The sequence below is a fragment of the Cellulomonas fimi genome (assembly GCF_028583725.1).
Lineage (GTDB): Bacteria > Actinomycetota > Actinomycetes > Actinomycetales > Cellulomonadaceae > Cellulomonas > Cellulomonas fimi_B.
Window position 1 is genome coordinate 3,158,659 of sequence record NZ_CP110680.1, and the last position, 461,373, is coordinate 3,620,031.

The 461,373-nt window shown below is 74.2% G+C and carries 392 protein-coding genes, 4 tRNA genes, 3 rRNA genes and 5 pseudogenes (2 of these 404 cut by a window edge); 149 read left to right on the forward strand and 255 right to left on the reverse strand.

From position 1 onward, the window contains the following. Window positions 1-249: the 5' end (the start) of a methyltransferase domain-containing protein gene (locus OOT42_RS14250; RefSeq protein ID WP_273651848.1), read on the reverse strand. It extends 570 nt beyond the left edge of the window; 249 of the gene's 819 nt are visible here — the first part of the coding sequence; it begins with the start codon at window positions 247-249; its stop codon lies beyond the left edge, outside the window. Between the two features lie 135 nt (window positions 250-384). On the opposite strand from OOT42_RS14250, the gene OOT42_RS14255 reads away from it, so the two are divergent. Further along, window positions 385-1,473, forward strand: a complete 1,089-nt coding sequence (locus tag OOT42_RS14255; protein WP_273651849.1) for a heparan-alpha-glucosaminide N-acetyltransferase domain-containing protein — start codon at window positions 385-387, stop codon at window positions 1,471-1,473. On the opposite strand, the gene OOT42_RS14260 is transcribed toward OOT42_RS14255, so the two are convergent. Both OOT42_RS14260 and OOT42_RS14265 read right to left on the reverse strand, forming a co-directional pair. Next, complete coding sequence (locus OOT42_RS14260; protein WP_273651850.1) at window positions 1,453-1,635, reverse strand: hypothetical protein; 183 nt, start codon at window positions 1,633-1,635, stop codon at window positions 1,453-1,455. The two genes, OOT42_RS14255 and OOT42_RS14260, sit on opposite strands and share 21 nt — an antisense overlap. Further along, window positions 1,632-3,116, reverse strand: a complete 1,485-nt coding sequence (locus OOT42_RS14265) for a glycosyltransferase (protein ID WP_273651851.1) — start codon at window positions 3,114-3,116, stop codon at window positions 1,632-1,634. The genes OOT42_RS14260 and OOT42_RS14265 overlap by 4 nt, the downstream gene beginning before the upstream one ends. A gap of 326 nt (window positions 3,117-3,442) precedes the next feature. Here OOT42_RS14265 and OOT42_RS14270 point away from each other — a divergent pair. Further along, window positions 3,443-3,679: pseudogene (locus tag OOT42_RS14270) on the forward strand (class I SAM-dependent methyltransferase); the annotation flags it as partial. A gap of 185 nt (window positions 3,680-3,864) precedes the next feature. Next, a complete protein-coding gene (locus OOT42_RS14275) occupies window positions 3,865-4,011 on the forward strand; it encodes a hypothetical protein (RefSeq protein ID WP_273651852.1) in 147 nt (48 codons plus the stop codon). Window positions 4,012-4,034: 23 nt separating this feature from the next. Here OOT42_RS14275 and OOT42_RS14280 read toward each other — a convergent pair whose 3' ends face one another. Continuing rightward, a complete protein-coding gene (locus OOT42_RS14280) occupies window positions 4,035-4,421 on the reverse strand; it encodes a DUF1304 domain-containing protein (protein ID WP_273651853.1) in 387 nt (128 codons plus the stop codon). Window positions 4,422-4,489: 68 nt separating this feature from the next. Here OOT42_RS14280 and OOT42_RS14285 point away from each other — a divergent pair, with 68 nt between their 5' ends. The 4 genes and pseudogenes from OOT42_RS14285 (at window position 4,490) to OOT42_RS14300 (ending at window position 8,529) form a co-directional block, all read left to right on the forward strand. After that, on the forward strand, window positions 4,490-5,506 hold the full coding sequence (locus OOT42_RS14285; RefSeq protein ID WP_273651854.1) for a 3-methyladenine DNA glycosylase: 1,017 nt from the start codon (window positions 4,490-4,492) through the stop codon (window positions 5,504-5,506). A 168-nt stretch (window positions 5,507-5,674) separates the two neighbouring features. Next, on the forward strand, window positions 5,675-6,841 hold the full coding sequence (locus OOT42_RS14290; RefSeq protein ID WP_273651855.1) for a hypothetical protein: 1,167 nt from the start codon (window positions 5,675-5,677) through the stop codon (window positions 6,839-6,841). 23 nt (window positions 6,842-6,864) lie between these two features. After that, window positions 6,865-7,185: pseudogene (locus tag OOT42_RS14295) on the forward strand (3-methyladenine DNA glycosylase); the annotation flags it as partial. A gap of 93 nt (window positions 7,186-7,278) precedes the next feature. Next, window positions 7,279-8,529 (forward strand): acyltransferase family protein, encoded by a 1,251-nt coding sequence (locus OOT42_RS14300; RefSeq protein ID WP_273651856.1) that lies wholly within the window; start codon window positions 7,279-7,281, stop codon window positions 8,527-8,529. Here the strand turns inward: OOT42_RS14300 and OOT42_RS14305 are convergent. Beyond that, the gene (locus OOT42_RS14305) at window positions 8,435-9,133 is read right to left on the reverse strand and encodes a hypothetical protein (protein WP_273651857.1); all 699 of its coding nucleotides are present in this window, start codon (window positions 9,131-9,133) and stop codon (window positions 8,435-8,437) included. The two genes, OOT42_RS14300 and OOT42_RS14305, sit on opposite strands and share 95 nt — an antisense overlap. Window positions 9,134-9,336: 203 nt before the next feature. Then, on the reverse strand, window positions 9,337-10,299 hold the full coding sequence (locus tag OOT42_RS14310; protein ID WP_273651858.1) for an oxygenase MpaB family protein: 963 nt from the start codon (window positions 10,297-10,299) through the stop codon (window positions 9,337-9,339). Window positions 10,300-10,459: 160 nt separating this feature from the next. Between OOT42_RS14310 and OOT42_RS14315 the strand changes: the two genes are divergently transcribed. Beyond that, complete coding sequence (locus OOT42_RS14315; protein WP_273651859.1) at window positions 10,460-11,572, forward strand: right-handed parallel beta-helix repeat-containing protein; 1,113 nt, start codon at window positions 10,460-10,462, stop codon at window positions 11,570-11,572. 32 nt (window positions 11,573-11,604) lie between these two features. On the opposite strand, the gene OOT42_RS14320 is transcribed toward OOT42_RS14315, so the two are convergent. Then, the gene (locus tag OOT42_RS14320) at window positions 11,605-12,339 is read right to left on the reverse strand and encodes a glutamine amidotransferase (protein ID WP_273651860.1); all 735 of its coding nucleotides are present in this window, start codon (window positions 12,337-12,339) and stop codon (window positions 11,605-11,607) included. A gap of 152 nt (window positions 12,340-12,491) precedes the next feature. Here OOT42_RS14320 and OOT42_RS14325 point away from each other — a divergent pair, with 152 nt between their 5' ends. The 3 genes from OOT42_RS14325 (at window position 12,492) to OOT42_RS14335 (ending at window position 17,017) form a co-directional block, all read left to right on the forward strand. Beyond that, window positions 12,492-13,604 carry a right-handed parallel beta-helix repeat-containing protein gene (locus OOT42_RS14325; protein ID WP_273651861.1) on the forward strand — a complete coding sequence of 371 codons (1,113 nt, stop codon included), beginning with the start codon at window positions 12,492-12,494 and terminating at the stop codon, window positions 13,602-13,604. Window positions 13,605-13,706: 102 nt separating this feature from the next. Beyond that, window positions 13,707-16,259 carry a DEAD/DEAH box helicase gene (locus tag OOT42_RS14330; RefSeq protein ID WP_273651862.1) on the forward strand — a complete coding sequence of 851 codons (2,553 nt, stop codon included), beginning with the start codon at window positions 13,707-13,709 and terminating at the stop codon, window positions 16,257-16,259. A 143-nt stretch (window positions 16,260-16,402) separates the two neighbouring features. Then, the gene (locus OOT42_RS14335; protein ID WP_273651863.1) at window positions 16,403-17,017 is read left to right on the forward strand and encodes a VIT1/CCC1 transporter family protein; all 615 of its coding nucleotides are present in this window, start codon (window positions 16,403-16,405) and stop codon (window positions 17,015-17,017) included. Between the two features lie 19 nt (window positions 17,018-17,036). Here OOT42_RS14335 and OOT42_RS14340 read toward each other — a convergent pair whose 3' ends face one another. After that, window positions 17,037-17,435 carry a YccF domain-containing protein gene (locus OOT42_RS14340; protein ID WP_273651864.1) on the reverse strand — a complete coding sequence of 133 codons (399 nt, stop codon included), beginning with the start codon at window positions 17,433-17,435 and terminating at the stop codon, window positions 17,037-17,039. An 85-nt stretch (window positions 17,436-17,520) separates the two neighbouring features. Between OOT42_RS14340 and ybaK the strand changes: the two genes are divergently transcribed. From ybaK to OOT42_RS14360, 4 genes are all read left to right on the forward strand, one after another. Beyond that, window positions 17,521-18,024, forward strand: coding sequence for a Cys-tRNA(Pro) deacylase (gene ybaK, locus OOT42_RS14345; protein ID WP_273651865.1), 504 nt, complete (start codon window positions 17,521-17,523; stop codon window positions 18,022-18,024). A gap of 29 nt (window positions 18,025-18,053) precedes the next feature. Then, window positions 18,054-18,821, forward strand: a complete 768-nt coding sequence (locus OOT42_RS14350; protein ID WP_273651866.1) for a YggS family pyridoxal phosphate-dependent enzyme — start codon at window positions 18,054-18,056, stop codon at window positions 18,819-18,821. 290 nt (window positions 18,822-19,111) lie between these two features. Further along, the gene (locus OOT42_RS14355) at window positions 19,112-19,477 is read left to right on the forward strand and encodes a YidH family protein (protein ID WP_273651867.1); all 366 of its coding nucleotides are present in this window, start codon (window positions 19,112-19,114) and stop codon (window positions 19,475-19,477) included. Further along, window positions 19,474-19,794, forward strand: a complete 321-nt coding sequence (locus tag OOT42_RS14360) for a DUF202 domain-containing protein (protein WP_273651868.1) — start codon at window positions 19,474-19,476, stop codon at window positions 19,792-19,794. Before OOT42_RS14355 ends, OOT42_RS14360 begins: the two co-directional genes overlap by 4 nt. Window positions 19,795-19,852: 58 nt before the next feature. Here the strand turns inward: OOT42_RS14360 and OOT42_RS14365 are convergent, their stop codons facing one another. The 3 genes from OOT42_RS14365 to cimA all read right to left on the reverse strand — a co-directional run bounded on the left by OOT42_RS14365 (window position 19,853) and on the right by cimA (window position 23,483). Beyond that, window positions 19,853-20,929, reverse strand: coding sequence for a lipoate--protein ligase family protein (locus OOT42_RS14365; RefSeq protein ID WP_273651869.1), 1,077 nt, complete (start codon window positions 20,927-20,929; stop codon window positions 19,853-19,855). A 20-nt stretch (window positions 20,930-20,949) separates the two neighbouring features. Next, on the reverse strand, window positions 20,950-21,843 hold the full coding sequence (locus OOT42_RS14370) for a sensor domain-containing protein (RefSeq protein WP_273651870.1): 894 nt from the start codon (window positions 21,841-21,843) through the stop codon (window positions 20,950-20,952). An 89-nt stretch (window positions 21,844-21,932) separates the two neighbouring features. Then, window positions 21,933-23,483, reverse strand: a complete 1,551-nt coding sequence (gene cimA, locus OOT42_RS14375; protein WP_423776016.1) for a citramalate synthase — start codon at window positions 23,481-23,483, stop codon at window positions 21,933-21,935. A gap of 497 nt (window positions 23,484-23,980) precedes the next feature. Between cimA and OOT42_RS14380 the strand changes: the two genes are divergently transcribed. Together OOT42_RS14380 and OOT42_RS14385 are read left to right on the forward strand one after the other, a co-directional pair. Further along, window positions 23,981-24,643 (forward strand): DUF6069 family protein, encoded by a 663-nt coding sequence (locus tag OOT42_RS14380; protein WP_273651872.1) that lies wholly within the window; start codon window positions 23,981-23,983, stop codon window positions 24,641-24,643. A 78-nt stretch (window positions 24,644-24,721) separates the two neighbouring features. After that, on the forward strand, window positions 24,722-25,027 hold the full coding sequence (locus tag OOT42_RS14385) for a hypothetical protein (RefSeq protein ID WP_273651873.1): 306 nt from the start codon (window positions 24,722-24,724) through the stop codon (window positions 25,025-25,027). 48 nt (window positions 25,028-25,075) lie between these two features. On the opposite strand, the gene OOT42_RS14390 is transcribed toward OOT42_RS14385, so the two are convergent. The 10 genes from OOT42_RS14390 to OOT42_RS14435 form a co-directional block, all read right to left on the reverse strand. Further along, window positions 25,076-26,185, reverse strand: coding sequence for a branched-chain amino acid aminotransferase (locus OOT42_RS14390; RefSeq protein WP_273651874.1), 1,110 nt, complete (start codon window positions 26,183-26,185; stop codon window positions 25,076-25,078). 126 nt (window positions 26,186-26,311) lie between these two features. After that, a complete protein-coding gene (locus OOT42_RS14395; RefSeq protein WP_162351348.1) occupies window positions 26,312-27,376 on the reverse strand; it encodes a 3-isopropylmalate dehydrogenase in 1,065 nt (354 codons plus the stop codon). A gap of 81 nt (window positions 27,377-27,457) precedes the next feature. Beyond that, window positions 27,458-28,000 carry an ASCH domain-containing protein gene (locus OOT42_RS14400; protein WP_273651875.1) on the reverse strand — a complete coding sequence of 181 codons (543 nt, stop codon included), beginning with the start codon at window positions 27,998-28,000 and terminating at the stop codon, window positions 27,458-27,460. Window positions 28,001-28,103: 103 nt separating this feature from the next. Continuing rightward, window positions 28,104-29,132 (reverse strand): ketol-acid reductoisomerase, encoded by a 1,029-nt coding sequence (gene ilvC, locus OOT42_RS14405; protein WP_162351346.1) that lies wholly within the window; start codon window positions 29,130-29,132, stop codon window positions 28,104-28,106. A gap of 45 nt (window positions 29,133-29,177) precedes the next feature. Next, window positions 29,178-29,702 carry an acetolactate synthase small subunit gene (gene ilvN, locus OOT42_RS14410; RefSeq protein WP_124342018.1) on the reverse strand — a complete coding sequence of 175 codons (525 nt, stop codon included), beginning with the start codon at window positions 29,700-29,702 and terminating at the stop codon, window positions 29,178-29,180. 3 nt (window positions 29,703-29,705) lie between these two features. Beyond that, a complete protein-coding gene (locus OOT42_RS14415; RefSeq protein ID WP_273651876.1) occupies window positions 29,706-31,580 on the reverse strand; it encodes an acetolactate synthase large subunit in 1,875 nt (624 codons plus the stop codon). 288 nt (window positions 31,581-31,868) lie between these two features. Then, window positions 31,869-32,426, reverse strand: a complete 558-nt coding sequence (locus tag OOT42_RS14420) for an AMIN-like domain-containing (lipo)protein (protein WP_273651877.1) — start codon at window positions 32,424-32,426, stop codon at window positions 31,869-31,871. 238 nt (window positions 32,427-32,664) lie between these two features. After that, window positions 32,665-33,231 carry a pyridoxamine 5'-phosphate oxidase family protein gene (locus OOT42_RS14425; RefSeq protein ID WP_273651878.1) on the reverse strand — a complete coding sequence of 189 codons (567 nt, stop codon included), beginning with the start codon at window positions 33,229-33,231 and terminating at the stop codon, window positions 32,665-32,667. Window positions 33,232-33,356: 125 nt separating this feature from the next. Further along, complete coding sequence (locus tag OOT42_RS14430; RefSeq protein ID WP_423776017.1) at window positions 33,357-33,923, reverse strand: response regulator; 567 nt, start codon at window positions 33,921-33,923, stop codon at window positions 33,357-33,359. A gap of 56 nt (window positions 33,924-33,979) precedes the next feature. Continuing rightward, window positions 33,980-35,230, reverse strand: a complete 1,251-nt coding sequence (locus tag OOT42_RS14435) for a sensor histidine kinase (protein ID WP_273651880.1) — start codon at window positions 35,228-35,230, stop codon at window positions 33,980-33,982. Between the two features lie 63 nt (window positions 35,231-35,293). On the opposite strand from OOT42_RS14435, the gene OOT42_RS14440 reads away from it, so the two are divergent. Beyond that, window positions 35,294-35,743, forward strand: coding sequence for a nitroreductase family deazaflavin-dependent oxidoreductase (locus OOT42_RS14440; RefSeq protein WP_273651881.1), 450 nt, complete (start codon window positions 35,294-35,296; stop codon window positions 35,741-35,743). 15 nt (window positions 35,744-35,758) lie between these two features. Here the strand turns inward: OOT42_RS14440 and OOT42_RS14445 are convergent, their stop codons facing one another. From OOT42_RS14445 to OOT42_RS14460, 4 genes are all read right to left on the reverse strand, one after another. After that, complete coding sequence (locus OOT42_RS14445) at window positions 35,759-36,604, reverse strand: ABC transporter permease (RefSeq protein ID WP_273651882.1); 846 nt, start codon at window positions 36,602-36,604, stop codon at window positions 35,759-35,761. Further along, complete coding sequence (locus OOT42_RS14450) at window positions 36,601-37,500, reverse strand: ABC transporter ATP-binding protein (RefSeq protein WP_273651883.1); 900 nt, start codon at window positions 37,498-37,500, stop codon at window positions 36,601-36,603. The genes OOT42_RS14445 and OOT42_RS14450 overlap by 4 nt, the downstream gene beginning before the upstream one ends. Window positions 37,501-37,623: 123 nt before the next feature. Beyond that, on the reverse strand, window positions 37,624-38,613 hold the full coding sequence (locus tag OOT42_RS14455; protein WP_273651884.1) for an ABC transporter permease subunit: 990 nt from the start codon (window positions 38,611-38,613) through the stop codon (window positions 37,624-37,626). Then, complete coding sequence (locus OOT42_RS14460; RefSeq protein ID WP_273651885.1) at window positions 38,610-39,560, reverse strand: ABC transporter ATP-binding protein; 951 nt, start codon at window positions 39,558-39,560, stop codon at window positions 38,610-38,612. The genes OOT42_RS14455 and OOT42_RS14460 overlap by 4 nt, the downstream gene beginning before the upstream one ends. Before the next feature lie 168 nt (window positions 39,561-39,728). Between OOT42_RS14460 and OOT42_RS14465 the strand changes: the two genes are divergently transcribed. Then, window positions 39,729-40,364, forward strand: coding sequence for an AMIN-like domain-containing (lipo)protein (locus OOT42_RS14465; RefSeq protein ID WP_273651886.1), 636 nt, complete (start codon window positions 39,729-39,731; stop codon window positions 40,362-40,364). A gap of 18 nt (window positions 40,365-40,382) precedes the next feature. Here the strand turns inward: OOT42_RS14465 and OOT42_RS14470 are convergent, their stop codons facing one another. The 5 genes from OOT42_RS14470 to OOT42_RS14490 form a co-directional block, all read right to left on the reverse strand. After that, the gene (locus OOT42_RS14470; RefSeq protein ID WP_273651887.1) at window positions 40,383-42,101 is read right to left on the reverse strand and encodes a glycoside hydrolase family 13 protein; all 1,719 of its coding nucleotides are present in this window, start codon (window positions 42,099-42,101) and stop codon (window positions 40,383-40,385) included. 67 nt (window positions 42,102-42,168) lie between these two features. Then, window positions 42,169-43,110: a carbohydrate ABC transporter permease gene (locus OOT42_RS14475; RefSeq protein WP_273651888.1), complete on the reverse strand. Its 942-nt coding sequence runs from the start codon at window positions 43,108-43,110 to the stop codon at window positions 42,169-42,171. After that, complete coding sequence (locus OOT42_RS14480; RefSeq protein ID WP_273651889.1) at window positions 43,107-44,042, reverse strand: carbohydrate ABC transporter permease; 936 nt, start codon at window positions 44,040-44,042, stop codon at window positions 43,107-43,109. The genes OOT42_RS14475 and OOT42_RS14480 overlap by 4 nt, the downstream gene beginning before the upstream one ends. Further along, window positions 44,039-45,307 (reverse strand): ABC transporter substrate-binding protein, encoded by a 1,269-nt coding sequence (locus OOT42_RS14485; protein ID WP_273651890.1) that lies wholly within the window; start codon window positions 45,305-45,307, stop codon window positions 44,039-44,041. The genes OOT42_RS14480 and OOT42_RS14485 overlap by 4 nt, the downstream gene beginning before the upstream one ends. Then, complete coding sequence (locus OOT42_RS14490; protein ID WP_273651891.1) at window positions 45,304-47,526, reverse strand: alpha-galactosidase; 2,223 nt, start codon at window positions 47,524-47,526, stop codon at window positions 45,304-45,306. Before OOT42_RS14490 ends, OOT42_RS14485 begins: the two co-directional genes overlap by 4 nt. A gap of 148 nt (window positions 47,527-47,674) precedes the next feature. Between OOT42_RS14490 and OOT42_RS14495 the strand changes: the two genes are divergently transcribed. The 3 genes from OOT42_RS14495 (at window position 47,675) to OOT42_RS14505 (ending at window position 49,685) form a co-directional block, all read left to right on the forward strand. Next, entirely contained in the window at window positions 47,675-48,844 is a 1,170-nt protein-coding gene (locus tag OOT42_RS14495; protein ID WP_273651892.1) for an ROK family transcriptional regulator, read from the forward strand. A 77-nt stretch (window positions 48,845-48,921) separates the two neighbouring features. Then, window positions 48,922-49,362, forward strand: a complete 441-nt coding sequence (locus OOT42_RS14500) for a hypothetical protein (protein ID WP_273651893.1) — start codon at window positions 48,922-48,924, stop codon at window positions 49,360-49,362. Further along, window positions 49,359-49,685 (forward strand): winged helix-turn-helix domain-containing protein, encoded by a 327-nt coding sequence (locus OOT42_RS14505; protein ID WP_273651894.1) that lies wholly within the window; start codon window positions 49,359-49,361, stop codon window positions 49,683-49,685. The genes OOT42_RS14500 and OOT42_RS14505 overlap by 4 nt, the downstream gene beginning before the upstream one ends. A 113-nt stretch (window positions 49,686-49,798) precedes the next feature. On the opposite strand, the gene ilvD (OOT42_RS14510) is transcribed toward OOT42_RS14505, so the two are convergent. Further along, the gene (gene ilvD, locus OOT42_RS14510; protein ID WP_273651895.1) at window positions 49,799-51,508 is read right to left on the reverse strand and encodes a dihydroxy-acid dehydratase; all 1,710 of its coding nucleotides are present in this window, start codon (window positions 51,506-51,508) and stop codon (window positions 49,799-49,801) included. A gap of 390 nt (window positions 51,509-51,898) precedes the next feature. Between ilvD (OOT42_RS14510) and OOT42_RS14515 the strand changes: the two genes are divergently transcribed. After that, window positions 51,899-54,331, forward strand: a complete 2,433-nt coding sequence (locus OOT42_RS14515; RefSeq protein WP_273651896.1) for a putative bifunctional diguanylate cyclase/phosphodiesterase — start codon at window positions 51,899-51,901, stop codon at window positions 54,329-54,331. A 96-nt stretch (window positions 54,332-54,427) separates the two neighbouring features. Here OOT42_RS14515 and ilvD (OOT42_RS14520) read toward each other — a convergent pair whose 3' ends face one another. The 5 genes from ilvD (OOT42_RS14520) to OOT42_RS14540 all read right to left on the reverse strand — a co-directional run bounded on the left by ilvD (OOT42_RS14520) (window position 54,428) and on the right by OOT42_RS14540 (window position 62,086). Beyond that, window positions 54,428-56,290 (reverse strand): dihydroxy-acid dehydratase, encoded by a 1,863-nt coding sequence (ilvD, locus tag OOT42_RS14520; RefSeq protein ID WP_273651897.1) that lies wholly within the window; start codon window positions 56,288-56,290, stop codon window positions 54,428-54,430. A 212-nt stretch (window positions 56,291-56,502) separates the two neighbouring features. Next, complete coding sequence (locus OOT42_RS14525) at window positions 56,503-58,719, reverse strand: glycoside hydrolase family 3 N-terminal domain-containing protein (RefSeq protein ID WP_273654849.1); 2,217 nt, start codon at window positions 58,717-58,719, stop codon at window positions 56,503-56,505. Window positions 58,720-58,857: 138 nt separating this feature from the next. Continuing rightward, on the reverse strand, window positions 58,858-59,748 hold the full coding sequence (locus OOT42_RS14530; protein ID WP_273651898.1) for a carbohydrate ABC transporter permease: 891 nt from the start codon (window positions 59,746-59,748) through the stop codon (window positions 58,858-58,860). After that, a complete protein-coding gene (locus OOT42_RS14535) occupies window positions 59,745-60,758 on the reverse strand; it encodes a carbohydrate ABC transporter permease (RefSeq protein ID WP_273654850.1) in 1,014 nt (337 codons plus the stop codon). Before OOT42_RS14535 ends, OOT42_RS14530 begins: the two co-directional genes overlap by 4 nt. A gap of 29 nt (window positions 60,759-60,787) precedes the next feature. Beyond that, entirely contained in the window at window positions 60,788-62,086 is a 1,299-nt protein-coding gene (locus OOT42_RS14540) for an extracellular solute-binding protein (RefSeq protein ID WP_273651899.1), read from the reverse strand. A 119-nt stretch (window positions 62,087-62,205) separates the two neighbouring features. Here OOT42_RS14540 and OOT42_RS14545 point away from each other — a divergent pair, with 119 nt between their 5' ends. Further along, complete coding sequence (locus tag OOT42_RS14545) at window positions 62,206-63,216, forward strand: LacI family DNA-binding transcriptional regulator (protein WP_423775904.1); 1,011 nt, start codon at window positions 62,206-62,208, stop codon at window positions 63,214-63,216. A gap of 72 nt (window positions 63,217-63,288) precedes the next feature. Here OOT42_RS14545 and OOT42_RS14550 read toward each other — a convergent pair whose 3' ends face one another. The 3 genes from OOT42_RS14550 to OOT42_RS14560 all read right to left on the reverse strand — a co-directional run bounded on the left by OOT42_RS14550 (window position 63,289) and on the right by OOT42_RS14560 (window position 66,408). Then, window positions 63,289-64,014 (reverse strand): copper homeostasis protein CutC, encoded by a 726-nt coding sequence (locus OOT42_RS14550; protein ID WP_273651900.1) that lies wholly within the window; start codon window positions 64,012-64,014, stop codon window positions 63,289-63,291. Window positions 64,015-64,144: 130 nt separating this feature from the next. Further along, on the reverse strand, window positions 64,145-64,813 hold the full coding sequence (locus tag OOT42_RS14555) for a VOC family protein (protein ID WP_273651901.1): 669 nt from the start codon (window positions 64,811-64,813) through the stop codon (window positions 64,145-64,147). A gap of 41 nt (window positions 64,814-64,854) precedes the next feature. Then, complete coding sequence (locus OOT42_RS14560; protein WP_273651902.1) at window positions 64,855-66,408, reverse strand: peptide MFS transporter; 1,554 nt, start codon at window positions 66,406-66,408, stop codon at window positions 64,855-64,857. Window positions 66,409-66,481: 73 nt separating this feature from the next. On the opposite strand from OOT42_RS14560, the gene OOT42_RS14565 reads away from it, so the two are divergent. Further along, window positions 66,482-67,831 carry a cryptochrome/photolyase family protein gene (locus OOT42_RS14565; protein WP_273651903.1) on the forward strand — a complete coding sequence of 450 codons (1,350 nt, stop codon included), beginning with the start codon at window positions 66,482-66,484 and terminating at the stop codon, window positions 67,829-67,831. Window positions 67,832-67,876: 45 nt separating this feature from the next. Here OOT42_RS14565 and OOT42_RS14570 read toward each other — a convergent pair whose 3' ends face one another. The 3 genes from OOT42_RS14570 to OOT42_RS14580 all read right to left on the reverse strand — a co-directional run bounded on the left by OOT42_RS14570 (window position 67,877) and on the right by OOT42_RS14580 (window position 70,800). Next, a complete protein-coding gene (locus OOT42_RS14570; RefSeq protein ID WP_273651904.1) occupies window positions 67,877-68,653 on the reverse strand; it encodes an endonuclease/exonuclease/phosphatase family protein in 777 nt (258 codons plus the stop codon). A gap of 141 nt (window positions 68,654-68,794) precedes the next feature. Further along, window positions 68,795-69,667 carry an aminoglycoside phosphotransferase family protein gene (locus tag OOT42_RS14575; RefSeq protein WP_273651905.1) on the reverse strand — a complete coding sequence of 291 codons (873 nt, stop codon included), beginning with the start codon at window positions 69,665-69,667 and terminating at the stop codon, window positions 68,795-68,797. A gap of 68 nt (window positions 69,668-69,735) precedes the next feature. Then, window positions 69,736-70,800, reverse strand: coding sequence for an ABC transporter permease (locus OOT42_RS14580; RefSeq protein WP_273651906.1), 1,065 nt, complete (start codon window positions 70,798-70,800; stop codon window positions 69,736-69,738). Window positions 70,801-70,895: 95 nt separating this feature from the next. On the opposite strand from OOT42_RS14580, the gene OOT42_RS14585 reads away from it, so the two are divergent. After that, window positions 70,896-71,489, forward strand: coding sequence for a TetR/AcrR family transcriptional regulator (locus OOT42_RS14585; RefSeq protein WP_273651907.1), 594 nt, complete (start codon window positions 70,896-70,898; stop codon window positions 71,487-71,489). Window positions 71,490-71,541: 52 nt separating this feature from the next. Here the strand turns inward: OOT42_RS14585 and OOT42_RS14590 are convergent, their stop codons facing one another. The 4 genes from OOT42_RS14590 to gatC all read right to left on the reverse strand — a co-directional run bounded on the left by OOT42_RS14590 (window position 71,542) and on the right by gatC (window position 75,570). Further along, window positions 71,542-72,090 (reverse strand): GNAT family N-acetyltransferase, encoded by a 549-nt coding sequence (locus OOT42_RS14590; protein WP_273651908.1) that lies wholly within the window; start codon window positions 72,088-72,090, stop codon window positions 71,542-71,544. Between the two features lie 182 nt (window positions 72,091-72,272). Further along, window positions 72,273-73,769, reverse strand: coding sequence for an Asp-tRNA(Asn)/Glu-tRNA(Gln) amidotransferase subunit GatB (gene gatB / locus OOT42_RS14595; protein WP_273651909.1), 1,497 nt, complete (start codon window positions 73,767-73,769; stop codon window positions 72,273-72,275). Further along, the gene (gatA, locus tag OOT42_RS14600; RefSeq protein ID WP_273651910.1) at window positions 73,766-75,274 is read right to left on the reverse strand and encodes an Asp-tRNA(Asn)/Glu-tRNA(Gln) amidotransferase subunit GatA; all 1,509 of its coding nucleotides are present in this window, start codon (window positions 75,272-75,274) and stop codon (window positions 73,766-73,768) included. The genes gatB and gatA overlap by 4 nt, the downstream gene beginning before the upstream one ends. Then, window positions 75,271-75,570, reverse strand: a complete 300-nt coding sequence (gene gatC / locus OOT42_RS14605; RefSeq protein WP_124343015.1) for an Asp-tRNA(Asn)/Glu-tRNA(Gln) amidotransferase subunit GatC — start codon at window positions 75,568-75,570, stop codon at window positions 75,271-75,273. The genes gatA and gatC overlap by 4 nt, the downstream gene beginning before the upstream one ends. Before the next feature lie 63 nt (window positions 75,571-75,633). On the opposite strand from gatC, the gene OOT42_RS14610 reads away from it, so the two are divergent. Continuing rightward, a complete protein-coding gene (locus OOT42_RS14610) occupies window positions 75,634-76,209 on the forward strand; it encodes a DUF5655 domain-containing protein (RefSeq protein ID WP_273651911.1) in 576 nt (191 codons plus the stop codon). A 21-nt stretch (window positions 76,210-76,230) separates the two neighbouring features. Here the strand turns inward: OOT42_RS14610 and OOT42_RS14615 are convergent, their stop codons facing one another. The 7 genes from OOT42_RS14615 to OOT42_RS14645 form a co-directional block, all read right to left on the reverse strand. Further along, a complete protein-coding gene (locus OOT42_RS14615) occupies window positions 76,231-76,653 on the reverse strand; it encodes a pilus assembly protein CpaE (protein WP_273651912.1) in 423 nt (140 codons plus the stop codon). A 61-nt stretch (window positions 76,654-76,714) separates the two neighbouring features. Continuing rightward, entirely contained in the window at window positions 76,715-78,277 is a 1,563-nt protein-coding gene (locus OOT42_RS14620; RefSeq protein WP_273651913.1) for a PQQ-binding-like beta-propeller repeat protein, read from the reverse strand. Between the two features lie 149 nt (window positions 78,278-78,426). Further along, window positions 78,427-79,428 (reverse strand): sugar phosphate isomerase/epimerase family protein, encoded by a 1,002-nt coding sequence (locus OOT42_RS14625; RefSeq protein ID WP_162351305.1) that lies wholly within the window; start codon window positions 79,426-79,428, stop codon window positions 78,427-78,429. Beyond that, window positions 79,425-80,606 carry a Gfo/Idh/MocA family protein gene (locus tag OOT42_RS14630; protein WP_273654852.1) on the reverse strand — a complete coding sequence of 394 codons (1,182 nt, stop codon included), beginning with the start codon at window positions 80,604-80,606 and terminating at the stop codon, window positions 79,425-79,427. Before OOT42_RS14630 ends, OOT42_RS14625 begins: the two co-directional genes overlap by 4 nt. Window positions 80,607-80,710: 104 nt before the next feature. Continuing rightward, the gene (locus tag OOT42_RS14635; protein WP_273651914.1) at window positions 80,711-81,760 is read right to left on the reverse strand and encodes a substrate-binding domain-containing protein; all 1,050 of its coding nucleotides are present in this window, start codon (window positions 81,758-81,760) and stop codon (window positions 80,711-80,713) included. Between the two features lie 65 nt (window positions 81,761-81,825). Continuing rightward, window positions 81,826-82,899: an ABC transporter permease gene (locus tag OOT42_RS14640; RefSeq protein WP_423775905.1), complete on the reverse strand. Its 1,074-nt coding sequence runs from the start codon at window positions 82,897-82,899 to the stop codon at window positions 81,826-81,828. Further along, on the reverse strand, window positions 82,896-84,446 hold the full coding sequence (locus OOT42_RS14645; RefSeq protein WP_273651915.1) for a sugar ABC transporter ATP-binding protein: 1,551 nt from the start codon (window positions 84,444-84,446) through the stop codon (window positions 82,896-82,898). The genes OOT42_RS14640 and OOT42_RS14645 overlap by 4 nt, the downstream gene beginning before the upstream one ends. Window positions 84,447-84,552: 106 nt before the next feature. Between OOT42_RS14645 and OOT42_RS14650 the strand changes: the two genes are divergently transcribed. Then, on the forward strand, window positions 84,553-85,734 hold the full coding sequence (locus tag OOT42_RS14650; RefSeq protein ID WP_273651916.1) for an ROK family transcriptional regulator: 1,182 nt from the start codon (window positions 84,553-84,555) through the stop codon (window positions 85,732-85,734). A gap of 40 nt (window positions 85,735-85,774) precedes the next feature. Here the strand turns inward: OOT42_RS14650 and OOT42_RS14655 are convergent, their stop codons facing one another. From OOT42_RS14655 to OOT42_RS14680, 6 genes are read right to left on the reverse strand one after another with little or no spacing between them, the layout of a single operon-like run. Beyond that, window positions 85,775-87,052 (reverse strand): GNAT family N-acetyltransferase, encoded by a 1,278-nt coding sequence (locus OOT42_RS14655; RefSeq protein ID WP_273651917.1) that lies wholly within the window; start codon window positions 87,050-87,052, stop codon window positions 85,775-85,777. Beyond that, on the reverse strand, window positions 87,049-89,463 hold the full coding sequence (gene ligA, locus OOT42_RS14660; protein ID WP_273651918.1) for an NAD-dependent DNA ligase LigA: 2,415 nt from the start codon (window positions 89,461-89,463) through the stop codon (window positions 87,049-87,051). Before ligA ends, OOT42_RS14655 begins: the two co-directional genes overlap by 4 nt. A 47-nt stretch (window positions 89,464-89,510) precedes the next feature. Next, window positions 89,511-89,960: a hypothetical protein gene (locus OOT42_RS14665; protein WP_273651919.1), complete on the reverse strand. Its 450-nt coding sequence runs from the start codon at window positions 89,958-89,960 to the stop codon at window positions 89,511-89,513. Between the two features lie 7 nt (window positions 89,961-89,967). Then, window positions 89,968-90,996 (reverse strand): hypothetical protein, encoded by a 1,029-nt coding sequence (locus OOT42_RS14670; protein ID WP_273651920.1) that lies wholly within the window; start codon window positions 90,994-90,996, stop codon window positions 89,968-89,970. Beyond that, window positions 90,993-92,195, reverse strand: coding sequence for a tRNA 2-thiouridine(34) synthase MnmA (gene mnmA, locus OOT42_RS14675; protein WP_273651921.1), 1,203 nt, complete (start codon window positions 92,193-92,195; stop codon window positions 90,993-90,995). The genes OOT42_RS14670 and mnmA overlap by 4 nt, the downstream gene beginning before the upstream one ends. Continuing rightward, on the reverse strand, window positions 92,195-93,394 hold the full coding sequence (locus OOT42_RS14680; protein WP_273651922.1) for a cysteine desulfurase family protein: 1,200 nt from the start codon (window positions 93,392-93,394) through the stop codon (window positions 92,195-92,197). Before OOT42_RS14680 ends, mnmA begins: the two co-directional genes overlap by 1 nt. Before the next feature lie 109 nt (window positions 93,395-93,503). Here OOT42_RS14680 and OOT42_RS14685 point away from each other — a divergent pair, with 109 nt between their 5' ends. Then, window positions 93,504-94,499 carry a phosphotransferase family protein gene (locus tag OOT42_RS14685; protein WP_273651923.1) on the forward strand — a complete coding sequence of 332 codons (996 nt, stop codon included), beginning with the start codon at window positions 93,504-93,506 and terminating at the stop codon, window positions 94,497-94,499. A gap of 64 nt (window positions 94,500-94,563) precedes the next feature. On the opposite strand, the gene OOT42_RS14690 is transcribed toward OOT42_RS14685, so the two are convergent. Then, complete coding sequence (locus OOT42_RS14690; protein ID WP_273651924.1) at window positions 94,564-95,559, reverse strand: electron transfer flavoprotein subunit alpha/FixB family protein; 996 nt, start codon at window positions 95,557-95,559, stop codon at window positions 94,564-94,566. Between the two features lie 61 nt (window positions 95,560-95,620). Then, on the reverse strand, window positions 95,621-96,418 hold the full coding sequence (locus OOT42_RS14695; RefSeq protein WP_273651925.1) for an electron transfer flavoprotein subunit beta/FixA family protein: 798 nt from the start codon (window positions 96,416-96,418) through the stop codon (window positions 95,621-95,623). Window positions 96,419-96,538: 120 nt separating this feature from the next. Here OOT42_RS14695 and glgX point away from each other — a divergent pair, with 120 nt between their 5' ends. The 5 genes from glgX (at window position 96,539) to OOT42_RS14720 (ending at window position 106,158) form a co-directional block, all read left to right on the forward strand. Beyond that, entirely contained in the window at window positions 96,539-98,755 is a 2,217-nt protein-coding gene (glgX, locus tag OOT42_RS14700; RefSeq protein ID WP_273651926.1) for a glycogen debranching protein GlgX, read from the forward strand. A gap of 40 nt (window positions 98,756-98,795) precedes the next feature. After that, complete coding sequence (locus OOT42_RS14705; RefSeq protein ID WP_273651927.1) at window positions 98,796-100,454, forward strand: FAD-binding dehydrogenase; 1,659 nt, start codon at window positions 98,796-98,798, stop codon at window positions 100,452-100,454. Window positions 100,455-100,991: 537 nt separating this feature from the next. Next, a complete protein-coding gene (locus tag OOT42_RS14710) occupies window positions 100,992-102,977 on the forward strand; it encodes an alpha-1,4-glucan--maltose-1-phosphate maltosyltransferase (RefSeq protein WP_273654854.1) in 1,986 nt (661 codons plus the stop codon). A gap of 62 nt (window positions 102,978-103,039) precedes the next feature. After that, the gene (gene treS / locus OOT42_RS14715) at window positions 103,040-104,815 is read left to right on the forward strand and encodes a maltose alpha-D-glucosyltransferase (protein ID WP_273654855.1); all 1,776 of its coding nucleotides are present in this window, start codon (window positions 103,040-103,042) and stop codon (window positions 104,813-104,815) included. Next, window positions 104,812-106,158 carry a maltokinase N-terminal cap-like domain-containing protein gene (locus tag OOT42_RS14720; protein ID WP_273651928.1) on the forward strand — a complete coding sequence of 449 codons (1,347 nt, stop codon included), beginning with the start codon at window positions 104,812-104,814 and terminating at the stop codon, window positions 106,156-106,158. The genes treS and OOT42_RS14720 overlap by 4 nt, the downstream gene beginning before the upstream one ends. A 58-nt stretch (window positions 106,159-106,216) precedes the next feature. On the opposite strand, the gene OOT42_RS14725 is transcribed toward OOT42_RS14720, so the two are convergent. Beyond that, a complete protein-coding gene (locus OOT42_RS14725) occupies window positions 106,217-107,455 on the reverse strand; it encodes an ROK family transcriptional regulator (protein ID WP_273651929.1) in 1,239 nt (412 codons plus the stop codon). 207 nt (window positions 107,456-107,662) lie between these two features. Here OOT42_RS14725 and OOT42_RS14730 point away from each other — a divergent pair, with 207 nt between their 5' ends. From OOT42_RS14730 to OOT42_RS14745, 4 genes are all read left to right on the forward strand, one after another. Then, window positions 107,663-108,988: an ABC transporter substrate-binding protein gene (locus tag OOT42_RS14730; protein WP_273651930.1), complete on the forward strand. Its 1,326-nt coding sequence runs from the start codon at window positions 107,663-107,665 to the stop codon at window positions 108,986-108,988. Window positions 108,989-108,999: 11 nt separating this feature from the next. After that, a complete protein-coding gene (locus OOT42_RS14735; RefSeq protein ID WP_273651931.1) occupies window positions 109,000-109,974 on the forward strand; it encodes a carbohydrate ABC transporter permease in 975 nt (324 codons plus the stop codon). Continuing rightward, window positions 109,971-110,795 (forward strand): carbohydrate ABC transporter permease, encoded by an 825-nt coding sequence (locus OOT42_RS14740; RefSeq protein WP_273651932.1) that lies wholly within the window; start codon window positions 109,971-109,973, stop codon window positions 110,793-110,795. The genes OOT42_RS14735 and OOT42_RS14740 overlap by 4 nt, the downstream gene beginning before the upstream one ends. 104 nt (window positions 110,796-110,899) lie before the next feature. After that, a complete protein-coding gene (locus tag OOT42_RS14745) occupies window positions 110,900-111,508 on the forward strand; it encodes a hypothetical protein (RefSeq protein WP_273651933.1) in 609 nt (202 codons plus the stop codon). A gap of 24 nt (window positions 111,509-111,532) precedes the next feature. Here the strand turns inward: OOT42_RS14745 and OOT42_RS14750 are convergent, their stop codons facing one another. Further along, window positions 111,533-113,713, reverse strand: coding sequence for an alpha-galactosidase (locus tag OOT42_RS14750; protein WP_273651934.1), 2,181 nt, complete (start codon window positions 113,711-113,713; stop codon window positions 111,533-111,535). A gap of 159 nt (window positions 113,714-113,872) precedes the next feature. Between OOT42_RS14750 and OOT42_RS14755 the strand changes: the two genes are divergently transcribed. The 3 genes from OOT42_RS14755 (at window position 113,873) to glgB (ending at window position 119,546) form a co-directional block, all read left to right on the forward strand. Then, complete coding sequence (locus OOT42_RS14755; protein WP_273651935.1) at window positions 113,873-116,404, forward strand: glycoside hydrolase family 2 protein; 2,532 nt, start codon at window positions 113,873-113,875, stop codon at window positions 116,402-116,404. A 31-nt stretch (window positions 116,405-116,435) separates the two neighbouring features. After that, window positions 116,436-117,287 carry a LacI family DNA-binding transcriptional regulator gene (locus OOT42_RS14760; protein WP_273651936.1) on the forward strand — a complete coding sequence of 284 codons (852 nt, stop codon included), beginning with the start codon at window positions 116,436-116,438 and terminating at the stop codon, window positions 117,285-117,287. 69 nt (window positions 117,288-117,356) lie between these two features. Continuing rightward, on the forward strand, window positions 117,357-119,546 hold the full coding sequence (gene glgB / locus OOT42_RS14765) for a 1,4-alpha-glucan branching protein GlgB (protein WP_273651937.1): 2,190 nt from the start codon (window positions 117,357-117,359) through the stop codon (window positions 119,544-119,546). Between the two features lie 199 nt (window positions 119,547-119,745). On the opposite strand, the gene OOT42_RS14770 is transcribed toward glgB, so the two are convergent. From OOT42_RS14770 to OOT42_RS14800, 7 genes are all read right to left on the reverse strand, one after another. Beyond that, window positions 119,746-120,183, reverse strand: coding sequence for an HIT family protein (locus tag OOT42_RS14770; protein WP_273651938.1), 438 nt, complete (start codon window positions 120,181-120,183; stop codon window positions 119,746-119,748). 201 nt (window positions 120,184-120,384) lie between these two features. After that, a 5S ribosomal RNA gene (rrf, locus tag OOT42_RS14775) occupies window positions 120,385-120,501 on the reverse strand. A gap of 73 nt (window positions 120,502-120,574) precedes the next feature. After that, window positions 120,575-123,679: ribosomal RNA gene (locus OOT42_RS14780) — 23S ribosomal RNA — on the reverse strand. Window positions 123,680-124,104: 425 nt separating this feature from the next. After that, window positions 124,105-125,624, reverse strand: a 16S ribosomal RNA gene (locus OOT42_RS14785). The 16S, 23S and 5S rRNA genes sit together here, the layout of an rRNA operon. 602 nt (window positions 125,625-126,226) lie before the next feature. Continuing rightward, entirely contained in the window at window positions 126,227-127,156 is a 930-nt protein-coding gene (locus OOT42_RS14790; protein WP_273651939.1) for a tetratricopeptide repeat protein, read from the reverse strand. Window positions 127,157-127,256: 100 nt separating this feature from the next. Next, window positions 127,257-128,327: a hypothetical protein gene (locus OOT42_RS14795; protein WP_273651940.1), complete on the reverse strand. Its 1,071-nt coding sequence runs from the start codon at window positions 128,325-128,327 to the stop codon at window positions 127,257-127,259. Beyond that, the gene (locus OOT42_RS14800) at window positions 128,324-130,582 is read right to left on the reverse strand and encodes a hypothetical protein (protein WP_273651941.1); all 2,259 of its coding nucleotides are present in this window, start codon (window positions 130,580-130,582) and stop codon (window positions 128,324-128,326) included. Before OOT42_RS14800 ends, OOT42_RS14795 begins: the two co-directional genes overlap by 4 nt. A gap of 262 nt (window positions 130,583-130,844) precedes the next feature. On the opposite strand from OOT42_RS14800, the gene OOT42_RS14805 reads away from it, so the two are divergent. Next, window positions 130,845-133,349, forward strand: coding sequence for a hypothetical protein (locus OOT42_RS14805; RefSeq protein WP_273651942.1), 2,505 nt, complete (start codon window positions 130,845-130,847; stop codon window positions 133,347-133,349). Window positions 133,350-133,502: 153 nt separating this feature from the next. Then, a complete protein-coding gene (locus tag OOT42_RS14810) occupies window positions 133,503-133,925 on the forward strand; it encodes a hypothetical protein (protein ID WP_273651943.1) in 423 nt (140 codons plus the stop codon). Between the two features lie 95 nt (window positions 133,926-134,020). On the opposite strand, the gene OOT42_RS14815 is transcribed toward OOT42_RS14810, so the two are convergent. The 7 genes from OOT42_RS14815 to OOT42_RS14845 form a co-directional block, all read right to left on the reverse strand. Next, window positions 134,021-134,818 (reverse strand): alpha/beta fold hydrolase, encoded by a 798-nt coding sequence (locus OOT42_RS14815; protein ID WP_273651944.1) that lies wholly within the window; start codon window positions 134,816-134,818, stop codon window positions 134,021-134,023. Further along, the gene (locus OOT42_RS14820) at window positions 134,815-135,618 is read right to left on the reverse strand and encodes an alpha/beta hydrolase (protein ID WP_273651945.1); all 804 of its coding nucleotides are present in this window, start codon (window positions 135,616-135,618) and stop codon (window positions 134,815-134,817) included. The genes OOT42_RS14815 and OOT42_RS14820 overlap by 4 nt, the downstream gene beginning before the upstream one ends. A gap of 11 nt (window positions 135,619-135,629) precedes the next feature. Continuing rightward, entirely contained in the window at window positions 135,630-136,532 is a 903-nt protein-coding gene (locus OOT42_RS14825; RefSeq protein WP_273651946.1) for an HAD family hydrolase, read from the reverse strand. 10 nt (window positions 136,533-136,542) lie between these two features. Further along, window positions 136,543-136,848: a hypothetical protein gene (locus OOT42_RS14830; RefSeq protein ID WP_273651947.1), complete on the reverse strand. Its 306-nt coding sequence runs from the start codon at window positions 136,846-136,848 to the stop codon at window positions 136,543-136,545. 150 nt (window positions 136,849-136,998) lie between these two features. Continuing rightward, the gene (locus tag OOT42_RS14835; protein ID WP_273651948.1) at window positions 136,999-138,453 is read right to left on the reverse strand and encodes a GH1 family beta-glucosidase; all 1,455 of its coding nucleotides are present in this window, start codon (window positions 138,451-138,453) and stop codon (window positions 136,999-137,001) included. Window positions 138,454-138,678: 225 nt separating this feature from the next. After that, entirely contained in the window at window positions 138,679-140,961 is a 2,283-nt protein-coding gene (gene yicI, locus OOT42_RS14840) for an alpha-xylosidase (protein WP_273651949.1), read from the reverse strand. Next, window positions 140,958-142,979 carry a beta-galactosidase gene (locus OOT42_RS14845; protein ID WP_273651950.1) on the reverse strand — a complete coding sequence of 674 codons (2,022 nt, stop codon included), beginning with the start codon at window positions 142,977-142,979 and terminating at the stop codon, window positions 140,958-140,960. The genes yicI and OOT42_RS14845 overlap by 4 nt, the downstream gene beginning before the upstream one ends. A gap of 230 nt (window positions 142,980-143,209) precedes the next feature. Between OOT42_RS14845 and OOT42_RS14850 the strand changes: the two genes are divergently transcribed. Continuing rightward, window positions 143,210-144,214: a LacI family DNA-binding transcriptional regulator gene (locus tag OOT42_RS14850; RefSeq protein ID WP_273651951.1), complete on the forward strand. Its 1,005-nt coding sequence runs from the start codon at window positions 143,210-143,212 to the stop codon at window positions 144,212-144,214. A 68-nt stretch (window positions 144,215-144,282) separates the two neighbouring features. Here the strand turns inward: OOT42_RS14850 and OOT42_RS14855 are convergent, their stop codons facing one another. The 4 genes from OOT42_RS14855 to OOT42_RS14870 are packed head-to-tail and all read right to left on the reverse strand — an operon-like array spanning window position 144,283 to window position 150,399. After that, window positions 144,283-146,709 (reverse strand): glycosyl hydrolase family 95 catalytic domain-containing protein, encoded by a 2,427-nt coding sequence (locus OOT42_RS14855; RefSeq protein ID WP_273651952.1) that lies wholly within the window; start codon window positions 146,707-146,709, stop codon window positions 144,283-144,285. Between the two features lie 3 nt (window positions 146,710-146,712). Further along, window positions 146,713-147,720 (reverse strand): carbohydrate ABC transporter permease, encoded by a 1,008-nt coding sequence (locus tag OOT42_RS14860; protein ID WP_273651953.1) that lies wholly within the window; start codon window positions 147,718-147,720, stop codon window positions 146,713-146,715. Further along, window positions 147,717-148,733: an ABC transporter permease gene (locus tag OOT42_RS14865; RefSeq protein ID WP_273651954.1), complete on the reverse strand. Its 1,017-nt coding sequence runs from the start codon at window positions 148,731-148,733 to the stop codon at window positions 147,717-147,719. Before OOT42_RS14865 ends, OOT42_RS14860 begins: the two co-directional genes overlap by 4 nt. Window positions 148,734-148,740: 7 nt before the next feature. Beyond that, window positions 148,741-150,399 carry a twin-arginine translocation signal domain-containing protein gene (locus OOT42_RS14870; RefSeq protein WP_273651955.1) on the reverse strand — a complete coding sequence of 553 codons (1,659 nt, stop codon included), beginning with the start codon at window positions 150,397-150,399 and terminating at the stop codon, window positions 148,741-148,743. Between the two features lie 302 nt (window positions 150,400-150,701). Here OOT42_RS14870 and OOT42_RS14875 point away from each other — a divergent pair, with 302 nt between their 5' ends. Beyond that, complete coding sequence (locus tag OOT42_RS14875; RefSeq protein WP_273651956.1) at window positions 150,702-153,560, forward strand: glycoside hydrolase family 3 protein; 2,859 nt, start codon at window positions 150,702-150,704, stop codon at window positions 153,558-153,560. 27 nt (window positions 153,561-153,587) lie between these two features. On the opposite strand, the gene OOT42_RS14880 is transcribed toward OOT42_RS14875, so the two are convergent. The 22 genes from OOT42_RS14880 to OOT42_RS14985 all read right to left on the reverse strand — a co-directional run bounded on the left by OOT42_RS14880 (window position 153,588) and on the right by OOT42_RS14985 (window position 172,357). Continuing rightward, window positions 153,588-153,929: a VOC family protein gene (locus OOT42_RS14880; RefSeq protein WP_273651957.1), complete on the reverse strand. Its 342-nt coding sequence runs from the start codon at window positions 153,927-153,929 to the stop codon at window positions 153,588-153,590. Window positions 153,930-153,963: 34 nt separating this feature from the next. Continuing rightward, window positions 153,964-155,244: an N-acetylglucosamine-6-phosphate deacetylase gene (locus tag OOT42_RS14885; protein ID WP_273651958.1), complete on the reverse strand. Its 1,281-nt coding sequence runs from the start codon at window positions 155,242-155,244 to the stop codon at window positions 153,964-153,966. Window positions 155,245-155,295: 51 nt separating this feature from the next. Continuing rightward, window positions 155,296-155,913 carry a hypothetical protein gene (locus OOT42_RS14890; RefSeq protein ID WP_273651959.1) on the reverse strand — a complete coding sequence of 206 codons (618 nt, stop codon included), beginning with the start codon at window positions 155,911-155,913 and terminating at the stop codon, window positions 155,296-155,298. Beyond that, window positions 155,910-157,484 carry a YndJ family transporter gene (locus tag OOT42_RS14895; RefSeq protein WP_273651960.1) on the reverse strand — a complete coding sequence of 525 codons (1,575 nt, stop codon included), beginning with the start codon at window positions 157,482-157,484 and terminating at the stop codon, window positions 155,910-155,912. Before OOT42_RS14895 ends, OOT42_RS14890 begins: the two co-directional genes overlap by 4 nt. Continuing rightward, a complete protein-coding gene (locus OOT42_RS14900) occupies window positions 157,481-158,449 on the reverse strand; it encodes a TetR/AcrR family transcriptional regulator (protein WP_337251875.1) in 969 nt (322 codons plus the stop codon). The genes OOT42_RS14895 and OOT42_RS14900 overlap by 4 nt, the downstream gene beginning before the upstream one ends. A gap of 182 nt (window positions 158,450-158,631) precedes the next feature. Beyond that, complete coding sequence (gene nucS, locus OOT42_RS14905; RefSeq protein ID WP_273651961.1) at window positions 158,632-159,327, reverse strand: endonuclease NucS; 696 nt, start codon at window positions 159,325-159,327, stop codon at window positions 158,632-158,634. Window positions 159,328-159,374: 47 nt separating this feature from the next. Continuing rightward, window positions 159,375-159,788 (reverse strand): DUF2550 domain-containing protein, encoded by a 414-nt coding sequence (locus OOT42_RS14910; RefSeq protein ID WP_273651962.1) that lies wholly within the window; start codon window positions 159,786-159,788, stop codon window positions 159,375-159,377. A gap of 13 nt (window positions 159,789-159,801) precedes the next feature. Next, on the reverse strand, window positions 159,802-160,095 hold the full coding sequence (locus OOT42_RS14915; protein WP_273651963.1) for a F0F1 ATP synthase subunit epsilon: 294 nt from the start codon (window positions 160,093-160,095) through the stop codon (window positions 159,802-159,804). A 109-nt stretch (window positions 160,096-160,204) separates the two neighbouring features. Next, the gene (atpD, locus tag OOT42_RS14920) at window positions 160,205-161,686 is read right to left on the reverse strand and encodes a F0F1 ATP synthase subunit beta (RefSeq protein ID WP_272728983.1); all 1,482 of its coding nucleotides are present in this window, start codon (window positions 161,684-161,686) and stop codon (window positions 160,205-160,207) included. 64 nt (window positions 161,687-161,750) lie between these two features. Beyond that, window positions 161,751-162,650 carry a F0F1 ATP synthase subunit gamma gene (locus OOT42_RS14925; RefSeq protein ID WP_273651964.1) on the reverse strand — a complete coding sequence of 300 codons (900 nt, stop codon included), beginning with the start codon at window positions 162,648-162,650 and terminating at the stop codon, window positions 161,751-161,753. 1 nt (window position 162,651) lies between these two features. Then, entirely contained in the window at window positions 162,652-164,280 is a 1,629-nt protein-coding gene (gene atpA / locus OOT42_RS14930; protein ID WP_273651965.1) for a F0F1 ATP synthase subunit alpha, read from the reverse strand. A gap of 78 nt (window positions 164,281-164,358) precedes the next feature. Continuing rightward, on the reverse strand, window positions 164,359-165,171 hold the full coding sequence (locus tag OOT42_RS14935; protein WP_273651966.1) for a F0F1 ATP synthase subunit delta: 813 nt from the start codon (window positions 165,169-165,171) through the stop codon (window positions 164,359-164,361). After that, complete coding sequence (locus OOT42_RS14940; RefSeq protein ID WP_273651967.1) at window positions 165,171-165,764, reverse strand: F0F1 ATP synthase subunit B; 594 nt, start codon at window positions 165,762-165,764, stop codon at window positions 165,171-165,173. Before OOT42_RS14940 ends, OOT42_RS14935 begins: the two co-directional genes overlap by 1 nt. Further along, window positions 165,761-166,012, reverse strand: a complete 252-nt coding sequence (atpE, locus tag OOT42_RS14945) for an ATP synthase F0 subunit C (RefSeq protein WP_013771954.1) — start codon at window positions 166,010-166,012, stop codon at window positions 165,761-165,763. Before atpE ends, OOT42_RS14940 begins: the two co-directional genes overlap by 4 nt. 95 nt (window positions 166,013-166,107) lie before the next feature. Then, complete coding sequence (gene atpB / locus OOT42_RS14950) at window positions 166,108-166,911, reverse strand: F0F1 ATP synthase subunit A (RefSeq protein ID WP_273651968.1); 804 nt, start codon at window positions 166,909-166,911, stop codon at window positions 166,108-166,110. Between the two features lie 228 nt (window positions 166,912-167,139). Next, complete coding sequence (locus OOT42_RS14955) at window positions 167,140-167,625, reverse strand: hypothetical protein (RefSeq protein ID WP_423775906.1); 486 nt, start codon at window positions 167,623-167,625, stop codon at window positions 167,140-167,142. Beyond that, window positions 167,622-168,734 (reverse strand): glycosyltransferase family 4 protein, encoded by a 1,113-nt coding sequence (locus tag OOT42_RS14960; RefSeq protein ID WP_273651969.1) that lies wholly within the window; start codon window positions 168,732-168,734, stop codon window positions 167,622-167,624. Before OOT42_RS14960 ends, OOT42_RS14955 begins: the two co-directional genes overlap by 4 nt. After that, a complete protein-coding gene (locus OOT42_RS14965) occupies window positions 168,731-169,435 on the reverse strand; it encodes an L-threonylcarbamoyladenylate synthase (RefSeq protein ID WP_273651970.1) in 705 nt (234 codons plus the stop codon). Before OOT42_RS14965 ends, OOT42_RS14960 begins: the two co-directional genes overlap by 4 nt. Then, window positions 169,432-170,397 (reverse strand): peptide chain release factor N(5)-glutamine methyltransferase, encoded by a 966-nt coding sequence (gene prmC, locus OOT42_RS14970; RefSeq protein WP_273651971.1) that lies wholly within the window; start codon window positions 170,395-170,397, stop codon window positions 169,432-169,434. Before prmC ends, OOT42_RS14965 begins: the two co-directional genes overlap by 4 nt. After that, window positions 170,394-171,491 carry a peptide chain release factor 1 gene (gene prfA, locus OOT42_RS14975; RefSeq protein ID WP_273651972.1) on the reverse strand — a complete coding sequence of 366 codons (1,098 nt, stop codon included), beginning with the start codon at window positions 171,489-171,491 and terminating at the stop codon, window positions 170,394-170,396. Before prfA ends, prmC begins: the two co-directional genes overlap by 4 nt. Window positions 171,492-171,628: 137 nt before the next feature. Next, the gene (gene rpmE / locus OOT42_RS14980; RefSeq protein ID WP_273651973.1) at window positions 171,629-171,844 is read right to left on the reverse strand and encodes a 50S ribosomal protein L31; all 216 of its coding nucleotides are present in this window, start codon (window positions 171,842-171,844) and stop codon (window positions 171,629-171,631) included. Window positions 171,845-171,973: 129 nt separating this feature from the next. After that, complete coding sequence (locus OOT42_RS14985) at window positions 171,974-172,357, reverse strand: META domain-containing protein (RefSeq protein WP_273651974.1); 384 nt, start codon at window positions 172,355-172,357, stop codon at window positions 171,974-171,976. A 220-nt stretch (window positions 172,358-172,577) separates the two neighbouring features. Here OOT42_RS14985 and OOT42_RS14990 point away from each other — a divergent pair, with 220 nt between their 5' ends. Next, the gene (locus OOT42_RS14990; protein ID WP_273651975.1) at window positions 172,578-172,760 is read left to right on the forward strand and encodes a hypothetical protein; all 183 of its coding nucleotides are present in this window, start codon (window positions 172,578-172,580) and stop codon (window positions 172,758-172,760) included. A gap of 6 nt (window positions 172,761-172,766) precedes the next feature. Here the strand turns inward: OOT42_RS14990 and OOT42_RS14995 are convergent, their stop codons facing one another. The 7 genes from OOT42_RS14995 to argS form a co-directional block, all read right to left on the reverse strand. Beyond that, entirely contained in the window at window positions 172,767-173,114 is a 348-nt protein-coding gene (locus OOT42_RS14995) for a TfoX/Sxy family protein (protein WP_273651976.1), read from the reverse strand. A gap of 254 nt (window positions 173,115-173,368) precedes the next feature. Beyond that, on the reverse strand, window positions 173,369-175,435 hold the full coding sequence (rho, locus tag OOT42_RS15000; protein WP_273651977.1) for a transcription termination factor Rho: 2,067 nt from the start codon (window positions 175,433-175,435) through the stop codon (window positions 173,369-173,371). Between the two features lie 276 nt (window positions 175,436-175,711). Continuing rightward, a complete protein-coding gene (thrB, locus tag OOT42_RS15005; RefSeq protein WP_273651978.1) occupies window positions 175,712-176,695 on the reverse strand; it encodes a homoserine kinase in 984 nt (327 codons plus the stop codon). A 7-nt stretch (window positions 176,696-176,702) separates the two neighbouring features. Next, a complete protein-coding gene (thrC, locus tag OOT42_RS15010) occupies window positions 176,703-177,794 on the reverse strand; it encodes a threonine synthase (protein WP_273651979.1) in 1,092 nt (363 codons plus the stop codon). Beyond that, window positions 177,794-179,152: a homoserine dehydrogenase gene (locus OOT42_RS15015; RefSeq protein ID WP_273651980.1), complete on the reverse strand. Its 1,359-nt coding sequence runs from the start codon at window positions 179,150-179,152 to the stop codon at window positions 177,794-177,796. The genes thrC and OOT42_RS15015 overlap by 1 nt, the downstream gene beginning before the upstream one ends. 249 nt (window positions 179,153-179,401) lie before the next feature. Beyond that, window positions 179,402-180,838 carry a diaminopimelate decarboxylase gene (gene lysA, locus OOT42_RS15020; protein ID WP_273651981.1) on the reverse strand — a complete coding sequence of 479 codons (1,437 nt, stop codon included), beginning with the start codon at window positions 180,836-180,838 and terminating at the stop codon, window positions 179,402-179,404. Next, window positions 180,835-182,514 (reverse strand): arginine--tRNA ligase, encoded by a 1,680-nt coding sequence (gene argS / locus OOT42_RS15025; RefSeq protein WP_273651982.1) that lies wholly within the window; start codon window positions 182,512-182,514, stop codon window positions 180,835-180,837. Before argS ends, lysA begins: the two co-directional genes overlap by 4 nt. A 162-nt stretch (window positions 182,515-182,676) precedes the next feature. Between argS and OOT42_RS15030 the strand changes: the two genes are divergently transcribed. The 3 genes from OOT42_RS15030 to OOT42_RS15040 all read left to right on the forward strand — a co-directional run bounded on the left by OOT42_RS15030 (window position 182,677) and on the right by OOT42_RS15040 (window position 184,006). After that, complete coding sequence (locus OOT42_RS15030; protein WP_273651983.1) at window positions 182,677-183,330, forward strand: FadR/GntR family transcriptional regulator; 654 nt, start codon at window positions 182,677-182,679, stop codon at window positions 183,328-183,330. A 53-nt stretch (window positions 183,331-183,383) separates the two neighbouring features. Continuing rightward, window positions 183,384-183,456, forward strand: a tRNA-Arg gene (locus OOT42_RS15035). Window positions 183,457-183,595: 139 nt separating this feature from the next. Next, the gene (locus tag OOT42_RS15040; protein ID WP_273651984.1) at window positions 183,596-184,006 is read left to right on the forward strand and encodes a hypothetical protein; all 411 of its coding nucleotides are present in this window, start codon (window positions 183,596-183,598) and stop codon (window positions 184,004-184,006) included. A gap of 105 nt (window positions 184,007-184,111) precedes the next feature. On the opposite strand, the gene OOT42_RS15045 is transcribed toward OOT42_RS15040, so the two are convergent. The 3 genes from OOT42_RS15045 to OOT42_RS15055 form a co-directional block, all read right to left on the reverse strand. Then, on the reverse strand, window positions 184,112-184,855 hold the full coding sequence (locus tag OOT42_RS15045) for an SDR family oxidoreductase (RefSeq protein WP_273651985.1): 744 nt from the start codon (window positions 184,853-184,855) through the stop codon (window positions 184,112-184,114). A gap of 76 nt (window positions 184,856-184,931) precedes the next feature. Continuing rightward, window positions 184,932-185,615: a TetR/AcrR family transcriptional regulator gene (locus OOT42_RS15050; protein ID WP_273651986.1), complete on the reverse strand. Its 684-nt coding sequence runs from the start codon at window positions 185,613-185,615 to the stop codon at window positions 184,932-184,934. A gap of 142 nt (window positions 185,616-185,757) precedes the next feature. Continuing rightward, window positions 185,758-186,399, reverse strand: a complete 642-nt coding sequence (locus tag OOT42_RS15055; RefSeq protein WP_273651987.1) for an NADPH-dependent F420 reductase — start codon at window positions 186,397-186,399, stop codon at window positions 185,758-185,760. 290 nt (window positions 186,400-186,689) lie between these two features. Between OOT42_RS15055 and bglS the strand changes: the two genes are divergently transcribed. After that, window positions 186,690-187,472 carry a beta-glucanase gene (gene bglS / locus OOT42_RS15060; protein WP_273651988.1) on the forward strand — a complete coding sequence of 261 codons (783 nt, stop codon included), beginning with the start codon at window positions 186,690-186,692 and terminating at the stop codon, window positions 187,470-187,472. Between the two features lie 303 nt (window positions 187,473-187,775). Here bglS and OOT42_RS15065 read toward each other — a convergent pair whose 3' ends face one another. Continuing rightward, window positions 187,776-188,780: a LacI family DNA-binding transcriptional regulator gene (locus OOT42_RS15065; RefSeq protein WP_273651989.1), complete on the reverse strand. Its 1,005-nt coding sequence runs from the start codon at window positions 188,778-188,780 to the stop codon at window positions 187,776-187,778. A 272-nt stretch (window positions 188,781-189,052) separates the two neighbouring features. On the opposite strand from OOT42_RS15065, the gene OOT42_RS15070 reads away from it, so the two are divergent. Next, the gene (locus OOT42_RS15070; RefSeq protein ID WP_273651990.1) at window positions 189,053-189,724 is read left to right on the forward strand and encodes a DUF6803 family protein; all 672 of its coding nucleotides are present in this window, start codon (window positions 189,053-189,055) and stop codon (window positions 189,722-189,724) included. Window positions 189,725-189,731: 7 nt separating this feature from the next. Here OOT42_RS15070 and OOT42_RS15075 read toward each other — a convergent pair whose 3' ends face one another. Together OOT42_RS15075 and OOT42_RS15080 are read right to left on the reverse strand one after the other, a co-directional pair. Further along, window positions 189,732-190,856, reverse strand: a complete 1,125-nt coding sequence (locus tag OOT42_RS15075; RefSeq protein WP_273651991.1) for a HAMP domain-containing sensor histidine kinase — start codon at window positions 190,854-190,856, stop codon at window positions 189,732-189,734. Next, window positions 190,853-191,587: a response regulator transcription factor gene (locus OOT42_RS15080; RefSeq protein WP_273651992.1), complete on the reverse strand. Its 735-nt coding sequence runs from the start codon at window positions 191,585-191,587 to the stop codon at window positions 190,853-190,855. Before OOT42_RS15080 ends, OOT42_RS15075 begins: the two co-directional genes overlap by 4 nt. A gap of 153 nt (window positions 191,588-191,740) precedes the next feature. Between OOT42_RS15080 and OOT42_RS15085 the strand changes: the two genes are divergently transcribed. Together OOT42_RS15085 and OOT42_RS15090 are read left to right on the forward strand one after the other, a co-directional pair. Next, window positions 191,741-192,403, forward strand: a complete 663-nt coding sequence (locus tag OOT42_RS15085; RefSeq protein ID WP_273651993.1) for a DUF305 domain-containing protein — start codon at window positions 191,741-191,743, stop codon at window positions 192,401-192,403. A 47-nt stretch (window positions 192,404-192,450) separates the two neighbouring features. Then, the gene (locus OOT42_RS15090) at window positions 192,451-192,873 is read left to right on the forward strand and encodes a hypothetical protein (RefSeq protein ID WP_273651994.1); all 423 of its coding nucleotides are present in this window, start codon (window positions 192,451-192,453) and stop codon (window positions 192,871-192,873) included. 92 nt (window positions 192,874-192,965) lie between these two features. On the opposite strand, the gene OOT42_RS15095 is transcribed toward OOT42_RS15090, so the two are convergent. Continuing rightward, window positions 192,966-194,243, reverse strand: coding sequence for a pectate lyase (locus OOT42_RS15095; RefSeq protein WP_273651995.1), 1,278 nt, complete (start codon window positions 194,241-194,243; stop codon window positions 192,966-192,968). Between the two features lie 196 nt (window positions 194,244-194,439). On the opposite strand from OOT42_RS15095, the gene OOT42_RS15100 reads away from it, so the two are divergent. Next, window positions 194,440-196,152, forward strand: coding sequence for a cation:proton antiporter (locus OOT42_RS15100; RefSeq protein ID WP_273651996.1), 1,713 nt, complete (start codon window positions 194,440-194,442; stop codon window positions 196,150-196,152). Window positions 196,153-196,198: 46 nt separating this feature from the next. Here OOT42_RS15100 and OOT42_RS15105 read toward each other — a convergent pair whose 3' ends face one another. Then, window positions 196,199-197,677 (reverse strand): helix-turn-helix transcriptional regulator, encoded by a 1,479-nt coding sequence (locus tag OOT42_RS15105; RefSeq protein WP_273651997.1) that lies wholly within the window; start codon window positions 197,675-197,677, stop codon window positions 196,199-196,201. Between the two features lie 339 nt (window positions 197,678-198,016). On the opposite strand from OOT42_RS15105, the gene aceA reads away from it, so the two are divergent. From aceA to OOT42_RS15140, 7 genes are all read left to right on the forward strand, one after another. Continuing rightward, window positions 198,017-199,342, forward strand: coding sequence for an isocitrate lyase (gene aceA / locus OOT42_RS15110; protein ID WP_273651998.1), 1,326 nt, complete (start codon window positions 198,017-198,019; stop codon window positions 199,340-199,342). Between the two features lie 61 nt (window positions 199,343-199,403). Beyond that, window positions 199,404-201,065 carry a malate synthase A gene (aceB, locus tag OOT42_RS15115; RefSeq protein ID WP_273651999.1) on the forward strand — a complete coding sequence of 554 codons (1,662 nt, stop codon included), beginning with the start codon at window positions 199,404-199,406 and terminating at the stop codon, window positions 201,063-201,065. Window positions 201,066-201,166: 101 nt separating this feature from the next. After that, on the forward strand, window positions 201,167-202,555 hold the full coding sequence (gene chrA, locus OOT42_RS15120; RefSeq protein ID WP_273652000.1) for a chromate efflux transporter: 1,389 nt from the start codon (window positions 201,167-201,169) through the stop codon (window positions 202,553-202,555). 211 nt (window positions 202,556-202,766) lie between these two features. Continuing rightward, a complete protein-coding gene (gene adhE, locus OOT42_RS15125; RefSeq protein WP_273652001.1) occupies window positions 202,767-205,517 on the forward strand; it encodes a bifunctional acetaldehyde-CoA/alcohol dehydrogenase in 2,751 nt (916 codons plus the stop codon). A gap of 218 nt (window positions 205,518-205,735) precedes the next feature. Continuing rightward, a complete protein-coding gene (locus OOT42_RS15130; protein WP_273652002.1) occupies window positions 205,736-206,260 on the forward strand; it encodes a hypothetical protein in 525 nt (174 codons plus the stop codon). 109 nt (window positions 206,261-206,369) lie between these two features. Further along, window positions 206,370-206,492, forward strand: coding sequence for a molybdopterin oxidoreductase (locus OOT42_RS15135; protein ID WP_273652003.1), 123 nt, complete (start codon window positions 206,370-206,372; stop codon window positions 206,490-206,492). A gap of 78 nt (window positions 206,493-206,570) precedes the next feature. Continuing rightward, the gene (locus OOT42_RS15140; RefSeq protein ID WP_273652004.1) at window positions 206,571-207,818 is read left to right on the forward strand and encodes a pyridoxal phosphate-dependent aminotransferase; all 1,248 of its coding nucleotides are present in this window, start codon (window positions 206,571-206,573) and stop codon (window positions 207,816-207,818) included. A 13-nt stretch (window positions 207,819-207,831) separates the two neighbouring features. Here OOT42_RS15140 and OOT42_RS15145 read toward each other — a convergent pair whose 3' ends face one another. Further along, on the reverse strand, window positions 207,832-208,296 hold the full coding sequence (locus tag OOT42_RS15145; RefSeq protein ID WP_273652005.1) for a hypothetical protein: 465 nt from the start codon (window positions 208,294-208,296) through the stop codon (window positions 207,832-207,834). Window positions 208,297-208,391: 95 nt separating this feature from the next. Further along, window positions 208,392-209,768: a multidrug effflux MFS transporter gene (locus OOT42_RS15150; RefSeq protein ID WP_273652006.1), complete on the reverse strand. Its 1,377-nt coding sequence runs from the start codon at window positions 209,766-209,768 to the stop codon at window positions 208,392-208,394. A gap of 156 nt (window positions 209,769-209,924) precedes the next feature. Here OOT42_RS15150 and OOT42_RS15155 point away from each other — a divergent pair, with 156 nt between their 5' ends. Continuing rightward, window positions 209,925-210,665 (forward strand): SOS response-associated peptidase, encoded by a 741-nt coding sequence (locus OOT42_RS15155; protein ID WP_273652007.1) that lies wholly within the window; start codon window positions 209,925-209,927, stop codon window positions 210,663-210,665. 12 nt (window positions 210,666-210,677) lie between these two features. On the opposite strand, the gene OOT42_RS15160 is transcribed toward OOT42_RS15155, so the two are convergent. After that, complete coding sequence (locus OOT42_RS15160) at window positions 210,678-211,784, reverse strand: adenylate/guanylate cyclase domain-containing protein (RefSeq protein WP_273652008.1); 1,107 nt, start codon at window positions 211,782-211,784, stop codon at window positions 210,678-210,680. A gap of 15 nt (window positions 211,785-211,799) precedes the next feature. After that, window positions 211,800-212,690 carry a biotin--[acetyl-CoA-carboxylase] ligase gene (locus OOT42_RS15165; RefSeq protein ID WP_273652009.1) on the reverse strand — a complete coding sequence of 297 codons (891 nt, stop codon included), beginning with the start codon at window positions 212,688-212,690 and terminating at the stop codon, window positions 211,800-211,802. A 163-nt stretch (window positions 212,691-212,853) separates the two neighbouring features. Here OOT42_RS15165 and OOT42_RS15170 point away from each other — a divergent pair, with 163 nt between their 5' ends. The 4 genes from OOT42_RS15170 to OOT42_RS15185 are packed head-to-tail and all read left to right on the forward strand — an operon-like array spanning window position 212,854 to window position 217,000. Next, window positions 212,854-214,467, forward strand: coding sequence for an acyl-CoA carboxylase subunit beta (locus OOT42_RS15170; RefSeq protein WP_273652010.1), 1,614 nt, complete (start codon window positions 212,854-212,856; stop codon window positions 214,465-214,467). Window positions 214,468-214,480: 13 nt separating this feature from the next. Beyond that, window positions 214,481-215,011, forward strand: a complete 531-nt coding sequence (locus OOT42_RS15175; protein ID WP_273652011.1) for a hypothetical protein — start codon at window positions 214,481-214,483, stop codon at window positions 215,009-215,011. After that, a complete protein-coding gene (locus OOT42_RS15180; protein ID WP_273652012.1) occupies window positions 215,008-215,238 on the forward strand; it encodes an acyl-CoA carboxylase epsilon subunit in 231 nt (76 codons plus the stop codon). Before OOT42_RS15175 ends, OOT42_RS15180 begins: the two co-directional genes overlap by 4 nt. A gap of 37 nt (window positions 215,239-215,275) precedes the next feature. Beyond that, window positions 215,276-217,000, forward strand: a complete 1,725-nt coding sequence (locus tag OOT42_RS15185; RefSeq protein ID WP_273652013.1) for a DUF885 domain-containing protein — start codon at window positions 215,276-215,278, stop codon at window positions 216,998-217,000. Window positions 217,001-217,074: 74 nt separating this feature from the next. On the opposite strand, the gene OOT42_RS15190 is transcribed toward OOT42_RS15185, so the two are convergent. Further along, entirely contained in the window at window positions 217,075-217,731 is a 657-nt protein-coding gene (locus OOT42_RS15190) for a vitamin K epoxide reductase family protein (protein ID WP_423776018.1), read from the reverse strand. A gap of 215 nt (window positions 217,732-217,946) precedes the next feature. Between OOT42_RS15190 and OOT42_RS15195 the strand changes: the two genes are divergently transcribed. The 7 genes from OOT42_RS15195 to OOT42_RS15225 all read left to right on the forward strand — a co-directional run bounded on the left by OOT42_RS15195 (window position 217,947) and on the right by OOT42_RS15225 (window position 227,058). Then, window positions 217,947-218,624, forward strand: coding sequence for a Maf family protein (locus tag OOT42_RS15195; protein ID WP_273652015.1), 678 nt, complete (start codon window positions 217,947-217,949; stop codon window positions 218,622-218,624). Window positions 218,625-218,814: 190 nt separating this feature from the next. After that, on the forward strand, window positions 218,815-220,626 hold the full coding sequence (locus OOT42_RS15200; RefSeq protein WP_273652016.1) for an acetyl/propionyl/methylcrotonyl-CoA carboxylase subunit alpha: 1,812 nt from the start codon (window positions 218,815-218,817) through the stop codon (window positions 220,624-220,626). Window positions 220,627-220,629: 3 nt separating this feature from the next. After that, window positions 220,630-221,280, forward strand: coding sequence for an NUDIX hydrolase (locus tag OOT42_RS15205; protein ID WP_337251876.1), 651 nt, complete (start codon window positions 220,630-220,632; stop codon window positions 221,278-221,280). 113 nt (window positions 221,281-221,393) lie between these two features. Beyond that, entirely contained in the window at window positions 221,394-222,275 is an 882-nt protein-coding gene (gene efeU, locus OOT42_RS15210; protein ID WP_273652017.1) for an iron uptake transporter permease EfeU, read from the forward strand. A gap of 62 nt (window positions 222,276-222,337) precedes the next feature. Beyond that, on the forward strand, window positions 222,338-223,537 hold the full coding sequence (gene efeO / locus OOT42_RS15215) for an iron uptake system protein EfeO (protein ID WP_273652018.1): 1,200 nt from the start codon (window positions 222,338-222,340) through the stop codon (window positions 223,535-223,537). Between the two features lie 7 nt (window positions 223,538-223,544). Further along, the gene (efeB, locus tag OOT42_RS15220) at window positions 223,545-224,951 is read left to right on the forward strand and encodes an iron uptake transporter deferrochelatase/peroxidase subunit (RefSeq protein ID WP_273652019.1); all 1,407 of its coding nucleotides are present in this window, start codon (window positions 223,545-223,547) and stop codon (window positions 224,949-224,951) included. A gap of 130 nt (window positions 224,952-225,081) precedes the next feature. Beyond that, on the forward strand, window positions 225,082-227,058 hold the full coding sequence (locus tag OOT42_RS15225) for an endonuclease/exonuclease/phosphatase family protein (protein WP_273652020.1): 1,977 nt from the start codon (window positions 225,082-225,084) through the stop codon (window positions 227,056-227,058). An 18-nt stretch (window positions 227,059-227,076) separates the two neighbouring features. Here the strand turns inward: OOT42_RS15225 and OOT42_RS15230 are convergent, their stop codons facing one another. Continuing rightward, a complete protein-coding gene (locus OOT42_RS15230; protein ID WP_273652021.1) occupies window positions 227,077-228,540 on the reverse strand; it encodes an NAD(P)H-quinone dehydrogenase in 1,464 nt (487 codons plus the stop codon). 128 nt (window positions 228,541-228,668) lie between these two features. Between OOT42_RS15230 and OOT42_RS15235 the strand changes: the two genes are divergently transcribed. After that, window positions 228,669-229,520, forward strand: a complete 852-nt coding sequence (locus OOT42_RS15235) for a purine-nucleoside phosphorylase (protein ID WP_273652022.1) — start codon at window positions 228,669-228,671, stop codon at window positions 229,518-229,520. A gap of 156 nt (window positions 229,521-229,676) precedes the next feature. Further along, complete coding sequence (locus OOT42_RS15240) at window positions 229,677-231,527, forward strand: phospho-sugar mutase (RefSeq protein ID WP_273652023.1); 1,851 nt, start codon at window positions 229,677-229,679, stop codon at window positions 231,525-231,527. An 84-nt stretch (window positions 231,528-231,611) separates the two neighbouring features. Here the strand turns inward: OOT42_RS15240 and OOT42_RS15245 are convergent, their stop codons facing one another. The 12 genes from OOT42_RS15245 to OOT42_RS15300 all read right to left on the reverse strand — a co-directional run bounded on the left by OOT42_RS15245 (window position 231,612) and on the right by OOT42_RS15300 (window position 246,443). After that, the gene (locus OOT42_RS15245) at window positions 231,612-233,924 is read right to left on the reverse strand and encodes a DUF6055 domain-containing protein (protein ID WP_273652024.1); all 2,313 of its coding nucleotides are present in this window, start codon (window positions 233,922-233,924) and stop codon (window positions 231,612-231,614) included. Window positions 233,925-234,151: 227 nt separating this feature from the next. Continuing rightward, entirely contained in the window at window positions 234,152-234,835 is a 684-nt protein-coding gene (gene deoC, locus OOT42_RS15250; protein ID WP_273652025.1) for a deoxyribose-phosphate aldolase, read from the reverse strand. Then, window positions 234,832-235,962, reverse strand: coding sequence for an adenosine deaminase (locus OOT42_RS15255; RefSeq protein WP_273652026.1), 1,131 nt, complete (start codon window positions 235,960-235,962; stop codon window positions 234,832-234,834). The genes deoC and OOT42_RS15255 overlap by 4 nt, the downstream gene beginning before the upstream one ends. 64 nt (window positions 235,963-236,026) lie before the next feature. Next, complete coding sequence (locus OOT42_RS15260) at window positions 236,027-236,254, reverse strand: hypothetical protein (protein ID WP_273652027.1); 228 nt, start codon at window positions 236,252-236,254, stop codon at window positions 236,027-236,029. An 84-nt stretch (window positions 236,255-236,338) separates the two neighbouring features. Then, complete coding sequence (locus OOT42_RS15265; protein WP_273652028.1) at window positions 236,339-237,634, reverse strand: thymidine phosphorylase; 1,296 nt, start codon at window positions 237,632-237,634, stop codon at window positions 236,339-236,341. 31 nt (window positions 237,635-237,665) lie between these two features. Then, window positions 237,666-238,076 carry a cytidine deaminase gene (locus tag OOT42_RS15270; RefSeq protein ID WP_168677680.1) on the reverse strand — a complete coding sequence of 137 codons (411 nt, stop codon included), beginning with the start codon at window positions 238,074-238,076 and terminating at the stop codon, window positions 237,666-237,668. Between the two features lie 32 nt (window positions 238,077-238,108). Next, window positions 238,109-239,398 (reverse strand): ABC transporter permease, encoded by a 1,290-nt coding sequence (locus tag OOT42_RS15275; RefSeq protein WP_273654858.1) that lies wholly within the window; start codon window positions 239,396-239,398, stop codon window positions 238,109-238,111. A 5-nt stretch (window positions 239,399-239,403) separates the two neighbouring features. Continuing rightward, the gene (locus OOT42_RS15280; protein ID WP_273652029.1) at window positions 239,404-240,645 is read right to left on the reverse strand and encodes an ABC transporter permease; all 1,242 of its coding nucleotides are present in this window, start codon (window positions 240,643-240,645) and stop codon (window positions 239,404-239,406) included. After that, on the reverse strand, window positions 240,642-242,393 hold the full coding sequence (locus OOT42_RS15285; RefSeq protein ID WP_273652030.1) for an ABC transporter ATP-binding protein: 1,752 nt from the start codon (window positions 242,391-242,393) through the stop codon (window positions 240,642-240,644). The genes OOT42_RS15280 and OOT42_RS15285 overlap by 4 nt, the downstream gene beginning before the upstream one ends. Before the next feature lie 117 nt (window positions 242,394-242,510). Then, window positions 242,511-243,623 (reverse strand): BMP family lipoprotein, encoded by a 1,113-nt coding sequence (locus tag OOT42_RS15290; protein WP_273652031.1) that lies wholly within the window; start codon window positions 243,621-243,623, stop codon window positions 242,511-242,513. Between the two features lie 238 nt (window positions 243,624-243,861). Then, complete coding sequence (locus tag OOT42_RS15295; protein ID WP_423775909.1) at window positions 243,862-245,118, reverse strand: amidohydrolase; 1,257 nt, start codon at window positions 245,116-245,118, stop codon at window positions 243,862-243,864. Between the two features lie 173 nt (window positions 245,119-245,291). Then, on the reverse strand, window positions 245,292-246,443 hold the full coding sequence (locus OOT42_RS15300; RefSeq protein WP_273652032.1) for a mannose-1-phosphate guanylyltransferase: 1,152 nt from the start codon (window positions 246,441-246,443) through the stop codon (window positions 245,292-245,294). A 252-nt stretch (window positions 246,444-246,695) separates the two neighbouring features. On the opposite strand from OOT42_RS15300, the gene sdhC reads away from it, so the two are divergent. The 6 genes from sdhC (at window position 246,696) to OOT42_RS15330 (ending at window position 251,253) form a co-directional block, all read left to right on the forward strand. Beyond that, window positions 246,696-247,031, forward strand: a complete 336-nt coding sequence (gene sdhC / locus OOT42_RS15305) for a succinate dehydrogenase, cytochrome b556 subunit (RefSeq protein WP_225916297.1) — start codon at window positions 246,696-246,698, stop codon at window positions 247,029-247,031. Next, entirely contained in the window at window positions 247,031-247,489 is a 459-nt protein-coding gene (sdhD, locus tag OOT42_RS15310; protein ID WP_124343724.1) for a succinate dehydrogenase, hydrophobic membrane anchor protein, read from the forward strand. Before sdhC ends, sdhD begins: the two co-directional genes overlap by 1 nt. Window positions 247,490-247,546: 57 nt before the next feature. Beyond that, window positions 247,547-249,397: a succinate dehydrogenase flavoprotein subunit gene (gene sdhA, locus OOT42_RS15315; protein ID WP_273652033.1), complete on the forward strand. Its 1,851-nt coding sequence runs from the start codon at window positions 247,547-247,549 to the stop codon at window positions 249,395-249,397. Further along, on the forward strand, window positions 249,397-250,158 hold the full coding sequence (locus OOT42_RS15320; RefSeq protein ID WP_273652034.1) for a succinate dehydrogenase iron-sulfur subunit: 762 nt from the start codon (window positions 249,397-249,399) through the stop codon (window positions 250,156-250,158). Before sdhA ends, OOT42_RS15320 begins: the two co-directional genes overlap by 1 nt. A 106-nt stretch (window positions 250,159-250,264) precedes the next feature. Next, complete coding sequence (locus OOT42_RS15325) at window positions 250,265-250,438, forward strand: hypothetical protein (protein WP_273652035.1); 174 nt, start codon at window positions 250,265-250,267, stop codon at window positions 250,436-250,438. A 26-nt stretch (window positions 250,439-250,464) separates the two neighbouring features. Beyond that, window positions 250,465-251,253: a phosphotransferase gene (locus tag OOT42_RS15330; protein ID WP_273652036.1), complete on the forward strand. Its 789-nt coding sequence runs from the start codon at window positions 250,465-250,467 to the stop codon at window positions 251,251-251,253. 88 nt (window positions 251,254-251,341) lie between these two features. Here OOT42_RS15330 and OOT42_RS15335 read toward each other — a convergent pair whose 3' ends face one another. From OOT42_RS15335 to sigE, 7 genes are all read right to left on the reverse strand, one after another. Next, window positions 251,342-252,337 (reverse strand): YihY/virulence factor BrkB family protein, encoded by a 996-nt coding sequence (locus OOT42_RS15335; protein WP_273652037.1) that lies wholly within the window; start codon window positions 252,335-252,337, stop codon window positions 251,342-251,344. Between the two features lie 9 nt (window positions 252,338-252,346). Next, the gene (locus OOT42_RS15340; protein ID WP_273652038.1) at window positions 252,347-252,958 is read right to left on the reverse strand and encodes a 2'-5' RNA ligase family protein; all 612 of its coding nucleotides are present in this window, start codon (window positions 252,956-252,958) and stop codon (window positions 252,347-252,349) included. Further along, on the reverse strand, window positions 252,955-254,022 hold the full coding sequence (gene trpS / locus OOT42_RS15345) for a tryptophan--tRNA ligase (RefSeq protein ID WP_273654860.1): 1,068 nt from the start codon (window positions 254,020-254,022) through the stop codon (window positions 252,955-252,957). Before trpS ends, OOT42_RS15340 begins: the two co-directional genes overlap by 4 nt. Window positions 254,023-254,171: 149 nt before the next feature. Further along, window positions 254,172-254,594, reverse strand: coding sequence for a Sec-independent protein translocase TatB (locus tag OOT42_RS15350; protein ID WP_273652039.1), 423 nt, complete (start codon window positions 254,592-254,594; stop codon window positions 254,172-254,174). Between the two features lie 63 nt (window positions 254,595-254,657). Beyond that, window positions 254,658-256,268, reverse strand: a complete 1,611-nt coding sequence (locus OOT42_RS15355) for a S1C family serine protease (RefSeq protein ID WP_273652040.1) — start codon at window positions 256,266-256,268, stop codon at window positions 254,658-254,660. Further along, entirely contained in the window at window positions 256,265-257,251 is a 987-nt protein-coding gene (locus OOT42_RS15360) for a zf-HC2 domain-containing protein (RefSeq protein WP_273652041.1), read from the reverse strand. Before OOT42_RS15360 ends, OOT42_RS15355 begins: the two co-directional genes overlap by 4 nt. Next, entirely contained in the window at window positions 257,248-257,859 is a 612-nt protein-coding gene (sigE, locus tag OOT42_RS15365) for an RNA polymerase sigma factor SigE (protein ID WP_273652042.1), read from the reverse strand. The genes OOT42_RS15360 and sigE overlap by 4 nt, the downstream gene beginning before the upstream one ends. 205 nt (window positions 257,860-258,064) lie before the next feature. On the opposite strand from sigE, the gene OOT42_RS15370 reads away from it, so the two are divergent. After that, window positions 258,065-258,697 (forward strand): O-methyltransferase, encoded by a 633-nt coding sequence (locus tag OOT42_RS15370; protein ID WP_273654861.1) that lies wholly within the window; start codon window positions 258,065-258,067, stop codon window positions 258,695-258,697. An 89-nt stretch (window positions 258,698-258,786) separates the two neighbouring features. Here OOT42_RS15370 and OOT42_RS15375 read toward each other — a convergent pair whose 3' ends face one another. From OOT42_RS15375 to dapE, 6 genes are all read right to left on the reverse strand, one after another. Continuing rightward, window positions 258,787-260,388 carry a leucyl aminopeptidase family protein gene (locus tag OOT42_RS15375; protein ID WP_273652043.1) on the reverse strand — a complete coding sequence of 534 codons (1,602 nt, stop codon included), beginning with the start codon at window positions 260,386-260,388 and terminating at the stop codon, window positions 258,787-258,789. 16 nt (window positions 260,389-260,404) lie between these two features. Then, on the reverse strand, window positions 260,405-260,572 hold the full coding sequence (locus OOT42_RS15380; protein ID WP_013772033.1) for a DUF3117 domain-containing protein: 168 nt from the start codon (window positions 260,570-260,572) through the stop codon (window positions 260,405-260,407). A 183-nt stretch (window positions 260,573-260,755) separates the two neighbouring features. Then, a complete protein-coding gene (locus OOT42_RS15385; RefSeq protein WP_273652044.1) occupies window positions 260,756-262,036 on the reverse strand; it encodes a hypothetical protein in 1,281 nt (426 codons plus the stop codon). A gap of 98 nt (window positions 262,037-262,134) precedes the next feature. Next, window positions 262,135-263,025 (reverse strand): dihydropteroate synthase, encoded by an 891-nt coding sequence (gene folP, locus OOT42_RS15390; protein ID WP_273654862.1) that lies wholly within the window; start codon window positions 263,023-263,025, stop codon window positions 262,135-262,137. A 71-nt stretch (window positions 263,026-263,096) separates the two neighbouring features. After that, entirely contained in the window at window positions 263,097-263,915 is an 819-nt protein-coding gene (locus OOT42_RS15395; protein WP_273652045.1) for a TIGR00730 family Rossman fold protein, read from the reverse strand. Window positions 263,916-263,959: 44 nt separating this feature from the next. Further along, the gene (dapE, locus tag OOT42_RS15400; RefSeq protein WP_273652046.1) at window positions 263,960-265,060 is read right to left on the reverse strand and encodes a succinyl-diaminopimelate desuccinylase; all 1,101 of its coding nucleotides are present in this window, start codon (window positions 265,058-265,060) and stop codon (window positions 263,960-263,962) included. Window positions 265,061-265,162: 102 nt separating this feature from the next. Here dapE and dapD point away from each other — a divergent pair, with 102 nt between their 5' ends. Both dapD and OOT42_RS15410 read left to right on the forward strand, forming a co-directional pair. After that, on the forward strand, window positions 265,163-266,131 hold the full coding sequence (gene dapD / locus OOT42_RS15405; RefSeq protein ID WP_273652047.1) for a 2,3,4,5-tetrahydropyridine-2,6-dicarboxylate N-succinyltransferase: 969 nt from the start codon (window positions 265,163-265,165) through the stop codon (window positions 266,129-266,131). Window positions 266,132-266,135: 4 nt separating this feature from the next. Next, entirely contained in the window at window positions 266,136-267,047 is a 912-nt protein-coding gene (locus OOT42_RS15410; protein ID WP_273652048.1) for a hypothetical protein, read from the forward strand. A gap of 61 nt (window positions 267,048-267,108) precedes the next feature. Here the strand turns inward: OOT42_RS15410 and OOT42_RS15415 are convergent, their stop codons facing one another. The 3 genes from OOT42_RS15415 to fdxA all read right to left on the reverse strand — a co-directional run bounded on the left by OOT42_RS15415 (window position 267,109) and on the right by fdxA (window position 270,099). After that, window positions 267,109-268,407, reverse strand: a complete 1,299-nt coding sequence (locus OOT42_RS15415; RefSeq protein WP_273652049.1) for a citrate synthase — start codon at window positions 268,405-268,407, stop codon at window positions 267,109-267,111. Between the two features lie 198 nt (window positions 268,408-268,605). Further along, window positions 268,606-269,763: a succinyldiaminopimelate transaminase gene (dapC, locus tag OOT42_RS15420; RefSeq protein WP_273652050.1), complete on the reverse strand. Its 1,158-nt coding sequence runs from the start codon at window positions 269,761-269,763 to the stop codon at window positions 268,606-268,608. A 9-nt stretch (window positions 269,764-269,772) separates the two neighbouring features. After that, window positions 269,773-270,099, reverse strand: coding sequence for a ferredoxin (gene fdxA / locus OOT42_RS15425; RefSeq protein WP_013772042.1), 327 nt, complete (start codon window positions 270,097-270,099; stop codon window positions 269,773-269,775). 61 nt (window positions 270,100-270,160) lie between these two features. On the opposite strand from fdxA, the gene OOT42_RS15430 reads away from it, so the two are divergent. Further along, window positions 270,161-270,439, forward strand: a complete 279-nt coding sequence (locus OOT42_RS15430) for a hypothetical protein (RefSeq protein WP_273652051.1) — start codon at window positions 270,161-270,163, stop codon at window positions 270,437-270,439. 126 nt (window positions 270,440-270,565) lie between these two features. On the opposite strand, the gene OOT42_RS15435 is transcribed toward OOT42_RS15430, so the two are convergent. From OOT42_RS15435 to OOT42_RS15465, 7 genes are all read right to left on the reverse strand, one after another. Next, window positions 270,566-274,681, reverse strand: a complete 4,116-nt coding sequence (locus tag OOT42_RS15435; RefSeq protein WP_273652052.1) for a VanW family protein — start codon at window positions 274,679-274,681, stop codon at window positions 270,566-270,568. Between the two features lie 165 nt (window positions 274,682-274,846). Next, the gene (locus OOT42_RS15440) at window positions 274,847-275,347 is read right to left on the reverse strand and encodes a flavin reductase family protein (protein ID WP_273652053.1); all 501 of its coding nucleotides are present in this window, start codon (window positions 275,345-275,347) and stop codon (window positions 274,847-274,849) included. Beyond that, window positions 275,344-275,859, reverse strand: a complete 516-nt coding sequence (locus tag OOT42_RS15445; RefSeq protein WP_273652054.1) for a hypothetical protein — start codon at window positions 275,857-275,859, stop codon at window positions 275,344-275,346. The genes OOT42_RS15440 and OOT42_RS15445 overlap by 4 nt, the downstream gene beginning before the upstream one ends. Before the next feature lie 5 nt (window positions 275,860-275,864). Then, window positions 275,865-276,788 (reverse strand): PIG-L family deacetylase, encoded by a 924-nt coding sequence (locus OOT42_RS15450; RefSeq protein WP_273652055.1) that lies wholly within the window; start codon window positions 276,786-276,788, stop codon window positions 275,865-275,867. Between the two features lie 5 nt (window positions 276,789-276,793). Then, complete coding sequence (typA, locus tag OOT42_RS15455) at window positions 276,794-278,725, reverse strand: translational GTPase TypA (protein ID WP_273652056.1); 1,932 nt, start codon at window positions 278,723-278,725, stop codon at window positions 276,794-276,796. Between the two features lie 116 nt (window positions 278,726-278,841). Then, window positions 278,842-280,647, reverse strand: coding sequence for an ABC transporter substrate-binding protein (locus tag OOT42_RS15460; protein ID WP_273652057.1), 1,806 nt, complete (start codon window positions 280,645-280,647; stop codon window positions 278,842-278,844). 241 nt (window positions 280,648-280,888) lie between these two features. Continuing rightward, window positions 280,889-282,781: an ABC transporter ATP-binding protein gene (locus OOT42_RS15465; protein WP_273652058.1), complete on the reverse strand. Its 1,893-nt coding sequence runs from the start codon at window positions 282,779-282,781 to the stop codon at window positions 280,889-280,891. Window positions 282,782-282,867: 86 nt separating this feature from the next. On the opposite strand from OOT42_RS15465, the gene OOT42_RS15470 reads away from it, so the two are divergent. Next, a complete protein-coding gene (locus tag OOT42_RS15470) occupies window positions 282,868-283,479 on the forward strand; it encodes a PH domain-containing protein (RefSeq protein WP_273652059.1) in 612 nt (203 codons plus the stop codon). Between the two features lie 16 nt (window positions 283,480-283,495). Here the strand turns inward: OOT42_RS15470 and OOT42_RS15475 are convergent, their stop codons facing one another. The 3 genes from OOT42_RS15475 to OOT42_RS15485 form a co-directional block, all read right to left on the reverse strand. Continuing rightward, window positions 283,496-284,560, reverse strand: a complete 1,065-nt coding sequence (locus tag OOT42_RS15475) for an ABC transporter permease (protein ID WP_273652060.1) — start codon at window positions 284,558-284,560, stop codon at window positions 283,496-283,498. Then, complete coding sequence (locus OOT42_RS15480; RefSeq protein WP_273652061.1) at window positions 284,557-286,200, reverse strand: ABC transporter permease; 1,644 nt, start codon at window positions 286,198-286,200, stop codon at window positions 284,557-284,559. Before OOT42_RS15480 ends, OOT42_RS15475 begins: the two co-directional genes overlap by 4 nt. 200 nt (window positions 286,201-286,400) lie before the next feature. Beyond that, entirely contained in the window at window positions 286,401-288,266 is a 1,866-nt protein-coding gene (locus OOT42_RS15485; protein WP_273652062.1) for an ABC transporter family substrate-binding protein, read from the reverse strand. 354 nt (window positions 288,267-288,620) lie between these two features. On the opposite strand from OOT42_RS15485, the gene OOT42_RS15490 reads away from it, so the two are divergent. From OOT42_RS15490 to OOT42_RS15505, 4 genes are all read left to right on the forward strand, one after another. Next, window positions 288,621-289,082: a nitroreductase family deazaflavin-dependent oxidoreductase gene (locus tag OOT42_RS15490; RefSeq protein ID WP_273652063.1), complete on the forward strand. Its 462-nt coding sequence runs from the start codon at window positions 288,621-288,623 to the stop codon at window positions 289,080-289,082. Window positions 289,083-289,239: 157 nt separating this feature from the next. Continuing rightward, entirely contained in the window at window positions 289,240-289,620 is a 381-nt protein-coding gene (locus OOT42_RS15495; RefSeq protein ID WP_273654863.1) for an iron chaperone, read from the forward strand. A gap of 71 nt (window positions 289,621-289,691) precedes the next feature. Beyond that, on the forward strand, window positions 289,692-290,093 hold the full coding sequence (locus OOT42_RS15500; protein ID WP_273652064.1) for a hypothetical protein: 402 nt from the start codon (window positions 289,692-289,694) through the stop codon (window positions 290,091-290,093). Window positions 290,094-290,154: 61 nt separating this feature from the next. After that, on the forward strand, window positions 290,155-290,655 hold the full coding sequence (locus tag OOT42_RS15505; RefSeq protein ID WP_273652065.1) for a hypothetical protein: 501 nt from the start codon (window positions 290,155-290,157) through the stop codon (window positions 290,653-290,655). Between the two features lie 44 nt (window positions 290,656-290,699). Here the strand turns inward: OOT42_RS15505 and OOT42_RS15510 are convergent, their stop codons facing one another. Continuing rightward, window positions 290,700-291,521, reverse strand: coding sequence for a helix-turn-helix transcriptional regulator (locus OOT42_RS15510; RefSeq protein ID WP_273654864.1), 822 nt, complete (start codon window positions 291,519-291,521; stop codon window positions 290,700-290,702). 151 nt (window positions 291,522-291,672) lie between these two features. Between OOT42_RS15510 and OOT42_RS15515 the strand changes: the two genes are divergently transcribed. Continuing rightward, window positions 291,673-292,617 (forward strand): SDR family oxidoreductase, encoded by a 945-nt coding sequence (locus OOT42_RS15515; RefSeq protein ID WP_273652066.1) that lies wholly within the window; start codon window positions 291,673-291,675, stop codon window positions 292,615-292,617. Window positions 292,618-292,628: 11 nt separating this feature from the next. On the opposite strand, the gene OOT42_RS15520 is transcribed toward OOT42_RS15515, so the two are convergent. Continuing rightward, on the reverse strand, window positions 292,629-292,829 hold the full coding sequence (locus OOT42_RS15520; protein ID WP_273652067.1) for a hypothetical protein: 201 nt from the start codon (window positions 292,827-292,829) through the stop codon (window positions 292,629-292,631). Between the two features lie 216 nt (window positions 292,830-293,045). On the opposite strand from OOT42_RS15520, the gene OOT42_RS15525 reads away from it, so the two are divergent. Continuing rightward, window positions 293,046-293,549, forward strand: a complete 504-nt coding sequence (locus OOT42_RS15525; RefSeq protein WP_273652068.1) for a DUF4304 domain-containing protein — start codon at window positions 293,046-293,048, stop codon at window positions 293,547-293,549. A gap of 60 nt (window positions 293,550-293,609) precedes the next feature. On the opposite strand, the gene OOT42_RS15530 is transcribed toward OOT42_RS15525, so the two are convergent. The 5 genes from OOT42_RS15530 to OOT42_RS15550 form a co-directional block, all read right to left on the reverse strand. Further along, window positions 293,610-293,756: a hypothetical protein gene (locus tag OOT42_RS15530; RefSeq protein WP_273652069.1), complete on the reverse strand. Its 147-nt coding sequence runs from the start codon at window positions 293,754-293,756 to the stop codon at window positions 293,610-293,612. Window positions 293,757-293,907: 151 nt separating this feature from the next. Continuing rightward, window positions 293,908-294,984 (reverse strand): redox-regulated ATPase YchF, encoded by a 1,077-nt coding sequence (gene ychF, locus OOT42_RS15535; RefSeq protein WP_273652070.1) that lies wholly within the window; start codon window positions 294,982-294,984, stop codon window positions 293,908-293,910. 27 nt (window positions 294,985-295,011) lie between these two features. Then, window positions 295,012-295,356, reverse strand: coding sequence for a DUF4177 domain-containing protein (locus tag OOT42_RS15540; protein ID WP_423775910.1), 345 nt, complete (start codon window positions 295,354-295,356; stop codon window positions 295,012-295,014). A 144-nt stretch (window positions 295,357-295,500) separates the two neighbouring features. Then, window positions 295,501-297,054 (reverse strand): hypothetical protein, encoded by a 1,554-nt coding sequence (locus OOT42_RS15545; RefSeq protein ID WP_273652072.1) that lies wholly within the window; start codon window positions 297,052-297,054, stop codon window positions 295,501-295,503. Beyond that, window positions 297,030-297,893: an ABC transporter ATP-binding protein gene (locus tag OOT42_RS15550; protein ID WP_273652073.1), complete on the reverse strand. Its 864-nt coding sequence runs from the start codon at window positions 297,891-297,893 to the stop codon at window positions 297,030-297,032. Before OOT42_RS15550 ends, OOT42_RS15545 begins: the two co-directional genes overlap by 25 nt. 99 nt (window positions 297,894-297,992) lie before the next feature. Between OOT42_RS15550 and OOT42_RS15555 the strand changes: the two genes are divergently transcribed. Further along, window positions 297,993-299,414, forward strand: coding sequence for a DNA recombination protein RmuC (locus tag OOT42_RS15555; RefSeq protein WP_273652074.1), 1,422 nt, complete (start codon window positions 297,993-297,995; stop codon window positions 299,412-299,414). Window positions 299,415-299,463: 49 nt separating this feature from the next. Here the strand turns inward: OOT42_RS15555 and OOT42_RS15560 are convergent, their stop codons facing one another. Next, a complete protein-coding gene (locus OOT42_RS15560) occupies window positions 299,464-301,194 on the reverse strand; it encodes a BCCT family transporter (RefSeq protein WP_273652075.1) in 1,731 nt (576 codons plus the stop codon). Between the two features lie 73 nt (window positions 301,195-301,267). Beyond that, window positions 301,268-302,311 (reverse strand): 4-hydroxy-3-methylbut-2-enyl diphosphate reductase, encoded by a 1,044-nt coding sequence (locus OOT42_RS15565; protein ID WP_273652076.1) that lies wholly within the window; start codon window positions 302,309-302,311, stop codon window positions 301,268-301,270. A gap of 135 nt (window positions 302,312-302,446) precedes the next feature. Between OOT42_RS15565 and xseA the strand changes: the two genes are divergently transcribed. The 3 genes from xseA (at window position 302,447) to OOT42_RS15580 (ending at window position 304,993) form a co-directional block, all read left to right on the forward strand. Beyond that, a complete protein-coding gene (gene xseA, locus OOT42_RS15570; RefSeq protein ID WP_273652077.1) occupies window positions 302,447-303,700 on the forward strand; it encodes an exodeoxyribonuclease VII large subunit in 1,254 nt (417 codons plus the stop codon). 67 nt (window positions 303,701-303,767) lie between these two features. Further along, on the forward strand, window positions 303,768-304,073 hold the full coding sequence (locus OOT42_RS15575) for an exodeoxyribonuclease VII small subunit (protein ID WP_273652078.1): 306 nt from the start codon (window positions 303,768-303,770) through the stop codon (window positions 304,071-304,073). Next, complete coding sequence (locus OOT42_RS15580) at window positions 304,070-304,993, forward strand: carbohydrate kinase family protein (RefSeq protein ID WP_273652079.1); 924 nt, start codon at window positions 304,070-304,072, stop codon at window positions 304,991-304,993. Before OOT42_RS15575 ends, OOT42_RS15580 begins: the two co-directional genes overlap by 4 nt. Before the next feature lie 30 nt (window positions 304,994-305,023). Here OOT42_RS15580 and OOT42_RS15585 read toward each other — a convergent pair whose 3' ends face one another. From OOT42_RS15585 to OOT42_RS15600, 4 genes are read right to left on the reverse strand one after another with little or no spacing between them, the layout of a single operon-like run. Then, on the reverse strand, window positions 305,024-306,298 hold the full coding sequence (locus OOT42_RS15585) for an ABC transporter ATP-binding protein (RefSeq protein ID WP_273652080.1): 1,275 nt from the start codon (window positions 306,296-306,298) through the stop codon (window positions 305,024-305,026). 16 nt (window positions 306,299-306,314) lie between these two features. Then, window positions 306,315-307,163, reverse strand: coding sequence for a carbohydrate ABC transporter permease (locus OOT42_RS15590; protein ID WP_124341482.1), 849 nt, complete (start codon window positions 307,161-307,163; stop codon window positions 306,315-306,317). Continuing rightward, on the reverse strand, window positions 307,163-308,134 hold the full coding sequence (locus OOT42_RS15595) for a carbohydrate ABC transporter permease (RefSeq protein ID WP_273652081.1): 972 nt from the start codon (window positions 308,132-308,134) through the stop codon (window positions 307,163-307,165). Before OOT42_RS15595 ends, OOT42_RS15590 begins: the two co-directional genes overlap by 1 nt. A 13-nt stretch (window positions 308,135-308,147) precedes the next feature. After that, window positions 308,148-309,440 carry an extracellular solute-binding protein gene (locus tag OOT42_RS15600; protein ID WP_423775911.1) on the reverse strand — a complete coding sequence of 431 codons (1,293 nt, stop codon included), beginning with the start codon at window positions 309,438-309,440 and terminating at the stop codon, window positions 308,148-308,150. A 146-nt stretch (window positions 309,441-309,586) separates the two neighbouring features. Between OOT42_RS15600 and OOT42_RS15605 the strand changes: the two genes are divergently transcribed. Continuing rightward, entirely contained in the window at window positions 309,587-310,219 is a 633-nt protein-coding gene (locus OOT42_RS15605; RefSeq protein WP_423775912.1) for a carbonic anhydrase, read from the forward strand. 27 nt (window positions 310,220-310,246) lie between these two features. Here OOT42_RS15605 and OOT42_RS15610 read toward each other — a convergent pair whose 3' ends face one another. Next, a complete protein-coding gene (locus OOT42_RS15610; RefSeq protein ID WP_273652083.1) occupies window positions 310,247-310,573 on the reverse strand; it encodes a DUF2087 domain-containing protein in 327 nt (108 codons plus the stop codon). 53 nt (window positions 310,574-310,626) lie between these two features. On the opposite strand from OOT42_RS15610, the gene OOT42_RS15615 reads away from it, so the two are divergent. Continuing rightward, on the forward strand, window positions 310,627-312,054 hold the full coding sequence (locus OOT42_RS15615) for a class II fumarate hydratase (protein ID WP_273652084.1): 1,428 nt from the start codon (window positions 310,627-310,629) through the stop codon (window positions 312,052-312,054). 140 nt (window positions 312,055-312,194) lie between these two features. After that, window positions 312,195-312,758, forward strand: a complete 564-nt coding sequence (locus tag OOT42_RS15620) for a dihydrofolate reductase family protein (protein ID WP_273652085.1) — start codon at window positions 312,195-312,197, stop codon at window positions 312,756-312,758. Window positions 312,759-312,839: 81 nt separating this feature from the next. Here the strand turns inward: OOT42_RS15620 and OOT42_RS15625 are convergent, their stop codons facing one another. Beyond that, the gene (locus OOT42_RS15625) at window positions 312,840-314,489 is read right to left on the reverse strand and encodes an MFS transporter (RefSeq protein ID WP_273652086.1); all 1,650 of its coding nucleotides are present in this window, start codon (window positions 314,487-314,489) and stop codon (window positions 312,840-312,842) included. Window positions 314,490-314,563: 74 nt separating this feature from the next. After that, the gene (locus tag OOT42_RS15630) at window positions 314,564-315,187 is read right to left on the reverse strand and encodes a PadR family transcriptional regulator (RefSeq protein WP_273652087.1); all 624 of its coding nucleotides are present in this window, start codon (window positions 315,185-315,187) and stop codon (window positions 314,564-314,566) included. Window positions 315,188-315,424: 237 nt separating this feature from the next. Between OOT42_RS15630 and OOT42_RS15635 the strand changes: the two genes are divergently transcribed. The 4 genes from OOT42_RS15635 (at window position 315,425) to OOT42_RS15650 (ending at window position 323,400) form a co-directional block, all read left to right on the forward strand. Next, a complete protein-coding gene (locus OOT42_RS15635; protein ID WP_273652088.1) occupies window positions 315,425-318,739 on the forward strand; it encodes an FtsX-like permease family protein in 3,315 nt (1,104 codons plus the stop codon). Beyond that, window positions 318,736-321,594, forward strand: a complete 2,859-nt coding sequence (locus OOT42_RS15640; protein WP_273652089.1) for an FtsX-like permease family protein — start codon at window positions 318,736-318,738, stop codon at window positions 321,592-321,594. Before OOT42_RS15635 ends, OOT42_RS15640 begins: the two co-directional genes overlap by 4 nt. 67 nt (window positions 321,595-321,661) lie before the next feature. After that, window positions 321,662-322,681 carry an ABC transporter ATP-binding protein gene (locus OOT42_RS15645; RefSeq protein WP_423775913.1) on the forward strand — a complete coding sequence of 340 codons (1,020 nt, stop codon included), beginning with the start codon at window positions 321,662-321,664 and terminating at the stop codon, window positions 322,679-322,681. After that, window positions 322,678-323,400, forward strand: coding sequence for an ABC transporter ATP-binding protein (locus OOT42_RS15650; protein ID WP_273652090.1), 723 nt, complete (start codon window positions 322,678-322,680; stop codon window positions 323,398-323,400). The genes OOT42_RS15645 and OOT42_RS15650 overlap by 4 nt, the downstream gene beginning before the upstream one ends. A gap of 79 nt (window positions 323,401-323,479) precedes the next feature. Here OOT42_RS15650 and OOT42_RS15655 read toward each other — a convergent pair whose 3' ends face one another. The 4 genes from OOT42_RS15655 to OOT42_RS15670 form a co-directional block, all read right to left on the reverse strand. Continuing rightward, window positions 323,480-323,716 carry a TM2 domain-containing protein gene (locus tag OOT42_RS15655; RefSeq protein WP_273652091.1) on the reverse strand — a complete coding sequence of 79 codons (237 nt, stop codon included), beginning with the start codon at window positions 323,714-323,716 and terminating at the stop codon, window positions 323,480-323,482. Between the two features lie 199 nt (window positions 323,717-323,915). Next, a complete protein-coding gene (locus tag OOT42_RS15660; RefSeq protein WP_423775914.1) occupies window positions 323,916-325,304 on the reverse strand; it encodes a PhoH family protein in 1,389 nt (462 codons plus the stop codon). 436 nt (window positions 325,305-325,740) lie between these two features. Continuing rightward, window positions 325,741-326,700 (reverse strand): AraC family transcriptional regulator, encoded by a 960-nt coding sequence (locus OOT42_RS15665; protein WP_273652092.1) that lies wholly within the window; start codon window positions 326,698-326,700, stop codon window positions 325,741-325,743. A 132-nt stretch (window positions 326,701-326,832) separates the two neighbouring features. Beyond that, window positions 326,833-327,594: an isoprenyl transferase gene (locus OOT42_RS15670; protein WP_273652093.1), complete on the reverse strand. Its 762-nt coding sequence runs from the start codon at window positions 327,592-327,594 to the stop codon at window positions 326,833-326,835. A 167-nt stretch (window positions 327,595-327,761) separates the two neighbouring features. On the opposite strand from OOT42_RS15670, the gene trhA reads away from it, so the two are divergent. Further along, on the forward strand, window positions 327,762-328,457 hold the full coding sequence (trhA, locus tag OOT42_RS15675) for a PAQR family membrane homeostasis protein TrhA (RefSeq protein ID WP_273652094.1): 696 nt from the start codon (window positions 327,762-327,764) through the stop codon (window positions 328,455-328,457). A gap of 15 nt (window positions 328,458-328,472) precedes the next feature. Here the strand turns inward: trhA and OOT42_RS15680 are convergent, their stop codons facing one another. The 3 genes from OOT42_RS15680 to mca are packed head-to-tail and all read right to left on the reverse strand — an operon-like array spanning window position 328,473 to window position 330,504. Further along, on the reverse strand, window positions 328,473-329,300 hold the full coding sequence (locus OOT42_RS15680) for a carbon-nitrogen hydrolase family protein (RefSeq protein WP_273652095.1): 828 nt from the start codon (window positions 329,298-329,300) through the stop codon (window positions 328,473-328,475). Continuing rightward, the gene (locus OOT42_RS15685) at window positions 329,297-329,623 is read right to left on the reverse strand and encodes a hypothetical protein (protein WP_273652096.1); all 327 of its coding nucleotides are present in this window, start codon (window positions 329,621-329,623) and stop codon (window positions 329,297-329,299) included. Before OOT42_RS15685 ends, OOT42_RS15680 begins: the two co-directional genes overlap by 4 nt. Next, complete coding sequence (mca, locus tag OOT42_RS15690; protein ID WP_273652097.1) at window positions 329,620-330,504, reverse strand: mycothiol conjugate amidase Mca; 885 nt, start codon at window positions 330,502-330,504, stop codon at window positions 329,620-329,622. The genes OOT42_RS15685 and mca overlap by 4 nt, the downstream gene beginning before the upstream one ends. A 193-nt stretch (window positions 330,505-330,697) precedes the next feature. On the opposite strand from mca, the gene OOT42_RS15695 reads away from it, so the two are divergent. Together OOT42_RS15695 and greA are read left to right on the forward strand one after the other, a co-directional pair. Next, window positions 330,698-331,006, forward strand: a complete 309-nt coding sequence (locus tag OOT42_RS15695; protein ID WP_423775915.1) for a DUF4307 domain-containing protein — start codon at window positions 330,698-330,700, stop codon at window positions 331,004-331,006. A gap of 207 nt (window positions 331,007-331,213) precedes the next feature. Further along, window positions 331,214-331,699, forward strand: coding sequence for a transcription elongation factor GreA (greA, locus tag OOT42_RS15700; protein ID WP_273652098.1), 486 nt, complete (start codon window positions 331,214-331,216; stop codon window positions 331,697-331,699). A gap of 78 nt (window positions 331,700-331,777) precedes the next feature. Here the strand turns inward: greA and ilvA are convergent, their stop codons facing one another. From ilvA to OOT42_RS15715, 3 genes are all read right to left on the reverse strand, one after another. Then, window positions 331,778-332,974, reverse strand: a complete 1,197-nt coding sequence (ilvA, locus tag OOT42_RS15705) for a threonine ammonia-lyase (RefSeq protein WP_273652099.1) — start codon at window positions 332,972-332,974, stop codon at window positions 331,778-331,780. Further along, a complete protein-coding gene (locus OOT42_RS15710) occupies window positions 332,971-334,233 on the reverse strand; it encodes an AI-2E family transporter (protein WP_273654869.1) in 1,263 nt (420 codons plus the stop codon). Before OOT42_RS15710 ends, ilvA begins: the two co-directional genes overlap by 4 nt. A gap of 125 nt (window positions 334,234-334,358) precedes the next feature. Then, the gene (locus tag OOT42_RS15715) at window positions 334,359-335,591 is read right to left on the reverse strand and encodes a cystathionine gamma-synthase (RefSeq protein WP_273652100.1); all 1,233 of its coding nucleotides are present in this window, start codon (window positions 335,589-335,591) and stop codon (window positions 334,359-334,361) included. A 184-nt stretch (window positions 335,592-335,775) separates the two neighbouring features. On the opposite strand from OOT42_RS15715, the gene msrA reads away from it, so the two are divergent. Further along, window positions 335,776-336,444: a peptide-methionine (S)-S-oxide reductase MsrA gene (gene msrA, locus OOT42_RS15720; RefSeq protein ID WP_273652101.1), complete on the forward strand. Its 669-nt coding sequence runs from the start codon at window positions 335,776-335,778 to the stop codon at window positions 336,442-336,444. Window positions 336,445-336,740: 296 nt separating this feature from the next. On the opposite strand, the gene OOT42_RS15725 is transcribed toward msrA, so the two are convergent. Then, the gene (locus tag OOT42_RS15725; RefSeq protein WP_273652102.1) at window positions 336,741-337,160 is read right to left on the reverse strand and encodes a SelT/SelW/SelH family protein; all 420 of its coding nucleotides are present in this window, start codon (window positions 337,158-337,160) and stop codon (window positions 336,741-336,743) included. 63 nt (window positions 337,161-337,223) lie between these two features. On the opposite strand from OOT42_RS15725, the gene OOT42_RS15730 reads away from it, so the two are divergent. Both OOT42_RS15730 and OOT42_RS15735 read left to right on the forward strand, forming a co-directional pair. Further along, entirely contained in the window at window positions 337,224-338,096 is an 873-nt protein-coding gene (locus tag OOT42_RS15730; protein ID WP_423775916.1) for a type II CAAX prenyl endopeptidase Rce1 family protein, read from the forward strand. A gap of 50 nt (window positions 338,097-338,146) precedes the next feature. Next, window positions 338,147-339,400, forward strand: a complete 1,254-nt coding sequence (locus tag OOT42_RS15735; RefSeq protein WP_273652103.1) for a D-arabinono-1,4-lactone oxidase — start codon at window positions 338,147-338,149, stop codon at window positions 339,398-339,400. A gap of 89 nt (window positions 339,401-339,489) precedes the next feature. Here the strand turns inward: OOT42_RS15735 and OOT42_RS15740 are convergent, their stop codons facing one another. Further along, window positions 339,490-339,897 carry an FKBP-type peptidyl-prolyl cis-trans isomerase gene (locus tag OOT42_RS15740; RefSeq protein ID WP_124341877.1) on the reverse strand — a complete coding sequence of 136 codons (408 nt, stop codon included), beginning with the start codon at window positions 339,895-339,897 and terminating at the stop codon, window positions 339,490-339,492. 114 nt (window positions 339,898-340,011) lie between these two features. On the opposite strand from OOT42_RS15740, the gene OOT42_RS15745 reads away from it, so the two are divergent. Together OOT42_RS15745 and OOT42_RS15750 are read left to right on the forward strand one after the other, a co-directional pair. Further along, the gene (locus tag OOT42_RS15745; protein WP_273652104.1) at window positions 340,012-340,851 is read left to right on the forward strand and encodes an alpha/beta fold hydrolase; all 840 of its coding nucleotides are present in this window, start codon (window positions 340,012-340,014) and stop codon (window positions 340,849-340,851) included. Continuing rightward, window positions 340,844-341,440 (forward strand): TetR/AcrR family transcriptional regulator, encoded by a 597-nt coding sequence (locus OOT42_RS15750; protein WP_273652105.1) that lies wholly within the window; start codon window positions 340,844-340,846, stop codon window positions 341,438-341,440. Before OOT42_RS15745 ends, OOT42_RS15750 begins: the two co-directional genes overlap by 8 nt. Before the next feature lie 37 nt (window positions 341,441-341,477). On the opposite strand, the gene OOT42_RS15755 is transcribed toward OOT42_RS15750, so the two are convergent. The 4 genes from OOT42_RS15755 to OOT42_RS15770 all read right to left on the reverse strand — a co-directional run bounded on the left by OOT42_RS15755 (window position 341,478) and on the right by OOT42_RS15770 (window position 346,827). Continuing rightward, on the reverse strand, window positions 341,478-343,169 hold the full coding sequence (locus OOT42_RS15755; RefSeq protein ID WP_273652106.1) for an AMP-binding protein: 1,692 nt from the start codon (window positions 343,167-343,169) through the stop codon (window positions 341,478-341,480). A gap of 83 nt (window positions 343,170-343,252) precedes the next feature. After that, window positions 343,253-344,287, reverse strand: coding sequence for an acetylxylan esterase (locus tag OOT42_RS15760; protein ID WP_273652107.1), 1,035 nt, complete (start codon window positions 344,285-344,287; stop codon window positions 343,253-343,255). A gap of 220 nt (window positions 344,288-344,507) precedes the next feature. Further along, window positions 344,508-345,914: a cystathionine beta-synthase gene (locus OOT42_RS15765; protein ID WP_273652108.1), complete on the reverse strand. Its 1,407-nt coding sequence runs from the start codon at window positions 345,912-345,914 to the stop codon at window positions 344,508-344,510. 88 nt (window positions 345,915-346,002) lie between these two features. Next, window positions 346,003-346,827 carry a Bax inhibitor-1/YccA family protein gene (locus OOT42_RS15770; protein ID WP_273652109.1) on the reverse strand — a complete coding sequence of 275 codons (825 nt, stop codon included), beginning with the start codon at window positions 346,825-346,827 and terminating at the stop codon, window positions 346,003-346,005. A gap of 243 nt (window positions 346,828-347,070) precedes the next feature. On the opposite strand from OOT42_RS15770, the gene OOT42_RS15775 reads away from it, so the two are divergent. From OOT42_RS15775 to OOT42_RS15805, 7 genes are all read left to right on the forward strand, one after another. Beyond that, window positions 347,071-348,015, forward strand: a complete 945-nt coding sequence (locus OOT42_RS15775; protein ID WP_273652110.1) for an ABC transporter ATP-binding protein — start codon at window positions 347,071-347,073, stop codon at window positions 348,013-348,015. After that, complete coding sequence (locus OOT42_RS15780; RefSeq protein WP_273652111.1) at window positions 348,012-348,878, forward strand: ABC transporter permease subunit; 867 nt, start codon at window positions 348,012-348,014, stop codon at window positions 348,876-348,878. Before OOT42_RS15775 ends, OOT42_RS15780 begins: the two co-directional genes overlap by 4 nt. Window positions 348,879-349,041: 163 nt before the next feature. Then, a complete protein-coding gene (locus tag OOT42_RS15785; RefSeq protein WP_273652112.1) occupies window positions 349,042-350,148 on the forward strand; it encodes a serine hydrolase domain-containing protein in 1,107 nt (368 codons plus the stop codon). Window positions 350,149-350,258: 110 nt separating this feature from the next. Then, window positions 350,259-350,714, forward strand: a complete 456-nt coding sequence (locus OOT42_RS15790) for a MarR family winged helix-turn-helix transcriptional regulator (RefSeq protein WP_273652113.1) — start codon at window positions 350,259-350,261, stop codon at window positions 350,712-350,714. 78 nt (window positions 350,715-350,792) lie between these two features. Further along, window positions 350,793-351,659, forward strand: a complete 867-nt coding sequence (locus tag OOT42_RS15795; RefSeq protein ID WP_273652114.1) for a siderophore-interacting protein — start codon at window positions 350,793-350,795, stop codon at window positions 351,657-351,659. 135 nt (window positions 351,660-351,794) lie between these two features. Beyond that, the gene (locus tag OOT42_RS15800) at window positions 351,795-352,154 is read left to right on the forward strand and encodes an HNH endonuclease (protein ID WP_273652115.1); all 360 of its coding nucleotides are present in this window, start codon (window positions 351,795-351,797) and stop codon (window positions 352,152-352,154) included. After that, on the forward strand, window positions 352,151-353,371 hold the full coding sequence (locus OOT42_RS15805) for a saccharopine dehydrogenase family protein (protein WP_273652116.1): 1,221 nt from the start codon (window positions 352,151-352,153) through the stop codon (window positions 353,369-353,371). Before OOT42_RS15800 ends, OOT42_RS15805 begins: the two co-directional genes overlap by 4 nt. A 19-nt stretch (window positions 353,372-353,390) precedes the next feature. Here OOT42_RS15805 and OOT42_RS15810 read toward each other — a convergent pair whose 3' ends face one another. From OOT42_RS15810 to OOT42_RS15820, 3 genes are all read right to left on the reverse strand, one after another. Beyond that, a complete protein-coding gene (locus tag OOT42_RS15810; protein ID WP_273652117.1) occupies window positions 353,391-353,912 on the reverse strand; it encodes a flavodoxin family protein in 522 nt (173 codons plus the stop codon). Window positions 353,913-354,024: 112 nt separating this feature from the next. Further along, entirely contained in the window at window positions 354,025-354,585 is a 561-nt protein-coding gene (locus OOT42_RS15815; protein WP_273652118.1) for a GNAT family N-acetyltransferase, read from the reverse strand. Window positions 354,586-354,673: 88 nt separating this feature from the next. After that, window positions 354,674-354,747, reverse strand: a tRNA-Leu gene (locus OOT42_RS15820). 102 nt (window positions 354,748-354,849) lie between these two features. Here OOT42_RS15820 and OOT42_RS15825 point away from each other — a divergent pair. Further along, entirely contained in the window at window positions 354,850-355,671 is an 822-nt protein-coding gene (locus OOT42_RS15825) for an alpha/beta fold hydrolase (RefSeq protein ID WP_273652119.1), read from the forward strand. A 127-nt stretch (window positions 355,672-355,798) separates the two neighbouring features. On the opposite strand, the gene OOT42_RS15830 is transcribed toward OOT42_RS15825, so the two are convergent. The 13 genes from OOT42_RS15830 to OOT42_RS15890 form a co-directional block, all read right to left on the reverse strand. Continuing rightward, on the reverse strand, window positions 355,799-357,301 hold the full coding sequence (locus OOT42_RS15830) for an NAD(P)/FAD-dependent oxidoreductase (RefSeq protein WP_273652120.1): 1,503 nt from the start codon (window positions 357,299-357,301) through the stop codon (window positions 355,799-355,801). A 135-nt stretch (window positions 357,302-357,436) separates the two neighbouring features. Next, window positions 357,437-358,948 (reverse strand): GH1 family beta-glucosidase, encoded by a 1,512-nt coding sequence (locus tag OOT42_RS15835; RefSeq protein WP_273652121.1) that lies wholly within the window; start codon window positions 358,946-358,948, stop codon window positions 357,437-357,439. Between the two features lie 61 nt (window positions 358,949-359,009). After that, window positions 359,010-360,185, reverse strand: a complete 1,176-nt coding sequence (locus tag OOT42_RS15840; protein WP_273652122.1) for a hypothetical protein — start codon at window positions 360,183-360,185, stop codon at window positions 359,010-359,012. Next, complete coding sequence (locus OOT42_RS15845; protein WP_273652123.1) at window positions 360,182-360,538, reverse strand: PadR family transcriptional regulator; 357 nt, start codon at window positions 360,536-360,538, stop codon at window positions 360,182-360,184. Before OOT42_RS15845 ends, OOT42_RS15840 begins: the two co-directional genes overlap by 4 nt. A gap of 200 nt (window positions 360,539-360,738) precedes the next feature. Further along, window positions 360,739-361,692, reverse strand: coding sequence for an exopolyphosphatase (locus OOT42_RS15850; RefSeq protein WP_273652124.1), 954 nt, complete (start codon window positions 361,690-361,692; stop codon window positions 360,739-360,741). An 83-nt stretch (window positions 361,693-361,775) separates the two neighbouring features. Further along, window positions 361,776-362,279, reverse strand: a complete 504-nt coding sequence (locus OOT42_RS15855; RefSeq protein ID WP_273652125.1) for a DUF501 domain-containing protein — start codon at window positions 362,277-362,279, stop codon at window positions 361,776-361,778. A 166-nt stretch (window positions 362,280-362,445) separates the two neighbouring features. After that, window positions 362,446-362,925 (reverse strand): FtsB family cell division protein, encoded by a 480-nt coding sequence (locus tag OOT42_RS15860; RefSeq protein WP_273652126.1) that lies wholly within the window; start codon window positions 362,923-362,925, stop codon window positions 362,446-362,448. Window positions 362,926-363,325: 400 nt separating this feature from the next. Beyond that, on the reverse strand, window positions 363,326-364,609 hold the full coding sequence (gene eno / locus OOT42_RS15865; protein WP_273652127.1) for a phosphopyruvate hydratase: 1,284 nt from the start codon (window positions 364,607-364,609) through the stop codon (window positions 363,326-363,328). 157 nt (window positions 364,610-364,766) lie between these two features. Continuing rightward, on the reverse strand, window positions 364,767-366,812 hold the full coding sequence (locus OOT42_RS15870; RefSeq protein ID WP_273652128.1) for an endo-1,4-beta-xylanase: 2,046 nt from the start codon (window positions 366,810-366,812) through the stop codon (window positions 364,767-364,769). A 218-nt stretch (window positions 366,813-367,030) separates the two neighbouring features. Then, window positions 367,031-368,416, reverse strand: a complete 1,386-nt coding sequence (pntB, locus tag OOT42_RS15875) for a Re/Si-specific NAD(P)(+) transhydrogenase subunit beta (protein WP_273652129.1) — start codon at window positions 368,414-368,416, stop codon at window positions 367,031-367,033. Further along, complete coding sequence (locus OOT42_RS15880; protein WP_273652130.1) at window positions 368,416-369,978, reverse strand: Re/Si-specific NAD(P)(+) transhydrogenase subunit alpha; 1,563 nt, start codon at window positions 369,976-369,978, stop codon at window positions 368,416-368,418. The genes pntB and OOT42_RS15880 overlap by 1 nt, the downstream gene beginning before the upstream one ends. 176 nt (window positions 369,979-370,154) lie before the next feature. Further along, window positions 370,155-370,820, reverse strand: a complete 666-nt coding sequence (locus tag OOT42_RS15885) for a MazG family protein (RefSeq protein ID WP_273652131.1) — start codon at window positions 370,818-370,820, stop codon at window positions 370,155-370,157. Window positions 370,821-370,826: 6 nt separating this feature from the next. Continuing rightward, on the reverse strand, window positions 370,827-371,432 hold the full coding sequence (locus tag OOT42_RS15890; protein ID WP_273652132.1) for a hypothetical protein: 606 nt from the start codon (window positions 371,430-371,432) through the stop codon (window positions 370,827-370,829). 165 nt (window positions 371,433-371,597) lie between these two features. Between OOT42_RS15890 and OOT42_RS15895 the strand changes: the two genes are divergently transcribed. Continuing rightward, a complete protein-coding gene (locus tag OOT42_RS15895; protein WP_273652133.1) occupies window positions 371,598-372,089 on the forward strand; it encodes a hypothetical protein in 492 nt (163 codons plus the stop codon). After that, a complete protein-coding gene (locus OOT42_RS15900) occupies window positions 372,086-372,394 on the forward strand; it encodes a transcriptional regulator (RefSeq protein ID WP_273652134.1) in 309 nt (102 codons plus the stop codon). The genes OOT42_RS15895 and OOT42_RS15900 overlap by 4 nt, the downstream gene beginning before the upstream one ends. Window positions 372,395-372,434: 40 nt before the next feature. On the opposite strand, the gene mfd is transcribed toward OOT42_RS15900, so the two are convergent. Both mfd and OOT42_RS15910 read right to left on the reverse strand, forming a co-directional pair. Further along, window positions 372,435-376,118, reverse strand: a complete 3,684-nt coding sequence (mfd, locus tag OOT42_RS15905; RefSeq protein WP_273652135.1) for a transcription-repair coupling factor — start codon at window positions 376,116-376,118, stop codon at window positions 372,435-372,437. Window positions 376,119-376,250: 132 nt separating this feature from the next. Next, window positions 376,251-376,703 (reverse strand): adenylyltransferase/cytidyltransferase family protein, encoded by a 453-nt coding sequence (locus tag OOT42_RS15910; RefSeq protein WP_013772174.1) that lies wholly within the window; start codon window positions 376,701-376,703, stop codon window positions 376,251-376,253. A 409-nt stretch (window positions 376,704-377,112) separates the two neighbouring features. On the opposite strand from OOT42_RS15910, the gene OOT42_RS15915 reads away from it, so the two are divergent. The 4 genes from OOT42_RS15915 (at window position 377,113) to OOT42_RS15930 (ending at window position 382,381) form a co-directional block, all read left to right on the forward strand. Then, entirely contained in the window at window positions 377,113-378,855 is a 1,743-nt protein-coding gene (locus OOT42_RS15915; RefSeq protein WP_273652136.1) for a polysaccharide biosynthesis tyrosine autokinase, read from the forward strand. 7 nt (window positions 378,856-378,862) lie between these two features. Continuing rightward, a complete protein-coding gene (locus tag OOT42_RS15920; RefSeq protein ID WP_273652137.1) occupies window positions 378,863-380,194 on the forward strand; it encodes an O-antigen ligase family protein in 1,332 nt (443 codons plus the stop codon). Further along, a complete protein-coding gene (locus OOT42_RS15925; RefSeq protein ID WP_273652138.1) occupies window positions 380,191-381,240 on the forward strand; it encodes a glycosyltransferase in 1,050 nt (349 codons plus the stop codon). Before OOT42_RS15920 ends, OOT42_RS15925 begins: the two co-directional genes overlap by 4 nt. Before the next feature lie 91 nt (window positions 381,241-381,331). Continuing rightward, a complete protein-coding gene (locus OOT42_RS15930) occupies window positions 381,332-382,381 on the forward strand; it encodes a glycosyltransferase family 4 protein (RefSeq protein WP_273652139.1) in 1,050 nt (349 codons plus the stop codon). Between the two features lie 6 nt (window positions 382,382-382,387). Here the strand turns inward: OOT42_RS15930 and OOT42_RS15935 are convergent, their stop codons facing one another. From OOT42_RS15935 to OOT42_RS15975, 9 genes are all read right to left on the reverse strand, one after another. Then, on the reverse strand, window positions 382,388-383,752 hold the full coding sequence (locus OOT42_RS15935) for a flippase (protein ID WP_273652140.1): 1,365 nt from the start codon (window positions 383,750-383,752) through the stop codon (window positions 382,388-382,390). Next, window positions 383,749-384,789, reverse strand: coding sequence for a glycosyltransferase family 2 protein (locus OOT42_RS15940; RefSeq protein ID WP_273652141.1), 1,041 nt, complete (start codon window positions 384,787-384,789; stop codon window positions 383,749-383,751). Before OOT42_RS15940 ends, OOT42_RS15935 begins: the two co-directional genes overlap by 4 nt. 38 nt (window positions 384,790-384,827) lie before the next feature. Then, window positions 384,828-389,537 (reverse strand): PKD domain-containing protein, encoded by a 4,710-nt coding sequence (locus OOT42_RS15945; protein ID WP_273652142.1) that lies wholly within the window; start codon window positions 389,535-389,537, stop codon window positions 384,828-384,830. Between the two features lie 259 nt (window positions 389,538-389,796). Beyond that, window positions 389,797-393,327 carry a PKD domain-containing protein gene (locus OOT42_RS15950; RefSeq protein ID WP_273652143.1) on the reverse strand — a complete coding sequence of 1,177 codons (3,531 nt, stop codon included), beginning with the start codon at window positions 393,325-393,327 and terminating at the stop codon, window positions 389,797-389,799. 211 nt (window positions 393,328-393,538) lie between these two features. Next, complete coding sequence (locus tag OOT42_RS15955) at window positions 393,539-394,219, reverse strand: hypothetical protein (protein ID WP_273652144.1); 681 nt, start codon at window positions 394,217-394,219, stop codon at window positions 393,539-393,541. Beyond that, window positions 394,216-395,016: a CDP-alcohol phosphatidyltransferase family protein gene (locus OOT42_RS15960; protein ID WP_273652145.1), complete on the reverse strand. Its 801-nt coding sequence runs from the start codon at window positions 395,014-395,016 to the stop codon at window positions 394,216-394,218. The genes OOT42_RS15955 and OOT42_RS15960 overlap by 4 nt, the downstream gene beginning before the upstream one ends. Next, window positions 395,013-396,260 (reverse strand): DUF1972 domain-containing protein, encoded by a 1,248-nt coding sequence (locus tag OOT42_RS15965; protein WP_273652146.1) that lies wholly within the window; start codon window positions 396,258-396,260, stop codon window positions 395,013-395,015. The genes OOT42_RS15960 and OOT42_RS15965 overlap by 4 nt, the downstream gene beginning before the upstream one ends. A gap of 170 nt (window positions 396,261-396,430) precedes the next feature. After that, window positions 396,431-397,963: a sugar transferase gene (locus OOT42_RS15970; protein ID WP_273652147.1), complete on the reverse strand. Its 1,533-nt coding sequence runs from the start codon at window positions 397,961-397,963 to the stop codon at window positions 396,431-396,433. 161 nt (window positions 397,964-398,124) lie between these two features. Continuing rightward, window positions 398,125-399,237, reverse strand: a complete 1,113-nt coding sequence (locus OOT42_RS15975; protein ID WP_273652148.1) for a glycosyltransferase — start codon at window positions 399,235-399,237, stop codon at window positions 398,125-398,127. Window positions 399,238-399,352: 115 nt separating this feature from the next. Between OOT42_RS15975 and OOT42_RS15980 the strand changes: the two genes are divergently transcribed. The 4 genes from OOT42_RS15980 (at window position 399,353) to OOT42_RS15995 (ending at window position 406,229) form a co-directional block, all read left to right on the forward strand. Further along, window positions 399,353-400,282, forward strand: coding sequence for a glycosyltransferase family 2 protein (locus tag OOT42_RS15980; protein ID WP_273652149.1), 930 nt, complete (start codon window positions 399,353-399,355; stop codon window positions 400,280-400,282). Continuing rightward, window positions 400,279-401,379 carry a glycosyltransferase family 4 protein gene (locus OOT42_RS15985; RefSeq protein WP_273652150.1) on the forward strand — a complete coding sequence of 367 codons (1,101 nt, stop codon included), beginning with the start codon at window positions 400,279-400,281 and terminating at the stop codon, window positions 401,377-401,379. The genes OOT42_RS15980 and OOT42_RS15985 overlap by 4 nt, the downstream gene beginning before the upstream one ends. A gap of 619 nt (window positions 401,380-401,998) precedes the next feature. Next, a complete protein-coding gene (locus tag OOT42_RS15990; RefSeq protein ID WP_273652151.1) occupies window positions 401,999-403,624 on the forward strand; it encodes a hypothetical protein in 1,626 nt (541 codons plus the stop codon). A gap of 400 nt (window positions 403,625-404,024) precedes the next feature. Beyond that, window positions 404,025-406,229 carry a right-handed parallel beta-helix repeat-containing protein gene (locus tag OOT42_RS15995; RefSeq protein ID WP_273652152.1) on the forward strand — a complete coding sequence of 735 codons (2,205 nt, stop codon included), beginning with the start codon at window positions 404,025-404,027 and terminating at the stop codon, window positions 406,227-406,229. A gap of 70 nt (window positions 406,230-406,299) precedes the next feature. On the opposite strand, the gene pth is transcribed toward OOT42_RS15995, so the two are convergent. From pth to OOT42_RS16020, 5 genes and pseudogenes are all read right to left on the reverse strand, one after another. Then, the gene (gene pth / locus OOT42_RS16000) at window positions 406,300-406,920 is read right to left on the reverse strand and encodes an aminoacyl-tRNA hydrolase (RefSeq protein ID WP_273652153.1); all 621 of its coding nucleotides are present in this window, start codon (window positions 406,918-406,920) and stop codon (window positions 406,300-406,302) included. Between the two features lie 85 nt (window positions 406,921-407,005). Then, window positions 407,006-407,636 (reverse strand): annotated as a pseudogene (locus OOT42_RS16005) (50S ribosomal protein L25/general stress protein Ctc). 400 nt (window positions 407,637-408,036) lie between these two features. After that, complete coding sequence (locus OOT42_RS16010) at window positions 408,037-409,020, reverse strand: ribose-phosphate diphosphokinase (RefSeq protein ID WP_273652154.1); 984 nt, start codon at window positions 409,018-409,020, stop codon at window positions 408,037-408,039. Further along, window positions 409,017-410,672 carry a bifunctional UDP-N-acetylglucosamine diphosphorylase/glucosamine-1-phosphate N-acetyltransferase GlmU gene (gene glmU, locus OOT42_RS16015; protein WP_273652155.1) on the reverse strand — a complete coding sequence of 552 codons (1,656 nt, stop codon included), beginning with the start codon at window positions 410,670-410,672 and terminating at the stop codon, window positions 409,017-409,019. Before glmU ends, OOT42_RS16010 begins: the two co-directional genes overlap by 4 nt. 108 nt (window positions 410,673-410,780) lie before the next feature. Continuing rightward, window positions 410,781-410,852: transfer RNA gene (locus OOT42_RS16020), tRNA-Gln, on the reverse strand. 125 nt (window positions 410,853-410,977) lie between these two features. On the opposite strand from OOT42_RS16020, the gene OOT42_RS16025 reads away from it, so the two are divergent. The 4 genes from OOT42_RS16025 to OOT42_RS16040 are packed head-to-tail and all read left to right on the forward strand — an operon-like array spanning window position 410,978 to window position 413,441. Next, window positions 410,978-411,589, forward strand: a complete 612-nt coding sequence (locus OOT42_RS16025; RefSeq protein WP_273652156.1) for a TetR/AcrR family transcriptional regulator — start codon at window positions 410,978-410,980, stop codon at window positions 411,587-411,589. Window positions 411,590-411,642: 53 nt separating this feature from the next. Then, the gene (locus OOT42_RS16030) at window positions 411,643-412,167 is read left to right on the forward strand and encodes a MarR family winged helix-turn-helix transcriptional regulator (protein WP_124344215.1); all 525 of its coding nucleotides are present in this window, start codon (window positions 411,643-411,645) and stop codon (window positions 412,165-412,167) included. Window positions 412,168-412,200: 33 nt separating this feature from the next. Beyond that, on the forward strand, window positions 412,201-413,121 hold the full coding sequence (locus OOT42_RS16035) for a CynX/NimT family MFS transporter (RefSeq protein ID WP_273652157.1): 921 nt from the start codon (window positions 412,201-412,203) through the stop codon (window positions 413,119-413,121). After that, complete coding sequence (locus OOT42_RS16040; protein WP_273652158.1) at window positions 413,091-413,441, forward strand: hypothetical protein; 351 nt, start codon at window positions 413,091-413,093, stop codon at window positions 413,439-413,441. The genes OOT42_RS16035 and OOT42_RS16040 overlap by 31 nt, the downstream gene beginning before the upstream one ends. A gap of 30 nt (window positions 413,442-413,471) precedes the next feature. Here the strand turns inward: OOT42_RS16040 and OOT42_RS16045 are convergent, their stop codons facing one another. Then, complete coding sequence (locus tag OOT42_RS16045; RefSeq protein ID WP_273652159.1) at window positions 413,472-414,116, reverse strand: DUF6518 family protein; 645 nt, start codon at window positions 414,114-414,116, stop codon at window positions 413,472-413,474. 228 nt (window positions 414,117-414,344) lie between these two features. Between OOT42_RS16045 and aztD the strand changes: the two genes are divergently transcribed. Next, on the forward strand, window positions 414,345-415,616 hold the full coding sequence (gene aztD / locus OOT42_RS16050) for a zinc metallochaperone AztD (RefSeq protein ID WP_273652160.1): 1,272 nt from the start codon (window positions 414,345-414,347) through the stop codon (window positions 415,614-415,616). 83 nt (window positions 415,617-415,699) lie between these two features. Here aztD and OOT42_RS16055 read toward each other — a convergent pair whose 3' ends face one another. Next, window positions 415,700-416,437 (reverse strand): DUF4386 domain-containing protein, encoded by a 738-nt coding sequence (locus tag OOT42_RS16055; protein ID WP_273652161.1) that lies wholly within the window; start codon window positions 416,435-416,437, stop codon window positions 415,700-415,702. A 94-nt stretch (window positions 416,438-416,531) separates the two neighbouring features. Between OOT42_RS16055 and OOT42_RS16060 the strand changes: the two genes are divergently transcribed. The 7 genes from OOT42_RS16060 (at window position 416,532) to OOT42_RS16090 (ending at window position 425,528) form a co-directional block, all read left to right on the forward strand. Next, a complete protein-coding gene (locus OOT42_RS16060) occupies window positions 416,532-417,233 on the forward strand; it encodes a TetR/AcrR family transcriptional regulator (RefSeq protein WP_273652162.1) in 702 nt (233 codons plus the stop codon). 207 nt (window positions 417,234-417,440) lie between these two features. Beyond that, the gene (locus tag OOT42_RS16065) at window positions 417,441-418,901 is read left to right on the forward strand and encodes a pyridoxal phosphate-dependent decarboxylase family protein (RefSeq protein ID WP_273652163.1); all 1,461 of its coding nucleotides are present in this window, start codon (window positions 417,441-417,443) and stop codon (window positions 418,899-418,901) included. Next, the gene (locus tag OOT42_RS16070) at window positions 418,898-420,241 is read left to right on the forward strand and encodes a lysine N(6)-hydroxylase/L-ornithine N(5)-oxygenase family protein (protein ID WP_273652164.1); all 1,344 of its coding nucleotides are present in this window, start codon (window positions 418,898-418,900) and stop codon (window positions 420,239-420,241) included. Before OOT42_RS16065 ends, OOT42_RS16070 begins: the two co-directional genes overlap by 4 nt. Then, complete coding sequence (locus OOT42_RS16075) at window positions 420,238-420,804, forward strand: GNAT family N-acetyltransferase (protein ID WP_273652165.1); 567 nt, start codon at window positions 420,238-420,240, stop codon at window positions 420,802-420,804. The genes OOT42_RS16070 and OOT42_RS16075 overlap by 4 nt, the downstream gene beginning before the upstream one ends. After that, the gene (locus tag OOT42_RS16080; protein WP_273652166.1) at window positions 420,801-422,636 is read left to right on the forward strand and encodes an IucA/IucC family protein; all 1,836 of its coding nucleotides are present in this window, start codon (window positions 420,801-420,803) and stop codon (window positions 422,634-422,636) included. The genes OOT42_RS16075 and OOT42_RS16080 overlap by 4 nt, the downstream gene beginning before the upstream one ends. Before the next feature lie 76 nt (window positions 422,637-422,712). After that, complete coding sequence (locus tag OOT42_RS16085) at window positions 422,713-424,926, forward strand: penicillin acylase family protein (RefSeq protein ID WP_273652167.1); 2,214 nt, start codon at window positions 422,713-422,715, stop codon at window positions 424,924-424,926. Beyond that, window positions 424,923-425,528, forward strand: coding sequence for a GNAT family N-acetyltransferase (locus tag OOT42_RS16090; RefSeq protein WP_273652168.1), 606 nt, complete (start codon window positions 424,923-424,925; stop codon window positions 425,526-425,528). Before OOT42_RS16085 ends, OOT42_RS16090 begins: the two co-directional genes overlap by 4 nt. A 66-nt stretch (window positions 425,529-425,594) precedes the next feature. Here the strand turns inward: OOT42_RS16090 and OOT42_RS16095 are convergent, their stop codons facing one another. The 12 genes and pseudogenes from OOT42_RS16095 to OOT42_RS16145 all read right to left on the reverse strand — a co-directional run bounded on the left by OOT42_RS16095 (window position 425,595) and on the right by OOT42_RS16145 (window position 438,187). Further along, complete coding sequence (locus OOT42_RS16095) at window positions 425,595-426,863, reverse strand: ABC-F family ATP-binding cassette domain-containing protein (RefSeq protein ID WP_423776019.1); 1,269 nt, start codon at window positions 426,861-426,863, stop codon at window positions 425,595-425,597. A 65-nt stretch (window positions 426,864-426,928) separates the two neighbouring features. Further along, a pseudogene (locus OOT42_RS20325) lies at window positions 426,929-427,394 on the reverse strand (ATP-binding cassette domain-containing protein); the annotation flags it as partial. A gap of 25 nt (window positions 427,395-427,419) precedes the next feature. Further along, a complete protein-coding gene (locus OOT42_RS16100) occupies window positions 427,420-428,364 on the reverse strand; it encodes a 4-(cytidine 5'-diphospho)-2-C-methyl-D-erythritol kinase (protein WP_273652170.1) in 945 nt (314 codons plus the stop codon). Then, window positions 428,361-429,314: a 16S rRNA (adenine(1518)-N(6)/adenine(1519)-N(6))-dimethyltransferase RsmA gene (rsmA, locus tag OOT42_RS16105; protein WP_273652171.1), complete on the reverse strand. Its 954-nt coding sequence runs from the start codon at window positions 429,312-429,314 to the stop codon at window positions 428,361-428,363. Before rsmA ends, OOT42_RS16100 begins: the two co-directional genes overlap by 4 nt. A gap of 84 nt (window positions 429,315-429,398) precedes the next feature. Continuing rightward, complete coding sequence (locus OOT42_RS16110) at window positions 429,399-430,685, reverse strand: resuscitation-promoting factor (RefSeq protein WP_273652172.1); 1,287 nt, start codon at window positions 430,683-430,685, stop codon at window positions 429,399-429,401. A gap of 324 nt (window positions 430,686-431,009) precedes the next feature. Further along, the gene (locus OOT42_RS16115; protein ID WP_273652173.1) at window positions 431,010-432,200 is read right to left on the reverse strand and encodes a ubiquitin-like domain-containing protein; all 1,191 of its coding nucleotides are present in this window, start codon (window positions 432,198-432,200) and stop codon (window positions 431,010-431,012) included. 181 nt (window positions 432,201-432,381) lie between these two features. After that, on the reverse strand, window positions 432,382-433,332 hold the full coding sequence (locus OOT42_RS16120) for a TatD family hydrolase (RefSeq protein ID WP_273652174.1): 951 nt from the start codon (window positions 433,330-433,332) through the stop codon (window positions 432,382-432,384). Window position 433,333: 1 nt separating this feature from the next. After that, window positions 433,334-435,118 (reverse strand): methionine--tRNA ligase, encoded by a 1,785-nt coding sequence (gene metG / locus OOT42_RS16125; RefSeq protein WP_273652175.1) that lies wholly within the window; start codon window positions 435,116-435,118, stop codon window positions 433,334-433,336. A gap of 57 nt (window positions 435,119-435,175) precedes the next feature. Further along, complete coding sequence (locus OOT42_RS16130; RefSeq protein WP_273652176.1) at window positions 435,176-435,565, reverse strand: hypothetical protein; 390 nt, start codon at window positions 435,563-435,565, stop codon at window positions 435,176-435,178. 55 nt (window positions 435,566-435,620) lie between these two features. Then, window positions 435,621-436,505: a PH domain-containing protein gene (locus tag OOT42_RS16135; protein WP_273652177.1), complete on the reverse strand. Its 885-nt coding sequence runs from the start codon at window positions 436,503-436,505 to the stop codon at window positions 435,621-435,623. An 18-nt stretch (window positions 436,506-436,523) separates the two neighbouring features. Continuing rightward, window positions 436,524-436,691, reverse strand: coding sequence for a hypothetical protein (locus OOT42_RS16140; protein ID WP_273652178.1), 168 nt, complete (start codon window positions 436,689-436,691; stop codon window positions 436,524-436,526). A gap of 281 nt (window positions 436,692-436,972) precedes the next feature. Further along, window positions 436,973-438,187 carry a PQQ-dependent sugar dehydrogenase gene (locus tag OOT42_RS16145; RefSeq protein ID WP_273652179.1) on the reverse strand — a complete coding sequence of 405 codons (1,215 nt, stop codon included), beginning with the start codon at window positions 438,185-438,187 and terminating at the stop codon, window positions 436,973-436,975. Window positions 438,188-438,269: 82 nt separating this feature from the next. Here OOT42_RS16145 and OOT42_RS16150 point away from each other — a divergent pair, with 82 nt between their 5' ends. Further along, window positions 438,270-438,860, forward strand: coding sequence for an isochorismatase family protein (locus OOT42_RS16150; RefSeq protein WP_273652180.1), 591 nt, complete (start codon window positions 438,270-438,272; stop codon window positions 438,858-438,860). 18 nt (window positions 438,861-438,878) lie between these two features. Here OOT42_RS16150 and OOT42_RS16155 read toward each other — a convergent pair whose 3' ends face one another. The 3 genes from OOT42_RS16155 to rsmI all read right to left on the reverse strand — a co-directional run bounded on the left by OOT42_RS16155 (window position 438,879) and on the right by rsmI (window position 440,760). Then, window positions 438,879-439,313: a hypothetical protein gene (locus OOT42_RS16155; protein WP_273652181.1), complete on the reverse strand. Its 435-nt coding sequence runs from the start codon at window positions 439,311-439,313 to the stop codon at window positions 438,879-438,881. 72 nt (window positions 439,314-439,385) lie between these two features. Continuing rightward, window positions 439,386-439,853: a toxin-antitoxin system YwqK family antitoxin gene (locus OOT42_RS16160; protein ID WP_273652182.1), complete on the reverse strand. Its 468-nt coding sequence runs from the start codon at window positions 439,851-439,853 to the stop codon at window positions 439,386-439,388. Window position 439,854: 1 nt separating this feature from the next. Then, entirely contained in the window at window positions 439,855-440,760 is a 906-nt protein-coding gene (gene rsmI, locus OOT42_RS16165; protein WP_423775918.1) for a 16S rRNA (cytidine(1402)-2'-O)-methyltransferase, read from the reverse strand. A gap of 75 nt (window positions 440,761-440,835) precedes the next feature. On the opposite strand from rsmI, the gene OOT42_RS16170 reads away from it, so the two are divergent. Then, window positions 440,836-442,722, forward strand: coding sequence for a dolichyl-phosphate-mannose--protein mannosyltransferase (locus OOT42_RS16170; protein ID WP_273652183.1), 1,887 nt, complete (start codon window positions 440,836-440,838; stop codon window positions 442,720-442,722). 45 nt (window positions 442,723-442,767) lie between these two features. Here the strand turns inward: OOT42_RS16170 and OOT42_RS16175 are convergent, their stop codons facing one another. Next, complete coding sequence (locus tag OOT42_RS16175; protein ID WP_273652184.1) at window positions 442,768-444,246, reverse strand: family 20 glycosylhydrolase; 1,479 nt, start codon at window positions 444,244-444,246, stop codon at window positions 442,768-442,770. 49 nt (window positions 444,247-444,295) lie between these two features. Continuing rightward, the gene (locus OOT42_RS16180) at window positions 444,296-445,276 is read right to left on the reverse strand and encodes a bile acid:sodium symporter family protein (RefSeq protein ID WP_273652185.1); all 981 of its coding nucleotides are present in this window, start codon (window positions 445,274-445,276) and stop codon (window positions 444,296-444,298) included. 188 nt (window positions 445,277-445,464) lie between these two features. On the opposite strand from OOT42_RS16180, the gene OOT42_RS16185 reads away from it, so the two are divergent. Continuing rightward, window positions 445,465-445,737: a GlsB/YeaQ/YmgE family stress response membrane protein gene (locus OOT42_RS16185; protein ID WP_273652186.1), complete on the forward strand. Its 273-nt coding sequence runs from the start codon at window positions 445,465-445,467 to the stop codon at window positions 445,735-445,737. A 146-nt stretch (window positions 445,738-445,883) separates the two neighbouring features. On the opposite strand, the gene OOT42_RS16190 is transcribed toward OOT42_RS16185, so the two are convergent. After that, window positions 445,884-446,375, reverse strand: a complete 492-nt coding sequence (locus OOT42_RS16190) for a hypothetical protein (RefSeq protein ID WP_273652187.1) — start codon at window positions 446,373-446,375, stop codon at window positions 445,884-445,886. Window positions 446,376-446,576: 201 nt separating this feature from the next. On the opposite strand from OOT42_RS16190, the gene OOT42_RS16195 reads away from it, so the two are divergent. Beyond that, window positions 446,577-447,758, forward strand: coding sequence for an IS481 family transposase (locus OOT42_RS16195; RefSeq protein ID WP_273652188.1), 1,182 nt, complete (start codon window positions 446,577-446,579; stop codon window positions 447,756-447,758). A gap of 48 nt (window positions 447,759-447,806) precedes the next feature. On the opposite strand, the gene OOT42_RS16200 is transcribed toward OOT42_RS16195, so the two are convergent. From OOT42_RS16200 to OOT42_RS16220, 5 genes are all read right to left on the reverse strand, one after another. Then, a tRNA-Ala gene (locus OOT42_RS16200) sits at window positions 447,807-447,879 on the reverse strand. A gap of 50 nt (window positions 447,880-447,929) precedes the next feature. Beyond that, complete coding sequence (locus OOT42_RS16205; protein WP_273652189.1) at window positions 447,930-449,237, reverse strand: hypothetical protein; 1,308 nt, start codon at window positions 449,235-449,237, stop codon at window positions 447,930-447,932. 63 nt (window positions 449,238-449,300) lie between these two features. Beyond that, window positions 449,301-449,909 (reverse strand): GNAT family N-acetyltransferase, encoded by a 609-nt coding sequence (locus OOT42_RS16210; protein ID WP_273652190.1) that lies wholly within the window; start codon window positions 449,907-449,909, stop codon window positions 449,301-449,303. A 37-nt stretch (window positions 449,910-449,946) separates the two neighbouring features. Then, complete coding sequence (gene glp, locus OOT42_RS16215; RefSeq protein WP_273652191.1) at window positions 449,947-451,185, reverse strand: gephyrin-like molybdotransferase Glp; 1,239 nt, start codon at window positions 451,183-451,185, stop codon at window positions 449,947-449,949. A gap of 168 nt (window positions 451,186-451,353) precedes the next feature. Beyond that, window positions 451,354-452,742 carry a UTP--glucose-1-phosphate uridylyltransferase gene (locus tag OOT42_RS16220; RefSeq protein ID WP_273652192.1) on the reverse strand — a complete coding sequence of 463 codons (1,389 nt, stop codon included), beginning with the start codon at window positions 452,740-452,742 and terminating at the stop codon, window positions 451,354-451,356. A 167-nt stretch (window positions 452,743-452,909) separates the two neighbouring features. On the opposite strand from OOT42_RS16220, the gene OOT42_RS16225 reads away from it, so the two are divergent. Then, window positions 452,910-453,557, forward strand: a complete 648-nt coding sequence (locus OOT42_RS16225; protein WP_273652193.1) for a 5-formyltetrahydrofolate cyclo-ligase — start codon at window positions 452,910-452,912, stop codon at window positions 453,555-453,557. A gap of 15 nt (window positions 453,558-453,572) precedes the next feature. Here OOT42_RS16225 and OOT42_RS16230 read toward each other — a convergent pair whose 3' ends face one another. Then, complete coding sequence (locus tag OOT42_RS16230; RefSeq protein ID WP_273652194.1) at window positions 453,573-456,146, reverse strand: penicillin acylase family protein; 2,574 nt, start codon at window positions 456,144-456,146, stop codon at window positions 453,573-453,575. A gap of 207 nt (window positions 456,147-456,353) precedes the next feature. On the opposite strand from OOT42_RS16230, the pseudogene OOT42_RS20240 reads away from it, so the two are divergent. After that, a pseudogene (locus tag OOT42_RS20240) lies at window positions 456,354-456,446 on the forward strand (FmdB family zinc ribbon protein); the annotation flags it as partial. A gap of 62 nt (window positions 456,447-456,508) precedes the next feature. Here OOT42_RS20240 and OOT42_RS20245 read toward each other — a convergent pair. Then, entirely contained in the window at window positions 456,509-456,712 is a 204-nt protein-coding gene (locus tag OOT42_RS20245) for a hypothetical protein (RefSeq protein WP_337251900.1), read from the reverse strand. Between the two features lie 217 nt (window positions 456,713-456,929). Between OOT42_RS20245 and OOT42_RS16240 the strand changes: the two genes are divergently transcribed. Together OOT42_RS16240 and mscL are read left to right on the forward strand one after the other, a co-directional pair. Then, a complete protein-coding gene (locus tag OOT42_RS16240; protein WP_273652196.1) occupies window positions 456,930-457,625 on the forward strand; it encodes an SAF domain-containing protein in 696 nt (231 codons plus the stop codon). Window positions 457,626-457,691: 66 nt separating this feature from the next. Then, window positions 457,692-458,270 carry a large conductance mechanosensitive channel protein MscL gene (gene mscL / locus OOT42_RS16245; protein WP_273652197.1) on the forward strand — a complete coding sequence of 193 codons (579 nt, stop codon included), beginning with the start codon at window positions 457,692-457,694 and terminating at the stop codon, window positions 458,268-458,270. Window positions 458,271-458,302: 32 nt separating this feature from the next. On the opposite strand, the gene OOT42_RS16250 is transcribed toward mscL, so the two are convergent. Both OOT42_RS16250 and OOT42_RS16255 read right to left on the reverse strand, forming a co-directional pair. Then, window positions 458,303-458,791, reverse strand: coding sequence for a hypothetical protein (locus tag OOT42_RS16250; protein WP_273652198.1), 489 nt, complete (start codon window positions 458,789-458,791; stop codon window positions 458,303-458,305). A gap of 85 nt (window positions 458,792-458,876) precedes the next feature. Beyond that, on the reverse strand, window positions 458,877-461,373 hold the 3' portion of the coding sequence (locus OOT42_RS16255) for a hypothetical protein (protein ID WP_273652199.1). It continues 2,123 nt past the right edge of the window; 2,497 of the gene's 4,620 nt are visible here — the last part of the coding sequence; its start codon lies off the right edge, out of view — the gene reads right to left on this strand; it ends in the stop codon at window positions 458,877-458,879.

Consider the following 461,373-nt stretch of genomic DNA (forward strand, 5'->3'; position numbering starts at 1 on the left):
GGCGGTGCGCGCGACGTCGACGACCTTGGCGGAGACGTCGACGCCGACGACCCGGCCGGGCGCGACGCGCGCCGCGAGGTCGATCGTCACGGAGCCCGGCCCGCAGCCGACGTCGAGCAGGCTCTGCCCCGACGTCAGGTGGGGCAGCAGGTAGGCCGCGGAGTTCTGGGCGGTGCGCCAGCGGTGCGACCGGAGCACCGACTCGTGGTGCCCGTGGGTGTAGACGTCGGCGTGGACGGGGGTGTTCACACGAGACTCTAATCATCTGTGCGGAGGGGGTTTCAAGGCACGGGACGAATCGTTCCAACCGTTGAGACCGCGGGGGTCCGAGGCACGGGCGCGCCGCGCGGACCGCGACGCGGGACGGACCGGCATGATCGACCCATGCGCCGCATCGCCGGAGTCGACGTCGCCCGCGGCCTCGCCGTGCTCGGCATGATGACCGCCCACGTCGGCCCCGACGACCGGGCGTCGCGCGTCCTGCCGGGAGGCTTCGCGCAGCTCGCCGACGGCCGCCCGTCCGCGCTGTTCGTCGTGCTCGCGGGCGTCGGCCTCGCGCTGCTGTCCGGCGGGACCGCGCCCGTCGTGGGCACCCGGCTCGTCCAGGCACGGCTGCGCGTGCTCGTGCGCGCGGTGCTGCTGTTCGTCCTCGGCGAGCTCCTCGTCATGCTCGGCACCCCTGTCGCCGTCATCCTGCCGACGTACGCGGTGCTGTTCGCCGTGGGGTGCCTCGCGCTGCGCTGGTCCGTGCGCACGCTGCTCGTCGTCGCGGCCGCGATCGCCGTGGTCGGTCCGGTCGTCCGCACGCTCCTCGTCGACGGTCAGGAGGCGTGGCAGCCGCGCCCGACGCTGCTCGCCGAGATCGCCGTCGGGCACTTCTACCCGGCGGTCGTGTGGCTCGCGTACCTGCTGGCCGGGCTCGCCGTCGGGCGGTCCGACCTGCGCTCGCGCCGCGTGCGCGCGGTCACGGCCGGCACCGGGGCCGGGCTCGTCGTCGTCGGGCACCTCGGGGCGTGGCTCGCGCGCGACGCGCTCGGCTGGCCGGTGTCGGTCGCGACCACCGAGCCCCACTCGTCGACCACGTTCGAGGTGCTCGGCAACACCGGCGTCGCCCTGCTCGTCCTCGTCGCGTGCCTCGTCGTCGCGGACGCGCTGCCGCACCTCGTGAACCCGGTCGCGGCGGTGGGCGAGCTCGCCCTGTCCGCCTACACCGTGCACGTCGTCGTCATCGCGCTCCTGGGCGACGGCGTCGTGTACGCGCCCGCCGTCGCGTCGTGGCTCGCGTTCCTCGTCACGACGACGGTGCTGTGCTGGTCGTGGCGCGCCGTGCTCGGCCGCGGACCGTTCGAGCGGCTGCTGCACGGCGTCTCGACGCGCGCCGCCGACGTGCGCCCCGACGTCCTGCCCGACGCGCCCGTCCGCGCCGACGCCGCCGTGCCCGCGGGGCGGTCGTCAGGCGACGAACGCGCGTAGCAGCAGCACCACGCCCGTCAGCGCGCCCGCGACGAGCGCGATCGGCACGAGCCGGCGCTCGGCGCGCAGGTTCTCGCGGATCTCGTCCTCCAGCGCGTCGGGGGCGAGCGTCGCCCACCACGCGGCGCGCTCCTCCTCCGTGCGGTGCGTCGGCGTGCTCATGCCGCCACCGTGCCCTTCTTCTCGGTCTTGTCCCACACCTGCGCCGCGCCCTGCCACTCCTTGAGGTACGCGTCCGCGGAGACCGCGCACAGCACCGGCCCGTACCCCACCAGGTAGATGAGGAAGCGCACCGCCCGACGACCGCCGGGCACCCGCTCGAGCTGCTTGAGGAACCACGCGCACACCATCGACAGCACCGGCCACGCGTACAGCAGCAGCGTCCACGCGGTGACGGCGACCGGGCCCAGCTCGAGGTCGAGCGCCGCGGGGATCCGCTCGTCCCACAGACCGGGGACGAAGACGGCCGCCATGATCACGAGGAAACCGAGCCCCGGGAACATCAGGGCCTCCAGCCAGGACCGTCGCGCCGTCTCGCGGTCCAGCATGAGCGTCGTCGCCGTGATGAACACGTACGCCGTGATCGCCGCCCACCACAGCACCTGGAACATCTGCGTCGCGAGCAGCTCGTCCATCAGGAACAGCCCGATGAGGCCCACGCTCGCCGCGGTCATGAAGAACGGCAGGAGGTAGATCGCGAACCACATGAACCCGAACAGGAACGACCCGAGCCGGTGCTGGCGCGTCGGACGGAACCACATGCGCCGGAAGCGGCTCGAGATCTGCACGTTGCCGCGGCCCCAGCGCAGACGCTGCTTCCACAGGCCCGTGACCGAGTCCGGCTCCTCCGCGAGCACGACCGCCGACGGGTCGAACACGACGAGCCGCCCGTCCAGCTGCGTCATGAACGTCGTCATCGTGTCCTCGGCCAGCGTGGAGGTGTCGACCTGCCCGCCGATGGCCTCGATGTTCGCCCGTGAGTGCAGCTGTGCGCCGCCCGCGAGGCAGTCCATCGCCCCCACGACGTTCTCGGCGCGCCGCGCCGCCGCCTGACCCGTCACGTACTCGTACCCGATGAACCGCGTGACCGCCGACGGCCGGCGCGAGCCCTCGCGGATGTACGCGGACACCGCCCCGACGCGCGGGTCCGCCAGGTGGCGCGTCATGCGGCGCAGCGAGTCCGGCCGGTAGACGACGTCGGCGTCCATGATGAGCAGCGCCTGCATCCAGTCGTCCGCGAGCGCCTGCCGGATCCCGTGGTTGAGGGTGTGCGCCTTGCCCTGACCGCCGTGCTCCCGCCGCAGGTGGAAGACGCGTCCCGGGAACCGCTCCGCGACCGCTCCCACGACCGCGGGGGTGTCGTCGGTGCTCGCGTCGTCGATGACGAAGATCCGGACCCGGTCGGGCGGGTACTCCAGCGCCATCAGCCGTTCGAGCGAGGCCGTGAGCACGGGTGCCTCGTTCCACGCCGGGATCAGCACCACGACACGCGGCAGGTGCGGGGCCGCCCGGCGCAGGTGCGAGCGCAGCGCGTGGAACGGCACGATGCCGTACAGCACGATGCCCCCGACGACGGGGATGAGCGCCGTGGCCACGCACGCCACGAGCAGCGCGACGAGCACGTCGCGCAGGATGTCGACCATCGGTCCTCCGGTCCGTCACGGGGGCGACCTGCCGCGTCCCGGACGCCCTGCTGCCGATCGACGACGCCCTCTGCTGCACGCCCCGTCGACCACGCTATCCACGCGCGCGCCGACTCGCGTGCGCAGCGACCGCGCGTCGCCCGGACGCCGTGGGTCCGCCGTAGCCTCGGGACGTGCCCGACGCCGCGTTCTCCGACCCTCGCCTCGCCGCTCTCTACGACCCGCTCGACCCCGACCGGTCGGACCTCGACGTGTACGCGGCGCTCGTCGACGAGCTCGGAGCGCGCACCGTGCTCGACGTCGGCTGCGGCACGGGGACGTTCGCGGTGCTGCTCGCCCGCCGTGGCGTCGACGTCGTCGGGGTCGACCCGGCGGTCGCGTCGCTCGACGTGGCGCGCGCCAAGCCGGACGCCGAGCGGGTCCGCTGGGTCCACGGCGACGCGACGACCCTCCCGCCGCTGGGCGTCGACCTCGCGGTGATGACCGGGAACGTCGCGCAGGTGTTCGTCGCGGACGACGACTGGGACGCGACCCTGGCCGGGCTGCATGCCGCGATCAGGCCGGGTGGGCACCTGGTGCTCGAGACCCGCGTGCCGGCGCGCGAGGCGTGGCGCGACTGGACCCGGGAACGGACGTGGTCCCGGGACGACGTGCCCGGCGTGGGCGTGGTCGAGACGTGGACGGACCTGCGGGACGTCTCCCCCGGCCGCGCGACGTTCCGCTCGACGTACGCGTTGCGGACGGCACCGTGCTCACGTCGGACTCGACGCTGCGGTTCCGCGAGCAGGACGAGGTCGTCCGCTCGCTCGCCGCGGCGGGCTTCACGGTCACCGAGGTCCGGGACGCGCCGGACCGGCCGGGGCGCGAGTGGGTGTTCGTCGCCCGACGCGACTGACGCGCCGGGCGGGCGTCGCGCCGTCAGGCGGCGAGTGCGACGAGCGCGGCGACGACGGCGAGGAGCGGCACGGTGCCCTGCGATGCCGCCGCGCGCACCATGCGACGGTCGGCGGTCACGAGGACCAGTGCCGCCGCGAGCATCGAGCCGCACGCCAGGAGCACGAGCGCGAGCCCGACGTCGTGCGACCCGGTCGCCGCGACCAGCACCCCGGCGAACGCACCGAACGCGAGGAACAGGTTGTAGAAGCCCTGGTTGTACGCCCACGGGCGCACGGCCGGCACGTCCTCGGCGCGCGTCCGGAACCGCCCGTGCACCTCGGGCCGCTCGAATCGCAGCGACTCCAGCACGAAGATGTAGACGTGCAGGAGGCCCGCGAGGGCGGCCAGGACCAGGGCGACGGTGAGCACGACGACAGTCTGTCGGCGCAGCACCGACGCGCGCCAGGCCGGGGTACGGGCCGACCTACCCTGGAGTCGTGACCACGACCGCCGACGCGCCGACGCGCGTGCTGCCCGCCGCCGACTGGCAGGCGCTCGCAGCCGCGCACGCGGAGCGCGCGGACGCGTTCACGGCAGGGCACCGCGAGCGCCGGCAGCGCCGGGAGCGGCACGCGGTCGAGGACTTCCTGTTCGAGTACTACCCCACGAAGCCCGCGACGCTGCGGCGTTGGCACCCGGGTGCGGGCGTCGCGCTCGGACCCGCACCGGACGGTCCGCCGCCGCACGCGCAGTGGCGCTGGTACCGGGTCGCCGCCGACGGGACGGCCGGGCTCGACGTCGACGCCTTCCTCGCGGAGCGGGGCGACACCGTGGCGTTCGTCGCCGCGCTGCTCGGTGCGACGCTCGACCGGCCCGCGTTCACGGGGTGCTTCGGGCTGCACGAGTGGGCGATGGTCTACCGGGAGGGCGACGACGAGCACCGGCACCCGCTGCCCCTGCGGCTCGGCGGCACCGGCACCGACGCGGTCGTGGAGTCCCACCGCATCCGCTGCTCGCACTTCGACGCGTTCCGGTTCTTCACGCCGGACGCGGTCGCGCGCAACACCCTCCAGCCGACCCGCGAGCGACAGGTCGCGCTCGAGCAGCCGGGGTGCCTGCACGCGGGCATGGACGTCATGGCGCACGCTGCAGGCACCGGGACGCGCTCAACGGAGCCGCCGCCCCTTACTCGTGAGAGCCAAGCGTTGTATGAGCAGCCGGGTTGTCTTCATGCCGCTATGGATTGCTACAAGTGGGCTCTGAAGCTGGGCCCCCTGGTTCCCGGAGACCTTTTGCTCGACTGCTTCGCCCTAGCGGTCGAAATCCGATACACCGACATGCAGGCGTCCCCCTACGACGTCTCGTCGTACGGGCTGCCACCCATTGCGATCGAGACCCCTGAAGGCAAGGCCGAGTACGTTCGCCTGCAGCGCGGCTATTCCGAACGGTCAAATGAGTTGCGGAGGCGCCTACTCGCGGTCTGCAACTGGATCACAACACCGTCGACCGACTAGTGCCGACGTCGAAGTCACCCACCGACCGCCGGTGGCGTCGTTGCGACGGCGACGCGCGCTGTCCACCATGTACGCATGGCCCGTGACCGCCGAGGCAGACGTCGCAACCCGCCCAACAGGACAGCGACTCGGACGACGAGCAGGCAAAGCACGCCTCGGCTCAGAGTGGTGATCGCAACCTCCCCCAAACGTGAGGTAAGCGGAATAACACTCCAGCACGACGTGCGCCTGGTTCGATCCGCTTTACTCTATGCCGATCATGTAGAGCTCATGAGCCCAGCCGCCGAGATGCTTGGGAGCTTTGACTCCCTTGCGGCGAGCGGCACCAGTGGCCTCCTTGATCTCTTGCTCACACTGGACGACGCCACCATCGCCAGATTTGGGGCCGAACGATTCCCGCCAGGCTGGCGAGACGCCGTTCGAGTCCTCGCCTCATCCGACGACGGCACATGGGAAGCCATGTCGGCGCTGACCGGCCGCGAGGTTCCTCAGGAGATCCGGGACGCGACGCGAGAATTCCGGAATGTGCTCGCGTCGTCAGCGGCGCAAATCCGGACAGAGGCATCACAGATGCTCGATGCGGCGGGCGCCCATGAGCTCGCACCCGCGCTGGAGGCCGGGCTTCTGACCCTCACGCCGGTCGCGACCCTGGGCGGTTCCGTAAGCGACATCGTTGACGTCTTTGCAAAGAACCTCTCCGAACTACTCACGAACTCGAACAGGCATCTCCTTCTCGACGATCAGATCGCCGGTATCGCAAACGCACTCGTTCGCGAGGGCCTTGTGTCACCTAGCCCCCTCGCGCTAGCCAACGCCGGAGAGGCAGCCGTGGCACACGGATTGATCGCGCGCCTCCCGGCCTTCGACACTGCACCGACGGATGAAATTCTCGACTTGCGGCGAGATCTCGACCTACCGCTCAAGCGATACCGTCGCGCGGTAGCGGAGATGTCAGCCCGCCTTCGCTCGGGCCCACTGGACGGCGATATCGCTGCGGAGATCGACCACCTCTACCTGCATGAAGTGGAGCCCGCCCTAGCGGAGATTCGCGAAGGAATGGCGGATCACGGTCTCGTCCGTGAGATCGCGCGCACGCTAGCGCTGGACATAAAGCCGCTCATCACTGGCGCGGTGGGTTCAGTCATCGCACTGAGCGGGGTGTCACTCGCAAATCTGGGGACGCTGGTTGCCGCAACCGCAGGGTCGGCTCCCCTGGGTCTCGCCGCCACTGCCGCGGCCGCGCAAGCCGTCATCGAGAAGCAGAAAGGCGAGGCCGCGAGTCGGAGCCACGAACTCTTCTATCTGTTCGAGGTTGACCGGCGACTCTCGCAGTAGGCACCGCCTCGGACAGTCGATCGCCGAGCGAGATGCATGCAGGGACCAAGATGGACGTCTACAAGTGGGCGCTCAAGCTCGGGCCCGCGGTCCCCGGCGACCTCCTGCTCGACTGCTTCGCCCTGGCCCGGCGGATCCGGACGCTCGACATGCAGGCGTCGCCCTACGACGTGACGTCGTACGGCCTGCCGGCCGTGGCGATCGAGACGCCCGAGGGCAAGGCCGAGTACGTCCGCCGGCAGCGGGAGCACGCGACCGAGGGGAACGCGCTGCGGCGCCGTCTGCTCGGGGTCTGCACGGCCCTCGGGGCGTCGCGGCGCCCGCACGGCACCGGCGAGGCGTGAACGGGTGAATTGTGCGGCGGCACGCCGCGCCGACCGGGCGAAATCCGCCCGATCCGGACATCCGCACCGTCCGGGCTCCTAACGTCGGGGGACGTGACGACCTCGTCCCCGATCGCGGCCCAGCGGGAACCGCGCCGCCTGGCCTCGCTCGACGGGCTGCGCGGCGTCGCCGCCCTCGTGGTCGTCGTGCACCACAGCCTCCTGACGTCCGCGATGATGCTCGGCCCGTACCTCAAGGAGCCCGTGCGCTTCGACCCGTGGACGTGGCAGTGGTTCCTGACGGCGACGCCGCTGCACCTCCTGTGGGACGGGACGAGCGCCGTCTTCGTGTTCTTCGTCCTGTCCGGTCTCGTGCTCGCGCTGCCCGCGGCGAGCGGGGCCCCCGCGCGCTGGGACGTGTACTACGTGCGCCGGCTGCTGCGCCTGTACCTGCCGGTCTGGGGCTCGCTCGCGTTCGCGTGGGTGACGACGGTGCTCGTCGACCGGCACCAGGGCGTCGGCTCCACGTGGCTGCAGCACCGCGAGGCGTACTCCCTGTCCGGCGTGCCGCGCGACGCGCTGCTGGTCACCGGCGTGGACGCGCTCAACGGCTCGCTGTGGACGCTCCAGTGGGAGGTCCTGTTCTCGCTGCTGCTGCCGGCGTACCTGCTCGCCGCTCGCCTCCTGCGACGGTGGCTGCCCGCCGTCGCGGTACTGCTGCTCGCGCTGGTCGGCGTCGGCTGGGTCGTGAACTCGCTCGGGCCGCTGCGCTACCTGCCGGTGTTCGGGCTGGGCGTCGTCATGGCCTTCGAGCGGGACCGGCTGCACCGGCTCGCGGCCGCGATCGACGCCCGGCGACGCGGCTGGGCGGTCGCGTACGCGGGCGTCGTCGTCACGGTGAGCGCCTACTGGCTGATCTTCCTGGTCGCGACGCCGAGCGAGCTGGTCGCCGCGTTCGGGCACACGACGGGCGTCGCGGGCGCCGTGCTGGCGGTGTTCTGCGCGATGTACGGGCCCGCGTTCCGGCGCGCGCTCGAGTCCGCACCCGTGCAGTGGCTCGGCACCCGGTCGTTCAGCCTCTACCTGGTGCAGGAGCCCGTGGTGACGGCCGTCGCGATCGCCTGGACGGCCACCGTAGGCGCCGGGCTCACGGTCGCGGTCGCGGTACCGGTGTCGCTCGCCTGCGCGGCCCTGTTCTACCTCGCCGTCGAACGGCCGTCGCTGCGCCTGTCGCAGCGGGCGGGCCGCGCGGTCGCCGCACGGCGGCCGCTCACCCGGTCCCGGACGCGCCACCCGGCTCCCGCCGTCCCGGCCGACGTCCGGTCAGCCGCCGACGGATCGACGCCCGTCGCGACAGGACGGTGAGGGCACCGGGCGGGAGACGGTGCAACGCGGCCGCGTACTGGTCGGGGTCGAGCGACGCGACGACGGACGCGCCGTCGGCGTCCGACTCCAGCAGCGAGTCGCCGATCCCCCGCGCACCCCAGACGTCGGCGTGCGCGACGACCGGGACGACGGCCCGGAACGCGGGCCACACCGCGTCGTCGACGGGCAGCCAGTCGACCGTGCGGTAGCCCGTGCCCGCGGGCAGACCGGCGGCCGCCCGCAGCACCGCGGCGGCGGAGCGCTGCTCGTCCGTCCAGCCCGCCACGCGCTCCTCCGGCAGGTCGACGCCGACGGCGACCACGTCACCGCGCAGCGCGTCGAGCAGGGCGCCGAGGCCCGACGTGCGGGACGTCGGCCCGAGCGCGACGGCGAACTCGACGCGCGGGGCGGCCGAGAGCAGACCGGGCGGGACGTGCACGTCGCACGCGACGAACCGGTCCGCGTGCTCGACCTCCAGCACGCACCGCGCGCACGCCCCCACGACCGACGCCGCGTGCAGCGCACCGGGGTGCTCCGCCCACGCGTGCCCGCAGTCGCCGCACACCGCGCGCAGCCGCGGCCCCCGCTCGCCGAACGACGCCATGGACCACCGTCCCCTGGGCCCGTGCGGCCACGCTGCCGGACCGCCAGGTTCATCATGGTCCCGGGGCGGGACGAACGGGACGGTTCCGGCGCACCGACCACCCGACCGGCCCTCTGACGGCGCGGTGTCACCCGCGCGCGACGCCGTGCGTGCCCGCCGGCGCAGGTGGCGACGGCCCGGTGCCGCTCAGGCGGCCGGGTCGCTCAGGCGGCCGGGTCGCTCGACGCGTGGTCGCCGTGCGTGACGCGGCCGGCGTCGTCCGCACCCAGCAGCCACCGGACGGTCCGGGTGGCGGCAGCACCCGCCGCCTCGTCGACGCGCCGGCGCACGCGTCCCGGCGGCGCGACGCCGAGGTCGTCGAGCGCCCAGCCCGGCAACGACGCCACGGCCGCGCGCACGAGCGCCACGTACCCGGCACGCATGCTGCGCGGCACGGGCGGCTCGTGCAGCAGGAACTGGGCGGCGTCCCGTGCGGCGACGCTCGGACCGAGCACCGGGCGGAAGTCCTCGATCGCCGCCGCCAGCCCCGCGACCGTCGTCGGCACCTTGGCCGCGCCGAGCGCCCGGCCCACGACCGCGGCCTGCGCGACGTACTCGTCGGCGGCGCGGTCGTCGAGCGGGTGGACGCCGTACCGACGGTGCGCGCGCAGGAAGCTGTCGATCTCCGCGACGTGCACCCACCGCAGCAGCCGGGGGTCGTCCGCCGCGTAGTCGATGCCGTCGGGCGTCCGACCGCGGATGCGGCGGTGCACGGCCCGCACCCGCTCGACCGCCGCCGCCGCGTCGTCGGCCGTCCCGAAGACCGTGTCGGCGAGGAACGTGCTGGTCCGCGCGAGCCTGCCCCACGGGTCGCCGCGGTAGCCCGAGTGCGCGCCGACCGCCGCCATCGCCGCCGGGTGCAGCGACTGCAGCAGCAGCGCGCGCAGCCCGCCGACGAACATCGACGCGTCGCCGTGCACGGTCCGGATCGCGCTCCCCGGCGGGAACCACCGCGGCCCGGGCGTCCCGTGGATCCGCTCGCGCTGCTCGACGCCGTCCGGTCCGGCCACGCGCAGGAAGAGCCGTGTGCCGGCCTCCCGTCGCGCGTCCGCGACCCAGGTCCGGGGGCCGGGCCGGGGCGCCCGTGGCGCGGAGCGTGCGGTGGGGCGGCCCGCTGTCGTCGTCATGCGGCCGATCGTCTCCCGGCGCCCGCCGTTCTGCGAGCGGACGTTTCACCCGCAGGATCGGCACGAACCGGTTGTTTCCGGGCACCCGCGCGCGCCACGCTCGTCGGGTGAGCCCCGGGGCACCGACGCCGCCGGGGCCGTCCGCGCCAGGGGGTCCGTCATGCGCCGTCGCCGTCCCGTCGTGCTCGTCGTCGTCGCGCTCGGCGCGACGCTGGTCGCGTCGCCCGCGTCCGCGCGACCACCGCAGCCCACCTGCGGCGAGACCCTGACGCGCAGCACGACCCTGCTCGCCGACCTCGTGTGCACGACCGCGCCCGGCCTGCGCCTCGCGCCCGGTGTGACGCTCAACCTGGGCGGGCACACGCTCCGCGGCCCCGGCAGCGGGAACGGGCTCGACGTCGCCTGGAGCGGGCCGGTCGTCGTCCGCAACGGCACGATCACCGGCTGGGGCACGGGCGTCGACACGTGGGCCGACGTCGACCCGGACGCCGACCCGGAGGCCGAGGCCGGTCCACTCACGGTCACCCGCGTGACGTTCGAGGGCAGCGGGCGCGGCATCGACGCGTCCGGCGAGTCCGGGACGGGTCGCTTCCGCAAGACGACGACGATCGACCGGTCCGTCTTCCGGGGGCTGGACCAGGCGATCCAGGGCGACTGGTTCGCCGAGGTGGCGGTGGACCGGTCGACGTTCGCCGACAACCGGATCGGGCTGTGGACCGAGGGGGCCGCCACCGTGACGGACAGCACGTTCGCACGTCACCGGTGGGCGCTGCGGGCGACGGAGGCGTCGCTCGACGTCGCCGGCTCGACGTTCGTCGACAACGAGACCGCCGTGGGGCCGATCTTCAGCGCCGCCGCGAGCGTCGACAGGAGCCGCTTCGACGGCAACGGTGTCGCCGTCGACACGAGCGGCAGCTTCGTCATGTCGGTCCGGGCGTCGCGGTTCACGGCCAACGACCGGGCCGTCTCGCTCGGCGGCTACGGCGAGGTGCTCGTCGAGGGCAACGTCCTGCGCGGCAACCGGGTCGCGATCGGGAGCACGGCGCCCGACGCCCTCTCCGAGGCGACGGTCGTCGACAACACGCTGCGCCTCAACGGCGACGGCATCGTCCTCGACGACGCCGACGCGTCGGTGCGGGTCGGCGGCAACGACGTGCGCCGCAGCACCGGCTGGGGCATCTACGCCCCCGGCGTGACGGACCTCGGCGGCAACGTCGCGCGCGGCAACGGCAGCGACCCGCAGTGCGTGGGCGTCGTCTGCACGGCGTCCTGAGCCCGGCGTCCCGGGTGACCGGCGGACGGCCGTCAGTCCCGCGCGTACCGCCGGACGAACGCCGCGAGGATGCGGGGCGGCGCCCACACGTCGGCGCCGCGCACGCCCGCGAGCACCGCGTCGGCCTCGTCCGGCTGGAAGTAGCCGTACTCGCGGTACACGCGGATCCGGGTCGAGATGCCGTCCACGTCGAGCTCGGGGTGGAACTGGGTCGCGTAGAGGTTCGTGCGCACACGGAACATCTGGACCGGGCAGGCGGGCGAGGACGCGAGCAGCGTCGCCGTGGGCGGCAGGACCCGGCACGCCTCCTTGTGCCCCACGAACGCGTCGAAGGTGTCGGGCACGTCGGCGAGCAGCGGGTCGGCCCGCCCGTCGGGCGTGAGCGTGATGCGCACCGCGGAGATCGGCTCGGCGTGGACGCGGTCGATCACACCGCCCTGGTGCACGCCGAGCGTCCCGACGCCGTAGCACGCGCCCAGGAACGGCAGGTCGCGCGCGACGACCTCGTCGAGCAACGTGGACATCTCCTTCTCGACGCGCACCTGCACCGCCGACTTCTCGTCCTGCGGGGTGCTCGCGTCGAACGGGCTGCCACCGACGAGGATGCCGGACAGCCCGTCGAGGTCGAGGTCCGGCATCGGCCCCGCCTCGAGCCGGACCCGGTGGAGCTCCTCGGGTCGCAGGTGGCCGTAGGCGAGCATCGCCGCGTACTCCGCGTCCGCGGCGACGTCCTGCGCCCGCGACGCGAGCAGGACGAACGGCTTCATGCGTCGAGCGTGCCACCGGCCGCGTGCGCGGTCGCGCCGGAGCGGTTCACCCGGGCGAAAAAGGTGCATAACGGACGCGCTTCTCGTTCCCCCGTCGCGAGACTGGCGCACGATGCGCCCCTCCCGGGGCGCGCGACCCAGGGGGAGACCACATGAGACTCACATCAGTGCTGTCCGGACTCGCGCTCGCCGTCTCGGGCGTGCTCGTCGCCGCACCGGCAGGGGCGCTCGACCCGGCGCCCGCCTGCGGGACGCTCCTGACGACCGACACCGTCCTCACCGCCGACCTCACGTGTCCGGCGGGCACGGACGGCCTCGAGCTCGCCGAGGGCGTCACGCTGGACCTCGGCGGCTTCACGCTGAGGGGCCCCGGCACGGGCGTCGGGGTGAAGGTCCAGGTGCTCGGCGACGCAGGTGTCCGCAACGGCACGATCGCGGGCTGGAGCACCGGCATCCGCAACGACGCGCCCGAGTTCGAGATCGACGGCGTCGTCACCATCGCCGACGTCACCTTCACCGAGAACGGCACCGGCGTGGACCCGTCCGGTCGGTGGGGCGCCTCGGGCAAGACGTACGAGGTGAGCGACTCGACGTTCACCGCCAACTCCGAGGGCATCGGGGCGTTCTACGGCTACGCGCACGTCGTGCGGTCGGTGTTCAGCGGGAACGCGTCCGCCGTCAGCCTCATCACGGCGGGTGTCTTCGTCGAGGACTCGCGCATCGAGAACAACTCGACGGGGCTGTACTGCGACGAGTCGGGCTGCCGGGTGCACCGGTCGACCCTCGCCGACAACGGTGCGGCTCTCGACGTCCGGACGTTCGGCGCGGAGGTCGTCGACTCCGTGCTGGAGCGCAACGACGTCGGCCTGCGCTCGTTCGGCGCGTGGGGCCCGAATTACGTCAGCGGGTCCGAGCTCGTCGACAACGGCACGGGCATCGAGCTGCAGACGAGCTCCGCGCGCGTGCTCGACAACGTGTTCCGGGGGAACGGTCTGGCCTTCACGACCGACGGCTCCGACCCGACGTGGTTCGACGAGACGCTCGTGCGCGGCAACCTCTTCGAGCGCAACGACGACGCGATCTTCTTCGACGAGATCGAGGGCGGACCGAACACGCGCCTGGAGCGGAACACCGCGAACTACAACCGCGGGTGGGGCATCCACGCGCCGGGCGTGGTCGACGGCGGCGGCAACAAGGCGAAGCGCAACGGCAACGAGCCGCAGTGCGTGGGCGTCGTCTGCCCCGGCTCCAAGCCGCGTTCCTGACCGCGAGCCTGGCCGGCGCGGGTCGGTCCCCGCGCCGGCCAGGGCGGTCGCGCCGAGCGCTCGGCGGCACGCGCGGCCGTGCACGTGGGAGCATCGACCGCGATGAGCACCGCGACCCTCGCCGACCGCATCCCGGCGGACCCGACCGACGCCGACGCGCTGTACGAGGCGTTCACGGGGTGGGCCGCCGACCGCGGCCTCGCCCTCTACCCGCACCAGGAGGAGGCGCTCCTCGAGCTCGTGACGGGCGCGCACGTGATCCTGTCGACGCCGACGGGCTCCGGGAAGTCGCTCGTCGCGACGGCCGCGCACTTCGTCGCGCTGGCCCAGGGCCGTCGCACGTACTACACCGCACCGCTCAAGGCGCTGGTGAGCGAGAAGTTCTTCGCGCTCGTCGAGGCGTTCGGCTCGCAGAACGTCGGCATGATGACGGGCGACTCGGCCGTGAACCCGACGGCGCCGATCGTCTGCTGCACCGCCGAGATCCTGGCCAACCTCGCGCTGCGCGACGGCGAGGACGCCGACGTCGGCCAGGTCGTCATGGACGAGTTCCACTTCTACGCCGACCCGCAGCGCGGCTGGGCGTGGCAGGTGCCGCTCCTGGAGCTGCCGCGCACGCAGTTCCTGCTGATGTCGGCGACGCTCGGCGACGTGTCGTTCTTCCGCGACGACCTGCACCGCCGCACGGGCCTCGACGTGGCCGTCGTCGCCAACGCGCAGCGTCCTGTGCCGCTGACGTTCACGTACGCGGTCGAGCCGCTGCACGAGCTGCTCGACGAGCTCGTGAAGACGCGCCGCTCCCCCGTCTACGTCGTGCACTTCACGCAGAAGGAGGCCGTCGAGCGCGCGCAGTCGCTGCTGTCGACGACGCTCGCGAGCCGCGAGCAGCGCGACGCGATCGCCGCCGAGCTCGGCGCGTTCCGGTTCGGGCCCGGCTTCGGCCGCACGCTGTCGCGACTGCTGCGGCACGGCGTCGGCGTGCACCACGCGGGCATGCTGCCGAAGTACCGCCGGGTCGTGGAGCGCCTCACGCAGAAGGGTCTGCTGCCCGTCGTGTGCGGCACGGACACGCTCGGCGTCGGCATCAACGTGCCGATCCGGACCGTCCTGCTCACGAGCCTCGTGAAGTACGACGGCGTGCGCATGCGGCACCTGTCGGCGCGTGAGTTCCACCAGATCGCCGGGCGCGCCGGCCGCGCGGGCTTCGACACCGTCGGCGAGGTCATCGTCCTCGCGCCCGAGCACGTCATCGAGAACCGCCGGGCGCTGGAGAAGGCCGGTGACGACCCCCGCAAGCTCAAGAAGATCGTCCGCAAGCAGGCGCCCGCCGGTCACGTGAACTGGACCGACAAGACGTTCGAGCGCCTGCGCGACGCGCCGCCCGAGCCGCTGACGTCGTCGTTCGCGGTGTCGCACGCGATGGTCCTGCACGTCCTGGCCCGCCCGGGCGACCCGGTCGCGCACATGACGCGGCTGCTCACCGACAACCACGAGCCCGAGGCCGCGCGCGGGCGGCACGTGCGCCGCGCGATCGCCGTCTACCGGTCGCTGCGGGCGTCGGGCGTCGTCGAGCGGCCCTGGGTCGAGGACCCGTCGGCGCCGCACGGTCGCCGTCGCGCCGTCCGGCTCACGCACGACCTGCCGCCCAACTTCGCGCTCAACCAGGCGCTGTCCCCGTTCGCGTACGCCGCGCTCGACCTGCTCGACCGCGACGACCCGGCGTACGCGCACGACGTCGTGTCCGTGCTGGAGGCGACGCTCGACGACCCGCGCCAGGTGCTCGCCGCGCAGGAGAACCGCGCCCGCGGTGAGGCCGTCGCCGCGATGAAGGCCGACGGGCTCGACTACGACGAGCGCATGGCGCTGCTCGAGGACGTCACCTACCCGAAGCCGCTCGCGGAGCTGCTCGACGCGGCGTTCACGACGTACCGGCAGACCAACCCGTGGGTCGCCGACCTGGCGCTGTCGCCCAAGTCGGTCGTGCGCGAGATGCACGAGAAGGCGATGACGTTCGCCGAGTACGTGTCGCACTACCAGCTCGACCGGACCGAGGGCGTCCTGCTGCGCTACCTCGCCGACGCGTACCGCGCGCTGCGCCAGACGGTCCCCGAGGACGCCCGCACCGAGGAGCTGTGGGAGATCGTCGAGTGGCTCGGCGACCTCGTGCGGCGCACCGACTCGAGCCTGCTCGACGAGTGGGAGCGCCTGTCGAACCCGCTCGACGAGCCCGGGGCCGACGCGCCCGGCGGCACCGACGACGACACGCCCGAGCCGATCACGGCCAACCCGCGCGTCTTCCGGGCACTCGTCCGCGGCGCCCTGTTCCGGCGCGTCGAGCTCGTGGCGCGTGAGGCGTACGACGCGCTCGCCGCGCTGGGCGACCGCGACGACGAGGGCGCGCCGTGGACGTCGGACCGGTGGGCCGACGCGCTCGACCCCTACTACGACGACCACGACGAGGTGCTGACGGGTCCGGCGGCGCGCGGCCCCGCGCTGTTCCAGGTGACCGCCACCCCCACGACGTGGCAGGTCAGACAGCTCCTCGACGACCCGGAGGGCGACCACGACTGGCGCATCGACGCCGTCGTCGACCTGCCCGGCTCGGACGAGACGGGTGAGGTCCAGCTCCGCGTGACGGCCGTCGGGCCGCTCTGACGACGGCGCCGCGGACCCGCCCGCCCGCCGCCGGAAGCCCGGCGAGGCAGGACTCGGTGAGGTAAGGCTCCGCTGTGTTTGCGCAGGTCAGGGCAGCCTTTCCTGCGATGACAAGCAAGACCGGGGGTGCCTACGGTGGCACCATGAGCGCCCTGTCGACCCACCTCGTCGGACCGCGCCGCTCCCCCGAGGGGAGCTCTGTCGAGCCGTCCGCCCCGAACCCCGAGCCCCTGAGCGCCGGCCGGCTCAACCGGCTGCGTGCCGCCGTCCTGGGCGCCAACGACGGCATCGTGTCCGTCGCCGCGATGGTCGTCGGCGTCGCCGGTGCGGCCCCCGCGCGGTCGGCCGTCGTCACCGCCGGCATCGCCGGTCTGGTCGCGGGCGCGCTGTCGATGGCCGCCGGCGAGTACGTCTCGGTCTCCTCGCAGCGGGACGCCGAGCGCGCGGGCATCGCATCGGGCGCGCTCGACGACGACACCGAGCTCACCGACCCCTGGCACGCCGCCGGCGCCTCGCTCGTCGCGTTCCTCGTCGGCGGTCTCGTGCCGGTCCTCGCGGTCCTGCTGGTCCCGACCGCGGCCGCGCGCGTGCCGGTCGTGGCCGCGGCCGTGATCGCCGCGCTGGTCGTCACCGGTGCACTGAGCGCCCGCGCCGGCGGCGCACCCGTCCGACGGGCCGTGCTGCGCAACATCGTCGGTGGCGGGCTCGCGATGGCCGTGACCTACGGCGTCGGGAGCGTCGTCGGGCTCGCGCTCTGACGCCGCGCCGGCCGGAGGGTCAGGCGCCGTAGGCGGCGAACGGCCGGTCGGTCGGGACGATCTCCTTGCCGAGCGGCAGCAGCGACACCGGGATCATCTTGAGGTTCGCGATGCCGAGCGGGATGCCGATGATCGACACGAACAGCGGGATCGCCGTGACCACGTGGCCGATCGCGAGCCAGATCCCCGCCACGACCACCCAGATCACGTTGCCGATCGTCGACCACGCCCCCGCGGTCGGCTTGTCGACGACCGTGCGGCCGAACGGCCACAGGGCGTAGCCGGCGATGCGGAAGGACGCGATCCCGAACGGGATCGTCACGATCAGCAGGCAGCACAGCACCCCGGCAGCGACGTACCCGAGCGCGAGCCACAGTCCCGCGAGGACCAGCCAGATGACGTTGAGCAGGGTCTTCACTCCCCCAGCCTGCCATCCCCGCCCGGTCCCGCGCGGGTCCGGACGGCCCGGTCGGCGCGCACCGGTCCGGCCTAGGCTGACGCCCGTGGCGAAGAAGGACGCGAAGCACGCCCCCTCCGGGACCCCCGCGCTCGTCGCGCTCGCGGCGGCCGGGGTGCCGCACACCGCGCACCCGTACGAGCACGACCCGGCGAGCGACGTCGGGTACGGGCTGGAGGCCGCGCAGGTCCTCGGCGTGCCCCCGGAGCAGGTCTTCAAGACGCTCATGACGAGCGTCGACGGGCGGCTCACGGTGGCCGTCGTGCCGGTGACGGGCAAGCTCGACCTCAAGGCCCTCGCGCAGGCCGCGGGCGGCAAGAAGGCCGCCATGGCGGCGAAGCCCGACGCGGAGCGCGCGACCGGTTACGTCGTCGGGGGGATCTCCCCGCTCGGCCAGAAGACCGCGCACCCGACCGTCGTCGACGAGACGGTGTGGCTGTTCGACACCGTGTTCGTCTCCGGCGGGCGGCGCGGGCTGGACGTCGAGCTCGCGCCCGACGACCTGGTCCGGCTCACGGCCGCGACGGTCGCCGACATCGCGCGCGGCTGACGGCGCCCCTGCGGGTACCGTCTGACGCCGTGACGACCACCGCGCCCGCGGGCGACGACGAGCGCGCGCTGCTGGCCGACCGTCTGGCCGCCGTGCGTGCGCGCGTCGCCGACGCCTGCGCGGCCGCGGGCCGCGACCCGCGGTCGGTACGCGTCCTGCTCGCCACGAAGACGGTCGACGCCGCCCGCGTCCGCGCCGCGCTCGCCGCCGACGCCGCCGCGGTCGAGGCCGACGGGACGCTCGCGCCGGTGCTGATCGGCGAGAACCGCGTGCAGGAGCTCGTCGCGAAGGGTCCGGCGCTGGCCGACCTCGGCCCGGTCACGCACCTGATCGGACCGCTGCAGTCCAACAAGGTCAACGCGGCGCTGCGGTGGGTGTCGTGCGTCGAGTCGGTCGAGTCGCTCGCGCTCGCGCGCCGGCTGGCCGGACGCTGCGCGGACCGTGCGACGCCGCTCGACGTGCTGGTGCAGGTCAACGTGTCGGGCGAGCCGACCAAGCACGGGGTCACGCTCGACGCCGCGGCGGACCTCGCGACGACCGTCGCGGCGCTGCCCGGGCTGCGGCTCGCGGGCTTCATGACCGTCGGCCTGAGGTCGCCCGACCCCGCCGCGGTCGGCGCCGGCTACGCGGCGCTGGCGGCCGTGCGCGACGACGTGGTCGCGTCCGGCGAGCCCGGGACCTCGGAGGCGCGCGAGCTGTCGATGGGCATGAGCGGGGACCTGGAGGTGGCCGTCCGCCACGGCGCGACGCTCGTGCGGGTCGGGTCGGCCGTGTTCGGGGCGCGCCCACCGGCCTGAGACGCCCGTCCCGGGTGTCCGCCGCGCAGCAGCACCTCCTGGGCCGTCCGGAGCTCGGCACGGGCGCTGCGGTGGAGGCGGGCGTGGAGGTCGCGCTGGTGCAGCAGGTGCATCCGGCGCAGGTCGCGCTCGAGCAGCGTCATGGTGGTCCCTCCTCGCCCGGTCGCCGGCTGAGGAGACGCGGGCGGGGCACCAGATACGTCTCCGGGTGTGACGCCGGTCGCACCTCCGTGCTGCTCGTCGTGTCGTCCGCGTCACCGGACCGCCGCGGCGGACGCGAGGATGGGGCCATGTCCCCCGCACCGCGCCGACCCCGCTGGGTCTACGGCTCCGGCGACGAGCCCGACGCCCGGTTCTCCCTCGCCAACGAGCGGACCTTCCTCGCCTGGGTGCGCACGTCGCTCGCGCTGCTGGCCGGCGGCGTCGCGCTCGAGGCGCTCGACCTGCCCGTCGAGCCGGGGCTCCGGCTCGCGGCCGCGACGCTGCTCGTCGTGCTCGGCACCGCGGCTCCGCTGCTGGCCTGGCTCGGCTGGGCGCGCGCCGAGCGCGCGATGCGCCGCGGCGATCCGCTGCCGCCGCCCGTCGGCTTCCTCGCGCTCGTCGTCGGCGTGCTCGTCGCGGGCCTGCTCGTCCTGCTCGGGCTCCTGCTCGCGTGAGCGTCGAGGACGTCGGCCTGGCTGCCGAGCGCACACGCCTCGCGTGGCGCCGCACGGCCCTCGGTCTCGCGGCGGGCGGGGTCGCGGCGGGTCGGCTCCTGCAGGACGTGGTGGGACCCGTGTCGTGGCTGCTCGCGGTCGCGGGCCTCGTCGGCGCGGGCCTCGTGCTGGTCGCGGCAGGCCGCCGCCGGGGGTGGCTGCTCGCCACGCGCCGCGGCGACCGCCCGGGCGGCCTGCTCGTCGCCACGTGCGCCGTCGGCGTGACCCTGCTGGGCGTCGCGGCCCTCGCCGTCGTCGTCGTCCCCGCGCTGCGCTGATCGCGGGGCCTACCCGCCGCGGGACCGGCCCGGCGAGCACGGCCCGCCGCCTCCCTCGTCAGGGGACGCGGGCCGTCCAGGCGGGGTCGGCGAACTTGGTGCGCGCCAGCTCCTGCGCCCGGGCCAGCTCCTCCGGCCGCAGGTCGCCGTCGACGGCCGTGTAGCGCGACGCGAAGTGCGCGCGGAACGCGGCGATCACGGCCTCGCGCGACAGGTGCGTCTGCGAGCGCACCGGGTCGACCCGCTTGTTCGCGCTCGGTGTGCCCTTGTCGGACAGCTTCTCGCGCCCGATCCGCAGGACCTCGAGCATCTTCGTCGCGTCGATGTCGTACGACATCGTCACGTGGTGCAGGACCGCGCCACCGACGACGCGCTTCTGCGCCGACCCGGCGATCTTCCCGGCGGGCGACGAGATGTCGTTGAGCCCGCTCAGCTCCGCGCGCACGCCCACGTCGGCGAGCGCGCCCAGCACCCACTGGTTGAGGAACGCGTACGACTCCTCGAAGCTCATGCCGTCGACCAGCGACGCGGGCACCACCAGCGAGAACGTGATGCAGTTGCCCGCCTCCATGAACATCGCCCCACCGCCCGACACGCGCCGCACGACGGTGATCCCGTACCGCTCGACGGCCTCCAGGTCGACCTCGTTGCGCAGCGACTGGAACGAGCCGATGATCACCGCCGGCTCGACCCACTCCCAGAACCGCAGCGTCGGGCCGCGCCGCCCCGCCGCGAGCTCCTCGGTGAGCACCTGGTCGAGCGCGGCGTGGACCGCGGGCGGCAGCGGGCCCGGGTGCAGGACCTCGAACGCGTGGTCGGACCAGGCGGTCGACAGCCCGAGCGCCCGGCGCACCGCGACCGCCACCGCGCGCGCGTCGAAGCCGACCATGACCGGCGGCTGCGACAGGCGGCCCTCGGTGTGCGCCGCGGCGAGCGCGTCGTCGACCGCGGCCGCGAGCCGCGGCGTCGGGGCGTCGGCGGGCTGGCCGTCGAGCGCGGCCCGGACGACGTCGAGCGCCTCGTCGGGCTCGAGGAAGAAGTCGCCGCTCACGCTCGTGCCGCTCAGCACGCCGTCGCGCACGTCGACGTCGACCACCACGAGCTTGCCGCCCGGAACCTTGTACTCGCCGTGCACGCCCCCACCCTAGGCGGACGTCAGCCGAGCGCCAGCACCGCCTCCTGCGCCCGGTGCTGGACCATCGTGTCGAGCGACTCCGGGTCGCCGAGCGTGTCGAGGGCGTCCTGGGTGTCGCCGCCCGCGAGCGCCGACGCGGTCCAGGTGACGATGGTGTTGCCGACCAGCAGGTGCCCCCGGTAGGCGGGGACCTCGTCTCCCTCCGCCGCGTGCACGACCGGCTGCACGATCGACGGGTAGACGCCCTGGCCCTCGATCGCGGCGTCGGCCGTCCACGTCGCGCCGTCCACCCCGGGGTTGACCTGGGAGTACGTCGGGCACGCGTCGACCGTCGTGACGAGCTGGGCGAACGCCTGGCGCGCGGACGCCGGGTCGGGCAGCACCGCCACCTGCTGGACGAAGGTCATCGCGTCGTTCGCCCAGATGCGGCCGCCGTACGCGGCGGGGGGCTGCGCGACGACCGTCACGGCCGGCGTGCAGGACGCCGGGTCGACGCTCGACCCCTCGGGCAGGCCCCAGACCATCTCCCCCGTGTCGGTCCGCTCGATGCCGTCGCGTGCTGCGGGGACGTCCGTCTCCAGGTCGACGTCCGTGACGAACAGCGACCCGAGCGTCGCCGCGTCGAAGACGGCCTGGTCGGCGGGCGGGACGACGCTGACCGTCGGCGAGGGCGTCGGTGTCGCGTCCGTCGCGGTGCTGCCGGTCGACGGTTCCGGTACGGGAGCGGCGCTCGCCCACGGCCGGACGACGAGCAGCACGACGGCGACGACGACCGCGACGACGAGGAGCCACCACCAGCCGCGCGAGCGCCGGTCCTGCGGTGGCGGCGCACCCGAGCCGGGTCCCCCGAGCGCGCCGCGCGGTGGTGCGGCGTCGGGCGTGGTCCCGTCCGGCTGCGGCATGGTGCCCGCCACGTCCTCGCTCCTCCCGACGGGCCGGTCCAGGTCAGCGGACCCGTCAGCACGACCCTAGGACCAGGCCCGGGGCCCGCGAGGGCGAAATCTCAGCGAGGCTCGACGCCTCGTGCGTGCAGCCCCCAGATGGTCGAGTCGGTGAGCGCCTCCCACGAGGCCTCCAGCAGGTTCGGCCCGACGCCGACCGTGCTCCACGAGCGCTGGCCGTCGGTCGTCTCGATGAGGACGCGGGTCACCGCGTCGGTGCCGTGCATCGAGTCGAGGATGCGGACCTTGAAGTCGATGAGCTCGAACGTCTCGACCTCGGGGTACACGCGGACGAGCGCCTGCCGCAGCGCGTGGTCGAGCGCGTTGACCGGGCCGTTCCCCTCGCCGGTGCTCACGATGCGCTCGCCGCCGGCGTGCAGCTTGACCGTCGCCTCGGCCGTCGCGAGGGTGCCGCGCCCGCCGACCCGCTCGACGATCGTGCGCCACGACTCGACCCGGAAGTACTGCGGGCGCGCGCCGTGCACCTCCTCGACGAGCAGCAGCTCGAACGACGCGTCCGCGGCCTCGTACGTGTACCCGCGGGCCTCGGCGTCCTTGACGCGGTCCGTGATGCGGCCGAGCACCTCGGGCTGCCCCGACAGGTCGAAGCCGAGCTCGCGGCCCTTGAGCTCGATCGACGCCCGCCCGGCCATGTCGGAGACGAGCATGCGCATGTCGTTGCCGACCTGCATGGGGTCGATGTGCTGGTACAGGTCGGGGTCGACCCGGATCGCCGACGCGTGCAGCCCCGCCTTGTGCGCGAAGGCGCTCGCGCCGACGTACGGCTGCCGCGCGAACGGCGAGATATTGGTGATCTCGGCGACTGCGTGCGCGATGCGCGTGAGCTCGGCCAGGCCGCCGGGCGCGTCGTCGGCGCGGCGCAGCACCGGCAGGCCGTACTTGAGCTCGAGGTTGGCGACGATCGACAGCAGGTCGGCGTTGCCCGTGCGCTCGCCGTACCCGTTGACGCAGCCCTGCACGTGCGAGCAGCCCGCCTCGACGGCCGCGAGCGTGTTCGCGACCGCGCAGCCCGAGTCGTTGTGCGCGTGCATGCCGAGCACCGCGTCGGGCCCGACGGCCTCGCGGATCTCCTGCACGATCTGCGTGACCCAGGCGGGGATCATGCCACCGTTGGTGTCGCACAGCGCGACGACCTCGGCGCCCGCCTCGAACGCCGTCAGGACCGCCGCGCGCGAGTACGCCGGGTCGAACCGGTAGCCGTCGAAGAAGTGCTCCGCGTCGACGACCGCGCGGCGCCCCTCGCGCACGAGCAGCTGCACGGTGTCCGCGATCATCGCGAGGTTCTCCTCGCCCGTCGTGCGCAGCGCGCGCTCGGCGTGCCGCAGGTCGCTCTTCGCGACGAGCGCGACGACGGGCGCCTCGGAGTCGAGCAGCGCGCGCACCTGCGGGTCGTCGACGGCCCGCGTCCCGGCCTTGCGCGTCGACCCGAACGCCGCGAGCTCGGCGTTCTTCAGGTCCAGCTCCTTCGCCGCGCGCTTGAAGAACTCCGTGTCCTTCGGCACCGCGCCCGGCCAGCCGCCCTCGATGAAGCCCACGCCGAGCTCGTCGAGCAGCGGTGCGATCGCGAGCTTGTCCGCGACCGAGAGGTTCATGCCCTCCTGCTGGGCGCCGTCGCGCAGGGTCGTGTCGTAGACCTGGAACGACAGGGCCGTGGGCTGGGTGGCTGCGGTCACGGTCGGCTCTCCTCGGTGCGGGGACGGGCGTCCCGGCGGCGTCCTGACGCTACCTGCGGGTGGCGGCGTCCGGTGCCGTCGCCCACGCGGGTCCTCGTCCGCCCTGCGGCGGGCCCGGACCCGCGCGGGAGGCGGCGTCCCGTCGACCTGCGGCCCCGCGGTGGTGGGCGGTGACGTCGGTCGGCGTGCGGCCGGGCGGGGGTGGTGCCCGACCAACAAAAAGACCCCCCGAGAACGGGAGGTCTGCGCGTCAGCGGTGTCTGCTGACGCGCTACTCGATAATGAGCGTGAAGATGGTCACGGCCTCATCGTGGCACACGTCACGGTGAGTGGTCACTCGTTCCACCCAATGGACAGCCGGGCGGTGCACCGCAGGTCAGGGCACGGCCCGCGCGCGACGAGCCGCGAGGAGACCCATGTCCGACCCGAACGCACCTGCTCCCCAGCCGCCCGAGCGGCAGTCGACGCGGCCCGCCGCGCAGCCGTCCGCGCCCACGCAGCCGTACGCCCAGCCCGTCGCGCAGCCCGTGGCCCAGCCGGTCGCGCAGCCGCCCGTCGTGCAGCCCGCGGTCGTGCAGCCCGCCGTGGCCGCACCCGCCGCGCAGCCCCTCTACCCCGCGGGCACCCCCGTCGCCGCCGCACCCGTCGCCCCTGTCCGGCCCGGGCTCGACGCGGGCCGGTACTGGGCGGGCGTCGGCGCGACCGCGCTCGTCGCCGCGCTCGTGGCGGTCGCCGGCGTGCTCGTCCTGCAGGAGATCCTCGGCATCGACCTGGTCGTCCAGGACCTCTTCGGCACGGACTCGCCCATGACGTCGCTCGTCGTCGGCGCCGTGGTCGCCGCACTGGTCGCCGGCGCGCTGCTGCACGTCCTGGTGCTCACCACGCCGCGGCCCCGGTCGTTCTTCGGCTGGATCATGGGCCTGGTCACGCTCGTCGCCGCCCTGCTGCCGCTGACCTGGACCGACGACGCGACCTCGGCCGTCGCGACCGGCATCGTGCACCTCGTCATCGGGATCGCGATCTGGTCCCTGCTGTCGGGCGTCCTCACCTGGACCCGTCGGCCGGTCCCGCGGGTCTAGCGGACCGGTCGCTCACCGGAGGGGACCGACGGGCCGGGGCCGGACGAGCGACCGCGGGCGTGCTGGCACGATGCGGGGATGGACGAGGCACCGGTGCTGGCCGACCTGCGCGCCGCACGCGACCACCTGGGCGCGCGAGGCGAGGAGGCGGCCGCCGCCGCGCTCGGGCGCGTCATCGGCGGCGCGGAGTACGCCGAGCACAAGGAGGGCTGGCCGTGGTCGGACGCCCAGGTGCGATCGCTGGCCGAGCTCACCGCGCGCCGGCTCGCCGACGAGGCGGAGCTGTACGAGTCGGCGGGTGACACGGCGCGCGCCGAGGCGGCACGGCGCGGGGTCGCCGCGCTCGAGGGCTACCGGCCGATCCGGCACGAGGGCGGGACCTGATCGTCGCCAGGTCCCGCCCTCGTCGCCGTCGTCCGTCCGGGGACGCGCTCAGACCAGGCGGTGCAGCCAGCCGTGACGGTCGGTCGCGCGGCCGTACTGGATGTCGGTGAGCTCGGCGCGGATGCGGCCCGTGACCGGGCCCGTGCCGCCGTCGCCGACGGTGAGGTCGAAGTCGTCGCTCGCGAGCCGGCCGATGGGGGTCACGACCGCGGCGGTGCCGCACGCGAACACCTCGGCGACCGAGCCGTCCTCGATGCCCGCGCGGAGCTCGGCCAGCGGGATGGGCCGCTCGTTGACCTCGTGCCCGGCGTCGGACAGGAGCTGCAGGATCGAGCCGCGCGTCACGCCCTCGAGGATCGAGCCCGAGATCGGGGGTGTCGACGCGCTGCCGTCGGCCCCGATCACGACGATGTTCATGCCGCCGAGCTCCTCGAGCAGCGTGTTCGTCGTCGCGTCGAGGAAGCAGACCTGCTCACAGCCCTTCGCGTACGCGTTCTGCTGCGGCAGGAGGCTCGCGGCGTAGTTGCCGCCGCACTTGGCCGCACCCGTACCGCCCGCGCCGGCGCGGTGGTACTCGGTGTCGACCCAGATCGACACGGGCTTGAGGCCGCCCGAGAAGTACGGGCCGACGGGCGACGCGATGACGAGGTACTCGGCCTCGAGCGACGGGCGCACGCCGAGGAAGCTCTCCGAGGCGTACATGAACGGCCGCAGGTAGAGGCTCGTCTCCTCGCCCGTCGGCACCCAGTCGCGGTCCGTCTGGACCAGCGCCGTGATCGAGCCGAGGAAGTCGGCCTCCGACAGCGGCGGCAGCGCGAGGCGCTGCGCGGACCGCGCGAACCGCGCCGCGTTCGCCTGCGGGCGGAACGTCCAGACGGAGCCGTCGGCGTGCTGGTACGCCTTCAGGCCCTCGAAGATCTCCTGCGCGTAGTGCAGGACCGCGGTCGCGGGGTCGAGCTGCAGCGGGCCGTACTTCTCGACGCGGCGGTCGTGCCAGCCCTCGCCGTCCCGGTAGGAGATGCGGGCCATGTGCTCGGTGAACACGGTGCCGAACTTGGGCGACTCCAGCGCCGCGGCGCGCGTGGCGGGGTCGACCGGGGTGTCCGTGAGCCGGATCTCGAACCGGTCGGCGGACGTGGGTGCTGCGAGGGTGCTCATGTCGGGGGGCCTTTCACCAGGGTCGTTGACGACGGTACCGGTGAGGACGGCCGGGTGGACAGGTCGCGCCGGACCGCCCGGCCGACCGAGGTCGGGCCCGAGCGGGGACGGCGCGGGGAGCGGACGTCAGCCGGCGACGCGCGCGGCGAGGTCCTTGCCCACCTCGGCCGTCGACCGTACTCGCTCGGCCGAGCCGCGCTCGACCAGGTCGGCGGCGACGGCGGCCTCGACGCGGCGCGCCGCGTCCGTCTGGCCCAGGTGGTCGAGCAGGAGCGCGACCGACAGCACCGTGGCGGTCGGGTCGGCCTTGCCCTGGCCGGCGATGTCCGGCGCGGAGCCGTGCACGGGCTCGAACATGCTCGGCGCGGTGCGGTCCGGGTTGATGTTCGCCGACGCCGCGAGGCCGATGCCGCCCGTGATCGCCGCGGCGAGGTCCGTGAGGATGTCGCCGAAGAGGTTGTCCGTGACGATCACGTCGAAGCGCGACGGGTTCGTCACGAGGAAGATCGTCGCCGCGTCGACGTGCAGGTAGTCGACGGTCACGTCGGGGAACTCGGCGTTGACGGCCTCGACCGTGCGGCGCCACAGGTGGCCCGCGTGCACGAGGACGTTGTGCTTGTGCACGAGCGTGAGCTTCTTGCGCGGGCGGGCCGCGGCACGCGCGAACGCGTCGCGGACCACGCGCTCGACGCCGAACGCGGTGTTGACGCTGACCTCGTTCGCGACCTCGGCGGGCGTGCCGACGCGGATCGCGCCACCGTTGCCGACGTACGGGCCCTCCGTGCCCTCGCGGACCACGACGAAGTCGACCTCGCCGGGGTTCGCGAGCGGGCTCGTGACGCCCGGGTACAGGCGGCCCGGCCGGAGGTTGACGTAGTGGTCGAGCGCGAAGCGCAGCTTGAGCAGCAGCCCACGCTCCAGGACGCCCGACGGGACCGACGGGTCGCCGATGGCGCCCAGCAGGATCGCGTCGTGGCCGCGGATCGCGTCGAGGTCGGTGTCCGTCAGCGTCTCGCCCGTCGCGTGCCAGCGGCGCGCGCCCAGGTCGAAGTCGGTGGTCGACACCGTGGTGCCCGAGCCGTGCAGCGCGGCCTCGAGGACCAGCAGCCCCTGCTCGACGACCTCGGTCCCGATGCCGTCACCGGCGACGACGGCGAGGCGGAGGTCCGGGGCAGGAGCGTTCGGTGCCATGAGAGCACCCTAACCCGCGTCCCAGTGGCCGGGACGGCCATCTCGCCTTCTGGAATGCGTGCGCCGCCCGCGAGGGCGGTCCTAGTCGACCGGCGGGGTCGGCCCGCTCGTCGGGTAGACGAGCTCGAACCGCTCCGTCACGACGGCCAGGTCGGGCGTGAAGCGGTCGTCGCCGAGCACGCGTCGCCAGTACTTCTCGTGCTCCGTGCGCCACGACGCGAGCGACAGGTCGTCCTCGCCCTCCGCGTGCGCGTGCTCGTCGCCGACCTGGTCGAACGGCACGACCTCGACCTCGGTCGTGCGCAGCAGCGCGCGCGGCTCGCCCGTGCCGTCGAGGACGATCGAGAGGTCACCCACGACGGGCAGCGCGAGACCCTCGTCCTCGAGCTCCGCGAGCGCCGTCGACGTGCCCGTCTTGCGGCCGTCGAGCACGAGCGCGAGCAGCTGGTCGGCGAGCACCGGGTTGTCCCCGAACGACCACGACGGCGGCGGGACGACGTCCTTGGGCTGCTCCCCCAGGACGGCGTCGAGCTTGCCGAGCCCGAGGTGCCCGCGGGCCGCCTGCCAGAACGCGGTGATCCGCTGGTCCTCGCCGCTCGCGCCGGTCGTCGACTGCTCGGTCATCGTCGTCCCTCCGTCGGTGGTGCGCCCATCTTGGCGTGAAGCACGACGGGCGTGCGACCTGGGCGGAGACCCGGTCGCACGCCCGTCGGGACGTGGCTGCGCGTCAGCGCGCCGCGGAACCCTCGACATAGTCGGAGTCCGAGGGCTTGACCCACGCGAACAGCTTGCGGAGCTCGCGGCCCACGGGCTCGATCGGGTGGTTCTGGCCCTTCTCGCGCAGCTCCTTGAACTCCGGCGCACCGGCGTCCTGGTCGTCGATGAAGCGCTTGGCGAAGGCACCGTTCTGGATGTCCGCGAGGACGGCCTGCATGTTCGCCTTGACGTCGGGCGTGATGACGCGCGGGCCCGAGACGTAGTCGCCGTACTCGGCCGTGTCCGAGACCGACCAGCGCTGCTTGGTGATGCCGCCCTCGAAGATGAGGTCGACGATGAGCTTGAGCTCGTGCAGCACCTCGAAGTACGCGACCTCGGGCTGGTAGCCGGCCTCGGTCAGCGTCTCGAAGCCGTACTGGATGAGCTGCGACACGCCACCGCACAGGACGGCCTGCTCGCCGAAGAGGTCGGTCTCCGTCTCCTCGGTGAAGGTCGTCTTGATGCCCGCGGCACGCAGGCCGCCGATGCCCTTGGCGTAGGACAGCGCGAGCTTCCACGCCTCGCCCGACGCGTCCTGCTCGACGGCGACGATGACCGGCACGCCACGGCCGTCGGCGTACTCGCGACGGACCAGGTGGCCCGGGCCCTTGGGGGCGACCATGAGGACGTCGTGGCCCGCGGCGGGCTTGATGTAGCCGAAGCGGATGTTGAAGCCGTGCCCGAAGACGAGCGCGGCGCCGTCCTTGAGGTTCGGCTCGATCTCGTCGCGGTAGACGATCCGCTGCACCTGGTCGGGCGCGAGGATCACGACGACGTCGGCGTCGCGCACGGCGTCGGCGACCGTCGCGACCTTGAGGCCCTCGTTCTCGGCCTTGGCGCGGGACGCCGAGCCCTCACGGAGGCCGACGGTGACGTCGACGCCCGAGTCGCGCAGGTTCAGGGAGTGCGCGTGCCCCTGGCTGCCGTAGCCGATGACGGCGACCTTCTTGGACTGGATGACCGACAGGTCGGCGTCGTCGTCGTAGAACAGCTCAGCCACGGTGGATCTCCTCGTTCGTGTTCGGTGGTGCAGTCAGGAAGGGTGTCAGGCGGAGCGCGAGACGCGCTCGAGCGCCCGGTCCGTGATCGAGCGCGAGCCGCGGCCGATGGCGACCGTGCCGGACTGCACGATCTCACGGATGCCGAACGGCTCCAGGGCGGTCAGGAGGGCGTCGAGCTTGCCGGGGCTGCCCGTCGCCTCGACGACGACGGTGTCCGGGACGACGTCGACGACGTGCGCCCGGAACAGCTGGACGACCTCGAGGACCGACGTCCGCTGCGCGGTGTCGGCCTTGACCTTGACGAGCAGCAGCTCGCGCTGCACCGAGGACGCGTCCTCGAGCTCGACGATCTTGATGACGTTGATCAGCTTGTTGAGCTGCTTCGTCACCTGCTCCAGGGGCAGCTCGTCGACGTCGACGACGACGGTGATGCGCGAGATCTCCTCGTGCTCCGTCGGGCCCACGGCGAGCGAGTGGATGTTGAACGACCGGCGGGCGAACAGGCCCGCGACGCGCGTGAGCACACCGGGCTTGTTCTCGACCAGCACGGACAGCGTGTGGCGGCTCATGGGTCAGTCCTCTCGGTCCCACGAGGGGCTGATGCCCCGGGCGTACTGGATGTCGTCGTTGCTCACGCCCGCGGCGACCATCGGCCACACCATCGCGTCGCGCGACACCGTGAAGTCCACGACCACGGGGCGGTCGTCGATCTCGAGCGCACGCTTGATGGTGGCGTCCACGTCGGCCTTCGACTCGCAGCGCAGGCCCACGCAGCCGTAGGCGTCGGCGAGCTTGACGAAGTCGGGCACGCGCACGGTGCCGTGGCCGGTGTGCAGGTCGGTGTTCGAGTACCGCGACTCGTAGAACAGCGTCTGCCACTGCCGGACCATGCCGAGCGACGAGTTGTTGATGACCGCGACCTTGATCGGGATGTCGTTGATCGTGCAGGTGGCGAGCTCCTGGTTGGTCATCTGGAAGCAGCCGTCGCCGTCGATCGCCCACACCGTGCGGTCGGGCTGGCCGACCTTCGCGCCCATCGCGGCGGGGACCGAGTAGCCCATGGTGCCGAGGCCGCCGGAGTTGAGCCACGAGTTGGGGCGCTGGTACTTGATGAACTGCGCGGCCCACATCTGGTGCTGGCCCACGCCCGCGGCGTAGATCGCCTCGGGACCGGACAGCTCGCCGATGCGCTGGATGACGTGCTGCGGCGCCAGGTGGCCGTCCGACGGCTCGTCGTAGCCCAGCGGGAACGTCTCGCGCCATGCGTCGAGCTGCTTCCACCACGCCTCGAGGTCGGGCTTGCCGTGCTGGCCGTGCTCGCGCGCGAGCTCGGGCAGCAGGTCGGCGAGGACCTCGCGCAGGTCGCCGACGATCGGCACGTCGACGGCCTTGTTCTTGCCGATCTCCGCGGGGTCGATGTCGGCGTGCACGACGGTGGCGTTCGGGGCGAACGACGCGAGCTGGCCGGTGACGCGGTCGTCGAACCGTGCGCCGAGGGCCACGATGAGGTCGGCCTTCTGCAGCGCGGCCACCGCGGCGACCGTGCCGTGCATGCCGGGCATGCCCAGGTGCTGCGGGTGCGTGTCGGGCAGCGCACCGCGCGCCATCAGGGTCGTCACGGCGGGCGCGCCCGACGCGTCGACCAGCGCGCGCAGCTCGGCGGCCGCGCCGGCGCGGATCACGCCGCCGCCGACGTACAGCACGGGCCGGCGCGACGTCGCGAGCAGGCGGGCGGCCTCGCGGATCTGCTTGGCGTGCGGCTTGGTCACCGGGTGGTACCCGGGCAGCGACACCTCCTGCGGCCACGAGAACGTGGTCTGCGCCTGCATCGCCGACTTGGAGATGTCGACGAGCACGGGGCCCGGCCGACCGCTCGCGGCGATGTGGAACGCCTCGGCGATCACGCGCGGGATGTCGTCCGCGTCGGTCACGAGGTAGTTGTGCTTGGTCACCGGCAGGGTGATGCCGACGATGTCGGCCTCCTGGAAGCCGTCGGTGCCGATGAGCGACGCGACGACCTGGCCCGTGATCGCGACGAGCGGCACCGAGTCCATGTGGGCGTCGGCGATCGGGGTCACGAGGTTCGTCGCGCCCGGGCCGGACGTCGCCATGCACACGCCGACCTTGCCGGTCGCGGCCGCGTACCCGGCGGCCGCGTGGCCGCCGCCCTGCTCGTGGCGCACCAGGATGTGCCGCACCTTCGCGGAGTCCATCAGCGGGTCGTAGAGCGGGAGGATCGCGCCGCCCGGGATGCCGAAGACGGCCTCGACGCCCTGCTCCTCCAGCGAGCGGACGATCGACTGTGCGCCGGTGACCTGCTCGACCGCCGTCGTGGCGGCCGGGACGCGCTCACGCTCGGCGCGCGAGTGCGCGACGGCGGCGGGGCTGGCCTGCGGGACGGGCGGCGCGGGCGTTCGCGGCGGTGCCGGGTGAGGACCCTGGACCATCGGTGTCTCCCTGGGTGGTGCGGTGGGGTGTTCGTCGGGCCGGAACACAGAAAAACCCCTCGGGCCCCGACGTGAGGCGGGACGAGGGGTGCGCGCGCGGACGAGGACCTGGGTGCGGTGGCCTCAGCCGGCGCGCTCAGGAAGTACTACGAGGATCGTCTGCACGCGAGCGACCCTACGCCTCCGTCGGTTCGGTGTCACGCCGTCTCACATGATGGTTCACGTGTCCACCCATCGGAAGAGCGGCCGTCCGGCGACGCCCGTCGGACGGCCGCTCGCTGCACCGCGTCAGCAGGTCGTGCCCGTCGTGCACCACTGGTGACCGACGTCGACGACGAGCCGCGACCCGCCGCCCGGACCGGCGAGCACGAACGCCCGGAACGGCAGGCGCGCCCGCACCCCGAGGCCGATGGTCGTGACGCCCTCGAAGCTGCCGGCCCACACGACGTCCCGGAACGTGCGGTACGACGACGTGGTGATCAGCCGGCCGCCGTCGTCGACGAACCACGCGTCGGTCGGGATGACGCCCGCATGCGCGACCACCTCGAGGCGCGCACCGCCCCGGACCGCGACCGGGAGGCCGGAACCGTCCTGCACGACCGCGCTCACGTACCGGACGGACCACCCCCCGAGCGGTGAGTCGAGGTCCAGGACGAGCCGGTCGTAACAGGCGTGGCGGCCGGCGCGGACGCCGACGACGTTGTCGGCCGACGGACCCGAGGCCGACTTCGCGAGCGAGCCCCACACCTGACCGCAGTACGGCGACGCGGACGCGGCGGGGGCGGACAGCAGGTGCAGACCCGCCACGAGGGCGAGCGTGAGGAGAGAGACGATCCACTTGCGCATGAGGCACCACCTCAGAGACGGAGGACAGGGACAACCCCTGGTGGTGCGGTGCCGGGCCCGGCGACGTCGTCGTCGCCGGCCGGCGCCGGGACTCGCCCGCGCTGTGGGTCGCGTGCGGGCGGGCGGCAGGCCGGTTCCCACACCCGAAGGAGCCGCCGAGCAGCCCGCTGGATACGTCGTGGGCGGGTCTCGACGGACGGTCGGCCCGCGGCCGGGCCGCGGCGCCCGGGCGCCGTCGTCAGACCGCGGGCTCCGGGTCGAAGTCGAACGCGGGCAGGCCGTCGATGCTCGTGCGGTTCTTCTGCCGCCGGTACGCCGCCTGCCCGTCGGCGCCCTTGCGCTCCATGTACGGCGGCAGCAGGTCGCGCTCCCCGACGTAGTCCATCAGCGGCACGCCGTAGCCGCACGAGTCGGAGACCCGCTCGACGTCGACGACGACGACCGCGCGCGCGCCGCGCGTCTCGCCGAACAGTGCGAGCAGCTCCGCGAAGCCGTCGTCGTACAACGTCACGAACCGGCCGCGGCCGTGCAGCCGCACGATGTTCGGCGGGCCGTCGAACGCGCAGAACATGACCGTGATCCGGCCGTTCTCGCGCAGGTGCGCGATGGTCTCGGCGCCGCTCGCGGTGAGGTCCAGGTACGCGACCGTGTGGTCGTCGAGCACGACGAACGAGCCGTCGACGCCCTTGGGCGAGACGTTGACGTGCCCGTCGGCGCCGCTCGGGGCGGTCGCGACGAAGAAGACGTGCTGCGCGAGGAGGAAGCGGCGCATCCGCTCGTCGATCCGCTCGTGGACCTTGCCCATCGCGTCGCCTCCCGTCGTCGTGCCCTGCCGTCGCCCCGACACGCTAGCCGCCCCGCCGCGCGGCCCGACGACGACGTCCGCGCGCCGGGCGCCGCGCCCCGCTGGCGCCGCACACCGCGGGGACGTCACGCCCCCGGCAGGATGCCCCGCTCGATCGCGACGGTCACCGCACGCGTGCGGTCGTCGACCCCGAGCTTCGCGAACGCGCGCAGCAGGTGCGTCTTGACCGTCGCCTCGGTGATGAACAGCTCGCGCCCGATCGCGGCGTTCGACAGCCCCCGGGCCACCCCCGCGAGGACCTCCTGCTCGCGCGCGGTGAGCCGCTCGGCGTCGCCGCGGACCTGCTGCACCAACCGCCGGGCGACCGACGGCGACAGCGCCGACTCGCCCCGCGCCGCCGCGCGCACCCCCGCGACGAGCTGGTCGCGCGGCGTGTCCTTGAGCAGGTAGCCGGTCGCGCCCGCCTCGACCGCCCGCAGGATGTCGGTGTCGGTCTCGTACGTCGTGAGCACCAGCACGCGCACCCCGGGCAGCGTGCCCGTGATGGTCGCCGTCGCGCTCGCGCCGTCGAGCACCGGCATCCGCAGGTCCATGAGGACGATGTCGGGCCGCAGCACCTCGGCGAGCGCCACGGCCTGCTCGCCGTCGCCCGCCTCGCCGACGACCTCCAGGTCCGGCTCGACGGCCAGCATCCCGGCCAGCCCCGAGCGGACCACGGGGTGGTCGTCGGCCAGCAGCACCCGGATCGTCACGCGTCCTCCCCCGTCCCGTCCGTCCGCGTCCCGCCGGTCGACGGGCTGCTGGGCAGCGTCACCGCCACCCGGGTGCCGCCGCCCGGTCCGCTGCCGACCTCGACGGTCCCGCCGCCGGCGTCGACACGTTCCCGCATCCCCCGCAGCCCGACGCCCTCCACGGCGCCCGCCGGGAGCCCGCGCCCGTCGTCGACGACCTCGAGCCGCACCTCGTCGCCGTCCCGCGCGACGGCGAGCCGGACGGCCGTCGCGCCGGCGTGCTTGCGGACGTTCGCGAGCGCCTCCTGCGCGGCCCGCAGCAGGACGACCGCGTGCTCGGGGCCGACGACGCCGAGCGCCTGCAGACCGGTGACCTCGACGCGGACCTGCGTCTCCGCCTCGAACCGGGCGGCGAGCCGGTCGAGCGCGTCGCCGAGCGTGCCGCGCTCCAGCTCCGGCGGCCCGAACGCGGCGACGAGGGCCCGCGCCTGCGCGAGGTTGTCGCGCGCGACCTGCTCGATCTGGCCGACCCGCTCGGTCGCCGGTCCGACCCGGTCGCGCGCGAGCTCGGCCGACGCCGCCTGCGCGAGCATGACGACGCTCGTGAACCCCTGCGCGAGCGTGTCGTGGATCTCCTGCGCGAGGCGCGCGCGCTCGGCGAGCACCCCGGTCGTGTGGTGCGTCGACGCGAGCTCCGCCTGCGCGGCGTTGAGGTCCTCGACGAGCGCGGCGCGCTCCTCGCTCTGCTCCGACACCCACGTGATCCACAGCCCGAGCGCGATCGCGAAGACCAGGCCCGTGCCGACCTGCCCGACGAGCTCGGTGGCGTCGGCGACCGTCCCCAGGGCGCCGGGCTCGCGCACGACGATCGCGGCGCCGAACGCGACGGTCAGCAGCACGCTCCACAGCACGCCCTCGAGCCGGCGCGTCGCGAAGAACCAGATCTGCGAGTAGCCGACGAACAGCAGCACGGACCCGAGCTCGGAGAGGCCCACCTCCAGCACGACGACGGTGACGAGGACCGCGAGGTAGGTGCGCGTCAGCCGCACGTCGCCGCGGACGGCACCGCGCCGGCCCAGGGCGAGGTAGGCGACGACGAGCGCGGCCAGGCCGAGGACCGCCAGCGCGGCCTCGCGCAGCGAGCGAACCTCGACGGCGATCGAGACCCCCGCGACGGCCGTGATCGCGTAGAACCCGATGTCCCAGCCGCGCAGCGCGCGCACCCAGAACTCGTGCCGGGCCACCGGCCGGGGCGTGCGCCTGGTCATGCCGCCGAGCCTGCCACGTGGAGGTCCGTCGACCGGGCGGCGCGCGCCCGGCAGGATGCGGGCATGGACGCAGGCGGACGGGTGGACGGGCGGCGGCGGGGCTGGGTCCGGCGGGCGGTGGACGGGCTCGTCACGGCGATGGTGCGGCGGGGCACCGGTCCGCGCGGCACGGTCCTGCTGACGGTCGCCGGGCGCACGTCGGGCGAGCCGCGCACGACCCCGGTGACGCTCGTCGAGCGCGACGGCGTCCGCTGGCTCGTCGCCCCGTACGGCCCGGTCGGGTGGGTGCGCAACGTGCGCGCGGTGGGTGTGGTCGAGGCGCGGCGCGGCCGGCGCACCGAGCGGCTGGTCGCCGAGGAGGTCGACGCCGCAACCGGCGCCCCCGTGCTGCGGCAGTACCTGCAGGAGGTCGCGGTCGTGCGGCGGGTGTTCGACGTCGCGCCCGGCGACCCGGTCGAGGCGTTCGTGCCGCTCGTCCCGACCCACCCGGTGTTCCGCCTCCGCCCCGCCTGAGGGGTCCGCCGGACGTCAGCCGTCGTCACGGCGACGCCAGCGGAACCACCGCGCCCCGACGACGAGGCCCGCGGCGAACCACACGCCGAGCACGAGCGCCGTCGTGAGGAGGTCGACGTCGCCCGCGACCGCGTCGGGCAGGAACGCCGCCTGCATGCCCTCGACGAGCCACCGCAGGGGGAACACCGACGCGACCTGCTGCATCCAGGTCGGCAACGAGTCCCACTGGAAGAACACGCCGGAGATGAACTGCAGGACCAGGACGATCGGCGTGACGACCGCGCTCGCCGACCGGCCCGAGCGGGGCACCGACGAGAACGCCACCCCGCACACCGAGCCCGCGGCGGTGCCCAGCAGGTAGACCCACGCGAACGTCGCCCAGTCCCCCACCGTCGACGGCAGCGTGACGTCGAACAGGGTCGCCGCGACGGTCAGCAGGATCGCGGTCTGCACGAGCCCGCTGCCGAGCACCTGCCCGATCTTGCCGAGGAAGTACGCCGACGCCGGCATGGGCGTGCCGCGCAGGCGCTTGAGGCCGCCCTCGTCGCGCTCGACAGAGATCGAGATCGCGAGCGACTGGAAGCTCGACAGCATGACGCCCGTCGCGAGCATGCCCGGAAGGAAGTACTGCGCGAACGGGATCTCGACGTCACCGGCCGGGACGGTCGCGCCGTCCTGCCCGAAGACCGTCGCGAAGATCGCCATCATGATGACCGGGTACGCGAAGATGAACACGACCGCGTCGCGCTCCCGGAAGAACACGCGCACCTCGTAGAGGGCACGCACGAGACCGAGGCGCAGGACGCCGGGGACCGCGGTGCGACGCGCGGTCGAGGGGTCCGCCGGGGCGAGGCTGGTCATCGCAGGACCTCCGCACGGGTGGGGACGGGCGCGTCGACGGGCGTGTCGACGCTCTGGAGCAGACCGAGGTAGACGTCCTCGAGGGTCGGTCGCACGACCTCCAGGGCGGGCACGTCGCCGAGCCGGGCGAGCAGGTCGGCGACCGTGCGGGACGCGTCGTCGGTGCGGACCTCGTGCCGCCGGCCGTCCTCGACCCAGCGCACGAGCGCCCGGCGGGCGTCGCGACCGCCGAGGTCGGCCGGCGCCCCCTCCGCGACGACGCGGCCGGCCGCGACGACCACGACGCGGTCGGCGAGCCGCTCGGCCTCCTCGAGGTAGTGCGTCGTCAGCAGGATCGTCGTGCCGTCGGCACGCAGCCCCTCGACGAGGTCCCAGAACGATCGCCGGGCCTGCGGGTCGAAGCCCGTCGTCGGCTCGTCGAGGAACACGAGCTCGGGCCGCCCGACGATGCCGAGCGCGACGTCGAGCCGGCGCCGCTGACCGCCCGAGAGCTGCCGGGCACGCGTGCGGACCTTCTCGCGCAGACCCACGGCGTCGATCACCTCGTCGGGGTCGCGCGGGTCCGGGTAGAAGCGGCCGAAGTGCCGGACGAGCTCGCCGACCGTCGCCTCGGCGAGGTCGTTCGTGCCCTGCAGCACGATCCCCAGACGGGACCGCCACACCCGGCCCGCCGTCTGCGGGTCCTCGCCGAGGACGCGGACGTCGCCCTCGTCGCGGTGCCGGTACCCCTCCAGGATCTCGACGGTCGTCGTCTTGCCCGCACCGTTCGGCCCGAGGATCGCGACGATCTCGCCGCGGTCGACGTGCAGGTCGAGGCCGTCGACGGCCTGCTTGGGCCCGTACCGCTTGCGCAGGCCCGCGACCTCGATCGCGGGGGCGCCTGCCGATGTCGTCATGCCCTCAGCCTGGTCCGGGGCGAGGCGACGGCGCGACGACCGAGGCACTGTCATGTCCGTCCACCGATCGGTTGACCCCGGGGCGCGCCGGCGGTCCCGGTGGCCGGCTCGCGTCGGCTCGGGTCAGGCGACGTCGCGCAGCCGGAACGACAGCCAGCCCCCGGCGACCGCGGTGGCGACGACGACGAGCACGACGAGGCCGCCCTGTCCCATCGGCACCGCGTGCACCACGAGGTCGCAGAGCTCCTTGCCGGCGCGGGCCGGGTCGGGGACGCACGACGGGACGACGTACTGCGCGCTGCCCGCGGTCCACGCCGTGACGTTGGTCGACAGCGGCAGCCACCGCGACTCCGGCAGGACGAGAGGCAGGGCGCTCTCGGTCGCCGCGACCCACCAGACCGCGATGCCCGTCACGGCCGTCGCGTGCCGCAGCGCGAACGCCAGCCCGACGCCGATCGCCGCGAACGCGGGGCCCGTCGCGAGCCAGCGGCCCGCCACCGCCCCGACGCCCGCCCAGCCGGCCACCGGCGTGCCGATCGCGAGCCCGTTGACGACGCCGACCGCGAGCAGGCCGACGACGAGGGTCACCAGGGCGGTCGCGACGCACGGCACCGCCGCCACGGCGCCCGCCAGGAGCTTGCTGACGAACACCCGACCGCGGCGCGGCGCGAACGTCAGCCAGGTGCCCATCGAGCCCGACGCGAACTCCGCGGTCACGAGCCCGACGCCCACCATGAGGCAGGCGAGCGTGATCATGAGCCCGGTCGACGGGAGCCGCTCGACGAGCAGCGTCGCGACGTCCGGCCGGACCTCCTGGTACTGCGCGGGCACCGGCGGCCGTGACGTGCACCGCGCGGTCGCCTCGGCGGGCGGCAGGTCGGGATGCACGGACGGGTCGTCGTCGTCGCAGGGCGCGACGCGCTCCTGCCACGCCGCGAGGTCCGTGCGGTAGGCCTCGTCGGCTGCGGCGACCTCGGCCGCGCTCGGGGGTCGTGAGTCCCACCACCCGCTCAGCACGAGCCCGAGGACGCCGAGGACGACGCCCGCGGACACGAACCAGACGAAGGGGCGTGACCGTGCGCGGACGAGCTCGGCGTGCAGCAGCCGCGTCACGGCGCACCCGCCGGGACCGCGGTGGGCGCCGCCGGACCGGTCGCCGGTCGTGGCGCGGAGGTGAGCTCGAGGAACGCCGACTCGAGGTCGCGACGCAGCACCACGACCTCGTCCGCGAACACCTCGCCGCGTGCCAGGGCCTCGTTCACCTGCGACGGGCCGGGCGCCCCCGAGACGTCGAGCGTGCTCCCGTCGGCCCGCACGCCCCAGCCGCGCGCGGCCAGCAGCGCGTGGGCGCGCGCCGGGTCGGCGACCCTGACCCGGACGGACGGCGTCCCGTCGGCGGCGAGCAGGTCGGCGACCGTGCCCTCGGCGACCAGGCGGCCGTGCGCGACGACCGACACGGTGTCGGCGACCTGCTCGACCTCCGCCAGGATGTGGCTCGACACCAGGACCGTGCGCCCCTCGTCCGCGAGGCCGCGCATGGTCGCGCGCACGTCCCGGATGCCCGCGGGGTCGAGCCCGTTCGTCGGCTCGTCGAAGATCAGCAGGTCGGGGTCCTTGAGGAGCGTCGCGGCGATCGCGAGCCGCTGCTTCATGCCGAGCGAGTACCGGCGGAACTGGTCGACGCCGCGCTCGCGCAGGCCCACCCGCTCGAGCACCTCCTCGACGCGGGTGTGCGGGACGCCCACCGCGGTCGCGAGCAGGCGCAGGTTGCGACGACCCGAGAAGCCCGGCACGAACTTGGGGTTCTCGACGATCGCGCCGACGCGGCCGATCACGTCCGGCAGCCGCTCGGGCACGGGTGTGCCGAACAGGTGGACGGCGCCGGCGTCGGGGCGCGCGAGGCCGAGCAGCATGCGGATCGTCGTCGTCTTCCCCGACCCGTTGGGGCCCAGGAACGCGTGCACGCCGCCCGCGGGCACCGTGAGGTCGAGGTGGTCGACCGCGACCACCTCGCGGAGCGTGAACGTCCGGTACGTCTTGCGCAGCCCGCGCACGCGCACCGCGGGCTCGCTGCCTGCGTCGATGTCGGACCTCCCCTCACCGGTCCCATCGGCACGGCCGGCGCCGCGCGACCCCGCGGGCGGCGGTCTTCACCCGCCCGGCCCAACCTCCGACGCCGACGGGGTCACGCCACCTAGCCTCGGAGCACGCGGAACGAGGAGGGACCGATGACGAGGATCCGGAGGGCGTCCGTGGGCGCGCTCGCAGCACTGGTGCTGGGCACGACGGCGGCGTGCGGCACGGGCGGTCCGGACGGGGACGGCCCCACGCCCACGACGGGCGGGAGCGCGAGCGCGACCGCCCCGGCGACGCCCAGCGCGTCGGTCACCGCGCCGGCGCCGGCCGCACCGGAGGGCGAGCCCGCCGAGGGCTTCGCGCCCGCGACCACGACGGCGACGGCCGAGCCGTCCGGCGCGCGCGTCACCGTCGTCGACGTCCGGGTCGGCACCCACGACGGCTACGACCGGGTCGTCTACGAGGTCGCGGGCGGCGGCGTCCCCGGGTACCGCGTCGGGTACGTCGACCAGGCGGTGCAGGACGGCAGCGGCGAGCCCGTCGACGTCGCGGGCGACACGGTGCTCGACGTGTGGCTGACCGGCACGGGCTACCCGCACGACACGGGCCACGACGAGTTCCCGCAGGACGTCGGCCCGCGCGAGGGCACGGTCGTGCAGGTCACGCGCCCGCTGACGTTCGAGGGCATGACGCAGTCCGTCGTGGGCGTCGCGGGCGAGCGGCGGCCGTTCCGGGTGTTCGTCCTGCAGGACCCGGTGCGCGTCGTCGTGGACGTGCAGACCTCCTGACGTGCCCCGCGCGTCGCGTCAGCGCGCGACGCGCCGGACCTGCGCCTCCCACGGCCGCAGCCGGACCCGCCCGTCGCCGTCCGGGGTGGCGTCGTCGTCGTAGTTCCCGAGCACGAGCGCCGAGCCCGCGGCGACGTCGACCGTGACGTCCTGCTCGTCGCCCGAGAAGTTCCCGAGCACCAGCAGGGCGTCGCCGTCGAGCGACCGCGTGAACGCGTAGACGTGCTCGTGGTCGGGCAGCAGCATCGTGAAGTCGCCGAGCGCCACGACCGGGTCGGTGTGCCGCAGCTCGATCAGGCGGCGGTAGTGGTGGAACACCGACCGCTCGTCGGCGCGCGCCGCGGCCGCGTTGACCTCGACGTGGTTCGGGTGGACGGGAAGCCACGGGGTGCCGGTGGTGAAGCCGGCGTGCTCCGACGCGTCCCACTGCATGGGCGTGCGCGCGTTGTCGCGGCTCATCGCGGCGAGCCCGTCGAGCAGCTCGTCGTCGGTCGCGTGCCCGTGCGCGCGGGCCTCGGCGACGTGCCGCAGCGACTCGATGTCGCGGTAGTCGTCGAACGAGTCGAACCGCGCGTTCGTCATCCCGAGCTCCTCGCCCTGGTAGACGTACGGCGTCCCGCGGTGCAGGTGGAGCACGGTGCCGAGCATCGTCGCGGACTCGCGCCGGTAGGCGCCGTCGTCGCCGAAGCGGGACACGATGCGCGGCTGGTCGTGGTTGTTCCAGTAGAGGCTGTTCCACCCGACGTCGGCGAGCTCGGCCTGCCAGCGGCCGAACGACGCCTTGAGGTCGCGCAGCCGCAGCGGCCGCACGTCGAACTTGCCGCCCGGCCCGTGGTCGAGGCCGACGTGCTCGAACTGGAACACCATGTCGACCTCGGCGCGCGCGGGGTCGGTGAACAGGCGTGCGTGCTCGACGGTGACGCCGGGCATCTCCCCCACCGTGAGCAGGCGGTCGGGGCGCCCTGCGAACACCTCGCGGTGCATCTCGGCGAGGAACTCGTGGATGCGCGGCCCGTTCGTGTAGGCCGCGCTGCCGTCGCCGAGCACGCCGTCGCGGACCGGGCCGTCGGGCAGCGCCGGGTCCTTCGAGACGAGGTTGATGACGTCCATGCGGAAGCCGTCGACCCCGCGGTCGAGCCACCAGCGCATCATCGCGTAGACCGCCTGCCGGACCTCGGGGTTCTCCCAGTTGAGGTCGGGCTGCTTGCGGCTGAACAGGTGCAGGTAGTACTCGCCCGTGGCCTCGTCGAGCTCCCACGCGGGACCCGAGAAGAACGACCGCCAGTTCGTCGGCTCCGCGCCCGGCTGCCCCGGCGCCATGCCGTGCCGCGGCGGGCGCCACCAGTACCAGTCACGCTTCGGGCTGTCCGCCGACGAGCGCGACTCGACGAACCACGGGTGCTCGTCGGACGTGTGGTTGACGACGAGGTCCATGACCAGCCGCATGCCGCGCTCGTGCAGCGCCACGAGCAGCGCGTCGAGGTCGGCGAGCGTGCCGAACGACGGGTCGACGTCCTGGTAGTCGCTGATGTCGTACCCGTTGTCGTCCTGCGGCGACGGGTAGATCGGCGACAGCCAGACGACGTCCACGCCGAGCGCGGCGAGGTGGTCGACGTGGTCGAGGACGCCCCGCAGGTCCCCGACGCCGTCGCCGTCGGAGTCGGCGAACGAGCGCGGGTACACCTGGTAGACGACGGCGCGGGTCCACCACGGGGCGTCCTCGACGGTCCACGTCATGCGATCTCGGTCCTTCCGTCAGCGAGCGGTGCGGTGCGGCGGCTTCGGTGCGCGGGCCGCGGCGGGGTCACTTGATCGCGCCGCGCGTGACGCCGGAGATCACCCAGCGCTGCGCGAGCACGTACACGACGAGCAGCGGGACCATCGCCAGCAGGTACGAGGCGAAGGCGACCGTGTAGTTCGTCGAGAACTGCGCCTGGAAGACGTACTGCTGCAGCGGCAGGGTCGCGGCCTCCGGGTCGGACAGGATGACGAGCGGCAGCATGAAGTCGTTCCAGGCCCACACGCACGTGATGATGCCGACGGTCGCGTTCATCGGCCTCAGGAGCGGGAAGATCACCTTCCAGAACACCGTCCACGCGTTGGCGCCGTCCATGATCGCGGCCTCCTCCAGCTCCTTCGGGATGGAGTGGATGTAGGCCACGTACACGAACACGTTGAACGACAGGCCGAACACCGTGTACAGCAGGATGAGCCCGGCCTGGTTGTCCAGGTGCAGCTGCGCGGTCAGCTTCGCGACCGTCAGCATGAGGATCGGGAACGGCACGAACAGCGCCGCGATGAAGTAGAAGAACAGCCCCTTGAACAGCCTGCGGTGCATGTTCCGGGCGATCGCGTACGCGACCATCGAGTTCGTCAGCAGGGTCAGGACGACCGCGCCGACCGTGATGACCGCGCTGTTGAGCGCCGAGCGCGGGAAGTCCGTGAGCCGCCACGCCTCCCCGAAGTTCCCGAACGTCACGGGGCTCGGCAGGTCGAACCCGGCTCCCGAGAGCTGGTCGGGCGTCTTGAGCGCCGTCACGACCACGAGGTACATCGGCACGAGGATGCTCAGGGACAGGAAGATCATCAGCCCCGTGAGCCACCAGTTGGTGCGGCCCCCGGGCTCGCCGGGCTCGGCGGCGCGGCGACGGTGGCGCCACGACGGGCGGCGCGGACCGGTGGTGTCGACGGCGTCGGCGTCGTCGCCGACGAGGCCGCCCACGGGCGGTGCGGCGGTGGCGGTCATGCGACGTTCCCCTCTCCACGCTGCAGGACTCGGAACTGGACGAGGGCGAACACGATGATCACGACCATGAAGACGACGGCGTTCGCGAGCTGGTAGCCGAACTCGCCGCCCTGGAAGCCGCCCTTGTAGATGAGGACGCCGACCGACTCCGTCGCCGTGCCCGGACCACCGCCCGTCATGGCGATGACGTGGTCGAACACCTGCAGGAACCCCTTGAGCGCGAGCACCATGTTGATGACGAAGAAGCCCCAGATCATCGGGAACGTGATGCTCGTGAACTTGCGCCACGACCCGGCGCCGTCGAGCGACGCGGCCTCGTAGAGCTCGTGCGGGACCGTCTGGAGACCCGCGAGGTAGAGCACGATGTTGAACGCCGCGGCCTGCCAGACGGCCAGGACGACGATCGCGATCCACGCGAGGTTCTCGTCGCCGAGGATCGACGTCGAGAACCGCTCGTTGCCGAGCGACTGCGCGATGGCGGGGATCGAGATCGCGAACAGGTACTGGAACACGTACCCGACGACGAGGATCGCCAGCACGTACGGGACGAAGTAGACGGCCCGCAGCGTCGTGCGGAACTTGATCCGGCTGTTGAGCGCCATCGCGACGCCGAGCGCGATCACGTTGACGAGGACCGTCGCGACGATCGCGAACTGGAACGTGAAGACGTACGCGTGCAGCACGCGGTCGTCGGTGAACAGCGCGACGTAGTTGGCGAGGCCCACGAACTCGTACGGGCCGTACCCCGGCGAGTCGGTGAAGCTGTAGTAGATGCCCTGCAGCACGGGCACCGTGTGCAGCAGGAAGAACAGCGCGAACGCCGGCAGCACCATCCAGTAGAACGCGCGTGCGGTCCGCGAGGCGATGCCGCCGCGGCGGATGCGCTGCGGCCGGTCCGCCCCCGTCCGCGCGGGGGCCGTCGTGGCGGTCATCCTTCCTGCACCTTCCCCAGGCCCCAGGTGCGGCGGGCCGCGACCTTGTCCCAGTCCTCGTCGAGCTGCGTGAGCATGGTCTGCGCGTCGCCCCCGAGCAGGTACTCCTGGAGCAGCGGCGCGAGCGGGATCGCGGGGATGAACTGGTGGTCGGTGAACCCGACCAGCCGCTCGTCGTCGATGTACTGCTGGACACCCGCGAGCGCGGGGTCAGGGTTGGCGGCGCCCTCGATCGCGGGGATCGCGACCTGCGCCTCCGCGTACTCCTGCACCACGTCGGGCTGCAGGAGGAACTCGACGAAGCGCTGCGCCTCCTCCGGGTGCGCGCTGTCCGCACCGGTCGTCACCAGCACGTCGACGCCCGAGACGAGCGTCGTGCGCTCGGGGTCGTCGGTCGCGGGGAGCGCGAACGAGCCGACGGTGAACTGCGGCTCGAACGTCCGGATCTGCGGCACGGCGTACGAGCCGAGCAGCAGCATCGCGGACTCGCCGCCCGCGAACGCGCGCGTCCCCTCCTGGTAGCCGACGGCCGCCGGGTCGGGCTGCGTGTACTCGTACAGCTCGCCCTCCTTCTCGAGGGCTTCGAGCCAGCCCTCCGCGAAGGTCGTCTCGCCCGCGAAACGCTCCTCGAAGAAGTCCTCGGGGGCGGTCTGCGCGGTGAGCGGCGCGAGCGGCGACTGCGCGGTCCACGCGTCGGCGAGCATCCCGTAGAACGGCGTGACGCCCGCGTCCTGGAAGGTCTGGGCCGCGGCGATGAGCTCTCCCCACGTGGTCGGCACCTCGACGCCGTGCTGCGCGAAGAGCTCCTCGTTGTAGAGGACGCCGCTCGCGTTGGCCGCGAACGGGATGCCGTTGACCGCGCCGGGCGCGCTCTGGCCGAGGGCCTGCACGACCTCGACGAACCCGGGGTTGATGTCGTCGAGCACCGGGTCGTCCGCGAAGTCCGTGAAGATGCCGGCCGACGCGAACTCGCCGAACGTGCCGTTGCCGTTGAGCGTGAGCACGTCGGGCACGTCGTCCTTCACGAGCCGCGTGCGCAGCGCCGTCTCGGGGTCGGGCACGTTCTGCACGACGACGCGGACGTCGGGGTTCTGCTCCTCGAACTGCGCGGCGAGGTCCTCGAAGTACTCGACGGCCTCGGGCTTGAACTGGAAGAACGTGATCGTCGTGCGGTCGTCGCCGCGCGCGCACGCGGCCAGCGGCAGCAGGAGGGCCGCGGCCGCGAGCGCCGCGGTCGTGCGTCTGCTCGCCCGTCTCCTGGTCATGCGATGCCTCCTGACGTCGGCCGGGCGGCGTCGGCGCCCCCGGTGCCGGGTGCGGCCGGCGCGTCGGTGCGCCGGACCTGCACGAGGACTGTCCGCTCGGGGAAGAGGGTGGGGGCGCGGAGCCCGACCTGCTGCAGGACGCGTCCGGTGGTCCGGACCCCCTCGTCCCACCAGGCCAGGGGGCCGCGACCGTGTCCCTCGATGGTGTTCCCGGGCGGGAGCGGGCGCACGTCGTAGCGCGCGTCCGGGTCGAGCCCGGGGAGCCGGACGGATCCGGGAGGGCTCGTGACGCTCGTCGTCAGCTGGGTGACGGCGAAGATCGCGGCGGACCGGTCGGGCGCGACCACGCCGTCGACGCGCAGGGCGCGGTCCGCGGGCTCGTCGTGCACGTGGGTGCCGGTGTGCAGCAGGTCGCGGTGCGTCTGGTGCGCGGCGATCCAGGTGGCGAGCTCGGCCCGCTCGTCGTCGGTCGCCTGCGTGACGTCCCACTCGACGCCGAAGTGGCCGAAGAACGCCGTCGCGGCGCGGAACGAGAGGGCGTGCCGGCGGCCCGTGGTGTGCGAGACGGGCCCGCCGACGTGCTGGCCCATGAGCTCAGGCGGCAGCAGCAGGCCGGTCCAGCGCTGGATCTGCTCGCGCTCGACGGGGTCGATCGTGTCGGACACCCAGACGCGGTCGGTGCGCTCGAGGATGCCGAGGTCGACGCGGGCACCGCCGGACGCGCACGACTCGATCTCGACCCCGGGGTGGCGTGCGCGCAGCTCGTCGAGCAGGCGGTAGACGGCGTGCGTCTGGCGGTGCACGCCGGGGACGCCGAGGTGCCCGTGACCGGCGTCGATCAGGTCGCGGTTGTGGTCCCACTTGAGGTAGGCGATGTCGTGCTCGGTGAGGATCGCGTCGAGGCGGGCGAGGACGTGCGCGAACGCCTCGGGTCGGCCGAGGTCGAGCACCTGCTGCGTGCGCGCGGGCACGGGCAGACGGCCGGGGACGGCGAGCAGCCAGTCGGGGTGCGCGCGGGCGAGGTCGGAGTCCGGGTTGACCATCTCCGGCTCGACCCACAGCCCGAACTGCATGCCGAGGCCCGTCACGGTCTCGATCAGCGGGTGCAGGCCGTCGGGCCACGCCTCCGCCGAGACCTCCCAGTCGCCGAGCCCGCGCGTGTCGTCGCGACGCGACCCGAACCAGCCGTCGTCGAGGACGAACCGCTCGATGCCGAGGTCGGCGGCGGTGCGCGCGAGCGCGCGCAGCCGGTCGAGGTCGTGGTCGAAGTAGACGGCCTCCCACGTGTTGAGCGTGACGGGTCGCGGCGTGCGCGGGTGCTGCGGGCGCGACCGCACGTACGTGTGGAAGCGGCTCGCGAGCTCGTCGAGACCCGTGCCGTGGCTGCCGTACAGCCACGGGGACACGTACTGCTCGCCCGGCTGGAGGACGACCTCGCCCGGCAGCAGCAGCTCGCCGCCGCTGAGCACGGCGTCGCCGCGCGGGGTGCGCTCCGCGGCGAACCGGTGGTTGCCGCTCCAGCCGACGTGCACACCCCACACCGCCCCGCGTCGCGCGTCGAAGCCCTGCTCGCCCGCGACGAGGACGAGCGTCGAGTCGGCGCCGGGACGCCCGCCGCGGGCCTCGCGGACGTGGCTGCCCGCGACGAACGGGAGGCGCTGCGGGCTGCGCTCGCGCAGGTGCCGGCCGGTCGTGCCGAGGAGCTCCGTCGCCGTGTCCGGGACGGGCAGGGCGGGGAGGACGCCGTGCAGGTCGAACGGGGTGTCGGCGGTGTTGCGCACGGCCGCGCGCAGGCGGACGACACCGCTGGGGTGCAGCTCGAGGTCGACGTCGACTCCGAGCCCGGCCTGGGGGTCGACCGCGTGGGTCGTGACGCGCAGGACGCCGTCGTCACCCTGCGTGGGACCGTCGACGGCGGTCGTCCGCAGGCGCGGGCTGAACCCGGCGCCCGCGCGGTGGCCGGCGAGACCCGGGGTGCCGGACCAGCCGGTCGAGGCCTCCGGCAGCGGCGTGACGGGGACGGCGACGTCGAGACCACCGGACACGGGGATCGCGCACGCGGCGGCGAGCAGCCCGCGCAGGGCGTCGTCGTCGAGCGGACCGAGGTCCGGTCCCCAGTGCACGACGCGCGGGAGTCCGCCGTCGCTGGTGTCGAGGACGACGCTCGTGCCGCCGGAGCGGAGGTGGAGCGGTGCGGTGAGTCGGGTGGGCGTGAGCACGGATTCATTCCACTGTGGAAGTAACCTCGCCGTCAACTGTGGTCGCGATCCCATTTTCCCGGATCGGTTCGGCTGCATTGCTTCCGAATCGGAAGGTAAGGTCGGCGGTGAGGCGTCGTCCGTCGACGCCCGGTGAGCGGAGGCGACCGTGGCGGCACCGACAGGCGGGCCCGAGTGGGCCGAGGGCGGCAGCGAGCTCCAGGTCGCCCTCGAGGTGCTGCTGCGCGGGCCCCTGTCCCGTGCCGAGCTCGCCCGCCGCCTCGACCTCTCGCAGCCGACCCTGACGCGGCTCACGAAGGACCTCGTGCGGCGCGGCCTGCTCGTCGAGTCGTCCGCGCGCCCCGGTCCGGCCGTCGGCCGGCCCAGCCAGCCGCTCGACGTCGACGTCTCCTCGCACCACTTCGTGGGCGTCAACCTCGCCGTCGGCAGCGCGCACGCCGTGCTCGTCGACCTGCGCGGGACCGTCGTCGCGACGCGGTCCGCTGCGCTGCCCGGCGACGACCCCGCCGCGGTCGTCGCCGTCGTGGCCGACCTGGCCGACGCCGTGGTCGCCGACGCACCCGCGGGGACGGCGCAGGCGGGCGGCCCGACCGGCATCGGCGTGAGCCTGGGCGGCCACTCACCCGACGGCACGACCGTCCACCTGGCACCCTTCCTGGGCTGGCACGACGTGCCGCTCGGCACCCTCGTGCGCGAGCGCACGGGGCTGCCCGCGGTCGTCGAGAACGACGTCGCGGCCCTCACCTCGGCCGAGCACTGGTTCGGCGCCGGCCGCGACGCGCGGACGTTCGCGGTGGTGACGGTCGGCGCCGGGGTCGGGTACGGCCTCGTCGTGCACGACCGCCTCGTGCGCCACCCGGACATGGGCCTCGGGCTCGTCGGCCACTACCCCCTCGACCCGAACGGCCCCCTGTGCCCCGAGGGTCACCGCGGGTGCGCGGCGGCGATGCTCACGACCGAGGCGCTCGAGGCCGAGGCGGCGGTCGCGCTGCGCCGCCCGGTCACGTCGACCGAGCTGCTCGACCTCGCCCGCGCGGGCGACCCGGCCGCCCGCCGCATCGTCGACGACGCGGGTCGGGCGCTCGGCCGGCTCGTCGCGGCCGTCGCCAACCTCACGATGCCCGAGCGCGTCGTGCTGACCGGCGAGGGCGTCGACCTCGCGGTGGTCGCCGGCGACGCGGTGCGCACGGCGGTCACCGCCGACCGCCACCCCCAGGCCACCCCGGTCGACCTCGTCGTGGAGCCGGGCGACTTCGCCCAGTGGGCACGCGGCGCCGCGGTCGTGGCGATCCAGGACTTCGTGCTGCACACGCGCTGAACCGCGCACGCACCGGTCGATGCGGTCGGGAACAACTCCCTCTTGCGCATCTACTTTCCGTTGTGGAAACTACTCGCATGACGGAACACGAGACGACCACCCCCACGCCCGACGAGGCCCGCACCCTCCTCGCCCGCTCCGCCGCCGCGGCCGGCACCCTGCGCGCGAGCGGCCAGAACCGGCACGCCCTCTGGCTCACGGGCCACGCGGCGTCGACGTTCATGTTCTTCGTCGCGCTGTCGACCGTCCCCGAGGACACCGGCGCCCTCACGCTCGCCGGCGCCTACGGCCTGACCCTGCTCGTCCTCTCGCTCGCCTGGCTCCGCGGCGCGCCCGTCACCAAGCAGGGCATGGGCCGGCGCTGGGTCGCGGCGGTGACCACGTGGGGCGTCGTCTACGCGATCGCCCTGGTCGTCGGGCTCACGTGGCTGCGGGAGTCGGTCCTCTGGTGGTTCGCCGCCGCGGTCGTCGCGACGTTCCCGCTCGCGCGCGGGGCCTGGCGGGAGGCGCAGGCGTGACACCGCCGCTCCCCGGCCCCGACGCCGTCGGCGAGCCCGCGCGGGCCCGGCTCGACGAGGTCATCCACTCCCCTGTGCGCCTGTCCGTCGTCGCCGCGCTCGCCGCGACCGACGAGGCCGAGTTCGGGGCGGTGCGCGACGCCGTCGAGATCAGCGACTCCGCCCTCTCCAAGGCCGTGACCGTCCTGGAGCAGGCCGGCTACGTGACCGTCCGCAAGGGCTACGTCGGCAAGCGCCCCCGCACCTGGCTCGCGCTCACGCCCGACGGCCGCACGGCCCTCCGCGACCACCTCGCGGCCCTCCGCGCGATCGCCGGCGACTGACGCCCCGCGTGGTGGGCCGCCGGCGTGGAAGATCCGTCGCGCTCAGTGCGACGCACCTTCCACACGAGCGTCCCCGGCCTCGGGCCGGAGGCCGGGTGGCGTTGCGGGGCGGACTACGAGAGGACCGCGCCCCTCGACGCCGACTGGACGAGCTTCTGGTACTTGCCGAGGACGCCGCGCGTGTACCGCGGGGCGATCGGCGCCCAGCCGGCCGCGCGCTCGGCGAGCGTCGCCTCGTCGACCAGCAGGTCCAGGGTCGCGTGCGCGACGTCGAGGCGGATGCGGTCGCCGTCGCGCACGAACGCGATCGGCCCGGCGTCGACTGCCTCGGGCGCGATGTGCCCGACGCACAGGCCCGTCGTCCCGCCGGAGAAGCGGCCGTCCGTGATGAGCAGGACGTCCTTGCCGAGCCCCGCCCCCTTGATGGCCCCCGTGATCGCGAGCATCTCGCGCATCCCCGGCCCACCCTTGGGGCCCTCGTAGCGGATGACGACGACGTCGCCCGCCTGGATCGTGCCGTCCTCCAGGGCGTCGAGGGCCGCCCGCTCGCGCTCGAACACGCGCGCGGTGCCCTCGAAGACGTCGGAGTCGAAGCCCGCCGACTTCACGACCGCCCCTTCCGGCGCGAGCGAGCCGTGCAGGATCGTGATGCCGCCCGTGCGGTGGATCGGGTCGTCGAGCGCGCGCAGGATCTTGCCGTCGGGGTCCGGCGGGGCGATGTCGGCGAGGTTCTCCGCGACCGTCTTGCCCGTGACCGTGAGGCAGTCGCCGTGCAGCAGGCCCGCGTCGAGGAGCGCCTTCATCAGCACGGGCACGCCGCCGATGCGGTCGACGTCGTTCATCACGTACCGGCCGAACGGCTTGAGGTCGCCCAGGTGCGGCACGCGCGCCGCGACGCGGCTGAAGTCGTCGAGCGTGAGGTCGACCTCGGCCTCGTGCGCGATCGCCAGCAGGTGCAGCACCGCGTTCGTCGAGCCGCCGAACGCCATGACGACGGCGATGGCGTTCTCGAACGCCTCCTTCGTCATGATCTGGCGCGCCGTGATGCCGCGGCGCAGCAGCTCGACGACGGCCTCGCCCGAGCGGCGCGCGAACTGGTCGCGGCGACGGTCCGCCGACGGCGGCGCCGCGGAACCCGGGAGCGACATGCCCATCGCCTCGGCGACCGACGCCATCGTGTTCGCGGTGTACATGCCGCCGCACGCACCCTCGCCCGGGCAGATCGCGCGTTCGATGCGGTCCACGTCCTCGGGGCTCATCAGGCCCCGCGCGCACGCGCCGACGGCCTCGAACGCGTCGATGATCGTCACGTCCTTCTCGGTCCCGTCGGACAGCTTGACCCAGCCCGGCATGATCGAGCCCGCGTAGAGGAAGACGCTCGACAGGTCCAGGCGCGCCGCGGCCATGAGCATGCCCGGCAGCGACTTGTCGCAGCCCGCGAGCAGCACCGACCCGTCGAGCCGCTCGGCCATCATCACCGTCTCGACCGAGTCCGCGATGACGTCGCGGCTGACCAGCGAGTAGTGCATGCCCTCGTGGCCCATCGAGATGCCGTCCGACACCGAGATCGTGCCGAACTCCAGCGGGTACCCGCCGCCCGCGTGCACCCCGTCCTTGACCGCCTTCGCGAGCCGGTCCAGCGACAGGTTGCACGGCGTGATCTCGTTCCACGACGACGCGACGCCCACCTGCGGCTTCGCGAAGTCCTCGTCCCCGAGGCCGACCGCCCGGAGCATGCCGCGCGCCGCCGTCGCCTCCAGACCGTCCGTGACCTGCCGCGACCGCGGCTTGATGTCGACCGTGCCGTCCTGCGTCGTCGTCATGAGCCGAGACTAGGCAGCCGACGCCGTCCGGGCACGGAGACCGGCCGCTCGACCGCCGGAAGCCGGGCAGGCGGACACTCTCCCGACGCCCGGACCCGCGGGCGTCAGGGGGAGCGCCGCCAGGGGTCGACGACGGCCAGGCCGTCGACGCTCGCGAAGTCGGCGACGTTGCGCGTCACCACCGGTACGCCCCGCTCCAGCGCGGGCCCGCGGCCGGGTCGCGTGACGCAGACCACCTGCGCCGGGCGGGTGCTGTGCGTCGCCGAGGCTCATGCGCGCGCCGCGCGTGCCGATCCGAGGGCGAGGGGGCCGTGCGGTCTCCCTCACGTGCGGTCAGCAGCCCCGCCGTCAGCGCTCCGTGCGCACAGGACCGAGGACCCGGAGGCGTCGATGACCGCGTCGGACGTGACGTCCGGACGCGCCCGCGTGCCGGGCGTCGTGACCTGGCGACGGTTCCTCGTCGTCGGGCTCGCGCTGACCGCCATCGTCATGGTCGTGCCCGGGTGGACGGGCGAGCTGCTGTGGGACGTGGTGCCCGTGCTCGCGTGCGCCGCGATGGTCGTCGGCGTGCGCCGGCACCGCGGTGACATCGCGCGCGCGTGGTGGTGGCTGACCGCGGGCACCGCGTGGTGGGCCGCGACCGACCTGGTGTGGACCGGCTGGTACGTGTCAGCGGGTGACGCGGACGTCATCCCGTGGTGGTTCGACATCGCGTACACCCCCGCCTACGTGCTGCTCGCGGTCGGGTTCACGCTGCTCCCCCGCAACTCGCTGCGGTCACGCCACGAGACCGCGACGATGGACGCCGTCGTGGTGGTGGTCGGCGCGGCGCTGCTCTACTGGGCGCTCGTCTTCCGCAGCTTCCTCGGCCGGGAGGCGCTCGACGACTCCGCGCACGTCGTCGCGATCGCCTCGCTCGGCATGGGGCTGGGCGTGGTGCTCATGGCGTCCCGGCTGCTCTTCCGGTACGGCGCGCGCAACCGTGCCTACCTCTTGCTCGGTGCCGGTGTCGCCGCGTCGACCACCGGCGACGTCCTGTACACGCTCACGCTGATCGGCGACGGCAACCCCGGCATCTCGGTGCTCGACACCTCGCTGGCCGAGGGTGTCGGCAGCGCTGCGTGGCTCGTGTGGTTCGTGCTGTTCGGCACGGCCGCGCTGCACCCGGGGGTCATGGGATCGCCCGACGCCGAGCCGAGCCGCGGCTTCACGCTCGCGCGCGGACTCGTCTTCTTCGTCATCGCGTCCCTCGGCCCCGCCGCGCTGCTGCTCACGTTCCGGGTCGGCTCGACCGTGACGATGGCATGGTCGGACCTCGCGGTCCCCGTCCTCGCCGTGACCGCGCTGTCCGCGTTCCTGGTGGCGCGGCTCGTGGTGGGCACCAGCACGGCGCAACGGCGGGCGATCCAGCTCGACCGCCAGGCCGCCGAGCTCGCGCACGCGCTGCACGAGCAGAGCGCGCTGCAACAGCTGCTCAGCCACCAGGCGCAGCACGACCCGCTCACGGGCCTCGGCAACCGCACCCGGTTCACCGAGCGGCTGTCCGCCCCCGACCTCCGCGGCGCCGGCGAGCGCGCCGTGCTCATGGTCGACCTCGACGGCTTCAAGACGGTCAACGACGACCACGGCCACCACGTCGGCGACGACCTCCTGGTGCAGGTCGCCCGACGGCTGCGTCGCGTCGTCGGCGCGGACGACACCCTCGCGCGGCTGGGCGGGGACGAGTTCGCCGTCGTGCTGGAGGACACCGACGAGGCGGACGCGCGTGACGTCGCGACCCGGCTCGTCCGCGCGCTCGGCGAGCCGTTCGCGGTCGACGGCCGGACCGTGCGGATCACCTCCAGCATCGGCGTGCGGCTGGTCGACGCGACCGTCGAGCCGCAGGCGACCCTGCGCGACGCCGACCTGGCGCTGTACGCCGCGAAGGCCGCCGGCAAGAACCAGGTGCGCCTGTTCGACACGAGCCTGCGGGTCGCGCAGGACCGCCGGTCGCACCTCGCCGAGGGGCTGCGGCACGCGGTGCAGCGCGACGAGCTCGTCGTGCACTACCAGCCCGTGGTGTCGCTCGGCACGGGCCGCGTGCAGTCGGTCGAGGCGCTGCTGCGCTGGCAGTCGCCCGACGGGCTCGTGATGCCCGACGGCTTCATCCCGGTCGCCGAGGACACCGGCCTGATCGTCCCGATCGGCGAGCACGTCCTGCGTCGCGCGTGCGCCGACGTGCGGCCGTGGTTCGAGCGCCACGGCGTGCGCGTCCACGTGAACGTCTCTCCCCGTCAGCTCCGCGAGCCCGACGTCGTCGACCAGGTGCTGCGGGCGCTCGACGACGCCGGCCTGCCCGGACGCGCGCTGGTCCTGGAGATCACCGAGACCGCGCTGCTCACCGCCGAGGAGCCCGAGGCGACGCTCGTCGAGTCGCACCTCGCGCGGCTGCGCGAGCACGGCGTGCGGGTCGCGATCGACGACTTCGGGACCGGCTACTCGTCGCTCGCCTACCTCCAGCGCCTGCCCGTCGACATCGTGAAGATCGACGGCGCGTTCACGCGGTTCGCGGCCGAGCCCGGCGAGGAGGGCCGCCGCCGGCGCGCGCTGGCGAGCGCGATCGTCGACCTGTGCGCGAGCCTCGACCTGCCCGCCGTCGCCGAGCAGATCGAGACCGACGACGAGGCCGAGGCGCTGAGGGCGCTCGGGTGTCCCGAGGGTCAGGGCTACCTGTTCGGCCGGCCGGCGCCGCGCGAGGAGATCGGACCCCTGCTCGACCGGCCGACCCGGATCAGGACGGTCCCGCGCCCGCGGACGCCCCAGACCAGCCGTCGGCCCGTCTGACGCACCGCACCGGCCGAGCCGCGCGGGCGGTGCGGGACGCGGCGCGCGACGACCGGGCGTCCGGCCGCGCGGCCCGACGCCCCGGCACCCACGGCGTCAGGCGCGGCGGATGCGGCTCACGTCGCGGACAGCGCCCCGGTCGGCGGACGTCGCCATCGCGGCGTACGCCTGGAGCGCCGGGGACACGTACCGGTCACGGTTCACCGGCTGCCACGGGTTCTCCGACGCCTCCATCTTGGCGCGACGCTCGGCGAGGACCTCGTCGGGGACGTTGATGCGGATGAGCCGCGTCTCGACGTCGATCTCGATCTCGTCGCCGTCCTCGATCAGGGCGATCGCTCCTCCGGCCGACGCCTCCGGGGAGACGTGCCCGACCGAGATGCCGGACGAGCCGCCGGAGAAGCGGCCGTCGGTGATGAGCGCGCACACCTTGCCCAGGCCGCGGCCCTTGATGAACGACGTCGGGTAGAGCATCTCCTGCATGCCGGGGCCGCCCGAGGGGCCCTCGTACCGCACGACGACGACGTGGCCGGGCTGGACCTCCTTGCGGAGGATCTTGTCGACGGCCTCGTCCTGCGACTCGCACACGAGCGCGGTGCCGACGAAGTGGAACAGCTCCGGGTCGATGCCCGCGGTCTTGATGATCGCGCCGTCCTCGGCGAGGTTGCCCCGCAGGACGGCAAGCCCGCCCTCGACGGTGTACGCGTGCGCGACGTCGCGGATGCAGCCGTTCGCGGCGTCGGTGTCGAGCGACTCCCACACGTTCGACGTCGAGAAGGCCTCGGTGGTGCGGACGCCGCCCGGCGCCGCGTGGAAGAGCACCTGCGCCCGCTCGGTCGCGCGGCCCCCGCGGACGTCCCAGTCGTCGAGCCACGCGCGCAGCGTCGGCGTGTGCACGGACGTGACGTCGTGGTCGAGCAGGCCCGCGCGGTCGAGCTCGCCCAGCAGCGCGGGGATGCCGCCCGCGCGGTGCACGTCCTCCATGTGGAAGTCGGGGTGGTTCGGCGCGACCTTCGACAGGCACGGCACGCGGCGGCTGATCGCGTCGATGTCGGCGAGCGTGAAGTCGAGCTCGGCCTCCTGTGCGGCGGCGAGCACGTGCAGCACGGTGTTGGTCGAGCCGCCCATCGCGACGTCGAGCGCCATCGCGTTGGCGAACGCGGCACGGTTGGCGATCGAGCGCGGCGCGACGCTGTCGTCCTCGTCGTCGTAGTAGCGGCGGGCGAGGTCGACGATCGTGCGGCCGGCCTCGAGGAACAGCTCCCGACGCGCGGAGTGCGTGGCGAGCGTCGAGCCGTTGCCCGGCAGCGACAGGCCGAGCGCCTCGGTCAGGCCGTTCATCGAGTTGGCCGTGAACATGCCCGAGCACGAGCCGCACGTGGGGCACGCGTTCTCCTCGACGCGGCCCAGTGCCTCGTCGGAGACGTTGTCGTCGGCGGAGTAGTTGATCGCGTTGATGAGGTTGAGGTGCGTCTTCGCGACACCGTCGGCGATCACCGCCTTGCCGGCCTCCATCGGCCCGCCCGACACGAAGATCACCGGGATGTTGAGCCGCAGCGCCGCGTTGAGCATGCCGGGCGTGATCTTGTCGCAGTTCGAGATGCACACGAGCGCGTCGGCGCAGTGCGCGTTGACCATGTACTCGACCGAGTCGGCGATGAGGTCGCGGCTGGGCAGCGAGTAGAGCATGCCGCCGTGGCCCATCGCGATGCCGTCGTCGACCGCGATGGTGTTGAACTCCTTGGCGACGCCGCCGGCCTCGCGCACCGCCGACGCGACGAGGTCACCCATGTCCTTGAGGTGCACGTGCCCCGGGACGAACTGCGTGTACGAGTTCGCGATCGCGACGATCGGCTTGCCGAAGTCCTCCGACGTCATGCCCGTCGCGCGCCACAGCGCGCGGGCGCCGGCCATGTTGCGGCCGTGGGTGGAGGTACGAGAGCGCAGGGGACGGCTCATCGCGGCAGTTCTCCTTCGAGGGGACCTCGTCGGTGCGGGAGCGCCTGGCGGCGAGGCAGAGCGGCACAAGGGTCGGCTACCCGGCGGTAGCGCCTCGTCACAGTACGCCGCCGCAGGCCACGGGCCGGTGCACGTCCGCACCGTGGTCCACGGACGCCGGAGGGCCGGGGCTCACCAGCAGCGAGCCCCGGCCCTCCGGCCGTGCGAACGGGTCAGCGGACGACGGTCGCCGTCCAGCGGCCGTCCGCAGGCGTGATCCGGTGGACGTCGCCCGTGAGGGTCACGCGCGCCTCCGTCTCGCGCTCGACGCACGACGGGCCGACCCACAGGTCCAGGTCGCCCGGCTCGACGACGCGCTCCCCCGTCCGGTCGGTGAACGCGAGCCGCGCGGCGGGCACGACCAGCTCGACGACGGCCGTCTGGCCGCGCTCGAGGTGCACGCGCTGGTAGCCGAGCAGCTGCGCGACCGGACGCGTCACGCTCGCGACGACGTCCCGCCCGTAGAGCTGCACGACGTCGTCGCCGCCGCGCTCGCCGGTGTTCGTCACGCGCACGGTCACGACGAGCGGGCCGCCCGTCGTGGCCGTCGGCTCGACCGTGAGGTCGGAGTGCGTGAACGTCGTGTACGACAGCCCGTGCCCGAACGGCAGGACGGGCTTCGTCGAGAGGTTGGTGACGTCGCCGTCCCCGCCGAGCGTCGGGTGCAGGTAGGTGAACGGCTGCGCGCCCGCCGACCGCGGGAGGCTGATCGGCAGCCGGCCCGACGGGTTGACGCGACCGGACAGGATGCCCGCCAGCGCGGGACCGCCCTCCTCGCCCGGGAAGAACGACTGCACCACCGCGGCGCAGCGCTCGACGGCCCAGCCGACCGCGTACGGCCGGCCCGTGAGCATCACGAGGACGACGGGCGTGCCCGTCTCCAGGACGGCCTCGACGAGCTCGCGCTGCACGCCCGGCAGCTCGAGGTCGTCGCGGTCGCAGCCCTCGCCGACCGTGCCGCGGCCGAACAGGCCCGCGTGGTCGCCCACGACGAGCACCGCGACGTCCGACTCGGTCGCGACGCGCACCGCGTCGGCGAACCCGCTGCGGTCGTCGTCGTCGACCGCGCACCCGCGCGCCGACACGACCGTCGAGCCCGTGAGCTCGGCGGCGAGCGCCTGCCGCAGCGTCGGCACGTCGATCCCGACGCCGACCTCGGGGTGGTGCGGCAGGACGTGGTTGACGAACGAGTAGCAGCCGAACATCGCCTCGGGCCGGTCCGCGTTCGGGCCGATCACCGCGACGCGCAGGCCCGGCCGCAGCGGCAGGGTGCCGTCGTTCGTCAGCAGGACGACCGACTCCTCCGCGAGGCGCGCCGCGATCTCCCGGTGCTCGGCGCTGTCGAGCTCGACGTCCGTGGGCGGCTCGTCGTCGTACGTCGCGTCGAGCAGCCCGAGCTCGGCCTTCTGCCGCAGCGCGCGCGCCACGGCCCGGTCCACGAGCGCCTCGTCGACCTTGCCCGCGCGGATCGCGGCGACGAGCGGCTCGAGGTACGCGTCACCCGTGGGGAGCTCGATGTCGACGCCCGCGGCGAGCGCCTGGCCCGCCGCCTCGCCGAGGTCGCCCGCCACGTCGTGCAGCAGGTGCAGGAACGCGACGCCGAAGTAGTCGGCGACGACCGTGCCGTCGAACCCGTACGTGCCGCGCAGCAGGTCCGTGAGGATCGTCGGGTCGGCCGCGACCGGGACGCCGTCGATCTCGACGTAGGCGCTCATGACCGAGCGCACCCCGCCGTCGCGGATCGCCATCTCGAACGGCGGCAGCAGCACGTCCGCGATCTCCCGCGGGCCCGCGTGCACGGGCCCGAAGTTGCGGCCCGACTGCGACGCCGAGTAGCCCACGAAGTGCTTGAGCGTCGCGTGCACGCCCGTCGACTGCAGGCCGCGGACGTACGACGTGCCGAGCGTGCCGACGAGGTACGGGTCCTCGGAGATGCACTCGTCGACACGGCCCCAGCGCGGGTCGCGGATGACGTCGAGCACCGGCGCGAGGCCCTGGTGCACGCCGAGCTGCCGCATCGACGAGCCGATGACCTCACCCATGCGGGTCACGAGCTCGGGGTCGAACGACGCGCCCCACGCGAGCGGCGTCGGGAACGTCGCGGCGCGCCACGCGGACAGCCCCGTGAGGCACTCCTCGTGCACGAGCGCGGGGATCCCGAGCCTGGTCTCGCGGACGAGGCGACGCTGGAACGACCAGAGCCACCGCGCGCGCGTCGCCGGGTCGACCGGCCGCGTGCCGTAGACGCGGGTGAGGTGCCCGAGCCCGTGCCGGGACGCGTCGTCGAGGGTCTGCTCGCGCGTGAACTCGCCCTGCAGAGGAGCCACGGCCTCGCCGTCGGACTTCTCCCAGAAGCCGACGATCTGGGCGAGCTTCTCCTCGAGGGTCATGCGCGCGAGCAGGTCCTGCACGCGCTCGTCGACGCCCGCGGGGCGCGACACCTGAAGATCCGTCACGGATCCACTCCTTCTGGACGTGCTGTGTGTTCCGGAGGCGGGCACGACCCGCCGGCGCGACGCGTGCGGGCCTCAGCCCTTGACCGCGCCCTGCAGCCCGTTGACGATCCGCTTCTGCATCGCGAGGAAGAACACGAGCGCGGGGATCATGGCCAGCGAGGTGAACGCGAACACGCCCGCGGTGTCGGACGAGTACTCCGAGGAGTAGTCCGCGACGCCGAGCGGCAGCGTGCGCATGTCGCCCTGCAGCAGCAGCAGCGGCAGCAGGTAGGCGTTCCACGAGCCGACGAACGCGAGCACGCCGACGGTGACCATGCCGGGCGCCGAGAGCGGCAGCAGGATCCGCCAGAACACGCCGAGCCGGGACGCGCCGTCGATGAGCGCGGCCTCCTCGAGCTCCTTGGGCAGCGCCATGAGGAACGGCCGCAGGATGACGATCGTCACCGGCAGCGCGAACGCGGCCTGCGGGAGCGCGACGCCCCACCAGGTGTTCCCGAGCTGCAGGTCGCGGGTGATCATGATGAACAGCGGGATGATCGCGACGGTCGTCGGGAACAGCAGCCCCAGCACGAACACCGTGAACAGCGCCTCGCGGCCCTTGAACTGGTACCGGGCCAGCGGGTACGCCGCCATGATCCCGAACACGACGACGATCGCGGTGGTGAGCACGGCGATGAGCGTCGAGTTGAACGCGTACGTCCAGAAGCTCGAGTTGGTCAGCACCTTGGCGTAGTTGCTGAACACCCACGGGTCGGGCAGCGCGGCCGGGGACTCGGCGAGCTGCGCGTTGGTGCGGAAGCCGCCGAGGATCCCGTAGAGCACGGGGCCCAGCGTGAGGCCGATGACGACGAGCGCGATCGCCCACACGAGCGGGTTGCCGCCCTGGAGGGCGTTGCCCGTCTTCTGCTTGCGCTCGGGCTGGTAGACGGCGGCCGGCGGGCGGACCATCGGTGCGACGCTCATGCCTTCGCCTTCTTCCGCGGGGCGTCCCCGAGCGTGTCACGCCGGAGGATGAAGTGCTGGTAGAGGAGGGCCGCGACCAGGGCGACCACGAAGAGGATCACGGACGCCGCGGCGGCGATGCCGTAGTTCTGGCGCTTGGTGCCCTCGGTGACGAGGAACGTCGCCATGGTGGTCGTGGAGTTGGCCGGGCCACCGCCGGTGAGGATCCACACCATGTCGAACAGCTGCAGCGAGCCGATCATCGACAGGAACGCCCAGGTGCGCAGCGTCGGACCCAGCAGCGGGATCGTGATGCGGCGCTGGATGTCCCACCAGCCGGCGCCGTCGAGCTGCGCCGCCTCGTAGAGCTCGTCGGGCACGCCCTGCAGGCCGGCGAGGAACAGGATGATCGCGAGGCCCAGGTACTTCCAGGTCAGCACGACGATCACGGTGAAGAGCGCGACGTCCGGGTCACCGAGGAAGCCCTGCTCCGGGCCGGACAGGCCGATCGCCGCGAGCATGGTGTCGATGACGCCGTACTTCGGCTGCAGGAGCTGGAACCACACGACGGCGGCGATGACCTCCGCCAGCACGTACGGGACGAAGATGATGGTGCGCAGGGTGCCCTGGCCGCGCATCTTGCGGTTGAGCAGCAGCGCGATGCCGAGACCCAGCGGGAGCTGGATGGCGATCGACGCCACGACGATGATCAGGTTGTGCACCAGCGCGTCGGTGAACACCTCGTTCTGGAGCACGCTGACGTAGTTCTTGAGGCCGACGAAGTCGACCATGGGGCCGAAGCCCTTCCAGCGGTACACCGACATCTGGGCGGCCTTGATGATCGGCCACACCACGAAGCCCAGGAAGAGCACCAGGGCCGGCGTCACGAAGAACGCGATCTCCAGGTTCCGGCGAAGGGTCTTGCCACCGCCGCGACGGTCCCCGGGGCCGCCGGCCGCCGGCCGTGCCGAAGCACGACCGGCGACCGGGGTCACCGCGGGAGACGTCGCAGGCGAGGCGGGGGCGCCCATGCGGGCGGTCGCTCCGTCTGCCACGTGGATCACTTCTCCGCGTCAGCCGCCGCCTGCGTGGCGTCGACGATGTCCTGCGGGGTCGCCTGCCCGGCGAACATGAGGGCGATGGCGTCGTTCATCGCACCGCCGACGGAGGCGCCGAACGCGGTGTCGAAGTAGAGCTGGACGTACGGGGCCGCGTCACGGACCTGCAGGAGGCCGGCGAGCGCCGGGTCCGACACGTACTGCGAGGCGGTCGGGTTCGTCGGCAGACCCATGTCGAGCTCGGCGAAGCCCTTCTGGACCTCGTCGGACAGCAGGTACTTGACGAAGTCGACGGCAGCGTCGGGCGCGTCCTGCGACACGGCCCACGCGTCACCGCCACCGAGCGCGGCGGTCGGCTCGCCCTGGCCACCCTGGACCTCGGGGAACGCGAACCAGCCGGTGTTCTCGCCGAGGCCGTTGCCGTCCTCCGTGAGGCCCTGCATGACGCCGGGCTCCCAGTGGCCGGCCAGCTCCATCGCGACCTTGCCCGTCGCCAGCAGGCCGGAGGCAGAGGTCGGGCCCGACTGGGCCGGGGTGGAGAGGAAGCCCGCGTTGAACGGCTCGGTCTTGATGAGGTCCTCGAGGTCCGCGCCCGCGTTGAGGAAGCACGCGTCGGAGAAGTCGAGGCTGGTCACCGCGTCGGACAGGACGTCCTGCGAGCACTCGCGCAGGGCGTAGTAGTACCAGTAGTGCGCAGCGGGCCACTTGTCGCCGGCGCCCACGGAGACGGGCTCGATGCCCGCGGCCTTGAGCTTGTCGACGGCGGCGTTGAAGTCCTCCTGCGTCACCGGGGCCTCGGTGATGCCGGCCTGCTCGAAGAGCGCCTTGTTGTACCAGAAGCCGACGACGCCGACCGAGAACGGGAGGGCGTAGGTCTTGCCGTCGACCTGCCAGCCCGCGACGGAGCCGCCGATCTTCTCGATCTCCGCGGACGCGGCCTCGGAGATGTCCTTCGTCAGGCCCGCCTCGACGTGGTCGGCGAGCTCGCCGCCACCGCGCTCCATGTAGATGTCGGGGGCGTCGCCGGCCTGGAAGGCCGCGTCGAGCTTGGTGAGCATGTCCTCGTGCTGCATGGCGCTGACCTTGACGGTCACGCCGGGGTTGGCCGCCTCGAAGTCCTTGGCGACCTGGTCGTAGTACTCCTTGCCGTCACCGGTGTTGGAGTTGTGCCACCAGGTGATCTCGGTCGTGCCGTCGGCGCTGGTGTCGTCGTCGTTACCGCCACCGCCGGTGCCACAGGCACCGAGCAGGGCGAGGCCGGCGGCGACGGCCACACCGCGGAGGACGCGGGTCCGGTTCATCGTTGAAGCTCCTCGTCGTCACTGAAGGGGAGGGACGGCGGTAACGATAAGCAGTCCGCCACGGGTCGTGTCAATCGATGTCGATAACGTTATCGAATCGATGCTCTACGATCACCCACGTGGACCCTGCACCTCGCGTGAAGATGGCCGACGTCGCTCGCACCGCGGGTGTCTCCGTCGCGACCGTCTCCAAGGTCGTCAACGGCCGCTACGGCGTCGCCGCCGCGACGCTCTCCCGCGTGCAGGAGGTCATCGAGGAGCTCGGGTACGAGGCGTCGCTCGGCGCGCGCTCCCTGCGCAGCCACCGCACCAACGTCCTCGGCATCCTGGTCGCCGAGTTCGAGCCCTACTCGACCGAGCTGCTCAAGGGCGCGTCGGCGGCCGTCGGCGCCACCGGTTACGAGCTGCTCGCGTACTCCGGCGGCGGCGCGGGCGGCAGCGGCGTCGGGTGGGAGCGGCGGTACCTGTCGCGGCTGTCCGGCACGCTCATCGACGGCGCCGTCATCGTCACGCCCACCGTCGTCGAGGCCCACCCCGGCGTGCCCGTCGTGGCCGTCGACCCGCACACCGGCCCCTCCGGCCTGCCGACCGTCGACGCCGACTCGTTCGCCGGCGCCGTGCTGGCCACCGAGCACCTGCTCGGCCTCGGCCACACCCGCATCGCGTTCCTCGGTGGCCGTCCCGACCTCGAGTCCGCCCGGCTCCGCGAGGACGGTTTCCGGCAGGCGATGGCCGCCGCGGGCGTGCCGGTCGACGAGGACCTCGTCCGCGTCGGCGGGTACCGTCCCGAGACCGCGGACCAGCCCGCGCACGAGCTGCTCGCCCGCCCCGAGCCGCCGACCGCCGTGTTCGCGGCGAACGACCTCTCCGCGATCCGCGTCGTCGAGGTCGCCCGTGCGCTCGGCCTCCGGGTCCCCGCCGACGTGTCCGTCATCGGGTTCGACAACGTGCCCGAGTCCGCGCTCGCCACTCCCCCGCTGACGACGATCAGCCAGCCGCTGCAGCAGATGGGCGCCGAGGCGCTGCGCCTGCTCGTCGACCTCATCGACGGCCGCGAGCGCGGCGTGCACGTCCGGCTCCCCACCGAGCTCGTCGAGCGCGCGTCGACCGCCCCCCCGCGCACCCGCTGACCGTCGGACCGGCCTCGCCGGCGGCGCGTGGGTCCGCCGACGTCCGCGCGGCCGGCGCGGGGCCGACGACCCTCAGCCCACCCGCGCGTCGCGGCCGAGCGCGGCCACCGCGGCGGCGACCACGTCGGCGTCCGTCGTCGTGTACCCGCCGGTGCCTCCGCCCGGGCCGCCCGGGCTCGCGACCTGCCGGCTCGCGGACAGGTGCACGGCGTCGACGCCCGTCGCGACCAGCGCCGGGACGTCCTCGGGCCGGACCCCGCCACCCGCCATGACCTCGACCCGGCCCGCCGACGTCGCGACCGTCTCCGCGAGCCGCGCCGTGCCGTCGACCGAGCGTGCGGCGCCGCCCGACGTGAGGACGCGCGTGACCCCGAGCCGCGCCAGGTCGTCGAGCGCCCGCGCGAGGTCCGGCACGGTGTCGAGCGCGCGGTGGAACGTCGTCTCGCGCCCGCCGGCGGCGTCGACCAGGGCGCGGAGCGCGTCGAGGTCGAGCGCGCCGTCCGGCGTCAGCGCCCCGACGACCACGCCCGCGGCGCCCGCGGCGACCGCCGCCCTGACGTCGCGCACCTGCACGTCGAGCTCGGCGGCGTCGTAGACGAACCCGCCGGGCCGTGGCCGGACGAGCACGTGCACGCCGACCTCGGCGGGCACGGCCGCGAGCGTCGCGTCGAGGAGGCCCCGGCTCGGCGTGATCCCGCCCGTCGCCGCGAGCGCGGCGCACAGCTCCAGGCGGTCGGCCCCGAGCCGCGCGGCCGTCGCCGCGCCCGCCACGTCCTGCACGGCGATCTCCAGCCGCATCGCACCCTCGCTCCCACGTCGCGCCGCACGTCCGCCGCACCGAGGGACGCCCCGTCCCGGGACGTCGCGCGCGACGACGCCCCATCTTGGGACGTCCGGCGCGGCGACGCCAGGCCCGCCCACCGCGCGGTCAGGACGCCGCGCGCGCCTGCCACGTGCACACGCACGCCTCGTTGCCCTCGGGGTCGGCCAGGACCCAGAAGGCGGGAGCGCGCGAGTCGGAGAGCAGCCGTCCGCCGGCCGCGAGCGCCGCGTCGACGCGCGCCTGCGCCTGGTCGTGCGGGACGGTGACGTCGAGGTGGATCCGGTTGCGCTGAGGCCGGGGCTCGTCCATCTGCTGGAACCAGAACGTGGGCCCCTCCCCGGCCGGGTCGACGAGGCCGTTGTCGTCGTCGGGCTGGTCCTCGTAGGCCAGGACGGCCTTCCAGAACGGCCGGACGGCGGGGATGTCGAGCGCGTCGACCGCGACCTCGAGCAGCTCGCTGTGCGGGACGTCGCCGGTGAGCCCGAGCTCGTCCGCGAGCGCGCTGACGGTGGCGGCGAGGTCGACGTCGCGCCGGGTCAGGCCGTGGACGTCGTGGCTCGACGTCGTGACCGTCACCTGCCCCCAGCGCAGCAGCACGTCGGGGTGGTGGTTCGCGGCGTCGGCGGCCTCCGCGACACGCGCGACGAAGGCCGCGCCCTGGGCGAAGTCGTCGGTCCGGAACGTCGCGCGCAGCCGGCCGAGCAGGACCCGCCAGTGCCGGGCGTCGACGGCGTCGGTGACGACGGAGTGCGGGAGCTTCTCGGTTCCACCCATGCGGCCACCCTCCCACCGCGGTGCGGCACGCACGAGCCCGGTCAGTGCTGGAGGGCCGCCTCCGCGTCCGACTCCGCGCCCGCGCGGATGTGGCGGGTGACCCACGGGGCGATCGCGAACATCGCTCCCGCGAAGACGAGGGCGACGAGGCCGATGCCGCCGAAGTACGCGGTGTCGCTCGCACCCTCGGTGGCCTGCACGAGCTGTGCGGTGATCGCGTTGCCCGCGGCGGGGGCGAGGAACCACAGCGCCATGGCCTGCCCGCGGAACGCCTTCGGGGCGAGCAGGGTCGTCGCGGCGAGGCCGACGGGCGACAGGCACAGCTCGCCGATCGTCTGCAGCAGGTACACGCCGCCCAGGACCCACGGCGGCGACTGGGTCCCGGCGAACACCTCCGACATGCCGGCGAGGAACACGAAGCTGAGCGCGGCGAACGTCAGGCCGATCGCGAACTTCACGGCGGTCGGCGGGCGGTCGTCGAGCTTGACCCACAGCCACGCGAACACCGGGGCCAGGATGATGATGAGCGCCGGGTTGATCGACTGGAACACCTCGGGCGAGACCGTCCGGCCCAGGATCTCCAGGTCGGTCCGCTTCTCGGCGTACGCGGCGAGCGTGCTCGCGGCCTGCTCGAAGATCATCCAGAACAGGGTCGCGGCGACGAACAGCGGGACGTACGCGCGCAGCCGGGTCCGCTCGTGGTCCGTGACCTTCGGGGAGCGGAACATGACCCACAGGGTCGCGACCGGCGCGACCAGCGCGAGGTAGGACAGCGCGTCGACGAACGTCGCCGGGCCGAAGCCGCCGCTGACCACCCAGGCGACGGCGACCGCGACGAGCACGCCGAGCACGATCACCAGGACGGTGCGCGTGACGGCCGGCCGGTCGGCCGGGGTCAGCGGGTTGGGCGCGACCTCGCCCGCACCGCCCAGCAGCCGGTGCCCGAGCACGAAGAACACCAGCGCGATGCCCATGCCGACCGCCGCGACGGCGAACCCGGCGTGGTAGCCGCCGATCGAGCGCGCGAGCCCGACGACGAGCGGCGCCGCGAGGGACCCGATGTTGATCCCCATGTAGAAGATCGAGAACGCCGAGTCACGCCGCGGGTCCTCTCGGCTGTAGAGCTCGCCGACCATGCTCGACACGTTCGGCTTGAGCAGGCCGGTGCCGAGCGCGACGAGACCGATGCCCAGGTAGGAGAACCCGGCGGACGGGATCGTCAGGGCGACGTGACCCGCGGCGATGACGATGCCGCCGTAGAGGACCGAGCGGCGCGCGCCGATCACGCGGTCGGCCAGCCAGCCGCCGACGACCGAGAGCAGGTACACGCCCGTCCCGTACGCGGCGACCATCGCCGCACCGAGCGTGTCGTCGAGCCCGAGCCCGCCGTCCGCGACGGTGTCGGTCAGGTAGAACAGCAGGATCGCGCGCATGCCGTAGTAGCTGAACCGCTCCCACAGCTCGGTCCCGAAGAGCGTGAACAGGCCCATCGGGTGGCCGAAGAACGCGCGGTCCCGCGGCACCTCGCGGCGGTCCGGGTCCTCGGACGGCTTGCGCAGCGCGCTCGCGCCGGACGGCTCCGTCTGCTCGGTCATGGTTCATCGAACCGCCGTCCGGCGGGCCGCACCACCGGTCGCCGGTGCCGCCGGCCGCGGCTACCGTCGCCGGGTGCCCACGATCCACTGGTTCCGCCGCGACCTGCGGCTCGCGGACAACCCGTCCCTCGTGGCCGCGGTCGAGGCCGCGCGCGGTGCGGACGACGAGGTCGTGGCCCTGTTCGTCGTCGACCCCGCGCTCTGGTCGGCCGCGGGCACACCCCGGCTCGCCTACCTCGCACGCTCGTTGGCCGCGCTCGACGAGGCGACGGACGGACGGCTCGTGGTACGGCACGGGCGGCCCGCCGACGTGCTGCCGGCCGTCGCGCGGGAGGTCGAGGCGTCGGCGGTCCACGTGACCGCCGCGACGGAGCCGTTCGGACGGCGCCGCGACGACGCCGTCGAGCGGGCGCTCGGCGACGTCCCGCTCGTCCCGACGGGCTCGCCCTACGCGGTCGCGCCCGGGCGGCTGCGGACGGGCAAGGGCACGCCGTTCGAGGTCTTCACCCCGTTCCGCCGCGCATGGCTCGACCACGGCTGGTCCGCGCCCGCGCCGCGCCCGCGGTCGGTGCCCTGGGCGTCGCTCCGGTCGGACGGGCCGCCGGCGCCCCCGGACACCGACGTGCGCCTGCCGCGCGCGGGTGAGGCTGCGGCCCGGCGCCGGTGGGCCGAGTTCGTCGCCGACGACCTCGCGCGCTACCCGACCGACCGCGACCGTCCGGACCTCGATGGGACGTCGACGATGTCGGTGCCGCTCAAGTACGGCGAGCTGCACCCGCGCACGCTGCTCGCCGACCTCACGGGCGGCTCCGCGGCCGTCGCGTCGTACCGGTCCGAGCTCGCGTGGCGCGAGTTCCACGCCGACGTGCTGTGGCACCGGCCCGACGCGACGAGCACCTCGCTGCGGACCGTCGTCCCGGACGACGCGTGGGCGACGGGCCCCGCGGCCGACGCGCTGTTCGACGCCTGGCGGGACGGCCGCACGGGCTACCCGCTCGTCGACGCCGGCATGCGCCAGCTGCGCGCGATCGGCTGGATGCACAACCGGGTGCGCATGGTGACCGCGTCGTTCCTGGTCAAGGACCTGCACCTGCCGTGGCAGCGCGGCGCGGCGCACTTCCTCGCGTGGCTCGCCGACGGGGACGTCCCGCAGAACCAGCTCAACTGGCAGTGGGTCGCGGGCACCGGCCGAGACGCCGCCCCGTACTTCCGCGTGTTCAACCCCGTGCTGCAGGGCAAGAAGTTCGACCCCGACGGCCGGTACGTGCGGCAATGGGTGCCCGAGCTGCGCGACGTGCCCGGCGCCGCGGTGCACGAGCCGTGGCGGCTGCCCGCCGGTGCTGCGCCCGACTACCCGGCGCGGGTCGTGGACCACGCCACCGAGCGAAAGGTCGCCCTGGAGGCGTTCGGCCGGCTGCGCTGACACGGCGCCGGGCAGGGCGGTGACACGCGGCCCCGCCTCGTCGGCTCAGTAGCGGAGATCCGCGAGCACGGCCCGATGGTCGGAGGCCCACGTCCCGTCGACGGGCTCGCTGCCGAGCAGGCGCGCGGCGACCGGGTGCCCCACACCGCCGCGCCGGCGGGTCGCCGAGAACACGTAGTCGATCCGACGGTCCGGCCACAGGAGCGTCGCCGCGTGCGGGTTGGTGCTGGACCACGTGGCGCCCGACGGGTCCGGGTCGCCGCGCGCGCCCGCGACCTCCCAGGCGTCGTAGAAGGACAGCCCAGGGACCGGCACCGCCGTCCTGCCGGTGAGCATGCGGATCTCGTCGCTCTCGGGGTCGCAGCTGAAGTCGCCGCACACGATCAGCGGCACCCGCTCGTCGGCTGCGTGCCGCACGTGCCCGAGCAGGTCGCGGACAGCGCCCTGCCGCGCCTCGCTCTCGTCGAACCACCAGGCGTCCAGGACGACGCCGTAGACCTGCAGCGCGCCACGCGGGCCCGCGATCTCGACCTCCTCGACGCGTGCGGCGCCGAACGTGTGGCTCGCGGTCCGCGTCGTCGGCCACCGGGACAGCACGGCGACGCCGGACAGCGCGCTCTCGTCCTCCTGCGCGGGCACCCCGCTGAACGTGTGGTGCGGCAGTCCGAGCGGGCCGGCAAGCCGGGCGCACTGGCTGTCGGTCGCGGTGGCCCACGACTCCGCGAGGACCACCACGTCGGGTCGCACCTCGGCGAGCGTCGCGACGACGGCCGCCTCGCGCGCCTCCCAGTCGTCGTACCGGCCCCAGACGTTCCACGTCACGACACGGACGGTCGACTAGACGAGCGCAGCAGAGAAGTCCGGCGGCAGGTCCGGAACGGGCGGCATCCCCTCATGCTGCACGACGACACCCGGTGCGGTCCTGCGCAGCCGTCGCGCCGAGCGCCGGGGACGGTGCCGTCGTCACGAAGCGAGGCCGGCGTCCTCGAGCACGCCGCGGATCGTCGCGCGGGCGTGGTCGGCGAGCGGCACGTACCGGGTCCGGTAGTACGGGAGCTGCAGCAGCGCCTGGCGCAGCGCCCACCCGCGTCCGCGCAGCCAGGTCGCGTCGTCGTCGCCGAGAGCGGTGCGGAACGCCGCACGGGACGGGGGGTCGAAGAAGTTCCACGCGGGGCCGAGGTCGCCGGCCGGGTCGCCGAGCCCGGCGCCGCCCCAGTCGAGCAGCCCGACCAGCCGCCCGTCCCGCACGACGAGGTTGCCGGGCGCGAGGTCGCCGTGCAGCCAGACGCCGCGCCCGTCCCACGGCTCGGCGGCGCACGACTCGTGCCACGCGTGCAGGACGAGGTCGACGGGGACCTCGTCCCGGACGGACTCCGCGTCGGAGGCGACCTGGTCGGTGAGGTCGCCGAGCGGGTGCGCGCGACGCTCGTGGCGTCGGCCCGGCCGGTCGAGCCCGCGCAGGCGCCGGACGACGCGGGCCAGGTCGAGCGCGAGGTCAGGGGTGGGCCGCACCGGTGTCTCCCCGGCGACCCACCGGACGACCGACCACCGCCACGGGTAGCCGTACCCGGGCTCGCCGGCCGCGACGGGCACCGGCGCCTCGACCTCGACGAGGCCCGCGAGCCGCTCGGTCGACGCGTGCTCGCGGTCGACGCCCTCACGCGCCCACGGGATGCGGGGCATCCGGACCGCGAGGTCGTCGCCGAGCCAGAACAAGGCGTGGTCGGTGCCGCGGTGCGGGAGGGGGCGGACGGGGCGGTCGCGCCAGTGCGGGTGCTGGTCCGCGATCAGCGCGCGGACCTGGTCGGCGGTGATGGTCAGCTCGTCGTCGTGCACCGCCCGACGGTAGGACGGTGCACGACGACGGAGCAGCGGCTTTTCGCCGCCGGGACCGCGTGAGCCCGCTAGGCGGTCACGACCTGCGGCGTGCGGTCACCGCCCACGGCGGCAGCATCCACCTCGGCCTCGGCCAGGGCCGCCCGCGTCGCAGCACCCGTGTCACGGAGGTGACCGAGCAGCGCCAGGGTCAGGCCGAGCACCGCCCACGCGGTCAGCGTGAGCCACAGGGCGGTCGTGTCCGCGGCCGGGAAGTACGACGTGTCGCGCAGCAGCGTCGCGCCCGCACCGGGCGGCAGCCACTGGCCGATCGCACCCCACGGCGCGGGGAGCATCTGCCACGGCATCGCCGCGGCGGCGATCGGGTTCGCGACGAGCAGGAACAGCACCGGTCCGATCGCGAGCCCGCGACGGCCGACGAGCGAGGTGAAACCGACGATCACCGACGCGACCGCGAGGATCGTGAGCGCGACGGCGCCGCTGGTCACCCAGAACGAGCCGCCGAGCACGCCCCACCAGGACTGCAGCACCGCGGTGATCGCGAGGCCGCCGAGCGCGGCGTAGCCGAGGACGGCGGCGACGCGGCGACGCGCGCCCACGACGGTGAGGGCGATCCCGATGCCGCCCACCATGCCGCCGAGGACGAGCGGGAAGGTCGCGGCACCGAGGACGATGCCCCGCGGGTCGCCCGCGCCGAGCGGGACGACGTCGGTGACGGCCACGGTGACCGGCGCACCGGTCGCGGCGGTGAGCTGCGCCTGGAGCGCGGGGGCGAGGGTCGCGAGCTGCTGGGCGACCATCGGGCTCGCGGCGGAGGCGGTGAGCACCTCGGGCTCGGGCCCGAGGACGACGGCGCCGTAGACCTCACGGGTCTCGATCAGCTCGACGGCGGCGGCCCGGTCGGCCGCGGGCACGACGTCGAAGACCCCCGGCGCCTGCGACTCGATCCGCTGCGCGAACGGTTCCGCGGCCGGGGCCGGGCCGGCGACCGCGACGGGGAGGTCGTGCGGCTCGGCCGTGACCGACGGCCAGAGGAACGCGAGCGCGACGACGGTGAGGACGGCGGCGAGCGCGGCGCCGACGGCGGCGACGTGCCCCCACGGGGTGTGCGGGGTGGTGCCGGTGCGGGACATGGTGGGCTCCTCAAAAACGAATGTTCGTTCGCTGTCGAGCCTGGACCTCCGTCGCGGCGCTTGTCAAGAACGTTCGTTCGTTTTTATGCTCGGGCGTGCCCAAGGTGACCGAGGAGTACCGCGCCGCCCGCCGCGACGAGATCGCGGACGCCGCCCTCCGCGCGTTCCGCCGCACCGGGTTCCAGGCGACGTCGATGGCCGACATCATCGCCGAGTCCGGCCTGTCCGCCGGGGCCATCTACGGCCACTACCCCAGCAAGAGCGCGCTCGTCGTCGGCGTCGCGTCGCGCATCGTCGGCGCCCGCCTCGGCGACATCGAGGCGCTCGCGAGCACCACGCCCATGACTCCCCCACCCGGCGTCGTCCGCGTCCTCGTCGACGCGATCCGGCGCGAGGTCGGCGACCCCGCCGTGCTCCTGCAGCTGTGGGGCGAGGCCGTCACCGACCCCGACATCGCGGACCTTGCGGTGGGCACCGTCGACCGCCTCGCCGCTGCGCTGCGCGGGTACGTGTCGCTGTGGCACCAGCGCACGCACGGCACGCCGGCACCGGACGCCGACGTGCTCGGCACCGAGCAGGTGCCGCTGCTGCTCGCCGCCGTCCAGGGCTACGTCATCCAGTCGACGGTCGCCCGCGACTTCGACGGCGAGGCGTACCTCGCCGCCGTCGAGCGGTACCTGCCGCGCTGACCGCGACCACCGGCCGCCGAGTCGGAGCCGTCCCGACCGACCGTCGCGGCGGTCAGGGCGCGATCTGCGTCGCGCGGTACTCGTCCTCGAGGATCGACATGACGATCGCGTCGCACCACCCGTCGCCGTCGCGGTACGCGTCACGGCGCCGCCCCTCGACGCGGAACCCGATGTTCTCGTAGAGCGACTTCGCCCGGGCGTTGATGCTCAGCACGTCGAGCTCCACGCGGTGCAGCCCGAGCCCGTCGAACGCGAAGCCCAGCACGAGCTGGATGCCCTCGGTGCCGTAGCCGCGGCCGCGGTACGCCGGGCGCATCGACAGCCGCAGGTTCGCGCTGCGGAGCACCTCGTCGATGTCGTTGAGCACGATCTCGCCGAGGAACTCGTCGCCGCCGTTGGCGGTCACCGCGAAGTCGTACCGGCCCTCCGCGGTCGCCCGGCTCGCCGCCCACGCGTCGACCTGCTCACGCGTGAACGTCGCGGTCGTGCCGGTCAGCCGGTTCCCCTCGGCGTCGGCGAGCATGTCCCACATCGCGTCGGAGTCGTCCGCGCGGATCGGCCGGAGCACGATCATCTCGCCCTGCAGCGTCGGCTTCTCCATCGCCCGGTCTTCTCCCGTCTGCCCCGGTTCCCCGGGTGCGTCTCTCGCATCGTAGGGAGGCCGTGTGACCCCCGTGTTGCCGCGCGCCGCCCCCCTGCAGCGGCCGGCGCGGCCCCCGACGCCCGCACGCGCCGCGGGGCCGGACCCGGAGTGCACCGGACCGGCCCCGCGGACGCGCGCGATCAGCCCTTGACGCGCTCCAGCACCAGCTCGCGCACGCGGCCCGCGTCGGCCTGACCGCGCGTCGCCTTCATGACCGCGCCGATGATCGCCCCGACCGGGCCGAGGTTGCCGGACCGGATCTTCTCGGCGATGTCGGGCTGGGCCGCCAGCGCGTCGTCGATCGCCGCGAGCAGCGGGCCGTCGTCGGACACGACCTCGAGCCCGCGCGCGACGACGACGGCCTCGGGCTCGCCCTCGCCGGCCAGCACGCCCTCGAGCACCTGGCGCGCGAGCTTGTCGTTGATCCGGCCGTCGTCGACGAGCTTCTGCAGCGCGCCGATCTGCGCGGGCGTGATCGGCAGCGCCTCGAGCTCGACCTCCTGCTGCTTCGCGGTGCGGGCGAGCTCGCCCATCCACCACTTGCGTGCGGCGGCGGGCGACGCGCCCGCGGCGACGGTCGCCTCGATGAGCTCGACCGCGCCGGCGTTGACCACGTCGCGCATCTCGGCGTCCGCGTAGCCCCACTCGGTCTGCAGCCGACGGCGACGTGCCGCGGGCAGCTCGGGCAGCGACGCGCGGATCTCCTCGACCCACGCGCGGTCGGGCGCGATCGGGACGAGGTCCGGCTCCGGGAAGTACCGGTAGTCCTCGGCGTCCGACTTCACGCGGCCCGACGTCGTCGTGCCCGTGTCCTCGTGCCAGTGCCGCGTCTCCTGGACGATCGTGCCGCCGTCGTTGAGCACGCCCGCCTGGCGCGAGATCTCGTAGCGCACCGCGCGCTCGATCGACCGGAACGAGTTGACGTTCTTGGTCTCGGTGCGGGTCCCGAGCGCCGACTCGGGCGTCGGCCGCAGCGACACGTTGACGTCGGCACGCACGTTACCGCGCTCCATGCGGGCCTCGGACACGCCCAGCGCCCGGAACAGGTCGCGCAGGGTCTGCACGTAGGCGCGCGCCACCTCGGGCGCGCGCTCCCCCGCACCCGTGATCGGCTTGGTGACGATCTCGACGAGCGGGATGCCCGCGCGGTTGTAGTCGACGAGCGAGTACTCCGCGCCGTGGATGCGACCCGTCGCACCCCCGACGTGGGTGTTCTTGCCCGCGTCCTCCTCCATGTGCGCGCGCTCGATCTCGACGCGGAACGTCGACCCGTCCTCGAGCTCGACGTCGACGTACCCCTCGTACGCGATGGGCTCGTCGTACTGCGACGTCTGGAAGTTCTTCGGGACGTCCGGGTAGAAGTAGTTCTTCCGCGCGAACCGGCAGGTCTCGGCGATCTGGCAGTTCAGCGCCAGGCCGATGCGGATCGCGTACTCGACGGCGGTGCCGTTCACGACCGGCAGCGAGCCCGGCAGGCCCAGCGACACGGGCGTGACCGACGTGTTCGGCTCCTCGCCGAAGCCGGCAGGCGCTCCGTCGAACATCTTCGTGCGGGTGCCGAGCTCGACGTGCACCTCGATGCCGATGACCGGGTCGAACTGCGTGACGGCCTCGTCGTAGTCCACGAGCGTGGTCATCGGGTCTCCAGTTCCGGGGCCTGGGCCAGCAGCGGGCCGCCCCACTCCTTCTCGAGCAGCGTCTCCAGCGCGGCGCCGACGCGGTACAGCCGGTCGTCCGCCTTGGCCGGGGCGAGCACCTGGAAGCCGACCGGCAGGCCGTCGTCGAGGCCGTTCGGCACCGACAGGCCCGGCACGCCCGCGAGGTTCGCGGGGATCGTCGCGACGTCGTTGAGGTACATCGCGAGCGGGTCGTCGAGCTTCTCGCCGAGCTTGAACGCCGTCGTCGGCGCGGTCGGCGAGACCAGCACGTCCGCCTGCGCGAACGCCGCGTCGAAGTCGCGCTGGATGAGCGTGCGGACCTTCTGCGCCGAGCCGTAGTAGGCGTCGTAGTAGCCCGCCGACAGCGCGTAGGTGCCGAGGATGATGCGGCGCTTGACCTCGTCGCCGAAGCCCTGGCCGCGCGTCGCGGCCATGACGCGCTCGGCCGTCGGGTTGTCCTCGGGCACGACGCGCAGACCGAAGCGCATGCCGTCGAACTTCGCCAGGTTGCTCGACGCCTCGCTCGGCATGATCAGGTAGTACGCGCCGAGCGCGTACTCGAAGTGCGGGCAGGAGACCTCGACGATCTCCGCGCCCGCGGCGCGCAGCAGGTCGAGCGACTCGTGGAACCGCGCCAGGACGCCCGGCTGGTAGCCCTCGCCCTGGAGCTCGCGGATCACGCCGACGCGCACACCCGTGAGGTCGCCGGTCGCGCCCTGGCGCGCCGCGTCGACGAGCGACGGCAGCGGCTCGGCGATCGACGTCGAGTCGAGCGGGTCGTGCCCGCCGATGAGCTCGTGCAGCAGCGCCGAGTCGAGCACCGTACGCGTGACCGGGCCGGCCTGGTCGAGCGACGACGCCATCGCGATGAGCCCGTACCGCGACACCGAGCCGTACGTCGGCTTCACGCCGACCGTGCCCGTCACGGCGCCGGGCTGGCGGATCGAGCCGCCCGTGTCGGTGCCGATCGCGAGCGGCGCCTCGAAGGCCGCGACGGCCGCGGCCGACCCGCCGCCCGAGCCGCCCGGGATGCGGGTCAGGTCCCACGGGTTGTGCGTGTTGCCGTACGCCGAGTGCTCCGTCGACGAGCCCATGGCGAACTCGTCCATGTTGGTCTTGCCGAGGATCGGCAGGCCTGCCGCCTTGATCCGCTCGACGAGCGTCGCGTCGTACGGCGGCACCCAGCCCTCGAGGATCTTCGAGCCCGCCGTGGTCGGCAGGCCCTTCGTGACGACGACGTCCTTGACCGCGATCGGCACGCCCGCGAGCGCGTGCAGGTCCTCGCCCGCGGCGCGACGCGCGTCCACGTCGGCGGCCGTCGCGAGCGCCTCGTCCGCGCTGACGTGCAGGAACGCGTGCACGGCGCCGTCGACGGCCGCGATGCGGTCGAGGTGGGCCTGCGTCGCCTCGACGCTCGACGTCTCCCCGGCGGCGAGCGCGTCCGCGAGCGCCGCGGCCGAGAGCCGGGTCAGGTCCGCGCTCACGCGTCCTCCCCCAGGATCTGCGGGACGAGGAACTTGCCGTCCTCCGAGGCCGGCGCGGCGGCCAGCACCGCGTCCCGGTCCACCGGGGCGACCGGCACGTCGGGGCGGAACACGTTCGTCAGCGGCAGGGGGTGGCTGGTGGCCGGCACGTCGGGCGTGGCGATCTCGCTCACGCGGGCGACCGACTCGACGATGACGTCGAGCTCGCCGGCGAGGCGGTCGATCTCCGCCGGCGTCAGGTCGATCCGGGCCAGCCCCGCCACGCGCGCGACCTCGTCGCGAGAGAGGGTGGACATGCCGGAGAGTCTAGACGTTGGGGCATCGCCCCCGACCGGCCCCGCATGCTTACGCTGGACGGCATGGCGACGTCGCCCGACGACATGATGGCCGCGGTCACGGAGGGGATGCGCGGGCGCACCGGACGCGACCTCGCGGAGTGGGTGCACCTCGTGCGGACCGACAGCGGCGTCGACCCGCTCGACCAGATGGCCGTCCGCGCGTGGCTGCGGGACGTGCACGGGGTGCCGCAGAACACGCAGTGGGCGATCGCGTTCTCCGTCGCCGAGTCCGCCGGCTGGCAGCGGCCCAGCGTCGAGGGGTACGTCGACAGCCAGTACACGGGTGCACGCGAGGCGCTGCGCCCGATCTACGACGCGGTCGAGTCCGCGCTCATCGCGCTCGGGGACGACGTCGTGCGCGAGGGGCGCGGCACGTACGTGCCGTTCGTCCGGCGCCGGCAGTTCGCGGCCGTCGCCGCGACCACGACGACCCGGGTCGACGTCGGGCTGCGGTTCGTCGACCCGCCCCACCACCCGCGCCTCGTCCCCGCGAAGGCGCCCGGCTCCGCGACGCACAAGGTGGGGCTCACCGACGTGTCCCAGGTCGACGACGACCTCGTCGCGCTGCTGCGGGTCGCGTACGACCAGAACGGCTGAGCCGACGACGCGCGCCGTCGACTACACGATGCGCTCGACCGCCGCCGTGACGAGCGACAGCAGCGCGTCCGCGTACGCCTCCTCGGCCGAGTCGGCGGTGAACACCTGCTCGGGGTGGCCGGGCCGCTCGACCAGCACCTGGTAGGTGCCGTCGGTCGACCGGGCGAGGCTGCGGAACGTGCCGCCGAGCAGCTCGCGCAGCTGGTCCTCGCGCGGTAGCCACACGGCGTCCTCCTGCGCGACCGAGTCGAGCGCCCACTCGGTCGTCCCGTTGAAGCCGAGGATCGTGCCCGTCGGGTAGTGGTGCGCCTCGATCGTCATCTCGGAGATCGTGAACACCTCCCCCGCCATCTCGGGCTGGATGACGGCGAAGCGGTCACCGGACGCGGGCCGCCAGCGCAGCCCGGCCCCCCGCAGGAGCAGCGCGAGGTCGAGGGAGATCATGCGTCCAGTATCGTCCGCGCACGTCACGAGGGCACGCCCCGCGTCCCGCCGCGGTCCCGGGTCAGCGCAGGACGACCCGCTCGTCGTCGACCGAGACCACGAGACGGCGCAGCCCCGGCGCCACCGACACGTCGTGGACCTCCCCGACGACGCCCAGGTCCGCGAACGTGCGCAGCCAGCGCTCCTCGCCCGTGGCCCAGGACAGGGCCCGCAGCGACGCCCCCGTGCGGACGAGCACCGTGCGGCCGTCGGTCACCGCGAGGTCGGAGTCGACGCCGCCGTCCGTCGACCACACGACCGAGCCGTCGTCGCCGTCGAGCCGGGCGAGCCCCCGGAACGTCCGGACCAGCACGTCGCCGTCGAGCACCGCCAGGGGCAGCCGCGCGTCGGGGGCGTTCCACAGGTCGCCGCCGTCGGTGTCCCGGGCGAGGAAGACCCGCTCGACGATCTCGGTCCGCCCGACGAACGCGACGTCGGGCAGCGAGCCGTCGTCGACCCGGACGGGAAGGACCTCTTCCCCCCGGAGGAGCCCGTCGTCTCCCCGGACCGTCGCGCTGCCCGGGACGACACGACCGTTGCGTGCCGCCGTGACGCGGTCCGCGCCGATGACGCTCACCGTGCCGACGACGGTCGTCTCGTCGAGGACCGCCCCGTCGGCGCCCAGGAGCCACGCGGACGCGCCCAGCCGGACCAGGACCCGACCGCCTCCCGTCGGGTCGAAGTCGACCTGCGGGTAGTCCCACGACGGGTCCGGCCACGGCGGGCCCGTCCGCCCGTCCTCGGTCGACGCCAGCCTGGGCGTCACGTCCTGCGTCCACCGCAGGTCGCCGGTGAGCGGGTCGGTCGCCTCGACCGTCCAGCGCACGGGCGGCTCGTCGCCCGCGGCTCCGCCGTCGGCCGTCTCGCCGCGGACGTGCACCAGGACGTCGCCCACGGGGTGGACCCACGTCGTGGACGTCGTCGCGACGGTGCGGAGGACGGCTCCGGTCGGGACGTCGACCACCCACCACGTCGTCGAGAGGGGCGCACCGTCGAACACCGCGCCCGTCTGGACACCGCACACGGCGGCACGGTCCCGGACGACCGCGGTGCACCACGTGTCGGTCGCGATCGACAGGAAGTCGTCGACGCCCGACGTCGCCGCTGCGGAGGCGACGTCGGCGAGGGTGCCGGTCTCCAGCCAGTACGGGCTGTCCTGCGGGGACGCGGTCACGAGGTCCACGTCGGTCGACCACCGTGTCGACCAGTCGTCCGCGTCCAGCCCGACGACGCGCCAGGTGCCGCGGTCGCGGCTCAGGGCCACGACCGTGCCGGCGACGCGCACGGCGGTGTCGAGGTCGACGTCGGTGGCCGGACCCGGCGACGGGTGAAGGCTCGCGTCGAACGGCTCGACCACCCCGACGGTGCGGGCGTGCCTCTCGGCGAGCGCCGCGTCGGCCGACTCCGTGCGCGCGTCGAGGACGCGCTGCGTGCCGACGACCGCGAGTGCGGCCACCACGATCGCGCCCGCGGCCACGAGGAACGGCCGCCGCGTCGACCGGTCGGGGCTCGGCCGCGCGGTGGTGCCGTCGTCGGCGCCCGCACCGTCCTCGTCGAGCGTGACCCCCTGCATCCCCCCGGCCATGCGCGAACGGTACGGCGTGCGCGTGTCCACGCGCAGGGGGTCCGCACACCCCGTGCGAGCGGGCCGGTGCGGGCGGTCCGGAGGACCGCGGACCGCCCGCACGGCCGGGTCGTCCCCCTCCCCGTGACGACCCGACCGGCGGACCCGCGTCAGCGCGTGCTGAACGCCGCGTCGAACGCGGCGGCGGGCGGGTCGAACGCGTTGCGGCGGACGAACTCGAGCGCCTCGGGGGCGCCGAGCAGGCGGTCCATGCCCGCGTCCTCCCACTCGACCGAGATCGGCCCGTCGTACCCGATGTGGTTGAGCGCCCGGAACGACGCCTCCCACGGCACGTCCCCGCGCCCGGTCGACACGAAGTCCCAGCCGCGCCGCGGGTCGGCCCACGCGAGGTGCGAGGACAGCCGGCCGTTGCGGCCGTTGCCGAGTCGGAGCTTCACGTCCTTGCAGTCGACGTGGTAGATCCGGTCGCGGAACTCGAGGATGAAGTCGACGGGGTCGAGCTGCTGCCACACGAAGTGGCTCGGGTCCCAGTTGAGGCCGAACGCCTCGCGGTGCCCGATCGCCTCGAGGGTGCGCACGGTCGTCCAGTAGTCGTACGCGATCTCGCTGGGGTGGACCTCGTGCGCGAACCGCACGCCGACCTCGTCGAACACGTCGAGGATCGGGTTCCACCGGTCGGCGAAGTCCTGGTAGCCCGCGTCCACGGCCTCCTGCGAGACCGGCGGGAACATCGCGACGTACTTCCAGATGGACGAGCCCGTGAACCCGACGACGGTGTCGACGCCGAGCTTCGCGGCGAACCGCGCGGTGTGCTGCATCTCCTCCGCGGCGCGCTGCCGGACGCCCTCGGGGTCGCCGTCGCCCCACACGCGGTCGGACAGCATGTCGCGGTGCCGCTGGTCGATGGGGTCGTCGCACACGGCCTGGCCCTTGAGGTGGTTCGAGATCGCCCAGACCTTGAGGCCGTGCCGGTCGAGGATCTCGCGGCGCGAGTCGACGTACGCGTCGTCGTCCCAGCGCCACGGGTCGAGGTGGTCGCCCCAGCAGGCGATCTCGAGGCCGTCGTAGCCCCAGCCGGCGGCGAGGCGCGCGACCTCCTCGAACGGCAGGTCGGCCCACTGGCCGGTGAAGAGCGTGATGGGTCGGGTCATCGGGCGTCCTCCGGCTCGGCCGGCGCGGGCGCCGGGATGTCGGTCCAGGTGCTGCGGTCGGCGGCGGACCGCTCGACCGCGTCCAGCACGCGCTGCACCTGCAGCCCGTCGGCGAACGACGGTCGCGGCTGGCGGTGCGCGGCGACGTCGTTCACCAGGTCGACGGCCTGGTGCGTGAACGCGTGCTCGTATCCGAGCCCGTGGCCGGCCGGCCACCACGCGCCGACGTAGGCGTGCTCGGGCTCGGTCACGACGATCCGCCGGAACCCGGCCTCCCACGCGTCCTGGCGGGCGTCGAAGTAGTGCAGGACGTTCATGTCCTCGAAGTCGAACGCGAGCGAGCCGGCCGAGCCGTTGACCTCGACGCGGATCGCGTTCTTGCGGCCGTACGCGAACCGGGTCGCCTCGAACGTCGCGAGGCCGCCGCCGGACAGCCGCGCGAGGAAGACGGCGGCGTCGTCGACGGTGACCGGGCCGGTCGCACCGCTCGCGTCACCGCTGCCCGACAGCCCGCTGAACTCGCCCGCGAGCGGGCGCTCCTTGACGAACGTCTCCAGCAGCGCGGACACCCCGGTGAGGTGCTCGCCGGTGATGAACTGCGCGAGGTCGACGACGTGCGCGCCGATGTCCCCGAGCGCGCCGGACCCCGCCTTCTGCTTGTCGAGCCGCCACGACAGCGGTGCCTGCGGGTCGGCGATCCAGTCCTGCAGGTACTGCGCGCGCACGTGCCGGACGGTCCCGATTCGCCCCTCGGCGACGAGCCGCTGCGCGAGCTGGATCGCCGGGACCCGCCGGTAGGTGAAGCCGACCATGGCCAGCGCCCCGGACGAGCGCGCCGCGTCGGCGGCCCGGACCATCGCCTCGGCCTCCGCGACGGTGTTCGCGAGCGGCTTCTCGCACAGCACGTGCTTGCCCGCCTCGAGCGCGGTCACCGCGATCTCGGCGTGCGTGTCGCCGGGCGTGCACACGTCGACCAGGTCGACGTCGTCGCGCGCGACGAGCGCCTTCCAGTCGGTCTCGGTGTCGCGCCAGCCGAGGCGGTCGGCCGCGGCGCGCACGGCGTCGGCGTTCCGGCCCGCCACGACGGCCAGGTCGGGGTGCATCGGGAGCTCGAAGAAGCGGGGGGCGTTGCGCCAGGCCTGCGAGTGCGCGACGCCCATGAAGGCGTAGCCCACCATGCCGATGCCGAGCCGCGGGAGCGTGCCGGGTGCGGACACGTGTCCTCCTTGGGTCGAGGGTGCGCCGGGCGGGCCTGCGGATCGCCCGCCCGGCGCGGGTTCGGTCAGGACTCGAAGGCCGTCGGCAGGTACTGGTCGACGTTGTCCTTCGTGACGACCGGCGCGAACAGCTGCACGGTGCGCGGCACCTCGACCTCGACGAGGTCGCTCATCGCCTTCTGCTGCACGAGCAGGCGCGCGAGCTTGATGCCGTCGGCGGCCTGCGTCGACGGGTAGATGACCGTCGCCTTGAGCACCGTGTTGTCGGCCTTGATCGCGTCCATGACGTTCTTCGAGCCGGCGCCGCCGACCATGAAGAACTCGTCGCGGCCCGCGTTCTCGATCGCCGCGAGGACGCCGACACCCTGGTCGTCGTCGTGGTTCCAGATCGCGTCGAGCTCGGGCGCGGCCTGCAGGAGGTTGGCCGCAGCGGCCTCGCCGCCCTGGACCGTGAAGTCGGCGGCGACGCGGTTGCTCACCTCGAGCCCGCAGTCCGCGAGCGCGTCGGAGAAGCCGCGGCTGCGGTCCTGCGTGAGCGGCAGCGAGTCGATGCCGGCGATCTCCGCGACCTTCGCGCCCGCGGTGCCGCCGAGCTGCTCGCAGATGTAGTGCCCGGCGCTCACGCCCATGCCGTAGTTGTCGCCGAGGACCGTCGTGCGGGCGGCGTTCGGGTCGTCGAACTCGCGGTCCACGTTGACGACGACGATGCCGGCCTCCATGGCCTGCGTCGCGACCTCGGTGAGCGCGGCGCCGTCGAACGGCAGCAGCACGATCGCGTCGACGCCGTCGTTGATGAACTGCTCGACCTGGCTGATCTGCAGGTTGACGTCGTTCGTCGCCTCGGCCTGGACCAGCTCGACGTCGGAGTACTTCCCGGCCTCGGCGACCGCGGCCTTGGTGATCGCGCCCATCCAGCCGTGGTCGGCGGCGGGAGCGGAGAAGCCGATGGTGACGGTGTCGCCGGGCTCGTCGTTCTCGGTGCCGGGGACGGCTGCGGCGCCCGTGCCGTCGTCCGAGGTGTCCTCGGGCGTGTTCGAGGTACAGCCGACGACGAGGGCGAGCGCGGCGGCGGTGCCGGCGAGCGCGAGCCAGCGGCGGCGCAGGGGTGCGGACATGACGATCCTCCTTGATCGGGATGCTGCAGGGCTGTCGGGGGTGCGAAGGGGATGGGACAGCGGGGCTACGTGACGGAGCGGGACCGCTCGGCGATGCGCTGCTGCAGGAGGACGGCGGCGACGATGATCACGCCTCGCGCGACCGCCTGCGCGGAGATGGACAGGTTGTTCTGCGTGAACACGTTGGTGAGCGTCGTGAAGATGAGCACGCCCAGCACCGTGCCGACGATGGTGCCGCGACCGCCTGCGAGGAGCGTGCCGCCGACGACGACCGCGGCGATCGCGTCGAGCTCGTAGTACAGGCCGTTGGTCGACGACCCGGCCGTGGTGCGGCCGAGCATCATGACGCCGCCGATGCCCGCGGTCAGGCCGGCCAGCGCGTAGAGGTACGTCGTGTGGCGCTTGACGTTGATGCCGGCCAGACGGGCGGCCTCGGGGTTGCCGCCGACGGCGATCGTCCGCCGGCCGAACGTCGTGCGGTTGAGCAGGACCCAGCCCGCGACGGCGACGACGGCGAAGATCCAGACGAGCACCGGGACGCCGAGGAGGTCCTGCCGGAAGGCGTCGAGGAAGCTCTGCACGCGCACGACCTGCGTCTGCCGGTTCGCGATCATCTCGGCGAGACCGCGGGCGGCGACCATCATCGCGAGCGTCGCGATGAACGCGACGACCTTCCCGTACGCGATGAGGACGCCGTTGACGAGTCCCGCCCCGAGCCCCACCGCGAGCGCGGTGACCACGATGACGATCCAGTGGAAGTCGTTCGCCATCGTCTGCGTCGCGAGCGTCGACGCCCACACGGACGAGAGCCCGATGACGGACCCGACGGACAGGTCGATGCCGCCCGCGGTGATCACGAAGGTCATGCCGATCGAGATGACGCCCAGGACCGCCGCGAGACGCAGGATCGTCATGAGGTTGTCGACGCTCGCGAACCGCTCGCCCGCGGTGATGAAGCCGACGAGGCAGACCAGCAGCAGCGCGATGACCAGGCCGAGGTTGCGGCCGGCGGCGCCCCGCAGCGGGTTGCGGAAGCGTCGGTCGACGGCGGTCGCGCCTCCCGACGTCTCGATACGGGCGGACTCGTCCGCGTCGGGGACACGCGCGGACGCGGAGGCGGAGGTTCCCTGCTCGCTCACGCGGCACTTCCTTCCATGACGAGGTCGAGCACGCGGTGCTCGTCGATCTCGGACGCGGGGCCGGTGTGCACGACGCGGCCCTCGGACAGGACGAGGACGCGGTCGGACAGGCCGAGCACCTCGTCGATCTCGCTGGACACGACGACCACGGCGACGCCCTGGGCGGTGAGGTCGGCGACGATGCCGTAGATCTCGGCGCGCGCCCCGACGTCGACGCCGCGGGTGGGCTCGTCGAGCAGCAGGACGCGGCAGCCGTGCACGAGCCAGCGGGCGAGCAGCACCTTCTGCTGGTTGCCGCCGGACAGGGTGCGCGCGGTGCGGTCGGGGTCGGACGGGCGCAGGTCGAGCGCCTGGATCTGCTCGCGCGCCGCGCGCTTCTCGGTCGGCTCGTCGAGGAAGCTCGCGCGGGCCGTGCGGGTGAACGTGGAGAGCGTGATGTTGCGGTAGACGGGCTCGTCGAGCAGGAGCCCCTGGCTCTTGCGCTCCTCGGGGCACAGGCCGATCCCGGCCCGGACCGCGGCACCGACCGAGCCGCCGCGCAGCCGCTTCCCGTCGACGGCCACCGTGCCCGTGGTGGGCCGCCGGGCGCCGAACACCGTCTCGAGCACCTCGGAGCGGCCCGAGCCGACGAGTCCGGCGAGGCCGACGACCTCCCCGGCGCGCACGTCGAAGGACACGTCGTGGAACTCGCCGCGCACGGTGAGCCCGTCGACGGACAGGACGACGGGCGCGTCGTCGGGGACGGCCGGGCGGCGCGGGATCGCGTACTCGACCGTGCGGCCCGTCATGAGCCGGATGAGCTCGGCGGTGGGCGTGCTCGCGACGGGCAGGCCGGTCGCGACCGTGCGGCCGTCCTTGAGGACCGTGATCCGGTCACCGATCTGCCGGATCTCCTCGAGCCGGTGCGAGATGTAGACGACGGCGACGCCCTGCGCGGTGAGCTCCCGCACGACGCGGAAGAGGTTCGCGACCTCCTCGCTGTCGAGCACCGCGGACGGTTCGTCCATGACGATGACGCGCGCGTCGTGGGACAGCGCCCGCGCCATGCTGACGATCTGCTTGCCGGCGGCGGGCAGCGACCCGACCTCGCGGTGCGGGGAGACGTCGCCGTGCCCGAGCCGCCGCAGGAGCTCGCGGGTGCGCTGCGTGGCGGCGCGGCGCTGGGTGAAGCCGCCGCTCGCGAGCTCGTGGCCCAGGTAGATGTTCTCGGCGACGGACAGGCCGTCGACGACGTCGAGCTCCTGGTACATCGTCGCGACGCCGAGGCGCAGGCCGGCGACGGGGCTCGCGATCGTCACGGGCGTGCCGTCGACCAGGATCTCGCCCTCGTCGGGCTGGTGCGCGCCCGCGAGGACCTTGATGAGCGTCGACTTCCCGGCGCCGTTCTGGCCGAGGAGGCAGTGGACCTCGCCCGCGCGGACGTCGAGGTCCACGCCATCGAGGGCGCGGGCGCCGGGGAACTGCTTGACGATGCCGCGCATCTGGAGGATCGGTCGGTCGGGCGAGGTGGCGCCCGGTCGGTCGGTCTGTCGGTCGTCGGTGACCATGCGGCGAACCTAGGGGCACTTTTGACGACGGTCAAGCAAAAGTTGCCGCGGGCGTGGCAGAGTTATGCGAACGTGATCGACGAAAGACGGGTGGTTCACTGTGCGCATGGACGAGCTGACCCGCACCGCGCCACGGCCGACGGGGATCGGCGACATGTTCCAGCTGCTGCGCGACGGCCAGCCCCGCACCCGCTCCGACCTGGCCACTCTCACCGGACAGGCCCGCTCCACGATCGCTGCGCGCGTCGACGCGCTCCTCGGGTCGGGGCTCGTCTCCCCCGCCGGCGAGGCCACCTCGACCGGTGGCCGCCCGCCCGCCACGTTCGCGTTCAACCCTGCCGCGCGCGTCGTCCTCGCGGTCGACCTCGGCGCCACGCACGCCCGGCTCGCCGTCACCGATCTCGCCGGGACCGTCCTCGCGGAGCACGGCGAGGCCATCGCGATCGCCGACGGCCCCGGCCCTGTGCTCGACCGCGTCGCCGAGCTCGGCCGGCAGCTCCTCGGCACCGCCGGGCGGGACCCGGGCGACCTCGTCAGCGTCGGCGTCGGCCTGCCGGGACCCGTCGAGCACTCCACCGGCCGCCCCATCAACCCGCCGATCATGCCCGGCTGGGACGACGCCGACGTGCCCGGCCACCTGACCCGCCTGCTGGGCGTCCCCGTCCTGGTCGACAACGACGTCAACATCATGGCGCTGGGCGAGCACGCGACCGCCTGGCGGACCGTCGACCACCTGCTGTTCGTCAAGGTCGCCACCGGCATCGGCGCCGGGATCATCTCCGACGGCGCGATCCGCCGCGGCGCCCAGGGCGCCGCCGGCGACCTCGGCCACATCGCCGTCCCCGGCGGTCTCGACCTGCCCTGCCGGTGCGGCAACACCGGCTGCCTCGAGGCCGTCGCCGCCGGACCCGCGATCGCCGCCGCGCTGCGCGAGCAGGGCCTCGCCGCGGGCAGCAGCGCCGACGTCGTCGCGCTCGTCCGCGCCGGCGACGTCGCCGCCGGGCGCGAGGTCCGCGAGGCCGGGCGGCACATCGGTGAGGTGCTCGCCGCGTGCGTCAGCCTGCTCAACCCGTCGATGATCGTCGTCGGCGGGATCGTCGCCGAGGCCGGGGAGCACCTGCTCGCGGGCATCCGCGAGGTCGTCTACCGGCGGTCCCTGCCGCTCGCCACGCAGCACCTGCGCATCGTCACGACCCGCACCGGCGTGCGGGCCGGCGTGCTCGGCGCGGCCGCGATGGCCGCCGAGCACGTGCTCTCCCCCACCGCGATCGACGCGCTCGTCGGCTGACGCACCGGCCACCCGCCGGCGCCCGTCGCGCGCGCCCCGCTCAGGAGCCGAGCGGCCGCGCGAGGTACTCGTAGCGGTCGGCCGGTGCGAACCCCAGCCCCGTGTACAGCCGCGCCGCCGCAGTGTTGTGCGGCTCGACCTGCAGGAACGCACGGCGCGCACCGCGCGTCCGGGCCGCGTCCAGCGCCCGCAGCGTGAGCGTCCGCGCGAGCCCGCGCCGTCGCGCCTCGGGCACCACGACCAGGCAGGACAGGCCGACCCAGTCCTCCGCGAACGCCGCCCGGACCACGGCCAACGGGCGGCCCCCGTCGAGCGCGGTCAGATAGATCCCGGGCGACCCGTCGAGGATCGCGCGCGCCGTCCCCACGTCGGCGCCCGCGCTCTTCACGCCGATCCACGCCGCGAGCCACGCGTCGTCGGGGTGCGCCGCGACCCGCACGTCGACACCGCCGCCCACGTGCGCCGACGGGCCGTCGACGGCACGGACCAGCACGTCGGCGCCCGAGACCGGCGCGTACCCGCGCGCCAGCAGCACGTCGCGCAGCGTGGGACCGCCCGTCGTCGGGCCGACGCGGAACGTCGACGGCAGGCCAGCCGCGCGGTACACGGCCTCCACCTCGTCGACCGCCGCGTCGAGGTCGGCGGCCCGGGTCAGCGGCAGCGCGCTGTTCGCGCGCCGGGTCAGCCCGCCCGACTCGCCCACGCGCCAGCCGTCCGTCGTCACGGTCGTGCGCAGCGCCGGCCACGTGGCGGCCTCGACGACCGCACCCGGTGCGTCCGGCGGCGTCCACGTGCGCACGCGTACGCACAGGCCGTGGTGGCTCCAGTCGCGCGGCTCGTCGTGCACGAACCCGAGGCGGTCGTAGAGCCGCTGCGCGGCCTGCATCGCGTCGCTCGTCGACAGGACGACGCGTCGCGCGCCCTCCGCGACCGCGTGCCGCAGCGCGTGCGTCATGAGCGCCTCCGCGACCCCGCGTCCGCGGGCCTCTGGCGCGACCGCGAGCATCCGGATCTCCAGCTCGCCGGGCTCGGCGACCTCCGCGTACGACGTGCCGTACGGGGCGAGCGTGACGGTCCCGACGACGACGTCCGAGCCCGTCCCCGCCGTCGCCCCGCCCGGGTCCCGGGGCACGGCCGCGACCAGCAGGATCGCCTCGCGCGCCCGGCGCCGCGCGTCCCGCAGCTCGGCCGTGTAGTCGTCCTCGTCGCGCAGCAGCCCGTCGGCCACGTACGCCTCGGCGGTCAGCGCGCCGGCGTCGTCGACGTCCTCGGGGGTCGCGCGCCGGACGACCGGTCCGGTGTCGACCGCGACCTTCACGCGTCGCCGCCGTCCGCGTGGGCGTCGCCCGGGGCGTCGCCGCCCGCCGGTGCGTGCACCGCGTCCGGGCCGCCGGCGAGCAGCGCCTCGAACCCGGCCTCGTCGAGGATCCGCAGCCCGAGCTCGCGCGCCTTGGTCTCCTTGCTGCCTGCGTTCTCGCCCACGACGACGAAGTCGGTCTTCTTGGAGACGCTCCCCGCGGCCTTGCCGCCGCGCGACAGGATCGCCTCCTTCGCCTCGTCGCGGCTGAACCGCTCGAGCCCGCCGGTGACGACGACGGTCAGCCCGCGCGCGGTCCCGCTCTCGTCGGTGACCTCGAGCGTGCGCGTCACGCCCTCGGCAGCGGCGTCCTCCATCCGGACACCCGCGGCGGCCCACGCGTCGACGATCGCCGCGTGCCACGGCGTCGCGAACCAGTCGACGAGCGACTGCACGATCGTCGGCCCGACGCCCTCGACGCCCGACAGCCGCTCGGCGGCGACGGCCGGGTCCCCCTCGACCACTTCGCGCAGGCGCGTCATCGACCGGAACTCCTGCGCGAGCGCGCGCGCGGCGGTCGGCCCGACGTTGCGGATGCTCAGCGCGACGAGCACACGCCAGAGCTCCTTCTCCTTCGCGAGGTCGAGCTGGTCGAGCAGCGTCCGGGCGGCGGCCGACGGCTCCCAGTCCGGCAGGGTCCGGCCGTCGGCCTCCGCACGCGCGCGCTCGGCCTTGGACCACGTGAGCTGGCGGCGGAACGGTGCGCGGCGCCGCACGTTCCCGTCCTCGTCCTCGCGCGGCAGGCCCGTCTCCGGGTCGCGGACGACGACCTCGATCTCCCCGAGCGTGCGCAGGCTCGTCTCGCGCACGCGTGCGCGCTCCTCCTCGGACGCGTCCGGCGCGTAGCCGACGAGCGCGAAGAGGTCCGCCTCGGTCCGCAGCGGCGGCACCTCCGGCACGACGGGCTGCGTGAGCGCGGCGGCGGTCACCTCGCCGAGCGCCTCGATGTCGAACGCACCGCGCGAGCCGATGTGCTCGACGCGTCCCAGCACCTGCGCGGGGCACGACTCGGCGTTCGGGCAGCGCAGGTCGACGTCCCCCTCGCGCATGGGGCGCAGCGGCGTGCCGCACACCGGGCAGTCGGTCGGCATCTGCCACTCGACGCGCTCGACGGTGTCGTCGGGAGCCGCGGGGGCCGGCCCGACGATCTCGGGGATGACGTCGCCCGCCTTGCGCAGCACGACCATGTCGCCGACCTTGACGCCCTTGACCTTCACGACGTCCTGGTTGTGCAGCGTCGCCTGCCGCACGGTGCTGCCCGACACGAACACCGGCTCCATCACGGCGAACGGCGTCGCGCGCCCGGTGCGCCCGATGCCGACCTCGATCGCGAGCAGGCGCGTCACGACCTCTTCGGGCGGGTACTTGTAGGCGATCGCCCAGCGTGGCGCGCGGCTGGTCGCGCCGAGGCGGCGCTGGAGGTCGATCTCGTCGACCTTGACGACGATGCCGTCGATCTCGTGCTCGACGTCGTGCCGGTGCTCGCCGTAGTACGCGATCATCTCCCGCACGCCGTCGAGGCCGTCGACCACGCGCGTGTGGCCCGACGTCGGCACGCCCCACGACGCGAGCAGGTCGTACACCTGCGACTGCCGCGTGATGCCGGGGCCGCCGCCCGCGCCCCAGCGCAACGCGCCGATGCCGTGCGCGTACATCCCGAGCGGCCGCGTCGCCGTCACGCGCGGGTCCTTCTGCCGCAGCGAGCCCGCCGCCGCGTTGCGCGGGTTCGCGAACGGCGGCTTCCCGGCGGCGACCTGCGCCTCGTTGAGCCGCTCGAACGCCTCGACCGGCAGGAACACCTCGCCGCGGATCTCGATGAGCTCGGGGTGGGTCGAGGGGTCGCCCGCGAGCGCGTCGGGGATCGAGGCGATCGTGCGCACGTTGAGCGTGACGACCTCGCCCGTGCGCCCGTCGCCCCGCGTCGCCGCCCGAACCAGGCGGCCCTTCTCGTACAGCAGCGCGATCGCGAGCCCGTCGATCTTCAGCTCGCACAGGTAGTGCGGCGACGCGCCGCCCAGGTCGCGCAGCGCGCGGTCCGCCCACGCCGCGACGTCCTCGTCGGAGAACGCGTTGTCGAGCGAGAGCATGCGCTCGACGTGGTCGACCGTCGCGAAGTCCGTGGAGAACGTGCCGCCCACGCGCTGCGTCGGCGAGTCCGGCGTCAGCAGTCCCGGGTAGCGCTCCTCGAGCGCCTGGAGCTCGCGCATCCGGGCGTCGTACTCCGCGTCCGACGACGGCGGCGCGTCAAGGATGTAGTAGGCGAACTGGTCGGCGTCGATGCGCTCCGCCAGCTCGGTCCACCGGTGCCGGGCATCGGCGGGGACCTCCTGGTCGGGCGCGGTCGCGAGGGCGTCGTCGGCGGCGTCGGTCACCCGCACATCATCGCGCCCGCCGCCCACACGCGCCGCCAGGCCCGCGGTCAGCGCGCGTCGCGCAGCCGGGGCACGACGAGCAGCGCCACCGCGCCCACGACCCCGCCGACGGCCAGCACGGTCGCCACCGCCGCGAGCCCCGCGGGCGCCGACGTCACGACGACCTCCTGCCGCTCGCCGTCGACCTCCCACGAGCACACCGCCTGCGGCGGCAGCGCACCGTACGACACCTCGGCCCCGGCCTCGTCCGCCGCGTACGCCTCGAGGCACGGCTCGCCGCCCGCGGCCGACGCCTCGAGCGTCCGCGCCCCGACGGACAGCCACAGCACGACGAGCACGACGATCCCGACGATCGCCGCACCGCTCGCGAGCAGCACCCCGAGCGCCTGCCGCCGGGAGCGCAGGATCGCCTGGCGCGGGCTGGGGCCCGTGCTCAGGGGCTCGCGCACGGGCTCGCCGCTCGCACCGCCGGTCGGCTCGTTGGTCGGCTGGGTCATCGCTCGCTCATGCCTCCGCTCGTTCCGCCACGATCCGGCCGGCCCGCACGAGCCCGGCCAGGGCCGCGCGCGCGTCGTCGGGCGACGACCGCCCGGGCGCCTCGCCGGCCAGCAGCACCACGTCGTTCAACCCGGCCTGCGGCAGCCCGACGGACCGCCACGGCCGCGTCAGCGCGTCCGCCTGCCCGACCACGTCGGGGCCGGCGCACTGCGACGACGCCTGCGGGGGCAGCTCGGCCCACAGCCGCAGCCCGCCCTCGACGGCCTCGGCGACGCGCTCCCAGCCCTGCTCGCCGATGCCGCCGACCGCGAGCGCGAGCCCGTCGACGCCGGCCGCCCGGATCGCGGGCACCGCGGCCCAGGCCGTGCCGCCGTGCACAGCGACCGCCGACGCACCCGCCGACCGCACCCCCGAGGCGACCGTGGCGATCCGCTCGGCCGCGACCGGTCCGCGCACCGCGCGCAGCGCGGCGTACCCGGAGAACGTGGGCAGCACGCCCGCGACGACCTGCGTGAGCAGCGGCTCGTGCAGCAGCACGGTGACCTCGGCGCCGGGGACGACGCGGCGCACGGCGGCGACGTGCTCGCCCGCGCCCAGCGCGAGCGACTCCGCGAGCTCGCGCACCGCGCCCGCGTCGGAGAGCACCCGGTCGCCGCGAGCGAGGTAGAGGCTCGCGGCGAGCGTCAGCGGGCCGGCCACGGGCACGACGAGCGGCCCGGTGTAGCCGTGCGCCGCGACCGCGAGCGCGTCGAGGTCCTCCCGCACCAACGCGCGCGCCCGGGCGAGGTCGCCGCCGGGCCGGTCGGCGAGCTTCCAGCCGTGCGGACCGAGCTCGGCGGGCAGCTCCTCGAGCACCGCGGCGGCGTGACCGGCACGGTCGCCCCACGGACCGCGCGCGGGCAGCAGCACGGTGAACGGCAGGCCCTGGAGCTCGGACGGCGTGTCGACGAGGTCGCCGACGACGGACGACTGGGCCTCGAGCGCGTCCGTGCCGGGCCACGGTCCGGTCCCGCTGACCCCGGGTCGGCCGCTCACCGGTGTACGCCCGCGGGCACGGCACGGGGCGTCGCGACGGCGTCGCTCCCCCCGTCCGACGACGACGCGCCGGCGGTCCCCGGAGGCGTCGGGCCCGGGGCCGGCGGCGCCGGTCGTCGGGTGCCGGTCACGGTGGCCTGACCGAGCACGCGCGTGCCGTCGTAGACGACGAGCGACTGCCCGGGCGCGACGCCCCGCAGACCCGCGGCGGCGTCGACGTCCACGCGCACGGCCCCGCCCGGTGCGGCGGTCGCGACGGCGGCGACGGGGACCCCGTGCGCCCGCACCTGCACCTCGCACGCGAAGGCCGCGCTGCCGGGCGTGGCAAACCACACGGCCCGGTCCGCCTCGACGGTCCCGACGGCGAGCTCCTCGGCGGACCCGACGACGACGCGGTTGCGCACCGGCTCGACCGACAGCACGTACCGCGGCTTCCCGTCGGCGGCCGGCCGGCCGAGCGCGAGCCCCTTGCGCTGCCCGACGGTGTACGCGTACGCGCCGTCGTGCCGCCCGAGGACCTCCCCCGACGTGTCGACGATGTCGCCCTCGCGCGACCCGAGCCGGTCGCGCAGGAAGCCCTGGGTGTCGCCGTCGGCGACGAAGCAGATGTCGTACGAGTCGGGCTTGGCCGACACCGACAGGCCGCGCGCGGCGGCCTCGGCGCGGGTCTCGTCCTTCGACGCGACCTCGCCGAGCGGGAACAGCGACCGCGCGAGCCGCTCGGGCCCCATGACGGCGAGCACGTACGACTGGTCCTTGGCCGCGTCGCGCGCGCGGTGCAGCTCGCGCGTGCCGTCGTCGCGCACCTCGATGCGCGCGTAGTGGCCGGTGCACACGGCGTCGAAGCCGAGCGCGACGGCCTTGTCGAGCAGCGCCGCGAACTTGATGTGCTCGTTGCAGCGCACGCACGGGTTCGGCGTGCGGCCCGCCTCGTACTCGGCGAGGAAGTCGGCGACGACGGTGTCCTCGAACCGCTCGGACAGGTCCCACACGTAGTACGGGATCCCGAGGACGTCGGCGGCCCGCCGCGCGTCGCCCGCGTCCTCGATCGAGCAGCACCCGCGCGAGCCCGTGCGGAACTGGTCGCGCGTGCGCGACAGCGCCATGTGGACGCCGACGACGTCGTGCCCGGCGTCGACGGCGCGCGCGGCCGCGACCGCCGAGTCGACGCCGCCGGACAGGGCGGCCAGGACGCGCATCAGGCCACCACCGGCGTCTTCCCACGACCGGCGAGCCCGGCGGCCCGCGCGCGCTCGACGACACCCGGCAGGGCGGCATGCAGCGCGGCGACGTCCGCCTCGGTCGACGTGTGCCCGAGCGTGAACCGCAGCGCGCCCCGCGCGTCGTCCTCGTCGACGCCCATCGCGAGCAGCACGTGGCTCGGCCGCGGCACGCCCGCCTGGCAGGCCGACCCCGTCGACGCCTCGACGCCCGCGGAGTCGAGCAGGTACAGCAGCGAGTCGCCCTCGCAGCCCGGGAACGTGAAGTGCGCGTTCGCGGGCAGCCGCCGCGCGGTGTCCGCCGGGCCGCGCAGCACCGCGTCGGGGACGGCGGCCCGGACGCCCGCGACGAGCCGGTCGCGCAGCGCACCCACGCGAGCCGCGTGCGCGGGCCGCTCGCGCACCGCCTCGTCGAGCGCCGCCGCGAACGACGCGAGGAGCGGCGCCGCGAGCGTGCCGGACCGCACGCCACGCTCCTGCCCGCCGCCGTGCAGCACGGGCGTGAGGTCGAGCCCGCGCCGCGCGAGCAGCGCGCCGACCCCGCCCGGGCCGCCGACCTTGTGTCCTGAGACCGTCATGGCATCCAGCCCGGACGCCGCGAAGTCGACGGGCACCTGCCCCACCGCCTGCACCGCGTCCGCGTGCACCGGGACCCCGTGCCTCCGTGCGAGCGCCACGACGTCGTCGAGCGGCTGCAGCGCACCGACCTCGTTGTTCGCCCACATGACCGACAGCAGCGCCGCCTGCGGGCCGTTCTCCTCGAGCTCCTCGCGCAGCGCCGCGACGTCCACCACGCCGTCGGCGTCGACCGGCAGCAGCACCAGCTCGGCGCCCGCGTGCTCCGCCATCCAGAACGCCGGGTCCAGCACCGCGTGGTGCTCGACGGCCGACACGAGGATCCGGCGCCGCGACGGGTCCTGCGTGCGCCGCGCCCAGAACAGGCCCTTGACCGCGAGGTTGTCCGCCTCGGTCCCGCCGGACGTCCACACGACCTCGCTGGGCCGCGCACCGAGCGCCGCCGCGGCCGTCTCGCGCGCCTCCTCGACGACCCGACGCGCCGCCCGCCCGGCCGCGTGCAGCGACGACGGGTTGCCCGGGCGTGCGAGCTGCTCGGTGAGCACGCGCACGGCCTCCGGGAGCATGGGCGTGGTCGCCGCATGGTCGAGGTACGCAGTCATCCGCACCAGTCTACGAACGCGCGCGCGGGACCTCGTCGGGCGGCCACCGGCGCGCGCCGGTGGCCGGAGGGTGGTCTCACCCTCAGACGAGGTGGACGGGCCTGGCAGGATGTGCGCCGTGAGTGCCGACGAGGTCATCGCCCTGCCGCCCGCGTTCAGCGGCCAGCGGCTGGACTGGCGTGACCTGCCCCGGCACGTCCGTGAGCGCATCAACGCGCTCGCGGGCTCGCAGGTGACCGCCGAGATCAGCGCGACCAGCGGCTTCAGCCCCGGTTTCGCCGCGGTCCTCGAGGTCGCCGACGGCCGCGGGGTGTTCGTGAAGGCCGTCTCCACCGAGCAGAACCCCGTCTCGCCGCACCTCGCGCGCGCCGAGATCCGCGTCGCCCAGGCGCTGCCCCCGCAGGTGCCCGCACCCCGGATGCTGTGGTCCGACGACGACGGCGACTGGGTCATCCTCGGCTTCGAGGTCGTCCACGGCCGCTCGCCCGAGCTGCCGTGGCGTCCCGCCGACCTGTCGGCCGTCGCCGACGCCGTGGGAGCGCTTGCGGACGTCGAGCCGCTGCCCGGCCACGACCTGCCCCGCATCGACGACGTGCTCGCGGAGGACTTCACCGGGTGGCGGCGGCTCGTCGACCTCGACGAGGCGACGCGCGAGGGTGTCGTCGCCCGGGCCGGGGACCTCGGGCAGTGGGCGCGCGAGCACCACGAGAAGCTCGTCCTCTGGGAGCAGGAGGCCCTGCGCGTCTGCGCGGGCGACGCGCTCGTGCACGGCGACCTGCGCGCCGACAACGTGATGATCGACGACCAGCACCGCGTGTGGCTCATCGACTGGCCGCACGCGGCGATCGGCGCCCCGTGGCTCGACTGGGCGTTCATGCTGCCGAGCGTGAGCCTCCAGGGCGGCGGCGACCCGGACGTCGTGTTCCGCGCGTCCGCGGTCAGCGAGGGTGTCACGGGCGACGACCTGCGCGCCGTCCTCGCGGGCCTGTCGGGCTACTTCGTCGCGTCGTCGCTGCAGCCCCCGCCCCCGGGCATCCCGAACCTGCGCCGCTTCCAGGCCGCGCAGGGCGTCGCCGCCCTCCGCTGGCTCCGCGACCTCTCCTGATCCCCCGCCGCCAGGGGTGCCGTCCGCACCCGCGGAACGGCACCCCTGTCGTCGTCGACGCGGATCAGGACTCGGACGTCAGGCGGCGGAGCTCCGCCGCGGCCTGCGGGAGGACCGTGAACAGGTCGCCCACGACGCCGAAGTCGGCGATCTCGAAGATGGGCGCGTCGGCGTCGGAGTTGATCGCGACGATCGTGCCGGACGCCTGCATGCCGCCGCGGTGGTGCACGGCCCCGGAGACGCCCGCGCCGATGTAGAGCCGCGGGGAGACGGTCACGCCGGTCTGGCCGATCTGCGCGTCGTGGCCGATCCACCCCTCGTCGGTCGCGACGCGCGTGGCGCCGACGGCGCCGCCGAGGACGTCGGCGAGCTCCTCGACGGCCGAGAAGTCGCCCTCGGTGCCGCGACCGCCGACGACCACGACGTGCGCGCTGCCCAGGTCGGGGCGGCCGCTCGTGGGCCGCTCCGACCGCTCGACGACCGTGACGCGCCGGGCGCTCTCGGACGCCGTCACCGCGTGGTCCACGACCGCGGGCGCCCCACCGGTCGCGGAAGCGTCGACGACGACGGAGTTCGCCTTCACCGTGACGACGGCGAGCGGCGCGGTCACGGCGCAGCGGGTGTTCCACGTGCCGGCGAACACGGTCTTGGACGCGACGTAGCGGCCGTCCTCGACGACGAGCCCGTCGGCGTCGGTGACGACCCCGGCGCCGGTGGCGACCGCGAGGCGCGCGGCGGCCTCCTTGTTCTCGAACGAGGACACGAGCAGCACGAGCCCGGCACCGGTCGCGGCGACGAGCGAGCCGAGGGCCTCGGCGAGCACGGCCGACAGGTGCAGGTCGGCGTCGGTGACGACGCGGTGGACCTGGGTGACGCCGAGGGCGCCGAGGTCGGCGAGCACGTCGGGGGACGGCTCGGAGTCGGCCGGCCACACGCCGTGCACGCCGGCGCCGCCGGACAGCGCCGCGGCGAGCGTCGCGATCTCCCGCACGGGGCTGCGCAGCGCGCCCTCGGGCGTGTGGTCGAGCAGGACGAGGACGGGCGCTGTCGTTCCGGTCACGGCGTTCTCGATTCTCGGGTGGTGCGAGGGCCCGGGCGTCCGGGCGGTACGGACGGAGGGCTCAGACGAGCTTGTTCTCGACGAGGTAGCGCGCGAGCTTCACGCCCGCCTCGCCGTCGTCGGTGACGAGCACGCGGTTGTCGCGCGCGGGACGGGCGGCGGCGGCGACCACCGAGGTGCGCGCACCCGCGGCGCCCACGTCCGACGCCTCGAGGCCCAGGTCGGCCAGCGTGAGCGTCGTGACCGGCTTCTTGCGGGCCGCCATGATGCCCTTGAAGTTGGGGTAGCGCGGCTCGTTGGCCTGGTCCGTCACGGAGACGACGGCGGGCAGCGACGCCTCGAGGACCTCGGTCGCGTGGTCGAGGTTGCGGCGCACGCGCACCGTCCGGGCGGCGGCGTCGACCGCGAGCTCGGCGGCGAGCGGCAGCGCGGGCAGGTCGAGCAGCGTCGCGAGCGCCGTCGGGAGGAGCGAGGTGAGGCCGTCGAGGCCCGCCATGCCGGTGACCACGAGGTCGACGGGCTCCTGCGCGGCGAGGTGCTGCACGGCGGCGGCGAGCACACGCGCGGTCCCGATCGCGTCGGACCCGGCGATCGCGTCGTCGACCACGTGCACGGCCTCGTCGGCGCCCATCTGCAGGCCCTTGCGGACCGCGTCCGCGGCGTCCTCGGGCCCGACGGTCAGCGCGACGACGGACCCGTCGCCGAGGGACTCGACGAGCGCGAGCGCCGCCTCGAGGGCGTTCTCGTCCAGCTCGTTGAGCGTGCCGTCCCCGCCGTCGCGCACCACGCGACCGTCGGGGCCGAGGGCCCGCTCCGACTGGATGTCCGGGACGTGCTTGACGCAGACGACGATCCTCACGGCGGAGACGTTACCGCCCGCGGCGCCAGCCACGGACCGCCGTGTCGAGGGGCGGAAACCTGGCCCGGGACGACGTCGCGACCCACGCCGGACCCACGCCGGACACGTCCGTCCAGCACAATGACCGGTGTGAGTGCGACCGCCCCGTCCCGACGGCCGCCCCGGCTCGGTGCCCACGTGACCGACGAGGGGGTCGACGTCGCGGTGCTCGCGTCGCACGCGACCGCGGTCGAGCTGTGCCTGTTCGACGGCGTCGAGGGGACGCTCACGGAGCGGCGGATCACGCTGTCGGGTCCGGTCCAGGGCGTGTTCTCGGCGTCGGTGCCGGGCATCCGCCCGGGGCAGCGCTACGGGTTCCGGGCGCACGGCCCGTGGAACCCGGCGGCGGGCCTGCGCTACAACCCGATGAAGCTGCTGGTCGACCCGTACGCGCGGGGGCTCGTGGGTGATGTCGAGCACGTCGCCTCGACGTACGGGCACGTGGTGGACGACGACCTGCGCGGCGACCCGTACGGCGCCGCCGACCACCGCGACTCGGCCGGTCACGTCCCGTTCTCGGTCGTCGTGGACACGCGGTCCCTGCCAGGCCCGGACCCGGCGGCCAACCGCCCGTGGACGCCATGGGCGCACACGGTCGTGTACGAGGCGCACGTCAAGGGCCTCACGGCGCTGCACGACGCCCTGCCGGCCGAGCTGCGCGGCACCTACGCGGGGCTCGCCCACCCGGCGGTGGTCGACCACCTCCTGGGCCTCGGGGTGACCGCCGTCGAGCTGCTGCCGATCCACGCGTTCTCCTCGGAGCCGCACCTCGTCGAGAAGGGCCTCACGAACTACTGGGGCTACTCGACGCTCGGCTACTTCGCGCCGCACGCGGCGTACGCGACGAAGGAGGCCCGCGCGCTCGGCCCCGAGGCGGTGCTCGACGAGGTCCGCCGCGCGGTGCACGACCTGCACGAGGCAGGCCTGGAGGTGCTGCTCGACGTCGTCTACAACCACACGTGCGAGGGCGGGCTGCCGGGCCAGCACCTGTCGTGGCGGGGTCTCGACGCGACGCTGTACTACGCGCACGACGGCGGGGTCCCGGCCCGGCTCGCCGACGTGACCGGCACGGGCAACACGCTCGACTTCCGCCGCCCGGCCGTGGTGGGGATGACGCTCGACTCGCTGCGCTACTGGGCGGACGTCGTCGGGGTGGACGGCTTCCGGTTCGACCTGGCGGTGACGCTGGGCCGCGACGCGGACGGCTTCACCCCCGACCACCCGCTGCTGGTCGCGGCGCAGGTCGACCCGAGCCTGCACGGCCTCAAGCTCATCGCGGAGCCGTGGGACGTCGGCCCGGGCGGCTGGCGCACGGGGCAGTTCCCGCCGCCGTTCGCCGAGTGGAACGACCGGTTCCGCAACGCGACGCGGTCGTTCTGGCTGGCCGACCCCGCCCGGGCGGCGCACGGGCTCCCGGGCCACCGTGTCCGGGACCTCGCGACGCGGCTCGCGGGCTCGGTCGACCTGTTCGGGCACACCGACCCGCCGCTCATGCGCGGCCCGGCCGCGTCGGTGAACTACGTGACGGCGCACGACGGGTTCACGCTCGCGGACCTCGTCGCGTACGACCACAAGCACAACGCGGCGAACGGCGAGCAGAACCGCGACGGCACGGACGACAACCGCTCGTGGAACCACGGCGTGGAGGGCCCGCTGCACCTGGAGGGTCCGGGCGCGGACATCGTGCCGCTGCGCCGCCGCTCGATCCGCAACCTGCTGGCGACGCTCGTGCTCGCCGCAGGCACCCCGATGATCACGGCGGGCGACGAGCTGGGTCGCACGCAGCACGGCAACAACAACGCCTACTGCCAGGACAACGAGACGTCGTGGCTGAGCTGGGACCTCGCGCCGTGGCGCAAGGACCTGCTGGCGACCGCCCGCTGGCTGCTCCTGCTGCGGCGCGAGCACCCGGCGCTGCGCGCGGACCGGTTCTACTCGGGCCGACCGCTGCTGCCGGGCCGCCGCCCGGACCTCGCCTGGTACGACGCGCTCGGGACGCCGTTCGACCACGCCCGCTGGCACGACCCGTCGGTGCGCACGCTGCAGATGGTGCGCACCGCGCCGCCGCCCGGCGACGACACCGTGATGCTCGTCGTGAACGGCGCGCTCGACTCGGTGACCGTGGTGCTCGCGGACGAGCACGGCGGGCGCTGGCGGCTCGCGTGGGACTCGGTGTGGGAGCGCCCGGCCGACGAGCGCGCGGAGGCGATCGCGGGCGGGCTGCACGCGGAGCCCGGCGAGACGACGGTCCTCGACCCGCTGAGCATGCGGGTGTACGTGCTCGACCGGGCGGAGTGACGCCCTTCTGGACGTCCGTCCAGACGTGTACCGTCGCGACATGACGCACTCCCACGACGTCGTGGTCGTCGGCGCGGGCCTCGCGGGCCTGGTCGCCACCGCCGAGCTCCTCGCCGCGGGCCGCCGGGTCGTCCTGCTCGACGCCGAGAACGCGGCGAGTCTCGGCGGCCAGGCGTTCTGGTCGTTCGGCGGGCTGTTCCTCGTCGACTCGCCCGAGCAGCGCCGCCTGGGCATCACCGACTCCGCCGAGCTCGCGCTCGCCGACTGGCTCGGCTCCGCCGACTTCGCCGACGACGGCTCGGACCGGTGGGGGCGCGCGTGGGCGGAGGGCTTCGTCGACTTCGCCGCGGGCGACCTGCGCCCGTGGCTGCACGCGCAGGGGGTGCGCTGGTTCCCGCTCGTGCAGTGGGCGGAGCGCGGCGGGTACACCGCGGGCGGGCACGGCAACACGGTCCCGCGCTTCCACGTCACGTGGGGCACCGGGCCCGGCATCCTCGAGCCGTTCGTCCGGACGCTGCTCGACGCGCGCAAGGAGGGGCGCGTCGACGTGCGCTTCCGGCACCGCGTGACGTCGTTCGTCACGACCGACGGACGCGTGACGGGCGTGCGGGGTGACGTCCTCGTGGACGACGGCGTCGCCCGCGCGGTCCCGAGCTCGCGCGAGGTCGTGCGCCCGTTCGAGCTCGACGCGTCCGCCGTGGTCGTCGCGACGGGCGGCATCGGCGCGAACCACGGCCTGGTGCGCGCGACGTGGCCCGAGCACGCGGGCCGGCTGCCCGAGCGCATGCTGTCGGGCGTCCCGGACCACGTCGACGGCTCGGGCGTCGCGGCGGCGCGGGACGCGGGCGGCGCGGTCGTGCACCCGGACCGCGCGTGGCACTACCCCGAGGGCATCACCAACCACTCGCCGGTGTGGAGCCGGCACGGGATCCGCATCCTGCCGGGCCCGTCGTCGCTGTGGCTGGACGCCGACGGCCACCGGCTGCCCGTCCCCCTCTTCCCGGGCTTCGACTCGCTCGGCGCGCTGCGGCACCTCACGTCCCGCGGCGACGACCACTCGTGGTTCGTGCTCGACAAGACGATCCTCGGCTCGGAGTTCGCGCTGTCGGGCTCGGAGCAGAACCCCGACCTGACGGGCAAGAGCGTCCCGCAGCTGCTGCAGCGCGTGCTGCCAGGGGCGGTGGGCCCGGTCGAGACGTTCGCGCACGAGTCGGAGGAGTTCCTCTGGGCGGACACGCCGGCCGACCTCGCGCGCCGCATGAACGCGCTCACGGGCACCGACCGCATCGACGCCGAGGAGCTCGAGCGCACGATCGTCGAGCGCGACCGGCAGGTCGAGTCCGGGCTCGGCAAGGACCTCCAGGTCATCGCGACCGCGATGGCCCGCCGGTACGTCGTCGACAAGCTCATCCGGGTCGCCAAGCCGCACCGGCTGCTCGACCCCGCGCACGGCCCGCTGCTCGCGGTGCGCCTGTCCGTGCTCACCCGCAAGACGCTCGGCGGGCTGCACACCGACCTCGAGGGCCGCGTCCTGCGTCCCGACGGCGACGTGCTGCCGGGCCTGTGGGCCGTCGGCGAGGCGTCCGGGTTCGGCGGCGGGGGCGTGCACGGGCACCGCGCGCTGGAGGGCACGTTCCTGGGCGGCTGCCTCTTCACGGGTCGCACGACCGGGCGCGCGCTCGCCTCGACCCTGCGCTGAGACCGCGGAGGCCGCGCACGCGTCCGGCGGGTACGACCGGCCCGACAGCGTCGCGCCGCCCGGCGACCTCGCACACGGGGCACATCCGCCCAGGTCGGGCGTGCAGGCGTCGGGTGTGGCCGACACGGCTCCCGCACCGGATGCCCACCCCCGCCGCCTCCGGATAGGTTCGGGAGCGTGACGACTCCCCCGAAGTCCGGCAGCCGTTCGCGCACCACCGCGTCCCGCCCCGCGCCCGCTGCCGAACCCGCCCCGGCCGTGCCGGGCACCCCCGTCGACCCCGTGAAGCCCGCCCGTCGCGCGGCGTCCCCGGCAAAGCCCGCCCGCACCGCCGACGCGGCGACGCCGACCCGCTCGCGGGCGCGGACGGCCGCCGCCACCGCACCGGCGCACCCGACGACCACGTCCCCCGTCGAGCCCGTCGCGCCCGTCGCCCCGGCGGCCGCCGCCGTCGCGCCGACGACCCCGGCCGCGACCACCGGCGCCCCCGCGGGCGGGACGCCGGCCGCGCAGCCCTGGGTCGCGCCCGAGGGCCCGATCGGCCGCATCCCCGTCGTGGACGTCTCCCCCGTCGCCGAGGAAGGACGCTTCCCGGCCAAGGCCGTCGTGGGCGAGTCGGTGCCGGTCCGCGCGACGGTGTTCCGTGAGGGGCACGACGCGGTCGCCGCGACGGCGGTCCTGATCGACCCGGACGGCGCGGAGCACGCGCGCGCGCCGATGGTCGACATCGCTCCCGGTCTGGACCGCTTCGAGGCGCGCCTGGTGCCCGACCGCACGGGCGAGTGGTCGTTCCGCGTCGAGGGCTGGTCGGACCCGTTCGCGACGTGGGCGCACGACGCGACGATCAAGGTCGCCGCGGGCATCGACGTCGAGCTCATGCTCACGGAGGGCGCGCTGCTGCTGGAGCGTGCGGCGGCCCGCCCGTCGACCGAGCTCCCCGAGGACGCGGCGGGCGTGCTGCGCGACGCGGTCGCCGGGCTGCGCGACACGACGCGCACGCCGGCCGACCGCCTCGCGACGGGCCTGTCGCACGCCGTCCGCGGCACGCTGGCCGCGCACCCGTTCCGCGAGCTCGTGACGTCGTCGCGCGCCTACCCCCTGCGCGTCGAGCGCCCGCTGGCCCTCGCGGGCGCGTGGTACGAGATCTTCCCGCGCTCGCACGGCGCGACGCAGGACCCGGTCACGGGCGAGTGGCGCTCGGGCACGCTGCGGACCGCGGCGGAGGACCTCCCGCGCATCGCGGGCATGGGCTTCGACGTCGTCTACCTGACGCCGATCCACCCGATCGGCACGACGTACCGCAAGGGCCGCAACAACTCGCTCGACGCGCAGCCGGGCGACCCGGGGTCGCCCTACGCGATCGGCTCGCCGGACGGCGGCCACGACGCGATCGAGCCGAGCCTCGGCACGTTCGACGACTTCGACGCGTTCGTCGCGAGCGCGCGCGAGCTGGGCCTGGAGGTCGCGCTCGACGTCGCGCTCCAGTGCTCGCCGGACCACCCGTGGGTCAAGGACCACCCGGAGTGGTTCACGACGCGCGCCGACGGGTCGATCGCGTACGCGGAGAACCCGCCGAAGAAGTACCAGGACATCTACCCGCTGAACTTCGACAACGACCCCGCGGGCATCTACCGCGAGGTCCGTCGGGTCATCCAGGTGTGGATCGACCACGGCGTGACCCTGTTCCGCGTCGACAACCCGCACACCAAGCCGCTCGACTTCTGGGCGTGGCTCCTCGCCGACGTGCGCAAGGACCACCCCGAGGTCATCTTCCTGTCGGAGGCGTTCACGCGGCCGGCGATGATGCAGACGCTCGCGAAGATCGGCTTCCACCAGTCGTACACGTACTTCACGTGGCGCAACACGAAGGAGGAGCTCGAGACGTACCTCGCGGAGGTCTCGGGCGAGCAGGGGGCGTGGATGCGGCCGAGCTTCTGGCCGACGACGCACGACATCCTCCCGCCGTACCTGCAGGCGACGGGCGGCCGCGGCTTCGCGGTGCGCGCGGTGCTCGCGGCCACCGGGTCGCCGACGTGGGGCATCTACTCGGGCTACGAGCTCGTCGAGGACGTGCCGCGCCCGGGCGTGGACGAGCAGATCGACAACGAGAAGTACGAGCTCAAGCCGCGCGACTGGGCCGCGGCGGACGAGCTCGGCATCGCACTGCTGCTCGGCAACCTCAACGCGGTCCGCCGCGCGCACCCGGCGCTGCAGCAGCTCCGCAACCTCGTCGTGCACCCGACGACGGACGACGCGCTCGTCGCGTACTCGCGCCACCTCGACGCGGCGCACTCCCCGACGGGCCGCGCCGACACGGTCGTGACGATCGTCAACCTCGACACGTGGAACGCGCGCGAGGGCGTCGTGCACCTCGATCTCGCGGCGCTCGGCCTGCCCGCGGACCGCCCGCTGCGCGCGCACGACCTGCTGACGGACGAGACGTGGGAGTGGAGCGCGGAACCGTGGGTCCGGCTGGACCCTGCCGTCCGTCCTGCGCACGTCATCCACCTGGAGGAGGCGTGACGACGCTGCCGCCGGTCCCCGACGTGCGGCTGCGCGAGCCCGCGCCCACGACGGGGCAGATCATGCTCACCGCCCTCCCGCAGAAGCGGCAGCCCGCGGTCCCCGCCGCGTCCGAGGCGCGCCCGGGCCTGTCGGACGATCCCGACTGGTACCGCACGGCCGTCTTCTACGAGGTCATGCTGCGCTGCTTCTCGGACTCGTCCGGGGCGGGCAGCGGCGACCTGCGCGGGCTGATCGAGCGTCTGGACTACCTGCAGTGGCTCGGCATCGACTGCCTGTGGCTGCCGCCGTTCTACCCGTCGCCGCTGCGCGACGGCGGGTACGACGTCGCGGACTACACGGCGATCGCCGCCCAGTACGGCACGGTCGCGGACTTCCAGGAGCTCATCGCCGAGGCGCACGCGCGGGGCATGCGCCTCGTGATCGACCTCGTGATGAACCACACGAGCGACCAGCACCCGTGGTTCCAGGCGTCGCGCTCGGACCCGGAGGGCCCGTACGGCGACTTCTACGTCTGGAGCGACGACAACACGCGCTACCAGGACGCGCGCATCATCTTCGTCGACACGGAGACGTCGAACTGGACGTTCGACCCCGTGCGCCGCCAGTACTTCTGGCACCGGTTCTTCAGCCACCAGCCGGACCTCAACTTCGAGAACCCGCGCGTGGTCGAGGCGATGATGGACGTCGCCCGGTTCTGGCTGCGGATCGGCGTCGACGGGTTCCGCCTCGACGCGGTCCCCTACCTGTTCGAGGCCGAGGGCACGAACTGCGAGAACCTCCCGGAGACGCACGCGTTCCTGCGCGACCTGCGGCGCATGATCGACGAGGAGTTCCCGGGCCGGATCATGCTGGCCGAGGCGAACCAGTGGCCCGAGGACGTCGTGCACTACTTCGGCACCGAGGAGGAGCCGGAGTGCCACATGTGCTTCCACTTCCCCGTGATGCCGCGCATCTACTACTCGCTGCGCGACCAGCGCGCGACGCCGATCGTCGACATCCTGGCCGACACGCCGCCCATCCCGAAGGGCGCGCAGTGGTCGACGTTCCTGCGCAACCACGACGAGCTCACGCTCGAGATGGTGTCGACCGAGGAGCGCGCGTCGATGTACGGCTGGTACGCGCCCGACTCGCGCATGCGGGCCAACGTCGGCATCCGCCGCCGGCTCGCTCCCCTGCTGGACAACTCCCGCAAGGAGATCGAGCTCGCGCACGCACTGCTGCTGTCCCTGCCGGGCAGCCCGTGCCTGTACTACGGCGACGAGATCGGGATGGGCGACAACATCTGGCTGCCGGACCGCGACGCGGTGCGCACGCCGATGCAGTGGACGCCGGACCGCAACGCGGGCTTCTCGACGGCGGACCCCGGCAAGCTCTACCTGCCGCTCGTCCAGTCGCTCGTGCACCACTACAGCCACACGAACGTCGAGGCGCAGCTCGCGCAGCCGACGTCGCTGCTCCACTGGGTGCGCGGCATGCTCACGGTCCGCCGCCGCTACCCGGCGCTCGGCAAGGGCGACTTCACGGTCGTCCCGTCGGACAACGAGTCGGTCCTGACGTTCCTGCGCGAGACCGAGGACCAGACGATCCTCGTCGTCGCGAACATGGCGTCGACCGCCCGGTCCGCGACGGTGACCATGCCGGACCGTGTCGGCTGGACCATGCGCGACGTGTTCGGCGGTGCGGCCTTCCCGGCCGTGCGCGACGACGGCACCGCGCTGTTCACGCTCGGCTCGCGCGACTTCTACTGGCTGGAGCTCGACCCGCCGAGCGACGGCCCGACGGTCCCGGACACCGCCCCCTCGGGCACCGGTCGCCGTCGCGCGGGGGCGCGATGACGCTCGTCGTGACCCCGCCCGACGACCTCGACGTCGCGCTCCTCGACGCGGCGCGCGACTGGCTGCCCGGTCGCCGCTGGTTCCCCGCCAAGGGCACGCAGGCCGAGCTCACGCTGGTCGGCGGGCTCGCGCTGGCCGACCACGTGCGCGTGCTGCTGGTGCGCGCGAAGGCCGGGTCGATCGACGCGGTCCTCCAGGTCCCGCTCGTGCTCGTCGCGGCCACGGGTGACGGAGGGGACGCGACGGGCGAGGCCGCGACGACGGAGGTCGTCGGCCACGTGGACGGCCGGGCGGTCCTCGACGGCGCCGCGCACCCCGCGTTCGTGGCCGCGTGGCTCGCCGCCGCCGACGGCCCGGGCGCCCCCGTGGACCCGGCGACGGCTCGCGCCGTCTCGGGCGAGCAGTCCAACACGTCGGTCATCCTGCGCGCGGCACCGGACGCGCCCGCGCCGGCCGCGATCCTCAAGGTGCTGCGCGCGGTCGCGGCGGGCGAGAACCCGGACGTCGACGTGCCGCGCCACCTGGTCGACGTCGGGTCGGCGGACGTGCCCGCGCCGCTCGCGTGGCTGCAGGCGCGCTGGCCGGACCCGTCGGGTGTCCCGGTCGAGGGCTACCTGGGGGCGATGAGCGCGTTCGTGCCGCAGGCGCAGGACGGGTTCGAGCTCGCGTGCGACGTCGCGCGACGCGGCGAGCCGTTCGACGACCTGGCACGTGAGCTCGGCGCCGTCGTGGCGGGTGTGCACGCGGACCTGGTCCGGGCGTTCGGCACGGACGGCTCGACGGCGCCGCAGGACGGCCCGGAGCAGGTCGCGGCCGCGGTCGCCAACCGGTTCGCGTGGGCCGTGTCGGCGGTCCCGCAGCTCACGCGTTTCGCGCCGGGGGTCGAGGCGGTGGTCGCACAGGTCCGCGCGCTGCCCGTCGCGCCGCCGCGCCAGCGCGTGCACGGCGACCTGCACCTCGGCCAGGTCCTGCGCTCGGGCACGCGCTGGTTCGTCACGGACTTCGAGGGTGAGCCGCTGGCGCCGCTCGCGGCCCGCACGCGTCCGGACCTCGCCCTGCGGGACGTGGCGGGGATGCTGCGGTCGCTCGACTACGCGGCGGCGGTCGGCGGGCTCGGCGGCGACGCGGCCCAGACGTGGACGGACGCCGCGCGCGCCGCGCTGCTCGACGGGTACGCGGGCGCGGCGGTCGCGCAGCGGGTCGACGTCGACGCGGACGGCCGCGCGGTGCTGCTGCGCGCGCTCGAGCTCGACAAGACGCTGTACGAGGCCGTCTACGAGTCGCGCAACCGCCCGACGTGGCTCCCGATCCCGCTCGCGGGCCTGGAGCGCCTGGCCGGCTGAGCGGGTGTCCGGGCGCCGCCCAGGTCGACACGCGCGGTCCCCGGTGCGCCTCGGGACGTCAGGCCCCCGTGGGTACCTCGAGCGACCGGTCGACGGTCATCCGCATGCCCGCCTGCCGCGGCGTGAGCTCGCTCTGCAGCACCAGCGCCGCCGCCCCGACGGCCGCGGCCTCGGGTGCGTTCGACGAGATCGCGACGCGCACGGTGTGGTTCCCGCGTGCGAAGAACGACTGCGCGAGCCGGGCCTCGACCTCGGGCACGTACAGCGACCCCGCCATGGCGAACGCCGGCCCGGTGAGCACGACGAGCTCGAGGTCGAGCACGTTCGCGAGCGTCTGCGCCGCGACGCCCAGGTAGCGCGCGGACCGCTCGATGACGCGCAGCGGCGTCTCCTCCCCCCGGCTGGCGGCGCGGGCGAGCGTCGCGAAGTCCTCGGCGACGGTGCGTCCGGTGAGCTCGAGGCCTGCGGCGCGTGCGGCGGCGACGACGGCGGCCGGGCCGGCGAGCGCCTCGACGCAGCCGCGGCTCCCGCACCAGCACTCGGGGCCGTCGAGGTCGACGCAGATGTGCCCGACCTCGCCCGCGTTGGAGCTCGCGCCGCGGAAGACGGTGCCGTCGACGATGATCCCGGATCCGATGCCGGTGCCCATGTAGAGCGCGGCGAACGCGGACGCGGTGATGCCGCCGGACCAGTACTCGCCGATGGCGGCGGCGGTGGCGTCGTTGTCGAGCAGCACGGGCAGCCCGACGGCGTCCTCGAGCGCGGCGGCGAGCGGGAACTCGGTCCACGCCTGCATGACGGGCGGCGTGAGCGTCATGCCGGTCGACGCCGTGATGGGTCCGGGCGACACGACGCCGAGGCCGAGCACGCGCTCGGGGTCGACCCCGACGCGCGCGACCGTGGCGCGGATCTCGGCGGCGATGCGGGCGACGACGTCGCGCGGGTCGTCGGAGCCCGCACCGGGGCGCCGCCAGCGCGCGACGATCGCGCCGCCGAGGTTGGCGATGACGTAGGTGATCCCGGCGTGGTCGAGGTGCACACCGACGGCGAAGCGCGCGTAGGGCTCGAGCTCGAGCAGCATGCGCGGCTTGCCGCCGGTCGACTCGGCGCGGCCGACCTCGACGACGAGCCCGTCGTCGATGAGACGCCGCACGACGGTCGAGATCGTCGCGGCGGTGAACCCGGTGGCACGCGTGAGCTCGACGCGGCTGATGGTCCCGGCCGCGCGGATGAGGTCCAGGATCGCGGCCCTGCTGCTGGCGTGCGCGGCGCCCAGGCCCGTCTGCAGGCTGCTCACGGCACCGACCTTCCTCGCGTGTGTGTCGCGCGCTCACGATAACGATCCGGGCACGGAGAGCCCCAGCCGCGACACGCACGTTGACTAACTTTGTTCACTTGCCTAAGAATGCCACGCGGAGCAGGGTTCGCGAACGACCCCGACGGTGACGAAGCCCCTCCACACCGGCCGGCACGCGGAGGTGCCGGCCCGACGAGAGGATCAAGGATGTTCCCTCAGAAGCGACGCACCCGCGTCCTGGCGGCCGCGGCCGCCACCACGGTCCTCGCCCTCACGGCCGCGTGCTCGGGCGGCGGGGGCGGCGACGAGGAGGCCAACGACGACGGCACCCCTGCGGGTGCGATCACGGTCCTGACCTGGCGCACGGACCTCGTCGAGGACGGCACGTTCGACGACTACGTCGAGAAGTTCAAGGCCAAGTACCCCGAGGTCACCGAGGTCAAGATCGAGGGCATCACCGACTACGAGGGCGAGGTGAAGACGCGCATGAGCACCGACAACTACGGCGACGTCCTCGCGATCCCCGGCTCGGTGACCCCGGACCAGTACGCCGACTTCTTCGAGCCGCTCGGCACGCAGGAGGAGATCGGCGCCGAGTACCAGTGGATCAACGACAAGTCCTTCGAGGGCCAGTCGTACGGCATCCCGGTCGTCGGCAACGTGCAGGGCTACGTCTACAACAAGCGCGTGTGGGAGGAGGCCGGCGTCACCGAGTTCCCCGACACGCCCGACGCCTTCCTCGACGCGCTGCGGAAGATCAAGGACCACGGCGTCGAGGTCGCGCCGCTCTACACCAACTACAAGGACGGCTGGCCGCTGTCGCAGTGGGACGGCTGGCTCGGCGCCGTCACGGCCGACCCGGACTGGAAGAACAAGATCGTCGAGTCCGACACACCGTGGACGCCGGACAGCGACTACGGCGTCGTCGACGGCCTCGTCTACGAGGCGGTCGCGCGGGGCCTGACCGAGGCCGACCCGACGACCACCAACTGGGAGGAGTCGAAGCGTCTGCTCGGCACCGGCCAGGTCGCCACGATGGTGCTCGGCTCGTGGGCCATCCCGCAGATGCAGGCCGCCGCGGAGGCCGCCGGCGAGGACCCGGCCGACATCGCCTACGCCCCGACGCCCGTCAAGGTCGACGGCACGTTCCACTCCGTCGCCGGCGGCGACTACAACCTGGGCATCAACGTGCACTCGAAGAACAAGGCGACCGCGCGCGCGTGGATCGACTGGTTCAACCACGAGTCGGGCTTCTCGGAGTCCCAGGCGGGCCTCTCGCCGATCATCGACGGCCCGGTGCCGGCCGCCCTCGACAGCTTCGTCTCCGAGGTCGAGCTCATCACGCTGAACCCCGCCCCCGAGGGCAAGGAGGCGCTGTTCGGCGACATCGACAAGGCGTCGGGCATCGTCACCACGGACCCGAAGTTCCGTCAGCAGACCGTCGACGACGCCCGCTCGGGCGCCCGCACCCTCGAGCAGATCTTCGACGACCTCAACGCCAAGTGGGCCGAGGGTCGGGCGTCGGTCGCCTGAGAGGTCCTGCCATGACGACCGCTCCCTCGGGCCTCACCGGCCCGGTGACGGCGGCCGCGCAGCAGTCCGACGCGGCCCGCACCCCCCGGAAGCCCCGGGGCGGTGCGGGCCGCGGCACCGCGTGGTACCGCCGGCTCACGCCGTACTTCTTCCTGCTGGTCCCCGTCGGGCTCCTGCTTCTCCTCACGTACGTCCCCGTCGTCAACATGTTCTGGTACTCGCTGACGGACTGGGACGGCCTCGACAAGACGAAGAGCTTCGTCGGCCTCGAGAACTTCGTGGACGTGTTCACCGAGCCCGCGAACGTGCGCGTGTTCGTCGTGTCGCTCTACTACTTCGTCGGCTCGTTCGTGCAGATGGCGCTCGCGCTGTACTTCGCGACGATCCTGTCGTTCAAGGTGCGGTTCAAGAACCTGTGGAAGGGCATCCTCTTCTTCCCGTACCTCATCAACGGCGTCGCGATCGGCCTGATCTTCCTCAACTTCCTCAAGCCCGGCGGCGGCCTCGACACGGTGCTCATGGCGGCCGGCCTGGAGAGCCTGATCCAGCAGTGGACCGGTGACCCCGACATCGCGAACTACTCGCTCGCGGCCGTCTCGGTGTGGCGCTACATGGGCCTGAACTTCGTGATGTTCCTCGGCGCCATCCAGTCGATCAACAGCGAGATCTACGAGGCCGCCGAGATCGACGGCGCGAGCCGCTGGCAGCAGTTCTGGAGCATCATCCTGCCGTCGATCCGCCCGATCGTCGGGCTGTCGTTCATCCTCGCGATCTCCGGCGCGCTGTCGGTGTTCGAGATCCCGTTCGTCATGACGGGCGGCGCGAACGGCACCGAGACGTTCGTCATCCGCACCATCTGGACCGGCTTCGAGCGCAGCATGGTCGGCCTCGCCTCGGCGATGGCCGTGGTGCTCCTGCTCATCGTGCTGGTCATCACGTGGATCCAGCGCAAGGTCGTCCCCGACGAGGAGGTGGACCTCACATGATCCGCGCCGTCACCGGCACCGCGAAGTACGTCTCCCTCGTGGTGGCGTCGATCGCGATGCTCCTGCCGCTCGGGCTCATCCTCTTCGGGTCGTTCAAGACCGACCAGGAGTTCCTCTCGACGGGCCCGATGACCCCGCCGGCCGACTGGTTCAACGTCGAGAACTACGTGACCGCGTTCACCCGCGGCAACATGCTCGGCGCGTTCGGGAACACGGTGGTCATCTTCGCCGCGGCGATCGTCGGCACGATCCTCATCGGCGCCGCCACCGCCTACGCGCTCGACCGCTTCCGGTTCATCGGCCGCGGCACCGTGCTCAAGCTGTTCCTGCTCGCGACGCTCGTCCCCGGCGTCACCACGCAGGTCGCGACGTTCCAGATCATCAACGGCCTGGGCCTCTACGACTCCCAGCTCGCGCTGATCCTGCTGTTCATGGGCACCGACATCATCTCGATCTACATCTTCCTGCAGTTCGTCCGGGCCATTCCCCGGTCGCTCGACGAGGCGGCGATGATCGAGGGCGCCGGGCACCTGCGGATCTTCTTCCAGATCATCCTGCCCAACCTCAAGCCCGCGATCGCGACCGTCGTCATCATCAAGGGCATCGGCATCTACAACGAGTTCTTCCTGCCGTTCCTCTACCTGCCCACGAAGGACCTGCGGCCGATCTCGACGACCCTGTTCGACTTCAAGGGCCCGTTCGGCGCGCAGTGGGAGGTCATCTCGGCGGGCGTCGTCATCACGATCATCCCGATCCTCGTGCTGTTCCTGTTCCTGCAGCGCTGGATCTACAACGGCTTCACCTCGGGCGCCACGAAGTAGCGCCCGCACGGCGACGGGCCCGGTCGACACCTCGGCCGGGCCCGTCGCCGCTCTGCGCTTGAGGACGCCGCCCGCGGTGCCGACTCCCCGGGTGGGAGGTGACCGTGGACGTCGGGGTGCTCACGCTCGTGCTCGTCGCGACGAGCGTCCTCGCCGTGCGTGCCGTCGTCCGCCTCCTGCGCGGGACCGTCTCCTGGCCCGCGCTCGGGATCGCCGCCGTCGTCCTGTGGACGGCGCTCGCGGGCGTCGCCGCCTTCCACGAGGTCCGTCACCACCGCACGCAGGCGCTCGCGACGTCCGCGACGCGGCTCGCGTCGGGCAACCCCGAGGCGAGCGTCGACTGCGTGCGCGTCACGACCGACCTCGTCGACCTCTCGCCGTACCGCGGGTTCGTCATGCACGACGACCCGACGACGTCGACGCTGCCGGCCACGACGTGCAGCGACCTCGCGCGGTGGGTCTCGAGCGGCAAGCAGTCCCCCTCGCTCGACGAGGTGATCGCCGTGCACGTCGTCTCGCACGAGGCGCAGCACGTCGCGGGCGAGCTCGACGAGGGAGCCGCCGAGTGCCGGGCGCTGCGGTGGGACGCGGCCGTCGCGGAGCGCATGGGCGCGACGCCGGAGCAGGCGGCCGCGCTCGCGGCCCGCTACCGCGCCGAGGTGTACCCGCACATGCGACGGCCGTACGTGCGGGACTGCACGACCGTCCCCTGACGCGACGGTCGGTCCCCGGTCCGGTCAGACGCGCGTCGCCCGGACGAGGACCAGGTGCTCGGGGAACAGCACCGGCACCTGCACCCCGACCTCGGCGAGCACACGCCCCGTGAGCCGCACCCCGTCGGGCGTCCACCAGGGCAGCGACGGCCCGTGGCTCCCGAGCCCGTCGACGACGTCGCCGGGCGGCTGGGGCCGCACGTGGTACGTCGCGTCGGGGTCGAGCCCGGGGAACGTGAGCCGTCCGGTCGGCAGCGCGTCCGAGGTGGCGGTCGCGACGACGGCGAACACCGCGTCCGACCCGTCGTGCGCCACGACGCCGTGCACGTGGTGCGACGGGTCGGCGACGTCGGCGTGCACGGCGGTCCCGGTGTGCAGGAGCCCGCGCAGCTCCTTGTACGCAGCGACCCACGCGGCGAGCTCGGCCCGCTGCGCCGCGTCGGCCTCGCGTAGGTCCCACTCGATGCCGAGGTGCCCGAACAGCGCCGTCCCCGCCCGGAACGACAGCGCGTGCCGCCGGCCGGTGCTGTGCGCGGTGCCCGACCCGACGTGCGCCCCGATCAGCTCGAGCGGCACGAGGAGGTTGGTCCAGCGCTGGATCTGCTGCCGCTCGAGCGCGTCGATGCAGTCGCTCCCCCAGATCCGGTCGGTGCGCTGCAGGATCTCCAGGTCGACGCGCGCGCCTCCCGACGAGCACGACTCGATCTCGACCCCGGGGTGCCGGGCGCGCAGCTCGTCGAGCAGCCGGTAGACCGCGAGCGTCTGCCCGTGGACGCCCGCGACGCCCGCGTGGCCCGCGTCGACGAGGTCGCGGTTGTGGTCCCACTTGAGGTACCCGATCCGGTACTCGGTGAGCAGGGCGTCGAGCCGCTCGAGGATGTACGCGTACGCGTCGGGGTGCGCCAGGTCGAGCACCTGCTGGTGCCGTGCCGGCCGCGGCAGGCGGGCGGGCACGCGCAGGATCCAGTCGGGGTGCGCCCGCGCGAGGTCGGAGTCCGGGTTGACCATCTCGGGCTCGACCCACAGCCCGAACTGCATCCCGAGCCCGGTCACGTGGTCGACGAGCGGGTGCAGGCCCTCGGGCCAGACGTCGGCGGAGACGTACCAGTCACCGAGCCCGCGGGTGTCGTCCCGCCGGGAGCCGAACCAGCCGTCGTCGAGGACGTACCGCTCCGCGCCGATCGCCGCGGCGGCGTCGGCCAGCTCGGTGAGGCGGTCCAGGTCGTGCGCGAAGTAGACGGCCTCCCAGGTGTTGAGCGTGACCGGCCGGGGCGTGCGCGGGTGCTGCGGCCGCGCGCGCATCCACCGGTGGAACCGGCCCGCGAGCGCGTCGAGCCCGACGCCCCACGACCCGTAGGTCCACGGGCTCGTGTACGACTCACCGGGCGCGAGCCGGACCTCGCCCGCCGTCAGCAGCTCGCCGCCGCCCAGCAGGCCCGGCTGGTGGTGGCTGCGTTCGGCGAGCGTGCGGTGGTTGCCCGACCACGCGGTGTGCAGCCCCCAGACCTGTCCGCGGCGGTGCCCGAACGACGGCGTGCCGGCGACGAGGACGAACGCGGTGTCGTACCCGGTCCGGCCGCGCCGGTTGTCGCGCAGCCGCGTGCCGTGCGTGAACGCGGTCCGCTGCGGGCTGCGTTCGCGCGCCCAGCGGCCGCTGAAGTCGAGCAGCTCGGTCGCGGCGGCGGGCACGGGCAGCGTGAGGAGCAGCCCGTCGAGCGCGTAGACGTCGTCGGCCGTGTTGGTGAGCGTGCCGCGCTGCCGCACCAGGCCCTGCGCGGTGAGCTCGAGGACGAGCTCGAGCGCGAGACCGGCGGCGGCGTCGACGGCCTGGACGGCGAGCCGCTGCGTCGCGTCGTCGGTGTGCTCGACCGTGTGCCCGGTGACGGCGAACGCCGTCGAGAAGTCGCGCCCGTCGCGCGAGCCGGTGAGCCCCGGCGTGCCGACGTGCCCGGCGGACTGCTCGGGCAGCACCGCGGCGGCGACCTCCCCGTCGACCGGGAACCCGAGGGGCACGGGCCGCGTCGCGTGCCGGAGGTCGGCCAGGACCGCCGGGTCGGGCGCGCCGAGGTCGGCGCCCCAGTGCAGCACGCGCGGGAGCGTGCCGCCGACGAGGTCGACGACCACGCTGACGCCGTCGGCGCGCAGGTGGACGAGGTCGGTGGTCGGGGGGTCGGGGACGTCGGTGTCCCGCGGCTCGGTGCTCACCGGACCAGTCTGGCATGCGATTGACTTACTTTATTCAGTTGTCTAACAATGATCACCGGGTACCAGGCCGCCCGTCCGGCTCGCTCATCGGAGCCGCGCGGGCCGTTCGCGACGACGCGGGCGGACACGCCGGACCCGCGGACCCAGGAGCACGCGTCGATGATCATCCAGGACCTCCCCGACGGCTGGACGCTGACCGCCGTCGCCGGCCCCGTCCCCGCCGACCTCGTCGGCGTCCGCGTCCGCACGCGCGTGCCGAGCACGAGCCACACCGCGCTGCTCGACGCCGGCCTGATCCCCGACCCGTACCTCGACCGCAACGAGGACGTGCTCGCCTGGATGCGCCGCACCGACTGGGCGTACGAGCGCCAGCTCGACCTCGACCCCGCCGCCGACGACGAGCGCGTCGACCTCGTCCTCGACGGGATCGACACCGTCGCCACCCTGACGTTCGACGGCCACGAGCTCGGCCGCACCGCCAACCAGCACCGCTCCTACCGGTTCGACGTCCGCACCCTGCTGCGCCCCGACACCCAGCGGCTGCGCGTCCTCCTGCACTCCGCGATCGTGCACGCCGAGGCGGAGGCCGAGCGCCTCGGCGGCCGCCCCCTCGCCTACCCCCAGCCGTTCAACATGGTCCGCAAGATGGCGTGCTCGTTCGGCTGGGACTGGGGACCGGACCTGCAGACGGCCGGCCTCTGGAAGCCCGTGCGCGTCGAGCGCTGGCGCACGGCGCGCCTCGCGCAGGTCCGGCCGCTCGTCACCGTCGACGCCGACGGCACCGGCCGCGTGCAGGTCCACGCCGACCTCGAACGCTCGGGCCTCCCGGGCGGTGACGTGCCCGTCACCGTGCGTGCGCGCGTCCTCGGCGCCGACGTCACGGTCGTCGTCCCACGAGACCGGACCCACGCCGTCGTGGAGCTCGAGGTCCCGCACGCCCCGCTGTGGTGGCCGGTCGGCCACGGCGCCCAGCCGCTGGCCGAGCTGACCGTCGTGCTCGGCACCGCGAGCGCCGACGAGCCCCTCGACACGTGGACCCGGCGCATCGGCTTCCGCACAGTCGAGATCGACACCGCACCCGACGACGACGGCACGCCCTTCACGTTCCGCGTCAACGGTCGCCCGATCTTCGTCAAGGGCGCCAACTGGATCCCCGACGACCACCTGCTGACCCGCCTCACGCGCGACCGCCTGGCCCGCCGGCTCGACCAGGCCGTCGAGGCGAACCTCAACCTGCTGCGCGTCTGGGGCGGCGGCATCTACGAGTCGGAGGACTTCTACGAGCTCGCCGACGAGCGCGGCCTGCTCGTCTGGCAGGACTTCCTGCTCGCGTGCGCCGCGTACCCCGAGGAGCAGCCGATCTGGGACGAGCTCGAGGCCGAGGCCCGCGAGAACGTCGCCCGCCTCACCCCGCACCCGTCGCTCGTGCTCTGGAACGGCGGCAACGAGAACCTGTGGGGCTTCGTGGACTGGGGCTGGCAGGAGGACCTGCAGGGCCGCACGTGGGGCTTCCGGATCGCGACCGAGCTGCTCAAGGGCGTCGTCGCCGAGCTCGACCCCACGCGCCCCTACGCCGACGGCTCGCCGTACTCGCCGGGCTTCGCGCTCGACGAGGTCCACCCCAACCACCCGGACCACGGCACGCACCACGAGTGGGAGGTCTGGAACCGCGTCGACTACACCGTCTACCGCGACGACGTCCCCCGCTTCTGCTCGGAGTTCGGCTTCCAGGGCCCGCCGACGTGGACGACGCTCACGCGCGCGGTCCGCGCCGACGACGGCGGCCCGCTCACCAAGGACGACCCGACGTTCCTCCTGCACCAGAAGGCCGAGGACGGCAACGGCAAGCTCGACCGCGGCCTCGCGCCGCACCTGGGCGTGCCCGACGACTTCGCCGACTGGCACTGGGCGACGCAGCTCAACCAGGCGCGTGCGGTGTCGTTCGCGATCGAGCACTACCGCTCGTGGTGGCCGCGCACGGCCGGCGCGATCGTGTGGCAGCTCAACGACTGCTGGCCGGTGACCTCCTGGGCGGCCGTCGACGGCGACGAGCGCCCCAAACCGCTGTGGCACGCGCTCCGACGCGCCTACGCACCGCGCCTGCTCACGGTGCAGCCGCGTGACGGCCGCGACATGCTCGCCGTCGTCAACGACACCGCGGGCATCTGGCAGGGCGTCGTGCACCTGTCCCGGCGCCGGCTCGACGGCACGACGCTCGCCGAGGTCGAGCTCGCGCTGGCCGTCGGCGCCTGGTCCGTGGGCCTGTTCGCGCTGCCGCCCGAGGTCGCCACGCCCGACGACCCTGCCGGGGAGATCCTCGTCGCCCGGCTCGGCGACGTGCAGACCGTCCACACCTGGGTCGAGGACGTCGACCTCGCCCTGGACCCGTCGCCCCTGACCGCGACCGTGACACCCGTGCAGGACGGCTACCGCGTCGACGTGACGGCCCGCTCCTTCGCCCGCTCCGTCACGCTGCACGTCGACCGGTTCGACCCGGACGCGGTCGTCGACACCGCGCTCGTCGACGTCCCCGGTGGCGAGACCGCGTCCTTCCACGTCCGCACCACGGTGCGGACCGACCCCGACGCGCTCACCCGCTCCCCCGTCCTGCGCACCGCGAACGACGTCGTGGTCCCCCGCGCACCGCAGACGGCGGCCGGCGCCGAGCGTGACCTCGAGTCGTCCCGCTGACCTGCGCACGCCCGCCAGTACGCTGGCGGGCGTGACGCACGGCATGGATGCGGTCGGACTGGTCCTCGCCCGGCCTGCCCGGATGCTCGGCCTCGAGCCCTTCTTCATGGAGCTCATCGCCGGGATCGAGGAGTCGCTCGCGGTCGAGGGGCGCTCGTTGCTGCTGCACGTCGTCCCCGACCACGACGCCGAGATCGCCGCCTACCGGCGCTGGGGCGAGGGCCGGCTCGTCGACGCGGTCGTCGTCGTCAACGTCGCGCTCGAGGACAACCGCCTCGCGGTGCTGGGCGAGCTCGGCATCCCGACGGTGGTCGTCGGCGGCCCGACGCCCGACCTGCCCTTCGCGAACGTGTGGATCGACAACGGCCAGGCGATGCGCGACGCCGTCGGGCACCTCGTCGGCCTCGGCCACCTGCGCCTCGCGCGCGTGTCCGGCCCCCGCACGCTCGCGCACACCCAGGCCCGCACCGAGGCGTTCGTCGCCGAGTGCGCGCGCCTGGGCGCGCAGGGCAGCGTCGTCGAGGGCGACTACGGCGAGGAGTCCGCGACCCGCGCGACGCGTGCGCTGCTGGGCCGCGGCTCGCCGCCGTCCGCGATCATCTTCGACAACGACGTCATGGCCATCGCCGGCCTGCGCGTCGCCGCCGAGATGGGCGTGCCCGTCCCCGAGCGCCTCTCGCTGCTCGCCTGGGACGACTCGGCCCTCTGCCGCCTCGCGAGCCCCGCGCTGTCCGCGATGAGCCTCGACGTGCACGCCATGGGCGTCCAGGTCGCCGACTGCGTGCTCAACCTCCTCGCCGACGGACCCGTGACGTCCTACACCGCCCCGCAGCCCCGGCTCGTGACCCGCGGCACGACGGCACCGCCCGCCCGGAACCCCTGACACCGCTTCGTGACCTGCGCCGCAAGGCGTCCACCTGCGCAGACACGTCACGGGTGGTTGGGTAGGAGGATGAGCACGGCGCCCGCCCCGGTCCCTGTCGACTCCGGCACGCTGAGCGCTGTGGCGCACGGCGCGTACTACGACCCGCACGGGGTCCTGGGCCCCCACGTCGGCGACGGGGGCGTCACCGTCCGGTCGCTGCGCCCCCTCGCCGACAAGGTCGTCGTCATCACCGCCGACACCCGCGTGCCGGCACAGCACGAGCAGGACGGCATCTGGGTCGCGGTCCTCCCCGGCACGGACGTGCCGGACTACCGCATCGAGGTGACCTACGGCGACGCCGTGCACCTCGCCGACGACCCGTACCGCTTCCTCCCCACCGTGCAGGAGCTCGACCGCCACCTCATCCGGGAGGGCCGCCACGAGCAGCTGTGGACCGTCCTCGGGGCGCGCGTCCGCACCTACCCCGGCGTGCTCGGCGACGTCGAGGGCACGTCGTTCGCCGTGTGGGCGCCCAACGCGCAGGCCGTCCGCGTCGTCGGCGACTTCAACTACTGGCAGGGCGCGACGCACGCGATGCGGTCGCTCGGCGACAGCGGCGTCTGGGAGATCTTCGCGCCCGGTGTCACCGCGGGCGCCCGCTACAAGTTCGAGATCCTCGGCCGCGACGGTTCCTGGCGGCAGAAGGCCGACCCGATGGCCCGCGGCACCGAGGTCCCTCCGGCGACCGCCTCCGTCGTCGTCGAGTCGCACCACGCCTGGTCCGACGACGAGTGGATGACCGCGCGCACGCAGCGCGACCCGCACACCGGGCCCCTCAGCATCTACGAGGTGCACCTCGGCTCGTGGCGCCAGGGCCTGGCCTACCGCGACCTCGCCCACCAGCTCACCGAGTACGTCCTCGACCTCGGGTTCACGCACGTCGAGTTCCTGCCCGTGTCCGAGCACCCGTTCGGCGGGTCGTGGGGCTACCAGGTGTCGTCGTACTTCGCGCCGACCTCCCGCTTCGGCCACCCCGACGACTTCAAGTTCCTGGTCGACACGCTCCACCGCGCCGGCATCGGCGTCATCATCGACTGGGTGCCCGCGCACTTCCCGAAGGACGAGTGGGCCCTCGCCCAGTTCGACGGCACTCCCCTCTACGAGCACCCGGACCCGCTGCTCGGGGAGCACCCCGACTGGGGAACGTACGTCTTCAACTTCGGCCGCTCCGAGGTCCGCAACTTCCTCGTCGCGAACGCCGTCTACTGGCTCGAGGAGTTCCACGTCGACGGCCTCCGCGTCGACGCCGTCGCCTCGATGCTCTACCTCGACTACTCCCGCCGCCCGGGCCAGTGGCGCCCCAACAAGTACGGCGGCCGCGAGAACCTCGACGCGATCTCGTTCATGCAGGAGGCCAACGCGACCGCCTACAAGCGCGCCCCCGGCATCCTCATGATCGCCGAGGAGTCCACCGCGTGGCCCGGCGTCACCGCACCGACCGACGGCAACGGCCTCGGGTACGGGCTGAAGTGGAACATGGGCTGGATGAACGACACGCTCCGCTACGTCTCGGAGCAGCCCATCCACAAGCGGTACCACCACCACGAGGTCACGTTCTCGATGGTGTACGCCTACTCCGAGCGCTTCGTGCTGCCCATCTCGCACGACGAGGTCGTCCACGGCAAGGGCTCCCTGTACGAGCGCATGCCCGGCGACCACTGGCAGAAGCTCGCCGGCGTCCGCGGGCTCCTCGCCTACCAGTGGACCCATCCCGGCAAGCAGCTGCTCTTCATGGGCAGCGAGTTCGCGCAGCAGACGGAGTGGGCCGAGTCGCGCTCCCTCGACTGGCACGCCCTCGACGACTCCCTGCACGCCGGTGTCCGCGACAGCATCCGCGACCTCAACCGCGTCTACCGCGAGAACCCCGCGCTCTGGGAGCTCGACCACTCCCCCGAGGGCTTCGAGTGGATCGACTCCGACGACGCCGACCGCAACACCCTGGCCTACCTCCGCAAGGGTGTCGACACCCCGCCCGCCGCGGTCGTGATCAACTTCGCCGGCGTCCCGCACGAGGGCTATCGCCTGGCCCTGCCGTCGGGTGGCCGCTGGCGCGAGGCCTTCAACTCCGACGCGGAGAGCTACGGCGGCTCGGGCGTCGGCAACCTCGGCGGCATCGACGCCGAGCCGGTCCCCCACTACGGCCGCCCGTACTCCGCCCAGGTCCGCGTCCCCCCGTTCGGCGCCGTCATCTTCGTCGCCGACGACGAGACGCCCTGACACCACACGCGACTGTCCTGACGTCCGAGGCCCGCTCGCGACCGTCCGAGGCCCGCACACGACCGTCCGAGGTCCGCTCACGACCGTCCTCTAGGCCCGCTCCGACCGTCCCGGGCCCGCACATGACCGCCCTGGGCCGGCACATGACCGTCCTTGGCCCGCAGATGACCGCCTGACGGTGCTTGCGATCGACCGGGCGTCATCCCGCCGACCGAGCGAGTCCTGAGCGCACCTGACGCGCAACCTCGTCCAGCTCCTCCCGCTCGCGAACGCGCCAGTCCGCGGCGATCCTGAACCCGTCGCCCGCGGTCCGCGGGAACACGTGCAGGTGCAGGTGGAACACCTCCTGGAACGCCGCCTCACCGTCCGCGAGGAAGAGGTTGACCCCGTCGCAGGGCACTGCGGACACACGTAAGGCCCCCGCGACTGTCCGAGCGACCCGGAACACCTCCGACGCGAGCTCGTCGTCGACGTCTGCGAGGAACGGCGCGTGCACCTTGGGAATCACCAGCACATGCCCGGTCGTCACCGGCTGCAGATCCATGAACGCCAGGACCCGGTCGTCCTCGTAGACCCTGCTCGACTCGACCGAGTCGGCCACGATCCCGCAGAACACGCACTCGCCGTCGCTCGTCATCCGCCAACCGTGCCCCACCACACGGGCTCACCGACAGCACATTCCCGCTCGCCGTCCGCAACCACCCGATCCCCGGTGTCGTACCCGACCGGCTCGGGCCCTCAGCCCGGCAACGCCCCGATTCGACGACACGTGAGTCGGCCCACCGCGGGAGAAACAGAAAGAGCCACCCCGGTGATGGGGTGGCTCTTTCTGAATGGTGTCCGGCGGCGTCCTACTCTCCCACACCCTGGCGAGTGCAGTACCATCGGCGCTGAAGGGCTTAGCTTCCGGGTTCGGAATGGGACCGGGCGTTTCCCCTTCGCTATGACCGCCGTAACGTTGTCGAGTTGTCAAACGGGTTCCCGTTCGTCTCTCGGGAACCGCACAGTGGACGCGTAGCAATGAATGAGTGGTGAAGTTGTCGGCTTATTAGTACCGGTCAGCTGCGAGGGTCGTTGGTCCCCTCTTCCACATCCGGCCTATCAACCCCGTGGTCTAGCGGGGTGCCTCTCGGGACGAGTCCCGTGGAAACCTCATCTTGAAGCAGGCTTCCCGCTTAGATGCTTTCAGCGGTTATCCCTTCCGAACGTAGCCAACCAGCCGTGCTCCTGGCGGAACAACTGGCACACCAGAGGTTCGTCCGTCCCGGTCCTCTCGTACTAGGGACAGCCCTTCTCAAGTTTCCTGCGCGCGCAGCGGATAGGGACCGAACTGTCTCACGACGTTCTAAACCCAGCTCGCGTACCGCTTTAATGGGCGAACAGCCCAACCCTTGGGACCTACTCCAGCCCCAGGATGCGACGAGCCGACATCGAGGTGCCAAACCATGCCGTCGATATGGACTCTTGGGCAAGATCAGCCTGTTATCCCCGGGGTACCTTTTATCCGTTGAGCGACGGCGCTTCCACAAGCCACCGCCGGATCACTAGTTCCGACTTTCGTCCCTGCTCGACCTGTCAGTCTCACAGTCGCTCCCTTGTGCACTTGCACTCGCCACCTGATTGCCAACCAGGCTGAGGGAACCTTTGAGCGCCTCCGTTACATTTTAGGAGGCAACCGCCCCAGTTAAACTACCCACCAGGCACTGTCCCTAGTCCGGATCACGGACCGAGGTTAGATGTCCAGAGCGACCAGAGTGGTATTTCAACGTTGACTCCACCGACACTGGCGTGCCGGCTTCACAGTCTCCCACCTATCCTACACAAGCCGCACCGAACACCAATACCAAGCTATAGTAAAGGTCCCGGGGTCTTTCCGTCCTGCTGCGCGTAACGAGCATCTTTACTCGTAGTGCAATTTCGCCGAGTTCGCGGTTGAGACAGCGGAGAAGTCGTTACGCCATTCGTGCAGGTCGGAACTTACCCGACAAGGAATTTCGCTACCTTAGGATGGTTATAGTTACCACCGCCGTTTACTGGGGCTTAAATTCTGAGCTTCGCCTTGCGGCTGACCCGTCCTCTTAACCTTCCAGCACCGGGCAGGCGTCAGTCCGTATACATCGTCTTGCGACTTCGCACGGACCTGTGTTTTTAGTAAACAGTCGCTTCTCCCTGGTCTCTGCGGCCCTTCACGCTCCCCGAGCAAGTCGGTTCACGCTTCAGGCCCCCCTTCTCCCGAAGTTACGGGGGCATTTTGCCGAGTTCCTTAACCACGATTCTCTCGATCGCCTTGGTATTCTCTACCTGACCACCTGAGTCGGTTTGGGGTACGGGCGGCTAGAACCTCGCGTCGAGGCTTTTCTTGGCAGCATAGGATCACCAGATTCCCGCATTCGCGGTCACCGTCAGCTCTCAGGCTCGTGAGGTGCGGATTTGCCTACACCTCGCCCTACGACCTTGGACGTGGACAACCATCGCCACGCTTGGCTACCTTCCTGCGTCACCCCTGTTAATACGCTTACCTACTACCGGTTCGGGTCCCGTGCTCCCCGGCCCGGTGCACCCGAAGGTGCGGTGGGCCGGCTCGGACGGTGAGCATCACCGGGCTCGGTATGGGCGGTTCTTCGCCGGTACGGGAATATCAACCCGTTGTCCATCGACTACGCCTGTCGGCCTCGCCTTAGGTCCCGACTTACCCAGGGCGGATTAGCCTGGCCCTGGAACCCTTGGTCATTCGGCGGACGGGTTTCTCACCCGTCTTTCGCTACTCATGCCTGCATTCTCACTCGTGTGGCGTCCACCGCTGGGTTACCCCGCGACTTCGCCCGCCACACGACGCTCCCCTACCCATCCACACGACTGAACCACGAAGGCTTGTCGAACGTGTGAATGCCACAGCTTCGGCGGTATGCTTGAGCCCCGCTACATTGTCGGCGCGGAATCACTTGACCAGTGAGCTATTACGCACTCTTTCAAGGGTGGCTGCTTCTAAGCCAACCTCCTGGTTGTCTGTGCAACTCCACATCCTTTCCCACTTAGCATACGCTTAGGGGCCTTAGCTGGTGGTCTGGGCTGTTTCCCTCTCGACTACGGAGCTTATCCCCCGCAGTCTCACTGCCACGCTCTGGCTTACCGGCATTCGGAGTTTGGCTAACGTCAGTAACCTGGTGGGGCCCATCGGCTATCCAGTAGCTCTACCTCCGGCAAGAAACGCGTGACGCTGCACCTAAATGCATTTCGGGGAGAACCAGCTATCACGGAGTTTGATTGGCCTTTCACCCCTAACCACAGGTCATCCCCCAGGTTTTCAACCCTGGTGGGTTCGGGCCTCCACGCGGTCTTACCCGCGCTTCACCCTGCCCATGGCTAGATCACTCCGCTTCGGGTCTAGAGCACGCGACTGAATCGCCCTGTTCGGACTCGCTTTCGCTACGGCTTCCCCACACGGGTTAACCTCGCCACGTACCACTAACTCGCAGGCTCATTCTTCAAAAGGCACGCCGTCACCCCTGCTAGGGAGGCTCCGACGGTTTGTAGGCACACGGTTTCAGGTACTATTTCACTCCCCTCCCGGGGTACTTTTCACCTTTCCCTCACGGTACTTGTCCGCTATCGGTCACTAGGTAGTATTTAGGCTTACACAGTGGTCTGTGCAGATTCACTCCAGGTTTCTCGGGCCCGGAGCTACTTGGGATCCCTCTCGGGAGGCCACGCCATTTCGTCTACGGGGGTACCACCCTCTGTGCCGGGCCTTTCAATGCCCTTCGACTATGACGCGACTTTCTGACTCCCTGCTGGTTCGGCAGAACCAGGCCTGAAAGGTCCCACAACCCCGCATGCGCAACGCCTGCCGGCTTGAACACGCATACGGTTTGGCCTGATCCGCTTTCGCTCGCCACTACTCACGGAATATCTCTTCCTGCCGGTACTGAGATGTTTCACTTCCCGGCGTTCCCTCCACACACCCTATATATTCAGGTGCGGGTCACACGACATGACTCGTGCGGGGTTTCCCCATTCGGACATCCTCGGATCACGGTTCGTTTGCCAACTCCCCGAGGCTTATCGCAGGCTACCACGTCCTTCTTCGGCTCCTAGTGCCAAGGCATCCACCCTGTGCCCTTATAAACTTGACCACAAAGATCATTCAAAGATGCTCGCGTCCACTGTGCAGTTCTCAAGCTACGACCGGGTGACTCACCTGTGACGTCCGCGCGCCTACCCACCAGGGGCGGTTCGCTGGACCAGGCGGCCCGCAGGCCGACGCGCACCCCACCCGCCCGCAAGCGGATCAAGTGCGCGACTCGACCCCGAGGTCAACAACCATGACGGCTGTTCCCTCAGGACCCAACAGCGTGCCAGGCCGACCCGATCACCCGGTGTGGATCTCCGTTCCCTCCCCGCAGACGAGCTGCAGGCGTACTAGAAGCCACCGGAACCAAGCCGGCCGTAGTCGATGTTCCACCCTCGAGCACCACCCCCAGCTCGTTCGGCCGGGGCGTGGGCCTGGACACCACACACCCACCCATGACAGGCGAGCGCGGTGCCAGATGCTCCTTAGAAAGGAGGTGATCCAGCCGCACCTTCCGGTACGGCTACCTTGTTACGACTTAGTCCCAATCGCCAGTCCCACCTTCGACGGCTCCCCCCACAAGGGTTGGGCCACCGGCTTCGGGTGTTACCGACTTTCGTGACTTGACGGGCGGTGTGTACAAGGCCCGGGAACGTATTCACCGCAGCGTTGCTGATCTGCGATTACTAGCGACTCCGACTTCATGGGGTCGAGTTGCAGACCCCAATCCGAACTGAGACCGGCTTTTTGGGATTCGCTCCACCTCGCGGTATCGCAGCCCTTTGTACCGGCCATTGTAGCATGCGTGAAGCCCAAGACATAAGGGGCATGATGATTTGACGTCATCCCCACCTTCCTCCGAGTTGACCCCGGCAGTCTCCCATGAGTCCCCGGCATAACCCGCTGGCAACATGGGACGAGGGTTGCGCTCGTTGCGGGACTTAACCCAACATCTCACGACACGAGCTGACGACAACCATGCACCACCTGTACACCGACCTTACGGGGAGCACATCTCTGCACTTTTCCGGTGTATGTCAAGCCTTGGTAAGGTTCTTCGCGTTGCATCGAATTAATCCGCATGCTCCGCCGCTTGTGCGGGCCCCCGTCAATTTCTTTGAGTTTTAGCCTTGCGGCCGTACTCCCCAGGCGGGGCACTTAATGCGTTTGCTGCGGCACAGAGCTCGTGGAATGAGCCCCACACCTAGTGCCCAACGTTTACGGCATGGACTACCAGGGTATCTAATCCTGTTCGCTCCCCATGCTTTCGCTCCTCAGCGTCAGTTGCGGCCCAGTGACCTGCCTTCGCCATCGGTGTTCCTCCTGATATCTGCGCATTCCACCGCTACACCAGGAATTCCAGTCACCCCTACCGCACTCTAGTCTGCCCGTACCCACTGCAAGCCCCAGGTTGAGCCTGAGGTTTTCACAGCAGACGCGACAAACCGCCTACGAGCTCTTTACGCCCAATAATTCCGGACAACGCTTGCGCCCTACGTATTACCGCGGCTGCTGGCACGTAGTTAGCCGGCGCTTCTTCTGCAGGTACCGTCACTTGCGCTTCTTCCCTGCTGAAAGAGGTTTACAACCCGAAGGCCGTCATCCCTCACGCGGCGTCGCTGCATCAGGCTTGCGCCCATTGTGCAATATTCCCCACTGCTGCCTCCCGTAGGAGTCTGGGCCGTGTCTCAGTCCCAGTGTGGCCGGTCGCCCTCTCAGGCCGGCTACCCGTCGTCGCCTTGGTAGGCCGTTACCCCACCAACAAGCTGATAGGCCGCGAGCCCATCCCTGACCGAAAAACTTTCCAGACGCAACAGATGCCTGTACGTCTCATATCCGGTATTAGCGACCGTTTCCGGTCGTTATCCCAGAGTCAGGGGCAGGTTGCTCACGTGTTACTCACCCGTTCGCCACTGATCAGACCAGCAAGCTGGTCGTCACCGTTCGACTTGCATGTGTTAAGCACGCCGCCAGCGTTCGTCCTGAGCCAGAATCAAACTCTCCGTAAATGTCTACATGGCACCCACCCACCGAAGCAGGCAGGCAACCGACACACGAAACAGCCCCAAAGGGCCAATCAGATTCGGCTGTCAAAAGAAGACCCGATCCACGGGGGTGGACGAGCCTCCTCAATCTCAACCAAGACCCACCACACGAAACCGCGCGATGGACCATCTTGGCATCGACTACTTGGCACACTGTTGAGTTCTCAAGGAACAGACGCGCATCCTTTCGAATCTTTCGATCCGGCCGGAGGCAACCGTTCAAACTTAGCGGACCGGCTCTTCCTCGTCAACCTGCCCTCTCGGGCTGGTTCGGCGTGGTCGTGCTCGTTCCACATCCGGACGCTCGTGTCGACCGGCGAGAGGTCTCGTCGGTCGGAGATCCGGGGGATGTCGCTCGCGGGACCAGCCACCGGGATCGTTCCTCGGTGTCCGTTCCTCCCTGCCGGGCGACGTCGAGAACATTACGCAGCGGTGGCGCGGAAGATCAAGTCGGCCTCCGGTGACGCCCGTCACGCACGCCCGGAGACGACGACGGCCGGCCGACGAGATGTGCGCTGACGTGCGCGTACATCGACGTCGACCGGCCGTCCGGTCGGTGCTGGGGCTCAGTACAGGGCGCTCGCCATCGCGCGGCGGGCCGCGACGACGCGGGGGTCGTCGCCGCCGACGACCTCGAACAGGTCGACGAGTCGCAGGCGCACCCGCTCGCGGTCCTCGCCGGACGTCCGGCGCAGCACGTCGACCAGCCGGCCGAAGGCGTCCTCGACCTGACCGCCGAGGATGTCGAGGTCCGCGACTGCGAGCTGGGCGTCGACGTCGTCGGGGCTGTCGGCCGCCGCGGCGCGCACGGCGCGCAGGTCCATGTCGCGGGTCCGCTCGAGGAGGCCGACCTGGGCCAGGCCGGCGCGGGCGAGCGCGTCGCGGGGGTTCTCCACCAGCGCCTGCTCGTAGGCGGCGCGCGCCGCGGGCAGGTCGTCGGACTCGATCGCGTCGTACGCCGCCTGGTGCAGCGGGGGCAGCTCCGGCTCCGGCTCCGCCTCGGGCTCGTCTCCCGCGGGTGTGACCCGGCCCGTGATGCCGTTCGCCTCCGCCGCAGCGAGCACCTGGTCGAGGACCGCGCGCACCTGGTCGCGCGGGTAGGCGCCCTGGAACAGCGGGAGCGGCTGGCCCGCGAGCACCGCGACGACGGTCGGGACCGACTGCGCCTGGAAGGCCGCGGCGACCCGCGGGTTGGCATCCGCGTCGATCCGCGCGAGCAGCCACCGCCCCTGGTCCTCGTCCGCGAGGGCGGCCAGGTCGGCGGCGACGCCCGTGCTCACCTCGCTCCACGGCGCCCAGAGCACGACGACGACCGGGTGCTGCGTCGAGCGCTGGAGGACGTCGTTGAACGTCGACTCGTCGACGTCCAGCACGTACGAGCTCGGCTTGTCGAGGCCCCCGGGAGTCCCGGGCGGCGGCGTCGTGCGGGACAGGCCGGACAGGTCGACGGCGCCACGGACGTCGAGACGGGGGCGGGGCCCGGAGGGCTGGGACATGCGCGTCATCCTTCGTCGCCGGGCACCGTTCCCCGGCCTCGTCGTTCGCTGGTGGTCGCTGGTCGTGCTGGTCCCGTCGGCGTGACGGGACGCGTCGGTGCTAGGAGGCGCTCGCCGCGGTCACCGCGTGCTCGGCCGCGAGGACCTGCACCGGTGCGCCGCTGTCCGCGGGCGGCACGTACATGACGAGCACGTCGGTGTACGTCCGGGCGAACGACGACGCGGCGCTCTGCGTCCCCGTGAGCGCAGCGTAGAACGGGTCCTGGATCGGGATCGTCCCACCCGCCACGGTGAGCGTCACGGTCGACACCGTCGTCAGCTGCCCGACCACGATCGCGCCGCCGTCCGCGGTCGCGAGCGCCACGACCGGTGCCGCGTCCGGTGTGTAGGTCTCGGTCGCCGACGCCGCCGACTCCACGCCCGCGACCATCGCGGCACGCGCCGCCTCGATCGCCGCGCGGAACGGGTCCGCCGCGAACGTCGCCGCGTAGGCCGAGGCCGTCCCGTTCGCCAGGACGTCGGCGTACTGCACGAGCGCCTCGGCCGGCGTCACCACCAGGCCCTGCGCGTCCGGGGCGAGGACGGCGCTGCCGGTCGCGGGCTCCGCGGTCGGCGGCATGCTGACGCCCGGGGCCATCCGGGCCCAGCCCCAGAGCTTGTACTGCTCGCGCGGGGCCGCCTGCTGGAGCACCAGGATGCGCGGCGCCTGGAGGTCGTCGGGCTGCTCGGTGACGACGAGCTGCGTCCGGGGCCACTGCGTCGTCTGCGGGACGATCAGCACCTGCTCGTCGGTCGGCAGGATCGTCGGCGGCTTGGCGCCCCCCGTCGAGCCCGCACGGACGTACTCCGCGGTCCGGGTGGCGAGCGCCGGTCCCGTCACCCGCGGTCCGAGCGCGGCGGGGTCGAGGGCGGCGTCGGCGGCGCTCAGCACCTCACCGAGGTCGCCCAGGACGTCGGTCGACTGCGCCACGGTCGTGGCGGCGGGCGCGACCGCCGGAGCGGGCTCGGGGGCCGGCTCCGGGAGCGGGGTGGCACAGCCCGCGAGCACGGCGAGCGCGAGCACGACGGGCACGGCACGGCGGGCGATGACGCCCCGGTGGGGGGTGGTGCGGCGGTCGGTCACGGGGCGGCGGTCGGTCACGGAGCGGCGTCCGGTCCGGCGGGCGGTCATCGGCCCTCCTCCTGGTCGTCGGTCGTCTCGATCGGCGGGAGCCCCCACGCGCGTCGCCACGCGTCGCCGCGCGAGCCGGCGGGCGCTGCGGGGGGCGCCGCCTGCTCGTCCTGGGTCGGCAGCCAGGCGGGCCGCACGTGCGCCGACGGCGCGTCCGGCGACGTCGGCGAGCCCGCGCGTGACGGCTGGCCGGGCGCGGGGGGCACCGCGGTCCACCCCGTGGGGCGTGGGCCGCCCGCCTGGGGGCCGGCAGCCCACGAGGGGCGACCGGAACCGTGCACCGCGGGTCCGGACGGCACCGGGTCGTCGCCTCCCGTGCGCGGGGAAGCGGCGGGCGACGCCGGGGAGAGCGGTGCGGGTGCGGCAGGGGACGGGCGCGAGGCCGACGTCGCACCCGGGCCACCCGTTCGTGCGTCCTGAGCAGCGGTCCGGTCGGCGCCCCACGAGCCCGCGGCACGCGACGCGTCGGGCCCGGGCGCCGGGCGGCTGCCCGACCCGCCGGGAGCGGACGGCCACGACGGCGACGAAGGGCCGTCGCCCGGACGACCGGGCGCGGGCTCCCCCGGGCCGCCGCCGGGACGCGACGGCCACGACGTGCCGGACGGGGACGACGGACCGGGGGCCGGGCGTCCCGACGGGGCGCCCGTGAGCCAGGAGCCCGGTGCGGCCGGCGCGGCGCCGCCCGCGGCGGGACCGGACGCACCTGCGGCGCTGCCGGGCATACCGGCGGCGCCGCCGGACGCCCCGGCGGCGGCGTGCGCACCGTGGCGGGCGGGACCGGTCGGCAGGGGCGAGGCCGGGCCGCCCGGGGCCAGCGGACGGGGGCCCGTCGGGGACGGCGTCGGGTGCGCGGACGCACCCGCAGGCACCGGGTGACGGTGACCGCCGGGCAGCGACGACGCGGGGCCCGCAGCGGGCCCGGGCGTGCGGTCGCCGGTCGGCGACGACGGCGACACGTGCGGCGCGGACGTCGAGGCGTGCTCGGGGGTACGGCCGCCCGTCGGCGCCGCCGGGGCGCCGGCGTCGGGGCCGCCGACGACCGGGATCTGCCCCGTGCGCATGGCCCGGCGGGTCCGCGCGGGCGTCGGGGCGTCCGCTGACCACTTGTCCGCACCGGCGGACGCCGGAGATGACGGGGCGCGGCCGGGTCCCGTCGGCGACCCGGTCCCGGAACCGGAAACCGCCGGGGTCGGCTCGCCGCGGGTACCGGAGGGGTCGGCTCCCGACCCCGGGGCACCCCGGGTGGCGGAAGCGGTGTCGGAGCGCCCGGACGCACCGGCCGGCGCCGACGCGCGTGCGGCCGTCGAGGCACCCGCGAGGCCGACGGGTCGAGGTCCGTCCGCGGCAGAAGCGGCCGCGGCCGCGGCGCTGACGTCGGCCGCGGCAGGCGGCGGGCCGCCGGCGCGCGGGACCCCTGCGGCACGGGCGGCAGCGGCCTCGCGGAGCTGGCGGCGCGTGAGGGTCGTGGCCGTCGGGTCGTCGGCGCCGACGCCCACGGCGATCGGCCCGGTGTGCACCGCGTGCCACTCCGGCTGGTCGAGGCCGCGGCGTCGGCGCAGCAGCTCGCGGGCGAGCAGCAGCAGCGACGCGACGACGAGCAGCCCGCCGACGACCACGCACGGCCACAGCCACGGCGTCGTGACGGTCCGCGGCCACGCCAGCGAGAGCGTGGGCGGGGCGTCGCCGGTGCTCACCGCGAGCAGGCTCCAGCGGCCCGGCTGGGCGTGCCACACCAGCTCGGCCGAGCCCTCGCCCGTCGCCTCGGCGACCCACAGGTCGGAGCCCGTCGGGTCGGCGACCGCAGGGGCCTCGTCGGCCGTCGCGTCGGGGGCGGGCGTCGCGGCACCGTCGGCGGGTGCCTCGGGCTCCGCCGGCGTCGCACCCTCGGTCGCGGCCGCGTCGGGCTCCGCCGACGCCGTCGGAGCGGACGCGGCGACCGCGTCGACCGCGAGCTCGTGCCAGTCGTCGAGGCCCGTGACGCGGTCGTGCGCGTCGGTGCCGACCCAGCCGTCGACGTCGGTGTCGCGTCCGACCGCGAGCACGACCGGGGAGTCGTCGGCGGCCTCCACCGTGACGGTGACGGGGTCGCCCCCGAGCTCCAGGACACCGGGGTCGGTGACCAGCGTCCGGGCGTCGCCGGACGTGGAGGCGACGAGCACGTCGTCCGCCCTCCACAGCGTCGCGGACGCGACACCGAGGCCGATGACGACGAGTCCGACGACGCCGAGCAGGGCGATGATCAGTCGCTTGAGCACGCAGGATCCTCTCGGGACGAGAAGACCCAGGATAGGCAGAGCGGCCCCGCGCGACCGAACGAGACCGGACGGACCCGGGCGATCCGGACACGTCGTCCCAGGTCCGGACGGCGCGTCGGAGCCGCGCGCACGGACGGCGGGGACCTGCGTCCGCGTCGTCCGGTCGGGGGACACGCGTATCCTGGCCGGCGGGGCACCGGCTGCCGTCGAGCACCTCGTCGGAGGGGCCGCGCCGGCGCCCACGAGCCCAGGAGGACCGCTCGTGCCCGAAGCCCGCACCCCCTTCCCGGTCGTGAACTTCCGTGGTTACGAACGTGAGGCGGTCGACGCCAGGATCTCCTCGCTGGAGAAGGCCGTCGCCGACGCGCGCGCGCAGGTCGAGGCCGCCGACGCGAAGGCGTTGCAGGTGGCAGGTGAGCTGTCCGAGGCGCACCGGCAGCTCCGCGAGGCCGAGCGTCCGACGTACTCGGGGCTCGGCTCGCGCATCGAGCAGCTCCTGCGGTCCGCGGAGGAGCAGTCGTCCGACGTCGTCACGCAGGCGAACGCGCAGGCCGCCGACGCCCTCGCACGCGCCAAGCTCGCCGCGGGACAGCTGCGTGCGCGCGCCGAGAACGAGGTCGCCGAGCTGCTCGCCACCTCGCGTCGCGAGGCCGAGGAGCTCCGGACGACGGCCGCCGCGGAGGCCGAGAGCACGCTGCTCGCCGCACAGCGCCGGGCCGAGGAGCTCGTCGGGTCGGCCGAGCGCGAGGCCGCACGGATCCAGAGCGCGATCACGACCGAGGAGGCGGAGCGGCGGACGTCGCTCGAGCGCGAGCTCGGCACCCTGCGGGCGACCGTCGAGCACGAGGCGACGCAGCTGCGCGTCGCGACCGAGCGCACGGCGAGCGAGCTGCGCGCCCGCACCGAGGCCGAGACGACCGCCCAGCGCGAGGAGGCCGAGCGCTACGCGCAGGACCTGCGCCAGGCCGCGGACGCCGACACGTCCGAGCTGCGCTCGCGCACCGAGGCCGAGCTCGCCGCCGCGCGCGCCGAGGTCGAGCGGTACGTCGCCCAGCTGCGGTCCGACGCGTCGGCCGAGATCGCGGCCGTGCGCCAGGCCGCCGCGGCCGAGGTCACGTCGCTGCGCGTCCAGACGCAGGAGTACGCCGACGGGGTGCGCGCGAGCGCCGAGCGCGAGGCCACGGCGCTCCAGCAGCGCGTCTCCGGCGAGGTGGCCGCACTGCGTGCCGAGGCCGAGCAGTACGCCGCCTTCGTGCGGGCGAGCGCGGAGCGGGAGGTCGGCGAGCTGCGTGCGGCCACCGCCGACGAGCTGGCCGCTGCGCGCACCGACGCCGAGCAGGCCGTCGTCGCGCTGCGCACCGACGCCGAGCAGTACGCCGCCGAGACGCGCGCCCAGGCGGAGCGCGAGACCAGCGAGCTGCGCGAGCGGACCGAGCACGAGGCCACGCACCTGCGGATCACGACCGAGCGCGAGACGGACGAGCTGCGCGAGATCACCGACCGCGAGACGTCCGAGCAGCGGGCCGCGACCGAGCGCGAGACGTCCGAGCTCCGCGAGCGGACCCGGCTCGAGGTCGACCGCGCGCTCACCGAGGCGCGGCGCACCGCGGGCGACATCGTCTCCTCCGCGCGGGCCCAGGCCGACGAGCTCGTCCGGACCGCCGAGCAGCGCCTCGCCGACGCCGAGCTCGAGATCGCGTCGAAGCGCGAGGCGAGCGAGCGGGAGGACGCCGCCCGGCACGACCAGGCACGCGTCGAGACCGAGCGGCTCGTCGCCGACGCCGAGGCCCACGCGTCCGAGGCCGAGGAGCGTGTCGCCAAGGCGCTCGCCCAGGCGGAGAAGGTCCGCAAGGACTCCGAGGACCACGCCCGCGAGCTCGTCGCGAACGCGCGGCGCAACGCCGACCGGGTGGTCGCGGAGGCGCGCGAGCACGCCGAGAAGCAGATCTCGGACGCGATGACCGAGTCGGAGCGTGAGCGGACGACCGCGATGCGCCAGGTCGAGGACCTGCACCGCCAGCGCGAGTCGATCACGACGTACCTCGACGAGCTGCGCAACCTGCTCGGGCACAACCCCGACCGCGCGATGCTCGACCGCGCCGCACGCGCTGAGGCCGCGTTCGAGAAGGAGCAGACGACGACGACGAAGACGCAGTCGGCCCCCGTGGCCGCGTCCGCGCCGGCCGTCGCCGAGAAGGTCTCGGCGGAGAAGGTCGCGGCGGAGAAGGCGCCCGCGTCGTCGGGCGGCTCGGACGAGCGTGCGACGACCGCCACCGCAGCGAAGGCCGCGGGTCCGGACGCCGGTGCGGACGCGCCCGCCGCGGACGACGCCACGACGACCGACGAGCGCGACTCGACGTCCGCGAACACCGCCGCGACCGCGGACGGCCCGTCGGACGAGGCCGTCGAGCAGAGCGACGACGCGACGCCGGACGCGGGTGCCCCGGCGGAGCCGCCCGCACCCGCGGCGACGAAGGAGGCCGGCACGCAGGACGCGACGGCGGCACGCGCGCCGGAGAAGGGCGCCGAGGCGCCCGCGCCCGTCGCCCCGGCACGGCCCGCGAAGGCCGCGCGCCCGTCCGGTCGGCCGACGAAGGCGCGGCCCGCGCCGGTCTCCGCCGCGATCCCCGTCGTGCCCGAGCCGACGCCGGCGGCCGGTGACGCCAAGGCCACGGCGGAGAATCCCGGGGCCGGGGACGAGCCGTCGGGTGCCAGTGAGGACGCGGCCGACGCCCGGTCCGACGACGCGGCGGCGCCCACCCGCTGACCCGTCCGCGACGCCCCCGGTGCACGACGCCCGGGGGCGTCGCGTCGAGCACGACGCGTCCACCCGCGACGTCGACGACGGGCACGATCGCCCGCACGGACAGCGGTGTCACGTGATCCCGGTCCCGACGAGCACCCGGCAGGCAGGACGACGATGAGCAGCCCCGACGACGCGGCACGCTGGCGCGACGAGCGGCGCGCCGCCGCCGCGGCCCACGCGGACGCGCTCGCGCGCCGGCAGCAGGCGGAGTCCCAGCAGGCGCGCGCGCTGATCGCGGCGTTCGTCGAGCGGGCGCTCGCGTCCGGGCCCCCACCGGTCGAGCTGCGCGCGCGGAGCTACGACGGGCGGGCTCGCTACCGCACCCCGCTGCGCGGCTGGTACCTGCGGCGCGACGAGTCCGTCGCGGTCGACACGTCCGGCGCGTTCTACGTCCTGCGCGCGCCGTCGAGCCTCGGCGCGCGGCTGAGGGGCGTCACCCCGGAGCCGAGCGACCCGCCGCTGGTGCTCGGCGCGGGGGGCAAGGACGGCGAGTCGCTCGACCTGACGCAGGCGCTCGCGCGGGTCCTCGAGGGCTGACGCCCGAGGGGCGTGGCGCCCGCGTGGCGTCGGGGCGAGTGGTGTCGGGACGGGTGACGCCGGGCCCGGAGGCGGCGCGGGCGCCGCGGCCCGGCCTAGCGTGTGGCGGTGTCGGCGCGCTGGGCGAGGTCGGCGACGGCGGCGGCGACCGCCGCCGGGTCCTCGAGCGCCGACATGTGACCCGCACGGGCGACGACGACGAGCTGGGCGTCCTGGGCGGCGTCGGCGAGGTGCTCGGCGGCGGCGACGGGGGTGATCGTGTCCTCGTCACCCACGACGACGGCGACCGGCCCGGCGAACGCGCGCAGCACCTCGGTGCGGTCGGGGCGGGCCGCCATGGCGCGCTGCGACCACGCGACGCCGGCCGGCGGCTGGTCCTCGATCCAGTCGGCGAGCTGGTCGACGAGCTCGGCGCGGGCGGCGCGGCTCGACTCCCCCAGCAGCCCGGTCGACATGGGACGGACAGGCTCGACCGTCGCGCCGTCCTCGGCCGCGGCGGCGATCCGCAGGCGGTTGGCGCGGGCCTCGTCGGTGTCGGCGGTGGACTTGGTGTCGACGAGCCCGAGGGCCGCGACGAGATCGGGGTGCCGTTCGAGCAGGGCGAGCGCGACGTAGCCGCCCATCGACAGGCCCACGACGACGGCCCGGTCGTGGCCCGCGGCGCGCAGGTCCTCCGCCACGAGGTCGGCCGACGTGTCGAGCGACGGTTCCGGGAGCGCGTCGGCGGCGCCGGGCGTGCCGGGGAGGTCGACCGCGAGGACGGTCCGGTCGCCGGGCAGCGCGTCGGCGACGGCGTCCCACATGCGGTGGTCGAGCGGGAAGCCGTGCAGCAGGACGACCGGCAGGGCGTCCGCCCGGTCGGGACCGGCCGTGCGGTACGTGTGCAGCGTCATGCGTCCTCCTCGCCGACCGCGAGCGCGGCCGGGTTCTCGGCGGTGGTGCTCGGACCGTCCCACGTGGTCGGCAGGGGCGCGTGCCCGGGCAGGACGTGCGCGACGACCTCGTCGAGCACGCGCCGCACCGCGGCCTCCCCCACCCACAGGTGCTTGGCGCCGTCGACGCCGATGACCTCGGCCTGCGGGACGCGCGCGAAACGGCGGCGGGCCTCGTCGGGGCGCAGGTAGTCGTCGTGCTCGGGGACGAGGACGACGAGCGGCTTGCCGAACGCGGCCCACGCGTCGAGGTCGTCGTCGGTCGCGCGGTGCAGCGGCGGCGACAGCAGGATCGCGCCCTCGATCGACGGGTCGCGGCCGTGCATGAGGGCCAGCTCGGTGCCGAACGACCAGCCGACGAGCCAGCGGCGGGGCAGGTCGTGGAACTCGGCGAACTCGATCGCGGCGTGCACGTCGAACTGCTCGCCGACGCCGCCGTCGAACGCGCCGTCGCTCGTGCCGCGCGGGCTGGACGTGCCCCGGGTGTTGAACCGCAGCACGGCGAGGTCGGCGAGCGCGGGCAGGCGCCACGCGGCCTTCCGGTACACGTGCGAGTCCATGTAGCCGCCGTGCGTGGGCAGGGGGTGCAGCGTCACGAGCGTCGCGGCGGGGGTCGCCGGGGCGCCGTCGGGGCCGAGCGGACGGGCGAGCTCGCCGACGAGCGTGAGGCCGTCGGCGGTGTGCAGCTCGACGTCCTCCCGGTGCGCGGGCAGGACGGTGAGGGAGCGGATCGGGGTCGCGGGCGACGTGTGCGTGCTCATCGGGCACGAGCCTAGGACGGCGCCGACGACCCCGCGGTCCGGGGGCGGTCGTCGCGCCGGCCGGCGGACGCGGCGTCGACCGCGCGCTCCAGCAGGACCGCGACGCCGTCGTCGGCGTTGGAGGGCAGCCGGTGGTCGGCCGCCTCCAGGACAGCCGGGTAGGCGTTCGCGACGGCGAAGGACGTGCCCGCCCAGGCGAGCATCGGCAGGTCGTTCGGGGCGTCGCCGACCGCCCACACGTCGCCCGCGTCGATCTCCTGCGTCGCCGCCCAGCGCGCGAGGCCGGCGGCCTTGGTGACGCCCGGGCCGCTGATCTCGCCCAGCCCGTGCGCACCGGAGTCCGCGACCACGGCGAGGTCCCCGACGACGTCGACGAGCGCGTCGACGAACGCGGCGCCGTCGCTGGGCTCGGCGGACGTGCGGACGAGCAGCTTGAGGGTCGGGCCGGTGAGCAGGTCCTCGATGCGGTCGGCGGAGCGTGCGTCGGGCGGGACCGGGTGGTCGCTCGCGTAGCCGAGCTCGTGCGCGAACCCGTCGGCGCCCTCGACGGCGAGGTGCACGCGGTCCGCGCCCCAGCGCTCGCGCAGTCGTGCGACGACGGCGCCGACGACGTCGGCCGGCATGCCGTGCTGCTCCAGGACGCGCAGCGTGCCGACGTCGACGACGGACGCGCCGTTGGCGCACAGCGCGACGCCGTGCCCCGCGACGTGCGGCTGGAGGTCGGCGAGCCAGCGGTGCGGGCGGGCGGTGACGAACACGACCGCGATGCCGGCCTCCTCCGCGGCCGCGAGGGCGGCCGCGGTCCGGGCGGAGACGGTGCCGTCGGGGCGCAGCAGCGTGCCGTCGAGGTCGGTCGCGACGAGGCGGGGTGGTGCGGCGTCGCTCGGGGTGCCGTCGGCGGCGGTGGTGCTCATCGGCCGCACCCTAGCGGCGCGTCGGGCGACGCCGCCCGCGCGCCTGCCAGCACGACGCGTGCCAGTGCCGCCGGTCGTCGACGGCCTCGCCGAACAGCCCGTCGGACCGCCACGCGACGACGTGCGGGGTGCCGGGTGCGACGACCTGGTCGCACCCGGGGCAGCGGTACTCGCGGTCGGAGCCGCGGACCTGCTGGACGACCCACTCGCCGTCGGCCGCGCTCTCGGACCGGCGCCCGCCGGTCGCACGGTCGAGGTCGAGGTCGACGTGCTCGGCGCCGTAGGGGCGCTTGGTCGAGCGTCGGCTGCGGGGCATGCGTCCATCCTCTCCCGCGTCCATGGGTCGTGCGGGCCGTGCCGCGGAGGGACCCGCCGGCGGCCGCGCACGTCGCGGGCGGCGCCGGGCCCCGGACGACGGACGGCCCGCCCCGAGCGTGGGGGCGGGCCGTCCGTGGGCGCGGGTGCGTCAGGGCTGGATCGCGGCCGCCCACTCGGCGGGGGCGATCGTGCGGGTGCGCAGGAGCTCGCGGTACCAGAGACCCGAGTCCTTCACGATGCGCTCCTGCGTGTCGTAGTCGACGCGGACGACGCCGAAGCGGCGGTCGTACCCGTACGCCCACTCGAAGTTGTCGAGCAGCGACCACACGAAGTAGCCGCGCACGTCGGCGCCCTTCTCGATGGCCTCGCCGACGGCGTCGATGTGGTCGTGCAGGTAGGCGACGCGCTCGGCGTCGTGCACGCGGCCGTCCTCGGACACCGTGTCGTAGAACGCGGCGCCGTTCTCCGTGATGGCGAGCGGCTGGCTCGGGTAGCGGTCGCGCAGCTCGAGCAGCAGGTCGACGAGGCCCTGGGGCTCCTGGTTCCAGCCCATCGCGGTGTGCGGGCCGGGCTGCGGCAGCCACTCGACCGACTCGGCGCCGACCCACGGCGAGTGCTCGGAGACGCGGTGCCCGTCGGGGCCCGGGGTGCCCGGGGCGAGGCGCACGCCGCTGCCCTTCTGCACGCGGCCTGTCGAGTAGTAGTTGACGCCGAGCACGGTCAGCGGGATGCGGATGAGCTCGAGGTCGCCTTCCTGCACGAAGGACCAGTCGGTGAGGTGCGCGGTGTCCGCGAACACCTCCTTGGGGTACTCGCCGTCGAGGAGCGGGCCGAGGAAGACCTCGTTCGCGATCGTGTCGATGCGGCGCTTGGCCTCGACGTCGTCGGCCGAGTCGGTCGCGGCGCGCGTGACGTGCAGGTTGAGCGTGATGGAGATGGGCGCGTCCTCGCCGAGCACCTCGCGGATCGCGCGGCCGGCGAGACCGTGCCCGAGGTTGAGGTGGTGGACGGCCTTGAGCGACGCGACGTCGTCGGTCACGCCGGGGGCGTGCACGCCCGACGCGTAGCCGAGGAACGCGGAGCACCACGGCTCGTTGAGCGTGGTCCACAGGTGGATGCGGTCGCCGAGGACCTCGGCGAGCTTGCGGGCGTAGTCCGCGAACCGGTAGGCGGTCTCGCGGTTGGCCCAGCCGCCCTCGTCCTCGAGCGGCTGCGGGAGGTCCCAGTGGTAGAGCGTCACGACGGGCTTGATGCCCGCGGCGATGAGGCGGTCGACGAGGTCCGAGTAGAAGTCGAGACCCGCCTGGTTGAACTCGCCCGAGCCGGTCGGCTGGATGCGCGGCCACGCGATCGAGAACCGGTAGGCCTGCAGGCCGAGGCCCTGCATGATCTCGACGTCCTGCGCGACGCGGTGGTAGTGGTCGACCGCGACGTCGCCGGTGTCGCCGTTGAGGACCTTGCCCGGGGTGCGGGAGAAGGTGTCCCAGATGGACGGGCCGCGGCCGTCCGCGTCGTGCGCGCCCTCGATCTGGTACGAGGCGGTCGCCGACCCCCAGAGGAAGTCGTCGGAGAACTGGCGGCCGGAGGGGCGCGTGGTCGTCATGGGTGTCCTTCGAGCTCGGGTTCGGACGGCGGTGCGGGGACGAACAGTGTCCCGGGGTGCGACGCCTCAGGGCCGTCCGGAGGTGTCGAAACGATACGATACACAGCCTGGGACCGCTCCCGCGACCCCTCGTCGGCACTCTACTTGACCGGTAAGGTCCGTCGTAGGTGCCACCTGCGGCGACGTGGGCGACCGGCCTGCTGGAACCGGTCGCCCACGCCGGTCTCAGACCGCCAGCTCGACGACCGCCTGGCCGGCGACGGCGTGCGCCGCCCCGCCCGGGCCGTCCGCCGACGGCGCGACCTGCACCGACCACGGCGCCGACGTGCCGCGCGCCTCGACGCGCACCGTGCCGCCCTGCCGGCTGACCTCGAACTCGGCGTCGCCGCCCGCGGACGGGACACGCGTGACCGACCGGTGACCGTCGGGCAGCCCGAAGACGCGCAGCGTCAGGCCGTCCAGCCAGTCGTCGTCGGGCCGCTCGTCGCGCGCCGCGAGCGGCACGACGCCGCCGGGCCGGACGTACAGCGGCAGCGAGTCGAACCCGTGCCGCTCGCGCACCCACCGCGGGCCCGTGACCTGCTCGCCCGACAGCAGCGACGTCCACGTGCCGTCGGGCACGTACACGTCGACCTCGCCGTCCGCGGAGAACACGGGGGCCACGAGCAGGTCCGAGCCGAGCATGTACTGCGTGTCCACCGTCCGCGCCCCCCGGTCGTCGGGGAACTCGAGCACCATCGGGCGCATCACCGGCACGCCCTGCTCGTGCGCCTCGACGCCCGCCTGCGCGAGGTACGGCATGAGGCGCAGCTTGAGCCGCGTGAAGTCGCGGGCCACGTCGACGGCCTCGTCGTCGAACGCCCACGGCACCCGGTAGGAGTCCGAGCCGTGCAGGCGGCTGTGCGACGACAGCAGGCCGAACGCGAGCCACCGCTTGAACACCGCGGGGTCGGGCGTGCCCTCGAAGCCGCCGATGTCGTGGCTCCAGTAGCCGAAGCCCGACAGCGCGAGCGACAGGCCGCCGCGCAGCGACTCCGCCATCGACGCGAACGTCGACTCCGAGTCGCCGCCCCAGTGCACGGGGAACTGCTGGCCGCCGACCGTCGCCGAGCGCGCGAACAGCACGGCCTCGCCCTCGCCGCGCTCCTCCACCAGCAGGTCCCAGACCGCCTTGTTGTAGAGGTACGTGTAGTAGTTGTGCATCCGCTCCGGGTCGGTGCCGTCGTGCCACACGACGTCCGTCGGGATCCGCTCGCCGAAGTCCGTCTTGAAGCAGTCGACGCCCTGGCCCAGCAGCGCGCGCAGCTCGTCGGTGTACCAGCGGACCGCGTCGGGGTTCGTGAAGTCGACCAGGCCCATGCCCGCCTGCCACAGGTCCGTCTGCCAGACGGACCCGTCGGCGCGCTTCACCAGGAAGCCGCGCTCGCGCCCTTCCGCGAACAGCCGCGAGCGCTGCGCGATGTAGGGATTGATCCACACGCAGATCCGCAGGCCCTTGGCCTTGAGCCGCGCGAGCATCCCCTCGGGATCCGGGAAGGTCGCGGGGTCCCAGGTGAAGTCGCTCCAGTGGAACTCGCGCATCCAGAAGCAGTCGAAGTGGAAGACGGACAGCGGGATGCCGCGCTCGGCCATGCCATCCACGAAGCTCGTCACGGTCGCCTCGTCGTAGGACGTGGTGAACGACGTCGAGAGCCACAGGCCGTACGACCAGTCGGGCACGCGCGCGGGACGGCCGGTCAGCGCCGTGTAGCGACGCAGCACGTCCTTGGGCGTCGGCCCGTAGATGACGTAGTACTGCAGCGACTCCCCCGCGACGGAGAACTGCGTGCGCGACACGACCTCGGTGCCGACCTCGTACGACACGAGCCCCGGGTGGTCGACGAAGACGCCGTACCCCTGGTCGGACAGGTAGAACGGCACGTTCTTGTACGCCTGCTCGCTCGCGGTGCCGCCGTCGGCGTTCCAGATGTCGACGCTCTGGCCGTTCTTCACGAACGCGCCGAAGCGCTCCCCCAGGCCGTAGACGTGCTCCCCGACGCCGAGCGTGAGCTGCTCGTGCACGTAGTGGTCGCCCTTCGCGTCCGTGACGACACCGATGCTGCGCGGCGTCGACGCCGTGAGGTGGCGGCCGTCGCCGTCGAACTGCACGCTCCACTCGCCCCGCGTGCGGACGCGGGCCGTGAGGGCACCCGCGGTGAACGTCGCGACACCGTCCTCGTCGGCCGGCTCGACCTTGACTCCGGCGGGCTGCGTCGTGAGACCGAAGTGCGGGCCGCGGTTGACGCCGCCCTGGAAGTGCTCGATGCGCACGCCGACCACGTCGTCCATGGGCGACGAGAACGTCACCGTGACGAGCGGCCGGTTGAGCGTGTCGCCGCGCGACGTCAGGGGGGCCGTGGAGGACCACACGGTGAGGGTGTCGGCGCCGACCTGGACGTCGGCGACGTCGCGCGGCCGCAGGATCGTCGTCCCGGGCTGCGGGAGCCAGTACCCGTCGGTGAACTTCATCGTGTCCTCTCGGTCGGTGCGAGGTGCAGGGCTGCGGCGCCCTCGGCGGGCAGGAGGAGCTCGTCGGCGACGAGGTCGCCCGTGAGCAGGTCGGTCGCGGCGCCCGGCAGACGGACCGTCTGCTTCGCGCGGGACCGGTTGAGCACGAACAGCACGTCGCCGCGGCGTGCGACCTCGACGTCGTCGGGCACGTCGGTCAGCGGTGCGGTGACACCCGCGGCCGCGACGCAGTCGGCGACGACCGCGGCGAGCACGTCGCGCGGCGGGACCGTCGTCACGTACCAGGCCTGGCCGGCGCCTGGGCCGTCGCCGTGCGCGCGGCGGGTCAGCGCGGGGCGCCCGGCGAGGTCGCCGCCGGCGTAGGTCGCGAGCACCTCGGCGCCGTCGCTGCGCACGTGCTCGGACCACGTCGTCGCGGTGAAGTCCCCGTACGCGGCCGACGCGACCGCGACGCCCGCGTCGTCCAGGGGCCGCCAGTCCTCGCCCGACGCGCCCAGGACGTCCGCCCACGGGACGGGGAACCGGCCGCGGCGGACGCGCGCGTGCTCGTCGGCGACCGCGCTGAACGGGCCGACCAGCAGCACGCCCCCGCGCTCGGGGACGCGTGCGACGTTCGCCGCGTCGGCGTCGGTGACCGCGTGCAGCGACGGGACGACGACGAGGTCGTAACCGTCGAGGTCCGCCGACGGCGGGACGACGTCGGTCGCGATCCCCGCGCGCCACAGCGGCTCGTGGTACGCCGCGAGCTGGCCCAGCACGTCGAGACGCGTCGAGGGGCGCGCGGGCAGGAGCTCACCCGCCCACCACGCCGGCCAGTCGAAGACCAGCGCGACGCGGGCGTCGACGCGCGTGCCGACGACGGGACGCAGCCGCTGGAGGAGCGCCCCCTGTGCGCGGACCGCCCGGTGCAGGTCGGTGTCCGGGCCGGCGTGCGGGACCATCGCCGAGTGGAAGCGCTCGGCGCCGCCCGTCGACGCGCGCCACTGGAAGTAGCAGACGCCGTCCGCACCGTGCGCGACCGCGCGCAGCGAGTCGAGGACCATCGCGCCCGTGCTCTTGGGCACGTTGTGCGCGCGCCAGCTCACCGCGCCCGCGGCCTGCTCCATGAGCAGCCACGGCTCGCCGCGCCGCACGCCGCGGACGAGGTCGTGGGCCAGGGCGGCACGGGCGGGCGACGACGGGTCCGCCGGGTCGGTGTAGCAGTCGTCGGCGACGACGTCGACGTCGTCCGCCCACGTGTGCTGGTCCACCCCGGGGAAGAAGTTCATGAAGTTGGTCGTCACCGGCGCGTCGGAGCGCTCGCGGATGATCGCGACCTGGAGGCGGTGCACGTCGCGGAGCTGGTCGGACGTGAACCGGCGGAAGTCGAGCTCGGCGGCCGGGTTGTGCAGGTAGGGCGCGGCGCGCGGGGGGACGACCTCGTCGAACGAGGAGTAGCGCTGGCTCCAGAACGCCGTCGCCCACGCGGCGTCGAGCGCGTCGACGTCGCCGTAGCGCCTCCGCAGCCAGGTGCGCAGGCGGTCGGCGCACAGGTCGCACCAGCAGGTCTGGCCGAACTCGTTGCCGACGTGCCACATCGCGACCGCCGGGTGGTCGGCGTAACGGTCGACGAGGTGCCGGACGACCGCCGCGACGTGGTCGCGGTACACCTGCGAGCCCGGGCAGAAGTGGTTGCGGGACCCGACGCTCATGCGCACGCCGTGCACGTCGACGGCGGACGTCTCGGGGTGCCGGTGCGCGAGCCAGGGCGGCGGGGACGCGCTGGGCGTCGCGAGGTCGACCGCGATGCCCGCGCCGTGCAGGAGGTCGAGCACCTCGTCGAGCCACGCGGTGTCGAACCGGCCCGGCTCGGGCTCGAGCGTCGCCCACGAGAAGATCCCGACCGACACGAGGTTGACGCCCGCCGCGCGCATGAGCGCGACGTCCTCGCGCCAGACGTCGGGCGTCCATTGCTCGGGGTTCCAGTCGCCGCCGTAGAGCACGCCGCGGGCTGCGGTGAGCGCGTCCAGACCGGTCATGCCACCCTCCCGTGTGCCGCCGCCCGGGCGAGCGACGGTGCCGATCGCCGTCGTCGTCGTCGAAGCGCTTCAACAACGAGGCCGCATCGGACGCTAGTCGCTGCCGACGCTAGATGTCCATTCCCTTGATTTTGTGCGCGCGGAGTTGCGATAACCGGTGTCGAAGCGTTTAGTCGAGGACATCCCGTCGAATGGTCGGCCGCTCCCACCTGTACCGCTACACTCCCGGCATGGCCACGATCGCCGACGTCGCGAAGGCAGCGGGTGTCTCGTCCTCGACCGTGAGCTACGTGCTCTCCGGCAAGCGCCCGATCTCCCAGGCGACGCGGCACCGCGTCGAGAAGGCGATCCGCGACCTCGGGTTCAGCCCGCACGCCGGCGCCCGCGCGCTCGCGTCCAGCCGCACCAACGTCCTCGGGCTCGTCGTGCCGCTGCGCGCGCTCGAGGCGAACGTCGCGATCGTCATGGAGGTCGTCTCCGGCGTCATCGCGCGGGCCCGCGACTTCGACCACGACGTCCTCGTCCTCACCCAGGACGACGTCAACGGCGTGCAGCGGATCGCCAACGGCAGCATGGTCGACGCACTCATCCTCATGGACATCGAGACGCTCGACCCGCGCCTGCCCGTGCTCGCCGGGCTGCGACAGCCGTCCGTGCTCATCGGCGTGCCGAGCGACCCGCACGGCCTGTCGTGCGTCGACCTCGACTTCTCGGCCGCGGGCCGGCTCGCCGTCCGGCACCTCGTCGACCACGGCCACCGCAGCATCGCGCTGCTCGGGGCGCCGTCGGCCGCGCTCGCCCGCAGCGCCAACTACGCCGTCCGGATCGTCGACGGCTTCCGCTCCCAGGCCGGTCCGGCGGGCGTGCGGCACACCGTCATCCCGACCGAGGCCACGTACCCCGGCGCGGCGGCCGCCGTCGAGCGCGCGTTCGCCGAGCTCGACGACCTCACCGCGCTCGTCGTGCACAACGAGGCCGCGCTGCCCGGCGTCCTCGCGGCCCTCGCGCGCAGCGACCGGTCCGTGCCCGGCGACGTGTCCGTGCTCGCCGTCGCGCCGTCCAGCCTCGCCGAGCACCTCGCCCTCCCCCTGTCCGCGATCGACGTCCCCGCCGAGGAGATCGGCCGCACCGCCGTCGAGATGACCATCGAGCGGCTCGACCAGAAGAAGGCCGCCGAGACCCGGCTGCTGTCCCCGCGCTTCATCGAGCGCGGGAGCTGCGCCGCCCCCGCCTGAGCCTCCGAGCACCGCATCCGCCGCCGGCGTCGCGCGCGCCGCCGGCGGCGGCGTGACCGTCGCGTCGTTCACGACGACACCTCCGTCAGGTGCCCGTCGAGCCGCAGCGTCGCGCCCGCGTCGAGCGTCACGGTCCGCGTCCGGTCGGCGTGCACCACCTCCAGCGTGACCCCGCGGCCCGCGCGCAGCACCACGCCACGCAGCGACCCGTCGCGCCACGTCACGTCGACGACCAGCCCGCCGCGCCCGCGCACCCCGCGGACCGACCCGTCCGGCCACTGCGGCGGCAGCGCGGGCAGCAGGCGCAGACGACCCGGCGTCGACTGGACGAGTGCCTCCACGACCGCCGCGACGAGCCCGAGGTTGCCGTCGACCTGGAACGGCGGGTGCGTCGAGAACAGGTTCGGCAGCAGGCCGCCGCGCTCCCGTTGTGTCGACGACGGGTCCGCGGGCTGCATCGCCTCCGCGAGCAGCGCACCGACCGCGTCACCGTCGCCGAGCCGGGCGCGCAGCGCGGTCTTCCACGCGAGCGACCAACCGGTCGACCCGGGACCGCGGGCGTCGAGCGACGCGCGCGCGGCCTGCGCGAGGTCCGGGGTGTCGACGACGTCGACCTGCGCGAGCGGGAAGAGGCCGACGAGGTGCGACAGGTGACGGTGGTGCGGGTCGACGGCCGGGGCGTCGTGCGACCACTCGCGCAGCAGGCCGTCCGGGCCGACGCCCGGGTGGGCCAGCCGGTGCAGCGCGGAGCGCAGCCGGGGCTCGATCGGGTCGTCCAGGTCGAGCAGCGCGACGGTGTCGAGACAGCGCTCCAGCAGGTCGCGGACCAGGACGAGATCCATCGCCGCGCCCGCCGTCAGCGCGCCCGTGCCCCCGTCGGGCCGCACGAACGTGTTCTCGGGCGACGTCGACGGCGACGTGGTGAGCCGGCCGTCGGGCGCCTCGACCAGCCAGTCCAGGCAGAACTCCGCGGCGCCGTGCAGCAGCGGCCAGGCCCGCTCGCGCAGGAAGCCGAGGTCGCCCGTCACGTCCGCGTGGTCCCACAGGTGGCGGCACAGCCAGACACCGCCCAGGGCCCACTGCGCCCACGCCGGGTCGCCGTGACCGGCCCCGACGGGCAGCGCCCAGCCCCACACGTCGCTGTTGTGGTGCGCGACCCAGCCGCCGCAGCCGTACAGGTCCCGGGCGACAGCCGCGCCCCGCCGGGCGACCAGACCCACGTGGTCCAGCAGCGCCTCGTGGCACTCGCCGAGCCCGACGGCCTCCGCGCCCCAGTACGCCATCTCGAGGTTGACGTTGAGCGTGTACCCGCTCGACCACGGCGGCGTCGCCTCGGCGTTCCAGACACCCTGCAGGTTCGCCGGCGGCGAGCCGGGTCGCGACGACGCGACGAGCAGGTAGCGGCCGTGGTCGAACACCGCCTGCGCGAGCGCGGCGTGCGGCGTCGTCGCGATCGCGCCGGGCAGGCGCAGGTGGACGTCCGCGCCCGTGAGGTCGAGCAGGCACCGGTCGAGCAGCCGATGGTGGTCCGCGACGTGCCGGGCGCGGGACGCGTCGCCGTCGACCCGACTGCCGGGCAGCGCCTGGCGCGCGCACGCGAGGACGTCCGCGACCACGTCCACGCGCGGGCGCAGCGGGCCGTCGGACGGCCACGGCGACGTCGTGCCCGTCGCGAGGACGACCTCGACCCACGTCGCGCCCGACACCCGCAGCGCGGACGACGAGCCCGCGACCTCGCCGTCGCTGCACGCGAGCAGCGCGGCGACCCCCGTGAGCGACTTCCCCTCGCCCGTCCGCAGGGTCGCCGCCTGCGGCTCGTGGCCCGGCGGGACGTCGTCGGGCAGCTCGAGGACGAGCACGCGGCCGCCCGGCGCGTGGTGGTCGGCGCTCACGTCGTGCTGGGTCGACAGCTCGACGCGCAGCCCGAACGGCACGTCCGACGCCCACCGGCCGTGCAGCGCACCGTCGGCCGCGCTCGCGTACCACTCGACCTCGACCGACCCGGCTCCGACCGGGACGTCTTCGACGACCGTGCCGTCGCGCAGGTCCAGCGTCCGCGGGGAGTCGTCGGGACGCCGGACCTGCGCGGTCCTCGGGGCGGGCGCGTACGGGTCGGGTGCACCGTCCGGCTCCGGCGGGTCGCCGCCCGACGGGTCGATCGTCACGTGGAGGTCGACGAACGGCTGGAACGCCTGCGCCCACGGGCCCTGGAACGTCGCGAGCAGGTCGGCCGCGTCCTCGTGCCGCCCCTCCGCGAGCGCCGCGCGCGCCGCCGCCAGCCGCTCCGGCCCGGCCCCGGCGGAACGCACCGCCGCGAGCGCCCGGTCAGGTCCGTCGGGCCGGCCCGACCACGCGGTCGCGTCGTTGACCTGCACACGCGCCCGGTCACCGCCGCCGTGGACCATCGCGCCGAGCGTGCCGTTCCCCACCGGGAACGCCTCGACCCACGTCCGCGCCGGTCCGGCGAAGGACAGCACGGTGCGACGGCCGATCACGCGTCAGCCCTTGATCGCGCCGAAGATCACGCCCTTGGTGAAGTGGCGCTGCACGAACGGGTAGACGAGCAGGATCGGCACGATCGCGAGGACCATGACAGCCATCCGGACGGGCAGGCCCGTCACGACGCCCGACACGGTGTCGACCTGGCCCGTGCCGCTGCCGGGCAGCGTCACACCCTGCAGCACGTACGACCGCAGCACGAGCTGCAGCGGCCACTTCGCGTTGTCGTTGATGTAAAGCATCGCGTTGAAGAACGCGTTCCAGTACCCGACGCCGTAGAACAGCGCGACGACCGCGATGGCGGCCTTCGACATCGGCAGGACGATCCTCCCGAGGATGCGCCAGTCGCCCGCGCCGTCGATGCGGGCCGCGTCGAGGATCGCGTGGTCGATGCCCATGAAGAAGCTGCGCAGGATCAGCACGTTGAACGCCGAGACGGCGCCCGGGAGGATCAGCGACCAGTAGCTGTCGATGAGGCCGAGACTGCTGACGAGCAGGTACGTCGGGATCAGGCCGGCGCCGAAGAACATCGTCACGAGGAAGACGAACAGGATCGGCCGGTGCAGCACCGACCCGGGTCGGGAGAGCCCGTACGCGGCGAGCACCGACACGATCGTCGAGATGACCGTGCCGACCGCGGTGATGCCGATGCTCACGAGCGCCGCGCGCGTGACGACGCCCCCGGACAGGATCTGCGTGTAGGCGCTGAGCGTGAGCTCGCCCGGCACGACGACCATGCCGCCGGACCGGATCGTCTCGGCCTGCGTCGAGAAGCTCGTGAGCAGCACCGTCCAGAGCGGGAACAGCACGGCCAGGACGACGAGCGCGAGCACGACGCCCTTGAGCGTCAGACCGGTCTTGGTCGGCGGCTCCTCCCACGCGGGACGGTGCTTCGAGCCGCGCCGCCTCGGGCTCGCCGCGCGCGGGACGCCGTCGGCGTCGCGCCGGACGGTCGTGGCGGGGACGACGGGCGCCTCCGCGGTGATCTCGGGTGACTGTCCGCTCATGCCTTCTGATACACCCCCGCCTCGCCGAACACGTGGGCGAGCTTGTTGGCTCCCAGGACCAGGAGCAGGCTGACGACGCCCTTCACGAGGCCCGCGGCCGCCGCGAAGCTCCAGTCGGCGTAGACGACGCCCTGGAAGTAGACGTACGTGTCGATGACCTCGGCGACGCCCGAGCCGACGGCGTCGCGCTGCAGGATGAGCTGCTCGAACCCGACGGTGAGCGAGTCACCGAGCCGCAGGATCAGCAGCAGGATGATGACGGGCCGCATGGCGGGCAGCGTCACGTGCCACATGCGGCGCCACCGGTTCGCGCCGTCGACCGCGGCTGCCTCGTAGTGCTCCGGCGAGACCGTCGACAGCGCCGCGAGGAAGATGATGATCCCCCACCCGGCGTCCTTCCAGACCGACTGCATCGTGATGAGCACGAGGAACGTGTCGGGGTTCGTCATCATGTCGAAGCCCTGCAGGCCGTTGGCCCGCAGCCCCTGGTTGACGAGCCCCGCGCCGCCGAAGATCTGCTGGAAGATCGTCACGACCAGCACCCACGAGAAGAAGTGCGGCAGGTAGACGATCGACTGGATCGTCGTGCGCACACGGGGTGACAGCACGCTGTTGAGCAGCAGCGCCAGCACGATCGGGATCGGGAAGAAGAACAGCAGCTGGAACGCGGTGATGACGAGCGTGTTGCCGACCGCGTCGAGGAACAGCGGGTTGCTGAACACGCGCTCGAAGTGCATCCAGCCGACGAACGGGGAGCGCAGGAAACCGGTGTAGGGCGAGTACTGCTGCCAGGCGATGACGTTGCCCAGCATCGGGACGTACGCGAAGACCACGAGCAGGCCGACCGCGGGCAGCACCATGAGGAGCAGCGAGCGGTCGCGCTTGAGGCGCGTGCGGAGCGGGATCGTGCGGACCGGGGGGCGGGCCGGCGCGGGGGGCTTCCCCGCGCCGGTCACCGGGTCCGGCGTCGACGCGGTCGTGCCGCGCCGACGCGTCAGTGCGTCGAGTGCCATGAGCGCGTCAGGACTGGCTGTCCAGGACGTCCTGGTAGAACGCGCGCAGCTCCTCGCCGCCCGACGCCCGCCACGTCTCGACCGCCGCGTCCAGGTCGTCCATCGACTTGCGGCCGCGCGAGATGTCCTTCTCGAGGTCCTCGAACGGCTGCCCGATCGACGCGTACTGCGCGGGCTCGACGATCTGCTGCGCGTAGAACAGCGGGTCCTGCGCGTAGCCGGCCGCCATCGCGCGCCACTCGGAGGCCGCCTTCACGTAGCCGGGGTACTGCACCCGGGCCTCCGCCGTGGGCGGGTCGACGAGGAAGATGTACGTCGGCTGCAGCTCGACCGCCGCGAGCTCGGTCGGGACGGGCACCCGGTCGGCACCGCGCGTGTAGTGGACGCCCTCGACGCCGTTGTTGATGGTGTCGAACTCCACCGTCCCGTACGGCGCGGCGAGGACGTTCGCGAGCGCGAGGACCTCCTTGATCTTCGCCTCGTCCTCGGACTTCTTGACGAAGGAGAAGATGTTCGCCGGGTTGCTCTTGAAGAGCACCGGCTCGCCTCCCGACGCGTCGAACGGGTCGATCGGCTGCTGCCAGTACGACGGGTTGCTGCCGAGGTTGTCGCGCAGCGCCTCGTTCCAGCCGCCCATGCCGTCGGCCATGATGAGCGACCGGCCGCTCTGGAACCGCAGCTTGGCGTCGCCCGTCTGGCCCGCGACGGCGTCCGGGTGCACGGCGCCCGACGCGAAGAGTGCGGCGTTCCACTCGAGCGCGGCGCGGTACTCGTCGGTCTCGACGCGGTGGACGAGCTTGTCGCCCTCGAGCTTCCACTTGGGCACGACCCCGTGGATCTGCGTGGCGGTCGTCCAGAGGTCCTCGGCACCCCACTGGTTGCCGCCCGTGAGCTCCTTGGCCAGGTCGATCAGGTCCTGCCCGTTGGTCAGCGCGACCGTGATGCCCTGCGCGTCGAGCAGGTCCTTGCGGTAGAACGTCGCGTCGTTGATCGTCTCGCCGGGGAACGGCAGGCCGTACAGCCGACCGTTGAAGACGCAGTACTTCCACGCGTCGGTCGGGATGTTGGCGAGGTTCGGGTACTCCTCGACGAGGTCGCCCGCGAGGTACGGCGTGAGGTCCTGGAAGACGTTGCCGACGATCTCCGAGCCGAACCGCGGGGGCAGGTTCCACGACGGCACGCAGACCCAGTCCGGGACGTCCTTGGGCGACGCGAGGACCGCGGCGAGCTTGTCGCCGTAGGTGTTGCCGTCGGCGATCTGGAACGTGAGGTCCGAGCCGAGCAGCTCGTTGACCGCGGCGTAGTACTGGTTGCCCTTCGTGGGCGGGATCGTGCCCCACAGGGGCGTCATCGCGGTGAGCGCGAGGCCGGTGCCGGGCGGCGTCGGCACGGACCGGACGAGCTCGGCGGGGATCGTCTCGTACCCGGGGGGCGAGCCGTTGACGCTCGGGTAGTCGGGCTCGGCGTAGGTGATGGGGATGTACTTCGGGAGGACGTCGCCGATCGGTGCCGCGCTGGTCGCCGCGCCGGTGGGGGTTCCGGGGCTGCACGCGCTGAGCAGGGACGGGACGCCGACGACCGCGGCGCCGGCGGCCAGCATCCCCAGGAACGAGCGCCGGTCGACAGCCACGTCGCCGACGCGGCCGAGCTGGAGGGGAGGGGTCATCTTCGTCCTTCACTTCCTCGTGAGGCGGGATCGCGCATCGAAGCGGTTCGATCGCGGGAAATGTACGGCATGAACGAAACGTCAGGCAAGGGTCGCTCCGGGCGGATCGCCGCCTTGCCTGATCCGGCGACGTGGACCACCATGAACCGCGCGAGTCCGTCGAACTCCGGCGATGGTCGCAGGCCCGCAGGGCTCGTGGCGATCGTCGAAACGGTTCAACCAGCGGCTTCGTCAGGCCTGCGACGGAGCACCGGCCTCGCGAGGTCGCGCACCTGCTCGACCCGACCCACCGTGAGGACCCCGTGGCCGACGACGCCCCGCCCACCCCGCCCTTCCGCGACCCCGCCCTCCCCCACGCCGAACGCGCCCGCGACCTCCTGCAGCGGCTCACGCCGGACGAGAAGGTCGCGTTCCTGCACCAGCGCGTGCCCGCCGTGCCGCGGCTCGGGCTCGCCGAGTTCCGGACCGGCACCGAGGCGCTGCACGGCGTCGCCTGGCTCGGCACCGCGACGACGTTCCCGCAGCCCGTCGGCCTCGCCGCGACGTGGGACCTCGACCTCGTCACGCAGGTCGGCGAGGTCGTCGGCACCGAGGTGCGCGCCAAGCACGCGGCCGACCCGACGGTGTCGCTCAACGTCTGGGCACCCGTCGTCAACCCGCTGCGGCACCCGCGGTGGGGCCGCAACGAGGAGGGCTTCTCCGAGGACCCGTACCTCACCGCGACGCTCGCGACCGCCTACGCGCGCGGGCTGCGCGGCGACCACCCCGTCTACTGGCGGACCGTCCCGACGCTCAAGCACCTGCTCGCGTACAGCGTCGAGACGGACCGCGCCGTGCTCAGCGCACAGCTGCCGCCGCGCGCGCTGCACGAGTACGAGCTGCCCGCGTTCCTCGGGCCCGTGCGCGCCGGCGTCGTCGGCGCCGTCATGCCGTCGTACAACCTCGTCAACGGCCGGCCGACGCACGTGTCGAAGGACCTGATCGACGCCCTGCGCGACGAGCGTGACGGGTTCCTGCTCGTCGTGTCCGACGCCGGCGCGCCCACCAACCTCGTCACCGGCGAGCGGTACCACGCGGACCACCCGACCGCGGTGGCCGCCGCCCTGCGCGCCGGCGTGGACTCGTTCACCGACCACGACGCCGACGCGTCGGTCACCACCGGCCGCGTGCACGCCGCGCTCGACGCCGGGCTGCTGGAGGAGGCCGACGTCGACCGCGCCGTGCTGCGCCAGCTCGAGCTGCGGATCGCGACCGGCGAGCTCGACCCCGACCTCGACCCGTGGGCGGGCGTCGGCCCCGAGGCGATCGACCTGCCCGCGCACCGCCACCTCGCCCGCCGGGCCGCCGCCGCCGGCGTCGTCATCCTCGAGAACGACGGCGTCCTGCCGCTGCGCGACGGCCTGCGGGTCGCGGTCGTCGGTCCGCACGCCGACCAGGTCTGCACCGACTGGTACTCGGGCACCCCGCCGTACACCGTGACGCTCGCGGAGGCGTTCGCCTCCCGGTTCGGGGCGGAGCGGGTCACGCTCGTCGACGGCGCCGACCGTGTCGCACTCCGCTCGACGACCACCGGCCGGTACGTGCGCCCCGGCGACGACGGGACCCTCGTCGCCGACGCACCGCACGCCGACGACGCCACGCACGTCGACCTGACGTCGTGGGGCGAGGGTCTGCACACGCTGCGGTCGCTGCGCACCGGACGCCTCTGGACCGGCGCGCAGTGGATCCTGCGCGCCGACGCCGAGCGCGTCGGCGGGTGGGTCGTGCAGGAGTCCTTCCGCGTGCACGACAACGGCGACGACACCGTGTCCGTGCAGCACGTCGGGTCCGGCCGCTGGCTCGTCGTGCAGCGCGACGGCGGCGTCCTCGTCGCCGACGCGGCGTCCCCGCAGCAGGCCGAGCGGTTCACCGTGCGCACCGTGCACTCCGGGCACGCGCTCGCCGCGGCCGCCGCGCGGGACGCCGACGTCGTGGTCCTCGCCCTCGGCAACGACCCGCACCTGCTCGGACGCGAGACCGAGGACCGCCCCCACCTGCGCCTCCCCCACGCGCAGGCCGAGCTCGCGCGCACCGTGCTCGACGCCAACCCGGCCACCGTGCTGACCGTCGTGTCGTCCTACCCGTACGTCCTCGGCGACCTCGGCGAGTCCGCCGCCGCCGTCGTGTGGACCGCGCACGCCGGGCAGGAGCTCGGGCACGGGCTCGTCGACGTGCTCACCGGCGACGTCGAGCCGACCGGACGCCTCACGCAGCAGTGGCCCGCCGACGAGGCGCACGTCGGCGACCTGTTCGACCACGACCCCGTCGGCGGCGGACACACGTACTGGTACGCCCCGCACCCCGCGCGCTGGGCGTTCGGGCACGGGCTCACCTACAGCACCGTCGAGTACCTCGGCCTGACAGTCGACGCCGAGGACGACCTCGACGAGCTCTCCGTCGCCACCGTGCGCGTCATCGTGCAGAACACCGGCGACCGCGTCGCCGACGAGCTCGTCCAGGTCTACGCCGCCGCGCCCGGGCACCGGCTGCCGTACCCGCGGCGCATCCTCGTGAGCTTCGAGCGTGTGCGCCTCGAACCCGGAGAGACGCGCGAGGTGGCCCTGGCCGTGGCCGTCGCCGGCCTCGCCGTGTGGGACGTCACGAGCGGGTCGTTCGTCGTCGAGCCCGGCGGGTACGAGCTGCACGCCGGGTCGTCGTCCGGGGACCTGCCCCTCGTCGCCGACCTCAAGGTCACCGGGACGCCCGTCCCGCCGCGCACGCTCCTCGGCGGCTGGGCACGCGCCGTTGACCACGACGAGCGCGCCGACGTCCGGCTGGTCCCCCGCGACCGCGACGCGGGGACGGCCGTCGAGGTGGCGCCGGGCGCCCGGTCCGGGTGGGTGCTGCTGCGTGACGTCGACCTGCACGGCGTCGGCGGGCTCGAGCTCACCGTCGCCCGGTCCGGTCCCGGCGCCGCCGCCGTCCACGTCGAGGTGCGCGAAGGGCGGCGCTGGGAGCGCGTCGCGACCGCCGCCGTCCCCGAGGGCACCGACCGGTGGGGCTGGCACACGGTGCGCGCGACGCCGCACCACACGCTGCCGACCTGGGGCGAGACCGACGTGCGGCTCGTGCTCGACGGGGCCGCCCGGCTCGGCGAGGTGCGCGGGACGCGCGCGGGCTGACCGCGCACGGCGGACGGCGGGCTCGCGTCACTCGACGCAGAACTCGTTGCCCTCCGGGTCGCGCATCACCGTCAGCCCGTCGTCCCGCACCACGACGACCGTCGCACCCAGGGCGCGCAGGCGCGCGACCTCGGCGGGCACGTCGCCGTCGGGCGCCCGCAGGTCGAAGTGCAGCCGGTTCTTCGCGGTCTTCGGCTCGGGCACCCGCTGGAACCACAACGTCGGGCCGCCCCAGCCCGCGGGCTCGACGAACGCCTTGTCGCGCGTCGAGTCCTCGTCGACGTCGCTCCCGAGCGCCGCCGCCCAGAAGCCCGCGAGCGCGAGGGCGTCGGCCGCGTCGAACGTCACGCTCTTGATGAAGGTCGCCACCCCGGCGACGGTACCGTCGGGCCGCTCAGCCCGCTCAGGCCACCCAGGCACCCGCGCGCATGACGCGCACCGGCGCCAGCGCGTCGTCGACGACCACGACGTCGGCGCGCCGGCCCGCGACGAGCGCACCCAGGTCGCGCCGGCCGAGCACGTCCGCGGGCGTCGTCGCCGCCGCGAGCACCGCGTCCTCGAGCGGCACGCCGGCCGCGACGACGTTCCGCACGACGTCGAGCAGGTGGGCGACACCACCCGCGATCGCGCCGCCGCCCGGGGGCGTCGACCCGTCCGCCTCGACGATCCGGGCGACCCCGTCGGCCACGCGGACGGCCATCGGCCCCAGGCGGTAGTCGCCGTCGGGCATCCCGGCCGCCGCCATCGCGTCCGTCACGAACGCGACCGACCCCGGACCGACGAGGTCGAGCACCGCCCGCACCGTGTCGTCGGCGAGGTGCGTGCCGTCGGCCACGAGCTCGACGACGAGCTCGCCCCGCGCCGCCGCCGCGAGGCACGCGGCGACCGGGCCGGGGTCGCGGTGGTGCAGCGGACGCATGCCGTTGAACAGGTGCGTCGCCGTCAGACGGCCCGACCGCGCCGCCGGGGCCGACGCCAGCAGGTCGAACGCCCGGTCGACGGCCACGTCGACCTGCGCCGCCGACGCGTCGGTGTGGCCGACCGACGGGAGAGCCCCCGCGTCCACCAGCGCGGCCAGCACGTCCGCACGCGCGTCCGCCGTCCCGGAGCCGTCCGCGACCCCCGTGACCTCGGGGGCGACCGTCATGGTGACGAGGTGCCCGCGCGCCGCCGCGGCGACCTCCGTGACCAGCGCCGCGTCGCCGGGCTGCATGTCCGCGGGGTTCTGGGCGCCGCAGCGGTCGGCGGACAGGAACGGCCCCTCGAGGTGGATGCCGACGATCTCCCCCGCGTCGGCGAGGTCGGCGAGCACGGCGGTCCGTCCGAGCAGCACGTCGCGCGGTGCGGTGACGAGCGACGCGACGAGGCTCGTCGTGCCGTGGCGCAGGTGCTCGCGCGCCGCGGTGCGCGCCGTCCCGACGTCGGCGGCGTCGGGGAAGCTCGCGCCGCCGCCGCCGTGGCAGTGCACGTCGACGAGCCCGGGAAGCAGCGTGCCCGTACGTTCGGCAGGCACCTCCCACGGCGCGGGCACGCGGTCCGCGGGGCCGACCCACGCGAGCGTCGCGCCCTCGACGACGACGACGCCGTCGTCGAGCACGCGGGCCGGTGTGACGACGCGTCCGCGCAGGACGAGCGGGGTGGAGCCGGTCGTACCGGCCGGGGCGGGGCGGGAGTCGGCGCTCACGCGAGCATCCTCCCGCACGCGCGGCCCGCGCCGCGCCACCGACCTGGAGCGTCAGGCCTGCGGCAGGACCCGCGCCGGACGGTCGCGGAGCTCGCCACGACGCATCCGGCGACGCAGGACGACCCCCGCCCACCAGCGCCCGCCGCCCGCGCCGACCGCACCCTCGGCGAGGGCGAACGCCGCACCGCCCACGGTGTCCGTCCAGCCGCCGGCGAGCGTCGGCCGCAGCAGGAGGAGGGCCAGCACGCCCCCGACCACCGCGAAGGCGACGACGTGCTCGGCCTCCCGCGCGCGGCGCCGGAGCGCCCATGCGAGCGCGAGCCCGGCCGGCCAGCCCACGAGCGCGACCGGCACGACCGCGACGAGCCAGGCGAGGACCATGATCGGGATCCCCCCGGCGACCTGCTCGGACACGTCACCCGCGCCGCCGGAGGGCGCGGCGCGCAGCGCCGTCGCGGCCACGTACAGCACGAGCCACGCGAGGTTCGCGACGGCCAGCGCCACGAGACACAGGACGCACAGCAGCGCGACGCGTGCCGGGCCGCGCACGACCCCGGCGTGCCAGGTGTCGTCGCGCCTCGGCAGGCCGCTCAGGTACCCGTCGTCTGGGGTGAGGTCAGCGACGGCCCACGGGTCCCGGTCGGCGCTCCCGCGCGGGTTCCCGCTCATCGTCCCGTCTCCGCCCGGTCGCCCGCGGTGCGGTCGCGGTGGAGCCGCCTCGCGGCGTCGGCCAGCGCACGGGCGTACGCGCGCTGGCCCACCGCGACGAACGGCCACGCTGCCCGGGCCCACCACGCGTCCGGCGCCGAGAACGCCTCCACGACGAACCACAGCGTCCCCTCCGCGTCCCGCTCGACGGCGAACAGCTCCTCGCCGCGGAACGGGTGACCCGGCAGCGTGCCGTAGGCGAACGCGGTGTGGCACTCGGCGCGGTCGACGGCCACCACGACGCACGGTGCGGCCAGGCGTACCGGTCCGAGACCTGGTCGGCTCACGACGCGCGCGCCCGTCCGCGCCGGTCCGTCCGCGTCGACGCGCACCCCCGCCGCCCGCTGGACGCGCCACGTGAGCAGGTCGTCGCCGAGCGCCGCCGCGTCGTCGTCGCTCGCGTGGGCGACGACGCGCCATCGCCACGACGCGTGCCGGTAGCCTGCAGGGCGTTCGCCGCGGAGCGTGGCCCCGACCTCCGCGTACGTGACGTGGGCGCCCTCCGTCTGGGCGCGCTCGTCCGGCTGGTCGCGCTGCGTCGGCTCGGCCTGACGGTCCGGCTGCGTCGACCCGGCCCGGGGGTCCGGCTGCGGCCGCCGGTCCGGCCCGGTCGGCCCGGTCGCCGCCCGCCGCCCGAGCACCGCGACGCCGAGCAGGGTGCAGACGACGAAGCCGAGCGCGTTGACGACACCGTGCGACGCGACCATCGCGTCGAGCCCGGGGTGCGCGAGCCCGGACGCCTCCCCCACGGCCCACCACAGCGCGGGCAGCATCCCCAGGAGCACGGCCACCGCGCCCACGCGCAGCAGCGCCCGCGCGAGGCGTGCCGCCGACGTCGGCGGTCCCGGCTCGCTGTCGAGCGCCGACGACGCGCCCCGGGCCGGCCGGGCTGTCGCGCCCGACCCGCGCAGCACCGCGGCGGCGACGGTCCACAGCGCCCCGGTGAGCACGACGGCGCCGACGAGCTCGGCCGCGTCCGACACGAAGTAGCCGGCGAGCACGAGCAGGACGCCGACGGGGACCGCGACGGCCGCCGCGTCGGCCACCCGCCCCGGCGCAACCCCCGTCACCAGGCCCGCGACGAGACACGCACCGAACCCCGCGAACAGCATGTGCGGGACGGTGAGCGTCAGGTACAGCCCGTCGAAGCCCAGCAGGCCCCAGCCCGCACGCTCGGCGACGAGCGCTGCCGCACCGACGGCCGGGGTGACGAGCGCCGCCGCGACCGCCCACCGGCGTGCCCGGGAGCCCGAGGCTGCGGGCGGGTGCACCAGGACCCGGAGGCCCGCCGCCGCGAGCACCGCACCCGCCACGGCGAACGGCAGCGCGAGCACCGCCGCGGCGCGTCCGACCGGGAGCCACACGGCCACAGCCGCGGCCAGCCCGGCGACCGGCCAGAGGGACGACGACGGTCGTGGGACGACGCGCGGCCCGAGCAGGCGCAGCCCGAGCGGCAGGACGACCGTCAGCCCGAGCCCGACGACGACGTGCACCGCGGCCGTCGCCGGCCCGCCCAACGTGTCGGCGCTCACGCGTCGTCCTTCCGGGCACGATCCGCGGCGTCTGCCGAGCGCCCGCGGGTGCGCCGCACCGGCCCCGGCGCGCCGTCCACGTCGCGCGCGGCGGTGTCCGTTCCCCCTGCGGTCGGGTCGACGCTGGCGGCGGTGGTGTCGTCGCAGGCCACGTCGGTCCCGGCAGCGTCCGGACCCGCGGCGCTCCGACCCGTGACCCCCTCGCCGGCCTCGTCGTCGACGCGCATCGCGTCGCGCACGAGGCGCAGGAGGTCGTCCGTGACGCGCCGCGCGACGGGCAGCCGCGCCAGGCTGACGAGCCGGCCGACGAGCGGCGCGGCACCGTCGACGAGCGCGCGCGTCCGTCGCTGCCCCGGCGACCCGTCGTGCACCCAGAACAGCGTGACGCCGAGCTGTGCGAGCCACAGGAGCTCCGGGAGGTCGTCGCGCAGGTGCCGTGGCACCGCGGGCACGGCGCCGGCGACGACCTGCCGGAAGACCTCCTCGCTGGTCTCGCGCGCGCCGCGGGACGAGGCCGAGAACGGGCTCGAGGCCGACGTCGGCCGGATCGCGACCGCGACGAACTCGGTGCCGAACGCGTGGTACCCGGCGAACGCGTCGAGCCCGGCGTGCAGGACGCCCCGCAGCCGGGTCGGGAGGTCGCCGCCCGCCGCGAGCACCGCCGCGGCGCGCCGCGCGTGGTCCTGCGTCACGTCCAGGTAGAGCTCCTGGACGAGATGGTCCTTCGACGCGAAGTGGTAGTACGCGTTCCCGGTCGCGACGCCGGCCTCCTGGGCGACGAGCCGCATGGTCGTCGCCGCGTACCCGCGCTCCCGGAACAGCCGGAGCGCGGTGGCCCGCACGAGCGCGCGTGTGTCGCGGACCTCACGCCCGGCGGTCGCCGCGCGCGGCTCGTGCTCCGGACCTGCTGCGGCCTCCGGGTGCCCCTCGCGCTCCGCGCCGGTGCGCGTGCCTGCGTCGCCCATGGATTCACGCCTCTCGTTTGAACATGTTCAACTGAACGTGTTCAACACCGTACCGCACTGTCGGCCGTCGGGACACGGGTCCTCGTCGGACGTGGCAGGCGACGACGCCGGCCGTCAGCGGCCGGGCGCCTCTGAGAGGCGCACGGAGCGAGGGGGCCGCGCGCCGGCCGCGGGTGCGGGCGCTAGAACAGGCGCGAGTCGACGTCGTCGACGCCGCGCATGGCGTCGTAGTCGAGCACCAGGCACGCGATGCCGCGGTCGGTCGCGAGGACCCGCGCCTGCGGCTTGATCTCCTGGGCGGCGAACACGCCGCGCACGGGCGCGAGCAACGGGTCGCGGTTGAGCAGCTCCAGGTAGCGGGTGAGCTGTTCGACGCCGTCGATGTCGCCCCGGCGCTTGATCTCGACGGCGACGCTGCCGCCGGAGGGGTCCTTCGCGAGGATGTCGACCGGGCCGATCGCCGTGGGGTACTCGCGGCGGACGAGGGTGTGCCCGTCGCCGAGCAGGAGGATCTGCGCCGCGAGCAGCTCCTGCAGGTGCGCCTCGACACCGTCCTTGACGAGGCCCGGGTCCACCCCGAGGTCGTGCGCGGAGTCGTGCAGCACCTCGAACAGGTCGATCTCGAGGCGGTCGTCGGACTTCGTGTGCTGCACGGTCCACACCGCGGTGACGCCCGCGGCGCGCGACTCGTCGTCGGGCTCCCCCACCACGAGCGTGCACGGCGGGCTCATCCAGTTGAGCGGCTTGTACGAGCCGCCGTCCGAGTGCAGCAGCACGCTGCCGTCGGCCTTGACGACGAGCAGCCGCGTCGCGCGCGGCAGGTGGGCGTTGAGCCGGCCGCTGTACCGGGCGGCGCACGAGGCCACGACGAGACGCATGGACGACCTTCGGGAGAGGACGGGAGGGACCGGAGAGGGCCGGACCGTCAGATGACGGAGCCCACGTGGGACGGGGTCGCCTCGATCCAGGACGTGAGCCCGGCGTAGGCGTCGGGCGCCATCATGAGGTGCACGGTCCTGCCGCTCACCCGGCACGTGACGACCACGGCGTCGGCGCCGCTGGGGTGCGTCCCCTGCACGCGCTCGACGACGGCGAGACCGGAGCGGTCCCAGCGCATCGACGGGCGGGGCGCGAGCGACCAGCGCCGCCACCAGTAGAGCCGCTGCGAGCCGTACTGGGCGATGCCCAGCGACCACGGCCCGGACTCCGAGCGGCCGACGGCGCAGCGGAACGAGCCCACGCGCCGTTCGAGCGTGTGCACCCGGGAGACCCACATGAGCACGACGGCCAGCACCAGCGCGACAGCGCCGATCAGCAGGCCGACGACCACGGGGCTCACCGTCGCATCGACCTCAGTGCGAGTCGCCGGCCGACGCCGGTCGGGTGCCGGACGCGACCGTGTCGACGACGACGGTCACGGTGTCGGAGTCGACGGACAGGAAGCCGCCGTCCACGTGCCAGCGCAGCGGCTCACCGCCGCCGACAGGCTGGACCCGGACCTCGCCGGGACGGAGCACCGACAGGATCGGGGTGTGGCCGGCGAGGATGCCGATCTCACCGTCGGCAGCCGGCGCCGACACCTGACGAGCGGTGCCCGACCAGACCTTGCCGTCGGTCGCGACGAGGTCGACCTCGAGGTCAGCCACGGACCTCCTCCTTCACGTTCGATGCGGTGCGGTGCGCCCTGCGACGCACCGTCGGCGGAGAACCCGCCCGTCGCCGCGCCCGGAGTGCCGGGCGCGGCGGCGGAGGGTCTCAGACGCCGTACTCCTTCTGGATGCGGGCCCAGTTGCGCTCGAGGTCCTCGAGCCCGCCGATGTTGAAGAACGCCTGCTCGGCGATGTGGTCGAACTCGCCGTCCGCGATCTTCTTGAACGCCTCGACCGTCTCGGACACCGGGACCGTCGAGCCCTCGACGCCCGTGAACTTCTCGGCCATGTAGGTGTTCTGCGAGAGGAACTGCTGGATGCGGCGCGCCCGCGCGACGACGGTCTTGTCCTCCTCGGACAGCTCGTCGACGCCGAGGATCGCGATGATGTCCTGCAGCTCCTTGTTGCGCTGGAGGATCGACTTCACGCGCGTCGCCACGTCGTAGTGGTCCTGGCCCACGTACCGCGGGTCGAGGATGCGCGACGTCGAGGCCAGCGGGTCCACGGCCGGGTACAGACCGCGCGACGCGATCTCACGCGAGAGCTCGGTCGTCGCGTCGAGGTGCGCGAACGTCGTCGCCGGGGCCGGGTCGGTGTAGTCGTCCGCGGGGACGTAGATCGCCTGCAGCGACGTGATCGAGTGACCACGCGTCGAGGTGATGCGCTCCTGCAGCAGACCCATCTCGTCGGCGAGGTTCGGCTGGTAGCCCACCGCGGACGGCATGCGCCCGAGCAGCGTCGACACCTCAGAGCCCGCCTGCGTGAAGCGGAAGATGTTGTCGATGAACAGCAGCACGTCCTGCTTGGCGACGTCACGGAAGTACTCCGCCATCGTCAGCGCCGACAGGGCGACGCGCAGACGCGTGCCCGGCGGCTCGTCCATCTGGCCGAAGACGAGGGCCGTCTTGTCGAAGACGCCCGCCTCCTCCATCTCGACGATGAGGTCGTTGCCCTCACGCGTGCGCTCGCCGACACCGGCGAACACCGACACACCACCGTGGTTCTGGGCGACGCGCTGGATCATCTCCTGGATGAGGACCGTCTTGCCGACGCCCGCACCACCGAAGAGACCGATCTTCCCGCCCTGCACGTACGGCGTGAGCAGGTCGATGACCTTGATGCCCGTCTCGAACATCGTGGTCTTCGACTCGAGCTGGTCGAACGCCGGCGCCTTGCGGTGGATCGGCCAGCGCTCGGTGATCTCGATCTTCTCGCCCGGCTCGGCGTTGAGCACCTCGCCGATGACGTTGAAGACCTTGCCCTTGGTGACGTCGCCGACGGGCACCGAGATCGGCGCACCCGTGTCGCGCACCTGCGCGCCGCGGACGAGACCGTCGGTCGGCTTGAGCGCGATGGCGCGGACGAGCGAGTCGCCGAGGTGCTGGGCGACCTCGAGCGTCATCGTGAACGAGCCCTCGCCCTCGCCCTGGGCCGACAGGTCGATGTCGACCTGCAGCGCGTTGTAGAGCTCGGGGATCTGGTCCGCGGGGAACTCGATGTCCACGATCGGACCGATGACGCGGGCGACCCGACCCACGCCGGGCGTGCCGGCGGTGGCGGCCGTCTCGTCGACGGTGGTGGCGGTCATGTCTGGCCTCGCTTCGCTCGTCCGGAGCGGCGCTCCGGCATGGTCTGGGGTCGTGCGGTCGGGGTCAGGAGGCCGACGCGAGCGCGTCGGCGCCCGACACGATCTCGCTGATCTCCTGGGTGATCTCGCCCTGGCGGGCCTGGTTCGCCAGGCGGGTGTACGTGCGGATGAGGTCCTCGGCGTTGTCCGTCGCGGTGTGCATCGCGCGCTGACGGGCCGCGAGCTCCGAGGCCGCCGCCTGCAGCAGCGCCGCGAAGATCCGCGACCGCACGTAGCGCGGCAGCAGCGCGTCGAGCACGACCTCGGGGTTCGGCTCGAAGTCGTACAGCGGCAGTGCGCCCTTGTCGTCGGCGGGCGCAACGCCCTCGACGACCTCGAGCGGCAGCATCCGCACGACGCGCGGACGCTGCGTCACCATGTTGACGAACTGCGTGTAGACGACGTGCACCTCGGCGATGCCGCCCTCGTCCGCCGGCGCGCGGAACGCGTCGAGCAGCGTGTCCGCGATCTCCCGCGCGACGTCCGGGGAGGGCGCGTCCGAGTGGCCCGACCACTGCCCCACGAGCTCGCGCCCGCGGAACGTGTAGTACGTCACCGCGCGACGACCCGAGACGTAGAGGGCGACCTGCTTGCCCTCCCCCTCGAGCCGCGCGATGAGCCGCTCGGTCTCACGGATGACGCTCGCCGAGTAGGCGCCCGCCATGCCGCGGTCCGACGCGATGAGCAGGACCGCGACGCGCTTCGTGTCCGACCGCTCCACGAGGAACGGGTGGGACACGTTGGAGTGCGTCGCGACCGCCGACACGGCCCGCGTGATCGCACGCGAGTACGGCGACGCCATGCTCACGCGGTCCCGCGCCTTGCCGATGCGGGACGCGGCGATCAGCTCCTGCGCCCGGAACATCTTCTTGAGCGACTGGGTGGACTTGATCCGCTGCTTGTAGACGCGCTGCGAACCGGCCATGTCAGGCCTTCTTCTGCCGGACGATCTGCTCCTGCTCGACCTCGACGTCCTCGGCGTCGTCCGCCCCGCCGACGAGCGGCGTGCCGTCGCCCTTGAGGAAGCCGTTGCGGAACTCGTCGACCGCGCTCGACAGGGCCGACTCGGTCTCGTCGTCGAGCTTGCCCGTCGACGCGATCGTGGTCAGCACCTCGGTGTTGCGGCGCAGGTGGTCGATCAGCTCGGACTCGAAGCGGCGCACGTCCTCGACCGGGACGTCGTCGAGCTTGCCCTTCGTGCCCGCCCAGATCGACGCGACCTGGTCCTCGACCGCGAACGGCGAGTACTGGCCCTGCTTGAGCAGCTCGGTCAGACGCGCACCACGCGCGAGCTGGGCGCGGGACGTCGCGTCGAGGTCGGACGCGAACATCGCGAACGCCTCGAGCGAGCGGAACTGCGCCAGGTCGAGCTTGAGCGTGCCGGAGACCGACTTCATCGCCTTGACCTGCGCGGCACCACCGACGCGGGACACCGAGATGCCGACGTCGACCGCGGGACGCTGGTCGGCGTTGAACAGGTCGGACTGGAGGAAGATCTGGCCGTCCGTGATGGAGATGACGTTCGTCGGGATGTACGCCGAGACGTCGTTGGCCTTGGTCTCGATGATCGGCAGACCGGTCATCGAGCCGGCGCCCAGCTCGTCGGAGAGCTTCGCGCAACGCTCCAGCAGGCGGGAGTGCAGGTAGAAGACGTCGCCGGGGTACGCCTCGCGGCCCGGCGGGCGGCGCAGCAGCAGCGACACGGCGCGGTACGCCTCGGCCTGCTTCGACAGGTCGTCGAACACGATGAGGACGTGCTTGCCGCCGTACATCCAGTGCTGGCCGATGGCCGAGCCGGTGTAGGGCGCGAGGTACTTGAAGCCCGCCGGGTCGGACGCCGGGGCCGCGACGATCGTCGTGTACTCCAGGGCGCCGGCCTCCTCGAGGGCGGCGCGGACCGACGCGATCGTCGAGCCCTTCTGGCCGATCGCGACGTAGATGCAGCGGACCTGCTTGGTCACGTCGCCCGAGTCCCAGTTGGCCTTCTGGTTGATGATCGTGTCGATCGCGATGGCCGTCTTGCCGGTCTGGCGGTCGCCGATGATGAGCTGACGCTGGCCGCGCCCGATCGGGATCATCGAGTCGATGGCCTTGATGCCGGTCTGCAGCGGCTCGTGGACCGACTTGCGGGCCATGACACCGGGGGCCTGCAGCTCGAGGGCGCGGCGGCCCTCGGTCGCGATCTCGCCGAGACCGTCGATCGGCTGGCCGAGCGGGTCGACGACGCGGCCCAGGTAGCCGTCGCCGACGGGCACCGAGAGCACCTCGCCGGTCCGGCGGACCTCCTGGCCCTCCTCGATGCCGGTGAACTCGCCGAGGACGACGACACCGATCTCGCGGACGTCGAGGTTCAGCGCGAGGCCGAGCGTCCCGTCCTCGAAGCGCAGCAGCTCGTTCGCCATGGCGCCCGGAAGACCCTCGACCTGCGCGATGCCGTCGCCGGCGAGCGTGACGCGGCCGACCTCTTCGGACACCGCACCGGTCGGCTCGTACGTCTTCACGAAGCTGTCCAGCGCGGCCCGGATCTCCTCCGGCCGGATCGTCAGCTCAGCCATTGTTCCTTCTCCTCATCGGACGCACGCGGTGCGTGCGGTCTCACAGGTCATGGGTGCACTCGCGGGGGCGGGCACCGGTCAGCTGGCAAGTCGTCGTCGGGCGTCGGCGAGACGCGCCAGCACGGTCGCGTCCACGACCTGAGGGCCGACCTGCACACGCAGGCCACCGAGCACGTTCGGGTCGAGCACCACGTTGAGCTGCACGACGTGCCCGTAGGCACGCTCGAGGATCTCGACGAGCCGGTCACGCTGGGCATCGGTCAGCGGCGTCGCGGTCGAGACCGTCGCGACCTCCCGCTGCCGGCGGGCCGCGATGAGGTCCGAGAGGTGGCCGAGCGCCGGCACGTAGCGGCGGCCGCGCGGTGCGGCGGCGAGCCGCTTCGCGAGCGTCGCGGTCACCGGCGACGTGCGCCCGGCGAGGATGTCCTCGACGAGCTTCGCGCGGGCCGCGGCGGGCACCGTCGTGTCGAACAGCGTGCGGCGCACCTCGCGCTGCCCGGCGAGCGCACGGGAGAAGCGGAACAGCTCCTCCTCGACGCGCGCCAGGGACCCGTCGACCTCGGCCGTGGCGAGCACCGCGTGGAACGCGAGGTGCTCGGCCGCGTCGGTCAGGTCCGCGTCGGCCGACCACCGGGAACGGACGAGCCCCTGGGCCGCCTCGACGACGCGCGGGTCCGCGGCCGCGAGCAGCCGCCCGACGAGCCCGGCCTTGGCGTCACCGTCGATCGACGGGTCCGCCAGCGTCCGGCGCAGCGAGCCGGAGGAGTCCAGCGCGTCGACCAGGGCGAACAGCTGCTCGCCGAGCTCCGACGACTGCGCACCGGCAGCGTCGAGGACCGGCTCCCACCGCTCCTCCGCCGCCGCCAGCGACGCCCGACTCGTCCCGCGCATCAGTTCCCCTTACCTGCGTCCGCCGTGCTGGCGGTGTTGGCGGCGAGCTCGTCGAGGAACCGGTCGACGACGCGCGACTGGCGCACCTCGTCCTCCAGGGCCTCGCCGACGATCTTCGACGCGAGCTCCGTCGCGAGTGCCCCGACGTCCTGCTTGAGCTGGACGGCGGCCTGCTGACGCTCGGCCTCGATCTGGCGGTGCGCCGTGTCGGTGATGCGCGCGGCCTCCTCGGAGGCCTTGGTGCGCGCCTCGGCGACGATCTGGCTGCCCTCGCCGCGTGCCTCCTCGCGGATGCGCGCGGCCTCGGTGCGAGCCTCCTGGAGCTGCGCCTGGTACTCGTCGCGAGCCGCGGCGGCCTCGGCCTGCGCGAGCTCGGCCTTCTCCAGGCCGCCCTCGATCTTCGCGGTGCGCTCGTCGAGGATCCGGGTGAACGTCGGGAGCGCGTACTTGTAGAACGCGATCGCGATGATCAGCAGGACGACGGCGGACCAGAAGATGTCGTACGGAGCGGGGATGATCAGGTCGATGCCCTGAACTTCCTCGGTCCCTTCCGCGGCCGTCACGAAGGCCGCGGGGAGCGCGGCGAGGCTCACGGGAAGAGGAAGCCCGTGATGAGGCCGAGGAGGCCGAGGACCTCGACGAAGCCGATACCGATGAACATCGTCGTGCGCAGCTGGCCGGCGACCTCGGGCTGGCGGGCGATGCCCTCGATCGTCTTGCCGATGAGGATGCCCAGACCGATACCGGGGCCGATGACGGCGAGGCCGTAGCCGACGGTCGCGATGTTGCCCGAGACGGCGTCCGCCGCCGCGAGGATGGTGCTGGTGTCCGCAAGAGCCACGGTTGCTCGTTCCTTCCGTTGGGTACCCGGCCGGTCGGCCGGCTACTCGATCGTGGGGTGAGGACCGCGGGGGCCCTCGGGGGTGGGGACGACGGTCAGTGTTCCTCTTCGACCGACAGGCTGATGTAGACGGCCGTCAGGACGACGAAGATGTACGCCTGCAGGGCCGCGACGAACGCCTCGAACAGCGTCATCGCGAGGCCCGCGGTGAACGTGAGGGCGCCGAACGCCTTCATGGCGGGCGCGGCCTCGAAGATGAAGTACTGCGTGGCCGAGAAGCAGAGCACCAGCATGAGGTGCCCGGCGACCATGTTGGCCATGAGTCGGATCGCCAGCGTGGCGGGCCGGATCACGAAGACCGTGAGGAACTCGATCGGCGTCAGCAGCACGTACATGAAGGCCGGGACGCCCGGGGGGAACAGGCTCGCCTTGAGGAAGCCGCCCACGCCGTGTGCCTTGACGCCGGCGCCGAGGTACATGACGTAGACCCACAGCGCGAGGACGACCGGCAGGCCGATCAGCGCGGTCCCGGCGATGTTGATGCCGGGGATGATGCCCGTGATGTTGAACGCGAGGATCGCGAAGAACAGCGTCGTGAGCAGCGGCACGTACTTGCGCGCCCGCTCCTTGCCGAGGATCTCCTCGGCGACGTTGACCCGCACGAAGTCGAGCAGCAGCTCGATCACGTTCTGGAAGCGGCCCGGGACCAGCGTGGCGCGGCGCGCGGCGACGATCATGACGACCACCAGCGCGATCGCCACGAGGAACCGGACGAGCTCGATCCGGTTGATCTCGAAGAGCGTGCCCTCGAACAGGACCGGCGGCGGGAAGAAGTCGGTGATCGACGGCGCATGGAATCCGCCGCTCTCGCCCTCGTGCGTGGCGAACGGCGCGATCATCGCGAGGCTGGACAGAGCGAGCTCCTGGTGGTCGTGATGTCGCGCCCCGCCCGCGTCGTCGTGGGCATGCGAGCGGCACCTGGCCGTCATGGATGGCAGGAAGCCTAACCTATGAATCCGGCGCTCCTGCACCGTCGTCCGCCCTCTCGGGGGGACCTTCGACCCATCCGGCGGAGCACCGTCGGACGGGGCGTCCGGGCCGCCGTCGGGACGGCACCGGGGCGGGCGTCAGGAGGACGGCTCGACGTACGGGACGCGCCCGCGCGACACCGCCCGGTAGTCGAGGTACGCCGACCCGAGGACGCCGGCCGCGAGCACCGCGGCGAGCACGCCCTTGGAGTAGAAGTCCAGGTCGCGGATGAGCGCCAGGACGACGATCACGACGATCACCTTGCCGAGCCACGCGCCCATGACGACCGCCGCCATCTTCTGCGGCGACGAGTGCGACGTCGCGAGCATCGACACGACCGTGGTCCCCGAGAAGACGAGCGCGAGCCCGACGCCGATGAGCGCGCCCCACACGCCGGGCAGGCCCGCGACGAGCCAGCCGACGCCGACGCCGACCACCGTGAGCGCGCCGAGCAGCAGCAGCGTGTCGCGCAGCGCGGTGCGGAACACGGCGTCCGCCGCGGCGCCGCTGGTGCCGGGCTTCCGGGCCGGGGTGGTCGGGGCGGGCTCGGGGACGTCGGGGCGGTCGGCCGGGTCGGTCGTCACGGTGTCTCCAGGGGTGGGGCGGGGGTCCGGTCACGGAGCGGACCGAGGGTGAGGAGCGTCGCGACCAGCACGCCGACGCCGAAGGCCACGAGGACGGCCGTCGTCGACCAGACGACGAGCGCGGCGACGCCGAACGCGAAGACGCTCGTCCAGACGTACATGATCGCGACCGAGCGCCGGTGCGAGTGGCCGAGCGCGAGCAGCCGGTGGTGCAGGTGCATGCGGTCCGGGTGGAACGGCGACTTGCCCTGGCCGACGCGGCGCAGCACGGCGAGCGCCATGTCGAGCAGCGGCAGCAGGAGCACGGCGAACGGCAGCAGCATCGGCAGGTAGGCGGGGAACTTCTGCCGGTCCATGACGCTCTCGAGCTCGATCTGGCCGGTGATGACGATCGCGGCGGCCGAGATCACGAAGCCCAGGAGCATCGACCCGGAGTCGCCCATGAAGATGCGCGCCGGGTACAGGTTGTGCGGCAGGAAGCCCAGGCAGGCGCCGACCAGGACGGCCAGCACGAGCGTCGCGAGGCTCGCGTAGTCGTCGCGGCGGACGTCGACGATGAGCTGGTACGAGTAGAGGAAGAACGCGGCGCCACCGATCGCGAGCACGCCCGCCGCCAGCCCGTCGAGGCCGTCGACGAAGTTCACCGCGTTCATCGCGACGACCACGGTGAGGATCGTCAGCACCACCCACGTGCGGTTCGACAGCAGCGTCGTGCCGGCGATCGGCAGCTGGTAGAGGATGACGCCCTGCCAGGTGAGGAACCCGGCGGCGAGCACCTGCCCGATGAGCTTGGTCAGCCAGTCGAGGTCCCAGATGTCGTCCGCGACGCCCAGCGCGACGACGAGCGCCGCGCCCCCGACGATGCCGACGATGGGGTGCGGGTTGTCGTACACGCCCGCGAGGAACGGCATCCGGCTCGAGATCAGCAGCGCCACGAGGATGCCGGCGAACATCGCCATCCCGCCGAGCCGCGGCGTCGGGATCGCGTGCACGTCGCGCGTGCGGACGGCGGTGATCGCGCCCCAGCGCAGCGCGCACCAGCGCGCGAGCGGCGTCATGAGGAAGGTGACCGCGGCCGCGACGAACAGCGCCAGGAGGTAGACCCTCACGGGCCGGGCTCCGCGGGCGGTGCGGGCGGCTCGGCGGGGGCCGCGTCCGCGGGCGGTGCGGGCGGCTCGACCGGCGCGACCTCGGCGAGCTGCTCGAGCGTGAGCGCACCGGCCCGCACGAGCCGCAGCGTCGGGCCGGTCGCGTCGACGATCGTGGACGCGACCTGGCCGGGCGCGTCGCCCGCGTCGAGGTAGACGGCCACGGCGTCGCCGAGCTGGTCGAACGCGTCCTGCGCGGTGACGGCCGCCGGCGAGCCGGTCCTGTTCGCGCTCGACACGGCCATCGGGCCGGTCCGGCGCAGCAGCGCGAGGGCGCTCGGGTGGTCGGGGACGCGCAGCGCGACCGTGCCGTGGGTCTCCCCCAGGTCCCACGCGAGCGACGGCTGGGCGCGCACGATGAGCGTGAGCCCGCCGGGCCAGAACGCCTCCGCGAGCGCGCGGGCCTCCGCCGGGACGTCGGTGGCGAGGCCGTCGAGCGTGCGGACGTCGGGCATGAGCACGGGCGGCGGCATCTGCCGGCCGCGGCCCTTGGCGTCGAGCAGCGCCTGCACGGCCCGGGGGGTGAACGCGTCGGCACCGATGCCGTAGACGGTGTCCGTCGGCAGCACGACGAGGGCGCCGCGGGAGACCGCGGCCACCGCCTCGTCGATCGCGGGACCCCAGGTGGACGGATCGGACGCCGGCTGGATGCGCTCGCTCACGAGGGGGAGTCTCCCACGTCCGGCTGTCCCTCCTGGACGCCCCGGGCCGAGGTCGCGGGACGGTCCGCGGCACCCCCGGCCGGGGTCCGGCGGGCGACGAGCATGCGGGGTCGACCGGTGAGGTCGGGCCGGGTCGCGACGTCGACGAAGCCGCCCGTCGCGACGGCGACCGCGCGCGCGGCGGCGTCCTGCACCTCGGCGTGCTCCATGACGAGGAGCCCGCCCGGCCGCAGCAGCCGCAGCGCCGCGTCGACGACCGCGCGCGGCACGTCGAGGCCGTCGGCGCCGCCGCCGTACAGCGCGAGGTCCGGGTCGTGGTCGCGGACCTCGGGGTCGACCGGCTCGGCGTCCGGCGGGATGTACGGCGGGTTGGAGACGACGACGTCGACCGTCCCGGCGAGGTCGTCGAGCACCGCGGGGTCGCGCACGTCGCCGGCCTCGACCCGCACGTCGGCGCCGGCGGCGGCCGCGTTGCGGCGGGTGAGGGCCACGGCGGCGGGCGAGGCGTCGACGGCGGCGACCCGGCTCGCCGGCACCTCGGTGGCGACGGCGAGCCCGAGCCCGCCCGCGCCGCAGCACAGGTCGACGACGACCGGCGCGGGGCCCGTGGCGGCGAGGCGCGCGGCCTCGTCGACGGCGACCTGCGCGACGACCTCCGTCTCCGGCCGCGGCACGAACACGCCGGGCTCGACGTGCAGGGTCAGCCAGCGGAACGTCGTCGTGCCGACGATGTGCTGCAGCGGCTCACGGCGGCGGCGACGGTCGACGAGCAGCGCGTACGCCTCGGCGAAGCCGTCGGGGACGGGCGGCGCGAGGACGAGGTCGAGGCGGTCGAGGCCGAGCGCGTGCGCGGCCAGCGCGGTCGCGTCGACCCGCGGCGACGGCACGCCGGCCTCGGCGAGCACCCGGGTCGCGCCGTCGACGAGCGCCCGCAGGCCCGGCGCGGGCGGTGCGCCCGTCACGACGCCCCCGCCTCACCGGCCGACGCGAGCCGCGCGGCCTCGTCGGCATCGATCGCGGACTGCACGACGGCACCGAGGTCGCCGCCGAGCACGGCGTCGAGGTTGTACGCCTTGTAGCCGGTGCGGTGGTCCGCGATCCGGTTCTCGGGGAAGTTGTAGGTGCGGATCCGCTCGGACCGGTCGACGGTGCGGACCTGCGAGCGGCGGGCCTCCGACGCGGCGGCCGCCGCCTCCTCCTGGCGCGCCGCGAGGAGCCGGGCGCGCAGCACGCGCATCGCCTGCTCGCGGTTCTGCAGCTGGGACTTCTCGTTCTGCATCGACACGACGATGCCGGTCGGCAGGTGCGTGATGCGGACCGCGGAGTCGGTCGTGTTGACGGACTGCCCGCCGGGCCCCGACGAGCGGTAGACGTCGATGCGCAGGTCGTTCGGGTCGATCTCGACCTCGCCCTCGTCCTCCGCCTCGGGGAGCACGAGCACGCCCGCGGCCGACGTGTGGATCCGGCCCTGCGACTCGGTGACGGGGACGCGCTGGACGCGGTGCACGCCGCCCTCGTACTTCAGGTGCGCCCACACGCCGTCCTCGGGGGCGACGGCGCCGCGTGCCTTGACCGACAGGTGCACGTCCTTGAAGCCGCCGAGGTCCGACTCGGTCGACTCCAGCACCTGCGTCTGCCAGCCCATGCGCTCGGCGTAGCGCGTGTACATCCGCAGCAGGTCGCCCGCGAACAGCGCGGACTCCTCCCCGCCCTCGCCGGCCTTGATCTCGAGGATGACGTCGCGCGCGTCGTCGGGGTCGCGCGGGACCAGCACGTCGCGCAGCCGGGCCTCGGCCGTGCGGGCGGCCTCCCGCAGCCCCGGCAGCTCGGCGGCGAACGCGTCGTCGACCTCGGCGAGCTCGGCCGCGGCCTCGGCGTCGTCGGCGGCCGCACGCCAGGCGCGGTACGCCTGCGCCACGCGCCCGAGCTCGGCGTACCGGCGGCCGAGCCGACGCGCGAGACCCGCGTCGGCGTGCACGGCCGGGTCGGCGAGCTGCGCCTCGATCTGCGCGTGCTCGTCGAGCAGGGGCTGCGCGGCGGCGTACGCCTCGCTCATGGGTGGCTTCCTCCTGCGGCGACCGGTGACGTGCCCGGCGCGGGGGGTCGGGCGCACAAAGCAGCAGCGCCGGTGCCGGTGCGGACACTGCCATGGAGGGCAGTCGTCCGCGGCCGGGCACCGGCGCTGCGGAGGTGCTAGTTGGCCGACTTCTTGCCGTAGCGGGCCTCGAACCGGGCCACGCGGCCACCGGTGTCGAGGATCTTCTGCTTGCCCGTGTAGAACGGGTGGCAGGCGCTGCAGACGTCGGCGTGGATCTTGCCGCTCGTCACGGTGGAGCGCGTGACGAAGGTGTTGCCGCAGGTGCACGTGACCTCGGTGACCACGTACTCCGGGTGGATGTCAGACTTCACAGGGCTTCTCCTTGTTGGGGTGTCCCCGGGTCCCGGCGCGCTGCGCGCACGGGTGAACCGCAGACCAACAGTCGATTGTGCCAGAACGTCGCCGGCCCTCGAAATCTTCCCCGTCGGACGCCGCGCCCGTCAGGTCCCCCGGGTGAGCGTGCCGATCTGCTCGCCCGAGCCGTCGTAGAGGACCAGCTCGTCGCCCTCGACCTCGCCCATGGTCGCCGACGACAGCCAGTCGTCGACGCCCTCGCACGCCATCTGCGTGACCGCGAACTCGCCGAACGTGACGTCCTGGTCCTCGCCCTCGGACCACGTGCCGGTCATGCGGTTGCACCCGTCGGTGCCCGAGACCGTACCGTCCTCGTCGATGACCAGCTGCGGCTGACCCTCGGCGTCCTCGCCCCACGTGCCGACCGCGTCCGCGGGCTCCTCGCCCGCCGCGCACGCCACGAGCGCCGCTGCCGCCACGACCAGACCGATGACGCCCCCTGCCGGACGCCCCCACCCGTACCGGTTCATACCGGGCACGCTAGCAGCGGGCGCACCGTCCCGCCCGGGCGGGCGGGCGGAGGCGACCGACCCGTTCGGAGCAGTCGCGTCGTCGCAGGTGAACGCGGCACCGACGGGGAAATCTCACATCGTGGATTTGACCCGGTCGCCCCTGGCGAGACCCGCGCGGCGCCGCGACGGGCCGGGGACGATGGGACGCACGAGCACTCTCACGAGGAGCTGAGCACCAATGACGGTGTGCCTGCACGTCTTCCGCGGCGACCCCGACGGCAAGACCCCTGTCCCCGGTACCTCCACGCTGCGCACGGCGACCTGCGTCCGCTGCGGCCGGCGTCGCACCTACCAGCAGCGCTGGCCCGGTCGCGACCGCGTCCCGAGCGCCGCGCCCGACGCCTTCACGCCGCGGACCTGACGGCCGTCAGCCCTCCGCGCCGGGCTTCGGCGGGAGCGAGCGCGCGTGGTCGACGCCCGCGTCGACCCACTGCGCGAGATCGGCGTCGTCCTCGACGGCCGAGGGCTCGACGAGCAGCCAGCCGGTGGCGTGCCTGCCGTTCATCTCGAACGGCTTCGTCCCCGGCTCGGCGAGGAGGCGGGCGGTCTCGTCCGGGGGGACGCGGACCATGACCGCGCCCTGGCGCCCGCTCACGCCGACGGCCATGTGACCGCCGACGAGGAACGCGACCCCGCCGAACATCCGCCGCTCGACGACGGGCACCCGCGCCCCGACCAGCACGCGCACCCGCCCGGCCAGCACCTCGTCGACCATCGCGCTCCCCCTCCGGCGAGGCGTCCCGTGCACGGGCGGACCGACGACCGGCGCCCTGCTGCCCCGACGGCTCAGTCTGCCGCGCCCGGCACCTCGACGTCCCGTCCCCGGAGCAGGTGCGTGCGTGACCGCGGCCCGCGCCCTCCGCGCACCCTGCGCCAGGTCGGCGGCGACCTCCCCGCCCCTCGCCGCCCCCCGGACGACGACGGCCCCGCCTCCCTCGTCGGGAGCGCGGGGCCGTCGTGCGCGGGGCGTCAGACCGTGCGGCCGACCTCGCCGTCGCCGATCGGACCGCCGGGCGTCGTCTTCTGCACCTGGAGCAGGAACTCGACGTTCGACTTGGTCTCGCGGAGCTTGCCGATGAGCAGCTCGATCGCCTGCTGCTGGTCGAGCGCACCCATGACACGGCGGAGCTTGTAGATGATCTTCAGCTCGTCCTGCGACATGAGGATCTCCTCGCGGCGCGTGCCCGACGCGTTGACGTCGACGGCCGGGAAGATCCGCTTGTCCGCGAGCGACCGGGAGAGCCGGAGCTCCATGTTCCCGGTGCCCTTGAACTCCTCGAAGATGACCTCGTCCATCTTGGAGCCGGTCTCGACGAGCGCCGACGCGAGGATGGTGAGCGAGCCACCGTTCTCGATGTTGCGCGCGGCACCGAAGAAGCGCTTCGGCGGGTAGAGCGCGGACGCGTCGACACCACCGGACAGGATGCGGCCCGACGCCGGCGCCGCCAGGTTGTAGGCGCGCGACAGACGGGTCAGCGAGTCCAGCAGCACGACGACGTCCTGGCCGAGCTCGACCAGGCGCTTGGCCCGCTCGATCGCGAGCTCCGCGACGATCGTGTGGTCGGAGGCGGGGCGGTCGAACGTCGAGGCGATGACCTCGCCCTTGACCGTCCGCTCCATGTCCGTGACCTCCTCGGGGCGCTCGTCGACGAGCACGACCATGAGGTGGACCTCGGGGTTGTTCGCGGTGATCGCGTTCGCGATCTGCTGCATGACGATCGTCTTGCCGGCCTTGGGCGGCGCGACGATGAGGCCGCGCTGGCCCTTGCCGATCGGCGCGACGATGTCGATCACGCGGGGCGTCAGGCGCGTCGGCTCCGTCTCGAGCCGCAGGCGCTCCTGCGGGTAGAGCGGCGTCAGCTTGGTGAACTCGGCCCGGTTGCGCGCCTCCTCGGGCGCCATGCCGTTGACCGTGTCCAGACGCACGAGCGCGTTGAACTTGCTCGGCCGGTTGCCCTGCGGCGGCTGCTCGCCCTCGCGGGGCTGGCGGACGGCACCGGTGATCGCGTCGCCGCGGCGCAGGCCGGACTTCTTCACCTGGTTGAGCGACACGTACACGTCGTTCGCGCCGGGGAGGTAGCCCGACGTCCGGACGAACGCGTACGAGTCGAGGACGTCGAGGATGCCCGCGACGGGCAGGAGGACGTCGTCCTCGGTGACCTCGATGTCGTCGAGGCCCGACACGTCGGGCTGGCCGCCACGGCCGCGGCGGCCCTTGCGGTCCCGGTCGCGGTAGCGGTCGCGCGAACGACGGCGGCGACCGCCGCGCTCGTCGTCGTCCGGACCGAACTGGTCCCGGTTCTGGTTCTGGTTGCCCTGGCGGTTGCCGCCCTGCTGGCCCTGGCCCTGCTGGCCCTGACCCTGCGGCGCCTGCTGCTGGCCGCCCTGCTGACGGTTCTCGTCGTCGCGGCGCTGGTCCTCCGGGGCCCCCTGGCCCCGGCCGGAGCGGCGCGAGCGGCGCTCGCCCTGCACGGCGTCGGTCGCCCGAGCGGCACGGTCGTCACGCGACTCCGCCGGGGCGAGGCGCGCGTCGAGCGCGGCCTCCAGACCGGCGAGCGCGTCCTGGCGCGGGCGCTCCTGCTCGCGGTCGCCGCGCGGCTCGCGGTCGGCACGGGGCTCGCGCTCGGCGCGGGACTCGCGCTCGGCACGCGGCTCGCGCTCGGCACGGGGCGCGCGCTCGGCGCGCGGCTGGTCGTCGCCCTGCTCACGGGCCGGCTCGCGCTCGGCGGCGGGGGCTGCGGCGGTCTCCTCCGGCGCGGCAGCCTGCGGCGCACGGCGGCGACGCTCCCGCGCGGGCGGGGCGTCGGCCACGGCGACCGACTCGGTGCGGCGCGGCTCGTCGAGCGCACGGGACCGGTTGCCCCCACGGGCGGCGTTGATCGCCTCGACCAGGTCGCCCTTGCGCATCTTCGAGGTGCCCTTGACGCCGAGCTCGGACGCGAGCGCCTGCAGCTCGGGCAGGCGCAGCGCGGTGATCGAGCCGGCGCGGGCGGACCCGCCGGAGGTCGTCACGGCGGGATCGATGGTGTCTGTCACGAAGGACCCTTCCCCTCGTCGGTGGCCCACCCCACGGGGACGGGGTGCGGCCGGGCCCCGGTCAGACGACCGGGGACGGTGATGGAGCGGCACGGCGCGTACGACGACGTCTGCGACATCTGCGCGCGTGGGCTGGAGCGCTCCCGGGGGGTCGACTCGAGGGAATCGCCCGGGCGACGATCGGCGCGGGCGGTCCGGAGGACGAGGTCCGGGGAACGCGTCGATGCTATCACTGTCGGTTCGGCCCGGTGCCCGCGTCAGCAGGGGTGTCGCGGTTCACCCGATCGGGCGGCCCGCCGGCACGCGCTCCGCACGAGCGCCCTCGGTGTCGACCGTCAGCGGCAGGATGCGCCAGCCACCCATGACACCGCCGAACGCGGCGGTGAGGGCGTCGTCGGCGTCCGTCCGTCCACGCACAACACCGTCGGGGCCCGTCGTCTTCCCGGTGCGACGCGCGAGGGCGAGAACCGTCGGCCCCGCGCCCGACACGACGGCGGCGACACCGGCGGCCCGGAGCGCGTCGACGAGGGCCAGCGAGTCGCGCATGACGGCGCGGCGCTGCTGCTGGTGGAGGCGGTCCTCGGTCGCCGGGAGCAGCAGGTCCGGGCGCCGTCCGAGCGCCTCGACGAGCAGCGCGGCACGCCCCGCCTGGAACGCGGCGTCGGCGTGCGGGACGGTCGCGGGCAGGACGCCACGGGCGGCCTTGGTCGACAGGTGGGTGCCTGGCACGACGGCGACGGGCACGACGTCGTCGTGCACCGCGATCCGCGCGGCCTGCACCGCACCCGTCCCGGTGTCGCTCCACGCGACGGTCGCGCCGCCCAGCAGCGCGGGCGCCGCGTTGTCCGGGTGGCCCTCCATCGCCGTGGCCAGCGCGAGCGCGGTGTCGTCGTCGAGCGCGTCGGGGTCGGCGACGAGCGCACGCGCCGCGACGATCCCCGCGACGACCGCCGCGGCCGACGAGCCGAGGCCGCGACCGTGCGGGATCGCGTTGCGGCAGGTCAGGTGCAGGCCCGTCAGCGGGGCGCCGACGTGGTCGAGCGCGGTGCGGAGCGCCTGCACGACGAGGTGCCGCTCGTCGTCGGGCACCTCCCCCGCGCCTTCGCCGGTCACCTCGACCGTGACGCCGGGCGTGCCGAGCGCACGGACCTCGAGCTCGTCGTGCAGCGTGAGCGCGACGCCCAGGGCGTCGAACCCCGGGCCGAGGTTGGCGCTCGTCGCGGGGACGCGGACGCGGACGTGGTCCGCACCCAGGCGCATCGCGGCCTCAGTCCAGGCCGAGCGCGGCGGCGATCGACACCACGTCCGCGGAGACGCGCACGGGCTCGACGTCGTGGCCCTCGGGGGTCTTGAGCGCCCACTGCGGGTCCTTGAGCCCGTGGCCCGTCACCGTGATCGCGATGCGCGCACCCGCGGGCACGCGGCCCTGCTCGGCGAGCATGAGCAGCCCCGCCACGCCGGCGGCCGACGCGGGCTCGACGAACACGCCGACCTCGGCGGACAGCACGCGGTGCGCGGCGAGGATCTGCGCGTCCGTCACGGCCTCGATGAGACCGCCCGACACGTCGCGCGCGTCCTCCGCCTGCTGCCACGACGCGGGGTTGCCGATGCGGATCGCGGTCGCGATCGTCTCCGGCTGGTCGACCGGGTGGCCCTGGACGATCGGCGCGGCGCCCGCGGCCTGGAAGCCCCACATGACCGGTGTCCGGGTCGCGACGGCGCCGTGCTCCTCGCCCGCGTCGAGGCCCGCGTACTCGCGGTAGCCCTTCCAGTACGCGGTGATGTTGCCGGCGTTGCCGACGGGCAGGACGTGGATGTCGGGCGCGTCGCCCAGCGCGTCGACGATCTCGAACGCGCCCGTCTTCTGGCCCTCGATGCGGTCCGGGTTCACGGAGTTCACGAGGTCGACCGGGTACACCTCGGCGAGCTTGCGCGCGGCGACGAGGCAGTCGTCGAAGTTGCCGTCGACCTGCAGCAGCCGCGCGCCGTGCGCGATCGCCTGCGACAGCTTGCCCATCGCGATCTTGCCGTCCGGCACGAGCACCGCGCAGAGCATGCCCGCACGGGTCGCGTACGCCGCGGCCGACGCCGACGTGTTGCCCGTCGATGCGCACACGACCGCCTTCGCGCCCCGCGCCGCCGACGCGGAGATCGCGGTCGTCATGCCGCGGTCCTTGAAGGAGCCCGTCGGGTTCATGCCCTCGAACTTCACGTACACGTCCGCGCCCGAGCGCTCCGACAGCGCCGGCGCTGGGATCAGCGGCGTGCCGCCCTCCCCCAGCGTGACGACCTTCTCCTGGACGTGCGCGGGCAGGCGGTCGGCGTACTCGGCGATCACGCCGCGCCACTGGTGGGCCATCAGGCTCCTTCGACTCGCAGGACGGACACGATGCTGCGGACCACGTCGAGGCCGGCGACGGCGTCGACGGTGGCCTGCAGGGCAGCGTCGGGGGCGGTGTGCGTCGTGATGACGAGGTGCGCGACCGCGCTCGTCGGGTCCCCGTCGCGCGCGGGCGTCTGGCGCACCGCTTCGATCGACACGTCGTGCGACGCGAGGACCGCGGCCACCTGCGCGAGCACGCCGGGCCGGTCGGCGACCTCGAGGCGTACCTGGTAGCGCGTGCGGGCCGCCGCGGCGGGCAGCACCGGGAACGCCGCGTACGACGACTCGACCGGGCCCTTGCCGCCGAGGACGCGGTGCCGCGCGACCGACACGACGTCGCCCAGGACCGCCGACGCGGTGGGGACACCGCCCGCGCCGCGGCCGTAGAACATGAGCTCGCCCGCGGCCTCGGCCTCGACGAACACCGCGTTGAACGCGCCGCGCACGCCCGCGAGCGGGTGCTCCGCGGGCAGCAGCGCGGGGTGCACCCGGACCTGGACGCCGGACGTGCCGTCGGCGGTCTCCCCGCGCTCGGCGATCGCGAGCAGCTTGATGACGTGACCCGTGCGCGCCGCCCACTCGACGTCCTGCGCGGTGACCGCGGTGATGCCCTCGCGGTGCACGTCGTCGAGCGCGACGCGCGTGTGGAACGCCAGGGACGCGAGGATCGCGGCCTTCGCGGCGGCGTCGTAGCCCTCGACGTCGGCCGTCGGGTCGGCCTCCGCGTAGCCGAGCGCCTGCGCCTCCTTGACCGCCTGGTCGAGGTCGAGGCCCTCGGTCGTCATGCGGTCGAGCACGTAGTTGGTCGTGCCGTTGACGATGCCGAGCACGCGACGCACGTGGTCGCCCGCGAGCGACTCGCGCACCGGGCGGACGATCGGGATGGCGCCCGCGACGGCCGCCTCGAAGTAGAGGTCGGTGCCGGCGGCGTCGACGGCGGCGTAGAGCGTCGGGCCGTCCTGCGCGAGCAGCGCCTTGTTCGCGGTGACGACGGACGCGCCGTGCTCGATCGCGTGCAGCAGCAGGCTCCGCGCGGGCTCGATGCCGCCCATGACCTCGACGACGACGTCGGCCTTCTCGACGAGCGACGTGCCGTCGGCGGTGAGCAGCGTGCGGTCGACGACGGGGTCGCGCTCCGCGTCGACGTCGCGCACCGCGACCCCGACGAGCTCCAGCCGGGCGCCGACCCGTGCGGCCAGGTCGTCGGCCTGCGTGGTGAGGAGCCGGACGACCTCCGTGCCGACGACGCCGCAGCCGAGGACGGCGACGCGCAGGGACGGACGGGGGTCGGACGGCAGGACCACGGGGACGGCCTCTCGGTCGGTGGGTGTCACCCCGCGCCGCGTCCGCGGGCCGTGACCGGCACCGGGGTCGGGCGGTGACGCGGCCCAGGATAGAGCCGCGCCCGCACCGGGCGGGACGCCGTCCAGCGGCCGACCTGCGGGCCGTCAGCTCGGGCGGCGCGCGTCGGCTCACCGCGCGAGCGCTCGACCCGGTCCTGAGTACCGGTGACGGCGTCCTTGCGGTCACGAGCCCCGGGTCGGGCGCGGGCCGGCACGGCAGGGCGCGCGGCGGAGCGCGGGTCAGGCGTCGGTGTCGAGGGACAGGAGGTCGGCGACCGTCTCGCGGCGGACGAGCACGCGCGACGCGCCGTCGGCGACCGCGACCACCGGCGGGCGCGTCAGCAGGTTGTAGTTCGACGCCATCGAGCGCCCGTAGGCCCCCGTCGCGGCGACCGCGAGCAGGTCGCCCGCGCGCACGTCGCCCGGCAGGAGCACCTCGTGCACCACGATGTCGCCGCTCTCGCAGTGCTTCCCAACGACGCGGGCCAGCGCGCGCTCGGCCGTGGACAGCCGCCCGACGACCTCCGCGTGGTACCGCGCGCCGTACAGCGCGGGGCGGATGTTGTCGCTCATGCCGCCGTCGACGGACACGTACAGCCGCGTCAGGCCCTCGTCGACGCGCACGGGCTTGACGGTCCCGACGGTGTAGAGCGTGAGCCCCGCCGGCCCGACGATCGCGCGGCCCGGCTCGATCGAGAACCGCGGCACGTCCGTGCCGACCTCGGCAGCGCTGTCGGCGACCGACGCGGCGATCTCCTTGGCGATGCGGTCGGGGTCGAGCGCGACCTCGCCGGGCAGGTAGGCGATGCCGTACCCGCCGCCGAGGTCGACCTCCGCGACGAGCACGCCCGTGCGCCGCGCGAGCCGGGCGCGAAGCGCGAGCACGGACTTCGCGGCCACCGCGAACCCCGACGGGTCGAGGATCTGCGAGCCGATGTGCGAGTGGATGCCGAGCAGCCGCAGCTCCGGGCGGGCGAGCACCGCGAGCAGCGCGGTCATCGCGGGGCTGTCGTCGTCGGCGTCGGCGACCGTGTCCGCGGTCCCCTGGGTCGGTGCCAGCGACAGGCCGAACTTCTGGTCCTCGTGCGCGGTCGAGATGTACTCGTGGCCGCCGGCGTGCACGCCGGTCGTGACGCGCACCATCACGGGTGCCGGCTCGCCGCCGCGCGCCGCGACGAGGTCCGCCAGGCGCTCGATCTCGACGAGCGAGTCGACGATGATCCGGCCGACGCCCGCGTCGAGCGCCGTCGTGAGCTCGTCGTCCGACTTGTTGTTGCCGTGCAGGCCGATGTCGGCGCCCGGGACGCCTGCGCGCAGCGCGACCGCGAGCTCGCCGCCCGACGCGGTGTCGACGCGCAGGCCCTCCTCGTGCACCCAGCGCGCGACCGCGACCGACAGGAATGCCTTGCCCGCGTAGTAGACGTCGACCTCCGCGCCGACCTGCGCGAACGCCTCGGTGAACGCGCGGCGGTAGGTCCGCGCACGCGTGCGCAGGTCCTGCTCGTCGAGGACGTAGGCCGGGGTGCCGTGCTCCGCGGCAAGGTCCCGGACGTCGACGCCCGCGACGCGCACGGCACCGTCGTCGCCGCGGGCGACGCCCGTCGACCACGGCTCGCCGGGGACGACCGTCGCGGCGTCGTGCAGGTGCGCGGACGGCTGCGGGGCCGCCCCGGTCACATCCGCTCCGGCGCGCTCACGCCCAGCAGGCCCAGGCCGTTCGCGAGCACCTGACGCGTCGCGTCGTTGAGCCACAGCCGCGTGCGGTGCACGTCCGTGACCTCCTCGTCGCCCCACGGCGTGACCCGGCGCTGGTCGTACCACTTGTGGTACGACCCGGCGAGCTCCTCCAGGTAGCGCGCCACGCGGTGCGGCTCGCGCAGCTCGGCGGCCTGGTTGATCACCCGCGGCAGCTCGGCCAGGCGCCCCAGCAGCACCGACTCCGACTCGTGGTCGAGCAGCGACGCGTCGAAGCCGTCCTCCTTGCGCACCCCCGCGTCGGCGGCGTTCCGGCCGACGTTGACGGTGCGCGCATGCGCGTACTGCACGTAGTAGACGGGGTTCTCGTTCTTCGCCGACGCCAGCAGGTCGAGGTCGAGGTCGATGGTCGAGTCCGCCGACGAGCGCGCGAGCGAGTACCGCGCGGCGTCCACGCCGACCGCGTCGACGAGGTCCTCGATCGTCAGGACCGTGCCCGCGCGCTTCGACATGCGCACCGGCTCGCCGTCCTTCACCAGGTTGACCATCTGCCCGATGAGGATCTCGAGGTTGACGTGCGGGGTGTCGCCGAACGCCGCGCACACGGCCATCATCCGGCCGATGTACCCGTGGTGGTCGGCGCCGAGCATGATGACGACGCGGTCGAAGCCGCGCTCGCGCTTGTCCAGGTAGTACGCGATGTCGCCCGAGATGTAGGCGCCCTCGCCGTCGGACTTGATGACGACGCGGTCCTTGTCGTCGCCGAAGTCGGTCGTGCGCAGCCAGACGGCACCGTCCTGCTCGAACACGTGGCCGCTCTCGCGGAGCCGCTCGACGGCCCGCTCGACGGCGCCCGACTCGTGCAGCGTGTCCTCGTGGAAGTACACGTCGAAGTCGACGCCGAAGTCGTGCAGCGACTGCTTGATCTCGGCGAACATCAGGTCGACGCCGCGCGCGCGGAACGCCTCCGTCGCCTCGTCGCGCGGCAGCGTGCGCGGGTCCGTCTCACCTGCCGCGAGCGCGTCCGCGACGACCTGCTCCGCGATGTCCGTGATGTAGGAGCCGCCGTAGCCGTCCTCGGGGGCGTCCTCGCCCAGGGCGCGCGCGACCAGCGAGCGCGCGAAGCGGTCGATCTGCGCGCCGTGGTCGTTGAAGTAGTACTCGCGGGTCACGTCAGCACCCGCCGCCTCGAGAACGCGCGCGAGGCTGTCGCCGACGGCCGCCCAGCGGACGCCGCCGATGTGCAGCGGACCCGTCGGGTTCGCCGACACGAACTCCAGGTTGATCCGCACGCCCGCGAGCGCGTCGCCGCGCCCGTACTCGACGCCCTGCTCGACGATCGAGCGCGCGAGCTCGCCCGCCGCGGCCGCGTCGAGACGGATGTTGAGGAACCCGGGCCCGGCGACCTCGACCGACGCGACGCCGGGGGTCTCGCCGAGCCGACGGGCCAGCTCCTCGGCGAACGCGCGCGGGTTCGTGCCGGCCTTCTTCGCGAGCTGCATCGCGACGTTCGTCGCCCAGTCGCCGTGCTCGCGCTGCCGCGGTCGCTCCAGGTGCACGGTCGCGGGGATCGCGGCCGGGTCGAGGGCGAACGTGCCGTCGTCGACGGCGTGCACGAGAGCGGCCCGGAGGGCCTCGGAGAGCTGGGCGGGAGTCACGCGTCAAGGGTAGGGGAACGCGGTCGACGCCCGGTCCGCGACACCGGTCGTCGGACGGGCGCCGCGCCGGGCGGCGACACGGCGCGCCGACCAGCCGAAACGGTGGCGCAGGGGCACCCGTCGGTGTTGACTGCGCCCATGCACGGACAGGCGACCTGACGCATGGCGCGACGTCCCGGACTCATCGACACCGCCGTCGACGCGCTCCGCAGCCGCATCACCTCGGGCGAGTGGCCCGTCGGCTCGCGCATCCCTCCCGAACCCGCCCTCGTCGACCTCCTCGGGGTCGGCCGCAACACCGTCCGCGAGGCCGTGCAGTCGCTCGTGCACGCCGGGCTGCTGGAGCGTCGGCAGGGATCGGGCACGTACGTCCTGTCCACCTCGGAGCTCGCCGTCACGATGGGGCGGCACATCGCCGACGCCCGCCAGCGCGACGTCGTCGAGGTGCGCCGCGCGCTGGAGGTGGAGGCCGCCCGCCTCGCCGCGCGTCGCCGCACCGCGACCGACGCGTCCGCGCTGCTCGACGCGCGCGACGCCCGTGCGGCGGCCTACCAGGCCGGTGACCTCGACAAGATGGTCGTGACCGACCTCGACCTGCACCGCACGATCGTGCGGACCGCCGCGAACCCCGTGCTGGTCTCGCTGTACGAGAACCTGCTCGACGCGATCGGCGAGAACATCCGGTTCAACTTCGTGAGCGACACCCACGGCGGCGACGCGCACGACGGGCTGGTCGAGGCGATCGTCGCGGGCGACGACGGCCGCGCCGTCGCGGAGACGTCCGGGTACCTGTCCGCGTTTCTCGGCGAGGCGTGACGGGCTGATACGCTGACGCTCGCTTCCGGCCCGCACGTCAGCGTGCGCGCCATGCGCCCGTAGCTCAGTGGATAGAGCGTCTGCCTCCGGAGCAGAAGGTCGTAGGTTCGAATCCTATCGGGCGCACGTCAGAAGGCCGCAGTCCTCACGGGCTGCGGCCTTCGTCGTCTCTCCTCTCGCCCGACGCTCTGGCCCGACGGCGGGCGGGCGCAGACGTCGGCAGAAAGGGCGACTGCGGGTCGCGCCGCTCTGTACGCTGCCAAACGTGAACGCTGAGCCCGTTCCGCACGGCGCGACCGGTGGTCAGCCCGAACCCGCCCTGCTCCTGATCGGCGACATCGTCGTGAGCGAGCACTGGGTCCGATCGCCCACGGGCGTCGTTCCGCTCGCCGGGACGACCTGGATCGCCGTCGACCGGACCTACCTGGTCCGCAAGACGGCGACGTGGGGCATCATCTGCGCCGTCGTGCTGTTCTTCGTGATCTTCGTGCTCAGCCTTCTCTTCCTGCTAGCGAAGGAAGACGAGCCGATGGGGTTTGTCGAGGTGACCGTGCGGTCGGGCGACTTCGCGCACACCGTCACGCTCCCGGCGACGACACCGGCTGGTACCAGGGCGTTCGCGGATGTGCAGTACGCGCAGCAGCTCGCGTGGCGCGCGGGGCAGTCGGCACGCTGAGCTCCACCGGCCACAACGGTCCGGACGCGCCCACGGCGACCAGAACCCTCCAGACAGGGTTCAACCCTTCGCGTGCCTGACCATGTGCGCGGAGACCATCTCCCGTCAGGCGAGGCCGCCGTTGGTGAAGAGCGTCTGGCCGTTGACCCAGCGGGCCGGCCCGGCGAGGAACGCGACCGTCTCGGCGATGTCCACGGGCCGGCCGAGGCGCTCGAGCGGCGCGGCCTGCGCGAGCCGCTCGATCGTCTGGTCGTCCTTGCCGTCGAGGAACAGCGGGGTCGCGGTCGGGCCGGGTGCGACGGTGTTGACCGTGACGTCCTTGCCGCGGAGCTCGCGCGCGAGGACGAGCGTGAGGCCCTCGACGGCGGCCTTGGTCGCGACGTACGGGCCGTAGGTGGGGAGCTGGGTCCGGGTCACCGACGTCGAGAACAGGACGATCGCGCCGCCGCCGCGGACGCGACGGGCGGCCTGCTGCGCGACGACGAACGTGCCGCGCAGGTTGGTGCGCACGAGGCGGTCGAAGTCGTCGAGCCCGTAGTCGACGACCGGGCCGAGCACCATGACGCCGGCGGTGTGGACGACGACGTCGAGGCCGCCGAAGGTCGACTCGACCTCGTCGAACGCGGCGGTCATCGCGACCTCGTCGGCGACGTCGCCGCCCACGGCGATCGCCTGGCCGCCGGTGGACGTGATCTTCGTGACCAGGTCGTCGGCCTTCGCGCGGTTGCCGGCGTAGTGCACGGCCACCGCGTGGCCGTCGGCGGCGAGGCGCTGCGCGACGGCCGCGCCGATGCCGCCGGAGCCGCCGGTGACGAGCGCGACGCGGGTGGTGGGGGTGCTGGTGGGCATGGGTGTCTCCTCGGTGGTCGGGTGTGCGGCGCGCCGTGTCGGCGCGCGGGAGAGCGGTCAGTGCCGTCGCGCGCCGTCAGTCCGCGGCGAGGGGCGTCTGGAGGCGTCCGAGCCACTCGTCGAGCAGCGCCGCCTCCCCCGCGCTGAAGCGCTCGGTCTCGCGCAGGTGCGCGCGCAGCGTGGTCGCCGCGACGGCCGGGGCGTCGTCGGCCGGTCCGGCGTCCGTGAGGATCGCGCGCTCGACGGCCTGCCGGGTGAGCGTCGAGATCGCCGGGTCCGGGTAGGACCCGGGCCGCAGGAGCAGCCCGAGGGCGACGCCGCTGTTGGCGGCCATGACGACGCGCGCGGCGTCGTCGGGAGGGAGGCGGAGGCGGCCCTGGGCGGCGAGCCGGTCGAGGACGCCGCGCAGCAGCCCCATCGCCTCGGCGGGGGCCTCGGGCGCGGTGGTCAGGGTCGTGCCGAACACCAGGCGGTAGGCGTGGGGGTGGGCGAGCGCGAACGCGGTGTGCGCCTCCCACCCGCGGCGCAGGTCGTCGAGGGGGTCCGCCGACGGTGTCGCGGCGCGCTTCATCGTCAGGTACTCGTCCCACACCTGGTCGACGACCGCGGCCATGAGCCCGTCCTTGTCGCCGAAGAGCCGGTAGAGGACCGGTTGCCCCACACCGGCCGCCTCGCACACCGCCCGGGTCGAGACGGTGCCGTCGGGCGACGCGGCGAGGAGCTCGGCCGCCTTCTCGAGTACCAGTGCTCGCGTATCCACATAACGACGATAACAGCATCACCGTATCGGCGCTACGCCCTCCGCCGACGTCTCCGCTGCTCGCCGGAACCGGCCGGAGACAGCGGCGCACCCGGTGCGGCGCGGTCCGAGGGCCACGCCGCACCGGGTGCGTCGCGTGGCGTCAGATCGTCCGCGGTGCCCGCGCGAGGTTCTCGACGAGCTGCGCCCGGTTCTGCCGGACGACGTAGGCGGGGCGGTCGCGCTCCACGCGCCACGACTCGCTCAGCGGCGACACGTCGACCGTGTCGAAGCCCAGCGCGTCGTACAGGGCCGTGACGTGCTCGACGGCCTCGGGGTGGTCGCTCGACGTCGCGAGCGCGCGGCGCTCGTCGCTCCCCGCCGGGTGGCCGTCGGCCGTGATGTCCGCGGCCCCGATGTGGTTGAACGCCTTGACGACCTTCGAGGCGGGCAGGCGCTCCTGCAGGAGGCCCGAGGTGGTCTTCTCGCCGCGGTCCAGGGCCTCGATGTGCCCGTCGCGCTCGTAGTAGTAGTTGTTGGTGTCGAGCACGACCTTGCCCGCGAGCGGCTCGACCGGGAGGTCGGTGATGGCCTTCAGGGGCACGGTCACGACCGCGACGTCCGCGGCGGCCGCTGCCTCGTGCGCGGTCGCGGCGCGCGCCCGCGGGCCGAGCTCCGCGACGAGGGCGTCGAGCGTCTCCGGGCCCCGCGAGTTGGCGATGACGACGTCGTGCCCGAGCCCGATGACGGCGCGGGCGACCTGGCTGCCGATGTTGCCGGCGCCGATGATTCCGTAGGTGGTCATGCTCGGTGTCAACCGGCGTCGCGTGCGGGCATTCCCCGCAGGCCCTGACGTCCGCGGGTCGGTCGCCGTCGGCCGCCCGGCGCCGCCGACGACGACACCCGGAGAGCGGTTGACGCCGGTGACCCCAGGCGCGCACCATGGCCAACTGGAAGCGGTTCCAGTCCGCGACCGGGCGGCGTGCGGCCGCCCCTCTCCAGGCGCCCGGCCCGCACCGGCGCGGGCCGACCCCGCGGTCCGTCCGGGCGACCCGACCCGCGGCAGCGCAGCCGCGGCCGTTCTCAGGAGCACGCATGCGATCACCGTCGACGCACCGCCTGTCCCCCGCACGCCGCTGGACGATCGTCGGAGCCGTCCTCGTCGGCCTCGCCGCCGCACCGTCCCTCGCCACCCCCGCGTCCGCCGCCGTCGGTGGCTCGTTCCACGACGACCTGAGCTGGTTCGACACCGGTCGCTGGCACAAGGCGGACGGCTGGACGAACGGCGGGATGTTCAACGCCGGATGGCGCGCGGACCACGTGTGGAACAACGGCGGTGTCATGGGGCTCAACCTCGACACCGCGTCGTGCCCGAGCGGCTGCTCCGGGCGGCCGTACGCCGCGGGCGAGGTCCGGTCGAACGACCTCTACTCCTACGGGCGGTTCGAGGTCAGGATGAAGGCCGCCCCCGGGTCCGGCACGGTCACGTCGTTCTTCACCTACACCGGCCCCTCCGACGGTCAGCCGTGGGACGAGATCGACGTCGAGATCCTCGGCAAGAACACGCGCCAGATGCAGACCAACTACTTCACGAACGGCGTCGGCGGGCACGAGAAGGTGATCGACCTCGGCTTCGACGCCGCCGCGGGCTACCACACGTACGCGATCGAGTGGTGGAACCGCGGGACCATCAACTGGTTCGTCGACGGGCGCCTCGTCCACCAGGAGAACGGGTCCCGCGGCCCGCTCCCCACGCACCCGCAGCGCGTCATGATGAACTTCTGGCCCGGGACCGGCGTCGACAACTGGCTCGGCCCGTTCCGGTACGGCGGTCAGCGCACCGCGACGTACGACTGGGTGCGCTACACGCGGTACTGAGCGCACGGACGCACGAGGGGCCGGGCCACGGGTGCCCCCGCGACCCGGCCCCTCGTCCCGCTCGGACGCCGGCACGCGTCCGGCCGGATGGCCGCACCACCCTCGCCGCCTGACGGTCGACGGCTCGGCGGCCGTGGACGACCGCCTCGTGGGACCGGTGCGGGCGACGACGGACGCGTGCGGACGCATGACGCGCGGAGGCGTCGGACCGCGTGCGGACGCCGTCGGCTGCACCTCGGACTGGAAGCGTTTCCAGTCCGAGTGTCCTCATCGTGGTGCGCCCACGTCGGGCACGTCAAGAGCTCAGGCGGACGGGGCCGACCCGCGCACCACGAGCGTCGTCGGCAGCAGGACCGGCTCCACGTCGCGGCCCTCGATGACCTGCACCAGGGCGGCCGCGAGCTCGGCGCCGAAGCGTCGGATCGGCTGGCGGACCGTCGTCAGCGGCGGGTCGGTCTGCTGGGCCACCGGAAGGTCGTCGAACCCGACGACCGCCACGTCGCCCGGGACGGAGCGGCCTCGCGCCCGCAGCGTCCGGAGCGCACCCGCGGCCATGTTGTCGGAGCCGGCGACGACGCCGTCGAGGTCGGGTGCACGCTCGAGCAGCCGCTCCATCGCCCGCGCACCCGACTCGGCGGTGAAGTCGCCCACCTCGACGACGGGCTCGACGCCACCCGCACGCAGCGCGGCCTCGGCGCCGCGCCGCCGGTCGACGGGCGCCCGCAGGTCCTCGCCGCCCGTGATGATCGCGACCCGCCGGCGACCGGTCGCGAGCAGGTGCTCGGCCGCACGACGGCCCCCCTCCTCGTTGTCGACGTCGACCCACACCCCCGGGTCGCCGTGGAGCGGGCGACCGCCGAGGACCACCGGGCTGTCCGCGGCCCGCGCGGTCGCGAGCAGCGGGTCGGCGCCCCGCGGCGCCATGAGCATGAGGCCGTCCGTGCGCCGCGACTGCAGCGCACGCTCCAGACGCGCACGCCCGCGGTCGGACGCCGCGAGCAGCAGCGTGAGGTCGAGGTCCGCCTCCTCCAGGACGCCCGCGACGCCGACGATCACCTCGACGTAGAACGGGTCGGCCACCAGCGCGGGGTCGTCGCCCGAGACGGCGAGGACCACGGCACCCGCGCGGTTCGTCGCGAGCGCACGGGCCGTCGCGTTCGGCACGAAACCGAGCTCCGCGACCGCCCGGGCCACGGCGGCGCGCTTCGCGGGCGAGACGTTCGGCTCGCCGTTCACCGCCCGCGACGCGACCGTCCGCGAGACACCGGCGTGCCGCGCCAGGTCGTCGAGCGTCGGACGACGGCCCACGACCCCTCCTCGTCGACGGCGCCCGAGCTGCTCCGGGCGGACGACCCCACGCTAGCGGCCGCATCCGCGCCGCCGGGACAGGCGGCGGCGCGCCACGCGGGCAGCCCCGCAGGTCACCGCGCCCGTGGGTCCGAGGTCCCGGTACGCGCCGCGCCCGCGGCCCGCACGCGCCGTCTTCATCGGTTCTTGACCGTCCGTGAGCACGACCTCCTGGCGCGGCCACCAGCGTGGTGCCGCCGGACCGCCCGGCGCCCGAACGGGAGGACACCTCGATGGTCGCCACCGCCCCCACCCCCACCGGCACGACCCCGCCGACCGTCGACGCCGCGCGCGGACGCACCGTCCGCGTCGCCGCCGTCGCGGCCGTCAGCGTCGCCGTCGGTGCCGTCGCGCTCGCCCTGCCCGCCTGGCCCGCGGGTGAGGACATGGGGTCGACGCACTACATGGGCCTGCTCGCGGCCAACCAGCCGTGGAACCTGCTGCTGTTCATGGCCGTGCCGGTGATCCTCGCCGAGACGATCGCCGTGTCCGAGCTCGCGATCCTGTTCCGCCGGCAGGTGTCCCTCGTCGTCACCGCGCTCAACCGGTACGCGGGCCTGGTCGCGGGGTTCTACTTCCTCGGCGTCGTCGTCTACCTGACGAGGCACGCGGTCGTGCCGCTCACCACGTCGGGCGGCTGGCGCGGGCCCGCCGACCTCGTCGCCGTCGGGTTCTACCTGCTCGGCGTCGTGCCGCTGTACGGCATGGCGCTGCTGGAGACGCGGGTCCTGGGCGCCGGGTGGGACGACGAGCACCGCCTCAAGGTCCACGCGACCCTCGTCGGGCTGTTCCTCGTCGTCGCCCACGTCGCGATGATCGCCGGGATGCTCGACCCGACCGTGCTCGGGTGGCAGCCGACGCACGTCATGGACGACGGGTCGAGCATGGCGGGCATGACGCACTGAGCCGGCGTCACGGGGCGGGCGGCAGCGTCACCGTGAACGCCGCCCCCGCCCCCGGTCCGGCGCTCGCCGCCGTGAGCGTCCCGCCGTGCGCCTGGACCAGGGCCCTGCTGATCGCGAGCCCGATCCCCGAGCCCCCGTGCCCGCGGTCGCGCGCGGTGTCGACGCGGTAGAAGCGCTCGAACACGTGCGGCAGGTGCTCGGCCGCGATGCCCTCGCCCGTGTCGCTCACCCGCAACGACACCAGCCCGTCGCGCTCGCGGGCGGCCGCCAGCGTGAGGCGGCCCCCGGGCGGCGTGTGCCGCACGGCGTTCGCGACGAGGTTGTCGAGCACCTGCGCGAGGCGCGTGCGGTCGACGGCGACCAGCGGCAGGTCGTGCGGCACGTCGAGGACGACCTCCACGTCCGCGGCGGCGGCGCGCTCGCGCCCCGCACCCGCCGCGGCGCGCAGGAGCTCGGCCGGGGCGACGGCTTCGCGGTGCAGCGTCAGGTCGCCGGACTCGGCGCGGGTGACGGCCGCGAGGTCGTCGGCGAGCCGGGTCAGCCGCGCGCTCTGCTCGCGCAGGACCGCGAGCGTGTCGTCGTCGAGCGGCTGCACCCCGTCCTCGATCGCCTCGAGGTACCCGGCGATCGTCGCGACCGGCGTGCGAACCTCGTGCGCGACGTCGGCGAGCAGCCGCGCGCGCAGCCGGTCGGACTCGTGCAGCCGGGCCGCCATCGCGTTGAACGACCGGGCGAGGTCGTCGAACTCCGTCCCGAGCCCCGGCTCGGGGACGCGTGAGTCGTACGCGCCGGCACCGACCCGCGCCGCGGCGGTCGAGACGGTGGCGAGCGACCGGCCGATGCGGCGGTTGAGCACCACGCCGACGACCGCCGACACGACGGCGGCGGCGCCGAGGGCGAGCGCGAGCGACACCGTGCCGGCGTCCTGGAAGGCCCGCTCCGCGTGCAGGACCGCGGCGTCGTGGTCGCCCATGCCGGCACTCGTCATGTGCTGGTGGAACAGGCCCGGCCCGACGGCGGCCGCCACCAGCCACGCCGTCACCGCGGCCGTGGCGAGCACCACGACGAGCGCCCCGACGAGCAGCGCGCCCAGCCCCCACGCCGACGTCGGCCGGCGTGCCTCGGCCGTCACGTGCCCGTCCCGATCCGGTAGCCGACCCCCCGGACGGTCCGCACGTAGCGCTGCGCGTCCGCGGTGTCGCCGAGCTTCTGCCGCACGTGCAGGACGTGCACGTCGACGAGGTGCTCGTCGCCGACCCACCCCGGCCCCCACACGAGGTCGATGAGCGCGCGCCGGCTGAGCACGCGCCCGGGGTGCTCCGCGAGCGCGACGAGGACGTCGAACTCGGTGCGCGTGAGCGGGACCCCCACGTCACCGAGGTGCACCTCGCGTGCGTCGACGTCGACCCGCAGGTCGCCGACCCGCACGACGCGACCCGCCGGCTCCGCGGCGGCCACGGGAGCGGCCCGTCGCGGGCGGCGCATGAGGGCCGCCACGCGCGCCATGAGCTCGCGCGGGCTGAACGGCTTCGTCACGTAGTCGTCGGCGCCCACGGACAGGCCGACGACGGTGTCGACCTCCTCCGCGCGCGCCGTGAGCATGACGACGTAGCAGTCCGAGAACGTGCGCAGCCGCCGGCAGACCTCGACGCCGTCCAGCCCGGGCAGGCCGAGGTCGAGCACCACGAGGTCCGGGTCCACCTCGCGCAGCACGTCGACCGCCCGTGCACCGTCGTGGCACACGGTCGTCGTGAAGCCGTCCCGCTCGAGGTACCCCGCGACCAGACGGGCGAGCGGCTCCTCGTCGTCGACGACGACGGCCCGGCGGACGGGGGCGGGGGGCGCGGTGGTCACGGTCACCATCTTGTCCGTCGGCGCCCGTCGTGCCCGCGACCTTCATCGAACCTTGATCCGACCGCGAGGACGCGTGCGGGGTCCGCGAGCGACAGTGGCCGTCTCCGGGGGCCGACCGAGGGCCGCCGGGGACCTCGCACCGCACCTGGAAGGACCCGTCCCGTGAGCACCACCGCGCGTCGCGTCGCCACCGCGACGGCCGCCCTGACCCTCGCCGCGACGCTGGCCTCGTGCGCCGGCCCCGCGCCGGGCGCACCCGCCGACGCCGACCCGCCCGCCTCGAGCGCGACGCAGACGGAGTCGCGGCACGACGCGACCGACACGTGGTTCGCGCAGATGATGGTCGTCCACCACCAGGGGGCCATCGAGATGGCGGAGCTCGCGCTCGACCGTGCGTCGACCCCGCAGGTGCGCGACCTCGCGCAGCGCATCGCCGACGCGCAGGGCCCGGAGATCGCGCTCATGACCGGGTGGCTGCAGGCGTGGGGCGAGGACGTTCCCGGCGACCCGGACGGCGACGGCGGTCACATGTCCGGCGGCGGGACGGGCGGAGGCATGGACCACGGCGGGATGGACCACGGCGGGATGGACATGCACGGCATGAGCCAGGACGAGGCGATGGGGTCGCTCGACGGGCTCGACGGTGTCGCGTTCGACCGCGCGTTCCTCGACCTGATGACCGCCCACCACCGGGGAGCCGTCGAGATGGCCGAGACCGAGCTCGCCGAGGGCACGCACCCCGCGGCGCTGCGCCTCGCGCGCACGATCATCGACGCCCAGACGGCCGAGACCACCGAGATGCAGAACCTGCTGAACGCCCTGTGAGCGGGGGCGACGCGGAGAGCGCGTCCGCGATCACGTACCGTCGTCCGGTGCCGCACGACGACTCCCCCGCCGACCGCACCCCGGCGGACGGAAGCCTGCCCGGGCTGACGGCGTGCGCGCTGTGCGCCGGGGAGACGCTCGAGGGCGTCGACGACCTGCCCGGCGGCCAGGCGGAACGGCTGCGGCGGCTCGCCGAGACGGGGGTCGCGCGGCTGACGTTCGTCGACTGCCTCGACGAGTGCGAGCGCGGGGACGTCGTCGTCGCGCGCCCGACCGCGCACTGCCGCCGTGCCGGGGTGGCGCCCGTCTGGTTCGAGCGTCTCGCGGGCGACGCGCCGACCGCGGCGCTGGCCGCGTGGCTGCGGGCCGGCGGTCCGGGCGGCGGCCCGCCCCCGGCGGCGCTGCGCGCGCTCGTGATCGACCGCGGGCCGGGTGAGGGTGACGCACCCGCGCAGGTCCACTGCGCCTGACGCGCGCGCGGCGCACGGACGCGACGACGACCTCGTCCCGGCCGGTGCGGGACGAGGTCGTCGGTCGTGCGCGGGTGCTCAGGCGGGCGCCGTCACCGGTAGGTGATCGACGACGTCGAGTAGCCGCAGGCCGCGGACGGGCCGGAGCCGATCTTGGACGGCTCGCCGGACGTCACGCCCTTGTACTCCTCGCAGATCGCGATCTTCTTCGACGAGTCGTTGTAGATCTGGACGTTGGTGATCGTGGCCTTGTCGCCGAGGTTCGAGTTGATCCCCACCAGCGACTTGCCCGGTGCGGTCACCTTGACGTTGTCGACGACGACGGTCCGCGCGTACTGCTTGGAGCAGTTGCCGCACGAGCGGTAGAGCTTGCCGAAGTCCGAGACCTGGAAGTTCTTGATGACGAACTTCCCCGGCCCGTTGTGCTGGAACACCTTGTCCGACGCCGATCGCGCGCCGCCGCCGTCGACCGTCATGACCTGCGACGACGACGAGCCCTTGAGCGTCGCGGCGTCCTCGCCGACGTCCTCCCACCACACGTTCTGCAGCGTGCAGGTACCGGTGCAGTGCACGCCGTCGCCGGCTCCCGTGCCGATGATGACGTTCTTGAGGACGGCGCCGTCGGAGAGCTGGAAGATCGGCGGCTGCGACTCGTCCTGGTCGCCCGACGAGATGCCGTAGTACCGGACGTAGCCGCCGTCGAAGGTGCCGGAGACGCTGATGGTCGACGACACCTTCTTGGCGCTGGTCGCGGACGGCCAGGCCGGGAACGACCCGCCGTTCGACGGCGGCGGCGTGGTGGTGCCGCCGCCCGAGCCGACCTTCACGAGCTCGAACTGCTGGTTGTACTGGTTGTTGTCGGTGAGCTGGGTGATGGTCGCGCCGTCGGCGGTGGAGCGGTTGGTGACCGTGACGGCCTTGCCGCTGTGCCGGTTGATCAGCCGGATGCGGCTGCCCTCGGAGTCGCCGAGCTTGAACTGCTGGTTGGTGCCGTTGAGGTCGGTGTACTGCCGGAACTCGCCGCCGTCGGCGGTGCTCCAGCCCCACAGGTCGAGCACCTTGCCGGAGTGCCTGTTCTGGAGCTTGTACCAGCCGGAGCCGGCGTCGACGAACTTCCACTGCTGCCAGTTGCCGTCGTTGCGGGTCCACTGCTGGACGACGCCGCCGTCGGCGGTGGACCAGTTGGCGACCTCCATCGCCTTGCCGCTCTGCCGGTTGAGCAGCACGTAGTACGCGCTGGTGTCGACGCTGGCCGCGGACGCCGTCGTCGCCGCGGTGAGGCCGACGGTCGCGCCGGCGGCCGTCGCGGCGAGCGCCGCGAGGAGTGCCCGCCAGGGGCGCCGTCGCCCCTGGATCGTTGTACGACTCACTGCTGGTCCCTCCTTCGGGTAAGGGCTTTCCAGGCCAGTGACCCATGAGCGCGCCTCCGCGTAAACCGTCGAAGCGTTTACGTCTGCGCTGCAGCATCCCCGTCCGCGCCCCACCGCAGAGGTCGCGACCGGGCGCGCCCGCCGCGTCGCTTCGTTAGCGTCGGGCGCAAGCGGTCGGTCACGGGGAGGACACCGGATGCACCACGTCGAGGTGTTTCTGCTGGTCGCAGGCGCTGTGCTGGTCGCGGCGGCGTGCCGTCGACGCGGGTTGCCGTCGCCCCTCGTCATCGTCGCGATCTCGCTCGTCGTCTCGCTGGTCCCGGGCGTCCCCCGGTACGAGCTCAACTCCGAGATCCTGCTCGAGTTCGTCCTGCCGCCGCTGCTCTACTCCGCCGCCCTCGCCAGCTCGTACCGGGACTTCCGCGCCCAGCTCAACTCGATCACCCGCCTCGGCGTCGGGCTCGTCCTCGTCAGCGCGCTCGCCGTCGCGCTCGTCTTCTGGGCGCTCGAACCCGCCGTGTCGTTCGCCGTCGCGCTCGTGCTCGGCGCGGTCGTCGCGCCGCCCGACGCGGTCGCCGCCGCCGCCGTCGGCCGCCGGCTCGGCCTGCCCCGCCGCGTCATGACGGTCCTGTCCGGCGAGAGCCTCATCAACGACGCCACGTCGCTCACGCTCTACAAGGTCGCGCTCATCGGCGCCGCGACGGGCGCATGGGCGTTCGGCGGCGCGATCGGCACGTTCGCGGTGGCCGTCGTGGCGGGCGTCGCGGTCGGGCTCGCGATCGGGTGGGTCGTGCACGCGATCCGCGTCCGGCTCGACGACCCCGTCGTCGCCTCCGCGATCGGGCTGCTCACCCCGTTCGGCGCGTACTGGGCCGCCGAGGCGGTGCACGGGTCGGGCGTCCTCGCGGTCGTCGCGGCCGGGCTCTACCTCGGGCACACGTCCCCGCGCGCGGGCTACGCGACGCGACTGTTCGAGGAGCCGATCTGGTCGACGCTCGACATCCTGCTCGAGTCGTTCACGTTCGCCCTCATCGGCATCCAGCTGCCATGGATCGTCCGGGACCTGATGGCGTCCGACCAGGGGCTCGGGCACGCCGTCGTGGTGTCGCTCGCGGTGCTGGCCGTCGCCGTCCTCGTCCGGCCGCTCTACGTCTTCGGCACCGCGTGGTTCGACAACCTGCGGCTGCGCGGCAGCCACCGTCCCGAGCGCGACGCCCTGTCCGCGCGCGAGTCCGCGGTCGTGTCCTGGGCCGGGATGCGTGGCGTCGTCACGCTCGCCGCCGCCGCGGGCATCCCCGCGACGATCGACGGCGGCCCGTTCCCCGACCGCGCCACGATCCAGCTCGCCGCCTACACCGTCGCGATCGGCACGCTGCTCGGCCAGAGCCTCACGCTGCCGTGGGTGATCCGGCGGCTCGGGGTGGGCTCCGCCGACGAGGAGGCGTCGGACGCGACGCAGGAGGCCGCGACGAGGATCGCGACATCCGACGCGGTGCAGCGCGTCATCGAGTCGAAGCGCGGCGAGCTCGCCACGGTCGTCGGCCCACAGGCGGCGGACGAGGCGGTCGAGGCGCTGTCGGCCCGCTGGCGCGCGCGGGGTGCCGCCGCGGCCGTGATGCTCGACCCCGAGAACGCCCCCGACCTGCTGCCCGACGACGTCGACGCGCGCGAGAGCACGCGTGGGCTGGGGCCCGTCGGCAAGGCGGGCGACGGGCGGCTCCCCGGCGCGGCCGAGGGGCGGCGCACCCAGCAGTTCCGGCGCGAGATCATCGCGGCCCAGCGCGAGGTGCTCATGCAGCGCCGCGACGCGGGCCAGCTCGACGAGGCCGTGATGCGGCGGATGATGCGCGAGCTCGACCTGGAGGACGAGAGCCTGTCGTCGTCCTGGCTCGAGCGCGTGCGCGACTGACGGCGGCCCCCCCCGGCGACCGGCGGGCGCGCGACGCCGGCGCTGGTCACTCGGGCGCGTGCCGGTCGAGGAACTCGTACACCTCGGTCGTGTCGACACCCGGGTACGCGCCGACGGGCAGCGCGGCGAGCAGCGACGCGTGCGGCCGCGCCGACGGTCGCGCCTGGTCGCCCCACCGCTCGGCGAGGGTCGACGGGGGGCGCCGGCAGCACGTCGGGTCGGGGCAGCGGCTCGTCGCCCGCTCGGTCGTCTCGCGTCCCTGGAACCACCTGACGTGCGCGAACGGGACGCCGACGCTCACGGAGAACGCGCCCTGCGACGACGTCTGCACGCGAGAGGTGCACCAGTACGTGCCCGACGACGTGTCGGTGTACTGGTAGTACGGCGTGAAGCGGTCGGCGAGCGTGAACACGACGCGCGCGGTCCAGTGCCGGCAGACGGGCTGCCCCTCGATCGCACCGAGCGGGTCGGACGGGAAGACGACGCCGTCGTTCTCGTACGCCTTGTGCAGCGTGCCGCCCTCGTGAACCTTCATGAAGTGCACGGGGATGCCGAGGTGCCGCGTCGCGAGGTTGGTGAACCGGTGCGCGGCGGTCTCGTACGGCACGGCGAACTGGTCGCGCAGGTCCTCGACCGACAGCCGCCGCTCGGCCTTCGCGGCCTGCAGGTACGCGACCGCGCCGTCCTCGGGGAGCATGAGCGCGGCGGCCATGTAGTTCGCCTCGACGCGCTGGCGCAGGAAGTCGCCGTAGCTCGTGGGCTCGGCGTGGCCGAGCACGTGCGACGCGAGCGCCTGGAGCAGCGGTGACCGGCTGTCGCTGATGCCCGCGCCGCCCTGCGGCAGGTAGATGCGGCCGTGCGCGAGGTCCGTCACGGTGCGCGTCGAGTGCGGCAGGTCGGGCACGTGGTGCAGCGAGAAGCCGAGGTGCGCCGCGATGTCGGCGGTCGCGCGCTGCGACAGCGGCCCTCCCGCGTGCCCGACGGCCGTGAGCAGGTCGCGTGCGTGCGTCTCGAGCTCGGCGAAGTAGTTGTCCTGCGCGCGCATCCGGGCGCGCAGCTCGGCGTTCGCGCGGCGGGCCTCCTCCGGCGTCGCGGCGTTCTCGGTGAGCAGGCGCTGCACCTCGCCGGCCAGCCGGACGAGCGCGTCGAGCGCGTCGGTCGGCAGCGACTTGCCGACCTTGACCTCGGGGATCTGCAGCGACGCGAAGAGCGGGCCGCGCTGCGTGCGCTCGAGCTCGACCTCGAGCGCGGCGCGGCGGGTGGGCGGCTCGGGCCGCAGCAGCTCCGCGACCGGGACACCGAGCGCGTCGGCGACCGCGGACAGGACCCCGACGCGCGGCTCGCGATGGCCGTTCTCGAGCATCGAGACCTGGGACGGCGCGCGGCCGATCGCGCGGCCCAGGTCGTCGAGGGTCATGCCGCGCGCGGTGCGCAGGTGCCGGATCCGGCGGCCCAGGACGAGGGTGTCGAGCGCGCCGGACGACGGGGGCGGGGGTGCCGCAGGGCGGGGCGACGTCGTCGTCATAGCAACGAACGGTGCCAGGCCGCAGCGGTTCCGTCCAGGAGAAGGACCTCGATCCTTCCGCCCTGGAAGCGGTCTCATCGGGCAACGATCGGCGCCCTGCCGCAGGTGGGGCGCACTTCTTCCGTCGACACCGGTCCTCACCCGCACAGACGGCGCCCGCCGGGGCTCCTTCCGGTGAGCAGAAGAACCGTCGAACTTCACGCTCCGCCGACCGACCACCACCAGCCCGCAGGCGTCACGGTGGAGGTGCGGGCGGAACCGGACCACCGGCTCACCGCCCGCACCACCCGACGACCCCGCACCGCCGCGGCCGTCACGACCGGACCGGGAGGTCACCCGATGAGCACCGCCACCGACCCCGCCCCCACCACCACGACGCTGCCCGGCGACCGCATGCAGTCCGCGGCCGACCTGGACGTCGTCTGGGCGACCGACCCGCGCTGGGCCGGGGTCCGCCGCACCCACTCCGCGCAGGACGTCGTCGCGCTGCGCGGGTCGGTCGGCGAGGAGCACACGCTCGCACGCCGGGGCGCGCAGCGGCTGTGGCAGCTCCTGCACCAGCGGACGCACGTGCCGGCGCTGGGCGCGCTCACGGGCAACCAGGCGGTGCAGCAGGTCCGCGCGGGCCTCGAGGCCATCTACCTGTCGGGCTGGCAGGTCGCGGCCGACGCCAACCTGTCCGGCCAGACGTACCCTGACCAGAGCCTCTACCCCGCCAACTCGGTGCCCGCCGTCGTGCGGCGCATCAACAACGCGCTCCTGCGGGCCGACCAGGTCGAGGTCGCCGAGCACGGGCGGGCGTCGCGGGACTGGCTCGTGCCGGTCGTGGCGGACGCGGAGGCGGGGTTCGGCGGGCCGCTCAACGCCTACGAGCTCATGCACGCGATGATCGCGGCCGGCGCCGCGGGGGTGCACTGGGAGGACCAGCTCGCCGCGGAGAAGAAGTGCGGCCACCTGGGCGGCAAGGTGCTCGTCCCGACCGCCCAGCACGTCCGGACGCTGTCGGCGGCCCGGCTCGCGGCGGACGTCGCCGACGTCCCGACCGTGATCGTCGCGCGGACCGACGCGCTCGGCGCGGACCTGCTGACGAGCGACGCCGACGAGCGCGACCACGCGTTCCTCACGGGCGAGCGCACCGCCGAGGGCTACTACCGGGTCGAGCCCGGCCTCGACGCGGTCGTCGCACGCGCCGACGCCTACGCGCCGTTCGCGGACCTGCTGTGGGTCGAGACGTCGACGCCCGACCTGGCCCTCGCGATCGAGTTCGCGGAGCGCATCCACGAGCGGCACCCCGGCAAGCTCCTCGCGTACAACTGCTCGCCGTCGTTCCACTGGCGCCGCCACCTCGACGACGCGCAGATCGCGCGCTTCCAGCGCGAGCTCGCCGGGTACGGGTACGCGTTCCAGTTCGTCACGCTGGCCGGCTTCCACGCGCTCAACCACTCGATGTTCGACCTGGCCCGCGGCTACGCCCAGCGGGGCATGTCCGCCTACGTCGACCTGCAGCAGGCGGAGATCACCGCCGAGGCCGACGGCTACACCGCGACCCGCCACCAGCGCGAGGTCGGCACGGGGTACTTCGACCGGGTCGCCACCGCGATCTCGCCCGACGCCTCGACGCTCGCGCTCGCCGGCTCCACCGAGACGGCCCAGTTCACCCACTGACCGCACGACCCGCCGCACGACGCGTCCGCGCGCCCGTCGGCCCCGCACCCGGAGGTGCCTGATGACCGTCCTGACCCCCGCCCGCGCCCCGCTCACCGGTCCCGTGATCCAGCCGCACCTCGACGTGGTCGGCCCGCCGGTCCCGGGCGCGGCCGAGATCCTCACGCCCGAGGCGCTCGACTTCGTCGCCGACCTGCACACCGTGTTCGGCACGCGCCGCACGCTGCTGCTCCGCGAGCGCCAGCTCCGCCGCGACCGCATCGCGAACGGCGCCGACCCGGGCTTCCTGCCGCTGACCGCGGGCATCCGCGCCGACCGGTCGTGGCGCGTCGCCGGGCCCGGCCCGGGCCTCGAGGACCGGCGCGTCGAGATCACCGGCCCGTGCGACCGCAAGACGACCGTCAACGCGCTCAACTCGGGCGCGCGCGTCTGGCTCGCCGACCTGGAGGACGCGACGAGCCCGACGTGGGCGAACGTCGTCGGGTCGCAGCACAGCCTGTTCGACGCGATCCGCGGGAACGCGGACTTCACGTCGCCCGAGGGCAAGGAGTACCGCGTCGGCGAGCGGACGCCGACGATCGTGTTCCGCCCGCGCGGCTGGCACCTCGCGGAGAAGCACGTCGAGCACGTCGACCGGGCCGGCCAGCGGTACGGGGCGTCCGCGTCGCTCGTCGACGCCGGGCTGTACCTGTTCCACAACGCGCACGCGCTGATCGACGCCGGCCGCGGCCCGTACCTCTACCTGCCGAAGATCGAGAGCCACCTCGAGGCGCGGCTGTGGGACGACGTCTTCCGGTTCGCCGAGTCGTACCTGGGACTGCGGCACGGGACCATCCGCGCGACGGTGCTCATCGAGACGATCACGGCCGCGTTCGAGATGGAGGAGATCCTCTACGAGCTGCGCGACCACTGCGCCGGGCTGAACGCGGGCCGCTGGGACTACATCTTCAGCATCGTGAAGACGTTCCGCTCGCGCGGCCGCCGCTGGGTGCTGCCCGACCGGTCGCGCGTCACGATGACGGTGCCGTTCATGCGGGCGTACGCGGACCTGCTCGTCGCGACGTGCCACCGTCGCGGGGCGCAGGCGATCGGCGGCATGAGCGCGTTCGTCCCGAACCGGCGCGACCCGGAGGCCAACGAGCGTGCGTTCGCGCAGGTCCGCGCCGACAAGCAGCGCGAGGCCGGCCAGGGGTTCGACGGCACCTGGGTCGCCCACCCCGACCTCGTGCCCGTCGCGCGGGAGGTGTTCGACGACACGCTCGGCGACCGCCCCGACCAGCGCGACGTCCAGCACCCCGACGTCACCCCCGACGCCGCCGCGCTGCTCGACGTGGCCTCGGCCGGCGGCACCGAGCCGGGCGCGGTCACCGACGCGGGCCTGCGGACCAACCTGTCCGTCGCGGTCCGCTACCTCGAGGCGTGGCTGCGCGGGACCGGCGCGGTCGCGATCGACGGGCTCATGGAGGACGCGGCCACCGCCGAGATCTCCCGCTCGCAGGTGTGGCAGTGGGTGCACCACGGCGTCGTCACCGACTCGGGGACGACGATCACCGCGGAGCACGTGCGGTCCGTCCTCGCCGACGTCCTGGCCGGGCTCCCCCGCACCGAGGACGACCGGCTCGACGACGCCGCGGCGCTCGTCGAGGAGGTCGCGCTGGGCGACGACTTCCCGACGTTCCTCACGGTGCCGGCCTACGCACAGCACCTGGTCGAGCGCCGCTGACGGCGACCGCCCGCACCCCTCGGCGTGGTGCCACCTCCCCCTGGTGGCACCACGCCGAGACGCGTCCCGTCCCGGCGGTCGGGGCGGCGATACTCGTCCCCGTGGACGACGCCACCGCCCCGACGCCGGTCACGCCGGCCCGCGACGTGATCCCGTTCCGGACCGCCGTCCGCGCCTGGTTCGCGATCTCCTGGCAGACCTTCGGCGGCCCCGCGGGCCAGATCGCGGTCATGCAGCGGACCCTCGTCGACGAGAAGGGCTGGATCGGGCAGCGCCGGTTCCTGCACGCGCTCAACTACTGCATGCTCCTGCCCGGCCCGGAGGCGCAGCAGCTCGCCGTCTACACGGGGTGGCTGCTCAACGGGACGCGCGGCGGGGTCGTCGCGGGAGGGCTCTTCGTGCTCCCCGGGATGCTCGCGCTCCTCGCCCTCGCCGCGATCTACGTCGCGTTCGGCGACACGACCGTCGTGAGCGCCGTGTTCGCCGGGCTGGCGCCCGCGGTGCTCGCGATCGTCGCGCAGGCCGTGGTGCGCGTCGGCCGTCGCGCCCTCACCGGTCCGGCGCTGGTCGCGCTCGCCGTCGCGTCGTTCGTCGCGCTCGCGCTGTTCGGCGTGCCGTTCCCGGTCGTCGTGCTCAGCGCGGGCCTGGCGGGCTGGCTGCTGCACCGCGTCGCGCCGCAGCAGGTGGACCCGGCGCCCGGCGCGGGAGACGGCGGCGACGACGCCCGCACCCCGCTCATCCCCGACGACGCGCTGCACGTGGAGCGCCCGTCGGGACGCCGCACGACCCGCGTGCTCGGGCTCGGCCTCCTCGTGTGGGCCCTGCCGGTGCTGGCCGTGCTCGCCCTCACCGGCCCCGACAGCACGCTCACCCACCTCGGCACGTTCTTCTCGGGCACCGCGGTCGTCACGTTCGGCGGCGCGTACGCGGTGCTCGCGTACGTCGCGCAGCGGGCCGTCGAGACGTACGGCTGGGTGACGCCGGGCGAGATGACGCGCGGGCTCGCGCTCGCCGAGACGACGCCCGGGCCGCTCATCATGGTCGTGCAGTTCGTCGCGTTCCTCGCGGCCTACCGCGACCCGGGCGGCCTGGACCCGTGGGCCGCGGCCGTCGTCGGCGCGCTGCTGACGACGTGGGTGACGTTCGTGCCGTCGTTCCTCTTCATCTTCCTGGGCGCGCCCTACGTCGAGCGTCTGCGCGCCAACCGCGCGCTCAGCGCGGCGCTCACCGCGGTCACCGCGGCCGTCGTGGGCGTCATCGCGAACCTCGCCCTGTACTTCACGACGCACACGCTGTTCGCGGGGTCGACGCCGGTCACGTGGGGACCGCTCCGGCTCGACGTCCCCGACCTCGGCACGCTGCAGCCCTGGTCGCTCGCGATCGCCGTCGTCGGCGGCGTGCTGGTGTTCGGGCTGCGCTGGTCGGTGCTGCGCACGCTCGCGGTGTGCGCCGCCCTCGGGCTCGTGCTGGGCCTCGCCGGCCTGCTCTGAACCAGGTCACCCGGCCGGCCGACCCGTCTCCCGGGACCCAGGTCCCAGGTCTGCCACCTGCGGTTTCGCTCGCGACAGGGTCGCGGGAGCGCCTCAGGACCTTCGGCTCAGTCATCCGATGACTGGCCCCCCTAGCGTCGAAGACGTCAACGGCGACGACTCCAGCAACCGCCGGGAGACACCTCCCGCGCACTGACCAGGGGAGCACACGGTGACTGTCACCGAGTCCAGCACGACCCGCACGACCAAGGCCAAGAAGGCCGTCGCGACCGCGCCCGCCGCGGCCGCCCCCGCAGCACCTGCGCTCTCCGAGGACCAGGTCGCGACCGCGATCGACGCGCTCGTCGCCAACGCGACGAAGGCGCTCGCCGAGTACGCGCACTTCACGCAGGAGGACGTGGACCGCTTCGTCAAGAAGGGGTCCGTCGCGGCGCTCGACCAGCACGGCCAGCTCGCGAAGCTTGCGGTCGAGGAGACCGGACGCGGCGTGTTCGAGGACAAGGCCGTCAAGAACATCTTCGCGTGCGAGCACGTCACCAACTCGATGGCGGACCTCAAGACGGTCGGCGTCATCGCCCGCGACGAGCTGCGCGGCATCACCGAGATCGCGGAGCCGGTCGGCGTCATCTGCGGCGTCACGCCGGTGACCAACCCGACGTCGACGGCGATCTTCAAGTCGCTCATCTCGCTCAAGACGCGCAACCCGATCATCTTCGCGTTCCACCCGAACGCGCAGCGCTCCTCGGTCGAGGCGGCGCGGATCGTGCGCGACGCGGCGGTCGCCGCGGGTGCGCCCGAGCACTGCATCCAGTGGGTCGAGACGCCGTCGATCGCGGCGACGAACACGCTCATGAACCACCCGGGCGTGTCGCTGATCCTGGCGACCGGCGGCAACGCGATGGTCCGTGCCGCGTACTCGTGCGGCAAGCCGGCCCTCGGCGTCGGTGCGGGCAACGTCCCCGCCTACATCGAGAAGACCGCCAAGCTGAAGCGCGCCGTGAACGACGTGGTGCTCTCCAAGGCGTTCGACAACGGCATGATCTGCGCGTCCGAGCAGGCCGTCATCCTCGACGACGAGATCTACGACGCCGCCATGGCGGAGTTCAAGGTCCTGCACGCCTACCTCGCGACGCCCGCGGAGAAGGCCCAGCTCGAGCAGTTCATCTTCGGCGTCGACGCGCAGGGCACGAACTGCGCGGACGCGAAGCTCAACCCGACGGTCGTCGGCAAGACCCCGCAGTGGATCGCCGAGCAGGCCGGCTTCAGCGTCCCCGCCGACACCTCGATCATCCTGGCCGAGGTCACCGGTGTCGGCCCGCACGAGCCGCTGACCCGCGAGAAGCTCGCGCCGGTCCTCGCCGTGCTGCGCGCCTCGACGACCGAGCAGGGCATCTCGCTCGCCGAGCAGATGGTCGAGTTCGACGGCCTCGGCCACTCCGCCGCGATCCACACCCGCGACGACGCGCTCACCGAGGTGTTCGGCAGCCGCGTCAAGGCCGTCCGCGTCATCGCGAACGCGCCCTCGTCGCTCGGCGGCATCGGCGACATCTACAACGCGTTCATCCCCTCGCTCACGCTGGGCTGCGGCTCCTACGGCCACAACTCGGTCTCGAACAACGTCTCGGCGGTGAACCTCATCAACGTCAAGCGCGTCGGCCGGCGCAACAACAACCTGCAGTGGTTCAAGGTCCCCGCGAAGACGTACTTCGAGCCGAACGCGATCCGCTACCTGCAGGACATGGCGGGCGTCGAGCGCGTCACGATCGTCACCGACGCGACCATGACGACGCTGGGCTTCGTCGACAAGATCATCGACGTCCTCAACCGCCGCCCCGGCAAGGTCGCGCTGCAGATCATCGACCAGGTCGAGCCCGAGCCGTCGGTCCGCACCGTGCAGAACGGCGCCGCGCAGATGCGCCACTTCCGCCCGGACACGATCATCGCGCTCGGCGGCGGCTCGCCGATGGACGCCGCGAAGGTCATGTGGCTGCTGTACGAGCACCCGGAGATCAACTTCTCCGACCTCAAGCAGAAGTTCTTCGACGTCCGCAAGCGCGCGTTCAAGTTCCCGACGCTGGGCGAGCTCGCGCAGCTCGTCTGCATCCCGACCACGTCGGGCACGGGCGCCGAGGTCACGCCGTTCGCGGTGATCTCCGACCCCGACGCGGGCAAGAAGTACCCGCTCGCCGACTACGCGCTGACGCCGACGGTCGCGATCATCGACCCGGTGCTCACGTCCAAGATGCCCCCGTCGCTCGCGGCGGACTCCGGCTTCGACGCCCTGACGCACGCGACCGAGGCGTTCGTGTCCGTCTACGCGAACGACTTCACCGACGGCATGGCGCTGCAGGCGATCCGCCTCATCTTCGACAACCTCGCGGTCTCCGTGAACGGCGACCCGAACGACCCGGCCACCCGGGACGCGCGGGAGAAGATGCACAACGCGGGCACCATCGCCGGCATGAGCTTCGGCAACGCGTTCCTGGGGATCGTGCACGCCATGGCGCACGTGGTCGGCTCGACGTACCACCTGGTGCACGGCCGCACGAACGCGACGCTCCTGCCGCACGTCATCCGCTACAACGGCACCGTCCCGACCAAGCTCACGAGCTGGCCGAAGTACGAGCACTACGTCGCCCCGGAGCGGTTCCAGCAGATCGCGCAGATGCTCGGCCTGCCGGCCGCCACGCCGGCCGAGGGCGTCGAGTCGTACGCGCTGGCCGTCGAGGCGCTGCGCTCCAAGGTCGGCATCCCGTCGTCCTTCCAGGCGCAGGGCGTCGCCGAGCAGGAGTTCATGTCGCGCCTCGACGAGGTCGCCATGGGCGCCTACGAGGACCAGTGCGCCCCGGCGAACCCGCGGATGCCGATGATCGACGACATGAAGGACCTCATGACCGCGGCCTACTACGGCACGTCGCTGGAGGACGTGCGGTCCGGTCGCACCGAGCAGCAGGAGGCCTGACCTCCGGCGCGGCGGTCCGTCCAGCTCTCCTCCCCTGGGACGCGGACCGCCGCCCTGCTCGCCCCGACGCCCCGTCCGGCCCCCTGGCCGGGCGGGGCGTCGGCGTCCGCACGCGCGCCGGGACGCGCTCGTTCCGGGTGCCGTGCGGCGCCGACGCGGGCAGACTGTGGCACCGATCCGCCGGACCCGCCCCCGCCGACGTCCATCAGGAGGACCTCGTGACCGCACGCCCGCACGCCCGCACGCTGCTCGTCCGTGCCGCCGCGCCCGCCCTCGCCGCCGGGCTCGCGCTCGGTCTGGCCGGATGCTCCGACGCCGACATCGACCAGGCCGCGCAGTCCGCGAAGGACGCCCGGTCCGCCGCCGAGAGCGCCGTCGGGGACCTCAGGGCCGCGGTCGACGACGCGCGCGCCCGCGCCGACGAGGCCCGCGCCCAGGTCGACGAGACGCGCGCGAAGCTCGAGGGCCTCGACGAGCAGGCACGCACCCAGGCGCAGTCCGCGGTCGACGAGGCCGAGGCCGCCGTGACCGAGGCGCAGGCCGCGCTCGAGGCGGCCCAGCAGGACGCGTCTGCCGAGGCCCAGCAGCGCGTCGCCGACGCGGAGCAGCAGGTCGCCGACGCGCGCGCCGACCTCGAGGCCGCCAGGGCGGAGGCCGGCGGGGAGGCCGCCGACGCCCTCGACTCCCTCGCGGCCGAGCTCGGCTCCCTGGGCGACGACCTCCGCGCGGCCACGGGCAGCTGACCCGGCCCGTGTCGTGAACGCCGCTCGTCCTGCACGGCCGCTCGGGTGATTTCGCGGTTCGCCCGCGCGGCACGTTGAGACGTGCGCCACACCTGCCGATGGTGGAGGTATGAGCGACAGGCAGTCGTCCCGGGTGGGACGCCAGCACCACGTGGAGTGGTGGGTGGTGTGCGCATGGGTGTCGCTCGCGGTCCTGCTCGTCGTCGGGCTGGTCGGCGCGGTCGGTCTCTGACCGGCGCCGTCCTCACGACACGGGTCACGGGACGCGGGTGGCTCCTCGCCACGCGCCCGCCGGACCTATCCTCGCCGGATGGGCGAGCCGAAGGACGCACAGCACGGCGTCGAGCACGGTCGGTGGCGTGACGTCGCGCGCGCGTCGGGGCTGCTCGCCGACGACGGTCACGTGCGGGCGACGATCTTCGCCGAGATGTCGGCGCTCGCCGAGTCGACGGGCTCGGTGAACCTCGGCCAGGGCTTCCCCGACGTCGACGGCCCGGCCTCGGTCGCCCGGGCCGCCGCGCAGGCCGTCGCCGACGGGCACAACCAGTACCCGCCCGGTCCCGGGATCCCCGCGCTGCGGCACGCGGTCGCCGAGCACCAGGAGGCGCGCTACGGGCTCGACTGGCACCCCGACCGCGAGGTGCTCGTCACGACCGGCGCGACCGAGGCGCTCGCCGCGGCGGTGCTCGCGCTCGCCGGGCCCGGCGACGAGGTGCTGACCCTCGAGCCGTTCTACGACGCGTACGCCGCGGTCGTCGCGCTGTCCGGTGCCACGCACACCACCGCTCCCCTGCGCGCGACGCCCGAGGGGTTCCGCGTCGACCTCGACGCGCTCGCCGCGGCGTTCACCGACCGGACCCGGCTCGTGCTGCTCAACACCCCGCACAACCCGACGGGCACCGTCCTCACGCCCGACGAGCTCGCCGCCGTCGCCCGGCTCGCGACCGCGCACGACGCGCTCGTCGTCACCGACGAGGTCTACGAGCACCTCGTCCTCGACCCCGGCGTGCGGCACGTGCCGGTCGCGACGCTGCCCGGCATGGCGGAGCGCACGCTCACGGTGTCGTCCGCCGGCAAGACGTTCTCGTTCACCGGCTGGAAGATCGGCTGGGTCACCGGCCCGGAGCACCTGGTGACCGCGGTGCGGACCGTCAAGCAGTTCCTCACGTACGTGTCGGGTGCACCGTTCCAGCCCGCCGTCGCGTTCGCGCTGCGCGACCCCGACGTCGGCACATGGGTGCGCGACCTGGCCGCCTCGCTCGCCTCCCGGCGGGACCGGCTCTGCGCCGGCCTGGAGGCCGCCGGGTTCACCGTCGTGCGCCCGCAGGGCACCTACTTCGTCCTCGCCGACGCCGCGCCGCTCGGGTTCGACGACGGCGCCGCGCTGTGCCGCGCCCTGCCCGGCCTCGCGGGCGTCGTGGGGGTGCCCGTCACCGCGTTCACGCACGCGGGGTCGGACGTCGACCGGGCGCTGCGCTCGTGGGTGCGGTTCACGTTCGTCAAGCGCGACGAGGTGCTCGACGAAGCGGTCACGCGCCTGTCGCGGCTGCGCGGCTGACCCGCGCGCGGCATCAGGCCGGCGCGAGCCCGGGAGCCGCAGGCGTCGACGTGAGCGCCCGCGCGCCCTTGGCGTTGAGGCCCATGTTGGCGCGCAGCAGCACGTCCCCGGTGGCCCGGTCGACGAAGGTCGCGGTGTAGAGGACCCGGTGCCGGATGCGCAGCTCGACCGCGTCGTGCGGGAGGTCGCCGAGGAGCCGGTCGGTCACCGGGCCGAACCCGGCGCGGCGCACGAGGACGAACCGGCGGTCGGTCCGCAGGCACCAGATCGGCTCGGTCGAGACGACGGCACCGACCCCGAGCATCCCGCCGCTGAGCGCGAGCGACGCCGCGCCCAGCACCGCGGACGCGCCGACGGACGTGGCGGCGTTGCGCCCGCCCGCACCCTTCGGCTGGATGTGGCTGACGCCGAGGATCTCCTCGCCCGGCTCGAGCAGGTGCGCGGGGGCGGCAGCGACGAGCGCCTTGCGGGTGATCACGGGGGGCCTCCGGGTCGTCGGGTCGCGTGACGGTACCGCTGCCCCGCTGACCTGCGCGGACGTTCCGTACGGCTGTCACCCGCACGGGTGACGGATCAGCCGGTCCAGGCACCGCCGCGGCGGTAGGCGGGCGTCGCGAGCGCGAGCACGAGCAGCGCGGCGACCGACGCGCCGACCATGACGACGGCCATCGCGACCGCATCGCCGCCGAGCAGGCCGGACAGCGGGCTGACGACGCCGGAGACGCCGGCCTGGGAGGCCCCGATGAACGCCGCCGCCGTCCCCGCGATCTCGCCGTGGCGGCTGAGCGCGAGCGCGGAGGCGTTGGGCGGCACGAAGTTGACCAGCGCGAGCACGAGCCACTGGACGACGAGCAGGCCCCACAGCCCGCCCAGGCCGGTGACGGCGAGCACGAGCAGCACGGTCGTGAGCGCGAGCGACAGCGGCAGCACGACGCGCACGATCCGGATCGGCGCGACCCGGCGCACCAGTGCCGCGTTCACCTGCGCACCCGCGACGAGCCCGATGCCGTTGATCGCGAACAGCAGCGAGAACTGGTGCTCGGACAGCCCGAAGCCCTCGCGCAGCACGAACGGCGACGCGACGACGTAGCTCATGAGCACCGCGACGCCGAGTCCCGGCATCACGGCGAGCGCGACGAAGTGCCGGTCGCGCAGCAGCCCGCGGTACCCCGCCAGGGCGGTGCGCAGGCCGCCGTCGCGGCGACGGTCGGGCGGCAGCGTCTCGGGGAGGCGACGCCAGACGATCAGCCACAGCACGACGCCGAAGACCGCGAGCGCGACGAACACCGCGCGCCAGCCCGCCTGACCGGCGATGACACCGCCGATGGACGGTGCGAACAGCGGCGCGACGCCGATGACGAGCATGAGCCGGGAGATCAGCCGGGACGCGTCCGAGCCGACGAACCGGTCGCGGATGACGGCCATCGCGACGACGGTCGCGGACGCGTTGAAGAAGCCCTGCATCGACCGGAGCGCGATGAGCGGGATGATCGCGGGTGCGACGGCGCAGAGCAGCGACGTCACGACGTGCAGCGCGACGCCGACCATGACGGGCTTGCGGCGACCGAACCGGTCGGACAGCGGGCCGATGACGAGCTGGCCGACGGCACCGCCGATCAGCATCGCGGTCATCGTGAGCTGCGCGGCGGTCGCGGACGTGTTCAGGTCCCGCGCGACGTCCGGCAGCGACGGCAGGTAGATGTCGGTCGAGATCGCCGGCAGCGCGCACATGAGGCCGAGCAGCAGGACGTACTTCGCGTTCGGCCGGTGGGCGGGTGCGGCGGTGTCGACGGCGCCCGACGGCGGGGTCGGGGCGGTGTCGACGGCGCCCGACGGCGGGGTCGGGGCGGTGGCGTCCGCCGGGGCGGACGCGGTGGGGGCGGTGACGTGGGCGGCGGTCCGAGGGGTGGGCGGCGCCGCGGGGGTGCTGGGGGCGGGGCGCGCGGTCATCGCGTTCCATCGTCGCACCCGATCCACGCCGACGCGAATCGATTCGACATGTCGCGCGTCACGTCGCCCGGCGCTTCCCCCGGCCCGCCCGCGGACCGCCCGCGGACCGCGTCGACGAGGCCGCGCGTGTGGGTGCGACCTGGCAGGCTGGCCCGCATGTGCGGTCGCTACGCCTCCTTCCGCGAGGACCAGGCCCTGGCCGACGAGTTCGCCATCGCGACCGTCGCCGACGACGTCCGCCTGCTCCCGCCGTCGTGGAACGTCGCCCCGACCGACGGCGTGCGCATGGTCGTCGAGCGCGCCGACAAGGAGACGGGCGAGGTCACCCGCCAGCTCCGCGTCGCCCGCTGGGGCCTCGTGCCGGCGTGGGCGAAGGACCCGTCCGTCGGCGCCCGGATGATCAACGCGCGTGTCGAGTCCGTCGCCGAGAAGTCCGCGTTCGCGCGCCCGTTCGCGGCCCGGCGCGCGCTGCTCCCCGCCGACGGCTACTACGAGTGGAAGAAGCCCGAGCCGGGTGCTCTGACCAGGAAGAAGCAGCCGTTCTACCTGCACCCCGCCGACGACGACCTCGTCGCGCTCGCCGGGCTGTACGAGTTCTGGAAGGACCCGACAAGGTCCGACGACGACCCCGACCGCTGGCTGGTCTCCGCGACCGTCATCACGCGGCCCGCCTCCGACGACCTTGCGCACATCCACGACCGCCAGCCGCTCATGCTGCGCCGCGACGCGTGGGACGCCTGGCTCGACCCGTCCGCCGGCGCCGACGACGCCCGCCGCCTGCTCGAGGCCCCGGCGCCCCGCATCATCGCGACGCCCGTCTCCACGCTGGTCAGCTCCGTCCGGAACAACGGCCCCCAGCTCCTCGAACCGGTCGACCCGGACGAGACCCTGCTCTGACGGCGACCGCCGTCAGGACGCGGCGGCCGTGAGGCGGTAGGGGGTGACCGAGCCGATGCCCTGGAGGTCGAGGGCGGGCTGCTCGTGGAGCGCGAACCGCGGGTCGCCGCCGAGGACCTGTGCGGTCTCGGGGTCGGTGAGGACGGTGCTGGGCTCGGCGATGTCGGTGAGCCGCGCGGCGAGGTTCACGTCGGGGCCGAACACGTCGCCGAACCGGGACAGCACGCGCCCCCAGACGAACCCGACGCGCACGGGCGTCACGCCCCGCGCGCCCTCCGCGAGCCCGCCGACGGCCTGCTCGCGGTCGACGTCGATCGCGCCGCCGAGCGCCTCGGCGAGCCCGAGCGCGACGCGCGCACCGGCGGCGGGCGTGTCCGCGACGAACAGGACGGCGTCGCCGATCGTCTTGACGACGCGTCCCCCGGCACCGGTGACGACGTCGCGCGCGGCGGCCTCGAACCGCTGCACGAACTGCGACAGGTCGGTGGACCCGAGCCCGGCGGTCCGCCGGGTGAACGACACCATGTCGGCGAACCCGACGGCCCGCGCGAGCGGCAGGGCGGACGCGTCGACGCCCGGCGAGCGCTGCGCGCCGAACTCGGCGGCGTACCGCCCGGCGATCGCCGCGAGCTGGCGCCGGTAGGAGTGCACGAGCTGCGCCTCGAGCAGGGGCGCGAGGTCGGCGAGCCGGTCCAGCGTGAGCAGCCGGGCGGTCGTGTCGTCGAGCTCGTACCGCGTGGACATGTCCTCGACGAGGGCCTCGACCTGCCACAGCGCGAGGCGGTCGGCGGTGTGGCCGAGCGCGCGGGTGACGGTCAGGACGGTGCGGATGTCGAGCCCGTGCTCGCGGACCAGGGCGACGGCCCGGTCGACCGCCTCGGCGTCGCGCTCGGTGTAGACGCGGTCCTCGGGGTCGGCGTGCGGCAGGCCGACGGTCGTCCAGAAGCCGCGGACGAGGTCGACGTCGATGTGCGCGCGACGCGCCAGGTCGTGCGCGCTGTACCGGCGCGTGCCCCCGAGGAGCTGGGCCTCGAGCTCGCCGACCGTGGACTCGGCGGCCGCCGTCTCGGAGACGGGTCGCCCGGCACCGGTGGCGGGCGAGGAACCGTCGTCGGGCACGGGCCCGAGCCTAGTTCACACCCCGGACCGCACGTGACGGACGTCACCCGCGAGGACGTGGTGCGTGCGGCCCGCGGCGTCGACGACGACGAGCGCGCCGTCGTCGTCGAGGCGCTCCGCGACGCCGGTCAGCTCGTCGCCCCCGGGGAGCTCGACCCGCACGGGCGCGCCGATCGTCGCGCACACGGCCGTGATCTCGTCGGCCAGCCCGGACGCGACCGCGTCGCCGCCCGCGTCGCGCCAGCGCGTCGCGACGTCGTCGAGGGCTGTGACGAGCGCGACGAGCAGGGAGTCGCGCGTCACGTGGTGCGCGCCCGCGAGCGCGAGCGAGGTCGCGTGCTCGACGGGCAGCTCGGCGGCGCTCTGGCCCACGTTGATCCCGATGCCGATGACGACGGCCGGCGTGACCCCCGCGGGCGTCGGCGCGACCTCGGTGAGGATGCCCCCGACCTTGCGCGCCGCACCCCAGCCGGCGACCTCGGTGTCCGCCGGGACGAGCACGTCGTTCGGCCACTTGAGCACGGCCGGCACCCCGGCGGTCGCGCGCACGGCGGTCACGGCGCCGAGCCCGGCGAGGAGCGGCAGCCAGCCGAACGCGCGCGTCGGGACCGTCGGGCGGGCGACGAACGAGCAGGTCAGCGCGGTCCCGGCGGCGGTCTCCCAGTCGCGCCCCGCGCGCCCGCGGCCGGCGTCCTGGTGGTCGGCGACGAGCACGCTGCCGTGCGGCCACGCGTCGGGGTCGGCGGCGATCGCGGCGACGACGTCGGTGTTGGTCGAGCCCGTGCGGGCGACGACGTCGACGCGCGCGAGCGGGCCGGCGGGCGCCAGCAGGAGCGAGCGCAGGGCGTCCTGGTCGAGCGGGCTGCGGTCCTCGGTGAGGTCGCCGTCGGACGGGGGCGTCGTCATGCCGCCCATGATGTCGCGCGCACTCGTCGTCCGTCAGGTCTCCCGGGGCGGCGACCCTCCAACGCGTGGGCCGCCGCGTTGTGGGGTTCCGACGACCCGACGCCCCGAACACGGTCATCGCCCTGCAGGTGCCTGGTGGGGTTCCACAACTAGCCTCGGTCGGGTGACCCAGACGGACCAGACAGGCGTCCCCGCCCCCGGCACCGCCCCGCGCGGCACCGCGGCCCGCCTCGCCGACCTCGCCGAGCGGACCCGGGCGGCCGAGGTCGCCGAGCAGGGCGCGGCCGACAAGCAGCACGCGCGCGGCAAGAAGACGGCCCGCGAGCGCATCGAGGCGCTCCTTGACCCGGGCTCGTTCACCGAGCTCGACGCGCTCGTGCGGCACCGCTCGACGAACTTCGGGCTCGACAAGAAGCGGATCCCGGGCGACGGCGTCGTCACCGGGCACGGCACGGTCGACGGCCGGCCGGTGTGCGTCTACTCGCAGGACTTCACGGTCTTCGGCGGCAGCCTCGGCGAGGTGCACGGCCAGAAGATCACCAAGGTCATGGACCTCGCGCTGCGCACCGGCGTGCCGCTCGTCGGGATCAGCGACGGCGGCGGCGCGCGTATCCAGGAGGGCGTCGCGGGCCTCACGCAGTTCGCGGAGATCTTCCGCCGCAACGTCGCCGCGTCGGGCGTGATCCCGCAGATCAGCCTCATCCTCGGCCCGTCGGCGGGCGGCGCGGTGTACTCCCCCGCGCTCACGGACTTCATCGTCATGGCCGACGGCACGTCGAACATGTTCATCACCGGGCCGGACGTGATCCGCGCGGTCACGGGCGAGGACGTCGGCTTCGAGGAGCTCGGCGGCGCGACGACGCACAGCACGCGCTCGGGCGTCGCGCACTACATGGCGTCCGACGAGGACGACGCGATCGACTACGTGCGCTCGCTGCTGTCGTACCTCCCGCAGAACAACCTCACGGACCCGCCGACGTTCGCGCACGAGGCGCCGCTCGAGGTGACCGAGGAGGACGAGGAGCTCGACGCGATCGTCCCCGACTCGGACACGCAGCCGTACGACATGCGCACCGTCGTGGAGCACGTGCTCGACGACGGCGTCCTGCTCGAGATCCAGCCGCTGTACGCGCAGAACGTGCTCGTCGGGTTCGGGCACGTCGAGGGTCAGCCCGTGGGGATCGTCGCGAACCAGCCGATGGCGATGGCGGGCACGCTCGACATCAACGCCGCGGAGAAGGCCGCGCGGTTCGTGCGGACGTGCGACGCGTTCAACATCCCGGTGCTGACGTTCGTCGACGTGCCGGGCTTCCTGCCGGGCACGGACCAGGAGTGGAACGGCATCATCCGGCGCGGCGCGAAGCTCATCTACGCGTACGCGGAGGCGACGGTCCCGCTGGTCACGGTCATCACCCGCAAGGCGTACGGTGGCGCGTACATCGTCATGGGGTCCAAGCAGCTCGGTGCCGACGTCAACCTGGCCTGGCCGACCGCCCAGATCGCGGTCATGGGCGCGGGCGGTGCGGTGAACATCCTGCAGCGCGGCGCGCTCAAGTCCGTCGCGGAGGCCGGTGGGGACGTCGAGGCCGAGCGGCGACGCCTCACGGCGGAGTACGAGGAGGCGATCGTCAACCCGTGGGACGCGGCGGACCGCGGCTACGTGGACGCCGTCATCGCCCCCTCGCAGACCCGGTCGGAGATCACCCGGGCGCTGCGGCTGCTGCGCACCAAGCGCGCGAGCCTGCCGCCCAAGAAGCACGGCAACATCCCGCTGTGACCACGGAGGACGCGTGAGCGAGCACGACCACGACGAGCACACCCACGGCCTGGAGCCGCTGACGGGCGTCGACGCCCTGGAGCTGCACGCGGCCGTCGACCGGCTGACGACGGCGCTGCACGCGTACGTCGAGACGGCGGTCGGGGTGCGCGCGGAGTTCGGTGCGCACGAGGCGGACGAGGACCCGCGCGTGCTGTCGCTGGAGTCGGAGATCGGCGGGCTCAACGCACAGCTGTACGACCTGCTGCACAGCCGCCTCGGCCTGCACGCGGACCTCACGGGCATGTCGTGGTCCGACGACGACGAGGGCGACGCGGACGCGGCGCCCGAGCGCACCGACGTCGACACCTTCCACCTCGGGTTCGTGGTCGGCCAGCCGCTCGCGACGTCCGACCTGTCGCTCGACTCGGTGCTGGACCTGGTCGACGCGGGCGGCGCGGACGTCGCGCAGCGCCTCGTCGACGCGGGCTTCGAGGTCACGGAGTGGGGCGCGTCGCGCGGCGCGCCGGTCGGGTTCGACGAGGACGAGGAGGGCGACGGGTGAACGACGCACAGCCGGGCGCGCACGTGCACGTCGTGCGCGGCGCGCCCGACGAGGTCGAGCTCGCGGCGCTGGTCGCGGGCCTCGTCGCGGCCTCGTCGCAGGACGCGCACGGCGCGGACGACCACGCCGCGGCGACGTCCGCGTGGTCCGACCGGCGACGCGTGCTGCGCGGTGCGACGACGCCCCGGCCGGGCCCCGACGCGTGGCGCTGGAGCCTGCGCGGCTGACGGCCCGGCCCCCGTACCGACGAGTAGGGTCGTCCGGGTGACGACGACGCCCACCCCCAGCGGTGCCCGCCAGCCCACCCCGATCGACGCGGTCGCCGAGGCCCACGTCGCGGCCTCCGCCGCCCTGCACCCGATCGCCGCGACGGCGATCGGCCTGCCCGGTCACGAGCACGAGATGACCGACTTCTCGCCCGCGGGCCACGACGCCCGCGCGGACCAGACGCGCTCGACGCTCACGGCCCTCGACGGCCTCGCACCCGTCGACGCGGTCGACGAGCTGACGCTCGCCGCGATGCGCGAGCGGCTCGGCCTCGAGCTCGAGCTGCACGACGCGGGCGAGCCGCTGCGCGACCTCAACAACATCGCGTCGCCCGTGCAGGAGCTGCGGGACGTCTTCGACATCATGGCGACCGGCTCGATCGAGGACTGGGAGAACGTCGCCGCCCGCCTCAACGCCCTCCCGGGTGCGGTCGACGGGTACGTCGAGTCGCTGCGCCTCGCCGCGTCGCGCGGTGACGTCGCGGCGGTCCGCCAGGTCGAGGAGGCCGCCCGGCAGGCGGCCGAGCTCGCCGACCCGGCGTCGTCGTTCTTCACGGCGTTCGTGACGGGCGCGGACGTCGACGCGGCCCTCGACGAGTCGGCCGCGTGCGCGCTGGTCCGCGGCGAGCTCGAGCGCGGCGCGGTCGCGGCCCGGGAGGCGTACGGCACGCTCGCGACGTTCCTGCGCGACGAGCTCGCCCCGCAGGCCCCGCAGCAGGACGCGGTCGGCCGCGACCGGTACGCGCTGTTCTCCCGCGCGTTCCTCGGCGCGACCGTCGACCTCGACGAGACCTACGCGTGGGGTCTCGAGGAGCTCGCGCGGGTCGTCGCGGAGCAGGAGGAGGTCGCCGCGCAGATCGCCGGGCCGGGCGCGACCGTCGAGCAGGCCGTCGCCGCGCTCGACGCCGACCCCGCACGGCAGCTGCACGGCACCGAGGCGCTGCGCGCGTGGATGCAGGAGACGTCGGACGCCGCGATCGACGCGCTCGACGGCGTGCACTTCGCGATCCCGGAGGCGCTCCGGACCCTGGAGTGCCGGATCGCCCCCACGCAGACCGGCGGCATCTACTACACGGGCCCGAGCGACGACTTCACACGCCCCGGCCGCATGTGGTGGTCGGTGCCCGCCGACGTGACGACGTTCAGCACGTGGCGCGAGAAGACGACCGTCTACCACGAGGGCGTCCCCGGCCACCACCTGCAGATCGGCCAGGCCGTGCACGCGCGCGACACGCTCAACCGGTGGCGCCGCCTCGCGTGCTGGACGTCGGGCTTCGGCGAGGGCTGGGCGCTGTACGCCGAGCGCCTCATGGCCGACCTGGGCTTCCTCGACGACCCGGGCGACCGGCTGGGCATGCTCGACAGCCAGCGCCTGCGCGCCGCACGCGTCGTGTTCGACATCGGCGTGCACCTCGGCCTGCCCGCGCCCGCGCAGTGGGGCGGCGGCACGTGGGACGCCGACAAGGGCTGGGACTTCCTGCGCGCCAACGTCAACATGCCCGAGTCGTTCGTGCGGTTCGAGTGGACCCGCTACCTCGGCTGGCCGGGCCAGGCGCCGTCCTACAAGATCGGCCAGCGCCTGTGGGAGCAGACCCGCGACGAGGCGGCCGGCGCGGCGCGCACGCGCGGCGACGCGTTCGACCTGCGCACGTTCCACGCGACGGCCCTCGAGCAGGGCGCCCTCCCGCTCGACGTGCTCAAGCGGGTGTTCGCGACGTCCTGAGCGGTCCGCGCACGACGCGAGGGGCGGCACCTCCCGGTGCCGCCCCTCGGCGCGTCAGGTGCGGGAGCGGCCCGTCAGAACAGCGACCAGCCGTAGCCGAAGAAGACGAGCGCGGCGAGCACGACGAGCACGGCGATCGTCACGAACCAGTCGTTGCCGGCCGCGACGAACCGGCGGGCGCCGGGGCCGAACCTCCCCGGCAGCCGCAGGTGGCCGTCCCTGATGTTGATGCGCGTCAGGCCCGCCCACACCAGCGTGGTCGTCACGGTGATGAGCAGGCACCACGGGCACAGCGCCTTGATGTCGGTGTACGCCTCGTAGAACAGCCACCACGCGAACACCAGGCCCGCGGTGTAGACGACCTCCGCGGCGAGCATGAACCAGCGCGGGAAGAGCACCCCGCCGATCATCGCGACGGCCATCGTGAGCACGACGGCCTCGGCCGCGATGCCGAGGAACGCGTTCGGGAAGCCGAACAGCGACGCCTGCCAGCTCTTCGCGACCGTCGCGCAGTTGATGACGCTGTTGATGCTGCAGCCCAGCTTGGCGTCCGCGTCGCCCGCGAGGACGACGGCCTCGATCGACAGCACGAACGACGTGTAGAGGCCGATCGCACCGGACACGGCCATCTCGATCGCGGTGCGCCGCCGCCACGCCGCCGGGGCGGGCTCCAGCAGGTCCGGGTCGTCGTCGACGAGCTCGTCGGCCCAGTCCTCGTCGTGCTCGTCCACCGCCGCGTCGGGTGCGGCCGCGCTGGTCGCGTCGTTCACCGGGCCTCCTCGGGTGTCGGTGCAAGCGCTCCGCCGCACCAGCTCGGCCCCATTGTGCCCGTCGGACCTGTGCGATCGGCCCGACCTCGGTCCCGACCTGCACGGGGTCGTCCGCGGCCCACGACGGCTCGGCGCCCGCGGGCCCGGCGCGGCCCGACGAACTAGGCTCGCGCGACGTGACCCGCCTGCTGCTCGCCTCCGCCTCGCCCGCCCGCCGCGCCACGCTGCAGTCCGCGGGGATCGACCCGCTGGTCGTGGTGTCGACCGTCGACGAGCCCGCGGTGCTGGCCGCCGCCGCGGAGCGGTTCGGGACGCTCGACCCGGCCGACGCCGTGCTCGTGCTGGCGCAGGCGAAGGTCGAGGACGTCGCCCGCGCGGTCGCCGCGGGGACGCCCGCCGAGCTCGCGGACGCCGACGACCTGGTGCTGCTCGGCTGCGACTCGATGCTCGAGATCGACGGCGAGGTGCTGGGCAAGCCGGACGACGCCGACGACGCCGTCCGCCGGTGGCGCGCGATGCGCGGCCGGACCGGTGTGCTGCACACCGGGCACTGGCTGGTCGACGAGCGCGCGACGCCCGACGAGGGCGGCGAGGGCACGCGCGGCACGCTCGGCGCGACGTCGTCGACGGTCGTGCACTTCGCGGACCTGTCCGACGACGAGGTCGCCGCGTACGTCGCGACGGGCGAGCCCCTGGCCGTCGCCGGGGCGTTCACGGTCGACGGCCTGGGCGGGCCGTTCGTCGACCGCATCGAGGGCGACCACCACGGCGTCGTCGGGGTGTCGCTGCCGCTGCTGCGCGGGCTGCTCGGGGAGATCGGCGTGACCGTCCCGAGCCTGTGGCGGACGGCCTGACCGACCTCCCGCGCGGGGCGCTCGGGTTGTGCCCACCGGACAACGCACACCGGGCACGGAGGACGACGGGCGCCCGTCCTCGTCGAATCCCTACAAAAGCGCTCCCCACCCGGTTGGGCGGTTCCCCAATCTTGGACGACCGACCCCGACGGAGCCGTGGGCCGCCCGGTCCCGCACGTTACGGTGGACCGTGCCCGTGATCTCCAAGGTCCTCATCGCCAACCGCGGTGAGATCGCCGTCCGCATCGCCCGCGCCTGCCGTGACGCCCGGATCGGCTCCGTCGCCGTCTACTCCGACCCCGACCGTGAGGCCCTGCACGTCCGCGTCGCCGACGAGGCGTTCGCGCTGAACGGCGCCCGTGCCGCCGAGACGTACCTCGTCGTCGACAAGCTGCTCGACGTCGCGCGCCGGTCCGGCGCCGACGCCGTGCACCCCGGCTACGGGTTCCTCTCCGAGAACGCCGAGTTCGCACAGGCCGTCATCGACGCCGGTCTCACGTGGATCGGTCCCCCGCCGGCCGCGATCGACGCGCTCGGCGACAAGGTCAGCGCGCGCCACATCGCGCAGCGCGCCGGTGCGCCGCTCGTCGCCGGCACGCCCGACCCGGTGTCGGGCGTCGACGAGATCCACGCGTTCGTCGCCGAGCACGGCCTGCCCGTCGCGATCAAGGCGGCGTTCGGCGGCGGGGGCCGCGGCCTCAAGGTCGTGCGGTCCGCGGACGAGATCGACGAGCTGTACGAGTCGGCGGTCCGCGAGGCCGTCGCCGCGTTCGGGCGGGGCGAGTGCTTCGTCGAGCGGTACCTGGACAAGCCGCGGCACGTCGAGACGCAGTGCCTCGCCGACCAGCACGGCACCGTCGTCGTGGTGTCGACGCGCGACTGCTCGCTGCAGCGCCGCCACCAGAAGCTCGTCGAGGAGGCCCCCGCGCCGTTCCTCACCGACGCGCAGCGCGCGCAGCTCGTCGAGTCCAGCCAGGCGATCCTGCGCGAGGCCGGCTACGTCGGCGCCGGCACGTGCGAGTTCCTGGTCGGCGCCGACGGCACGGTGTCGTTCCTCGAGGTCAACACACGCCTGCAGGTCGAGCACCCGGTCACCGAGGAGATCAGCGGCATCGACCTCGTGCGCGAGCAGCTGCGGATCGCGCAGGGCGAGCCGCTCGGCTACGACCACGTCGAGACGCGCGGCCACTCGATCGAGTTCCGCATCAACGGCGAGGACCCCGCGCGTGGCTTCCTGCCCGCCCCCGGCCGCATCTCGACGCTCCGCTTCCCCGCCGGCCCGGGCGTGCGCGTCGACTCGGGCGTGGTCGAGGGCGACAGCGTCTCGGGCCTGTACGACTCGATGATCGCGAAGCTCGTCGTCACCGGTGCCGACCGCCCGCAGGCGATCGAGCGCGCACGCCGCGCGCTGGCCGAGCTCGACGTCGTCGGCATCCCGACGGTCGTCCCCTTCCACCGCGCCGTGCTCGACGCCCCGGAGTTCGCCCCCGCGGACCCGGCCGAGCCGTTCACGGTGCACACGCGCTGGATCGAGACCGAGTTCGCCGACCGCCTGACGACGCTCGGCGCCGCACCGGCCGCCCCCGCCGAGGAGGACGAGGAGGCGCCCGCGCTGGAGCGCGTCGTCGTCGAGGTCGGGGGCAAGCGGCTCGAGGTCGTCCTGCCCGCCGCGCTGGCGCTCGGTCGTGGGCCGGGTGCCGCCCGACCCGGCGGGCGGAACGGGGCCGCAGGCCCGTCGGGTCCTCGTCGGCCCGTGCGACGCGCCGCCGCGAAGGCCGGCGGCAACGGCACGACGCTCGCGTCGCCCATGCAGGGCACCATCGTCAAGGTCGCGGTCGCCGAGGGCGCGACGGTCGCCGAGGGCGACCTCGTCGTCGTCCTGGAGGCGATGAAGATGGAGCAGCCGCTCGTCGCGCACCGCGCGGGCACGGTGACCGGACTGTCCGCCGGCGTCGGCTCGAGCGTGAGCGCGGGGACGGCCATCTGCGAGATCGTCGGCTGACGCGTGGCGGACGCGGGACCGGTGGGGGCGTCGGACTCGCGCGCGTCCGAGGAGGCGACCGGCGACGCCCCGGGCCTGCCGTCCCCCGCGTCCGCGCCGGACGGGAGTCCACCGGCCGGGATCCCCGCGGACGCCCGGCACCACCGCACGGCCGGGGACGGCTGGGTCGCGTGCGCGTGCGGCCGCAGCCACTGGGGCAGGCTCGGCGCCGCGGGCCTGCTGCTCGTGCGGCGCGACCCGTCCGGTGCGCCCGACGCCGTCGTGCTGCAGCACCGCGCCCCGTGGAGCGACCAGGGCGGCACCTGGGGTCTGCCGGGCGGTGCGCTCGCACCCGACGAGGACGCCGTAACCGGCGCGCTGCGTGAGGCCGCCGAGGAGGCGGGCATCGACCCGGCGCACGTGCGTGTGACGGGCACGTCGGTCCTCCGCCACCCGGACTGGTCCTACACGACCGTGCTCGCCGACGCGGCAGGTCCAGTCGAGCCGGCGGCCACGGACGCCGAGAGCGTCGAGGTCCGCTGGGTGCCCATGGACGAGGTCGCCGGGCTCCCGCTGCTCGCCGCGTTCGGCGACGCGTGGCCGGACCTGCGACGACGGCTGGAGGCACCCGATGCGGCGGCCACCCCGGGGACGGGCCACGCCCCGACCGCGTGAGCGGCGTCACAGCACGCGTCGCGGACAGACGTCGCGCGGGCGATTCGGACGGGAGTATCGTCGCGCCCCGGTGAGGTAAGCCTCGCCTCACTGTCCCCCTCCCGGGAAGCGTCATGGTCGCGAACTTTCTGATCGGCCTGCGCGAGGGCCTCGAGGCCGCCCTCGTCGTCAGCATCCTCGTCGCGTACCTCGTCCGCACCGACCGGCGGCACCTGCTGCCCGCGCTGTGGACCGGGGTCGGGGTGGCCGCCGCCGTGTCGCTCGGGTTCGGCGCGCTGCTCACGTTCGGCCCGTCGGGGCTGTCGTTCGAGGCGCAGGAGGCGATCGGCGGCACGCTGTCGATCGTCGCCGTCGGGCTCATCACCTGGATGATCTTCTGGATGGCGCGCACCGCGCGGCACCTCAAGGCCGACCTGCAGCACAAGCTCGACGACGCCGTCGCCGCCGGGAAGCGCGCGGTCGTCGTCATGGCCCTGCTCGCCGTCGGCCGCGAAGGGCTCGAGACCGCGCTGTTCCTCTGGGCCGGCGCCCAGGCCACGAGCGGCGCCGACGGCGACGTCACGCCCCTGCTCGGGGCGGCGCTCGGTCTCGCGAGCGCCGCGCTGATCGGCTGGCTGCTGTACCGCGGCGCCGTCCGCGTCGACCTGCGCCGCTTCTTCGCGTGGACGGGCGCGTTCCTCGTCCTCGTCGCCGCCGGCGTCCTGTCGTACGGGGTCCACGACCTGCAGGAGGCCGGCATCCTGCCCGGCCTGCACGACCTCGCGTTCGACGTCTCCGCGACGATCCCGCCGACGAGCTGGTACGGCACGCTCCTCAAGGGCGTCCTCAACTTCTCCCCCGCGACCACCAAGGTCGAGGCCGTCGCGTGGGTCGCGTTCGTCGTCCCGACGATGTGGTTCTTCGTCCGCACGACGTGGGGCGGCCCGTCCCGACCGGCCCCGTCCGCTCCCGCCTCGCCCACGCCCGCAGCCGTCGCGTCGCCCGCGGCGGGCTGACGCCCCCGCGCACCGCCCTCTCCCGGTCCGCCCCCGCGGACCCCACCTGCTCGAGGAGCCCGATGTCCCACCGGCCCACCGCCGCGCTCACCCTCGCCGCGGCGCTCGTGCTGCCGCTCGCCGCCGCGTGCGTCCCGAACGACGCCCCGGCCGACGACGCCCCCGCCGCCGGCGCGATCACCGTCTCGTCGACCGCCGACGCGTGCGACGTGTCGACGACCGAGGCGCCGTCCGGGACGCTGACGTTCACCGTCACGAACGACGGCCAGGACGTCACGGAGTTCTACCTGCTCGGCGAGGACGGCCTGCGCGTCGTGTCCGAGGTCGAGAACATCGGCCCGGGTCTCAGCCGCGACCTCGTCGTGCAGGCCCGCCCGGGCACGTACTGGACCGCGTGCAAGCCGGGGATGGTCGGCGACGGGATCCGCGCCGAGTTCACCGTCACCGACTCCGGCGCCGACGCCGGTCCGACCGGGGACACCGCCGAGCAGCTCGCCGCGGCGGAGGCGTCGTACGTCGCCTACGTCAAGGACCAGGTCGGCGCGCTCGTCGCCGGCACGCAGGAGTTCGCGGACGCGTACGCGGCGGGCGACGACGCGACCGCGCGCGACCTGTACGCCGCGACGCGCGTGCACTGGGAGCGCGTCGAGCCCGTCGCCGAGTCGTTCGGCGACCTCGACCCGCTGCTCGACCTGCGCGAGGCCGACCTCGAGGACGGCGCGACGTGGACCGGCTGGCACCTCGTCGAGAAGGACCTGTGGCAGCCCGCGCCCGAGGCCAACGGCGGCGTCGCCTACACGCCGCTCACGCCCGAGCAGCGCCGGGCGGCGGCCGACGACCTCGTCGCGAACACCGCGCGGCTCCAGGAGCAGGTCACCGACCCGGCGTTCACGTTCGAGGCGTTCCAGATCGCCAACGGCGCGAAGGAGCTGCTCGACGAGGTCGCGACCGGCAAGGTCACCGGCGAGGAGGAGATCTGGTCGCACACCGACCTGTGGGACTTCCAGGCGAACGTCGACGGCGCGCGCGTCGCGTACGAGGTGCTGTCCGACGTCGTGCAGGAACGGGACGCCGACCTGGCCGGCGCGCTCGACGAGCGGTTCGCCGAGCTCCAGGCCCTGCTGACCGCCCAGGGCAGCGTCGAGACCGGCTTCACGTCGTACGACGACCTCACCGAGGACCAGGTCAAGGCCCTCGCCGCCGCGGTCGACGCGCTGTCCGAGCCGCTGTCGCGCCTCACCACGACCGTCACGGGCGCCTGACGCCGCCATGACCGACGTCGACTCCCCCGCCACCCCGGACGACGCCCCGGCGCCGGCCGCCGGGCTGTCCCGGCGCGCCCTGCTCGGCCTCGGCGGGGGCGTCGCCGCGGTCGCGGCGGCGGCGGGCTTCGGCGCCGCGCGCGCGACGACGGCCGCTGCCACCGCGCCGACCGCGAGCGCCGCGCCCGGGACCTTCCCGTTCACGGGCGCGCGTCAGGCGGGGATCACGACGCCCGCGCAGGACCGGCTGTACCTCGCGGCCTTCGACGTCACGACGGACTCGCGCGACGAGCTCGTCGCGCTGCTGCGCCGCTGGACGACGATCGCGGCCCGGCTCACGCAGGGCCTGTCGGCCGGACCCTTCGGCCCCGCGTCCGGCCCGTACGACGCACCGCCGGACGACACCGGCGAGGCCGCGGACCTGCCGCCCGCCGGGCTGACGCTCACGTTCGGCTTCGGCCGGTCGCTGTTCGTCGGGACCCCCGCGCCCGACGGCACACCCGGCACCGACCGGTTCGGCCTGGCCGGCCGGCTCCCCGGCGGCCTCGTCGAGCTGCCGCACTTCCCCGCCGACGCGCTCGACCCGGCTCGCAGCGACGGCGACCTCGTGGTGCAGGCCTGCGCCGACGACCCGCAGGTCGCGGTCCACGCGATCCGCAACCTGTCGCGCGCGGCGTTCGGCGCCGCCGCGATCCGGTGGACGCAGCTCGGGTACGGCCGCACGTCGTCGACGAGCACCGCGCAGCGCACGCCGCGCAACCTGTTCGGCTTCAAGGACGGCACCGCGAACGTCAAGGCGGAGGAGCACGACGCGCTCGACGCGCACGTCTGGGTGCCCGGGTCGGCCGCGCAGGAGGACGCGGGCGACGGCGTCGACTCCGCGTGGCTGACGGGCGGCACGTACCTCGTCGCGCGCCGCATCCGCATGGTCATCGAGACGTGGGACCGCACGTCGCTGCGCGAGCAGGAGACGCTGGTCGGCCGCACCAAGGGCGAGGGCGCGCCGCTGTCGGGCGGCACCGAGTTCACCGAGCCCGACTTCGCGGCGACGGGCCGGGGCGACGCACCGCTCATCGCGACGCACAGCCACGTCCGACTCGCGCACCCCGACCAGAACGACGGCGTGCGCATGCTGCGCCGCGGCTACAACTTCACCGACGGCAACGACGCGCTCGGCCGCCTCGACGCCGGGCTCTTCTTCCTCGCGTTCGTCCGGGACCCGCGCACGCACTACGTGCCCATGCAGAACCGGCTGTCCGCGCAGGACGGGCTCATGGAGTACCTGCAGCACACCGGGTCCGGCCTCTTCGCCGTCCCGCCCGGCGTCCCCGACGGGTCGCTCGTGCTCGGGCCCGACGGCACCCCCGTGACGACGGACGACAGCCCGTTCGTCGGCTCCGCGCTCTTCGCCTGACGACCGCCCGCGACCCGGCGGGCCGCGCGACCGGGCGACGTCGCCGGCGCCGGGCACGGCGGGCCGCGGTGCACGCCGTCACACGCCCGGTCGGCAGCCCCGGACGTCGCGGGGCGGTACCGTGCGGCGCGTGACGACCCCTCCCGGCGGCAGCCGCACCCCCACCCCGCCGGACGCCGGCACCCCGACGCGCGTGTGGCTCGTCGCGGCGCTCACGCTCGCCGCGCTCGAGGCCGTCCGTGCGAGCGGTCCGATGCTCGACCGGTGGTTCGCGGTCGGCACGGCCGCGGCGGGTGGCGCGGCCGTCGCGACCTACGCCGGTGCGGGAGTGGTCGCCGCCGCGCTGCTCCTCGTCCGTCGCCGCACCTCGGGCACCCCCGACGCGCGCACGGTCCTGACCGGCGCGGGCGTCCTGGCCGTCCTGCGGCTCGTCGTGCAGGCGCTCGACGGGCTCGCGCTCGACGTGTCCGGCCTCGTGTGGGTGGCCGTGGCCGTCGCGGTGCTCACGCTCGGCGTCGCGCACGTCGCTGGGCGCAGCGGCGGCGCCCGTCAGGCTGCGACCGGTCTCCTCGTCGGCTCCGGGCTGTCGGTGGGCCTCCAGCTGCTCCTCGGCACGTGGGACGCCGTGTGGCGGTCGGGCGTCGTCGGCTGGGTGGTCGCCGCGGCCGTCGCGGTCGCCCCGTTCCTCGTGACGCGCGGGCTCGTCGACCCGGACGTCTCCCCTGAGCCGACCGGTCGCCCCCGTCGGCTGTGGGCGCTCGGCCCGTTCCTCGCGGTCACCGTGATGCTGCTCGCCAACCCGGCGTTCGCGGCGTCCCAGGCGGACGTGCCGCTCGACCTCGCGGGCCTCGTCCTCCTCGGCGCGTCCGCGCTCGGTGCGTGGCCGCTGCTGCGGCCCGACGTGTGGCCCGCCGCCGTGCGGGTCGGCGCCGCCGTCCTGCTCGCGGTCGGCACCGGCGTGAGCCTGTGGACGTCGGGGCCGGTCGCGCTCGTCGCGGTCGCCGTCACGCAGGTCGTCGCCGGGCTCGTGATCGCGACCGTCCTCAGCACCCGCCGCCCGGCGCCGCCCGGCATCCCACGCACGGCGATCAGCACGGGCGCCGCGGGCCTGGGCGTCGTGCTGCCGCTCCTGCTCTACATGCTCGACTACGACGTGCCGCTGCCGGTCGACAACGTGTGGGTCGTGGTCCTCGCCGCCGCGGTCGTCGGGCTCGCGGGCCTGCGCCGCCGCACGCCCGAGGTCGCCGCCCAGGTCGACGACCCGCCGCTCGACGACGAGAAGGTCCCCGCCCGCGTCAACGCCGCGCGCCTGCTCCTCATCCCGGGCGTCGTGCTGGCCCTGGTCGGCGTCCTCGCAGGACACCGCGGCTGGAGCACGACAGGCGCGACCGTCCCCGCGGAGGCCGCCGACGGCCCGCTCACCGTCGTCGACTGGAACCTGCACTACGGGGTGTCCCCGCTGACCGCCGTCGACCTCGAGGGCGTCGCCCGCACGATCGAGGCCGCCGACCCCGACGTCGTCACGCTCCAGGAGGTCGAGCGCGGCTGGATCTTCGGCGGGGGTGCCGACATGGCGACGTGGCTCGCGCACCGGCTCGACATGACGATCCGGTTCGCGCCCGCGGCCGACCGGCAGTTCGGGAACGCCGTCCTGGCGCGTTCCGGCCTCACCGACGTGACCGTCCACCCGCTGCCCTACGGCGCCGGGCCGCAGCAGCGGTCGGCGCTCTCCGCGACCCTCACGACGACGACCGGCACCCCGGTGCGCGTCACGTCCGTCCACCTGCAGCACCGCGCGTCGAACACCCCGACCCGGCTCGACCAGCTCGACGCGCTGCTCGCCGCCGAGCCCGTCACGGGCGCCGCGATCCTCGCGGGCGACCTCAACGCCGTACCCGGATCGCCCGAGCTCGACCTGCTCACCGACGCCGGGTGGGTCAGCGCCGTCGACGAGGCCGGCGACCCCGACGCGTTCACCGAACCGAGCACCGACCCCGCGCACCGCATCGACTGGGTGCTCGGTCAGGGCGTGACATTCACCGCCGCGACCGTGGGCACGTCGACGCTCTCCGACCACCTCCCGGTGACCGCGACGTTCACGCCCTGACGGAGCAGCCCGCCGCGCTCAGTCGGCAGAGCGGTGGTGGAGCATGCGTGCGACCTCGCCGATCGTCCCCGACATCGACGGGTAGACCGTCGAGGCGTCGGCGACCTGGTCGGCCGTGAGGCGGTGCGTCACCGCGAGCGTGAGGGGGAAGATCGACTCGCTCGCGCGCGGGCCGACGACGACCGCGCCGAGGATCGTGCCCGTCCCCTCGGCGGCGAAGATCTTCACGAACCCGTCGCGCACGCCCAGCATCTTCGCGCGCGGGTTCCGGGCGAGCGGCAGGGTGCTGACGGTGTAGTGCACGCCGAGCTCGGTGAGCCGCGCCTCGGTCGACCCGACCGTCGCGATCTCGGGTGCGGTGAAGATGTTGGCGGACACCCCGCGCACCGACAGCGGCTTCACGGCGTCGCCGAGCGCGTGCGACATCGCGATGCGGCCCTGCGTCGCCGCGACGGACGCGAGCGGGAAGACGCCCGTCACGTCGCCCGCGGCGTACACGCCGCGCACGTTCGTCCGCGACACCTTGTCGACCTCGACGTGCCCGGACGGCGTCAGCCGCACGCCGGCCTCCTCGAGGCCGAGGCCCGCGGTGGTGGGGATCGACCCGACGGCGAACAGCACGTGCGACGCCTCGATGACACGCCCGTCGGCGAGCGACACCTCGACCCGGTCGCCGACCCGGCGCGCACCGGCGGCGCGCGAGCGCGACAGCACGGTCATGCCGCGCGCCCGGAAGACGTCCTCGAGGAGCTGGGCGGCGTCGGCGTCCTCGCCGGGCAGGACGCGGTCGCGCGACGACACGAGCGTGACGTCCGCGCCGAGCGACGTGTACGCGCCCGCGAACTCGGCACCGGTCACGCCCGACCCGACGACGACGAGCTTCTCGGGCAGCTCCTGCAGGTCGTAGAGCTGCGTCCACGTGAGGATGCGCTCGCCGTCGGGGACGGCCTCGGGCAGGACGCGCGGCGTGGCCCCCGTGGAGACGAGCACGACGTCGGCGTCGAGCACCTGCTCGTCGCCGTCGGCCGTGGCCGCGACGACGCGCGACGGGCCGTCGAGGCGGCCGTGCCCGAGGACCGTCCGGACGCCCTCACGGTCGAGCCTGGCGCGGATGTCGGCGGACTGCGCGGCGGCGAGCGCCTTCACGCGGGCGTTGACCGCGGCGAGGTCGATGCTGTGCCGCGCGAGCGAGCCGACGCCCGCCTCGGCGATCGTGCCGGGCGCGGCGATCCCGTCGAGGCGGATCCCGAGCTCGGGCGCGCGGTCGGCGATCGTCATCCACTCCGCGGTGGCGATGAGCGTCTTCGACGGCACGACGTCGGTCAGCACCGCGGCACCGCCGAGGCCCGCGCGCTCGACGACGGTGACGTCGGCGCCCAGGCGGCGTGCGACGAGCGCGGCCTCGTAGCCGCCGGGTCCGCCGCCGACGACGACGACGCGGGGCGCTCGGGAACGGTCGGTGTCCTGCGTCGCTGTGCTCACGGGTGCCCATTCTGCCTGCCCGGTCCGTCCGCGGCCGTCCGCACGCCGCCGTCCCGGGAGCGCGTGGCGTGCAGGGCGCGGCCGGGGCGTCCTGCGTCGGACCGTTCCGTGCGGGCTAGCCTTCGAGCATGAGCGACCTCACCGACGTGCCCGACCTCGACGACCCCGCGACCGACCCGTTCGAGGTGGCCCGCGCGGCCGCCGCGCACCTCGCGAGCGCGACGGGTGTCGCGAAGCACGACGTGGCGCTGGTCCTCGGCTCGGGCTGGGGCGGCGCGGCGGACCTGCTGGGCGAGACGGTCGCGGAGCTGCCGAGCACCGAGGTCCCGGGGTTCAGCGCGGCGGCGGTCGTCGGCCACGTCGGCACGATCCGCTCGATCCGCATCGCGGGCTCCCCCGACGACGCCCCGAAGCACGCGCTCGTGCTCGGGTCGCGCACGCACCTGTACGAGGGCCGGGGCGTGCGGCGCGTCGTGCACGGCGTGCGCACCGCGGCGGCAGCGGGCGCGTCGGTGCTGGTGCTGACCAACGGGTGCGGCGGGCTCAACACCGCGTGGGCGCCGGGCACGCCGGTCCTCATCAAGGACCACATCAACCTCACGGCGACGTCCCCGCTCGAGGGCGCGACGTTCGTGGACCTCACGGACCTGTACTCGGCGCGGCTGCGCGACGTGGCCCGCACGGTCGACCCGTCGCTCGACGAGGGCGTGTACGTGCAGTTCCGCGGCCCGCACTACGAGACGCCCGCCGAGGTCGCGATGGCGGGCCGGATCGGCGGCGACCTCGTCGGCATGTCGACGACGCTCGAGGCGATCGCCGCCCGGCAGGCGGGGCTGGAGATCCTGGGCGTGTCCCTCGTGACGAACTTCGGTGCGGGCATCAGCGACCAGCCCCTGTCGCACGCCGAGGTCCTCGAGGCCGGCGCGGCCGCGGGGCCGCGGATCAGCGCGCTGCTCGCGGAGGTCGTCCGGCGCGCCTGACGCCGGCCCCCGGACCACGCACGAACGCGGACGCCCGCGGCGGTCGCACGACCGGCCGCGGGCGTCCGCGCACGTCAGGCGCGTCGGCACACGGGCGCGCCACGCCACCGGGACCTTCGGCGGGACCTTCCGCGGCGCTTTCAGTACGTTGGCCCCATGACCGGCGACGTGGTGTGGGCGGACCTCGAGGCGCAGGTGCAGGCGTGGATCGACGACGACCCTGACCCGCGGACGGCGCAGGAGCTGCGCGACCTGCTGACGGCGGCCCGCACCGGGCCCGTCGGGCTCGCCCCCGGGCAGGAGCCCGACCCGACCCAGCGGCAGGCGCTCGACGCCCGACGCGCGGCGCGCAACGAGCTCGCCGACCGCTTCCAGGGCCTGCTGCAGTTCGGCACGGCCGGGCTGCGCGGACGCCTCGCGGGCGGTCCGCACCGGATGAACCGTGCGGTCGTCATCCGCGCCGCGTCGGGCATCGCGGACTTCCTGCTGGGCGAGCTCGACGGCGTGACCCCGCCGCCGCGCGTGGTCGTCGGCTACGACGCGCGCCACAACTCGCGGCAGTTCGCGCTCGACACCGCGGGCGTGCTCACCGCGGTCGGCATCGAGGTGCTGCTGCTCCCCGAGGAGCTCCCGACGCCCGTGCTCGCGTTCGCGGTGCGCCACCTCGACGCCGACGCCGGGATCATGGTCACGGCCTCGCACAACCCGCCGCAGGACAACGGCTACAAGGTCTACCTGGGTGGTCGCGTCGTCACCGACGGCGGCCAGGGCGCGCAGATCGTCCCCCCGACGGACACCGCGATCGCGGCCGAGATCGCGCGCGTGCCGTCGGTCGCGTCGGTGCCGCGCGCGGACCACGGCTGGACGGTCCTCGGCCCGGAGGTCCTCGACGCCTACGTCGGTGCCGTCGTGGGCCTCGCCGACCGGTCGCCCGAGGCCCGCGCCGCCGCGAAGAAGCTGCGGATCGTGCTCACCCCGCTGCACGGCGTCGGCGGGAAGGTCGCGCAGCGCGTGCTCGCCGCCGCCGGGTTCACGGACGTGCTGCTCGTGCCCGAGCAGGAGTTCCCCGACCCGGACTTCCCGTCCGTCGCGTTCCCGAACCCCGAGGAGCCCGGCGCGATCGACCTGGCCCTGGGGATGGCGGGTGACGAGAACGCGGACCTCGTGCTCGCGCTCGACCCCGACGCCGACCGGTGCGCCGTCGCGGTGCAGGACCTGCGCACCCGCTCCTACCGCGGCCCCGACACCGCGGGCGCCGAGGGCTGGCGCATGCTGCACGGCGACGAGACGGGTGCGCTCCTCGGCGACCTCGCCGCACGTCGTGCGGCCGTCGCGGGCACCGACCACGCCGTGCTCGCGAGCTCGATCGTCTCGTCGCGCCTGCTCGGCGAGATCGCCACGAGCGCCGGGCTGCGGCACGCGCAGACGCTCACGGGGTTCAAGTGGATCTCGCGCGTCGACGGTCTCGTGTTCGGCTACGAGGAGGCGCTCGGCTACTGCGTCGACCCCGCGCACGTGCGCGACAAGGACGGCATCTCGGCCGCGCTCACCGTCGCGGGGCTCGCGGCGTCGCTCAAGGCGCAGGGCCGCACGCTCGTGGACGCGCTCGACGACCTCGCACGCGCGCACGGCCTGCACCTCACGGACCAGGTGTCGGCGCGGTTCGCGGACCTCGCGGACATCGCCGCGACCGTGCAGCGGCTGCGCGAGGCCCCGCCGCAGCGCATCGCCGGCGTGCACGTCACGTCGGTGGTCGACCTCGCCGCGGGCACCGACGACGACCGCGACGGCCTGCCCCCGACCGAGGGCCTGCGGCTCTTCACGTCCGACGGGACGCGCGTCGTCGTGCGCCCCAGCGGCACCGAGCCCAAGGTGAAGTGCTACCTCGAGGTCGTCGAGCCCGTGCCGGCGGACGCGGACCACGAGGCCGTGGGCCACGCGCGCCGCGCCGCCCGCGCACGCCTGGACGCGGTCGCGGCCGACGTCCGGTCGGTGCTCGGGCTGTAGCGCACGCGACGGCGCGTCATCAGGCGCCGCCGGTCGGCCCCCGCCGGTCAGCGCGTCGTCAAGCGCCGGTCGGCCCCGCGCCGGTCAGCGCGTCTGCGCGCACCCCACGTCGTGCACCGCTCGCGCCATTTCGGGCGTCGGCGCGGTCCCCTGCAGCCCGAACGTCGCGGTCTCCCCCGCGCGCAGGGTGCCGTTGTACGACATGTTCTCGGCGGTCACGCTCGACCCGGACGTGCCGAGCTGCGCGTTCCAGACGGCCGTCACGTTCTTGCCCGGGGGCAGGGTCCACGACACGGCCCAGCCGCTCACACCCGCCGACCCGGCGGTCACGACGAGCTCGGCCTGGTACCAGGCGCGTCCCTCGCTCTCCCACGTCGTCGTCACGCGGTAGGTCGCGGCGCACCCGCCGGCCGTGACGGGCTCGGGCGGGGCGACGCCGCCGTTCGTGCCCCCGGGGTTCACGGGGGGTGTCGGCGGGGTCCCGGTGCTGTCCCCGCCGGTCGGCGGCGCGGTCGGCGGTCGGGTCGACTGCGGCGTCGGCTGCGACGACGGTGAGGCGCCGGGCTCGGGCGTCGCCGTGACGGGCGGCTGCGCGGGGGCGAGCTGCGGGTCGGAGAACGCGAGCGCGTCCGCCGGGAGGGGCGTCGGCGCCACGTTGACGTCAGGACGCGGCTGCTCGCCGTCGCACGCGCGCGCGGGCTCGTACGCGACGTAGCCGCCCGCGTCACAGGTGAACCCGACGACGGCGTCCCCGCCGACGACGACCGACCCGCTGAGCCGCGCGGACGAGCGCACGACGGCCATGTCCTTGACGACCGCGGACCCGCCGACGACGGCGCCGCTCTCGACCCACGCACGGCCCTCGATGCGCGCGGCCCCGGTGACCCGCGCGTCGCCGCGGACCACGGCGTGCGGACCGATCCACGCGGTCGCGTCGACGCGTGCGGCGTCGTCGACCCAGCCGCCCCCGTTCGGGTGCCGGTGGCCGCCGGGCGCCGCGGGCTGCGTGGACTCGTCGACGACCGTCGCACCGGCGAGCCGGAGCTCGTACGGGTACCTGGGGACGTCGCCGAACCCGCTCGCGGAGTCGACGACGTGCGGTTGCCTGGGCGTGCCCGTCACGACGAGGTACACGTCGCTCTCGCCGTCCCGCAGCGAGAACTGGAGCTCGGCGTCGTCCCCCTCGGTGACGGGGCTGTAGCGCGGCGACTCGCCGCCGAGCGCGACGAACCCGACCGACCAGCCGGCGTCGGGCGCGGCGCTGTTGCCCCGCAGGCGCACGTGGACCGTGCGGGCGCCGGGCTCGGGCTGCAGGCGGACGACGTTGTAGCCGTAGTCGGAGGGCGCGAACGCGTCGGGCACGCGGTAGTGGCCGGGGTCGTCGGCGACCGCCTCGACGGGCGTGGTGCGGCCCGCGAGCAGGACCGGGTCGAGCGTCGCGACCGTGTCCGCGAGCTCGCGGGACGGCCCGAGGTCCCACGCGACCGTCCGCATCGCGTACTCGGCGACGCGGCGGTTGAGCGCCGACTGCGTGAGCCCGGCGACCCCGCGGTACGCCTCCAGCGCCGTGCGCGTCCCGTCGCCGCCACGCCAGATGCGGGAGACGACCCGGTCGTCGTCGCGCTCCGCGAGGTACTGCAGGAGCAGCCAGCCGCCGTCACCGAGCCGCGCGCTCGACCACGGCAGCGACGGGCTGCGGACCAGGTCGGCGAGGTCGCCGATGCCGCCCGCCGCGCTCACGGTCGCGAGGTAGGCCGCGCTCGCCGCGGCGAACGTCCCCGCGGAGTCGCCCGCGACGCCGCCGTCGGGCGACTCGCTGCGCGCGAAGCCGAGGACCATCTCGGCGAACCCCCGGGCCAGGTCCCACGAGGGGGCGGGCGCGTCCGACCCGCCGCCGCCCGCGAGCGTGGGCACGGTCGCCCGGACGAGGCCGACGCCGCTCTCCACGGCGCCGCTCACCGTCCGGGTCTGCGCCGAGAGCCCGCCGTGCGCCGCGGCGACGGGCTGCTCGCGGCCCGAGCCGGGGCCCTCGGTCCAGGTGCCGTCGACGACGACGACGACCTTCGACTCCGCGATCGCCCCGTCGGGCGCGGCGACCGCGAGCTCGTCGACGGTCGTGTCGTAGAGCGCGTCGAGCGCGGCGACGGTCCGCGCGGGGTCGAAGCGCAGGTCGAGCGTGGCGTGCGTCGGGTCCGCGCCGGGCAGGTCGCCCCACGCCAGCACGACCGACTCGCCCTGCCGGACGTGACCGTCCTCCCACGCCTGCGCCCAGCCGTCCGGGACGACGACGGGCGGCGTGTCGTCGGTGTGCGAGAGCGCGACGGCGACGACTCCTCCGGCGGCGAGGACCGGCACGACGAGGGCGGCGACGACCGCGGCGCGTCGGATCCGTGCCATCCCGGCGCGTCCTCCCGTCCGTCGCCTCGCCGCGCGGGCAGCGCGACATGACCGCGCCGGTCGCGCGGCCCGCCCCACTGTCCCGGGGCGGCGCGGCCGGAGTCAATCGACGGGTATCCCGCATCCGGGTGAATCGGCCGCTCCGGACACCCCGGGGGCGCACGGCGCGAACGCCGACCGGGACCGTCCGGGCAGGTCGGAGGCCGGCCGGGTGGACCGGGACGGCGTCAGTAGCCGGCGTCCGCCTCGAGCCCTGCGAGCACCGCGGCGGTCCCCGACAGACCGAGGCGCGTCGCGCCCGCGTCGACCATCGCGACCGCGTCGGCGGCCGTCCGGATGCCGCCCGACGCCTTGACGCCGAGGCGCCCGCCGACGGTCTGCGCCATGAGCTCGACGGCGTGCACGGTCGCGCCACCCGCCGGGTGGAAGCCCGTCGACGTCTTCACGAAGTCGGCGCCGGCCCGCTCGGCCGCCTGGCAGACGGCGACGATCTGGTCGTCGGACAGCGCTGCGGACTCGATGATCACCTTGAGCACCACGTCGCCGGGCGTCGCGGCACGGACCGCCGCGATGTCGGCCTCGACGGCGTCGTACCGTCCCTCGCGCGCCGCGCCGACGTCGATGACCATGTCGACCTCGTCGGCGCCGTCCCGCACGGAGCGGGCGGCCTCGGCGGCCTTGACGTCGCTGTGGTGCTTGCCCGAGGGGAACCCGCACACCGTCGCGACGTGCAGCCCCGGAGCCGCGGACGTGTCGACCGGCAGGAACGACGGCGAGATGCAGATCGAGTAGACCCCGAGCCGGGCGGCCTCCTCGACCAGTGCCTGCACGTCGGCGACGGTCGCCTCGGGCTTGAGGAGCGTGTGGTCGACGAGCCGGGCCAGCCCGGCGGCGTCGTGCGTCGTGGTCATGCGCGGTGCCTTCCTCCCCGGGCGGCCGCGTAGGCCGGCCGGATCACGGTGTCGATGAGTGCGTCGCGGTCGTCGTGGTGGACGAACGCGTAGGCGGCCGCGGTGACGGCCACGTCCTGGAGGTCGTCGAGCGTCCAGCCCGCCTCCTGCACGAGCAGCGTGAGCTCGCGGGACAGCGTGGTGCCGGACTGCAGACGGTTGTCGGTGTTGACGGTGACCTTGAACCCGAGGCGCTTGAGACGGGTCACCGGGTGCTCGGCCACGCTCGCGGCGATGCCGGTCTGGAGGTTCGACGACGGGCAGAGCTCGAGCGGCACGCGGCGGTCACGCACCCACTGCGCGAGCGGTCCCAGCCGGTCGCCGAGGTCGTCCGTCGCGATGTCCTCCACGAGGCGCGCACCGTGCCCGAGACGGCACGCCTGCGCGACGTGCAGCGCCTGCGCCACCGACTCCAGGCCGGACCCCTCGCCCGCGTGCACGGTCGCGGGCACGTGCGCGTCGGCGAGCGCGCGGAACGCCGACGCGTGCCGCGACGGCGGGAAGCCTTCCTCGGGGCCGGCGATGTCGAACCCGACGACGCCGTCGTCGCGCCGCGCGATCGCGAGCGCCGCGATCTCGTCGGCCCGGTCCGCCTGCCGCATGGCCGACAGGAGGGTGCCGACGCGGATCGACCGGCCCTGCGCGGCGGCCTCCGCGACCCCTTCGGCGAAGCCCTGCTGGACGGCGTCGACGACCTGCTCGAGGCTCAGCCCCGCTCGCTGGTGCTGCTCGGGCGCGTACCGCGACTCCGCGTACACGACGCCGTCGGCCGCCAGGTCGAGCGCGGCCTCGCGCGCGACGCGCCGCAGCCCGTCGACGGTCTGCATGACGGCGACGGTGTGCTCGAACGTCTCGAGGTAGCGCTCGAGGCTGCCCGAGTCGGCCGACTCGACGAACCAGCGGCCGAGCTCCTCGGGGTCGGTCGTGGGCAGCGTGTGCCCGGCCTCGGCCGCGAGCTCGACGATCGTCGCGGGCCGCAGCCCGCCGTCGAGGTGGTCGTGCAGCAGGACCTTCGGGAGGCCGGGGACGAGCGCGACGAGCGACGCCGCCGCGTCGTCGTCGGCGGGGGACGCGTCGGGGGACGTCATGACGTCACCGTACCGGGGACGCCGTGACGTGCCAGGTCGCGCGGTCGGCGCCTGCGACAGCCGCTCACTCGGGGGCGTCCGGCTCGTCGTCGGCGGGCACCTCGGTGTCCTGCTCGACGACGTCGGCCTCGTCGGCGCGGCCGTCGCGGTCGGCGCGCGGGAACCCCGGGCGGTACTCCTCGGGGTCGGGCGTCTCGTCGACGGGGTCGTCGGTCAGCCGGGTCGGCGTCTCCGGAGCCACGGGTTCCAGGCCCGCGTCACGCCAGGTGTCGTCGCCGGGGACGGTGCTCATCGGTCCTCCCTCACGCTCGGCGGTCGTCTCCATCGTGCTCTGGTGGTGCCCCCGCCGCCACGCGGTCGGCGGAGGCCACCCCGGTCAGGCGGTGACGCGGTCCAGGACGAGCGGGCGCGCGTCGACGCGCGTGCCGGCCGGGGCGACGACGAGCCCGCCGTCGAGCGCCTCGCGCGCGCGGCCGAACCGTTCGGGGGTGTCGGTGTGCAGCGTGAGCAGCGGCTGCCCGGCGCGCACCTCGTCGCCGGGGCGCACGTGCAGCTCGACGCCCGCGCCCGCCTGGACCGGGTCCTCCTTGCGCGCCCGGCCCGCACCGAGCCGCCATGCGGCGATCCCGACGGCGTACGCGTCGACGGTCGTGACGACGCCGTCGGTCTCCGCGACGACCTGCTCGGTCTCGCGCGCGACGGGGAGCGGCGCGTCGGCGTCGCCGCCCTGCGCCTGGATCATGCGGCGCCAGACGTCCATCGCCCGCCCGTCGGCGAGGGCTGCGGCGGGGTCGGCGTCGGGGCGTCCCGCGGCGTCGAGCATCTCGCGCGCGAGCGCGACCGTGAGCTCGACGACGTCGGCCGGACCGCCGCCCGCGAGGACCTCGAGCGACTCGCGGACCTCGAGCGCGTTGCCCGCGGTGAGGCCGAGCGGGGTCGACATGTCGGTGAGCAGCGCGACCGTCGTGACGCCCGCGTCCGTGCCGAGCTCGACCATGGTCTGCGCGAGCTCGCGCGCGCGGGCCTCGTCCTTCATGAACGCGCCCGACCCGACCTTGACGTCGAGGACCAGCGAGCCGGTGCCCTCGGCGATCTTCTTGCTCATGATCGACGACGCGATGAGCGGGATCGCCTCGACCGTACCCGTGACGTCGCGCAGCGCGTACAGCTTGCGGTCGGCGGGCGCGAGGCCCGAACCCGCCTGGCAGATGACCGCGCCGACGTCCTCGAGCTGCCGCATCGTCTCCTCGTTCGACAGCGCCGCGCGCCAGCCCGGGATCGACTCGAGCTTGTCGAGCGTGCCGCCCGTGTGGCCGAGGCCGCGCCCCGACAGCTGCGGCACCGCGACGTCGAACACCGCGACCAGCGGGGCGAGCGGCAGCGTGATCTTGTCGCCCACGCCGCCCGTCGAGTGCTTGTCCGACGTGGGCCGCGACAGCGACGAGAAGTCGAGCCGCTCGCCGCTCGCGATCATCGCCGCGGTCCAGCGCGCGATCTCCGCACGGTCCATGCCGTTGAGCAGGATCGCCATCGCGAGCGACGACATCTGCTCGTCCGCGACGACGCCGCGCGTGTACGCGTCGACGACCCAGTCGATCTGCGCGTCGGTCAGCCGGCGCCCGTCGCGCTTGGCGACGATGACGTCGACGGCGTCGAACGCCTCGGTGCTCATGAGTCGACCTCTCCCGTGTCTCCGTCGCGGGTCACGCCCGCGCCTCCAGGTCGTCCGGACCGAACGCGTCCGGCAGCACCTCGGTCATCGGCTTGATGCCGGACACCGTCTCGACGAGCAGACGGGCGCCGCCGTGCTCCCACAGCAGCTGCCGGCAGCGCCCGCACGGCATGAGCACGTTGCCGTGCCCGTCGACGCACGTGAACGCGACGAGCCGTCCACCGCCGGAGACGTGCAGGCCGGACACGAGCGCGCACTCGGCGCACAGCGTCAGGCCGTACGACGCGTTCTCGACGTTGCACCCGACGACGACGCGGCCGTCGTCGACGAGCGCCGCGACACCGACCGGGAACTTCGAGTAGGGCACGTAGGCCCGGTGCATCGCCTCCGTCGCGGCGGCGCGCAGCGCGTCCCAGTCGATCTCGGGCGCGGGGGTGCTCATGTGGTTCTCCATCCGGCGGGCAGGAGCCCGCCTCACTTCTTGTACGGGACGCCCTCCGCGGCCGGCGGCCGCACGCGGCCCACGAGCCCGGCGACCGCGAAGATCGTCGCCAGGTAGGGCAGCATCGCGAGGATGTCGCTCGGGATCGGCGACCCGAGGTTGTTGAGCACGCGGCGCAGGGCGTCCGCGAGGCCGAAGAACAGGGACGCGGCCAGCGCGCCGGTCGGGCTCCAGCGGCCCAGGATCATCGCGGCGAGGGCGATGTACCCCTTGCCGGACGTGAGCTCCTTGGTGAACGCGAGGCCCGCCGACACGAGCGCCGCGCCGCCGAGGCCCGCGACCGCGGACCCGAGGATCGTCGAGCGCACGCGCGTGAGGTTGACCTTGATGCCGACCGTGTCGGCGGCCTTCGGGTGCTCGCCGACGGCCCGCATCCGCAGACCCCAGCGCGAGCGGAAGACCAGCACCTGGAGCAGCGCGACCGCGATGTACATGAGGTAGACGGTCAGCGGGTGGTTGAAGAGGACCGGGCCGATGATCGGGATGTCCGACAGCAGCGGGATCGGGATCGTCGGCATGCGCGGCGGCGAGTTGAGCGTCTGCGGGTTGGCGGTGAGGACCGTCGAGAACAGGTAGTTCGTCAGGCCGATGACGAGCACGTTGAGCACGACGCCGACGATGATCTGGTCGACCCAGTACCGGACGGCGAACAGCGCGAGGCACGCACCGACGAGCGCACCCGCGATCGGCGCGGCGATGAGCCCCGCGTACGCGTTGCCCGTGACGGACGCGACGACGACCGCGAGGAACGCGCCCGCGAGCAGCTGCCCCTCGATCGCGATGTTGATGACGCCCGAGCGCTCGCACAGCAGGCCGGCGAGCGCGCCGAACACGAGCGGCACGGACAGCCCGAGCGCGTTGGTCAGCAGGAGCGTGAGCGGGAGCGCGTTGTCGTTGCCCGCCATGACCCACACGAGCAGCGCGAAGAAGATCAGCACGCCGATGCCGACCCACATCCACGCCGGCACCGCGCGGCGGGCGCGGGCCCGCAGCAGCGCCAGCACCGAGAGGACGAGCGCGCCGACGGAGAGCAGCGAGGCCGTGAGGCGCGACGGCACGACGATGTCGTCGAGCTTGATCGCGTCTCCGCCGGTCGCGATGCGGAACGTCGTGTCCGCGTCCGCGCTCGTGAGGAGGCCGAACAGCACCAGGCTGAGGACCGACAGCACGATCGCGACGACGGGCCCGCGCCAGCGGACCTTGGCCTGCACGGTGTGCGCGGGCTCCGGCGCCAGCGACTCCGGCTTGTCGGGGGCGGTCATGATGCTCACGCCGCGGCCTTCTTCCTGTCGTAGCCGAAGAGCGTGGCGGCCCAGTGGATGACCGACAGCTCGCGGACCAGCGGCGGCGCCGCGATGAGGAGGACGATGACGGCCTGGATGACGAGCACCAGGTCGATCGGGGTGCCGGCCGCGGTCTGCATGAGCGGCGAGCCGGCGCGCAGCGCGCCGAACAGCAGCGCGGCGAGCACCGTGCCGAGCGGGCGCGACCGGCCGAGCAGCGCGACGGTGATCGCGTCGAAGCCGATCGACCCGGCGGACCCGGCCTGGAACGTCTTGTCGGTGCCGAGGATCTGCATCGCGCCGCCGAGGCCCGCGAGGCCACCGGCGACGAGCATGACGAGCACGAAGACCCGCTGCACCTTGATGCCGGCGGTGCGGGCCGCGTCCTGGTTGGCGCCGACGGCGCGGAACCGGAAGCCGATCGTCGACCGCTCCATGAGCCACCACACGCCGACGGCCGCGAGCAGCGCGAGCAGGAACCCGGCGTGCAGCCGGAACTGCGGGCCGAGCAGCAGCGGCATCACCGCGTTCTCGCCGACGGGGGCCGTGATGGGCCGCGTCGAGCCGGGCTGGCGCAGGATGGACGTCGTCAGCAGGTAGGAGACGAGGTACAGCGCGATCGAGTTGAGCATGATCGTGACGATGACCTCGCTGGCCCCGGTCCGGGCCTTGAGGAAGCCCGCGATCCCGGCCCAGATGCCACCCGCGACGATCGCCCCGAGGCACGCCACGACGACGTGCACGACGACCGGCAGGTCGAGCGAGAACCCGAGGTACGCGGCGGCGGCCGCCCCGACGAGCACCTGCCCCTGGGCACCGATGTTGAACAGGCCCGACCGGAAGCCGATGCCCAGACCGAGACCCGCGAGGATCAGCGGCACCGACGAGACCATCGTCTCCGTGATGGGCCGGATCTGGCGGGCGCCCGTCGCCTGGTAGTCGAAGATCGCGCCGCGGAACAGCGCGGAGTAGGTGCTGTAGATCGCGTCCCACGCGGCCGCGAAGAAGTCCTGCGGCCGGGCGAACACGTAGCCGAGCGCCTCCTGCGACGCCGCGTCGGCCGCGACGACGAGCACGGCGGCGACGCCGAGCGCGATGAGGATCGCGACGACCACGGTCGTCGTGGTCGAGTCGAGCACCTGCTGGAGGTAGCTCGGACGCTGCTGCTCGGGCTTCTGCTCGGGCGCGGGCGCCGGTGCGGGCGCGTCCTGGACGGTGGCGCTCACGCCTGCCCCTCCTCGTGCGTCGTGGGCGCCGCGGGGGCGTCCGGGTCGGGCGTGGCGGCCGACGGTCCGGCGGCGGGCGTGGCGCTCGTCGGCGCGACCGGTGCGGCACCCGTGGGCGCGACCTTCGGCGTCGCGGGCGCTGCCGCGGGCGGCGGCGGGGCGTCGCCCGCGTCCTCCGCCTCCGCGACCGCGTCGGCCTCGGACAGCGCGGTGTGGTGGCCGGCGGCCTGCTCGCGCGCCTGCTCGAGCGGCACGCCCGCCATCATGAGGCCCAGCACGTCGCGGTCGGCGGTGTGCCCGCCCTCGACGATGCCGATGATCTTGCCGCGGTACATCACCGCGATCCGGTCGGCGAGCGCGAGGACCTCGTCGAGCTCGGTCGAGACGATGACGACGGGAGTGCCGTTGTCCCGCTCGGCGACGATCCGCTTGTGCACGAACTCGATCGACCCGACGTCGAGGCCGCGCGTGGGCTGCGACGCGACGAACAGCCGCAGCGGCCGCGACATCTCGCGCGCGAGGACGACCTTCTGCTGGTTGCCGCCGGACAGCGTGCTCACCGGGTCCTGCACCGACCGCACGCGGATGTCGAACTCCTCGACGCGGTGCGCGGCGTTCTCCGCGACGCGCGCGGGGCTCAGCGACCCGGCGCGCGCGAACGGCTCGGACCGGTGCATGTCGAGGATGAGGTTCTCCGCGATGGAGAACGACGAGATGAGGCCGTCGGTGCTGCGGTCCTCGGGCACGAACCCGACGCCCGCCTCGATGACCTCGTGCACCTGGCGGCCGGCGAGGTCGACGCCGTCGAGCAGCAGCTGCCCGGCGGTCGGGGCCGCGAGACCCAGGATCGTCTCGGTGAGCTCGGTCTGGCCGTTGCCCTGGACGCCCGCGATCGCGAGGATCTCGCCGCGGTGGACGTCGAACGAGACGCCGTCGACGACGGCGTTGCCGTGCACGTCGAGGACCGTGAGGTCGCGGACCTGGAAGGTGGGCTCGCCGGGCTCCGCGGTGGCCTTGTCGACGGCCAGCGTGACGGAGCGGCCGACCATGAGGGAGGCGAGCTCGACCTCGGTCGACGTGGGGCTCGCGGTGCCGACCACCTTGCCGCGCCGGATGACGCTGATGGTGTCGGCGACGGCGCGGACCTCGCGCAGCTTGTGCGTGATGAAGACGATGGAGGTGCCGGCCTCCTTGAGCTGCCGCATGATCCCGATGAGCTCGTCGGTCTCCTGCGGCGTGAGCACCGCGGTGGGCTCGTCGAGGATCAGCACCTGCGCGTCACGCGAGAGGGCCTTGATGATCTCGACGCGCTGCTGCACGCCGACCGGGAGGTCCTCGACGAGTGCATCGGGGTCGACGTCGAACCCGAACCGGTCGGAGATCTCCTTGACCCGTCGCCGCGCCTCGGCGAGGTCGATGAGGGTGCCGCCGACGACGGGCTCGTGCCCGAGGACGACGTTCTCGGCGACCGTGAACACGGGGATGAGCATGAAGTGCTGGTGCACCATGCCGATGCCCGCGGCCATCGCGTCGCCCGGTCCGGAGAACGTCCGCGGCGCGCCGTCGACGACGATCTGTCCCGCGTCGGGCTGGTACAGCCCGTAGAGGACGTTCATCATCGTCGACTTGCCGGCGCCGTTCTCGCCGAGCAGCGCGTGGATCTCCCCCGGTGCGAACGTCAGGTTGATGTTGTCGTTCGCCACGAGCGTCCCGAAGCGCTTCGTGATGCCCTGCAGCTCGAGCCTCACCTCGTGCCCGCCTTTCCCCACGTCCTCGTGAGCCGACAGTAGAACCAGCGTGCCGTCGACGCACCGATGGCCCGGGGCGCGTCGCCCCGGGCCATCGGTGCGCTCGTCAGGCCGCGGTCAGGAGACCGCGTTGGCCGACGGCGAGTCGACGACGAGGTCGCCGTCGATGATCTGCTGGCGCAGCTCGTCGATCTTGGACGCGAGCTCGGCCGGGACCTTCGACTCCCAGTCGTGGAACGGCGCGATGTCGACGCCGCCGTTCTCGAGCGTGCCGACGTACGGGTCGGACGAGAACTCACCGTCGACGGACGACTTGATCGTCTCGAACACGGCCGTCTGGATCTGCTTCATGACGGACGTGAGGATGAGGCCCTTGTACTGCTCGTTGGCCGGCTGCAGGTAGCCGTCCGAGTCGACCCAGATGACCGCGGTGCCCTCGGCCTGGCTGGCCGCGTTGAGCGCGCCGGAGCCGACGGGGCCGGCGACGGGCAGGATGACGTCCGCGCCGTCGTTGATGAACTGCTCGGTCGTGGTGCGCCCGGCCTCGGTGTCGGAGAAGTTGCCGATCATCGAGCCGTTCTGCGCGGCCTTGTCCCAGCCGACGACGGTCGTCGCGGTGCCGGTCTCCTCCGCGTAGGCGGCGGCGCCGTCGGCGAAGCCGTCCATGAAGATGGTGACCGACGGGAACGGCTGGCCGCCGAAGGTCGCGACCTTGTGGGTCTGCGAGACGCCCGCGGCGAGGTAGCCGGCGAGGTACGCGGCCTCCTGCGTGTTGAACAGCAGGGGCTTGGCGTTGTCGAGCGTCACCGGGTTGAAGTCCGCGTCGGAGAACGCGGAGTCGACGAGGGCGAACTCGATGTCGGGGTTCGCCTCGGCACCGGCCTGGATGGCGTCCTCGAGCGCGAAGCCGACGCCGATGATGAGGTTGCAGCCCTGCTGGACCATCGAGTCGACGTTGGTCGTGTACTGGCCCGGGTCGGTCGACTCGGCCGTCTTGGTCTCGATGCCGAGCTCGTCCTTGGCCTGCTCGAGGCCCTTGAAGCCGGACTCGTTGAACGAGGCGTCGTCGAAGCCGCCCTCGTCGGACACCATGCAGGCGGTGAAGTCGACGGTCGCCGACGTCTCGTCGCCGCCGGAGGTCTCGTTCGTGTCCTCGGGTGCGCTGCCACAGGCCGCGAGGGCGAGGGCGACGGCGCCGCCGAGCGCCGCCACACGGATGATCTTCTTCACGCGATTCTCCTGGTCTCGTCAGCCGACTGCCGGACGGCAGGTGGCCGTCGCCGGGACGGTGTCTGCCGGCGTCGATGCTTCGGACAGTAGTGAGCGTGGCGTGTCGCGCTTGTTACCAGGCGGTATCCGTCGAGGATCCGTTACCTAGTTGGAATGTCCGCCCAGGTGACGGACGGGGCATCTCGCCAGGAGAGACGGGCGACCCGGACATCGGACGCCTGTCCGGCGACCTGCGGCGTCAGGCCCGTCCCGCGAGCAGCGCGGCCCTGGCCAGCAGCAGCGCACCGGCCTCGACCGCGCGCTCGTCGACGCGCAGGTCGCCCTGGTGGATGTCGTACGTCCGCCCGCCCGGGGTGCGCGTGCCGAGCCGCGCCATCGCGCCCGGCACCTTCGTCAGGTACCAGGCGAAGTCCTCACCGCCGAGCGACTGCTCGGTCAGGAGCACCGCGTCGGGGCCGAGGACGTCACGCGCGGCCGCCTCCAGCACCCCCGTCGAGCGCTCCTCGTTCTCGACCGGCGGGACACCGCGGTGGTGGCGCACCTCCGCCTCGAGCCCGAGCGGCGCGACGACCTGCTCGACCGCGTGGTGGAACACGTCCGACGCCTTCTCCCACGCGCGCACGTCGAGGCAGCGCAGCGTGCCGCGCACCGTCCCCGACGCGGGGATCGCGTTGTGGGCGGTGCCCGCGTGCACCTCGCCCCAGGTGAGGTTGACCCCCGAGCGCGGGTCGAGCCGGCGCCCCAGGATCGCCGGGACCTGCGTGATGACCTGACCGAGCGCGAACACGAGGTCGCCCGTGAGGTGCGGGCGCGACGTGTGCCCGCCCGCGCCGGTGAGGACCACGGTGACCTCGTCGCTCGCCGACGTGATCGGGCCGATGCGCGTGCCCACCTGGCCGACGTCGACCTTCGGGTCGCAGTGGATGCCGAAGATCTGCGCGACGCCGTCGAGGCCGCCCGCGTTGATCACGTCGATCGCGCCGCCCGGCTGGACCTCCTCAGCGGGCTGGAACACCAGCCGCACGCCGGTCGCGAGGTCGCCCGAGGCGGCGAGCTCCGCGAGCGCCAGGCCCGCGCCCAGCACGGCCGTCGTGTGCACGTCGTGGCCGCACGCGTGCGCGACGCCGCGGTTCCTCGACGCCCACGGCAGGCCGCACGCGTCCGCGACCGGCAGCCCGTCGAGATCGGCGCGCAGCGCGACCCGGCGCCGCCCCGACGCCGCGGGTGACGGGCCGATGTCGCACACGAGCCCCGAGCCGGGCAGGAGGTGCGGCGACAGCCCCGCGAGGCGCAGGCGCTCCACGACCACGCGCGTCGTGCGCTCCTCGGTGCGCCCGAGCTCCGGGTGCGCGTGCAGGTCGCGGCGGATCTCGACGAGCTCGTCCCGCAGGGTGTCGAGCAGGGCCGCGAGCCGCACCACCTGCGGGTCGGCCGAGCGACCGGGCACGTCGAGCGCCGGGACGAGCGTGGGGGCGGAGGTGGACGTGTCGGGCACGCTCTCGACCTTAGCCCGCACGCCGCGCACCGGCCCCGGCGTCCACGGACCACCCCCGTGCCCGGCAGCGGCGGGTCCCCGCGCAGGTCAGCGCGGGGGGCTGGCAGGCGCCCGACGGCCGACGCGAGGTCGACCCGCACACGTCAGCGTCACCGGACGCGCGCCCCCGCTCGTCAGAGCAGGTCGTCGCGGCCGCGCTCGCGCCACCCGTCGACGGCCGACTTCACCGACTGCGCGTGGGCGCGCGTCGTGACGAGCACCGCGTCGGGGGTGTCGACGACGACCGCGTCCGCGAGCCCGACGACCGTCACGGTCCGGCCGCCCGACGCGACCACGAGCGCGTCCGGTGCGTCCACGCGCAGCACGGTCGTGTCGTCGCCGAGCGTGGGGCTCGTGAGGAGCCCGCCGAGGGACTCGAAGTCGCCCACGTCGTCCCACGTGAAGTCCCCCGGGACGACGGCGACGCCGCCCGCCGCCGCGACCGGCTCGGCGATGGCGTGGTCGATCGCGATCCTGGTCAGCGTCGGCCACACCCGCTCGAGGACCGCGTCCCGGTCGGGGCCGTCCCACGCCGCCGCGATCTCGGACAGACCGGCGGCGAGCGTCGGGATCTGGGCCGCGAGGTGGTCGAGCAGCACGCGCGCACGCACGACGAACATGCCGGCGTTCCAGCGGTACTCGCCCGTGGCGAGGTAGGCGGTCGCCGTCTCCTCGTCGGGCTTCTCGGTGAAACCGCGGACGTGCCGCGCGCTGGGCGCGTCCGCGAGGCCGAGCGGCTCGCCCGACCGCACGTAGCCGAACGCGGTCGACGGTCCCGTCGCGCGGATGCCGACCGTCACGACGTAGCCCGCGCGCGCCGCGACGACGGCCTCGCGCACCGCGCGCTCGAACGCCTCCGTGCCGCTGATCACGTGGTCGGCCGCGAACGAGCCGAGCACGACGTCCTCGCCGTGCCGCTCCAGCAGCACGGCCGCCGCGAGCCCGATCGCCGCCATCGAGTCGCGCGGCGACGGCTCGGCCAGCAGCCGGCGGGGGGCGCCGTCGGGACCGTCGAGCAGGGCCGGGACCTGCGCGGCCACGGCGTCGGCGTGCCGGTGGCCCGTGACGACCAGCACGCCGTCGTCGCCCACCAGCGGGACGAGCCGGTCGACCGTCGCCTGCAGCAGCGTCCGGCCCGAGCCCGTGAGGTCGTGCAGGAACTTGGGGTGACCGGCCCGCGACAGCGGCCAGAGCCGCGTGCCCGCACCCCCGGCGGGGACGACCGCGTGGAAGCCCGGGACCGGGCCCTGCGCAGGGAGGAGCGAGGACGTGGACGCGGTCGACATGCCGCTCAGGCTAGCGGCGCGGGCCACGGCACCGACCCGGTGTGGAGTTGCTCACAAACGGCCCTCCGCACGGGACCAAGGGCCCGGCCCGGCGGAGAGTGACGAGCACGTGTCTATACAGTGAGACCGACAGGCACGGCAGGGTCAGGGACGTCCCCGCCGTGGCCCACCCCTGACTCGCCAGGAGGCCCCCCAGTGCCCGCAGCGCCTGCCAAAGCGCCGGCTGGAACGCTCTACCGAGGGCGCGAAGGCATGTGGTCGTGGGTCGCGCACCGCGTGACCGGCGTCGCGATCTTCTTCTTCCTGCTCGTGCACGTGCTCGACACGTCGCTCGTGCGGGTGTCGCCCGAGGCGTACAACGAGGTCATCGCGACCTACAAGAACCCGATCATGGGCCTCGGTGAGGCGGGGCTCGTCGCCGCGATCGTGTTCCACGCCTTCAACGGCATCCGGATCATCCTGGTCGACTTCTGGTCCAAGGGCACGAAGTACCAGCGCGTGATGCTGTGGGTCGTGCTCGGCCTGTTCGTCGTGACGATGGCCGGCTTCCTGCCCCGTCACCTCATGCACGTCTTCGGAGGTGAGTGATGAGCCTCGTCGCCGACCCCAAGGCCCCGCGTCCCCCCAAGGCGGGCCCCGGCCGTCGCACCACGCGCGGTAACACCGAGCTCTACGGCTGGGTGTTCATGCGCGCGTCGGGCGTCCTGCTCGTCGTGCTGATCTTCGGGCACCTGTTCGTCAACCTCGTCGCCGGCGAGGGCGTCACGGCGATCGACTTCGGGTTCGTCGCCGGCAAGTGGGCGTCGCCGTTCTGGCAGGTCTGGGACCTGCTCATGCTGTGGCTCGCGATGATCCACGGCACCAACGGCATGCGGACGATCGTCAACGACTACGCCGAGAAGGACACGACGCGCCTGGTCCTCAAGGGCCTGCTCTACTTCGCGTTCGTCCTCGTGGTCGTGCTCGGGACGCTGGTCATCTTCACGTTCGACCCCTGCCCGACGGGCAGCCCGGCGGACCTGCTCCCCTCGTTCTGCACGGCCTGACGCCGACGTCGGACCACCCCACCCGCCAGACTCGCCAGCAGGAAGGCATCGCCACCGATGCAGACCCACCAGTACGACGTCGTCATCGTCGGCGCGGGCGGCGCCGGCATGCGCGCGGCCCTCGAGTCGTCGACCCGCGTGCGCACCGCCGTCATCTCCAAGCTCTACCCGACGCGCTCCCACACGGGCGCCGCGCAGGGCGGCATGTGCGCCGCGCTCGCGAACGTCGAGGAGGACAACTGGGAGTGGCACACGTTCGACACCGTCAAGGGCGGTGACTACCTCGTCGACCAGGACGCCGCCGAGGTCATGGCCAAGGAGGCCATCGACGCGGTCCTCGACCTGGAGAAGATGGGCCTGCCGTTCAACCGGACGCCCGAGGGCAAGATCGACCAGCGCCGGTTCGGCGGCCACACGCGCAACCACGGCGAGGCGGCCGTGCGCCGGTCCTGCTACGCCGCGGACCGCACCGGCCACATGATCCTTCAGACGCTCTACCAGCAGTGCGTGAAGAACGACGTCGAGTTCTTCAACGAGTTCTACGTGCTCGACCTGCTCGTGGACCACGACCTCGCCGCGGGGCACGTGCCCGACGGCGAGGAGGTCAACGTCTCGGGCGTCGTCGCCTACGAGCTCGCGACCGGCGAGATCCACGTCTTCCGGGCCAAGTCCGTCGTCCTCGCGACCGGCGGCGCCGGCAAGATCTTCAAGACGACCTCGAACGCGCACACGCTCACGGGCGACGGCATGGCGCTCGCCTACCGCCGCGGCATCCCGCTCGAGGACATGGAGTTCTTCCAGTTCCACCCGACGGGCCTCGCCGGCCTCGGCATCCTGCTCTCGGAGGCCGCGCGTGGTGAGGGCGGCATCCTGCGCAACGCGCAGGGCGAGCGCTTCATGGAGCGCTACGCGCCCACCATCAAGGACCTCGCGCCGCGCGACATCGTCGCCCGCTCCATGGCGAACGAGGTCCGCGAGGGCCGCGGCGCCGGTCCGAACAAGGACTACGTGCTGCTCGACCTCACGCACCTCGAGCCCGCGCACATCGACGCCAAGCTGCCGGACATCACCGAGTTCGCGCGCACCTACCTCGGCGTCGAGCCGTACACCGAGCCCGTGCCCGTCTACCCCACCGCGCACTACGCGATGGGTGGCGTCCCGACGAACATCGAGGGCGAGGTCCTGCGCAACGCGACCGACGTGATCCGCGGCCTCTACGCCGCGGGCGAGGTCGCGTGCGTGTCCGTGCACGGCTCGAACCGCCTGGGCACCAACTCGCTGCTCGACATCAACGTCTTCGGCAAGCGCGCCGGCATCAGCGCCGCGCACTACGCCGCGGGCGCGCAGTGGGTCGAGCTGCCCGAGAACCCGGCCGCGACCGTCGAGGCCGAGCTCGAGACCATCCGGACGCGCGGCGACGGCGAGCGGGTGGCCGACATCCGCCGCGCGCTCCAGGAGACGATGGACGCCAACGCCCAGGTGTTCCGCACCGAGGAGTCGCTCGAGCAGGCGCTGTCCGACCTGCGGGAGCTGCGCAAGCGGTTCGCGTCGGTGAGCGTCCAGGACAAGAGCCGCACGTTCAACACCGACCTCCTCGAGGCCGTCGAGCTGGGCTTCCTGCTCGACATCGCCGAGACCGTGGTCGTCGGCGCGCTCAACCGCAAGGAGTCGCGCGGCGGGCACTTCCGGGAGGACTACCCGGACCGCGACGACAAGGGCTACATGCAGCACACCATGGCGTACCGCCGGCCGCTGCCGACCAAGGGTCACCGCCTGTGGGGCAGCGACTCCGACGGCGACCACAAGGGGTCGTTCGCGCACACGACCGTGTTCGACGACTACCAGGTGGTGCTCGGCTCCAAGCCCGTCACCGTCACCCGCTACCAGCCGATGGAGCGCAAGTACTGATGACTGCCACGCTCGACGCCACCCCCGAGGTCGGGGCCGTGCCCTCGTTCGAGGTCACGCTCAAGGTCATGCGCTACCTGCCGTCCGACGACGGCGCCACGCCGGTCCCCCACTGGGACGAGTTCCGCGTGCAGGCCCACGGCACCGACCGCGTGCTCGACGCCCTGCACAAGGTCAAGTGGGAGCAGGACGGCTCGCTCACGTTCCGCCGCTCGTGCGCGCACGGCGTGTGCGGCTCCGACGCCATGCGCATCAACGGCAAGAACCGCCTCGCGTGCAAGACGCTGCTCAAGGACCTCGACCCGTCCAAGCCGATCACCGTCGAGCCCATCAAGGGCCTGCCGGTCGTCAAGGACCTCGTCGTCGACATGGAGCCGTTCTTCGCGTCGTACCGCGAGATCATGCCGTTCCTCGTCACGACCGGCACCGAGCCGACCAAGGAGCGCCGGCAGTCCGCCGAGCAGCGCGAGCGGTTCGACGACACCACCAAGTGCATCCTGTGCGCCGCGTGCACGTCGTCCTGCCCGGTGTTCTGGACCGACGGGCAGTACTTCGGCCCCGCCGCGATCGTCAACGCGCACCGCTTCATCTTCGACAGCCGCGACGAGGGCGGCGCGCAGCGCCTCGAGATCCTCAACGACAAGGAGGGCGTGTGGCGCTGCCGCACGACCTTCAACTGCACCGAGGCGTGCCCGCGCGGCATCGAGATCACGAAGGCGATCCAGGAGGTCAAGCGCGCGATGATCACGCGCGCCTTCTGACGCCACCCGCTCCACCGCGAGGCCGTCCCGTCCGTCGGGGCGGCCTCGCGTCGTCCCGGGACCGCGGTCCCTCGACGGCCCGTGGACGCGGTGCTTGGCTGGTCGGATGAACGCCGAGTGGCACGACGCGCACGTCCTGGGCCAGGGCGCGCCGATGGACGCGCGCGTCGCCTGGCACCTCGCCCACGTGCAGGAGTGCGGGTGCCGCGACATCCCCCGCACGGTCCGCGAGGAGCTCGAGCGGCGCGGCGTCGAGGTCCCGGAACGCGCGGCGCGCTGACCGGCCCGTCCCGTACGGTGTCGGTCGTGCTCACCCCCGACGCCACCGCAGCGCCCGGCCCCGGGCCCGACGAGGTCGAGGTCCCGCTCGAGGGCGGCAACGTCGGCGGTGCGGTGCGCGTCGGCGACACCGTCCGCCGCCCGACCGGCCCGTGGACCCCCGCCGTGCACAAGCTGCTCGACTTCCTCGCGACGACGGACCTGCCGCACGTCCCGCGCGTGCTCGGCACCGACCACCAGGGCCGCGAGGTCCTCACCTACCTCCCGGGCCGGGTCGTGCCGATCGGCGTGGAGCCGCTCACCGACGGCCAGGTGCGGTCGGCGATGCGGTGGCTGCGGCACTTCCACGACGTCGTGGCCGACTTCCCGCGCGACAGCCGTCGCTGGCGGTTCGTCGAGCGCGCGCTGGAGCCGGGCGAGATCGTGTGCCACCACGACTCGGCGATGTACAACATGACCTTCGACGGCGACGAGCTCGCGGGCGTCTTCGACTGGGACGTCGCCGGTCCCGGGCGCCCGATCGACGACCTCGCGATCTTCGCGTGGAACGGGCCGCTGCTGTTCCCCGACCGTGACCACTCCGCGTCCGCGCACGGACTGCGTGTCATGGCGGACGCCTACGGCGACGTCGACCCGGCCGCGATCCTCGACCACGTCCCCGTGCGCATGACGGACGCCTCCGACCGGATCGAGGAGGGCCAGCGGCGCGGCGACCCCGGGATGCTGCGCCTGGGCGAGGTCGGCGAGCCGACGTCGACGCGGGCCCGGACCACCACGCTGCTCGCGCACACGCCCGCGATCCGCGCGCTGCTCTGAGCCCCGCGCCGTCACACGCGTTCCCGTCCGGTCCCGCTGCCGGCGCATCGGCCGCCCGCCGACGTGGCGCCCCCCGTCGACCCGACCGTCAGTCAGCGTCGACGGGGCTGTCGACGTCCTCGGGCTTCTCCGGCGGCGGGTCCGCGGTCCACGCGGCGGCCAGCAGCACGATGCGGGCGAGCAGGTTGATCCAGATCAGCAGCGTGACGATGACCGCGAACGACGCCAGCACCGGGTTGCGCGTCGCGCTGCCCGCGACGACGGACGTCCCGAGCAGCCGGACGGCGCCGATACCCACGGCGGCGATGACGGCGCCCTGGAGCAGGTCCCGGAAGTCGGGCCGCTGCCCGGCGAGGAACCACACGATCAGCATGAACATCGCGGCGTCGACGACGAACGACACGAGCGCCGCCGCCACGGTGCCCGACGTGTCGGGCCAGCCGACGAGCGTCGTGAGCCAGTCGGACGCCGCCGTCGCCGCCGTCGTGAGGACCGCCGACACGAGCACCGCGAGCGCGATCCCGACGAACCCGCCGAGCTCGCGCAGCTTCGAGAAGACCGCGTTGTCGCCCGTCACGCGTCCGAACATCGCGCGTACGCCGGTGCGCAGCGCGGCGGTCGCCGAGATCGCGCTCAGCACCAGGACGACGAGCGCGACGACACCCGCGACCGTGAGCGCCGGGTTGAGCACCAGCGTGTCCGGGTCGATGAGCCCGGCGTTGTCCCCCGTGTCGATCAGCCCGGGGAGCGAGTCGTCGATCGCCGTCAGCACCTGCTGCCGGAGTGCGTCGTTGTCGCCCAGCACCGCCATGAAGATCGTGTAGCCGATGGTCAGCCCGGCGAACACCGAGAACAGCGCGGCGTACGCGATCCCCCCGGTCAGCAGCCCGCCGCCGGCGGCGCCGAAGCGCGCGTTCGCACGCGCGGGACGCGTCTGCTGCCACCACGCGAGCAGCACCTTGGCACGTTCGACGAGCGACGGGCGCTTGCGGGGCAGCGACTCGTCCTCGGTCCGCTGCGCGCGCGCCTGGGCGGCCCCCGAGCCGGCCGCCGGGCGGGTCACGTCCGTCGGCTCGCCCGTCATGCCTCGACCCTAGGTCGGGCGCACCGCCCCGGCATCCGCGTCGGCCGGGTCGTCCGAGGTCAGCAGCCCCACGGGTGCCGCACCGAGGTCGAGCGAGAAGTCGCGGACGGGTCGCCACACGCCGTCGTCGCCGTGCAGGTAGCTGTGGAACTCGGTGACGACGAACGCCGCCTCGAAGTCCGCGAGCCCCGCGGCCGCCGCGTCGAGCCGGTCGTCGGGCACCTCGTGCGCGACCGTGACGTGCGGGTGGTAGTCGAACCGCAGGTCCTGGTCCAGCACGCCCGTGCGGACGCTGCGCTCGAGCGCGGCGCAGCCCTCGGCACCGTCGACGAGCTCGACGAACACCACCGGCGACACCGGCCGGAAGGTCGCGGTGCCGCGCAGCCGCACCACGAACGGCGTGTGCCGTGCGGCGGCCTTCGTGAGGTGCTCCTCGACCTCGACCACCTGCTCCGGCTCGACGACCGTCGGGCCGAGCAGCGTGATGTGCGGCGGGATGAACTCGGCGAGCGGGTCGCCGTAGCGGGACCGCGCGGCACGCAGCTCGCTCCCCCACGGCTCGGGGACCGTGACGGCGACCCCGATGCGGAGCTGGTCGCCGGTGCGTTCCGGCAGCCTCATGCCCCGATCCCCACCCCGGCGTCGACCTCGTCCCGCACGACGCGTCGCGAGCCCCGGCGCCGGAGCAGGCCGAACCGGTCGTAGAGACGCTCGAGGGTCGGCGCCGCGATCTCCTGCGCCCGGTCGGCACCGTCGGCGAGCACCGCGTCGAGCGACGCCGGGTCCGCGAGGTAGCCGTGCACGCGCTCCTGGAACGGCGAGAGGAACGCCAGCACGACCTCGGCGAGGTCCTTCTTCAGGTCCCCGTAGCCCCTGCCGTCGTACTCGGCGACGATCGCGTCCACCGGGCGGCCGGTCAGCGCCGAGTAGATCGTCAGCAGGTTGGAGATGCCCGGCTTGGCGACCGGGTCGAAGCGGATCTCACGCTCGGTGTCGGTCACGGCCGACTTGATGCGCTTGGCGATCACGCGCGGGTCGTCGAGCAGCTCGATCAGGCCGTTCGGGCTCTCCGCCGACTTGCTCATCTTCGACGTCGGGTCCTGCAGGTCGTAGATCTTCGCCGTCGCCTTGACGATGTGCGGCTCCGGCACGACGACCGTGTCCTTGCCGAACCGGTGGTTGAGCCGCTGCGCGAGGTCGCGGGACAGCTCGAGGTGCTGACGCTGGTCCTCGCCGACGGGCACGAGGTTCGTGTCGTACAGCAGGATGTCGGCCGCCATGAGCACGGGGTAGGTGAACAGCCCGACGGTCGTGCCCTCGGACCCCTGCTTGCTCGACTTGTCCTTGAACTGCGTCATCCGGCCCGCCTCGCCGAACCCCGTCTGGCACGACAGCAACCAGGCGAGCTCCGCGTGCTCGGGCACGTGCGACTGCACGAAGAGGATCGACCGCGCCGGGTCGACGCCCGCGGCGAGGAACTGCGCGGCCGTGCGGCGCGTCCGGTCCCGCAGCACCGCGGGGTCCGGGTTGACGGTCAGCGCGTGCAGGTCGACGACGCAGTAGATCGCGTCGTGGTCGTCCTGCAGCGCGACCCACTGCGTGAGGGCGCCCAGGTAGTTGCCGAGCTGGAGCGAGTCGGACGTCGGCTGCATCCCCGAGAAGATGCGCGAGCGGTGCGTGGCCATGCGGACCATCAGTCCATTCTGTCGAGGCGCCGGGTCCGCCCGGGGGCGGCACGGCGGGGCTGTGCGGGAGGTGCGTCTGCGCGGGCGGCGGGACCGGTGAGGCGAGGGCCTCGCCGGCCGCGCGGCCGACCGTGCGGCGACGCGCTACGTCAGGTGGCTTCGTCGTCGAACGGTGCGCTGCGCCATCGCTCGCCCGGGTCGCCCGCGACGCCCACGCCGGCCTTCGCGGTGGCCGCGGTCGCGGCTCCGGCCGTCGCGGCCGCCGCCGTGCGCGCGGTCGCCGACGGGCGTGCGGGTGCGGGTCCGGACGACGGCGACAGGTCGTCGAGCAGCGCCTCGCGCACGATCCGGCGCGGGTCGTACTTGCGCGGGTCGAGCGCCGCCCAGTCGACGTCGCGCGCCTCCTCGCCGAGCTCCTCGTCGACGCGCGCCTTGGCGTCGGCGGCGAACTGGCGCGCCCGCCGGACCCAGTGGCCCAGCTGCTCCGCGTACCTCGGCAGGCGCTCGGGGCCGATCACGAAGGCCGCGACGAGGAAGAGCACGAGCAGCTCCCCGCCGTTGATTCCGAACACCGGGTCAGGGTACCCCGCGCAGCCGTGCGGAAGGCCCCCGTCGAGGGCGCGACCGCGGGCGTCTCAGCGGGCGTCGGCCTCGTCGAGGCGCACCCGGACGTCACGCTCGTCCGACCCCGTCCGGACGCGCAGGACGACGGTCTCGCCCGGTGTCCGCGCGCGGATCGCGACGATCAGCTCGTCGGGGTCCGTCACCGGACGGCCGTCGATCGCGAGGATCACGTCGCCGCGCCGGATGCCCGACCGGTCCGCGGGGCCGTCCGGGGACACCGCGGGGGTCCCGTCCCGGTCCTCCGTCGAGACCTGCACGCCCTCGCCGACGTACCGCTGGTCCAGGAGCACGCCGATGATCGGGTACGTCGCCCGGCCCGTCTCGATCAGCTGCTCGGCGGTGCGCCGCACCTGCTCGGACGGGATCGCGAAACCGAGACCGATGCTGCCGCCCGTCGTGGCAGACGTGCCCGGCGGCTGCGCGATCGCCGAGTTGACGCCGATCACCTCGCCGCGCGCGTTCACGAGCGGGCCGCCGGAGTTGCCGGGGTTGATCGCCGCGTCGGTCTGGATCGCGTTGATGAACGCCGTGTCGTCCTCGTCGCCCGCCGACACCGGCCGGTTGAGCGCGCTGACGATGCCCGTCGTGACCGTCCCCGCGAGCCCCAGCGGCGCACCGACCGCGACGACCGGGTCGCCGACGACGACCGCGTCGGAGTCGCCCAGCAGCAGCGGTGTCAGCCCGGTCACGCCGACCTTGAGGACCGCGAGGTCGTACTCGGACGTCCGGCCGACGACCGTCGCGTCCTCCTCGCTGCCGTCGGCGAACGTCACGGTCAGCGACGTCGCGGCGTCGGCCGCCTCCGCGACCACGTGGTTGTTGGTGACGAGGTAGCCGTCCGCGCGCAGCACGAAGCCGGAGCCCGTCGCCGTGCCCTGCGGGCCGTCCACCTCGATCGACACGACGCTCGGCAGCACCGAGGCCGCGATGCCGGCGACCGACTCGGGAGCGCGCGCCACGTCGGCCGCGCCCGGCACGGTCGTCGGCAGGCCCGCGTCGGCGAGGTGGTCGTCCTCGCCCAGCCGCGCCCCCAGCACGCCGCCGAGGACGCCCGCGACGAGCGCCAGGACGACGAGCGGCACGACCCACGCGACCGACAGCGTCCGGCGACGACGGCGCGGTGCCGCGACCACGAGCGCGGGCCCGTCAGGTCCGTCCGGCCGCTCGCTCGCGTCGGGGGCACCGGACGTGTACGGGCCGGGCGGGAAGGGCCCGTGGCCGTGCGCGCCGGACGGGTGCCCGACGCCCGGCCGGGGGTCGACGCCGTACGCGGACGGCGCGTGACGGGGGTCGCCGCCGTACGCCACCGGGGCGTGCCGGGGGTCGGCGCGGTGCGCGGCCGGCGCGAGGCGCGCGTCGGCGTGGGCGGACCGGGGGTCCGCGACGGACGACAGCGGGGCCGGCGTACCGGCCGACGACGGAAGCGGCGGCGCGGCGACCGGCCCGGGGTCGGGCGGCAGGACACGACGGCCCGACGGGGACGCGAACGGGTTCTCGAACGTGTCGGGGGCGGGCCGGGAGGCCGGCGCCTGCTGCTCCGTCGTGGCGTCGGCGGGTTGCGGCGTCGCACCCGGGGCGGCGGCCGCCCCGGTCGGTCGGCTCGCCTCGTCGGGGGTCGTCATGGGGTCTGCAGGGCTCCCGTCACCGTCTGCCAGCCGCGCGTGATGCGCGCAGGCACCCCGTCGTCGTAGGCGCCTCCGGGAAAGGCTGCCACGAGCGGGGCCAGCACGTCGTGCCCGTCGGCCCCGACGACCTGCACGACGGTCGCGTCCGCCTGCCAGGCGAGGTGCGACGGCTCGGAGGCGAGCACGTACACGGCGCGCCCGCCGAGGTCGTGCACGCGTGCGCCCGCGATCGCGTCGGTGTCCAGGCGGCCCTGCTGCTCCGTGACGACGAGCGAGCCGGCGGGGCCCGTGACGTCGACCTCGAGCACTGCGCCGCCCTGGGCCCAGCGCAGCGCGGTGATCGACCAGCCCTCGGGCAGGTCCGTCGGGAACGACCACGCGTGCGCGCGCAGCCACGAGGTCGTCGCCGGGTCGACCTGGCCGGCCCGGACCGCGTCGTCGAGCACGGGGCGCCCGTCGACCTGTCCCGGCCCGGTGACCGGCTGCGCGAGCAGGGCGAGGTCCGCACCCGGGTGGCTGACCGGCACGATCTCGGGGCGCTCGCCGAGCACGAAGAGCATCGCGGCGACGGCGCCGAGCCCCGCCACGGAGCCGACGGCGAGACGCGTCGGATGACGCCGCGACGTGAGGTCGGGGCGCAGCCCGGACGACGGGCGCCCGGTCCACGAGCGCGGGACCAGGCCGGCGGACGCGAGCGCGAACCGGTCCGGCGGCGCGGCGAACGGGTCGCGCGGCGGCTGCGGGCGGCGGAGCTCCGACCCGTCGGGGTCGGGGGCGAGGGACAGCAGGCGGGCGGTCAGGTCCGGGGCCGGGGCGACGTCGTCGGCTGCCGACGCGAGGGCGCGACGGGCTGCGCGCGCCGCGGCGAGCTCGGTGGCGCACTGCGCGCACAGGGCGACGTGCGCGAGCGCGCGCTCCGTCGCGGCGACCGAGAGCTGGCCGTCGACGAGCGCGCTGATCCGGGACCCGAGGTGGCTCACGCCACGCTCCCCCCGCCCGTGCCGACGGTGTGCAGCGTCGCGTCGGTGCCCGCGGACACCGCGTGCGCACCCTGCACCTCGGGGGCGCGGTGGCCGAGCGAGTCGCGCAGCCGCGCGCGGGCGCGGTGGATGCGCGAGCGGACGGTGCCGAGCTTGATGCCCAGCGTGACGGCGATCTCCTCGTACGACAGGCCCTCGATGTCGCACAGGACGACCGCGGCGCGGTACTCGGGCGGCAGCTCGTCGAGCGCGCGCTGCACGTCGTGGTCGAGGTTGCCGTGCTCGTACGCGCGCTCGGGGCTCGCGAGGTGGTCGACCGACGCGTACCGGTCGGAGTCGTCGCCCATCGCGTCCATGCGGACCCGCTGCTTGCGACGCGCCTGGTCGAGGAACAGGTTGGTCGTGATGCGGTGCAGCCATCCCTCGAACGTGCCCGGCGTGTACGTGTTCAGCGAGCGGAACACGCGCACGAAGGTCTCCTGCGTGAGGTCCTCGGCGTCGTGCCGGTTGCCCGTGAGGCGGTACGCGAGGCGGTAGACGCGCGCCGAGTGGTCCCGGACGATCTGCTCCCACGTCGGCGGCTGCCAGGCGGCCGGTGGCGTGGTCATCGGGTCGGGCTCCTTCGGGTCGTCGGACGGGTCACCAGTCTCCCAGGTCGCGCGACGGTCTTCGAATCGTGACGTGCGTCCTGGTGGAACGCGTCGAGCCCCGGGAAAGTTCCGCGGGCGCTCCGCCCGCCTCCCTCGGGCGCCGCGCGGGCACCGATAGGCTGGCCGCATCCCACGCCCCACTGCACCGCCCCGGGAGGCTGCCATCTCCACCGACAAGGCCCAGAGCTGGGTCTACTGCGAGGAGTTCCTCCCCGAGGACGACGTGCTCCTGCGCGCCCGCGAGCGTGCGGCGCAGCTGGGCTGCACGCCCGTGCTGCCGGGGTCGGGGGCCGCGCTGTCGGTGCTCGCGGCGGCCGCCCAGGCCCGCGCCGTCGTGGAGGTCGGCACGGGTGCCGGCGTCGGGTCGCTGTACCTGCTGCGCGGGATGCCCGCCGACGGCGTGCTCACGACGATCGACCTCGAGGTCGAGCACCAGCGCGCCGCCAAGGAGGCCTTCGCCGAGGAGGGCGTGCGGGCGACCCGCACGCGCACGATCTCGGGTCGCGCGCTCGACGTGCTGCCACGCCTCACCGACGGCGGCTACGACCTGGTCTTCGTCGACGCCGACAAGGAGTCCTACCCGGGCTACGTCGAGCAGGCCGTCCGTCTGCTCCGCCCGGGCGGGGTGCTGGCCGTCGACAACGCGCTGTGGCACGACCGCGTGGCCGACCCGGCCCGGCGCGACGAGACGACGACGACGATCCGTGAGGTCGGACGCGTGGTGCGCGCCGACGACCGGCTGCTCCCCGCGCTGCTGCCCACGGGCGACGGGCTGCTGGTGGCCGTCCGCCGCTGACGGCGCGAGCGACCCGGGCCGCGTGCGGGAGTCGGCTCCCGCACGCGACGGCGCGCGAGGCGACACGTCGACGCCCTCGGCGGGATGCGTCAGCGCAGCTCGGTCAGGAACTCCAGCAGCAGGCGCGCGCCGTACCCGGTCGCCCCCTCGGTGACCTCGTGCTTGTCCGCGGTCGCGCGCGCGGGCCCCGCGATGTCGAGGTGCGCCCAGCGCCGGTCCCCGACGAAGTGCCGCAGGAACAGCGCGGCGGTGATCGACCCGCCGCCGATCCGGCGGTCCGACGGCACGTGGCGCAGGTCGGCGACGTCGGACGCGACCGCCTCCTCGTACTCCGCGACGAGCGGCATGGGCCAGGCGAGCTCGCCCGACGACTCGCTCGCCGCGGTCAGGGCGGCGACGAGGGCGTCGTCCGTGCCGTACAGCGCGGCGTGCTGCTTGCCGAGACCCAGCGTCGCGGCACCCGTGAGGGTCGCGACGTCGACGAGCACGTCGGGGTCGAGCGTCGCGTCCGCCCAGGCCAGCGCGTCGGCGAGGACGAGCCGCCCCTCGGCGTCGGTGTTCGCGATCTCGACGGTCGTGCCGCCGAACAGCGTGAGGACGTCGCCCGGGCGGTAGGACGCGGCGCCGACGTGGTTCTCCGCGAGGGGCAGGACCGCGGTGACGCGGTGCGCGACGCCGGCCTCGGCCGCACCGAGCACGGTGGCCAGCGCGACGGCGGCGCCCGTCATGTCGGTCTTCATCGGGACCATCGCCTCGCGGGGCTTGATCGAGAGGCCGCCCGTGTCGAACGTGATGCCCTTGCCGACGACGACCACGTGCTGCGCGTCGGGACCCGCCGTGGCGGGTCGGTAGGCGACGGTGACGAGGCGCGGCGGCGACGCCGAGCCCCCGCCGACCGCGAGGATCCCGCCGAAACCGTCGGCGGCCAGCTCGCGCGGGGTGCGCACGGTGACCTCGAGCCCGGCGTCACGACCGAGCCGGCGCGCCTGGTCGGCGAGCCACGCGGGGTTCTTGGTGCTCGACGGGGTCGCCGCCAGGTCGCGGACGAGCCACGTCGCGCGTGCGGCGGTCCGCCCGGCGTCGACGGCCGCGGCCACGCGCGTGCCGTCCCGCCCGAGCAGGACGAGCGGTGCGGGCTCGGGATCGGGCGTGCCGGTCGCGAGCGTCGGCGTGCGGTACGCGGCGAGCAGGTAGCCCTCCGTGAGGGCACGTGCGGCGGCGGCCTCGTCGGACGACGACTGCCCGGCGTACGCGCCGACCGTCGTGACGACGCGGCGCAGGCCGCGGGTGGCGCGGGCCAGCGCGGCCCCGGCGCGACGCAGGTCGCGCGGCGACCCGTCGCCGACGCCGACGACGACCAGGCGCGGGGGCAGGCCGTCCCACGGCAGCGTGACCGCCGACCCGACGGGCCGCGGCAGCTGCAGGACGTACGCCTCGCCGGCGGCGCCCGTGAGGCGCACCCGTTCGGCGATCTCCGCGAGGTCGACCCCGTACCGGGCGGCGGCGTCGGCGGTGCCCTCGCGGGGCTCGACACCGTCGTCCCCGGGTCCCGGCGGGGCGACCGGGACGGCGACGGCGTCGACGGTGCCGTCGGTCAGCAGCGCGCTCGTCGCGAGCGCACCGCCGACCGACGTCACCTCGGGCGGCGTCCGGCCGATGGATGCGGTGAAACCGGTCGTCGGCCTCGCCATGTCGTGCAGCCCGTCGTCAGGAGACGACGGACGTGAGGGCCTCGCCCAGCTCGGCGGCCTCGGTCGCGTTGAGCTCGACCACCAGCCGTCCACCGCCCTCGAGCGGGACGCGCATCACGATGCCACGTCCCTCCTTGGTCACCTCGAGCGGTCCGTCACCGGTCCTCGGCTTCATCGCGGCCATACGGGGGGCCTCTCCTTCGCCTCGTGCGTCCCGGCCGGGCGCTCGTGCGCGGAGCGCGCGACGAGAGGCCCGCTGGCCGGTGGTCCGCCGACCATCTTAGTTCACCCGAGGGTCCCTACCTCGACCGATACGACCCGGGCCGCCCGATCGGCTCGGCGTCGGACGCCGGTCCGGGTGCACCGGTCACGGCGGCCAGCCCTGCGGCGGGGTCAGCCGCCACATGTTCCACACCCAGACGAGCTGGAGCGCGAGCATGAGGATCAGCACGCCCGTGAACCACAGGCGCCTCGCGGCGGCCGGCCGCGTCACCACCCCGGCCGTCACGGCGGCGAGCGGGAACGCGAGGACGAGGAACCGCGCGAGGCTGCTCCCCGGCTCGATGACGGCCGCGATGTACAGCAGGTACGCCGCGGGCCAGGCGTGCAGCTCGTTGCCGAGCCGCCACGCCGCGGGCACGACGAGGACGGCGATCACCAGGGCGAAGCCCGCGACGAGCACCCACGGCGCCCACTCACCGAACCAGAACCGGGACACGTACCCCCAGGCGCCGAACGGCTGGACCTCGCGCAGCCCGCGCCACGCCTCCTGCGTCTGCAGGTAACCGTCGGGGACGCCGGTGACCCAGCCGCAGATGAGCGGCCACGCGACGCCGGAGACGCCCGCCGCCACGGCGAGCGCCCCGAGACCGCCGAGGTCGCGCGCACCGAGGTGGTCCTCCCCGCGGCGGCTGCGCCACCACCGCACGGCGGCGTGCACGACGATGACGGCGGCCATCGGCAGCGCGACGGCGCGCGTGAAGCCGAGCGCGAGCACCACGACGGACATCGCGAGGTACCGCCGCTCGACGAGCAGCAGGAGCGCGGACGCGATCAGCAGCAGCGCGAGCGACTCCGTGTACGCGACCTGCAGGACGACGGCCGTCGGGAACGCGGTGACGAGCGCGACCGTCGCGAGCGGCAGCCCGGGTCGCGCGGCGACCGCGCGCGGGGCCCCCCGCTCGACGAGGCGGTGGATCACGACCGCCGCGCCCGCGCCGAGCACGAGCGCGGTGAGCGGGGCGACGACGTACCAGGGTCCCGTGGTCAGCACCATGAGCCCGCGCACGAGCATCGGGAACAGCGGGAAGAACGCCCAGACGTTCTGCTGGACCAGCCCGTCCTCGCCGACCGGCAGCGTGTCCGGGTAGCCCTGCTCGGCAGCCTGCCGGTACCAGCTCGCGTCCCACATGAGGCCGGTGAACTGCAGGTACGACGGGCGCGCGGGCGTCCAGTAGTTCTCGACCTGCCCCTGGGCGGTCACCATGAGGGCGATCGCGCTGAACGCCCGGCCCGCCAGGTAGACCGCGAGCGCCTGGACCCACCACGGCCACGTGCGCGGGTCGAGGACGGTGCGGGACGCCGCGCCCGGGGCCCGGTCGTCACCCGTCGCGTCCGTCACCCGGTCGTCACCCGTCGCGTCGGTCACCCGGTCGTCCGCCGGCCGGCCGGTCCGCGTCGGGTCGTCCGTCTGTGGCTCGGTCCGTGCCTGGTCGTCCGTCGACTCCTCGGCCGTGCGCTCCCCGGTCACGCGAGCCCCCGCACGGCGCGTGCCGGGGCCAGGTCACCGCGGACGACCGCGACCATGTCGAGCGTGCGCCGGGTCGCCGCGACGTCGTGCGCCCGGAAGACGCGCGCCCCGAGCCACGCCGCGACGGACGTCGCCGCGAGCGTGCCCTCCAGCCGGTCGTCGACGGGCAGGTCCAGGCTCTCGCCGACGAAGTCCTTGCGGGACAGCGCCATGAGCACCGGGAAGCCGAGCGCGACGAGCGCCGCGGTCCGCCGCAGCAGGTGGACCGAGTGCCAGGTGTTCTTGCCGAAGTCGTGCGTGGGGTCGACGAGCACCGACGCCGGGTCGACGCCGAGCGCCACGGCCCGGCGCGCCCCGGCCGTCACCGTCGTCACGACGTCGTCGAGCACGCCGTCGAGCCCGTCGCCGGGGTACGAGACGCGGAACGGGTCGGTCCGCGGCCGGGCGCCGCCGGTGTGGGAGCAGACGACGCCGAGGCCGCGCTCGGCGGCGACCTCGACGAGGTGCGGGTCGTGGCCCGCCCACGTGTCGTTCACCAGGTCGACCCCCTCGTCGGCGGCGGCGCGCGCGACGTCCGCGCGCCAGGTGTCGATGCTCACCAGCAGGTCGGGGTGCCGGGCGCGCACGCGCGCGACGAGCGGCACGACCCGCGCGATCTCCTCGGCCGCGTCCACGTGCGGCCCGCGGCCGGCCCGGACGCCGCCGAGGTCGACGATGTCGGCGCCCTCCTCCTGCGCGCGCGCGACCGCGGCGTCGGCCGACGCGTCGTCGTGGCGCGCGGCCGCGTAGAACGAGTCCGGGGTGCGGTTGACGACGGCCATGACGACGGGTCGGTCCGCGCCGACGACACGCCCGCGCAGCCGCAGGGGCGCACCGGCCGGCGGCACCCCGCCGACCGCGGCCCCGGGGCCCGCGAGGTCGCCCGTCGGGGCGCTCGCGACCGGTCCCGTCCCGCCCGTCACCCCGCGGCCTCGGGTGACGACTCGGCCGCCGCGGTCGCCTGCGCGGCGGCCTCCTCCTGGGCGCGCAGCTCCGCGCCCCGCTCCCGGACGATGTCGACGGCCTCCTCGGCGTCGTCGACGACCTTGATCAGCTCGAGGTCCACGGCGGAGATCATGCCGCGGTCGAGCACCGGGCCGCTCACCCAGTCCAGCAGGCCCCGCCAGTACGCGCTGCCGACCAGGACGATCGGGAAGCTCGTCACCTTGTGGGTCTGGACGAGGGTCAGCGCCTCGAACAGCTCGTCGAACGTGCCGAAGCCCCCGGGAAGCACGACGAAGCCCTCGGAGTACTTGACGAACATCGTCTTGCGGGCGAAGAAGTAGCGGAAGTTCACGCCGAGGTCGACGTACGGGTTCATGCCCTGCTCGAACGGCAGCTCGATGCCCAGGCCGACCGACAGGCCGCCGGCCTCGGACGCGCCCCGGTTCGCGGCCTCCATGATCCCCGGCCCACCGCCGGTGATGACCGCGTATCCCGCGGCGGAGAGCAGCCGCCCGACCTCCACGCCGAGCGCGTACTCGGCGCTGTCGGCGGGCGTCCGGGCGGACCCGAACACGCTCACCGCGGGCCCGACCTCGGCCAGCGCCCCGAAGCCCTCGACGAACTCGCTCTGGATCCGCATGACGCGCCACGGGTCGTCGTGCAGCCAGGACGCGCCGTCGCCGCGGCTGAGGAGCCGCTGGTCGGACGTGCTGGAGGGGATCTGGCGGCCGCGCAGGAGCACGGGCCCCTTGCGGTATCCCTGGCCGGGTGCGGGCTGACCGTCGTCGCTCATGGGGTGACTCTAGGCGCGGCTCCCGGGGGTCGCGGCCCGGATCGTCAGGCGGTGAGCCAGGCGCGCAGCGCGGCGTGCGAGACCTCGATCTGGTCGACCGGGCACCGCTCGTCGGCCTTGTGCGCGAGCAGCGGGTCGCCGGGCCCGAAGTTCACCGCCGGCACGCCCAGCGCCGAGAACCGCGCGACGTCCGTCCAGCCGAGCTTCGCGGCGGGCGCGCCCCCGGTCACGGCGAGCACGACGTCGGCGAACGCGGCCGCCGCCGGGTGGTCGAGGCCGGGACGCGCACCGGGCGCGGCGTCCGTGACGACCACGTCGTAGCCCTCGAAGAGGTCGCGCACGTGCTGCGACGCCTCCTCGACGCTGCGCGACGGCGCGAACCGGTAGTTCACCGTGACGACGCACGCGTCGGGGATGACGTTCGTCGCGGTGCCGCCGGAGATCAGCACCGCGTTGAGACCTTCGCGGTAGACGAGGCCGTCGACCTCGACCGACGCCGGTTCGTACCCCTCGAGGCGCCGCAGCACCTCGCCGGCCGCATGGATCGCGTTGCGCCCCGTCCACGCGCGCGCCGAGTGGGCCGCGACGCCGGTCAGCCGGACCTCCGCGCGCAGCGTGCCGTTGCAGCCGCCCTCCAGGCCGCCCGCGGTCGGCTCGCACAGCACCGCGAAGTCGCACGCGAGCCACTCCGGGTGGGTCCGGACGAGCCGGCCGAGGCCGTTGAGGTCCGCGTCGACCTCCTCGTGGTCGTAGAACACCCACGTGACGTCGTGCGTCGGCGCGTCGAGCTCGGCCGCGAGCGCGAGCTGCACCGCGACGCCCGCCTTCATGTCGACCGTCCCGCGGCCCCACACGACCCGGTCGGCACCCTCGCCCTCGACGCGCGTGGGCACGTTGTCGACGATCGGCACGGTGTCGATGTGGCCCGCGACGACGACGCGCGTCGACCGCCCGAGGTGCGTGCGCGCGACGATCGCGTCCCCGTCGCGCAGGACCTCGAGGTGCGGGTACGCGCGCAGCGACTGCTCGACCGCGTCGGCGAGCGCCGTCTCGTCGCCGCTCACGGACGGGACGTCGCACACCGCACGCGTCAAGGTCAGCAGGTCGGCGCGCAGGTCGAGGGCGGGAGGCGTCGTGGCGGTCACACGGCGACCCTAGCCGCCGGGTGCGGCGCGCTCCGGTCCGTCCCGGCCCGTCGCGCGGGCTACCGGACGGTAAGCGCGTGCACGTTGTCTAGGGTTGTCCGCATGACAGCACGCACGGCCTGGGGCTTCGGCCTGGCCACGGTCGCCGGCGACGGCACGACGCTCGACACCTGGTACCCCGCGCCCGCGCTCGGCGCGCCGCCCGCCGACGCCACGGCCCCCGCGGAGCTCGCGGCGGGCGAGCGCGTCGACGACGCCCGGGGCGTCCGCGTCCAGGTCGTCCGGACCGTCGTCGACCTCGACGCCCCGCCCGTCGACACCGCCGACGCCTACCTGCGCCTGCACCTGCTGTCGCACCGGCTCGTCGCGCCGCACGGGCAGAACCTCGACGGCATCTTCGGCGTCCTGCCGAACGTCGTGTGGACGGACCGCGGCCCGTGCGCCGTCGACGGCTTCGAGACGACGCGGGCACGGCTGCGCGCCGCGACCGGCGTGCCCGTCACGGTGCTCGGCGTCGACAAGTTCCCGCGCATGGTCGACTACGTCGTCCCGTCCGGGGTGCGCATCGCCGACGCCGACCGCGTGCGCCTCGGCGCGCACCTCGCGAGCGGCACGACCGTCATGCACGAGGGGTTCGTCAACTACAACGCCGGGACGCTCGGCACGTCGATGGTCGAGGGCCGCATCTCCGCGGGCGTCGTCGTGGGCGACGGCTCCGACGTGGGCGGCGGCGCGTCGATCATGGGCACGCTGTCCGGGGGCGGCCGGGTCGTCGTGTCGCTGGGCCGGCGCAGCCTGCTCGGTGCCAACTCCGGTCTCGGCATCCCGCTCGGCGACGACTGCGTCGTCGAGGCCGGGCTGTACGTGACCGCGGGCACCAAGGTCACGCTGCTGGGCTGGGGCGCCGACGGCACCCCCGACCCGGGCGCCGAGCCGCGCGTCGTCAAGGCCCGCGAGCTCGCGGGCGCGCACGGCGTGCTCTTCCGTCGGAACTCGCTCACCGGCGGCGTCGAGGCCGTCGCACGCGCGGGCGCGGGCGTCGAGCTCAACGCCGCCCTGCACGCGAACTGACGCCGTGGCCCGCCGACGCCCCCGGCGGCACCGCGGACGGCGTGCCGGCTGCCTGGCCGTCGCGCTCGTCGTCGCCCTCGGCGGCGGCGTCGCCGCGGTGGTCACGGTGCTGCGCCTGCAGGACGAGGCGCCGCCCGTCGTGCAGCGCTGCGCCGCGACCGTCGACGGCACCACGTGGTTCCTGTCGCCCGAGCAGGCGGACAACGCCGCGCTCATCGCCGCGACCGCGGTCCGCCGCGGCCTGCCCGCGCGCGCCGTGACGATCGGCCTGGCCACCGCGCTGCAGGAGTCGAAGCTCGTCAACGTGGACTACGGCGACCGCGACTCGCTCGGCCTGTTCCAGCAGCGGCCCTCGCAGGGCTGGGGCACGCCCGAGCAGGTGCAGGACCCCGTCTACGCGACCGGGATCTTCTACGACCACCTCGTCCAGGTCGCCGGCTACGAGGAGCTGCCCGTCACCGAGGCGGCCCAGGCCGTGCAACGGTCGGGCTACCCCGACGCGTACGCGCAGCACGAGGTCCGTGCCCGCGCGTACGCGTCCGCGCTCACCGGCTGGTCGCCCGCCGCGCTCTCGTGCACGCTGCGCGACCCTGAGCCCGGCACCGGCGCCGTCGAGGCGGTGACCGCGCGCCTGCACCGCGACCTCGGGGAGCTTCCCGTGACCGCGGAGCCGCGCGAGGGCGGCGGCACGACCGTCGTCGTCGACGTCGGGCCGCTCGCCGCGTCGGACCCGGCGAACGCCGACCGCTTCACCTGGGCCGTCGCGCAGTGGGCCGTCGCCGTCGCCGCACCGCTCGGCCTCACGCACGTCGAGGCCGGCGGGCAGGCGTGGGACCGCGCCGAGGCGTCGTGGACGGCCGCGACGGCCGCCGACTCCCCCACCGCCGGGCAGGTCCGGCTCACGCTCGCTCCGTGACGACGAGAACGGCTCGGCACGTCGTGCGTGCCGGGCCGTTCCCGTCGGGTGGGGTGTCGCGTCAGCGGTCCCCGACAGGCGTGTAGTCGCGCTCGGTGGCGCCCGTGTAGACCTGGCGCGGGCGGCCGATCTTCGTCTGCGGGTCGTTGATCATCTCGCGCCACTGCGCGATCCAGCCGGGCATGCGACCCAGCGCGAACAGCGGCGTGAACATCGAGTCGGAGAAGCCCATCGCCTTGTAGATGAGGCCCGTGTAGAAGTCGACGTTCGGGTAGAGCTTGCGCGACACGAAGTAGTCGTCGTTGAGCGCGATCTCCTCCAGGCCACGCGCCAGGTCGAGCAGCTCGTCGTTCTTGCCGAGCGCCGAGAGCACCGCGTCGGCGCTCTCCTTCACGATCGCCGCGCGCGGGTCGTAGTTCTTGTAGACGCGGTGCCCGAAGCCCATGAGGCGGACGCCCGGCTCCTTGTCCTTCACGCGCTTCATGAACGCGGTCGCGTCGCCGCCGTTCGCCTTGATCTCGTCGAGCATCTTGAGCACGGCCTCGTTCGCGCCGCCGTGCAGCGGACCCGACAGGGCGTTGATGCCCGCCGCGACCGACGCGTACAGGTTCGCGTTCGACGAGCCGACGATGCGCACGGTCGACGTCGAGCAGTTCTGCTCGTGGTCCGCGTGCAGGATGAGCAGCTTGTCGAGCGCCTGGACGACGACCGGGTCCGGGTCGTACTGCTGGTACGGGACCGCGAACGTCATGCGCAGGAAGTCCTCGACGTAGCCGCGCGAGTAGTCCGGGTAGAGCAGCGGCTCGCCCTTCGACGTGCGGTGCACGTAGGACGTGATCGTGCGCGTCTTCGCGAGGATGAGCACCGTCGCGAGCTCGACGGCCTCCGGGTCGTGCGGGTCGAGCGACTCCGGGTAGAACGTCGACAGCGCGTTGAGCGCCGACGACATGACCGCCATCGGGTGCGCGTTGCGCGGGAACGTCCCCATGAACGTGCGGAAGTCCTCGTGCACCAGCGTGTGCCGGTTGACGCGCTCCTCGAACGCCTCGAGCTCCGGCTGCGTCGGCAGGTCGCCGTGGATCAGCAGATACGCGACCTCGAGGAACGACGACTGCTCCGCGAGCTGCTCGATCGGGTACCCGCGGTAGCGCAGGATCCCGGCGTCGCCGTCGATGTACGTGATCTTCGACTCGCACGACGCGGTGTTCATGAAGCCCGGGTCGACCGTGACCATCCCGGTGTCGCGCAGCAGCGACGAGACGACGATGCCGTCGTTCCCCTCGGACGCGGTCACGACCGGCAGGTCACGGGACTGGCCGTCGACGATCAGCTGGACCGGCGCGGTGACGACGTCCGACATGGTGGTTCCTTCCTGCGACGCCCTGGCCCAGGGGATGCGCTGGGCGTCCGGCGGTCGGTTCGTGCGGCCTGCTCGGCCAGCTGCTCCGGCCCTCGTTGGCCAGGCTTGACGGTACCTGCGGCTAGCCTGCCGTGACCAATCCGTGACGGGACCAGGGTCCCGGTGTGACGGTCCTCACAACCGCGCTCACGACGGCCGTCACGCGCCCGTGAGCCGGGCGGCCGCCTCCGCGACCTTCTCGTCCGACGCGGTCAGCGCCACCCGGACGTGACCGGCCGCCGCCGCGCCGTAGAACGCGCCCGGCGCCACCAGGATCCCCTGCTCGGCGAGGTCACCCACGGTCGACCAGCAGTCCTGGCCGCCGCCGTCGGGACGCACCCACAGGTACAGCCCGGCGTACGAGCGGTCGACCACGTAGCCGGCCTCCTCGAACGCGCCGCGCAGCAGCCGGCGCCGACGCCGGTACCGCTCGCGCTGCTCCGCGACGTGCGCGTCGTCCCCGAGCGCCGCGGCCGTCGCAGCCTGCACCGGGCCCGGCACGATCATGCCGGCGTGCTTGCGGGTCTCCAGCAGTCGCCCGACCAGGGCCGGGTCGCCCGCGACGAACGCCGCCCGGTAGCCCGCGAGGTTCGACTGCTTGGACAACGAGTACACCGCGAGCAGGCCCGTGAGGTCGCCGCCCGTGACGCGCGGGTCGAGCACGCTCGGGACGCCCGACGACGCCCACGGCTCCTCCCACGCAAGCTCCGCGTAGCACTCGTCCGACGCCACCACGACCGGCCGGCCGTCCCGCTCGGCCGCGGCACGCGCCGCGTCCACGACGCGCCGCAGGTCCTCGACACCCAGCACCGAGCCGTCAGGGTTGCCGGGCGAGTTCAGCCACACGAGCCGCACGCCCGCGCGGGTCGCGGCGTCCGCCAGCACCGCCGCCGGGTCGTCCGTCGGGACCGGCGTCGCACCCGCGAGCCGCGCGCCCACGTCGTACGTCGGGTACGCCGTCGCCGGGTGCAGCACCACGTCGCCCTCGGCCAGGCCCAGCAGCGACGGCAGCAGCGCGACGAGCTCCTTCGAGCCGACCGTCGGCAGCACCGCCGCCGGGTCCAGGCCGGGCACGCCACGACGCCGGGCGAACCAGCGGACGACCGCCTCACGCAGGTCGGGCGTGCCGTGCGTCAGCGGGTAGCCCGGCGAGTCCGCCGCCGCGGTCAGCGCGTCACGCACCACCGCGGGCGTCGGGTCCACGGGGGTCCCCACGGACAGGTCGACGATGCCGCCCGGGTGCGCGCGCGCCCGCTCCGCGAACGGGGTGAGCGTGTCCCAGGGGAAGTCCGGCAGCGCGCCGGTGAGCAGGCCCACCGGGAGGCGTCAGTCGCCGTGCACGCGCAGCGGCAGCGTCGCGATGATCGGGTGGTCCTTGTCGATCTCACCCATCTTCGCGGCACCGCCCGGCGAGCCCAGGTCGTCGAAGAACTCGACGTTCGCCTTGTAGTACTCGCTCCACTGCTCCGGGACGTCGTCCTCGTAGTAGATGGCCTCGACCGGGCACACCGGCTCGCACGCCCCGCAGTCCACACACTCGTCCGGGTGGATGTACAGCGACCGCTTGCCCTCGTAGATGCAGTCCACGGGACATTCCTCGATGCACGCCTTGTCCTTGACGTCCACACAAGGCTCAGCGATCACATACGTCACGGTGCGTCCTCCAACGCGCAGGGGGTCTGCCTAGTATCCCCCACATGCGAGCACGCGTGAGGTGCTGTCCACGACGGGCACCGTCCTCGACCGGCCGGGGCGTCGCGTGAGCGTCGACTGGCGGACGCTGCACCCCGGCGAGCGCGTCGTCGTGCGGCGCCGGCGCGACGACGACCCCGCTCCCGGCGAGCCGCGGCTCACCGACGTCCTCGGCGACGTGCTGCGCTGCGACGACGACGGGCTGACCGTCCGGACCCGCGGCGGCGACGTCGACGTGCCGGGTGCGGACGTCGTCCTCGCGAAGCGCGTCCCGCCCCCGCCGCCGCGCCGCCCACGCTGAGCGGTCCGCGCCCGCCGACCCACGGCCGCCCGGCCGCGTCACCCGGCGCGTGACGCGTCCACCCTCGGGCGCCTGGCACGCACGAACCCGCCGGGCCCAGGGCTCGGCGGGTTCGTGGCGGTCACGTCAGGGCGTCGCCGGTGGCGTCGCCGACGGCGGGGCGCCGCACACGACCTTGTTCTGCGGCTTGTACCGCCACGAGTTCGTGTCCGTGTCCTTGAGCTCGCCGTTCAGGTACAGCTTGCGCGTCACCGTCACCGAGAAGCCCGGGTTGCCCGCCGACTGCGGCTCGCACGTCGGGGACTGCGAGTACACCGTCGTCGGCGAGACGACACCCGACCGCGGGCTCGTCGTCGACTCGACCGTCCAGTACTTGGTGCCCCAGATCCGGACGTACACGCGCCCGCCCTCGACCCACGACTGCACCAGCGCGCCGTACGGCGTGTTGTTCTTCCAGCGCATGTCCAGCGTGCCCGTGAAGATCGTCGCCTCACGGCCCTCCGGGTAGCGCGCGAACCACTCGCTGTGCGGCTTGTGCTCCACGTCCTCGAAGCCCGCGAAGTGCGCCGCGTTGTACGTCGTCGTCGAGATCTGCGACAGGCCGCCGCCCCACGCGTCGACGTGCTCGCCGCTCACGATCGCCCCGGCCTGCACGAAGCCGTGCGCCGCGTCCACCGGCCCGAGCGCCTCCGTGAGGCTGAACGTCTCGTCCGGGCGGATCAGGGTGCCGTTGATCTTCGACGCGCCGTTCGCGATGTTCGCCGTCCGGCGCGGCTCCGACGTCAGCGGCGTGGAGAACTCCGACACGATCTCCTTGACGCCCAGCGCCTCGAGCTCGGCCGTCGACTCCGCCGGGTCCGCCTGCACCAGCTCGACCGTCGCCGACCGGTCGCTCGTCACCGCCGCGTCGGCCACCGCCGTCGCGAGCGACGCGGGGTCGAGCGTCGTGCCCGGCGTGCCCGGCACGATCACCGGACTGCCCGACGACAGGTCGAAGTGCGCGTCCTCCGACGCCGTGAGCAGGTCCGGCAGGCCCTCCAGGACCGCGGCGCTCAGCGCCTCGCCGTTCATCTGCAGCACCAGGTCGCCGTCCACCGGCACGAACGACGCGTTCGCCGTCACGACCGCCGGCGCGAGGGTCGTCGACCGCTCGCCGACCGTCACCGACACGGGACCCGACGCCACCCGCTGCGCGACCTGCAGCGCCGCGTCGGTCTCCTCCTGCGTGATCGCCGGCTCGACCGTCGTCGTCGGCAGCGTCAGCGGCCGGGCCGCGTCGAGCCAGCCCTCGTGCAGGACCTGCGCCGCACCGTCGACGTCCAGCTCCCAGCCGTCCGCCGCCTGCGTCGCGTTCGCCGTGCCGTCCGCGAAGACGATCGTCCCGTCGACCGGCGCGAGCACGAGCGACGAACCCAGGTTCTCCAGCGCGGCCGAGAGCGCCGCGTCGTCGACCTGCGTCACCGGCTGCGCCGCGCCGACCCCGACGATCTGGTCCCACAGGCGCAGCGGGTTCGCCAGGTCCACACCCGTGAGCCGGTCCGCCGTCGCCTGCGCGTCGAACACCAGCCCGGCCGTCGCCGGGTCGACCGTCGCCTGCACGTCCTGCGCCTCGACCGGCACCGGCTCCCCGGCCGTGTCCGCGAGCGACTCCTCCAGCCGGTCGACCGCCTCCTGCGACGACATCCCGCCGACGTCCACGCCCGCGACCGTCGCACCGCGCGGCACCCGGTCGGCGAGCGCGAACGACGCACCGACGTACAGGCCGCCCAGCACGACCAGCACACCCACGATCACCAGCACCGGACGGAGCCAGCGGCGGCGGCCGTCGTCCGGCTCGAACACGTCGAGCGGCGACGCCTCCCGGTCGTCCTCGCGGGACGGGACCGGGCCGGAGGCGATGCGCGGTGCCAGCGGGTCCGGCCCACGCGAGCCGACCGGCGCGAACGCACCGCCCGACGCCGTCGCCGCCGTCGCGCCCGCAGCCGACGCCGCCGGGCCTGCCGGAGGGTGGGGCGCCGGGGTCGTCGGAGGGACGGCGACCGTCGGGGGGACCGCGGTCGCGGGGGTCGACGGCGACGCCGGAGCGGCACTCGCGGGCCGGGCGACACCCGCCGGCGGAGCACCGGCCGCCGACTGACCGGCCGGCGGCGCCGCGTTCGCGGCTGTGCGAGCCGGAGGCGCGACGGGAGCCGCCGGAGCAGCGGCTGCCGGGGACGCGGGGGCGGACGGAGCGGTGGGGGCGGACGGAGCGGTGCCCGCCGGAGCCGACGGTGCGGCGGCGGCCGGAGGTCCGGCGGGAGCCGTCGGCGCGCTCGCGGCCGGAGATCCAGCGGGAGCCGTCGGCGCGCTCGCGGCCGGAGATCCAGCGGGAGCCGTCGGCGCGGTGCGAGCCGTCGGCGCCTCGGCAGCCGTCGACGCCGCGCCGGCAGCCGCAGCGGCCGCCGAGGCAGCGGCCGTCGACGCAGCGCTCGACGAGGCAGCGTTCGACGAGGCAGCGTTCGGCGAGGCTGCGTTCGGCGAGGCTGCGGTGGGAGCTGCCGCCGCAGACGCGCTCGCCGGGGCGACGGTGCTCGGCGCCGACGACATCGGTGCGGGCGACGTCGGTGCGGGCGACGTCGGTGCGGGCGACGTCGGTGCGGGCGCCGGTGCGGCAGTCTGCGACGCAGGCCGTGCCTCGGGGGCGGACGGCGCCGTGGCCGGACCACCCGCCTGCGCGGGCGGCGTGGCCGGAGTGGTCGGCGGGGCCGGGCTCGCCGCCCGGGCGGCGGGGTCACCGTCGCTCGTCGGGGCGGTCCCGGGCGTCCCCGCGACGGCCGCGGCGGCGGCGCTCGGCGCGGGCGTGCTCGACGCGGCGTCGGCGGACTCCTGGGCGGACGCCGCGGGGGTGGCCCCGGCGGACGCCGGGGTGGGGGTCCCTGACGCGCTGCCGGCGGACGTCGGGGTGGACGTCTCGGCCGGGTCACCCGAGGTCGGCGAACCGGCCCGGGCAGCCGGAGCGGCGTCGGGGGCGGGGGTACCGGCGGCCTCGTCGTCCGGCGTCGCGGACGTGCCGCTGCCCGACGCGACCGGCTCGTCGGTCAGGTCGTCGACGGTGCCGGAGTCGTCGCTGACGACGCGCGGGACCGCACGGGTCGACGCGTCGGCTCCGTCGGCAGCGGTCGCGGCCTGTGCGCCCGACGCGGTGCCCCACACGGGCCACACGGTCGCCGACTCGTCGCGCGCGTCGGCGGTGGCGACGAGGTCGTCGCCCGATGCCTCCGGTCCCGCGTCGCCCACGGCACGATCGGCCGACGCACTGTCGGCGACCGGCGCGGCGTCGACCGGGACCGCGGCCGGCTCGGGCCCAGCGGCAGGAGCGTCGGTGGGCTCGGCGTCGGAGACGTCGGCGGATGCGGCGGCGGTGACCACGGCAGGCTCGACATCGGCGTCCGCGGATCCCTCGGCGTCAGCGGCGGGAACGTCACCGTCGACGACCTTCGCCGGCTCGGCGTCCGCCCCGTCGGCGGAGGGCACGGCGGCGACGGACGCCTCGACGGGATCGGCAGCGGCGGCCTCAGCGGTCGGCTCGACGGTGTCGGACGGCGCGGGGGCGACGGCCTGCTCGACGTCGGCCGGGTCGGCGGTCTCGGCCGGCTCGTCAGCCGCGGCAGTCCCCCCGTCGGCGACGGGCGTCTGGACCGGCGCGTCGGCAACGGGCGTCTGGACCGTCGCGTCGGCGGCGGGCTCCGCGGCGTCGGCGGTCGTCCCGGCGGCGGACGCCTCGGTCGCGTCGGGAGCTTCGGACGTCTCGACGTCAGCGACGACGTCGTCGGACGGCGCGGCGTCGGCGGGGGCAGTCGGCTCGTCGGCGCCGGCGGCGACCCCGACGGCGCCGGCTTCGGCGTCCTCGACGGGCTCGGCCTCGGCGGTCGGCGCGTCCGCGTCGCCTCGGCGCTCGTCGACGTCCTCACGGTCCGCCGCACGGGCGGGTTCGACGCGCTCGGCGGCCGACAGGGCGTCCGCGGTACCGGCAGCGGCGTCACCGTCGGCGTCGGCGGCGTCACCGTCGGCGTCGTTACCACCCGCGTCGACCGCGTCGGCGGCGGCGGCGTCGGCCTCGGTCGGGGCCTCGGCGGCCGCGGGTGACGTGGTGGCCTCTGCCTGCTCCTCGACGGTGCGACGCGTGGCGTCGTCGGTCGTGGGCACGTCGGCGGCGGAGGCCTCCGGCCGCACGGAGTTGTCGCGGTCGGTCCGCTCGGTCATCCTGCTCCCCTGCTGGTGCGCCCGGGTCGGCGCGTGGGCGGCGCGATGTCGCGCGCCCGCGCGATTCTACGGTGCGAGCCTGAGGCGACCAGGCAGACGAGCCGCGCGTCCCCGGTTCTCACCCGGCGTGCACAGGCTCTGCGCACGTCCGCCACGCCTGGCGGCTCAGCGGACGGGTCGGACGCGTCCGCGCAGGTGGACGAGGCCGCCGGTGGTGGGGTCGCCCTGCTCGACGGCGAGCACGCTGCCGACGACGACGTCGTGGTCGCCCGCACGGTGCACGTCGGTGGTGCGGCAGTCGAACCACGCCGCGGCCCCGTCGAGCCACGCGGCGCCGGAGACGGGCGCCGCCCGGTGCGGCACGCGGGCGAGCTGGTCGAAGGCCGGTCGGCCCGCGGACGCGAGCCAGTCCGCGGTGGCTGCCTGGTCGTCGGCGAGGACCGACACCGCCCACGTGTCGACCTCGTCGAGGGCGTCGCGCAGCCGGGCGTCGACGTGCACGCAGAACAGCACGAGCGGCGGGTCGAGCGACACCGAGACGACCGAGCCGACGGTCGCGGCGTGGTCGGTCCCGCGCCAGCGCAGCGTCACGACGGCGACCCCGGCGGGCAGCCGTCCGACGGCGCCGCGGAAGTCGTCCGGCGCGACGGGCTCGGGCTGCGTCATCGGGGCGCGACCGGACCGGTGCCGGCGTCCGGCGAGCCCTCGACGTCTCCCGCCACGTCGTCCGGGCCCGACCCCTTCGAGTCGTCGGCGCGCGTCGCGGCACGGAGCCGGTCGTCGGTGGCGTCCGGCGCGACGCGGGGCGGGCGCTCGCCGCGCGGCTCGTCCCGGAACATCGCGCGGGGTGCGACGGCGACGAGCAGCAGCACCCCGACGGCGCCGACGACCCAGGCCCACCCGATGCCCTGCTGGGCGGGGACCAGGACGTCGCCGCCGGGTCCGGAGCGGGACAGGGTCGTGACGCTGAGGAACATCCCACCCGCGAGCCCGGCGAGGGCGACGCCGCCGCCCCAGGACCGCGCGAGGAACCCGGCGCACACCACGAGCAGCAGGCACAGGACGAGGCCCCACGGCTGCACGCTGCGGTGCATGGTGGTCCCGACCGCCCCGACCACGAGGCCGAGGACGAAGGTGGACGCGGCCTTCGTGAGGACGCCGGTGCTCAGTGGCTGCACGGCGGTCAGGCTACCGGCCGGACGCCGGGCACCCCGGCGAGCACGTCGACGCGACCGCCGGCCAGCCGGTACCCCTCGACGGGCAGCACGGGCGCGAGCACGTCGTTGCTCAGGGCGTAGCAGCCGACGAGGCCGGGGGTCCCGTCGAGCGCGCGGACCGCGCGGACCTGAGTGGCGTGGGCGCGCATCGCGCCGAGGACGGCGTCGCGGACGGGGAGGACGTCGACCGTGACGTCGAGCGTGTCGACGGCCACGGACGGGAGCGGACCGTCGGCGTCGGGCAGCGTGAGGTCGCCCCGTTCGTCGCCCAGCGCGAGCGTCACCGAACCGCCGGCCAGGGCACGGTACGCGGCCCGCAGGTGGGCGCTGCGCTGCGCCGCCCACAGCACGGTCGGGCGCAGGTCCTGGGCCGCGACGAGCTCGACGGCGCGCATGGTCACCCGGTGCGCGTGCACGTGGTCGGGGTGCCCGTAGCCGCCGTCGGGCTCGTAGGTGACGACGACGTCGGGCTGCCGCAGGCGCAGGACGTCGGCCAGCCTCGCGGCGGCCTCGGCGACGGCCACGCCCACGAACGCGCGGTCCGGCAGGTCGGCGGCCGTCCCGGCGCGACCGGTCCCGAGCCACGCCATTCCGGAGTCCTCGAACCGCTCCCCCGCCGGACCGGTCGCGTCGAGGAAGACGTGCTCGGCGACGCCCAGTGCCGACAGCGCGGCGGCGAGCTCGGTCTCGCGGTGGGCGGCGAGCGCCGGCCCGTCGCCCTCGAGGTGCGCGAGCGCGTCGCCGATGACCTCGCCGCGCTCGCCGCGCGTGCAGGTGACGACGGTGGCGGGCCGGCCGGCACGCGCCCAGGTGGCGAGCAGCGCGCCGGTCGACAGGGTCTCGTCGTCGGGGTGCGCGTGCACCGCGACGAGCCCGCCGACCGGCGCCACCGTCGTCAGGACTTCTTGTTGCGCGCGGTGATGCGCGCGCGCTCGGTCTGGTCGAGCACCACCTTGCGGATGCGGACGATCTCCGGCGTCACCTCGACGCACTCGTCCTCGCGCGCGAACTCGAGCGACTCCTCGAGCGTGAGCTTGCGCGGCGGCACGAGGTTCTCGAAGTTGTCCGCCGTGGAGGAGCGCATGTTGGTGAGCTTCTTCTCCTTGGTGATGTTGACGTCCATGTCCTCGTTGCGGGAGTTCTCGCCGACGATCATGCCCTCGTAGACCTCCTGCGTGGGGTCGACGAAGAACGAGCCGCGCTCCTGCAGGTTGATCATGGCGAACGGCGTGACGACGCCCGCGCGGTCGGCGACGAGCGAGCCCGACTGGCGCGTCTCGATCGGGCCGGCCCACGGCTCGTAGCCCTCGGCGATGGACGACGCGATGCCGGTGCCGCGCGTGTCGGTGAGGAACCGCGTGCGGAAGCCGATGAGGCCGCGCGCCGGGACGAGGAACTCCATGCGGACCCAGCCGGTGCCATGGTTCGACATGGTCTCCATGCGGCCCTTGCGCTGCGCGAGCAGCTGCGTGACGGCGCCGAGGTACTCCTCGGGGACGTCGATCGTCATGCGCTCGACGGGCTCGTGCACCTGGCCGTCGACCTTCTTCGTGACGACCTGCGGCTTGCCGACGGTCAGCTCGAAGCCCTCGCGGCGCATCTGCTCGACGAGGATCGCGAGCGCGAGCTCACCACGGCCCTGGACCTCCCACGCGTCGGGGCGGTCCGTCGGGACGACGCGGAGCGACACGTTACCGATGAGCTCCTTGTCGAGGCGGTCCTTGACCTGACGCGCGGTGACCTTGTGGCCCTTGCCGCCCTTGCCCGCGAGCGGGCTGGTGTTGATGCCGATGGTCATCGAGATGGCCGGGTCGTCGACCGTGATGAGCGGTAGCGGGCGCGGGTCGTCCGGGTCGGTCAGCGTCTCGCCGATCGTGATGTCCTCGATGCCGGCGACGGCGACGATGTCGCCGGGACCGGCCGAGTCCGTGGGGACGCGCTCGAGGGCCTTCGTCTCCAGCAGCTCGGTGATGCGGACGTTCTGCAGCGAGCCGTCGGACCGCGCCCACGCGACGGTCTGGCCCTTGCGCAGGGTGCCGTTGAAGATGCGGAGCAGCGCGAGGCGGCCGAGGAACGGTGACGCGTCGAGGTTCGTGACGTGCGCCTGCAGCGGGGCGCCCTCGTCGAACGTCGGGGCGGGGATCTTCTCGAGGATCGTCGCGAACAGCGGCTCGAGGTTCTCCGAGTCCGGCAGGCCGCCGTCGGCGGGCTGGTTGAGCGACGCGCGCCCGGCCTTGGCGGCGGCGTAGACGACGGGGACGTCGAGGATCGCGTCGAGGTCGAGGTCCGGGACCTCCTCGTGCAGGTCGGACGCGAGGCCGAGCAGCAGGTCGGTCGCCTCGTGCACGACCTCGTCGATGCGGGCGTCGGGGCGGTCGACCTTGTTGACCACGAGGATCACGGGCAGCTTCGCGGCGAGCGCCTTGCGCAGCACGAAGCGGGTCTGCGGCAGCGGGCCCTCGGACGCGTCGACGAGCAGGACGACGCCGTCGACCATCGACAGGCCGCGCTCGACCTCGCCGCCGAAGTCGGCGTGGCCGGGGGTGTCGATGACGTTGATCGTGATGCCGTCGGGCTGACCCACCGCGGCCGCCGCGGGACCGGCGTACCGGACCGCGGTGTTCTTCGCGAGGATCGTGATGCCCTTCTCGCGCTCCAGGTCGCCGGAGTCCATCGCGCGCTCGTCGACGTGGGCATGCTCGCCGAACGCGCCGGACTGCCACAGCATCGCGTCGACGAGGGTGGTCTTCCCGTGGTCGACGTGGGCCACGATCGCGACGTTGCGCAGGTCGGCGCGCACGCCGGTGACGGTCGTGGACTCAGGCATGGGTGTACTCGGCTTTCGCAGGTGGGGAGCGCGCCGGGACGTGGCGCCGGACGATTCTACCCGCCCGACCCCCGTCCACGCCGTGGCGCCCGTCACCCCCGCCCCTGCGGGGGCGGTCAGCCGTCCGTGCGCGCCCAGTCCCACCAGGACGTGAGGTCCGCGCGGCTCAGCGCGAGCGGTGGGACGGGCTCGAGCTGCGGGAGCCGGCCCTCGTCCGCGGAGTCCGCGTCCCGCGTCGCGACGACGACGGGCTGCCGCACGAGCGACAGCACCGCCGACCCGCCGGCGAGCGTGGCGGCCACCGCGTCGAACGCGTCCGCGCGGGCCGCGGGGTCGAGCGTCGCCGTGAGCGCGTCGAGGGCCGCGTCGGTGTCGGGGCCGGTCCAGCCGGTCACGTTCGTCGAGCCCTGGGTGCGCCAGCGGGCCGCCGTCGCGGCCGCGCCGAGCTCCGACTGCGGCACCGGCAGCAGCGCGACGTCCCACGCCGACGGCGCCCCCCGCAGGTCGGCGACCATGCCGTCGACCTGCTGGTACCGGCGCACCGCGAACCCCGCCTCGGCCGCCTGCTCCGTCACGAGGTCCAGCACCCCGAGGCGCACCGGGTCGGCCGTGTCGGTGAGGACCCGCACGACCACGGGGGTCGTCACGCCCGCGTCGGCGAGCGCGCGCTCGGCGTCGGCGACGTCGGCGTCCGGCACGTCGACCTCCCCGACGGTCGCGCCCGCGACCGGCAGGAGCGCGTCGGCCGGGGCGGCGTCCGCCCACAGCGGCTCCGCGACCGACGACACGACCGCGTCGCGCGGCACCGTCGCGAGGAACGCGGCCCGGACCGCGGCCGCCTTCGCGGCGTCGCCGTCGTAGGTCGCCGGGTCGAACGCGCCGCCGCCCGCGACCTGGAGCTGCAGCTGGAGCGTCGCGTCGCCGCCGGACCGGGTCGTCACGCCCTCGACGTCCTCCAGGGCGTCGAGCACGTCGGCCGTGTCGGCGGGGGCGATGACGTCGACCTCGTCGTCGCGCAGCGCGGTGACCTGGTCGAGCGGGTGCAGCGCGGTCCGCAGGACGACGCGGTCGAAGGCCGCCGGGCGCGCCCCCTCGTACGACTCGTTGCGCACCAGGTCGACGCGCTCCTCGCCGACGACGCGCTCCACGACGTAGGGACCGGTCGTGACGGCCGCGGTCGCGTCCTCCGCCAGCAGCTCGGCCGTGAGGCCCGTGCGCCACGCGAGCGACAGCGACCGCAGCGCACCCTTGTCCTCGCCCGTGATCGCGGTGGTCACCGCGGCGGCGGCCTCCGTCGGGTCGTCGATCCCGAGGACCGACGCGCCCAGGACGTGCGCCGGGACATTCACGTCGAGCGCCGTCTGCCAGTCCGCGACCGGGGCGTCGTAGACGAGCGTGACGCTCGACCCCTCGACCGTCGGCACGGCCGGGACGTGCACCAGCGCGGGCGACGTCCCCGCGAACGCGACGCCCGCGTCGAGCGCCTCGGTGTTCGCGACCGCGCCCGACGCGTCCAGCTCCGGCGTGACGTCGTCGTACAGGCCGCTGCGGGCGGCCCACTCCAGCACGAGGTCGTCGGGGGTCACCGGCACGCCGTCCGACCAGAGCGCCGTCGGGGCGATCGTGTAGCGGACGGTGAGCGGGCTGTCGGCGACCTTCTCGACCGTGCCGAAGGACTCGTCGAAGACCGCCGAGCCGTCCTCGTCGACCGACACGAACCCCGACTGCGCGAGCGACCGGACGAGCGTGCTGCCGGGCGTGCGCCCGAGCGTCGTCCCGGCGTTCAGGGAGCCGAAGGCGCTGCCGACGGCCACGACCACGGTCCCCGCCCGCTCGGGGTCGGGCTCCGGCTGGGTGCAGCCGCCGAGCACGAGACCGAGGACCGCGACGAGCGCGGCACCCCCCACCGTCGACCTGCGCACGCCACGGACCTCCCGGATCGTCTGCCGCACGGGACTCCCCCGTCGGACGTCTCGCCTGGACGGTCTCACACCGCCACCACCTGCGGATATCGGTCGTCACCACCCGGAACTGAACTCTGCCGGACAACTCGGGTGGGACGGACGTCCGCCACGCGGCGCCGTGCTCGCGCCCGGTCCGTGAGAACGCCGAAGGCCGTGCCCGCAGACGCTGCCGGCACGGCCTTCGGTCAGGTCGTCCGGGTCAGAACCCACCCTCGGCGCCGCCGCGCGGGTCGGACGCCTGGCCGCGACCCTGCGACTGCACCTTGCGCTGCTCCGCGTCGTCGACCTGCACGCCGCGCGCACGGGCGTCCGCCTCGGCGTCGGCCTGGCGCAGCGCCGCCTCCGCCTCCTCGATGAGCCGGTCGCGCTCCTCGCGGCGCACCTTCTGCTCGGCCGGGTTCGGCACGGGCACGGCTGCGAGCAGGCGCTTGGTGTAGTCCTGCTGCGGGGTGCGCAGGATCGAGTCGCGGTCGCCGACCTCGACGAGCAGGCCCTTGTTCATGACCGCGATGCGGCTGGACAGGATCTCGACGACGGCCAGGTCGTGGCTGATGAACAGGCACGCGAAGCCGTACTCGCGCTGCAGCTCCTGGAACAGGTCGAGCACGCGGGCCTGCACGGACACGTCGAGCGCGGACGTCGGCTCGTCGGCGATGAGCAGCTTGGGGCTCAGCGCGAGCGCGCGGGCGATGCCGACACGCTGCCGCTGGCCGCCGGACAGCTCGTGCGGGTAGCGGTTGCGCATCGAGCGCTGCAGGTGCACGCGGTCGAGCAGGTCCTCGACGCGCTTGCTCAGCTCGGCTCCCTTGGCGATGCCGTGCAGCTTGAGCGGCTCGCCGATGGACTCGCCGATCGGCAGGCGCGGGTTGAGCGACGAGCCCGGGTCCTGGAAGACGATCGAGACGTCCTGGCGGACCTCGCGCAGCTTCTTCGGCTTCACGCCCGCGAGCTCGACGCCGTTGACCTTGAGCGAGCCGCCCGCGACCGGCAGCAGGCCGACGGCGGCGCGCCCGACGGTCGTCTTGCCCGAGCCGGACTCGCCGACGAGGCCGAGGACCTCGCCGCGCGCGATCGACAGGTCGACGCCGTTGATCGCCCGGAACGCGGGGATCCGGCCGCGCGACGGGTACTCGATGATGAGGTCCTTCGCCTCGAGCGCGAGCTCCGTGGCCGTCGCGACGGGCGTCGGCGCCTGCACGGGCGTCGCCGTCGTCGACGACGTCACGTCGTGCTCGGCGCCCGGCGCCTGGAACGTCGCCGAGCCGAGGTGCGGCACCGACTCGAGCAGCTGGATCGTGTACGGGTGCGTCGGGCGGTTGAAGATCGCGTCCGACGAGCCCGACTCGACGATGCGGCCGTTCTTCATGACGAGCACGCGGTCCGAGAGGTCCGCGACGACACCCATGTCGTGCGTGATGAGCACGATGCCGGAGTCGATGCGGCTGCGCAGGTCGCGCATGAGCTTGAGGATCTCGGCCTGGACCGTCACGTCGAGCGCGGTCGTCGGCTCGTCGGCGATGAGCAGCTTCGGGTCGCACGCGAGCGCCTGGGCGATCATGCCGCGCTGGCGCTGGCCGCCCGAGAGCTGGTGCGGGTACTTGTCGACCGCGCGCTCCGGGTCGGGGATGTCGACGAGCTTGAGCAGCTCGATCGCGCGCTGCCGCGCCGCCTTCGGGCCCATGTCGAAGTGCACGCGCAGGGTCTCGATGATCTGGAACCCGACCGTGTACACCGGGTTCAGCGCCGTCATCGGCTCCTGGAAGATGACCGCGACGTCCTTGCCGCGGACCGAGCTGAGCTGCTTGTGCGTCAGCCCGAGGAGCTCACGGCCCGCGAGCTTCGCGGAGCCGGCGGCACGGCCGTTCGGCGGGAGCAGTCCGATGAGGGACATCGACGACTGCGTCTTGCCCGACCCGGACTCGCCGACGATGGCGAGGACCTCGCCGGGGCGGACGTCGTAGGTGACCTCCGTCGCGGCGGGGTACCACTCGCCGTCGACGAAGAACTCGACGGTCAGGTCACGGACCTCGAGGATGGGCGCCTTGCCGTCCGGCGTCGGGGCCGGGGCGTTCGCGAGGGTCTCGGTGCTCACTGGTCGAGCAGTTCCTTCCGTGCGGGGGCCGGGTCGGTCGCGCGGTGGCGCGCAGCCGGTCCGGAGCCGTCTGGGACGATGACCGCATGGTGGCGGACGTCGTGGAGTTCCGGCCGGGGTTCGGCCGATGGGTTGCCGGTGGTGTCGTGGTGCTGTGCGTGGTCGGCGCCGTGACGGGCCTGGTCGACGACGCGTCGACGACGCTCCCCTACCTGCCGCTGCTGGCGCTGGTCGCCGTCGGTGCCTGGGCCGCCTACTGGCGTCCCGCCGTCGTCGTGACGCCCGCGGGGGTCGAGATCCGCAACGTGCTGCGGACCGTGGAGATCCCGTGGCCGGCGATCCAGGAGGTCGGCACCCAGTACGCGCTGACGCTGCGCACCGTGTACGGCTCCTACTCCGCCTGGGCGGCGCCCGCGCCGAGCGCCGTCCGCACCGGTCGTACGCAGGCCGGCGCCGACAAGAACCTGCCGAGCAGCACCTACGGTCCGGGCGGGAGCGTCCGCCCCGGCGACCTGGCCGGCACCGACTCCGGCGACGCGGCCGCGATCGTGCGGCAGCGCTGGGAGGACGCCCGTGACGCCGGGCTCCTGGACGACCCGCGGTTCGAGCGCGAGCGCCCGCGCGTGCGCTGGCACACCGGCACGATCGCCGCGCTGGCGATCCTGCTGGCGGCCAGCGTGCTGGCGCTCGCGCTCTGAACGGCGGGTCACGGGATCAGGCTCCGGCGGTCGCCGGGACGCCCGACTTGCGCTCGGCCCGACGCGCGGCCCGGGCGAGCGCCCGACGCGTCGGGATGCGGCGCTGGCGCGGGTCGAACGCGTCGCGCAGGCCGTCACCGATGAAGTTGATGCAGAGCGCGATCGACACGATGAACAGACCCGGCCACCAGAACAGCCACGGCCGCGTCGCGAACGCCGTCTGGTACTCGTTGATGAGGTTGCCCAGCGACACGTCGGGGAACGCGATGCCGAAGCCGAGGTAGCTGAGCGCCGTCTCGAGCAGGATCGCGGCGGCCATGAGCAGCGTCGCGTTGACGATGATGACGCCGACCGCGTTCGGCAGGATGTGCTTGAACATGATCCGGCCGTTGCTCGCGCCGGCGACGCGGGCCGCGTCGACGAACTCCCGCTCGCGCAGCGACAGGAACTCGCCGCGGACCAGACGGGCCATGGACGTCCAGCTGACCGCCGCGAGGGCGAGCGCGAGCGTCACCGGGTTCGCGCCGCCGACCCACGCACCGAGGATCGCGCCGACCATGATCACCGGGATCGTGATGACCATGTCGGTGAACCGCATGAGCACGTTGTCGAGGCGACCGCGGAAGAAGCCCGCCGTCGCGCCGATCGCGATGCCGATGGCCGACGCGAGCAGGCCGATGATCACCATGACCGTCAGGGACTGCTGGGTGCCGCGCATGACGAGCGCGAACACGTCCTTGCCGATGTTGTCCTGACCGAACGGGTGCTCGCCGATCGTGATGCCGCCCGAGAACGACAGCGTCGGCGCGCCGCCCGAGTTGACGATCGGCGCGAGGTCGGTCGGCGTCCACTTCCACCAGCCGGGGATCGGGCCCCAGCCGATCGACGTCGTCGCCAGGACGACGATGCACAGCAGGACGAACGCCGACGCCATGGCGCCGCGGTGCCGCAGGAACCGCCGGAGGACGATGCGCCCCTGGGAGAGGCCCTCGACCTCCTTGAGCTCGATCGCGTTCTCGACGACGTCGTGGTGCTCGGGGCCGTCCAGCTGCTGGGGCGTGATGGGCGTGGGCGTGGTCATGCGTTCACCCGGATCCTGGGGTCGAGGGCGGCGTAGACGAAGTCCACGACGATGTTGGCGAGGACGAGCAACGTCCCGACGACGAGGAAGTACCCCATGATCGGGTCGGCGTCTCTCGCCCCCAGCGAGTGGATGAAGAGCGAGCCCATGCCGCTCCACGAGAAGATCCGCTCGGTGATGATCGCGCCGCCGAACAGGGCCGCGATGTCGAGCGGGATGATCGTCGCGAGCGGGATCAGCGCGTTGCGGAACGCGTGCCGCACCGTGACGACCCGCTCCGGCAGGCCCTTGGCCCGCGCGGTGCGGATGTAGTCCTGGTTCATGACCTCGAGCAGGCTCGCGCGCGAGTACCGGGTGTACGACGCGAACGAGATCAGGATGAGCGCGATGGTCGGCAGGATCAGGTGCGTGAACCGGTCGAGCGTCTCGACCCAGTAGTCGCCGTTGAGGCCGGGCGTCTGCGAGCCGATGGTCGCGATCGGGCGGCCGTTGATGTAGCTCGAGTCGCTGTAGGGCTTCCAGACCTGCATGACGCGGTCGACGAAGATCAGGCCCGCCACGACGAACGCGACGATCGCGGCGTTGCGCATCGACTGCCCGTAGTCGGGGCCGCCGTACAGGCGCCCGACGACGAGGCCGACCACCACCGAGAGGACCCCGAGGCCGAGGACCCACAGGCCGTTGAAGCCCGACGCGACGAACAGGTACTGCAGCGGGAACCACAGCGCCACGCCGATGGTGACGACGGTGAGCGACGACAGGAGCGCGCGGCGGTTGTGCAGCCCGGTGGTCAGGGCGGTGAGGCCGACGGCCGCACCGGCGCCGAGGACGGCGATGCCGACCATGCCGAGGCTCGGGTCCAGCAGCCAGCCGCTCTCCAGCACCGCGAAGATCACGACGCCCGTCGCGAGCGCGGACGTGGCGAACGTGATCAGTCGCCGTCGCAGGTTCCCGCCGATCAGCACCTGCCAGATCAACCCTGCCAGGACGGCGAGGACGACGATCGTCGCGGTGCTCAGCGTCGGGTCCGCGAGGAAGTCGTTGAAGCCGATGGCGCCCCACAGCTTGAGGAGCACCGCGACCCAGAAGGACGGCAGCGAGTACAGGACGAACGACATGAACGTCACCGAGTAGTCGAACCCGGTGTACTGCCGCAGCGCCGAGGCGATGCCGACGGTGATGCCGAGCACGACGGCGAGCACGGTGGCGCCGCCGACGAGCTGGACCGTCGAGGGGATCGCGCTCGCGAGCAGGTCCGTGACCTGCTGGCCGGTGACCCAGCTCTCGCCGAGCGTCCCGCGCCCGATCAGGTAGCCGAGCACGCCGGCGAGCCACTTGAAGTAGCGGATGACCGGCGGCGTGTCGAGGTCGAGGAGCCGGATGCGGGCCTCGATCAGCTGCTCCTTGTTCGGAGCGCTGCTGGCGTACAGGTCCTCGAGGGGATCCAGCGCGTACGCGAGGAGCATGTAGACGATGAACGTCGCCCCGAGAAGGACGATCGCCGAGGACAGCAGACGGCGACCGATGAAGGTCAACGTCGGCGCGGAGGCGCTGAGGCTTCGGCGCCGGGGGGCCTGCGCGGCCGGTGCGGCGGTAGCCGCTGCCGGAGCCGGCGCCAGGCTCTTCTCAGAGGTGACCATGGGGTCCCAACCTCGTTCGCGTGGGGATGGTGGCGAAGGACGATTCTACGAGGGCTCGGCGGTGTCGGTGGTGCCGCAGGTCCCACGTCCGTGTCTGCCCTGGTCAGCGACCATACGGTCGGTGCCCGGGCGAACGACGAGGGTGCCGCGGCCTGGTGGCCGCGGCACCCCCTGTCGTGCGTGCTACAGCGAGCTGAGGGTCAGCCCTCGGTCTCCTCGGTCGCGGCCGGCGTCGCCGACGGCGCGTCGAGCGAGTCCTCGGCGCTGATCTCCCACTCCCAGTAGTTCCAGAAGATCGTCGGCGACAGCGGGATCGTCGAGACGCCCTTCAGGACGGAGCGGTTCGCCACCACGCCCGGGAACTGGAAGATCGGGACACCGAACGCGTCGGCGAAGAGCTGCTTCTCGATGTTGGTCGTCAGCTCCTTCTCCTCGTCGGCGTCCGCGGTCGCCATCTCGCCGTACCAGGCGTCGACGTCCGCGTTGGAGTAGCCACCGAAGTTGTTCAGACCGCCGGTGACGTAGTTGCCCTCGGAGTTCAGGGCGAACGTGTTGGTCGACTGCCAGCCGAACAGCGACGCGTCGTACGACGCCGTGTCGGACAGGCGCGAGCCCCACGCGTCGTCGCCCTCGTCCACGACGGTGAAGCCGGCCTGGGCGGCGGAGGCAGCGATCAGCTGGTACTCGTTCGCGCGGCGGACGTTCGACTTGCCGTAGAGGAAGCGGACGCTGACCGGGGTCGCCACGCCGGCCTCGGCGAGCAGCGCCTGGGCGCCGGCGATGTCGACCTCGGCGAAGGCGTCGGAGCCGTTGTTGGCGACGACGTCGTCGTAGGTCGGCGAGCCCGGGACCACCGTGAAGGAGTCACGCGTCTCGGCGTCCTCCTGCAGCGGCTTGATCAGCTTCTCGATGATCTCCTGGCGCGGGATCGTCTTGAGGAACGCCTCGCGGACCTTGCGGGCCTTCTCGGCGTCGCCGCCGTAGGTCGCCGGGTCGAACGGACCACCGTTGTTCATGATGGTGTCGACGTGCTCGAACGTGCCCTCGGGCGCCGTCTTGTACTCGATGTTGTCCAGGCCCTCGAGGGTCTTGATGACGTCGACCGACGACTGCGGCTGGATGAGGTCGACCTCACCGTTCTGCAGGGCCGTGACGGACGCCAGCGGGTCCTCGGTGTAGCGGATCGTGATCGACGAGACCTTGGGCTTCGGGCCCCACTCGTAGTCGTCGCGCGCCTGGAGCGTCATGTACTGGTTCTCGACGTACTCCGACATGACGTACGCGCCGGACGAGAGGTACAGCGACTCGTCGTCGGGCAGCGAGGTGAAGTCGAACGAGGAGTTCCAGACCTTGGCGATCTTCGACAGGTCCTCGGTCTTGTTCTCCGTGAACGCGTCGATGATGGCCTGCTTGCCCTCCTCGGGGTCGTCGATGCCGAGCGCGAGCTTGGCGACCGCGTGCGCGGCGACGGGCGAGGGCTGGACCGAGATCTCCCAGTCGGAGCGCGGCTCGGAGTAGACGAACGTGACCGAGCGGCCGTCGTCACCGATCTCCGGCGCGTCGTTGATGAGGGACATCGCGACGGAGGAGCCGTCGAAGTAGACGCCGGCGTCGATGGCGTCCTGGTTCGTGACGTTGCCCTCCTCGTCGTACTCGGGCTGGACGTTGTCGAAGTCGTCGTCCTGGGGGCCCCAGTAGAGGATGAGGTCGGCGGCGTCGACGGGGGTGCCGTCGGACCACTTCACGCCCTCGTTGAGCGTGTACTTGATCGTCAGCGGGTCGTCGGAGACCTTCTCGTACGTGCCGACGTCCTCGTTCTTCACGAGGTTGAGGTCGCCGTCGTAGTAGTTGAACTGCGCGTTCGTGAGGTACAGAACGTTCGCGTTGGTGGTCGCGTTGCCGACCGACGTGAGGTTGTTCTGCGAGTAGAACGGCTGGTTCCAGCCGACGCTGACCGAGGTGTCCTCCTCGATCTCCGAGCCCGTCTCAGGTCCGGAGCACGCTCCGAGCACCAGGGCGCCGACGGCGACCGGGGCCGCCACGGCGCTGATTCGCCTGATCTTCAATGTTCCTCCTGGGAAGGGGAGGACGTGCGGCGCCGCCGTGCGCCCGGGGTGACCGTGCGCCGGACGGCGGGCAGGTACACGTCCGCCGTGAGTTGGGCACACGCTAGTCAAGCAGCGTCGGACATATCGGGCACGTTGTGACTCGCGGCCCGATCGTTACCTGATTGATACTGGCTGGTACCGTCCACGATACGAGACGGGTGGCCTGGGGAAACATCGAGGAAACATGTCCGATCCGGTGATCGCAGGCCCCTGAACGGGCAATTCGTTCCCGCTGCCCGCGGAAGTGTGCTACGGGCCGTCGTCTCAGGTCCCCAGGTCTGACCTCTGCCGGACATGATCCAAGATTCACCCGTGAGCTCCCTCCTGCGTCGCCTCGGTCGCACGCGCGCCTTCGCCCGGCTCGGACGCGCCGTCTCCGGGCTCGACCGCCGCCTCCAGTCCGCGACGGACGGCCGCTGGAGCGTGCTCGGCCGGCCCACGCTCCCCCAGCTGATCCTCACGACGACGGGTCGGCGCAGCGGCGAGCCCCGCGACGCCGTGCTGCTGTACGCGCAGGACGACGACCGTTACGTCGTCATCGGCTCCAACTGGGGGCAGCAGCACCACCCCGCGTGGTCGCTCAACCTCCTCGCCGACCCGCGCGCACGTGTCGCGGTCGGTCCGCGGGCGTTCGACGTCGTCGCGCACCTGGCGTCCGACGACGAGCGCGCACGGCTCCTCGACGCCCTCCGCGCCGTCTGGCCCGGCTACGACGAGTACGCGGTCCGCTCCGGCCGCGACCTGCGCGTCTTCGTCCTCACGCCCGTCGGCTGACCGGCCCGCACCGGTCAGGATCCGAGAAGCCGTCGCCGGGACGTGCTTCCTAGCATCGACCTCACCGAACGACGCACCACACGAACCGGAGGACGACGTGAACGCCGCCACGACCGACGAGCAGGACCAGAACTTCACCGCCGAGGAGCGCGCCGCGATGAAGGAGCGCGCCAAGGAGGTCCGGACCGCGAAGCGCAAGGGCACCGACGCCGGGCTCGCGGACGTGCTCGAGAAGATCGCCGAGATGCCCGACGCCGACCGCGAGATCGCGGAGACGATCCACGCGATCGTCACGGAGGTCGCCCCCGACCTGGCACCCAAGACCTGGTACGGGCAGCCCGCGTACGCGCGCAACGGCAAGGTCGTGCTGTTCTTCCAGGCCTCGTCGAAGTTCAAGACCCGCTACGCGACGCTCGGCTTCAACGAGGACGCCACGCTCGACGACGGCGCCATGTGGGCGACCGCCTTCGCCGTCACCGCAGTCACGCCGGCCGTCGAGAAGCAGATCCGCGCGCTCGTGGCGAAGGCCGCCGGCTGATCGGTCGCAGCGTGCAGCCGACCGCACGCTTCCCCCTGGTCGACCGACGGCTCCCGCGCCACCATCTCCTCATGCCGCGCTACGCGATCGACGCCCCGACCCTGCTGTGGCTCGTCGACCAGGACCGCCCTCTCGCACCGGAGGTCCAGCTCGTCGCACCCAAGTCGGTCCTCGTCGACGGCCTCGACCTCCTGCTCACGGCCGTCCGCGCGGGCGAGCGCGACCGCACCGACGCCCTCGACGCCCACACCCGCATGACGGAGACGAAGATCCGGCTCCTCGGCGACCGCGTCTCCCGGCGGCGCGCGTGGGACCTCGCGCTGCAGCACGGCTGGGGCGGCGTGCGCACGGGCGAGTACGTCGCCGTCGCGCAGCTCCAGGCCGACGCCCTGGTCGCGCGCGATCCCGACCTCCGGGGCGCCGCCGACGGACTCGTCCCGCTGGCGGACCCGACCGACCTGCTCAGCACGTGAGTTCCCGCTCGACCTGCAAGAAGACCGTGCGCAGTCCCTCGGCGCGGCCCACGGCGGACGCATGGTGACAGCCGACGGAGCCGACGCCGATCTCGTGCGGCCGCACTACCTCGCGCTGCTCGGCACGAACGCCCTCCGGCTCGACGAGCCGACGAGACGACGGGTCGTGTCGACCGGACGACAGGTGGACGCGCACGACGTCGTCCGACTGCTGGATAGCGCGCAGTGGCGGGCGGTCGTGGTGGGCGCGTGGTTCTCCCTCGCCGTGCCGCCGAGCGCGACCGAGGCGGCGGTGCTGCGCGCGATGGCGACCTCAGCCGGATCCCTGACCGCTCACCCGCTCGTGACCGTCGCCACGCTCGCGCTGGGCCGCGATGCGCTCCCTTCGATCCGGCTGCTCGCCGACCAGGCGCACGAGCGGCACGACGGATCGGCGACGTTCGCGCGCTCAGCCGTGGAGCACCTCGACGGCGAGCGCTCGGACGCGGTCACCGACGACGACCGCGGGTTGCTGGCGCACATGCTGGCGGCCGCCGAGCGCCTGCGAAGCGCGTGGACGTGACGCAAGGGCCGTCGCGTGTGGAGCGACGCCCGCGGCTCGTCCGGTCAGCGCAGCACCCTCGCGCCGATGACGGAGAGGAGCCGGAGCTTCTCGTACGTCTCCGAGCCCGGGACGGCCGTGTAGACGAGCAGCGAGTGCGACTGGCCGGGGTCGACGAGCGTCTGGCACGTGAGCTCGAGCGTCCCGAGCTCGGGGTGCACGACGTGCTTGACCTCGGGCGGCCGGACGCCAACCTCCTGCCGGTCCCAGAGGGTGCGGAACTCGTCGCTGCGCGCCAGCAGGTCGTCCGCGAGCGCGGCGGCACGCGACGACCGGCCACGCCTCGCCGCGACCTCGCGCAGACCGGACACCCACAGCCGCGACAGGTGGTCGTGGTCCTCGGGTGCGTAGAGCAGGCGGCTCGCCGGCTCCGTGAACCAGCGGTAGCCGATGCTCCGGGCCGGACCCGTGTAGCGCGTGAGGTCACCGGTGAGCGCGACACCGAGCGGCGTCTGGCGCAGCGTCTCGCCGAGCTCGGTGACGATCTCGGCGGGGGTGTCGTCGAGGCGGTCGAGGATGCGCAGCATGCCGGGCCCGACGTGGTCGCTCGGTGTCCCACTGGGCGGCGGGCGGTGGCCCGCGAGCAGCAGCAGGTGGTCGCGCTCGGCCGTCGTCAGGTGCAGACCCTGCGCGATCGAGGCCACCATCTGCTCCGACGGCTGCGGACCGGTCCCCCGTTCGAGCCGCGCGTAGTAGTCCGTCGACATGTGGCACAGCGTCGCGACCTCCTCGCGGCGCAGCCCGTCCGTCCGGCGGCGTCGCCCGCGCGGCATCCCCACGTCCTCGGGCTGCAGGGCCTCGCGGCGGTGCCGCAGGAACTGCGCCATGCCGGGCCGGTCGATCGCCACGCGTCCTCCTCGGGTCGTCCCGACCGTTCTACCCGGCGGTGATCTGCGGATCCACTGACTGCCGAGTCCTGGATAGCGGTCGCGGTGCGGGTGAGGGTCGTGTCCTCCGACCGACCAAGGAGCCCCGCTCATGTCACGCGCACCTCACGACGTCACCGTCCCCGACCTCACCGGCACCCGCGCCGTCCTCACCGGCGGCAGCGACGGCATCGGCCTGCGCATCGCGACCCGCCTCGCCGCGGCCGGCGCGCACCTCGTGCTGCCGGTCCGCAACCTCCGCAAGGGCGAGGCGGCCGTGGCCACGATCCGCTCGACGGCACCGGGCGCCTCGGTGTCGCTGCACCCGATGGACCTCGACAGCCTCGAGTCCGTCGCCGCGTTCGGCGACGCGATGCGCAGCGAGGGCGACCCGGTCCACCTGCTCGTCAACAACGCCGGCGTCATGACGCCGCCCGACCGGCAGACCACGCGTGACGGGTTCGAGCTCCAGCTCGGCGTCAACCATCTCGGGCACGTCGCGCTCGTCTCGCACCTGCTCCCGCTGCTGCGCGAGGGACGTGCGCGGGTGACGTCGCAGGTCAGCATCGCCGCACGGCGCGGGGGGATCCACTGGGACGACCTCAACTGGGAGCGGTCGTACGACGGCATGGCCGCGTACCGGCAGTCGAAGATCGCGTTCGGGCTGTTCGCGCTCGAGCTGCAGCGCCGCAGCACCGCAGCCGGCTGGGGCATCACGAGCAACCTGTCGCACCCCGGCGTCGCGCCCACCAGCCTGCTGTCCGCCCGCTCGGAGCTCGGACGCGGCGACGACACGCGTGCCGTCCGCGTGATCCGGTGGCTGTCCGCGCGCGGCATCCTCGTCGGCACCCCCGAGACGGCCGCACTCCCCGCCCTGTACGCCGCGACGTCGCCCGGTGCGCAGCCCGGCCGGCTCTACGGCCCGCAGGGTCCGGGCAACGTCGGTGGCGCACCCGGCGAGCAGACGCTCTACCCGTCCCTGCGCAGCGAGGACGAGGCCCGCCGCGTCTGGGAGACGTCGCAGGAGCTGGTCCGCGAGACGTTCCCCGTGGCGTAGCGGCGCGCCGGTCATACGCCGGGCGGACGCCCGCTCATCGCACTGATGAAGAACCAGAGCCACACGACGAAGAACAGGGTCTGGAACACGGTGCCGGCGATCCCGAGGATGACCGCCCACCGGGCGAGCCCGGCACCGCCCTCCGTGCTCCCCGGGGCGCTGAGCTGTCGACGCGCCATGACGCCGAACACGATCCCCGCGACGGGGATCATGAAGGCTGCGATGAACGCGACGATCGCGAGGGTGCTCGTGCGCGGAGAACCAGGGGGGTCCCGGCGACGGGACGTGGGGAGCGGGCGCATGGCCGTACGGGGCAGACATCCGGCGGAACGTAGCAGCGGGTCCCCTCAGCACACATCGGCCGGACGGGTGTCGGTCCGCCCTGCCGACCCTGCAGGAGCGGTGTCCACGCTCGCTACCGTGTGCGCATGAGTCGAGCCGACTACGACGCGTGGAGGCGGGGGCGTTCCGCGCTCGACCGGACGGACGATCCGGCCAAGGACGTCTACCAGCGCATCCTTCGTGACGAGATCGGACCAGCGCTCCGGGCCGTGGGTGCGCGCGGGTCGTCCGGCAGGTTCGCGATGCCGTCCGCGACCCACTGGGCACAGCTCACGTTCCAGAAGTCGAGCTGGAACGAAGCCGACGCCCTCGCGTTCACCATCAACCTCTTGGTGATCCGGCGCGACGCGTGGGCGAGCATCGTCGCTCGCGACCCGTGGATGGGCAAGGAGCCGAGTGCGACCTCGCACATCGGCCCGCCCGCGGCGCAGACGAGGATCGGCTTCTTGCGGCCCGCCGGCACGGATCACTGGTGGGAACTGACCACCGGTGCCCCGGTGGAACCGGTTCTCGACGAGGTGATGAGCGACATCTTCTGTCTCGCCCTCCCGTGGCTCGACGCGCAGACGGCGGCCCTGGGACGTCCGTGACCGACCGCGACGCACGTGAAGCGGGGCCCCACCACGACGCCGCCGCTCAGCGCTCGCCGGTCAACGGGCACGCCACCAGTAGAGCGCGGTCAGGTCGGACGGCCACGCCCTCGCGCGGCTGAGCAGCCCGGACGGCTTCTCGACCCGGTCGACGTCGGTCAGTGCATGCCATCCCGCGTCGACGACCTCGTCGACTCGCACGGGCACGGATACGCCCCGTCGCCACCCGTGCTCACCTGGGACGGACCGCCGACATGCGCTCGACGCTGCTCACGGTCAGTCATGAAGCGGCTCCTGACCTGCGTCGTCGTCCGAGAGCGCCCGCCCGTCGGAGTCGATCCAGCCCTTCCTCTGGCGGTCAGACGTTGAAGCGGAACTCCACGACGTCTCCGTCGGCCATGACGTAGTCCTTGCCCTCGACGCGCGCCTTGCCGGCGGCGCGGGCGGCGGCGACGGAGCCGGCGGCGACCAGGTCGTCGAACGAGATGACCTCGGCCTTGATGAAGCCCTTCTGGAAGTCCGTGTGGATGACCCCGGCGGCCTGCGGCGCGGTCCAGCCCTGCCGGATCGTCCAGGCGCGGGCCTCCTTCGGACCGGCCGTGAGGTAGGTCTGCAGGCCGAGGGTGTGGAAGCCGACGCGCGCGAGCTGGTCGAGGCCCGCCTCGTCCTGGCCGTTCTCGGCGAGCATCTCGGCGGCCTCGTCGGGCTCGAGCTCGACGAGCTCGGACTCGAACTTCGCGTCGAGGAAGATCGCGTCGGCAGGCGCGACGAGCGCGCGCAGCTCGTCCTGCATGGCGGTGTCGGCGAGGCCCGCGTCGTCGGTGTTGAACACGTAGATGAAGGGCTTGGCCGTCATGAGCTGGAGCTGCGCGACGTGCTCGACGTCGGCCAGGCCGGCGGCGAAGAGCGTCTGGCCCTTCTCGAGGACCTCGTTCGCGGCGACGGCCGCCGCCAGGAGCGCGGGGTCGGCCTTCTTGCCCTTGACCTCCTTCTCCAGGCGCGGGATGGCCTTCTCGAGGGTCTGGAGGTCGGCGAGGATCAGCTCGGTGCTGATGATCTCGATGTCGTCCTTCGGGTTCACCGCACCGGAGACGTGCACGACGTCCGGGTCGGCGAACGCGCGCGTCACCTGGCAGATCGCGTCGGCCTCGCGGATGTTGGCGAGGAACTTGTTGCCGAGGCCCTCGCCCTCGCTCGCGCCCTTGACGATGCCGGCGATGTCCACGAACGACACCGTGGCGGGCAGGATGCGCTCGGAGCCGAACAGGTCGGCGAGCACCTGCAGCCGCGGGTCGGGCAGCGGCACGACGCCGACGTTCGGCTCGATCGTCGCGAACGGGTAGTTCGCCGCGAGGACCTGCGCCCGGGTCAGCGCGTTGAAGAGGGTGGACTTGCCGACGTTGGGCAGGCCGACGATGCCGATGGTGAGTGCCACGGGCGGCAAGTCTACGGGGGGCGCGCTCTACTCGATGCGCTCGAAGACCATGGTGGCCTGGATGCGGTCCCCGCCGCCGAGGCCCTTGCTGCCGGACGCCGCGGTCGTGATCGTGTGCAGCCGGTACCCGAGCGAGGCCTGGGCGTTGATGGCCTTCTCGAGCTCCGTCAGGTTGCCCGAGCCCGTCCCCCACAGCTTCTCCTTGAGGATGACCTGCAGGACGACGTAGTTCATGCCCCTCGGAGCCAGTCGCGCACGACCGCCGGCCGCCGCCTCCGCCTCGATCCGGTCGACGACGCCACCGAGGCCGCCTCGCTGCGGGGCGGGCGCCTGCACCTGGTCGGTCCACGTCGACCCGTCCCACCATCGCATCGCACCGGAACCGTCCGGGTACCACCCTGCTCGCGTCTCGACCGTCACGCCCCGCCTATCGGCGGACGCGGGACGGACATGACGGCTTCGGGCGCACCGGCGACGACGGGCGGCCCGGCGACGGCGGACGCCTCGGCGCCGGCGTCAGGCGAAGGCGACGAGCTGCTTGAGGAGCTCCGTCTGGCGGCGCTCCAGGATCCGCCCGCCGACGCGGATGCCCACGACCAGCGCGACCGCACCGAGCACCAGCCCGACGACGAGCGTCACGACGCCGAGCCACGCGATCCCCTGCCGCACGGCGATCAGCGCGAGCACGCCCTCGGGCAGGGACGCGGCGGCGACGGCGAGCGAGCCGGCGAACTGCGACACCACGGCCGTCGTGCCGCCGTTGGACTTGGTCTGGAACGGGTTCTCCCCTGCCTTCTGCACCGGGTAGACGACGAGCGCCGACGCGATGCTCGACGCCCCCCACGCGGTGAGCAGGACGCCGAAGGAGACCCCGAGCAGCGCGGGCAGGGCGTCGGCGCGGCCCACGAGGAGCGCGGGCACGACGACGCAGACGAGCACCAGCGGCACGCCCAGCACCGCGGCGGACAGCACCCGCCCGAGGCGGTCGACGGACCCGCGCAGCGGCGCGGCGACGTGCGTCCAGAACGCGGAGCCGTCGTAGGCGACGTCGGCGGAGATCCCCCAACCCATGAAGTACGCGGCGACCGGACCGAGTATCAGGAGCAGCTCGCCGCCGGGCGACGCGAACCACAGGAAGATCGGCACGATGGGGATGAAGATGAGCGACGCGGCGTAGCGGGGGTCGCGCACCCAGTAGGTGAGACAGCGGGCCATGACCGCCCCGACGGGCGTCGCGGGCAGCCGGGTGAACCACCCGAGGTCGCGCCCCTTGCCGCCGGCACGCTCCTGGATCGGGTTGACCAGGCTGTGCGCGAGGCTGCGGTCCCACGCGACGGCCAGCACGAGCAGCGTCACGACGGCGACCGCGAGCCGGGCGAGCGCCACCAGCCACTGCCCGTCGACGACCGCGGCCGGCACGCCCCACGTCGCACCGAGCGGCGACCACGCGAGCACGTTGACGAGCCCGTCGAACCTCGCGCCCTCGAACGCGCCGTCCAGGCTCGACAGGATCGGGCCGATGAGGAAGATCGGTAGGAGCGCGACGATCGCCAGGACCTCGCGCACCCGCCGACGCGCGACCAGCGGGGCGACGAGGGTCGTCGTCGCGCGGCTGCCGACGACCGCCGTGACGAGGAACAGCGCCGCCGCCGGGACCGCGGCGACGAGCGCGGCGGGATCGCGCCACCACGCGGCGACGGTCCCGAGCGACGCGAGCGTCGTCATGGCGCCGGGCACGCCGATCAGGCCGCCGATCGCGAGACCCGTGACGAGCTGGCGGTGCGGGATCGCGAACGTCGTGAACCGCGCCGGGTCGACCGTCGAGTCCACGCCGAACGCGACGAGCGGGACGACCCACCAGCCGAGCATGACCGCGGAGCCCGCGATCACCACGACCGTCGGCAGCAGGTCGGGCGACGCGACCGACACGGCCACGACGCCCGCGACGGCGATCACCGTGACGAACAGACCGTAGAGCAGGCCGATCACGAGCCCGACGACCTGCCACGGGCTGCGCTTGAGCCCGTTGCGCAGCAGCGTCAGCTTCAGTCGGACGAGGTGCGCAACCACGCGAGCCCCTCCCCGCTGACGCGCCCGCCGACGAGGTCGACGAACCGGTCCTCCAGGCTCGCGTCGCCGCGCACGTCGTCGACGGTGCCCGCCGCCAGGACGTGGCCGTTCGCGATGATCGCGACGTGGTCGCACATGCGCTGGACGAGGTCCATGACGTGCGACGACACGATGACGGTGCCGCCCGAGCGCACGTAGGAGGCGAGGATGTCGCGGATGTTCGCCGCGGACACCGGGTCGACGGCCTCGAACGGCTCGTCGAGCACGAGGAGACGCGGCACGTGCACGAGCGCGCACGCGAGCGCGACCTTCTTCGTCATGCCCGCCGAGTAGTCGACGACGAGCGTGCCCGCGTCCTTCGTCAGGTCCATCGCCGCGAGCAGGTCGCGCGTGCGCTCGGCGGTCGTGTCGCGGTCGAGCCCGTGCAGCAGGCCCGCGTAGGTGATGAGCTGCTCGCCCGTGAGCCGGTCGAAGAGCTTCACGCCGTCGGGGAGGACGCCGAGCATGGCCTTGACCTGCAGCGGCGAGGCCCACAGGTCCTGCCCGTGCACCAGGACGGTGCCCGCGTCGGGGTGCAGCAGACCGGTCGCCATGGACAGCGTGGTCGTCTTCCCCGCGCCGTTCGGACCGACCAGGCCGTAGAACGAGCCCGCGGGGACGTCGAGGTCGACGCCGGCGACGGCGACCTTCTCGCCGAACCGCCGCCACAGCCCGCGCAGGGCGAGCGCGGGGAAGGTCGGCGGTGCGGGTCGGGCGGCGTCGGGCGCGGGCGCCGGCACAGGGCCGGTGGCCGGGACCGACGCGGCGGACGGGGTCGGGGCGACGTCCTCGGGCGGCATCGGCCCAGCATAGGCAGCCGATCGGCCCGTGCGGAGCCGGTCCGCGCCACGCCGGCACGCGCGGCGGCCGGTGTCGGTGGCGGCTGAGAGGGTGCCCGCATGGACACGACCGCGCTGCTCCTCGGCCTGCTGATCGGCCTCGCCGCCGGGGCGACCGTCGCGTGGGTGCTCGCGGCGTCCGCCGCGGGCCGTCGCGCCGCGGCGCGTCTGCACGCCGCCGAGGTCGAGGCCGCCCGGGTCCGCGCGGTCCTGGACGCCGAGCGCGCCGCCACCGCCGACCGGATCGCCGCCGCGCAGGCCGACTCGGAGCGCGTCGCCGACCAGTTCCGCGCGCTCGCCGCCGACGCGCTCGCGACGAGCTCCGACCAGTTCCTCGCGCTCGCGCACCAGCGGTTCGCCGCGGACCACCAGACGCAGGTCGGCGAGCTCGCCCAGCGGGAGCAGGCCGTGCGTGCGCTCGTCGAGCCGCTGACCCGCACGCTCGACCAGGTCCGCGCCGAGCTCGCCGAGGCCGAGAAGGCGCGCGTCGAGGGCCACGCGGCGCTCGGCGAGCAGGTCCGCGCGATGCGCGTCGCGTCCGAGCAGCTCCGCGGCGAGACCGCCCAGCTCGTCACCGCGCTGCGCTCGTCGCAGGTCCGCGGCCGCTGGGGCGAGGTGCAGCTGCGCCGGGTCGTCGAGGCCGCCGGGATGCTCGCGCACGTCGACTTCGTCGAGCAGGAGCAGGTGCGCACGGACGACGGGCTGCTGCGCCCCGACATGGTCGTGCGGCTCGCGGGCGGCAAGCATGTCGTCGTCGACGCGAAGGTCGCGTTCCTCGGCTTCCTCGAGGCGACGCAGACCGACGACCCGTCGGTGCGGGCCGAGCGGCTCGCGGCGCACGCCCGGCACGTCCGCAAGCACGTCGACGACCTCGCGTCGAAGCGGTACTGGGACCAGTTCGCACCCGCGCCCGAGTTCGTCGTGATGTTCGTGCCCGCCGAGTCGTTCCTGCACGCCGCGGCCGACCAGGACCCGACGCTCGTCGAGTACGCGTTCGAGCGAAACGTCGTCCTCGCGACGCCCGTCACGCTGCTGACGCTGCTGCGGACCGTCGCCTACGCGTGGCGGCAGGACGCGCTGGCCAGCAACGCGCAGGCCGTCCTGTCGCTCGGCAAGGAGCTGCACGGCCGGCTCGCGACGATGGGCGCCCACCTGACGCGGCTCGGCCGCGCGATCGACTCGGCGGCGGGCGCCTACAACCAGGCCGTCGGCTCGCTCGAGACGCGCGTGCTCGTGAGCGCGCGCCGGTTCGCGGACCTGCACGTCGTCGACGGCGACCTGCCCACCCCCACCCCGGTCAACCCGCAGCTCTCCGTCGTGAGCGCACCCGAGCTCGTCGCGTCCGCCGAGGAGCAGATCGTGGCACTCGACGACCGCGTGCTCGGAGACGGCGCCGAGCGGCGCGACGCGCGGGCGCTCGACGCCGAGCTCCCGCGCTCCGAGGAGCGCCGCGCCACGGGCGACGGGGTGACGTCCGCCTGACGATCGCGCAGCCGTTCGGGTCGTGCACCCGATGCCGTCGCGCAGCCGCTCAGTCGTCGCGCTCGTCGGGGCCCACGTCCTTCCCGTGCGGGCGTGGGCGCAGGAGCCGCGAGGGGCGGGGCGAGGTCTCGGCGCGGGACCGGCGCGCGAGCAGCGAGGTGACCTCGCCGGTGACGTGCTCGGTGACGTGCTGCGTCAGCCGCGCCCGGGCCTCGAGGCGCTGCGCCCGGAGCAGTGCGTGGTGCTCACGGCCGAGCGCGCGCGCCAGCGACACCACCATCCCGATCATCACGAGCGAGAACGGCAGCGCGATGAGGATCGCGGCCGTCTGCAGCGCGACGAGTCCCCCGGCGAGCAGCAGCGCGATCGCGAGCAGACCGCCGAGCGTCGCCCAGATCACGCGCACGGGCCGGCTCGGCTCGGGGTTGCCGCCGGACGACAGCATCGCGACGACGAGCGACCCCGAGTCCGCCGACGTGATGAAGAACAGGCCGATCAGCACGATCGCGAGCACCGACAGCACGGACCCCCACGGCAGGCCGGCGAGCACGTCGAACAGCGCGTTCTCGGCGACGACCGTGCCGTCCGCGCCCACGAGCCCGCCCGTGCCGAAGATCTCGCGGTGGATGGCCGTCCCGCCGAGCACCGAGAACCAGAGGAACGTCACCAGGGTCGGCACGAGCAGCACCCCGGCCACGAACTCGCGCACCGTCCGGCCGCGGGAGATGCGGGCGATGAACACGCCGACGAACGGCGCCCACGACATCCACCAGCCCCAGTAGAACGTCGTCCACATGGCCTGCCACGCCTCGCCCTCGGGCCCCGCGTACGCGCTCACGTTGAACGTCAGCGAGACGACGGACGACAGGTAGACGCCGATCGACTGCACGAAGTCGCGGAGCAGGAACAACGTCGGACCGAGCAGCAGGACGGCGACGAGGAGCACGCCCGCGAGCGCGACGTTGATGTTCGACAGCCACTTGAGGCCGCGGTCCAGGCCGCTGAGCACCGACCAGGTCGCGATCGCGGTGATGACCACGATGAGCACGACCTGAGTGGTCCGCCCGGACGACGCGACACCGACGTGCCGCAACCCGGCGGAGATCTGGAGGACGCCGAGCCCGAGCGACGTCGCGACGCCGAACATCGTGCCGACGACGGCCGCGACGTCGATCGCGTCGCCCAGCGTACCGCGGACCCGGTCGCCGAGGAGCGGCTCGAGCGCCCACCGGATCGAGACGGGTCGTCCGCGCCGGTGCACGGCCCACGCGACGGCCAGGCCGACGACCACGTAGATCGCCCACGCGTGCACGCCCCAGTGCAGGTACGTCTGCGCGAGCGCGGACTGCGCGAGCTGCGCCTGGGTCCCGGTCACGCCCGGCTTCGGGTTCGCGAAGTGGCTCAGCGGCTCGGCGACGCCGTAGAAGACGAGGCCGATGCCCATGCCCGCGGCGAAGAGCATCGCGAACCACGTCCGCAGGCCGAACTCGGGCACGTCGTCGTCGGTGCCGAGCGTGAGGTCGCCCCAACGTCCGAGGCCGAGCCACAGCGCGAACGCGACGAACCCCGCGACGAGCAGGACGTAGTACCAGCCGAAGACGCCGATGACGTTCTCCTGCAGGGCGCCGACGACGTCCTCCGCGGTGCCCGGGAACGCGATCGCGAGCGCCGCGACGCCGAGGACGATCCCGAGAGCGGGCCAGAAGACGCGGCGTTGGATGCCCGCGAGGCCCCGTCCGTACGACGTGGACGTGCGCGGCGGGGAGCTGGCGGAGGGCATCGTTCCACCCTCGCACACGCCCGCCCGGGCCTCGCGGCGGACCCCTCGCCACCCGCGGCCGGGCGGGCTGCGGTCAGGCCGGCTGGACGTCCAGGGAGCGGCGGCCCTCGCGACGCGGCCGCTCGGGGGTCGCACCCGACGCCTTGAGGTCGGCCCGCAGCTCACGCGGCAGCGAGAACATGAGGTCCTCGGTCGCGGTGCGGACCTCCTCGACCGTGCCGAACCCGTGCTGCGCGAGCAGCTCCAGGACGTCGCGGACCAGGATCTCCGGCACCGACGCACCGGACGTGACGCCGACCGTCGTCGCACCGTCGAGCCACGCGGGGTCGATCTCGGACGCCTTGTCGACGCGGTAGGACGTGCGCGCGCCGGCGTCGAGGGCGACCTCGACGAGACGGACCGAGTTCGACGAGTTCGCCGAGCCGACGGTGATGACCACGTCGCAGTGCGGCGCGAGCTTCTTGACGGCGACCTGGCGGTTCTGCGTCGCGTAGCAGATGTCGTCGCTCGGCGGGTCCTGCAGGTGCGGGAACTTCTCGCGCAGGCGGCGGACCGTCTCCATCGTCTCGTCGACCGAGAGCGTCGTCTGGGAGATCCACACGAGGCGCTCGGGGTCGCGCACGACGACGTCGTCGACGGCCTCCGGCGAGTTGACGACCTGGATGTGCTCGGGCGCCTCGCCCTGCGTGCCCTCGACCTCCTCGTGGCCCTCGTGGCCGATGAGCAGGATGTCGTAGTCCTCGGCGGCGAACCGGACGGCTTCCTTGTGCACCTTCGTCACGAGCGGGCACGTCGCGTCGATCGTCTGCAGCGAGCGGGCCGCGGCGGCGGCGTGCACGGCCGGGGAGACGCCGTGCGCGGAGAACACGACGCGCGCACCCTCGGGCACCTCGTCGGTCTCGTCGACGAAGATCGCGCCGCGCGCCGCGAGCGTCTCGACGACGTACTTGTTGTGCACGATCTCCTTGCGGACGTACACCGGGGCGCCGTAGTGCTCGAGGGCCTTCTCGACGGCGACGACGGCCCGGTCGACGCCGGCGCAGTACCCGCGCGGGGCGGCGAGCAGCACGCGCTTGGTCGCGGGCACGCCGGGGGCCTGGTCGGTCGCAGAGGTCACGCAGCGAGTCTACGTTCGCGCCGCGCACGGACGCCCTCGCGCGGGTGTGCGTTCGCGCACCTCCACGCGACGTCCACGGCCCTCGCACGCATCGACCGGAACCAGGGTGTCCGCGCTCTGGGGCAGGCTGTGCGGGTGAGCACCGAACCGCAGGAGCCCGCCGCGCGGCTGCCGCTGCCCCTGCGCGCAGCCGAGACGACGCCCGAGCGACCGTGGCCGGTCCGGCACCTGGCGCCGAAGATCGCGGACTACATCGCGCGCATGCCGCCCGTGTGGGTCGAGGGGCAGGTGCTCAACCTCAAGCGGTGGAACACGATGTACTTCCTCACGCTGCGCGACACGGACCTCGACATGTCGCTGTCGGTCACGGCTCCCGCGGGGGCGATCCGGCGGCTGGGCGACGCGGCGACGGACGGTGCGCACGTCGTCGTCCACGCGAGCCCGCGGTTCCACGCCAAGAAGGGCGACCTGACGTTCCAGGCCGACGACGTGCGCCTCGTCGGCCTGGGCGAGCTGCTCGCGCGCATCGAGCACCTCAAGGGGGTGCTGGCCGCGGAAGGGCTGTTCGACCCGGGTCGCAAGCGGCCGCTGCCGTTCCTGCCCGCGGTCGTCGGGCTCGTGTGCGCGCAGCAGGGCGACGCGGAGCACGACGTCGTCTCGAACGCCCGCGCCCGCTGGCCCGGCGTGCGGTTCGAGATCCGGCGCGTGACGGTGCAGGGTCCGCGCGCGGTGCCCGAGGTGTCGGCCGCGATCGCGGAGCTCGACGCCGACCCGCGGGTCGAGGTCGTCGTGGTCGCGCGCGGTGGCGGGTCGTTCGAGGACCTGCTGCCGTTCAGCAACGAGACGCTCGTGCGGGCGGCCGCCGCGTGCCGGACGCCGCTGGTCTCGGCGATCGGGCACCACATGGACGCGCCGCTGCTGGACCTCGTCGCGGACTTCCGCGCGTCGACGCCGACGGACGCCGCCAAGCGCGTCGTGCCCGACGTGTCCGAGGAGCGGGCCCGCGTGCTGCAGCTGCGGCACCGGTCGCGGGGCGCGCTCGTGCACCGGCTGACCCGCGAGCAGGCGGGGCTCGACCACTGGCGCAGCCGACCCGTGCTGGCGAACCCGACGGCGCTCGTCGACGGGCACGAGACCCGCGTGCACGTGCTGCGGGACGCGGCCCGGCGGGCGCTGCACACCGAGCTCGTGCACGGGCGCGCCGAGGTCGCGGGCCTGGCCGCGCAGGTCCGTGCGCTCTCCCCGGCGGCGACGCTCGAGCGCGGGTACGCCGTCGTGCAGCGGGCCGACGGCCGCGTCGTGCGGGACCCCGTCGACGTGGACGCCGGCGACGCGCTGCGCATCCGCGTCGCGCAAGGCGAGATCGCGGCCGAGGTCGTGGGCGGCTGACGCACCGGACGTCCGCCGGGTGGCGGCGCGCGCGGGCGGGTGGGCACCGGGTGGTTGACTGTGCGTCGTGCCGACGACGCCTTCCCGCAGCACCTCCGACACCCCTCCCGAGCAGGACGCCGACGTGGCGGCGATGACGTACGAGCAGGCCCGCGACGAGCTCGTCGCGGTGGTCGCCCGGCTCGAGGCCGGGGGCGCGTCGCTCGAGGAGTCGCTGCGGCTCTGGGAGCGCGGCGAGGCCCTCGCCGCCCGGTGCCAGCAGTGGCTCGACGGCGCGCGCGAGCGCCTGGCCGCGGTGCGCGCGGCGGACGAGGCCCCGGCGGCGACGACCGGGCCGACCACGACGGCGACCGACGAGGAGGACGACCGGTGAGCGAGCGGGCCCTGGTGATCGGCGAGGCACTCATCGACGCGGTGCGCCGCCCCGACGGCTCGCGCGCCGAGCACCCGGGCGGCAGCCCGGCGAACGTCGCGCTGGGCCTCGGGCGGCTGGGACGCGAGGTCGACCTGCTCACGTGGCTGGGCCACGACGCGGAGGGGGACGCCGTCCGGCGTCACCTGGAGGCGTCGCACGTACGGGTGCTGGACGGCGACCGGTCCGCGACGCGCACCCCGGTCGCGACGGCGCACCTCGACGCCGACGGCGTGGCGACGTACGAGTTCGACCTCGAGTGGGACCTGCCGACGTCGTGGGACGAGCCCGCGGGCGACCCCGTCGTCGTGCACACCGGCTCGATCGCGGCCGTCCTCCAGCCCGGCGGTGCGCGCGTCGCGCAGGAGGTGTCGCGGCGCCAGGCGACGTCGACGGTCACCTACGACCCGAACCTGCGCCCCGCGCTCATGGGCTCCCCCGCGCACGCGCAGCCGTACGTCGACGCGCTCGTCGCGCTCGCGGACGTCGTGAAGGTGAGCGACGAGGACCTCGCGTGGCTGCACCCGGGCGTCGCGCCCGCGGAGATCGCCGAGCAGTGGAGCCGCTCGGGTCCCGCCCTGGTGGTCGTGACGCACGGCGGCGAGGGCGCGTTCGCGAGCACGTCGGCGGGCGCGCGGATCACCGTGGCGGCGCCGAAGGTGCAGGTCGCGGACACGGTCGGGGCGGGCGACTCGTTCATGGGCGGGCTGATCGACGGGCTGTGGTCCGCGGGCCTGCTCGGTGCCGGGCGCCGGCAGGCGCTGCACGACGTGGACGCCGCGACGGTCGAGCGCGTGCTCGAACGGTGTGCGCGCATCGCCGCGATCACCGTGTCGCGCCCGGGCGCGAACCCGCCGACGTCGGCCGAGCTCGACGCCTGACGCCGTCCCGGCGACCTCGGGTCGCGACGGTCAGGCGGTCCTCGTCCGCTCCCGGTCGCGCTGCTCGCGCGCGTGCGCACGTTCGAGCGAGGCCTTGCGGTCCTGCTCGTTCTGCTCGTCGATCGCCTTCGCCTCGCGCTCGTCGAACGTGAGGTTCTCGCCCGTCTCGGGGTCGAACACGAGGATCTTCGACGCGTCGAACCACAGCGCGGCCCGGTCGCCGTCGCGGACGCGGGAGTCGGACGCGAGCGCCACCACGAGCTGGGTGCGCAGGCCTTCGCCGTCGAGGTCCCGGTCGAGCTCCTCGAGCTTCCCGCGCACCGACTCGTGCGTCTCGAAGGGGATGTAGGCGAACAGGTCGGAGCCGAGCCACTCGGTGACGTCGACGTCGGCCTCGAACGTGACCCCGCCGGTGCGGCCCTGCCGCTGCGCGACGGTGCCGTCCTCGAAGTGCTCGGGCCGGATGCCGACGATGACGAGCTGGCGGTCGCCGATCCGGGCGCGCAGGTCGTCGGTGAGCGGCACGTCGGCGAACGGCAGGCTCAGGGTGTCGCCGGAGAGCTCGCCGGGCACGAAGTTCATGGGCGGCGAGCCGATGAACCCGGCGACGAACAGGTTGACGGGGTGCTCGTAGAGCGCGCGCGGCGACGCGACCTGCTGGAGCTCGCCCTTGCGCAGGACGGCGACGCGGTCGCCGAGCGTCATGGCCTCGGTCTGGTCGTGCGTCACGTAGACGGTGGTCGTGCCCATGCGGCGCTGCATGCGGGCGATCTCGGTGCGCATCTGCCCGCGGAGCTTGGCGTCGAGGTTGGACAGCGGCTCGTCGAACAGGAACGCGCGCGCGTCGCGGACGATCGCGCGACCCATCGCGACGCGCTGACGCTGCCCGCCGGACAGGTTCGCGGGCTTGCGCTCGAGGTGGTCCTGCAGCTCGAGCGTCTCGGCGGCGAACCGGACCTTCTCGCGGATCTGCGCCTCGGTGAACTGGCCCTTGGTGAGCCGCAGCGGGAACGCGATGTTCTCGGCCACCGTGAGGTGCGGGTACAGCGCGTAGTTCTGGAACACCATCGCGAGCTGGCGGTCGCGCGGGGCCTGCTCGTTGACGCGCTCGCCACCGATCTTCAGCTCGCCGTCGGTGATGTCCTCGAGCCCGACGATCATCCGCAGCAGCGTCGACTTCCCGCAGCCGGACGGGCCGACGAGGATGACGAACTCGCCGTCCGCGATGTCGAGGCTCACGCCCTTCACGGCGTGGAAGCCGTCGGGGTAGCGCTTCTGGATGTCGGTGAGGGTGATCGCAGCCATGGAGGTCTCCTTCGGGTCAGCCCTTGACCGCGCCCTGGGTCAGGCCCGCGACGATCTGGCGCTGGAACAGCAGCACGAGGATGACGACGGGGATCGTGACGATCACCGCCGCGGCGGAGATGGCACCGGTCGGCTCCTCGAACTGGGAGGCGCCGGTGAAGAACGCGAGGGCCGCGGGCACGGGACGCGCGCGGCTCGTCGAGGTGAGCGAGATGCCGTAGACGAAGTCGTTCCACGCGATGAAGAACGCGATGAGCGCGGTCGTGAACACGCCGGGTGCGGCGAGCGGCACGATCGCCTTGCGGAACGCCTGCCAGCTGGTCGCGCCGTCGACCTGCGCGGCCTGCTCGAGCTCCCACGGGATCTGCCGGAAGAACGCGGCGAGCGTCCAGATGGAGATCGGGAGCGTGAGGGACAGGTACGGGATGATGAGGCCCGCCCACGTGTCGTACAGGCCGATGTTGCGCCACAGGTTGAACAGCGGCGTGACGATCGAGATGACGGGGAAGATCGAGACGCCCAGCGCGGTCGTGAGGATGAGCCGCTTGCCGGGGAAGTCGAGTCGCGCGATCGCGTAGGCGGCGAGCGTGGCGAGGACGACGGCGATGGCCGTGGCGATGAGCGAGATGCCGATCGAGTTGCGCAGCGCCGGCAGGAACAGGTCCCGCGCGGACCCGTCGGGCCCGAGGATCTCGTTGTAGTTCGTCCACGTCCACTGCGACGGGAGGAACGTGCCGGTGTTGAGCTCGCTCGGCAGCTTGAAGGACGTCGCCATGATCGACAGCACGGGGAACAGCGCGTAGGTCAGCACCAGGACCGTGATGACGGCCCACGCGACCTTCATGCGCGTGGTCAGGGCGCTCATCAGCCCTCCCCCCTCGCGCCGGCCAGATCGACCTTGAAGAGCTTGATCGCGATCCAGCAGATGCCGATCACGGCGAGGAACAGCAGCACCGAGATCGCGGACCCGAGCCCGATCTCGAGTCTCCCGATGGATGTGCGGTAGGCCAGCAGCGACAGCACGGTCGTGCCCGCGGAGCCGTTCGTCATGATGAAGACGTTGTCGAAGATGCGGAACGCGTCGAGGGCCCGGAACAGGACGGCGACCATGATCGCGGCCTTCATGTTCGGCAGCGTGACGCGTCGCAGGCGCTGCCACCACGTCGCACCGTCGACCTCGGCGGCCTCGTCGAGCTCGCCGGGCACCTGCGCCAGACCGGCCAGGAGCAGCAGCGAGATGAACGGCGTGGTCTTCCAGATCTCCGAGGCGATGATGACGAAGATCGCGGTGCCGAACTCGGCGAACCAGTTGAGGTTCTCGTCGATCCCCGGCACCCAGTCGAACCACGTGTTCACGTAGCCGGAGTTGATGTCGAACGCGTAGAACCACGCGAACGCGGAGACGACCGTGATGATGCCGTACGGCACGAGGATCGCCGTGCGCAGCAGCCCGCGCAGGCGCTTGATCGCGCGGTGCATGACGAGCGCGAGCGCGAACCCGAGGACGAGCTCGACCGCGACCGTGATGACGGTGATGAGCACCGTCACGCCGAACGCCTGCCACCACACCGTGTCCGACAGCACGACGCCGTAGTTCGCGAGGCCGACGAACGTGCGGTCGTCGGGTGCGGTCAACCGGTACCGGAACAGGGAGTCGTACGTCGCCTGCAGGATCGGGTACAGCGTCACCGCCAGCATGACGACGAACGCCGGTCCCGCGAGGTACCAGCCGAGCCGCGCCTCGGCCCGTGCGCGGTCGGACCGCAGCGCCTTCGCGGGTCGCCCGGCCGTGCCGCGGATCTCCGCCGCCGCGGGGGCGGTCGCCTGGCTCGTCATGACCCCTCCCCTCTCACAGCAGCTGGTCGCCGCGGAGGACCGCGGTGATGAAGTCGGTGGACTTCTGCGGCGTCGTGTCGGGGTTCACCGACGACGGCGGGTGCCACGTCTCCTGCAGACCGGACGACACCTCGTTGTAGTAGGGCGTCTGCGGTCGCGGCGCGGCCTGCTCGAGCGACTGGCGGATGACGGGCGCCATCGGGAACGCCTCGATCACCTGCGGGTCGTCGAAGGCCGTCGTGTTGGACGGCGGGTTGCCGTTCTCGACGAAGTAGAAGACCTGGTTCTCGGGCTGCACGATGCACTCGGCCGCGGCGAACGCCTGGTCGACGTACCGGCTGAACGCGCCGACGCCCAGGTTGATCCCGCCGTACGGCGGCCGCGACTCCTGCGCCTCGTCGACCTGCGGGTAGAGCGCCCACCCGATGTCGTCGAGCACCGACTGCTCGATCGCACCGTCCTCGACGCCCGCCTTGGTCGCGGGCCAGACGAACGGCCAGTTGACCATGAACGAGCCGCGGTCCCCCTGGAAGATCGTCATCGACGCGTTCTCGTCCTCGGTCGGCAGCGCCGGCCCGGCGAGGTTGTCCTTGCCGATCGTGCCGATGATCTCCGCGGCGGCCCGTCCCGCGTCGGAGTCGAGCCCGAGCGTCAGCTCGTCCGCCGGGGCCTCGGGGTTCTCGAGGATCTGCCCGCCCGCGGACTCGACCAGCGCGTTGATCCACACCGTGAGCGACTCGGCCTTCGCGCCCTGCACGCTCAGGTACTTGTCCTGCGACTGCGACGCCTCCATGATCTGCTGCCACGTCACGGGCGTGGTCGCCGGGTCGAGCCCCGCGGCCTCGGCCACCGACTTGCGGTACCAGAGCAGCTGCGTGTTCGCCCAGAACGGGACCGTGACGAGCTCGTCGCCCCACGTCGCACCGTCGAGCGCACCCTGCACGACGTCCTGCGAGACGCGCTCCGCGACGTCGTCGGGGATCGGTGCGAGGAACCCCGGCTCGGCGAGCTCCGGGATGAACGGCGGGTCCAGGCTCATGAGGTCGATCGACGTGTCCTTCGCGGCGAGCCGTCGGGCGAGCTGCTCGCGCTGCGACGCGGCGTCGCGCGGGAGCACCGAGACCTCGATCCGGTACTCGCCGCCGGCCTCGTCGGTGCAGCGGCTGGCGATCTCCGCCTGACCGCCGTCGTCCGGGTTGATGTACCACGTGAGCACAGGCGGTCCGGACTCGGCCGCGCACGCCGCGAGCGGCGCGAGCAGACCGACCGCCGCCACCATCACGAGCGCTCTCGTCCGGCGTCGCACGAGCCACCTCCCCCGTCGGCGCTCCCTCGCGCCATGACCTTGCCTACTCCTGTCGTCGCAGGTCTGCCACGGGAACGCGGGGCGTGGGGCGCGGCGTGCGACCGCCTGGCGGTCAGCCCGTGCCGGGTCCGCCGGTTGCTGCCACGATGTCCGGCGTGCCGAACGTGACGCCCGCCGAAGCCTGGTCCGCACTGCGCGAGGGGAACGCCCGGTTCGTCCGTGGCGAGATGGAGCACCCGTCCCAGGGCATCGACCGCCGCACCGAGCTCTCCGCAGCCCAGCACCCGTTCGCCGTGATCTTCGGCTGCTCGGACTCGCGCGTCGCCGCCGAGATCATCTTCGACCAGGGCCTCGGCGACGTGTTCGTCGTCCGGACCGCCGGGCACGTGCTCGACACGACCGTCATCGGGTCGATCGAGTACGGCGTCGAGGTGCTCGGTGCGTCGCTGGTCGTCGTGCTCGGGCACGACTCGTGCGGTGCCGTCGCCGCCGCGACCGCCGCGCTGCAGGACGGGTCGCTCCCCCGCGGGTTCGTCCGGGCCGTCGTCGACCGGGTCATCCCGTCGATCGTCAACCTCGCCGGCGACGGCGGGATCGGGCAGGTCGACGCCGCGACGCTCGGTCACGAGCACGTCCGCCACACCGTGCAGATGCTGCAGGGCTACTCGGTGTCGCTCGCCGAGGCGATCGCCGAGGGGCGCTGCGCGATCGTCGGCCTGGAGTACACGCTCGCCGACGGCCAGGTGCACCTCACGGAGTCCGTCGGCGACATCGGCTGAAGCTCCGCGGCACCCGTCGGTCGCCGGTCAGAGCCAGGAGTCCTCGGGGCTCGGGCGCGCGCCCGGCTCGTCGTCGTGCACCGTGAGCCGCTCGCGCCAGTAGAGGCCGCCGTCCTGGCGGCGGCCCACGAGCCCGGCCTCGACGAGGTCGCGGCGCAGGCGGACGGGGTCGTCGGACACCTCGGCCAGGCGCGCGGTGAGCGCCGGCTCGGGCGCCGCCTCCCCCGGGGCGAGCAGCCGGGCGGCCAGGTGCTCCAGGACCAGCGTGCGGTCGTCGAGACGTCGCGGGGTGCGGACCAGGCGTCCGTGCTCGAGGAACTTCTCCGCCGCGCAGGCGGCCGTCGGGGACGTCATGTGGCCATCGTCACGCGTCCGACCGCCCGGCGCCGTGCGGCAGGATGGACCGCATGACTTCCGCACCTGTCACGGGCACGACGTCGTCGCCCGAGTTCCGGATCGAGCACGACACGATGGGCGAGGTCCGGGTCCCCGCGGCCGCGCTCTACCGCGCGCAGACGCAGCGGGCCGTGGAGAACTTCCCGATCTCCGGGAGCGCCCTCGAGCGCGGGCACATCGAGGCGCTCGCCCGCATCAAGAAGGCCGCGGCCCGCGCGAACGCCGAGCTCGGCGTGCTGCCGCAGGACGTGGCCGACGCGATCGTCGCCGCCGCCGACGAGGTCGCGTCGGGCGCGCACGACGCGCACTTCCCGGTCGACGTCTACCAGACCGGCTCGGGCACCTCGTCGAACATGAACACGAACGAGGTCCTCGCGACGCTCGCGACGCGCGGGCTCGGTGCGGACGTGCACCCGAACGACCACGTCAACGCGTCGCAGTCGTCGAACGACGTCTTCCCGACGTCCGTGCACGTCGCCGCGACCGCGGGCGTCGTCCGCGACCTCGTCCCCGCGCTCGAGCACCTCGCCGCCGCGCTGCAGGACAAGGCCGACGCGTGGGCGACCGTCGTGAAGTCGGGCCGCACGCACCTCATGGACGCGACCCCGGTGACGCTGGGTCAGGAGTTCGGCGGGTACGCCGCGGCCGTCCGGTACGGCGTCGAGCGCCTGCAGGCGGCGCTCCCGCGCGCCGCGGAGGTCCCGCTCGGCGGCACGGCCGTCGGCACGGGCATCAACACCCCCGCGGGCTTCCCGCAGCGGGTCATCGAGCTGCTCCGCGAGGACACCGGGCTGCCGCTCACCGAGGCGCGCGACCACTTCGAGGCGCAGTCGTCGCGCGACGGGCTCGTCGAGCTCTCCGGTGCGCTGCGCACGATCGCCGTGAGCCTCACGAAGATCTGCAACGACCTGCGCTGGATGGGCTCAGGCCCCAACACGGGCCTCGGCGAGCTGTTCATCCCCGACCTGCAGCCCGGGTCGTCGATCATGCCCGGCAAGGTCAACCCCGTGGTCCCCGAGGCCGTGCTCATGGTCGCCGCGCGGGTCGTCGGCAACGACGCGACCGTCGCGTGGGCCGGCGCGTCCGGCTCGTTCGAGCTCAACGTGCAGATCCCCGTCATCGCGTCCGCGGTGCTCGAGTCGATCCGCCTGCTGGCGAACGCCAGCCGCGTGCTCGCCGACAAGACGATCGCCGGCCTGGAGGCCAACGAGGAGCGCGCCCGCGCGTTCGCCGAGTCCTCGCCCTCGATCGTCACCCCGCTCAACCGCGTCATCGGCTACGAGGCCGCCGCGAAGATCGCCAAGCACGCCGTGAAGCAGGGCATCACCGTCCGGCAGGCCGTCGTCGACCTCGGGTACGTCGAGCGCGGCGAGGTCACCGAGGAGCAGCTCGACGCGGCCCTCGACGTCCTGAGCATGACGCGCCCGCCGCAGGCGTGACCCCGCGCCCGGCCGTCTTCTGCACCGGCCGGGCGCACCCCGACGAGTCCGGCCGCCCGGTCGGGTCGATCCTGGTGACGACCCGGCCGGGCGGTCGTGCGTCACCACGCCGCCGCCCGGCCCCGACCTCGGGAGGCCCCGTGCGCACCGTGTACGCCTACCTGCTCGTGTCGCTCGACGGGTACCACGCCGACGCCGACGGCGGCGTCGACTGGTTCACGACCGACGACGAGCTCGAGCGGTACTCCGCCGCGCAGGGGGACGCGATCGACACGATCGTCATGGGCCGCCGCACGTTCGAGCTCATGGCGTCGTACTGGCCCACGCCGGAGGCCTACCGGGACGACCCCGTCGTCGCGGGCTTCATGAACGACCTGCCCAAGATCGTGCCGTCGCGGACGCTCACCGCCCACCCGTGGGGACCGACCGAGTTCGTCGCGGACGACGTGGTCGGGCGCCTGCGCGCGCTCAAGTCGGGGCCCGGCAAGGACGTGGCCGTCTTCGGTTCGTCGACGCTCGTCGCGTCGCTGCTGCCGACGGGGATCCTCGACGAGCTCCGCGTCGTGGTGCAGCCGGTCGTCCTCGGCAGCGGCCGGCGGTTCCTCGACGGCGCCGGCGGCACGGCGCTCGAACGGATCGCGGTCCGCGAGTTCGCCGGCGGCAGCACGCTCCTGACCTACCGGCCGGTCGTCGACCAGGGCTGACGCCGGGCGCCCGGCGGACGGTCGCCGGTCGGCGGTGGTGGGCACGGGCCGCCGAGCCACCACCGCCCGCCGGCTCGCGCGTCAGGCCTCCGCGCGCACCGGTTCGGCTGCGGGCTGCGCGCCGTGCTGCGCGGGCCGGACCGCGTGCATCGCGAGGCACGCGACCAGGCCGAGGGCGAGGACCGCGACCGTGAGCAGGAGGGTCTGCGCGACGGCGGTCGAGAAGCCGGCGTGCACGGCCTGCGTGGCCGCGTCGGTGATCTGCCGCGCGACGTCCGCGGGGACCGAGTCGGGCAGCTGCGGTGCGGCGGCGGCGCCCGCGCCCGTCGAGAACTGGTCGGGGTCGACGCGTGAGAAGCCGTCGAGGAACGCCTGGCGCGCCTGCTCGGGCAGGTTCGCCGCCTCGTCCTGCGCGGCCGCGGGGATCGCGATGCCGAGGCGCGACGACAGCATCGCGACGACGGCCGCCGACCCGATGACGCCGCCGATCTGGCGGTTCGTGTTGAACGCGCCCGCCCCGGCGCCTGCGTTGCGCTGGTCGAGCCCCGCCGTGGCCGTCGCGGCCAGCGGCGAGAAGAGCATGCCGGTGCCGATGCCGAACACCGTCATCGGCAGGACGAGCTGCCAGACGGGCACCTCGGGGCGGATGACGGCCGCGAGCCACGCGACGACGACCACGAGGATCGCGAAGCCGGTCGCGACGATCCACTTGGCGGGGACCCGGTCGGACATCCGGCCGGCGACGGGCGCGACGACGCCCGAGAGCAGCGAGCCGCCCAGGCCGATGAGCGCCGCGTGCAGCGGCGAGAGGCCGAGGACCAGCTGGGCGAAGATCGTGAACGGGAAGAAGATGCCGGTCATCGCGAAGGTCACGGCGAACCCGGCGACGTTGGAGAGCGAGAAGTTGCGGACGTGGAACAGCCGCAGCGGCATCAGCGCGTCGTCGCCCAGGTGGCGCTGCCACAGCACGAACCCGACGAGGACCAGGACGCCCAACCCGACGATCTCCCAGATCGTGACCGGCCCGACGACGGTGCCCCAGTCGTAGGTGTCGCCCTCCTGCAGGCCGAACACGACGAGGAACATGCCGAGCACGGACAGCACGACGCCGAGCCCGTCGAAGGTGCGCGCGTGCGTCGGCAGCGCGGGCAGCCGGCGCAGGGCCAGCCACAGTGCGACGACGCCGACGGGCACGTTGACGTAGAAGATCCACTCCCAGCCGACGGTCTCGACGAGCAGGCCGCCGAGCACCGGGCCCGTGATCGTCGCGACACCCGCGACGGCGCCCCAGACGCCCATCGCGGCACCGCGGCGCGCGGGCGGGAACACGCGCGTGATCATCGACATCGTCTGCGGGGTCATGAGCGCGCCGCCGACGCCCTGCACGGCCCGCGCCGCGATGAGCATGCCGATCGAGCCGGACAGGCCGCACCACAGCGACGCGAGCGTGAAGACGACGAGGCCGACGACGAACACCGGCTTGGGGCCGAACCGGTCACCCAGGCGGCCGGTGACGAGCAGCAGGACCGCGAACGTCAGCAGGTACGCGCTGTTGACCCAGCCGACCTCGGTGAAGCTCGCGTCGAGCTCGGTGACGAGGGTGGGGACGGCGATGTTCACGATCGTGGTGTCGATCATGATCATGAAGAAGCCGAGGCACAGCGGCGGGAGCACGCTCCACGGGCTGCGCCCGTGCAGGTCGACGAGCGCGCGGGGCTGCTCGGTGGTCATGGGTCCTCCGGGGACGGTCGGTGCGCGGTGGGTGCGGCGCGGGTCGGTGGCGTGGCGTGCCCCGACCTGCGGGGTCAGCGGCTGGGTGCGGTCGCCGCGGGGCGGCGGTGCCGGGCCTCGAGGAAGGCGGCGGGGAACGGGTCGTCCCAGCCGAGGGCGTCGTCGTCGAGCTCGGCGACGGTGCGGTCGAGCCACTCGACCTCGTGGCGCAGGTGCGCGACGTCGTGCTCGACGTCGAGCAGGTGGCGGCGCGGCAGGCCCTGCGCGCGCACGCGGGAGTAGGCGGACTCGAGCTCGGCGAGGCGCTCGGCCTCGCGCTCGCGGCGCCGGACGAGCGCCTCACGGACGACGTCGCGCGGCAGGTCGACGGCCTCGGCGAGGCCGACGGAGAAGACGGGGTGGACCGGGTGGTCGTCGCCCAGGAAGCTCGCGAGCCGCCGCTCGTACGCGGTGCGGCCGGCGTCGGTGAGGCGGTAGGTGGTGCGTTCGGGGCGGTTGCCGCTGCGCTCGGTGCCGAGCGCCTCGACGAGACCGTCGCGGGCCAGCCGCTCGACCGCGTGGTAGACGGCGCCGGGGTTGACACGGACGAGCCGGGTGTCGCGACGCTCGACGAGCGTCTGGAAGACGTCGTAGGGGTGCCGCGGGTGCTCGCGCAGGAGGCCGAGGACGAGGACGGCGACGGCGGACAGCTCGGGCACGCGCGGCTCCTTCGTCCGGTCGAACTATTCCAGCCGGAATATACCGACGAGTAGCCTCCACCGCGATCCCTCGACCGCGCCGGCCCCTCGACACCGGGACAGTTGCGCAAGGTCACAGGTCGGTCTCGGACTTGCGGAATCGCTCCCACACCCTTCGAGCGGCTGCTTAGCATCGACGCATCCCGCGCCCGTCGCCCCGTCGGCGCGTGCTGACGACGAGGTCCCCCGGAGGCTCGATTGGGCTGGACGCTGCGCGTGCTGCGGCACCGCGCCGCCGCGCAGAGCACGCTGCTGGCCGCCGTGCTCGCCGTCGCGCTCGTGGGCGCGACCCTGCTCGGTACGTTCGCGCTGCTGCTGCACACCAGCGAGACCCGCGCGCTCGGCGAGGCGCTCGGCCGGTCGTCCGCGACGGACACCGACATCGACGTGGTGCTGAGCCTCGGACGCGAGACGCCCGACGAGGCGCTGCCCGTCGCCGAGGACTACCTCGACGACCTGCTCGGCGGCGTCGAGTCCGACCGGTCCGTGTGGCTCACGTCCGCGCTGTACCACGTCGGCACCGGCAATCGGATCAGCCTGCCGATGGCGTACCTCGCGTCCGAGCCGACCATCCCGGAGCACGCGACGCTGCTCGCGGGCTCCTGGCCGGACGTCGCGGTCGACGCCGACGGTCGCGTCCCGGTCGCCGTCCCGCGCACCGCCGTGGACGCGCTCGGCTGGACGGTCGGCACCGTGCTCCCCGGCCGCAGCTCCGAGACGCGCCAGGCCCTGCCGATGGTCGTGGTCGGCGTGCACGAGCTCGACGGACCCGGCTCCGTGTGGACCCGGGACCTCCTCGACGGTGCGCAGTTCCACCCGGCCTGGCCGATCCCCGGCACGTTCGGGTTCAACACCGCGCCGCTCTACGGACCCCTCGTGACCGTCCCCGAGGCGCTCACGGACGGCCCCGTGCAGGTCGCGACCGCACGCGTCGTCGCGGCACCACGGCTCGGCGACGCGTCCACGGCCGACGTCGACGCGCTGCGCACCGCGCTCACCGACGGGCAGGCGACGCTCAGCGCCGCCGCCTCACCCGTGTCGACCGGCGCGCGCCTCGCCACGTTCCTGCCGATGACCGTCGACGAGGCGGTCGCGGGCCTCGCGGTCACGCGGATCACGCTCGTCGTCGTCGGGCTGCTCCTCGTCGTCCTCGCGGTGACGGTCCTGCTGCTCGCGGCGCGTCTGCTCGCCGAGCGTCGGGCCGCCGAGCAGACGCTCATGGCGTCGCGCGGCGCGACCACCGGCCAGATCCTGCGGCTCGCCGCGATCGAGGCCGCGGGTGTCGCCGCCGTCACCGCGCTCCTCGCGCCCTGGCTGGCCAGGCTCACCTACGACGCGATCACGCGGCTCGGCGTGCTGCGTGCCGCCGGCCTGCACCAGGACCCCGGCACACCCGCCTCGCTCTGGGTGACCTGCGCCGTCGCGGCCCTGCTGCTCGCGGGCGTCCTGCTGCTGCCGCTCCTGCGGCGGCGCGGCAGCGTCGTCGAGGCCGAGCAGCAGCTCGTCCGGCAGGACCGTCGCGGCGCGCTCGCCCGGTCCGGCGCCGACCTCGCGATCCTCGTGCTCGCCGGCCTCGGCATCTGGCAGCTCCAGGGCTACCGCTCCCCCGTGCTCGCCGGCACCGGACCCGCCCGGATCGACCCGGTGCTCGTCACCGCCCCCGCGCTGCTGCTGCTCGCGGGCGCCGTGCTCGCCCTGCGGCTCCTGCCGCTCGTCGCCGGGCTCGGCGAGCGCGTCGCGTCGCGCAGCCGGTCCCTCGTCGTGCCGCTCGGCGCGTGGGAGGTCGGCCGCCGGCCTGCGCGCGCGTCGGGGGCTGTGCTGCTCCTCACGCTCGCCGTCGCGGTCGCCTCCTTCGCGCAGGCCTTCCTCGGCACGTGGCGGACGTCGCAGCACGAGCAGGCCGACCTCGCGACGGGCACCGACCTGCGCCTCGACCGGCTGCCCGGCGCACCCGTCGAGCAGACCGCGCAGGTCGCGGCCGTCGAGGGGCCGACCGCCGTCAGCGCGGTCACCGACCGGCAGGTCGCGGTCGGCGGCTCGATCGACACGCTCAGCGACGCGCGCCGCCCGTGGGCGCAGCTCCTCGCCGTCGACACCACGCACGCCGACGCGCTGCTGCGCGGCCGCCTCGCCGCCGGTTGGGCCGTCGCCGAGACGCTCGCGCCGGAGACCGCCGACGGGTCAGACGCGGTCGTGCTGCCCGGACAGGTCCGCGCGCTCGTCGTCGACCTCACGACGGACGCGAAGCCGGCGGCCGACGTGCTGGCGTCGGTCACGCTCGTCGTGCAGGACGCCCTCGGGGTCCGTACGCCGCTCGCCGTCCCGGGCACGTTCCGCCTCGGCGAGAGCGCCGACGACGTGCCGCTCGAGCTGCCCACGGCCGTCGACGGGCTGTCGCTCGTGGGTGCCGTCGTCGAGCTCGAGTCCGCCGACGACGAGGACGCGCCGGAGGACCGTGGCGCCCGGGTGCGGGGCGAGACCTCCGTGATGTCGGTCGCGCTCACCGACGTCCGCGTCGTCGCGCCCGGCGCCGACGGCAGCGCCACCGGCACCGTCACGCCCGTCCCGCTCGACGGCACCGCGTGGCACACCCGTCCCGCGGTGCTCGGCGCCCCGGAGCCGCCGGGCGTCGCGGTCGTGGACGGCAGCCTGCGCCTGGGTGTCAGCATGATCCCCGAGCTGCTGCGCGCGAACGGCGTCACGTTCGCGGGCACGACGTTCGAGGCCCCCGAGGCCCTCCCGGCCGTCATCACCGACACGCTCGCGACCGCCACGGACGCCGAGGAGGGCGACGAGGTCGCGCTCGACCTCGGGGACGGCCGGGCGGTGGCCGTCGAGGTCCAGCGGATCGTCCCGTACCTGCCCGGGCACCCCCGCGAGTCGGCGCTCCTCGTCGACCGCGACGCACTCTCGCGGGCCACGCTCGTGTGGGGCTGGGCCGACCCGATGCTCGACGAGTGGTGGTTCGCGGTGCCCGACGACGACGCCGCCGACGTCGCCGCGCAGATGGTGCGCGACGAGCTCGGCGAGCCGACGACCCGCGTCGAGGCGCGCTCCGTCGCGACCGACGGCCCGCTGCGCGTCGGCGTCCAGGCCGCGCTGTGGGTCGTCACGATCGCCGCGCTGGCCCTCGCGTTCGCGGGCTTCGCGATGAGCGCCACCGTGTCCGTCCGGACCCGCCGCCTGGAGCTCGCGCGGCTCCAGGCCCTCGGCGCCCCGCGCGGCGGCATCGTGCGCGCCGTGCTCGTCGAGCACGGGATCATCGGCGTGCTGGGCGTCGCCGCGGGGCTCGCCATCGGCGGGCTGCTCGCGAGCGTCGTCGGGCCGCTGCTCACGGTCTCGGGACAGGGGCGCCGCCCCGTGCCCCGCCCGCTCGTGCAGTGGGAGTGGCCCGCGCAGGCCGTGCTCGTCACGGTCCTCGTCGCGCTGGTCGCGCTCGCGGTCGCCACCACGACGAACGCCCTGGTGCGCCGCGCGTCCGGCACGCTGCTCCGGCTGGGGGACGAACGATGACGACCACCACGACCCGTCCCGGCACGCCCGCCGCGACGCCGACCGAGGAGCGACGTGGCGGTGCGCTGCGCTCGGCCACCGCGCTCGCGCCGCTCGTCAGCCGCCGGCGCAGCCGCGACGACGCCGGGCTGCTCGCGCTCGCCGCGGTGCTGCTCGCGGTGACCGTCCTGCTGTCCGTCGCGCTCCCGCGCCTGCAGGCACGAACCGCCGACGCGACCGTGCGCGGCGTCGTCGCCGAGGCCGGGACGGACGCCGACGTGGCGATCCGGCTGGCGAACCGCGACGAGATCGGCCCCCGCGAGCCCGACCCGGACGAGGCGACGCTCGTCGCCAACCTCGCGTCGGAGGTGTGGGACGCGACGCCGCGGACGATCCGCGCCGTGACGTCACCCCCCGTGACCGGCGTCGAGACGATCACGCGGACGGCACGCGTCGCCGGCACCGGCCAGGTCATGCGGCTCGTGCACGTCGGCAGCCGCGAGGTCGGCGCACCGATCGTCCGCTGGGTGCAGGGCACCGCCCCGGGCGCGGCCGTCTGGGCCCCGACGCCCGAGGACACCGGGAGCTCGGGCCCCGCGATCATCGACCGGCCGGCACCCGAGCGGGAGATCCAGGTCGGCCTCGCCGCCCGCACGGCCGAGGAGCTCGGCATCGACGTCGGGACGCGGTTCCCCCTGACGCTGCCCGCCGCCGGTCGCGTCGTCGCACACGTGACCGGGTTCTTCGAGCCGCTCGACCCGGCAGCGGCGCAGTGGCAGCCGTACGACGACCTGCTCGCGCCGTACCCGGCCGCGACGGGCAGCCAGGCCGAGCACCGCGTCGCCTACCTCCTGTCCGACGAGTCGCTGCCCGACGCGATGGCAGCACTGCAGGTCACCGCGGTCTCGCGCCTCGTGCGGCTGCCCGCCGAGCCGGAGTCGTTCTCGGAGCGGGACGCGGCGACCGTGGCCCGCGACCTCTCGGTGCTGCTCGCGACGCCCGGCACCTACGCGACGCCGGACGGCCAGCCGGGCATCGAGACGAACCTGCCGACCGTCCTCGAGGACGCCGTCGACCGCCTCACCGCCGCGCGCGCGCAGGCGTCGGTGCTCCTGGTCGGCCTCGCGACGGTCGGGGCGCTCGCGCTCGTGCTCGCGGCACGGCTGCTCGTCGGGCGGCGCGAAGGACTGCTGCTCGCCGAGCGCGCGCGTGGCGCGTCGGTCGCGTCGGTCGTCGTGCGGGCGCTCACCGAGAGCGTCCCCGTCGGCGTGGTCGCCACCGCCGTCGGGGCGCTCGCCGCGGTCCTGCTCGTCCCCGGCACGGAGGGGAGCTGGCTGGTCGCCGGCACGGTCGCGGTCGTCGCGACGGTGGCACCGGCCGTGGCGTCGGCGCTCGTCGTCCGGCGCGCGTGGACCGGTGCGCGGCAGCCCGCCAACCGCAGCGACCGCGAGCGGATCGCCCGCCGGCGCGGTGCCCGACGGGTCACCGCGGAGCTCGCGCTCGCCGCAGTCGCCGCCGCCGCGGTCGTGTCGGTGCGGGGCCGCGGGCTGGTCCCGTCGGGCTCCGGCGACGTCGACCTCCTGCTCGCGGCCGCGCCCGCCCTCCTCGCGGCGGCCGCGACCGTGCTGGCCGCGCGCGTCCTGCCGCCCGTGCTACGTGGGCTCTCGCGCGCCGCGACCCGCCGCCGCGGTCTGGTCGGCGTCGTCGCGTCCGCCCGCGCCGCACGCGCGACGGGCACGCTCGTGCCGATCCTCACGCTCACGACGGCCGTCGCGCTCGTCGTGTTCAGCGGGACGACCGCCGTCACCGTCCGGGCGGGGCAGGTGACCGCCGCGGACGTCGTGGTCGGCGCGACCGTCCGGCTCGACGGCCCCGTCACGACCGAGCAGGTCGACCTGCTGCGCGACGCGCCCGGTGTCACGGCCGTCGCGTCGGCGTCCGAGCGGATCGGGCGGTCCTTCGGGCGGTCGAGCGGCGTCAAGGCGCGCGTCCTCATGGTCGACGCGGTCGACATGGCGCGCGTGCTCGAGGCGCGCGGCGAGCCGGCGGACGGCTGGGCCGCGCTCGCCGACCCGTCGACCGGGGGCCTGCCGGCGCTGCTCACCCCCGAGCTCGCCCGCACCGCCCAGATCCTCGAGCCCGAGTTCATGGCCACCGACGGCTTCGTGCCGATCGACGTCCGCGGGACCGTCGACGACGTGCCGCGCGTCATGACGCTCGACGACGAGACGATCGCCGAGCTGCCGGCAGGGGGCGCGGAGCCTGCGCTCGTGGTCGACCGCGCGCGCTACCAGGAGGTCGTCGGGTCCGCCGTCCCGCTCCAGGCCGTGTGGCTGGAGGGACCGGGAGCGGCGGCCGCGGTCCGCGCCGCCGGGCTGGAGGACAGGCCGGGTGTGAAGGTGACCGTGCGCGAGGAGTGGCTGGAGTCCGCCCGCTCGTCGCCGGTCGGGTCCGGGCTCACGGTCCTGCTGCTCGGGTCGGCCGCCGTCCTCGCGATGTACGCCGCGGTCGCGCTCGCGCTCACGGTCGTCGCGACGTCCCGCGAGCGCGGTCGCACGCTCTCGGCGCTGCGGACGCAGGGGCTCGACGCCCGCACCGCGCGGGCTCTCACGCTCGGCGAGCTCGCGCCGCTGGCCGTCGTCTCCGTGATCGCGGGCACCGCCATCGGCGTCGTCGTCCCGTGGGCGCTGACCGACGCGCTCGGCCTGGACCTGCTCACCGGCGCCCCCGGCACCGCCGAGCTCCGGCTGACGTGGGTGCCCGTCGCGGGCGCCGCCGCCGTGATCGCCGTCAGCCTGGTCGCCGCCGTGCTCGTCGAGTCGGCGGTCCGCCGGCGGGACCGGCTCGGCGAGGTCCTCCGGGTCGGTGAACGATGACCGCCCCGCCGCGTGGTCCTGCCCGCCTGTCCGCCCCGCTCCCGCCCCGTCCCCCTCGGAGGTCCTCGTGAACGCCACGCCGACGGCACTCGCGCCGACGCTGGGCTCGCTGGAGGCGCGCGCCCGGCAGCGAACCGGCGCGTTCGGGGAGGACGCGCTCATCGTGTGCGACTCCCTCGTCCGGATCTACCAGTCCGAGGGCGTCGAGGTGCAGGCGCTGCAGGGTCTCGACCTGCTGGTCGAGCAGGGCGAGCTCGTCGCGATCGTCGGCGCGTCCGGCTCGGGCAAGTCGACGCTGCTGTCGGTGCTGTCGGGACTCGACGTCCCGACCGCGGGGCGCGTGCGGGTCGGCCCGTGGGACCTCATGTCGATGTCGGCGAAGCAGCGCGTCGCCTACCGGCGGTCGATGGTGGGCTTCGTCTGGCAGCAGACGGCGCGCAACATCGTCCCGTACCTCACGGCCGCCGAGAACGTGGAGTTCCCGCTGGCGCTCGCGGGTGCCCGCCGGAGGGTGCGACGCGCGCGGGCCACCGAGCTGCTCGACGTGCTCGGTGTGGGGTACTGCGCCGGTCGGCGTCCGTCGCAGATGTCGGGCGGCGAGCAGCAGCGCGTCGCGATCGCCGTGGCGCTCGCGAACAGCCCGCAGGTCCTGTTCGCGGACGAGCCCACCGGCGAGCTCGACACGGCGACGTCGCACGACGTCCTGGAAGGGCTACGGACGGTCAACCGCGAGCTGGGCACGACGGTCGTCGTCGTCACGCACGACGCGAGCGTGAGCGAGCACGTGCAGCGGACCGTCGCGATCCGTGACGGTCGGACCAGCTCAGAGGTCGTCCGCCGGACGCACACGGCCGACGACGGCACCGAGCACGTCGTCGCCGAGGAGTTCGCGGTGCTCGACCGCGCCGGCCGCGTGCAGCTCCCCCGCGAGTACCGCGAGGCGCTGGACCTGGTCGGGAAGGTGCGGCTCGCGCTCGAGTCGTCGCACGTCAGCGTGTGGCCCGACCGGCTGCCCGCGGACCGGCCGGAGCCACCGACACGCACCGGGCGTCACCGGGCCGTCCCCGTCCCCGAGGAGCAGCAGTGACCACCACGACCGAGGCCCTCCGGGGCGGGACCGCACCGACGGGCGCTCCCCTCGTGCGCGTCGAGCACGTCGGGCGCACCTACGGCACGGGCAGCGCGGCGGTGCACGCCCTCCAGGACGTGTCGTTCACGATCGCGCCGGGGGAGCTCGTCGCGCTCGTCGGCCGCTCCGGGTCGGGCAAGACGACGCTGCTCAACATCATCGGCGGCCTCGACAAGCCCGACGCGGGTCGCGTCGTGGTCGACGGCCGGGAGGTGTCGTCGCTCGACGAGGGCGGGCTCGTCGAGCTCCGCCGCGACGTCGTGTCGTTCGTCTTCCAGACGTTCGGGCTCGTGCCCGTGCTGTCGGCCGCGGAGAACGTCGGCGTCCCCCTGCGGCTGCGCAGGCTGCCGACCGCGGACCGGGAGGCGCGCGTCGAGCTGCTGCTCGACCTCGTCGGGCTCGGCGCGCACGCGCAGCAGCGGCCGGGCGAGATGTCGGGCGGCCAGCAGCAGCGTGTCGCGATCGCCCGGGCGCTCGCGAACTCGCCCCGCCTGCTCGTCGCGGACGAGCCGACGGGGCAGCTCGACACGGAGACCGGGACCGCCGTCATGGCGCTCCTGCGCGCCGTCGTCGAGGCGGAGGGCATGACGGCGATCGTCTCGACGCACGACCCGCTCATGATGTCGCTGGCCGACCGGGTGCTGCGGATCGCGGACGGCCGCCTGGTCGAGGGCTGAGCCCGCCCCGCCTCGCCCGCCCGAGCGAACGACGGCCCCCGACCAGCACGGTCGGGGGCCGTCGTGCGTGGTCAGCGGGTCACGTCCACTGCGTGAGGACGCGGCCCTCCTTGTCGGTGAACTTCCCGATGATGAGGACGATCAGGTCGATGAGCGTCCAGATGCCGAGGCCACCCAGCGTCACGAGCATGAGGACGCCGGTGCCGATCTTCCCGACGAAGAACCGGTGCACACCGAGGGTGCCGAGGAAGAAGCAGAGCAGGACCGTGGGGAGCAGCAGCTTCGGGCTGGTGCCGGTCGCGACGGGAGCGGTCATGGAGGGCCTCCTGGAGGGGGTGTGCGAGCCCCGGCGTCCGTGCCGGTCCCGCGATACGAGCGCAGCGTAGTGACGACTCAGGTCCCGCACGGGCGATTCGGCGGGCGACTTTCTCGGCGTCGCGCCGTCTGCGGGCGGACGCCCTCGGGCGCGCGACGACCGGCCGCGGTCGCACGCCGCAGCCGGTCGTCGCGGGCGGTCAGACCTCGATGCCCTCCAGCAGCTCGGTGACGAGCGCCGCGACGGGCGACCGCTCGGACCGGGTCAGCGTGACGTGCGCGAACAGCGGGTGCCCCTTGAGCGCCTCGATGACGGCGGCGATGCCGTCGTGCCGGCCGACGCGCAGGTTGTCGCGCTGCGCGACGTCGTGCGTGAGGACGACGCGCGACGACTGGCCGATGCGCGACAGCACGGTGAGCAGCACGTTGCGCTCGAGGGACTGGGCCTCGTCGACGATGACGAACGCGTCGTGCAGCGAGCGCCCGCGGATGTGCGTGAGCGGCAGGACCTCGAGGATGTCGCGGTCGAGGACCTCCTCGACGACCTCCTTCGACACGAGCGCGCCGAGCGTGTCGAACACCGCCTGCGCCCACGGGCTCATCTTCTCGGCCTCGCTCCCGGGCAGGTAGCCGAGCTCCTGGCCGCCGACGGCGTACAGCGGGCGGAACACCATGACCTTGCGGTGCTGGCGGCGCTCGAGCACGGCCTCGAGGCCCGCGCACAGCGCGAGCGCGGACTTGCCGGTGCCCGCGCGCCCGCCGAGCGAGACGATGCCGACCTCCTCGTCGAGCAGCAGGTCGATCGCGATGCGCTGCTCGGCGCTGCGGCCGTGCACGCCGAACACGTCCTGGTCGCCGCGGACGAGCTGCACGTGCTTGTCGGCCGTGACCCGGCCGAGCGCGGACCCGCGCGGGCTGTGCAGGACGAGGCCGGTGTGGCACGGCAGGTCGCGCGCGGCGGTGGCGACGCCGGACGCGTCGTAGTCGGCGACGTCCGCGAGCGCGAGGGACTCGTGCTCCCACAGGTCGCCCATCTGCTGCTCGGTGAGGTCGAGCGTGTCCATCCCGGTCCAGCCGGAGTCGACGGCGAGCTCGGCGCGGTACTCCTCGGCGCGCAGCCCCACGGCCGACGCCTTGACCCGCATGGGCAGGTCCTTGGAGACGACGGTGACGTCGCGGCCCTCGGCGGCCAGGTTGGCGGCGACGGACAGGATCCGGGTGTCGTTGTCGCCGAGCCGGAACCCGGCGGGCAGGACGCTCGGGTCGGTGTGGTTGAGCTCGACGCAGAGCGTGCCGCCCTGGTCGGTCATGGGCAGCGGGTGGTCGAGACGCCCGTGCTTGATGCGCAGGTCGTCGAGCATGCGCAGCGCGCTGCGGGCGAAGTAGCCGAGCTCGGCGTGGTGCCGCTTGGCCTCGAGCTCGGTGATGACCACCACGGGGAGGACGACGTCGTGCTCGGCGAAGCGCAGGATCGCCCGCGGGTCGGACAGGAGCACCGAGGTGTCGAGCACGTACGTGATGCGCCCGGAGGGGTCCGGTGCCTCGGTGTCGTGCGACGTGCCCGGGGTGTGCTGTGCGTTGCTGACCACGGCAGGCTCCCTCCGGCGCTAGGTGCGCCGAGACGGACGCGTCACGTCGGCAGCCCGCTCGCGCGGGCGGAGGGGCCGACGATCAGCGGCGGGACGGGGGCGGCCGGCCCGGTGCGTGAGGGCCGGGACCGACCCTCCTCCCGGAGCGCATGCTCCATGGGCTGGCCTCCCGGGGACGGCGGTCGCCGTCCTCTACGCGGAAACTAACCCCGGGCGCCCACACGTGACGCACGACACGCGCCGACGTCACGCATCGTTCACCGGGGCGCCACGGCGCCGTCCCCCGTCGACGGCCTCGGACCACCCGATCGGCGGCGCCGCGAGGGCCCGCGAACCGCGCGTCGCCCCCCGGGGACGCATGCGAGCACCCGGGTAACGAAGCCGCGCCCCCGCGAACCGCACCGCGCGGGTCACCCCGACGCGTCCCGCGTGCCGGTCACCCGCGCAGCGTGCGGCTCGGCGGGACGCCGAACGCCTGCCGGTAGGCCGCCGCGAACCGGTCCGGCTTGACGAACCCCCACCGCAGAGCGACCTGGGCGACCGTGTCGCCCGCCGTCGGGTCGGCGGCCTGGAGGTCGCGGTGCGCACCCTCGAGGCGGGCGCGCCGGACGTACGCCATGGGCGTGACGCCGAGGTGCCGCCGGAACGCGCCCTGGAGCGCGCGTGCGCTCACGCCGGCGGCACCCGCGATGTCCGTCACGGTGATCGGCAGCGAGGCATGCCCGTCGATGAACGCGACCGCACGGCGCACCGTGGACGGCGCGGCATAGCCGGGTCCGCGCACGAGCACGCCGTCGAGGGTCGTGTTCGGGAAGGTGGCCAGGGCGCCGGCGGCGACCAGGTCGGCGAGCGCGGCGGCCGCGATCGGGTGCGCGGTCGGTGCGTCGTCGGCGAGCTGCGCGGAGACGAAGTGCGCGAGCCGGACCCACGCGCGGCCCGCGGCCGGGGACACGGGTTCGAGCCCGGTGAAGCGCAGGCCGTGCGCGCCGAGCGGCAGCCGCTCCGACGCGACACGCTCCACCACCGTCCGCGGCATCCGCATCACGTGGAGCTCGATGCCGTCCCAGGTGGCGGTCAGCGGGACGTCGTCGGGGAACCGGAACACCGAGCCGGCCCCGATGCGCACCTCGTCGCCGCCCACGTCGTAGCGCCCGGCGCCGACGACCCCGGTCGTGACGAGCAGGTAGTCGACGGGTGCGACCGTGCACTGCACGCCGGTCGAGAGGCGCACGGTGTCCGCACCGAGGTCACCGGCGTCGGTCGCCCGCAGGTCGCACAGGAAGGTGGGCGAGGCCGTGGCGAGCGTCAGACGCTGGTGCGGGCAGTACAAGTCCTTGAGGACCGTGTACGCGACGTCCGGCTGACGTGTGGAGACGGACAGGACCTGGACCGACATCGACGGCACCCCCCGCGCTGCGCGCCAACGGGCCCGCAGCGCCCTGCCTCGGACCCGTCTCCATCGTCGTCGAGGCGCCGACGTCCCGCACCTGGTCAGTTGTCCGAGGCATCAGCCTGCGCCAGGTCCGGCTCAGCGGCCGAGCCGGCGCTCCCGGGCCGCGTAGGACCGGACCGCGCGCAGGAAGTCGACGCGGCGGAAGTCCGGCCAGTACGCCTCGCAGAAGTAGAACTCGGAGTGCACGGACTGCCAGAGCAGGAAGCCGCCGAGGCGCTGCTCGCCCGACGTCCGGATGACGAGGTCCGGGTCGGGCTGGCCCTTGGTGTAGAGCCGCTCGGCGATGTGCTCGACGTCGAACTGCTCGGCGAGCTCGTCGACGCTGGTCCCCGCGGCGGCGTGCTCGCGCAGGAAGGAGCGGACGGCGTCGGCGATCTCGTGACGTCCGCCGTAGCCGACGGCGACGTTGACGTGGAGCCCGTCGACGCCCGCGGTGGCGACCTCGGCCTCGTGCAGGGCGGCCGCGGTGCTCGCGGGGAGCAGGTCGAGCGACCCGACGGCCTGCACGCGCCAGCGGCCGGCGGCGGCGAGGTCGCGCACGGCGTGCTCGATGATGTCGAGCAGCGGGTCGAGCTCCTCGGCGGGCCGGTTGAGGTTGTCGGTCGAGAGCATCCAGAGGGTGACGACCTCGACGCCGACGTCCTCGCTCCACCCCAGCAGGTCGGCGATCTTGTCCGCGCCCGCCTGGTGACCGTGCCGGGTGGACTCGCCCATGCTGCGCGCCCAGCGACGGTTGCCGTCGAGGATGACGCCGACGTGCCGCGGCGCCCGGTCGCGTGGCAGCGAGGCGGCGAGTCGCTTCTCGTACAGCGAGTACACCGGGTGGGGCAGGCGCACGCGGACCTCTCCTTGGCGGGCGACGGCGGGAACCCGCTCACGGTACCCGTCCGTTGTGTCCGCAGGGGCTGGATCGGCGGCTGACCGGCCGCGTCGACAGCGCTACCTACGGTGTCGTAACCTACGGGCTCGTAGGTTATGTAGGACGACAGAAGCGAGACCCGCCGATGAGCTCCACCTCCGCGCACCAGTCCGGGCTCCCCAGCACCGTCGGCCAGGTGGCCGACGCGATCAAGCCCAAGCTGCGCGGGTGGATCCACGCCGGCGTCGCACCGCTCGTCCTGGCGGCGTCGATCGTCCTCGTCGTGCTGTCCCCCACCCCCGCGGCCAAGTGGTCCACCGCCGTCTTCGGGCTCACCGCGGTGATGCTCTTCGGCACGAGCGCCGTCTACCACCGCGGACGCTGGTCCCCGCGCGTGCAGGGCGTCCTGCGCCGCCTCGACCACACGAACATCTTCCTCATCATCGCCGGCACCTACACGCCGCTCGCGGTCCTGCTGCTGCCCGCGTCGACCGCGAAGGTCCTGCTGATCATCGTCTGGTCGGGCGCGATCCTCGGCCTCCTCGCGCGCGTCCTGTGGCTCGGCGCACCCCGCTGGGTCTACGTGCCCGTCTACGTCGCGCTGGGCTGGGTCGCCGTCGCGTTCCTGCCGCAGTTCTGGCGGTCCGGCGGGCCCGTGATCGTCTGGCTCGTCGCCGCCGGGGGGCTCGCGTACACCGTCGGTGCCGTCGTCTACGGGCTCAAGCGCCCCAACCCGAGCCCGCGGTGGTTCGGGTTCCACGAGGTGTTCCACACGCTCACCGTCGTCGGGTACACCTGCCACTACATCGCCGTCTCGATCGCGTCCTACGGCTCGGCCTGAGCCCGCCGCAGTCCGTCAGTCGCGCGGGACGACCGCGTAGCGCCGGTTCGCGAGCGACGGGTTCGTCTCGCGCACCCGCGCGAGCAGCGCGCCGTCGACGTCCACCGTGCGCACGCCCGGCGTCTCGTCGAGCTCCAGCCCGACGACGCCGTCCGGCCCGACCACGAGCGACCGTCCGGTGACACCCTTGCCCGCCTGCCCGACGGCGACCACGGCCGCGGTGTTCTCGATCGCGCGCGCGACCGCGAGCGACCGCCAGTGCCACGCCTTGAGCTCCCCCGCGGCCCACGCGGCCGGGTACACGAGCACCTGCGCGCCCGCGTCGACGACCCGGCGCGACGACTCCGGGAAGCGCAGGTCGTAGCACGTGAGCACGCCGAACCGCAGCCCCGCGACGTCGATGACGACCGGCGGCGCGTCCGCCGGGCCCGCCTCGAGCCGGTCGGACTCCCGGTGCCCGAACGCGTCGTACAGGTGCACCTTGCGGTAGACGCCCGCGACCTCGCCGCCGCCGTCGACCGCCACGACCGCGTTGACCGCGCGGTCGCCCGTCCCCGGCAGCGTCGCGCCCGCGACGACCGCCACGCCCGTCGCGGCCGCCCGCTCGCACAGCAGCCGCACGAACGGACCGTCGAGCGGCTCGGCGTGCTCGGGCCCGACGCCGCGCGGGTCGAACCCGGACGCGTACTCGGGCAGCACGAGCAGGTCCGCGCGGGCGCGCTCCGCGACGGCGAACGCGTCGCGGACCATCTCGCGGTTCGCAGCGTGGTCGTCGCTGACGGCGACCTGCGCGACCGTGACCCGCACCGCCGGACGGACCGGCGGCTCCGGGCGCGAGCTCACCGGCCCCCGCCGGCGGCACCCGGCCCGTCCGGGCGGCCGGACGCGTCGGGCGTCCCGGTCGGGCCCGCGTCGCCGTCGGCCGCACCGCCACGCCCGCCACCGTCGACGTCGCCGTCGTCGTCCAGCCCCAGCTGCTTCGCGCGCCGGTCGACGACCCGCAGCTGCTTGGTCAGCGACAGGAACAGCCCGATCGCCGCCACGGCCAGCAGGAACGTCACGACGAACCCGATGAACCCGGGCGAGCCGCCGCCGGGCGCGGTGAGCTCGACGTCGCTCGGCGACGGGCTCGGCGCCGTCGCGAGCAGGGACACGACGCCGCTCACGCGCCCACCACCCGCTCGATGCCCGCGAACAGGTCGTCCTCGGGGGTCGTCGTCGGCACGTGCGAGTGCGCGAGCTCGAACTCCTCGGTCGGCCACTGCGCGAGCTCGATCTCGCGCGGGATCGCGAAGAAGAACCCGTCGGGGTCGATCTGCGTCGCGTGCGCGCGCAGGGCGGCGTCGCGCTGCGGGAAGTAGTCCGCGACCGGCACGAACGTGGTCGCGGTCCGCTCCGGGATCTCGCGGGCCTGCCGCGAGTCGATCCAGTCGCCGAACGGCGACTCGCGTCCGGCGGCGACCAGGGCGTCGTGCATCGCGCGCATCCGCCGCAGCGAGAACCCGTGGTTGTAGTACAGCTTGAGCGGCGTCCAGGGCGCGCCCCGGTCGCGGTAGCGCTCGGGGTCGCCGGCCGCGTGGTACGCCTCGTACGCGACGCGGTGGCACATGATGTGGTCGGGGTGCGGGTACCCGCCCGACGGGTCGTACGTCGTCATCACGTGCGGCCGGAACTCGCGCACGAGCTCGACGAGCGGCGCCGACGCGACCTCGAGCGGCTGGAGCGCGAAGCACCCGTCCGGCAGGGGCGGCAGCGGGTCGCCCTCCGGCAGCCCCGAGTCGACGAAGCCCAGCCAGTGCTGCCGGACGCCGAGCGCGCGGGCGGCCGCGGCCATCTCGGCGGTCCGCACCACCCGCATGCCCTCGATGCCACCCGCGACCTCGCCGTACGACGGGTTGAGCACGTCGCCGCGCTCACCGCCCGTGCACGTCACGACGAGCACGTCGACGCCCTTGTCGGCGTACATCGCGGTCGTGGCCGCGCCCTTGCTCGACTCGTCGTCGGGGTGGGCGTGCACCGCCATCAGGCGCAGCCGCTCTCCGGTCACCGAGGGCCTCCGTTTCGGGACGTGCGGGGGGACGAGGGACAATGATCGCGCACACGACGCGCGCTGCCCGCCCGTCCCGTCGCCGAGGAGTCCTGTGAGCCAGTCCCCCGCCGTGCGCCCGCCCGCCGGGCGCTACGGACCCGAGCCTACGTCGCGGTCGACCACGCTCCGGCGCGTCGGCCTGGGGGCGCTCGTGCTGGTCGCGGTCGTGGTGCTCGCGTGGGTCGGGATCGGCGTGATGCGCGAGCCGGTGCAGTGGAAGGACGTCGGGTTCCGCGTCGACGGGCCGACGTCGACCCAGGTGACGTTCGAGGTCACCAAGGACCCGGACGCGACCGTGACGTGCCAGGTGCAGGCGCTGTCGGAGTCGTACGCGCAGGTCGGCGTCCGGTCGGTCGAGGTCGGTCCGGCGGACACCGCGACGCAGCGCGTCACGGCCACCGTGCAGACGGCCGAGCTCGCCGTCTCGGGCGTCGTCGCGGGCTGCACGCCCGTCGACTGACCTCCGCGGCGGGGTCCGGCGACCCCTGTGCGCTATCCTGGTCGTTTCACACGCCGCCCCGGTCCGGCGTGACCGCTGGTCGACGCGACCGAGTGGGAACGGCGTGCACCTCATCACCGTGCCTCACCACGCGCGTGCCGACCACGGCGCGGCACCCGGGGCGAACCGCCGGTCCCCGACCGGCACGCATGCATGGAAGGAGCGATCGTGACCGACACGACTGCGGGCACGTGGCTGACGCAGGAGGCCTACGACCGGCTCACGGCCGAGCTCGACCGCCTCAAGGGCGAGGGGCGTAGCGAGATCGCGGAGCGGATCGCCGCGGCCCGCGACGAGGGCGACCTCAAGGAGAACGGCGGCTACCACGCCGCGCGCGAGGAGCAGGCGAAGCAGGAGGCCCGCATCCGCGAGCTCGAGGCCAAGCTCCGCAACGTCCAGATCGGCACGCCCCCCGACGACGGCGTCGTCGAGCCGGGCATGGTCGTGACCGCCGAGGTCGCGGGCGACGAGATGGTCTTCCTGCTGGGCTCGCGCGAGATCGCGGGCACCGCGGACATCGACGTGTTCTCGCCGACCTCGCCGCTCGGCGCGGCGATCAACGGGACGAAGGTCGGCGACAAGACGTCGTACACCGCCCCGAACGGGAACGACATCCCGGTCACGATCCTCGGCGCCAAGCCGTTCGACGCCTGACCTCACGGTCCTCGACGCGGCGCTCCCCCACCCGGGGAGCGCCGCGTCGTCGTTCGCGGGCCGTGCGGCCGCGGCGGCTCAGTCGCCCTGGACCTGGTAGCCCGTCGCCCGCAGGTGCGCCATGACCTGCGCACAGTGCTCGGGCCCCTTCGTCTCGACCTGCGCCGAGACCGTCACCTGGTCGAACGCCAGGTCGGAGCCCGTGCGCGCGTGCGTGAGGTGCATGACGTTCCCGCCGGCGCCCGCGATGTCCTGCAGCAGCGACGCGAGCGCGCCCGGACGGTCGTCGATGCGTACCCGCAGGGCGAGGAAGCGCCCCGCCGACGCGAGGCCGTGCCGGACGACGTGCAGGAGCACCTGCGGGTCGATGTTGCCACCGGACAGGATCGCGACGACCGGGCCGTCGAACGCCCCCGGGTCCGCCATGAGCGCGGCCACGGCGACCGCGCCGGACGGCTCGACGAGCAGCTTGGCGCGCTCGGCGACCAGCAGCACGGCGCGGGAGATGTCCTCCTCCGAGACCGTGCGGACCTCGAGGCGGTGCCGGTCGAGCACCTCGAACGGCACGCTGCCCGGCACCCCGACCGCGATGCCGTCGGCCATGGTCCGCAGCTCGGGAGCGGGCAGCGGCCGGTGCGCCGCGAGCGACGCCGGGTAGGCCGCGGCGCGCGCGGCCTGCACGCCGACGACACGCACGTCGGGACGGACCTGGGCGAGCGCCTCGACGACGCCTGCCGCGAGGCCGCCCCCACCGACGGGCACGACGACGGTCGCGACATCGGGCACCTGCTCGACGATCTCGAGCGCGATCGTCCCCTGCCCCGCGACCACGTCGGGGTGGTCGAACGGGTGCACGAGGACGGCGCCGGTGCGCTCGGCGTGCTCACGCGCGTGCACGAGCGCCTCGTCGACCGACGTCCCGACGAGCTCGACGTGCGCGCCGTAGTCGCGGGTGGCCGCGATCTTCGGCAACGCCGCGTCGACCGGCATGTAGACGACGGCCTCGATGCCGAGGATGCGGGCCGCGAGCGCGACGCCCTGCGCGTGGTTGCCGGCGGACGCCGCGACCACCCCGCGGGCGCGCTCGTCGTCGCTGAGCCGGGCCATGCGCGTGTAGGCGCCGCGGATCTTGAACGAGCCGGCGCGCTGGAGGTTCTCGCACTTGAGCCACACCTCGGCGCCCGCGATCTGGCTGACGGCGCGGCTGCGCTGCACGGGCGTGCGCTCGGCGACGCCGTCGAGCAGGCGCGCGGCCGCGGCGACGTCGAGGCTCACCGCGTCCCGCCGTCGGGCGTCGTCCCGCGACCGGGCCGCTCGCCGGCGCCCTGCACGGTCGCGGCCTCGTCCTCGCCCGTGGCCGGGCCGGCGCCGAGCTCCTCGTCGGTGCGCCCGGTGGCGACGCGCTCCGACTCGCGCTCGGCGACCTGCGCGACGGCCCGGTCGAGCATCGGGTGGCCGCGGCCGCGGACCGGCACGTGGTCGTGCGTGCCGAGCTGCGGGAACTTGTCGTGCCCGTGCAGGTAGAGGACGACGGTGTTGAGGACCGCCGCGACGGGCACGGCGAACAGCGCGCCGACGATCCCGGCGACGAACGACCCGGCGGCCACCGAGAGCAGCACCGCGACGGGGTGCAACGACACGGCGTGGCCCATGAGGAACGGCTGCAGGACGTGCCCCTCGAGCTGCTGCACGCCGAGCACGATCGCGAGCATGATGATCGCCGCGCCCGGGCCCTGGGACACGAGCGCGACGAGCACCGCGATCGACCCGGTGACGACGGCGCCGACGATCGGCACGAACGACCCGAGGAACACGAGGATCGCGAGCGGCAGCGCGAGCGGGACGCCGAGGATCGCGGCGCCGACGCCGATGCCGATCGCGTCGACCGCGGCCACGAGGATCTGCGTGCGCGTGTAGGCGCCGAGCGTGACGACGCCGCGCCGGGCGGCCTGGTGGACGTGCTCGCGCGAGCCGCGCGGCAGCAGCCCGACGACCCAGGCCCAGATGGCGCGGCCGTCGAGCAGGAAGAAGAACGTGCAGAACAGCGCGATGATCGCGCCCGCGAGGACGTGCCCGACGGTCGTCGCACCGGTCACCACGCCCGACAGCACGCTCGACCCGGCACCCGACGCCGACTCCTGGATGCGGTCCACCCAGGTCTGCATGTCCTCGGTGGACAGCTGCAGCGGCCCCGTCGCGAGCCAGTCGAGGATCGTGTCGACACCCTCGGACGCCTGCGACCACAGGTCGCCGATGCCGCGCACGACCGACCGCCCGGCGAGGCCGAGCAGCGTGCCGACGACGGCGACGAGCGCGACGACGGCGAGGCCTGCCGCCGCCCCGCGCGGCAGCCGCAGCCGGTGGTGCAGCCACCCGACGAACGGCGTCAGCAGCACGGTGAGCAGCAGCGCGACCGCGACGGGGACGACGACGACCTTGAGCTGTGCGACGAGCCACAGCAGCACGGCCAGCGCCGCGCCGATGAGCAGGAGCCGCCACGACCACGACGCGGCGGCGCGCACCGACGGCGGCACCGACTCGGCACCGGCGCGGGCACGCCGCTCGGGGTCGGGGAGCGTCGCGGACGTCGCCGCGAGCGCGGCCGGCGCCGCGTCGACGACCGAGGCGGTGGCGTCCTGCGCGGAGGACTTGTCGAGGGTCACGCGCCACGCCCTGCGGCGAGCGCGCGGTCGAGGTCGGCGATCAGGTCGTCGGCGTCCTCGATGCCCACGGACAGGCGGACGAGGTCGTCGGGGACCTCCAGCGCCGTACCGGCGACCGAGCCGTGCGTCATGCGGCCGGGGTGCTCGACGAGCGACTCGACGCCGCCCAGCGACTCCGCGAGCGTGAACACCTCGGTCGCGCCGCACACCGCCAGCGCCGACGCCTCGCTGCCCGTGCGGAACGACACCATGCCGCCGAACCCGCGCATCTGGCGCGCGGCGAGCTCGTGCCCGGGGTGCGACTCCAGGCCGGGGTAGATGACGGACGTGACGGCGTCGTGCGCCTGCAGGAACTCGGCGACCCGCTGCGCGTTGGCGACGTGCCGGTCCATCCGGACGGCGAGCGTGCGCAGGCCGCGCAGCGTGAGCCAGGCGTCGAAGGGCCCGGCGACCGCACCGGAGGCGTTCTGGTGGAACCGGACGGCGTCCGCGAGGTGCGTCGTCCCGGTCGGTCCCTCGAGCCCGACGGGCAGCTGTGCGCCGTCCGCGACGACGAGCGCGCCGCCGACCACGTCGGAGTGCCCGCCGACGTACTTGGTCGTCGAGTGCACGACCACGTCGGCGCCGAGCGCGAGCGGCTGCTGCAGGTACGGGGTCGCGAACGTGTTGTCGACGGCGAGCAGCGCGCCGACGCCGCGCGCGAGCGCGGAGATCGCCGCGATGTCGGCGACGTTGAGCAGGGGGTTGGTCGGCGTCTCGACCCAGACGAGCTTGGTGCGCCCGGGCTGGATCGCGGCGGACACCGCGCCGGCGTCGGTGAGGTCGACGGGCGTGTGCTCGATCCCCCACGGCCCGAACACCCGCGCGAACAGCCGGTAGGTGCCGCCGTAGGCGTCGTCGGGCACCACGACGTGGTCGCCGGGGCGCAGCGCGGCGCGCAGCAGCGTGTCCTCCGCGGCGAGGCCGGACGCGAACGCGAACCCGGCGGCGCCGAGCTCGAGGTCCGCGAGCGCCGCCTCGAGCGCCGTGCGCGTCGGGTTGGCCGAGCGCGAGTACTCGTAGCCGCCGCGCAGGCCGCCGACACCGTCCTGCTTGTACGTCGAGACCTGGTAGATCGGCGGGACGACCGCGCCCGTCGTGGGGTCGGGGTCCTGACCTGCGTGGATGGCGCGGGTCGCGAAGCCGGCGGTGGGTCGGTCGTCGCCGTCGGTGCTGTGTGGGGTGGTCACCGCCCCAGGCTAGGCCGTGGGGCCCCGGGACTGCCCCTGGGACGCGCGCCCGGGTCGGCGGGAGCGCGCGCGGGGGCGCGGGTCACGGCGCGTCGCCGCCCGGGAACACCGGACGTGTGCGCACGGTTGTGCAGGCCGGGATGGACCAGGCGAACCGCCGGTCTCCCGGAGAGGACCAGCGACCATGAACTGGCTTTTCGGCTCAGCCCTCCGCTCGACGATGGTGGCCCCGGAGCGGGCCCTCGCGGGCCGCGACGGCTACGCGTACACCGTCCCGACGACGCACACCGTGCTCGGCACCCCGCTCGCGGGCCCGTGGCCCGAGGGCACGCGCGTCCTGTACGTCGCGATGGGCTGTTTCTGGGGCGCGGAGCGCGCCTTCTGGCAGCTGCCCGGCGTCGTCACGACGGCCGTCGGCTACCAGGGCGGCTACACGCCCTACCCGACGTACGAGGAGACGTGCACGGGCATGACCGGGCACACCGAGATGGTGCTCGTCGCGTACGACCCGACCGTGCTGTCCGACGAGGACGTGCTGCGCACGTTCTGGGAGTCGCACGACCCGACCCAGGGCTACCGCCAGGGCAACGACGTCGGCACCCAGTACCGCTCGGCGGTCTACACGACCACGCCCGAGCAGGCCGAGGCGGCCGTCCGCACGCGTGACGAGTACCAGCCGCGCCTGACGCGCGCCGGGTTCGGCGACATCACGACGGAGATCCGCACGGCCGACGAGGCCGGGCCGTTCTTCTACGCCGAGGGCTACCACCAGCAGTACCTCGACAAGAACCCGAACGGCTACTGCGGCCTGGGCGGCACCGGCGTCTCCTGCCCCCGCCCGACGGGCGCCTGACCGCCCGCCCCGGACGTCCCGCCGCGCTCGGCGCGGGACGTCCGGGGGACGTCTCGGGTGGGCGGACGGTGAGGAGCGCCCCTCTCCCATACCGTCCGCCCACCCTGCGGCTGGTCGCGGGCCCCCGTGACCGCCTGACCTGCCGCCTCCGGTGAAGGCCTGCGTCCGCCGCGAAGGTAGCCCGCGCGGATGACGCCGGTCCACGCCTGTCCACGTGGGACCGGACCGCGGTCCAGGACGTCTGCGCAGGTCGGACGGGCTGACAGGGTGGTCAGCGGGCCGGTGCGGCGAGTCCCTCAGAGGCCGTCGGAGTGCCCGAGCGGCTTGTCGGGCGCGACGACGTCGCGGATCCGGCGCTTGAGCACCGTGATCTCCGGGAAGCCGCCCTCGACCTTGCGGTCCCACACGACCTGCCCGTCGGCCTCGACCGTGAAGACGCCACCGTTGCCCGGGCGCAGCGCGACCTCGCCGATCTCGCGGTGGAACGTCGTGAGCAGCTCCTGGGTGTACCAGGCGGCGCGCAGGAGCCAGCGGCACTGGGTGCAGTAGGTGAGGACGACGCGGGGCAGCGTCGAGGCGAGCGCCTCGGGCACGACCGCGACCTCGGCGGGCTGCTCGGGGCTGGGGGCGTCGGCACGTCCCGCGGTGGCGGGCCGGTCGGCGGGGCTGTCGGTGGGCTGGTCGGCGGGTGCGCCGGAGGGCTGGTCGTCGGGCATCCGCACAGCGTTCCACCCCGCGACGGGTCGCGGGGACGACGTCCCGCCCCGCAGACTGCACGGGTGGACGCCGCCCCGATCGACGCCCCTGCCGCCCCGACGACCCCGGACGTCCCGCGCCTGACGTGGGCCCCGCGCGACGTGCTGCGCGTGCTCGCCGCCGCGCTGGTGTGCGGGTCGGCCGTGCTGCTGTTCGCGGTGCACGTGCGGCCCCTGGGGTACGTGCCGCTCGTCGCGGGCGTCCTCGTGGCGGTCGCGGTCGACCGCGCGCTGGGCCGCGACCTCGCCGTCGTCGGGCTGGGCATGGCGATCATCACGACGATCTCGCTGAAGGCCGACCTGTCCGACGCGGGCATCGCACGGTTCGCGGTCGTGCTGTCGGCGGCCGTGCTGGTGCCGTACGTCGTGCACCGGTACCTCCTGAAGCAGGACGTGATCCGCTTCCCCGTCCGCACGGGCCGGCGCTGGACCCGCACGCAGGTCGTCTACCTGCTGGTCGTCGTGGTGCTCGCGTACCTGATCCTGCCCTGGTACTTCCTCGGGTCGGGTGCGTACCTCAACTGGCCGGTCGTCGACACGGGGCAGGAGGTCGCGCGGCTGTTCGTCGGCGTGAACGCGGTCGGCATCTGGGACGAGCTGTTCTTCGTCTGCACGGTCCTCGCGCTGCTGCGCGTGCACTTCCCGTTCCCGGTGGCGAACGTGCTGCAGGCGGCGGTCTTCGTGTCGTTCCTGTGGGAGCTCGGCTACCGCGAGTGGGGGCCGCTCCTGACGATCCCGTTCGCGCTGGTGCAGGGCTGGATCTTCCGGAAGACGGCGTCGCTGACGTACGTGGTGTCCGTGCACCTGCTGTTCGACCTCGTCGTGTTCATGGTGCTCGTGCACGCGCACGAGCCGTCCCTGTTCGACGTCTTCGTGACGGCGCCCTCGTCCTGGTGACCGTAGGTTGGGGTGATCCCCCCAGCCGCACGACGAGAGGACCCCGCCCCGTGAGCCTGACGAACTGGGCCGGCAACTACACCTACCGCGCGCCGCGGGTGCTCGCGCCGACCACGGTCGAGGAGCTCCAGGAGGTGGTGGCCGGTGAGGACCGCGTGCGCGCCCTGGGCACGCGGCACTGCTTCAACGACCTCGCCGACGGCCCGGCGGCGCTCGTCTCGCTCGAGGGCCTGGAACCGGCGATCACGCTCGACGAGGACGCGCGCACGGTCACGGTGACGGGCGGGACCCGGTACGGGACGCTCGCGCGGTACCTGCACGACGCGGGCTGGGCGGTGCACAACCTCGCGTCGCTCCCGCACATCTCGGTGGCCGGGGCCGTCGCGACCGCGACGCACGGGTCGGGCGACCGGTCGCGCAACCTGTCGACGGCGGTCGCGGCGCTCGACCTCGTCGGGCCCGACGGCTCGCTGCGGCACGTCGCGCGCGGCGACGACGACTTCGCGGGTTCCGTCGTCGCGCTCGGTGCCCTCGGGGTGGCGGCACGCGTGACCCTCGACGTCGAGCCGACGTTCCTCGTCGCGCAGGAGGTGCACGTCGACCTGCCATGGGACGCGGTGCTGGCCGACCTGGACGCGATCACGTCGAGCGCCGACTCGGTGAGTCTCTTCACGGACTGGACGGGCGACGCGGTCCAGCAGGTGTGGCGCAAGACGCGCGTCGGCGCGGACGGCTACGAGCGCCGCGCGGAGCTGTTCGGCGCGACGCCCGCGGACGGCCCGCGCCACCCGCTGCCGGGCATCGACCCCGTGAACTGCACGCAGCAGCTCGGCGTGCCCGGCCCGTGGCACGAGCGCCTGCCGCACTTCCGCCTCGAGTTCACGCCGAGCAACGGCGACGAGCTGCAGTCCGAGTACCTCGTGCCGCGCACGCACGCGGTCGACGCGCTGCAGGCGGTCCGCGGCCTGGCGGACGTCGTGGCGCCGCTGCTGCAGGTCAGCGAGGTCCGCACGATCGCCGCCGACGACCTGTGGCTGTCGACGGCCTACGGCGACGACCGCGTCGGCCTGCACTTCACGTGGAAGCCGCTCCAGCCGCAGGTCGAGGCCGTCCTGCCGACGCTGGAGGCCGCGCTGCGGCCGTTCGACGCGCGCCCGCACTGGGGCAAGCTCTTCGCCGACCCGGGCCGGGACCTCGCGCGCCTGTACCCGCGGTGGGACGACTTCACGGCGCTCGTCGCACGGACCGACCCGGACGGGAAGTTCCGCAACGACTTCGTCGAGCGGCACGTGCTGCGCGGCTGACGGCACGACACGGCCCCCGTCGCTCGCGGGCGACGGGGGCCGGTGCGTGCTCGGCGGCGCGCGTCAGGGCTGCCGCGTGCGGGGACGCGTCAGCGGCTGGTGCCGACGATGTCGACGACGAAGACGAGCGTGTCGCCGCCCTTGATGCCGGCCTGCGGCACGCCGCGGTCGCCGTAGCCCAGGTGCGACGGGATCGAGAGCAGCACGCGCGAGCCGACCTGCTGGCCGACGAGACCCTCGTCCCAGCCCGCGATGACCTGGCCGACGCCGATGCCGAACGAGATCGTCGAGCGGCGGTCGTAGGAGTTGTCGAAGACGCCTCCCTGCCACGACTGGCCCAGGTAGTGCACCTCGATGTCGTCGCCGGCCTCGACCAGCTCGCCGTCGCCGCGCGACAGCACGACCACCTCGAGCTCGCCGGACGGCTGCGCGTCGGGGAACGTCAGCGTGGGCTTGTCGCCGAACGACCCCGAGACCTCGGGCAGCGCTGCGGACATGACGGAACTCCTTCGGTGGGTGACAGTGCCGGTCCATCGTGCCGCACCTCGCGGGGTCACGCCGTGCGCGAACACCCTTGCGGCGCGATGGCTAATGGCATTAGCTTTGCTCCCATGACGACGACCCAGCACCTCCAGCGCCCGTTCGGACGGCTCGCCTACACCGTCGACGGCCCCGCCGACGGGCCTCTCGTGGTGCTCGTGCCGGGCATGGGCGACCTCCGCTCGACCTGGGCCCCGGTCCTGCCGGAGCTCCACGCGCACGGCTACCGCACCGCGGCGCTCGACCTGCGCGGCCACGGCGAGACCGACCCCGTCGGCCCCGACGGCCACGGCGTCGAGGGGATCGCCGCCGACGCGCTCGCGCTCGCCCAGCACCTCGGCGCGACGCCTCAGCAGCCCGCGGTCCTGGTCGGCAGCTCGGTCGGCGCCGGTGGTGTCGCGCGCGCCGCCGCCGACCGCCCCGACCTCGTCGCGGGGGTCGCGCTGCTCGCCTACGCCGCCAACGACGGTGCCGCGTCGGGTGCCGTGCGCGCCCAGGTCCACGTCCTGCTCCGCCGCCCGTGGGGCCCTCGTGCCTGGGCGTGGTTCTACAGCACCCTCGTCAAGGCACCGGTCGACGTGCGGTCCCACCTCGGCGCCCTGCGGCGGGACCTCGCCCGGCCCGGTCACCTCGAGCAGCTCCGCACCCTCGCCCTGCGGCTGCTCTTGGGCCACGAGGACACGCGCCTCGCCGACGTCACCGTCCCCGTGCTCGCGATCACCGGGAGCGCGGACCCCGAGTCCCCCGACCCCGCCGCTACGCTGCGCGGCGTGGCCGAGACCGCACCCCACGTGACCCCCGTCCTGCTCGACGGCGTCGGGCACTACCCCCAGCGCGAGGCACCCGCAGCCGTCGCCGAGCACCTCGTCGCGCTCGTCGACCGCGTCACCGGGGCGGACCGGCGTGCCTAGGGCCGGCCTCGACCGGTCGGCCGTCGTCGGGCTCGCGCTCGCGGTCCTCGACGACTCCCCCGGCGGGCTCGGCGACCTCACGCTCGCGGCCGTCGCCGCGCGCGCCGGGGTCGCCGTGCCGAGCCTCTACAAGCACGTCGACGGCCTGCCCGGGCTGCGCCGGGACGTCGCGCGCGCGTGCGTCGAGGACTTCACCGAGGTCCTGGAGGAGGCGGCCCCGGCGGGCACCGAGCCCGAGCAGCGGCTGCGCGCCATGGCCGATGCCCTGCGCGGCTACGCCCGCACGCACCCCGGCCGCTACCGGGCCGTGCAGGTCGGGGGCTGGCCGCAGGACGACGACGCGACCGCCGTCAAGGTCGCGGCCGCCCGCACGGTCGCGCTCATGTCCGAGACCGTCGCCGGGCTCGGGGTCCGCGCCGAGCGGCACGTCGACGCCGTGCGGGCCGTCCGCGCGGCGCTGCACGGGTTCGTCGTGCTCGAGCTCGACGGCGGCTTCGGCATGCCCGACGACGTCGACGCGAGCTACCGCTTCCTCGTCGACGGCCTGGTCCGCGGCCTCCTCGCGACGGCGGACGCCCCGGTCGCCTGACGCGGCCCGACGGCCCGCCGGGCCGGTCCGGATCTCGTCAGGCGGCGCCGCCCGTGAGCACCTGCTCGCGCACGACCCGACGCAGGACCTTGCCGACCTGCGACCGCGGGAGCTCGGTGAGCACGACGAGACGGCGCGGCAGCGCGTACCGGGCGAGCCGCTGCTCGCACCACTCCCGGACGGCGGCCAGGTCGACGCCCGACGCACCGTCGGCGAGCACCACGGCCGCGACGACGGACTCGCCGAGGTCGCCGCCCGGCACCCCGACGACGGCCACGTCGGCGATCCCCGGCATGCCGCGCAGGTGGTCCTCGACCTGCGACGGGTACACCTTGAACCCGCCGGTGACGATCATCTCCTTCATGCGGTCGACCAGGACGACGCTGCCGTCGACGACCTGCACGACGTCGCCCGTGCGCAGCCACCCGCCGGGCAGGAGCTGGTGGGCGGTCTCCTCGGGGCGCTGCCAGTAGCCCTGGAACACCTGCGGCCCGCGGATGAGGAGCTCGCCGCCGGTCGCGGGGTCGACGTCGCGCGTCGGGTCCTCCTGGTCGACGACGCGCACCTCGGTGCTCGGGAACGGCAGGCCGAGCGTGCCGGGCCGGCGCTCGGCCGTGAGCGGGTTGCCGAGCGCGACGGGCGACGTCTCCGTCATGCCGTAGCCCTCGACGACGAGCCCCCCGGTCGCCGCCTCCCAGCGGCGCGCGGTCTCGGCCGGCAGCGCCATCGCGCCCGAGATCGCGTGCGTGAACGAGGACAGGTCAGCCCCGGCCTCGTCCGCGGCCGTGACGAGCCGGTCGAGCATGGGCGGGACCGCGGGCAGGAACGTGCCGGGGCGGCGGCGCTGCGCCGCGACGACCATCGCCGGGTCGAACGACGGGAACACGACGAGCGTCGCGCCGACGCGCACCGCGTACGACAGGCACAGCGTCAGGCCGAACGCGTGGAAGAACGGCAGCACGCCGTACACGACCTCGGTGCCCGGTTCGACGCCGGTCCACGCGTGGCCCTGGACGGCGTTGGCGACGAGGTTGCGGTGGCTGAGGACCGCGGCCTTGGGCGTGCCGGTCGTGCCGCCGGTGTACTGCAGGAGCGCGACGTCGTCGGGCTCGGGCTGCGGGACGGCGGGGTCGAGCGGCCGCGCGTCGGCGACGAGGCGGTGCCACGACGGGACGTCGGGCGGGACCGGACCCTGCATCGCGGCGCGCGTGCGGCGGGCCTTCGCGACGGGGAGCCTCAGGGCCAGGCGGGAGCGCCACGGCAGGTCGGCCGCGAGGTCGACGGCCACGACGGTGCGGAGGTCGGTCCGGTCGCGCGTGGCGAGCACGGCGGGGAGCGTCTTCTGCCAGACGAGCGCGACGACCGCGCCGGAGTCGGCGAGCTGGTGCGCGAGCTCGTCGGCGGTGTAGGTCGGGTTGTGCTCGACGACGACCGCGCCGACGCGCAGGACGGCCTGGAACGCCACGACGTGCGCGGGGCAGTTCGGCATCGCGAGCGCGACGCGGTCCCCGGGGCGGACGCCGAGGTCGAGCAGCACCTGCGCGGCACGGGCGACGTCGTCGGCGAGCGCGCGGTAGGTCGTCGTCGCTCCGAGGAAGTCGAGCGCGACGCGGTCCGGCCAGGTGGCCGCCGCGCGGTCGAGGGCGGCGGTGAGCGGCTCGGCGGGGACGTCGACGTGCCGCGGGACCCCGGGCGGGAGGTCGAACGTGAGGGGGCGCGCGCTGTCCATGCTTCAGCGTAACCTACGCCACCGTAAGTTACTACTCCGTAACTTCGGCTCGCGGTCGGCGGTCCCGTCCGCGATCGCTCCGCTCAGCGCACCGCGGCGCCCGGTGCCACCTCGGCCTCCGCAGCCGCGAGCACCGACGGCAGCCAGCGCAGCTGACGTTCGAGCTGGTGCGCCTGGCCGCCCTCGTGCTGGTTGAACGTGTAGACCTCGATGTCGGTGCGCGGCCGCCCGCCGGTCAGGCCCGCGTAGTGGTTGTAGGCCGCGAACACCGTCGACGGCGGGCACGTCATGTCGCGCAGCGCGACCGAGAACAGCGCGGGCGCGGTCGCGCGCCGGGCCAGGTGCACACCGTCGAAGTAGGCCATCGTGCGGAACACGCGCTCCTCGGCGCCGCGGTGCACCGCGAGGTACTGGACGAGCTCGCCGTACGGGAACGCGTCGGTGATGTCGACCGCCCGGCGGTAGTGGCACAGGAACGGCACGTCGGGCATCGCCGCCGCGAGCCCGTCGGACAGACCGGCCGCCGCGAGCGCGACGCCGCCGCCCTGGCTGATCCCCGCGACGGTCACGCGCCGCGGGTCGACGCCCGGCAGCGCGCGCACCGCGTCGACCGCGCGCACCGCGTCCGTCATGAGCCGGCGGTAGTAGTGCTGCTCCGGGTCGTGGATGCCGCGCGTCATGACGCCCGGCGACGCCGGTCCCGAGCCCGCCGGGTCGGGCGTGTGGCCGCCGTTGCCCCAGGTCGAGCCCTGCCCGCGCGTGTCCATGACGACGTGCACGAAGCCCGCCGTCGCCCACGCGAGCCGCTCGTGCGCGAACCCGCGGCCACCGCCGTAGCCGATGTACTCGACGACCGCCGGCAGCAGCTCGCCCGACTCGGCGCTCCCCGCCGGGCGGGTCACCCACGCGCGCACCGGCTGGCCGTCGAAGCCCGCGAACGTCAGGTCGTCGACGTCGACCAGGCGCAGGCCCGCGTCGGTCCGCGTCACGTCGACCAGCACCTCGTGACGGCGGGCCTCGGCGAGCGTGGTCGCCCAGAAGTCGTCGAGGTCGGCGGGCTCGTCGAGCTCGGGCCGGTACCGCTCGAGCTCGGGCAGGGGCAGGTCGAACAGGGCCATCGTGCTCCTTCGGCGATGACGTGCGGACGCGCAGCGCGCCGCGGACGGCGCACGTCGGGACGCTACCCCGCCGCCACCACCCCCAGGAAACCGCCTCCCACCCCCGCCGCGCCCGACGACCCGGCGACTGTGACCGGAACACCCGCCGAACCGGTCACCAGACCCGGGTCGACGGCGCGCGGCGCGTGGAGGACGGCGGGACGGGCCCGGGCGGTCCGGGTCAGCGGGCCAGGAAGCCGAGGAGGTCGTGGCGGGTGAGGACGCCGACGGGCTCGCCGTCGTCGACCACCATGAGCGCGTCGGCCTTCTGCAGCGCCTCGCGTGCGTCCTGCACGGACTCCCCCGACCCGATGAGCGGGAACGCCGCGGACATGTGCCGGTCGACGCGGTCGGACAGCGCGGCAGCCCCGGAGAAGACGGCGTCGAGCAGGTCGCGCTCGCTCACGGACCCGGCGACCTCGCCGACCTTGACGGGCGGCTCGGCCCCGACGACCGGCATCTGCGAGACGCCGTACTCGTGCAGGATCTCGATCGCGTCGCGCACGGTCTCGGTGGGGTGCGTGTGCACGAGCGACGGGAGCGACCCGGTCTTGGTCCGCAGGACGTCGGCGACGGTCGCGCCCTGGTCGTCGGCGAGGAACCCGTACGACCGCATCCACGAGTCGTTGAAGATCTTCGACAGGTAGCCGCGCCCGCTGTCGGGGAGGATCACGACGAACACCGCCCGCGCGGCGGCCTCGGGGTCGCGCTCCTGCAGCTCGCGGGCGTAGCGCAGCGTCGCCTCGACGGCCATGCCGCACGAGCCGCCGACGAGCAGCCCCTCCTCGCGCGCGAGCCGGCGGGTCATGGCGAACGAGTCCGCGTCGGAGACGGCGACGATCGCGTCGGGCACCGACGGGTCGTACGCGGCGGGCCAGAAGTCCTCGCCGACCCCCTCGACGAGGTACGGGCGCCCGTCGCCGCCGGAGTAGACCGAGCCCGCCGGGTCGGCGCCGACGACGACCACGCGGCCGCCGTCCGCCTCGGGCCGGTCCGCCGACACGTCGTGCAGATACCGGCCCGTGCCGGTGATCGTGCCGCCCGTGCCGACGCCCGCGACGAGGTGCGTGATCCGCCCGTCGGTGTCGGCCCAGATCTCCGGGCCCGTCGACTCGTAGTGGCTCGCGGGGCCGTTCGGGTTGGCGTACTGGTTCGGCTTCCAGGCGCCCTCGATCTCGCGCGTGAGCCGGTCGGACACCGAGTAGTAGGAGTCGGGGTGGTCCGGGGGCACGGCGGTCGGCGTGACGACGACGTCGGCGCCGTACGCGCGCAGCACGTCACGCTTGTCCTGGCTCACCTTGTCGGGGCACACGAACACGCAGCGGTAGCCCTTGCGCTGCGCGACGAGCGCGAGCCCCACGCCGGTGTTGCCGGAGGTCGGCTCGACGATCGTGCCGCCCGGGCGGAGCGCACCGCTCGCCTCGGCGGCCTCGACCATCTTGAGCGCGATCCGGTCCTTCACGGACCCGCCGGGGTTCATGTACTCGACCTTGGCCAGGATCGTGGCGCTCAGGCCCGCGGTGACCGACGACAGCCGGACGAGCGGCGTGCCGCCGACCAGCTCGGAGATGTGCTCGGCGTACTTCACCGACACGACGTTACCGGCCGGTAGCGCAGGAGACGCGCTACCGGCCGGTGAGGTCGTGCGAGGGGTCGTCGCGGGCGACGCCCCGCGGTCAGTCGCCGCGCAGGATCGCGAGCAGGCGGAGCAGCTCGAGGTAGAGCCACACCAGCGTGACGACCAGGCCGAACGCGGCCGACCACGCGAGCTTGCGGGGCACGCCCGCGTCGACGCCGCGCTTGATCGCGTCGAAGTCGACGATGAGGCTCGCCGCGGCAAGACCCACGGCGAGCAGGCCGACGGCCACGCCGATCCAGCCGCTGCGCAGCGGGCCGAACTCGCCACCGCCCACGTTGAAGAGCATGAGCACGACGTTGACGAGCGAGAAGACCAGGTACCCGACGAGCGCGAGGATCAGCCAGCGCGTGAACTTGGGCGTGACGCGGACGCGGCCCGAGCGGAACAGGAACAGCGACGCGGCGAACACCGCGAACGTCGCGAGGACGGCCTGGACGACGAGGCCCGGCCAGCGCTGCTCGAAGTAGAGGCTGATGCCACCGAGGAACACGCCCTGCGCGACGGCGTACAGCGAGATGAGGACCGGGCTGGGCTCGCGCTTGAACGCGTTGACGAGGCCGAGCACGAGGCCCACGACCGCGCCGACGACCCACAGGCCCGGCACGAGCGTCCACGTGATCGCGGCGCTCACGACGAGCATCGCGAACAGGCCCGCCGTCTTGATGATGACGTCGTCGTACGTGAGGCGCCCGGTGTCCCGCGCGGTGGCCGACGGGGCCGCGTACATCTGGTCGAGCGTCGCCGCGTCGACCGTCTGCGTGGCCATGGCACCGGCGCCGGCGCCGGCCTGTGCCCGGCCGCGGTTGCGCCGGTCGTTCGGGTCCCCGAAGACGGGACTGTTGCTGAAGACGGGGTTGCTCATGGCGTCCTCCGGGACGGCTTGGGCAGGCGTTCGGTCACTGGTGGGGCACGCCGGGTTCGGGCGTTCATCGTACGGAACGTCGGTCGTCCCCAGATCGTTCCAAGGGAGGAGCACGCCCGCCACCCTGATCCGTCGTCAGGGTGACCCTGACCTGGATCTCAGGTCTTCCGACGGATGACCCGCACGTTCGCGCGGGCCTAGGGTCGAGCACGGCCACACGCTCCCCGACTTTGAGGAAAGACGATGATCGAGGCACAGGGCCTGACCAAGAGATACGGCAGCAAGACCGCGGTGAACGACATCTCGTTCACGGTCCAGCCCGGCAAGGTGACGGGCTTCCTGGGTCCGAACGGCGCCGGCAAGTCCACGACGATGCGCATGATCGTCGGGCTCGACCGCCCGACGCACGGCACGGTGACCGTCAACGGCCGCCCGTACGCGCAGCACCGGTCGCCGCTCACCGAGGTGGGCGCGCTCCTCGAGGCGAAGGCCGTCCACACGGGCCGCTCCGCGCGCAACCACCTGCGGGCGCTCGCCGCGACGCACGGCATCCCCGAGAAGCGCGTGACCGAGGTCATCGGCATGACCGGTCTCGACGGCGTCGCCAAGCGACGGGTCGGCGGCTTCTCGCTCGGCATGGGCCAGCGCCTCGGCATCGCGGCCGCCCTGCTCGGCGACCCGCGCACGCTCATCCTCGACGAGCCCGTCAACGGACTCGACCCCGAGGGCGTGCTGTGGGTCCGCAACCTCGTCAAGTATCTCGCCTCCGAGGGGCGGACGGTCTTCCTGTCGTCGCACCTCATGAGCGAGATGGCGCTCACCGCCGACCACCTCGTCGTCATCGGCAAGGGCCGGATCATCGCCGACGGGCCCGTGTCCGACGTCGTCGCCCGCGCGACGCGCTCGACGGTCCGGGTCCGCTCGCCGCAGGCGACGCAGCTCGCGCAGCTGCTGGCCGGCCCGGAGGTCACCGTGAACCCCGTCGAGCCCGGTGTGCTCGAGGTGCTCGGTGCGACGTCGGAGGGCGTCGGCGAGGCCGCGGCCGCCGCGCGCATCGTCCTGCACGAGCTCACGCCCGTCACCGGGTCGCTCGAGGACGCGTACATGAGCCTCACGCAGGACGCCGTCGAGTACCACTCCGCCACCGTGCCCGGCACGGCCCCGACCGCCCAGGAGCAGTCCGCATGAGCACCGCGACCCTGTCCCCCACCGCCCCGGCCAAGGCGCCGTCGGCGAGCCCCTACCGGGTGACGTTCGGGCACCTGCTGCGCGCCGAGTGGATCAAGCTCTGGACGGTCCGCTCGACCATCTGGACGCTCGCGATGACCGTCGTCGTGATGGTCGGCCTCGTGGCCGCCGTCGCGGGCGTCATGTCGAGCCAGATCGACGACGCCCCGTCGGGCGCGGAGGCCATCGACCTCGGCCTGACGCCGTTCCTGCCCGCCGTGCAGATGGCGTCGATCGCCGTCGTCGTGCTCGGCGTGCTCGCGATCTCGGGCGAGTACACGACCGGCATGATCCGGTCGAGCGTCGCCGCGGCCCCGCGCCGCACGCCCGTCCTGTGGTCGAAGCTCGCGGTCCTGACGGCCACGATCCTCGTGGTCGCGACGGTCGCCGTGGCCCTCGGCTGGGTCGTCGCGTCGCTGTTCCTCTCGCGCGTCGACCTCGCCCCCGAGCTGTCGGAGCCGCAGGTCCTGCGGGTCCTCGGCGGGTGCGCGCTCTACCTCGCGACGATCGCCGCGTTCGCGTTCGCGATCGGTGCGCTGCTGCGCCACTCGGCCGCGGCGCTCGCCACGATCCTCGCGCTGCTGCTCGTCATCGAGAACGTCGTCGCGGCCATCCCGTGGGAGCCGCTGCAGTACGTGAGCCCGTTCCTGCCGGCGACGGCGGGGTCGAAGATCACGCAGACCGACATGACGGTCGACATGATGAACTCGATGTCCGAGCACGGCGCGAACCTCACCGCGTGGCAGGGCTACGGCGTCCTCGTGGCGTGGGTGGTCGTGCTGCTGGCCGTCGCCGCGGTCCTGATGAAGCGCCGCGACGTCTGACGTCCTGACGGTCGGTCCCGTCGTCACCTCCTCCGGGCGCGGCGACGGGACCGACCGCCGCACGGGCGCGACACCGCCCGTCGAGCCGCCGCTCGACGCGCCGGTGCCGCGCCCGTCGCGTTCCGGCCCCCTGCCCCGCCCCTGCTGATCGGAGGACCGAGCCGTGACCGAGCTGCTCGCGCCGACCCCGGCGGACGGCCCCGTCCCCGCAGCGGTCGTGCTGGCCGTAGTGGTGCTCGCGCTGATGGTCGCGGTGACCGCGCTCGCCGCGCGCGCACGCCGCCCCACGCTGGCCGCGGGAATGACGGGCGACGTCGCGCTGGGCACCGCCGTGCGCGCCGCCCTCCCCGGCGTGCGGGCCCACCGCCTCGCCGTCGCCGTCGTGGACGACGGGCGCGTCACGTTCGCCGGCTTCGGCGCGGACGAGCGGACGGTCTTCGAGATCGGGTCGGTGACCAAGGCGCTGACCGGGCTCCTGCTCGCCGACGCGGTCGACCGGGGCGAGGTGACGCTCGACGACCGGCTCGGCGACCACCTCGACCTCGGCGACACCGCCGTGGCGGGCGTGCTGCTGGGCGACGCGGCCGCGCACGCGGGACGGCTGCCCCGGCTGCCCGTCGACCCGCGCCTGCTGGTGCGCGGCACCTGGGCGTCGGTGACGGGCCGCAACCCGTACGCGGGCCTCGACGTCGCCGCCCTGCTGGCGGCGGCCGCCCGCACGCCGCTCGCCACCACGACGACCCCGCAGTACTCGAACCTCGGCGCGGCGCTCGTGGGCCAGGCGCTCGCGGCGCGCGCGGGGACGACCTACGCCGGGCTGCTGGCGGACCGCCTCACGGGTCCGCTCGGCATGACGGCGACGACGACGCCCGCCGTCCGGCCCGCCGACGACCCGATGGAGACCGGGTCGAGCAGGCGCGGTCGCGCGCAGGAGCCGTGGACGATGGACGGCTTCGCGCCCGCGGGAGGCGTACGGTCGACGACCGCGGACCTCGCGGTGCTGCTGGCGGCGCTGCTCGACGGCACGGCCCCGGGCGGGTGGGCGCTGGACGCGCGCGCCGACCTGGACGCCATTGAGCGGGTCGGCCTGTTCTGGCTGACCCGCTCGACGGACGGCGGCGCGATGACCTGGCACAACGGCATGACGGGCGGGTTCGCGTCGTTCGTGGGCCTCGACCCCGCGGCGGGACGCGGTGTCGTCGTGCTGTCGGACGTCGCGTCGAGCGTCGACGTGCTGGGCACGCGGCTGCTCGCGGCGGAGCGCGTCTGAGGCCCGGCCTCCGGGTGGCCGGCCCGCCGGCGACCCGCGCCATGCAGGTCCTCGGGTCGACGTCGTCGGCAGGATGGCCTGGACCAGACACTCATCCGGAAGGAGCGGTCATGGACGACGCCGTCGCCGACGTCGAGGAGCAGGTCGCGCTCCTGCTGCGCCTCGCCGACCGCAACCGTCGCCGCAGCAGCCGGCTCGAGGGCACGCTCGACCGGTCGGCGTACATCGCGCTGCGGCACCTGACCGTCGCCGGGCCGTCCGGGATCAACGACCTCGCGGACCGGCTGCGGCTCGACGCGTCCACCGTGACCCGGCAGGTCGTCGCCATGGAGGCCGACGGCTACGTCACGCGCGGCCGCGACAGCACCGACGGCCGCCGGGCCGTCGTGACCGCGACCCCCGCCGGCGAGCGCGCGCTCGCGCACACGCGGGCCGTCCGCGCCGAGGTCTACGACGAGATCCTGCGCCGCTGGTCCCCCGCGGACCGCCGGGTGCTCGCCGACGCCCTCGCCCGGCTCAACGCGGACCTCGACGCCGACCTCGACCGCGCGGCGGAGGACCGCTGACCGGCCGCGCGCGGCCGCACCCACGGCGCCGGTCGGAGCGGCCCGGCAGCCCTCAGCAGCGGCGGCTACGGTGACCCGGTGACCGACGCTCCCGCCCGTCCCCGGCCCGCCCCGATCGTCGCCGAGGTGCTGCGCACCGAACGCCTCTCGCCGTCGTTCGTGCGGGTCGTCGTCGGCGGGTCCGGGCTCGACGCGTTCGAGCCGTCGCCCCACGCCGACTCCTACGTCAAGCTCGTCTTCCTCCCGCCCGCCGCCGACGGGCACCGGCCCCGGCGCGACGACGGGCGCCTCGACCTCGACGCCGTGCGGGCCGCCCTCGACCCCGCGGACGCCCCGCGCCTGCGCTCGTACACCGTGCGGGCGTTCGACCCCGCGACGCGCGAGCTCACGCTCGACTTCGTGGTGCACGGCGACGAGGGCGTCGCGGGACCGTGGGCCGCGTCCGCCGAGCCCGGCGACGAGGTGCTGGTCGTGGGTCCCGGCGGTGGCTGGTCGCCCGACCCGACGGCCGCGTCGCACCTGCTCGTCGGCGACGCGAGCGCGCTGCCCGCGATCGCCGTCGCGCTCGAGCGGCTGCCCTCCGGCGCCGTCGGGCACGTCGTCGTCGAGGTCCACGACCCGCACGACGAGCTGCCCCTCGCGGCACCCGCCGGCGTGCGCGTGCAGTGGGTGCACAGCGGGCTCGGCGTCCCCGGCGTCGCGCTCGTCGAGGCCGTGCTCGCGCTGCCGCCGCTCCCCACGCCCGTGAGCGCGTTCCTGCACGGCGAGGCGGGCGCCGTCCGTGAGCTGCGCCGCCACCTGCGCACCGACCGCGGCGTGACCCGCGAGCAGCTCTCCGTGTCGGGCTACTGGCGCCTCGGGACCGACGACGAGGGCTGGCGCGCGGGCAAGCGCGCGTGGCTCGCCGACATCGAGGAGTCGGAGGCCGTCGCCGGGCTCGCCTGAGCGGCGTCGCCGCACCCGGCGCGGGACGGCCCGACGCCGGGACGTCGCCCGTGGCGGAGGCGGCACGGCCGGGGATGCGGCGCGGTCCGGGATGTCGCCGGGCCCGGGACCCCGGTGGCTCGTAGGGTCGGGCCGATGGCCACCACCCGCAGCACCCGCCGCGTCCGCGCGGACCGACGGCGGCGCCGACGCCTCGCGCAGGTCGACCACGACCTCAGCGCGGCCGACTGGGCCGCCCTGCGCGACGCGTGGGCCGGCTGCGCGTACTGCGGCGTCGCGACGGTCGACCTGCAGCGCGACTGCGTGCTGCCGATCTCGCGCGGCGGTCGCTACACGCTCCTCAACGTCGTCCCCGCGTGCCGGGCGTGCAACGCGAGCAAGTGCAACGCCGAGGTCACCACGTGGATGCGCCGGAAGCGTCTCGACGAGCGCGCGTTCCTCGTCCGCCAGGCGCAGGTCGTCGCGCTGCTCACCGCGGCCCCCGTCGAGCCGTGACCGGCCGGGAGCACGACGTCGTCCTGCTCGGCGCGACCGGGTTCGTCGGCAGGCTCGTCGCCCGGCACCTCGCGCTGCACGCGCCGGCGGGGACGCGCGTCGCGCTCGCCGGGCGGTCCGCCGACCGGCTCGCGGAGGTCCGGGACGCGCTCCCGTCGCGGGCGCACACGTGGCCGCTCGTCCTCGCGGACTCCCACGACGACGCGACGCTCGCGGACCTCGCCGCGTCGGCGCGCGTCGTCGTCAGCACGGTCGGCCCCTACGCGCGGCACGGCCTGCCCCTCGTCGCGGCGTGCGCACGGGCGGGGACGCACTACGCCGACCTCACGGGCGAGACGCCGTTCGTCCGCGAGGCCGCCGACCGCCACGACGCCGTCGCGCGCTCCACCGGCGCCCGGCTCGTGCACGCCTGCGGGTACGACTCCGTCCCGTCGGACCTCGGCGTGCTCGTGCTGCACCGCAGCGCGTCGTCCGACGGCGCCGGGCCGCTGCGAGACGTGCGGCTGCTCGCGCGGGCGCGCGGCGGGGTCAGCGGCGGCACGGTCGAGTCCGCGCTGGGGATCGTCGAGCATGCCGCCCGCTCGGCCGCGGTGCGCCGACTGCTGGCCGACCCGTACGCACTGAGCCCGGACCGCGCCGCCGAGCCGTCGACGCCGCAGCCCCCCGACGTGCAGCCCGTGCGCGTGCTGCCCGGCGGGCGGTGGGCGGCCCCGTTCCCCATGGCGTCGTTCAACTCACGCGTCGTGCGGCGCAGCAACGCGCTGCAGGGCTGGGCCTACGGCCGCGAGCTGCGCTACGCCGAGGCGATGGGCGTGGGCCGTGGGCTGCGGGGCGCGGTGGCCGTCGTCGGGATCACCGCCGGGCTCGGCGTCGGTGTGGCCGCCCTCGCGCTCCCCCCGACGCGTGCACTGGTCCGCCGTGCGCTCCCGGCCGGCTCGGGCCCGAGCGAGGCGACCCGCGAGAGCGGCTGGTTCCGCATGGACCTCGTCGGCGTCACCGCGGACGGCCGGCACTACCGCGCCGAGGTCGCCGGTCCCGGTGACCCGGGCTACGCGGCGACCGGCGTCATGCTCGGCGAGGCCGCGCTCGCGCTCGCGCTCGACGAGGACCGGCTCCCCGACCGCGCGGGTTCGCTCACCCCGGCGGCGGGTCTCGGCGACGTCCTGGTCGACCGGCTCCGCGCGGCCGGTCACACCTACGCGGCTGCCGCCCGCTGAGGGGTGTGTGCCGACGTCGTCAGCGCACGGTCGAGACGAGGTGACGCCCCCACTCCCACGCGCGCTCGACCTCGCCCTCCGACGGGCCGCCGGACGTGCCGACGACGCGGAACGTCTCCGGCGGCACCACCAGCCGACCGCGCAGGGCGAGCAGGCGCTCGGCGATCACCGCCGACGCGGACCCGCCGTCGACCGTGCCCCACGCGGTGTCGAACGCCGCGACCGGGAGCGTCCCGACCGTGCGCGCCGCCGCGGCCGCGAGCCAGCGGTCGAGCCCCGTCAGTCCGGAGACGACCTCGCCGTGCGCCCGGGCGGTCGCGCGTGTCGTCTCCGTGCTCAGCCCCCGCCGGTGCGTCGGGCCGCCGACGACGAGCAGCAGGACGTCGTCCGGCCACCACGGCGCGCGCTCGCCGTCGCCGACCACACGGCCCACCTCGACGACGTCGGTGGGCAGGCCGCACGACGCGATCCCTGCCCCGACGGACTCCGCGACGGCCTGGGTGCCGCCGAACATCGACTCGAACACCACGATCGCTGTCATGACCCCACGGTCCTCGCCGTCCGCGGTGACCGCCGCGGCCGTTGGTCCCGGGTCGGACGCGCGTCTGACCAGGCGCGACGCGCCGGCCGGCACCCCCGCAAGCGGGCGACGTCTACCAGCACCACCCGACCGTCAGCGGCTCCTCGCGCAGGCGGCGCTCCGCCGCCCGTCCCGCCGGGCTGAGGAAACGCATCATCCGCAGGTCCGGGCTCGGTCCGTCCGCGCCGTCCTCGACCGTCCCGCCCGGGCACGTCGACCAGCCGGACCGGGCGTAGAACGACTCGAGCGACGGAGCGCAGAACAGCCCGGCGACGTCGAACCCGCCCCCGTCGACCAGCGCGCCGGCCGCGCGCAGCACGGCGGACCCACACCCCTCCCCGCGGTACGGCGGAGACGTGACGACGCTGGCGACGCCCGCCACGCGCAGTCCGGTCCGGTGCACCTCGTCCGGCACCCGCAGCACGACCGCGTGGGACAGCAGCACCTCGCCGTGCCGCAGCACGACGTACCGGGGTGCGACGTCGTCCTCGAACGGGCGCGTGATCCAGCGCAGGCCGCCGTCGAAGAGCCCGGGCCACTCGCTGCGCATGAGCGTCACGGCCTGCCACGTCACCGACTCGGGCACGTCGTCGTCCGTGAAGACCTCGACCGTCGTCCCCGCCACGCTGCCCATGCGCGGACGGTAGGGGCGGGGGTGCGGAAATGGGAAGTCGTCGACCGACCGAGCACGACCCTCCGGCCGGTCGGGGACGGCCGCGCGGTGCCCCCGCCGGGGCTCGAACCCGGACTGGGCCGGGTTTAAGCCGGCTGCCTCTGCCGATTGGGCTACGGGGGCATCGTCCACCACCCGCCGCGAGCGGCACGGCGGTCGGCGCGCACGCTCATCCTGCCAGCGGTCCGACCGGGCGTGTCGGTGGTCGCGTCTAGGGTCCGGCGCGTGCACATCGAGGAGCGCGGGGCCGGGATGCCCGTCGTGATGATCCACGGGTTCGGCGTGGATCACCGGATCATGCTGCCGCTCGACCCGGTGCTCGCCGGGCACGGGCCGTGGCGACGGCTCTACGTCTCGCTGCCGTGGACGGACCGCACGCCGCTGGGCGCGATCCGGAGCAGCGAGGACGTGGCGGCGGCGCTGCGCGACGCGGTGCGCGCACGGCTGGGCGACGAGCCGTTCGCCGTCGTCGGCAGCTCCTACGGCGGCATGCTCGCCCGCCGGCTCGCGCACGACCTGCGCGACCAGGTGCTCGGCCTCGCGACCGTGGCGGGGCTCTGGGCCGGCGAGGTCGACGCGCGCGTGCTGCCGCAGCGCACCGTGCTCCGCGAGGACCCGGCTGCGCTCCGCGACGTCGACCCGGTGGTCGCCGCCGGCTACCGCGCGATGGCCGTCGTCGAGTCGCGGGCGGGCCTGGACGCGTACCGCCGCTTCGTGCAGCCGGGCGAGGACGCGGCGGACCAGGGAGCGCTCGACACGCTGCGCGCCCGGTACCCGTTCGACGTCGAGCCCGAGGACGCGTCGCCCGAGCCGTTCACCGCGCCGACGCTCGTGCTGTGCGGGCGTCAGGACCACGTGGTCGGGTACGCGGACGCGTGGCGGCGGCTCGACCACTACCCGCGCGCGTCGTACGTGGTGCTCGACGCGGCCGGGCACAACGTGCACCTGGACCAGCCGCGCGCGACCGCCGCCGCGCTGGCGGCGTGGCTCGACGAGGTCGCCGAGGTCTCGCGCTCGCGTCCGGCGGTGGTCCCGGCCGGGGCCTGATCCCGCGGTCGTCGCTGCCGACCGCCCGTCCCGTCCCGGCGCGAGCGTCAGGGAGGGGCCCGCGCAGACGCGACGAGGCCCGGCTCCCGTCGCGGGGAACCGGGCCTCGTCGGACGCGGTCAGGTCGTCAGCTGGCGCTCTTCGCGGCCTGGCCGCTGCCCGTCGACTGCTGCTTCTCGGCGGGCGAGCCGGCCTCGGCCTTCTGCGGCGGCAGCGCGGCGGTGTCGACCGCGCGCGGCTTCGGCGGGACGGCCGCGGCGCGGAACTCGGCGCGCGGGTCGTGCACCGAGCCGAGCGCCACGACCTCGCGGCGCAGCAGGATCGAGCCGGTCCAGCCGGCCATGATGCGCAGCTTCCGGTTGATCGTCGGCATCGCGTACACGTGGTACGTGCGGTGCAGGAACCAGGCCAGCACGCCGCGGACCTTGATCTTGCCGAACATCTGCGCGACGCCCTTGTACATCCCGAGGGACGCGACGGCGCCGATGTTCTTGTGCTTGTACTCGGTCAGCTCGGCCGAGCGGAGCACGCGCGCCAGGTTGTCGCCGAGGTGCTTGCCCTCGCGGACGGCGTGCTGGGCGTTCGGCGGGCAGAAGGCGCCCGGGTTGTAGAGGTCCGGCACGGCGGCGCAGTCGCCCGCGGCGTACGCGTCGGGGACGACGGTGCCGTCGGCGTCGACGACCTGCAGGAACGCGTCGGTGGTGACGCGGCCCATCTTGTCGAGGGGCAGGTCGGACTGCTGCAGGACGGGGTTGGCCTTGACGCCCGCGGTCCAGATGATCGTCTCGGCGTCGAACTCCTGGCCGTTCGACAGCACGACGTGCCCGTCGACGCACGAGTTGAGGAACGTCGAGAGGAAGATCTCGATGTCGCGCTTGCGCAGCTGCTCGAGCGTGTAGCCGCCGAGCTCCTCGCTGACCTCGGGGAGGATGCGCGGCGAGCCCTCGACCAGCACGAACCGCAGCTCGTCCTGCTCGATCTGGTTGTAGTGGCGCACCGAGTAGCGCGCCATGTCCTCGACCTCGGCGAGCGCCTCGATGCCGGCGAACCCGCCGCCGACGAAGACGAACGTGAGCATCCGCTTGCGGAGCTCGGGGTCCCAGGTGCTGGAGGCGACGTCGATGCGGTTCAGCACGTGGTTGCGGACCGCGATGGCCTCCTCCACGTTCTTGAAGCCGATGCCCTGCTCCGCGAGGCCCGGGATGGGCAGCGTGCGGGCGACCGAGCCGAGGCCGACGACCAGGTGGTCGTAGGTGATCCAGTACGCGTCGCCCTCCTCGGGCGTGATCTCCACGGTCCGCTCGGCGTGGTGGATCTGCGTGACCTTGCCCTGCAGCACGTCGACGCCCTTGAGGGCGCGGCGGTGCGGGGCGACGACGTTGCGCGCGTCGATCGAGCCGGCCGCGGCCTCGGGCAGGAACGGCGCGTACGTCATGTACGGACGGGGGTCCACGACGACGATCGCGGCCTCACGCTTGCCGAGGCGCTTGCGCAGACGGCGGGCGGTCGTGAGGCCGACCGAGCCGCCGCCGAGGATCACGACGCGCGGGACCTTGCGGGGCTTGCCACGGGGGACGACCGCACCGGCCGCGGGTGCGGCGTCGACCGGGGTCTGGGCAGAAGTCGGCATATCTCCACGGTATCCGCCGCCGTCGAACCACGCCGTCCGGTGGACGGTGACGCTGCGCACACGGGCTGGGAAAGGGCTGTGAGCCTGGTCTCAGCCCTCGCCGTCGAGCCGTGGTCCCCGGTGCGTCCGCCCCGGTCAGGCGGGTGGGACGGCCCGCTGCGCGACGACGTCGGCGTACCAGCGTGCGCTGTTCTTCGGGGTGCGCTCCTGCGTCTCGAAGTCGACGTGCACGAGCCCCCAGCGCTGGTCCAGCCCCTCGGCCCACTCGAAGTTGTCGAGCAACGACCACGCGTAGTACGCCCGCACGTCGACGCCGGCGTCGACCGCTCTCGCCACCTGCTGCAGGTGCGCGCGGAGGAACTCGACGCGCTCGGCGTCGTCGGTCGTCCCCTCGGACGTGCGGTCCGGGATGCCGTTCTCCGTGATCACGAGCGGAGGGACGCCCGGGTAGTCGTCGCGGACGCGGACGAGCGTCTCGTACATCCCCTCGGGGTGGAGCTGCTGCCAGGGCGCGTCCGACGTGGGGTACAGCTGGACGTTCTGACCGCTGACGTCGACGCCCGTGACGCCGTAGTACTGGATCGCGAGCACGTCGAGGGGCGCGCTCACGGTCGCGAGGTCGCCGTCCTGGACGAGCGCGTCGAGCACCCCGGGGTCGGCGCGAATCTGACCGGGCTCGTCACCGATCGCGTCGTCGGGGTACGTGCCCCGCAGGACGGGGTCGAGGAACAGCCGGTTCTCGACGGCGTCGGCACGCACGGCCGCGTCCTGCGCCCCGGGACCGGCGGCGTACACGGGCTGGAGGTTGAGCGCGATCCCGACCCGGCCCGACGCGCCCGACGCCCGGAACGCCTCGACCGCGAGGCCGTGGCCGAGGAGCTGGTGGTGGACGGCCGCGATCATCTGGTCGACGTCGCTGACGCCGGGCGCGTGGTAGCCGCTGCCGTACCCGACGTAGGCGGTGGTCTTCGGCTCGTTGATCGTGAGCCACGGTCCCGGGACGTCCCGCAGCGCGTCGAAGACGACCGCCGCGTAGTCCGCGAACCGTGCGGCGGTGTCGCGCGCCGCCCACCCGCCGCGGTCCTGCAGCGGCTGCGGGAGGTCCCAGTGGTAGAGCGTCACGGCGGGCTCGACGCCGCGCTCCAGCAGCCGGTCGACGAGCCGTCGGTAGAAGTCGACGCCCGCCCGGTTCACCGGTCCGGAGCCCGTCGGCTGGATGCGGGGCCACGCGACCGAGAACCGGTAGCCGTCGAGGCCCAGCCCCGTCATGAGGTCGACGTCCTGCTCCCAGCGGCGGTAGTGGTCCGCGGCGGGGTCGCCCGTCGCACCGCCGCGCACGTTGCCCGGTTGCGCGGCGAACGTGTCCCAGATCGACGCGCCCCGGCCGTCGGCGGTCGTCGACCCCTCGACCTGGAACGCGGAGGTCGCCGCTCCGAGCACGAACCCGTCGGGCAGGCGCATCGGCTCGGCGGGCGGCGTCCACGACGGGGTGCCGCTCGCACCGGGAGACGGCGAGGCGTCGCCGCCCGGCGTGCACGCGGCGAGCGCGCCGATCGCGAGCGCTCCCCCGCCGAGCCGCAGCACGTCGCGGCGCGAGACGGGCCGGGAGGCCGCCCACGTCGTCCGTCGGACGGTGCTGTCGGGCACGTCTCGCATGCTCCCACCTGCGGCGACGCGCCGTCCAGGTCGCCGCGGACCCGCTCGGCGGTCAGGGTCCTGACGTCTCACCGACGACGGGGCCGGCCGGTCCGGCACCTGCCGTCCCCGCCTCGGCGCCCGCGGCTCCGACGCCGTCCTCGCCGTCCGCCACGACGCTCCCGCCGGACGGCGTCGCGCCCGTCGCGGGGACGTCGACCGCCGGGGCCTTCGCGAAGGGCAGCGGCGGGAGCGTCGCGCGGGAACCCGCGACGAGGACGGTGCGCCCGTCCTCCTCGTCGTAGGTGAACTGCGACATCGGGCCGCCGCGCAGCGGGTAGACGTTCCACTGCGTGCGCCCGTCGGCGGCGGTGGCCCCGACGAACTGCCACGGCTCGACCACGCCCGGGAGCCGCCAGTACCCGGTGCCGTCGTCGAACGTCGTCCGGACGGGCCGGCCGCGGTCGTCGAAGATCTGCACGTCGCTCAGCGGGTTGCCCTCGGCGTCGTACACGAACAGGTTGCTCACCTGCATCCCGTCGACGACGACGCCGTCGACGGCCGTCTCGCGGTACTCCACGACGGTGCCGGCGTCGGACGTCGGGTACCACCGGGCGGTCCGGACGTCGTCCTGCAGCGTCGAGAGGACCGGGAGGACGGCGACGACCGCGACCGCGTTCGCGACGACCGGCAGCCATCGCGCCCGGCGGGACGTCGTCCAGGCGCCCCGGCCCCACTGCACGCTCGCGACGACGGCCGTGGCGAGCAGCAGCCACGCCCACGCGGTGCGCGGGACCCACTGGTAGCCGCCGACGAGCGCGACGAGCAGGACGTAGACCACCCAGGCGCGCGCGACCCACCACACGGGCCGCAGCGAGACGGCGAAGGACTCCACGGGTGCCCACCAGGCGTGCTGCCGCAGCGTCGCGAGGGTGCGGCGGCCGAGCTCACGCGTCCGGCGGACCGGCCACGCGAGGGCGTCCCGGACGGGGCGCCGGGCACGCGGCGCCGCGGGGGCGTCGAGGCCCGCGGCGGTGCGCAGGTCGGTCGCGTACCGCTCGGGTGCGCCGAGCAGCTCGGCGAGCGTGCGGCCGTGGCCGACGCGCCGCTCGTCGTCGAGGGCGTCCTGGAGGTCGAGCTCGAGGTCCTCGGTGAGGTCCTCGACCTGCTCGGCGGTGAGGTCCGCGAGGTGCTCGCGCACGGTCGTGGCGTACTGCGCGACGTCCGAGGTGACGGCCTGCGTGCTCATCGCGTTCCCTTCCGGCCCCGCGCTCCGCCCGGGACGTCCGTGTCGAGCAGCCGGGACATGGTGCCCGCGAACTCCTGCCAGTCCTTGCGCTGGGCCTCGAGCATCGCCCGGCCCTGGGCGTTGATGCCGTAGTACTTGCGGTGCGGCCCCTCGTCGCTCGGCACGACGTACGAGGTCAGCGCACCCGACGAGTACAGCCGGCGCAGCGTCCCGTACACGGACGCGTCGCCGACCTCCTCGATGCCCGCGGCGCGCAGCCGGCGCACCACGTCGTACCCGTACCCGTCCTCGTCGGCCACGACCGCGAGCACGGCGAGGTCGAGCACCCCCTTGAGCAGCTGGGTCGTGTCCATCGGCCCGCCTCCGTCCGCCTGGTTGCGGCGCCCGTCCTGCGGGGCCGTCGAGTGCTGGTGCGGGAGCCTCCCTCCAGGCTCCCGCACGACGCACACTATTACACAGTGCGCACTAGCGGGGCCGTTCCGCAGCGTGTCGTGCGAGGGGGCCCGACGACAGCTCCGGCACGGCGCGGGCGCTGGTCGGACCGGGACGCCGGTCAGGCGGGGACGGCGCTCCAGGCGATGCCGTCGAGGATGTCGTGCTCCGACGTCACGACCTCGGTGAGCGCACCTCCGGCTGCGGCCACCTCGTCGCGCACGCGCGTGACGACGTCGTGCCACACCAGCGCGCCCGCACCGATCACGTCGACGCGGCCGGGATGCATGAAGCCGAGCGCCGCGCGGCCCTCGCGGGTCCGCCCGAGCAGGTCGTCGCAGGCCGCGAGCACGGTGTCGACCGACAGCACGGCCCCGTCGATGCGCTCGGGCCGGTAGCGGTCGAGCCCCAGCGCGTGCGCGGTCACCGTCGTCACCGACCCGGCGAGACCCACGAGCGTCACGGCCTTGCCGAGCGGCACGACCCCCGCGGCCACGTCCAGCGCGGCGGCGACGTCGGCGTGCGCACCCGCGACCTCGTCGGACGTCGGCGGGTCGGACAGCAGGTGACGCTCGGTGAGGCGCACGCAGCCGACGTCCATCGAGTACGCCGCCTCCGGCGCCGAGGTGCCGAGCACGAGCTCGGTCGAGCCGCCACCCAGGTCCACCACGAGGAACGGGCCGGGGTGGGTCGCCGCGAGCACGCCGGTCGCGCCGCGGAACGACAGCGCGGCCTCCTCCTCGCCCCCGACGACCTCCGGCTCGACGCCCAGCAGCGACCGCACGCCGTCGACGAAGTCCGCGCGGTTCTCCGCGTCGCGCGACGCCGACGTCGCGACGAACCTGATCGCCTCGACGCCCAGGTCGTCGCACACGTCCGCGTACCGGCGCGCCGCGTCGAGCGTCCGCGCGAGGGCCTCGGGAGCGATCCGGCCGGTGCGGTCGACGCCCTGGCCGAGCCGGACGACCTCCATGCGCCGGTCCAGGTCGACGAGCGTCCCGGCGCCCGGGTCGACGTCGGCCACCAGGAGCCGGATGGAGTTGGTCCCGCAGTCGATGGCAGCCACACGCGTCACCGGCACATCCTCGCACCCGGCGCGAGCCACCTCGCGCCGGACCCGACGCACGTGCGGCCGAGGACGTGACGCGGGCGCCCCGGTCAGCAGGTGCAGCGGTCGGGGCGCCACTCGTCGCGCACCAGGGCCAGGACCTCGTCGCCGATCGGGTTGACGCCCGGACCGGCCGCGAGCGCGTGCCCCGCGAGCACGTGCAGGCACTTCACGCGCGTCGGCATGCCGCCCGCCGAGATCCCGGCGATCTCCTCGACGTGCCCGAGCTCCTCGCGGTCCGCGAGGTACGCCTCGTGCGCGCGGCGGTACGCGGCCGCGAGCTCCTCGTCCTCCGTGAGCCGCGCCGTGAGGTCCTTCATGAGCCCCGACGCCTCGAGCGTGCTCACCGCCGCGACCGCGGGCGGGCACGTGAGGTAGTACGTCGTCGGGAACGGCGTGCCGTCGTCGAGCCGGGGCGCCGTCCGGACGACGAGCGGGCGCCCGCACACGCAGCGCGCGGCGATCCCCACGACACCGCGCGGAGGGCGGCCGAGCTGCTCGGCCAGCACGACGAGGTCCTGGTCGGTCACGGCGGTGGCGGCGGTCGGGGTCACGACGGTCCGATCGGGTCGGGGGCGGTGGTCGGGCGCCGGCGCGGCACCCGCTGTACGCATTCTCCCCCGGCCGACGACGCGAGCCCGCACCGACCGCCGGGCCGGCGGCTCGTGGCCGCTCGCGCACCCCGTCGTCAGGGGCGTCGAGGCGCCCGCGTCGCGCGGCCTACGGCGCCGGCGTCGGCTGCGTGCCGCCGTCGGGCGTCGTGGGCTGCTCGGTCGTCGGGGCACGCTCCTGGCTCGGCGCGGTGCCGGCGATCTCGACCGACTGCCACACGGACGTGTACCAGGGCTGGGTGGCGCTCTCGTCGAGCACCGTGGACGACGGGCCCGGGTCGACGGCGGGCGTGTCCGGCACGGACTCGGGGTCGAGGACGCGGAACGCCTTCTCCCCCGGCAGGACGAAGGACAGGCGCTCGCGGGCCTGCGCGGCGACGTAGGCCGGGTCGTCCCACCGCCCCTTCTCGGCCTCGAGGTCGGCGTTGCGCCGCTCGGCGGCGGCGACCTGCGCACGCAGCTCGGCGAGCTCCTGCTGCTGCTGCAGGTAGGAGTGCAGCGTCGGGTAGACCAGCACGAACGCGAGGAGCAGGACGAGCGAGAAGACGAGGACGCGCACGGTGAACAGCCGGGGCAGGCGCACCTGCACGCGCTCGGTCCTCGGGGTGCCGCGCGGCGGTGTCGCCGACGACCCGCGCGAGGCGGGGCGGGCGGACGCCGAGGGACGCGCCGACGGACGCGACCCGCTCGGCGGTCCCCCGACGCGGGGCACCGGACCGGACCGCGGTGCGGACGGGCGCGTCGCGGCACGGGCCGACGGGTTGCCCGTCGCGGGGGTGCCGGCCGCCGGCGTCGCGGGAGCCGGCCGGGGCGACGCCGGGCGTCGACCCGGGCCGCTCGGCGGCACGGGACGGCGCGGGGAGGGCATGGCGTCGATTGTGCCCTGCGGCGACGCCACCAGCCCGGACGTGCCTCGGGCGGGTCGCGCCCGGGACGGCCGAGGCCGGCCCCCCGCGTGGGGTGACCGGCCTCGGGTCGTGCGTGCGGGCTCAGCCCTGGCGGAACCGCGGGAAGGCGGAACGCCCGGCGTAGCGGCCGGCGTCGTCCAGCTCCTCCTCGATGCGGAGCAGCTGGTTGTACTTGTTGATGCGCTCGCCACGGGCGGGGGCACCGGTCTTGATCTGGCCCGCGTTGGTCGCGACGGACAGGTCGGCGATGGTGGTGTCCTCGGTCTCGCCGGAGCGGTGCGAGGTCATCGTCGTGAAGCCGTTGCGCTGCGCGAGCGTCACCGCGTCGAGCGTCTCGGTGAGCGTGCCGATCTGGTTGAGCTTGACCAGCAGCGAGTTCGCGGCCTTGAGCTCGATGCCCTTGGCCAGGCGCTCCGGGTTGGTGACGAACAGGTCGTCGCCGACGATCTGCACCTTGTCGCCCACCAGGCCGACGAGCTGCGACCACGTGCCCCACTCGTCCTCGGACAGCGGGTCCTCGATGGAGACCAGCGGGTAGTCGGCCACGAGCTGCTCGTAGTAGGCCACCATCTCGTCGGGCGTGTGCGCACGGCCCTCGAACTGGTAGGCGCCGTCCTTGAAGAACTCCGTCGCCGCGACGTCGAGCGCGAGCGCGACGTCGGTGCCGGCCGTGAAGCCGGCCTGCTCGATCGCGACGAGGATGAGGTCGAGCGCGGCGCGGTTCGACTCGAGGTTCGGCGCAAAGCCGCCCTCGTCGCCGAGGCCCGTCGCGAGGCCCTTCGACTTCAGCACGGACTTGAGCGAGTGGTAGACCTCGGTGCCGGTCCGCAGCGCCTCGCGGAACGTCGTGGCGCCGATCGGGGCGACCATGAACTCCTGGATGTCGACGTTGGAGTCGGCGTGCGACCCACCGTTGAGGATGTTCATCATCGGGACGGGCAGGACGTGCGCGTTCGGGCCGCCGATGTAGCGGAACAGCGGCAGGTCGGCCGAGTCGGCCGCGGCCTTCGCGACGGCGAGCGAGACGCCGAGGATCGCGTTGGCGCCGAGCTTGCCCTTGTTCGGGGTGCCGTCGAGGTCGATGAGCGCGGCGTCGACGAGACGCTGCTCGGTGGCCTCGAAGCCGATGAGCTCGGGGGCGATGTCGTCGATGACCGCGTTCACGGCCTCCTCGACGCCCTTGCCCAGGTAGCGGGACTTGTCACCGTCGCGGCGCTCGACGGCCTCGAACGCACCGGTCGACGCACCCGAGGGCACAGCGGCGCGGGCGATGGTGCCGTCGTCGAGGGCGACCTCGACCTCCACGGTGGGGTTGCCGCGCGAGTCCAGGATCTCGCGGGCGCCGACGGCCTCGATGCTGGCCATGGGTGCTCCTTCGACGAGCGGGTGGGTTTACGACCTCACCCTAGTGGGGTCGCCGGAGGACCGTGCTGGGACGTCCGGCCTTGGACACGGCTGCGCCGCGCGGGTAGGGGCTCGCCCCTGTCCCCCGCGCGGCGCAACGCCGGTGCTCCGTCTGCGGTCAGCGCACCACGCATGCCGTGCCGTTGAGGCCGGCCGCCGTCGGATTCGCGGCCGGCGTCGCCGTCGACGTGCCGATGAACCCGAACGTCGTCGACCCGCCGGAGGCGGCGAGCCGGGAGTTCCACGACAGGTTCGTCGCGGTGACGGTGCTGCCGGACTGCGTCGCGGCGGCGCTCCAGACCTGCGTGAGCCGCTCGCCCGCACCGAACGTCCACCGGACGGTCCAGCCGTCGACGGCCGTGGGGCCGGTGTTGACGACCGTCACCTGCCCGACGAACCCGCCCGGCCAGGCGCTGGTCACCTGGTAGTCGACGATGCACGCCCCGCCCGACGTCGGCGTGGGCGTGGGGGTGGGGGTCGTCGGGGTGGGGGTGGGCGTCGTCGGCGTGGGGGTGGGGGTCGTCGGCGTCGGGGTGGGGGTCGTCGGCGTCGGGGTCGGCGTGCCCTCGATCCGCGACGGGTCGACGAGGCCCCAGTACGCGGGCTTGGCCGTGAGCGTCCCGTCGAAGAGCAGCGGCGCGGCACCCGAGCGCAGCCACGTGCGGCTGTCGTCGAGACCCCACAGGGTGACCGACGTGAGCGACGACGCGTGCTTCTTCAGCATCGCGAAGACGTCCCGGTAGTAGTACCCCTGCTCGACCAGCCGGGACTGCGGCGGGGTCGTCCACGACTCCCCCGACGACGTGTAGGTCGACACGTCGAGCTCGGTGACGGCCTGCGTCACGGGCAGGGCCTCGAACGCGGTGATCGTCGCCTCCATGCCGGAGATCGACCGCCCGACCTCGACGTGCAGCTGGTGGCCGACGCCGTCGACGGGCACGCCCTGCGCCAGCAGATCCTCGACGAGCGCGAGGTACGGCGCGCGCTTGTTCGAGAACTCGGTGTTGTAGTCGTTGATGAACAGCAGCACGTCGGGCCCGAACGCGGCGCGCGCGTAGCGGAACGCGTCGGCGATGTACGACGGGCCGAGCACGCGGTACCACTCGCTGCGGCGCAGGCCGTCGGCCTGGTTCTCGTCGATCACCTCGTTCACGACGTCGATCGCGAAGATCGGGTTGCCCGCGGTGCCGTACTCGCCGTACGTGGTCCGGAAGTGGTCCGCGAACGTCTGGATGTGCGTCTGGAGCCGCGACCGGAGCAGCGCCTGGTCCTCGGCGCTCGTCGTGAGCGCGGAGCCGTCGGCGCGCTGGAAGAACCACGCCGGCGTCTGCTGGTGCCACAGGAGCGTGTGCCCGTAGACGGGGAGGTCGTGGTCGACGGCGTAGTCGACGATCTGGTCGGCGCCGGCGAACGTCCAGGTGCCCTCGGTGGGGTGCGTCGCGTCGGGCTTCATCGCGTTGCCGACGGTGACCTGGCCGAAGTGGCGCAGCAGCAGGTCGGACCGGGCACCGAGCGTCTCGGGCGCCTCGACCGCCGCGCCGAGCGGGAACGACGAGGCCCACGTCTCGCGCAGCGACGGCAGCGTCAGGTCGGGCGTGAGGGCGGTGCTGGTGACGAGGACGTCGTCGACGAGCAGGTCGGCGAGCGAGCCGGTCGTCTCGACGTAGAGCGACGCGGTCGCGAACGGGCCCGGCGTGTAGGACCCGGTGACCTGCGCCCAGGAGCCCGAGCTCACGCTGCTGTTCGTCGCGATCGTGTCGTACGACGTGCCGCTCGGGTTGTCGCGCTGCGCGGACAGGCGCACGCCGGCGACGCCCGACGACCCGTTCGGCAGCCGCACCCACGCCGACACGGTGTACGTCGTGCCGGGCTCGAACAGGGTCGTGACGTCACGCGCGGTGCCGTTCCAGGAGGCCGTGCGGCCGGTGACCTTGAGGCTCTGCGTGCCCCGCGGGGCGTCCGTGCTGTCGAGCGCGACGGTCGCAGCGCCGCGTCCGCCCCAGCCGGCGAGCCCCGACTCGAAGTCGTCCGAGAGCACGGTGACGGTCGCGGCGGCGGCGGGCTGCGCGCGCAGCGCGGCGAGCACGCCGGTGAGGACGAGCGCGAGGGCCGCGACGAGGACGGTCGCGGTGCGCAGCGGCGTGCGGGTGCCGGGGTGGACCATGCGGGGTCGCTCCTTCGCGACGGCGGCGGGGGCGCGCGCGACGCTACGGAGCGGCTCGTCCGGCGGTCCAGGTGTGAAGCGTTTCGACCGCGCGTCCGCCCAGGTCGCACGGGTTTCGTGCCGCGACGACGACCTCCCGGCACGCGTACGGGCGGTGCGCGTCGGTGCGCACCGCCCGCAGCGGTCTCCTGCCGGTCGGGGGTCACCGGCCAGGACGGTCACACGGCGTGGACGATCTTCTCCGTCTGCTCCTTGGCGTCGCCGAACAGCATCGCGGTGTTGTCCCGGAAGAACAGCGGGTTCTGCACGCCCGCGTAGCCGGTCGCCATCGAGCGCTTGAAGACGACGACCTGCTTGGCGTGCCACACCTCGAGCACGGGCATGCCCGCGATGGGCGAGCCCGGGTCGTCGAGCGCCGCGGGGTTCACGGTGTCGTTCGCGCCGATGACGAGCACGACGTCGGTGTCGCCGAAGTCGTCGTTGATCTCGTCCATCTCGAGCACGATGTCGTACGGCACCTTGGCCTCGGCGAGCAGCACGTTCATGTGCCCGGGCAGGCGGCCGGCGACGGGGTGCACGCCGAACCGGACCTCGATGCCGCGCGCCCGCAGCTTCGTCACGAGCTCCGCGACGGGGTACTGCGCCTTCGCGACGGCCATGCCGTAGCCGGGCGTGATGACGACGCGCTTGGCGTCGCGCAGCACGTCGGCGACGTCCTGCGCCGACATCTCGCGGTGCTCGCCGTAGTCCTGCGCCCCGCTGACGACCGTGCCGCCCTCGGCGCCGAAGCCGCCGAGGATGACGCTGATGAACGACCTGTTCATCGCCCGGCACATGATGTAGCTGAGGATCGCACCGGACGACCCGACGAGGGCGCCGGTGACGATCAGCAGGTCGTTGCTCAGCATGAAGCCCGCGGCGGCCGCGGCCCACCCGGAGTACGAGTTGAGCATCGACACGACGACGGGCATGTCGCCGCCGCCGATGGACGCCACCAGGTGCCAGCCGAGCGCCAGCGACACGACGGTCATGAGCAGCAGCGGCACGATCGACGGCGACGCCACGAACCATGCGCCGAGGCCCGCGCTGACGACGAGCGCGCCGAGGTTCAGCGTGTTGCGGCGCGGCAGCATGAGCGGCGCCGACGCGATCCGTGCGGACAGCTTGAGGTAGGCGACGATCGAGCCGGTGAAGGTCACCGCACCGATGAGCACGCCCAGGAACACCTCGATGAGGTGCACGGGGTCGGCGGGCTCGGTGAGGTAGGAGTTGAACCCGACGAGCACCGCGGCGAGGCCGACGAAGCTGTGCAGGATCGCGATGAGCTCGGGCATCTGCGTCATCTCGACGCGCCGGGCCTGCCACGTGCCGACGACGACGCCGACCAGCAGCACGAGCGCGATGAGGATCGCGGTGACGACGACCTGACGCTCGCTGCCGTCGAGGCTCAGCGCGACGGTGGCCGCGAGCGCGAGGCCCATGCCGACCATCCCGAACAGGTTCCCGCGACGTGCCGTCTCCTGCCGGGACAGCCCGGCGAGCGACAGGATGAACAGGACCGCGGCGACGAGGTAGACCGCCTGCGCGACGGACGTGAGCGACATCAGGCGTCCTTCCGGAACATGCGGATCATGCGGTTCGCCACGAGGAAGCCGCCGAAGATGTTGATGCTCGCGACCGCCGCGGCGACGCACGCGAGCGCGGTGACGAGCCAGTCGTCGGACCCGATCTGCAGCAGGGCGCCGACGAGGATGATCCCGGAGATCGCGTTCGTCTGGGCCATGAGCGGCGTGTGCAGCGAGTGGCTCACGTTCGAGATGACGTAGTAGCCGACGAACACCGCGAGCACGAACACCGTGAAGTGCCCGAGGAACTCGGTCGGTGCGAACGAGATCGCGAGCGCGACGAGGACCGCGGCCAGCGCGAACGTCACCGTGCGGCGCTGCTTGCGGCGCTCGGCGACCGCGTGCGCGGCGGCCTCGGCGGCGGCGATCTCCTCGAGGCTGGGCGCGGCGTCCGCGGGCGGCGGCATCGCGGCCGAGACGGCGACGGGCGGCGGCGGCCACAGCACCTCACCGGCCCGCGTGACGGTCATGCCGCGCTGCACCGGGTCGTCCAGGTCGAGGACGAGCGCGCCGTCCTTGCCGGGCGTGAGGAGCTGCATCAGGTGCACGACGTTGGTGCCGAACAGCTGCGACGTGTGCTGCGGGAGGCGCCCCGCGAGGTCCGTCCAGCCGAGGATCACGACGCCGTTCTCGGTGACGACGCGCTCCCCCGGCACGGTGAGCTCGCAGTTCCCGCCGCCCGACGCGGCGAGGTCGACGACCACGCTGCCCGGTCGCATGCCCGCGACCATCGCCGCGGTGATCGTCCGCGGCGCGGTGCCGCGCACGAGCGCGGTCGTGATGACCACGTCGGCGGCGGCCGTCTCCGCGGCGTACACGGCGGCGGTCGCGGCCTCCTGGTCCTCGGTGAGCGCCGAGGCGTACCCGTCGGCGCTGACCTGCTGCTGCGCGGACTCGGCGCGCACGAACGTCGCGCCCATCGACTCGATCTGCTCGCCGACCTCGGGCCGCACGTCGAACGCGCGCACCTGCGCGCCGAGGCTGTCGGCGGCGCCGATCGCCGCGAGACCCGCGACGCCGGCGCCGATGACGAAGACCTTCGCCGGCGGGGTCTTGCCGGCGGCGGTGACCTGGCCCGCGAACATGCCGCCGTACTCCTGCGCGGCCTCGACGACCGCGCGGTAGCCCGCGACGTTCGAGAGCGTCGAGAGCACGTCGAGGCTCTGCGCGCGGGAGATGCGCGGCACGGCGTCGAGCGAGAGGGCCGTGACCCCGCGCGCGGTGAGCGCCTCGACGAGGTCGGCCCGACCGCCGGGGTTGAGCATCGCGACGAGGACCGCGTCGGGTCGCAGCGCCGCGACCTGCTCCGCGTCCGGGGCGCCGACGGCGGTGACGACGTCCGCGCCCCACGCCTGCGCGGCGTCCCCGATGGTCGCTCCCGCGGCCTCGTAGGCGGCGTCGTCGAACGTCGCCGCGGCGCCGGCGTCGTGCTCGACGAGCACGTCGTAGCCGAGCGCGCGCAGCTGGGCGACGGTCTTGGGCGTCGCGGCCACCAGCCGCTCGCCGGGTCGCGTCTCGCGCGGCACCCCGATGGTCGTCACACGTACCTCCGTCGGTTCGGGCGACCGGGTCGTGCCGGTCACGGTGGAAGAGTATCTGGGAAAGCGCCTTCCGACGAGTGACCTTGGTCCGGGAAGGACATCGATCCTTCTGGGACGATGCGGGGTTCCCGCAGGTCGCACGGTGCGTCCCGCACACCACACGGGCGCACGTCGCCCTACAGCCCGGCCGCGCGGTGCTCCCGCTCCCACGCGGCGGTCGCGCGCCGCAGCTCGCCCTCCGCGTCGACGCCCGCCGCACGCGCCTCCGCGACGAGCGCGAGCAGCCGCTCGCCGATCGGCCCGTCGGGCGCGGGCACCGGCAGCGCCACGCGGTGACCGCCGCGCTCGGCACGGGTCACGAGCTTCTGCGCCCGCGCGAGCGCCCCCATCCCCAGCGGCACGCCGTCGAACACGGACGTGCGCTGCTTCTCCGCCCGCTTGGCCCGGTCCCAGGCGACGTGCTGGCCCTCCTCGTCGTGCACCGCCTCCGCGTCGCCGAACACGTGCGGGTGCCGGCGGACGAGCTTGGCGACGAGATCGGCGGCGACGTCCTGCACGTCGAACGGGTCGTCGGCGTCCTCCTGCGCGATGCGCGCGTGGAACACGACCTGCAGCAGCAGGTCGCCGAGCTCCTCGCGCAGCCCGGCGCGGTCGTCGGACTCGACCGCCTCGGCGAGCTCCGCGGCCTCCTCGAGCGCGTACGGGACCAGCGAGCGGTGCGTCTGCTGCGCGTCCCACGGGCAGCCGCCCGGCGAGCGCAGCCGGTCCATGACCGCGACGAGCACCGCGAGCGCGTCACCGCGCGGCGCGACGGGCCCCGCGGCGGCGTCGGCCCCGGCCATCGCGCGTCAGGACGCCGACGGGCTGGGCGCCGGTGCGGGCTCGGTGCCGTCACCCTGACCGGCGTCGGCCGCCGGCACGACGATCCAGGGCCGGGTCGTCGGCCCGACGATCGTGTTCGCGTCGTCCGCCGAGCCGAACCGCGGGTTGACCTCGACGTCGAGCTCGCCGATGCGCGCCAGGGCGTCGCCGAGCACCTCCTGCGCGTCCGGCAGGTCCTGCAGGCGCGTGTACGCGAGCGAGTACCGGGCGACGTCGATCGACGGCTGCGAGAACGTCACGTGCGCCTCGGGGTCCCGCTGCTGGGCGACCGAGTCGAGCAGCTCGACGGCCTCCTCGTCCGAGACGCCCACGCCGTTCTCCTCGGCGATCGCGGTGATCGTCGGCTCGTGCACCAGCACGGTGAGCACGTTCGACGGCGACACGTCCTGCAGGTAGGGCCGGAGCTCGTCGGACGCGAGCCGCACGTCGGACGTGGGGATCGCCGTCCCGTCGACGACCGCCGCCGCACCGGGCTGCCCCGCGCACCCGGCGAGCACGCCCGCGGCCACGCCGCCGGCGACCAGCACGCCGACCCGTCGCACGCCCGTACCCGCACGCCACTGCACCGCCACCTGGGACCTCCTGCGTCGTCGCTCGTCGATCGGCGTCATCGTAGGCGGTCCGCCCGTGCATCCCGCACCTCCCGCCGCCGTCCGGGCGCACCTGGCGTCACCCGGGGGCGACTGAGGGGTGTCGATGACTTTCCCGACAGGCAAGTCATCGATAGACTTGCCCACATGGAAAACGACTTCGAGGCCACCGACCGTGCGCCCCGGCCCACCCCGGCCGAGGCCCGCGACGCGCTCGCCGGCCTCGCGACCGACCGCGCGACGCTCGCCGCCCGCGTCGTCACGCCGTGGTGGTACCACCCGACGCTCGGGGCGGTCGTCGCGCTGATCGTCTGCACGCAGGCCCTGCCGTCCCCGGCGTCGCTCGTCCTGCTGCCCGTCGCGCTCCTCGGGCTGCCCGCGCTCGTCGTCCTCTACCGCCGGCGCTACGGCGTCTGGGTCAGCGAGCCCGCCGGTCCGCTCTCGCGGCGGATCTACCGCGCCCTGATCGTCGTCCTCGTGCTCGTCTTCGGCGCCCTGCTGGTCGTCAAGCTCACCGCGGTCGAGTACCGGTGGGTGCTGCTGCCCGCCGTCGTCGGGTTCGTCGCAGCCGTCGTGCTGGGCCCCTGGTACGACGACGCGCAGCGGCGCGAGCTCGCGACGGAGCAGCCCCGCCGATGAGCGCCGACGTCGTCCCCGCGTTCGACGAGGTCATCCACTCCCCCGCCCGGCTGCGGATCGCCGGGGTGCTGCGGCGCGGCGCGGAGCTCGAGTTCGCCGTCCTGCGCGACACGCTCGGCCTGAGCGACACGAGCCTGTCCAAGAACCTGCGGGTGCTCGCCGACGCCGGCTACGTCGACGTGCGCAAGGAGCGGTCCCCTGCCCGCAGCGACGCGCGCCGCCTCACCTGGGTGACGCTCACGCCGGACGGACGGCGCGCCGTCGAGGCGCACCTCGCCGCGCTCGCGGAGATCGCCCGCGGCTGACGGCGCGCGCGAGGTCGGACCGCCGTCCGTCGACCCCGCGTCAGCGCCCCCCGGTCCCCACGCTCGCCGCCGCCGCGACGTCGCCGAGCACGACCGCGTCGACCAGCTGCCGCGCCCACGCGAGCAGCTCGCGGCCGTGCAGCGGGCGGCCGCCGATCCTGGCCGTCGTCGGGAACGGCACCAGGACCGTGCGCGTCGCCGGCTTGAGCACCGAGCCCGGGTACAGCCGCTTGAGCCGCAGCTGCGCCGACTCGGGCAGCTCGACGGGCGCGAACCGCACGAACTTGCCCTGCGCGGTGACGTCCGTGAGGCCCGCGGCGCGGACCTTCTGCCGGAACTCGGCGACCTCGAACAGGTTGTCGACCGCCGCGGGCACCGCGCCGTACCGGTCCGCGAGCTCCGCGCGCACCTCGCCGAGCGCGGTCGCGTCGGCGGACGCCGCGATCTTCTTGTACGCCTCGAGGCGCAGCCGCTCGTGCGCGATGTAGTCGTGCGGGATGTGCGCGTCGACGGGGAGCTCGATCGTGACGTCGGGCAGCTCCTCCGGCTGGTCGCCGCGGAAGTTCGCGACGGCCTCGCCGACCATCCGGATGTACAGGTCGAAGCCCACGCCCTCGATGTGCCCCGACTGCTCGCCGCCCAGCAGGTTGCCCGCGCCGCGGATCTCCAGGTCCTTCATCGCGACGGCCATGCCCGCGCCGAGGTCGGTGTTCGCGGCGATCGTCTGGAGGCGGTCGTGCGCGGTCTCGGTGAGCGGCTTCTCCGGCGGGTAGAGGAAGTACGCGTAGGCGCGCTCGCGGCCCCGGCCCACGCGCCCGCGGAGCTGGTGCAGCTGCGAGAGGCCGAGCAGGTCGGACCGCTCCAGGATCAAGGTGTTCGCGTTGGAGATGTCCAGACCGGTCTCGACGATCGTCGTGCAGACCAGGACGTCGAACCTCTTCTCCCAGAAGTCGACGATCACGCGCTCGAGCTGGTGCTCGTTCATCTTCCCGTGCGCGACCGCGACGCGGGCCTCGGGCACCAGCTCGGTGATCCGCGACGCGGCCCGCTCGATCGACTCGACCTTGTTGTGCACGTAGAAGACCTGGCCCTCGCGCAGCAGCTCGCGGCGCACGGCCGCGCTGATCTGCTTCTCGTCGTACGCGCCGACGAACGTGAGGACCGGGTGCCGCTCCTCGGGCGGGGTCGCGAGCGTCGACATCTCACGGATGCCCGTGACCGCCATCTCCAGGGTGCGCGGGATCGGCGTCGCGCTCATCGCGAGCACGTCCACGTTGGTGCGCAGCGCCTTGAGCGTCTCCTTGTGCTCGACGCCGAACCGCTGCTCCTCGTCGATGATGACGAGCCCGAGGTCCTTGAACCGCACCTCGCCCGTGATGAGGCGGTGCGTGCCGATGACGATGTCGACGGACCCGTCGCCCAGCCCCGCGACGACCTCCTTCGACTCCTTGTCCGTCTGGAACCGCGACAGCGCCTTCACCGTCACGGGGAACGCGGAGTACCGCTCGGAGAAGGTGTCGAGGTGCTGCTGCACGAGCAGCGTCGTCGGGACCAGGACCGCGACCTGCTTGCCGTCCTGCACGGCCTTGAACGCCGCGCGCACGGCGATCTCGGTCTTGCCGTAGCCGACGTCGCCGCAGACCAGCCGGTCCATCGGGATCGGCTTCTCCATGTCGGCCTTGACCTCGTCGATCGTCGCGAGCTGGTCGGGCGTCTCGACGTACGCGAACGCGTCCTCCAGCTCGCGCTGCCACGGGGTGTCCGGACCGAACGCGTGACCCGGCGTCGCCATGCGGGCGCTGTAGAGCCGGATGAGCTCGGCGGCGATCTCCTTGACCGCCTTGCGCGCGCGGCCCTTCGTCTTGGCCCAGTCGCCGCCGCCCATCTTGTTGAGCGTCGGCGCCTCGCCGCCCACGTACTTCGTCACCTGGTCGAGCTGGTCGCTCGGCACGAACAGCCGGTCGCCGGGCTGGCCGCGCTTGCTGCTGGCGTACTCGATGACGAGGTACTCGCGCGTCGCCGCGTTCGCGCCGGTCCCGATCGTGCGCTGCACGAGCTCGACGAACCGGCCCACGCCGTGCTGCTCGTGCACCACGAAGTCGCCCGGCCGCAGCTGGAGCGGGTCGACCACGTTGCGCCGCCGGCTCGGCATGCGCCGCATGTCGCGCGTGCTGCTGCCCGCACGCCCCGTGAGGTCCGCCTCGGAGAAGAGCGCGAGGCGCAGCGGCTCGGCGACGAAGCCCGGACCGGCCGGCGCCGGCACGACGAGCACGACGCCACCCTCGGGCCGGTCGTCGACCGACGTGACCAGCCGGGCCGGCACGTCCGACGCCTTGAGCTGCTCGACCATGCGCTGCGCGGGACCGTGCCCCTCGGTCGCGAGGACCAGACGCCACCCCTGCTGCTGGAGCGCGCGCACGTCCGCGACCGCGCGCGCGACCTCGCCGCGGTACCGCTCGACGTCGCGAGCCGCGACGACGACGGTGTGCCCGTCGGCCGCGAGGTCGTCGGGCAGGACCGGCGCGGGTGCCGGCGCGTCGCCCGCGTCCGAGCCCGGCGCCCCCGACGCGACCGTCGCGTCCGCGTCGAGCGTGAACGGGCTGAGCGTCCACCAGCCGAGCCCGCGCACCGCCGACAGCGCCCGCACCTCGGCGAACGACGCGAACGACGCCGCCGACAGGTCGAGCGGCGTCGCCGCCCCCGCGGCCGCGGACGTCCACGCCGCCGCCAGGAACTCCTCGGTCGTCGCGACCAGGTCGTGCGCGCGGCGCCGCACGCGCTCGGGGTCGGCGACCACGAGCAGCGCGTCGTCGGGCACGAGGTCCAGCACCGGCACCATGCGCTCGACGAGCGCCGGGGCGAGCGACTCCATGCCCTCGACGGCGATGCCCTGCGCGAGCTTGTCGAGCATGTCGACCGCGCCCGGCAGCCGCTCGGCGAGCGACGCGGCCCGCGCGCGCACCTCGTCGGTCAGCAGGATCTCCCGGCACGGCGGCGCCCACAGCCCGTGCTGCGCGACCTCCAGGGACCGCTGGTCCGCGACCGAGAACCAGCGGATCTCCTCGACGTCCTCGCCCCAGAGCTCGATGCGCAGCGGGTGGTCGTCGGTCGGCGGGAACACGTCGAGGATGCCGCCGCGCACCGCGAACTCGCCGCGCTTCTCGACCATGTCGACGCGCTGGTAGGCCGCGCCCACGAGCCGCTCGGTGAGGTCGTCGAGGTCGACGCGGTCCCCGACGGACACCGCGACGGGCTCGAGCTCGCCGAGCCCCTCGACGACCGGCTGGAGCAGCGCGCGCACCGGCAGCACGAGCACGCGCACCGGGCCGGTCGGGCCGTCCGCGGTCGGGTGCGCGAGGCGGCGGAACACGGCGAGCCGCCGGGCGACGGTGTCCGAGCGCGGCGACAGGCGCTCGTGCGGCAGCGTCTCCCACGCGGGCAGCACGGCCACCGCGTCGTCGGGCAGGTAGCAGCGCAGCGCCGCTGCGAGCTCGTCCGCGTCCCGGCCCGTCGCGGTCACGACGACGAGCGGACGCCCCTTCGCGCCACGGCCGCCCGACCCGTCACCCGCGGTGGCGTGCACGCCCGCGAGCGCCGCGAGCAGGGGCGGCCGGATGCCGGCCGGGCCGACGACGTCGAGCTCGCCCCGCGCGGGGACGAGCGAGACGGCCTCCGCGAGCGCGGGGTCGTCGAGGAGCGCGGGCAGCAGGCCGGTGAGGTCCATGGTTCCTTCGCGGAGGGCTCGACGGAGCGCTGGCGACCGGGTCCGGGCACAGCACGAACGCCCCGGATCCGTGGGGATCCGGGGTGCACGACGAGTCTACGAGCCCCCGCCGACACCGCCCGCGGGAGGGCGTCAGCCGACCTCGGACGCGACGAGCTCCTCCGGGCCGTCGATCGCCGCGAGCGCGCGCCGCAGCGCCGTGCTCGACGTGTGCACGGTGTACGGGAAGTAGATGACCTCGACGCCGACGGCCGCGAAGTCGCGCTCGAGCCGGTCACCCTTCGGGGTGCCGCGCCAGTCGTCGCCCTTGAAGATCACGTCGAACCCGACGCTGCGCCAGGTCTCGACCTTGTCGGGCTGGACCTCGGCGACGACCTCGTCGACGTACGAGATGTGCCGCAGGATCTCCATGCGCTCGGCCAGCGGGATGATCGGCCGGCGACCCTTGGTCAGCTCGAGCACCTCGTCCGCGACCACGCCGGCGATGAGGTAGTCGCAGCGCCGCTTCGCGTGCCGGAGGATGTTGAGGTGTCCCACGTGGAACAGGTCGTACGCGCCGGGCGCGTACCCCACGATGCGTGCCATGCAACACCCTCCTGCTGACGAGACGGACCACGGGCCCGCGCCGTCGAGGACCTCCTGTCGCGGGCTGCACTGCCGCAACCCGACCAGGCGACTGTAGAGGGAATCCCCCCAACCCGGACATAGCGCACCCTCGACGTCACCCTCCCGAACCGTTTTTCACCCACTTGTCCGGCTCACGACCACGATCGGGGTCCTGCGGCTCGGCGATCGGGTGGACCTGCGGCGTCACGGTGGGCCGACCGGGCGAAAACCACCGAGGTTTCACATTTCGCCCACACCGGCGCAGGGCTTTCCGGGGCAGGATCGTCGACAATCAAGAGCACTGACCAACGGTGGGGGGCAGCTCGGGCGACGCGATCCCCGGTGTACGTCCAGCGCGGGGGTGCACCGTCAGGAGAGGGGATCAGGCATGGAGCCTGCGGAGTACCTCGCAGCGCTGCGCAAGCACTGGCTGCTCATCGGCGTGCTCGCTGCGCTCGGGTTCGCGGCCGGCTACGCCTACTCGACCACGCTCCCGTCGAGCTACCGCGCGACGTCCAGCGTGTACGTGACGGCGACCGGCACCAGCTCCCCCGGCGAGCTCGTCCAGGGCTCCACCTACGCGCTCAACCGCATCGAGAACTACGCGCAGCTCGCCACCAAGCCGTACGTGCTCGACCCCGTCATCGACGAGCTCGGCCTCGACACGACCGGACGCTCGCTCGCGAAGTCGGTGAACGTCTCCGCGCTGCTCAACGCCACGATGCTCGAGATCTCCGTCGTGTCCGGCAACCCCGAGCGCTCCGCGGACATCGCCAACGCCGTCGCCCGGCAGCTGTCCGTCGCGGTCGAGGACCTCGAGGGCGACTCGGCCGAGGGCGAGCCGAACGTCCAGATCACGCTCGTCGGCGAGGCCGCGCCCCCGTCGTTCGCGTTCGCGCCGAACACCAAGCTCAACGCGGCGACCGGCATGGCGCTCGGCCTGGTCGCGGGCGTCGTGATCGCACTGGCCCGCACCCTGCTCGACACCCGCATCCGCTCGATGAAGGACCTGCGCCGGGTCACCGACACGCCCGTGCTGTCGTCGGTGCGGTGGGACCGCAAGAACCGCAAGAGCCCGCTGCTCATGCGGCGCGACCCGTTCGGCGACCAGGCGGAGGCGTTCCGACGGCTGCGGACCAACCTGCGCTTCCTCACCATCGCGGGCCCGAGCCGGTCGATCGTCGTCACGTCGTCGCTGCCGACCGAGGGCAAGTCGACCGCCGCGATCAACCTCGCCATCGCGATGGCGGAGGGCAACCAGCGCATCCTGCTGATCGACGCCGACCTGCGGCGCCCGTCGGTGCACCGTTACCTCGGGATCGAGGGCGCGGTCGGGCTCACGACGATCCTCATCGGCGAGGCGACCGCCGAGGACGTCATCCAGCCGTGGGGCGAGGGGTCGCTCGACGTGCTGCCCGCCGGGCAGATCCCGCCGAACCCCAGCGAGCTGCTCGACTCCCCCGCGATGGGCCGGCTCCTGCAGCGGCTCGCGCTGCGGTACGACGTGATCCTGCTCGACTCCGCGCCGCTGCTGCCCGTGACCGACGCGGCGGTCCTGTCCCGGCTCACGGACGGCGCGCTCGTCGTCGTGGGCTGCCGGACCGTGCACCGCGCGCAGCTCTCCGACGCGCTCGCGTCGCTGCACGCCGTCGACGCGCGCGTGCTCGGCCTGCTGCTCAACCAGGTGTCCGCGAAGGCGTCGGGCTCGATCCTCACCTACGGCTCCACGCCGCAGTCGACCGCCAGGGCGTGGTCCCTCGGGCAGCGCACGGGCCGCCGGCGCCCCGGGAAGCACGGCACGCCCCCGCCCGTCACGCCCCCGGCACCCGCCGGGTCGTCCGCGCCGGCCGAGGTGCCGCCCGGTCCGCCGGAGACGGGTGGTGCAGCCCCGGACGCGACGCCGCCCGCGCGGCCCGCTCCCGCCGGACCCGTCGCGCCGCCGGTCCCGACCAACGGCTCCCCCGTGCCCGTCCGCACGGGCGGTGGCCCCGCCGCGACGAACGGCGCGCGCCCCACCGTGCCGGACGAGGCCCTGCTGCCCGGGCGTGAGCTCGCCGGGCTCGACGACCTGGAGCTGCCGGCCCCGCGCCCGATGGTGCAGGAGCGCGGCGCGCACGCCTCCTGGCTGTGAGGGCGTCGTGATCAGCCCCGCCGTGCAGGACGTCGGGCACGCACCGCGCGCCGTCCCGACCGGCTCCCACGCGCCGGCGCCGCTGCCGGTCCCGCGCCGCTCCACGCGGTACGTCGCGATGGCGGCGGTCGCGCTCGTCGCGCTCAACTACCAGCTCGTCGACGCCTTCACGACCGCGATCGTCGTGCCGCTCGCGCTCGTCCCGGTGTGGTGGTCGGCGCCGCGGCGGTTCGTCGGCGCGCGCGGGCTGCTGCTGCTCGGTGCGCTCGCGCTCGCGTCGGGCGTGTGGCTGACGGCCGTGTCGTCCGGGTCGCATGCGATCAGCGCGGTCGTGCTGCGCGCCAACCTGCTGCTGGTGGTCGGCGCGTTCTGCGCGATCGGCCTGCTGCTGTGGGCGCGCACCGTGCTGCCGATGCGGACCGTCGCGCTGTCGGTCGCCGCCGGGCTCGTGCTGCGCATCGGGCTCGAGCCGATCAACCCGGCCAACCCGTGGAAGTACAACTTCTCCTACGCCGTCACGGTCCTGGCGCTGGGCCTCGTCGTCCGCAAGCGCCCGCGGCCCGTCGAGATCGTCCTGCTGCTCGGGCTCGCCGCCGTCTGCATGCTGAACGACTCACGGTCGGCGTTCGCGACGCTCGTCCTGGCGGCGCTCCTCGTGGCGTACCAGCTGCGCCCGACGACGCTCGGCCGGCGGTCGAGCGCGCTCGCCACGATCGCGCTGTTCGCGGGCATCTCCGCGTGCGTCTACTCGGTGGGCACCACGCTGATCCTCGAGGGGTACCTCGGCGCGGAGACGCAGCAGCGGTCGCAGGAACAGGTCCAGACGTCGGGGTCGATCCTCCTCGGCGGCCGTCCCGAGTGGGGTGCGAGCCTCGCGCTGTTCGAGTCGCGGCCCATGGGGTACGGCGTCGGCGTCGTCGCGAACCTCGACGACATCCTCGTCGCGAAGTCCGGCATGGCCGCGCTCAACTACGACCCCGACAACGGCTACGTCGAGAACTACATGTTCGGCAGCGAGATCAAGCTGCACGCCGTGATCGCGGACCTGTGGTCCAACTTCGGCGTCCCGGGCCTCGTGCTCGGTGCGTGGATCCTCGGGCTGTCGGTATGGTCGATCGCGAGCGCCGCCGCCCGGCGTGTCGCGTCCGGCCTCGTGATCTACCTGACGTGCGTCATGCTCTGGAACTTCGCGTTCGGTCCCATCTACAGCTCGATGCCGATCATCGTGCTCGCGCTCGGCCTCCTGCTGCTGCCCCGCCCCGGCGTCGACGCGGGCGAGGCGACCCTCGACGACACCCCACCGGCCGCACCGGCCATCCCCTCCGGAGGGCGCGCATGACCGTCACGGTGCTCGAGTCGTTCCCGCGGCCGCGCCGCACGACCAACCCGTACCTCGCCCAGCTGCTCGTCGAGCTGCCGGACGACGTGCACGCGCTCACCTTCGACTGGCGCACCGCCCTGCTCGGCCGCTACGACGTCTTCCACGTGCACTGGCCCGAGAAGCTGCTGCGCGGCACGTCGCGGCTCAAGACGGCGGCCCGGTTCGCGACCACGACGGCGCTGCTCGCCCGCCTCGCGCTGACCCGCACGGCCGTCGTGCGCACGCTGCACAACGTCGAGCCGCACGAGTCCGGCAGCGCGCTCGAACGGTGGGTGCTGCGCCTCGTCGACCGCCGCACGACCGTGTTCGTCCGCCTCAACGGGACGACGCCGCTGCCCGCGGACGCCCGGCCCGGCACGCCGCTGGTGACCGTGCCGCACCCGCACTACCGCGACTGGTACGCCGCGCACCCGCGCGGCGACGCCCGGCCCGGGCGCGTGCTGTTCTTCGGGCTCGTCCGCCCCTACAAGGGCGTCGAGGAGCTGATCGAGGCCTTCCGTGCGACCCCCGGCGACGACCTGGAGCTGCGCGTCGTCGGCAGCCCCGAGAGCGACGAGCTGCGGGCGACCGTCGAGGCCCTCGCCGCCCCCGACCCGCGCGTCGGGCTGCGGCTCGCGTACGTCGACGACGACGTGCTGGCCGCCGAGGTGTCCGCCGCGTCGCTCGTCGTGCTGCCCTACCGGCGCCTGCACAACTCCGGCGCGGCGCTGCTCGCGCTGTCGCTCGACCGGCCCGTCCTCGTCCCCGCGGGGCCCACGTCCGCCGAGCTCGCCGCCGAGGTCGGCAGCGCCTGGGTCGCGACGTTCACCGGGTCCGTCACCCCCGCCGACCTGCGGGCCGCCCTCGACCGGGCCGCCGCGCTCGACCTCGGCCGCGACCGACCGGACCTCACGGCGCGCGACTGGTCCGCGGTCGGCGCCGGGCACGCCGCGGTGTTCCACGACGCCGTCGCGCTCGCGCACGGGCGGCCCGCCGCACAGCTCGTCGACCAGGACGTGTCGTGACCGCGCGCGCGGTCCCCGTCCGCGCACCCCGTCGTCCCGCTCGCGCCACCGGCGCGCCGCGTCCCGTCGTGCCGCACCCGAAGGAGCCCCGATGACCGCCACCCCGGTCACCGCGACGCGCACCGCCGTCGAGGTCGTCTTCCGTGCCGAGCGCGACGTGGCGTCGTGGGAGGCCCGGCACGCGCGCGGCGAGGTCCCCGGACGCTGGCCGTACGGGCTGGACCTCCTCGCGCGCACAGGCGCGACCGTCACGACCGCGAACCTGCCCGAGCCGACGCGCGCCGACCGGGTGCGCGCGCTGCTGCGGTCCGCGGTCCCGCACCCCGGGCGCAGCCGCCACGACGTCGGCATCGCGTGGGACGAGAACCTCGCGCGCCGCATGCTCGTGCTGTCGCCGCACGCCCGCATGTACGCGGGTGCGATCTGGCTGACCGACGCGCTCGAGATCGACCCGTCGTCGGAGCGCGTGCGCGGCGCACTCGACGTGCTGCGTCGCATGGACGGCGTCTTCGTCAACAGCAGCGCCCAGGTCGAGCCGCTGCAGGCCGCGCTCGGCCGGTCCGGGCCGCCGGTGTCGTTCTTCACGTTCGGCGTCGACCACGAGTTCTTCTCCGCGCAGCCGCCCGCACCCGCGCCGCTCGTCGTGAGCGTCGGCGGCGACCGCGACCGCGACCCCACGACCCTGTTCGCCGCGCTGTCGCGCGTGCACGAGGCACGGCCCGACGTCGAGATCGTCGTGCAGAACGCGTCCGACGTGCCCGCGCCCCCGGGCGTCACGAAGGTGCCGCGGCTGTCGCACACCGAGCTGCGCGACCTGTACGCGCGCGCGAGCGTCGTCGCGATCGCGACGCGCCCGAACCTGCACATGTCCGGGCTCACCGTGAGCCTCGAGTCGATGGCGACCGCCCGGCCCGTCGTCCTCACCGCGACGCCCGGCCACGAGGACTACCACCGCGACGGCGAGACCGCGCTGCTCGTCGAGCCGCAGGAGCCGACCGACCTCGCCGACCGCGTGCTCGACCTGCTCGACGACCCCGACGCAGCGATCGCCCTCGGTCAGCGCGCGCGGCAGGCAGTCGAGGACCGCTTCACGTCCGCGCACCTCGTCGACGGCATGGCCCGCGCGGTCGGGCTCGTCTGACGCGCCTCAGCGGCGGGGGCGGAGGCGGCGGGTGACGCCGCCGACGAGGGTGCCGGCGTAGCCGCGCAGGATCGTCAGGTCGGTGCGGCGGACGCCGTAGAACGACAGCATCGAGACGCCGAAGAGGCGCTTGAGGAACCACTGGTTCAGGCCGGACGAGACGACGTAGCCGAGCAGCGTCGCCCACGCCGCACCCATCGCACCGTACGTCGGGACGAGCAGGACCAGCAGGCCGATGTTGAGGACGCACGCGATCACGAGCGCGATGCTGCGCAGACCCGGCCGGCCGCGCGCCGAGAGGCCGGCACCCGCGATCGACCCCGGCGTGCTGATGACGACCGCGACGAGCAGCAGCCACGCGATCGGCACCGCGGGCGCGAACTCCTGCCCGAACAGCAGCGGCAGCCACCAGATCATCGTGCCGCCCAGGACGAGCGCGACGACCGTGCAGATGAGCGTCGAGATGCGCGCGGCGGCCGCGAGACGCGCGTCCTCGCTGCGGCTCGCGTCGGTCACGAACGTCACGTCGCGCACAGCGCGGTGGATGACCAGCGGCAGCTCGCTGACGTTGACGGCGACGACGTACAGTCCGAGCTCGTAGGCGCTGCTCAGCGGGGTCATGATCGTCTGGTCGACGCGGGACAGCAGGATCCCGGAGATCGTGCCGATCCACAGCCGCAGGCCGTAGCCGGTGAGGGCACGCGTCGAGGCGAGGCCGTCGGTGTCGGGCTCGGCGGGCGGCAGACGTCGCGGCAGCGTCAGGTAGGCGAGCGCGCCCATCACGGGCATGACGGCGAGCACGACGGTCGCCGTGAACGGCGTGAGGTGGTCGGTCAGCCAGAGCGGGACGAGCACCAGGAGCCGCAGGCCGGACGCGAGCACCTTCTCCCACGCGACCATCGCCCAGCGCTGGAGCCCCGACGCGATGCCGCGCAGGACGCCGAGCAGGAGCGTCGGCAGCACCGCGAGCGACGCGACCGCCATGAGCTTCTGGATCTCCAGGTCGCCGCCCGACAGCCACTCGCGCGCCGCGAACACCGCCCCGGTCGCGAGCAGGCCCGCGAGCACCACGATGAGCGCGCCGTTGCGGGCCGCGACCCGGACCAGGCGCGGGTGCCGCGCGACCGCGTAGGACACGGCCTCCGGCACGCCGAACGTCATGAGGGCGATCGCGAGGCCGAGCGGGGCCGTCGCGGCGGCGACCGCACCGCGGCCGTCGACCCCCAGCGACTGCGCGAGGATCGGGCCGCTCGCGAGCGCGACCACGGGCGGGAACAGGTTCCCGACCAGCGTGATCGTCATGCTGCGGGCGGTGCCGCCCTTCGCCGTCGTGCGGTCCTCCACCGCTGGCCCCCCGGTCTTTCGGGTCACGACGCGCCCGGCACCTTCCCGGCGCGCACCGTGCGCCGCCCGTCGCGCGCGTACTCGACGTACACCGTGCCGTACGCACCCGCGATCATGCCCGTGCCGCGCGCGAACGTGCGACGGCCCTTCGCCTGGTGGACCTGCGAGCGAGTGACCGTGCCGAGCGCCCAGCGGGCCGCGCCGCCCGCGGCACGGACGGCACCCTGCCCCGTGACGCGTGCCCGGACGAGCGCGCGGTCGAGCGGACCGTCGGCCAGCACGACCGAGGTGCGGCCCCACGTGTTGCCGTTGCGGAAGGCGCGCGCCAGCACCCAGCGGCGCGTCACGCGGTCCGGCGGGACGACGTCGACCACGACGGCCTCGTCGCACCACACCATCCGGCCGCCGGCCTTCGCGAGCTGCCGCGTGAGCAGCTGGTCCGAGCCGCCGGACAGGCCGAACCGCTCGTCGAACCGCAGGCCGAGCGCGCGCACGCGGGCCAGGTCGAGCAGCAGGTTGTTCGTGGCGGCCACGTCCGTCGTCGTGCCCGTCGGCAGGCGGCGGCGGTCGAAGAACCGGCCGGCGGCGACCCACGCGTCGGGCTGCTGCTCGAACTCGGACACGACCGGCCCGACGACGCCCTCGGGACGGTCCACCAGGTAGGTGTCCACCAGCAGGCGCAGCCACGTCGGGACGGGCCGCTCGTCGTCGTCGATGAACACCAGCAGGTCCGCGTCGCCCGACTCGTCGAACGCGCGGTTGCGGGCCGCCGCGATGCCCGGCTGCGGCTCGTGCGCGTACCGGACGACCGGCCCGCCCTCGGCCGCGGACCGCGCCGCCTCGCTCTCGACCACGTCGCGTGCGCCGCCGTCGGGGTCGTTGTCGACCACGAGCACCTGCGCGGGCGGGTCCAGCAGCGCGGCCTGCGCCACGAGCATCGGCAGCGCCGCCCGCAGGTCGTCGGGGCGCTTGTACGTCAGCACCCCGACGACCGTGCGCGGGTCGTCGTGCCGGGTCCGGGTCGCGTCGCGCGCGGCCTCGACCACCTCCGAGCCGTCCTCCATCAGTCCCCCTGTCGGACGTCGCTCCCCCTGAGCGGCGATCATGGCACGACCGGGCGCGCCACCAGCTCGCTCCACCGAGCAGTGAGCGGCAGCGTCGTCGTGGTCGCCGACGTGTACACCGACAGGCCGACCCCGCCCGCGGCCTGGAGCGCGGCCGTGGTGCTCGTGCCCGACAGCGTCCACGCCGCCGGCTCCGGCGAGCCCGAGGCCCACACCTTCGCGCGCAGCGTGGTCGTGCCCGTCCCGGTCACCTGGAACCGTGCCTGCAGCGTCTGCCCGGCGGCGTACGTGATGCCCGGGACGTTGACCTGCGCGACGGTGACGGTCGTGCCGGCGGAGATCCCGACGATCGACGCCCGCACGACACCCGTCGACAGCATCTTGAGCCGCAGCCGGTAGCCGTCGGTCGTGCCCGCGGTCCGGCCCGCGAGCTCGAGGTCGGTGCCCGACCCCGTCGGCATCACGTCCAGGCTCACCTTGGCCGTCAGGTCCGTGCTGGTCGACGACACCGGCAGGAAGGACGACAGGCGGTACCCGGCGCCGGTGACGCGCATCGCGCCCGTGCCGTTCGCGACGGAGAAGTTCGCGGCACCGCCCTGGACGGTCCACGCGCCGCCGGTGTCGGCGGAGCCCCAGCCGCCCGTGAGTGACCGCGCGAACGGGTCGAGCGCGAACGGCGTGTCGGCGGGCGGTGCCGCCACGGAGACCTCGCGGGTCGTCGTGCCGGTGTCGCCGTCGTCGTCCGTCGTCGTGAGCGTGATCGTGTACGTGCCGTCCACGGCGTACGTGTGGTTCGCCGTCGCGCCGGTCGCGGTCGCGCCGTCGCCGAAGTCCCACGCGTAGGACGTGATCTGGCCGTCCGCGTCCGTCGAGGTCGACGCGTCGACCGCGACCGCGAGGTGCGTCGGCGTCGCCGTGAAGGCCGCGACCGGGCCCTGGTTCGGCACCGGGGCCGCCACCGTGACCTCGCGGGTCGTGGTGCCGGTGTCCCCGCGGTCGTCCGTGACCGTGAGCGTGACGGTGTACGTGCCGGCCGCCGCGTAGGTGTGCGACGCGGTCGCGCCCGTGCCCGTCGCGCCGTCGCCGAAGTCCCACGCGTGCGCGGTGAGCGTGCCGTCGGCGTCCGCCGACGCGGTGCCGTCCACCGCGACCGTGAGGTCGGTCGGCGTCGCCGTGAACGCCGCGACCGGCGCCTGGTTCGGCGCGACGACCGTGACCGTGCGGACCGTCTGCGCGCTCCCGCCACGGTCGTCCGTGATCGTGAGCGTCACCTCGTAGTCGCCGCCCGCCGCGTACGTGTGCGTCGGGGCCGGCCCGTCACCCGTCGAGCCGTCGCCGAACGTCCACGCGTGCTGCGTGATCGTCCCGTCGGGGTCGGACGAGGTGCCGGCGTCGAACGCGACCGTGAGGTCCTCGGGCGTCGCCGTGAACGCGGCCGTGGGGAGCTGGTTCGGCGGGACGACCGTGACGTCGTGCGCCACCTGCGCCGTCGCGCCCTCGTCGTCGGTGACCGTCAGCGTGACCGTGTAGGTGCCGCCCGCGGCGTACGTGTGGGAGGGCGTCGCGCCCGTCGCGGTCGCACCGTCGCCGAACGACCACGCGTAGCCCGTCACCGTGCCGTCCGAGTCGGTCGACCCGGTCGCGTCGAACGCGACCGTGAGGTCCGTCGGCGTCGAGGTGAAGGCCCCGACCGGCACCTGGTTCGGCAGCTGACCCGTCTTGCCGAGCGCGTAGTGGTTGGCCACCGCCTGCGCGTCGAGCACCGAGGAGTAGACCGCGACCTCGTCGATCGTGCCCGCGAACCACGCCTGCGGGCCCCACGTCGTGTCGCCGAACACCCGCCAGTACCCGTTGTAGGCCTGCGCGCCCGTCTGCGGGTTGGTGCCCTGGAGCACGCCGTCGACGTAGAGCTTCATGCCGTCCGGGCCCTGCGTGGCGACGAGGTGGTGCCACTGGTTGTTGTTGTACGACGCGGACGTCGTGATCGTGTTCGTCACGCCCGTCCAGGTGCCGAACGTCAGGCGCCCGTTCGTCTCCATGTAGACGTGCCGGTCGTAGCTGCCCGACACCCCGGTGTTCGTGTCGCCGAAGCCGATGAGCTTCCCGCCGTTGCTCGTCGACGTCCTGAACCACAGCTCCTGCGAGTACACCGTCGGGTTCGACACCTGCTGCGTGCTCGCGACGAGCGTGTTGCTCGACCCCAGCGACCGGACCGCGGTGTTGCTCACGCCCGACAGCGCGCCCGACTGGCTGCGCAGGAACGTGCCCCGGTAGACGCCCGGTGTGCCGTACGGGCCGGAGTCCGCCGCGGTCGTGCCCGAGCCCTCACCGAGCCGCCAGTACAGCTCGGGACCCGCGTCGTAGACGGCCTTGCCGTACGCGTCGGCGGGCGCCGGCGGCCGGGCGACGGTGCGACCCGACAGCGTGTAGTGGTTCTCGACCTGCGCGATCGTCAGCGGCGCCGGGTAGACGGCGACGTCGTCGATGCTGCCCGCGAGGTAGCCGCTCGTCGGCTGGTTCGGCCAGCCGCCGAGGTTGTCGCCGCCGATCCGCCAGTAGCCGGCGTACGCCTGGCCCATGGTCGTGTCGGCACGCTGCCCGACGCGCCGCCCGTCGACGTAGAGCTTCATGCCCTCGGCGCCCATCGACGCCACGACGTGGTGCCACTGGCCGTCGTTGTACGACGCGGAGCTCGTGAGGGTCCGGACGGAGCCCGGGTAGACGCCGAACGTGATCCTGCCCGAGTTCTCCATGTAGACGTGCCGGTCGTAGCTGCCCGACGAGCCCGTCTGCAGGTTGGAGAAGCCGACGATCTTGCCGCCGCGCGTCGTCGTGGTCTTGACCCACGCCTCGACCGCGAACGAGTCGGGACCCTGGATCGCGGTGCTGGTCGCGCCCGTCGACGACGCCGTGCCGTCGAACGTCGACGCGGCGTTCACGTCACCGCCGATCGCACCGGCCGCGCCGCGGGTGACGCCCGCGCCGAGCGTGAGGTCGGACCAGCCGACCCAGTCGAACGCGGTCGTGCCGCTGGGCTCGCCCAACCGCCACAGCGACGTCGCGCCGTCGGTGCGCACCTGCTGCGCGTACGGGCTGATCGAGGAGTCGTCCGACACCGTGACCTGGACCTGGTCGGTGATCGCCGCGTTGCCGAACGGGTCGACCGCCTTGACGCGGTACGTGTACGTCGTCCCGGGGGTCAGGCCGGTGTCCATGAAGCCCATCTGCGGGCGCTTCCACACGACCGACGGCGCCGTGACGGTGTGGATCACCTGGCCGTTGCGGGACACCGTGTACGTGAGGTTCTCGTTGTCGCGGTCGTAGTTCGCGGGCCAGCTGAGGCGCACCGTGCCGGACTGGAACGACGCCGCCGACAGCGGCCACGTCGCGGAGGCCAGGCGCGGCCCCTGCTTGTTGGGCGCGGTGTCCGTGCGCGCGAACCGCGCGAGCCCCTGCTGGCCCTTGTTGTTGACGATCGTGAACTCGCCGCCGTACAGGAGGTACTGGTCGTTGCCCGTGACCGTCCAGGGCCCCTGGCCCTGACCGGTGTACGACCCGCTGTTGATGTCCGGGTACCAGCTGAGCAGCGTCGGCGTGGGCTTGCCGGCGTAGTTGTAGTACCCGTACGGGTCGGCGGTCGCGACGCCCGTCACGGCCTTGCTGAACGCGAGGCCGCGGTAGAACGTCCACGGCTCCGTCTGCGGGAAGCCGCCGATGTTGCCGCAGTAGTGCGGGTGCCCGGCGACGTACACCGCGTCGCCCGGACCGGGCCACGCCGCGTACGTGTCACCGTGGCAGTCCTCGACCCAGATCAGCTCGCCCGTGGCCCAGTCGCCGCGCGCGGTGCCCTCGAGGTTGCCGGTGCTGCCGAAGACGTACCCGGTGACGTAGAAGCTCGTGGCGTCGGACGTGAGGCTCGTGATCGACGCCTGCGTCGAGCCGTTGCGGATGAGGCCGTTGATCGCGAGCGGCAGCGTCGCACCGGTGACGGCGTCGACGCGTGCCAGGCCGTAGCCCGGGTTCCCGCTGCCGTTGAACGTCGAGAAGCTGCCGCCGGCGATGACCTGCGTCTGGTCCGGCGAGACGACGAGGGCGCTCACCGAGCCGTCGTCGGCGCTCGGTGCCCACGGCAGCAGCGCACCGTCGGCCGCGTTGAACGCGGCGACCTTGTTGCGCGGCGACCCGTTGGCGTTGGTGAACGAGCCGCCGACGTACACGGTCGTGTCGGTCGCGACGATCGTGCGGACCTGCGAGTCGACGCCCGGGTTGAAGGACGACAGGAGCGCGCCCGTCGCCGCGTCGAACGCCGCGATCCGGTAGCGCGCCTGCCCCGCGATGCTCGTGAAGCTGCCGCCCACGTACACGCGCGTCCCGTCGGGCGACACCGCGACGGTCCGCACCTGCGCGTTGGGGTCCGGCGCCCACGACGCGTCGAGCACGCCGGTCGCGAGGTCGTACGCGAGCAGGTTGGCGCGCGGCACGAGGTTGGTGCCCGCGGCCGACCCGGCCGGCCGGGCGTTCGCGAAGTCGCCTCCGACGAAGACGCGCGACCCCGCGATGCCCTGCTGCCAGACGACGCCGTCGATCTGCACGGTCGGCAGCGAGTCCGCGGCGACCGTCAGCGGTGTCCCCTCGGGCGGGACCGTGTCGGCGGCGGCCGGGGTGGCGAGGGTGGCCCCCACGAACGCCAGGGCGGCGGTCGCGACGAGCGCGGAGGATCGGGCGACGAGTCCGCGGAAGCGGGTCATGGGGCACCTCGGGGGCGACGGGGGCACGCGGCAGGGCGAGCCACGCACGAGGATCGTATGCAGGCGAAACCGCACCGAAGGGTGAGGAACCGGGTGAACTGGACGCGCAACCGGGTGATTCGGACGAATCGTTTCGCCGACGCGCTGACCAGGCGACTTCCCCGCGACGGCGGCAAGCCCTTGCCGGACGGGCACGGCCCCGCCGTCCCCGCTGGAGGGGGACGACGGGGCCGTGGTCGACGGGCGCCCGCGAGTCGCGTCAGGCGGCGACGGGCCTCGCCGAGAGCTGGCTCCACCGCGCGGTCAGCGGCAGGGTCGTCGTGCTCGACGACGTGTACACCGACAGGCCCACCCCGCCGCCGACCTGCAGCGCGGCGGTGGTGCTGGTGCCCGTGAGCGTCCACGCGGCGGGCTCGGGCGAGCCGGCCGGCCAGACCTTGAGCCGGAGGTTCGTGGTCCCGGTGCCCTCGACCTGGAGCCGCACCGACAGCGTCTGCCCGGCCACGTACGTGAGGCCCGGGACGTTGACCTGCGCGACGGTCGTCGTGGCGCCCGCGGACACCCCGATGATCGACGCCCGCAGCACGCCCGTGCTGAGCATCTTGAGCCGGCCGCGGTAGCCGTCGGTCGTGCCGACCGCGCGACCCACGACCTCGAGGTCCGTCCCGCTGCCCGTCGGTGCGACGTCGAGCGCCACGTCGACCCGGACGTCGGCGCTCGTCGACGAGACCGGCAGGAACGACGACAGCCGGTACCCCGCGCCGGTGACGCGCATCGCGCCGACCCCGGAGGCGACCGAGAAGTTCGCCGCGCCGCCCGCGACGCTCCACGCGCCGCCCGTGTCGGCCGTGCCCCAGCCGCCCGCAACGGTCCGCGCGAACGCGTCGGCGGCGAACGGGGCGTCGGCCGGCGGGGTCGTCACCGTGACGTCGTGCGACGTCTGGGCGGTCGCGCCGTCGTCGTCCGTGACCGTGAGCGTCACCGTGTAGGTGCCGTCCGCGGCGTACGCGTGCGACGCGGTCGCGCCCGTCGCCGTCCCGCCGTCACCGAAGCTCCAGGCGCGCTGGGCGATCGTGCCGTCCGGGTCGGACGAGCCGGCCGAGTCGACCTGCACCGACAGGCCGGCGGTCGTCGCCGTGAACGCCGCGACGGGCGGCTGGTTGGGCGGCGGCGGGGTCACCGTCACGTCGTGCGCGACCTGGGCGGTGTGGCCGTCGTCGTCCGTCACCGTGAGCGTCACGGTGTACGTGCCACCGGCCGCGTAGGTGTGGGACGCCGTGGCACCGGTGCCCGTGCCGCCGTCGCCGAAGCTCCACGCGTAGGACGCGATGGTGCCGTCGGGGTCGGCCGACGCGGACCCGTCGACGTTCACCGTGAGGCCGTTCGCGGCGGGGGTGAACGCGGCGACCGGGGGCTCCTCCGGCGCCTCGCCGGTGCGCCCGAGGGTGTTGTGCGCCGCGACGGTCCCGGCCGCGAGCGCGAACGGGTACACGGCGACCTCGTCGATCGCACCGTTGAAGTTGTTCGACGACGGCGTGTTCGGCCAACCGCTGAGGCTGTCGCCGCCGATCCGCCAGAACCCGGTGAAGTTGCGCCCGCTCGGGTTGTCCGCCCGCGACGCGACCAGCGCACCGTCGACGTACAGCGCCATGCCGGCGCCGCTCATCGTGCCGACGACGTGGTGCCACTGACCGTCGTTGACCGCCTGCGGCGACCGGACGGTGCGGTTCTGGCCCGGGCTGGCGCCGAACTGCACGCGACCGCCGCTGTCGACGTAGAGCTGCCGGTCGCGCGTGCCGCTCGTGCCGGTCAGGCTCGTCGAGCTGCCGAAGCCGACGACCCAGCCGCCCTGGTTGGACGTCGTGCGGATCCACGCCTCGACCGACAGGTCGTTCATGTTCTGCTCGCGCTGCGGCGCCACGACGCGGCTGTTCGTCGTGCCGGCGAACGTGGTCGCGGTCGTCGGGTCGCCGGAGATGGCGCCGGCGGTGCCGCGGGTGAGCGCGGTCCCGGTCGTGCCGTCGTCCGTTCCCGCCGCGTCGAGCGCGGTCGTGCCGCTCGCCTCGCCGAGGCGCCAGTAGTGCGAGGCGCCGTCGCTCATGACGGTCTGCGCGTACGGGCTGACCGGTCCGGTGCCGTCGGCGACGACCTGGACCGACGGGCTCGTCACGGTGTTGCCGAACGGGTCGGAGACCCGCACCGCGTAGGTGTACGTCTGCCCCGGGGTGAGCCCGGTGTCCGTGTACCCCTGCGTGGGCCGCTTCCAGATGACCGACTTCTTCACCTCGTTGGAGACGGGCTGGCCGTTGCGCAGCACGCGGTACGTGAGGTCCTCGTTGTCGAAGTCGGCGTTCGCCGTCCACGAGACCCGCACCGCGCCCGTGCCGATGCCGCGGGCCGTCGGCGTGAAGTCGGCGCCCGAGAACCGCGGACCCTGGTCGTTCGGCGCGATGCTCGGCACCGCGAACCGGACGAGCCCCTGCTGGCGGCGGAAGTTCACGTTGAGGAACTCGCCGCCGTACACGATGTACCGGTCGTCGCCGGTGACGGCCCACGGGCCCTGGTTCTGGCCCGTGTAGGTGCCGGTGTCCAGGTCGGGGTAGAAGTTCAGCATCTCGGGCGCGTTCGTGCCCTCGAAGTTCGTGTAGCCGAGGTGCTCACGGCCGAGCTTGCGCATCGGCTCCTTGGTGTAGGCGTCCGCGCGGTAGAACAGCCAATCGTCGTTCTGCGGCGTCCCGCCGACGTTGCCGCAGTAGTGGTGGTGGCTCGCCGCGTAGATGACCGGGCCCTGCGCGTGCACGGCGTAGGAGTCGCCGTGGCAGTCGGCGATCCACCGGATCGAGCCGGTCTCCCAGTCCGCCGCGAAGACGCCCTCGAGCGTGCCGCCCGAGCGTCCGAACGTGTAGCCGACGCCGTACATGTTGTCCGCGTCGCCGGCCAGGCCCGTGATCGAGCCCGCCGTGCCGCTGTTGCGGATCTGCGAGGTCGCGGGGAACGGGAGCGGCGCGCCCGTCACGGAGTCGACGCGGGCCAGCCCGTCGGGCGCGGCGGTGCTGCCGTTGAACGACGTGAAGTTGCCGCCGACGATCACCGTCGACCCGTCGGGCGAGACGGTGAGGGCGCTCACCGAGCCGTCGTCGACCGTGGGGTTCCACGGCAGGAGCGCGCCGTTCGCGGCGTTGAACGCTGCCAGCCGGGTGCGCGACGAGCTGCCCGCCTGCGTGAAGATGCCGCCCGCGTACACGGTCGTGTTGGTCGCGGCGAGCGCGCGGACCTGGCCGTTCGTGCCCGCGTTGAACGTCGTGACGAGCGCGCCGGTCGCGGCGTCGAAGGCCGCGATCCGGTACCGGGTCGTGCCCGCGATGCTCGTGAAGTTGCCGCCGACGTAGATCCGCGAGCCGTCGGGCGACTTCACGACGGCGCGGACCTGGGCGTTCGGGTTCGGCGCCCAGCCGCCGTCGAGCACGCCGGTCGTGACGTCGAACCGCAGCAGGTTGTTCCGCGTGACGGTGTTGACGCCCGCGGCGGCGCCCGCCGGTCGCGCGTTCTGGAAGTCGCCGCCCGCGTAGACCTGGTTGCCGACCATCGTCTGCTGCCACACGACGCCGTTGATCTGCACGGTGGGCAGCGCGTCGGCGGAGACGGTCGGCGGGAGCCCCGGGGGCGGCGACGTGTCGGCCTGCGCCGGCGCGGCGCCGACGACCAGCCCGACGGCGACCGTCGCCGCAGCGGTGAGCAGGGCCCAGGCACGAGCGACCGGCGAGCGGTCGGTGACAGGACGCAGAGACATGGCGACACCCCGGGGCGGTCGGACAGTGGGCGAACGGCCACGATCCTACGAGCGCGAAACCGCGCAAAACAGGACAGTAAGGGTGAAAACACCGGTCACGGGGGGTGATACTCGGACACCCGTCCGGGGGACACCGCAGCGCTGACCTGCACGGACGCGCGATCCCGGCCCGAGCCTGCGCGCGGCTCGGGCCGGGACGGCCACGACGGGCTCAGGCGGCGGGGCCGGCGCCCTCGAAGAGGACCGTCGTCACGGTCGGGTCGTAGCTCACGGTCACCTGGAGACGGTCGCGCTGGTCGGCCGGCACGTTGAAGACGTAGACGCCCGTCACCGACGCGCCCGGCGCGACGGACCCGGAGAACGGCTTGCCGCCCGGGCCGGTGAGGGGCTCGGCGGGAGCGAGGTCCTGCCCGCCGTAGACGTTGACGACCGCGCTGTCGAGCGGGACCGCCGCGGACGTGCCGTTCGTGAGCCGCACCGTCACGCGCACCGCCGGACCGGCGACCTCGCCGGGGCCCTGCGCCTCGCCCGCGACGGACTCGACCGTCGTGAGCTCCGCGGTGACGCCGGAGTCGAACGCAGCGGGCTGGTCGAGCGCCACCGCGTCCTTCGTCACGGGCGTGTAGGGCGCGGCGGGGTCGGCGTCGTCCGTGGCGCCACCGCCCGGCTCACCGGGAGCGGGGGCCGTGGGCGTCTCCACGGGCGACGGCTCGTCGCGCACGTCCTCGCCCGCGGAGCGCGACGGCGACGCGGACGACGTGGGGCCGGCGTCCGCCGAGCCGGACTGCGCGACGGCCGCCCAGACGACGCCACCGAGGACGAGCACGACCAGGGCGGCGACGGCGACGACCGCCCAGCGCGGCACGGGCCGGCGCGCGGGCGCCTCGCTCACGCCTCACCGCCCCGGGCGTCACCGGCGGGACGGCGCAGCGTGCGCATCTCCGCGAACCACGAGCGCAGCGCGAGCACGAGGAAGCCGGCGGTCGCGAGCGCGAGCAGCGCGTACACGACCGCGAAGCCCGTCGTCCACCCGTACAGCAGGAACGACAGGCACAGCACGCCGTAGTCGGTCGGTGCCACGACCAGCGAGCGCAGCACCGACGGCCGGTCCCCGCCCGCGGTCGCCCGCATCGTCACGCCCGCCTGCCGCCGGAGCTGGTCGTTGAGGATCATCGCGAAGAACAGCACCGACCACACCGCGGAGTACGCGAGCGGGACGAGCAGCCACGTGTCGGGCACGACGTCCGCGCGGTACAGACCGACGAGCAGCGCCAGGTGCAGGCTCGAGACCTTGACGGCGTCGATGATGTGGTCGAGCCACTCCCCCGCGATGCTGCCGCCGCCGCGCAGCCGCGCGACCTGGCCGTCGGCCGAGTCGAACGCGTACCCGACGAGCAGGAGGACCGACACCAGCACGCCCGTCCACCACGCGACGGGCGCGAGGGCGAGCACGCCGATCGCGGCGAACGTCCAGACCGCGCTGATCGCGGTGACCTGGTTGGGCGTGAGCCCCGCGCGGTAGGCCCACGCGGCCAGCACGCGGCCGGCGCGGCGGTTGACGAACCGCGAGTAGGCGGGGGCCCCACGGGCGCCCTTCTGGACGGAGCCGAGACGGCCGAGCGTCTGTGCGAACGTCTCCGAGACCGAGGTGGTCACCGGCTCCTCCTGGTGCAGCGGCGTGGTCGTCATGCGGCACCGTCCGGGCGGGCCGGGACGGCGTCCGACGGGACGCGCACGGGTGCGGGGTCAGGCGACGGTACCGCCGTCGCACCGGACGTGGGGCGGCGGCGGCCCGACGGCCGGCGGCGCCCGCGGAATTCACCCGCGGCGAGCCGGCGGCACAGCCGCTCGTACCCGTCCGCGACGTCGTCCCAGTCGTAGTCCTCCGCGCGCCGCCGGGCCGCCGCACCGCGCGCCAGGGCGCCGGCCGGGTCCGCCTCGGCGTCCTCGACGAGCCGCGCGACGTCGTCGGGCGTCGCGAACCAGCGACCTGCGTCGCGCAGCACCTCCCGGTTGAACGACACGTCGTAGGCGACGGTCGGGGCGCCCGCCCCGATCGCGCGCAGCAGCGACGGGTTGGTGCCGCCGACGCTGTGCCCGTGCAGGTAGGTGAGCGCGTGCGCGTACAGCTGGTCGAGCAGGTCCTGGTCCCAGACACCACCGAGGAACTGCACGCGGTCGTCGGCCGCGGCGTGCACGCGGCGCGTGTACTCGTCGGCGTACGGCGCGGAGCCGACGACGACCAGCGGCAGGCGCGCGCCCGACCGACGGTACCCCTCGACGACGAGCTCGACGTGGTTCTCCGGCTCGAACCGCGCGACGACCAGGTGGTAGCCGCGCGCCTCGAGCCCGACGCCCGCGAGCGCGTCGGTGTCCAGCCCGTCGAGGAGCGGCGCGCCGTAGGCGATCTGCTCGGTCGGCGCACCGAACTCGGCCGTGTAGTAGTCGGCGATGCCCGCGGCGTCGGCGATCAGCGCGTCGGACCAGCGCACGGCGAGCGCCTCGGCCGCCCGGTAGTAGCGCCGGCCCGCGCCGCCCCACTTGGCGCGCCGCCACTCGAGCCCGTCGACGTGCGTCGCCACGGGGACACGCGCCGCGCGCAGCGCGGGCAGGAAGACGGCGTTCGCGGCGTTGAAGACGACGGCCGCGTCGTGCCGGTGGGTGACCTGGTGCCCGACCGACAGCGCCGTGTGGCTGAGCGTCTCGAGCGAGCGGCGGCGCAGCGCGGGCAGGTGCACGAGATTCATGCCGCGGTACGTGGGGACGCGGTCGGCGCGCTCCGGGGTGCGGCAGTAGACGAGCACGTCGTGGCCGCGGTCGGCGAGCCGTCCCCCGACCTCCTCGACCGCCGTCTCGAAGCCGCCGTACCGGGCAGGCACGCCGCGGGTGCCGATCAGCGCGATGCGCAGCGGCCCGTCCTGCGAGCGCCTCATCTGGGTCCTTCCGTCGTCCCGCACGCGGGGGTGGGCCCGGGTCGGTGGGCGGGACGTCGAGCATCCCGCGCCGCACGCACGGCGGGTACCGCCGTCCGGGTCGTCCGTCTGTGTCCGTTCCGACCGTGGCCTGGTCGGTTGCGCGCCGCGGTGCGGTCGGCGGCCGTGCGTCAGTACGCCCCGGCGCCGGTGACCACGGCGCGGAACGTCTTCCACAGGATCATGAGGTCCATCGTCACGGACCAGTTGTCGACGTAGCGCAGGTCGAGCCGGATCGACTCGTCCCACGGCAGGTCCGCGCGGCCGCTGACCTGCCACAGCCCCGTGATGCCGGGCTTGACGCGCAGCCGCTGGTGCACGGCGTCGTGGTAGCCGAGCACCTCCTCGCGCAGCGGCGGCCGCGGGCCGACCAGCGACATGTCACCGCGGACGACGTTGTAGAACTGCGGCAGCTCGTCGAGCGAGAACCGGCGCAGCACGCGCCCGACGGGCGTGATCCGCGGGTCGCGCGCCATCTTGAACATGAGCCCGTCGCGGTCGCTGCTGTCGAGCAGCTCGGCGCGGCGCCGGTCGGCGTCGCGGTACATGCTGCGCAGCTTCCAGATCGTGAACTCGCGCCCGTCGACGCCGACCCGCGTCTGCGTGTAGAAGGCGCGACCGGGCGACGTCAGCCGCACGGCGACGGCGGCGACGAGGATGACCGGTGCGACGAGCGTGAGGGCGACGAGCCCGAGGACGCGGTCCATCACGGCCTTGGCGACGAGCCGGCGACGCGGCGGCTCGATCTCGAGGCGCAGCAGGGACAGGCCCGCGGTCGGGTGCACGCTCACGCGCTCCTGCGCGACCTCGACGAGGCCGGGCGCGACGACGAGCTCGGCGCCCGCGCGACGCAGGGCCCACGACAGCCGGCGCAGCGCCTGGCCGCTCAGCGCGTTGCCCGCGACGACGACGACGGACACCGCGTAGTCCGAGACGATCTGCGGGATGTCCGCGAGCGCGCCGAGCGTCGGGACCGGCACCTCGGTCTCGGGCTCGACGTCCGACAGGCACGTCCCGATGACGAGGTAGCCGTGGTACGGCGCGAGACTGAGGTCGTCGATGACGTCGGCGACCGCGGCGGTGTCACCGACCACGATGGTCCGCATCATCGCCTGGCCGCGGTTGCGTCGTGCGTGCAGGAACCGGCGGTGCAGGTAGCGGGCGGCGCACGCGGCGGCCGCGGCGACGGGCACGCCGACGACGACGACCTCGCGCGGGACCGGGAGCGTCGTGAGGTAGGCGATGGCCATGACGAGCGCCGCGAGCAGCACGGACGAGCGGAGCAGCACCTGGAACTCGCCGGGACCGTCGCCCATGTTGTGCCGCTCGTAGCCGCGCATCGCCGCGACGGTGACCGGCAGCGCCACGGCGCAGACCGCACCGAGGACCGCGGCGGACGACCAGGCGGACCCGCCGAGCACCGCGGCGGCGGTCACACCCGCCCCGGCGGCGGCGGCGTCGATCGCGACGGTCACGCGCTGGTACCCGGTGGCGCTGTGGACCCACGGGAGCGCGCCGAGCGCGTCCTCCCCGGAGTTGTGCTCGGTCGCCCGGCGCACGAAGGGCTCCGGGGACGCCCACGAGCGTCGGGGGAACTTGGCGGGGCGGCGCCGCTCGAGCCACGCGTCGGTCCGTTCGGACCCGTGCCCGGCTGTCAGCGTCATGAACACCCACCCCCCTCGTGCGAGAACTGTGGATGAACGTATTACGGGGGGTATGTCGGATTCATCCGCCTCGGCCGCTTTTCACCCGTGCGCCCCGGTGTGCGGTGACTCACACCCGTTCGGGTCACGTCGCCCGACCGGACCAGCGGCGGCCGCCCAGGTCAGCGCGCGCGCAGCAGCCAGGCGTCCGCGGCGAGGCGCCCGTCGACGTCGGGCAGGTCGCCCACGACCGACGCGGGCGACCGGCGGGCTGCGAGGAGCCCCACGAGCGCGTCCGCGACCGCGGGCGCCGGGGCGTCGGGCTCGACGACCGCGTGCCCGTGCGCACCGAGCCACGCCGCGAGGCCCGTCTCGGTCGTCGCGAGCACCGCGCAGCCGTGCGCGAGCCCCTCCACGACCGGGAGGCCGACCTGCTCGCGCCACGTGCGCGTCCGCTGCGACAGGAGGACCGCGACCGCCGCCCGGCGCTGGTGCGCGTGGACCTCCGCGCGCGGCGGGTCGACGACGACCGTGACCTCCGGCCGGTCGGCGGCGAACGCGTGCACCTCGTCCACGAGGGGGCCCTTGCCGACCAGCGTGAGCCGCGCGCCGGGGTGCGCCGCGACGACCGCGGGCCACGCCGCGAGCAGCTCGCGCACGCCCTTGCGCTCCTCGAACGCCCCCACGAACAGCACCTCGTCGGCGTCCTTCGCGTCGAGCGGGCCGCACCCGCACGCCGTGGGCAGCGCCGGCAGCAGGACGTGCTCGGCGCGCCGCAGCCTCGGCACGAGCGCGCCGTAGAGCTCCTGCGCGGCCGGTGTGCCGAAGACGACCCGGTCGACCCGCCCGGCCACGCGCGCGATCAGCCGGGCGTCGAGCCACCGCCGTACCCGCCCCGCCGCACCCGGACGCGCGGGCGGCCGGAACGGGTCGTCGTTCGCGATCGCGTACGTCACGACGAGCGCGCGGGGTCGCCGCCGCACGCGCCGCGACAGGTCGACGGCCGCGAGCGCGAGCGCCGACCGGCGCAGGCTCGACACCATGAGCGGCTCGTTGACCTCGAGCTCACGGACGTCGGACCGCGCCAGCACCCACGCGGCGCGGGCGGGACCGGCCTCGACCAGGTCCAGGCCCCGGGCCAGCCCGGAGTCGAAGTCGTAGCGCCGGCTCCGGTAGACGATCGACGCGGGCGCGAGCTCGTGCGCGCGCTCCAGGTGGGCGGTCCGGAGCGTCTCGTAGAGCCGGACCCGGGGCAGCGCGGTGCGGCCGGCGCCTCCTGCGCTCGCTGTCGTCACGGGGCGTCTCCTCGTCGTCCGGGTGGTCCCCGCGGAGGCTGGAGGGCCGTCCGGCCTGCGGTCTCACCCGCTCCCGCCCGCCGTCGCGGGGTGTCCGACAAGATAGCGTTCGACCGTGCTCGGGATCGTCGTCGTGAGCTTCGGCTCCGCCTCGCTGCTGCGCGCGAACCTCGCCGACGTCGACGTCGCCGCCCTGCGCCGACCGGCCGCGGTGGTGGTCGTCGACAACTTCAAGGGTCCGCGCGAGCGCTCCGACGTGCGCGCCGTCGCCGCCGAGCAGGGGTGGGAGCTGGTCGAGAACGCGACGAACGCCGGGTTCGGTGCCGCGGTCGACGCCGGGGTCGCGCGCGCCGCGGCCCTGGGGTGCACGGCCGTCGTCGTGGTGAACCCCGACGCCCGCGTCCCCGCCGACGTCCTCGACGCGCTCGCCGACGCCGTCACCGCGTCGCCGCGGACGCTGGTCTCGCCGCGCGTCGAGCGCCCGGACGGTCGCGCGTGGTTCACGGGTGGTGCGCTGGACGTGGCCGGTGCACGGACGCGCAACGTCGAGGCGCCGGGGACGCCGCAGCGGACGGGCTGGCTGTCGGGCGCGTGCCTCGCGGCGGACGTCGGCGAGTGGACCCGCGTGGGCGGGTTCGACGACGACTACTTCCTCTACTGGGAGGACGTCGACCTCTCGACGCGGTGGACCGCCGCGGGCGGCACGCTCCAGGTGCGGCAGGACCTCGTCGTCGTGCACGACGTCGGGGGCACGCAGGAGACCGCCGGGTCGCGGGCGAAGTCGCCGACGTACTACCGCTACAACTGTCGCAACCGCCTGGTGTTCGCGGCGAAGCACCTGCCGGCCGCGGACGTGCGCCGCTGGCTGTGGCGGACGCCGTCGTACGCGTGGCAGGTCCTGCTGCGCGGCGGGCGCCGTCAGCTGCTGCGGCCGGTGCGACCGGTGGGGGCGGTGCTGCGCGGCTCGGCGGAGGGCGTCGGCTGGGCGCTGCGCGCGCTGCTGCGGCCCGCGCCGCGGCCGGACCGGACGGAGGTGACCGCGTGACGCGGGTCGGGATCGACGCGCACGTGCTCGACGGCAAGTTCCAGGGGTCGCGCACGTGGGTGCTGGAGACGCTGCGGCGGGCGCCGCTGCTCGCCGCCGACCTGACGTTCGTCGTCTACTCGGGCGACCCGGCGCGCACGGCCGCCCTGCTGGGCGACGTGCCCGTGGAGCACCGTCGGCTCCCGCCGGGCGGGCCGGTCGGGCGCAACCTGAGGTTCTGGCCGCGCGCCGTGCGGCAGGACGGGCTCGACGTGCTCGTGACGCAGTACTTCAGCCCGCCGCGGTTCGCGCGCCGCCAGCTGGTGGTCGTGCACGACGTGCTGTTCGAGACGCACCCCGAGTTCTTCGGCCGCGGCACACGTTGGCGCAACAAGCTGCTCGTCGGCTGGTCGGCCCGCCGCGCGGGCACGGTCGCGACGGTGTCGGAGTACTCGCGCGCGCAGATCGCTCGTGTCTACGGCCGTCGCGCCGACGAGATCGTGCTCGTGCACAACGGCGTCGACCCCGATCCCCCGACGGGCGGTGCCCTGCCGGCGCAGGTGCCGGCCGGCACCCGGTACGCGCTCATGGTCGGGCGGCTCGAGCCGCGCAAGAACCTCGCGCTCGCGCTCGACGCGTTCGCGCGGGTCGAGGACCCTGACGTGCGACTGGTCGTCGTCGGGCGGGACGACTTCGAGGACCGCGAGACGCTCGCCCGTCTCGCGGCGGAGCCGCGCGCCGTCCAGCTGAGCGACGTCGCGCCGGACGCGCTGTGGGAGCTGTACCGCCACGCGACGGTCTTCGTGTTCCCGAGCCGCGGCGAGGGCTGGGGGATCCCGTTGCTCGAGGCGCTCGCCGCGGGCACGCCGGTCGTGGCGTCGGACGCGACGGCGATCCCGGAGGCCGGTGGCCCGGCGTGCTCCTACGTGGACGTCGCCGCGCCCGACGCGGCGGACCGGTGGGCGGGGCTGCTCGCGGACGCGTTCGCGGGTCGCCTGCCGTTCGACGCCGACGCCGCGCGCGCGCACGTCGCCGCGTTCGGCTGGGACCGGTCGGCGCAGGAGCTCGTCACCGCGCTGCGCCGGACCGCGGGCGTGCGGGAGACCGCCGGCCGCTGACGTCGGCCGTGGCGCACGGCACACCGCGCGACCGGCACCCACCGTCCGGAGTACGGGACGGGTGTCCGTCACCCGGACGGGCGGTCCGCCGTTCACCCGTCCAGCCGCTCGTTCCGGGGCCTCTGCGCCGTTTTCACCCGCTCGTCGCGGCCTAGCAGAGCCGGCGTCCGACGTCCCTCGCGCTCGCCCGACCGGCCGAGCGCGACCGGCCCGACGGCCCGCCCCGACAGGTCCGGGGTGCCCGTCGCGGCCGGCTCGCGAGGGCCGTTCGGGTGACGACCGGAAAGCGTTTACGTCCGATTCCTGCCGACTCGGGCGATACGCGCCGCGGTTGTGACATAACTCACCTGGCGAACTTGTCACCCGGGGCAATCCGGACATTCGCCAGCGAAGGCACAGGTCAACGTATGTCGGGAGTTGTCTGACCGCCGTCGAGCCTCATTCGGAGTGACATAACGTTGGGACCAGCGGCCCAAGTCCGGCGATTTCCCGCCGATAAGTTGATTGGCGTCGCACACCGCGGGCCAGGCAGCCCGACGGTTCCCCAGGGCTCCAGCCCCGGCTACGACCCCACCCGGTCGAGCGCGCCAGCGACTCTCACATCCCGAGGAGTTTTTGCATGTCTTCCGCACGCCTGCACGTCTCCGCGCCAGTCCGCCGCACCGCCCTCGCGGTGCTCGCCGGCGCACTCTCGGTCGGCATCGTCGGCCTCGGGGCTCCCGCGTCCGCCACGACGGCGGACTACACGAGCAGCGCCGAGTCGCTCGCCGCGAACACGGCGACCCCGACGACGGTCGCCGTCGACGCGTTCGGCCGCACCGTGTCGGGCGGGTGGGGCACCGCCGTCACCGGCGGGGCGTGGAGCACCGCCGGGGGCGAGGCGAACGACTACGCCGTCGCGAACGGCATCGCGAGCATGCAGGTCCGCAAGGCCGGCTGGCAGCTGGGCACCTCGCTCCCGACCGTGAAGTCGAGCGACACCGACCTCCGGGCGACGGTCAGCCTCGACAAGACGCCGGTCGGTGGCAGCGTCGACGCCGACGTCGTCGGCCGGTTCGTGAACGCGACGTCGGGCTACCGCCTCCGCGTCAAGATGCTCGCCGACGGCAAGGTGCGCACGTCGCTGATCAGCGTGAACGGTTCCACGACGACCACCCTGGCGTCCCAGACGCCCCTGGGTCTGACCGGCGGCGCCGGCAAGCAGCTCGAGGTCCGCCTCGTCGCCACCGGCACCTCCCCGACGAAGCTCCAGGCGAAGATCTGGGCCGCGGGCACCGCCGAGCCCGCAGACTGGCAGGTCGCCGCGAGCGACAGCACCGCCGCCCTCCAGACGGCCGGCGGCATCGCGTTCGGCGGCTACACCGGTCCGTCCGTCACGAACGCCCCGATCTCGGTCCGCGTTGCCAACGTGCGCGCCACGTCGACCGAGGTGGCAGCCCCCGCGCCCGTCACCCCCGGCGTGGTCGGCACCTACGTGCCCGACGCCACCACCACGGGCGTGCCGAACGGGACCAGGCTCACGGTCCACCAGGGCGACCTGACGATCACCACCCCGAACGCGGTCATCGACGGCCTCGACGTCCGCGGCTTCGTCAAGGTGGCGGCGCCGAACGTCACGATCAAGAACTCGATCATCCGCGGCGCGGCGACCTCGAAGCAGACCGCGCTGATCACCAGCGCGTCCACCACGTCGTCCGTCACGGTCGTCGACTCCGAGCTCTACAACTCCGTGCCCGGCCCCTGGGTCGACGGTGTGCGCGGCTACAACTTCAAGCTCCAGCGCGTGAACCTGCACGACGTGATCGACATGGCGCACATCTACGGCGACAACGTCACCATCGAGGCGTCCTACCTGCACGACAACCTGCACTACGAGGTCGACCCGGCCCAGAACAACACCCCGAGCCACGACGACAGCATCCAGATCCAGAAGGGCAACAACATCCGGATCGTCGGCAACAACATCTCGGGCGCGTTCAACACGGGCATCCAGTTCACGCAGGACCAGGGCATCGTCTCGAACGTGACCGTCGACAAGAACTACCTCGACGGCGGCGGCTGCACCGTGAACCTCGCCGAGAAGGGCAGGGGCCCGTTCCAGGGCATCACGGTCAAGGACAACAAGTTCGGCCGCACCACGAAGGTCTACAACTGCGCGATCATCTCGCCGACCACCACGGTCGTCGCGAACTCGAACAACTACTTCACGGACGGCGCCGTCGCCACCGTCCGCAAGGGCAGCTGACCAGCCCTTCCGCACCACGGGCGCGCCGGACCGACCGGTCCCCCGCGCCCACGCACGGACGGAGCACGTCCCGGACACCCCGGGGCGGGCTCCGTCCGTCGTGGCTCACGGCGGGCGGGTGAAGACGTCCCACATGCCGAGATCCGTTGCCCCGCGGTCCCGACGCAGGTCACGAACAGGTCACGGCCCGGACGAGGCGTGTCCGAGACGTCGTGATTCCGCCGAATGGGTGTTTCTCCTATAGTCGGCGTGCGCGGCGAGCCAGGGCCACGTACGCGGCGAAGTCGCAGGCCCGGGCTCCTCGCGGGACCGGCAGGACCCTCCACGGACGGGTGCTCCACCCGTGCAGGACCTGTCGGATCGCCGCTCGACGCCCTGGCCCCCACCCTGGAGACCGCCCGTGCGAGGACGACACAGCGAGACGCAGCACCCGCCGACCCACCGGGCGGCCCGTCCACGGACGACCGCACCGAGCCGACGCCTCGTCACCACCGTCGCGTCCGCGGCCGCCCTCGCCGTCGCCCTCGTCGTCGCGATCATCGCCCCGGCGGAGTCCGCACCGATCGGCGTCTACCGCCCCGTCGCACCGACCCGTGTGCTGTCGGGGACGACGCTGGCCCCCGGCGGCACCGTCACGGTCACGCTCCCGGCGGTCCCGGCCGGCGCCACGTCCGCGACCCTCCAGGTCACCGGGGCGCGCACGACCGCGACCACCACGCGCATCTCCGTGTGCCCGGGCAGCGCCGTCACGGACGCGTGCACCGCGTCGCCCGCGCTCGTCGTCACCGCCGAGGAGCCGGCGTCCGCGACGGTCACCGTGCCCGTCAGCGCCGGACAGCCCACCGTCACGCTGCAGGCCACCGCCGACACCCGGGTCTTCGCCGACCTGCACGGCTTCGGCGTCGACGCCTCGAAGGGCTCGGCCGCCGAGGACTCCCTCTACGTCCCGGTCGACCCGCACCGCGTGCTCGAGACGAGCGTCTCCGGGCGCGGCACCACCGCGCTGACCCTCCCCGAGGCGCCCCGCGGCGCCACCGCCGTCGCGCTGCGGCTCACCTCGACCGCCAGCACCGAGACCTCGTACGTCGCCGTGTGCCCCGACGGCCAGACCACCGCGACGTGCGCCGCGACCTCCGTGCTCAACCCGATCCCCGAGCGCGCCCGGCAGGCGTCGCTCGTCGTGCGGCTCGGCGCCGGCGGCACGCTCCAGCTGTTCAACCAGCAGGGCGACCACACCGTCGCGATCGACGTCGACGGGTGGTACGTCGCCCGCGGGGTCAGCAGCACCGGCGGCAACCTGCAGACGCTCGAGGAGCCCGACACGCTCGCGGACAAGGTCGTGAAGTCGGGCGCCAGCGCGACGCTCACGCTCGACGACGTCCCCGCGAACGCCACCGCGGTCCAGGTCCGGCTCACCGCGAAGGGCGCCTGGCGTCCCACCGAGCTCAGCGCGTGCCCCGGCACTGCCGCGTCGCAGGACTGCCGCGAGACGACCTTCCTCGTCGCGTCGCCCGACGCACCGGCCCGCAACCAGGCACTCGTCCCGCTCGGCGGTGCGGCGCGCGACACCATCACGCTGTCGTCGAGCGACGCGAGCGTCCGCGTGACCCCCGAGGTCGTCGGCTACGTCGTCGGCCCCGGCGGCGTCACGGTCCCGCCGCCCACGTCGACACGGACCCCCACGCCCACCGTCACGCCGACGCCCACCCCGACGCCGACGCCGACCCCCACCCCGACGCCGACCGCGACGTCGACCCCGAAGCCGACGGCGGCGCCCACGGCCACCGCGACTCCCCAGCCGCAGACGACGGCCGCACCGGGCAGCGTCAAGCCGGGCGCGTCCAACACGGGGGTGCCCGCTGGGACGAGGCTCACCGTGCACGAGGGCGACCTCACCGTCACCACCCCCGGTGCGGTGGTCGACTCGCTCGACATCCGCGGGTTCGTCAAGATCGCGGCGCCCAACGTCACGATCAAGAACTCGATCATCCGCGGCTACGCGACGACCATCCAGCGCGCGCTCGTCACCAACAACACCAGCGGCGCGAGCGTGCTGATCCAGGACAGCGAGCTGTACGCGCAGTCGCCGTCGGCCCACATCGACGGCGTCCGCGGGTCCAACATCACCGTGCGCCGCAGCAACATCCACGACGTCATCGACGTGTTCCACCTCACCGGCGGCAACGTCACGATCGAGTCGTCGTGGCTGCACGACAACCTGCACTACGAGAAGGACCCGCTGCAGAACAACACCCCGAGCCACGACGACACCGTGCAGATCCAGACCGGGTCGAACATCACGATCGTCGGCAACACCATCGAGGACGCGAACAACAGCGGCATCCAGTTCACGCAGGACCAGGGTGTCGTCTCGAACGTCACGATCTCGAAGAACTGGGCCGGCGGCGGCGGGTGCACCATCAACTTCGCCGAGAAGGGCAAGGGCCCGTTCCAGGGCGTCGTCATCACGGACAACGTCTTCAGCCGCGACCAGCGCGTCGCGAACTGCGCGATCATCGCGCCCTCGACGACGAGCAAGGTGCTGACCGTCGCCCGCAACACCTGGACCGACGGCAGCGCGGTGAGCGTCTCGCGCGGCGACTGACCCGCTCGCACGGCCGAGGACGGCACCCCCACGGGAGTGCCGTCCTCGTCGCGCCGGGCCTCGGGTGCCGTCAGGCCTTCGTGTGGAAGCGCAGCTGGGCCTTCTCCAGGCCCTCGACGACGACGGCCTCGACCGCGTCCGCGGCGGCGTCGAGCAGCCACGGCAGGTCCTTGAGCTCGGGCTTCGCGAAGTCCCGCAGGACGAAGTCGGCCGGGTCCATCCGGCCCGGCGGCCGGCCCACGCCGACGCGCACCCGCACGTAGTCCTTGGTGCCCAGCGCCTTCGACGTGTCGCGGAGCCCGTTGTGGCCGCCCTCGCCTCCCCCGCGCTTGAGCCGCACGTCGGCGAACGGGATGTCGAGCTCGTCGTGCACCACGACGACCCGCTCCGCGGGCACGTCGTAGTACTTCGCGAGCGCCGCCACCGGTCCGCCGGACACGTTCATGTACGTCGTCGGCTTCGCGAGGATGACGCGCGGGCCGGGCACACCGCCGGGCAGCGTCCCGAGCCGCGCCTCGGCGACCGCGGCCTGCGGGCGGCGCGACAGCACCCCGCCGCCCTTCCCGCCGAACGACGCACCGGTGCGGCGCGCGAGCTCGTCGAGCACCATCTGGCCCACGTTGTGGCGGTTGCCCGCGTACTGCGGCCCCGGGTTGCCGAGGCCCACGACGAGCCACGGTCCGTCGGTCATGAACGCTCCCTGCGTCGAGGTCGGACGAACGACGACGCCCGGCACCGCAGGAACGGTACCGGGCGTCGCGGGTGGTGCTGGAGGATCAGCCCTCGGCCGGGGCGTCCGCGGCGGAGGCGGCCGACTGCTCGGCGGCGAGCTCGGCAGCGGCCTCGTCGGCCGCGAGGTCGTCCGCCGACACCTGCGGCAGGCTGACCGTCAGGACGATCACCTCGGCGTCCGTCACGAGCGTCGCGCCCTTCGGCAGCGCGAGGTCGCCGGCGTGCACGATGGCACCGGCCTCGAGACCCGCGATGTCGACCTCGACGTTCTGCGGCAGGTGCGTCGCCTCGGCCTCGAGGGACACGGCCTGCGTCTCGACGACGTGGATCGTGCCGGGGGCGGACTCGCCGACGACGTGCACGGGCACCTCGACGGCGACCTTCTCGCCCTTCTTCACGATGAGCAGGTCGACGTGCTCGATGACGTTGCGGACCGGCTCGACCTGGACGTCCTTGGCCAGCGCGAGCGTGGTCTTGCCGTCGAGCCTCGATCTCGAAGAGGGCGTTCGCGTGCTTGACCGCGAGCATCGTCTCGTGGCCCGGGAGGGACACGTGGACCGGGTCCGAGCCGTGCCCGTACAGGACGGCGGGGATCTGGTGGGCACGGCGCAGGCGGCGCGCGGCGCCCTTGCCGAACTCGGTGCGGGCGGTGGCGACGAGCTTGACCTCGGACACGGTGACTCCCAGGAGCAGGCGTCCGCGACCGGGCGCGGACGGGATGACGGTGATGGCGGTGCCACCGCCGGGGCGGCGGCACGTGAACAACGGCGTGGGTGGTGGCCTCGACGCGGGGCGCAGGACGGGCACGCGGAGGCGTGCGCCCAGTCGATCACGGAGCTGGTGCGGCCGTGCGACCCGGGCGGTGGACCTGCACCGCACCTGGGCCACGTCGTACGACCGTCCGACGTCCCTCGCCGAGGCAACCTGACGATCTTACCCGCTGGCGGCACCCATCCCCAACTCCCGCAAGGTCCCGGGTGAGGACGAGCGGCGTGTGCCACACCCCCGCGCAGGGCGCCGGGCACGACGACGGCCCCGGACCTGCACGAGGCGGGTCCGGGGCCGTCCGTGCAGGTCAGGCGTTGCCGTCGAAGAGCGACGTCACCGAGCCGTCGTCGAAGACCTCGCGGATCGCCCGCGCGATCAGCGGCGCGATCGACAGCACCGTGAGCTTCTCGAACCGGGTCTCGTCCTCGATCGGCAGCGTGTCCGTGACGATCACCTCACGCGCGCCGCTCTCCTGGAGGCGCTCGGCCGCCGGGTGGGACAGCACACCGTGCGTCGCGGCGACGATGACGTCCTTCGCGCCGGCGTCGAGCAGCACGCGCGCCGCGCCCGCGATCGTGCCGCCGGTGTCGATGAGGTCGTCGACGAGCACGCACGAGCGGCCCTCGACCTCGCCGACGACGCGGTTCGCGACCGTCTTGTTCGGGCTGCGGATGTCCCGCGTCTTGTGCACGAACGCGAGCGGGGCACCGCCGAGCTTCGCCGCCCACTGCTCGGCCACACGGATGCGGCCGGCGTCGGGCGAGACCACCGTCACGTTCGACGTGTCGACGCGCGTGCGGACGTAGTCGATGAGCGTCGGCATCGCCCACAGGTGGTCGACCGGGCCGTCGAAGAAGCCCTGGATCTGCGCGGTGTGCAGGTCCACGCTCATCAGGCGGTCGGCGCCGGCCGTCTTGAACAGGTCGGCCAGCAGCCGGGCCGAGATCGGCTCGCGGCCGCGGTGCTTCTTGTCCTGACGGGCGTAGCCGTAGAACGGCGCGACGACGGTGATCGTCTTCGCGGACGCCCGCTTGAGGGCGTCGACCATGAGCAGCTGCTCCATGATCCACTGGTTGATCGGCCGCGCGTGCGACTGCAGGACGAAGGCGTCCGAGCCGCGCACCGACTCGCCGAACCGGGTGTAGATCTCGCCGTTCGCGAAGTCGTACGCCGTGGTCGGCACGAGCTCGATGCCGAGGTGCTCCGCGACGTCGGACGCGAGCTCGGTGTGCGCGCGTCCGGAGACGAGCACCAGGCGCTTCTCGCCGTCGTTCGAGACGATGCCGGTCATCGCGCCGACTCCTCCGTGGTCGGGCCTGCCGGGTCGGCGAGCGGGGTGGGCTGGTCGGGCAGGTCCGGCGGCGGGGTCCGGCGAGGGCCGCTCGCGGCCTGGGCGGCGCGCTCGCGCTCGGCGCGCGCCTGCGGCGACAGCTCGTCGGCCGCGCCACCACCCGCGCGGGCGGCGGCGTCGGCGGCAGCGGTGCCGGCCCGGGCCCGCGCGACCCAGCCCTCGATGTTGCGCTGCGCGCCGGCCGAGACGCCCAGGGCGCCCGGCGGGACGTCGCGCCGGATGACGCTGCCCGCCCCCGTGTACGCGCCGTCGCCGATCGTGACCGGCGCGACGAACATGTTGTCCGCGCCCGTGCGGGCGTGCGAGCCGATCGTCGTGTGGTGCTTGTTGACGCCGTCGTAGTTGACGGTCACCGACGCGGCGCCGATATTCGTGTGCTCGCCGATCGTCGCGTCGCCCACGTAGGACAGGTGCGGGACCTTCGAGCCGGTGCCGATCTGCGCGTTCTTGGTCTCGACGAACGTGCCGATCTTCCCGTCGGTGCCGAGCACCGTCCCGGGGCGCAGGTAGGCGAACGGGCCGACGCTCGCGCCCTCGCCGATCACCGCGAGCTCGCCGTGCGTGCGGCTCACCGTGGCGCGCGGGCCGACCTCCACGCTCGTGAGCGTCGTGTCCGGGCCGACCGTCGCGCCCTCGCGGACGACCGTCGCGCCGTGGAGCTGCGTGCCGGGCAGAAGGGTCACGTCGCGCTCGAGCTCGACGTCGACGTCGACCCACGTCGTCGCCGGGTCCACGACCGTGACGCCGTCGCGCATCCAGTCCTCGAGGATCCGGCGGTTGAGCTCCGCCCGCAGCCGTGCGAGCTGGACGCGGTCGTTCACGCCCTCGACGACCACCGGGTCGTCGGTGCGCAGCGCCCGCACGTGGCCGCCGGCCTCGCGCGCGATCGCCAGCACGTCCGTCAGGTAGACCTCACCCTGCGCGTTGTCGCGGCCGAGGCGGCCGAGCGCGCCGCGCAGCACCGCGGCGTCGAACACGTAGATCGACGAGTTGATCTCGGTGATCGCGCGCTGCTCGTCGTCGGCGTCCTTCTGCTCGACGATGCCGAGCACGTCGCCCGTGCCGGGCTCGCGCAGGATGCGGCCGTAGCCCGTGGGGTCGTCGACCTCGGTCGTGAGGACCGTCACCGCGTTGCCGTCGGCGTGGTGCGCTGCGAGCAGCTCACCGAGCGTGCCCGCGTCGAGCAGCGGGACGTCGCCCGCGACCACGACGACCGCACCGTCGAGCAGCACGCCCGCGGCCGAGCCGGGCACGCCCACGCCGTGGCCGGACGCACCGGCCGCCTGCGCCTGCGCGGCCGCGTCGAGCGCGGTCATCGCGACCTGGACGGCACGGCCGGTGCCGGGGATGTCGTCCTGGTCGGCGAGCAGCGCCTGCGGGTCGACCTCGGCGACGTGCGCCGCGACGGCCTCACGGCCGTGCCGGACGACGACGACGACGCGGCCCGGGTCGAGCGCGCGCGCCGTGGCGAGCGCGTGACCGAGCATGCTCCGGCCGGCGAGGGTGTGCAGGACCTTGGGGGTTGCCGAGCGCATCCGCGTTCCCTCACCAGCGGCGAGGACGACGACGGCAGCCGGGCGGGGGAACGTCACCTGAGGGTGCTCCTCGCGGGTCTGCCCGGAGCACTCCGGGCGGCGGGACCGTGGGCACCTGCACTCTACCGCCGACCCCAGGGCCCTCCCGACGGGTGGCCCGAGCGGCTCCGCCCCCAGGATTCGAACCTGGACCGCGAGGCTCCAAAGGCCTGCGTGCTGCCGTTACACCAGGGCGGACCGGCGCCGTGCCGTCGGCCGACAGTCTGCCAGGCGCCGACAGGCGGACCCTCGGGGGTCCGTGGGCCGCACACGGCATGATGTTCCCCGTGGCTGCGGAGACGAGGCGAGCACCCCGCTCGCGCATGACGGGGACCGAACGTCGTGCGCAGCTGCTCGACGTCTCCCGCCGCCTGTTCGCGGAGAAGGGGTTCGACGGGACCAGCATCGAGGAGATCGCGTCGCGCGCGGAGGTCTCCAAGCCGGTCGTGTACGAGCACTTCGGCGGCAAGGAGGGGATCTACGCGGTCGTCGTCGACCGGGAGATCACGGCCCTCACCGGGGCGCTCACGGGCGCCCTGGAGGGCGGCGGCCACCCGAAGGTGCTGGTCGAGCGCACGGCGCTCGCGCTGCTCAGCTACATCGAGGCGTCGGAGGACGGCTTCCGGATCCTCGTGCGCGACTCGCCGGTCGCGCAGGCGACGGGCACGTTCTCGAGCCTCATCGGCGACGTCGCGACGAAGGTCGAGCACCTGCTCGCCGACCAGTTCCGCAGTCAGGGGCTCGACCCGCGCACCGCGCCGATCTACGCGCAGATGCTCGTCGGCATGGTCGCGCTCACGGGCCAGTGGTGGCTCGACGCGCGCCGACCGCGCAAGGCGGAGGTGGCCGCGCACCTCGTGAACCTCGCGTGGAACGGCCTGTCCGGGCTGGAGCGCCGCCCGCAGCTGACCCGGAACACCGAGCCGGTCGCGTGACGACACGCCCGGGTCCCGGTCCGGTTGTGTCGACGTCGAGTAATCTCGCGGTCATGACGCCGGGGACGGCGCCCGACGATCCCGGGGCGCAGGACGAGGTGGACCGGATCGTGCTCGCGTGGGAGCGCGAGCGGCCGGACCTCGACGTGCGCCCGCTGACCGTCCTTTCGCGCGTGAGCCGGCTGGCCCGCCACCTCGACCTCGCGCGGCGCGGGGCGTTCGCGCGGCACGACCTGGAGACGTGGGAGTTCGACGTCCTGTCGGCGCTGCGTCGTGCGGGCGCTCCCTACCGGCTGTCCCCCGGTGCGCTGCTCACGCAGACGCTCGTGACGAGCGGCACGATGACGAACCGCATCGACCGGCTCGTCGAGCACGGGCTGGTCGAGCGCCAGCCGTCGCCGGACGACCGGCGCGGTGTCCTGGTGCAGCTCACCGAGGCGGGCCGGACGCGCGTGGACGCCGCGTTCGCGGACCTGCTCGACGTCGAGCGCGGCCTGCTGGGCGAGCTCGACGAGGCGGACCGGCAGCGGCTCGCGGACCTGCTGCGTGAGGTCGTGGCACCGTTCGACGCGTCGTGAGGGCATGACGGCTCCCCGACGGGCCGTGGACGCATGACGGCGGCTCGGCGGGCCGCCGCGGACGGTGCGCGCGGGCTGCTGCTCGCCGCGGTCCTGCTCTACGCGCTCAACCTGCGCGCCCCCATCACGGCGCTCGCCCCCGTGGTCGACGACGTCCAGGCGGACCTCGGCCTGTCGGCCGCGGGCGTCGGGCTGCTCACGGGCGTCCCGGTCCTGTGCTTCGCGCTCGCGACGCCGCTGGTCGCGATCCTGCTCGCCCGGCAGGGCACGACGCGCGTCGTGACGGCGTCGCTCGTGACGGTGCTGGTGGGGACGGTCCTGCGGTCGGTCGACGGGTTCGGCACCGCGCTCGTCGGGACGGTGCTCATCGGGGTCGCCATCACGGCGGGGAACGTCGCGGTGCCGGTCGTGATCGGGCGGGACTTCCCGTCCGCCGTCCCGCGGGCGACGGGCCTCTACACGGCCGCCCTCAACGCGGGCAGCGTGCTGACCACGACGCTCACCGAGCCGCTCGCGTCGCTCGTCGGGTGGCGGTGGGCGCTCGCGTCGTGGGGCGGGCTGGCCGTCCTCGGGCTGGTCGTGTGGCGGCGTGCGTACGGGCGACGGGCCGACGCGGTCGTGCGCGCGGCGGGTGCCGCCGGGGACGACGAGCCGGCCACCGCGGGGGACGACCCGACCACGGGCGGTGGCGCGGTCCCCGACGCGCTGCGCCGCCCGGTGACGTGGCTGCTCGCGGTCTCGTTCGCCGGCCAGGCGTTCGGGTACTACGCGGTGAGCGCGTGGCTGCCGACGGTGCTGCACGACGGCACGGGCATGGACCCGACCGCGTCGGGCGGTGCCGCGGCGCTGTTCCAGGCCTGTTCGGGATGGTCGGCGGTGTCGCGGTGCCGATCGCGCTGTCGCGGCGCGTGCCGATGCGGGTCGTGTCGCTCGCGATCGCGCTGGGCTGGGTGACGCTCCCGGTGGGCCTGGTGCTGGCGCCGTCGGCGTGGGCGGTGTGGTGCGTCCTCGCGGGCGTCGCACAGGGCGGCAACTTCGCGGTGATCTTCACGGTCGTGGCGCAGACGGCGGGCTCGCAGCGCGCCGCGCGGCGGATGTCGGCGGCGGTGCAGAGCTTCGGCTACGCGTGCGGAGCGGCGGGTCCGAGCGTGCTGGGTGCGGTGCACGCGGCGTCGGGCACCTGGCAGGCACCGCTGGTCGTGGTGCTCGGGTCCGTCCTCACGATGGCGGTCGCGGCGCAGCTCGCGCTGCGCTCGGTCCGCCGACCGGCCTGACGCCCTCGGTCGCCTCGGCCTGCCACTGGGTCAACCGACGATCTGCAGCAGCGGGTCGAGCAGCAGCATCCCGGCCGCACCGGCGGGCAGCGTGACCGCGAGCCAGCGCAGGGTGGCACGCAGCGGTCCGGGTCGGCGGCCCACGGTGAGCAGCAGCGCGACGGCGACGGCGCCGAAGACGAGCGCGTCGACGACGTACCCGAGCCGGACGCCGTAGCCGACGACGGACTCGGTCGCCCACACCCCGACGAGCAGCGCCTCCCCCAGCCCGCGCAGCCGCCCGGTGGCGGTGCGCCACAGGTGGCCCGCGAGGCCGAAGACGGGGCCGCCCACGACGCCGGTCACGATCCACTCGGCGACCGACGTGACGGAGACGCCGAAGCCCCGCAGGTCCGCGGTCACGTAGTACCCGACGACCTGCAGGACGCACGCGAGCAGCCCGGCGAGCACGGCCACGCCCCGGGTGCGCGAGCGCACGCCGACGAGGAACGGGACGACGAGCCACGGTGACACGGCGTTGGCGAGGCCCTGCACGGGTGCGGGCAGCACGGTCTGGAGGAACGACGTGGCGGCGCCCCACGCGAGCCCGGCGAGGGCCCCGAGGGCGACGACCACGAGGGTGGGCGCCGCGCGGCGGGTGGGGTCGGCGGGCAGGACGGCGACGGTGCTGGTCACGGACGTCGACGCTAGGCCGGGAGCGCCGTGGCCGCGTCGCCCTCCGGGTTCGTGCGCGCGTCGCCCGGGTCACCCTGCGGTCGGACCGCACGCGGGAGCGGGTGCGTCCGGAGGCGGACATCCTCTTAGTGAGAATGAGTTTCATCATCTGCTACCGTCCTCGTCGTGACGCACCCGCGTCGCCCCTCGACCAGGAAGGAGCCGGTGCCCCACGCACCGGACGAGCCCATGACGCAGACCCCCACCCGATCGCGCCTGCGCGGCGCGACCCGTGCGGCGGCCGCCGCCCTCCCCCTCGCCCTGCTCGCGGCGTGCGCCGGCACCGCCGGCGACGCGACCCCCGCCGCGACCACGACGACGACCGCGACCGGCTCCCCCGCCGAGGCCGCCACGTACCAGCCGCGCCTCGTCGTCACGTACGACGGCGGCCTGCTCGTCCTCGACGCCGACACGCTCGAGACCGTCGACCGCATCGAGAAGGACGGCTTCCTGCGCGTGAACCCCGCGGGCGACGGCCGGCACGTCATGGTGTCGACCGACGCGGGGTTCCAGGTGCTCGACGCGGGCACCTGGGCCGAGGAGCACGGCGACCACGCGCACTACTGGACCGCGGACCCGGTGCTGACCGACGTCACCTACCCCGCCGAGAAGCCCGGGCACGTCGTCGTGCACGGCGACCGGGTCGCGCTGTTCGACGACGGCACGGGCGAGGTCACCGTGCTCGACGTGCACGACGTCGCGGGCGGCCGGGACGCCGTGACCCGCACGTACACCACGCCGTCGCCGCACCACGGCGTCGCGGTGCTGCGCGGCGACGACGCGCTCGTCGTCTCGGACGGCACCGAGGAGGAGCGCAGCGGCGTGCGCCTGCTCGGCGCGGACGACACCGAGATCGCCGCGACCGACGCGTGCCCGGGCGTGCACGGCGAGGCGGTCGCGGCCGAGGAGGTCGTGGTCGTCGGGTGCCAGGACGGCCTCGTCGTCGTCCGCGACGACACGATCACCAAGGTCGCGAGCCCGGACGCCTACGGGCGCATCGGCAACCAGGCGGGCAGCGAGGAGTCGCCCGTCGTGCTGGGCGACTACAAGTCGGACCCCGACGCGGACCTCGAGCGCCCGACGCGCGTGTCGCTCGTCGACACCCGCACCGCGACGCTGCGCCTGGTCGACCTGCCCGCGTCGTACACGTTCCGGTCGCTGGGCCGCGGTCACGACGGCGAGGCGCTGGTGCTGGGCACCGACGGGTCGCTGCACGTCGTCGACCCCGAGTCGGGCGCCCTCACGCGCTCGCTCCCGCTGATCGACGCCTGGACCGAGCCCGACGAGTGGCAGGAGCCGCGCCCGACGCTGCACGTGCTCGACCGCACGGCGTACGTCACGGACCCGGCGACGAACCGCGTGCTCGCGGTCGACGTCGCGACCGGCGAGGTGTGGCGGTCGGTCGAGCTGGACGTGACGCCGAACGAGCTGACGTCGGCGGCGGGGCGGCACGCGCACTGACGTCGACGGCGGGGCGGCACGTGCGCCGACCGTGACTCTCCCGGCGCCCGCGCGGTGGGGTGACCCGCGCGGGCGCCGGTGAGTCAGGCGGGGAGCGTGACCGGACGCGGCGACGCGGTCACGGCGGTGGGACCCGAGGGCTGCGGCGGTGTCCGGTAGCCCTTGACGATCAGGTAGACGGCGAGGCTCATCTCCCACGCCGTCACGGGGATCGCGGCCGCCATGGCGACGGGCGAGACCTGCTCGTAGAACCCGAGGAGCACGAGCGTCGACGACGCGAGCACGAGAGGCCCGCCGACGAGGCCGAGCACCGTGATGGCGCGCGGGACGAGGTGCGCGCGGTGCACGACGGCCGCGAGGACGAGGCTGTTGAGCCCGATGACGAGGCCGGGCCCGACGAGGAACGTCCAGTCGTGGACGGCGACGAGGCCGTGCGCGACGGCGACGAGCGCACCGTCGTCGGCGGTCCCCTCGACTCCCGCGGCGCGGTCCTGGCGCAGCGTGACGACGGCGAGCGTCGCGACGATGCCGACGCAGATGACGGCCGCCTCGAGCAGGCGCCCGGCGACGTAGCCGAGCGCGGCGGACGGCGCGTGCCGCCGGATCACGGGGTAGATCGTCACGGCGGTGCCGATGCAGGACACCGCGAGCACGACCTCGAGGAAGCCGCCGAGCAGGACCTGGGTGTCGGCACCCGCGCCGAGCACGTACTCCGGGTCGCCGAGGACGGGCTGGTAGAGCGCGAGCGCGGCGATGGCGGCGACGGCGGCGAGGATGAAGAAGACGCCGACGACGACGGCGTTCCCACGGCTGGACTTCATGACGGGACTCCTGGCGGTGCGGTGGTGTACGGCGTACACCCGATGACGACCGACCATAGGTGTACGGTGTACACCGGTCAAGGAGGTGCCCCGGATGGCGGACGAGCGACGCGTGCCGCTCACGCGTGACCGCGTGCTGGACGCGGCCGTCGACCTGGCCGACGGCGAGGGCCTCGACGCCGTGAGCATGCGGCGCCTCGCGCAGGACCTCGGCGTCGTGCCGATGGCGCTCTACAAGCACGTCGCGCACAAGGACGAGCTGGTCGACGCGATGGTCGACCGCGTGATCGGCGAGATCCCGCCGACGGACCCCGACCTGCCGTGGAAGGACGCGCTGCGCACGCGCATCCTCGACGCGCGCGCCGCGCTGCTGCGGCACCCGTGGGCCCGCCGCGCGCTCGAGGCGCAGGAGGCCCCGACGCCCGTCATCCTCGGCCACCTCGACGCGACCATCGCGATCCTCCTGCGGGGCGGGCTGACCGCCGACCTCACGCACCACGTCATGCACACGCTCGGCAGCCGCGCGCTCGGGTTCAGCCAGGAGCTGCACACCGAGTCGGCCGCCGCGGGCACACCGCTCGACGACGAGACCGCGGCGATGTTCGTCGCGGCCTTCCCGCACGTCGTCGCCGTCGCGAGCGCCGCGTCGCACGACCCGGACAGCGTCGTCGAGGCCGGCTGCGACGACCGGTTCGAGTTCGAGTTCTCGCTCGACCTGCTGCTCGACGGTATCGAGCGGCTGCACCGCGAGGGCTGGTCGTCGGCCGCCGCACGCGCGGCCCGCCACCCCTTCTGACCTGCGGGTTCGCCCAACCCGCGCGGCAGCGCGCCCGCCCCCGCGACACCGCCTGCTGGACACGCGTCCGTCTCGTCCGGATCGTCCACGCCTCGGAGCGCGGCTTGACGCGCGCGTCACGACGGTTAGGTTAGGCGAGCCTTCGTCAGGTGAGGTCCCCCTTACCTCGACGGAGCTCCTCGTCCCGTCGACCTCAGGGGGCCTCGCGTGCGCGAGCTGCTGTCGTCCCGCACCGCCGACCACTACGCCGACACGGTGCACACCACCGTCGACCGGCTCGCCGCACGCCTGCGGACCACCACCCAGCCGTTCTCCGGCGCGACCCCCGCGCAGCTGCGGGCGCTCGTCGACGCCGTCGACCTCGACGGGCCCGCGATCGGCACGCCCGCCGCGCTCCGCGAGGTCGACGACCTCGTCCTCGAGCACGCCGTCTGGTTCCACCTGCCGACCTACGCGGCCCACCTCAACTGCCCCGTGGTCCTGCCCGCGGTCGCGACCGAGGCGGTGCTCGCGGCCGTCAACCCCTCGGTCGACACGTTCGACCAGTCCGGCATCGGGACCTTCGTCGAGCGCAGCGTCGTCGACTGGACCGCGCGCCGCATCGGCTTCGCCGCCGGGGACGGGATCTTCACGTCGGGCGGCACGCAGTCGAACCTGCACGGGCTGCTGCTGGCCCGCGAGCACGCGCTCGCCGGCGTCGCCGACCGGGGGTCGGTGCTGCCGCGGCTGCGCGTCGTCGCGAGCACGTCGAGCCACTTCAGCGTCCAGAAGGCCGCGCTGCTGCTGGGCCTCGCACCCGACGCGGTCGTCGCCGCGCCCGTCGACGTGCTCGGCCGGCTGCGGCCGGAGGGCGTCGCGGCCACGCTCGCCGCGATCCGCACCGCGGGCGACGTGCCGATGGCGGTCGTCGCGACCGCGGGCACCACCGACCGCGGGTGCGTCGACCCGCTCGCGCCGATCGCGCTGACATGCGAGACCGGCGGGACGTGGCTGCACGTCGACGCCGCCTACGGGTGCGGGCTGCTCGTGTCCCCCACCCGGCGGCACCTGCTCGACGGCATCGAGCACGCCCGGTCCGTGACCGTCGACTTCCACAAGAGCTTCTTCCAGCCGGTGTCGTCGAGCGCGCTCGTCGTGCGCGACCCCGCCGACCTCGCACCCGTCGCGTGGCACGCCGACTACCTCAACCCCGAGGACAGCGACGAGCCCAACCAGGTCGACAAGTCGCTCCAGACGACGCGCCGGTTCGACGCGCTCAAGCTCTGGACGACGCTGCGCGCGCTCGGCGCCGACCGGCTCGGTGCGATGTTCGACGAGGTGCTCGACCTCGCCGCCGCCGCGCACCGGTGGGTCGACGAGGACGACGACCTGGTCCTCGTCGGGCGCTCGCAGCTGTCGACCGTCCTGTTCCGCTACCAGCCCGCGGGGCTCCCGGACGTGCAGGCGGACGCGCTCGTGCCGCAGATCCGCGCCGCGCTGTTCGGCTCGGGCCGCGCGCTCGTCGCCAAGACCGTCGTCGACGGGCGGCCGTGCCTCAAGCTCACGCTGCTCAACCCCGACACCACGCTCGACGACGTCGCCGCCGTGCTCGAGCTCGTGCGCGCGGCCGGTGCCGCGCTCGCCGAGGGCGACGACCTGCTCGCCGACGCCACGGCGGTGGCCCGGTGACCGCGACCGCCCAACCCCGCACGCACGACCTCGTCGGCATCGGGATCGGCCCGTTCAACCTGGGCCTCGCCGCGCTCGCCGACCCGCTCGGCCTCGACGCCGTGTTCCTCGACGCGCGCGAGGGCTTCGCGTGGCACCACGGGATGATGCTCGAGGGCGCGACGATCCAGGTCCCGTTCCTCGCCGACCTCGTGACGATGGCCGATCCCACGTCGCGCTTCTCGTTCCTCGCGTGGCTCAAGGCCACCGGACGGCTCTACCCGTTCTACATCCGCGAGTCGTTCTTCCCGCTGCGCGCCGAGTACGACGCGTACTGCCGGTGGGTCGCCGACCAGCTCCCGACGCTGCGGTGGGGGCGCACGGTCGTGCGGGTCGAGGCGGACGGCGACGACTACCTGGTGCGCGCGCAGCGCGCGGACGGAGGCGTCGAGACGTATCGCACCCGCCACGTCGTGCTCGGGATCGGCACGCAGCCCGTCGTCCCGCCCGCGCTGCGCGACGTCGGCGGACCCGTCGTGCACAGCGCCGACTACCTGCCGTCGCGCGCGGCGCTCCAGGCGGCCGGCAGCGTGACCGTCGTCGGCAGCGGGCAGTCCGCGGCGGAGATCTACCGCGACCTGCTGGAGGACGTCGACCGGCGCGGCTACCGGCTGGACTGGGTCACGCGCTCGCCGCGGTTCTTCCCGATGGAGTACACGAAGCTCACGCTCGAGATGACGTCGCCCGAGTACACCGACCACTTCCACGGGCTCCCGACGGATCTGCGCGACCGCGTCGGGCGCGAGCAGCGCGCGCTGTCCAAGGGCATCAGCGCGGCGCTCGTCGACGACATCTACGACACGCTCTACCGCAAGAGCGCCGCCGGTCCCGTGCCCACGACGCTGCTCACCGACACCGAGGTCGTCGGCGCCCGGTGGGACGGCGAGCGGTACACGCTGCGGCTGCGGCACGCGCAGCTCGACGCCGAGCACGAGCGGACGACCGACGCGCTCGTCCTCGCGACCGGGTACGCCGCGCACGTCCCCGCGTTCCTCGACCCCGTGCTCGACCGGCTCGACCTCGACGCGCGCGGGCGGTTCGCCGTCGCTCGCGACTACTCGGTCGACGGCGGGCGCGGGCGCGTCTTCGTCCAGAACGGCGAGGAGCACACGCACGGCGTCACCGCACCCGACCTCGGCTTCGGCGCGTGGCGCTCGTCCGCGATCCTCGAGGCGGTCGTCGGGCGGGAGGTCTACGCGCGCGAGCGCCGCATCGCGTTCCAGGAGTTCGGCGTCCCGGCCGACGCCCGCCCGGTCGCCGCGGACGACGCACCCGACGCGCTCGTCGGAGGTGCGCGGTGAGCGCGGCCGTCACCGCACCGGCGCTCGTCGTCACGCTCGAACCGCTCGACGTCGCCGCGCACGCCGCACGGCTGCACGCGTGGCTCACGCACCCGCGGTCCGCCGCGTGGGAGATGGGCCACCTGACCGTCGACGAGGTGCGCGGCTACCTCGACGACGTCGCGGCCGACCCGCACCAGCGGGCGTGGCTGGGCCGCGTCGACGGGGAGCCGACCTTCCTCGTCGAGACGTACGACCCCGCGCGCGTGCTGCTCACCGACGTCTTCGACGCCGCACCCGGGGACGTCGGCATGCACCTGCTCGTCGCCCCGCCGACGGGTGCGCCCGTGCACGGCCTCACGTCGGCCGTCATGCGCGAGGTCGTGCGGTTCGTGCTCGACGACCTCGGCGCGGCGCGCGTCGTCGTCGAGCCCGACGTCACCAACGCCCGCATCGCCGCGAAGAACGCGGCCGCCGGGTTCCGCGTGCTGCGGGAGGTCGACCTCCCGGGCAAGCGCGCGCTGCTGTCCGTGTGCACGCGCGCCGACCTCGCCGCGAGCCCTCTGGGAAGGACCCTGCGATGACCGCCACGACCGAGCGTGCCGGCACCGGCCTGGCGCCCGTCGCGCACGCCGCCCACCTGCGCCCCGAGACGATGGCGGTCGCGCAGCGGCACCTCGTCGCGAAGGCGCTGTCCGAGCTCGCGCACGAGCGGCTGCTCGCACCCGTCCGCGACGGCGACCCGACCGACCTCGTCGGGGACGACGAGCGCGGCGCGCACGACTACCGCGTCGCGCTCGACCACGGCCGCGTCGTCTACCGGTTCCGCGCACGGCGGATGTCGCTCGAGCACTGGGCGCTCGACGAGGCGAGCCTCACGCGCGACGTCGACGGCGCCCCCGCACCGCTCGACGCGATGGCGCTGGTCCTCGAGCTGCAGCCGCTGCTGCGCATCCCCGACCAGCTGCTCGCGGTCTACCTGGAGGAGATCGCGTCGACCCTCGCGAGCGGCGCGTTCAAGGCGCACCACGGCGGCCCGTCGGCGGCCGCCCTCGTCGGTGCGCCGCTGTGGGAGGTCGAGGCGGCGATGACCGAGGGGCACCCGTCGTTCGTCGCGAACAACGGACGGATCGGCTTCGGCGTGAGCGACCACGCCGCCTACGCGCCCGAGGCGGGCCGGCCCGTGCGGCTCGTCTGGCTCGCGGCCCGTCGCGACGTCAGCCACCTCGCGCTCGGTGCCGGGCTCGACGAGGACGCCTTCTACCTCGCGGAGCTCGGCGGCGCGACGATCGCGCGCTTCCACGCGCAGCTCCGCGACCTCGGCCTCGACCCCGCCGACTACCGCTGGCTGCCCGTGCACCCCTGGCAGTGGGAGCACCGGCTCGCCGTGACGTTCGCGCCCGACGTCGCACGCCGCGACCTCGTGCTGCTCGGCGCGGGCGACGACGACCACCTCCCCCAGCAGTCGATCCGCACCCTGCTCAACGTCTCCGACCCGTCGCGGCACTACGTCAAGGTCGCGCTCGCGATCCAGAACATGGGCTTCCTGCGCGGCCTGTCCCCCGCCTACATGGCCGCGACCCCGGGGATCAACGACTGGGTCGCGGACCTCGTCGCGGGCGACCCGGTGCTCGCGGCGCACGGGTTCCGCGTGCTGCGCGAGCGCGTCTCGATCGGGTACACCGGCGACGCGTACCACCGCACGCCGCAGCCGAACGCGCACCGCAAGATGGTCGCCGCGCTGTGGCGCGAGAGCCCCGTCCCGCTCGTCCCCGCCGGGCACGCGCTCGCCACGATGGCGTCGCTGCTGCACCGCGACGCCGACGGCGCGTCGTACGTCGGTGCGCTCGTCGCCGCGTCCGGCCTCGACGCCGCGACGTGGCTGCGGCGCTACCTCGACGTCTACCTCACGCCGCTCGTGCACTGCCTGCTCGCGCACGACCTCGCGTTCATGCCGCACGGCGAGAACGTGATCCTCGACCTCGACGGTCACGTGCCCGTCGGCGCGTTCCTCAAGGACATCGGCGAGGAGGTCGTCGTCCTCACCGACCGGCCGCTGCCCGCCGAGGTCGAGCGCGTCCGGCACCCGGTCGACGCCGACGAGGCCGCGCTCGCCGTGTTCACCGACGTGTTCGACGGGTTCCTGCGGCACCTCGCCGCGATCCTCGACACCGACGGGCTGCTCGACGAGCGGGCGTTCTGGGCGGCCGTCGGCGACCGGGTCGACGCGCACGCCGCGCAGCACCCGGACCTGCACCGCCGCGTCGACCTGCGCGCGCGGCGCTTCGCGCACTCGTGCCTCAACCGGCTCCAGCTGCGCAACACCGCGCAGATGGTCGACCTGGCGGACCCGTCGGGCTCGCTCATCTACGCGGGCACGCTCGCCAACCCCGTCGCCCGGGGGCGCGACGCATGACGACGCCCCCGGCCGCCCACCCGCCGACCGGCGCCGCCGCGTGCGCGGGCGCGTCGACCCGCAGCAGGGTGGGTGCATGACGGTCGACGTGTTCCGCGACGCGTGGGGCGTGCCACACGTGCGCGCCGACGACGAGCTCGGCCTCGCGTACGGCCAGGGCCTGGTGACGGCGGTCGACCGCGCGTGGCAGATCGAGGTCGACCTGTGGCGCGCGCAGGGGCGGCTCGCGGAGCGGATCGGCCCGGCGGGCGTCGACTGGGACGTGCTCGCGCGGCGGCTGCGCCTCGCCGACACCGCCCGGCGCGTGCACGACGCGCTGCCCGACGACGACCGCGCCTGGCTCGCCGCGTACGTGCGCGGGATCGACGACGGCCTGCGCGGGCGACCCGTCGCGGAGGTCGCCGCGCTCGACGCGCGCCTCGGCGGCAGCACCCCGCGCGACCCGTGGCCGGCGTGGGGCCCGATCGGCGTGCTGCTCGTCGCGCACGCGCTGTTCTCGACGTTCCCGCGCCTGCTCTGGAACGACCACGTCGCGCGCGCCCTCGGCGACGACGCGGTCGCGCTGTTCGACGCGGCGGGCGGTGCCGGCGACCCCGGGTCGGGCGGCAGCAACGCGTGGGCGCTGCACGGCTCGCGCACCGCGAGCGGCCTGCCGCTCGTCGCGGGCGACCCGCACCGGCTCCTGGAGCTGCCGGGTGTCTACCAGCAGGTCCGGCTCGCGTGCCCCGGCGTCGACGTCGTCGGCCTCGCCTTCCCCGGGGTACCGGGCGTGCCGCACGTCGCGCACACCGGGGACGTCGCCTGGGGCGTGACCAACGCGATGGCGCACCACGTCGAGGTGTTCCGCGAACGGCTCCGACGCACGGCCGGCGGCTGGGAGGCGCGGGGCCCCGACGGGTGGGAGCCCGCGACGGTGCACGAGGAGACGGTCCGCGTCCGCGCCGGCGCCGACGTCCCGGTCCTCGTGGGCGAGACCGCCCGCGGCCCCGTGCTCTGGCGCTCGGCCGCGGACGGACGGCCCCGACGCACCGGCACGACCGGACCGGCCACCGCGCCGGCCGACGTGCGCACCGGGACCGAGGTCGCGGCCTGGTCCGTCCGTCTCCCCGCGCGCGCGACCGCCGACGCCGGGGTCACCTGCCTGCGCCGGCTGCTGCACGTGCGCACCGCGGGCGAGGTCGCCGACGTGCTGCGGGACTGGGTCGACCCGGTCAACCGCGTGCTCGTCGCCGACCGGCACGGCACCGTGCTGCGCGTCGTCGCGGGCCGGGTGCCCGACCGGCGCGCCGGGCTCCGCCGTCGCCCGCACGACGCGTGGTCGGACGCGGCCCGGTCGCCGCGGTGGGTGTCGCCCGTGCCGCCCGAGCCGGTCACGGACGTCGCGGTCGACGCGAACGAGCGGCCCGCGCGACCCGAGCACGACCTCGGCGCCCTGTACGCGCCGCCGCAGCGCGCCCGCCGGATCCGGACGCTGCTCGACGCCACGCCGGACGCGCTCGCGACCGCCGGGAGCACCGCGCGCGTGCACGGCGACGTCCGCCACGACGGCGCCGCGCGCCTGCTCGCGCACCTCCCCGCCCCGGACGGTCCGACGGCGCCCCCTCCGGCGTCCGGTGTGCCTCTGTCGGCCGGCGCGCGCGACGTGCGGGACCGTCTCCTGGCGTGGGACCGCGAGATGGCCGCCGAGAGCCGCGCCGCGGCGGACTTCGCCCGCTGGCGTTCGGCGCTCGTCCGCCGCGTCGCCGCCCACCCCGCGCTCGCCGCGCTGCACGACGACCCCGGCGCCGGCCCGGTGCTCGCCCCGTGGTTCGTCGTCACCGCCCGCGTCGCCGACGCGCTCCCCGCGCTGCTCGACGCGGACCGCGCGGACCCGGACCGCCTCGGCCTCGACGGGCCCGCGCTCGTCCGTGCGGCGCTGGAGGACGCGGCCGCCGACGACGACGGGTCGACGTGGTCGGACCTGCACCGCCTGCACCCGCTGCACGTGCTCGACGAGGTCCCGGGCTGCGCGTCGCCGTTCCCGGTGGACGCCGGGGTGGGCGGCGACGTGGACTGCGTGCGCTCCACGTCGTCCACCCCGGGAGTCACCCACCGCTCATGGCGGGGGTCGGTCGCGCGCTACGTGTGGGACCTGGCCGACCGCGAGCGCAGCCGGTGGAACGTGCCGTTCGGCGCGAGCGGTGTGCCCGGCGACCCGCATTCCCTCGACCAGCTCGACGCCTGGACGGACGCGCGCACGACCGAGGTCGTCACCGACTGGGACCGTCTGCACCGGGAGGACCTGCCATGACCACCGCCCCGACCTCCGCCGCGCGCCTGCGCTCGGGCCCGCGCGGCACCGTCGTCGACGAGCGCGACGTCCCCGGGCTGGGCGTGCTCACGACGACCGTCCTCGACCCCGACGCCGACCTGGACACCGTGCACACGTGGGTCACGCAGCCGCACACCGGCTTCTGGGGCCTCGGCGCGCTGACCCGCACGGAGCTGCGCGACACGTACGCGTTCGTCGACGGCCTGCCGCACCACCACGCGTTCCTGCTGCGCCGCGACGGCCTGCCGGTCGCGCTGCTGCAGACGTACGAGCCCGAGCACGACCCCGTGGGCGAGGTGTACGACGTCGAGGCCGGCGACGTCGGGCTGCACGTCCTGCTGGGTGCGCGCGGCCGCCCGACCCCGCGGTTCTCGACGCTGCTGTTCGGCGCGGTCCTCGACGCGCTCTTCGAGCCGCCCGCCGTGCAGCGCGTGGTGATCGAGCCGGACGCGCGCAACGACCGCGCGGTCGCGCGCGCCGTGCGTCAGGGCTTCGTGCTCGGCCCGGTCGTCGACCTGTCGACCAAGCGCGCGCAGCTCGCGTTCCTCACGCGCGCACGCTGGTCGTCGGCACCGCGCTGACGCCCGGGTGCGCCCGCTGCTCGGCGCCCCGAGCCGGCCTGAACGCCCGGACCTGCGGCGCCGTCGCTAGCCCGCGACCTCCGCGGCCTCGAGCCAGGCGGCCTCGAGCTCGTCCTTCTCGACGGCGAGCGCACGCAGCTCCGCGTCGAGCGCGAGCACGGCCTGGTGGTCGGTCGCCTGCGCGGCCATGCGGTCGTGCAGGTCCTTCTCGAGGTCGGCGATGCGCGACAGGCGGCGCTCGATGCGCGCGATCTCCTTGCGGGCGGCGCGGACCTCGGCCTGCGTCGGGCCCGCGGCGGCGACGGCGGCAGCCGCGGGCAGGTCGGCGGCTGGCGGGACGGCTGCGGGGGGCTGGGCCTCGCCCGCGGCGCGGCGCAGCTCGAGGTACTGCTCGACGCCGCCGGGCAGGTCGCGGAGCTTCGCGTCGCCGAGCAGCGCGACCTGCCGGTCGCACACGCGCTCCAGCAGGTAGCGGTCGTGCGAGACGACGACGAGCGTCCCGGGCCAGCCGTCGAGCAGGTCCTCCAGGGCCGCGAGCGTGTCGGTGTCGAGGTCGTTCGTCGGCTCGTCGAGCAGGAGCACGTTGGGTTCGCCGACGAGCAGGCGCAGGAGCTGGAGCCGGCGCCGCTCCCCGCCGGACAGGTCGCGGACCGGGGTGCGGGCGCGGTCGCGCGGGAAGCCGAGCCGCTCGACGAGCTGCGACGCGGTGAGCTCCTTGCCGCCGACCACGACGGACCGCTTCTCGCGCTCGACGACCTCGACGACGCGCAGGTCCGCGAGCTCGTCGAGGTCCTCGACGTCCTGGCGCAGCTCGGCGACCGCGACCGTCTTGCCGCGCTTGACCCGGCCCGACGTGGGCGCGAGCCGCCCGGCGAGCAGGCGCAGCAGCGTCGTCTTGCCGGCACCGTTGACGCCGACGACGCCGATCCGGTCGCCGGGGCCGAGCCGCCACGTCACGTCGTCGAGCAGCACCCGGTCGCCGAACGCGAGCGTCACGTCCTCGACGTCGAGCACGTCCTTGCCGAGCCTCGCGGTCGCCATGCGCGCGAGCTCCATGCGGTCGCGCGGCGGCGGCTCGTCGGCGATCAGGGCGTTCGCGGCGTCGATGCGGAAACGCGGCTTCGACGTGCGCGCAGGGGCGCCGCGGCGCAGCCACGCGAGCTCCTTGCGCAGCAGGTTCTGCCGCTTCTCCTCGGTCGTCGCGGCCGTGCGGGCACGCTCGGCGCGCGCGAGCACGTAGGCGGCGTACCCGCCGTCGTACTGGTCGACGCCGCCGTCGTGGACCTCCCACGTGCGCGTGCACACCGCGTCGAGGAACCACCGGTCGTGCGTCACGACGACGAGGGCACCGGACCCGCGCGCGTACCGCTCGACGAGGTGCGCGGCGAGCCACGCGACCCCCTCGACGTCGAGGTGGTTCGTCGGCTCGTCGAGCACGAGCACCTCGTCGTCGCGCACGAGCAGCGCGGCGAGCGCGACCCGGCGGCGCTGCCCGCCGGACAGGGACGACACGTCGGCGTCGAGCGCGACGTCGGACAGCAGGCCCGCGTGCACGGCGCGGATGCGCGCGTCGGACGCCCACTCGTGCGCGTCGGCGGACCCGTGCACGGCGTCGAGCACCGTGCCGGGCGTGAGGTCGTCGCGCTGGTCGAGGACCGCGACGCGGGCACCGCCCGCGCGCGTGACGCGACCGGCGTCCGGCTCCTGCAGGCCGGCGAGGACCCGCAGGAGGGTCGACTTGCCGGCGCCGTTGGGTCCGACGACGCCGATGCGCTGGCCGTCGTCCAGCCCGAGGCTGACCTCGTCGAGGAGCGTGCGCGTGCCGAGCGTGAGGGTGACGCGGTCCGCGCCGAGCAGGTGAGCCATCGAGGCGCAAGGCTACCCGTCGCCGTCAGTCGGTCGCCGAGACCACCCGGGCACCCGCGACGGGACCGGCCGCGGTGAGGACGCGGTCCGCGACCCCGGAGGCGGTGAACGCCGCGGCCAGGACGAGCGCGTGCTGCCGGCTGCGGGCGAGCGCGGCGACCGTCGGGCCGGAGCCGGACACGATCACGCCGAGCGCACCCGCGTCCTCCGCGACGGCGAGCGGCTCGGCGAGCCCGGGGTCGAGCTCGAGGGCCGCCATCTGCAGGTCGTTGTGCAGCGCGGCGCCGAGGGCCCGGGCGTCGCCCGCGCGCAGCGCCTGCATGAGGGGCACGTCCGCCTCGGGGTCCGGATCCGCGAGGGCGTCGTGCCCGTGGAGCTCGTCGAACGCGCGGTACACGGCGGGCGTCGAGAGCCCGCGGTGCTGCACGGCGAACGCCCAGTGGAACTCGCCGCGCGTCAGGGCGGGCGTCAGGAGGTGGCCGCGCCCGGACCCGACGGCGGTGTGCCCGGTGAGCGAGAACGGCACGTCGGAGCCGAGCGCCGCGGCCAGGTCGAGCAGGTCGTCGCGGCCGAGGCCGGTGCGCCACAGGGCGTCGCACGCGACCAGCGCGGCGGCGGCGTCGGCCGAGCCGCCCGCCATGCCGCCGGCGACGGGCACGTCCTTGACGACGTGCAGGTGCACGCCCGCGTCGATCCCGACGCGCTCGGCGAGCATCCGCGCGGCCCGGAGCGCCAGGTTGCCGTCGTCCGTCGGCACGACCTCCGCCTGCGGACCGCTCACGGTGAGCTCGAAGACGTCCGACGGCGTGGCGACGACCTCCTCGAAGACGCCGACCGCCTGGAACACCGTCGACAGCGGGTGGTACCCGTCCTCGTCGCGCGGGCCGACCCGCAGCGAGAGGTTGATCTTCCCGGGCGCGCGGACCCTGACCTCGTGCTCGGGCAGCGGGGCCACGGGGGTCAGCGTCACGGCTCCACTGTGCCAGGTCCGCCAGCGCCCGCGCCCGCGGGGGCCGCGAGCTGCTCGGCGATGCGCGCGAACGCCTCGATGTCGAGCCGCTCGCCGCGGGCCTGCGGGTCGACGCCCGCGGCGACGAGCGCGGTCTGCGCCGCGTCGGCCGACCCGGCGAGGCCCGCGAGCGCGGGGCGCAGCATCTTGCGTCGCTGCGCGAACGCCGCGTCGACCACGGCGAAGACGTCCTCGCGCGTCGCGGTCGTCGTGGGCGGGTCCCGGCGGTCGAGCCGGACGAGCGCCGAGTCGACGTTCGGGACCGGCCAGAACACGCTGCGGCCGACGGTCGCGGTCCGGCGCGCGTGCGTGTACCAGGCGGCCTTGGCCGACGGCACGCCGTAGGTGCGGCTGCCGGGCGGGGCCGCGAGCCGGTCGGCGACCTCGGCCTGCACCATGACGAGCGCGCGCTCGAGCGAGCCGAACCGCTCGAGGAACGTCAGCAGCACGGGGACCGACACGTTGTACGGCAGGTTCGCGACCAGCGCGACGGGCGGCTCGCCGGGCAGCGCGCGGACCTCGAGCGCGTCGCGCAGCACGACGGTCAGGCGGTCACGGCCGTCGGCGTCCCGCAGCACGACGACGGGCGCACCGTCGGCGTCGTCCGCCTGCTCGACCGTGAGACCCGGCACGTGGGCCGCGACCGTGTCGGGCAGCAGCCGCGCGAGGACCGGGTCGATCTCGACGGCGACGACGTCCGCGCCGGCCTCGAGCAGCCCGAGCGTCAGCGACCCCAGGCCGGGCCCCACCTCGACGACCCGCTCGCCCGGCCCGACGTCGGCCTGCCGGACGATCTTGCGGACGGTGCCGGCGTCGAGGACGAAGTTCTGCCCGAGGGTCTTGGTGGGCCGCACCCCGGCCCGCTCGGCGAGCGCCCGGATCTCCGCAGGCCCGAGCAGCGAGGTCGACATGCGCACGAGCCTAGGTGCTCCGGCGGGGACGACGACGCCCGCCGCCCCGGGTGGGGTCGGCGGGCGTCGTCGGGACGCGGTGCGTCAGGAGAAGAGGTACTTGCCGCAGTGCGGCCACTGGCCGGCACCCGAGCGGTTGTAGAGCATCTTCGCGCGCGCGGTCTGCTCGTCCGGGCTCGCCTGCGACGGGAGACCGGCACCGCCGACCGCCTGCCACGTCGCCACCGAGAACTGGTAGAGACCGTGGTACTTGCCCGTCGACGACACGGCCGACGGGTTGCCGCCGGACTCGCACCTCGCGAGGGCGGCCCAGTTGAGCGAGTCGGCGCTGCCGCCCGCCGTGATGGGGCCGGCCGTGGTCGAGCCCGACGACGTCGCCGGTCGGGGCGTCGCGGCCGGGCGGGCCTTGGTGCCCGTCTTGACGAGCTCGTCGACCGGGGCCTGCGTGACCTGGTCCGACACGGTCTCGCGGGCCGTCTCGACGCCGTCGACGGTCGTGACGCGCTCGACGAGCGTGCGCACGCCGGGGACGCCGGCGACGGCGACCTTGCGCTGACCGGTGTAGAGGCTCGCGTCCTCCTGCGTGCTCGACGCGAAGGGCACGGCGTGCGTCGAGGCGACCTCCTGCACGGCCACGCGGTTCACGACCACCTGGACGCGCCCCTCGGGCGTCTGGCGGACGGACACGCGGTCGAGCGGGTCGAGCGTGATGCCGAGCTCGCCGAGCACCTGCGCGACGCGGGCGTCGCCGTCGGGCGTCTGCAGCGTCCGGCCGTCGACGAGGACGTCGGCGGAGCCGTGCAGCGTGAGGTCCAGCGCGAGCTCGGGGCGGCCGCCGGCGGCGGAGCGCGACGCGACGAGCGCCACGTCGTCCGCGCGGGACGCGAGCGTGTCGAGCGCCTCGTCGGCGGTGATCGCGGTCGTCCAGACCGGCGTCTCGGTGCCGTCGAGGGCGACGGTCACCTGGTGCGCGTGCCGCACGACGACCTCGGCACCCTCGGCGAGCGCGCCGCTCGGGGTGACGACGTCGCGCTCCCCGAGCTGGACGCCCTGCTCGGCGAGCAGCCCGTCGACGGAGCCGGCGAAGGTGGTGACACGCACGACCTCGCCGTCGACGTCGAGCGTCACGGCCTTGTTCGCGTGGGCGTAGCCGGCCGTCGCGCCCCCGACGAGGAGGACGGTGGCGGCGGCGACGAGCGGGACCAGTCGACGACCGGACCGGAGGCCCTTCGTCGCGGCGCCCTGACCGTCGGTGGCGGTCGGGGTCTCGTCCCCCGGGGTCTGCGGGGACTCGGCGCTGCTGCGCGCGAAGGAACTGCGGAATCGGGTCGTGAAGGTCACGGGGCTCCAGCCGTCGTCGTGCCCGGGCACGGGGGGCGGGTCGTGCCCCGCAGGGCACCCGGTGGGCGCGTGACGCTCGGCGCACGCGAGAGGTCAGCCCTCGGGCTGTCCCCCACCGGTCCCGGATCCCCGATCCGGCCGTCGTGACGGCCGCTGTTCCGAGCCGTCGCAGGGGTCCCGCACCGCCGACACGACCACCGCGCATCGCATGCACACGGGGGCCGGAACGGGCAGGACCGACACGCGACCGTAACGGAACCGTGACAGAACTCCAAGCCCGCGGGGCGGTCACGCCGGGGTGAAAGAGATCACAGCGCGACGTCCTCGCAGGTCAGCGCTGCGCGACGGGTGAGGTCAGTACCAGCCCTTGGCCTGGCTGTGCGCCCACGCGCCGCACGGGTTCCCGTACCGCGCACTGATGTAGTTCAGGCCCCAGGTGATCTGCGTCGCGGGGTTCGTCTGCCAGTCCGCGCCGACCGTCGCCATCTTCGAGCCGGGCAGCGCCTGCGGGATGCCGTACGCGCCCGACGACCGGTTCTCCGCGTTGACGCGCCAGCCGCTCTCCTTGTTCCAGAGCGACAGCAGGCACGCGAACTGGTCGTCGCCCCAGCCGCGGGCCGCGGCCATCTCCTTGCCCATCGCCTGCGCCGTGCCCGGCTCGACCGCGACCGTCGACGGGTCGGGCAGCTCGGCGGTGCCGACGCGCACGACCTGCGTCACGGGCGGCGTCGTCACGACGGACGTGATCGGGGTCCGGCCCACGACGACGCCGCCGACGACCTGCAGCTCGTACGTGGTGGTCCGCACGCCCGCGCGCCCCTTGGTCTTCACGACCTTGTTGCCCTTGACGAGGGTCGGGTCCTCGACCTCCTGGACCTCGAACGGCATCGCCTCGGTGACGGTCTCGCCGCCCGTGCCGGCGCGCGTGACCAGCACGACGAGGCCGTCGACGGCCGTCGCGTCGAGCGGGACCGAGACCTTGTCGCCCTCGTTCAGCACCAGGCCGACGTCCTTGAGCGCGTCGCGCACGACCGCGGCGCTGCTCAGGCCGTCGATGACCTGGCCGTCGACCACCAGGTGGATCGTCTTGAGCGTCGACACGCGCAGCACGTCGCCGCGCTCGAGCGCCGAGCTGCGGGACGCCGACAGCCGCACCTCGCCCTCGCGCAGCCCCAGCCCGTCGACCGCCTCGCCCACGGTGAGGGCGGTGCTCCACACCGTGCGCTCCTCGCCGTCGACCTCGACCTGCAGCTCGTGGCCGTGCCGCACGACGATCTGCCCGCCGCGCGCGATCGGGTCGCCGAGCGCCGGCGCGACGAGGTCGCGCTCCCCGACCTGCACGTCGCTGCCCTCGAGCACGTCCGCGACCGTCCGGCCGAACGCCTGCACCTCGACGGCGCGGCCGTCGACGTCGAGCGTGACCTCCTTGTGCAGCACCGCGAAGGCGCTCGTGACGCCGACGACGAGCGCCAGGACCACGGCCCGCGCCACCGCGGGGAGCGCGCCCGACCGCGCGGCGGTCACGGGCGGGTGGGCAGGGCGCACGCGGGACGTCCTTCGGGCCGGGAGGGGGCGGCCTGGGCGGCCCGTCCGGACCGCCCTGGGGCGACCGTCGTGGACGCCTGTCCGACCGTAACCGATCCGTGACCCGACCGACCACCTGCGGCCGGACCCCGGACGCCCGGTCGACGGCGCGACGACCGTGCCGGGACGCACGTCAGCCAGGTCACCAGGGACCGTAGACCCGCTCCGCCGTCGCCGAGACGCTGGCGCACACGTCCTCCAGGGACCGTCCCGTCACCTCGGCGACCGTCCGCACCGTGCCGGGCAGCAGGTAGGGCGCGTTCGGGCGGCCGCGGAACGGGTGCACCGTGAGGTACGGCGCGTCCGTCTCGACCATCAGCAGCTCCGGCGGGACCTCGCGCAGCGCCGCACGCAGGTCGTCGTTCGCACCGAACGAGACCGGCCCCGCGAACGACAGGAACCAGCCGTGCGACACCGCGAGCCGGGCGAGCTCCGCGTCGCCCGAGAAGCAGTGGAACACCGTCCGGTCCGGGGCGCCGTCGGCGAGCAGCACCTCGACGACCTCGGCGTGCGCGTCCCGGTCGTGGATCTGCAGCGCCAGCCCGAGCTCCTTGGCCAGCGCGACGTGCGCGCGGAACGCCTCCCGCTGCACCTCGCGACCCCGCGGGCCGGCGCGGAAGAAGTCCAGCCCGGTCTCCCCGATCGCCCGCACCCGGGGCGTCGCCCGCGCGACCGCCGCGACGCGCGCGAGCGCCTCGTCGAGCGGGACGTCCTCGTGCACGAACCGCGGGTCCGGCGTCAGCCCGTCCGGGGCGACCTCGCGGACACCCGCGTGCAGCACGGCCTCGTTGGGGTGGATCGCGACGGCGCCGAGCAGCGCCGGGTGCGCCTGCACCAGGTCAGCCGTCAGCACCACCGACTCGAAGTCGCAGCCGACCTGCACCATCCGGTCCACGCCGACGGACGCCGCCCGTGCCAGGTGGTCGTCGAGGGTCGGCGCCGGGGCGTCCCGCTCGGCGGCGCCGTCGGCCGACCGCCGCCAGCCGTCGGCCACCCACCCCAGCACCGACTCGAGGTGCGTGTGGTTGTCGACGACCGGCAGCGGCAGCGGCTCCGGCGGCGGCGGCCAGCCGCGGTCGCGCGTGCGCGCCACGTCAGGCATGCTCGGCGCGCGCGATCTCCTCCTCGACGATCGCGTCGTCGAGCTTCGTGAAGACCGGCACCGGCTTGTCGACCGACGTGCCCGGGACCAGCGGGGTGGAGGCCCAGGCCGGCGTCGCCGAGTAGTCGCCCGTGATGATCGGGTACGAGCGCGACGCGTCGTCCAGGTCCTCGACCTCGTCGATCCGCGGCATCGGCGCGAACGTGCCCGTGCCGCCCAGCGTCTCGTGCACCTTCTGCGCGGCGAACGGCAGGAACGGCGCGAGCATCGTGTTCGCGTCCGCGACGGCCTGCGCGGCCGTGTGCAGCACCGTGCCGAGCCGCTCGCGGTCCGCCTTGAGCTTCCACGGCTCGGTCTCCGACAGGTACCGGTTGGCCTCCTGCACGACGCGCATCGCCTCGCCGATCGCGGCCCGGTTGCGGTGCTCGCCGAGCAGCTTCCCGACGGTGTCGAACCCGGCCGCCGTCGTCGCGCGCAGCGCCTCGTCCACCGGCTGCAGCGCGCCCGCCTCGGGGATCGCGCCGAAGTTCGTGTGGATCATGTTCGCGGTGCGGTTCACCAGGTTGCCCCAGCCCGCGACGAGCTCGTCGTTCGTCCGGCGCTTGAAGTCCGCCCACGTGAAGTCGGCGTCCTGCGTCTCCGGGCCCGCGACCGACAGGTAGTACCGCAGCGCGTCCGGCTGGTACCGCGACAGCATGTCGCGGACCAGGATCACGCGCCCGCGCGACGTGCTGAACTGCTCGCCCGCGACGTTGAGGTACTCGCTCGACACGACCTCCGTCGGCAGCTGGAGGTTCCCGTAGACGCCCGGCTCACCGCCGCGCGACCCGCGCCCGTCGTAGCCCATGAGCTCCGCCGGCCAGATCTGCGAGTGGAACGTGATGTTGTCCTTGCCCATGAAGTAGTACGACAGGGCCTGGGGGTCGTTCCACCAGCCGCGCCACGCCTCCGGGTCACCCGAGCGCCGCGCCCACTCGATCGACGCCGACAGGTACCCGATGACCGCGTCGAACCACACGTACAGACGCTTGTTCGGGTTCTCCTGCCAGCCCGGCAGCGGCACCGGGATGCCCCAGTCGATGTCGCGCGTCATCGCGCGCGGACGCATGTCGTCGATCAGGTTGAGGCTGAAGTTCAGCACGTTCGGGCGCCAGCCCTGCCGCGTGCTCAGCCACTGCTCGAGGGCCTGGGCGAACGCGGGCAGGTCGAGGAAGAAGTGCGTCGACTCGACGAACTTCGGGGTCTCGCCGTTGATGCGGCTCTTCGGGTTGATGAGGTCGATCGCGTCGAGCTGGTTGCCGCAGTTGTCGCACTGGTCGCCGCGCGCGCCGTCGTAGCCGCAGATCGGGCAAGTGCCCTCGATGTAGCGGTCCGGCAGCGTGCGGCCCGTGCTCGGGCTGATCGCCCCCATGGTCTCCTGCTCGACCATGTACCCGTTCTTGTGCACCGTGCGGAACATCTCCTGCACGACCGCGTAGTGGTTGCGCGTCGTCGTCCGCGTGAACAGGTCGTACGACAGGCCGAGCTGCGTGAGGTCCTCGACGATGACGCGGTTGTAGCGGTCCGCGAGCGCCTGCGGCGTCACGCCTTCCTTCTCCGCCTGCACGAGGATCGGCGTCCCGTGCTCGTCCGTGCCCGACACCATGAGCACGTCGTGGCCCGCCATCCGCATGTAGCGGGAGAAGACGTCCGACGGGACGCCGAAGCCGGCGACGTGACCGATGTGGCGGGGGCCGTTCGCGTAGGGCCACGCGACGGCCGACAGGATGCGGGACATGCGCCCGATCCTAGGTGAGCGGGTCGGGCCCGGTCGTCGCAGTTCCGGGGCCCGGCGTCAGGTCGGCAGCCAGCCCGTCGGCGTCGGGAACGGCCAGATCGCGACGTAGCCGACCGCCAGCGCACCGACGACCGCGAGCGCACCGAGCACCGCACGGACGACCGGTGCCGGCCTCCCGGTGCGCACGACCACGGCGAGCACGGCGAGCGCCACGACCACGACCGACGCCGCGACCGCGGCGGCGAGCACGTGTGCGTGCGGTGTGCACGACACCGGCGGCGGGAGGATCGCCGGGCACACGTCGAGCGGTCGCGGGAGCAGCACGCGGCGCAACGAGTCGCGGGCGACCCACGCGATCCCGAGCAGCGCGAGCACGGTGACGACGCCACCGAGGAGCAGCGGGCGGCGCAGGAGCGTCCCGCGGGCGGCGGCCGTCGACGTCGTCACCCGACCACCCCAGCATGGAGCGCGGGCGGGACGGAAGGGCTGGTCACCCGGTCGGTCAGTCGTCGTACAGGCGGTCGCGTGCCTCGGTGTCCTCGACGGGCACGAACGTGGCCCGGTCGCTCGAGACGTCCCAACCGCGGTCGTCGCGCGCGGCCGGCGGGATGCGGATCGGCTGCGTGTCGCCCGGCCGGTACGCGGGCTCGCGCTCCGGGCCGGGGGGCGGTGAGCCCGGGACGGTCGCGCCGCCCGGGACGTGCTGCCACGCCGGCGCGGGCGCCGGGACGGGAGCCGGGACCGGGCCCTGCACCGGCCACGCACCCCCGGTCGGCACGGCACCCGGCCAGCCGGCGGCCGGCGCGGCACCGGGCCAGCCCGCACCCGGCACGAGGCCCGGGGTGGTCCTGCCGTACGCGGCGGCGGCGGGGGATCCGGGCGTGAAGATCGTCGCGCACAGCTCGCGGTACGTGGCGTCCGGGCGAGCGACCCAGTTGATGCGTCGCATCGCCTGGTCCTGGCCGGCCGACTCCAGCAGGAACTCGCCGTACCCGAGCACGCGTCCGACGAGCGAGCGCGAGTACCGCATGTCCGTGATCTTGACGAGCGGCATCATCGCGACCTTGTGCGTGACGAGGCCGTACAGCAGGAGCATCCGCTTGTCCGTCGCGACGAACCACTCGTTGCGCCAGTCGAGCACCTTCCAGCCGAGCCGGCCGAGCAGCACGAGGAACAGCAGCCACAGCCAGTCCGCACTCTCCCCGACCACCACGCCCGCGCCCGGCACCACGAGGAACGCGAGGAGCAGGAAGCCCCCGAACGTCGTGAGCACGGGCTCGGCGAGCTTGCCCCAGTGGGAGCGGGCGGTGAACACGACGCGCTCGCCCGGCAGCACGTACCGGCGGATGTTGCGGTGGCTGCGGACGATCGCCTCGGGAGTCGTCATGGCGCGCGGTCGGACCGGCTACTCGGTGAGGCCCGCGAAGAACTGGCCGAAGCTCGCGAACGCGCCCGTGATCATGTCCCACAGCGCGCGCACCAGGTCGGCGGCCCGGTCCGGGCTCGTGACGATCGCGTAGACGAGGAAGATCGCGACGATCCAGATGAGGGTGGTCTTGAGCTTCGGCGGCATGGGTCCTCGCAGGTCGGGCGTCGGGTCGGGCGGGTCGGCCCCGACCGGGGCGGCCGAGGTCGGTCCGGGGCGGGCGGCGCGGGGCCGTCCGACGCGTTCCGGCGCGGCAAAGGGTACTGACCGGACACCCCGGTGCCGGGGAGCGCACGCCCGCGTGGCGCGAAACGGGTGAATCGGTCGGCGTGTCGCGTCGCGGTGCCCCGGCGTGTCGCGCGCCGCGGCGTCGACGCGGACGACCGGGCCGTGGCGGCGGTCAGCGGACGACAGGGCCGTGGCGGCGGTCAGCGGACGACGACGCGCAGGACCCGGTCGTCGCCGTCGCGCGGGGTGCCGCGCCCGCCGGTGTTGTTCGTCAGCACCCACAGCGACCCGTCGGGGGCGGGCTCGACCGCCCGGAGCCGGCCGTGCTCCCCGACGAGCAGCGCCTGCGGGACCCCCAGACCCGCACCCGGGTCGCCGGCCACGGCCGGCAGGAGCGGCAGGCGCCACAGCCGCTCGCCGCGGAGCGCCGCGAGGTAGACGCCCTCGCCCGTCACGGCGAGGCCGCTCGGCGAGGCGTCGCTCGTCGGCCACGTCGCGACCGGGTCGACGAACCCGCGGTTCGCCCCGCCCCCACCCTCGACGACCGGCCAGCCGTAGTTGCCGCCGGGCTCGACCACGTTGAGCTCGTCCCAGGTGTTCTGGCCGAACTCCGCCGCGAACATCCGCCCGTCCGACGACCACCCGAGGCCCTGCACGTTGCGGTGCCCGAGGCTCCACACCGGCGACGACGGGTCGGGGTTCCCGGGTGCGGGGGCGCCGTCGGGCGTCACGCGCAGGATCTTGCCGCCCAGCGAGCCCGGGTCCTGGGCACGGTCCGGCTGCCCGGCGTCGCCCGTCGTCACGTAGAGGTAGCCGTCCGGCCCGACCGCGAGGCGACCGCCGTCGTGGTTGCCCGCGCGCGGGATGCCCGTGAGCACCGGCGTCAGGTCACCGAGCGTCGTGCCGTCGAGCGTGCCGCGCAGCACCCGGTTGTCGTCCTCGGTGGTCGCGTAGAGCACGAGGTCGGCGCCCGTGTCCCCCTCGTCGAGCACCGCGACACCCAGCAGTCCGCCCTCGCCGCCCGGTGCCACGACGTCCGCGAGCGCGTCCGCGCCCGGGCCCGTCACCTCGCGCACTGCGCCGTCGGGGGCGACGAGGACGACGCGCACCTCGTCCCGCAGCGTCACGAGCGCGGAGCCGTCGGCGAGGAACGCGATCCCCCAGGGCACGTCGAGGCCCGTCACGACGTCCTCGACCTCGACGACCTCGACCGTCGCCGGACCCGACGGTCCGGTCGTCGTGCCGGGGGACGTCGCCGCCGTCCCCGACGCCCCCGTGGGCGTCACGCCGGTCCCGACGCCGCCCGACGTGCACCCCGCCGCGAACGCCGCGACCGCGACCAGCCCGACGGCCCCGGGGACGACGCGTCGCGCACGCGCCCGGTCCCGCCGGTGGGGACGCCCGTCGGAGGTCATGCCCCAGCGCAGCACGCACCCGTGCCGGCCGCCACCCGTCGTGCGAGGCTGGACGTCGGAACCGTCACGCCGGGAGGTCACCATGAGCACCGCGGAGCCGACACGTCGGGCTCTCGTCGTCGTCGACGTCCAGCCCACCTTCTGCGAGGGCGGCGCGCTGCCGGTCGAGGGCGGCAACGCGGTCGCGCGGGACATCGCGCTGTACGTCGCCGAGCACCGCGACCGGTACGACCTCGTCGTCACGACGCAGGACTGGCACATCGACCCCGGGGCGCACTTCAGCGACGAGCCCGACTACGTCGACACCTGGCCGCCGCACGGCGTCGCCGGCACGGCCGAGGCCGACCTGCACCCCGCGCTGTCCGCGATCGTCCCCGAGGCGAGCGTGAAGAAGGGCCAGTACGCCGCGGCCTACTCGGGATTCGAGGGCGTCGACGGCGAGGGCCGCGGGCTCGCGCAGATCCTGTCCGACGGCGGCATCACCGACGTCGACGTCGTCGGGCTCGCCGAGTCGCACTGCGTGCGGTCGACCGCGATCGACGCCGTCGGGCTGGGGCTGCGCACGCGCGTCCTGACGGACCTCACCGCGCCGGTGACCGCCGAGCTCGGCGCGGCCGCGCGCGCGCAGATGCAGGCCGCCGGCGCACGGCTCGTCGCGTCGACCGATCTCTGAGCGGCGTCGCGTTCCGGGTCAGCGCGTGTCCTGCGACGCCCACCCGAGGTTGGTCGCCACGCGCTGGAGCACCGCGAGGGTCGTCGCGTAGTCGTCCTCGGTGACGCCCTCCGAGACGCGGTCGCGGAACCCGCGCACCCGATCGGCGAGCGCCGCGACGTGGTCACGGCCGTCGTCGGTGAGCACGTACCCGGCGCCGTCCCGCACGACCCAGCGGCGCGACACGAGCAGCGTGAGCTCGGCCGTCCCGACAGGCTCGCCCGCGGCCGTCTCGAACGGGGCGAGCGCCCGCGCCACCGCGAGCTCGTCGACGGGACCGTCCTCCTGGACGACCGACAGGACCTGCCAGTGCCGGCGGGTCAGGCCGTCACGTGCGAGCTCGGCGTCGAGCCCCACCTCCAGCAGCCGGTCCACGAGCTTCACCCAGTACCCGATCGGGCGTTCCTGCGGCATCGGACCCCCATCCCCCGAACGTCCTCCGCGATCGATCCTGCCACGACCTCCCCGCGTGGCCCGTCGAGCGCGTCAGGCCTGAGCGCGCCGGCGCTGGAGCAGGTCGAAGTACGGGTCGTCCGGACCGATCTCGAACGCCTCCACCACCGCGCCGCTGCGGTCGTAGGTCTCCGAGCGCACCGTGACACCGTGCTCGAAGGTCGCGGCGCGGACCAGGAAGCCCTCCTCGTCGTAGCTGCGCTCGTCGCCGTGGGGCATCCCCCGCCGGTACTCCGTCTCGCTCTGCAGCAGTCCCGACGCGGACCACTCCCGCGCCCAGCCGTGCTGGACGCCGTCCACGTACGCCAGCTCGCTGTAGCGGCCGTCCGCCATCTGCTCGTAGCAGACGCCGGTGAAGAGCTCGCCGCGGTAGGTGAACGTCAGCTCCGAGTCGTAGTCGAGCTGGTCGTCGGCGACCCGCCGGGGTGCGCGTGCCCGCGAGCGCGCAGCGACGGCCGCCCCGTCGTCAGGACTCGTCGAGGAACCGCTCGTGCTCGTCACGTCAGCGGGCGCGGGCCGCGAGGGCCGCCGCGTAAAGGTCGCGCTTCGGGACGCCCGCAGCCGTCGCGACGTCGGCGACGGCGTCCTTGAGACGCTCGCCGGCGTCGGCGCGCGCGAGCACCTCGGCGACCAGGTCGGCCGTCGACGCGGCCTGCGGCCGGGCCGCCCCGCCGACGACCACCACGATCTCCCCGCGGACCTGCCCGTCGTGCGCCCACGCGGCGAGGTCGCGCAGCGGCCCCCGTCGCACCTCCTCGTACGTCTTCGTCAGCTCGCGGCACACCGCAGCCGGCCGTTCGGCACCGAAGGCGTCGACCATCGCGTCGAGCACGTCGTCGAGCCGGTGCGGCGCCTCGAAGAACACCATCGTCCGGCGCTCGTCGGCGAGGTCGGCGAGCGTGCGCGCCCGCTCCCCCGGCTTGCGCGGCAGGAACCCCTCGAAGCAGAACCGGTCGGTCGGCAGGCCGGACAGTGCGAGAGCCGTGAGCACCGCGCTGGGACCCGGGGCCGCCGTCACCGGCAACCCCGCCGCGACCGCCGCCGTCACGACGCGGAACCCCGGGTCGGACACCGCGGGCATGCCGGCGTCCGTCACGACCACGACCGTGCCGCCGCCGGCCACGACGTCGAGCAGGTCGGCGGCGCGCTCGGCCTCGTTGTGCTCGTGGTGGCTGACGACGCGCCCGCGCACCTCGACGCCCAGCCGGGCCGCGAGCGCGCGCAGGCGGCGGGTGTCCTCCGCGGCGACGACGTCCGCCTCCGCGAGCAGGGTGCGCAGCCGCGCCGACGCGTCGTCGGTGTTCCCGATGGGCGTCGCCGCGAGCACGAGCCGGCCGCCGGACGCCTCCGTCGCACCACCGCCGCGCGGGGCGGGTCGGGCGGCGTCGGGTGCGTCGGCTCCGGTCACGCCCGACAGCCTGCCACCTGGCGGGCGTCCACCCCTCGTCCGCCCCTGGCCCTCGCCACAGGGGTCACCCCTACGATGACCGCTGTGCCGCCCACGCGAGACGACGACGCCGCGCTCCCGGAGCACCCGGACGCGCCCTCCGGCGACGCCCCCGACCGTCACGCCCCGGCGCCCGGCGCTCCGGGCGAGGGCACCGCGACGACGACGCCCGGGACCCGTCCCGACGACGCCGACGCGTCGTCCGGCGCCCCGAGCCTCGTCAAGGCGGGCACCCTCGTGACGGACGCCCCGCCGCACGGTCCGGGCGACGGCGACGGCGCGACCGACGCCGAGGACCTGGCCGTCGAGGACGTCGACGACGAGCCGCCGCTCCCCACGCGCGAGCGCCTGCTGCGCACGCTGCTCGGCGCGGACCGGCTGGCCCTCGACCTGACCCCGCGCGACCGTCTCGTCGGCTGGCTGTGGCCGATCGCCGTGACGGTGCTCGCGGGCATCGCCCGGTTCTGGGACCTGGGCCGGCCACACCAGCTCGTGTTCGACGAGACGTACTACGTCAAGGACGCGTGGTCGCTCGTCACGCGCGGCTACGAGGCGCAGTGGTCGGCCGAGCCCAACCCGGCGTTCGAGGCGGGCGACGTGAGCGGCCTCGGCACGGTCGCGTCGTACGTGGTCCACCCGCCGGTCGGCAAGTGGGTCATCGGGCTGGGGATGCAGCTCGGCGGCGGTCCGGACTCGTCGGCGGCGTGGCGCCTGGCGGTCGCGATCCTCGGGACGCTGTCGGTGCTGATGATCGCGCGCATCGCGCGGCGCCTGTTCGCGTCGACGGCGCTCGGCGTCGTCGCGGGCCTGCTGCTCGCGGTCGACGGCGAGGCGATCGTCATGTCCCGCATCAGCCTGCTCGACCCGGTGCTGACGTTCTTCGTGCTCGCCGCGTTCGGGGCGCTGCTGCTCGACCGTGAGCAGGCGAGACGACGGCTGGCCGAACGCGCGGCGGTCGTGATCGACTCGGGCGGCGAGCTCGGCTGGGGGCCACGGCTGGGCTGGCGCTGGTGGCGTCTGGCGGCCGCGGTGCTGCTCGGGCTCGCGATCGGCACCAAGTGGTCGGGCATCTACTTCCTCGCCGTGTTCGGCCTCATGACGGTCGCGTGGGACGTCACGGCGCGCCGCTCGGTCGGGGTGCGGCACTGGGCGCGCGCGGGCGTGCTGCGCGACGGGGTCGTCGCGGGTGTCGCGATGGTCGGCATCGGCGTCGTCACGTACCTCGGGTCGTGGTGGTCGTGGTTCGCGTCGACGGACGCGTACAACCGCCAGTGGGCGGCCCTGAACCCCGGTCAGGGCGTGGACTGGCTGCCGCCCGCGCTGCGCTCCCTGTGGAAGTACCACCAGGACATGTGGGCGTTCCACAACGGCCTCGAGACGCCGCACTCGTACGCGGCGCACCCGCTCGGCTGGATCGTGCAGTGGCGGCCGACGTCGTTCTACTACCCGCCCGAGGTGTCAGGGCTGCAGGGGCAGGCAGCGATCGACGCGTGCGGCGCCGACCAGTGCTCGCAGGCGATCACCGCGCTCGGCAACCCGGTGCTGTGGTGGTGCGGCGCGGCCGCGATCCTCGTGGCGCTCGTGTGGCTGATCCGGTTCCGCGACTGGCGGGCCGGCGCGGTCCTGTCGGGAATCGCGGCGGGCTGGCTGCCGTGGTTCATGTACGCCCACCGCACGATCTTCACGTTCTACTCGATCGCGTTCCTGCCCTGGGTCGTGCTCACGCTCACCTACGTCCTCGGGCTGGTGATCGGCCCGAAGGACGAGCTGGGCGCGAAGCAGCGCCGCGTCGCGATCTGGTGCGTCGGCGTGCTGCTCGCGCTGATCGTCGCCGTGAGCGTGTTCTTCTACCCGATCTGGGCGGGCATGGTGATCCCGTACGACTTCTGGCACATCCACATGTGGATGAGCCAGTGGGTCTGACGCTCCCGTCCTGACGCCGCGTGGCGGGCCGCGACCGGCCCCGCGTCAGCCCGCGGCAGGAGCCCCCGGCCACGTGACCTGCGGGCTCGCGTACCAGGCGAACCCGACGTGGTCCCAGAACGCGCCGTGCTCCGCGACGCGCGCGGCGAAGTCGTCCCAGTCCCGCTGCTCGGGCGCGGTCCACGCGACCTCCGCGACCGCGGCCAGGCGCGGCAGCAGCATCGACGTGAGCTCGGTGAGGTTCGTCAAGGTCTCGGAGAAGACGGCCGCCTCGACGCCGACGACGGACTCCGCGGGGATCCCCGCGATGAGCGTCGACGGCTCCCACTCGTACGAGTCGCGCAGCTCGACGTGCCCCGCCCACTCGAGACCGAGCGGCGTCTCCGCGTCGTACTTCATGTCGAGGTACGCCTTCGACGCCGGCGACATGAGCACCTGCGCGCCCGCCTGCGCCGCGGCGACGAACGGCGCGGGGTCGGCGTTGATGTCCCAGTACTGCACGACCGTGCCCGGCTCGAGCGGCGTCGACGCGATCTCCTGCCACCCGACGACCTTCTTGCCCGCGTCGCGCACGACCGACGACACGAAGCCGACGAGCCGCGCGTACTCGTCGTGGTCCATCGTGAGGACCTCGTCGCCGCCGATGTGCACGTACTCGCCCGGCGTCATCGCCGCGAGGTCGGTGAACACGTCGCGCAGGAACGGCTGCGTCGCGGGCAGGTCCTCGTGCAGGCGGCTGAACCCGACCTCGATACCGGTGTAGACGTCGGTCGGCTCACCGCTCGGCGTGAGCTCGCCGTACGCGTGCGTCGCCGCGTTCACGTGGCCGGGGACGTCGATCTCGGGCACCACGCGGATGCCGCGCGACGCGGCGTAGTCGGTGATCTCCGCGAGCTGCGCGGGGCTGTAGAAGCCGCCCGGCCCACCGCCGACCGACGTCGACGCCGACGCGCGCGTGAGCAGCGGGCGCGACGGCAGGTGGACGCGCCAGCCCTGGTCGTCGGTCAGGTGCAGGTGCAGCACGTTGAGCTTGTAGTGCGCGAGCAGCCCGATGACGGCCTTGACGTCGTCGACCGTGAAGAAGTGCCGCGCGACGTCGAGCGAGAGTCCGCGCCACGTGTACCGCGGGCGGTCCTCGATCCGGACGGGCGCGATCGTCAGCGCACCGTCGCCGATGTCCTGGATCACCTGGCGGAGCGTCACGACCGCGCGGACGAGGCCGGCGGGCGTGCGCGCCTCCAGGTCGACGCGCGACGGCGTGACGACCACGCGGTACGCCTCGTCGGACGCGGGCAGGTCGTCGGTCACGCTCAGCCGCACGACGCTGGGCGCGCCGCCCTCGGTGTAGCGGACCTCGACGGGCCGCCCCGAGAGCCGTCCGAGCAGGTCCGCCGCGAGCACACCGACCGCGACGAGCTCCGGGGCGCTGTCCACGACCAGGATCGTCGTGCCCGACAGCACGAACGGCTCGTCCCCCGTGCTCTCCAGCAGGACGGGACGGGGGATGACGGCGACGTTCTGCACCGGTTCTCCTTCTCGGGGGCGGGCGCCGGGGACGGGCGCCGGAGGCACGCTACTGGACGCGGGCGACGCGTCGTGCGACGACGGCGCACGTCGCGAGCTGGAGCTGGTGGAACACGATGACGGGCAAGGCGACGCTCGCCGCGACGACGGGCGTGAACAGCACGGCCGCCATCGGCAGACCCGTCGCGAGCGACTTGGTCGACCCCACCATGAGGAGCGCGGCGCGGTCCGCCCGGTCAAGGCCGAGGCGCGCACCGCCCCACCACGACACCGCCAGCACGACCGCGAGGACGACCGCGCACACGGCCACGAGGACGACGATCGCGACCGCGGTGACGTGGTCCCACGCGCCCGACACCGACGCCTGGCTGACCGACGTGTACGCGACCAGCAGGATCGTGCCGCGGTCGGTGAGCCGCGTCAGCCGCGCGTGCCGGCGCACCCATCCGCCGATCCACGGCTGCACCACCTGGCCCACGGCGAACGGCAGCAGGAGCTGGAGCAGGATCCCCGACAGCGACCCGCCGTGCTCCCCGCTCGTCGCCGTCATGAGCACGCCGACGAACAGCGGCGTCAGCACGATGCCCGAGACGTTGGAGATCGTCGCGCCGGTGATCGCCGCGGCCACGTTGCCACGCGCGACCGACGTGAACACGACGGACGACTGCACCGTCGACGGCAGCAGCGACAGGTAGAGCACACCCCGCCGCAGGTCGGGCGCGAGGACCGCGTCGGGCAGCAGCTGCACGAGCAGGCCGAGCACGGGCAGCAGCACGTACGTCGCCGCGAGCATCGAGCCCTGCAGACGCCAGTTGCGCAGGCCGTCGAGCACCTCGCGCGTCGGCATGCGCGCGCCGTACAGGAAGAACAGCAGCACGATCGCGCACGTCCGTACCGTCGCGAGCACGTGGGCGAACCCACCCTGCGCCGGCAGGAACAGGCCAAGCAGGAGGACCGCGACGATGAGCACGACGAGCGGGTCGACCCACCCCCGCAGCGTCTGGGACAGGCGGGGACGGGGGCGCGGCACCGGCCCATCATGCCCGCGCGTCCAGGATGCGATCGCATCGGGCCGGTCCATAGGCCCGTCTTGTCCCGTTTTCGACCACTCTGTCGGGTGACGTGCGCCTCTCGGCAGCCGCTCGCCGCGCGCGCTCACCCGATCGGCCCTAGTTTTCCGGCTACCGGAATGACCCCCGATATGTCAAGGAGCTGTACATGACCCCCGAAGGCATCATCAGCGCGATCATCATCGGTGCGATCGTCGGCATCCTCGGCCGCCTCCTCGTGCGCGGCCGTCAGCGCATCTCGATCCTCCTGACGATCGTCGTCGGGATCGTGGCCGCCCTCATCGGCACGTGGCTCGCCACGCTCATCGGTGTCCGGGACACCGGTGGCATCGACTGGATCGAGCTGTTCCTGCAGATCGGCCTCGCCGCCATCGGCGTCGCCGCGGTGTCGGGCAGCCGACGCCGTCGCAGCATCCTCTGACGTCGCCGCGCCCGCCCCGGCGCACCGACAGCACCACCGCACGAGCCTCGAGGGCCCGGACCGTCCCCACGGTCCGGGCCCTTCGGCCTTCCCCACGCGGCTCGGGCCCTCGGGGTGCCGGCCACGCGGACGGACCGCGACGCGCGTCAGGGCGCTGCGGCCCCCCGCGCCCGGGAGGCGCGCTCACCGCCGAGACGTCGCTCCGACCACGGCCCGAGGACGAGGCAGACGTTCCGCGTCGCTTCCGGGGTCGCACCGTCCACCCAGACCGCGACCGGATAGTTGCCCGACGGGACGGGAACGTCCACGTGCTCGCCACCCGCCCCGAGCCAGAGCCCGTGACGCCCGACGATCAGCTCCGACCGGAAGACCTCGCGCATCCCGGGCGGGACCACGCGGTCGGCGAGCGTGACCACCACGACGTCGCCGTCGGGGAGGACGGCCCTGACGGCGAGACCGGGCCACGGAGGGCATCCCATGATCAGCTCGGGAGCGTCCGTGGCGACCCACTGCGTGGCGTCGTCGTCCCAGACCGGGGCCCCCTGCCAGGCGGGGTCCAGCAGCACGATCTCGTCGAGCGGCCCAGCCGCGACGAGTGCATAGATCCAGTCGGGGACCGGACCGGCGGACGAGCTCATGGCGGGCATTCTGCCGCCCAGCACCATGGCGACTGCTCCGATCCGCAGACGCCGTCCGGCGAGTGGCCCAGACGCGCCGAAGGCCGGACCCTGGGGGTCCGGCCTTCGGCTTGCGGTGGAGCTGAGGGTGTTGTGGTTCACGACATCGTTGATAGGTGAGTCGCGACATCGTTGATACCGGCCGGGCCGCGACGATCGACCATGTCGAAGGCCAAGGTCATCGTGCTGTCCGTCGTCGAGCAGGGCCTGACCAAGGCGGAGGCCGCCCGCCGGTTCGAGGTGTCATGGCAGTGGGTCCACACCCTCGTGCAGCGCTACGAAGCCGACGGCCTGGACGGTCTGGAGCCGCGCTCGAGACGCCCCCGCAGCAACCCGAACGCGACCAGCGAGCACGTGCGCACCCGGATCGTCGAGCTGCGCGAGAAGTTGACCGTCGACGGCCTGGACGCCGGCCCGGTGACCATCGCCTGGCACCTGGCCGCCGAAGGACTGGACCCGCCGGCGCCGTCCACCATCCGCCGCGTCCTGCACGCCGAGCAGCTCATCGTGTCCGAGCCGCGCAAACGCCCCCGCTCCTCGCTGCGCCGCTTCGCCGCCGAACAACCCAACGAGACCTGGCAGTCCGACTTCACCCACTGGCCCCTGGCCGACGGCACCGACACCGAGATCCTGAACTGGCTCGATGACCACTCCCGCTACCTGCTGGCCTGCACCGCCCACCCCCGCGTCACCGGCACACTCGTCGTCGAGACCTTCACGACCTGCATCAACGCCTACGGACCGCCCGCCTCCACGCTGACCGACAACGGCTCGGTCTACACCTCGAGGTTCACCGGCGGACGCAACGCGTTCGAGTACCTGCTGCACGCCCTGGGCATCCAGCAGAAGAACGGCCACCCGAACCACCCGCAGACCCAGGGCAAGATCGAACGCTTCCACCAGACCCTGAAGAACTGGCTCGCACACCAGCCACCAGCCGCCGACCTACCCGCGCTACAAGCCCAGCTCGATGCCTTCCGCGCGCTCTACAACACCGCCCGCCCGCACCGCGCCCTGGACCGAGCCACCCCGCACGACACCTACCACGCCCGCCCCAAGGCTCGACCAGCCGGCACCACCATCGCCGGGCACTACCGGCTGCGCTTCGACCACGTCGGCACGAACGGCAAGATCTCCCTGCGCCGCGCCGGTCGCATGCACCACCTCGGCATCGGCGCCGCCCACCGCGGCACCTCCGTCCTGGTCCTCATCGACGAGACCACAGCCACCGTCATCGCCCGACACACCGGCGAGATCCTGGCCACCTGCACCATCGACCCGACCCGCACCTACTGGCGCAACAACGAACGAGAGCCCGGCCGATGGCCGGGCTCTCCTCTATAAACGATGACGCGGGACATCTATCAACGATGTCCCGCGTCATCACAGCGGTGGAGCTGAGGGGATTCGAACCCCTGACCTTCTCATTGCGAACGAGACGCGCTACCAACTGCGCCACAGCCCCGCGAGCGGGCTACAGACTAGCACCCGACCCGGGTCGTTCGTGAAATCGGGTCACTCGCCCGCGGCCCGGCGCTTGGCCAGGACCGCGTTGAGGTCGATGCTGCCCGTGGTCGCCGCCGGAGGCTCCGTGACCTCGGCCACGACCTGCGCGACGGGCTCGGTCACGGTGTCCTGGGAGGCCGCGGCCGTGGCACCGGCCGACGCGTCCGCGTCCTCCAGCGGGGCGGGCTCACGACGCGGCGCGGTGGCCTTCATCGTGTACGTCGGGCGCGGGACGGGGACCGGCGACCAGGCGCCGTCCTCGTCCTGCTCGGCGGTGTCGGCCGTCGCGTCGACGGCGTCGCGCGCCGATGCCTCCGCGGCCCGCTCGGCGACGCCGGTGCGCACGACGGGCGTCTGGCCGGTCGACGCGTGCCGCGCGGGCGCGGCGGTCTCGCCGCGGTCCTCGACGATCCTCGCGAACACCTCGGTGCTCGCCTCCGACGGGTGGACGGCACGGCCCGTCACGAGGGCGTGCGGGACGCCGTGCATGTCCCCCTGCTGCGCCTGCGGGTGGGCGGCGTCGGGAGTGCGCTCCGCGACCGGGGCGTGCTCCTCGCGCGCGGAGCGGACAGTCGGCTGCGCACCGGTGACGGCGCGCGTCGCACCCGTCGCCGGGGCGGACGAGGTCCGGGACGCCTCCGCGACCGCACGCATCGCGCCCGTGCGCGGACCGCCGGGCACGCGGCGCTCGTCGGCCATGCGGGCCTCCCACGCGGCGTCGGCGGCGCGGCCCGCGAGCACGGCGCGACGGCCGAGCACGAGCACGCCGCCGAGCAGCACGCTCGGCACGGCGCCCGCGACCCACGTGACCGCCGGGGCGAGCCCGGCGACCGTCCAGCCGGCGATCGTCGCGACCACCAGCACGCCCGCGAGCACGGCACGGCGCCGCGCGGCGGCAGCACGGCGCGCGACCGCGGCCGCCCTCGCTGCGCGCGCCTGCGCGGCACGACGGGCCGCGTCCGCGGTGATCCTGTCCTGCGTCGCCGTCGGTCGGTCCACGGTGGCACCTCCTGTCCCGGGCCCGGCGAGGAGCACCGGGAGCCCTGTTCCCGGGGTCAGCAGCCCCGGCGATCCACCGCTCGTCGTCCCGCAGTCGGCTGACCCGACCGCAGGCGCCTCGCGCGACCGTCGGAACGCCCCCGACCGGCGGAGCCGGCCCGTGCGCTCGCTCACGGCGACCACGCGCAGCGCCTCCGAGAACCGGTCGTCCGTCCGGGACTCGAGCAGCTGCTGCCGGTGCCGCAGCTTGTGCGGCACCAGGTAGGCCCCCCACAGAGCCACGAGCGCCAAGGCGACGAGGCCTGCGAGATCGTCCACGTCACGACGGTAGGGGTCGTTCCGCGGACTCGCCGGGACCATATCGGCGTGTCGGGTGGCGCGTCACCCCGCGGAGGCTCCACGGGTGGACCGCCAGCGGGCCAGGAGGCCCTCGGGGACCTCCTCCGTCGTGAGGGCGAACGTCCGGTGGTCGCACCAGCGGCCCTGGATGTGCAGGTACCGCTCGCGCAGGCCCTCGTCGCGGAAACCGAGCTTCTCGACGACCCGCAGCGACGGCCGGTTCTCGGGCCGGATGTTGATCTCGACGCGGTGCAGGCCGAGCACGCCGAAGCAGTGGTCCGTGGCGAGCGCGACCGCGGTCGGCGTGATCCCCCGCCCCGCGACGTGCTCCGACACCCAGTAGCCGATGCTCGCCGACCGCAGCGACCCGTACGCGATCGACGCGACCGTCAGCTGCCCGACGAGCCGGTCCTCGAAGTCGACGGCGAACGGGAGCGTCACGCCCGACCTGGCCTGCGCCGACAGCGTCCGGACGAACGCGCCGAACGTCGGGCGCACCGCCGGCGGCGGCTCGGGGCTCGTCGCGTCCCACGGCTCCAGCCAGCCCGCGTTGCGCGAGCGCAGCTCCATCCACGTGTCCTGGTCGCGCCGCCGCAGCGGCCGCAGCCGCACGGGCCCGTCCTGCAGGACGGCAGGCCATCCCACCGCCATCAGCGACCGCCCCGACCCTCTGCACCCAAGGCCGACCTCATCCCTCGAGCACCAGGCAGTGGACGACCTGCCCGGGGTGCACGGTGAGGTCCTGCTCGCCGACGACGGCCAGCGCGTTCGCGTGGGCCAGGTCGCGCACGGTGGGCGCGGACGGGTCGCCGACGGGGGTCACGCGGTAGCCCTCGTCGGGCGACCCGAGGACCGTCGCGGGCACGAACTGGCGCAGCCCCGGGGGCGACACCCAGCCGCTCGACGCCTCGGCCGCGACCGACGGGCGGAAGAGCTCGGCGTGCCCGGCCATCGCGCGCAGCGCCGGGCGGACGAACACCTCGAACGACACCTGCGCGGCGACGGGGTGGCCCTGGAGCGCGAAGATCGGGACGGCGCGGTCGCGGCCGAGCTCGTCGCCCACCGACCCGAACCCGTGCCGGAAGCCGGGCGTCATGGCGACCTGGTCGAGCCGGACGGTGCCGAGCGGTGCGAGCACGTCCTTGACGGTGTCGTGCGCGAGCTCCGACAGCCCGCCCGTGACCACGACCATGTCGGCGCGGACGAGCTGGTCGTCGAGGGCCTCGCGCAGGGTCGCGCGGTCGTCGGGGACGATCCCGACGCGCACCGGGGCTGCCCCGGCGTCGCGGACGGCGGCCTCGAGCGCGTGCCCGTCGGCCTCGAACGTCGCGCCGTCGCGCGCCCCGACGGTCCCGGGCTCGACGAGCTCGTCGCCGACCGACAGCAGCACGACGCGCGGTGTGGGGTGCACGCGCAGCCGGCCGCGGCCGAGCGCCGCGGCGAGCGCGAGCTGTCGTGCCCCGAGCCGCGTGCCGGCGGAGAGCACCTTCTCGCCCGAGCGCACGTCGGACCCGGCGGCGCGGACGTGCTGCCCCGCGACGGCGGGCCGCTGCATTGCGACCTGCGCGGTGCCGCGGTCGGTCTCCTCGAGCGGGACCACGGCGTCGGCGCCGAGCGGCAGCGGCGCACCCGACGCCACGCGCACGGCCTGCCCCGGGACCAGCCGCAGAGGCGCCTCGATGCCCGGGCGGACGTCGTGCGCGACGGGCAGCGCGCGCGACGCGGCGTACCCGGCGGCGACCGCGGTGTCGTGCGCCGCGACCGCGTACCCGTCGCGGGCGGCGACGGACTGCCGGGGCAGGTCGCGGCCGGCGACGACGTCCTCCGCGAGGATGCAGCCGACCGCGTCGTGCAGCACCACGTCGAGCGGGGCGACCGGGCCGACCGCGGCGAGCACCGCGGCCAGGTGGTCCTGGACCGATCTCATGCGCGCATTCTGCCCTGCCGTCGCGCGAGCGCCGCTCGCGGGGGTGGCCGTGTCGACCGGAGGTCGGTGGCGGCCGGTAGCCGCGCGCGCCGAGGGCCGCCGACGGCGAGGGCACCGTCGACGGCCCTCGGGTCGTGGGTCGTCAGGAGGAGCGGTCGGGCGACGCGGTCACGCGAGCCCGTCGGGGCCGACGGTCGCACCGTCGGGGACCCGCGACGGCGCACCCGGGTCGTCGAGCACCGCGTCACCCGTCACGACGACGCCGGTGCCGAACGTCCAGTCGCCCCGCACCCGCAGCGACGTGGACCGCGCGAGCGACGGCGTCGCGGGGACGCGCTCGTCGAACGCCGCGATCACCTTGTAGTGGTCCTCGTCGAGGTCGACGAACGGCGCCTCGACCTGCGCGACGAGCCGGTGGTCGGGCTCCAGCCGGTAGACGTCGGACCGCAGCACGAGCAGGTCGTTCGTCGTCTTGACGGGCAGGAAGCGGGACCGGTCGACCTCGAGCACCGCGGCCCCGTCGAACACCTCGATCGCGGCACCCATCGCGGACTCGATCTGCACGACCTTCGTCGACGTCCTGTCGGACGGGTCGACGGTCTTCTCGTTGCGGATGAGCGGCAGGTCGAGCACGCCGCCCGTGCGGTCGAGCTCGGCGCGCAGCGCCCGCAGGTCGAGCCACAGGTTGTTCGTGTTGAAGTACGCGTGCCGGTCGATGTCGCCGGCCGCGTCGGCGTCGTCCTTCGGCGTCTGCGCCGACTCGCGCAGCACGATCCGGCCGTCGGACGCGCGGACGACGAGGTGGCCGCCCTTGCGGTCCGCGGGCGTGCGGCGCGCGACCTCGGCCGCGAACGGCGCACCCGTCGCCGCGAACCAGCCGGCGATGCGCGCGTCGGGCGACGCCCCCAGGTTGTCGGAGTTCGAGACGGTCGCGTAGCGGAAGCCCGCGTCGAGCAGCGCGTCGAGCACGCCCGACGCGTGCAGCGCCGTGTACAGGTCGCCGTGGCCCGGAGGGCACCACTCCAGGTCCGGGTCGGCCGGCCACTCGACCGGGCTCAGGTCGTCGGCACGCAGCTTCGGCTCACGGTTCTGCACGAAGTCGAGCGGCAGCCCGTCGACGACCAGGTCCGGGTACGCGCCCAGCGCGGCGAGCGTGTCGTCGCGCGTGCGGAAGCTGTTCATGAGGACCAGGGGCAGGCGCGCACCCGTCGCCTCGCGGGCGGCGAGGACCTGCCCGGCGATGACGTCGAGGAATGTCGCGTCGTCGCGGACACGGAGCAGCGACTTGGCGCGGTCCATGCCCATCGACGTGCCGAGGCCGCCGTTCAGCTTGACGACGGCGGTCACCGCGAGCGCGTCGCGCGCCGCGGCGTCGTCGACGTCGAGGTCGGACAGGTGCGGGACGTCGGTCAGCGGCCGGACGCCGCTCTCGGGGATCATCCCCGTCTCCCCCGACTCGAGGAGTCCGTAGAAGCGGGTGAACACGTCGACGGCCGTGGGGTGCACCCCGCCGTCGGTCATCTTGCGCTGGGCCTGTGCGAGTCCGTGGGCGCTCATCCTGTGATGCTAGGTGGGCCCGGTGCGCGGGCGCAGTGGCGCGGGTCACGCGACGTGTGACATTGGTCCGTCGTTCCCCCTGCGGTCATGTGCTGCGGCACGTGTCCGGACGACGTTCACGGCCGTGACGCGCCCCCGACGCGCGGCGCGTGGGCCAGACTGGACCCATGAGCAGCGTCGCCCAGCCGTACCCGCACGCCGCCGAGGGCGACGAGGTCGAGGAGGTGAAGGAGCGGCTGCGACGGTCGATCCGCGACGCGCGCCAGGCCCGGTCACCCCGGCGGCGCGAGGCGGCCGCCCACGCGCTCGCCGACGTCGTGACGGCGATCCCCGCGGTGGCCGAGGCGTCCTGCGTCGCGGTCTACGCCGCCCGCCCGTCCGAGCCGGGGACCGTGCCGCTCCTCGACGCGCTCGCCGCGCGCGGCGTCCGGCTGCTCCTGCCGGTGCTCGGGTCCGGCCTGCAGCGCGACTGGGCCGAGTACGCGGGCGCCGACGACCTGCGCGAGCGTGCCCCCGGCCGCCCGCCCGAGCCCGGCGGGCCGACGCTCGGCGCCGCCGCGCTCGCCGACGCCGACGTCGTGCTCGCCCCTGCGCTCGCCGTCGACACGTCCGGTGCCCGGCTCGGCCAGGGCGGCGGCTGGTACGACCGCGCGCTGCGCCACGCGCGACCCGGCGCACCCGTCATCGCGATCGTGTACCCCGAGGAGCTGTACGACGCGCAGACGCGCCCCCTGCCGCGCGAGCCGCACGACCGGCTCGTCGACGGAGTCGCGACGCCCGACGGGTGGCAGCCGGTCGGTCCCGGCGCCCCCTGAGCCCGGGCCGGCGGGTCAGTCCTCCGACGGGACGAGCGTCAGGTGGTCGTTCGCGTCCGCCTCCGTCGCCGCCTGCGTGAACGGCCACGGGAACGTCTCCCCCGTCGCCCACGCCTCGAACTGGTCCGCGTAGTGCACGCTCGCGGGGTGGCCGGACGTCCCCGTGAGGTTCACCCAGGTCGAGGAGTCCAGGTCGCCCAGGTCCACGACCATCCGCATCGACGGCGCCGCCGTCACCTCGTACGACGGCGTGCTCGCGTCCCACGACGTCGCGTCGACGATCGCCGAGCCGCCGCCCACGCTGAGCGGTGACGGGTTGACCAGGCTCCGCAGGACGCCCGGCAGGGACTCGCCGCCGAGCACCGGGTGCTCCGGGGCGGCCACGTGCAGCCTCCCCCACCGCCAGTCCTCCGCGTCGCGTCCCAGCTGCGTCGTGAGCTGACGGCGGGCGGACACCATCGCGCGGGTCAGGATCTCGTCGCGGCCCTCCACGACGGCGGGCGTCGACCGGTCGTCCCACCACGGCGACGACGGGTCGTCCACGAGCCGGCGCACGACCTCCAGCCACCGCGAGTCGCCCGTGGGCGACGCGTCGTCGGGCAGGTCGTCGTCGAAGGCGAGCCGCAGCAGCGTCTTCCACACGGCGGCGAAGTACGCGGCGGCCGGCGAGTCGGGCGACGACACGCGGTCCCAGTCGCGCAGAAGCTCCTGGCCGTCGTCGTCGAAGGAGTCCTCGATCGGCAGCGACAGCAGCGTCGGCACGAGCATGTCGGCGTACGGGTTGCGCTGGTCGACCTGGATCTCCGCCATGTCCGCCGCCGTCACCGGCTCGCCCGTCGCGAGGCGCTCCGTCAGCAGCGTGCGGATGCGCTGCGACCGGTAGCCGTAGTCCCAGTCGTCGGTGAGGAACGGACCGACGCCGCTGGGGGTCACCGCCTGGTTCGCGGCGACGACGAACCCCTCCGCCGGGTCGAGCGTGCGCGGCATCTCCGCCGGGTCGACGAAGCCCTGCCAGTCGTACGCGCTGTCCCAGCCCGGGCGCGGCCACGTGCCGTCGGAGGGGACCGGACCGCCGAGGACCGACGTCCGCACGGGGATCCGGCCGGGGGCCTGGTACCCGATGTGGCCGTCGACGGTCGCGAACACGATGTTCTGCGCGGGGACCTCGAGCAGCGCCGCGACGGCCGCGATGTCGTCCGCGTCCCGCGCCGTCGCCATCGCGAGCAGCGCGTCCGCGGTCCGGCCCGGCTGCAGCGCCGTCCACCCGAGCGCGACCTCGAACTGCCGGCCGGGCGCACCGTCCGGCACCGGCGCGTCGTCGACCGCGTCGACGTCCAGCACGTCGGACACGATCGGGCCGTGCACCGTCTCGCGGACGACGATCTCGACCGGCTCGCCGCCGTTCACCTCGATGACCTCGCGGCGCTCGCGGATCGGCGCCGTGCCGCCGTCGCGCACCGTGACGTCGCCGTCGACCTTCTCCAGGAAGAAGTCCGTGACGTCGGCGCCCAAGTTCGTCAGCCCCCACGCGAGGTCCGCGTTGTGCCCGATGACGACGCCCGGCATGCCCGCGCTGGCGAAGCCGGTGACGTCGTAGGGGCACTCCGACGTGACCTCGGCGCAGCGCAGGCCCACCTGCGCCCAGATGCCCGGCGCCGAGATGCCGAGGTGCGGGTCGTTCGCCAGCAGCGGCGCACCCGACTCCGTGTACCGGCCCGCGACGGCCCACGAGTTCGACCCGACGCCCTCACCGTCGCCGACCAGGTGCGGGACGGCGTCGAGCGCCTCCTGCGCCGACGCGAGCGCCGCCTGCAGGTCGTCGCCCGCGAGGTCGAGACCGGTCGACGCGGCCGTCGTCGTCACGCCCTGCCCGACCTGCTCGGCCGAGAGGATCGGCTGGTTGACGTCCTGCGGGTACGCGGGGAAGAGCTGCTCGACGCGCGCCACGTCCTGCACGGACGCGAACGACCGCGCGCGGGCGAGCTCACGGTCGTAGTTGCCGCGCAGGTCCCAGGCGAGCGCCTTGAGCCACGCGAGCGAGTCGACCGGGTCCCACTCCGCCGGCGCGGGCGTGTGCATCCGCGCCCCGAGCACCGTGTACTCGACCGCGATCTGCGAGGGGTCGCGCGACGCGAGGTAGGCGTTGACGCCGTCCGCGTACGCCTGCAGGGCCTCGCGCGTCGACTCGTCGACGATGTCCCACTCCTGCTCCGCGACGTCCCGCCACCCGAACGTGCGGATCACCTTGTCCGCCGCGAGCGCGTCCTCGTTCTCCCCCACGAGCTCCGACAGGCGGCCCGCGGTCACGTGCCGGCGGTAGTCCATCTCGAAGAACCGGTCCTGCGCCGTCACGTAGCCCTGCGCGCGGAACAGGTCGGCGGACGTCGACGCCGTGATCGTCGGCACGCCCCGCGGGTCGCGCGTGACGGTGACCTCGCCGTCGAGACCCGGGAGCGTCAGCTCGCCCGACACCTCCGGGAGGGGTCGGCGCAGCACGACGACGACGGCCACGGTCGTCGCGACGAGGGCCAGGACGAGGACGACGGCGACGGTCGCGAACGCGACACGGACGAGACGCAGGCGGGACACGTTGCGAGGGTACTTGTCCGGTTGGGCGCGGGGTGACGGCACGCGCACCCTGGGGACGGCAGCACCCGCCCGGCTCCGGCGCCCGGCGGGCGGCGCCGGGAATGCCCGCCGCGGGAGTGCCGTTACCATTGGCACTCGGACCATGTGAGTGCCAGGCCACCCGGACGTCCCGCCGGGACCGGCCCGCCGACCTCCTCAGGAGCTGCGATGCCCACCTACGCGTACGCGTGCACGGCGTGCGGTCACGCCTTCGAGATCCAGCAGTCGTTCTCCGACGCCTCGCTGACCGTGTGCCCCGAGTGCGAGGGTCGCCTGCGCAAGGTGTTCTCGGCCGTCGGCGTCGTCTTCAAGGGCTCGGGCTTCTACCGCAACGACGCACGGTCGTCGGGCGCGAAGTCGTCGACCTCGTCGTCCTCCTCCTCGACCACGTCCTCGTCGTCGAGCGCCCCGGCGTCGTCCGGGTCCGGGTCGCCGGGCGGCGGGTCCTCCTCGTCGTCGAGCACCGGCACGGCGTCGACGTCCACGACGAAGGCCCCGGCCGCCTCGTCCTGACCTCGGCCGGTCACCGCCCGCGGGCCTACCGAGCGACCGGCTGACGCGCGGGCGTCCGCGTGTCCGAGCCGCCCGCCGCCGTTCGGCCGCGAGGCGGGCAGCCGCGCGCCAGGCAGCCCGCGTCGACGTGTGCCCTCGACCGAGCCGTCCACAGCCCCTCCGGACGCGAGCCCGTCCACGGGTGCCGACGACCGCCGCACCCGTCGCGCGCCGCGTCCGTACGTTCGCCACGTGCATCCCGACCGACTCGACCGGCACCGACCCGACCGGCCACCACCGCTCGCGCGACGACGGCCACCCACGTCGCTGCGGCTGCGTGCCGTGCTCTGGCGCGCGCGCCCCGTGCTCCTGGCCCTCGCCGTCGCGACGGTCGGCGTCGGCGTGCTCGACGTCCTGCGACCGGCACCGCCGCCCACGGTCGACGTCGTCGTCGTCGCGCGCGCGGTCCGTGCGGGAACCGCGCTCGAGGGCGCGGACCTGACCGTCCGCACCGTTCCCGTGGCGGTCGCGCCCGACGGCGTCCCGGCCCGCACCGACGCCGCCGTCGGGCGTGTTGCAGCCGTCGACCTCACGAGAGGCACGCCGCTGGTCCCGGGTGTCCTCGTCGGCGCGGGTGCCGCCGGTCCGCCCGGGACGGTCGTCGCCACCGTGCGCCTCGCCGACGACGCCGCCGCGGCACTCCTCGGCCCCGGGATGCGCGTCGACCTCATCGCTGCGGCGCCCGACGACGGCGACGGGCGCGTCGTCGCCTCGCGTGCCCTGGTCCTCCCGACGCCACCGGCCCGTGCCGCCGAGCCCGACATGAGCGCCTTCGGGGCGGGACCGACCACCGCGTCACCCGTGCTCGTCGCCGTCACGCCCGACGAGGCGAGAGCCCTCGTCGGGGCGTCCGCGACCGCCTTGCTGTCCGCGGTGGTCGTGCCATGATCGTCCTGACCTGCGTCAGGGCCCGGCGACGGCCCCGACGCCCGCCGTGAGCGACCGGGGGCGCACATGTCCGACACGATCAACAAGGGTCTGCGGGGCGCCGGCGAGCACCTGCGCGGTCTGCCCAAGGTCTTCCAGGGGTTCAAGGACTTCATCTCACGCGGCAACGCGATCGAGCTGGCGGTCGGTGTCGTCATCGGCGCCGCGTTCACGACCGTCATCACCGCGATCCAGGACGGGTTCATCGGCCCGCTCATCGCGGCGATCTTCGGCAAGCCGGACCTGACGGCGCTGTGGTCGTTCACGATCAACGACGCCGTCTTCTCGATCGGCCTGATCCTCGACGCGCTGCTCAAGTTCCTCATCACCGCGGCCGCGGTCTACTTCGTCATTGTGCTGCCGCTCAACGCGCTGGCCGCCCGTCGCAAGCGCGGCGAGGAGGAGGAGCCCACGGCGCCGGCCGAGGACATCCTGCTGCTGCAGGAGATCCGCGACCTGCTCGCCGCCCGCCCGAGCCCGGCCGTCGCGAACGACGCCGGCGTGGTCCCGGGTCCCGGCACGGGTCCCGACCAGGGCACCGCTCCCGGCACTCCCCCGACGTTCCCGCCCGGCGGCGGCCCGGCGACGCCTCCGCCGACCGTCTGAGACGAGACCCGGCACGGTACGACCCGCACCGCTCACCAGTGGGGTGGGCGGTCCCGTTGCAGACGGTCGTCGTTCGAGTCCGGGTCGTGGCCCCAGCCGACGTCGGTGTCGTCGAGGGCACGCAGCGCGACGACCGGGTCGTCCGACGTACCGGCGGGCGTCGCGGCCTTCGCAGACGTCGCGGCGTTCGCGGACGTCACGGCCTTCGCGGGCGTCGCGGCGCTGGCGGGCGTTGCGGCCTTCGCGGGCGTCGCGGCGCTGGCGGACGTCGCGGCCTTCGCGGGTGTCGCGGCCTTCGCCCGCTCGTCCGCCGGAGCCGCCGGGTGCGTCGACCGCAGCACCGACTCGTCCGTGCCCACGGTCCCGGCCCGTCGGACAGCGCGACGCGGCCCCCGAGCCGACCGCGCCGGAGCCATCACCGCCTCCGGTCGCACGACGGGCGACGTCGGCGTCGGCGTCGGCGTCGGTCCGGGACGCTCGACGGCCTCCGTCCGGCGCGGGTCCTCGGGGCTGTCGCTCACCGCACGATGATCCCACCCGGTGCCGCCACGCCCGCCCCCCGGGACGCGCGGCGAGCACGACCACCCGCGAGCACGCACCGGCGCGTCAGCGCAGGGCGCGGCTCACGGCCGAGCGGACGGCGGTGTCGATCCGGTAGGAACGGCGCGTGATCCCGAGCTCGTCGCGGAGCGCGGCGGCGAGCTGCTCGCGGTTGCGCTCCTCCCCGTCGGACCGGAGCCACGCGACGAGCTCGTCGAGCTGGTCGTCGCTGTACGCGCCGATCGGCAGGCCCTTGCGCACGTCGGGGCGGGGCGCACCCGGCACGCCGGCGAGGGTGAGCTGCACGGGCGTCCCGCCGCTCGCGGGGTGCGCGTCGGAGGGCGCCGACGGCTCGTCCACGGTCGTGCCGGGCGTCGGGGCGTCGCCCACCACGACCCCGTCCGTCGGGCCGCCGGTGGGTGCCTGCGCCGCCTCGGGAGCGGTCGTCTCGACGTCCTCGGTGGCCGCCACGCCGGTCGCGGGACGGTCTGCGCGCGCCGCCGGCACGGGAGGACCGTCGGCGGGAGCCACGTCCGCGTCCTCGGCGCCCCCGGTCTCGCCGGCCGCAGCCGCGGAGAGGCCGTCGGCAGCCGGCGCGCCGGGAGCCGGGTCGTCGTGCTCCTCGTCGGCGGCGGCCGCGCGGCGCGCCGCGAGGGTCGTGCGGACGGAGATGCGGATCGGCGCGGTGACGGGCGGGAGCTCCTCGACCTCGTCGCTCTCGTCGACGGATGCCGGGATCCCGAGGACGAGGGGTGCCTTGCGCGGGACGGCGGGGGCGGGCACGCGGCCGTGCACGGCGCGGCGGATGCGGTCGACCTCGGCCTGCGGGTCGAGGAACGCGGCGGCGGACCAGACGCGCACGACGGTCCAGCCCAGCCGCTCGAGCCGGTCGGCGAGCAGGCGGTCGCGCACGCGCACCGACGGCTCGCCGACGTAGGCGTCGTCGTCGGTCAGCACGGCGACGAGCAGCCGGTCGTGGGCGTCGGGGTGCCCGACGACCATGGGGATGCGGGTGCCGCCGGGGATGCCGTAGTCGACCTCGACGGTCAGGCCGTGCCGCCAGAGCCGCTCGGCGAGGTCGAGCAGCAGCCGGTCGGGCTCGCCGGCGTGCTCGTCGGCGTCACGACGAGCGGCGCCGGCCGCCGCGGAAGCCGACGGGCGGGTCTCCGCCCGGTCGGCCGCCCGCAGGTCGACCTCGGCGTCGGGACGCGGGCCCGGCGCGACGAGCCGCACGTCGTCGCCGGTCGCACCGGCGCCGCGGGACTCGGCGAACGCGAGCAGGTCGCGCAGGAGTCGCGGACCGGCGGCGCGGACGCGCTCGGGGTCGAGGTCGTCGGCACCGAAGCAGGACACGACGGTGAGCCGGTGCCGCGTGGCGCCGAGGACGTCGAGCAGGAGCGCGTCGCCGCCGGGCTCGCCGACGACGCCGAAGGAGTGCAGGACCCGTCGGTGCGGGGTGCGGCCGAACCCGACGGACAGGATCACGGCCTCGCGGCGCAGGCCGGCGACGTTGGCGAGGTCGGTCACGACGAACGGCTCGGCGCGCCCGCCGTCGAAGAACGCGGCGACGGCGGGGTTGCCGCGGACCTCGGTGAGGATCGCGTCGCGCAGCGCGTCGGCGTGCACGGGCGACGGGGTGACGACGGCGAGCGACTCGTCCGGCTGCATGAGCGCGTGGTGCAGGACGAGCTCGACGACGTGCTCGACCTCGCCGCGGGTCGACGCGACGGTGCCCGTGGACGCGTCGGGCATGCCGGTGCCGTCGACGACGTCGAGCCGGACGAGCGGCCGGTGCTCGGGCAGCGGCGTCGGCGACAGCACGCCCTCGTAGCCGTGCGCGGCGAGGAACGCGGTCAGGTAGGGGTCGCGGCGCGACGTCTCGGCGTGCAGGGCGACGACCGGCAGGACCGCGGCGAGCTCGCGCACGGCGGTGCCGGACGCGCAGCGGGCGTCGCCGACGACGACGACCTGCCGGCCGCGGGCGATCGCGGCGACGGCCATGTCGACGGGCAGGTGCGCCGCGGCGTCGATGACGACGAGGTCCACGGTCCGCGACGGCGGGAGCACCTGCGGCACGAGCATGGGGCTCGCGGCGACGACGGGGCGCAGGCGGCGGGCGACGTCGGGGTGTCGCCCGATGGTGTCGCGCAGCGACGTGAGCCGCTCCTCGACGAGCTCGACGAACAGCGACTCGGACTGCTCCCGGTGCTGGCGCAGCACGTCCTGGGTGTGCGCGGCGACGGCCTGCCGGACGGGGCCGGCCAGGCTCGCGACGTGCGCGCGGTCGAGCGCGGCGTACTGCGCGGACAGGTCGCCGAGCGCGGCGCCGTCGTACCCGGCGAGCGTGGGGTCCTGCGTGAGGATCTGCTCGATGACCGTGCTCCACCAGGCCAGGTCGAGCTCGGCGGGGGCGAGTGCGGGGTCGACGCGACGCGTCGCGAGGTCGTCCACGAGCGGCCCGAGCCCGGCGGCACGCAGCCGGTGCAGCAGCCCGGTGCGGTCGGGCAGCGTGTCGAGCGCGCTCGTGTCGGCGCGCAGCCGCGACAGCCGCTCGGTCAGCGCG

What these genes read in the sequence shown, in the direction of transcription:
- OOT42_RS14325 (WP_273651861.1), top strand. Translation starts at nt 12,492, where the DNA reads ATGAGACTCACATCAGTGCTGTCCGGACTCGCGCTCGCCGTCTCGGGC.
- OOT42_RS15610 (WP_273652083.1), bottom strand. Translation starts at nt 310,573, where the DNA reads ATGACGTCCCCGACGGCCGCCTGCGCGGCGGAGAAGTTCCTCGAGCAC.
- atpA (WP_273651965.1), bottom strand. Translation starts at nt 164,280, where the DNA reads ATGGCTGAGCTGACGATCCGGCCGGAGGAGATCCGGGCCGCGCTGGAC.
- OOT42_RS15775 (WP_273652110.1), top strand. Translation starts at nt 347,071, where the DNA reads ATGATCGAGGCACAGGGCCTGACCAAGAGATACGGCAGCAAGACCGCG.
- OOT42_RS14560 (WP_273651902.1), bottom strand. Translation starts at nt 66,408, where the DNA reads ATGACCGAGCAGACGGAGCCGTCCGGCGCGAGCGCGCTGCGCAAGCCG.
- OOT42_RS14645 (WP_273651915.1), bottom strand. Translation starts at nt 84,446, where the DNA reads ATGGTCACCGACGACCGACAGACCGACCGACCGGGCGCCACCTCGCCC.
- OOT42_RS16085 (WP_273652167.1), top strand. Translation starts at nt 422,713, where the DNA reads ATGACGGTCGACGTGTTCCGCGACGCGTGGGGCGTGCCACACGTGCGC.
- OOT42_RS14630 (WP_273654852.1), bottom strand. Translation starts at nt 80,606, where the DNA reads ATGGTGGGCTACGCCTTCATGGGCGTCGCGCACTCGCAGGCCTGGCGC.
- OOT42_RS15915 (WP_273652136.1), top strand. Translation starts at nt 377,113, where the DNA reads ATGGAGCCTGCGGAGTACCTCGCAGCGCTGCGCAAGCACTGGCTGCTC.
- OOT42_RS14740 (WP_273651932.1), top strand. Translation starts at nt 109,971, where the DNA reads ATGATCCGCGCCGTCACCGGCACCGCGAAGTACGTCTCCCTCGTGGTG.
- OOT42_RS16030 (WP_124344215.1), top strand. Translation starts at nt 411,643, where the DNA reads ATGACGCCGGGGACGGCGCCCGACGATCCCGGGGCGCAGGACGAGGTG.
- OOT42_RS15355 (WP_273652040.1), bottom strand. Translation starts at nt 256,268, where the DNA reads ATGACGACCCCCGACGAGGCGAGCCGACCGACCGGGGCGGCCGCCGCC.
- OOT42_RS15790 (WP_273652113.1), top strand. Translation starts at nt 350,259, where the DNA reads ATGGACGACGCCGTCGCCGACGTCGAGGAGCAGGTCGCGCTCCTGCTG.
- OOT42_RS15105 (WP_273651997.1), bottom strand. Translation starts at nt 197,677, where the DNA reads ATGACGACGACGTCGCCCCGCCCTGCGGCACCCCCGCCCCCGTCGTCC.
- OOT42_RS16195 (WP_273652188.1), top strand. Translation starts at nt 446,577, where the DNA reads ATGTCGAAGGCCAAGGTCATCGTGCTGTCCGTCGTCGAGCAGGGCCTG.
- OOT42_RS14900 (WP_337251875.1), bottom strand. Translation starts at nt 158,449, where the DNA reads ATGGGCGACGCAGGCACGCGCACCGGCGCGGAGCGCGAGGGGCACCCG.
- OOT42_RS15525 (WP_273652068.1), top strand. Translation starts at nt 293,046, where the DNA reads ATGAGTCGAGCCGACTACGACGCGTGGAGGCGGGGGCGTTCCGCGCTC.
- OOT42_RS14795 (WP_273651940.1), bottom strand. Translation starts at nt 128,327, where the DNA reads ATGACCGCCCGCCGGACCGGACGCCGCTCCGTGACCGACCGCCGCCCC.
- OOT42_RS15885 (WP_273652131.1), bottom strand. Translation starts at nt 370,820, where the DNA reads ATGGCCGGGGCCGACGCCGCCGCGGGGCCCGTCGCGCCGCGCGGTGAC.
- treS (WP_273654855.1), top strand. Translation starts at nt 103,040, where the DNA reads ATGCTCACCGCCCTCCCGCAGAAGCGGCAGCCCGCGGTCCCCGCCGCG.
- sdhC (WP_225916297.1), top strand. Translation starts at nt 246,696, where the DNA reads ATGTGGTCGTGGGTCGCGCACCGCGTGACCGGCGTCGCGATCTTCTTC.
- OOT42_RS15910 (WP_013772174.1), bottom strand. Translation starts at nt 376,703, where the DNA reads ATGGCACGCATCGTGGGGTACGCGCCCGGCGCGTACGACCTGTTCCAC.
- OOT42_RS15030 (WP_273651983.1), top strand. Translation starts at nt 182,677, where the DNA reads ATGGCGCGACGTCCCGGACTCATCGACACCGCCGTCGACGCGCTCCGC.
- OOT42_RS14665 (WP_273651919.1), bottom strand. Translation starts at nt 89,960, where the DNA reads ATGACCCAGCCGACCAACGAGCCGACCGGCGGTGCGAGCGGCGAGCCC.
- OOT42_RS14790 (WP_273651939.1), bottom strand. Translation starts at nt 127,156, where the DNA reads ATGTCCCAGCCCTCCGGGCCCCGCCCCCGTCTCGACGTCCGTGGCGCC.
- OOT42_RS14735 (WP_273651931.1), top strand. Translation starts at nt 109,000, where the DNA reads ATGACGACCGCTCCCTCGGGCCTCACCGGCCCGGTGACGGCGGCCGCG.
- OOT42_RS15070 (WP_273651990.1), top strand. Translation starts at nt 189,053, where the DNA reads ATGGTCGCCACCGCCCCCACCCCCACCGGCACGACCCCGCCGACCGTC.
- OOT42_RS16025 (WP_273652156.1), top strand. Translation starts at nt 410,978, where the DNA reads ATGACGGGGACCGAACGTCGTGCGCAGCTGCTCGACGTCTCCCGCCGC.
- aceA (WP_273651998.1), top strand. Translation starts at nt 198,017, where the DNA reads ATGAGCACCGCCACCGACCCCGCCCCCACCACCACGACGCTGCCCGGC.
- OOT42_RS14865 (WP_273651954.1), bottom strand. Translation starts at nt 148,733, where the DNA reads ATGGCACTCGACGCACTGACGCGTCGGCGCGGCACGACCGCGTCGACG.
- OOT42_RS15380 (WP_013772033.1), bottom strand. Translation starts at nt 260,572, where the DNA reads ATGGCCGCGATGAAGCCGAGGACCGGTGACGGACCGCTCGAGGTGACC.
- OOT42_RS14400 (WP_273651875.1), bottom strand. Translation starts at nt 28,000, where the DNA reads ATGACCGAGCAGTCGACGACCGGCGCGAGCGGCGAGGACCAGCGGATC.
- OOT42_RS14850 (WP_273651951.1), top strand. Translation starts at nt 143,210, where the DNA reads ATGGCCACGATCGCCGACGTCGCGAAGGCAGCGGGTGTCTCGTCCTCG.
- OOT42_RS15255 (WP_273652026.1), bottom strand. Translation starts at nt 235,962, where the DNA reads ATGACGTCCCCCGACGCGTCCCCCGCCGACGACGACGCGGCGGCGTCG.
- OOT42_RS15415 (WP_273652049.1), bottom strand. Translation starts at nt 268,407, where the DNA reads ATGTCGGACGTCGTCACCGCGCCGGTCCAGCTGATCGTCGACGGCCAG.
- OOT42_RS14985 (WP_273651974.1), bottom strand. Translation starts at nt 172,357, where the DNA reads ATGAACCGGTACGGGTGGGGGCGTCCGGCAGGGGGCGTCATCGGTCTG.
- OOT42_RS15745 (WP_273652104.1), top strand. Translation starts at nt 340,012, where the DNA reads ATGACGACGACCCAGCACCTCCAGCGCCCGTTCGGACGGCTCGCCTAC.
- OOT42_RS15395 (WP_273652045.1), bottom strand. Translation starts at nt 263,915, where the DNA reads ATGAGCGACGACGGTCAGCCCGCACCCGGCCAGGGATACCGCAAGGGG.
- OOT42_RS14635 (WP_273651914.1), bottom strand. Translation starts at nt 81,760, where the DNA reads ATGTCCGCACCCCTGCGCCGCCGCTGGCTCGCGCTCGCCGGCACCGCC.
- pth (WP_273652153.1), bottom strand. Translation starts at nt 406,920, where the DNA reads ATGACCGACGGACCGTGGCTCGTCGTGGGCCTCGGCAACCCGGGGCCG.
- efeU (WP_273652017.1), top strand. Translation starts at nt 221,394, where the DNA reads ATGGTCGCGAACTTTCTGATCGGCCTGCGCGAGGGCCTCGAGGCCGCC.
- OOT42_RS14310 (WP_273651858.1), bottom strand. Translation starts at nt 10,299, where the DNA reads ATGACGACGACAGCGGGCCGCCCCACCGCACGCTCCGCGCCACGGGCG.
- OOT42_RS15950 (WP_273652143.1), bottom strand. Translation starts at nt 393,327, where the DNA reads ATGTCTCTGCGTCCTGTCACCGACCGCTCGCCGGTCGCTCGTGCCTGG.
- OOT42_RS16080 (WP_273652166.1), top strand. Translation starts at nt 420,801, where the DNA reads ATGACCGCCACGACCGAGCGTGCCGGCACCGGCCTGGCGCCCGTCGCG.
- glp (WP_273652191.1), bottom strand. Translation starts at nt 451,185, where the DNA reads ATGAGATCGGTCCAGGACCACCTGGCCGCGGTGCTCGCCGCGGTCGGC.
- OOT42_RS14705 (WP_273651927.1), top strand. Translation starts at nt 98,796, where the DNA reads ATGACGCACTCCCACGACGTCGTGGTCGTCGGCGCGGGCCTCGCGGGC.
- OOT42_RS14530 (WP_273651898.1), bottom strand. Translation starts at nt 59,748, where the DNA reads ATGAGCGTCGCACCGATGGTCCGCCCGCCGGCCGCCGTCTACCAGCCC.
- sdhD (WP_124343724.1), top strand. Translation starts at nt 247,031, where the DNA reads ATGAGCCTCGTCGCCGACCCCAAGGCCCCGCGTCCCCCCAAGGCGGGC.
- OOT42_RS15815 (WP_273652118.1), bottom strand. Translation starts at nt 354,585, where the DNA reads ATGGGCAGCGTGGCGGGGACGACGGTCGAGGTCTTCACGGACGACGAC.
- atpB (WP_273651968.1), bottom strand. Translation starts at nt 166,911, where the DNA reads ATGATCGCGCCGTTCGCCACGCACGAGGGCGAGAGCGGCGGATTCCAT.
- OOT42_RS15740 (WP_124341877.1), bottom strand. Translation starts at nt 339,897, where the DNA reads ATGTCCGCAGCGCTGCCCGAGGTCTCGGGGTCGTTCGGCGACAAGCCC.
- OOT42_RS14590 (WP_273651908.1), bottom strand. Translation starts at nt 72,090, where the DNA reads ATGGAGAAGCCGACGCTGCAGGGCGAGATGATCGTGCTCCGGCCGATC.
- OOT42_RS15590 (WP_124341482.1), bottom strand. Translation starts at nt 307,163, where the DNA reads ATGAGCGCCCTGACCACGCGCATGAAGGTCGCGTGGGCCGTCATCACG.
- OOT42_RS14330 (WP_273651862.1), top strand. Translation starts at nt 13,707, where the DNA reads ATGAGCACCGCGACCCTCGCCGACCGCATCCCGGCGGACCCGACCGAC.
- OOT42_RS14255 (WP_273651849.1), top strand. Translation starts at nt 385, where the DNA reads ATGCGCCGCATCGCCGGAGTCGACGTCGCCCGCGGCCTCGCCGTGCTC.
- efeB (WP_273652019.1), top strand. Translation starts at nt 223,545, where the DNA reads ATGACCGACGTCGACTCCCCCGCCACCCCGGACGACGCCCCGGCGCCG.
- metG (WP_273652175.1), bottom strand. Translation starts at nt 435,118, where the DNA reads ATGTCCCGCATCCTGTCGGCCGTCGCGTGGCCCTACGCGAACGGCCCC.
- OOT42_RS14475 (WP_273651888.1), bottom strand. Translation starts at nt 43,110, where the DNA reads ATGACCGCCACCGCCGCACCGCCCGTGGGCGGCCTCGTCGGCGACGAC.
- OOT42_RS14355 (WP_273651867.1), top strand. Translation starts at nt 19,112, where the DNA reads ATGTCCCCCGCACCGCGCCGACCCCGCTGGGTCTACGGCTCCGGCGAC.
- OOT42_RS14430 (WP_423776017.1), bottom strand. Translation starts at nt 33,923, where the DNA reads ATGCTGGCCGTCGAGCCGGACCTGGAGGTCGTCGGCGAGGCGGGCGAC.
- OOT42_RS16155 (WP_273652181.1), bottom strand. Translation starts at nt 439,313, where the DNA reads ATGCCGCAGGAACGCCCGATCGGGTACTGGGTGAAGCTCGTGGACCGG.
- nucS (WP_273651961.1), bottom strand. Translation starts at nt 159,327, where the DNA reads ATGCGTCTCGTCGTGGCCTCGTGCGCCGCCCGGTACAGCGGCCGGCTC.
- OOT42_RS14305 (WP_273651857.1), bottom strand. Translation starts at nt 9,133, where the DNA reads ATGGCGTCGTTCGGCGAGCGGGGGCCGCGGCTGCGCGCGGTGTGCGGC.
- OOT42_RS16035 (WP_273652157.1), top strand. Translation starts at nt 412,201, where the DNA reads ATGACGGCGGCTCGGCGGGCCGCCGCGGACGGTGCGCGCGGGCTGCTG.
- OOT42_RS14730 (WP_273651930.1), top strand. Translation starts at nt 107,663, where the DNA reads ATGTTCCCTCAGAAGCGACGCACCCGCGTCCTGGCGGCCGCGGCCGCC.
- OOT42_RS15945 (WP_273652142.1), bottom strand. Translation starts at nt 389,537, where the DNA reads ATGACCCGCTTCCGCGGACTCGTCGCCCGATCCTCCGCGCTCGTCGCG.
- OOT42_RS14480 (WP_273651889.1), bottom strand. Translation starts at nt 44,042, where the DNA reads ATGACCGCCACGACGGCCCCCGCGCGGACGGGGGCGGACCGGCCGCAG.
- OOT42_RS15965 (WP_273652146.1), bottom strand. Translation starts at nt 396,260, where the DNA reads ATGAGGCGCTCGCAGGACGGGCCGCTGCGCATCGCGCTGATCGGCACC.
- gatB (WP_273651909.1), bottom strand. Translation starts at nt 73,769, where the DNA reads ATGACCACGCTCGTGGACTACGACGAGGCCGTCACGCAGTTCGACCCG.
- OOT42_RS15560 (WP_273652075.1), bottom strand. Translation starts at nt 301,194, where the DNA reads ATGCCCTCCGCCAGCTCCCCGCCGCGCACGTCCACGTCGTACGGACGG.
- OOT42_RS14830 (WP_273651947.1), bottom strand. Translation starts at nt 136,848, where the DNA reads ATGCCCCGCAGCCGACGCTCGACCAAGCGCCCCTACGGCGCCGAGCAC.
- OOT42_RS14810 (WP_273651943.1), top strand. Translation starts at nt 133,503, where the DNA reads ATGAGCAGCCCCGACGACGCGGCACGCTGGCGCGACGAGCGGCGCGCC.
- gatC (WP_124343015.1), bottom strand. Translation starts at nt 75,570, where the DNA reads ATGTCCACCCTCTCTCGCGACGAGGTCGCGCGCGTGGCGGGGCTGGCC.
- thrC (WP_273651979.1), bottom strand. Translation starts at nt 177,794, where the DNA reads ATGGCCCACCAGTGGCGCGGCGTGATCGCCGAGTACGCCGACCGCCTG.
- rsmA (WP_273652171.1), bottom strand. Translation starts at nt 429,314, where the DNA reads ATGTCGACCTCGCTGCTCGGGCCTGCGGAGATCCGGGCGCTCGCCGAG.
- OOT42_RS15760 (WP_273652107.1), bottom strand. Translation starts at nt 344,287, where the DNA reads ATGGCCCTGTTCGACCTGCCCCTGCCCGAGCTCGAGCGGTACCGGCCC.
- OOT42_RS14415 (WP_273651876.1), bottom strand. Translation starts at nt 31,580, where the DNA reads ATGGTCCAGGGTCCTCACCCGGCACCGCCGCGAACGCCCGCGCCGCCC.
- OOT42_RS15895 (WP_273652133.1), top strand. Translation starts at nt 371,598, where the DNA reads ATGGAAAACGACTTCGAGGCCACCGACCGTGCGCCCCGGCCCACCCCG.
- OOT42_RS14500 (WP_273651893.1), top strand. Translation starts at nt 48,922, where the DNA reads ATGACGGAACACGAGACGACCACCCCCACGCCCGACGAGGCCCGCACC.
- OOT42_RS15510 (WP_273654864.1), bottom strand. Translation starts at nt 291,521, where the DNA reads ATGGCGCAGTTCCTGCGGCACCGCCGCGAGGCCCTGCAGCCCGAGGAC.
- OOT42_RS15150 (WP_273652006.1), bottom strand. Translation starts at nt 209,768, where the DNA reads ATGACCGCGCGCCCCGCCCCCAGCACCCCCGCGGCGCCGCCCACCCCT.
- pntB (WP_273652129.1), bottom strand. Translation starts at nt 368,416, where the DNA reads ATGTCGCTCACGTCCGTCGCGCAGGCGGTCTACCTCGTCGCCGCGGTC.
- OOT42_RS16170 (WP_273652183.1), top strand. Translation starts at nt 440,836, where the DNA reads ATGACCGCTGTGCCGCCCACGCGAGACGACGACGCCGCGCTCCCGGAG.
- cimA (WP_423776016.1), bottom strand. Translation starts at nt 23,483, where the DNA reads ATGAACCTCTCGGTCGCGGACAAGCTCGCGATCGCACCGCTGCTCGAC.
- OOT42_RS14535 (WP_273654850.1), bottom strand. Translation starts at nt 60,758, where the DNA reads ATGGGCGCCCCCGCCTCGCCTGCGACGTCTCCCGCGGTGACCCCGGTC.
- OOT42_RS15640 (WP_273652089.1), top strand. Translation starts at nt 318,736, where the DNA reads ATGACGACCACCACGACCCGTCCCGGCACGCCCGCCGCGACGCCGACC.
- OOT42_RS14395 (WP_162351348.1), bottom strand. Translation starts at nt 27,376, where the DNA reads ATGGCACCGAACGCTCCTGCCCCGGACCTCCGCCTCGCCGTCGTCGCC.
- OOT42_RS15300 (WP_273652032.1), bottom strand. Translation starts at nt 246,443, where the DNA reads ATGTCGACCGCGTCCACGTCCTCGCTCCTCCCTGCGCAGGGCCCGGTC.
- OOT42_RS15770 (WP_273652109.1), bottom strand. Translation starts at nt 346,827, where the DNA reads ATGAGCAACCCCGTCTTCAGCAACAGTCCCGTCTTCGGGGACCCGAAC.
- OOT42_RS15500 (WP_273652064.1), top strand. Translation starts at nt 289,692, where the DNA reads ATGCCGCGCTACGCGATCGACGCCCCGACCCTGCTGTGGCTCGTCGAC.
- OOT42_RS15810 (WP_273652117.1), bottom strand. Translation starts at nt 353,912, where the DNA reads ATGACAGCGATCGTGGTGTTCGAGTCGATGTTCGGCGGCACCCAGGCC.
- OOT42_RS15340 (WP_273652038.1), bottom strand. Translation starts at nt 252,958, where the DNA reads ATGAGGCTGCCGGAACGCACCGGCGACCAGCTCCGCATCGGGGTCGCC.
- OOT42_RS14550 (WP_273651900.1), bottom strand. Translation starts at nt 64,014, where the DNA reads ATGCGGCTGGAGATCGCCGTGCAGGACGTGGCGGGCGCGGCGACGGCC.
- OOT42_RS14380 (WP_273651872.1), top strand. Translation starts at nt 23,981, where the DNA reads ATGTCCGACCCGAACGCACCTGCTCCCCAGCCGCCCGAGCGGCAGTCG.
- OOT42_RS15755 (WP_273652106.1), bottom strand. Translation starts at nt 343,169, where the DNA reads ATGGACAGCGCGCGCCCCCTCACGTTCGACCTCCCGCCCGGGGTCCCG.
- OOT42_RS14265 (WP_273651851.1), bottom strand. Translation starts at nt 3,116, where the DNA reads ATGGTCGACATCCTGCGCGACGTGCTCGTCGCGCTGCTCGTGGCGTGC.
- OOT42_RS14925 (WP_273651964.1), bottom strand. Translation starts at nt 162,650, where the DNA reads ATGGCCGGTTCGCAGCGCGTCTACAAGCAGCGGATCAAGTCCACCCAG.
- OOT42_RS15375 (WP_273652043.1), bottom strand. Translation starts at nt 260,388, where the DNA reads ATGGCGAGGCCGACGACCGGTTTCACCGCATCCATCGGCCGGACGCCG.
- OOT42_RS15480 (WP_273652061.1), bottom strand. Translation starts at nt 286,200, where the DNA reads ATGGTCACCTCTGAGAAGAGCCTGGCGCCGGCTCCGGCAGCGGCTACC.
- OOT42_RS16090 (WP_273652168.1), top strand. Translation starts at nt 424,923, where the DNA reads ATGACCACCGCCCCGACCTCCGCCGCGCGCCTGCGCTCGGGCCCGCGC.
- OOT42_RS15265 (WP_273652028.1), bottom strand. Translation starts at nt 237,634, where the DNA reads ATGAGCACCGAGGCGTTCGACGCCGTCGACGTCATCGTCGCCAAGCGC.
- OOT42_RS14610 (WP_273651911.1), top strand. Translation starts at nt 75,634, where the DNA reads ATGGCGACGTCGCCCGACGACATGATGGCCGCGGTCACGGAGGGGATG.
- OOT42_RS16225 (WP_273652193.1), top strand. Translation starts at nt 452,910, where the DNA reads ATGAGCAGCGTCGCCCAGCCGTACCCGCACGCCGCCGAGGGCGACGAG.
- OOT42_RS15440 (WP_273652053.1), bottom strand. Translation starts at nt 275,347, where the DNA reads ATGACGCAGCCCGAGCCCGTCGCGCCGGACGACTTCCGCGGCGCCGTC.
- OOT42_RS15780 (WP_273652111.1), top strand. Translation starts at nt 348,012, where the DNA reads ATGAGCACCGCGACCCTGTCCCCCACCGCCCCGGCCAAGGCGCCGTCG.
- OOT42_RS16145 (WP_273652179.1), bottom strand. Translation starts at nt 438,187, where the DNA reads ATGACCTCCGACGGGCGTCCCCACCGGCGGGACCGGGCGCGTGCGCGA.
- OOT42_RS16055 (WP_273652161.1), bottom strand. Translation starts at nt 416,437, where the DNA reads ATGAAGTCCAGCCGTGGGAACGCCGTCGTCGTCGGCGTCTTCTTCATC.
- OOT42_RS14615 (WP_273651912.1), bottom strand. Translation starts at nt 76,653, where the DNA reads ATGATCTCCCTCGACCTCGCGCTGCTCCTGCGGGGGGCCGGGCTGCGC.
- OOT42_RS15830 (WP_273652120.1), bottom strand. Translation starts at nt 357,301, where the DNA reads ATGCCGACTTCTGCCCAGACCCCGGTCGACGCCGCACCCGCGGCCGGT.
- OOT42_RS15470 (WP_273652059.1), top strand. Translation starts at nt 282,868, where the DNA reads ATGGTGGCGGACGTCGTGGAGTTCCGGCCGGGGTTCGGCCGATGGGTT.
- OOT42_RS15270 (WP_168677680.1), bottom strand. Translation starts at nt 238,076, where the DNA reads ATGAGCACCCCCGCGCCCGAGATCGACTGGGACGCGCTGCGCGCCGCC.
- bglS (WP_273651988.1), top strand. Translation starts at nt 186,690, where the DNA reads ATGCGATCACCGTCGACGCACCGCCTGTCCCCCGCACGCCGCTGGACG.
- OOT42_RS14485 (WP_273651890.1), bottom strand. Translation starts at nt 45,307, where the DNA reads ATGACCAGGAGACGGGCGAGCAGACGCACGACCGCGGCGCTCGCGGCC.
- OOT42_RS15870 (WP_273652128.1), bottom strand. Translation starts at nt 366,812, where the DNA reads ATGGTCCACCCCGGCACCCGCACGCCGCTGCGCACCGCGACCGTCCTC.
- OOT42_RS14825 (WP_273651946.1), bottom strand. Translation starts at nt 136,532, where the DNA reads ATGAGCACCACCGCCGCCGACGGCACCCCGAGCGACGCCGCACCACCC.
- OOT42_RS15840 (WP_273652122.1), bottom strand. Translation starts at nt 360,185, where the DNA reads ATGAGCACGCAGGCCGTCACCTCGGACGTCGCGCAGTACGCCACGACC.
- mscL (WP_273652197.1), top strand. Translation starts at nt 457,692, where the DNA reads ATGTCCGACACGATCAACAAGGGTCTGCGGGGCGCCGGCGAGCACCTG.
- OOT42_RS14465 (WP_273651886.1), top strand. Translation starts at nt 39,729, where the DNA reads ATGACGAGGATCCGGAGGGCGTCCGTGGGCGCGCTCGCAGCACTGGTG.
- OOT42_RS15260 (WP_273652027.1), bottom strand. Translation starts at nt 236,254, where the DNA reads ATGAGCACCGTCCCCGGCGACGACACCTGGCGTGACGCGGGCCTGGAA.
- OOT42_RS16150 (WP_273652180.1), top strand. Translation starts at nt 438,270, where the DNA reads ATGAGCACCGCGGAGCCGACACGTCGGGCTCTCGTCGTCGTCGACGTC.
- OOT42_RS14625 (WP_162351305.1), bottom strand. Translation starts at nt 79,428, where the DNA reads ATGACCCGACCCATCACGCTCTTCACCGGCCAGTGGGCCGACCTGCCG.
- OOT42_RS14815 (WP_273651944.1), bottom strand. Translation starts at nt 134,818, where the DNA reads ATGACGCTGCACACGTACCGCACGGCCGGTCCCGACCGGGCGGACGCC.
- OOT42_RS15520 (WP_273652067.1), bottom strand. Translation starts at nt 292,829, where the DNA reads ATGATCCCCGTCGCGGGGATCGTGTTCGGCGTCATGGCGCGTCGACAG.
- OOT42_RS15245 (WP_273652024.1), bottom strand. Translation starts at nt 233,924, where the DNA reads ATGGCACGGATCCGACGCGCCGCGGTCGTCGCCGCCCTCGTCGTGCCG.
- OOT42_RS14990 (WP_273651975.1), top strand. Translation starts at nt 172,578, where the DNA reads ATGACGGTGTGCCTGCACGTCTTCCGCGGCGACCCCGACGGCAAGACC.
- OOT42_RS15080 (WP_273651992.1), bottom strand. Translation starts at nt 191,587, where the DNA reads ATGGTGACCGTGACCACCGCGCCCCCCGCCCCCGTCCGCCGGGCCGTC.
- mnmA (WP_273651921.1), bottom strand. Translation starts at nt 92,195, where the DNA reads ATGCGCGTCCTGGCCGCCCTGTCCGGCGGCGTCGACTCGGCGGTCGCG.
- OOT42_RS15055 (WP_273651987.1), bottom strand. Translation starts at nt 186,399, where the DNA reads ATGACCACCTACGGAATCATCGGCGCCGGCAACATCGGCAGCCAGGTC.
- dapD (WP_273652047.1), top strand. Translation starts at nt 265,163, where the DNA reads ATGACAGCACGCACGGCCTGGGGCTTCGGCCTGGCCACGGTCGCCGGC.
- OOT42_RS14420 (WP_273651877.1), bottom strand. Translation starts at nt 32,426, where the DNA reads ATGCGCAAGTGGATCGTCTCTCTCCTCACGCTCGCCCTCGTGGCGGGT.
- OOT42_RS15800 (WP_273652115.1), top strand. Translation starts at nt 351,795, where the DNA reads ATGGCCACCACCCGCAGCACCCGCCGCGTCCGCGCGGACCGACGGCGG.
- deoC (WP_273652025.1), bottom strand. Translation starts at nt 234,835, where the DNA reads ATGACCACGACGCACGACGCCGCCGGGCTGGCCCGGCTCGTCGACCAC.
- OOT42_RS15930 (WP_273652139.1), top strand. Translation starts at nt 381,332, where the DNA reads ATGACCGCCACCCCGGTCACCGCGACGCGCACCGCCGTCGAGGTCGTC.
- OOT42_RS15515 (WP_273652066.1), top strand. Translation starts at nt 291,673, where the DNA reads ATGTCACGCGCACCTCACGACGTCACCGTCCCCGACCTCACCGGCACC.
- trhA (WP_273652094.1), top strand. Translation starts at nt 327,762, where the DNA reads ATGAGCTCCACCTCCGCGCACCAGTCCGGGCTCCCCAGCACCGTCGGC.
- OOT42_RS14820 (WP_273651945.1), bottom strand. Translation starts at nt 135,618, where the DNA reads ATGAGCACGCACACGTCGCCCGCGACCCCGATCCGCTCCCTCACCGTC.
- OOT42_RS14385 (WP_273651873.1), top strand. Translation starts at nt 24,722, where the DNA reads ATGGACGAGGCACCGGTGCTGGCCGACCTGCGCGCCGCACGCGACCAC.
- OOT42_RS14390 (WP_273651874.1), bottom strand. Translation starts at nt 26,185, where the DNA reads ATGAGCACCCTCGCAGCACCCACGTCCGCCGACCGGTTCGAGATCCGG.
- msrA (WP_273652101.1), top strand. Translation starts at nt 335,776, where the DNA reads ATGAACTGGCTTTTCGGCTCAGCCCTCCGCTCGACGATGGTGGCCCCG.
- trpS (WP_273654860.1), bottom strand. Translation starts at nt 254,022, where the DNA reads ATGGCCACGCACCGCTCGCGCATCTTCTCGGGGATGCAGCCGACGTCC.
- OOT42_RS15475 (WP_273652060.1), bottom strand. Translation starts at nt 284,560, where the DNA reads ATGACCACGCCCACGCCCATCACGCCCCAGCAGCTGGACGGCCCCGAG.
- OOT42_RS16190 (WP_273652187.1), bottom strand. Translation starts at nt 446,375, where the DNA reads ATGAGCTCGTCCGCCGGTCCGGTCCCCGACTGGATCTATGCACTCGTC.
- OOT42_RS16140 (WP_273652178.1), bottom strand. Translation starts at nt 436,691, where the DNA reads ATGCCGCCGAAGCTCAAGACCACCCTCATCTGGATCGTCGCGATCTTC.
- OOT42_RS15240 (WP_273652023.1), top strand. Translation starts at nt 229,677, where the DNA reads ATGACCGGCGACGTGGTGTGGGCGGACCTCGAGGCGCAGGTGCAGGCG.
- OOT42_RS14260 (WP_273651850.1), bottom strand. Translation starts at nt 1,635, where the DNA reads ATGAGCACGCCGACGCACCGCACGGAGGAGGAGCGCGCCGCGTGGTGG.
- mfd (WP_273652135.1), bottom strand. Translation starts at nt 376,118, where the DNA reads ATGGACCTCACCGGCCTGCTGCCCGCGCTCCTCGACGACCCCGCGCTC.
- OOT42_RS16220 (WP_273652192.1), bottom strand. Translation starts at nt 452,742, where the DNA reads ATGAGCGCCCACGGACTCGCACAGGCCCAGCGCAAGATGACCGACGGC.
- OOT42_RS14860 (WP_273651953.1), bottom strand. Translation starts at nt 147,720, where the DNA reads ATGAGCGGACAGTCACCCGAGATCACCGCGGAGGCGCCCGTCGTCCCC.
- OOT42_RS14620 (WP_273651913.1), bottom strand. Translation starts at nt 78,277, where the DNA reads ATGGCCGGGGGGATGCAGGGGGTCACGCTCGACGAGGACGGTGCGGGC.
- aceB (WP_273651999.1), top strand. Translation starts at nt 199,404, where the DNA reads ATGACCGTCCTGACCCCCGCCCGCGCCCCGCTCACCGGTCCCGTGATC.
- OOT42_RS15335 (WP_273652037.1), bottom strand. Translation starts at nt 252,337, where the DNA reads ATGACGGGCGAGCCGACGGACGTGACCCGCCCGGCGGCCGGCTCGGGG.
- aztD (WP_273652160.1), top strand. Translation starts at nt 414,345, where the DNA reads ATGACGCAGACCCCCACCCGATCGCGCCTGCGCGGCGCGACCCGTGCG.
- OOT42_RS15605 (WP_423775912.1), top strand. Translation starts at nt 309,587, where the DNA reads ATGTCCGGCGTGCCGAACGTGACGCCCGCCGAAGCCTGGTCCGCACTG.
- efeO (WP_273652018.1), top strand. Translation starts at nt 222,338, where the DNA reads ATGTCCCACCGGCCCACCGCCGCGCTCACCCTCGCCGCGGCGCTCGTG.
- OOT42_RS15665 (WP_273652092.1), bottom strand. Translation starts at nt 326,700, where the DNA reads ATGTCGGTCCAGGTCCTGTCCGTCTCCACACGTCAGCCGGACGTCGCG.
- OOT42_RS15320 (WP_273652034.1), top strand. Translation starts at nt 249,397, where the DNA reads ATGACTGCCACGCTCGACGCCACCCCCGAGGTCGGGGCCGTGCCCTCG.
- OOT42_RS14890 (WP_273651959.1), bottom strand. Translation starts at nt 155,913, where the DNA reads ATGAGCGGGAACCCGCGCGGGAGCGCCGACCGGGACCCGTGGGCCGTC.
- OOT42_RS14835 (WP_273651948.1), bottom strand. Translation starts at nt 138,453, where the DNA reads ATGACGACCACGCGCCCCTCCGGCCGCCAGTTCTCCGACGACTTCCTC.
- OOT42_RS14425 (WP_273651878.1), bottom strand. Translation starts at nt 33,231, where the DNA reads ATGGGCAAGGTCCACGAGCGGATCGACGAGCGGATGCGCCGCTTCCTC.
- OOT42_RS15595 (WP_273652081.1), bottom strand. Translation starts at nt 308,134, where the DNA reads ATGACGAGCCAGGCGACCGCCCCCGCGGCGGCGGAGATCCGCGGCACG.
- OOT42_RS14540 (WP_273651899.1), bottom strand. Translation starts at nt 62,086, where the DNA reads ATGAACCGGACCCGCGTCCTCCGCGGTGTGGCCGTCGCCGCCGGCCTC.
- OOT42_RS14515 (WP_273651896.1), top strand. Translation starts at nt 51,899, where the DNA reads ATGACCGCGTCGGACGTGACGTCCGGACGCGCCCGCGTGCCGGGCGTC.
- thrB (WP_273651978.1), bottom strand. Translation starts at nt 176,695, where the DNA reads ATGCGCCTGGGTGCGGACCACGTCCGCGTCCGCGTCCCCGCGACGAGC.
- OOT42_RS15325 (WP_273652035.1), top strand. Translation starts at nt 250,265, where the DNA reads ATGAACGCCGAGTGGCACGACGCGCACGTCCTGGGCCAGGGCGCGCCG.
- OOT42_RS16185 (WP_273652186.1), top strand. Translation starts at nt 445,465, where the DNA reads ATGACCCCCGAAGGCATCATCAGCGCGATCATCATCGGTGCGATCGTC.
- typA (WP_273652056.1), bottom strand. Translation starts at nt 278,725, where the DNA reads ATGCCTGAGTCCACGACCGTCACCGGCGTGCGCGCCGACCTGCGCAAC.
- OOT42_RS14870 (WP_273651955.1), bottom strand. Translation starts at nt 150,399, where the DNA reads ATGACCCCTCCCCTCCAGCTCGGCCGCGTCGGCGACGTGGCTGTCGAC.
- OOT42_RS14650 (WP_273651916.1), top strand. Translation starts at nt 84,553, where the DNA reads ATGGACGAGCTGACCCGCACCGCGCCACGGCCGACGGGGATCGGCGAC.
- OOT42_RS14320 (WP_273651860.1), bottom strand. Translation starts at nt 12,339, where the DNA reads ATGAAGCCGTTCGTCCTGCTCGCGTCGCGGGCGCAGGACGTCGCCGCG.
- OOT42_RS15495 (WP_273654863.1), top strand. Translation starts at nt 289,240, where the DNA reads ATGAAGGAGCGCGCCAAGGAGGTCCGGACCGCGAAGCGCAAGGGCACC.
- ilvD (WP_273651897.1), bottom strand. Translation starts at nt 56,290, where the DNA reads ATGAGCCGTCCCCTGCGCTCTCGTACCTCCACCCACGGCCGCAACATG.
- OOT42_RS15655 (WP_273652091.1), bottom strand. Translation starts at nt 323,716, where the DNA reads ATGACCGCTCCCGTCGCGACCGGCACCAGCCCGAAGCTGCTGCTCCCC.
- OOT42_RS14845 (WP_273651950.1), bottom strand. Translation starts at nt 142,979, where the DNA reads ATGACCGGTCTGGACGCGCTCACCGCAGCCCGCGGCGTGCTCTACGGC.
- OOT42_RS14935 (WP_273651966.1), bottom strand. Translation starts at nt 165,171, where the DNA reads ATGCGCGGGACGAGTCGGGCGTCGCTGGCGGCGGCGGAGGAGCGGTGG.
- OOT42_RS16010 (WP_273652154.1), bottom strand. Translation starts at nt 409,020, where the DNA reads ATGACCGGCATCGTCTCGAACGACGGCGAGAAGCGCCTGGTGCTCGTC.
- sdhA (WP_273652033.1), top strand. Translation starts at nt 247,547, where the DNA reads ATGCAGACCCACCAGTACGACGTCGTCATCGTCGGCGCGGGCGGCGCC.
- OOT42_RS14720 (WP_273651928.1), top strand. Translation starts at nt 104,812, where the DNA reads ATGACGCTCGTCGTGACCCCGCCCGACGACCTCGACGTCGCGCTCCTC.
- OOT42_RS15555 (WP_273652074.1), top strand. Translation starts at nt 297,993, where the DNA reads ATGGACACGACCGCGCTGCTCCTCGGCCTGCTGATCGGCCTCGCCGCC.
- OOT42_RS15970 (WP_273652147.1), bottom strand. Translation starts at nt 397,963, where the DNA reads ATGACGCTGACAGCCGGGCACGGGTCCGAACGGACCGACGCGTGGCTC.
- OOT42_RS14470 (WP_273651887.1), bottom strand. Translation starts at nt 42,101, where the DNA reads ATGACGTGGACCGTCGAGGACGCCCCGTGGTGGACCCGCGCCGTCGTC.
- eno (WP_273652127.1), bottom strand. Translation starts at nt 364,609, where the DNA reads ATGGCCAGCATCGAGGCCGTCGGCGCCCGCGAGATCCTGGACTCGCGC.
- OOT42_RS15435 (WP_273652052.1), bottom strand. Translation starts at nt 274,681, where the DNA reads ATGACCGAGCGGACCGACCGCGACAACTCCGTGCGGCCGGAGGCCTCC.
- OOT42_RS15615 (WP_273652084.1), top strand. Translation starts at nt 310,627, where the DNA reads ATGACTTCCGCACCTGTCACGGGCACGACGTCGTCGCCCGAGTTCCGG.
- OOT42_RS14450 (WP_273651883.1), bottom strand. Translation starts at nt 37,500, where the DNA reads ATGACGACATCGGCAGGCGCCCCCGCGATCGAGGTCGCGGGCCTGCGC.
- OOT42_RS14555 (WP_273651901.1), bottom strand. Translation starts at nt 64,813, where the DNA reads ATGGGTGGAACCGAGAAGCTCCCGCACTCCGTCGTCACCGACGCCGTC.
- OOT42_RS15845 (WP_273652123.1), bottom strand. Translation starts at nt 360,538, where the DNA reads ATGGACACGACCCAGCTGCTCAAGGGGGTGCTCGACCTCGCCGTGCTC.
- OOT42_RS15540 (WP_423775910.1), bottom strand. Translation starts at nt 295,356, where the DNA reads ATGCGATGGTGGGACGGGTCGACGTGGACCGACCAGGTGCAGGCGCCC.
- OOT42_RS14525 (WP_273654849.1), bottom strand. Translation starts at nt 58,719, where the DNA reads ATGACCCTCGAGGAGAAGCTCGCCCAGATCGTCGGCTTCTGGGAGAAG.
- OOT42_RS15165 (WP_273652009.1), bottom strand. Translation starts at nt 212,690, where the DNA reads ATGACGACGCCCCCGTCCGACGGCGACCTCACCGAGGACCGCAGCCCG.
- OOT42_RS16060 (WP_273652162.1), top strand. Translation starts at nt 416,532, where the DNA reads ATGGCGGACGAGCGACGCGTGCCGCTCACGCGTGACCGCGTGCTGGAC.
- OOT42_RS15990 (WP_273652151.1), top strand. Translation starts at nt 401,999, where the DNA reads ATGTCTTCCGCACGCCTGCACGTCTCCGCGCCAGTCCGCCGCACCGCC.
- glgB (WP_273651937.1), top strand. Translation starts at nt 117,357, where the DNA reads ATGAGCACGGCGCCCGCCCCGGTCCCTGTCGACTCCGGCACGCTGAGC.
- glgX (WP_273651926.1), top strand. Translation starts at nt 96,539, where the DNA reads ATGACCGGTGTGAGTGCGACCGCCCCGTCCCGACGGCCGCCCCGGCTC.
- OOT42_RS15900 (WP_273652134.1), top strand. Translation starts at nt 372,086, where the DNA reads ATGAGCGCCGACGTCGTCCCCGCGTTCGACGAGGTCATCCACTCCCCC.
- atpD (WP_272728983.1), bottom strand. Translation starts at nt 161,686, where the DNA reads ATGACCGCCACCACCGTCGACGAGACGGCCGCCACCGCCGGCACGCCC.
- OOT42_RS15155 (WP_273652007.1), top strand. Translation starts at nt 209,925, where the DNA reads ATGTGCGGTCGCTACGCCTCCTTCCGCGAGGACCAGGCCCTGGCCGAC.
- OOT42_RS14440 (WP_273651881.1), top strand. Translation starts at nt 35,294, where the DNA reads ATGGACGCAGGCGGACGGGTGGACGGGCGGCGGCGGGGCTGGGTCCGG.
- OOT42_RS15100 (WP_273651996.1), top strand. Translation starts at nt 194,440, where the DNA reads ATGCACCACGTCGAGGTGTTTCTGCTGGTCGCAGGCGCTGTGCTGGTC.
- OOT42_RS15550 (WP_273652073.1), bottom strand. Translation starts at nt 297,893, where the DNA reads ATGCCGCCCGAGGACGTCGCCCCGACCCCGTCCGCCGCGTCGGTCCCG.
- OOT42_RS14580 (WP_273651906.1), bottom strand. Translation starts at nt 70,800, where the DNA reads ATGTCCCGCACCGGCACCACCCCGCACACCCCGTGGGGGCACGTCGCC.
- OOT42_RS15725 (WP_273652102.1), bottom strand. Translation starts at nt 337,160, where the DNA reads ATGCCCGACGACCAGCCCTCCGGCGCACCCGCCGACCAGCCCACCGAC.
- OOT42_RS15235 (WP_273652022.1), top strand. Translation starts at nt 228,669, where the DNA reads ATGAGCGACCTCACCGACGTGCCCGACCTCGACGACCCCGCGACCGAC.
- OOT42_RS14315 (WP_273651859.1), top strand. Translation starts at nt 10,460, where the DNA reads ATGCGCCGTCGCCGTCCCGTCGTGCTCGTCGTCGTCGCGCTCGGCGCG.
- OOT42_RS14680 (WP_273651922.1), bottom strand. Translation starts at nt 93,394, where the DNA reads ATGACTGCGTACCTCGACCATGCGGCGACCACGCCCATGCTCCCGGAG.
- OOT42_RS15505 (WP_273652065.1), top strand. Translation starts at nt 290,155, where the DNA reads ATGGTGACAGCCGACGGAGCCGACGCCGATCTCGTGCGGCCGCACTAC.
- OOT42_RS14685 (WP_273651923.1), top strand. Translation starts at nt 93,504, where the DNA reads ATGTGCGCCGTGAGTGCCGACGAGGTCATCGCCCTGCCGCCCGCGTTC.
- OOT42_RS15135 (WP_273652003.1), top strand. Translation starts at nt 206,370, where the DNA reads ATGAGCGACAGGCAGTCGTCCCGGGTGGGACGCCAGCACCACGTGGAG.
- prfA (WP_273651972.1), bottom strand. Translation starts at nt 171,491, where the DNA reads ATGAGCGAGGCGTACGCCGCCGCGCAGCCCCTGCTCGACGAGCACGCG.
- OOT42_RS15925 (WP_273652138.1), top strand. Translation starts at nt 380,191, where the DNA reads ATGACCGTCACGGTGCTCGAGTCGTTCCCGCGGCCGCGCCGCACGACC.
- OOT42_RS15045 (WP_273651985.1), bottom strand. Translation starts at nt 184,855, where the DNA reads ATGCCCACCAGCACCCCCACCACCCGCGTCGCGCTCGTCACCGGCGGC.
- OOT42_RS15940 (WP_273652141.1), bottom strand. Translation starts at nt 384,789, where the DNA reads ATGGAGGACGGCTCGGAGGTGGTCGAGGCCGCGCGCGACGCGACCCGG.
- OOT42_RS15140 (WP_273652004.1), top strand. Translation starts at nt 206,571, where the DNA reads ATGGGCGAGCCGAAGGACGCACAGCACGGCGTCGAGCACGGTCGGTGG.
- yicI (WP_273651949.1), bottom strand. Translation starts at nt 140,961, where the DNA reads ATGAAGTTCACCGACGGGTACTGGCTCCCGCAGCCCGGGACGACGATC.
- OOT42_RS14445 (WP_273651882.1), bottom strand. Translation starts at nt 36,604, where the DNA reads ATGACCAGCCTCGCCCCGGCGGACCCCTCGACCGCGCGTCGCACCGCG.
- OOT42_RS15960 (WP_273652145.1), bottom strand. Translation starts at nt 395,016, where the DNA reads ATGACGACCACGCCGCTGCACCAGGAGGAGCCGGTGACCACCTCGGTC.
- OOT42_RS14995 (WP_273651976.1), bottom strand. Translation starts at nt 173,114, where the DNA reads ATGGTCGACGAGGTGCTGGCCGGGCGGGTGCGCGTGCTGGTCGGGGCG.
- OOT42_RS16210 (WP_273652190.1), bottom strand. Translation starts at nt 449,909, where the DNA reads ATGGCGGTGGGATGGCCTGCCGTCCTGCAGGACGGGCCCGTGCGGCTG.
- ilvN (WP_124342018.1), bottom strand. Translation starts at nt 29,702, where the DNA reads ATGAGCCGCCACACGCTGTCCGTGCTGGTCGAGAACAAGCCCGGTGTG.
- OOT42_RS15625 (WP_273652086.1), bottom strand. Translation starts at nt 314,489, where the DNA reads ATGACCACCGAGCAGCCCCGCGCGCTCGTCGACCTGCACGGGCGCAGC.
- OOT42_RS14435 (WP_273651880.1), bottom strand. Translation starts at nt 35,230, where the DNA reads ATGACCAGGCGCACGCCCCGGCCGGTGGCCCGGCACGAGTTCTGGGTG.
- OOT42_RS14335 (WP_273651863.1), top strand. Translation starts at nt 16,403, where the DNA reads ATGAGCGCCCTGTCGACCCACCTCGTCGGACCGCGCCGCTCCCCCGAG.
- OOT42_RS14770 (WP_273651938.1), bottom strand. Translation starts at nt 120,183, where the DNA reads ATGACGAGCGACGGCGAGTGCGTGTTCTGCGGGATCGTGGCCGACTCG.
- ilvD (WP_273651895.1), bottom strand. Translation starts at nt 51,508, where the DNA reads ATGACGACGACGCAGGACGGCACGGTCGACATCAAGCCGCGGTCGCGG.
- OOT42_RS14755 (WP_273651935.1), top strand. Translation starts at nt 113,873, where the DNA reads ATGATCATCCAGGACCTCCCCGACGGCTGGACGCTGACCGCCGTCGCC.
- OOT42_RS16135 (WP_273652177.1), bottom strand. Translation starts at nt 436,505, where the DNA reads ATGACGACTCCCGAGGCGATCGTCCGCAGCCACCGCAACATCCGCCGG.
- OOT42_RS15275 (WP_273654858.1), bottom strand. Translation starts at nt 239,398, where the DNA reads ATGACCGCCCCCGACAAGCCGGAGTCGCTGGCGCCGGAGCCCGCGCAC.
- sigE (WP_273652042.1), bottom strand. Translation starts at nt 257,859, where the DNA reads ATGACCACGCCACCGGCCGCCTGGCAGCCGCCGACGTGGGAGCAGATC.
- OOT42_RS15585 (WP_273652080.1), bottom strand. Translation starts at nt 306,298, where the DNA reads ATGGCTGCGATCACCCTCACCGACATCCAGAAGCGCTACCCCGACGGC.